The sequence below is a fragment of the Streptomyces sp. NBC_00273 genome, from assembly GCF_036178145.1.
Taxonomy (GTDB): domain Bacteria; phylum Actinomycetota; class Actinomycetes; order Streptomycetales; family Streptomycetaceae; genus Streptomyces.
In genome coordinates, this window is sequence record NZ_CP108067.1 from 6,762,685 (window position 1) to 7,217,781 (window position 455,097).

Genomic DNA, 455,097 nt, shown 5'->3' on the forward strand with positions numbered 1-455,097 from the left:
GGGACGGATCGGCGGTCGGGTACGTCGAGGCGCAGCTGCCGAGCCGCTTGATCACCGACGCCACCCACATCCAACTCCTCGAACTCCGTTATGGGATCATCCGTTCACAGGCCCTCAGCCCACGACAGTCGAGAGCCTTCATCGAGAAAGTGCTGGGAGAGACATGAGCATCAAGCCCTCGGTCGGCGACCCTTCCGCACTGGAGTGGGTGAAGAGCAGTTACAGCGCCAGCGACAGCAACGAGTGCGTCGAGGTCGCCTGGACGAAGAGCAGCTACAGCACCAACGACGGACCCGAGTGCGTCGAGGTCGCCCGCACCCCCGACACCGTCCTCGTCCGGGACTCCAAGCGTCCCGAGTACGCCCGGCTCGCCGTCACCCCGGCCGCCTGGAGCGGCTTCGTCGCCCACGCCGTCACCTCGTGAGACGGGTGGATTCTGCCGTCGAGGCCGTGCACCGGTACCGGCGGCCGGATCCTGCGTGCTGGGACGTCGTCGTCGAAGCGGTCCGTTCCGAAGCGTCGAGCTACGACGCCGACGACGCGCTGATCCAGGCGGGCCGGGCCGTCGCCCGGCACGCCGACCGGATCGCCGACGACCTCCGCCGACACCAGGGGGCGTTCGGGACCGCCGTCGGCCACGGCGTGGAAGTGCGCGCCCTGGCCCTCGCAGGGATGGGCGACCTGCGCGCGTTGCCGGCCCTGCACAGCCTCGGAAAGCACGGCGGCCTTCCCACCCAGCGACCGCAGGCCCGGATTCTGGCCGAGCTGCCCGCGGCAGGACTGGTTCCCACGATGCGGGCCACGTTGCAGAAGGGCCGCTACCGGGCGGAGGCCACCCTCGAAGTACTCGCGGCCTGGGGACCGGCCGCCGCACCCGCCGTGCCCGAGGTGACCCGGTTCCTGGACAGCGAGTACGCCTACGACGCCCTGCGCGTCCTCGGTCGGATCGGGCCCGCCGCGGCCGGGACGGCGAACCGGCTGGTCGACTTCGCCACCGGTCGCGCCCCGCGCGCCGGCCGGCACCACGCGCGCCTGGCCGCCTGGGCGCACTGGCGGGTCACCGGCGATCCGAGCCTCGCCCTCGACATGTGCGGAGCGGCGGTACGGTCCGGGACGGCGAGCCACGGCGTGCCCTTCCTCGCCGATCTCGGCCCGCTGGCCGCGGCCCACGCGGACACCGTGCGCGGCCTGATGGACTCGCCCGGCGCTTGGACCCGGGTGGCCGCCGCGCACGCGTACTGGCGGATCACCGGGGACCCGGAGCCCGTCGTACCCGTACTGCTGGCGGAGGTGGACCCGGCCTGGGCGGGGCATCCGGCCGTGCCGGTCCAGGAGGCCGTCCGCCGCCTCGGGGAGATCGGCGCCCCGGCCGCCGTCGCGGCGCCCCTGCTGGGCCGGATCCTGGCTCAGGAGGAACGGCTCGGATACCCCTTCGAGCGGATACGGATCCTGGCGGACGGTGCCTACGTCCGCGCCCTCACCGAGGCCCTGGAGCGGATCGCCCCGGGCGCCGCGGTGGGCCCCGTACGGGCGCCCTCGAAGGAGCCCGTACCCGTACCCGTACCCGTACCGGCTCCCGCACGAAGGCGGACCTTCGGGTTCAGGCGCCCGATCTGAGATTCCCAAGTGCCCGGGAACGCGGCGGGGTTACGGTGGGGGCATGTTCACCGTTCGGCGCGCCGCCCCGTACGACGGGGACGTCCTCGGGGAGATCCACGCCGCAGCCTGGGAAGCGGCGTACGCCCCCTTCTTCGATCCCGAGTTCGCCGCACACGGTGTCCGGAGCAGGCGAACGCGGTGGTACGACAGGGTCGGGCAGGCCGACACCACGATCCTGCTGGCCGAACACGACGGCCGTCCGCTGGCGCTGACCGCCTTCAGGGCCTCTTCGACCCGGCCGGGTCTCTCCGAGATCCTCTCCTTCTACAGCCACCCCGACGGCTGGGGCAGCGGCATCGCGGCAGCGCTGATGACCGGGACGCTGGACCAGTTGCGCAATGACGGGTTCGCCCGGACGCACCTGTGGACCCTGCGCGACACCCCTCGGTCCCGCCGCTTCTACGCCAAGTGCGGCTTCACCGAGAGCGGCGCCGCCCGCCCCTTCGACTTCGGCGACGGGAAGCCCCTCACCCAGGTCGAGTACGAGCGCGCGTGCTGACACCCGGACGAACACCGCCAGCCGAACACCGCCGGACGACCGCCACCGAACGGCCACCGCCGGACGACCACCGTCGAACTCCGGCAGAATCCGACTGCCGTTCGCCTGACGTACCCGCTGCCGTCACACCGGGCTCCCCCTCCGGTCCTCCAGGGGCGCTGTTCTTGGGAGCGCTCAACCACCCTCGACAAAGCAGAGGTCTCTCGCCATGGCAGAACTCAACCGCCGCCGTTTCCTCCAGCTCACCGGCGGTGCCGCCGCCCTGAGCCTGCTCAACGAGATCATCGCGCGCGCCGCCGCCATCCCCGCGCAGGGGACGACCGGGACCATCGCCGATGTCGAGCACATCGTGGTCCTGATGCAGGAGAATCGTTCCTTCGACCACTACTTCGGCGCGCTGCGCGGTGTCCGCGGCTTCGGCGACCCGCGCCCGGTGACCCTGCCCAGCCGCAAGTCCGTCTGGCACCAGACCGACAACGCGGGCAAGGAGACGCTGCCCTTCCGCCCGCCGTCCGACGACCTCGGCATGGAGTTCCTCCAGGGCCTCAACCACGACTGGGCCGGTGGCCAGAGCGCCTTCAACAAGGGCAAGTACGACAACTGGGTGCCCGCCAAGACGCCGGCCACCATGGCGTACCTGACGCGCGACGACATCCCGTTCCACTACGCCCTCGCCGACACGTTCACCCTCTGCGACGCCTACCACTGCTCCTTCATCGGTTCGACCGACCCCAACCGCTACTACCTCTGGTCGGGCCACACCGGAAACGACGGCACGGGCGGCGGCCCGGTCCTCAACAACGCCGAGGCCGGTTACGGCTGGACCACCTACCCCGAGCGCCTGGAGCAGGCCGGCATTTCCTGGAAGGTCTACCAGGACATCGGCAACGGCCTCGACGCCGCCGGATCCTGGGGCTGGATCGACGACGCCTACCGCGGCAACTACGGCGACAACTCGCTCCTCTACTTCAACAACTACCGGGGTGCCCAGCCCGGCGACCCGCTCTTCGACAAGGCCCGCACCGGTACCGACGCCCGCACCGGCGAGGGCTACTTCGACCGGCTGCGCGCCGACGTCGCCGCCGGCGCCCTGCCCCAGGTCTCTTGGATCGCGGCCCCCGAGGCCTTCAGCGAGCACTCCAACTGGCCCTCCAACTACGGCGCGTGGTACATCGCGCAGGTGCTGGACGCGCTGACCTCCAACCCCGACGTGTGGGCCCGTACCGCGCTGTTCATCACCTACGACGAGAACGACGGCTTCTTCGACCACGTCGTCCCGCCGTACGCCCCGGCCAACGCCGACCAGGGCCTGTCGACCACGCCGACCGCCCTCGACGTCTTCCCCGGCAAGGCCGGCTACGTCGCCGGACCGTACGGGCTGGGCCCGCGCGTCCCGATGCTCGTCGTCTCGCCGTGGAGCACCGGCGGCTACTCCTGCTCCGAGACCTTCGACCACACCTCGGTGATCCGCTTCATGGAGAAGCGCTTCGGGGTGCACGAGCCCAACATCTCGCCCTGGCGCCGCGCCGTCTGCGGTGACCTGACCTCGGCCTTCGACTTCGCCCGCCAGGACACGGCGACGGTGTCGCTGCCCGATACCGGTGCGTGGCAGCCGCAGGACCGCGAGCGCCACCCCGACTTCCGGGCCACCCCGCCGGCCGTGGGCAGCATGCCGCGCCAGGAGAAGGGCCAGTGCCGCACCCGTCCGCTGAAGTACGCCCCGTACGTGGACGGCGCCGCGCTCACCGGCGAGGGCAAGTTCAAGCTGACCTTCAGCGGCGGCCCGGACCTGGGCGCGCAGTTCTACGTCACCTCGGGCAACCGGACCGACGCCCCCTGGACGTACACCACCGAAGCCGGCAAATCGATCTCGGACACCTGGAACACCCGCTACTCCGCCGGCGTCACCGACCTGACCGTCCACGGCCCCAACGGCTTCCTGCGCGGCTTCCGCAACCCGGGCACCACCCCCGGCCCCGAGGTCACCGCCCGCCACAACGCCACCACGGGGAACCTGGACCTCACCCTCACCAACGCCGGGGCGTCGACCGCGACGCTCACCGTCACCAACGCCTACGGCGGCGGCCCCAAGCGCCTCACGGTCGCCAAGGGCGCCACCGTCACGTACAGCGTCTCCCTGAAGAACACCCGACGCTGGTACGACGTGACGGTCACCGCGTCCGGGTCCGCGGACTTCGGCCGCCGCTTCGCCGGCAAGGTCGAGACGGGCGCGGCCGGCCTGTCCGACCCGGCGATCCTGACGAACCAGTCTTCGTGACCGTGGGGGATATGCGCTGGCACGGAACGAACGGTCGCTGGTTGGATGCCGGGATGAGCGATGACCTTCCCGACGGATACGAGATCTCCACCGACGCCGCCCGACTCGACGTCGGACTCGTCCACCGGTGGCTGTCCGAAGACGCGTACTGGGCGCTCGGGCGCAGTCGGCAGAAGCAGGAGGACGCCATCGCGGGCTCCGTGAACTTCGGCCTCTACGACCAGGCCTCCGGGGTCCAGCTCGCGTACGCCCGCGTCGTCACCGACCGCGCCACCTTCGCCTGGCTCTGCGACGTCTACGTCGATCCGGGCGCCCGCGGCAAGGGGCTCGGCGGGGCCCTCGTCGCCGCGGTGTGCGCGCACCTGGAGCCGTACGGGCTGCGCCGGGTGCTGCTCGCCACCGCCGACGCGCACGCCGTCTACGCCCGGGCCGGCTTCGAGACCCTCACCACGCCCGGAAAGTGGATGGCCCTCGGGCAGCAGTAGCCTCAGGCGCGGGTGCGGACCCGGACCCGGTTCAGCAGTTCCGTGGCCGGGTGCGGGCCCGCGTGCTCGGGGTGGCGGGGCAGGCGGTGGGCGAAGGAGCCGTACCAGGACCGCGAGACCGTGTAGCCGAAGGCCAGGCAGATCATGCCGCCCACCGCGTCGAGCCAGAAGTGGTTGGCGGTGGCGACGATGACGACGAGGGTCGCCGTCGGGTAGAGCAGGCCCAGGATCCGGGCCCATGGGGCCGAGGCGACCGCGAAGATCGTCAGGCCGCACCAGAGCGACCACCCTATGTGCATGGAGGGCATCGCGGCGTACTGGTTCGACATCTGCTTGAGGTTGCCGGAGGCCATGGAGCCCCAGGTGTGGTGGACCAGCACGGTGTCGATGAAGTTCTGCCCGTTCATCAGCCGGGGCGGCGCGAGCGGGTAACAGTAGTAGCCGACCAGGGCGACGCCCGTGGTGGCGAAGAGGACCATGCGCGTGGCGGCGTACCGCCCCGGATGAAAACGGTAGATCCAGACCAGCACGCCGATCGTCACGACGAAGTGGAGCGTGGCGTAGTAGTAGTTCATGCCCACGATCAGCCACGTCACGGAGTTGACCGCGTGGTTGACCGACTGCTCGACGGCGATGCCGAGGGTCCGCTCGGCGCTCCAGATCCAGTCGGCGTTGGCGAGGGCCGCCGCCTTCTGTTCGGGCACCGCGTTGCGGATCAGCGAGTAGGTCCAGTAGCTGATCGCGATGAGCAGCACCTCGAACCAGATCCGGGGCCGGCGCGGGGCGCGCAACCGGGAGAGCAGGGTGCGCTCGGACCCCGGGCGGGTCTCGGTCTCCACCACGGTGGGTGATGAGACGTCCGTCCGGGTTTCCAGTGTCTTCACGCTCGATTCACCCATGGGGAGAGAGTCTGCCAGATGCGTTCCCGCCTCCGATCATCCCTCGGTACGGTCTTCGACGCAGCCGCTCAGACCTGGGTACTACGTCGTCGCTTCAGCCCCCCACCTTCCCGGCGACGATCTGCTGTCCGCGGGTGGCGTCGACCACGATCGGGAGGCCGTCGGGGACCTGTCCTTCGAGGTCGCCGAGGAGGTCCTCGATCGGCGGGAGGGCCCCGGGGCTGCGCACGTGGACGTAGAAGGTCCTGGACTGGGCGTCGACTCCGGTGACCGCCGCGCCGGGGCTGGCGGCGAGCCAGCGCTCCGCGGCGGTCCAGGTCCGCGAGGTCCACGCGTTCAGCAGGACGGTGGTCACCGTGTTGGCGCCCAGCGGCAGCAGGACCGCCGTGAACAGCAGACCGAGCATCACGTAGGCGCGGCGCGGGGCCCCTCCCCGGGCGGGGTGGCCGGCGGGCCGGGTGTACCCGAGGGCGGCGAAGACCACCATGCCCGCGAAGACCATGGCGAGGAGGTTGGACACGAAGAGCACCAGCGCGCCCAGCGCCAGCCACCACGACGTCTGGCCGGCGCACACGCCCGTCACCACGAGCGGCGGTACCAGGGAGATCGCGATCGCCACCCCCGGCAGGACCGCGGCGACGTCCTTGCGGGACAGCGCCACGGCGCCGGCGAAGCCCGTCGCCAGGGCCGCGATCAGGTCGAGGAGCCCGGGGGAGGTCCGGCTGGAGATCTGACTGTCCGACAGCAAGTCGTACGAGGGGGGCACCACCAGGGAGGCCACCGCGCCGATCAGGAGCACCAGCAGGCCGCCGAGCGCCACGAAGGCGAGGGCGGTGGAGCGGCGGCGCTGCACGGCACCGAGGGCGATCCCCATGATCGGCGTGGACAGCGGGGCGATGATCATCGCGCCGATGACGGTGGCGGTGGAGTCCGTCAGGATCCCGCACGCGGCGATCACGGAGGACAGCGTGAGCATGGTCCAGAAGGCCGACTGCTTCGCCCGACGGTCCCCGGACGACAGGTCGAGATCCTCCTGGAGGTCCTCCAGGGAACGTCGCTTGTGGTCGGGCAGGATCCTGTCGCGAAGCCGGCCGGGCATGGGCATCTGCCCAGTATCAGGACCGGGATCCCTGCGCCGTCGCAGCAACACGACCGCCCCGCCCCGCCCCGCACGTCGACACCGCCGCGAGGGCCCGCTCCGCCCCCGGTCGCGGTCAGCCGTCCCGACCGGGGTGGACCTCCTGCCGCGCCAGGGCGGTGGTGGCCCAGCCGTGCTCCAGTAGGGCGAACACGTCGCGCATGGTCCGGGCCGGGTCTTCGCTCGCGCGGGCGAGGCCGGGGGCTTCCAGGGCGAAGCGCGCCAAGCCGGTGACGGCGGGGTCTTCCGGGGCGAGCCCGGTGGCCTCGGCGAGGGTCGCGGCCAGGGTCTTCTCGTGGCGCGACCACATGCGCCGGGCGTAGTCCCGCAGCGCGGGGGTGGATTCGACGAGGACGAAGGTGGGGTCGTCGGTCCGCACGGCGGTACGGGTGCGCACCATGTGGTCGCGCAGGGCGTGCAGCACGGGTTGGCCGGGGGCTCGGTCGCGAACGGCGGCGACCAGGGCGCTCTCGACGTCCTCGTCCAGGTCGAAGACGAGGGCTTCCTTGTTGGGGAAGTGCTTGAAGAGCGTGCTCAGCGAGACGTCGGCCGCCTCCGCCACCTCGCGTACGCCGACGTCGTCGAAGCCGCGCTCGGTGAACAGCCGCACTGCGGCATCCGCCAGGGCCTGCCTGGTCCGGGCCTTCTTGCGTTCCCGGCGTCCTGTCGTCATCTCGGCCATTCCCCCATCCTAGCCCCCTTGGAGCGATTCGATCAGAAAGGCGATCAGATGGAAAGTCGGAGCAGTTGTACTTTTGGAGCGGCTGTGTTTCTGTGAAGAGGGGCGCCCGACCGGCACCCAGCCGCCGAACTCCCGGGACGCGTACCCGCATCGGAACGGCTGATCTGCCATGCCCAGGACAAGGCGTCGCCACGGGACCAGTGCCACGGGACCAGCGCCACAAGACCAGCACTCTCTCCACCATCGAACGGAGCGTGACCCTCATGTCCACCACCCCCCGCATCGCGATCGCCGGCGCCGGCCTCGGCGGCCTCGTCTGCGCCCGCGTCCTGCAGCAGCACGGCGTGCCGGTCACGGTCTTCGAGAGCGAGCCCGACCCCTACTCCCGCTCGCAGGGCGGCACCCTCGACATCGACGGAGCCCACGGCCAGGCAGCCCTGCGCGCAGCCGGACTGTTAGACCAGTTCCTCGCCCTGTCCCGGCCCGAAGGCCAGGAGTGGCGCCTGTACGACCGTCACGCGACCCTGATGCGCCACGACCGGGCCGGCGAGGACGATCTGAGCCGGCCCGAGATCGACCGCGGCCAGCTGCGCGCGCTCCTCTTGGACTCCCTCGCCCCCGGCACGGTCCGCTGGGGCCACCCCGTAAGGGCTGTCACCCCGCTCCCGCACGGTGCTGCCCGCCTGCACCACCACGACCGCACCGGCGAGGACTTCGACCTGGTCATCGGCGCCGACGGCGCCTGGTCGCGGGTACGCCCCGCGCTCAGCGACGCCCGACCCGCCTACGCCGGTGTCACGATGGTGGAAGCCCACTTCGACGACGTCGACCACCGTCACCCCGGCATCGCCCACCTGGTCGGTCGCGGCACCATGACGGCCAAGGCGGGCCGCCGCAGCCTGGTGCTCCAGCGCAACAGCAACGGACACGTCCGCGCCTACGTCACCTTCCGCGGCCCGCAGGACTGGCACGCCGGCCTGGACCTCGCCGACACCGCATCCGTACGCGCCCGCCTGCTCGCCCAGTACCAGGGCTGGCACGAGCGTCTGCTGGACATCCTGCGCGACAACGAGGGCGACTTCATCAACCGGCCGATGTTCGTCCTTCCCGTTCCCCACTCCTGGCAGCGCGTCCCCGGCATCACCCTGCTCGGCGACGCCGCCCACCTGATGCCGCCCGTCGGCGTCGGAGCCAACCTCGCCCTGCTCGACGGCGCCGAACTCGCCCGAGCCGTCGTCGACCACCCCACCATCGACGAGGCCCTCGACGCCTACGAAAGCGTCATGTTCCCCCGCGCCACCGACCACGCGAAGACCGCTCAGCAGATGCTCACGACGCTGATGCCCGACACCGACTCCGACGCCGCAGCCTTCCCCGACACCCTTTGGCCGGCCGGCCCGCTCCCTGACCCGCCCCCCGCCCGCACCATCGGCGAGGGCAGCCGGTCACAAGATCCGAAAGAGACGGCCTAGTCCCGGCGGCGCTGGCCCGGGCCCGAGGCCGTGGAGCCGCGCACCACCAGTTCGGGCAGGAAGACGAACTCGCTGTGCGGGGCCGGCGTACCGCCGATCTCCTCCAGCAGGGTCCGGACCGCCGCCTGCCCCATCGCCTGCACGGGCTGGCGGATGGTCGTCAGCGGCGGATCGGTGAACGCTATGAGCGGCGAGTCGTCGAAGCCGACCACCGACACGTCCTGCGGGACCTTCAGCCCCTGCTGCCGGGCCGCCCTGATCGCGCCGAGCGCCATCATGTCGCTCGCGCACACCACCGCCGTGCAGCCGCGCGAGATCAGCGCGGCCGCGGCGGCCTGGCCGCCCTCGAGCGAGTAGAGGGAGTGCTGGATCAGCGCCTCGATCTCGGCCTCGCCGAGTCCGAGCCGCTCCTTCATCCCGAGCCGGAAGCCCTCGATCTTGCGGAGGACCGGTACGAAGCGCTTCGGTCCGACCGCGAGCCCGATGCGGGTGTGCCCGAGCGCGGTCAGGTGGGTGACGGCGAGGACCATCGCGGCCCGGTCGTCGGGCGAGACGAAGGGGGCCTGCACCTTCTCGGAGAACCCGTTGATGAGGACGTACGGGACGCCCTGCCCGCGGAGTTGGTCGTAGCGGCCCATGTCGGCCGTGGTGTCGGCGTGCAGGCCGGAGACGAAGATGATCCCGGAGACGCCGCGGTCGACCAGCATCTCGGTCAGCTCGTCCTCGGTGGACCCGCCGGGCGTCTGCGTGGCCAGCACCGGCGTGTACCCCTGCCGGGTCAGGGCCTGGCCGATGACCTGGGCGAGCGCCGGGAAGATCGGGTTGTCCAGTTCGGGAGTTATCAGACCGACGAGCCCCGCACTGCGCTGGCGCAGCTTCACGGGCCGCTCGTAGCCGAGTACGTCGAGGGCGGCCAGCACGGATTCGCGGGTGCCTGCGGCCACACCGGGCTTGCCGTTGAGCACGCGGCTGACTGTGGCTTCGCTGACCCCCGCCTGGGCTGCGATGTCGGCTAGCCGTGCGGTCACGGGATTGGACTGTACCGGTCGGACGTTCACCATGACCACCACGTGCACGAATCCGGGGGAAGCCGGACGGTTCGGCCGTCCGTCTCCACCGGGGCGCTGGAGAGCACGGGGCGTCCGGGCGCGGGAAGCTCGACCGGGTCGGGGCGGGTGTTGAGGGTGCAGGCGAAACCGGGGCGGGTGAACAGGAGCACGCCCTCGGGTGCGCACTGCCAGCGCATTCCGCATGCGTCCGGGCCGTACGAGCCGTCCGGGTCGTCCGGGCAGTCCGGGTCGTACGAGCCGTACGGGGCCTCCGCCGGGGCATCGGCACCCGCCACGGCCGCCGCGTCGACCCCCGTGCCCGGGCCCGGGCCCGTCCCCGCCTCCGGCGCCCCCAGCCCCGGCATCGCCCGGCGCAGTTCCAGGGCGGCACGGTAGAGCTCCAGCGTCGAGTGCGGGTCGCCGGTCTGCGCGGCGACGCTGAGGCCGCCCCAGCCGGCGGGCTGCGGGAGCCAGCTGCCGGCCGGCCCGAAGCCGTACGGGGGCTCCGCGCCGGACCAGGGGAGCGGCACCCGGCACCCGTCGCGCAGCCCGTCCTGCCCCTCCGGTTCCGACGGGTCCTCGGGCCTGGGCCCCGACCCCGCCGGGCCGTCCGCGTCCCCCGGCTGACGGCGTCCGCGGCGGAAGGCCGGGTCCTGGCGGACCCGGTCCGGGAGGTCCGCCACCTCAGGGAGGCCGAGCTCCTCGCCCTGGTAGAGGTACGCCGACCCGGGCAGGGCCAGCATCAGCAGGGCGGCCGCCCGGGCCCGGGCCAGGCCGCGGGTCCCGCCGCCGTAGCGCGTCACGTGGCGTACGACGTCGTGGTTGGACAGCACCCAGGTGGTCGGGGCGCCGACGGCGGTGGTGGCGGCCAGGGACTCGTCGATGACGGTGCGCATCGCGGCGGGGTCCCACGGGCAGTTCAGGAAGCGGAAGTTGAAGGCCTGGTGCAGTTCGTCGGGGCGCACGTACAGGGCGAGCCGCTCCGAGGTGGGCGCCCAGGCCTCGGCGACCCCGATGCGCCCGCCCCCGTAGGAGTCGAGGAGGCGGCGCCAGGAACGGTGGATCTCGTGGACCCCGTCCTGGTCGAAGAAGGGGAGCGGCTCGGTGCCGATCAAGGTGGCCTGGGCGCCGCGGCCGATGTCCGGCAGGCCCGGGGCCTTGACCATGCCGTGGGCGACGTCGATGCGGAAGCCGTCGATGCCGAGGTCGAGCCAGAAGCGCAGGACGGAGGCGAACTCGGCGGCGACCTCGGGATGGTCCCAGTCGAGGTCGGGCTGCTCGGGGGCGAAGAGGTGCAGGTACCAGTCGCCGTCCGGGACCCGGGTCCAGGCGGGGCCGCCGAAGATCGACTCCCAGTCGTTCGGGGGCTCGGCGCCGTCCGGCCCCCGCCCGGGGCGGAAGTGGTAGCGCTCGCGGGCCCCCGGATCCCCGGCGAGGGCGGCGCGGAACCAGGGGTGCTGTTCGGAGGTGTGGTTCGGCACCACGTCCACGATGACCCGCAGCCCCAGCGCGTGCGCGGCCCGGACCAGCTCGTCGGCGTCCGAGAGGTCCCCGAAGAGGGGGTCGACGGCCCGGTAGTCGGCGACGTCGTAGCCGCCGTCCGCCTGCGGGGAGACGTAGAAGGGGGTGAGCCACACGGCGTCGACCCCGAGGCGGGCGAGGTGGGGGAGGCGGGAGCGGACCCCGCGGAGGTCCCCGATGCCGTCCCCGTCGCTGTCGGCGAAGGAGCGCACGTACACCTGATAGATGACGGCATCGCGCCACCAGCCACCGGTCGCGGTCGCTTTGCTGGAAGAGCTTGCAAGCTGGACGGCCGTCGAATCGTGGGTCATATCGGGGTCAACGCGGGTACATGCCCCCTGGTTGCGGGCCCCGACAGTCGAAGGTGGCTCGAACTAACAGCAAGCTGCGGCAACCGTACGGACACACGGATGTAACGATCGCCTCCGCTTGCAGAAAGTTTGCGCAAGCCCTTTCGGTCCTCTTTCAGTCTTGTTACGTTCCTGGCAACTCAGGACCGCGAGGGCGCGGCCGGGATCATCGAAGGAGTTCATATGCGGCGTGGCATAGCGGCCACCGCGCTGGTCGCGACCCTGGCGCTCGCGGCAACGGCTTGCGGTGGGGACGACAAGAACGCGGCCGACGGCACCAAGGCGGGCGGCGAGCTTTCCGGCACGGTCACGTGGTGGGACACCTCGAACGATGCCGAGAAGGCCAGCTTCCAGAAGATCGCCGAGGCGTTCACGGCGAAGCACCCGAAGGTGACCGTCAAGTACGTCAACGTCCCCTACGGCGACGCGCAGAACAAGGTCAAGAACGCCTTCAGCAGCGGCTCCGACGCGCCTGACGTCATCCGTGCCGACGTCGGCTGGGTCGCGGACTTCGCTTCCCTGGGCTACCTCGACGAGGTCCCGGCCGACGCGGCGAAGAAGATCGACGCCGAGTTCCTCCCGCAGGCCGCGGCCAGCGGCAAGTTCGAGGGCAAGACCTACGCCGTTCCGCAGGTCATCGACAGCCTCGGCCTCTTCTACAACAAGAAGATGCTCGCCGACGCCGGCGTCCAGCCCCCCAAGACGCTGGAAGAGGTGAAGACCGCCGCCGCCGCCATCAAGGGCAAGACCGGCAAGGCCGGCCTCTACCTCCGCGGCGACGACTCCTACTGGTTCCTCCCCCTCATCTACGGCGAGGGCGGCGACCTGGTCGACGCGAAGAACAAGACGGTCACCGTCGACAACGAGGCGGGCGTCAAGGCCTTCAAGACCGCCCGCGACCTGGTCGCCTCGGGTGCGGCGATCACCAACGCCACCGACGGCTACGCCAACATGCAGACGGCCTTCAAGACCGGCGAGGCCGCCATGATGATCAACGGTCCGTGGGCCGTCGCCGACACCTACGCCGGCGACCAGTTCAAGGACAAGGCCAACCTCGGCATCGCCGCGGTCCCGGCCGGCTCGGCCAAGGCCGGTGCCCCGCAGGGCGGCCACGACCTCGCCGTCTACGCTGGTTCCAAGAACACCGCCGCCGCGCACGCCTTCGTCGAGTACATGACCTCTCAGGAGGTCCAGGTGCAGTCGACCAAGGACCTCAGCCTGCTCCCGACCCGTACCGCCGCCTACGAGCTGCCGGACGTCAAGGGCAACGAGATGGTCCAGTTCTTCAAGCCGGCCGTGGACAAGGCCGTCGAGCGCGCCTGGATCCCGGAGAACGGCTCCCTCTTCGAGCCGCTGAAGGTCGAATACACCAAGGCGATCACCGGGGCGTCGAGCCCGGAGGACGCGGCCAAGTCGGCCGGCGTCGAGTTCCGCAAGATCCTCAAGGGCTGGAAGTAACGAAACCATGGCTGCTCACACCAGCCAGTCGGTGGCGAAGGCCGCGGGCGACGACGTCGAGAACGACGTCGCCGCCCGCGGCCGGAGCCGCAGGACTGACAGCGACAGCGGTAACCGTGGCGGTGCCCGCGGTGGGAAAGGCGCGTCCGGCCTCCGGCGCGCCGTCGGCACGCACTGGTACGCCTGGGCCATGGTCGCCCCGGTGGTGCTCGTCCTCGGAGTGATCATCGGCTGGCCGCTGGTCCGGGGCGTCTACCTGTCGCTGACCGACGCCACCGAGCGCAACGTCTCGCGCACCATCGGAGCCCGGCACATCGAGGCCACGTACCAGTTCGTCGGACTCGACAACTACGTGGACGTGCTCAGCGACCCGGTGTTCCTGCAACGGCTGGTGTGGACGGTGATGTGGACCGTCGCGTGCGTGTCCATCACCTTCACGCTCGGGCTGGTCCTGGCCAACATGCTCAACCGGGACTTCCGGGGCCGCGCCGCCTACCGGATGGCGCTCATCCTGCCCTGGGCCGTCCCCGGCTTCGTCTCGGTCTTCGCCTGGCGGTTCCTCTTCAACCGCGACAACGGCATCCTCAACAAGATCCTCGACGGTGGCGGCATCGCCGCGATCCCCTGGCTCGACGACCCGACCTGGGCCAAGTTCTCGGTCGTCGCCGTCAACGTCTGGCTCGGCGTCCCCTTCATGATGGTCGCCCTGCTCGGCGGCCTGCAGTCCATCCCCGGCGAGCTCTACGAGGCCGCCGAGATGGACGGCGCCAGCGCCTGGCAGCGCTTCCGGCACATCACCCTGCCCGGACTGCGCACGGTGAGCATGACGGTGATCCTGCTCTCCACCATCTGGACCTTCAACATGTTCCCGGTGATCTTCCTGCTCACCCGGGGCGGACCCGGCGACTCCACCGAGATCCTGGTGACCCAGGCCTTCCGCGAGGCGTTCGTGTCGAGCCCGCGCGACTTCGCCGGCTCGGCCACGTGGGGCGTCCTGATCCTCGCCCTGCTCATGATCTTCGCGCTGGTCTACCGGCGCTCGCTGCGCAAGCAGGGAGAGGTGTGGTGACCATGTCCACTGCGAACACCGCCCGCACGACCACCGCGGTCCGTCCCCGCGGGAGCCGTTCCCCGCTCGCCTCCGTCAGCCTGCACGGCACCCTCGTCGTGGCCGCCGTCATCGCCGTCTTCCCGGTGCTGTGGATCGTGCTGACCTCGCTCAAGCCGGCCAAGCACGCGGTCACCACCGACTTCGTCAAGGAACCGACGCTCAGCAACTACACGTACCTGCTGGAGCAGAGCCACTTCCTCAGCTGGTTCGCCAACTCCGTCCTGGTCGCCGGCATCACCACCGTCCTCGGTGTCTTCATCGCCGCCACCACCGGATACGCGGTCAGCCGCTTCAAGTTCCCCGGCATGAAGCCGCTCATGTGGACCCTGCTCATCACGCAGATGTTCCCGATGGCGATCCTCATCGTCCCGCTCTACAACCTCATGGGCGACCTGGGCCTGCTCAACCAGCCGCTCGGCCTGATCATCACCTACCTCACCATCGCCGTGCCGTTCTGCGCCTGGATGATGAAGGGCTTCTTCGACACCATCCCGGTGGAGATCGACGAATCGGGCCGCGTCGACGGACTCAACCCCTTCGGCACCTTCTGGCGCCTCATCCTGCCGCTCGCCAAGCCCGGCCTCGCCGTCACCGGCTTCTACGCCTTCATCACCGCCTGGGGCGAGGTCGCGTACGCCTCCGCCTTCATGGTCGGCGAGGAGAACCTCACCCTGGCCGGCGGACTGCAGACCTTCGTCACGCAGTACACCTCCAACTGGGGAGCCATGAGCGCCGCCTCGGTCCTCATCGCCATCCCCGCGGCGATCTTCTTCGTCTTCGCCCAGCGTCACCTCGTCGCCGGGATGACGGCAGGCGCAACCAAGGGCTGACCACCCGAGCCTGCCCCTTCTCACCCCCGGCCCGATCTCTCCAAGGACACCATGACCCAGCACCTCGCCGACGCGCTCCCCACCTCCACCGGCACGCAGCCCGGCTGGTGGAGAGAAGCGGTGATCTACCAGGTCTATCCGCGCAGCTTCGCCGACTCCAACGGAGACGGCATGGGGGACCTCGAAGGCATCCGCAGCCGCCTGCCCTACCTGAAGGAGCTGGGCGTCGACGCCGTCTGGCTCAGCCCCTTCTACGCCTCCCCGCAGGCCGACGCCGGCTACGACGTCGCCGACTACCGGGCCATCGACCCCATGTTCGGCACCCTGCACGACGCCGACGCCGTGATCCGCGAAGCCCACGACCTGGGCCTGCGCATCATCGTGGACCTCGTCCCCAACCACTGCTCCGACCAGCACGAATGGTTCAAGCAGGCGCTGCGCGAAGGCCCCGGTACCCCGCTGCGCGAGCGCTTCCACTTCCGCCCGGGCCGCGGCGCGGACGGCGCGGAGCCCCCGAACGACTGGGAGTCGATCTTCGGCGGCCCGGCCTGGACCCGGGTCGCGGACGGCGAGTGGTACCTGCACCTCTTCGCCCCCGAGCAGCCCGACTTCAACTGGGAGCACCCGGCCGTCCAGGACGAGTTCCGCTCCATCCTGCGCTTCTGGCTCGACCTCGGTGCCGACGGCTTCCGCGTCGACGTCGCCCACGGCCTGGTCAAGGCGCCCGGCCTGCCCGACCTCGGTGCCAAGGACCAGCTCAAGCTGCTCGGCAACGACGTCATGCCCTTCTTCGACCAGGACGGCGTCCACGAGATCTACCGCTCCTGGCGCCGGATCCTCGACGAGTACGAGGGCGACCGCGTCCTGGTCGCCGAGGCATGGACCCCGACCGTCGAGCGCACGGCCCTCTACGTCCGCCCCGACGAGATGCACCAGGCGTTCAACTTCCAGTACTTGACCAGCGACTGGGAGGCGACGGCGCTCCGCGAGGTCATCGACGGCTCGCTGGCCGCCATGCGCACCGTCGGCGCCCCCACCACCTGGGTGCTGTCCAACCACGACGTCACCCGGCACGCCACCCGCTTCGCCAACCCCGCCGGCCTCGGCACCCAGCTGCGCGAGCCCGGCGACCGCGAGCTGGGTCTGCGGCGGGCCCGCGCGGCGATCCTGCTGATGCTGGCACTGCCCGGTTCGGCCTACGTCTACCAGGGCGAGGAGCTCGGCCTGCCCGACGTCACCGACCTGCCGGACGAGGTCCGCCAGGACCCGTCGTTCTCCCGCGCGGCGGGCCAGGACGGCTTCCGCGACGGTTGCCGGGTCCCCATCCCGTGGTCGGGGACCGAGGCCCCGTACGGCTTCGGCACCGGCGGCAGCTGGCTCCCGCAGCCGGACTCCTGGGCGGATCTGAGCGTGGAGGCGCAGACCGGCGACCCGTCCTCCACCCTGGAGCTGTACCGGTCCGCCCTGCGGCTGCGCCGCGAGCGCCCGGACCTGGGCGATGGCGAGTCGGTGGACTGGCAGGAGGCCCCCGAGGGCGTCCTGGTCTTCCGCCGGGGGGACTTCCTCTGCGCCGCCAACACCACCGGCACGGCGGTACGGTTCCCCGTCACCGGCGAGGCCCTGCTGTCCAGCGGTGCGACGGTCGAGGACGGCGTGCTGCCGGCCGACACCACGGTGTGGTGGCAGGTGACGGCGGGGTGACCTCCCCCCTCCGGCTGACGGACATCGCCGCGCAGGCCCAGGTCAGCGAGGCGACCGTCAGCCGCGTGCTCAACGGGAAACCGGGCGTGGCGGCCGGCACCCGGCACAAGGTGCTGGCCGCGCTCGACCTGCTGGGCTACGAGCGGCCCGTCCGGCTCAAACGGCGCAGCAACGGGCTGGTCGGGCTGCTGATCCCGGAGCTCACCAACCCGATCTTCCCGGCGTTCGCGCAGGTCATAGAGCAGGCGCTGGCCGGGCACGGGTACACGCCGGTGCTGTGCACGCAGACCCCCGGCGGGGCCACCGAGGACGAACTGGTGGAACAGCTGGAGGAACGCGGGGTCACCGGGATCGTCTTCCTGTCGGGCCTGCACGCGGACGCCCACGCGGACCCCGCGCGCTACCAGCGACTGGCAGCGCGCGGGGTGCCGTTCGTCCTGATCAACGGCTTCAACGAGCAGGTGAACGCCCCGTTCATCTCCCCGGACGACCGGGCGGCGGCGGACATGGCCGTACGGCACCTGCAGGACCTGGGGCACCGCAGGATCGGGCTCGCGATCGGGCCGACGCGGTACGTGCCCTCGGCCCGCAAGGAGCAGGGCTTCCTCGCGGCGCTGCCGGATGCGGAAGCGGACGGGCTGATCCAGCGCACGCTCTTCACGGTGGAGGGCGGACACGCGGCGGGCATCGCCCTGCTGGACCGCGGCTGCACGGGCATCGTGTGCGGCAGCGATCCGATGGCGCTCGGCGTCATCCGGGCGGCGCGCGAGCGCGGGCTGCGGGTGCCGCAGGACGTGTCGGTGGTCGGCTTCGACGATTCCCCGCTGATCCCGTTCACGGACCCGCCGCTGACGACGGTCCGCCAGCCGGTGCGCGCGATGGCGACGGCGGCGGTGGGTGCCCTCCTGGAGGCGGTGTCGGGCACCCCGGTCCAGCGCACGGAGTACATCTTCCAACCCGAACTGGTGGTCCGGGGCTCGACGGCCCAGGTGCCGTAATCCTCCCGGGCGGGGCGGCGCGGGCCTGTTCCGCCCCGCCCGGGGTCCAATCGCCGAGCGATGCCGTCAGCGGCCGTGGCCGTGGCCTCCGCCGTGGCCACCACCATGGCCGCCGTCCTGGTCGACGGGGAGGGGGCCCCGGGATCGACGATCGTGAACGGGCGCATCAGGTCATCGTCCTCGTGCTCGAGGAGGTGGCAGTGGTGGACGTACGTCGCCGGGAGCTCGGTCCCGCTGTTCGCGATCCCCGCGATCGGTTCCATCGGCGGGCTCCAGGGATCGGTGATGATCCTGGTCACCGTCTCCGGGTAGGACTTGAAGGTGTCCTTGTAGGACAGTGCTTCGTCCGGGTCCGGCGGGATCGGCGGGCCGGTGAAGTATGTCGCCAGCACCGGCTTGTCCGACGCCTTGCGGCCGCCGTCGATCCACTTCTCGTAATCCGCCTGGTAAGCGGCCGCGTCGATGGGCTGCCTGTTCAGCACCTGGAAATTGACGAGGTGGACGTGCATCGGGTGCGCGTCGTGGTTGGGATTGACGTACTCCCAGATCTCCTTCGCTCCCGCCTTGACGAAGTCCTGGGACGGCTCCATGAAGGGCACCGCGTTGAACGTCATGGTGCTGAAGAGCTTGTGCTGGTACAGGACCCATTCCCGCCGGTGGATCTGCGGTTCCGGTACGAGGGGCGCGACCGCGGGTAGCTTCAGTTGCTTGGGCGGTGTGGTCCGGTCCGCACCGGACAGCGGTTTGGTGACCTGGAACTGCATGACTTCCGAGACTTCCGGCCCCAGGCCGGGCACGCCGGGGTAGTGCACCGGTGCGTGGTAGTTCGTCAACGTGAACTTCGAGCCCATGGGCATCCCGCTGAAGTCGACGATCAGGTCGTAGCGTTCGGCGGGCCCGATCAGGAAGTTCAGCATCTGCAGCGGGGCGCGGAAGCCGCCGTCGGTGCCGATCAGCCAGAACGGAAGGTTGGGCTGGAGCACCACGTCCCTGGGAGGGTCGATCCGCAGCCGCCAGAAGCGCTCGTTCGAGGCGTTGAGGATCCGCAGCCGGTAGCGCCGCGGCTCGACGGCCAGGAAGGGGTACGCCTTGCCGTTGACGACCGGGGTGTCCTCGCCCTCCTGCTGGGTCATGGTGTAGGCGAGTCTTCCGTCCTGGTGGAAGGTCCGGTCCTGCAGGATGAGAGGGACCTCGAACTCGCCCTGCGGCAGCCCGAGCCGCTCGTCGGCGGGGTCGCGGATGAGGTACAGGCCGGCCAGACCCGCGTAGACGTTGACGCTGGTCATCCCCATGCCGTGATCGTGGTACCAGAGCAGGGACGAGCGCTCGTGGTTGGTGTACGCGCAGATCGCCTCGTTGCGTCTGACCCGGTCGGGCTCCAGGGTCGTGTACGACTCGGCATGGACGCCGTCCGGGCTGAACGAATGCAGCGGCATTCCGTCGGACTGCGGTGGTGTGAAACCGCCGTGCTGGTGCACGACGTTCCACACGTTGACGTTCTCGGGAAAGGGCGGCTCGCTCGTGTAGGGAGGCGGAGCGATCGGGGCGAGCTGGGGGTCCCCGCTGCGGATCGCGTCGATCACGAACTGGAAGAGGTGCGTGGTCGGCAGCTCGTTCCGGTACTTGATGACCGTCGGCTGGTCCTTGATCACGCTGATGGTCGGCCCGAGATAGCCCATGCCGATCGGCTGGTGGCCATCGTGCGGGTTCTTGGCCCAGTAGCCCCACACGTCCGCCGGCCCGAGGTCCCGGTGGAATTGCCAGGTGCCGGGCCGCATCGTGAATTCGTAGTAGTCGGCGCCCGGATAGGCGGAGGTGTCCGGGACGGCCGTCTCCGGCGTGGGCAGCGGGTCGACGAATTTCTCCAGCGGTGGTGTCTTGGGGATCGGGGCGTCCGAAGGTGCCGGTTCGTGACCGTGACGATGGCGGGGTCCGGGATCCGCGTGCGCCGGTGCTGCCGGACCGCTCACCGCGAGCACGGCCGCACCGCCGGCGGCGCCGGCCATGAGGAAATCCCTTCGCGCAACCATCGTTTTCAGCCTTCCGCAGACGTGTGTTCCTCGGAGGCATACAGCGGTGTTCCCGGGGCATTTGCCGCAGCGCGCCGGTCCGGCGCCAGAAGCGCTCGATGGGCCCAATTAAGCGGTAATGGGGCCGGAATTGAGATCGAGCTATTGTCGGCGGTTTGAGCATATCCGCCCGTGTGACCGGATGCTTTCATCCCGTACGAAGGGTGGCCCCGGGCTGACCCCGGGTGGGCCGACCCGTCCGGCGGACCGCCCGGACCCGGTGCGGGGAGGGCGTCGCGGTCGCGTCCCGGGGGGTGAACTCGCCTCGTCGGGGCCGGAGTCCAGGGGCCCCGCCCAGGAGGACACGCCTCGGAAACAATTCTGCAATCTCTTGCGCAAACTCTTGCAGGGCTCCTACCTGGCCCCTACGGTCGCTCCAATCCCCACGTCTTCCGCCAGGAGGCCTCCCGCATGCCTGCCAGAGCCGTCAGAGCTGCAACCTTTTGCGCCACCACCGCACTTGCCGCGGCCACCCTCACGGGCCTCGGGCCGCAGGCCGTCGCCGCGCCCCCCGGTGAGAAGGACGTCACCGCCGTCCTGTTCGAGTGGCGCTTCGACTCCGTCGCCAAGGCCTGCACCGACTCCCTCGGGCCCGCCGGGTACGGGTACGTGCAGGTTTCGCCGCCGCAGGAGCACGTGCAGGGCAGCCAGTGGTGGACCTCGTACCAGCCCGTCAGTTACAAGATCGCCGGGCGGCTCGGGGACCGGGCCTCCTTCAAGGCCATGGTCGACACCTGTCACGCCGCCGGGGTGAAGGTCGTCGCCGACTCCGTCATCAACCACATGGCCGGACCGGCGGACGCCGGCGCCGCCTTCACCGGGACCGGCGGGTCTTCGTACACGAAGTACGGCTATCCGGGGCTCTATTCGGGCGCCGACATGGACGACTGCCGAGCCTCGATCTCGAACTACCAGGACCGGGGCAACGTCCAGAACTGCGAGCTCGTGCAGCTCGCCGACCTGGACACCGGCGAGGACTACGTGCGCGGGCGCATCGCCGGGTACCTGAACGACCTGCTGTCGCTGGGCGTGGACGGCCTGCGGATCGACGCCGCCAAGCACATGCCCGCCGCCGACCTCGCCAACATCAAGTCCCGGCTCACCAAGCCCGGTGCGTACTGGAAGCAGGAGGCGATATACGGGGCCGGCGAGGCCGTCTCGCCGAGCGAGTACCTCGGGAACGGGGACGTACAGGAGTTCCGGTACGCCCGGGGCCTCAAGCGGGTCTTCCAGAACGAGAACCTGGCGTACCTGAAGAACTTCGGCGAGGCCTGGGGGTACATGCCCAGCGGGCAGGCCGGGGTCTTCGTCGACAACCACGACACCGAGCGGGGCGGCGACACCCTCAACTACAAGGACGGGTCCGCCTACACGCTGGCCAACGTCTTCGCGCTGGCTTGGCCGTACGGCTCGCCCGACGTGCACTCCGGCTACGAGTGGAGCGACAAGGACGCCGGTCCGCCGGGCGGGGGCGCGGTGAACGCCTGTTACTCCGACGGCTGGAAGTGCCAGCACGCCTGGCGGGAGATCTCCTCCATGGTCGGATTCCGCAACGCCGCCCGCGGCCAGTCCGTCGGCAACTGGTGGGACAACGGCGGTGACCAGATCGCCTTCGGGCGCGGCACCAAGGCGTACGTGGTGATCAACCACGAGGGTTCCGCCCTGACCCGGACCTTCCAGACCTCGCTGCCGGGCGGCGACTACTGCGACGTGCAGAGCGGGCGGACGGTCACCGTCGGCTCGGGCGGACAGTTCACCGCCACGGTCGCCCCCGGGACGGCCCTCGCCCTGCACGCCGGGGCCCGCACCTGCTCCGGTACCCCGGCCGGCTCCGCCGGAGCCTCCTTCGGGGTGGCCGCCACCACCGTTCCCGGGCAGAACGTCTACGTCACCGGTGACCGCGCCGAGCTCGGCAACTGGAACACCGGTGGCGCGCTGAAGCTCGACCCGGCCGCGTACCCGGTCTGGAAGCTCGACGTGACGCTCCCGGCCGGGACCGCGTTCTCGTACAAGTACCTCCGCAAGGACGCTGCCGGGAACGTCACCTGGGAGAGCGGAGCCAACCGCACCGCCACCGTCCCCGCGAGCGGCAAGGTCACGCTGGCCGACACCTGGCGCAACTGAGCCGCCGCTCCACAGACCAGGGCCGTCCGGCACCACCTCCCTGCCACCACGCCGGGCGGCCCTCATCCATGCGACACGTACACAAGGAGACCTGCCTTGATACGCCCTGCCGCAGGAGTGCTCGCCGCCGCCCTGGCCGTGACGTTCCTGCCCGCCCTCCCCGCCGCGGCCGCGACCAGCGGGCCGCCCGCCCCGCCCCCGGACGCGAAACTGGCCGCCGAACCGGCCCGGCACGACTTGACCCGGGAGCAGTTCTACTTCGTGCTCCCGGACCGGTTCGCGAACGGCGACCCCGGCAACGACCGGGGCGGCCTGACCGGCTCGCGTCTGGAGACCGGCCTGGACCCCACGGACAAGGGCTTCTACCAGGGCGGTGACCTCAAGGGGCTCACCGACCGGCTCGACTACATCAAGGGGCTCGGCACCACGGCCATCTGGCTGGCGCCGATCTTCAAGAACCAGCCGGTGCAGGGCAAGGGGGCCGACGTCTCCGCCGGCTACCACGGCTACTGGATCACCGACTTCACGCAGGTCGACCCGCACTTCGGGACCAACGCCGACCTGGAGCGGCTGATCGACAAGGCGCACGGGAAGGGGATGAAGGTCTTCTTCGACGTCATCACCAACCACACCGCCGACGTCGTCGACTACCGGGAGGCGTCGTACTCGTACCTGTCGAAGGGGGCGTTCCCGTACTTGACCAAGGACGGGGTGCCGTTCGAGGACAAGGACTATGCGGACGGGAAGACGAAGTTCCCGAAGGTGGACGGCGGGTCCTTCCCGAGGACGCCCTTCGTGCCGGACGCGAAGAAGAACCTCAAGGTGCCGGGCTGGCTCAACGACCCGACGATGTACCACAACCGCGGGGACTCCACCTTCGCGGGCGAGTCCTCCGACCAGGGCGACTTCTTCGGTCTCGACGACCTGTGGACCGAGCGTCCCGAGGTCGTCAGCGGGATGGAGAAGATCTACGAGAAGTGGGTGCGGGACTTCCGGATCGACGGCTTCCGGATCGACACGGTCAAGCACGTCAACACCGAGTTCTGGACGCAGTGGGCGACCGCCCTCGACGCCTACGCGGCCAAGCGCGGCCGTGACGACTTCTTCATGTTCGGCGAGGTCTACTCCGCCGACACGGCCGTCACCTCCCCGTACGTGACCCGCGGCAAGCTCGACGCCACCCTCGACTTCCCGCTCCAGGACGCGATCCGCGCGTACGCCTCCCAGGGCGCGGCGGCCGGCCGGCTGGCCTCCGTCCTCGGCGACGACTACCGGTACACCTCAGGCAAGGCCAACGCCTACGAGCAGGTGACCTTCCTCGGCAACCACGACATGGGCCGCTTCGCCACCTTCCTCAAGCAGGACCGGCCGGGGGCCGGTGAGCAGGAGCTGCTGGAGCGCTACCGGCTGGCCAACGAGCTGATGTTCTTCGCCCGGGGCAATCCGGTGATCTACTCCGGTGACGAGCAGGGCTTCACGGGCGCGGGCGGCGACAAGGACGCCCGGCAGCCGCTGTTCGCCACGCAGGTCGCCGACTACCTGGACGACGACCAGCTCGGAACGGCGCGCACGCACGCGAGCGATGCCTACGATCCGGGACACCCGCTCTACCAGCAGATCAGTGCTCTCTCCAAGCTGACGAAGGCGCACCCGGCCCTGCGCGACGGCGTTCAGAGTGAACGTTTCTCCGACGGTTCCGTCTACGCCTTCGCCCGCACCGACACCAAGACCCGCACCGAGTACCTGGTCGCCGCCAACAACGGCGCCGCATCCCGCACCGTCGAGATCGACGCCCCCGCCGGCACCCAGTACCGCACCCTCTACGGCGGCACCGCGCTGATCCGCGCCTCGGCGGCCGGCAAGCTCACCGTGCCCGTCCCCGCCCTCGGCTCCGTGGTCCTCCAGGCCGTGACCCCCGCCGCCAAGCCCACCGTCAAGCCCACCCTGACCCTGAAGGCCCCGGCCGCCGGCGCCACCGGCACCGTCGAGCTCTCCGCCGACGTCAGCGGCGGCGGCCTGAACCGCGTCGTCTTCGCCGCCCAGACCGGCAACGAGAAGTGGCAGGTCCTCGGCACCGCCGACCACGCCCCCTACAAGGTCACCCAGCACCTCGACGCCAAGACCCCGGCCGGCACCGCCCTGCGCTACAAGGCCGTCGTCGTCGACTCCGCCGGCCGCACCGCGAGCGCCCTCGCCGCCTCCGCCACCGGCCAGGCCCCGCCCACCGAGATCCCCACCGCCACCCAGCGGGACTACGCCGTCGTCCACTACAACCGCCCCGACGGCGACTACACCAACTGGCGGCTCTACGCCTGGGGCGACCTCGCCGACGGCGAAGCCACCCCCTGGCCGGCCGGCCACGACTTCACCGGCCGCGACGCCTACGGCGCCTTCGCCCACGTCAAGCTCAAGCCCGGCGCCTCCTCCGTCGGCTACCTCGTCATCGACAAGGACGGCAACAAGGACGTCGCCGCCGACCGCACCATCGACGTGACGAAGACCGGCGAGATCTGGCTGGAGCAGGGCAAGGAACCCGCCCGCACCGACCGCCCCGCCTACCCGCCGCAGGACCAGTCCAAGGCCGTCCTGCACTACCAGCGCCCCGACCGCGCCTACGACGGCTGGGGCCTGCACGTCTGGACCGGAGCCGCGAACCCCACCGACTGGTCCAAGCCGCTGTTGCCCACCCGCACCGACTCCTACGGCGCGGTCTACGAGGTCCCGCTCGCGCCCGGCGCCACCAGCCTCAGCTACATCCTCCACAAGGGCGACGAGAAGGACCTGCCCACCGACCGGTCCCTGGACCTGAAGGCCACCGGCCACGAGGTGTGGATGCTGGGCGGTCAGGAGCAGTACCTCCTCCCGCAGCCCGCCGGTTCCGCAGCCGCCCTGGACCTCACCAAGTCCCAGGCCGTCTGGATTGACCGCGACACCCTCGCCTGGAACGCCCCCGCCACGGCCGCCTCCGTGCAGCTCCTCGCCTCCCGCGAAGGCGCCGTCAAGGCCGAGAACGGCACCCTGACCGGCCGCGCCCAGTGGCTGCGGCTGGGCAAGACCGAGCTCACCGCCGCCCAGAAGCAGAAGTTCCCGCACCTGGCCGCGTACGGCGCCTACACCGTCGACCCGCGCGACCGCGCCCGGGTCCGCGAGGCCCTGCGCGGACAGCTCGTCGCGAGCGCCCGCGCCGCGAACGGCGCGGTCCTCGCCGCCACCGGCGTCCAGCTCGCAGGCGTCCTCGACGACCTGTACGCGACGACCGCCTCCCTCGGCCCCGTCTTCAAGGACGGCCGCCCCACCCTCTCCGTCTGGGCCCCCACCGCCCAGCAGGTCTCCCTCGAACTCGACGGCCGCACGGTCGCCATGCGCCGCGACGACGCCACCGGCGTCTGGTCGGTGCGCGGCGAACGCTCCTGGACCGGCAAGCCCTACCGCTACGACGTGAGCGTCTGGGCCCCGAGCACCCGCCAGGTGGTCCGCAACCTCGTCACCGACCCCTACTCCACCGCCCTCACCGCGGACTCCGTCCGCAGCCTGGTCGTGGACCTGGCCGACCCGAAGCTCGCCCCGCCCGGCTGGAAGACCCTGCGCAAGCCCGCGCCCGTCCCCTTCGCGTCCGCTCAGATCCAGGAGCTGCACGTCCGTGACTTCTCCGTCGCGGACCGCACCACCACCCACCCCGGCCAGTACCTGGCCTTCACCGACACCGCCTCGGCGGGCATGCGGCACCTGCGCGACCTGGCCGCCGCCGGCACCTCCTACGTCCACCTCCTGCCGGCCTTCGACATCGGCACCATCCCGGAGAAGGCCGCCGACCGCACCGAGCCCGCATGCGAGCTCACGGTGTACGCCCCCGACTCGCAGGAACAGCAGGCGTGCGTGGCCGCCGCGGCCGCGAAGGACGCGTACAACTGGGGCTACGACCCGCTGCACTACACCGTCCCCGAGGGCAGCTACGCCAGCGACCCGAACGGCACGGCCCGCACCGTCGAGTTCCGCAAGATGGTCCAGTCCCTCAACGGGTCCGGACTGCGCACGGTGATGGACGTCGTCTACAACCACACCGTCGCCGCGGGCCAGTCGGACAAGTCGGTCCTCGACCGCATCGTCCCCGGCTACTACCAGCGCCTGCTGCCCGACGGCAGCGTCGCCACCTCCACCTGCTGCGCCAACACCGCCCCCGAGAACGCCATGATGGGGCGCCTGGTCGTCGACTCGATCGTCACCTGGGCCAAGGAGTACAAGGTCGACGGCTTCCGCTTCGACCTGATGGGCCACCACCCGAAGGCCAACATCCTGGCCGTCCGCTCGGCCCTCGACGCCCTGACGGTCGCCAAGGACGGGGTCGACGGAAAGCGGATCGTCCTCTACGGGGAGGGCTGGAACTTCGGCGAGATCGCCGACGACGCCCGCTTCGTGCAGGCCACGCAGAAGAACATGGCCGGAACCGGCATCGCCACCTTCTCCGACCGGGCCCGTGACGCCGTCCGCGGCGGCGGCCCCTTCGACGAGGACCCGCGGGTCCAGGGCTTCGCGTCCGGCCTGTTCACCGCCCCCAACGCCTCGCCCGCGAACGGCACCGCCGAGCAGCAGAAGGCACGCCTCCTGCACGCCCAGGACCTGATCAAGGTCGGGCTCTCCGGCAACCTCGCCTCGTACGCCTTCACCGACACCACCGGCCGCCGCAGCAAGGGCTCCGAGCTGGACTACAACGGCGCCCCGGCCGGCTACGCGGCCGCCCCCGGCGACGCCCTGGCCTACGCCGACGCCCACGACAACGAATCGCTGGCCGACGCCCTGACCTACAAGCTCCCGCCGGCCACGAGCAACGCGGACAAGGCCCGCATGCAGGTCCTGGCCATGGCCACGGCCACCCTCTCGCAGGGCCCGGCCCTCTCCCAGGCGGGTACGGACCTGCTCCGCTCCAAGTCCCTGGACCGCAACTCCTACGACAGCGGCGACTGGTTCAACGCCATCCACTGGGACTGCCGGGACGGCAACGGCTTCGGCCGCGGGCTGCCCCCGGCCGCCGACAACGCCTCGAAGTGGCCCTACGCGAAGCCGCTGCTCACGGCAGCGGCGCCCACCTGCACCGACATCGGCGCCACCTCGGCGGCCTACCGCGACCTGCTGCGGATCCGCACCACCGAGCCCGACTTCGCCCTCACCACGACCGAGGCGGTCCAGTCCCGGCTGGCCTTCCCCCTCTCGGGCAAGGACGAGACCCCGGGCGTCATCACCATGACCCTGGGCGACCTGGTGGTCGTCTTCAACGCGGCCCCCACCACCCAGGCCCAGCGCGTCCCCGCCCTCGCCGGCACCGGCTACCGGCTGCACCCGGTCCAGGCCGCGGGCTCCGACGCCACCGTCAAGCAGTCCGCGTACGACGCGAAGACAGGAGAGTTCACCGTCCCCGCCCGCACCGTCTCGGTCTTCACACGGCGCTGAGCCGGTCCAGCCGCTTCTCCAGCAGGATCACCCCGTAGGTCTTGCCGTCCTTCCCCTCCTTGTTGGGGAGCTCCCCGACCACCCGGTAGCCCGCACCCCGGTAGTACGCGAGCAGCCGGGGGTTGGTGGAGACGCAGTCCAGCCGCGCCCGTTCCCGACCGGTCCGGGCGGTCCGCCGCTCGGCGTGTTCGAGCAGGCGCCGCCCGGCCCCCGCGGGGGCCACCTCGCGCGCCACCATCAGCCGGTGCACGTAGCCGGCCACGGGCGGCTGGACCCCCCAGGCCTCCTCGTCGGACCACCACAACTCGTAGGCCCCGCACACGCGCCCGTCGGCATCGGCGGCGAGCCACACCTCGCCCTCGCGCATCTTCGACCGGAAGTGCGCGGCGTCCTTGTCGCCGGGCTTCCACTGATCGATCCCGTGCTTGCGCATCCACCGGGCAGCCTGGTCGTACAGCTGCACCAGCGTGCCGGCGTCCTTCTCCTCGGCCGGCCGGAACAGGATCTCGTCGTCAATGATCACGCGGGCATTATCGATGATCATGGGCGGCCGCCACACCCCGGATTCGGTGCGGATTCAGCGCGACTTCCGCACCCCGCCCGGCACTTAGAACTCCTAACAAAATGATCTTTGAGGTGGTTGGATTGTTCCGGACCGGTGATCTGGGGGTGCGGGGTGGCTCGACCAAAGCCGTGGGAAGTCGATGACGCATTGTGGGTGGTGGTTGAGCCGCTGTTGCCCAAGGTCGAGCGTCGGACCCGGCATGCGGGACGCAAGCGGCATCCGGACCGGCTGGTGTTCCAGGGCATTCTGTTCGTGCTGCATACCGGGATCGCCTGGGAACACCTGCCGCAGGAACTGGGCTTCGGCTCGGGCATGACCTGCTGGCGACGCCTGGCGGAGTGGACCGAGGCTGGCGTGTGGTCCCGGCTGCACGAGGTACTCCTCGCCAGACTCCGCGGCGCGAACGCTCTGGACTTCTCCCGTGCGGCGGTCGATGGGTCCCACATCCGTGCGTTAAAGGGGGACCCAAGACCGGACGAAGCCCAGTGGACCGGGGCAGGATGGGCAGCAAGCACCACCTGATCACCGACGCCACCGGCATCCCGCTTGCAGCCACCCTGACCGGCGGCAACCGCAACGACGTCACCCAGCTGATCCCGCTCCTCCAGGCCGTGCCGCCCGTGCGCGGCCAGCGTGGCCGACCTCGACGCCGGCCTGACGTGGTGCTGGGCGACCGCGGCTACGACCACGACAAGTACCGCCGTCTGGTCTGGGGCCTGGGTGTCAAGCCGCTGATCGCTCGCCGTGGCATCGAGCACGGCTCCGGCCTGGGTACCCAACGTTGGGTCGTGGAGCGCGCGTTCGCTCACCTGCACTGGTTCCGCCGCCTACGGATCCGCTGGGAGATACGCGACGACATCCACGAAGCCTTCCTCACCCTCGGATGCGCGCTGATCTGTTGGCGGCGGCTGCGCTCTGTATTGAGCGGCGCCGCGGGCTAATCACCCCGCTGCGAGCCGGTTGAGGACTTCCACCGGGGTGAAGCTCCAGCCGACGAGGCGCGGTCCGCTCCAGTTGATCCCGATCATGTATCCCTCTTGGGCGGCATCGGGCAGATCGCTATCCCGCCAGGCGTCGAGGGGCATGGACTCAACACGTAGCCCGTGCCCCCAGATCTTCGCCGCCCTCTGGGCGCGGGCCATGGTCGACCAGTAGGGAAGATTCCGCGTGCCGTCCGCGGAGAGGGGAGCCGGGCTTCCCTCGTCATCCCGGACAAACCAGACCACTCCGCTCTGGCGGGCCTCTCGGAAGAACGCTGCCGCTTGCGAACCACTCTGACTCATGCCACGGGAGCCTAGCGTCCCCCGCTACTCATTTCGTTAGTGGTTGTTAGGCCGACGCCCCGCCCGGTACGGTCTCCGACGCCCCGCCCGGCACCAGCGCACCGAGCCGCCCGACCAGCTCCCCGAAGGGCCCGTCGGCGGGCTCGCCGGCCAGGATCCCCACGAGGATCCCCGCCATCTCCGCGTCGTACGCGGCGCTCACGGCGGCCAGCGCGGCGAAGTCGTGCACCAGCTGCAGTTCCAGTTCGCCCCGCGGGATCCGGCGCCCGTCCAGCCAGATCAGCGCGGTGGACTCGGCGAGCGACACCCAGGACCGCACCACGAGCTCCAGGCGCGCGGGCGTGCGCTCCAGCCCGACGCCCAGGTGCGTGAGGATCTGCTCGTACGCCGCCTGCCGGACCTCGTCGATCATCGCGTTCGTCCGGCTGCTGCCGACGGCCGGACCGCCGCGCATCAGCGCCGAGAAACCCGGCCCGTGGTCGTCGACGAAATCGAAGAACCGCCCCATCACCCGCAGCAGGCGCGCCCCGAGCGGCCCCTCCCGGGGCTCCACGAACCGCAGCGCCAGCTCGTCGGCCGCCCGTCGCAGCGCGGCCTCGTACAGGCTCAGCTTGCCCGGAAAGTAGTGGTAGACGAGCGGCCGGGATATCCCGGCGGCCGCCGCGATCTCGTCGATCGACACATCGTCGGGCGAGCGGTGGCTGAACAGCTCCAGGGCCACCCCGATCAGCTGCTGCCGCCGCTCCTCGACACCCATCCTGCGTCGCACCCCGGTTGTCATGCGGAACACCCTACTGGGGAGGGTTCACAGGTCCAGGACCAGTCGGTCCCCCTGCGCGCGGGAGACGCACAGCAGCATCGAGTCCCCGCGCTCCTGGTCCGTGAGGAGCTCGTCGCGGTGGTCCACCCCGCCCGCCAGCACCCGGTGTTGGCAGGTCCCGCAGAAACCCTGCTCGCAGGAGTACGGGGTGTCCGGCAGCTCCCGGCGCACCGCGGCCAGCGCGCTCTCGTCCGCGGCCACCTCGACGACCCGCCCCGAGCGGCGCAGTTCGACCGTGAAGGCCCGCCCCGGACCGGGCTCGCCCGCCGGGGCGAACCGCTCCAGGTGCACCGCCGCCGGATCCGCGGCCGCCGCCGTGACGGCGGCCATCAGCGGCTCCGGACCGCAGCAGTAGACCAGCGTGCCCGGCCCCGCCGCGGCCACCGGAGCCAGGTCGGGCAGGCCCGTCTCGTCCTCGGGGAAGACCGACACCCGGTCGCCGTAGGGCGCGAGGTCGTCCAGGAAGGGCATCGAGTCGAGGGTGCGGCCCCCGTACAGGAGGGTCCAGTCGGCGCCCGCCGCCGTGGCGGCCCGCAGCATCGGCAGGATCGGCGTGATGCCGATGCCGCCCGCGACGAAGACGTACGAGGCCGCCGGGACCAGCTCGAAGCGGTTGCGCGGCGGGCGCAGCTCCAGCTCGGCGCCCTCGACCAGCTGGGCGTGCGCCTCGCGCGAGCCGCCCCGGCCGTCCTCGACCAGCCGGATCGCGATCGTGTACAGGCCGCCGTCCGCCGGGTCGCCGCACAGCGAGTACTGACGGACCAGGCCCGAGGGCAGGGTGACGTCCACGTGCGCGCCCGGGGTCCACGCCGGGAGCTCCGGCGACTCCAGGGTCAGCCGCAGCACGCCCTGGGCGGGCTGTGCACGGGAGACGATCAGCGCCCGCAGCGCGCGGCGCGGGGAGTGGCCCGAGACCGGTGTCTCCAGGGCCGGCAGCGGCCAGAGCGGGGAGTCGCCGATGCGGCGCCTCAGGGCCCGCCGGGTCACCCAGGCCGCGCCCAGGGCGGCCGTGACCGCGAGGGCGCGCCTCATGCCCGTACCCCGCCGTTCGCACCGGGGGAGGCGGCGAGATAGGCCACCGCCTGGGCCGTAGAGCCCTCCTGCGAGGGGTGGTAGGTGCGGGAGAGGTACTTCGGGACGGACTTCAGCATCGCTCCCGTCGACGGGAGCACCCCCTGCTGCCCGGCCACGAAGAACTTCCCGAAGGAGGCCTTGCCGTCCACCAGGTGCGGGTCGTTCTCCATGAAGAAGCGCACCCCGCGCTGCCACAGGAACACCAGGGCCGAGAAGGCGGTCGCCCAGGTCCGGGCGCGGCGGCGGTAGCTGCCGTCGACGTGCATGAAGAGGTCGAAGGCCACCGAGCGGTGCTCGACCTCCTCCGCCCCGTGCCAGCGCAACAGGTCCAGCATGGTGGGGTCGGCGCCCCGCCGGTCGAGCGCGTCGGCGTTCAGCACCCAGTCGCCCAGGAACGCCGTGTAGTGCTCGATCGCCGCGATCATCGCGACCCGTTCCATCAGCCACCAGTGGCGGGCCCGCCCCGGCGGCAGGGTCCGGTCGCCGAGGAGCTTCTCGAACAGCCAGTCCACCTGCGCGGTGTAGGGGGTCGGGTCCAGCCCGAGCCGCTTGAGGTGGGGGAGCACGTCGTCGTGCGCGGTGGCGTGCATGGCCTCCTGGCCGATGAAGCCGACGACGTCCGCCCGTAGTTGCTCGTCCTCGATGTACGGGAGCACCTGCTTGTAGACGTGCACGAACCAGCGCTCCCCGGCGGGGAGCAGCAGGTGCAGCACGTTGATCATGTGCCCGGAGAAGGGGTCGCCGGGCAACCAGTGGAGCGGGGTGTCCTCCCAGCCGAAGGACACGTTCCGGGGCCTCAGGTCCACGTGTTCCGACGCCACGGGGGCGGGCGCGAGCGGCGTATTAGACATAGCGTCAATGTACTGACGGGTAGCGGGGAGGAGAAGCCCCCTGGGCGGACTTCTACGACATGCCACTGCCCGGACGCGTCCGCGCCCGGGCAGTGGCATGTCGATGGGTGGAAGTGCCTGCGGCCGCGCGGGCTACCGCCCGACGTGGCCGGTCGTGAGCGCCCACTCGCGGTTCAGGGTGCCCAGCGGGATCCGCCGCTCGAAGACGGGCGTGCCGAACAGCGACAGCTGGAGCTGGAGGTTCCCGCTCAGGTCGAAGCCGCCGTACAGCGCCCAGGCGCCGTCGAGGGAGGTCTTGCCGTCGCTGGACGCGGTCGCCTTGATGTCTCCCTCGCCGCGCAGGTACGGGGCGAAGTCCGCGGTGACGCCGACGGCGCCGTAGAGGCCGACGGAGGCCTCGGCGCCGAGCGCGCCCTTGACCTTTCCGGCGGCGGTGACGCTCGCCTTGACCGGCGTGCTCTTCACGTTCGAGGCGCTCACCGGGGTCCAGCCCTTGCCCGCGGCGTAGCTGCCGCCGACCTTGAAGTCGCCCTTGACGTCCTGCTGGACGTCGAGGGTCACGCGGCCGTCGGCCTCCACCTGGATGTAGCAGGTCAGGTCGAGGTTGACGACGACCGGAACCGGGCCGACCTGGATGACGGGCGAGCTGTGCAGCTTGGCGAACGGGATCCGCTTGGGCGCTCCGGTGCTCGCTGCGGCGCGGCCCTGGAGCTTCCACTGCGAGGACCAGTCACCGCTCATGCCGAGGAAGGCGCCGCGCGGACCGGGGGCGCCGCCGGTGCTGCCGTCGTACGCGAACTCGACCTGCGGGGCAAGCTGGACGAACCCGGACACCGAGGCGCCGGCCGAGGCGGGGGCGTCCTTCGCGGTGTCGATGGAGGCGTTGACGTCGAGCCGCAGGTTGCCGAGCGGCAGCTTCGCGCCCTCGGGGCCGAAGGTCAGGCCCGGGCCCTTGGCCCAGGAGAAGGTGACGCCCTTCGTCAGGGGTTCGACGGTGACCGCCGCCGGGTCGACGGGGACCTTGCCGTCGGCCTTGTCGTCGCCCAGGACGGCGGCCAGCGTGGTGGAGGCGGTCTTGACCTCGGTGCCCTTGTCGGTTTTGCCGACGACCTCGGTGACCTTGGCGAGCAGTCCGGCCGGGGCGCCGGGGGCGGGTGCGCTGGCGATGACGTCGCCCACCGCGACGGGCTTGCCGGCCTCGGGGGACTTGCCGGTCTCAGGGGACTTGCCGGTCCCGGACGACTTGCCGGGCGAGGGCGAACGGCTCGGCTCCGGGGCGGACTTGGCGATGACGGCCCGACCGCTGGCCTTGTCGTAGGAGGCGACCTTAAGCGTGGACTGCTCGGTCTTGCCCTTCCCGTCGGCCCGGGCCACGGCCGCCGGTGTGGGCGTTCCCTGCGGAGCCGCGGCCACGTCGAGCTGCTGCGACGTGCCGTCGGACGACGAGGGGGTGACGGCGGCGGGGGCGGCCGGGTCGGCGGCGCCGGTGTGAGGGGTCGAGCCGCAGCCGGTGGCGGTCAGGGCGAGGGCGGTCAAGCCGGGTATGAGGAGGCGTCGGGCGAGCGTGCGCACGTGGGGTGACCTTCAGGTGGGGGAGGGGTGTTGGGGGTTACCGCTTGGTAACCGGAACCCGATCATGCCATGTGTTGACGGCGACCGTCATGTCCGGATCCCGCCAACTACCCCACCGTTCATGACGGTTGAAGGTTCACCCACCGCGAACGCCTACCGGAGCACCCCCGCCTTCGTCCCGTCCGTCAACTTGCCCGACAGGTCCACCTGCGCGCCCGCCTGCGCTTTCACCGCCAGCCGGTTGCCGCTCGCCGACCCGCTCACCCCGCCGCCCGACACCGACAGCGAGGCGAACTGCGCACTGCCCGCCGCCAGCACGTACCACTGACCGGCCCGCGACTTCCACAGCACGCCCGCCAGCACTCGCGGCTCCCGCGGCCCGCAGGCCGCCGACCCCTCCGAGCGGGCCGCCTGCGCCGCCATCGGGGCGCCCGGCGCCAGGAACTGCGCCTGCACCCGATCGGCCGCCCCCTGCCAGGTCTCGGCCCGCGTGCAGAGCCAGGCCGCCGTCCCGTCGCCCTCCGGTAGCGGCTGCTTCGCGTACGTCCACGCGTTGACCGTGCGGACCCCGTGCGAGCGGACCGCCGGCAGCAGACAGGCGATCCTCGACCAGTCCCCGAGCTCCGCGGCCTCCGTCACGTCGCGCTCGGCACCCGGCGCACCCGACGTCAGCCGGGCCGGGGTCAGTTCACCGAGGTCGGTGATCAGCCGGGTGGCGCCGTCGCCCGTCAGGGCCAGCGCGTTCCAGCTCGTGCAGTTGCCCGCCGGGGCCGGGCCCGCCACCGGCGGGGTCACCCCGTCCGGGGTCGGCTTCAGCACCACCACGGGGGCGGCGGGCTTGAGCAGGTCCCGCAGGGCCGTACCGGTGACCCAGGGCGCGGTGAGATAGCGGACGTTGCCGTCGACCCGGCTGAGCACCAGCGCGGTGGCGGTCTCCGCCGAGGCGCCGTCGGTCCGGGCGAAGTCGAGGGCGGCGCCCGCCGTCCCGGTCCGCGGTTCGGCGTACCGGACCACGCGCAGGCCGTCGTACAGCAGGACCACGACGGCCTGGTCCACGGCGCCCGCGAACAGCAGCTGCGCCGGCCCCATCGGCGGCCCGGAGGGCGTGCCCGCCGTGGCCGAGGTGACCACCGAGGCCCCGGGCCGGGCCCACACGGCCAGCGCCCGGCGCAGCAGCTCCGTGTCCCCGATCCGGTCGCCGCGGGCGGGCCAGGTGGAGAAGTCCGTACGGGACGAGGTGTGCCAGAGGGCGGGCGCGGCCCGGACCAGCTTCGCGGGATCCAGGGCCTGCTCGGCCGCGGCGTTGCGCGCGTACGGCGGGGCGGCGGCCCCGTCCGAGCCCCAGCCCCCGCCGGGCAGCGCGAGCAGCGCCCCGCACACGGCGAGGGCGGCCCCGGCGGCCAGCGCGGCCCGCCCGAGACGGCGCCGCCGCAGCAGGTCGGTGGGCCGGGCCTGGAGCACGCACGGGTCGAACTCGGGCGAGGCGAACAGGGCGTCGTTCGCCGGATCCCCGGACTCCCGGGCCGCGGCGGCCGGATCAGGGACCCCGGCCTCGTCGAGCACCCGCAGCACCTCGGGCTCGGACAGCCGCTCCAGGGCCCGCAGCACGCAGGCGGCCCGCCCCGGCCCGTCGAGCGTGGCCAGCCACTGGTCGAGGGCGAGCTCCTCGGCCCCGCCCGAGCGGGGGAACAACCGCAGCCCCCACACCTGGGGGAGCACCGGCGGGAGTTGCGCGCGCCGCGGCAGCGCCCGGAAGGTCAGCGGGATCCCCGCCTCCAGGGCGGCGCGCAGCACGCGCAGCCGGACGTACGCGTACCCGGAGTCCTCCGCCCCGACCCGCTGCCCCGGAACCCCGCCCCGTACGGCGGCCGCGGCCGCCCCCGAGTCCCGCCGGCCGCGCGGCAGCGCCCGCTGGACCAGCGAGTGGGCGGTGAGCACCCGCCGGTTGCGGCCGAGGGCGGGCGGCAGCACCAGATAGGCGAGCCGCACCAGCCGGGGGTAGTGCTCGACGATGGCGGCCTCGGCCTGCTCGACGTCCGGCGGCACGGGAGAAGGGGGGCGGGTGGCGGTATCCGGCGCAGTCACGTTCAGCAGAACGAGCGAATCGTCGGATGGTCACCGGTCCCGGCCCCCGGCCCGTGCCCCCGGAGCAGGACTCGGGGCTCGGGCCTAGGGGTCAGGGTCCGGGGTCAGGCCACCAGACGGGCGCGCAGTGCCTCGACCGTCTCGTCGGCGACACCGAGCCCCTCGCGCACGTACTTCTCCATGGAGCCGTACCGCGTCTCGACCTCGTCCAGGGCCGCCCGCAGGTAGGAGGGGAAGACGCCGATCAGCGCGAGCGCGATGTCCGGGTCGCCGCCGGCCGCCGTGAAGCCCTCGATCAGCGGGGCGAAGGCCTGCTTGACCGCCGGATTGACGGACAGGTATTCGGCCATCAGGGTCTCGTCGTCCGCACCCAACAGCGCCAGGATGACCGTCGCGCCCCAGCCGGTCCGGTCCTTGCCCGCCGTGCAGTGGAACAGCAGCGGGCCCGAGTCGGCGTCGGCGACCTCGGTGAGCAGCATCCGGTACGCGGCCTGCGCGGATCCGGAGTTCACGAAGGACCGGTAGGTGTCGGCGAACAGCGCCTGTGCCCGCCCGCCGCCCAGGTGCTCCTCGGCCACGGCCGGGTCGGACAGCAGGTCCTTGAGCTGCACCGCGGCGGGCAACCTGGCGGAGTTCAGCTTGTCGGCGAGGACGTCACCGACCAGGATCCGGGCCCCGGCGGGTATCCGGTCGGGGTGGTCGGCGCGCTCGGCGTCGGTGCGGAAGTCGATGACGGTACGCAGGCCCAGCCCGGCCACCACCGGGTCGGCGTCGAGGTCGAGCCGGTCGAGCTGGCCGGAGCGCAGGACCAGGCCGGGGCGGACGGTGCGGCCGCCGGGGAGCGGGGTGCCGCCGAGGTCGCGGAGGTTGGCGACGGTGGTGGACGGGGTGGCGGTCATTGTGGCAGCTCCTGCGAGGTGTGGTTCATATAATTTTCTGATGTTTTGCCCCGGAAAGGTAATCGAGGGTCAGTGAGATCCCGATGCCCACCCCGAGCGCCGCCAGGTGCCCGGCGTCCGTGAAGGTCCGCCCGCGCCGGACCAGGGGGGCCGCCGCGAGCGCCAGCAGTCCCACCCGCGCGACCGTACGGACGGCCCCGCGCGGCAGGGCCGAGGTCAACGAGCCGAGCACGGTGTTGAACCCGTAGCTCGTTCCCACGTCCACCGCGCGCCGCGTCCCCTGATCGGCGCTCCCGCGCAGGGCGCCGTAGACGAGGAGGGTCGCCGCGGCGTGCCCGAACAGGAAGACCGAGGCCGCCCACCACGCTCCGTACGCGTACTCGGCGTACCCGAGGACCGCGACGAGCAGCAGCGCGTAGGGCAGGGGCATCGGCTCCTCGACGACGAAAGCGCTGCTCAGCAGCGTCTCCCAGCGTCCGGCGGCGAGATTGTCGACATTCGTGGAGCAGCCCCGGAGGAGCCGCTCGCGCTCGGCCGGCCCCGTGCGTTCCAGGGCGTAGGCCCCGAACTGCACCCCTCCGGCGTACACCGCTCCCCACGGAATTGGATTCATCTACTCATGATCGGATAAGCCTCTGGCGGGAACCAAGGCGCCCCGTGCGAACATGTCCCGGCCATGTTCGAATCATTCGCGCCGATGCGCGCCACGCGAGCCGCAATATTCGCGGCGATGTGCGTCGCCCTGGGCGCGATGGGGCATTCGTCCATGTCCGGAACGGACATTCCGCTCTTCGGCCTTCTGGGTGCTTTCGGGGTGACCTGCGGATTCGCATGGCTCGCCGCCGGGCGCCGGCGGGGCCCCGTGGGCATCACCGCCGCGGTGCTCTCCGTGCAGGGCGCACTGCACCTGGTCTTCTCGGGGAGCACGGCCGCGAAGCAGTTCGCCGCTCCCGCGACGATGCACGGCCACCACCCCGTGTCGGCCGCGGACGCGGGCGCCATGGCCACCGAAGGCCCCGGCATGGCCGACATGGCCCACATGGCGGGTGCCGCATGGATGGCGGACGCCACCGGCACGGCCGGCACGGCCGGTCACGGCGGCGCCGCGATGATCGCCGCCCACGTGCTCGCCGGAGTGCTCTGCGCCGCCTGGCTCGCGCGCGGCGAGGCCGCCGTCTTCCGGCTGGCCCGCGTCCTGGCCACCGCCGCGCTGCACGCGGCCCGACCGCTCGCCCGCGCGCTCGCCCTCGTCCGGGCACGGGTGGCCGCCGTACCGGCCCCGCCCGTCTTCCCCGCCCGGTACGAACGGCCGCGCCGCCTGCGCGGAGCCGTGCACGCCCATGCCGTGGTGCGCCGCGGGCCGCCCGGACGCGCTCCGCTCCCGCGTTCCACGGCCCCCGGCCGGCCTGCCCACGCCTGATCCGGCGCAGCGGCGACGCCTGGGGCTCCTGTCCCCATGTCTTCGCCAACACTGAGGATCCCCATGTCTCTTGACGAGGCTCAAGACGTCCGCACCCCGGACGTCGAACCGGCCGGAACGGCCAAGAACCGCGGCGGCTGGGCCGCCGTACGGCCGCTGCTCCTGCGCATGCACTTCTACGCGGGGCTGCTCATCGCCCCGGTGATCTTCCTCGCCGCCGCCACCGGGCTGCTCTACGCCGCCTCCTGGCAGGCCGAGAAGATCATCTACTCCGACGAGCTGACCGTCGCCCGCGTCGGCGAGAGCGTCCTGCCGCTCAGCGCCCAGGTCGACGCGGCCAAGGGCGCCGCCCCCGAGGGCGAGGTCGTGTCCGTGTGGCCCGCCCCCGACACCGAGGCGACCACCCGAGTGATCATGGAGAGCCCGGGCCTCCCCGAGGGCGAGACCCTCACCGTCTTCGTCGACCCGTATACGGCCGAGGTGCGCGGTCAGCTCGCCACCGCCGGCGACGCGCTGCCGCTGCGGGCCTGGCTGAGCGAGTTCCACTCCAGCCTCCAGCTCGGCGAGTTCGGCCGGAACTACAGCGAGCTCGCCGCGAGCTGGATGTGGGTGGTCGCGCTCGGCGGACTCGCCCTGTGGATCGGCCGCCGCCGCAAGCGCAGGTCGCAGCTGGTCCTCCCGGACCGGGGGGCCACCGGCCGACGCCGCACCCTGTCCTGGCACGGAGTCGTCGGCCTGTGGGCCGTCGCCGGCCTCGTCGTCCTCTCCGCAACCGGCCTGACCTGGTCGAAGTACGCCGGCGAGAACATCGGGCAGCTCCAGGACAGCCTCGGCGGGGCCACCCCCGCCGTCTCCGCGCAGCTCAACGCCGGGGCGGACGCCGGCTCCGACGAGCACGCCGGGCACACCATGCCCGACGGCACGCAGATGGCCCCGCCGCCCGCGCCCACCGCCGACGTCGGCCTCGACAAGGCCGTGGACGCCGCCCGGGCCGCGGGCGTCACCGAGGCGCTCCGCGTGACCCTGCCCGCCAAGGGCAAGGGATACGTCATCAAGGAGCAGGACAAGCTGGTGCCGGTGCACCTGGACTCGGTCGCCGTCGACCCCGCGGACGCCCGCGTCATGGACGAACTGCGCTTCGCGGACTACCCGCTGCTCGCCAAGATGACCCGCTTCGGCATCGACCTGCACATGGGCACGACCTTCGGGCTCGTCAACCAGATCGCGCTGGCCGCGCTCGCCGTCGCCGTGATGTTCCTCGTCTTCTGGGGCTACCGCATGTGGTGGCTGCGCCGGCCGACGAAGGACCGCAAGCTGTCCGTCGGCCGCGCGCAGCCGCGCGGCGCCTGGCGCAAGCTCCCGGTGACGGTGCTGCTGCCGCTGGCCGCGGTGACCGCCGTGACCGGCTGGTTCGTGCCGCTGCTCGGGATCAGCCTGGTCGCCTTCCTCGCGGTCGACGTCCTGCTGGGCTTCGTCGCGGGGCGCAAGGCCAAGGCCGCGTAGCCGCAAGGCCGCCCGGCCGCACGGCCGTCACGAACGAGGTGGGCCCGCACTCCCCAGGGGGAGCACGGGCCCACCGTCGTCAGGTCAACCGGCAGCTCAGGGGGCGTACTTGTAGCCGACCCGGCGCACCGTCTGGATCGCGGCACGGTGGGAGGCGCCCAGCTTGCGGCGCAGACGGGCGATGTGGACGTCCACGGTCCGGCCGTCGCCGACGTGCCCGTAGCCCCAGACCGTAGTGACCAGCTGGTCCCGGCTGTGCACCCGGTGCGGGTGCTGCACCAGGTGGGCCAGCAGCTCGAACTCCAGGTACGTCAGGTCGAGCACCCGGCCGTCGACCTCGGCGGTGCGCTGCGCCGAGTCGATCCGGACCCGGCCGTCACCCGGTCCGGCCGGAGCGGGAGCGGCGGGCGCGGGGGCGGCCGATGGGACGGCGGCGGCCACGGCCTGCGGGGCGAAGGCGATCGGAGGCTGCTGGTCGGCCGGTACGAGCACCAGGTAACCGATCATCGGCGGCTGGCCCGGCAGCGTCGGCAGGGTGTGCTGGGGTGCGGGCAGCCAGGTGGCCCCCGGCGGCAGGAGGTCCACGACCCGGGCCACTTCGTCTCGGTCTACGGAACGGAGCCGGTGGCGCGGACTGGGCGGATAGGACAGGGGAGAGGTCGCAGCGGTGGCGGCGGAGGAGAGGGAGCGGGTGTTCGCCATGAGTGGTCAGCTCTTTCACGCGGAGTGGTCGGCAGGAGACGTGCGTACGTCGTCGATGTCGATACCGCGCAGACCGAAGGCCTCGGGGAAGGTCAGGTGGGTGGTCCCGGAGGCTTTAGAGGGCCGGCGCGTTCTTCGCGCGGCAACACTCCCGGTCGTAATCGTGATCCTGACGGGACGGCCAGAAAGGCTCGAGGTCGCTGCGACCTGACGAGGTGTGCGAATGGCTGGCCATGGCCCCATTCAAGCAGATGTCATGTCTCCGGGGCAGGCCCCGTCTCATCCCGTGGATGGAAATCTCATATGCCGAGCTCTCTCCCCTGTCAATTGCGGACAAAAGGCAACTCCTCACGTGAGCCGCAACCGCTGCCACTCCGGCCCGACGTCCCAGGCCTCCTCCTGGCGGGCCCAGCGCGCCATGACCTCCACGACCTCGGCCGCCGCGGGCAGGTACGCCTGGAAGTGCCGCTCCGCGGACCCGTCCCGGTGCTCCAACTGGTAGTCGCCGCCCGCGTCGTGCCAGACCTGTATGTAGACGTCCGGGTCCTCCACGATCCGCTCGACGATGACGAAGTGGTCCCCGTCCGCGCCGATGCGCTCCACGAGTGCGGACAACACGCCGAGCGCGGGGCGTTCGTAGGACTCGCCGCGCTCCGTCTGGATCCTGATCGCCAACATGGCCACACCGTCGCACGCGCCACTGACATTGATACTCGTAGCGGGTTCCGGTGGTCGTGGCTCTGCCACTGACTGACGCCCTGCTGGGCTGTCTTCCCGCTGTACCGTCCGGCTGCCGGGCCCGTTCTTCATGGCTCCGGCCAGGTGGAACATGACCTGATAGGAGCTTGGTCAGAAGCCCCCTCAATGTCCTGTCTGTCCCACCTGGCCGGTGTCACCTCCGGCTAGGAAGGCGCCTCCAGCATGACAGCAGCGGACACAGCGGGCACGAGCGGCCAGTGGGTGTTCGGCGGTGTGGACTCGCACGCCGACACCATCCACGTCGCGGTCATCACCGACAACGGCGGCCACCTCGCCGACGCAGAGTTCCCCACCACCACCGCCGGATACACGGCAGCCCTGGCCTTCCTCTGCGCCCACGGGGACGTGATCGCGATCGGCGTGGAAGGCACCGCGTCCTACGGAACCGGGTTCACCCGCGCCGCCGTCGCCGATGGCCTGAGCGTGCTCGAAGTCAACCGCCCCGACCGCGCCGAACGCCGCCGCAGCGGCAAGTCCGACCCCATCGACGCCTACGCCGCCGCCCGCGCCGCACTCTCCGGACGCGCCTCCAGCGCGCCCAAGGACGAGACCGTCACTGGCATACGCGCCCTCCACAACGCCGCCCGGTCCACGGTCAAAGCCCGCACCGCCGCCATGAACCAGATCGGGCACATCCTCGTCAGCGCCCCCGAAACCATCCGCGCCCGCTATCGGGCCCTGCGGGGAAAGCCGCTCATGGATGCCCTGGCACGACTGCGGCTCACGGCAACGACAGACGCCGTCCACACCGCCGTGCTGAGCGCTTTGAAGAGCCTCGCCCGACGCGTCCAGGCCCTGACCGCTGAACACGACGAGCTCACAGCAACACTCGACAGTGTGGTCACCGAACACAATCCGGGCCTGCGGGGCGCCTACGGCGTCGGCCCCGACACCGCGGCCCAGCTCCTGATCACCGCAGGCGGCAACTCCGACCGTCTCCGCACCGAAGCTTCCTTCGCGGCCCTGTGCGGGGTCGCCCCCGTTCCTGCCTCCAGCGGGAAGACCAACCGTCACCGCCTCTCCCGAGGCGGCGATCGCGCCGCCAACGCGGCCCTCTACCGGATAGCCCTCGTCCGCATGGCCAGCGACCAGCGCACCCGCGACTACGTGGCCCGCCAGACCGCGGCCGGCCGGACCAAGAAGGAGATCATCCGCCTCCTCAAACGGGCCATCGCCCGGGAAGTGTTCCGCTACCTCACCACGACGGTCGCCGTCCCCGAGGTCGCGGACCTGCGGCCCACACGCCAGGCCAAGAACATCACCCTCACCGCCGTCGCCCACCACTTCGGCGTCTGGCCATCGGTCATCTCATGCATCGAACGCGGCACCCGCCGCGACGACAACCTCGCCAACGCCTACCGCGACTGGCTCACCACTGCTTGACAGCCAATAGGAGCTTCAGCGCCCGCCGACCCCGTGGGGGCGCGGCGGGCGCTGTCAGTGGTCATCGGCCGGGCGTGAGCCCGGTGGTGCTGGTGGTCTGGTGGTCTGGTGGTTCTGGTCGTCAGACCAGGCCGTCCTTCTCCAGGCCCGCGCAGCAGGTGTCCGTGATGAGACGGGTCACCACGTACGGGTCCACGTTCGCGTTCGGACGGCGGTCCTCGATGTACCCCTTGCCGTCCTTCTCCACCTGCCACGGGATGCGGACCGAAGCGCCGCGGTCCGAGACGCCGTAGCTGAACTCGTTCCAGGGGGCGGTCTCGTGCAGACCCGTCAGACGCTCGTCGATGCCGGCGCCGTAGTTCTTCACGTGGTCGAGCGGCTTGCTGCCCTCGCCCAGCGCCTCGCACGCGGAGATGATCGCGCGGTAGTCCTCGCGCATCGCCTTCGTGGAGAAGTTGGTGTGCGCGCCCGCGCCGTTCCAGTCGCCCTTGACCGGCTTCGGGTTCAGCGTCGCGGAGACGTTGAAGTCCTCGGCCGTGCGGTAGAGCAGCCAGCGCGCGATCCACAGCTGGTCCGAGACCTCCAGCGGACCGACGGGACCGACCTGGAACTCCCACTGGCCGGGCATGACCTCGGCGTTGATGCCGGAGATGCTCAGGCCCGCCGCGAGGCAGTGGTCCAGGTGCTTCTCGACGATCTCGCGGCCGAAGATCTCGTCCGAGCCGACACCGCAGTAGTAGCCGCCCTGCGCGGCCGGGAAGCCGCCCACCGGGAAGCCGAGCGGACGGATGCCGTCGAAGAAGGTGTACTCCTGCTCGATGCCGAAGATCGGCTCCTGGGCGGCGAACTTCTCGGCGACCGGACGCAGCAGCGCGCGGGTGTTCGACTCGTGCGGGGTCATGTCGATGTTCAGGACCTCGCACAGGACGAGGACGTTGTCGCCGCCGCGGATCGGGTCCGGGCAGGAGAAGACCGGGTTGAGCACGCGGTCGGAGGCGTGACCCTCGGCCTGGTTCGTGCTCGATCCGTCGAAGCCCCAGATCGGCAGCGCGCCGCCGTCCCCGATGATCTTCGTCTTGGAGCGAAGCTTCGCCGTCGGCTCGGTGCCGTCGATCCAGATGTACTCAGCCTTGTAGCTCACGGGCCCCATCCTCAGACTCTGCGGGTGCTGCTGGTCGCTGCTTCATCGCTGCGGTGATGACCGCAGCGTGCCCGCCCGCGATTTCTCTTCCGTTGCCCGTGTGTGAACCCCGTGTTACCGAGGTTTGCACCGCAGGCCGGGCGGGTTGTGCGGGTTGGTGGCGGCCCGCCCGTCCGGGTGGGGCAGACTGGCCGCGTGAGCATTTCGTCTGACTGGAACTCCGCCGAGGGCCCCGTCGAGAGCGCCGCCGACCGCGTCGCCGAAGGTGCCGCCGATACCGCCGGCACCGCCGATCGGGCCCCCGCAGGCCGCCGCCCCCGGGTGGGGCTGCTGGGCACCGGCCCCTGGGCGCACCGCACCCACGCCCCCGCCCTCGCCGCGCACGCCGGCTCCGACTTCGCCGGAGTGTGGGGCCGCCGGCCCGAGGCCGCGGCCGAGTTGGCGCACGAGTACGGCGTGAAGGTGTACGAAGACCCCGACGAGCTGTTCGCCGAGTGTGACGCCGTCGCCTTCGCCCTGCCGCCCGACGTACAGGCCGCCATGGCCGTCCGCGCCGCCGCCGCGGGATGCCACCTGCTCCTCGACAAGCCCGTCGCCACCACCGTGGAGGACGCCCGCGCCGTCGCCGAAGCGGTCGCGCGCCACCGGGTCGCCTCCGTCGTCTTCCTCACCCTGCGCTTCGCCGAGCCCACCGCGGGCTGGGTCGAGGAACAGGCCGCACGCACCGGCTGGTTCACGGCCGCGGCCCACTGGCTCGGCGCCGTCTTCCCCTCCGACGGAACGCCCAGCGCCTACGCCGACTCGCCCTGGCGCAAGGCCAAGGGCGGGCTGTGGGACGTCGGCCCGCACGCCCTGTCCGTCCTGATCCCGGTCCTCGGAGAGGTCACCGAGATCAGCGCCACCCGAGGCCCCTCCGACGTGGTCCAACTGGCACTCCGGCACACCTCCGGCGCAGCCAGCACCGCCGTGCTCAGCCTGGGCGCGCCGCGCGCGGCCGCCGGGGTCGGACTCGAACTGCGCGGCACCGAGGGCGTGCACGAACTGCCCGGCTGGAGCGACGTACCGGGCGCCTACGGGCGCGCCCTGGACGCGCTGCTCACCGCGGCCCGGACGGGGGTGCCGGATCCGCGCGGGGCGGAGTTCGGGGCCCGACTGACGGAGATCCTGGCCGAGGCGGAGGCGCAGCTCCCCACCTGACCGCCGCGCTACTTGATCACCGCGTTCGCCACGATGATGGCCAGGCCGATCGTGGCGTCCGCCATGCCGATCGCCAGGGCGGAGCCGGGCCGATAGCCCACGCGGAGTGCGACGAGCGCACCCCAGGTGAACAGCAGGGCGGTGTTCAGCCCCAGCCCGACGGCGCTCACCGCGTAGGCGTCCCAGTCGAAGAGCCCGGCGGCGAGCAGCAGCAGGACGGTGGGCAGTGCGGCCACGATCAGCGGCCACTCGTTCCACAGCGCCAGGCCCAGCATCCGCCACCGGTGCCCGGCGGAGTCCCCCCGGTGGGAGGCCATGTGGTGCGAGTAGCCGTGCGCGAGCCCGGCGGTCGCGGCCGTCACGAGCACCCAGCTGGCGTCGTAGTACGGGGTGAACTCCTCCCCCTTTTGGTGCAGCGCGGCCAGCAGCGCACTGGCCAGCACGGTCCCGTACACCCCGCCGAACATCCAGTCGGCCCCCCGCCGCCCGGGTCGTGAGCCCGCCCCGGAGGGGAGGGCCGGCTGGTCCGCCCGGCCGTGTGGCTGCTGCTCCTCGTTCACAACGGGTCCCTTTGGTCTGATGCGTCCCACTTTGCTGCCCTGGCCACCCTAGGGGGCGCGAGGTGGGGGCGAGGTGAAGAGGCACCGGAGCCGGGAGGCGCGGCGGTGGCTTCGGGGAGGGTCGGGCGGGCGGGTATAGCCGGGACCCGGGGCGGGGGCTTCGGTGGGTGGGAGTCGGGCGGGCGGCATCAGGGATGGGACTGACGGGAAACCCCCATACCCATCCCTGATGCCGCCCGCCCGGCTCCCGATCCTCCTTATTCCGGCCCGCCCGCCACCCCCGCCAGGGATTCGAGGGCCCGGGTGAACGCCGAGTCCGGGGGTGCCGCGTAGCCGACCACCAGGCCCTCGCGGGGCGGGGTCGGGTCGGCCGGGTGTTGGTAGGACGACAGGCCGTCCAGGGCCAGGCCCGCGGCGCGGGCCGCCGCGAGGGCGGCGGATTCCCGGCCCCGGGGGAGTTCCAGTACGGCGTGCAGGCCGGCCGAGATGCCCGTCACCCGGACCTCCGGGGCGCGTGCCGCCAGTACGGTGACCAGTTGGTCGCGGCGGCCCCGGTAGCGCAGCCGCATCCGGCGCACGTGGCGGTCGTACGCCCCGCACTCGATGAAGTCGGCCAGTGCCAGCTGGTCCAGCGTGCTCGCCCAGGACTCCCGCAGCCCCTTCGCGGCCAGCACCTGGTCGCGCAGCATGTCGGGGAGGACCAGCCAGCCCAGGCGCAGCGCGGGGGAGAGGCTCTTGCTCAGCGAGCCCGCGTACACCACGTGTTCGGGGGCCAGTCCCTGGAGCGCGCCGACCGGTTTGCGGTCGTAGCGGAACTCCCCGTCGTAGTCGTCCTCCACGATCACGCCATCGGTGCCGCGGGCCCATTCCACGGCGGCGGCCCGCCGCGCGGGCAGCAGGCGGCCGCCCGTCGGGAACTGGTGCGCCGGTGTGAGCAGCAACGTACGTGCTCGGGAGGGGAGTTCCGTCGTGCGGGCGCCGTCCTCGTCGACCGTGACGGGGTGCGGGTGGACCCCGGCGGCCTGGAGGATGCCGTGGTGGAAGGGGAGCCCGTACGCCTCGACGGCCCAGTCGCGGGGCCGGACGGACGTCAGGAGCCGCAGTCCGTTGGCGAAGCCGGAGCAGATCACGATGTTCTCGGGGCCGCAGCGCACGCCCCGCGCCCGGGACAGGTAGCCGGAAAGGGCCCGCCGCAGTTCGGGGCGGCCCTGCGGATTGCCGGGCCCGAAGGCCTCGGTGGGCGCCTCGGCCAGGGCCCGGCGGGCGCTGGCGGCCCAGGCGCCGCGCGGGAAGGAGGCGGGGTCGGGCTTGCCCTGGAGCAGGTCGTGGCGGGGGCGGTCGGGTGCGGGCCCGGCCGTCGTGGCCGGTGCGTCGGTGGTCGCGACCCCCTCGGCGACCAGGGTGCCGGAGCCCTGCCGGGCCGTGAACCAGCCCTCGGCGACCAGCTCGGCGTACGCATCGGCGACGGCGTTGCGGGCCAGCCCGAGGTCGGCGGCCAGGGTCCGGTACGGCGGCAGCCGGGTCCCGCCGGCCAGTCGGCCGCTGCGCACCGCGCTGCGCAGGGCCTGGGCGAGGGCGGTCCGCCGGGCGCCCCCGGCGGGAAGCTCCAGGTGCAGGTCGGCGCCGCCGGGTCCCTGGTCGGGGGCGGTCACGGGCGCGGCTCCGGGGCGAACACGGCGTGGGTGGCGGTCAGGAAGCGGCGCACGGTCTCCCGTTCGGCGGGGTCGAAGGAGTCGAGCACCTGGAGCACCCCGTCGATCAGGGGCCCGAAGAACTCCCGGCCCAGACGGATCGCCGCCGGCTCCACGCGCAGCAGGATCCGGCGCCGGTCGTGGTCGTCGCGGACGCGTGCCACGTGGCCGAGCCGTTCGAGGCGGTCGATCACGGCGGTGGTGCCGGCGGAGTTGAGGCCGAGCCGGGCGCCGAGCAGGCCCGCGGTGGCCGGTTCGGCCGCGCGCGCCGCGTCGAGCAGGCAGATCAGGGCGCGTACGTCGGTGGGGTGCATGCCGTTGCGGGCGGCGAAGTCGGCCTGGCGCAGGCCGAACTCGACGGTCACCGCGCGGAGGAGGTGCACCAGCCGAAGGTTGTCGGGTTCCTCGATTTCGGGTTCCCGGTGGTCCGGGTCCCTGCTGTCGTCCATGTCGCCCCCTGGCAAAATCTCTCGTTGAGCGAGATTATCGCCCAGCGAGGCATTGGGTGAGGCATTGGACGAGCCATTGGCTGAGGCATCGGACATGGCATCGGACATGGCATTGGAGCGGCACATGCACCGGACGTCTTCCTTCCGCGCCGCCTACGACGCGGTGCTCGGCCGGTGGCCCGGCCCCGTCGAGGCCGTCGACCTGGCCACCCCGTACGGGGTCACCCGCGTCAACCGCTGCGGTCCGGCCGACGCGCCGCCGCTGGTGCTGCTGCCCGGCGGCGGGGCCACTTCCACCGTGTGGGGCGCCTGCGTCGCGGCCGGGGCGGCCCGCGCCCACCGGGTGCACGCCGTTGACCTGGTGGGGGACCCGGGGCTCAGCGTTCCGGCGCCCGACCGGGCGATCCGGTCCCCCGGGGACCTGGTCGGCTGGCTCGACGCCGTCCTCGACGGGCTGGGCCCGCAGCACGGGCCGGTGACCCTCGCCGGGCACTCGTACGGGGCCTGGATCGCCGCCCACTACGCCGCCCGGCGCCCGGACCGGCTCGGCCGCCTGGTGCTGCTCGACCCGACCCAGGTCTTCGCGGGGCTGCGCCCGGGCTACGTACTGCGCGCGCTGCCCATGCTGGTGCGGCCCACCCCGGAGCGGGTCCGCTCCTTCCTCGCCTGGGAGTCCCGCGAGGCCGCGCTGGATCCGGCCTGGCTGCGGCTGCAGGAGGAGGGCGCCGGCTTCCCCGCCGTGCGGCCGGTCACCGGGCCGCGCCCGGACCTGGCCGGGCTCGCTCGGTCCGCGGGCGCGGGCCCCCGGGTCGACGTCCTCTTCGCCGGGCTCGCCCGCTGCCACGACTCCGGCCGCGCGGCCCGGGCGGCGCGCGCGGCGTTGCCGGGCGCGCGCGTCGACGTACTGCCCGGGGTCCCGCACCACGCGCTGCCGCTGACGGCCGCCGCGGAGGTCACCCGGCGCCTCCTCTAGCCCTTGCGGGACAGGGCCTCGCGGACGGCCTCCTCGGAGCGGCCGACCACGGCCGTGCCGTCCTCGGCGGTGATGATCGGGCGCTGGATGAGCTTCGGGTGAGCGGCCAGGTGGGCGATCCAGAGTCCGCGCGCCGCATCGGTCTCCTCGCGCGGCAGGTCCCGCACGCCGGTCTCCTTGGCCAGCGGGTCCGAGGTGCGCGTGATGTCCCACGGCTCCAGACCGAGACGACCGAGCACCTCGCGGATCTCGTCCTCGGAGGGCACGTCCTCCAGGTAGCGGCGCACCGTGTAATCGGCGCCCTCCGCGTCCAGCAGGGTCAGGGCGCTGCGGCACTTGGAACAGGCGGGATTGATCCAGATCTCCATGGCGTCAACCCTACCCAGGGTCGGTCTGGCCAGGGCCTTTTGTCAGTGGTCCCCGGTAAAATCGAGGAAGAACGACAGGAAGCCAACTACCGTTTGGGAGGCTGTAGATGGCCACTGCCACCACCGTCCAGCACGTCAAGAAGAAGCCGCTGCCGGCGGGGCTGCCCCGCGAGTGGTACGAGAGCCACAACCGCCGTCTGAAGGCGATGCGGTTGGCGATATCCCTGCTCGACTCGGGGACGTACGACGCCCGCCGTGCCACCAACCGGAAGATCCGGACGATGGCCGTTCGGACGGGGATCCACCGGCCGTCGAACGTCACCTGCAAGATGGTGCGCGCGTTCATCATGGAGTCGTAGGCGTCAGGGGCGTCAGGGGCGTCAGGGGCGTCAGGGGCGTCAGGGGCGTCAGGCGTGAGGCGTCAGGGGCGTCAGGCGTCAGGCGTCACGCACTGCATGACAGGGGGTCCCGGCCGGCCGAGCGCGGCCGGTCGGGACCGCCCGGCACACGGCCTACGCCGTCGGGTCCCGTCCGTCCAGGGACAGCAGCAGCAGGGCCACGTCGTCGTTCGGGCCGCCCTCCGTGAAGGCCGCGAGGTCCCGCCACACCGCCCCGACCAGGCCCGCCGGGTCGCGTGCCAGTACCGGTACCCGGGCGGCCAGCGGGTAGAAGTGCCCCGTCGAGTCGCGGGCCTCCGTCACGCCGTCGGTGTGCAGCAGCAGCTGGTCCCCGGGGAGCACCGCCAGCTCCGTCGCGACCGGCGGGGTCGGACCGGTGAGCCCCAGGCCCAGGGGCGGCCCCGGCTCGACGATCACCTCTTCCACCGTCGATCCGCGGACCCGCAGGGCCGACGGATGCCCGCACGACATGATCCGTACGACATCCAGCCCCGGCGGGAACTCCAGCAGCACGGCCGTGGCGAACAGCTCCGGATGTTCGACCGCCGCGGCCGCCGCGTCCGCCACCAGCCGCCGGTCCAGCCGGGCCGCGACCGCCCCGAGTCCGGCGTCGTCGATCACGGCCTCGCGGAAGGCCCCGAGCAGCGCCGCCACCGTGCCGACCGCCGCCAACCCGTGCCCCTGGACGTCCCCGACCAGCGCCCGCACCCCGTACGGCCCGGCCCGTACGTCGTACAGGTCGCCGCCGACCAGCGTGCCGTGCTGCGCCGCCCGGTAGAGGCCCGAGCAGCGCACCGGACCCACTCGCTCCGGCACCGGTGGGAGGACCGCGAGCTGGGCCGCCTCCGCCACCGTCCGTACGCTGACCAGCTGCGCGTCCCGGCGTTGACGGACCCAGGCGATCACCACGCTGAGCACGCCGACGACGGCCACCGTGGCCAGGTCCGTGCCCCGGGCGTTGGCGACGCCGAGCGAGTGGACGCCCAGCAACAGGAGGACGATGCCGGCGAAGGCCGCGGTCCCGGCCGCCCCGTACGCGAAGGCGGCCACCGGGGGCAGACCGGCCAGGAAGAACCCGAGCTCCGCGCCCGGGGTGACCGCCTGGGCCAGGACCAGTACGACCAGGGCCGCCGCGGGCGCGATCCGGGCCCAGCGCGGCGGCGGCTCGCCGCGCAGCCGGCCCGTCTCCTGACGTCCGCGTCTCACCCCTCCACCCTGGTACGGGGGCCGGGCCCGCGCACCCCGGACCGGCCCGCCGGGTGGCTTCGTACGCCCCGGGCCGCGACAGTGGGGGCGTGACGGCAAGCGAAGGCGCGGACAAACGGCCCGGCAAGGCCCACGTCGAGGCGCACGGCGAGGGCGACGGCTCGCAGAGCGCGGAGATCAGCACGCGGCTCAACTGGCTGCGCGCGGGTGTGCTCGGCGCCAACGACGGGATCATCTCCACCGCGGGTCTGGTGGTCGGTATGGCGGGGGCCACTACCTCGCGCTCGGCGATCCTGGCGGCGGGCGTCGCCGGGCTACTGGCGGGCTCGCTGTCGATGGCGGCGGGGGAGTACGTCTCCGTCAGTTCCCAGCGGGACTCCGAACGGGCGGCACTCGACCTGGAACGCCGGGAACTGGCCGAAGAGCCGGAGGCGGAGCTCGACGAACTCACCGACCTGCTCGCCGAGCGGGGGCTCAGCCGGGACGTGGCGCGGGAGGCCGCCGAGCAGCTGACGGAGCGGGACGCGCTGCGGGCCCATGCCCGGGTGGAGCTCGGGATCAACCCCGACGAGCTCGCCAACCCGTGGCACGCGGCCTTCGCCAGTCTCGTCGCCTTCACGGTCGGGGCGCTGCTGCCGCTGCTGGCGATCATCCTGCCGGGGCCGTCGCAGCGGGTGCCGGTGACGGTGGTGGCGGTGCTGGCCGCGCTGACGCTGTGCGGGGTGATCAGTGCGCGGCTGGGCGGGGCGCCGGTGCCGAGGGCGGTCGCCCGCAACGTGGCCGGCGGTGCCCTGGCCATGGCCGTGACCTACGCGGTCGGCACCTGGCTCGGCACGACCGCCTGACCGCGCCTCAATCGCCGGCGGGGCTGAAAAACCAGCCCCGCCGGCGATTGAGGCGCGGGCGCGGAGCGCCGTGTGGTGACGCCGGCCCGGGTACGCGCGTCCGGCGAAGGACAACGACGCGCCCCCGAATCCCGCCGGGCCAGCGCAGCGACCCGGCAGGATGGGGGGCATGCGCATTGCTGTCACCGGGGCGACCGGGCTCATCGGAAGTGCACTCGTGCGGTCCCTGCGGGCGGACGGGCACGAGGTGGTGCGGTTCGTGCGGCGGGAGCCCGTCGGTGCGGACGAGGCGCGGTGGGATCCGGTGCGCGGGTACGTGGACCCCGCCGCCCTGGCCGGCTGTGGGGCCGTCGTGCACCTCGCCGGGGCCGGGGTCGGGGACCACCGGTGGACGGCCGCGTACAAGAGGGAGATCCGCGACAGCCGGGTGCTCGGCACCGCCGCGCTCGCGCACGCCCTCGCCGCCCTCGACGAGCCGCCCGCCGTCCTGGTCAGCGGATCGGCCGTCGGCTACTACGGGGACACCGGTGACCGGGCCGTCGACGAGTCGGCCCCGGCCGGGCAGGGGTTCCTGTCCTCGGTCTGCGTGGAGTGGGAGGCGGCCGCCGTCACCGCCCAGGACGCCGGGATCCGGACCGCGTTCGCCCGTACCGGGCTGGTCGTGGCCCGTGAGGGCGGGGCCTGGGGGCGGATGTTCCCGATCTTCCGCGCCGGTATCGGCGGCCGGCTCGGCAACGGCCGCCAGTACTGGTCGTACATCTCCCTCCGGGACGAGATCGCGGCGCTGCGGCACATCATCGACACCCCGGGCCTGTCCGGTCCGGTCAACCTGACCGCCCCGGAGCCGCTGACCAACCGCCAGGTCACCGAGGCCATGGCCTGCGTGCTGCGCCGGCCCGCGCTGCTGCCGGTACCGGCCGTGGCCCTGCGCGTCGTGCTGGGGGAGTTCTCCGAGGACGTGCTGGGCAGTCAGCGGGCCCGGCCCGCACGGCTGCTGGAGTCCGGCTTCGTCTTCCACGACCCCGGCATCGAGCAGGCGATCCGCGCCGCGCTGTGAGATCCGCGTGCGACCACCGTGCGACCGTTCGTGACCCATATGCGACCGCTGTGCGACCGGAGTTGACCGCAATGTCACGCCGAACTGGGGTTCCCCTTTAACCGGTTGGGGGAAGGAGGATTCCCACACAGCCGCGCCGACCTCGGGGAGGGGCACGTGCTCAGCAGCGCACACCATGCCGCACACCATGCGGACGTCGTCATCGTAGGAGCCGGAGTCTCAGGACTCGCGGCAGCGCAGCACCTGATCGCCGCCGGAGTCACGGTCACCGTCCTGGAAGCCGCGGACGACCCCGGCGGGCGGATGGCCACCGAGTCCGCCGACGGGTTCCGGCTGGACCGGATCGGGCAACTGCTCAACACCTCGTACGCGGAGCTCGAACGCACACCCGGCCTGCGGGCCCTGAACCTGCGCCCCTTCACCCCGGGCGTCCTCGTCCACACCGACGGGAAACAGCTGCGGGTCGGGGTCCTCACCCCGGCCCGGGCCCTGGCCAGCGGCTCCCTCGACCAGGCCCGGATCAGCGCCGCCCTCGGCCGGCTCGCCACCCTGCCCGAGGAGAAGCTGCTCGCCCGTCCCGAGCGCACCGCCCACGCCGCCCTGCGCTCCCGCGGGCTGCCGACGCGCACCCTGAACGGAGCGCTCCGCCCCCTGCTCGCCACCCTGCTGCGCGACCCGGAGCTCACCACCTCCAGCCGGGTCGCCGACCTCGCCCTGCGCACCTTCGCCCGCGGCCGGCTCGCCGTGCCCGAGGGCGGCGCGGCGACCCTGCCCGACCTGCTCGCTGCCGCCCTGCCGCCCGGCACCGTACGGACCGGGGTCCGGGTCCGGTCGGTGGCGACCAACCTGGTCACCACCGAGGAGCACGGCGACTTCCGCTGCCGTTCCGTCCTCCTGGCCACCGGGGCCCGCGCCGCCGCCGAGCTCCTGCCCGGCCTGCGCGTGCCCGCCTTCCACGAGGTCACCGTCCTGCACCACGCCACCACCGCACCCCTGCCCCGGGACGGCTCGCTGCTCCTGGACGGGGACCCCAAGTGGCCCGTCTCCCACACGGCCGTGATGAGCGCGGTCGACCCGACCCGGGCCCCGGCCGGCCGGAGCCTGGTCACCACCACCGTGCTCGGCCCGCCGCCGCCCGTGCGCACGGTCGCCGCACGGCTGGCCCGGCTCTACGACACCCCCACCCGCGAGTGGGAACTGCTGGCCGTCCACCACACCCCGGAGGCGGTCCCCGCGATGCCCCCGCCGCACGACATGCGGCGTCCCGTACGGGTACTGGCCGGGCTGTACGTGTGCGGCGACCACCGCGACACCAACACCGTCCAGGGGGCCCTGCACTCGGCCCGCCGCGCCACCGGCGCCGTCCTGCGCGACTTCGGCATCCGGCTCCCGGTCGCCCCGGGGCCCGCACTCCCGGTGGCGGCCTGAGGACCACAGCCGACAACAGGGGCCCGGTCCCGTGACAGGACCGGGCCCCTGCCGCGTGTCCCGGGGCGCTTCAGGACAGGGCGGCCACCCGGTCCCGGTAGGTCCGCACGGCCGAGGCGTCCCGGTAGGGCTCCAGCCGCCGCTCGAAGTCCCGTACGTACTCCACCGCCCGCACCGACCGCATCTCCATCGCCTGCTGCGCCGCCTCCGCGCCCAGCGCGCACGCCTGGTCCAACTCGCCCAGGCCCAGTCGAGCCGTGGCCAGCACCACCCGGCAGAACAGTCGGGACCGCGCGTACGCCGGCCCCCGCAGCTGGAGGGACCGCTCCGCGTGCTGCGCCGAGGCCCGGTACTGCTGGAGGTCCCGGTGGCAGTGCCCGAACTCGTCCGCCAGCTGCGCCTCGTCGTAGAACCTGGCCCAGTGCGGGACGTCGTCCCCCGGCCGCGCCGCGCCCAGCGCGCGCTCGGCCCGCACCAGGGAGGCGGTCGACGCCCGGACCTCGCCGAGGACCGCGTGTCCGCGCGCCTCCGCCGAATGGAGCAGCGCCTGCACCACGGGCGGCGGGCCGGAGCCGACGCCCTGCTGCGCCACCCGGGCCAGCTGCACGGCCTCGCGGCCGTGACCGAGGTAGACCGCCTGCCGGCTCATGGTGACCAGCACGTACGAGCCGTACGGGCGGTCCGCGGCCGCCTGCGCGAGCCGTAGCGCCTGCACGAAGTACCGCTGGGCGAGCCCGTGCGCGGCGATGTCGTAGGACGTCCAGCCCGCGAGCCTGGTCAGATCGGCGGCGGCCGAGAACAGCCGCCGCCCGGTGGTCTCCCCGTAGGTCCCGCGGAGCATCGGCTCGGCCTCGTGCTCCAGGTAGCGCACCAGGGCCTGGCGGGCGTGCCCGCCGCCGTAGGCCTGGTCCAGGGTCCGGAACAGCTCGCTGACCGATCTCAGCGCCGCGATGTCCCCGCTGGTCACGCGCTGCCCGGGGCCGCGGTCGATCTGCCGCTGCCGGGGCACCGAGGTCCGACCTTGCAGCGGGACGCGGGCCGCGGACGGTTCCGCGCCCCGGCCGACCCGCTCGTCGGCCCGGCCGATCAGCCAGTCCCGGCTGGGCACGACCAGCCCGGCCGGGGTGAAGGCGATCTTCCGCAGCTCGGCGTGCGAACCGGAGTCCTTGCGCCACAGCCCGCTCGCGATGTCCACGGCCTCCTCCGGGGTGGCCGCGAACTCCAGCCCCGCGTACACGGGCGCGCAGGCGTCCAGACCGAGGTCCTGGGCGGAGAGCCGGCGTCCGAGGCGGCGGGTGAAGACCTCGGCGATCAGCGCCGGAGTGGTCCCGCGGGGCTGCTGCCCGCGCAGCCATCGGGTCACGGAGGTCTTGTCGTACCGCAGGTCGAGACCGTGCTCCAGGCCTAGCTGGTCGACGCGGCGGGCGAGGCCGGCATTGGAGAACCCGGCTTCCGCGATCAGCGCCGCGAGCTGCCGGTTGGGGACGCGCTGGGCAGGTCGTTCCGTCATCGGCTCCACGGTTTCCTGACGCGACGGACCGGGGTCCCGGCCCTGTGAACGGCGTGAATGTAGCGGCGAACTCCGCCGATGCCGCCCTCTCTGCCCCACATTCATCCGATCGTGTGCAGAATGCGTAGGGGCCTTTACGGACCGGCCCCCTCCGCCCGCGTACGCTGCGGGCCATGACCCCTCGGCCCCACGGGGCGCACCTCCCCGAGGAGCGAACCGAATCCACCGTCCCGCTGTCCCCGCCCGAACTGACCGAGGCGGAGTGCCGGCGCTGCGGCACCTACATCGCGGGGCTCGACGGCCGGTACGCGTGCGGGGTGTGCGGCTGGGTCAACGACCACTCGGAGGGCCACCGGCGGCTGCCGCGCGCGGACGAGGACCCGGACCGGCCGCTCAAGGGGCGGCGCCGGCCGAAGCGGCTGCCGGAGCCCGTTCCGGAGCCGGTGCCCGTGCCGGATCCCGCTCTGCAGCCCGTGTCCGAGCCCGTGTCCGAGCCCGCGCCCAAGTCCCTGTCCGAGCCCGCGTCGGGGCCCGTGCCGGGGCCCTGAAGGGGCCCGCGCGGGTCGCCGTACCCTTGCTCAGTGAGGTACGTGCACACAGCAGGTTCAACGAGGAGGCGCTGCGGTGGCTGAGCTTGGGTTTGTCCATCTGGGCTTCGGACCGGAATCCGTCGAGTACACCCGGGCCTGGGAAGAACAGCGCAGGGTGCACGCGGCCCGCTTCGCGGACGAGATCGAGGACACCTGCCTGCTGCTGGAGCACCTGCCGGTCTACACGGCGGGCCGGCGCACCGACCCCAGTGAGCGCCCGCTCGACGGCACCCCCGTCGTGGACGTGGACCGCGGCGGCAAGATCACCTGGCACGGCCCGGGCCAGCTGGTCGGCTACCCGATCATGAAGCTGCCCCGCCCGGTGGACGTCGTCGCGCACGTCCGCCGCCTCGAAGAGGCCCTGATCCGCACCGCCGCCGAGTTCGGCGTGGAGACCACCCGGGTCGAGGGCCGCTCCGGCGTCTGGGTCCTGGGCGACCCCGTCGAGGAGCGCCCCACGATCGGCGGCCTCTCCCTCGACCTCGACCCCCGGCTGCACGACGAGGAGTTCGACGCGCGGCTGAACGGCCCCGAGTACGCCCCGTCCAACGCCGGCCAGCGCCGCGAGGACCGCAAGCTCGCCGCCATCGGCATCCGGGTCGCCAAGGGCGTCACGATGCACGGCTTCGCGATCAACGTGAACCCGGACAGCACCTGGTTCGACCGGATCATCCCCTGTGGGATCCGGGACGCAGGTGTGACGTCGCTCTCGTACGAACTGGGCCGGGAGATCACCATCGCCGAGGTGCTTCCCGTGGCCGAAAGGCACCTGAAGGACGTACTGGAGCACGCGGAGCTGAGGCCCCGCGAGATAGAGCCGGCAGTGGGCTCCTAGCCCCCGGGAATGCGACCGGCCGCTCGCAGGTTGGCCGACGTAAGAGCGTACGAAATTACGGGCGTACCCTGGTGGGCGCCCGAACAATCGAAGTCACAGGGAGCCGGTCGTGTCCGCAGTCGCACCCGACGGACGCAAGATGCTGCGCCTGGAGGTCCGTAACGCCCAGACCCCCATCGAGCGCAAGCCCGAGTGGATCAAGACCCGGGCGAAGATGGGTCCCGAGTACACCAAGATGCAGGCCCTGGTGAAGGGCGAAGGACTGCACACGGTGTGCCAGGAAGCCGGCTGTCCGAACATCTACGAATGCTGGGAGGACCGCGAGGCCACCTTCCTCATCGGTGGTGACCAGTGCACCCGGCGCTGTGACTTCTGCCAGATCGACACGGGCAAGCCCGAGGCGCTGGACCGTGACGAGCCGCGGCGCGTCGGCGAGTCCGTGGTCACGATGGACCTGAACTACGCCACCATCACGGGCGTCGCGCGCGACGACCTGGCCGACGGCGGCGCCTGGCTGTACGCGGAGACCGTGCGCCAGATCCACCAGCAGACGGCGGGCCGCGAGACCGGCCACACCAAGGTCGAGCTGCTGGCCCCCGACTTCAACGCGGTCCCGGAGCTGCTGGAGGAGGTCTTCGCCTCCCGCCCCGAGGTCTTCGCGCACAACGTCGAGACGGTGCCGCGGATCTTCAAGCGGATCCGCCCCGGCTTCCGCTACGAGCGCTCGCTCGACGTGATCACCAAGGCCCGCGCCTACGGTCTGGTGACCAAGTCGAACCTGATCCTCGGCATGGGCGAGGAGCGCGAGGAGGTCTCGCAGGCCCTGAAGGACCTGCATGAGGCCGGTTGCGAGCTCATCACCATCACGCAGTACCTGCGGCCCTCGCCGCGGCACCACCCCGTCGAGCGCTGGGTGAAGCCGGCCGAGTTCGTGGAGCTGGCGAAGGAGGCCGAGGAGATCGGCTACTCCGGCGTGATGTCCGGCCCGCTGGTCCGGTCCTCGTACCGGGCGGGTCGCCTGTACCAGCAGGCGATGGAGAAGCGCAGCCGAGCCTGAGCGCAGGTTGAGGGTCCGCCCGAGGTACGAGGGCGGGCACTCGGCCGCAGCGGTGACGAGGCGGAGCTCGACCGAGGGCATGGAGAAGCGCAGCCGAGTCTGACGCGCGGCGCGACTCTACGTGTGAAGTCGCGCACAAAAAGCTACCAATGAGTAATACCGCATCGGCGCGGCCCCTAGGCTCTTCCTTGAGGAAGAGTCCGGCGGGCCGCGTCAGCGTTTGCAACGTGTCAATCACATTTGACCGACCGGTCACGCCCTGGTAACACCAGTCAGTGACGCTTGGTCCACGCACCGCACACACCGCTCGCATCACGCAGAGGCGAGCATCGTGAAAGGGATCGACATCATGCAGGCCGCGCCCGTACGCGCCATTGCCATCCCGACCCTCTCCGACGCCTTCCGGGGCATTGAGTCCCTGTTGATGAGCGGGGCCCGCCGCAACGCCTGGACGGCGGTCCTGGAGGACCGCAAGAGGGCCAAGGACCGGGTCGAAACCGAACACGTACTTGAGGCCGCGGCTACCCGAACCCCGCAGGCCACGTAAACTTCGCTGTATGGCGAGGAAGTCAAACGCAGAGACTGCTGCGAACCCCGGGCGACTGAAGCAGATCGCCCTGACGTACAAGATGACGCGCAAGGCAGACCCGAAGGTCGGTCTGATCGTCGCGGGCGTGGGCATCGTCACCTTCGGTGTCTTTCTCGCGATCGGCTTCCTGGTCGGGCACGAGATCTACCTGGGCGTCCTCGGATTCCTGGTGGCGTTCCTCGCGATGGCGATCGTCTTCGGACGACGGGCCGAGCGGGCCGCCTTCGGGCAGATGGAAGGACAGCCGGGAGCGGCCGCTGCCGTGCTGGACAACGTGGGACGGGGCTGGACGACCACCCCGGCCATCGCGATGACCCGGCAGCAGGACATCGTCCACCGTGCCGTGGGCAAGGCCGGCGTCGTGCTGATCGCCGAGGGCAACCCGAACCGCGTGAAGCCGCTGCTCGCGAACGAGAAGAAGAAGCTGGCCCGGATCATGCCGGACGTGCCGGTGCACGACTTCATCGTGGGCACGGGCGAGGGCGAGGTGCCGCTCAAGAAGGTGCGCACCACCCTGCTCAAGCTGCCGCGCGTGCTGGCCGGCCCGCAGATCACCGAGGTCAACGACAAGCTGCGCGCCATGGGTGACCTCATGAGCAACATGCCGCTGCCGAAGGGCCCCATGCCGAAGGGCATGAAGATGCCGCGCGGCGGAAAGATGCGCTGACCCGGTCACCTGATTTTCGTATACGACACAGGGGTGCCCCCCGAGCCCGCGGGCTCGGGGGGCACCCCTGTGTCGTACGCGTTCCCCGCGGTCGGTCCTAGATGCGGACCTGGACGGCGCGGGCCAGTCGGTCGTGCAGGCCGCGGCCGTCGCGGTCCCAGATCAGCGCCGGGATGACCAGGGCCAGCAGCAGCGTGCGCAGGACCACCCGGACGATGCCGAGGCGGCCGCCGGACTCCGAAATCACCCGGAGGCCAAGGATCCGCTTGCCGGGGGTGAAGCCCACGGTGCCGACCGTCAGGATGGCGAGGACCACGAAGAGCACGAGGGTCCAGTTGCCCGCAGCGGTCAGGTTGCCGCCGGTGATCAGCCCGTAGGCAATCAGCTGGCAGCCGATCCAGTCGATCGCGACGGCACCGAGCCGGCGCCCGAAGCGCGCCACCGAGCCGGGCCCCTGCTGGGGCAGGCCCAGCTGTTGACCCGGATAGCCGAAGTCGACGCCCATCTCCTCGGCGGCCGCGCGGGGGCCGGAGAGCCAGGATCCGATTGCCTGTCTGTTGTCCACCCGAACACGGTACCCGTGGCGCCGCACGGCCCTCCGGCCGGACCCTGGTTAACTTGTGCGAAACAAATGGGTCATGCTTGGGAAATCCCGTCTGCTTATGGTCGGGTCAGCGTGCGGCACCGCACTGACGCGCCACGAGCTATAAAGCCCGTCCCTGCCCCGGGGTCGGGAGTAGGAGGAGTTGGATGTTCAAGAACGCCGACGAAGTGAAGCAGTACATCGAGGAGAACGACGTCAAGTTCGTCGACGTCCGCTTCTGTGACCTGCCTGGTGTGATGCAGCACTTCACCATCCCGGCGCGAGCGTTCGACCCGGCGGAGGAGCTCGCCTTCGACGGATCCTCGATCCGCGGCTTCCAGGCGATCCACGAGTCCGACATGGCGCTGCGTGCCGACATCACCACCGCGCGTCTGGACCCGTTCCGCAAGGACAAGACGCTCAACATCAACTTCTTCATCCACGACCCGATCACGGGTGAGGCCTACAGCCGCGACCCGCGCAACATCGCGAAGAAGGCCGAGGCGTACCTCGCCTCCACCGGCATCGCCGACACCGCGTTCTTCGGCCCCGAGGCCGAGTTCTACGTGTTCGACAGCGTGCGCTTCGCGACCTCCGCGAACGAGGGCTTCTACCACATCGACTCCGAGGCCGGCGCCTGGAACACGGGCTCCGAGGAGAACAACCGTGGTTACAAGGTCCGCTACAAGGGTGGTTACTTCCCCGTAGCCCCGGTCGACCACTTCGCCGACCTGCGCGCCGAGATCTCCCTCGAGCTGGACGCCCAGGGCCTCCAGGTCGAGCGCCAGCACCACGAGGTCGGCACCGGTGGCCAGGCCGAGATCAACTACAAGTTCAACACGCTGCTGGCCGCGGCCGACGACCTGATGCTCTTCAAGTACATCGTGAAGAACGTCGCCTGGCGCAACGGCAAGACCGCGACCTTCATGCCGAAGCCGATCTTCGGTGACAACGGCTCGGGCATGCACGTGCACCAGTCGCTGTGGGCGAACGGCGACCCGCTGTTCTACGACGAGGCCGGCTACGCGGGCCTGTCGGACACCGCCCGCTACTACATCGGCGGCATCCTCAAGCACGCCCCGTCGCTGCTGGCGTTCACCAACCCGACGGTGAACTCCTACCACCGCCTGGTCCCGGGCTTCGAGGCGCCGGTCAACATGGTGTACTCGCAGCGCAACCGCTCCGCCGCCATGCGCATCCCGATCACGGGTTCGAACCCGAAGGCCAAGCGCGTCGAGTTCCGCGCGCCGGACCCGTCCTCGAACCCGTACCTCGCCTTCTCGGCGCTGCTGCTCGCGGGCCTCGACGGCATCAAGAACAAGATCGAGCCGATGGAGCCGATCGACAAGGACCTCTACGAGCTCTCGCCCGACGAGCACGCGAGCGTCCCGCAGGTTCCGACCAGCCTCGAGGACGTCCTCAAGGCCCTGGAGGAGGACCACGAGTACCTCCTGGCCGGCGGTGTCTTCACCCCCGACCTGATCGAGACCTGGATCGACTACAAGCGCACGCACGAGATCGCCCCGATCGCGCTGCGTCCGCACCCGCACGAGTTCGAGCTCTACTTCGACATCTAGAAATGCCTGATGGGAGGCCCCCCGCCACGCTCCACGGAGCGAGGCGGGGGGCCTTTCCGCTTTGACAGGTCCGCATGGGCGAGTGAGGGTGGAAATGACCTAAAACCCCCATAAGCGAGACATGTACGGAGGTGCATGAAAATGCGCCGTAAGATCGTTGCGGCAGCCATGGCGGGCGCCGCGGGAATCGCGATAGGTCTGCTGCCCGTGGCCAGCGCCTCGGCTTCGGTCGTCACGGGTAGCGGCGGTGGCGGGAACGGTGGCTACGACTGCTACCGGTACCCCTCGAACCGCTCCGACGCCCGGTGGAACGCCTGCTGCAACCACGACTGGCGCAACCGTCCCAGCTGGTGCTGGGACCAGGGCGGCGTCGGTGGATACAACGACAACTGGCGCGACAACCACAACTGGCGCGACTCGAACTGGTCGAACTGGAACGACTCCGGCCGCGGTGGCAACGGTGACTGGGGCCACCACGACGACTGGGGCAACGGTCGCGGCGGCAACGGTGACTGGGGCAACGGTCGTGGTGGCGACGGCGGTCGCGGTGGCGACGGCGGCGGCAACTGGGGCGGCGGCGGGGGTGACGGCGGCGGTCGCGGTGGCGACGGCGGCGGCAACTGGGGCGGCGGCGGGGGCGGTGACGGCGGACGCGGTGGCGACGGCGGCGGCGGCAACTGGGGTGGCGGCGGAGGAGGGGGCGGCGGTGGCGGTGGCGGCGGCTGGGGTGGCTGAACCCCGACCGGAAGCCTAGGGCCGCCGACCGGACCCGACCCGGCCCGACCCGATGCGGAGCCTGCGATGCCCCTGCTCCTCCCCTAGCGGAGGAGCAGGGGCATCGCCCCTGTGAGGTCGCGCAAGCAGCGGACCGCGAGTTCCGCCGGGGAGCCGGGGCCCGAGACCGGGGCCTGCGTCGTCGACCACAGCTCCAGCGAGACGCGGATCGCGTCCGTGGCAGCCGCCGCGAGCAGACGTACCTCCAGCGGGTCGGCCCCCGGGCCCGCCAACCGGGAGATCACCGGGACCAGGTGCTCCTCGGAGTCCTGGTTCACGCGGTACCAGACCGCGCGCAGGGCCTGGTCGTCCGCCGCCGCGCGCAGGAGGCCGCGGGTCACCTCCAGGCCCTCCTCGACCGCCTGCTGTCCGCTCAGGGACCGGGTGACCGCGCGTTCCAGCGCCTCGCCGAGCGGCGTTCCGGGGTCCTCCTCGGCGAGCAGGGCGCGCCAGGCGTCACCGCCGCCCGCCAGCAGCGGGGCCACCGCCTCCTGCTTGTTGCGGAAGTAGCGGTAGAAGGTGCGCAGGGCCACCCCCGCCCGGTGGGCGATGTCCTCGGCGGTGGTGCCGTCGGGGCCGTGTTCGGCGAACAGTTCGCAGGCCGCGCGGGCGATGTCGAGCTGGGTGGCGGCCTTGCGGCGCTCGGTCAGCGACTGGGCTCCGGGGCCGGCCTGGGGAGAGTACGGACGAGGGGATTTCACGGGTGAAGCGTACCCCTCGCCAACCTCGACGATTACATTCTTTGTCATCATGGCAAAACGTGCCATTGCTTCGGTACGCTCGCGCCATGAACCGCTACGAAGGACGTCGCGTCCTCATCACCGGCGGTGGCTCCGGCATCGGCCAGGCCACCGTCCACCGCATCCTCGCCGAGGGCGGCCGGGTCCACACCGTGGACGTCAACGAGGCCGGCCTCAAGGCCACCGCCGACCAGGCCGCCGCAGGGGGGCACTCCCCAGCGGTAGCCGGGGGAGGCCACGCGGCCCGGCTCACCACCGCGCTCCTCGACATATCCGACGAGAACGCCGTCAAGGAGGGCGTGGCCGCCGCGGCCGGCATCCTCGGCGGGATCGACGTGCTCGTCAACGCCGCGGGCATCCTGCGCTCCGCGCACACCCACCAGACCACCCTCGACCTGTGGAACCAGGTCATCGGGGTCAACCTGACCGGCACCTTCCTGATGATCCGCGAGTCCCTCCCGGCGCTGCTCGAGGGAGACCGGCCGGTCGTCGTGAACTTCAGCTCCACCTCGGCGTCCTTCGCCCACCCCTACATGTCCGCCTACGCGGCCAGCAAGGGCGGCATCCAGTCCATGACCCACGCACTGGCCGCCGAGTACAGCAAGCAGGGCCTGCGCTTCGTCAGCGTCGCACCCGGCTCCATCGAGAGCGGCATGACCACCGGCACCGGCCCCGGCCTGCCGGAGGACACCGACTGGTCCCTCTTCACCAAGCTGGCCCCGGCCCTCGGCCAGGGCTTCGCCGGCCCGCAGACCGTCGCCGGCGTCGTCGCCATGCTGGGCTCCGAGGACGGTGCGTTCATCACCGGTACGGAGATCCGCATCGACGGCGGCACGCACTACTGATCAGGCGCGGAACCGGTCCCACAGCCGGGGGAAGCGCTCCGCGAGCACGGCTTCGTTCTCGAAGTCCAGCGGGGCGCCCTCCGGCTCGGCCGCCTGCAGCGGGATGCCCAGATCCGGCGCCACCGCCCCGGTCAGCTGCTCGTACGCCTCGTCGGCCGCGTACCCCAGCTCCTCGCCGTCCCCGTCGATCTCCTCGTCGAAGTCGCCCAGCAGCTCCGCCAGCTGGTCGGGGTCGTGCACCCCGCCCTCGAACACCTCCCGCCCCTGGCCGATCAGCCAGCAGCGGAAGTAGTCGAAGGCGTCGTCGCTCGCCCCGTCGAGCAGCACCCAGGCCGCACCCCACAGGTCCCAGGTGTACGCCCGGTTGTACCGGGACTCGAAGTGGCGGGCGAAGTCCAGGACGGAGTCCGGGTCGAGCAGTGCGAGCCGCTCCACGAGCAGCTCGGCGTGTTCCTCGGGGTCGCCGTCGGCGGCCTCGCGGGTACGGTCGACGATCTCCCAGAACTCCGTCTCGTCCATCACAGCGTCCAGCATCTCCGCTGCACTGGTGCCCCGCCACCGCGAGAACGCGTCGTATGGCGAATCCGACGGGCACATCGGCGCGATGTCGCCACCCATGTGCCCCGGTTCGGCGCTGATGCGTCGGTGGTACGTCCTCCGTGGTCCGGGACCGGAGCCGGGGTCCGGGAGCCGAATCGGTAGCCGAGTCCGGACTCAGTCCAGCGCGAACTCGCACCAGACGGTCTTGCCGTCCCCGGGGCGGCGGCGGCTGCCCCAGTCCGAGGAGAGGGAGGCGACCACGTGGACCCCTCGTCCCCAGGGCGCGTCCAGAGCCGGGACGTGGTGGACCGGCGGTGCCTCGGTGCCGTCCCGCACCGCGATGACCAAGCGGTGCGGGGTGCGGCGCAGGTGCAGGCGCACCGACCGGGCCGGCGACCCGAAGTGGTGGAAGGCCGCGTTCGTAACGAGTTCGCAGACGGCGAGGACCGCGTCGTAGCAGAGCCCTTCCGGCAGGCCCCAGGCCGCCAGCACCTCGCGGGCGAACGCCCGTACCCGCGGGATCTCCTGCGGCCGTTCCCCCGGGAAGTCGATCCCGGCGCTGCGGAAGAGCTCCGCCTCCGGGCCGGAACGCAGCGGATGCCCGGCCAGCAGCACGACCAGGTCCTCCTCGGCGTCCGTCCGCGCGCCCATCCGGTCCAGCAGCCCCGCGGTGATTTCCGACGGCGGCCCGGACGCCTCCGCGAAGACGTCCCCCAAGGCGGCCACGCCGTTGCCGAGCTCCCTGCCGCGGCGGGCCACCAGCCCGCGCGAATACAGCAGGGCCAGCGATCCGGGCGCGAACTCCAACGAGACCGAGGCACAGGCCTGCCCTCCCCCGCTGCCCAGCAGCGGGCCGGCGGCCCCTTCGGCGCGGACGACGGTACCGCGGCGGTCGCGGACCAGTAGGGGGAGGTGCCCGGCGCGCGCGTGGACGAGCGACTCGGACTCCGGGTCGTGCACGGCGTACAGGCAGCTCGCCGTCCGGCCACGGTCGATCTCGGCGATCAGCCCGTCGAGCAGGCGGAGCACCTCGTGCGGGGGCAGGTCCAGTCGCGCGAACCCGCGGATGGCCGTGCTCAGCTGCCCCATCAGGCTCGCGGCTCGCGCCCCGCTGCCCAGTTGTGTCCGAAGCCGCTTGAGCGCGGGCACCTTCCCGCACGGGAAGTGGTCCGGCCGCAGCCCCTCGTGCAGCTGCCGTACGGACATCCCCGCCTCGTCGGCCCACCCGCGGAGGGTCCACACCAGCTCGTCCATGTCCGGGCCACCGCCCTGCGGCTCCGACCACGGGCGCCCCGGCCGCTTCGCCCGCCCCGCCACGGCACCCCCGTATTTGTTCCGGGAACAACCCCGCGTTGTGCCCCGGACAACATCCAACCGTTCGGGCGGACGCCTGCGCAGCGAGATGCTCGATCCGTACCGCAGCCGGTGAATCCGGTTCGCGTCCCGCCGCGCCCCGATTCACCCCTGCCCCGACCCACTCCGCCCCTGTCCCGGCCGGCCCCCGGTTCGGGGCCGTCGACCCGAAACGGATGCCCTTGCCGTGACCGCCATCCAGACCGCTCTGCTCCTGACCGCCCTGGCGGTCTCGCTGCTGCTCTCGCTCGCGGCCGCCGCGGGCGCCGCCGTCCTCGAACTCTGGGACGGCGGCAGTGTGCCCGGCGCCGTCGGCCGCGGCCTGACCACCTTCGCGGGCACCCTGACGCTGTGCGGCGCCCTGCTCGCCGTGCTGCTCACCGCGCTGAAGTAACCGCCAGCGCGAAGACCCCCCGTCGCGGAGCGCGGCGGGGGGTCTTCACGCGTACACGGGGCGGGCCTACAGGCCGTAGCGCTCCCGGGCCTCCTTGACGGCGGACGCCGGCACCTCGCCGCGGCGGGCGAGCTGGGCCAGCGCGGCCACCACGATCGACTGGGCGTCGACACCGAAGTGGCGGCGGGCGCCCTCACGGGTGTCGGACAGGCCGAAGCCGTCCGTACCGAGCGAGGTGTAGTCCTGCTCCACCCACTGGCTGATCTGGTCCGGGACCTGACGCATCCAGTCGGAGACGGCGAGGACGGGGCCGGCGGCACCCTCCAGCGCGCGGGTGACGTACGGGGTGCGCACCTCGCCGCGCAGCAGCGCCTCGTCGCACTCCAGCGCGTCGCGCCGCAGCTCGCCCCAGGAGGTGGCGGACCAGACGTCGGCGGCCACGTTCCACTCGGCGGCCAGCAGCTTCTGCGCCTCCAGGATCCAGTGGATCGCCGTACCCGAGGCCATCAGCTGGACCTTGGGGGCGTCGGCGGCCGGGGCCGCCTCCGCCAGGTCCGCCGCCGTGTTGAAGCGGTAGAGGCCCTTGAGGATGCCCTCCTCCACGCCCTCCGGCATGGCGGGCTGCACCTTCGGCTCGTTGTAGACCGTCAGGTAGTAGAAGACGTCTTCCGGCGTCTCGCCGTACATCCGGCGCAGACCGTCCTTGACGATCACTGCGATCTCGTACGCGAAGGCCGGGTCGTAGTTGAGCGACGCCGGGTTCGTGGACGCGATCAGGTGCGAGTGGCCGTCCGCGTGCTGGAGGCCCTCACCGGTCAGCGTGGTGCGGCCGGCGGTGGCGCCGACGATGAAGCCCTTGCCGAGCTGGTCGGCGAGCTGCCACATCTGGTCGGCGGTGCGCTGCCAGCCGAACATCGAGTAGAAGATGTAGAAGGGGATCATCGGCTCGCCGTGCGTCGCGTACGACGTGCAGGCGGCGATGAAGTCGGCCATGGCGCCGGCCTCGGTGATCCCCTCGTTGAGGATCTGGCCGTCCTTGGCTTCCTTGTAGTACATGAGCTGGTCGCGGTCGACCGGCTCGTACGTCTGGCCCAGCGGCGAGTAGATGCCGGCCGACGGGAAGAGGGACTCCATGCCGAAGGTACGGGCCTCGTCGGGGACGATCGGCACCCAGCGCTTGCCGGTCTCCTTGTCCCGCATCAGGTCCTTCACGAGCCGGACGAAGGCCATGGTGGTGGCCATCTCCTGCTTGCCGGAGCCCTTGAGCAGCGGGGCGAAGGAACGGTCCGCGGGGGCGGGCAGGGCCACGTGCTTGACCTTGCGGGCCGGGGCCGGGCCGCCGAGCGCCGCGCGGCGCTCGTTCAGGTACTGGACCTCGGGGCTGTTCGCGCCCGGGTGGCCGTACGGGACCTGGCCGTCGGCGAAGGCGCTGTCCGGGATCGGGAGGCCAAGGAGGTCACGCATGTCCTTGAACTCGTCGATCGTCAGCTTCTTCATCTGGTGGTTCGCGTTCTTCGACTCGAACCCGGCGCCCAGCGTGTAGCCCTTGACGGTCTGCGCGAGGATGACCGTCGGCGCGCCCTTGTGCTCCAGGGCGGCCTTGTACGCGGCGTAGACCTTGCGGGGCTCGTGGCCGCCGCGGGAGGAGTGGAAGCACTCGGCGATCTTCGCGTCGGAGAGCACCCCGGCCAGCTGCACGAGCTCGGCGTTGGCGCCGAAGAAGTGCTGGCGGATGTAGGCCACGTCGCGGGTCGCGTACGTCTGGAACTGCGCGTCCGGTACCTCGCGCAGGCGGCGTACGAGGGCGCCCGTGGTGTCGAGCTGGAACAGCTCGTCCCAGGCGGAGCCCCACAGCGACTTGATGACGTTCCAGCCGGCGCCGCGGAACTGGGCCTCCAGCTCCTGGACCACGCGGAAGTTGGCGCGGACCGGACCGTCGAGGCGCTGCAGGTTGCAGTTGATGACGAAGGTCAGGTTGTCGAGCTGCTCGCGGGAGGCGAGGGCCAGGGCGGCGGTCGACTCGGGCTCGTCCATCTCGCCGTCGCCCAGGAAGGCCCAGACGTGCGAGTTGGCGGTGTCCTTGATGCTCCGGTTCTGCAGGTAGCGGTTGAAGCGCGCCTGGTAGATCGCGGAGAGCGGGCCGAGGCCCATGGACACCGTCGGGAACTCCCACAGCCACGGCAGGCGCCGCGGGTGCGGGTAGGACGGCAGGCCGTTGCCGCCGGACTCCTGGCGGAAGTTGTCGAGCTGCTGCTCGGAGACGCGTCCGTCGAGGAACGCGCGGGCGTAGATGCCGGGGGAGGCGTGGCCCTGGATGTAGAGCTGGTCGCCCGATCCGTCGGCCTCCTTCCCGCGGAAGAAGTGCTGGAAGCCGGTCTCGTAGAGCCACGCGGCCGAGGCGAAGGTGGCGATGTGGCCGCCGACGCCGTACTTGGAGCCGCGGGTCACCATGGCGGCCGCGTTCCAGCGGTTCCATGCGGTGATCTTGGCTTCCATCTCCTCGTCACCCGGGAACTCGGGCTCGGCGGAGGTGGGGATGGTGTTGACGTAGTCCGTCTCCAGCAGCTTCGGCAGGGCGAGGCCGGCGGCCTCGGCGTGCTGGAGGGTGCGGCGGAGCAGGTATTCGGCGCGGCGCGTACCGGCGGCCTTGGCGACGGCGTCCAGGGAGGCCGCCCATTCGGCGGTCTCCTCGGTGTCGCGGTCCGGGAGCTGGTCGAGCTCGCTCGGAAGCTTTCCTACGGGGTCGGACATCGGTGTGCGCCGCCTTCCGGACAAAGGAGAGGTGGTGAAAAAATCCCTGACGGGCAGGACAGGGTCGGCGGACCTGGTTGAGGTCCGCGACGACTGTAAATCGCTGATCGATGATCGATCAAATGAAAGTGACGAAGAAACGTCCATCCGGCGAAAGTCGGCACCGCGTGCCAGGGAAATAGGCACGCGGTGCCGGTCAAACGCGGACAAACAGGCCAGCCCGCAGTCGATCAAGCGCGCGGGGCGCACCCCAGGACATGCCGCTTCACCAGCAGCCCGATGTCCGGATCCTGACTGCGGAACGCCTCGACGAGCGCCTCGTGCTCCTCGGCGTACGACTTCTGGACGGTCCCCAGCCAGCGGATGGACAGCGCCGTGAAGACCTCGATGCCCAGGCTCTCCCAGGTGTGCAGCAGCACGCTGTTCCCGGCGGCCCGCACCATCTCCCGGTGGAACCCGACGGTGTGCCGCACCTGCGCGGTCCCGTCCTCGGTCCGGTCGGCCTCCCACAGCGCCGCCACGTGCGGCTCCAGCGCCGAGCAGTCGCTCGCCAGCCGCGGCGCGGCCAGCTCGGCCGCGATCTGCTCCAGGCCGGCCCGGACCGGGTAGATCTCCTCCAGGTCGGCCGCGGAGAGGTTCCGTACGCGCACGCCCTTGTTCGGCGCCGACTCGATCAGCCGCAGCGTCTCCAGCTCGCGCAGGGCCTCCCGTACGGGGGTCTGGCTGACCTCCAACTCCACGGCGATCCGGCGCTCGACGATCCGCTCGCCGGGCTTCCAGCGCCCGCTGACGATCCCCTCCACGATGTGCTCGCGGATCTGCTCGCGCAGCGAGTGCACGACGGGTGGGGTGATCATCGGGGCTTCATCTCCTGTAGGGGCATGCATCGCTTCGATGCGTAGACAATACGGCCGAGTAGCCCCCACCGGATGCGTTCCCGGTCGCGGACGCTGGGTGAGGCTGGTTACAACAGGCTCCGGACCAGGGCTCCCAGAGGGGTAAGACGACGGCGCCCCCGCCCGGAGGATGTTCCGGGCGGGGGCGCCGTGTGCGACGGCCGGGGCCGTGCGGTGAGCCTTACAGGCCGAGCTCGACCTCGAACTCGCCGGCCTCGAGGATCGCCTTGACGGCCGAGAGGTACCGGGCCGCGTCCGCACCGTCCACCAGGCGGTGGTCGTAGGACAGGGTCAGGTACGTCATGTCGCGGACGCCGATCACGGTGCCCTCGGGGGTCTCGATGACCATCGGGCGCTTGACCGTGGCACCGATGCCCAGGATGGCGACCTGGTTCGGGGGCACGATGACCGTGTCGAACAGCGCACCGCGCGAACCGGTGTTGCTGATGGTGAAGGTCGCGCCCGACAGCTCGTCCGGCGTGATCTTGTTGCCGCGGACCTTGGCGGCCAGGTCGGCGGTGGCCTTGGAGATGCCCGCCAGGTTGAGGTCACCGGCACCCTTGATGACCGGGGTCATCAGGCCCTTCTCGGAGTCCACGGCGATGCCGATGTTCTCCGAGTCGAAGTAGGTGATGGTGCCCTCGTCGTCGTTGATCCGGGCGTTGACGACCGCGTGGGCCTTCAGCGCCTGGGCCGCGGCCTTGACGAAGAACGGCATCGGCGAGAGCTTGACGCCCTCGCGGGCCAGGAAGGAGCCCTTGGCCTGCTCGCGCAGCTTCATGATCTTGGTGATGTCCACCTCGACCACGGAGCTGAGCTGAGCCTGCGAGTGCAGGGCCTTCATCATGTTGTCGCCGATGACCTTGCGCATTCGGGTCATCTTGACCGTCTGACCGCGCAGCTCGGACACCGCGGCGGCCGGGGCCTTCGCGGCCGGAGCGGCGGCCGGAGCCGGGGCGGCAGCAGCGGCCTTGGCGGCCTCGGCGGCGGCCAGGACGTCCTGCTTGCGGATGCGGCCACCGACACCGGTGCCCGAGACCGTGGACAGGTTGACGCCGGACTCCGAGGCGAGCTTGCGCACCAGCGGGGTCACGTACGCGCCCTCGTCACCAGCGGCGGCCGGAGCGGCCGGGGCCGGGACGACCGGAGCGACGGGGGTGACCGGAGCCGGAGCGGCTACCGGGGCGGCGGCCTGGACCGGAGCCGGAGCGGCGACCGGAGCGGCCGGGGCGACCGGAGCCGGGGCAGCGACCGGAGCGGCGGCCTCGACCGGAGCCGGGGCAGCGACCGGAGCGGCGGCCTCGACCGGAGCCGGGGCGGCGGCCGGAGCGGCAGCGGCCGGGGCGGCACCGGCGACGCCGATGACGGCCAGACGGGCGCCGACCTCGGCGGTCTCGTCCTCGCCGACCAGGATCTCCAGCAGCGTGCCGGAGACCGGCGCGGGGATCTCGGTGTCGACCTTGTCCGTGGAGACCTCGAGCAGCGGCTCGTCGGCCTCGACCGACTCGCCGACGGCCTTCAGCCAGCGGGTGACGGTGCCCTCGGTGACGGACTCGCCCAGGGCGGGGAGCACGACATCAGTACCGGAGGCGGCCGGAGCGGCAGCGGGCGCCTCGGCGACGGGGGCCGGGGCCGCGGGGGCCTCGGCGACCGGGGCCGGAGCGGCCGCGGGGGCCTCGGCAGCGGCGGCCGGCTCGGCGGCCGGAGCCGCGGCGGCAGCCGGAGCGCCGGAGCCGTCGTCGATGACGGCCAGCTCGGCGCCGACCTCGACGGTCTCGTCCTCGGCGACCTTGATGGAGGCCAGGATGCCCGACACGGGGGAGGGGATCTCGGTGTCGACCTTGTCGGTCGAGACCTCGAGCAGCGGCTCGTCGGCCTCGACGCGCTCGCCCTCGGCCTTCAGCCAGCGGGTGACAGTGCCCTCGGTGACGCTCTCACCGAGCGCCGGAAGGGTTACGGAAACCGACATGGTTTCAGTTGCTCCTAACGAAAGTGCGGAAGTGGTCGTCGCGCCCGTGACGAATTAGTCGTGGGAGTGAAGCGGCTTGCCGGCCAGGGCCAGGTGGGCCTCGCCCATCGCTTCGTTCTGGGTCGGGTGCGCGTGGATGAGCTGCGCGACCTCGGCCGGCAGGGCTTCCCAGTTGTAGATCAGCTGGGCCTCGCCGACCTGCTCGCCCATCCGGTCACCGACCATGTGGACGCCGACCACGGCACCGTCCTTGACCTGGACGAGCTTGATCTCGCCCGCGGTCTTGAGGATCTTGCTCTTGCCGTTGCCCGCCAGGTTGTACTTCAGGGCCACGACCTTGTCCGCGCCGTAGATCTCCTTGGCCTTGGCCTCGGTGATGCCGACGGAAGCGACCTCGGGGTGGCAGTAGGTGACGCGCGGGACACCGTCGTAGTCGATCGGGACGGCCTTGAGACCGGCCAGACGCTCTGCGACCAGGATGCCCTCGGCGAAGCCGACGTGCGCGAGCTGGAGGGTGGGGACGAGGTCACCGACGGCCGAGATGGTCGGCACGTTGGTCTGCATGTACTCGTCGACCAGGACGTAGCCGCGGTCCATCGCGACGCCCTGCTCCTCGTAGCCCAGACCCTGCGAGACGGGGCCGCGACCCACCGCGACCAGCAGCACCTCGGCCTCGAAGGTCTTGCCGTCGACCAGCGTCACGCGGACGCCGTTCTCCGTGTACTCGGCCTTGTCGAAGAAGGTGCCCAGGTTGAACTTGATGCCGCGCTTGCGGAACGCGCGCTCCAGCAGCTTCGAGCTGTTCTCGTCCTCGACAGGCACGAGGTGCTTGAGGCCCTCGATGACGGTGATGTCGGAACCGAAGGACTTCCACGCCGAGGCGAACTCGACGCCGATGACGCCGCCGCCCAGGACGATCGCCGACTCGGGGACGCGGTCCAGGACCAGCGCGTGGTCCGAGGAGATGATGCGGTTGCCGTCGATGTTCAGGCCCGGCAGCGACTTCGGCACGGAGCCGGTCGCCAGCAGGATGTGGCGGCCCTGGATGCGCTGGCCGTTCACGTCGACGGAAGTCGGGGAGGAGAGGCGGCCCTCTCCCTCGATGTAGGTCACCTTGCGGGAGGCGACCAGGCCCTGCAGACCCTTGTACAGGCCCGAGATGACCTCGTCCTTGTACTTGTGGACACCCGCGATGTCGATTCCCTCGAAGGAGGTCTTGACACCGAACTGGGCGGCTTCACGAGCCTGGTCCGCGATCTCGCCCGCGTGCAGCAGAGCCTTCGTGGGGATGCAGCCGTTGTGCAGGCAGGTGCCGCCGAGCTTGTTCTTCTCGATCAGGGCAACGTCCAGACCCAGCTGGGATGCGCGCAGCGCCGCGGCGTAACCGCCACTGCCACCGCCGAGGATCACTAGGTCGAAAACGGTGCTGGCGTCGTTCGCCACGTCACGTCCTCCATGCATGTGCGCCGGGCACCGGTCCTCTGTGACCGGGCGGCGGCTGGTATACGGCCGCTTGTTTCTTCGGCCCTGTGGTGGGGGCCCTGTCCTGCCGAGAACCCATCTTCGCATTTGTCGGGGGCACGCGGGACGCCGGGCCCACGATGTGATCGGGCGATCTGCCCGGACCGGGGGTTACCGCTGCGTAGATACCTACCGAGATACCTACCGATTCCTTCAGGTTTCGTCGTGAGACGGACGCACCCCGGGCCCTGACCCGGCCCGGGGTGCGTCACGTCACATCGAACGGGGTGCTCAGCCGAGGTCGCCCGTGGCCGTGCGCTCGGCCAGACGCACCAGGGTGCGGACGGCGGAGCCGGTGCCGCCCTTGGGGGTGTAACCGTGCGGCGCGCCCTCGTGGAAGGCCGGGCCGGCGATGTCGAGGTGGGCCCAGGTGATGCCCTCGCCGACGAACTCCTGCAGGAAGAGGCCGGCCACCAGGCCGCCGCCCATGCGGACACCCATGTTCGCGATGTCGGCGGTGGGGGAGTCCATGGTCTTGCGCAGCTCGGCGGGGAGCGGCATCGGCCAGGAGGACTCGCCGACCTCCTCGGCGATCTCGTGGATCGACGTGCGGAAGGCGTCGTCGTTGGCCATGATCCCGAAGGTGCGGTCGCCGAGGGCGAGCACCATCGCACCGGTCAGGGTGGCGACGTCGACGATCGCGTCCGGGTCGTCCTCGGAGGCCTTGGTCAGCGCGTCACCGAGGACCAGGCGGCCCTCGGCGTCCGTGTTGAGGACCTCGACGGTCTTGCCGCTGTACATGCGCAGCACGTCGCCGGGCTTGGTCGCGGAGCCGGACGGCATGTTCTCGGCGAGCGCGAGCCAGCCGGTGACGTTGACCTTCAGGCCCAGCTTCGCGGCCGCGACGACGGAGGCGAAGACGGCGGCGGCGCCGGCCATGTCGCACTTCATCGTCTCGTTGTGACCGGCCGGCTTCAGGGAGATGCCGCCCGAGTCGTAGGTGATGCCCTTGCCGACGAAGGCCAGGGTCTTCTCCGCCTTCGGGTGCGTGTAGGTGAGCTTCACCAGGCGCGGCAGGTTCTCGGAACCCTTGCCGACGCCCATGATGCCGCCGAAGCCGCCCTTGATCAGGGCCTTCTCGTCCAGGACCTGGACCTTGATGCCGTTCTCCTTCGCGGCCGCGGAGGCGATCGCGGCGAAGGACTCGGGAGTCAGGTCGTTCGGCGGGGTGTTCACCAGGTCACGGGCGACGTTGACCTCGGTCGCGACGACCGCGGCGCGCTCGACGGCGGCCTTGTGCTCCTTGTCGCGGGGCTTGGCGCCCAGCAGGGCCACCTCGGCGAGCGGCTGCTTCGGGCCGGTGCCCTTGGCCTCCTTGCGGACCTTGTTCTCGCCGCCCTGGTAGGCGGTGAAGGCGTACGCGCCCAGCAGGGCGCCTTCGGCGACGGCGGTGACGGCCGAGGCGTCCTCCAGGGGGAGGGCGAAGGCGGCCTTCTTGTTGCCGTGCAGCGCGCGGGCGGCGGCGCCGGCGGCGCGGCGCAGCACCTCCTCGTCGAACGACTCGCCCTTCTCCGGGACGGAGCCGAGCCCCACTGCCAGCACGACCGGGACCTTGAGGCCCGCCGGGGCCGGCAGCTTGGTGATCTCGCCTTCGGCGCCCGAGGCGCCCAGCGCGTCGAGGACGCCGGCGAGCTTACCGTCGTACGCCTTGTCCACGGCCTCGGCGCCCGCGGCGACGATCGGTCCCTTGGGGCCCTTCGCCACGCCGACCACGAGGGCGTCGGCGCGGAGCGTCGCCGCGCCGGCAGTGCTGAGAGTCAGAGCAGTCACGGTGGTGAAGTCTCGCTTCCGTTGTGTGTGTGGGCCGAGTGGGTGGACGGCCATCCGTAGCGATCGTATTCGGGCCCGACGGCCGCCAGAAATGAGCCTACGCGTACGCGCTCGTCCGTACGTCACTCGAAGGTTTGGCAAGTTGTTCGATCAAGCGGCCATCAGGTTCACCCATCTGTGGACTCTGCTCCAGGTTTGCCCCGTAGACCTGACGAGGTCCGAAAGACTCGGTCCACTCTCGCAAGGGGACGCGGGGTTCCTTTGCATGATTTCCACAGAGCCTCCCAGGCCCGGCTGTCCGCCAAGGGCCGGTCGAGGGATGCCTGCGGGGGGAAAGGCCGAATATGGTCAACAAGAATCGGATGAACAGGGTCGCCGCCATGATGGCGGCAGCCGCCCTGGTGTCCGTAGCAGTACCCGCCTCGACCGCCCAGGCGGCCGTGACGCCGCGCATCGACCTGAAGGTGCTGGTCGTCGACGACGGCGGCAGCTCGGTCGAGGCGATCACCGCGGAACTCCGCGACACGGGGGTGCCCTACACCCGCGTCCAGCTGGGCAGCAGCGGCCGCCCGGTCATCAACGCGGGCTTCCTCAGCGACACGGTGGACGGCCGCCCGCGCGCCAAGTACCAGGGTGTCGTGCTGCCGAACGAGAACCCGTTCGGCGAGGGCTCGGCCGAGATGGCCGCCCTCACCGCCTACGAGACGACGTACGGCATCCGCCAGGTTGACGCCTACACCTGGGCCCACCCGGGCGTCGGGCTGGAATACACCGACAACGGCGGCTACAGCGGCCAGCTCGACGGCACCCAGGCCGCCGTCACCACGGCCGGGAAGGCCGGCCCCTTCGCCTACCTCGGCGGCCAGGTCACCTTCGAGGACAACTCGGCCCTGGTCCCCGAGAGCTTCGGCTTCATGGGCAAGCCGCGCCCCGGCTACACCAGCTACGTCGACGCGCCCGTCGGCTCCGGTCGGGCCTCGCTCGTCGGCGAGTACGCGCACGACGGCCGCAGCGAACTGGTCGTCACCTTCGGCTACAACCAGTACCAGCAGCAGTTCCGGCTGCTCGCCCGCGGCATCGTCGACTGGCTGACCCAGGGGGTGCACCTCGGCCAGAGCCGCAGCTACTTCGCGGTCCACGTCGACGACGTCTTCGCCCCCGACGCCCGCTGGAACAAGGAGCTGAACTGCACGCCGGGCGACTACGCCTGTGCGGGCGGCGAGGGCAAGGAGAGCACGATCCGGATGAGCGCCGCCGACGCCGTGTACGCGGCGCAGTGGCAGACGTCCAAGAACTTCAAGCTGGACATGCTCTTCAACGGCGGCGCCGGCGAGGAGTGGAAGGCCGCGAACGGCGGCGTCGACGCGATGACCGCCCAGCTCGTCGCCGACCGCGCCAAGTACCGCTGGATGAACCACACCTACACCCACCCGTTCCTCGGCTGCGTCCAGAACACCGCAGTCACCCCGTGGACCTGTACGAAGAACGCCGCCGGCGCGATCCAGTACATGAGCCGCGCCGAGATCTCCGCCCAGATCCGCGACAACAACAACTGGGCCGCCGCCAAGGGCATCACCACCGACCGGACCGAACTGGTCACCGGTGAGCACTCCGGCCTCAAGACCGCACCGCAGCAGCCCGTGGACAACCCCAACCTGGCCGGCGCCCTCGCCGACAACGGGGTCAAGTGGGCCGGCAGCGACAACTCCCGCGAACCGGCGCAGCGAGCGGTCGGCGCGGCCCTCACCGTCCCCCGGCACCCGATGAACGTGTACTACAACACGGGCACCAACGCCGAGATGGCCGACGAGTACAACTGGATCTACACCAGCCGCGCCCACGGCGGAAGCGGCGTCTGCGAGGACAACCCGGCGACCTCCACCTGCCTGCCGGCCCCGCTGAACGTCAACACCGGCTACCTCGACACCATCGTCCCGGCCGAGGCCCGCACCGCCCTGCGGCACGTCCTGGCCAACGACCCGCGGCCGCACTACGTCCACCAGTCCAACCTCGCCGAGGACCGGACCCTCTACCCCGTGCTCAACCAGGTCCTCGACACCTACCGGACCCTGTACGCCCCCAGCGCGCCGATCGTCAACCAGAGCATGAAGGACACCGGCGTCGAGTTCCAGCGCCGCACCGCCTGGGACAAGGCCCTCGCGGACGGCAAGGTCACCGCCTACCGCATCGGCAAGGACGTCACCATCAAGGCGCCCTCCGGGGTCGTCGCCCCGGTGACCGCACCCACCGGCACCAAGAAGCAGCTGGTGCTCGGCACCGCCGACTTCGGTACCGCCTACGCCGGTACCCGCTCCGCCTGGACCGGTCCGGAGACGCTCCAGAGCGCCGTCACGCTCAAGCTGCCCAGCTGACCGTCGCGCAAGCCGTCACGAGCACCACGAGTACCACCTAGCGCCGGCGCTCCGCGAACCCACGGGCGCCGGCCCCTTTTCCGTCCTGGGGGGACACACCGCATGAGTCATGGGCGTCACGTCACCATGCTCACCGAAGGCACCTATCCGCACGTCCACGGGGGCGTCAGCACCTGGTGCGACCAACTGGTGCGAGGCATGCCGGAGGTCGACTTCAACGTCATAGCCCTGACCGGCTCCGGACGAGAGCCGGTCACCTGGGAACTGCCCCGCAACGTCTACCGGCACACCGCCTTCCCGCTCTGGGGGCCGCTCCCGTCGCGCGTCCGCCGGTCGGCCCTGCGCGGCAGGGCCCACCGCCGCTTCACCGAGGTCTACGAGAGCTTCCTGCTCTCCCTGCTCGACCCCGAGCCCGATCCCACCCGGCACAGCTTCTCCGAGGCCCTGCGCGAACTGGCCGTCCTCGCCCGGGCCGGAAAGCTCGCACCGGCCCTGCGCTCCGAATCGGTCCTGCGGCTGCTGATGACCGTATGGACCCGGTCCGGGCTCGTCACCGCCGAGGCCCAGCCCACCATCCACGACGCGCTCACTGCCACCGACCTGCTGGAACACGCGCTGCGCCCGCTCGGCGTCCGGATCCCGCCCGACAGCGTCGCGCACGCCGTCAGCAGCGGCCTCGCCACCCTCCCGGCCCTCGCCGCCAAGTACCTCGACGGGGTCCCCTTCCTGCTCACCGAGCACGGCATCTACCTGCGCGAGCGCTACCTCGGCTACCGCAGCGCCGCCCAGCGCTGGCCCGTCAAGGCCCTCATGCTCGGCTTTTACCGCGAGCTCAACACCGAGGGCTACCGGCAGGCCGACCTGATCACCCCGTGCAACCAGTACAACCGCCGCTGGGAGGAGCGCGGGGGCGCGGAGTCCGACCGCATCCGCACCGTCTACAACGGCGTCGACCCGCACGCCTTCCCCGATGCCGGCCCCGAACCCGACGTGCCCACCCTCAGTTGGTGCGGCCGCATCGACCCGATCAAGGACCTCGAAACCCTCATCCGGGCCTACGCCTTCATGCGCGAGGAGCTCCCCGCCCTGCGGCTGCGCCTCTTCGGGCCCGTCCCGGCCGGCTGCGAGGAGTACAAGCTCCGCCTGGAGAAGCTCGCCGCCGAACTCGGCGTGACCGACGGGATCACCTACGAGGGCCGCATCGAGCAGGTGGCCCGGGCCTACGCGGCCGGCAGCGTCGTCATGCTCTCCTCCATCAGCGAGGGCTTCCCCTTCAGCATCATCGAGGCCATGTCCTGCGGCCGCACCACCGTCTCCACCGACGTCGGCGGGGTCCGCGAGGCCGTCGGCGACACCGGCCTCGTCGTACCGCCGCGCGAGCCCGAGACCATGGCCCGCGCCACCCTCGCCCTGCTCCGCGACGACGAACGCCGGGCCGAACTCGGCCGGCTGTCCCGCGAGCGGGTCGTCGAGAAGTTCACCCTCCACCAGTCCGTGGACGGCTTCCGGCACATCTACCGCGAACTCGCCGGCCAGCCCGTCCTGCCCGTGCACGCGGGCGACGCGTGGACCCAGCGGCTCGCCGATCCCTGGTACCGCGAACTCGCCGCCATGGGGCATCCCCAGAAGGACTCCGGGGAAGGGGGCCCGTGGTGAGCGGATCCCTCTGGCTCAAGCCGCCCGGTTCCGGCCCCGGTTCCGGTGCCGACACGCTCCCGGCCATCCCCCGGCCGCGCCGCGACGGCCCCGGCGCCGACGTCACCGCCGCCGACGCCGCCACCGACCCGATGGACGAACTCGCCGAGCGCCTCGACGTGTTCATCGCCTCCGCCGTCCACCCCGACGAGATCGCCGCCATCCTCGAATCCGACGGCATGACGGACGAGTACATCCGGCTCACCTACGGCCGGCACGACTCCTTCGCGCTCGCCGAGGAGCTCTACGCCCGGGTGCCCCGCTCCTTCCCGGAGCCGGGCGCCGCCCCCGACCCCTGGAAGGTCTCCCTCACCGCCTGCCTGCTGCGCGGGGTGATCTTCGCCCTGCCCGGCCTCGCCTACCTGCTCGGCGCGCCCCTGCTCGAAGGCCCCCAGGACCGCCTCGGCCTGCCCGCCGGGACCCTGACCCTGCTCGCCGGCGCGCTCATCGGCTGGGTCTGGGACCAGACCCTGTCCCACCGGGCCTACTCCTGGCTCGGCCTCGGCGACCGGCGCGCCGCCGGGCGGACCCTGCTCGTCGGAGCCCCCGTCGGCGCCCTGTTGGGCACCGCCGCCGCACTGGCGGTGCCCGGCGGGCCCCCGTTCTCCTACGCCTTCGCAGCCGGACAGGCCTTCTACGTCGGGGCCGCCACCGTCCTGCTGGTCCTCGGCCGGGAACGGGTCCTGCTCGTCGCGCTCGCCCCGATGGCCGCCGGAGCACTGCTCGCGCTCTTCGTCGACCTGCCCGTGCCGGTCCGGGTGGCCCTGCTCTCGGTGTCCCTGCTGGCCGCCTGCACCCTGGCCCTCAGGGAACTCCCGCTGCGCGCCGGGCTGCGGTCCGTCGTGCGCCGGATCCGTGCCTCCGCAGCCCGCCGGCCCTGCCACGGCCCCGTTCGCTGGCAGATGCTGCGCGGCGCCGAGGAGGACTTCGCACCCCGCGGACCCAGGATCGGGGACTCGGTCCCCTTCGGGGTCTTCGGCCTCGGCACCGGCCTGCTCGTGCTGTACGCCGCCCTCGGGGAGGTCCTCGCCGGAGGTCCCGCCGAGTCGGTCGCGGCCCCCTCGGCGGTGGCCCTCACCCTCAGCATGGGCCCGGCCGAATGGCTGCTCCACCGGTTCCGCAGCGGGACCCTCTCCGGACTCCAGGGGGCCCGCTCGCCCCGGGCCTTCCGCCGGAGGATGCTCGCCACCCTGACCCGGTGCCTCGCCGTCTACCTGACCGTCCTGTTGGTCCTGGGCCTGGTCGGCAGCCTGCTCTGGCCCGACGCCCCCGTCCTCACCGGAGTCCGGATCGCGACCCTGCTGCTGCTCGGGGCCGTCATGTGGACCGGGCTGCTCCTGCAGTCCTTCGGGGCGGTCCGGCCGGCGGCCGTGGTCTGCTCCTCGGCCGCCGTCGCCCAGAGCCTGGCCCTGCTGACCGGGTTCGGCCAGCCCCGGGCGGTCCAACTGGTGGTGGCGGGCGCCGCCGCCGCCGTACTGGCCACCCTGGTCTGCCTGCTCCTCGGCCGCGCGACCGCCCACCGATGACGCACCCTCCGTCCGAGAAGAAGGACCCCATGCTGCTGGTGCCCCTCTACGAGCATCCCGCCGACCGGCCGGAAGACTGGGAGCGGCTCATCCGCTCCGCCGGCCGGCTGCACTCGGTGGTCCTCAACCCCGACAGCGGACCGGGCGCCGCCCGCGACGAACGGTTCGCCGTCGTCGCCGAACGCCTGCGCGAGGCCGGCGTACCCGTCCTCGGGTACGCCGACACCGACTACGGGCGGCGCCCGCACGCCGAGGTGGTGCAGGACCTGCTGCGCCACCGCGACTGGTACGCCACCGACGGGGCCTTCCTCGACCAGGCCTCCGCCGACCCGGAACTGCTCCCGCACTACGGGCGGCTCGCGGTCGCCGCCCGGGCCGCGGGCGCCGGCACCCTCGTCCTCAACCACGGGGTCCACCCGCACCCCGGGTACACCGAACTCGCCGACCTGCTCGTCACCTTCGAGGGCCCCTGGGACGCCTACCGGGACGCGGAGCCCGCACCGCCGTGGACCGCCGACCACCCGGCCGCGCGGTTCTGTCACCTCGTCTACGCCGTCCCGCCGGGCCCGTTCGCCGCCCGGCGCGCCGAGGAACTCGCCACCGAACGCGGGGCCGGGGTGCACTGCGCCGTCCCGGGCAGCGGCGCGCACCCCTGGGGGACCCTGCCGTACGCGCTGGAGGCGGCGGGATGAGGAAGGCCGCACTGCTGCTGGCCGTGCCCCTGCTGCTGCTCGCGGCGTGCACGGCCGAGCCGGAACCGGAACGTGACGGGCTGTCGCCCGACCCGCCGCCGGGGCAGCGCTGGCAGCCGAAGCCGGGGGTCGGCTGGCAGTGGCAGCTCACCGGGAAGCTCGACACCTCGGTGAAGGCGGCCGTGTACGACGTCGACGGATTCAACACCACCAAGGAGCAGGTGGCCACCTTGAAGAAGGCCGGCCGCAAGACCATCTGCTACATCTCCACCGGTGCCTGGGAGGACTTCCGGCCGGACGCCGGAGCCTTCCCGAAGGCGCTGCTGGGCCAGGGCAACGGCTGGGACGGCGAACGCTGGCTGGACGTCCGGCGCCTGGCGGAACTGGAACCGCTGATGGCCAAGCGGTTCGACATGTGCAAGGCGAAGGGCTTCGACGCCGTGGAGCCCGACAACATGGACGGCTACGCCAACCGGTCCGGCTTCCCGCTGACCGCGGACGACCAGCTGAAGTACAACCGCCTGATCGCCCGGCTGGTCCACGACCGGGGCATGTCGGTGGGGCTGAAGAACGACCTGGACCAGATCCCGGAGCTGGTGGGCGACTTCGACTTCGCGGTCAACGAGCAGTGCATGGAGTACGAGGAGTGCGACCGGTACGTGCCGTTCATCGACGCGGGCAAGGCGGTGTTCCACGTGGAGTACGAGGGCAAGCTGAACCGCTGGTGCCCGCGCGCCCGTGCGGCGAAGCTGAGCTCGCTCCAGAAGCGGTACGACTTGGACGCGTGGCGCCAGGTCTGCCAATAGCCTCGCCGGCACCAAACCCAGCCACGCCGGCGTTTGAGGCGCGGGGTCTGGGGCGGAGCCCCAGGAAACCCGGCTCCGCCGGGCACCGGGCTCCGCCCGGACCCTCCCCCAGCTACCGCTGGGAGGTGCCCCCTGCTCAAACGCCGGCGAGGCTGGAAGTGGCCGTGCCGAGGCTGGAAGCGGCCGGGGCCGGAAGGGGTGGCTACCCCAGGGGGAGGATGGCGTGGACGCGGTAGCCGCCGCCGTAGCGGGGGCCCGCGAAGCAGGAGCCGCCCAGGGCACCGGTGCGCTCGCGCATGCCGAGGAGGCCGTGGCCACCGCCCGGATCGGCCGGCTCCGGGGCCGGATCGGCACCCTCGCCGCCGTCGTCGAGGACGGTCACCTCCACCGACGGCCCGACCCGCACCACGCTGACCTCCGCCTTCGCCCCCGGGCCCGCGTGCTTGCGGACGTTCGTCAGCGCCTCCTGGATCACCCGGTACGCCGCCAGGTCCACCGCCGCCGGCAGCACCCCCGGCTCGCCGTCCACCTGGACGATGACCTCCACCGGCAGCCCGGCGTGCCGGAAGGTGTCCACCAGCTCGTCCAGGACGCCGAGCCCCGGCGCGGGCTCCGTCGGTGCCTCCGGGTCGCCGGACTGCCGCAGCAGCCCGACCGTGGCCCGCAGTTCGTTCAGCGCCGACCGGCTGGCGTCCCGTACGTGCGCCAGCGCCTCCTTGGCCTGGTCCGGGCGCTTGTCCATGACGTGCGCGGCCACTCCCGCCTGCACGTTGACCAGGGCGATGTGATGGGCCACCACGTCGTGCAGGTCCCGGGCGATCCGCAGCCGCTCCTCGGCGACCCGCCGCCTGGCCTCCTCGTCACGGGTCCGCTCGGCGCGCTCGGCCCGTTCCCGGATGGCGTCGACGAAGGCCCGCCGGCTGCGCACGGCGTCCCCGGCCGCCGCGGCCATCCCGGTCCAGGCGAAGATCCCGATGTTCTCCTGCGCGTACCAGGGCAGCGGCCCGGCGAGCATGGCCACGCCCGTCAGCCCCGCCATGGTGAGCAGCCCGATCCGCCAGGTCGTCGGCCGGTCGGTGTGGGCGGCCACCGTGTAGAGGGCGATCACCGCGCACATGGCGACGGGCGCCCGCGGCTCCCCGGTGGTCAGCTCCAGCAGGGACAGCCCGCAGGTCACGGCGAGCACGGCGCGCGGCTGCCGGCGCCGGAACACCAGGGCGGCCGCGCCGAGCAGCATCAGCAGCAGCGAGAACGGTTCCGGGGTGCGCGTCCCGAAGGTGGGTCCGTGCGGCCCGTGCGGATCGGCGAAGGAGCCGACGACCATGGCGACGAACGCCCCGAACGCCAGCACGGCGTCGGTGGCGAGCGGATGGGCCCGCATCCACTGCCGGGTGGGGGCGAACCGCCCGAGGTCTGTCGTCACCCGGATACGGTACGGCCTCATCCGCCGGTGCCCCCTACGGCGGAGGTTGGGGCCCCAGCGCGACGCGGGACCGCACCGGACCCCAGCGCGCCCGCACCACGCACACCGCCATGACGGCGGTGATGGCCGCCAGGTGCTCCTTGCCCGCCAGGTTGTCCTTGACCAGCACCTCGCCGATCATCGCCAGGATCACCAGGGCGCCGGTCAGGTACGCCCGGTAGCGCCAACAGACGTAGATGGCCAGCCCCACCACCGCCGCCGAGGGCCCGGTGTCGTTGACGATCCGGTCGGACACCGGCAGACCGAGGGGATGCTCCGGCCCGAGCGCGAGCCCGATCCGCGCGTACGTGGTCCCGGCGAGGGTGGCTACGTAGCCGATCAGCAGGGTGCGCCACCAGCCGATGCAGATCTCGGCGATGCCGAAGACGAGCAGGATCTGCGCGAGCGCCCCCCACACCGGCAGGTCCAGGGCGGGGACGAACAGGGACAGCGGGGTCCGTACGAGGGCCAGCCCGAGCGGGTCGGCGGCTTTGACCGACCCGAGGTCCTGGACCGGCTGGAACCCCCAGGAGGTGTTCTGCACGATCTGGAAGACCGAGGTCAGACAGACCGCGCCGATGGTCATCGGGATCGCCCGCCACTTGTCGCGCACGAGCGCGTCCCGGACGGTCCAGAACAGGGGTCCCCACTCACGGCGGGCGAACCGCCGGAATGAGGAGGTGCTCCACGCTGTCAACGGCGGGTCTCCAGGTGTCTGCGGTGCAGCCACTTCGGAAGGCCGGGGGCCTCCAGGAAGCCCTCGGCCCGGCCGGCCGCGACACCGATCCGCAGCAGGTCCGAACTCTTCTCGAAGAGCATGAACCGCGGTTCCCAGATCGGCCGGTATTTGGCGTTGGCCCGGTAGAGGGACTCGATCTGCCACCAGCGGGAGAAGAAGCTGAGCAGCGAGCGCCACATCCGCAGCACCGGACCGGCGCCGAGGCGGGAGCCGCGCTCGAAGACGGACCGGAACATCGCGAAGTTGAGGGAGACCTGGGTGACCCCGATCTCCTTGGAGCGTTCGAGGAGTTCGATGACCATGAACTCCATCAGGCCGTTCTCGGAGTCCCGGTCGCGACGCATCAGGTCCAGCGACAGACCCTTGGGCCCCCACGGTACGAAGGACAGCACGGCCCGCAGCTGACCGTTGCCGTCGGTGCACTCCAGCATCACGCACTGGCCGTCGGCGGGGTCGCCCAGCCGGCCCAGCGCCATGGAGAAGCCGCGCTCGGTGGCGCCGTCCCGCCAGTCGTCGGCGCGGCGCACCAACTCGGCCATCTCGTCGGCCGGGATGTCGTCGTGGCGGCGGATGCGGACGGTGTACCCGGCCCGCTTGACGCGGTTGAAGGCCTGCCGGACGGTCCGCATGGCGCGGCCCTCCAGGGTGAAGTCGGCGGTCTCGACGATCGCCTCGTCACCGAGTTCGAGGGCGTCCAGGCCGTGCCGGGCGTAGATCTGCCCGGCCTCCTCGCTCGCCCCCATCACGGCCGGCACCCAGCCGTGCTCGCGGGCCTCGGCCAGCCACGGATCGATGGCGCCCGGCCAGGCCTCGGGGTCGCCGATCGGGTCGCCGGAGGCCAGGGAGACCCCGCCGACGACGCGGTAGGTGACGGCGGCCTTGCCGGTGGGGGACCAGATGACGGACTTCTCGCGGCGCAGCGCGAAGTAGCCGAGCGAGTCGCGGTCGCCCTGGCGGGCCAGCAGGGCCCGCAGCCGCTCCTCGTCCTCCTCGCTGATCGGGTCGACGGCGCGGCGCGAGCGGAAGGCGGCGAACAGCACGGCGAGCAGCAGCAGCATCGACATGACGTTGATGAAGACGTCCACCCAGCCGGGCGTGACGATCGCCTCGGAGGCCCGCTCGCCGGGGGTCAGGGTGATCAGCCGCATCACGCCGTACCACCAGCGCTCCGGGAAGGAGGCCTCGGCGCTGAGCGGGGAGGTGTTGGTGGCGCCGACCAGCAGGGCCGCGACCAGCGAGGTGAGCAGCAGGCCGACGGCGGCGACGGCGCTGGCGAGCGCGGGGTTGGAGCGGTCGCCCTTGGCGTAGAACTCGTGGCGGCCCAGCAGCAGGGCCCCCGTGAAGGCGGCGGTCAGGACCAGGGAGACCCAGTTCTGCGGGTGCTCGCGGATCTCCTCGTGCGTGGAGAGCGCATAGGCGAGCAGGAGCGCCAGGAGGCCGCTGAGGACGAGGTTGAGGATCCAGGAGGCCCGCTTGCGGCGGCCGAGGGTGACGGCGAGCAGCAGCGTGAACAGCCCGGAGGCGAACCCCGCGGTGAGCATGTACGGGGTGTAGAAGTCCTCGATGTTGTGGCGCCTGAGGTCCTGCCCGAGCGAAACCCACACCGCGCTGAGGAAGTTGATGAAGGTGACGGCGCGCAGGTACCACACCGCGAACGCGGCGCCGTGCCGCGAACGGGCGCTCCCCCGGCCGGTCTCCCGGCCGCTCCCCGCCGCCCTGCCGGCGGGGTCGCCGCCGGTCTCTTTCCTACCGGCTGACGGACCGGTCACCGGTGCGGCGGTGCGGTCGGTCTCTGCGCTGGTCAAACGGACCTCTCCCATAAAAAGCGATCATATGGGGCGTAGCTGTCCGTGATTGCGCGGTCGGGGGCCCCGGCCTGGTCAGGACCGGGGCCCCCGGCGGCTCATTCCGTCGGCTCCTCCACCACCCGCTCCGGGAGTTCCGCCGCGAGTGCGGCGGCCGCCTGGACGAGGGGAAGGGCCAGCAACGCCCCGGTACCTTCACCTACTGTGACGCCGTGATCGAGCACGGGGTTGAGCGCCATTCGGTCAAGTGCCTTGGCCTGACCCGGCTCGCCGCTGGCCTGTCCGGCCAGCCACCAGTCCGGAGCCCGGAACGCGGCCCGCTGGGCCACCAGCCCGCACGCCGCCGAAACGACACCGTCAAGGATGACCGGAGTACGGCGCACCGCACACTGGAGGAGGAATCCGGTGATGGCGGCCACGTCCGCACCGCCGACCGCGGCCAGCAGCGCCACCTGGTCGCCCAGGACCGGGCGGGCCCGGCGCAGCGCGTCGCGGATCGCCGCGCACTTGCGCATCCAGGCCAGGTCGTCGATGGGCAGGCCGCCGCGGCCGGTGACCACCGAGGCGTCGGTGCCGCACAGGGCGGCGACGAGGGTCGCGGCGACGGTGGTCCCGCCCACGCTCAGGTCACCGAGGACGACCAGGTCCGTGCCGGAGTCGGCCTCCTCGTCGGCGATCCGCATCCCGAGCCGCACCGCGGCCTCGGCCTCCTCGGCCGTCAGCGCGTCCTCCACGTCGATCCGGCCGCTGCCGCGCCGGATCCGGTGCCCGACCACGTCCGCGGGGAGCAGCTCGGGGTCGCAGTCGAGCCCTGCGTCGACGATCCGTATGGTGGCGCCGAGCCGGCCGGCCAGGACGGCCACGGGACTGGCCCCGTCGAGGACGGCCCGCACCAGTTCGTGGCCGGTGGACGCGGCCCGGGCGGAGACGCCCTCGGCGGCGATCCCGTGGTCGGCGGCGAACAGCACCACGCGGGGGCGCTCGATCGGTTTGACCGGAACCCGACCCTGCGCGGCGGCGAGCCACTCGGCGAGTTCGTCGAGCCGGCCCAGCGCGCCGGGCGGGACGGCGAGGCGCTCACGGCGTTCCTCGGCGTCACGCCGGACGCCCCCGTCGGGGCGCTCGATCAGATCGGAGAAGTCGTCGAGATTCAGCGTGCTCATCTGCCAGAGAGTACAGCCGGTAAGGCCCTCCCTCAGGCCTACGGCGAGCGGCCGTCGGACTCCTCGTCGCCCTGCCACTCCGATGCCTTCCCGGGCTGTTCCTCGGGCTATTTCCCGGGCTGTTCCTCGAGCTATTCCTTGAGTACGGTCACCAGGCCCGCGACGACGAGGAGCACGTGCTCGCACTCGCCCGCGACGGCCGCGTTCAGCCGGCCCAGCTCGTCGCGGAAGCGGCGGCCCGCGGCGGTCGCCGGGACGACGCCCGAGCCGACCTCGTTGCTGACCAACACCACCGGACGGCGGGTCGCACGCACGGCCGCCACCAGCTCGGCGGTCCGCCCGGCGAGCTGCTGCTGTCCGCCCTCGGCCCACACCGCGTCGTCCCACGCCCCGGCCCGGTCCATCGCGTCCGTCAACCACAGCGCCAGGCAGTCGATCAGCAGCGGAGGCCCGTCGGCGGCCAGCAGCGGAACCAGCTCGCACGTCTCCACCGTCCGCCAGCTCCCCGGCCGGCGCTCCCGGTGCAGGCCGATCCGCTGGGCCCATTCCGCGTCGCCGTCCCGGGTGCCGCCGGTGGCCACGTAGACCACCTCCGGGAAGGACTCCAGCCGTCGCTCCGCCTCCACGGACTTGCCGGAGCGGGCCCCGCCCAGCACCAGCGTCCGGCGCGGCAGGTCAGGCACCGCGCGGTACTCCCCGACGATCACGGTCGTCCCGTCCGGCACCGCCCGGGCCCCGGCCGCCGCGCACCGGCGCTCCAGCTCCCGGCCCGGCGGGGCGTCGTGGTCCAGGTGGACGGCGATCACGTCCGTCGCAGGGCCGACGGCGCCGCTCGCCCGCAGCCGCGCCAGTGCCTCGGGCCGGCCCAGCACGTCCATGAGGACCATGTCGTACGGGCGCTGCCCGGCCCGGTCGGCTAGCCCGGCCGGGGCCCCGCCCGGCGGCAGGTACAGCAGCCGGGCGCCGTCCGGGCCGGTCACCTCGTACCCGGTGCCCGGCGCGTCCATCGGCACCGCCCGCACCCGGTGCCCGGAGATCACCGCGAGCTCCCGCCCGTCCGGCACCCGCCCGGCGGCCGGCAGCCCGGGCGGCAGCTCGACCGCGGGCCCGTCGTGCGGGTGGGTCAGCAGCACCTGCCGCACACCGGCCAGTGAATGCCCGGCCCGGGCACCCGCCAGCACCGCCCCGGGGGTCAGGTCCAGCAGCAGCGCCCCGTCGACGAGGACGGCCGTGGCGGCGCGCGAGCGCGCGCCGACGGAGACGGCGCAGGCCGCACAGGGGCAGCCGGGGCGGGGCAGGCCTTCGGGGGTTCCGGTGCCGAGCAGAGTGAGTTCCACAGGATGATCCTCCCGCGTCGCCGAGACTGCTGCGCGCCCGGTTACTCTGCGGGCAGACTCAGGGTAGGAAGCGTGCGAGCAACGGAGGCGGACATGGCGTGGACGTGGCGGTTCGAGACGGCCGACGGCACCGAGACGAGCCCGTCGGTGGTACCCGAGGAGTTCACCACGCAGGGGGACGCGGAGTCCTGGATCGGCGAGTACTGGAAGGACCTGCTGGAAGGCGGCGTCGAGCAGGTGAAGCTGTCCGACGACGGCGGGACCGAGCTCTACACGATGAGCCTGCGCGCCGCCCTGGAGGCGTAGCCCTGCCGGGGGCCCGGCGGATCTAGGACGGGCCGGAGTACGAGGAAGGGGCGGGCCGGGGGAGAAACCCCGGCCCGCCCCTTCCTCGTACTCCGGCTCGCGGCCCGGTCGGCGGAGCTAGCCCCGTACCCCGCACAGGTGCAGCAGCGCCGCCACACCCCGGTAGGGGTCGATCCGACCGGCGCGGTCCTCGGCGGCCAGCAGCTGCTCCAGCTCCTCGTCGGGCGGCAGGACCTCGCCCGCCTCGGTGCCGTCGGTGAAGACGCGGACGCCGTACCAGGACTGCAGCGGCGCACCGATCCCCGACAGGGTCGCCGTCAGCCCGGCCAGCCGGTCCGCGCGGACCTCCAGACCCAGCCGGTTCGTGTAGTCGGTGGAGTCGAACGCGGCCAGCGCGCCCTTCCAGTCGCCGCCCAGCCCCGGCCGCATGGCGAGCGCGTCGCCGTTGCGCACCAGCAGGGACAGCAGTCCGCCCGGAGCCAGCATCCGGGCCAGCCCGGCCAGCATGGCGTCCGGTTCGGGCACGTACATCAGCACTCCGTGGCACAGCACCACGTCGAAGCTGCCCGGCAGGAAGTGGGCCCCGGTCTCGCGGCCGTCGCCCTCCAGGAGGGTGACCCGGTCGCGGATCCCTTCCGGCTCCGCGGCCAGCGCCTCACGGGCGACGGCCAGCATGCCGGGGTCCTGCTCCAGGCCCGTCACCTTGTGCCCGGCGCGGGCCAGCCGCAGGGCCTGCGTGCCCTGGCCCATGCCGACGTCGAGCACGCGCAGCCGCTGCCCGACCGGGAAGCGCTGCGCGATCTGTTCGTCGACCTGCCGGCCCACGAGCTCCTGCCGGACGGCGTTGCGCAGTCCGCCCAGGCCTTCGAGCCAGAGCCGGGCACCTTCTGCGAAGCCTTCCCCCGACATCCCGGGCGTCGCTCGGCTCAGGGCCGCTCTCCTCGCTTGACCTGCGGCTTCGGGAGGCGGAGCCGGCGCATCTGGAGGGTGCGCATGAGGCCGTAGGCGATGGCGCCGCGGCGGGGCTCGTCCGGGAAGCGCGTGGCCAGGGCCTTGCGGAGGCGGAAGACCAGGCCGATGGAGTCGAGGATGATCAGGACGATCACAGCGAGCCACAGCAGCAGCGCGATCTGCTGGATCGCGTTCTGCCGCACCATGCTCAGGACGAGGATGACCACCGCGAGGGGCAGGAACATCTCGGCGACCGAGTAGCGGGAGTCCACGTAGTCGCGGACGAACCGGCGGACGGGGCCCTTGTCACGGGTGGGCAGGTAACGCTCGTCGCCATTGGCCAGCGCTTCGCGCTGCTTGGCCATCTCCGTGCGGCGACGCTCACGGGCTCGCTTGGCATCCTCCTTGCGGTTGCCGGTCGAGGCCACCACGGCCTTGCGCTGCGACTGGGCCACAGCACGCTTCGGCGTAGGGCGGCCCTTCGGGGCCTGCGGGTCACGGGGCTGCGAGAGGTCGGCGCTCACCTTGTCGGTGGCGGCGGCCTTCTCTTCCTTGGAGGAGCGGCTACCAAACACAAAACCCAAGCCTACGTGGTTGCGGGCACGGGCCCCACCCCGCTGGGGAACGATCCGGCAACGGCGGGCGTCCTTCCCTGTGCATGGTCCGTGCGGTGGGCCCGTTCTCCTGGGATCACCTACTCCTTACGCCTGATGGGGCGGGGGCGTAGTCGTCCTGGAGGAGGAGCGCATCCGTCCTCGAACAGTGCGGTAATGGAGACAGGGCCCGTACTGTGGGTTCTGTCGGTGACCTGGAGCACAGTCCGTCTAGAAGGGGGCGCGCGAAGCCCATGAGCGGTGTCATGAAGCGTATGGGGATGATCTTCCGCGCGAAGGCGAACAAGGCCCTTGACCGGGCCGAGGACCCGCGCGAAACCCTCGACTACTCGTACCAGAAGCAGCTGGAGCTGCTGCAGAAGGTGCGCCGCGGGGTCGCCGACGTGGCGACCTCCCGCAAGCGCCTGGAGCTGCAGCTGAACCAACTCCAGGGGCAGTCCGCCAAGCTGGAGGACCAGGGCCGCAAGGCCCTCGCCCTGGGCCGCGAGGACCTGGCCCGCGAGGCCCTGTCCCGACGCGCCTCGCTCCAGCAGCAGGTCAGCGACCTGGAGGTGCAGCACCAGACCCTCCAGGGCGAGGAGGAGAAGCTGACGCTGGCCGCCCAGCGGCTGCAGGCCAAGGTGGACGCCTTCCGCACGAAGAAGGAGACCATCAAGGCCACCTACACGGCGGCCCAGGCGCAGACCCGGATCGCGGAGTCCTTCTCCGGCATCTCCGAGGAGATGAGCGACGTCGGCCTGGCCATCCAGCGGGCCGAGGACAAGACCGCCCAGCTGCAGGCCCGCGCCGGTGCGATCGACGAGCTGCTGGCCTCCGGGGCGCTCGACGACCAGAGCGGCCTCGGCTCCAAGGACGACATCCAGGCCGAGCTGGACCGCCTCTCGGGCGGTACGGACGTGGAGCTGGAGCTGCAGCGCATGAAGGCCGAGCTGGCGGGCGGCCCGTCCGCCCAGCAGCAGGCCATCGAGGGCGGTGCGCAGGGCAACGGCCAGCAGTCGCAGGCGCCGCACCGGTTCGACAAGCAGTAGGACGGGGCCCGTCATGATTGTCCGCATCATGGGGGAAGGTCAGGTGGAAGTGGCGGACAGCCACTTCGCCGAGCTCAACAAGCTGGACGACGAACTGCTCGTGGAGCTGGAGAGCGGTGACGATGAGGGCTTCCGGCGGACCCTGGGCGCGCTGCTGGACGCCGTACGGCGACTCGGCACACCGCTCCCGGACGACGCGCTGGAGCCGTCCGAGCTGATCCTCCCCGGTGACGACGCCGACCTGGACGAGGTCAGGGAGATGCTCAGCGACGACGGGCTGATCCCGGGCTGAGCCCGGGCCGGGTGCACCGACGGCACGACGGCGGGCCCTCCCCCCTTGCACAGGGGGGAGGGCCCGCCGCCGTCGTCAGTGCGGGGGCGGCTTCTCCAGGGAGACCGCCTGGTCCGGATCGGGGTCCGGGCCGTGTCCCGGGGCACGGCCCGGACCGAGTTCCGGGTCCGGGGTCCCGCCGATGAAGTTCTCGAACCTGCGGCGCGGCCCCGCCCAGCGCCGGTCGTGGTGGAAGGCGCGCAGCCCGGCCTTGGCCCGGGCGCGCGGCCGGTTCGCGTAGAACCTCTTCGCGTACGGGGATCCGGGCCGGGCCAACCGGATCGCGCCGACCAGCGCCACGAGGGGCACGACCAGCCCGAAGAGCGCGGTGCGCGCCTTGCCCTTCCACAGGGCGAGCAGGGAGAGGCAGAAGTTGGTGGCCCCGTTCATGACGACCAGACCGCGGCTCTGGCGCTCCTCGGTCGACAGGTCGTTCACCCCGAAGGGCACGAAACCGCCGATGACCAGGGCCACGACGGCGGCCGTGATGACCACGAGCTCCACGCTCTTGCGGCCCTGCTCGCTCCAGTAGACGTCGTCGAGGTGCAGGATGAGCGCGAACTCGTCCAGGACCAGGCCCGCGCCCAGGCCGAAGATCACGGCGGAGACGTACGCGCCGAAGCCGTACCGGCCGCTGCCGACCGCGCCGAAGCCGCCGATGATCACGAGGATCACGCCCGGCACCACGTGGTGGATGTGCAGACCGCCCGGGGTGACGTTCTTGAAGGGCCCCCGGCCGGCCCGGATCATCCGGGTGATCATACGGGTGACCAGGAACGACATCACGAAGGAGAGCAGGGCGAGCAGGAGCGGCAGCTTCCCCGGTTCGACGATGTTCCGATACCACCAGTGACCCATCCCACTGACTCCCTATTTGGCATGTAATGGGTAATTTACCGCTCGCGTCGAGCGGGTACCGTTCCCGCCGATGACAGATTCGTACGACGGCCCGCCCACGATGCCGCCCCCGGAACGCGCCTCGCTCCTCGACGGCCTCCGTTTCGCGTTCGGCACCCTCACCGTGCTGCCCGCCCGCATCACCCGCTGGGACCGCCCCGCCGCCCGCACCGGAATGGCCTGCGCCCCGCTCGCCGGGCTGGTCGTGGGCGTGCTCGCGGCCCTGCCCGGAGTCCTCCTGCTCCTGCTCGGCGGGGGGCCGCTGCTCGCCGCGGCCGTCACCGTCGCCGTACCGGCCGCGCTGACCCGGGGACTGCACCTCGACGGCCTCGCCGACACGGCCGACGGCCTCGGCAGCGCCAAACCCGCCGGCGAGGCCCTGCGGATCATGAAGCAGTCCGACATCGGCCCCTTCGGCGTCGTGGCCCTGGTGATCGTGCTGCTCCTTCAAGTGGCCGCCCTGTCCGACATCTACGCCGACAGCTGGATCCGCGGCGCCCTGGCCGCCGTGGTCGCCGCCGTCGCGGCCCGCGTCGCCATGACCCTGGCCTGCCGGGAAGGCGTCCCGGCGGCCCGCCCCGGGGGACTCGGCGCCGCCGTCGCCGGGGTGGTCCCGCGGCGCGCCGCCGCCCTGATCGCCGTACTCGCCGTCGCACTGGCCGCGGCCGCCGCACTCCCGCTGGGCCTGACCGCCGCCGGCCGGAGCGCGGCGGCGGTCCTGGCCGCGCTGCTCGCCGCGGAACTGCTGCTCCGCCGCTGCGTACGCCGCTTCGACGGGGTCACCGGCGACGTCTTCGGCGCCCTCGAGGAGGTCGCGGCGACCACCGCCCTGATCGTCCTCGCCCTGGGCTGAGCGCGGCCGGCGGGCCCGCGTACCCTCACCCCGTGGACCAACATGCGACGGACCTGCCCTCCGCCGCGCCCGTCAGGGTGCTGCTCGCCGACGACCAGGCGCTGCTGCGCAGCGCGTTCAAGGTGCTCGTCGACTCCGAGCCCGACATGGAGGTCGTCGGGGAGGCCTCCGACGGGGCGCAGGCCTTCGAACTCGCCCGCCGGATGCGCCCCGACGTCGTCCTCATGGACATCCGGATGCCCGGCACCGACGGGCTCGCCGCCACCCGCATGATCAGCGCGGACCCGGAACTCGCCGCCGTCCGCGTGGTGATGCTCACGACCTTCGAGGTCGACGAGTACGTGGTCTCGGCCCTGCGGGCCGGCGCCTCCGGCTTCCTCGGCAAGGGGGCCGAACCCGAGGAGCTGCTCAACGCGATCCGCGTCGCCGCGGCCGGCGAGGCGCTGCTCTCCCCGGCCGCCACCAAAGGTCTCATCGCCACCTTCCTCGCCCAGGGCGGCGGCGCCGATCCGGCCGCCGCCGGAGCCTCGGCCGGGGCGCACGCGCAGCGGCTCGCCGCGCTGACCGTCCGCGAGCGCGAGGTCCTCGTACACGTCGCGGCCGGGCTGTCGAACGACGGGATCGCCGGGCGGTTGGAGGTCAGCCCGCTGACCGTCAAGACCCACGTGAACCGGGCCATGGCGAAGCTCGGCGCCCGCGACCGGGCCCAATTGGTGGTTATTGCCTACGAATCGGGACTGGTCCGCCCGCGCGCGGAGTAGGCCCGCCCCGTACGGCGTACTCCAGACGCGGTATGCCGCACATAAGGACGGCACCTGCGAGCGACGAAACGCGCCACCCCGGTGCGACAGGGTAGGAGTGCCCTCGCGTTCGTCACTGCAGAGAGATCTCATACCCATGTCCTGGCTGTCCCGCTTCAGCCTGGCCCAAAGGGCCCTGGTCGGCCTCGTGTCGATCGTCGCGCTCCTCTTCGGCGCCATAGCCATCCCGCAGCTCAAGCAGCAGCTGCTGCCCTCCATCGAATTGCCGATGGTGTCCGTGCTCGCGCCGTACCAGGGCGCCTCGCCCGACGTGGTCGAGAAGCAGGTCGTCGAACCGATCGAGGCCATGCTCAAGGGTGTCGACGGCATCACCGGCATCACCTCCACCGCCAGCGAGGGCAACGCCCTCATCATGGCCACCTTCGACTACGGCGACAGCGGCACCAAGCAGCTCGTCGCCGACGTCCAGCAGGCCGTGAACCGGGCCCGCGTCCGGCTGCCCGCCGAGGTGGACCCGCAGGTCGTGGCCGGTTCCACCGACGACATCCCGACCGTCATCCTGGCCGTCACCGCCGACAAGGACCAGCAGGCGCTCGCCGACCAGCTGGAACGATCCGTCGTCCCCGTCCTCTCGGACATCGAGGGCGTCGGCCAGGTCACCGTCGACGGCGTCCAGGACCTCCAGGTCACCGTCATCCCCGACAACGCCAAGCTCGCGGCCGCCGGCCTCGACGGCGCCTCCCTCGCCCAGGGCCTCCAGGCGGGCGGCGCCGCCGTCCCCGCCGGCTCCTTCGACGAGGCCGGCAAGAACCGCACCGTCCGCGTGGGCAACGGCTTCACTTCCCTCGCCCAGGTCGAGGACCTGCGGCTGACCCCCGGCACGGGCAAGCCGGCCGTGCGCCTCGGCGACGTCGCCACCGTCAAGCAGGAGCCGGCCAAGGCCGTCTCGATCACCCGCACCAACGGCAAGCCCAGCCTCGCCCTCGTCCTCACCATGGACAAGGACGGCAGTGCCGTCGCCATCTCCGACGCGGTCAAGGACAAGCTGCCCGAGCTGCGCACCGCGCTCGGCGCCGGCGCCGACCTGACCGTCGTCAGCGACCAGGGCCCGGCCGTCGCCAAGTCCATCTCCAGCCTCACCACCGAAGGCATGCTCGGCCTGCTCTTCGCGGTGATCGTGATCCTGGTCTTCCTGGCCTCGCTGCGCTCGACGCTGGTCACGGCGGTCTCCATCCCGCTGTCCGTCGTCCTCGCGCTCATCGTGCTGTGGACCCGCGACCTGTCGCTGAACATGCTGACCCTGGGCGCCCTCACCATCGCCATCGGCCGTGTGGTCGACGACTCGATCGTGGTCCTGGAGAACATCAAGCGCCACCTCGGCTACGGCGAGGAGCGCGAGGCCGCGATCATCACCGCGGTCAAGGAGGTCGCCGGCGCGGTCACCTCCTCCACCCTCACCACCGTCGCCGTCTTCCTGCCGATCGGCCTCACCAGCGGCATGATCGGCGAGCTCTTCGGCTCCTTCTCGCTCACCGTCACCGCGGCCCTGCTGGCCTCGCTGCTCGTCTCGCTGACGGTCGTACCGGTGCTCTCGTACTGGTTCCTGAGCGCGCCCAAGGGCGTCGAGCCCGGGAACGCCGAGAGCGCGGCCAAGGCCCGCCGCGAGGCCCAGGAGAAGGAGGCGCGCAGCCGCCTCCAGCGCTTCTACGTCCGCGTCCTGGGCTTCGCCACCCGGCGCCGGGTGACCAGTGTGGCCATCGCGGTGGTCGTCCTGATCGGCACCTTCGGGATGACCCCGCTGCTGAAGACCAACTTCTTCGACCAGGGCGAGCAGGAAGTCCTGACGGTCAAGCAGGAGCTCGCCCCCGGCACCTCGCTGGCCGCCTCCGACGAGGCGAGCCGCAAGATCGAGCAGGTGCTGTCCTCGGTCGACGGTGTCAAGAGCTACCAGGTCACCGTCGGCTCCTCCGGCTTCCTGGCAGCCTTCGGCGGCGGTACGGGCTCCAACCAGGCCTCGTACCAGGTCAGCCTGAAGGACTCCGGCAAGGCGGACGCCGTCAAGAAGGGCATCGAGGGCAAGCTGGCCGCCCTCGACGGCATCGGCGAGACCCGCATCGTGGCGGGCGACGGCTTCGGCAACCAGAACCTCAGCGTGGTCGTCAAGGCCGGTGACGGCAAGGTCCTCGCCGAGGCCGCCGAGCAGGTCCGCGCCGAGGTCGCGAAGCTCAAGAACGTCGCCGACGTGCAGAGCGACCTGTCCCAGTCCGTGCCCCGCATCTCCGTGACGGCCACCCCCAAGGCGGCCGAGGCCGGCCTGGACCAGACCGCGCTCGGCGCGATCGTCGCGCAGGCCGTCCGGGGCAACCCGGCCGGCAAGGCCGTGCTCGACGACACCGAGCGGGACATCGTCATCAGGTCCGCGCAGCCGGCCACCACCCTGGCCGAACTGCAGGCGCTCCCCGTCGGCCCGGTCAAGCTCGGTGACATCGCCGAAGTCAAGGAAGTCCCCGGCCCGGTCGCGATGACCCGGATCGACGGCGCCCGCGCCGCCACCGTCACCGCCCGGCCGCTCGGCGACAACACCGGCGCGGTCAGCGCCGAGCTGCAGACCAAGCTCAAGGCCCTGGACCTGCCGGAAGGCGCCACCGCATCCATCGGCGGCGTCTCCGAGGACCAGGACGAGGCCTTCGGCTCGCTGGGCCTGGCCATGCTCGCGGCCATCGCGATCGTGTTCATGCTGCTGGTCGCGACCTTCCGGTCGCTGGTCCAGCCGCTGATCCTGCTGGTCTCCATCCCGTTCGCGGCGACCGGCGCACTCGGCCTGCTCATCGCCACCGGCACCCCGATGGGCGTCCCGGCGATGATCGGCATGCTGATGCTCATCGGCATCGTCGTGACCAACGCGATCGTCCTGATCGACCTGGTCAACCAGTACCGCGCCCAGGGCCTGGGCGTCGTGGAAGCGGTCATCGAGGGCGGCCGGCACCGGCTGCGCCCGATCCTGATGACGGCCCTGGCGACGATCTTCGCGCTGCTCCCGATGGCGCTGGGCGTCACCGGCGAGGGCGGCTTCATCTCGCAGCCGCTCGCGGTCGTGGTGATCGGCGGCCTGGTCAGCTCCACCCTGCTGACGCTGCTGCTCGTACCGACCCTCTACACGATGGTCGAGCTCCGCAAGGAGCGCCGCCGCGCCAAGCGGGCGGCGAAGCGCGAGGCCCGCCTGACGGCGGTCCCGGCCCCCGCCGCCGCGGAGGACGAGGTCCCGGCCAAGGCCTGACACCCCTCGCACAACGGCCGAAGGGCCGCTCCTCGGATCGAGGGGCGGCCCTTCGGGCGTGTTACGGGGAGCAGGAGGCGGCTACGGGAGCGCCAGCATCCGCTCCAGCGCGAGCTTCGCGAAGCTCTCCGTCTCCTTGTCGACCTGGATCTGGTTGACGAGGTTGCCCTCGGCCAGGGACTCCAGGGTCCACACCAGGTGCGGGAGGTCGATGCGGTTCATCGTCGAGCAGAAGCAGACCGTCTTGTCGAGGAAGACGACTTCCTTGTCCTCGGCAGCGAATCGGTTCGCCAGGCGCCGGACCAGGTTCAGCTCGGTGCCGATGGCCCACTTGGAGCCGGCCGGGGCCGCCTCCAGCGCCTTGATGATGTACTCCGTCGAACCGACGTAGTCCGCGGCCGCCACGACCTCGTGCTTGCACTCGGGGTGGACCAGGACGTTCACGCCGGGGATCCGGGCGCGGACGTCGTTGACCGAGTCGACCGAGAACCGGCCGTGCACGGAGCAGTGCCCGCGCCACAGGATCATCTTGGCGTTCCGCAGCTGCTCGACGGTGAGGCCGCCGTTGGGCTTGTGCGGGTTGTAGAGCACGCAGTCGTCCAGGGACATGCCCATGTCGCGGACGGCGGTGTTGCGGCCCAGGTGCTGGTCCGGGAGGAAGAGGATCTTCTCACCCTGCTCGAAGGCCCACTCCAGGGCCTTCTTCGCGTTGGACGAGGTACAGATCGTGCCGCCGTGCTTGCCGGTGAAGGCCTTGATGTCGGCGGAGGAGTTCATGTACGAGACGGGCACCGTGCTGCCGGCTATGCCGGCCTCGGTCAGCACGTCCCAGCACTCCGCGACCTGCTCGGCGGTGGCCATGTCGGCCATCGAGCAGCCGGCGGCCAGGTCCGGCAGGACCACCTTCTGGTCGTCCGAGGTCAGGATGTCCGCGGACTCGGCCATGAAGTGCACGCCGCAGAAGACGATGTACTCGGCCTCCGGCTTGGCGGCCGCGTCCTTGGCCAGCTTGAAGGAGTCGCCGGTGACGTCCGCGAACTCGATGACCTCGTCACGCTGGTAGTGGTGGCCGAGGATGAAGACCTTGTCCCCGAGCTTCTCCTTGGCCGCGCGGGCACGCTCCACGAGGTTCGGGTCCGACGGCGAAGGCAGGTCGCCGGGGCACTCCACCCCGCGCTCGCTCTTGGGGTCGGCCTCACGGCCGAGCAGCAGCAGGGCAAGGGGCGTCGGCTGGACGTCCAACGGCTGGGCGGTGGTCACGACACGCACCCTTTCTGTTCTGCGACAAGGGACTTCTGGATCATCACGTCGACTTCTCGTCTATTTGACGTTATCTATGATAGCCGCTTCACGTCAGTTTGACGATGCCGATAGTGTCAATGTGACGCATCAGCCCACGATTCGCCGGGCCCACCCCCGCGTGCGGTGTGCGAGCATGGAATATCTGAAACAAGCGTCGGGTCCCGGAATGAATCCGCGGTCCCGCTCGTTGCCACCGACGGCAAGAGTCCGACGTTTCCCCGCCCCCGGCGGGGAGCCGCCCACTTCGGGAGTGAATGCAGATGTCCGTACAGGACGACAAGACCACTGTGAGCGACGGCATCCTCCTGTCCGACGCCGCCGCCGAGAAGGTCAGGACCCTGCTGGAGCAGGAGGGCCGCGATGACCTGGCGCTCCGCGTCGCCGTCCAGCCCGGTGGCTGCTCCGGCCTGCGCTACCAGCTCTTCTTCGACGAGCGCTCCCTCGACGGCGACGTCGTGAAGGACTTCGACGGTGTGAAGGTCGTCACGGACCGGATGAGCTCCCCGTACCTCCACGGTGCCTCCATCGACTTCGTCGACACCATCGAGAAGCAGGGCTTCACGATCGACAACCCCAACGCCACGGGCTCCTGCGCCTGCGGCGACTCGTTCAGCTAAGCCTGGACACCCGCGTGACAGAGGGCCCGCCCCCGGTCGAATCCGACCGGGGGCGGGCCCTCGTGTCATACCCGGCCCCGAGCCCTGCCCGGGACCGCCACTACTGCCGGGGGAGCGGCTTGCCCGTGGCCGCGTCGATCACCTTCCGGTCACCCAGCGGCTGCTGCAACTGCACCGTCAAGGACATGTCCTGCGCCAGCATGATGCAGGCCTGACCCGGCTTGTTCGGGGTGTCCGTGATCTTCACCAGGACCGATTCCGCCTGCTCCCGCGCCTCCACGGCATAGGTGCTGCACACACTGCCCCAGAAGTTCACGGTCAGCTTCCGGTCGGCCTCCGCGTAGGAGAATCCGGTCACCGTGCGCATGTCCTTCGGGCCGGGAGTGCTCTCCTGGGCGGCCGCCGCCGGCTGGGCCACCGTGTGGCCGGGCGCGCCGCCCTGACCCGCCACCTCGAAGAGCCAGGCCGGAACCAGCCCCTGCGCCCCGTTCACCGTGCCGGGGACGAGCCCGAGCACGGCGCCCTTCACCGTCTCCGTCCGCGGCGGCTTCATCGGCCGCGGCTCCGGGTTGCACGGCACCGCGTCCGTGGACGACACCGCGGTGTCCGCCGCCAGCGGGACCGCGCTCGCGCAACCGCTGGGCTCGGGGTTGCCCTCCCCGCCGCCCGCCTTCGCGTTCAGTCGGGCCAGCGCCTCCACGGCCCCGACCACCTGCTGATCGGCCGCCCGCACGGGCGCCTTCAGCTCCCCGTTGCCCCCCACCACCGAGCCGTCGGAGCCCACGCTGACCTTCGTGGACCAGCCCTGCGTGGGCAGCCCGCCGATCACCGGGTCGGCGGCCACCACCCGTACCGACCCCTGGTGGGACCGGGCGTCCGGCTTGCCCCCCTCCACCCCCGCAGCGGCCAGCACCGGGGCCGCGGCGGCCTTGGCGGCCTCCTCCGACACCGGAGTCCCCGTCTCGGCCCCGCCGCCCGCACTCGCCCCCGGGTCCTTGGGGAGGGTGGCCGGGCCGCAGGTGTCCTTGCCGCGCACACAGTCGTCCCCGGCGCCGTTGCCCGGCGCCTGGAAGCGGGCGAAGTTCCACGTCCCCGGCGCCGTACGGGCCACCGTGAGCCGGGGCCCGGAGCCGTCGGCGGCCTCCCCGGCCAGCCAGACGTCCCCGCTCAGCCGCGGCTCGCCGGGCAGGCCCAGCGCCGCCGCGAGGCGGGCCACCTCCGCCGAGGTGACCTCGCCGGACAGCGCGTAGGTGGGCGCGCCGGCCGGGGCCTCCGGAAGCTTCACGTCGGCCCGGTAGACCACCCCGCCGCCGGACGGGTCGGGCTCCCCGGGCGCGATGCCCGGCCCCGAGGGGTTCCCCGCGTCACGGGGCGCGGAGGCCGCGCTGTCGGCCGTACGGCTGCCCGCCCCACCGTCGCCGTAGGCGGTCGACGCCCAGTACGCGGTGCCGCCGCCCGCCAGCAGGACGGCGGCCGCGATCGAGCCGACGGCCCAGGCGGGCCGCCGCCGTGTGCCGCGTGATGTGTCGTCGGGTCGTTCGCTGGTCACCGCATCGCTCCTTCACCGGTCCCGTCCTACCTGATGCGGGTGGGACGGAGCGGGAGCGCAACCGGTTCCCTCCTACTGGTCCCCGTACACGGACGTGGCGGCGATCAGCCGCGCCGAGGCCGGCGGGACGCTGATCCCGTGGATCTGCGAAGGGGCCACGCGGACCGGCCGGGGACCCGCCGGGACCGCCCAGTGCGGGGCCATCCGGGCGCAGTCACCCAGCAGACGGGCGAAACCGGGCTGTCGTGGGGCTTCCGCGCCGCGCTTGTCGGCGGTGTACTCGCAGTAGCCGAAACCGTCGGTATAGGTCATGGAGGCACCGTAGGCATCGGAGCTCTGGCGAAGAAAGACCTACTAAAGGGTAGTTTCTGGGGTACAGCCAGGGGCCGCTTACCGGGTAGTTTTGACTGTCCCTCGCCGTCCTCAGCAGGAGCGTCCACGCCGTGCGCATCGCAGTCACCGGCTCCATCGCCACCGACCACCTCATGACCTTCCCCGGCCGTTTCGCCGACCAGCTGGTCGCGGACCAGCTGCACACGGTCTCCCTCTCCTTCCTCGTCGACAACCTCGACGTCCGGCGGGGCGGGGTCGGCCCGAACATCTGCTTCGGTATGGGGCAGCTCGGCATCCGCCCGATCCTCGTCGGAGCCGCCGGCTCCGACTTCGACGAGTACCGCGCCTGGCTGGACCGGCACGGCGTCGACACCGAGTCCGTACGGATCTCCGAGGTGCTGCACACCGCGCGCTTCGTGTGCACCACGGACTCCGACCACAACCAGATCGGCTCCTTCTACACGGGCGCGATGAGCGAGGCCCGGCTGATCGAGCTGAAGTCCGTCGCCGACCGGGTGGGCGGGCTCGACCTCGTCCTGATCGGTGCGGACGACCCCGAGGCGATGCTGCGCCACACAGAGGAGTGCCGTACGCGCGGGATCCCCTTCGCCGCCGACTTCTCGCAGCAGATCGCGCGGATGGACGGCGACAACATCCGCACCCTGATGGAGGGCGCGACCTTCCTCTTCTCGAACGAGTACGAGAAGGGCCTCATCGAGTCGAAGTCCGGCTGGACCGACGAGGAGATCCTGTCGAAGGTCGGCACCCGCGTGACCACGCTGGGCTCCAACGGCGTCCGGATCGAGCGCGTCGGCGAGGCCCCGATCGTGGTCGGCTGCCCGGAGGAGACCGCGAAGGTCGACCCGACGGGTGTCGGCGACGCGTTCCGCGCCGGGTTCCTGACCGGTCTGGGCTGGGGCGTCGACCTGGAGCGTGCGGCGCAGCTGGGCTGCATGCTCGCGACGCTGGTGATCGAGACCCTGGGCACCCAGGAGTACACCCTGGCCCGTGCCCACTTCATGGAGCGCTTCACCAAGGCCTACGGCGACGAAGCCGCGACGGAGGTCCGCGCCCACCTCGCCTGACCCCGCCGCCGTCTGGGCCCGGGCCAGGCTTCCATCCCTTCCGGGGGAGGCCCGGGCTGCATCCAGCCCCTCCGGCGTTTGAGGAGCGGGGTCTGGGGCGGAGCCCCAGGGAACCCGGCTCCGCCGGGCACCGGGCTCCGCCCGGACCCTCCCCCGGCTACCGCTGGGAGGTGCCCCCTGCTCAAACGCCGGAGGGGCTGGAATTGCCCGGCGGGGCCGGATCGGCTGGGGACGGCTCGGTCAGGTGGCGCGGCGGACCGTGTAGGCGGAGCCGACCTCGCGCGGGGTCTCGCCCACGTAGGTGTGCCCCCGCATCGCGCACCACGCCGGGATGTCCAGCCGGGCCACCTCGTCGTCGGAGACGACCGTGACGGTCCCGCCCACCGGGACCGTCACGATGGCCCGGGCCAGTTCGATCACCGGCTGGGGGCACCGCAGCCCGAGCGCGTCGAGCTCCAGGGAGTCCGCCACCGGCGCCACCGCAGGGGGCTCCGACACACCGAGGCGTTCCCGTACGTCCGCCACCGCGCGCGGCAGCACCTCCAGGAACGCGTTGACCTCCTCCGCCGGGGTCCCCGGCGGCAGGGACACCCGTACGTTCCCCTCCGACAGCACGCCCATCGCCCGCAGCACGTGACTGGGGGTCAGCGTGGAGCTCGTGCACGAGGAGCCGGAGGAGACCGAGAAGCCGGCCCGGTCCAGCTCGTGCAGCAGCGTCTCCCCGTCGACGTACAGGCAGGAGAAGGTGACCAGGTGCGGCAGCCGCCGCTCCGGATCGCCCACCACCTCCACGTCCGGGACCAGCCGCACCACCCGCCGCCGGATGCGGTCCACGAGGACCCGCAGCCGGGCGGCCTCCGCGTCCGCCTCGGCCCGTACGGCCCGCAGGGAAGCCGCCGCGGCCACGATCGCGGGCAGGTTCGCGAAACCGGGGGAGCGGCCCGACTCCCGCTCGTCCGCGGGGTTTTGGGGGGAGAAGCGCACCCCCTTGCGGACCGCCAGCAGGCCGACCCCGGGCGGGCCGCCCCACTTGTGCGCACTCGCGGCCAGTACGGACCAGGCGCCCTCCACCGGCCCCCAGCCCAGCGACTGGGCCGCGTCCACCAGCAGCGGCACCCCGGCCGCCCCGCAGACCTCGGCCACCTCCGCCACCGGCTGGACCGTGCCCACCTCGTGGTTGGCCGACTGGAGGCAGGCGAGGGCGCTCTCCGGGACGAGCGCCTGCGCGTAGGCGGCGGGCGTCACCGCGCCCCACCGGTCCACCGGGACCTCGGTCACCGTCCCGCCGCGCGCCCCGTGCGCCTCGGCCGCGTGCAATACAGAACTGTGTTCGACCGCCGATACGACCAGATGACTTCCGATGCGCCGGCGCCCCGCGAGGACCCCCGCCACCCCCGTGTGAACCGCGTGCGTCCCCGAAGGAGTGAACACGAGCTCGTCGGCCCGGCATCCCACCGCCTCCGCGGCGGCCTCCCGCGCCGCGTCCAGCAACAGCCGGGCGCGCCTTCCCTCCCGGTAGAGCCGGGCCGGATCGGCCCAGCCCTCGTCCAGGGAGGCCTGCAGCGCCTGGCGGGCCACGGGGTGCAGGGGAGCGGCGGACGCGACGTCGAAGTACGGCATCCGGCCACGCTAGCTCCAGCCCCCGAGCGTTCGAGGTCAGGGGGCGTCAGATGTGCTCCGGAGCCCGCCATTCAGGGCCATTCGCGCCGTCCCCCGGACGGCGGATCCATCCCTTCGGGGGCAGTAGCGGCGCGTTGGGCACCCTCCCCGCGCGACCCCAAATAGCGTCCAGTAGGGTTTGGTCCGCATAAACATCCAAACCCCTGCCTGCGTCAGGGCCGGCGACCGACCCGAACACGGCCGCGGCCGGCCGCGCGGGCCGAGACTCTCGGGAAGGCGCTACGTGAGTCCCTACGGCTCCGACCGCTCGCCGCGGCGCCCGATGCGGCGGAAGCTGCTGCAGGCGCTGACTGCGGGCGTGGTCCTGGCGACCGCCACTGGTTGCTCGTATACATGGAAAGACTTCCCCCGCCTCGGAATGCCGACTCCGGTAACCGAGGAGGCGCCGCGCATCCTCTCCCTGTGGCAGGGATCCTGGGCGGCCGCGCTGGTCACGGGCATCCTCGTGTGGGGCCTGATCATCTGGAGCGTCATCTTCCACCGGCGCAGCCGGACGAAGATCGAGGTCCCTGCGCAGACCCGGTACAACATGCCCATCGAGGCGCTGTACACCGTGGTCCCGCTCATCATCGTCTCGGTGCTCTTCTACTTCACCGCTCGTGACGAGTCGAAGCTGCTGGCCCTCACCCCGAAGCCGCCGCACACGATCAACGTGATCGGCTTCCAGTGGAGCTGGGGCTTCAACTACGTCGAGAACGTCGACGGCGACGCGGCGACCCCGAAGGCGGGCGCGGTCCCCAAGGAGCTGGCCTCCATCCCGGACCGCTTCACCAAGGACTTCCCGGCGGGCGCCGAGGGCGTCTACCAGAAGGGCGTCCCGGGCGACCGGAACCCCCAGACGGGCAACCCGGGTCCGACCCTGGTCCTCCCCAAGGGCGAGAAGGTCCGTTTCATCCTGTCGTCGAACGACGTGATCCACTCCTTCTGGGTGGTCCCGTTCCTGTTCAAGCAGGACGTCATTCCGGGCCACACCAACGTCTTCGAGGTCACCCCGTCCGAATACGGCACCTTCATGGGCAAGTGCGCCGAGCTCTGCGGCGTTGACCACTCCCGGATGCTCTTCAACGTCAAGGTGGTCTCCCCCGAGGAGTACCGGGCGTACCTGAAGGATCTGGCGGAGAAGGGTCAGACCGGCTACCTCCCGGCCGGCATCCAGCAGACCGACCCGGCCCGGAATGCGGAAGTGAACAAACTGTGAGCATCCTCAACGAATCCCAGGGTGCCGCCGCCGACTCGTATGAGAACGAGCTGCCGGTACGGCGCAAGCAGCCGGGCAACGTGGTCGTGAAGTGGCTGACCACGACCGACCACAAGACCATCGGCACGATGTACCTGGTCACGTCGTTCGTGTTCTTCATCATCGGCGGCCTGCTGGCGCTCTTCATGCGTGCCGAGCTGGCCCGTCCGGGCACGCAGATCATGTCGAACGAGCAGTTCAACCAGGCGTTCACCATGCATGGCACGATCATGCTGCTGATGTTCGCCACCCCGCTCTTCGCGGGCTTCGCCAACTGGATCATGCCGCTGCAGATCGGTGCGCCCGACGTGGCGTTCCCGCGGCTGAACATGTTCGCGTACTGGCTGTACCTCTTCGGCTCGACCATCGCGGTGGCCGGCTTCGTCACGCCGAACGGCGCCGCCGACTTCGGTTGGTTCGCCTACTCCCCGCTGTCGGACGCGGTCCGGTCGCCGGGCATCGGCGCCGACATGTGGATCATGGGTCTGGCCTTCTCCGGCTTCGGAACCATCCTCGGCTCGGTCAACTTCATCACCACGATCATCTGCATGCGCGCTCCCGGCATGACGATGTTCCGCATGCCGATCTTCACCTGGAACGTGCTGCTGACCGGTGTTCTGGTCCTGCTCGCCTTCCCGGTGCTGGCCGCCGCGCTCTTCGCGCTGGAGGCCGACCGCAAGTTCGGTGCGCACGTATTCGATTCCGCCAACGGCGGCGCATTGCTATGGCAGCACCTCTTCTGGTTCTTCGGGCACCCAGAGGTGTACATCATCGCGCTGCCATTCTTCGGAATCGTCTCCGAGATCATTCCGGTCTTCAGCCGCAAGCCGATGTTCGGCTACATCGGCCTGATCGCCGCGACGATCGCGATCGCCGGTCTCTCCGTGACCGTGTGGGCCCACCACATGTACGTCACCGGTGGTGTGCTGCTGCCGTTCTTCTCCTTCATGACCTTCCTGATCGCGGTACCGACCGGTGTGAAGTTCTTCAACTGGATCGGCACCATGTGGAAGGGCTCGCTGTCCTTCGAGACCCCGATGCTCTGGACGATCGGCTTCCTGGTCACCTTCACCTTCGGTGGTCTGACCGGCGTCATCCTGGCCTCGCCCCCGATGGACTTCCACGTCTCCGACTCGTACTTCGTCGTCGCGCACTTCCACTACGTCGTCTTCGGCACCGTGGTGTTCGCGATGTTCGCCGGATTCCACTTCTGGTGGCCGAAGTTCACGGGCAAGATGCTGGACGAGCGTCTCGGCAAGATGACGTTCTGGACGCTGTTCGTCGGCTTCCACGGCACCTTCCTGGTGCAGCACTGGCTCGGTGCCGAGGGCATGCCGCGTCGTTACGCGGACTACCTCGCCGCCGACGGTTTCACCGCGCTGAACACGATCTCGACGATCAGCTCGTTCGTGCTCGGCCTGTCGATGCTGCCGTTCATGTACAACGTCTGGAAGACCGCCAAGTACGGCAAGAAGATCGAGGTCGACGACCCGTGGGGTTACGGCCGTTCGCTCGAGTGGGCGACGTCCTGCCCGCCGCCGCGGCACAACTTCCTCACCCTGCCGCGGATCCGTTCCGAGTCCCCGGCGTTCGACCTGCACCACCCTGAGATCGCGGCCCTCGACCACCTCGAGGACCACAGCGTCGCCGCCCAGGCCGTCACCGGCGGCAAGGAGGCCGACAAGTGAAGATCCAGGGCAAGATGTTCCTCTGGCTCTCCTTCTTCATCCTGATCATGGCCGTCGTGTACGGCGTGTGGTCGAAGGAGCCCGTCGGTACCACCGCGCTCTTCCTGGCCTTCGGCCTGAGCGTCATGATCGGCTACTACCTGGCCTTCACGGCCAAGCGCGTCGACGAGATGGCCCAGGACAACCTGGAGGCCGACGTCGCCGACGAGGCGGGCGAGCTGGGGTTCTTCTCCCCGCACAGCTGGCAGCCGCTCTCGCTCGGCATCGGCGGTGCGCTCGCGTTCATGGGCGTCATCTTCGGCTGGTGGCTCATGTACTTCTCGGCCCCGATCATCATGATCGGCCTGTGGGGCTGGGTGTACGAGTACTACCGCGGTGAGAACCAGAACCAGTAGCAACACCTTCGCGGCCGCGCCGCGACGCACTTGGGGCCCGGGCACCTCCTTCAGGAGGAGCCCGGGCCCCTCGTTTGCAGTCACCCCGCGCGCCGTAATTGTCATATCTTCATAGCGTTGGCTCCATGAAGCACTCACCGCGTCTTTGGACGGTACTCAGCTGCTCCCTGCTGGTCGCGTCCCTCGGGGCCGGCGCCACCGCATGCGGGTCCGGCGACAAGAACCCGCTGTCAGCCCGCCCGTACGACGCGGGCGATCAGGTCGCCTTCAACCAGCGCGCCGACAGCCGCCCCGTGGACCCCGACCGGCCCCTCGAAATCACCGCCAAGAGCGGCGGCGGCCGGATCACCGACGTGCTGGCCGTGGACACCCACGGCCGCCGCCTGGCGGGCGAACTGAGCGCCAAGGGGGACCGCTGGCACAGCACGACCCCGATGGCCTCAGGCGTCCGCTACACGGTCACCGTGAGCACCGAGGACGAGCGGGGCGCCCCCGGGCAGCGCACGCTCACCTTCGACACCACCCCGTCCAAGGGGATCCTGAAGGTCGAGTTCGGCCCGGACGCGGGCAAGTACGGCGTCGGGCAGCCCATCACCGCCGAACTCAGCGAGCCGGTCAAGGACAAGGCCGCCCGCGCCATCGTGGAACGGGGCCTCGTCGTCGACGCCCCGCCCGGCGTCGAGGGCGCCTGGCACTGGGTGGACGACAAGAACCTCCACTACCGGCCCAAGGACTACTGGCCAGCCAACTCCGCCGTCTCCGTACGGAGCAACCTGGAGGGCGTCCGGATCACCGACGAGCTCCACGGGGCCGTCGCCAAGCCGCTGAAGCTGGAGATCGGGGACCGGGTCGAGGTCACCACCGACGCCTCCTCGCACTACCTCACGTTCAAGCGCAACGGAGAAGTGATCAACACCATTCCGGTGACCACCGGAAAGCCCGGCTTCTCCACCCGCAACGGCATCAAGGTGGTGCTGGGCAAGCAGTACTTCGTACAGATGCGCGGCGACACCGTCGGCATCGGCGGCAGCGAGTACTACAACCTGCCCGTCTACTACGCCACCCGCGTCACCTGGAGTGGTGAATACGTCCACGCCGCACCGTGGTCCGTCGGCTCCCAGGGCTACGAGAACGTCAGCCACGGCTGCACGGGCATGAGCACCGGCAACGCCGCCTGGTTCTACGAGAACATCACCGAGGGCGACGTCGTCCAGGTGATCAACAGCATCGGCGACGACATGGACGTCTTCGGCAACGGCTTCGGCGACTGGAACATGGACTGGAAGGACTGGCGCCAGGGCAGCGCCCTGCTCAAGGGCACCCAGGAGGGCCGCAGTCCGGTCGACCAGGCCCGCCTGCGCCCCAGCGTCTAGGCGGTCCCGGGCCGGCCCCTCCCCCCGGACGGCGTCCGGGGGGAGAATTCCCGGCCCGTTCACCCGTACGGCCCCCAAGGGGCGCACACGGGCGCTCAGGGGGTCGTATCAGGCGTCCAGGGACAGACGGGTCCTCAGGAGGCCCGCCAGGGTGTCCGCGAACTGCACCGGGTCCACCGGAAGGGTCACGGCGGCGTCCGCGCGGCTCCACGTGGCCAGCCAGGCGTCCTGGGGGCGCCCCATCAGCAACAGCACCGGCGGACACCGGAAGATCTCGTCCTTGATCTGTCGGCACACGCCCATGCCCCCGGCCGGAACCGCCTCGCCGTCCAGCACGCACACGTCGATGCCGCCCGCGTCCAGCTCCGTCAGGACCGCCGGCAGCGTCGCGCACTCCAGGAACTCCACCGGCGGCAGGTCCGCGGCGGGCCTGCGTCCTGCCGCCAGCCGCACCTGCTCCCGGGTGCCCGCGTCATCGCTGTAGACCAGAACCCGCGCAGTCGCCCGCATTTCGTTCCTCCACGTGGCCGTGAATCACGTTGATGTTGCGCGGGATGCTACTCCTCCCGGTGCGCGGTCAACATCGGTTCGAACATGTCGCAGGTGACCGCGCTGAGGGCTCATCTGATGGGCCGTTCGGGCCTTGCACACGCCCCTGACACTCCGAACGGCACCCCCCGGGGTGAGGGCGGGATAAGCGACCGACATAATGTCGGTCGTGGCGACAGCAACGACAGTAGATACCGGGCACGCGCACCCGACGGTCAACCGGCCGAACCTCGTCAGCGTCGGAACCATCATCTGGTTGAGTTCCGAGCTGATGTTCTTCGCGGCCCTCTTCGCGATGTACTTCACCCTGCGATCCGTGATGGGTCCCGAGTTCTGGACAGAGCAGGCCTCGGCCCTGAATCTGCCCTTCTCGGCGACGAACACGACGATCCTGGTGCTTTCCTCGCTCACCTGCCAGCTCGGCGTATTCGCCGCCGAGCGCGGTGACGTGAAGAAGCTCCGGACGTGGTTCATCATCACGTTCGTCATGGGTGCGATCTTCATTGGCGGCCAGGTGTTCGAGTACACCGAGCTGGTCAAGCATGAGGGCCTGTCCCTCTCGTCAGACCCCTACGGCTCGGTGTTCTACCTGACCACCGGCTTCCACGGTCTGCACGTGACGGGCGGTCTCATCGCCTTCCTGCTGGTCCTCGGCCGGACGTACGCGGCCAAGAGGTTCACCCACGAACAGGCCACGTCGGCCATCGTCGTGTCCTACTACTGGCACTTCGTCGACGTCGTCTGGATCGGCCTCTTCGCGACGATCTACCTGATCAAGTAGCGAACACGTCACCGGGCGAGACCCGGCATTCCATCCAGACACACCGACGCAGAAGATCCTGACACCGGGGTAATCCGTGAAAAAGCTCTCCGCACGACGACGCCATCCGCTGGCGGCGGTCGTCGTTCTACTCCTCGCGCTGGCGGCCACTGGGGGGCTGTACGCCGCCTTCGCCCCCGCGGGCAAGGCGCAGGCCGATGAAACCGCCCAGTCCCTCGCCATCGAGGAGGGCAAGAAGCTCTACGCCGTGGGTTGCGCAAGCTGCCACGGAACCGGCGGTCAGGGTTCCTCTGACGGCCCGAGCCTGGTCGGCGTCGGCTCCGCGGCCGTCGACTTCCAGGTGAGCACGGGCCGCATGCCCGCCCAGCAGCCCGGCGCCCAGGTGCCGAAGAAGCCCGTCATCTACGACCAGGCGCAGATCGACCAGCTGGCCGCGTACATCGCGTCCCTCGGCGCCGGTCCGATCACGCCGACCGCGAAGCAGTACGACCCGGCGGGCGCCGACATCGCCAACGGTGGTGAGCTCTTCCGCAACAACTGCGCGCAGTGCCACAACTTCACCGGCGAAGGCGGCGCGCTGACGAACGGCAAGTACGCCCCCAACCTTGAGGACGTCTCGCCGAAGCACATCTACGAGGCCATGCAGACCGGCCCGCAGAACATGCCCTCCTTCCCCGACAGCACCATGCCGGAGAAGCAGAAGAAGGACATCATCGCGTACCTCCAGAACGTGAACGGCGAGAAGTCGACCAGCCCCGGCGGCCTGAAGCTCGGTGGCCTCGGCCCCGTCTCCGAGGGTCTGTTCGGCTGGATCTTCGCCCTGGGTGCGCTGATCGCTGTCGCCGTCTGGGTCGCGGCCCACACCGCTAAGGCCAAGAAGTCATGAGTAGCCAAGAGATTCCCGAAGACAAGCACCTGCCGAGTGAGCAGGGCGACGCCCACCACGGCGTAGCGGTCGCGGACGACCCGTTCGCCGACCCGGGCCTGCCGGTCCACAAGCCGCGCATCCAGGACATCGACGAGCGGGCGGCGAAGCGCTCCGAGCGCACCGTCGCGATGCTCTTCACGCTGTCGATGCTGGCGACGATCGCCTTCATCGCGTCCTACGTGATCTTCCCGGTCGACAAGATCGTCTACATCTTCCCCATCGGGAAGGTCAGCGCGCTCAACTTCTCCCTGGGCATGACCCTGGGCGTGGCCCTCTTCTGCATCGGCGCGGGCGCGGTCCACTGGGCCCGCACCCTGATGTCCGACGTCGAGGTCGCCGCCGAGCGCCACGAGATCGCCGCTCCGCCGGAGGTCAAGGCGCAGGTCCTGCAGGACTTCGCCGACGGCGCGAACGAGTCCGGCATCGGTCGCCGGCCCCTGATCCGCAACACGCTGCTGGGCGCGATGGCCATGGTGCCGCTCGCCGGCGTCATGCTGCTGCGCGACCTGGGCCCGCTGCCCGAGGACAAGCTGCGCAAGACCGTGTGGGCCAAGGGCAAGCTGCTCATCAACGACAACACGAACGAGCCGCTGCGTCCCGAGGACGTGTACGTCGGGTCGCTGACCTTCGCCAGGCCGGAAGGCCTGGAGGAGGAGCAGCACGACTTCCAGGTCCAGATCGCCAAGGCCGCCCTGATGATCGTCCGTATCCAGCCGGACGACATCAAGGACAAGAAGGAACTGGAGTGGTCCCACGACGGGATCGTGGCCTACTCCAAGATCTGCACCCACGTCGGCTGCCCGATCAGCCTGTACGAGCAGCAGACGCACCACGTGCTCTGCCCGTGCCACCAGTCCACCTTCGACCTCTCCGACGGCGCCCGTGTCATCTTCGGCCCGGCCGGTCACGCGCTTCCGCAGCTGCGGATCGGCGTGAATGACGAAGGCTTCCTCGAAGCGCTCGGCGACTTCGAAGAGCCCGTCGGTCCTGCATTCTGGGAGCGCGGATGAGCACCAGCGTCAACAACGAGCGCAAAGCGCCGGCCGGCGAGCGCGTAGCGGACTGGGCGGACGGCCGCCTGGGCATCTACGGCCTGGCCAAGGCCAACATGCGCAAGATCTTCCCGGACCACTGGTCCTTCATGCTGGGTGAGATCTGCCTCTACAGCTTCATCATCATCATCCTCACGGGTGTGTACCTGACGCTGTTCTTCCACCCGAGCATGAACGAGGTCGTGTACCACGGCTCGTACGTGCCGATGCAGGGCGTCATGATGTCCGAGGCATTCGCCTCGACGCTCGACATCAGCTTCGACGTCCGCGGTGGCCTGCTGATCCGTCAGATCCACCACTGGGCAGCGCTGATCTTCGTCGCGGCCATGGTCGTGCACATGATGCGCGTCTTCTTCACCGGCGCGTTCCGCAAGCCGCGTGAGGTCAACTGGATCTTCGGCTTCCTGCTGCTGGTCCTCGGCATGTTCACCGGCTTCACCGGTTACTCGCTGCCGGACGACCTGCTCTCGGGTACCGGTGTCCGCTTCATGCAGGGCGCCATCCTGTCCGTCCCGGTCGTCGGCACGTACCTGTCGATGTTCCTGTTCGGCGGGGAGTTCCCGGGCGGCGACTTCGTCGCGCGGTTCTACTCGGTGCACATCCTGCTACTGCCCGGCATCATGATGGGCCTGCTCGTGGCCCACCTGATCCTGGTCTTCTACCACAAGCACACCCAGTTCGCGGGTCCCGGCAAGACGAACGACAACGTCGTCGGCATGCCGCTGCTGCCGGTCTACATGGCCAAGGCCGGAGGCTTCTTCTTCCTGGTCTTCGGTGTCATCGCGGCCGTCGCGGCCGTCGCCACGATCAACCCGATCTGGGCGCTCGGCCCGTACCGCCCGGACCACGTGTCCACCGGCGCGCAGCCCGACTGGTACATGGGTATGCCGGAAGGCCTGATCCGAGCCATGCCCGGCTGGGAGATCAACATGTGGGGCCACACGCTCGTCCTGGGCGTGTTCATCCCGCTGCTGCTCTTCCCGCTGGTGCTCGGCGCGATCGCCGTCTGGCCGTTCATCGAGTCCTGGGTCACCGGGGACAAGCGCGAGCACCACATCCTGGACCGCCCGCGCAACGTCCCGACCCGTACGGCCTTCGGTGTCGCCTGGATCGCGGAGTACATCGTGCTCCTCATCGGCGGTGGCAACGACATGTTCGCCCAGTACTTCCACCTGTCGATCAACTCGATCACCTGGTTCGTCCGGATCGGCTTCTTCGTCGTCCCGGTCCTCGCCTTCATCGTCACCAAGCGGATCTGCCTCGGCCTCCAGCGCCGGGACCACGACAAGGTGCTGCACGGTCGCGAGACCGGCATCATCAAGCGTCTGCCGCACGGTGAGTTCGTCGAGGTCCACGAGCCGCTCCCGGCGGGCCAGCTGCACAAGCTCACCGCGCACGAGCAGTACAAGCCGTACGAGATCGGCCCGACGGTCGACGAGAACGGTGTCGAGCGCAAGGTGAAGGCCACCGAGAAGCTGCGCGCGAAGCTCAGCAAGGGCCTCTACGGCGAGAACAACCAGATTCCGAAGCCCACGGTGGAGGAATACAAGGAGATCCAGTCCGGCCACGGCCACCACTGATCCCCGCATGAACGCATGAGGGACTGATTTCGGTCAGTCCTGGTGTCGCCACGGCGAGAGCCCCGTCCAGTGTCTGGACGGGGCTCTTTGCCGTAACCGGGGCTGGATAGGCTGAACCCTGACCGATCAGACGTGGGCGCCGGAAAATGGGGGCGGCCCACCGACAGCAGGAGCGGACCATGAACGTTGCGACCCCGGCAGGCGGCGACAGCGTGGCGGCCCGTGGCTGGCCGGGCGTTCTCGACGCTCTGCTGACGGGCCAGGACCTGCGCGCGGAGGACACCGCCTGGGCCATGGACCGGATCATGCGGGGGGAGGCCACCGACGCCCAGATCGCCGGCTTCACGGTCGCGCTGCGGGCCAAGGGGGAGACGGTCGAGGAGATCAACGGCCTCGTACGGGCGATGTACGCGCACGCCAACCTGATCGAGGTGCCGGGCCGTACGGTGGACATCGTCGGCACCGGCGGCGACGGGGCCAAAACGGTGAACATCTCCACGATGTCGGCGATCGTGGTGGCCGGTACCGGCGCCAAGGTCGTCAAGCACGGCAACCGGGCCGCGTCCTCCGCGAGCGGGTCCTCGGACGTCCTGGAGAAGCTCGGGGTGAACCTCCAGCTGAGCCGGGAGCGGGTCGTGGAGGTCGCCGAGGAGGCCGGCATCACCTTCTGCTTCGCCGTGAAGTTCCACCCGGCACTGCGCCATGTGGCCGCGGCCCGCAAGGAACTGGGCATCCGGACCTTCTTCAACGCGCTGGGCCCGCTGACCAACCCGGCCCGGGTGCGCGCCCAGGCGACCGGCGTGGCCGATCCCCGGATGGCCCCGATCATCGCCGGCGTGCTCGCCGCGCGGGGCTCCTCCGCCCTGGTCTTCCGGGGCGACGACGGCCTGGACGAACTGACCACGACGTCGACCTCGCGCATCTGGTGGGTCCGCGACGGCAAGGTCTCCGAGCGGGCCTTCGACCCCCGTGACGTGGGCATCTCCCTGGTCGACGTCTCCGCCCTGGCCGGCGGGGACCCCTCGTACAACGCGGACGTGGCCCGCCGCCTGCTGGCCGGCGAGACCGGCCCGGTCCGCGACGCCGTCCTGCTGAACTCGGCGGCCGCCCTGGTGGCCCTCGACCCCGGCCCGGGCACCCTGGAGGAGCAGATCACCTCCGGCATCGCCCGTGCGGCGGAGTCCATCGACTCGGGTGCGGCCCGGGCCGCCCTCGAGCGCTGGGTGACGGCCAGCAACGCGTAGCGGGACGAGAACGGCGCGGAAGCGAAGACCCCGGTCCACGATGCGGACCGGGGTCTTGCGTACGCGCGATCATGTGGCAGGATGCTGAACAGGTCACGAGTGACAGCGTTTAGGCCCCGGCTTGCTGTCCGGCAACCCTCCTTCCGTGGCGGGGTGCCCCGGGTGATGACCAGGTCGTAGGCAACAAGGCCTACGGCAAGCGCGGATCCCTCGACACCAGGGGTCCTGGTCTTCTCGAGGAGCTTTTTCCGTGAGCAAGCGAATGCGATAGGGCGACTCCGCCCCTACTTCACCCCTCGGACCAGGGTCACTTCCGTGTACCCCCGCCCCGTGCGCTCCGAGGACCCTCCCCGTACCCCGGACGGCCGCAGCGCCGTACCCGCGTACGGGCACACCGAAGCCATTCAGCCCTGCCTGCCGGGAGATACCGCCATGTCCGCATCCCTGAACGCCGCCGCCCCCGCCACCGCCGCCGCAGCCACCGTCGACCCCGCCTGTGCCGAGCCGCTCGCGGTCCTCGGCCGGGACGTCACCGTCCCCCTCGTCACCGGCGGCGAGGTCACCTACGCGGCCCTCGACTACGCGGCCAGCGCCCCCGCCCTGCAGCGGGTCTGGGACGACGTGGCCGCGTACGCCCCGTACTACGGCAGCGTGCACCGCGGCGCCGGTTACCTCTCGCAGCTCTCCACCGACCTCTTCGAGCAGAGCCGGGTCACCGTCGCCGAGTTCCTCGACTGCCGCCCCACCGACCAGGTCGTCTTCACCCGGTCCACCACCGACTCGCTGAACCTGCTCGCCGCCGTACTCCCCGCCGACTGCCAGGTGTTCGTCTTCGAGACCGAGCACCACGCCTCGCTGCTGCCGTGGACGAACGCCCGGGTCACCTATCTCAACGCGCCGCGCACCCCGGCCGAGGCCGTCGCCACCCTGGAGCGCGCGCTGGCCGACCGCGACCCCTACGGCCCCGCGCTGGTCTGCGTCACCGGAGCCTCCAACGTCACCGGCGAGCTGTGGCCGGTCAAGGAACTCGCCGCCGCCGCGCACGCCCACGGCGCGCGCATCGTGCTGGACGCCGCCCAACTGGCCCCGCACCACCCCGTCTCCGTACAGGAGCTGGACGTCGACTGGGTCGCCTTCTCCGGGCACAAGCTCTACGCGCCCTTCGGCTCGGGCGTGCTCGCCGGGCGCGCCGACTGGCTCCAGCAGGCCGACCCGTACCTCGCGGGCGGCGGCGCCTCCCGCAAGGTGGCCCGGCGCGAGGACGGCGGCGTGGACGTCGAGTGGCACACCACCGCGGCCCGCCACGAGGCCGGCTCCCCGAACGTCATCGGCGTCTACTCCATCGCCTCGGCCTGCAAGGCCCTGACGGAGGCCGGCTTCGAGAACCTCGTCGCCCGCGAGCAGCACCTCATCGCGAAGGTCCGGGAAGGCCTGGCGCAGGTCCCGGAGGTCCGGATCCTCTCCCTCTTCGGGGACGACGCCCCGCGGGTCGGCGTCATCTCCTTCGTGGTGGACGGCTGGAACAGCTCCCACTTCGCCGCCGCGCTGTCCGCCGAGTACGGGATCGGCGTACGCGACGGGCTGTTCTGCGCCCACCCGCTGGTCCGCACCCTGCTGGGCAGCGAGCCGCAGGCCCAGGGCGAATGCGGAGCACCGGAGGCCGCCCCGGGCGAGCGCTCCCTCAACGCCATCCGCGTCAGCTTCGGCGCCGGCACCCCCGACGAGCACGTCGACCGCTTCGTCGGCGCCGTGAAGGAACTGGTCACCTCCGGAGCCAAGTGGCAGTACCGCACGGAGGAGGGCCGCTGCGTGCCGGCGGTGTGACACCGTAAGGATCATGAGCTACTGGGATCCGCTACCGACCGTCCGGGCCTGCGCGGAGGGCGAGCCGCTGCCGGGCCTCGCCGAGTGGGTGCCCGCGTACAACGACTCGTGGGACACCCGGCCCGAGGCGTGGCGGGAGCGCAACTGGCGCAACGTACCTGGGCCGTTCTACGGGGCGGCGACCGACACCTGCTGGGTGGGCCGGGGGGTCGCACCGGACCACATCCTGTACGACGACGAGTTCGGCCTGGAGTTCGTCTACCGCCAGCCGCGCACGCCCGAGGAGACGCACCGGGTCATGGCCGCGGCCTGGCAGGACCCGATGGCCGGTTTCGCGTGCGACGGGGACGAGCGGTGGACGCCGGAGCTGGTACGGGAGTGGTGGCGGGACCGGGGCCGGGTCCGCGAGTGGGCCGTGGGCCTGGACCGGAGCTGGTCGGCCTCGGCCCGGGCGGAGGAGCGCGAGGCGGCCGGTGGTGCCAGGGCGTACGTGGCGTACATCGACGACGGCCTCGCGGACCATCTCCGCGGCTACGTGTTCTGGCTGGCGGAACACCGCCAACCGCGTGCGGACGAACTGCTGCCGCCGCTTTGACCTGCGGCCGGCTCGGCGGTGTGGGGCTCGGTGGCGCGGATCCTTCTGCCGAGGTGGTTTCGCCTCAATCGCCAGCGGGGCTTCAAAGGGTGGGGCGGTGCCCCGCACTCTCAGCCCCGCCGGCGTTTGAGGCGCGGGTCCGGGCGGAGCCCGGTGGGGGCCGGGTACCCGCCGAGGGGCGCGGCCCGGACCGTACCGCAGACCGCGCCGGAGGCGTTACGCGTCGAGACCGATCGCGAACGCCGCTTCCAGGTCGTGCTGGGAGTACGTGCGGAAGGCCACGTGGGTGTCCGTCGCCTCGACGCCGGGGATCTTGCTGATGCGGCCGGGGATGATGTCGGCCAGGTTCTCGTGGCGGGCCACGCGGACCAGCGCGATCAGGTCGTACGTCCCCGTGACGGAGTAGACCTCGCTGACGTTCTCGAGGGCGGCGATGGACTCGGCGATCTCGGGGATCCGGTCCACGCTGGTCTTGATGAGCACGATCGCGGTGATCACGGCTGGCTGTCTCCCTCGGTGGCCGTCGCTGGTCGCCTCACTCTAGTCGTACCCCGATAGCGCGCCCACGCGTAGAGGAAGCCGAGCGAGAAGCCCACCAGATGGGCCAGATAGGCGACCCCCGGCCCGCTGCCGGCCCGCTGCGCCGCCACCCATTGGAGGGCGAACCAGAAGAGCAGCACCATCCACGCCGGGAACCGCAGCGGCAGGAAGAAGAGGAACGGGAACAGGCTCGTCACCCGCGCCCGCGGGAGCAGGAAGAGGAAGGCGCCCAGCACGGCCGAGATGGCACCGGAGGCCCCGACCAGCGTCTGCGGGGAGCCCGCGTTGGCCGCCGCGTACGCCGCCATCGCCAGGTACCCCGCACAGAGGTAGAAGACGAGGAACGCCGGGCGGCCCATCCGTTCCTCCGCCATCGCGCCGAAAACGTACAGGAAGAGCATGTTCCCGAGCAGATGCAGCCAGCTGCCGTGGACGAACAGCGCGGTCAGCGGGGTCAGCCAGGCGCGCGGGCTGCCCGTGAAGAGCTCGTCGGGGACCACGCCCCAGCGCCGGAAGTAGGCGGTCCCGGCGGACAGCAGCTCTTCCCCGGTCCCGTAGGCCGGGTTGAGCCCCGAGGCCGGGCCGAGTACGAACACCACGGCGCAGCCCGCGATCAGCGCATGGGTGACCACCGGTCCCCGGGCGGCCTCGCGAACGGCCCGCCACTTTACGATCATGTGACAGAGCATGACGTAAGGGGACCCACCTGAAGCGGTGGCAGGCCGTAGGGTTACGAGCTGCGGTCCGCAGGACGACGCATACGGCGGCGCGGGCGGCTTTAATTGAATCAGCTACGAAGGAGAGAGCGGCCTGATGACGGTTCCCCTGCCGACCGACACCACCCGGTGGCGCTGCACCCTGTGCGGCAACCTCACGCGCTTCGACGTGACCCGTTCGTCGAAGGTCGTCGAGTACGTCCACCTGGACCTCGCCGGGGAGCCCAAGGTCGAGGAACGCGAGGTGGTCAATGAGACCATCGAGTCGGTCCGCTGCCGCTGGTGCAACGCGGTGGACCAGATCGAACTCGTGGACAGGCCGGGCGCGGACTCCTGACGGAGACGCACCCACAGGAAGATCACGGTAGGGGTGACGGATTGTGGAGCCAGCAAGCGGCGCTGAGCCGGCCGACGCGGCCGGCGACGCCGCCGAGGCGCTCGACCACCCGCTGCCGGAAGGCGTGCGGCGCCGGGTCGTCGCGCTCGTCTCGGACGCCTTCGGCGCGCTGACGGTCGCGGACCTCCCGGCGCAGCTGCGCCAGTATGCCCGGTTCACCCCGACCCGGCGCGCCAAGTTCGCGGGCAACGCCATGGCCGCGGCGGTCGAGACCGACGCCGTGTTCCGGAGCAGGGTCGCCGAGAAGCTGCGCGAGGCGCAGGCCGATCTGGCCGCCGCGCTGGAGGCCGGCGCACCCCCGGCCGCCGCGGATCCGCTGGACGTGGCGGCCGCCGCCTTCGTCCTGCGGCCGGCCGGCTGGGTCAAGCTGGTGGCCGCCGCGGGCGAGGAGGCGCAGCGCGCCGACGCCGAGCGGGTCGGCGAGGAGACCCGGCGCGAGCTGGAACGGTTGCGCGACGAGCTGGCCCACGCACGGGAGCTGCAGCGCACGGGCGGGGAGCAGGTCCGGGTCGAACTGGACGCGGCCCGCAAGGAAGCGGAATCGCTTCAGCGCAAGCTGCGCAGCGCCCTGAGCGACGTCAAGCGGGGTGACGCCGCCCTGCGCAAGGTGAATGCGGAGATCGACGGGATCCGCGGCGACGCGGCTGCTCGGGTGGCCGCTGCCGAGAGCGAGACCCGGCGGCTCAAGGCCCGTCTCGCGGAGGTGGAGGCGGCGCTGGAGACCTCGCGCCGGGCCACCCGCGAGGGGCGCAGCATCGAGGACATGCGGCTGCGGCTGCTGCTGGACACCGTGCTGGACGCGGCCCAGGGGCTGCGCCGGGAGCTGGCCCTGCCGCCGGTCTCGACGCGGCCGGCCGACACGGTGGAGGCGGTGGAGCCGGGCCGGATGACGCCGAAGGACATCGCGGCGCGGGCCCTCTCGGAGACCGATCCGGCTCTGCTGGACCAGTTGTTGGCGCTGCCCCAGGCGCATCTGGTGGTCGACGGCTACAACGTGACCAAGACGGGGTACCCGACGATGCCGCTGGAGAAGCAGCGGCTGCGGTTGCTGGGCGGGTTGTCGATGCTGGCCGCGCAGACGGGTGCGGAGATGACCTGCGTCTTCGACGGGGCGGAACTGGCGGCCCCGGTGCTGCTCGCGCCGCCGCGCGGGGTGCGGGTGCTGTTCTCCAAGGCCGGGGTGACGGCGGACGAGCTGATCCGCCAGTTGGTGCGTGCGGAGCCGCCCGGCCGGCCGGTGGTCGTGGTCTCCACGGACCGGGAGGTCGCCGACGGGGTGGCCAAGGCGGGTGCGCGGCCCGTGACGTCCGCATTGTTGCTGAAGCGGCTTTCGCGCGTTTCGTAACTCCTCGCCGCAATGCCCGAATTGATGGGACTCGCGGGGGACGGACCGTCAAGTGACCTGCACGGAGCGTGCGCTGTAGGTAAAGAACCTGGTCGAGGGATGAGTTTTTGCCCGGCAGGATTTGAACTGATCACAGATGGGTCACTAGGGTCTGCTCAAACCTTCGTGCGGTAGATCACTCATTCGGGGTGGCAGCGAAGGTGCTGCCGAGTTGCGTTCTTCGGCGGCTCCCAGGAAGAAGGAGCTCGCCTTCGTGGCGTCCCACCGTCGACCCAAGCAGCCGAACCGCGCTCGTGTGACCGTGCTCACCTCGGTCGCGGCCGCGGCCGTCGCCCTCACCGCGCAGAGCGCCTCCGCCGCGCCGGCGAAGCCGAGCAAGGACGAGGTCAAGAGCCAGGTCGACGCGCTCTACGAAGAGGCGGAGCAGGCCACCGAGAAGTTCAACGGGGCCAAGGAGCGCCAGGACAAGCTGGAGAAGGAGATAGGCCAGCTGCAGGACCAGGTCGCGCGCGGCCAGGGCGAGCTCAACGACCTCCGCAGCACGCTCGGTTCGATGGCCAGCGCCCAGTACCGCAGCGGCGGCATCGATCCCTCCCTCGCGCTCCTCCTCTCCGAAGACCCCGACAGCTACCTCGACAAGGCCTCCTCCCTCGAGCACCTGAGCGCCAAGCAGGTCGAGGGGGTCCAGCGGATCCAGGACAAGCAGCGCACCCTCGCGCAGCAGCGCCAGGAGGCCGCCGGCAAGCTCGCCGACCTCGACGCCACCCGCAAGGAGCTCGGCGAGAAGAAGAAGGTCTCCACCGAGAAGCTCGCCGCGGCCCAGGCCCTCCTCAACACCCTGACCGCCCAGGAGCGCGCGGCGATCAAGGACGAGGACACGCGCGCCAGCCGCGCCGACGGCCAGCGCGTCGACCTCGGCAACGTCAAGGCCTCCGGCCGCGCCGGAGCCGCCCTCGAAGCCGCCAAGACGAAGCTGGGCTTCACCTACCAGTCCGGCGGCACCGGCCCCACGGTCTACGACTGCTCCGGGCTGACGCAGTGGGCCTACAAGCAGGCCGGCGTCAACATCAGCCGCGTCACCTTCACCCAGGTGAACGACGGCACCCGCATCGGCCGCAGCCAGCTCCAGCCCGGTGACCTGGTCTTCTTCTACGACGACCTGCACCACGTCGGCCTCTACGCCGGCAACAACATGACGCTGCACGCCTCGAACCCGCGCAGCGGCATCAAGTACGAGTCCATGGACAACATGCCGTTCCAGTTCGGCGTCCGCGTCGGCTGATCCGCTCCGCCCCGCGGTCCGGGACGCCCCGTACGCCGCCCATCCGGGCGAATTCCAAGGCTTCCCTCTGACCACACGCCCCGCCGGTGACCTGCGTCTCCTGCGGGGCGTCGGCATGTGTGCCCGCCGACGGTCGTTGGCCGGTGCGTGGTCGCGCCGCTACTGTCTGCCACCGCGGAACCCGGTACACGGCCGCCCACGGGGGGCGGACCCGGGCCCCGCACAGCGGAAGGGAGCGGTTCCACGTGGCGTCCCATCGCCGGGCCGGGCTCGGCAGCCTCGACCGGAACACGAAGATCACCGTCCTCACCGCCGCCGCCGCGGCCACCGCCGCGGTCGCCATGACGGGCGTACCCGCGAACGCGGCCCCCGGCTTCCCGTACGAACCCGGCGGCGGGGCGAGAACGGGCATCAGCGCCCAGGTCGACCGCCTCTTCGAGGAGGCCGAGCAGGCCACCGAGCGCTTCAACGAGGCGGGTGAGAAGGCCGACCGGCTCCGCGTCGAGGTCAACCGGGCCCAGGACGCGGTGGCCCGCGGCCAGGAGCGCATCAACAGCCTGCGGGGCGTCCTCGGCACCTTCGCCGGGGCCCAGTACCGCAGCGGCGGGATCGATCCCGCCGTCGGGCTGATGCTGGCCGAGGACCCCGACGCGTACCTGGAGCGGGCCGCCGCCCTCGACCGGCTGACCGGCCGCCAGGCCCGCCAGCTCGACGAACTCCGCGAAGAGCAGCGCGAACTCGGTCAGGAGCGCCAGGAGGCCTCCCGCAAACTCGCCGAACTCGACGCCCTGCGTTCCGACGTGGCCCGGTACAAGAGCTCCGTCACCGCGAAGCTCGCGGCCGCCCGGCGCCTGCTCAACGCCATGCCCTCCGGCGAGCGGGCCGACTACGAACGCTCCTCGCGCTCGGGGGGCCGCCCCGAAGGGCTGCCCGAGCCGGGCTCCCTCGGCCCCTCCTCGGGACGCGCCGAGGCCGCCGTGAGGGCGGCCCGGGCCGCGGTCGGCCGGCCGTACGTGTGGGGCTCCACCGGCCCCAGCGGCTTCGACTGCTCCGGGCTGATGGTCTGGTCGTACCGGCAGGCCGGGGTCTCGCTGCCGCGCACCTCGCAGGCCCAGCGGCACGCCGGCCGGCGGGTGCCGCTGTCGCAGGCCCGCCCGGGCGACCTGGTGACGTACCGCTCGGACGCCAGCCACGTCGGCATGTACGTCGGCAACGGCCAGGTGGTGCACGCCCCGTACCCCGGGGCCCGGGTGCGCTACGACCCCGTCGGGATGATGCCCGTCTCCTCGGTGACCCGGCCCTAGGGGGTGTCTTGTCGGGCGAGCCCGGCCTGATCGGCAAGACGCCCCTGACCGCACCCGTGCGTACGATCGTCGGATGCCCCCCGTCCGCCGGTCCCTCGCACGCGTGCTGCCGCTCCTGCTGAGCGCGCTGCTCGCCGGGTGCGGCGCGCCCGCTCCGCGCGACGGCGCCGAGCGGGACATCCGGGAGGCCGTCGCCGCCTGGTCGCGGACGCCGCCCGAGCGGCTCGCCGGGATCCCGCTGGAGGGCTGGGCGTACGAGGTCTCCGCGGTCCGGCGGGAGGGCGCCGGGGCCACCGTCCGGGCGGAGCTGCACTACCGGCTGACCGGCTACGACGCGGCCGCGGCCGGCTCGGCGCGCGAAGTGCGCCTGACCCGGGACGGCGGGCGGTGGCTGGTCACCGGGGACCGGGCCGCGCCGGGCGCGTTGCCGCAGCTGTGGGACCAGGGCCCGGTGTCGGTGGTCCGCGGGACGCACTCGCTGGTGCTGGGCGTGGGTCAGGAGGCGGGGACGCTGTCCGCGATCGCGGCCGAGGCCGACCGGGCGGTGCCCGCGGCGGGCGCCGCCTGGCCGCAGCCCTGGGCGGGCCGGGCCGTGGTACTGGTCCCCGGGTCCCTGGAGCGGATGGCGGAGCTGCTGGGCCGTCCTGCGGCCGAGTACCGGGGCATGGGGGCCGTCACGACGGGCCGGGTGGGCGCGGCCCCCGCCCCCGCCGACCGGGTCGTCGTGAACCCGCAGGGGTGGGCGGAGCTCAGCCCTGCGGGCCGCGGGGTCATCCTGACCCACGAGGTCACCCATGTGGCCACCCGGGCGGCGACCACCGCCACCACCCCGCTGTGGCTCTCCGAGGGCTTCGCGGACTGGGCCGCCTACCGCGGCACCCCGGCCACTGCGGAGCAGGCCGCCCCGGCGCTGGCCCGGGCCGTACGGCGGGGCGAGGTGCCCGGCGAGCTGCCCCGGGCGGAGGACTTCGCCTTCGGCGGCGACCCGGAGGCGCTGGCCCGGGCGTACGAGGGCGCCTGGCTGGCCTGCAGGCTGATCGCGGGGAGATGGGGCGAGGCGGCGCTCGTGGACCTGTACGGGAGGGCGGGGCGCGAACCGTGGCCGGTGGCGGTGCGGGGCGCCCTCGGAACGGACCCGGACGCATGGGCGAAGGACTGGCAGGAGGCCCTGCGGGCGGAGTTCCGCTGAGGGCGTCCGGTACGTTGGCAGCGATGCACAAGACGCTGATCGTGACCAACGACTTCCCGCCGCGACCGGGCGGCATCCAGGCCTTCCTGCACAACATGGCACTACGGCTGGATCCCGACCGGATCGTCGTCTACGCCTCCACCTGGAAGCACAGCGCGGAGGGCCGCGAGGCCACCGCGGCCTTCGACGCGGAGCAGCCGTTCCAGGTGGTCCGCGACCGTACGACGATGCTGCTGCCGACCCCGCGCGTCACGCGGCGGGCGGTGGGCCTGCTGCGCGAACACGGCTGCGAGTCCGTGTGGTTCGGGGCGGCGGCCCCGCTCGGGCTGATGGGCCCCGCGCTGCGGCGGGCGGGCGCGCGGCGGATCGTGGCGACCACCCACGGACACGAGGCGGGCTGGGCCCAGCTGCCGGCCGCGCGGCAGTTGCTGCGCCGGATCGGCGAGGGCACGGACACGCTGACCTACCTGGGGGAGTACACGCGCTCGCGGATCGCCTCGGCGGTGACGGACCGGGCGGCGGCCCGGATGGTGCAACTCCCGCCGGGGGTGGACGAGAAGACCTTCCACCCCGGATCGGGCGGGGCCGAGGTCCGGGCCCGGCTCGGGCTGACGGACCGGCCGGTGGTCGTCTGCGTCTCCCGGCTGGTGCCGCGCAAGGGGCAGGACACGCTGATCGAGGCGATGCCGCGGATCCTGGCGGCGGTGCCGGACGCGGTACTGCTGATCGTGGGCGGCGGGCCCTACGAGGCGGACCTGCGGGAGCTGGCCGTCTCCACCGGGGTCTCGGACTCCGTCGTCTTCACCGGAGCCGTCCCGTGGTCGGAACTCGCGGCCCACTACGGCGCGGGTGACGTCTTCGCCATGCCCTGCCGGACCCGCCGGGGCGGGCTGGACGTGGAGGGGCTCGGCATCGTCTACCTGGAGGCCTCGGCCACGGGCCTGCCGGTGATCGCGGGCGACTCGGGCGGGGCGCCGGACGCGGTGCTGGACGGCGAGACGGGCTGGGTCGTGCGGGGCGGATCCCCCGAGGACGCGGCGGACCGGATCGTCACCCTGCTGAAGGATCCGGACCTGCGCCGCCGGATGGGCGAGCGGGGCCGCGAATGGGTCGAGGAGAAATGGCGCTGGGACCTCCTGGCGGAACGCCTGCGCGAGCTGCTGTAGCCGGTGCGGTGCGGCGCGGCGCCGCTGCCGGGGGCCCTGCCCCCGGACCCCCGCGCCCCAAACGCCGGCGGGGCTGAATTCGGCTGCTGCCGTTCGCCTGGCGGGGCTGGAACTGTCGGCCCGCGCCGGCAAAGTCCAGCCCCGCCAGGGGGCACCTCCCAGCGGTAGCTGGGGGAGTTTGAGGAGCGGGGTTCGGGGGCGGAGCCCCGGCGGCGGAGCCGCTGGCGACGGGCCGCGTAGCCATGCCTGACTGTTCCTCAGATGTCTGTCAATGCCGCGTCTGGGCGGACGGCTGGATTCCGCCCATGATGCGGCCATGACATCCAACCTGACGCGCCGTCAACTACTGGGACTCGGCGCCCTCTCGACCGCCGCCGCGCTCGGCTTCACCCGGATCGGGGCGGCCTCCGCCGCGGCCGTGGAGCCCGCCGCAGCCCAGTACGCCCCCGCCATCGTCGTCGGCTCCGGCTACGGCTCCGCCGTCGCCGCCCTGCGGCTCGGGCAGGCGGGCGTACGCACCGTCGTACTGGAGATGGGCCGGCTCTGGGACACCCCCGGGGCCGACGGCAAGGTCTTCCCCTCCACCTCCGCGCCCGACCAGCGCTCCATGTGGTTCCGCAACCGCACCGAGGCCCCGCTCGCCCAGTTCCTCTGGCTCGACGTGGTCAACCGCGACATCAGCCCCTACCCCGGCGTCCTCGACCGCGTGAACTACGGCGACATGTCCGTCTACGTCGGCCGGGGGGTCGGCGGCGGATCGCTCGTCAACGGCGGCATGGCCCCGACGCCCCGCCGCTCGTACTTCTCCGAGGTGCTGCCCCAGGTCGACGCCGACGAGATGTACGGCACCTACTACCCCCGTGCCCGCGCCATGCTCGGGGTGAACGACATCGACCCGGCCTGGTTCGAATCCACCGAGTGGTACCGCTTCGCCCGGATCTCCCGCAAGCACGCCCAGAACACCGGCCTGAAGACCGTCTTCGTCCCCAACGTCTACGACTTCGAGCACATGAAGCGCGAGGCGGCCGGCACCGCCCCCCGCTCGGCCCTCGCCGGCGAGGTCATCTACGGCAACAACCACGGCAAGAAGAGCGTCGACAAGACCTACCTCGCCGCCGCCATCGGCACCGGCAACGTCACCATCGAGACCATGCAGCGCGTGGTCGGCGTACGGCCCGACCCGGCCGGGGGATACGTCCTGACGGTACGGACCAGCGATGTCACCGGACGGGTCACCCAGGTACGCGAACTCGGCTGCAAACAGCTCTTCCTCGGGGCCGGGAGCCTGGGGACCACCGAGATCCTGCTACGGGCCCGCGAGAAGGGGACGCTGCCCGCGCTCAGCGACGAGGTCGGGCTCGGCTGGGGCCCCAACGGCAACGTCATGACCGCCCGCGCCAACCACCTGTGGGACACGGTCGGCTGCAACCAGGCCACCATGCCCGCGATGGGCATCGACGACTGGGACAACGCCTCGAACCCGGTCTTCGCCGAGATCGCCCCGCTCCCCATGGGCATCGAGCACTGGATCTCGATGTACCTGGCCATCACCAAGAACCGGGAGCGCGGGCACTTCACCTACGACGCCGCCACCGACTCGGCCCGGCTCAACTGGCGGCGGGACCAGAACACGCCCTCGGTCAATGCGGCGAAGAACCTCTTCGACCGCATCAACTGGCGGAACTTCACGATGTACCGGTACGACCTCTTCGGCGACAACAAGGCCTTCGCCGACAACTTCACCTACCACCCGCTCGGCGGCTGCGTCCTCGGGGACGCCACCGACGGGTACGGGCGGGCGAAGGGCTACCAGGGGCTGTACGTGGTCGACGGCTCCCTGGTCCCCGGATCGCTCGGCGTGAACCCGTTCCTGACCATCACCGCCCTCGCGGAGCGGAACATGGCCCGGATCCTCGCCGAGGACCCCCGGTAGACAAGCGGCGGACTAGCCGCGGTAGAGCGCCTCGATCTCGTCCGCGAAGTCCTTGGCCACCACGTTGCGCTTCAGCTTCAGCGACGGCGTGATGTGACCCGACTCCTCCGTGAACTGGGAGGGAAGAATGCGGAATTTCCGCACCGATTCCGCCTTGGAAACCGCAGCGTTGCCGTCATCCACGGCCTTCTGGACGGCGGCGATCAGCTCCGCGTCCTCGCGCAGTTCCGCCGCCGTCACACCGGCCGGCTTGCCGTTCTCCGCGGCCCACCGGCCGAGGAACTCCTCGTCGATGGTGACCAGCGCCGCCACGAAGGGCCGTGCGTCGCCCACCACCATGCACTCCGCGATCAGCGCGTGCGCACGGATCCGGTCCTCGATGACGGCCGGCGCGACGTTCTTGCCGCCCGCCGTGACGATGAGTTCCTTCTTGCGGCCGGTGATCGCGAGGTAGCCGTCCTCGTCGAGGGTGCCGACGTCGCCGGTGTGGAACCAGCCGTCGGTCAGCGCCTCGGCGGTCGCCGTCTCGTTCTTCCAGTACTCCTTGAAGATGTGCTCGCCGTGCAGCAGCACCTCGCCGTCGTCCGCGATGCGCACCACCGAGCCGGGCAGCGGCTGGCCGACCGTACCGATCTTCGTCTTGTCCCACGGGTTGAAGGCCGTGGCCGCACAGGACTCGGTGAGGCCGTAGCCCTCCAGCACCGTGAAGCCGATGCCGCGGAAGAAGTGGCCGAGCCGCTCGCCCAGCGGGGCGCCGCCGGAGATCGCGTACTCGCCGCGCCCGCCGAGGACCGTGTGCAGCTTGCTGTAGACCAGCTTGGAGAACAGCTTGTGCTTCAGGCGCAGCCCGAAGGACGGGCCGCCCGGGGCGTCCAGCGCGCGGCTGTAGGCGATCGCGGTGTCGGCCGCGGCGTCGAAGATCTTGCCCTTGCCGTCGGCCTGGGCCTTGGCGCGCGCCGAGTTGTAGACCTTCTCGAAGACGCGCGGGACACCGAGGATCAAGGTGGGCCGGAAGGACTGGAGCTCGTCCGTCAGGTTCTTGATGTCCGGTACGCAGCCCAGGCGGATCGGCGCCAGCACGGCCGCCACCTCCACCAGGCGCCCGAAGACGTGCGCGGCCGGGAGGAAGAGCAGGACCGAACAGTCGCCGGTGCGGAAGAGCGGGCTGAGGCGCTCCACCACGTTGCCGCACTCGGCGAAGAAGTTGCGGTGGGTCAGCACACAGCCCTTGGGGCGGCCGGTGGTGCCCGAGGTGTAGACGATGGTGGCCGGGTCGTCGGCGTTGGCGAGGCTGCTGCGCTCCTCGACCTCGGCGTCGGAGATCTCCGCGCCGGCGGCCTTCAGCGCCTCCAGCGCGCCCTGCTCGATCTCCCAGACCTCGCGCAGCTCCGGCAGCCGGTCGCGCAGCGAGGCCACGGCCGCGCTGTGCGCCGGGCTCTCCACGATGACGGCGACGGCGCCGGAGTCACCGAGGATCCACTGGACCTGCTCGGGGGAGCTGGTCTCGTACACGGGGACGGTGACGCCGCCCGCGCTCCAGATCGCGAAGTCGAACAGCACCCACTCGTAGCGGGTGCGGGAGATGAGGGCGACCCGGTCGCCGGGCCGGATGCCGGCCGCGATGAGGCCCTTGGCCGCGGCCCGGACCTCGGCGAGGAACTCCGTCGCGGTCACGTCCTGCCACCGGCCGTCGACCTTGCGGCTCATGACGGCGGTGTCTGGATGCTGAGCGGCGTTGCGGCGGATGAGATCCGTCAGGTTCCCGTCCGACGGGACCTCGTACAGGGCCGGAAGGCTGAACTCGCGCAAGACTGCTGCTCCTCTGGGCGCCATCGCCACCATGTGGACCGACCGGACGTTACCCACCGGTAGTGGGTTCCCGATAGGGGGAACCGGCCAGATGTTCCGTGCGTCACATTCTGTACTTACCCCGCCTCGCCCCAACGTGCCGACAGTAGTCGACCCCGCCTGCGACTCGGAAGTAACCGCAGGTCCGGCCGCCTCTCCCACCCCCTCTACCCGCCGCCACCAGGCAGCTCTAGGGTTGGCCGCATGGCTGGAGGCATGCGGGGACAGCAGTTCGGCACGAGCGGATCAGGCCGTGGGGCAGACCGCGGGGCGGGGCGCGGGGCAGGCCGCACCCGGGTCCACGTCGTGAGCGACGTGCACGGCAACACCGAGGCCCTCACCCGGGCGGGCGACGGCGCCGACGCCCTCGTCTGCCTCGGTGACCTCGTGCTCTTCCTCGACTACGCCGACCACTCGCGCGGGATCTTCCCCGACCTGTTCGGCGTCGAGAACGCCGACCGGATCGTCGAGCTGCGCACCGCGCGCCGCTTCGACGAGGCCCGCGCCTTCGGCCGGGAGCTGTGGGCCGGCCTGGACCGGGACACCCTCATCGAGGGCGCCGTGCGCCGCCAGTACGCGCAGATGTTCGCCGCCTTCCCCACCCCCACGTACGCCACCTACGGCAACGTCGACATCCCGGGTCTGTGGCCCGAGTACGCCGACCGCCACGGCCTCACGGTGCTCGACGGCCAGCGGGTGGAGATCGGCGGCCGCGTCTTCGGCTTCGTCGGCGGCGGACTGCCCTCCCCGATGCGCACCCCGTACGAGGTGGACCCGGAGGAGTACGCCGCCAAGGTGGAGGCCCTCGGCGAGGTGGACGTGCTCTGCTCGCACATCCCGCCGGAAGTGCCCGAGCTCTGCTACGACACCGTCGCCCGCCGCTTCGAACGCGGCAGCGAGGCCCTGCTCGCCGCGATCCGCCGCACCCGCCCCCGGTACGCCCTCTTCGGACACGTCCACCAGCCGCTCGCCCGCCGCATGCGCATCGGGAGCACCGAGTGCGTGAACGTGGGCCACTTCGCGGCCACCGGCCGGCCCTGGGTCCTCGAATGGTAGGGATCCGGCCGCTTCGCGGCGGGCTCCCGCAGGGTGCGGGAGGCGCTGGAGTGGCGACGTCCACACGCGCGGTAGCCTTCACGCGGCGGCCACAGGCCGCACACGTCCTCGAACTTGCCCAGCGGCCGCTGGGAGGTACCACCCCCAGCCCGGAGGAGCGACCGCGATGGCGGAACACACCAGCTCAAGCATCACGATCGAGGCTGCGCCCACCGACGTGATGGCCGTGATCGCCGACTTCGCCCGGTACCCCGAGTGGACCGGCGAGGTGAAGGAGGCCGAGGTGCTGGCCACCGATGCCGAGGGGCGCGCCGAGAAGGTCCGCCTGCTGCTCGACGCGGGCGCGATCAAGGACGACCACACCCTCGCCTACAGCTGGAAGGGCACCGACGAGGTCAGCTGGACCCTGGACAAGTCCCAGATGCTGCGCCAGCTGGACGGCTCCTACCGGCTGACCCCCGTCGACGGCGGCAAGCGCACCGAGGTCACCTACCAGCTGACCGTCGACGTCAAGATCCCCATGCTCGGCATGATTAAGCGCAAGGCCGAGAAGGTCATCATCGACCGCGCGCTCGCGGGCCTGAAGAAGCGCGTCGAAACCGTCTGATCCCGCTTCCCGCTTCCCGCTTTCGGCACACCGGAGCACCCGCACCATGCACACCTTGCTGATCACCGGCCCCGGCGGGGCCGGGCGGACCACCGTGGCGGCGGCCACCGCCCTCGCCGCGGCCCGCGACGGGCGGCGGGTACTGCTGCTCTCCGGCGACGTCGGAGACCCCCTCACCGCCCTGGTCGGCGACCCGGCCGCCCCCGGGCTGCGGGTGGCCCGGGTGGACTCCGGCGAGGAGTTCCGCGACGAGCTCGTCGCCCTCCAGCAGCGCGGATCCGCCCTGCTCGGCATGGTCGGGGCCCGGCCGCTGGGCGCCGAGGAGATCACCGAACTGCCCGGCGCCGAGGAGTTCGCCCTGCTCCGCGCCCTGCGACGGGCCGCCGCCGCGCCCGACACCGACCTCGTCGTCGTCGACATGCCGCCGCTCCAGCAGGCCGTGGCCACCCTGGCCCTCCCCGCCCAGCTGCGCCGCTACCTCGCCCGGCTGCTGCCCGCCGAGCGGCAGGCCGCCCGCGCCCTGCGCCCGGTACTGGCCCAGCTGGCCGGCGTACCCATGCCCGCGCAGTGGCTCTACGAGACCGCCGCCCGCTGGGACGAGGAGCTGGCCGCCGTCCAGGCCGTCGTCGAGGCCGACACCACCGAGCTGCGGCTGGTCGCCGAGCCCGGCCCGGCCGCCGCCGACGCGCTGCGCCTCGGCCGGCTCGGACTCGCCCTGCAGCCGCTGCCCGTCTCCGCCCTCGTCGCCAACCGCACCGTGCCGGCGGAATCCGCCGACCCCTGGCTCGCCGGGCTCGCCGCCCAGCAGCAGAAGTACGCCGCCGAGTGGGCCGCCGAGCTCCCGGTGGTGGCGCTCGCCCACCTCGGCCGCGACCCGCGCGGCCCGCAGGACCTGGAGCTGCTCGCCGCCGCCGACGCCCTCGTGCCCGAGGCGCCCGCACCCCGCCGCGCCTGGGCCGTCGAGGACCACCTCGCCGAGGACGGGGTGCTCGTCTGGGTGGTACCGCTGCCCGGCGCGCACAAGAGCGACCTCGACCTCGTCCGCCGCGGCGACGAGCTGCTGCTCACCGCCGGCCCCCACCGCAGGATCGTTCCGCTCCCCGCGGCGCTGCGCCGTTGCACCGTCTCCGGCGCCGCCCTCGTCGAGGGGGAGCTCCGCGTCCGGTTCACCCCCGACCCGGGACTGTGGCCCCGCACGCGATGAACCCCTTACCCCCGTTCGGGTACCGTCGAAGGTAGTCCGTACCGCACGTCCAGCAGCCGCCGCAGGAGAGAGTCCGCCATGAGCGAGGCCACCGACCGTCCCACCGACGACGACGCGTGGGCCAAGGCCTGCGCCGAGGACCTCGCCGCCGAGAAGGAGCGCCTGCGCGGACAGGAGCAGGCCGCGGCCGGCGGCACCGGCACCGCCGCCGAGGAGCTCTTCAAGCTCTTCGAAGCCGTCGCCGACAAGGTGTCCGGGCTGAACAACCCGCTGCTCGGCGTGGCCGCGCAGGGTGCGGTGCGCCAGTTCGTCGACCAGGCCAAGACCGCCGCCAAGCCCGTCATCGAGCGCAACCCGGAGGTCTTCGACCACCTCGCGGCCGCCGGATCCGAACTCCTCGCCGCCTACCGCTCGGCCGTCGAGGGCCACGAGCGCCGCTGGACGCGGGGCGAACCCCCGGCCCCCCGGCAGGCGTCCCACGACCGCGACCCCCGGGACGACGGCCCCGACGACGGCCCCTCCGAGCGGATCGATCTCGACTGATCCCCCGGAAGCCTCGGGTACCGTTGGCGGTGGCGGGGTTTGACCGGAAACCGAGGGACTAATGGGACTCACCATCGGCGTCGACATCGGCGGCACGAAGATCGCGGCCGGCGTGGTCGACGAAGAGGGCACGATCCTTGAGACGTACAAGGTGCCCACCCCGCCGACCGCGGACGGAGTGACGGAGGCCATCTGCGCCGCCGTCTCCGAGGTCAGCAGCAACCACAGCATCGAGGCCGTCGGCATCGGCGCCGCCGGCTACGTGGACGACAAGCGCGCGACCGTGCTCTTCGCGCCCAACATCAACTGGCGGCACGAGCCGCTGAAGGACAAGGTCGAGCAGCGCATCGGCCTGCCCGTCGTCGTCGAGAACGACGCGAACTGCGCGGCCTGGGGCGAGTACCGCTTCGGCGCCGGTCAGGGCCACGACGACGTCATCTGCATCACGCTCGGCACCGGCCTGGGCGGCGGCATCATCATCGGCAACAAGCTGCGGCGCGGCCGCTTCGGCGTCGCGGCCGAGTTCGGGCACATCCGGGTCGTCCCGGACGGCCTGCTGTGCGGCTGCGGCAGCCAGGGCTGCTGGGAGCAGTACGCCTCCGGGCGCGCCCTCGTCCGGTACGCGAAGCAGCGCGCCAACGCCACCCCCGAGAACGCGGCGATCCTGCTCTCGCTCGGCGACGGCACCGCCGAGGGCATCGAGGGCAAGCACATCAGCGAGGCCGCCCGGCAGGGCGACCTGGTGGCCATCGACGCCTTCCGCGAACTGGCCCGCTGGGCCGGCGCCGGGCTGGCCGACCTGGCCTCGCTGTTCGACCCGTCCGCCTTCATCGTCGGCGGCGGGGTCTCGGACGAGGGCGACCTCGTCCTCGACCCGATCCGCAAGTCCTTCAAGCGCTGGCTGGTCGGCGGCGCCTGGCGTCCGCACGCGCAGGTCCTCGCCGCGCAACTGGGCGGCAAGGCCGGGCTCGTCGGCGCGGCCGACCTGGCCCGCCAGGGCTGAGCCCGCTCCACCCTCATTTCCATGCGTACCGCCCGCCGCGCCCCTTGGGGGAGCGGCGGGCGGCTGCGTATCTTGCGGGGCATGGACCAGCTGCCGAAGTCTCGTACGGAGCCCGACGGTTCTGCCGTGATCCGGGTACTCAGCTACAACATCCGCTCCCTGCGCGACGACGAGGAGGCGCTGGCCCGGGTCATCCGGGCGTGCGAGCCCGACCTCGTCCTCGTGCAGGAGGCCCCCCGGTTCTTCCGATGGCGCAAACACGCGGCGCGGCTGGCCGCCAAGTGCGACCTGGTGGTGCTGGGCGGGGGCGCGACGGCGGCCGGGCCGCTGCTGCTGTGCTCGCTACGGGTCTTCGTGGAGCGCACGGAGGACGTCCTGCTGCCGCGCACCCCCGGCCTGCACCGCAGGGGCTTCGCCACGGCGGTGGTCCGGGTCGGGGGCGTGCGGGTGGGCCTGGCCTCCCTGCACCTCTCGCTCCAGGCCGCGGAGCGCCGGGCCCACGCGGAGCTGCTGCTGGACCGGCTGGCGGCCATGGACGTGCCCCACGCGATCGCCGCGGGCGACCTGAACGAGGGCCCGGACGGGCCGGCGTACGGGCGGCTGGCCGCCGAGCTCCAGGACTGCCGGGCGGTGGCCCCGTGGGGCGGCGAACCGACCTTCCCGGCGGCGGCGCCGGACCGCCGGATCGACGCCGTGTTCGCCACGAAGGGGGTGGAGGTGCTGGCCTGCGGCGTCCCTTCGGGGCTGCCGGGACTCTCGACCACCGATCTGCGCACGGCGACGGACCACCTGCCGGTGCTGGCGGCCCTCCGTTTGGCAGCCGCGCCCTAGCCGGGGGTGCCGCCCCCGGCCCCCCCGCCTCAATCGCCGGCGAGGCTACATTTCAGCCCCGCCAGGGGCACCTCCCAGCGGTAGCCGGGGGAGATCGAGGCGCGGGGTCCGGGGCGGAGCCCCAGGAAGCTTCGGGGTCAGACGACCGCGCCGCGGCCCGGGTCGTCGTCGTCATCGTCGTCGCCGGTCGCCATGCGTGCGACCAGCGTGGCGAAGCCGCCCAGGAAGCCGCCGATGCCCAGCGTCGTCAGCCACCAGGTCATCTCCCACTGCAGGAGCACCGCGAGCAGCAGCAGTACCGGGCCGCCGACGACCGCGAGCCACGCGAACTTCGACGTCGTGTCCGCCTGCGGGAGCTCCGGCTCCGGGGGGACGAAGTGGCCCTCCTCCGCCGCGGTCAGGTCATCGTCCTGCGGCTCCGCCGGCGAATGGTCCCGGGGACCCGCCATGCCCACGCCCGGGGCGAAGAGCACGGAGCTGCCCAGCGCCGCCGGAGGACCCGGTTCCGGGTCTGGCTTCGCCTCCGGCTTCGCGTCCGGCTTCGCTTCCGGTTTCGGATCGGCCTTCGCGTCCGGTCCGGACTCCGCGGGCAGCGGCTTGACGTCCTCCTCCGGCAGGAGGAGGTTCTCGATCGGTCTGAACGGCCGGGCCCCCGGCGGGTCCGGCGGCTCCTGCCCGTACCCGGCGACGATCGCCGCCCACGCCGCTTCCTCGTCCAGCGGCGGAACCCCGCCCGACTGCTCCTCGTGCTCAGCCACCGGCCTCCGCCCCCTCCCTACCCACGCTCTCCGCCAGGCGGCCGATGAACGCATAGCTGTCCGCGAAGATCCGCTCCGCGTCATGGTCCAACGTCGCGACGTGGTAACTCTGTTCCAGCAGGGTCTCGGTGACGTCCGTCGAGGAGACCCGGGCCAGCACCCGGGCGGAGTCGACCGGCGGTACGACATGGTCCTGCGGGCTGTGCAGCAGCAGCATCGGCTGCGTCACCTGCGGCAGCTCGGCGTCCACGAGCTGGAGGAACTTCTTCAGCGAGTGCGCGGCCCGGGTCGGGACCCGGTCGTAGCCGACCTCCTCCGAGCCCGGCTTCGCGATGTCGCTGGCGATGCCCGGCGTCGACCGGATGAGGTGCTTGGTCACCGGCAGGGTCACGGCCAGCGGGTCGTGCACCTTGTTGGCCGGGTTGACGAGGACGATGCCGCTGATGGCGTCCCCGTGCTTGGCCGCCAGCCGCAGGGTCAGCGCTCCGCCCATCGACAGCCCGAAGACGAACACCTGCTCGCACCGGTCCAGCAGTTCCCGCAGGGCGCGGTCTACCTCGGCGTACCAGTCCTGCCAGCCCGTGAGCTGCATGTCCTGCCAGCGCGTCCCGTGTCCGGGCAGCAGCGGAAGCGACACGGTGAGCCCCCGCCCGGCGAGATACTCGGCCCAGGGGCGCAGGGACTGCGGGGAACCGGTGAAGCCGTGGCAGAGGAGGACGCCGACCTCTCCGCCCTCGTGGCGGAACGGCTCGGCTCCAGGGAGGACGGGCACCAGGGTCTCCTTGATCATGATGTACGTCGGGTGGGTGCGTTGCTCTGTGTGACTTCACCGTACGCGACCGGGGTGGCACCGGCCAGGGTCGTCGGGCCCCTGCCGGTGTAGGCACGGGATATGGTCTGTTCGACAGACACAGGAAGGCTTTCGAGTTGATCTACGGCGCAATGAAGTTCTCCATCGGCGGTTCACTGAAACTCGCTTTCAGGCCGTGGGTGGAGGGCCTCGAGAACATTCCCGCGGAGGGGCCGGCGATCCTCGCGAGCAACCACCTGTCCTTCTCCGACTCCTTCTTCCTGCCGGCGGTGCTGGACCGGAAGGTCACCTTCATCGCCAAGGCGGAGTACTTCACCTCTCCCGGGGTCAAGGGCAAGCTGACGGCCGCCTTCTTCAAGGGCGTCGGCCAGCTCCCGGTGGACCGCTCCGGCGCCCGCGGGGCCGGCGAGGCCGCGATCCAGAGCGGCATCCAGGTCATCGAGCGCGGAGAGCTGTTCGGTATTTACCCCGAGGGCACGCGTTCACCCGACGGACGCCTCTACCGCGGCAAGCCCGGCGGACTGGCCCGCGTCGCCCTGGCCACCGGTGCGCCCGTGATCCCCGTAGCGATGATCGACACGGAGAAGATCCAGCCGCCCGGCAAGGTGGTCCCCAAGCTGATGCGCCCGGGGATCCGGATCGGCAAGCCGCTGGACTTCAGCCGCTACCACGGCATGGACAACGACCGCTTCATCCTGCGCTCGGTGACCGACGAGGTCATGTACGAGATCATGAAGCTCTCCGGCCAGGAGTACGTCGACATCTACGCGACGGCGGCCAAGCGCCAGATCGCCGACGCCGAGAAGGCCGAAAAGGCCGCCAAGGCGGAGAAGGGCGACAAGGGCGAGAAGGCCGACGGCACGTCGGAGTAGCTGCGCGTGGGCGGTACCGCCCGCGAGGGGTGGGGGAGATGGCGAAACGCGAACGTGTCGTACGGATGTCGGTCGAGCAGCCGCTCTGGCGCGCCCTGACCGCGTACCGGCTGCTGACCACGGTCTATGCGGCGCTGCTGTTCGCCGCCGCGTACAAGGAGTTCCCCCGCCCCGGGGTCGCGGTCGGCTACCTCGCCTTCCTCGCCGTCTGGACCCTCGCCACCTCCCGCAAGGTGGCGAACGCGGCCAGCTGTACCAAGCGTTTCCTCGTCGCCGACCTCACCGTCGCGGTCGTCGGGATCGTGCTCACCCCGGTCGCCGACACCCAGGCGCGGATCGCCGAGGGCGGCAGCACCCTCCCCACCATCTGGACGGCGGGCGCGGTCCTCGCCTACGCCATCAAGGGCGGCTGGCGCTGGGCCTGCTTCGCCTCCACCTTCGTGGCCGCCGCCAACCTCGCCATCCACACCGGCCAGCCCACCCAGGACACCCTGCACAACGTCCTGCTCGTCTGGGTCGCCTCCGTGGCCATCGGCTACGTGGTCGAGGTCGCCCGGGCCAGTGAGAACACCCTCGCCCGCGCCCTGGAGATCGAGGCCGCCACCCGCGAGCGCGAGCGCCTCGCCCGCGACATCCACGACGGGGTCCTCCAGGTCCTCGCCATGGTCCAGCGGCGCGGCAGCGAGCTGGGCGGCGAGGCGGAGGAGCTCGGCCGGATGGCGGGGGAGCAGGAGGTGGCGCTGCGCACGTTGGTCTCCAGCGGGCTGGTACGGCCCTCCCGGGTCTCCCGCGACGAGTCGCAGGGTGCACTGGTGGACACGTACGAGGTGGACGATCCGGGCGCCGAGGACGGCGAACTGGACCTGCGCACGCTCCTCGCCCCGCACGCCGGGTCCCGCGTGAGCTTCGCCGAGCCGGGCACCCCGGTGCCGCTGCCGGTGCCCGCCGCGAAGGAACTGGCCGCGGCGGTCGGCGCCGCCCTGGACAACGTGCGCAAGCACGCCGGGGAAGGGGCGCGGGCCTGGATCCTCGTCGAGGACTGGGGCGACGAGGTGATCGTGACCGTTCGCGACGACGGCCCCGGCATTCCGGCGGGCCGGCTGGACCAGGCGGCGGGCGAGGGCCGGATGGGGGTGGCCCTGTCCATCCGCGGCAGGCTGCGCGATCTCGGCGGCAGCGCCGATCTGGTGTCCGTTCCCGGGCAGGGCACCGAAGTGGAACTGAAGGTACCCAGGGCGAGGACGGACAAGAGATGAGCGAGCGCACCGACGTGAACGACCCGAACAGGCCGAACGAGCTGCACGAGATAAGGGTGATGGTCGTCGACGACCACCCCATGTGGCGGGACGCGGTCGCCCGCGACCTGGCCGCCGCGGGCTTCGACGTCGTCGCCACCGCCGGCGACGGCCCCGAGGCGGTCCGCCGGGCCCACGCCGTCACCCCCGACGTGTTGGTCCTCGACCTCAACCTGCCCGGCATGCCGGGCGTGCAGGTCTGCAAGGAACTGGTCGGTACCAACCCGGCCCTGCGGGTCCTGGTCCTGTCGGCCAGCGGTGAGCACGCGGACGTCCTGGAGGCGGTGAAGTCCGGCGCGACCGGCTACCTGTTGAAGTCCGCCGGCGCCCAGGAGCTCATCGACGCCGTCCGCCGTACCGCGGCCGGCGACCCGGTCTTCACCCCGGGCCTGGCCGGGCTGGTGCTCGGCGAGTACCGGCGCCTGGCCACCGACCCGCTGCCGGCCACCTCCGACGAGCCGAAGGCCCCGCAACTGACCGACCGCGAGACCGAGGTGCTGCGGCTCGTGGCCAAGGGGCTGTCGTACAAGCAGATCGCCGAGCGTCTGGTCATCTCCCACCGCACCGTGCAGAACCACGTCCAGAACACCCTGGGCAAGCTGCAGTTGCACAACCGGGTGGAGCTCGTCCGGTACGCCATAGAGCGCGGCCTCGACGACGCGTAGACCGGGCCGCCGAGCGTCTGCACCGCCCGTCGATCGTACTTACGTCCTCGTACGAGTGAACGGGCGTACGCAACGCCTCACGATTCCACCGGAATCGCCCTCTCCAAGCCCCTTGCTGTGACGTGGGTCACCACTAGCGTGACCGTCATGGCGATTGGAGATTCCATGAAGGTCGGAGTGCTGACCGGCGGCGGCGACTGCCCCGGGCTCAACGCGGTGATCAGGGCCGTCGTCCGCAAGGGCGAGCAGGAGTACGGCTGCGGGTTCATCGGGTTCAAGGACGGCTGGCGGGGCGCGGTCGAGGGGCGGACCGTCCCCCTCGACATCCCCGCCGTCCGCGGCATCCTGCCCCGCGGCGGCACCATCCTCGGCTCCTCGCGCACCAATCCGTTCAAGACGGAGAACGGCGTGCGCGACATCAAGGAGAACCTCGCGAAGTACGAGGTGGACGCGCTCATCGCGATCGGCGGCGAGGACACCCTCGGGGTCGCGGCCCGGTTGTACGAGGAGTACGGCATCCCCTGCGTCGGCGTGCCCAAGACCATCGACAACGACCTGTCGGCCACCGACTACACCTTCGGCTTCGACACCGCCGTCGGCATCGCGACCGAGGCCATCGACCGGCTGCACACCACGGCCGAGTCCCACATGCGGGTCCTGGTCGTCGAGGTCATGGGCCGGCACGCCGGCTGGATCGCCCTGCACTCGGGCCTCGCGGGCGGCGCCAACGTCATCCTCATCCCGGAGCAGCGCTTCGACATGGACGAGGTCTGCGCCTGGGTGACCTCCCGGTTCAAGGCGAGCTACGCGCCGATCGTGGTGGTCGCCGAGGGCGCCATGCCCAAGGACGGGGAGATGGTGCTGAAGGACGGCTCCCTGGACTCCTTCGGCCACGTCCGGCTGTCGGGCGTGGGCGAGTGGCTGGCCAAGGAGATCGAGGCGCGGACCGGCAAGGAGGCCCGTACGACGGTGCTCGGGCACATCCAGCGGGGCGGCACGCCGAGCGCCTTCGACCGGTGGCTCGCGACCCGGTTCGGGCTGCACGCGATCGACGCGGTGCTCGACAGGGACTTCGGGAAGATGGTCGCGCTCAAGGGGACGGACATCGTCCGGGTGCCGATCGCGGAGGCGACGTCGAAGCTGAAGACGGTGGATCCCGCGCTGTACCAGGAGGCCGGGGTCTTCTTCGGCTGAGCGGCGACCCGACACCATGGGCCGTATCGTGACGAACGGCCCATGGCGTCGAGGTGCGGGAGCGGGCGTGGAGATCCTGGCATTCGGTGTGACCGCCGACGAGAAGCCGCTCCTGGAGCAGGCCTTCGCGGGAACGCACGAGGTCCGCTGCCTCGAAGTCTTCCTGGAGGAGGACACCGCGCCGATCGCCGCCGGGTACGAGATCGTCTCCTCCAGCGTCAACGCCGACCTGAGCGGCCGGGTGCTGAGGATGCTGGCCGCGGGCGGGACGAAGATGATCACCCAGCGGTCCACCGGCTTCAACAACATCGACCTGGACGAGGCCCGGCGCCTCGGCATGACGGTCAGCCGGGTCTCGTACTACTCGCCCTACTCGGTCGCCGAGTTCGCCTGGGCCCTGGCGATGGCCGTGAACCGGCGGCTCGTCCGGGCGACGACCCGGACCCGGGACTTCGACTTCCGGCTGAACGGGCTGATGGGCCGGGACTTCCACGGCCGCACGGTCGGCGTGCTCGGCACCGGCAAGATCGGAGCGGCGTTCACCCGGATCGCGCACGGCTTCGGCATGCGCCTGCTGGGCTGGGACGTGGTGCAGAACCCGGCGTGCCTGGAGCTCGGCATGACCTACGTGGACAAGGACGAGCTGCTCGCCTCCTCGGACCTGATCAGCCTGCACGTGCCGCTGCTGGACTCCACCCGGCACCTCATCGACGCGGCCGCGCTGCGGCGGATGCGGGACGACGCGATCCTGGTGAACTCCAGCCGCGGCGGGCTGATCGACACCGAGGCACTGGTCGACGAGCTCAGGGCGGGCCGCTTCGAGGGCGTCGGCCTGGACGTGTACGAGGCGGAGGCCGGCGTCTTCTTCATGGACAAGTCGCTGGAGACCGTCGAGGACGACACCCTGGCCCGCCTCGTCACCTTCCCGCACGTCGTCGTGACCTCCCACCAGGCGTACTACACGACGGACGCGGTGGGCCAGATCATCGACACCACCGTCGCCAACGTGGCGGACTACCTGGCGGGCCGCCGCTCCGAGAACACCCTGGTCCCGCCCGAGTAGGGGGCGTTTCGGACGCGCCCCGGGATTTCCGCCCGCGTTCATCCACCGTCCATGACGGAGGGCGGCGGCGGGCCTACCTTCACACCGTGGACATACCTGACTGGATCCGCTGGACCTCCTTCGTCTTCGCCGCCGTACAACTGCTGTTCGTCTACCGCGCCGCGCACCTGGCGCGCCGGGCCGAGCCCGGTCGGCGGACCGGTCCGTGGCTGGAGGTCGCCGACCACGCCGTGGGCGTGGTGCTGTCCGTCGGACTGGCGCTCGGCGCGCTCCCCGTCCTGGTGGTCGGGGCCCCGGTGCTGCTGGTGGTCCTGTCCTGGCAGGGGATCCGGTCCGTCCTGGCCCGCCGGACGGCGGCGACGACCCCCGCGCCCGGCACGGGAGCCGCCACGGGCGGGGGAGCCTAGGCCGCCACCCCGGCCGTGATCCCCGTGAGGAGCTCGCGCAGCAGGTCCGCGCCGCGCAGGGTGAGGACCGACTCCGGGTGGAACTGCACCCCCGCGAAGCCCCCGGCCGGGGACCGCAGGGCGTGCACCTCGCCCGTCCCGGCGTCGCGGGCGACCTCGACCCCCTCGGCGGCCAGCCGGCCGGCCAGGACGTCGTCGCAGCGCGCGGTGTACGTGTTGTAGAAGCCGACCACCTCCTCGGCCCCGAACAGATCGATCCGGGTCTGCGCCCCCTGTGCCGGCTCCGTCTTGCGGACCAGCGGCAGGCCCAGCTCGGCCGCCAGCAGCTCGTGGCCCAGGCAGACCCCGACCAGGCCGTGGCGGTGCCCGGCCAGCAGGTCGGCCGTCAGCGCGCGCAGCATCCGCATCTTGGGGTCAGCGGCGTCGGCCGGATCGCCCGGGCCGGGGCCCAGGACGATCGGGCCCGCCCAGGCCAGGGCCGCCGCCCGCAGCCCCGGATCGTCGTAGCGGCGTACGGTCACCTCCAGCCCGGCCACCCGCAAGACGTGCGCCAGCATCGCCGTGAAGGTGTCCTCGCCGTCCACCACCAGCGCATGGCCCGCCGGGGCGGCCGGCCGCTCCTGCATCCGGAGCCAGAACGGTGCCAGGTCCTCGCGGCGCGCCGCGAGGGCCGCCCGCACCCGCGGGTCGTCGGCCAGCCGGGCCCCTTCGAAGGCCCGGCGCGGTGCGGCCGGCCGCACCCCGAGCGCCGCCAGCACCCCCGCCGCCTTCGCATGGGTCTCCGCCACCTCGCCCGCCGGATCCGAGTGCCGGACCAGCGTGGCGCCCACCGGCACCCGCAGCGTGCCGTCCGCCGCGATGTCGGCGGTGCGGATCAGGATGGGGGAGTCGAGGGTCTGCGCCCCCGCGGGGTCCCGGCCCAGCAGGGCCAGCGCGCCCGCGTAGTAGCCGCGCCCGCCCGCTTCGTACCGCTCGATGACGCGGCAGGCGTTCTGCACGGGGGATCCGGTGACCGTCGCCGCGAACATGGTTTCGCGCAGTACCTCCCGCACGTCCAGCGAGGACCGGCCGCGCAGCTCGTACTCGGTGTGCGCGAGGTGGGACATCTCCTTCAGCCGCGGTCCGACGACGACCCCGCCCATGTCGCCGACCGTGCACATCATCTTCAGTTCCTCGTCGACCACCATCGACAGTTCCTCGGTCTCCTTGCGGTCGCCGAGGAAGGCGAGGAGGGAGTCGGCCGTCGGCCCCCCGGCCGGATAGCGGTAGGTGCCGCTGATCGGGTTCATCACGACCGTCCTGCCGGACATCCGCACGTGCACCTCGGGGCTGGCCCCGACGAGGGTCCGCTCCCCGGTGTGGACGACGTACGTCCAGTACGCGCCCCGCTCGCCCTCCAGCAGCCGCCGGAACAGCGCGAGCGCGTCGGCGCGGTCGAAGCCGTCGATGCGGCCCTCGTAGGTGCGCCGGATCACGAAGTTCGCGCCCTCGCCGCGGCCGATCTCGTCCTCGATGACCCGCCGGACGGTGGCCGCGTACTCCTCGTCGGGGACGTCGAAGCCGCCGTCGTCGACCCGCACCGGGTGGCTCGGCAGCGCGGCCAGCGCCTCGGCGAGCGGGATCTCGTACGCCTCCTCGGCGACCAGCACGCTCAGCGGAGTGCCGTCGTCGCGCACGTCGAAGCCGCGCTCCCGGATCTGCCGGAAGGGGACGAGGGCGAGGGCGGGCAGCTCGCCGACGGGCAGGTCGGCGAGGCGTTCGACCTCGCCCACCTGCCCGATCAGCACCTCGACGGTGTCGTGGTCGCGGCCGGGGGTCCGGCGGCGCAGCAGGGCGAACGGCGGGCAGGCGGGGTCGAGCAGTCGGCTCAGTCGGTCGGGTCGGCTGGGATTCATGGGGCGGAGCGTCCTTCCGGTGGGAGGAGCGGCTCCTGGGATCCGACGACGTGGTCGAAAACGCGGAAGGCCGCCCCTCGGGGCGGCCTTCGCGTCGTGCGTGTCTTCAGGTACGCGCGAGAAGTGGGCCGCCGGGAGCGGTCCACCACCAGTTCTGGTTCGAGTGCGCGTACATGGTGGGCACCTTAGCCCACACCGCCCCCGCGGGGCAGGATCTGTCTCACGACGCGAGCTGAACCATGGATTCCGTTCCATCGGGTGCCCGCGACCTTTGAGCTGGTTCGTCTCACGTTGTGGGCGGGGGGCCGGACGCGGCCTGTGACGCCGTAATGTGTACGAGGTGACCGTGAACGCTGAAACCCAAGCCCCCGCCGCCAAGGCGACCTGGCGAGACCTTCCCGCGGCGCAGCAGCCTTCGTACCCCGATGCCGAGGCTCTGCGCGCTGTCGTCGCGGACCTCGAGTCGTATCCTCCCCTCGTTTTCGCGGGTGAATGCGACCAGCTGCGTGCCCGTCTGGGAGCCGTCGCCAAGGGCGAGGCGTTCCTGCTCCAGGGCGGCGACTGCGCCGAGGCCTTCGACGGCGTCTCCGCCGACCACATCCGCGCCAAGCTGAAGACGCTGCTCCAGATGAGCGCCGTCCTGACCTACGCGGCCTCCGTGCCCGTCGTCAAGGTCGGCCGCATCGCGGGCCAGTACTCCAAGCCGCGCTCCAAGGACACCGAGACCCGCGACGGCGTCACCCTGCCGACCTACCGCGGCGACTCCGTCAACGGCTTCGCCTTCACCGAAGAGGCCCGGATCCCGGACCCCGAGCGGCTGAAGCGCATGTACAACGCGTCCGCCTCGACGCTCAACCTGGTGCGCGCCTTCACCACCGGTGGTTACGCCGACCTGCGCCAGGTGCACGCCTGGAACCAGGACTTCGTGAAGTCCAGCCCGTCCGGTCAGCGCTACGAGCAGCTCGCGCGGGAGATCGACAACGCGCTGAACTTCATGAAGGCGTGCGGCACCGACCCGGCCGAGTTCAAGGCCGTCGAGTTCTACGCCTCCCACGAGGCGCTGCTGCTCGACTACGAGGGTGCGCTGACCCGCACCGACTCGCGCACCGGCAAGCTGTACGACACCTCCGGCCACATGGTCTGGATCGGTGAGCGCACCCGCCAGCTGGACCACGCGCACATCGAGTTCTGCTCGCAGATCGCCAACCCGATCGGCATCAAGCTCGGCCCGACCACCACGGTGGACGAGGCGCTGACGTACATCGACCGCCTGGACCCCGAGCGCGAGCCGGGCCGGCTGACCTTCGTCGTCCGCATGGGCGCCGACAAGGTCCGCGACAAGCTCCCCGAGCTGGTCGAGAAGGTCACCGCCTCCGGTGCGATCGTCGCCTGGGTCACCGACCCGATGCACGGCAACACCTTCGAGGCGGCCTCCGGCCACAAGACGCGCCGTTTCGACGACGTGCTCGACGAGGTCAAGGGCTTCTTCGAGGTCCACAAGGCCCTCGGCACCCACCCGGGCGGCATCCACGTCGAGCTCACCGGTGACGACGTCACCGAGTGCGTGGGCGGCGGCGACGAGATCTTCGTCGACGACCTGCACCAGCGCTACGAGACGGCCTGCGACCCGCGGCTCAACCGCAGCCAGTCCCTGGACCTGGCGTTCCTCGTCGCCGAGATGTACCGCGACCAGTAGGGATCAGTCAGTACCTTCGTACGACAGTGGGGCGCGGATCGATGTGATCCGCGCCCCACTGTCGTATCCAGGGCTTTTAGGCGACCCTAACTTTGGGTACGGTTAGGTAAGCCTCACCGAAATGGGGATGGCTCGCCGCATCGCTGAACCGTTGAACCATTCCGCCCTGGGAGGTGAACCGCGTGTACGTCTGCTCTTGCTTCGGTGTCACCGACAAGCAGGTCAAGGAGCACGCGGCTGCCGGGGCCTGCACCCCGCGCCAGATCGCCTCGGTCACCAAGGCCGGCACCGACTGCGGGTCGTGCGTGCGCACCATCCAGGGCATCCTCGGCCGTGGAGCCTGCCCCCGCCGGGAGCTGCTGGAGAAGGGCCAGGGTGCGGCCGTGCTCGCCGCGGAGCCGGGTTCGGCCCGTTCGGCGGAGCTGGCGGAAGCGGCCTAGGGCTCGATCGGCCCGTTAGCTCGGCTGCTCGATCAGCTGCGCGATGTAGAGCGGCTCGCCCAAGGACTCGATGAGCTCCAGCTGGGTGTCGAGGTAGTCGATGTGGTGCTCCTCGTCCTCCAGGATCTCCTCGAAGAGCCGGGCCGAGGTGATGTCACCCTTGCCGCGCATGACCTCGATGCCCCGCTTGAGCCGGTCGATGGCCTCGACCTCGACCTGGCGGTCCGCCTGGAACATCTCCGTGAGCGTCTGCCCGACGCGCACGTGGAAGAGGCGCTGGTAGTTCGGCAGGCCATCGAGCATCAGGATGCGCTCGGTGATCTTGTCCGCGTGCTTCATCTCGTCGATGGACTCTTCACGCGTGTACTTGGCGAGCTTCGTCCAGCCCTTGTTGTCCTGGATGCGGTAGTGCAGCCAGTACTGGTTGATGGCCGTCAGCTCGCCGGTCAGCTGCTCGTTCAGAAACTCAAGGACCTCGGGGTCGCCCTGCATCGCAGAGGCTCCTTCCAGGCAATGTCAGCTATGTGACGGGGCAGTTGCGCGCATCCTTGCACCGCCGCAGGGGACCGTCCAGTAAGTGCCTCCTTAGTGGGAGTTACCGTGACTTGCCCGAATCGGCCAAGACCTGGTCATGACCACCCTGCCCAGTCTGTCACCATGGAGTCATGGGTCAGCCGGAAAGCCGGGAATCTCCGGGAGCAGAGCAGTTGGAGCTTCCACCGGGGCAGCGGCTGCAGAGGGGCTGGCCGGTCACCCACTACGGGCCCGTACCCAAGTTCAAGCCGGACCGCTGGGAGTTCCGCGTCTTCGGCGCGACGGCCGACGGGGACAAGCACTGCTGGAACCACGAGGAGTTCACGGCCCTGCCGTTCGACTCCGTCGTGGCCGATCTGCACTGCGTCACGAAGTTCAGCATGCAGGGCGCCGAATGGGGCGGTGTGCTCGCCCGTGAGGTCCTCGCCCTGGCTCCCCCCGCCCCCCAGGTCACGCATGTGATGGTGTGGGCCGAGTACGGCTTCAGTTCCAACCTGCGACTGGCCGACTTCGCCTCCGACCGGACCGTCTTCGCCACCCACGAGGGCGGTGAACTGCTCACCGCCGAGCACGGTTTCCCGGTACGGCTGGTGGTCCCGCACCTGTACGCCTGGAAGGGCCCCAAGTGGGTCCGCGGCATCGAGTACATGACCGCCGACCGCCGCGGCTTCTGGGAGGAGCGCGGCTACCACAACATCGGCGACCCGTGGCGCGAGCAGCGCTACTCGTACCAGGAGGAGCCCGGGGAGGGCCCCGAACTGTAGGGGCGCCGCCCCGCGCTCGGTGGTGCCCGCTCAGTGGTGGTACTGGTGCACGACCGCGTGACCCTTGCCGCGGCCGATCATCCACTTGTTGACGGGGGTCGTGATCACGAAGGCGGCCGCCAGCGAGATCGCCAGGACGATCCAGAACAGCGGTTCCGACAGGTGCGCGTCCATCGCGCCCGGCCACAGCGCGATCACTCCGTTGTCGATCAGCTCCATGACGGCGATCGAAAGGGTGTCCGCGGCCAGCGCCACCCGGACGGCCGTACGGAGGTCGACGCCGGCGGCGAGGACCCCGCGCAGGGTGAGGGCGTAGCCGAAGAAGAACGCGAGGGCGATCGCCAGGATCATCGTCGGGACGTTCCCCCAGCCCAGCGCGGTACCGATGACCATGCCGAGCACCTCGCCGATGGCGCACCCGGTGAGGCAGTGCAGGGTGGCCCGGGCTGCCGTGCCCCAGGTGACCGGGCCGCCGGCGCCGTGCGCGGGTGCGTGGTGCTCGTGCGACTGCGCGGTCCCGTCGTCGTGGTGCCCCTCGTGGCCCGTGTGCGCCTCGTGCCCTTCGTGCATGTGCTCCATGACAATCCCCTCGTGGGAAGGCCGGGTAGCGGTCCCGTCGACATGGCGGAACCGTATACCCCCCAAGGGTATTCCTCAAGGAATCGGCGGATCACTGCGGGCCGCGCAGCTCCTTCAGCAGCGCGACGTCCGCCGCGTGCCCTTCCTTGCCCCCGGGCGTCTCGATGATCAGCGGCACGCCGTCCATCGCGGGGTGCGTGATCAGCTCGGCGAAGGCGTCCCGGCCGATGTGCCCCTGGCCGATGTTCGCGTGCCGGTCCTTGTGGGCGCCGACGCCCTCCTTGGAGTCGTTCGCGTGGACCAGCTTCAGCCGGCCCTCGCCCACGGTGTCGACCAGCAGGTCCAGCATCACCTTCGTCCCGCCCGGTTCCGCCAGGTCGTGACCCGCCGCGAAGACGTGGCAGGTGTCCAGGCAGATCCCCAGCTTCGGATGGTGGTCCAGCGCGTCGAAGTACGGCCCGAAGTCCTCGGCGAGCGAGCACAGCGAGGAGCCCTGCCCGGCCGTGGACTCCAACAGCAAGAACGGGTCGTCGTCCTGCGTCAGCTCGTCCAGCAGCGGCAGCATGTGCTCCCTGACCTGCGCGTACGCCGCCTCCCGCGGGCGCCCTCCGGTCGCCGATCCGGTGTGCACGACCACCCCGAGCGCACCGATCTCCCGGCCGCGGCGCAGTGAATGGCGCAGCGACTCCACCGACCTCTCCACGGTCGCCGCGGTGTGCGAGCCGAAGTTGATCAGGTACGGGGCGTGCACGTACGCCGGGATGGACCCGGCCTCGCGCTCCGCCCGGAACCGTTCGTCCTGGGCCGGATTGCCGACCGGGGTGGCCCAGCCGCGCGGATTGGCGACGAAGACCTGGACGGCCTCCGCCCCCATCTCCCGGGCGTAGGTCAGGCCGACCGAGGCGAGCCCCCCGGCCACGGGGACGTGCCCGCCCACTGGATTGCGCATCACCACGGCTTACAGCCCCTTGGTCTTGATGGTGATCGTGCTGCCCTCGGGGGCGGTCTGCCCGGCCGCCACCGACTGGGTGTCGACGGTGTTGCTGAAGGAGATCAGCGGCCGGTCCACCTTCACCTTGAAGCCGGCGGCCTCCAGCGCCTTGCGGGCCGCGTCCACGTCCTGGCCGGTCACGTTCGGGACCGGGACCTGCCGGGGACCCTGGGACACGGTCAGCGTGACCGTGTCTCCGGCCGCGGCCTGGGTGCCGGCGCCGATCGACTGGTTGGCGACCGTACCGGCCGCGAAGGGGGCGTTGACCTGCTCGGGAGCCGTCGCGACCTTGAGGCCCAGGGCCTCCAGGGCCGCCGTCGCCTGGTCGACGGGGACCCCGGTCACGCTCGGGACCGACACCGGGCGGCCCTTGCTGACGACGAGCGAGACCGCCGTGTCGGGGGCCCGCTTCTCGCCGCCCGCCGGATTGGTGCTGATCACCGAACCCTGGGCGACGTCCTGGCTGAAGGCCTGCGTCACCATGCCGGGCGCCAGCCCGGACTGCGCCAGCTCGGCCTTGGCCTCCTCCAGGGGCCGGCCCTTCAGGTTGGGCACGACCACGAGCTCGGGGCCGCGGGAGATGGTGAGGGTCACCGCGTCGTTGCCGCGGATCCGCCCGCCGCCCGGGGGATCGGTCTTCATCACGGTCCCGCGGTCGAAGGCGTCGCTGAACTTCCGGTCCACCCCCTTCACCCCGAGCCCGGCCCCGGACAGCCGGGAGCGGGCCTCCGCCTCGGTCTTGCCGAGCAGGTTGGGGACCTTGGTGAACTGCCCGGAGTTGATGTACCAGACGCCGACCCCGAGCCCGAGCGCGAGCAGCACGCCCGCGATGACGAGCAGCACCCCGCGACGGGGCCGCCGCGCGGGCGCCGCCGGCCGGTGTGCGGGCGGAGCGGGCGGCGAGGCGGGCATCTCCAGGCGGGAGGTGTGCTGCACGGGCTGCTGCGCGGCCACCGGGCGCGGGATCACACCCGTACGGTCCTCGGCGGACGAGCGCTCCTCGGCGCGCGCCTGCGGGGGTACGGCGTCCAGCTCGGCGTCGCTGAGCAGCGCCCGGGCCTCACGGGTCAGGCCGAGCAGGGCGGCCGCGTCGTAGGGACGCAGCTCGGGATTGCGGGCGGCGGCCTGCGCGACCAGCTCGTCGAGCCCGACGGCGAGCCCCGGGACCACGGCAGACGGGGGCGGGACGTCCTCGTGCAGGTGCTGGTAGAGCACCTGTGCGGGGGTGCCGCCGGTGTGGGGCTTGGAGCCGGTGAGCATCTCGTAGAGGACGACGCCGCAGGCGTAGACGTCGACGCGGGTGTCGGCGACGCCGTTCTCGATCTGCTCGGGGGCCAGGTAGGAGACGGTGCCGAGGACGGCGCCGGTGGTGTTGGTCACCGAGTCGACCGACCGGACCAGTCCGAAGTCCGCGACCTTCACCCGGCCGTCGTCCCCGATGAGCACGTTCTCGGGCTTCATGTCGCGGTGGACGAAGCCGGCCCGGTGGGCGGCGCCGAGGGCGGCGAGGACCGGCTCGAGGACGTCGAGGGCGGCCCGGGGCTGGAGCGCGCCGCGCTCGCGGAGCACGTCGCGCAGGGTGCAGCCGGAGACGTACTCCATGGCCAGGTACACGTACGGTCCGTCCGTGCCCTGGTCGAAGACGGCGACCACGTTCGGGTGCGCGAGCCGGGCGACGGACTTCGCCTCGCGGATGAACCGGTCGACGAAGGCGGCGTCGGCGGCGAGGGCCGGGTGCATCACCTTCAGGGCGAGCACGCGGTCGAGGCGGGTGTCGACGGCCCGGTAGACCGTGGCCATGCCGCCGGCCGCGATGCGGGCGTCGATGCGGTAGCGGCCGTCGAGCACGCGCCCGACGAGGGGGTCATCCAGGGTCGTATCCACCCGCCGATTCTACGAGCCGCCGCGCGTCGACCGTCCTGGGTGGGTCGCCTTGCAGCCCAGCTGTGACGCTGGGCGGGGGCGGGACCGCCCCCGCACGCGCGTGAACCCGTACGCGCCCTCAGAACGCCGGGCGCTCCGGGTCCAGGGCGGCGCGGCCCTCCGCGGGGGAGGAGGCTTCGGCGAAGCGGCGTTGGGGGATGCGGCCCGCGCGGAAGGCGAGGCGGCCCGCCGAGACGGCGTCGCGCATGGCCGACGCCATGAGGACCGGTTCCTGTGCCCGGGTCACCGCCGAGGCGAGCATCACCGCCGCGCAGCCCAGTTCCATTGCCAGGGCCGCGTCGGAGGCCGTGCCCGCGCCCGCGTCCAGGATGACCGGGACCGACGCGCGCTCCGCGATCAGCTCGAAGTTGTGCGGGTTGCGGATGCCCATGCCGGACCCGATGGGGGACCCGAGCGGCATGATCGCCGCGCAGCCCACGTCCTCCAGCTTCCGCGCGAGCACCGGGTCGTCATTGGTGTACGGGAGGACCGTGAAGCCCTCGTCCACCAGGATCTCGGCGGCGTCCAGCAGCTCGACGCCGTCGGGCAGGAGGGTCCGTTCGTCCGCGACCACCTCCAGCTTGATCCAGTCCGTGCCGAGCGCTTCCCGGGCCAGGCGGGCCGTGAGGACGGCCTCGCCCGCCGTGAAGCAGCCCGCCGTGTTGGGGAGGACCGAGATGCCGAGCTTGGTCAGTACGGACAGGACGGAGCCCTGGACCGTGGGGTCCAGCCGCCGCATCGCGACCGTGGTGAGTTCGGTGCCGGACGCGACGAGGGCGCGTTCCAGCACGTCCAGGCTCGGGGCCCCGCCCGTGCCCATGATCAGGCGGGAGGCGAAGGTCCGGCCGCCGAGGGTGAAGAGGTCGTCCGCCACGTCGGTCAGCCCCCCTGTACCGCGGTCAGGATCTCGACCCGGTCGCCGTCGCCCACGACGGTGGCCGGCCACTGCCCGCGCGGGACCACGGTCTCGTTGAGAGCGGCGGCGACGCCCGAGGGGGCGTTGGTCAGGGTGGCGACCACCGTGTCGAGGGTGGCGCCGACCGCGACCTCGCGCGGTTCGCCGTTGACGGAGATGGTCATGCGTACGTCTCCTGACGTGCGGCGGAGAACCGGCGGGGGGTGAAGGGGCGCGCGATCTCCGGCAGTTCGCCGGTGGCCAGCAGCTCGGCGAGGACCTCGCCGGTGAGCGGGGTCAGCAGCACCCCGTTGCGGTAGTGCCCGGTGGCCAGGTGCAGGCCCGGCAGCTCGGTCGGGCCGAGCAGCGGGGCGTTGTCGGGGGATCCGGGGCGCAGCCCCGCCCGGGTCTCGGTGAGCGGGAGTTCGGTGATGCCGGGGACCAGCTCGTGGGCGTCGCGCAGGAGTTCGTAGACCCCGCCCGCGGTGACGGTGGTGTCCCAGCCGAGTTCCTCGCTGGTGGCGCCGATGACGAGCTCGCCGTTCTCGCGCGGCACCAGGTAGACGTGGCTGCCGCGGACGACGGCCCGTACGGTCCGCGACAGGAACGGCGCGTACGTCGCCGGCACCGTGAGCCGCAGGACCTGCCCCTTGACCGGCCGTACGGGGGCCACGACCTCCGGCGGTACGCCCGCCAGCCGGCCGGTGAGCGAGCCCGCGGCGAGGACCACCTGGCCGGCGAGCAGCTCCGTGCCGTCGTCGAGGAGGGCGCCGGTCGCCCGGTCGGTGGTGGTGAGGAGCCGCTCGGCGCCGGCCCGGTGGATGGTCACGCCGGCGCGTTCGCAGGCGGCCAGCAGGGCGGCCGCGAGCCGGCGGGGGTCGACCTGGTGGTCGCCGTCGACGCGCAGGCCGCCGCGTACGCCCGGGGCGAGCATGGGCTCCAGGCGGCGGCACTCGCGTCCGGTGAGCCACTCGGACTCCAGGCCGCAGCGGCGCTGGAGGGCGTGCAGTTCGCGCAGGTGGAGGCGGTCGTCGGCGTCGAGGGCGACGGCGAGGGTGCCGCAGGCGCGGTAGCCGATGTCCATGCCGCCGCTGGCTTCGGCGAGCTCGGCGGCGAACTGCGGGTAGCGCGCGGCGGAGGCGAGGCCGAGCCCCAGCAGGGCTTCCTCGCCGTAGTGCAGTTCGGTGACGGGGGCGAGCATGCCGGCCGCGACCTGGGCGGCGCCGCCACCGGGTGAGGGGTCGGCGAGTACGGTGCGCAGTCCGCGCGCGGCGGTCCGCCAGGCGGTGACCAGGCCGATGATTCCGCCCCCGATGACGAGGACGTCGGATCCCTTCCGAGGTGTTCGGGATGCGTGCATGGGCGTCCAGCCCCTCCCTTCGCCGGCATGACCCGGATCAGGTTCGTACGGTCGGAGGCCGGCCAGCCTCCCTCTCAGCCCGGTGCGCCGGACTCCCGCGATAGGTACGGTGGCCAGACTAACCCGGCGGTGGATGGCGGGTAAGGCTGCACCTATTCCTGACGGAGCGTCAGGTGATTAGGGTGGCGACGTGAGCGAGCAGACGGAACAGAATCAGCGCGGCGTCGTGATCGTCGGCGCCGGAATGGCCGGGGTGCAGACCGCCGTGGCCCTGCGCGAACAGGGCTTCACCGGCCCCGTGACCCTGCTGGGAGCCGAACCCCACCAGCCCTACGACCGGCCCCCGCTGTCCAAGGCGGTCCTCCTCGGCAAGGCCGAGGACTCCGCCTTCGACGTGGACTTCGAAGGCCTCGACATCGACCTCAGGCTCGGCGTCGAGGTCACCGGACTGCGTGCCGCCGTCCACGAGCTGGACACCGAGGCGGGACCGGTCCCGTACGGGGTCCTCGTGCTGGCGACCGGCGCGCAGCCGCTGACCCTCCCCGGGACCGAAGGCGTCCCGGGCGTCCACCTGCTGCGCACGCTGGACGACGCGGCCCGGCTGCGCCCGGTGCTGGCCGCGTCGCCCCGGGCCGTGGTCGTCGGGGCGGGCTGGATCGGCGCCGAGTTCGCCACTGCCGCCCGGGAGGCGGGCTGCGAGGTCACCGTGGTCGAGGCGGCGGACCGGGTGCTGGCGGGGGCGCTGCCCGCCGAGGTCACGGAGCCGATGGCGCGCTGGTACCAGGAGGCGGGCGCGGAGCTGATCACCGGGGCGAAGGTCGCGGGGATCGAGGAGGGGCGGGTCCTGCTGGGGGACGGGCGGACCCTGCCCGCCGGCGCGGTGGTGGTGGGCATCGGCGCCCGCCCCGCCACCGGATGGCTGGACGGGACCGGCGTGGAGCGCGGCCCCGACGGCTCGGTCACCGCAGACGCGTACCTGCGGACCTCGCTGCCCGGGGTGTACGCGGTCGGCGACTGCGCCTCCTTCCCGTCCGGGCGGTACGGGACGCGGCTGCTCGTGCACCACTGGGACAACGCGCTCCAGGGGCCGAAGACGGTCGCGGCGAACATCCTGGCCGGGGAGCCGGCCCAGGTCTACGACCCGGTGCCGTACTTCTGGTCGGAGCAGTTCGGGCGCTTCGTGCAGTACGCCGGCCACCACGGCGGGGCCGACACCCTGCTCCTGCGGGGGGACCCGGCCGACCCCGCCTGGTCGGTGTGCTGGCTGCGCGACGGGGCGCTGGTCGCCGTCCTGGCCGTGGGCCGTCCGCGCGACCTGGCGCAGGGCCGCAAGCTCATCGAGACGGGCGTCCCCGTCGACCCCGCCAAGGTCTCCGACCCAGGCACCCCGCTGAAATCGGCCACGGCCTGACGGCCGCCGGGCTCGAGGGTCCAGCCTCGCCGGCGTTTGAGGCGCGGGGTTCGGGGCGGAGCCCCGGCGTGGACCGCGACCCGGACGGGGTCGCCCAGGTACCGGCGGCCGAGCCGAGATGGCAGGCTTGTTCCTGTGACCGAGATTGACGCAAAGATCGATGCCCTTGTCCCCTCCTGGCTCTACCTCCCCGACATCGCGGAGATGCTGAACATCGAGGTGACCCGGGTCCGCCAGATGGTCAAGGAAGGACAGCTCATCGCCGTCCGCCGCGGCGAGAACCGCTCCCTCCAGGTTCCGGCCCCCTTCATCGACGGCGACAAGGTCGTCAAGGGCCTGGTCGGCCTGCTGACCGTGCTGCGCGACGACCGTTTCACCGAGGAGGAGATCCTGGAATGGCTCTTCACCGAGGATCCGACCCTGCCCGGCACCCCCGTGCAGGCGCTGAGCGAGAATCGCGGCACGGAGGTGAAGCGCCGCGCTCAGGCGCTCGCCCTCTGACCTGATCGCCTTTCGCTCCACAGCGGTGTACGGGCCGCGGCCCGTACACCGCTTCCATCACGGGGGGTACACCCATGCAGCTGTCCGACGCCCGGCTCTACCTCTGCACGGACGCCCGCAAGCGCCAGGGTGACCTCCCCGAGTTCCTCGACGCCGTCCTGTCCTCGGGCGTGGACATCGTCCAGCTCCGGGACAAGGGCATGGAGGCGGGGGAGGAACTCGAACACCTCCAGGTCTTCGCCGACGCCGCCCGCCGCCACGGCAAGCTCCTCGCCGTGAACGACCGGGCCGACGTCGCCCACGCCATCGGCTCCGACGTCCTGCACCTCGGCCAGGGCGACATCCCCGTCCCCGCGGCGCGCGCCGTCCTCGGCCAGCGGGTGCTGATCGGCCGCTCCTGCCACGCCGAGGGCGAGGTCGACGCGGCCGTCGCCGAAGCCGGCGTGGACTACTTCTGCACCGGCCCCTGCTGGCCCACGCCCACCAAGCCCGGCCGCCACGCCCCGGGCCTGGACCTGGTCCGTTACGCCGCCTCCCTGGAGCAGGACCGCCCCTGGTTCGCCATCGGCGGCATCGACGGCTCGAACCTGGACGAGGTGCTGGACGCCGGCGCCACCCGCATCGTGGTCGTCCGCGCCCTCACCGAGGCCACCGACCCCGGTGCGGCCGCCGCGGAGCTCGCCAAGCGGGTCCGGGCCCGCCTCGGCTGAATCCGGTCCGCCCGGACCGCGGGCGGTCGCGTTACCCCGTACGGACGCTTTCCGGCCAGAGCCGGACCCTCAAGTGTCCAAAAACGTGTCCAAAAGGTGGACAAGGCTTCGGTGTCCGCCGGGCCGCGTCTAACCTGCCCACATGGCCTCTGGTACCGCTTCCACCTGGTCGGATCGTGCGCACACGGTCCGCGACCTCCTCGCGTCCGGGCGCTCGTACTCCTTCGAGTTCTGGGCCCCGAAGACGGAGAAGGGCGAACGCAACCTCTGGAACGCCCTGCGCCGGGTCGAGGCGGTATCCCCCAGTTTCGTTTCCGTGACCTACGGAGCCGGTGGTTCCACCCGCGGCGGCACCGTCAAGGCCACCCAGGAGATCGCCGCGGACACCACCCTCACCCCCGTCGCGCACCTCACCGCCGTGGACCACTCGGTCGCCGAGCTGCGCAACGTCATCGGGCAGTTCGCGGACGCCGGGATCCGGAACATGCTCGTCGTGCGCGGAGATCCGCCGGGCGACCCGATGGGCGCGTGGGTGGCGCACCCCGAGGGCGTGCACTACGCGGCCGACCTGGTCCAGCTGGTCAAGGAGTCCGGCGACTTCTGCGTCGGCGTCGCGGCCTTCCCCGAGATGCACCCGCGTTCGACGGACTGGGACACGGACATCCGGCACTTCGTGGACAAGTGCCACGCCGGTGCCGACTACGCGATCACCCAGATGTTCTTCGATCCGGAGAATTATCTGCGGCTGCGCGACAGCGTCGAGAAAGCGGGCTGCGAGACCCCGATCATCCCCGAGGTCATGCCTGTTGTGGGCATCAAGCAGCTCGACCGACTGCCCCAACTCAGCAACGCGGTCTTCCCCGCGGACGTGAAAGAGCGCATGCTCGCCGTCAAGGACGACCCGGCCGCTGTACGCTCCATTGGCATCGAGTTCGCCACGGAGTTCTGCGCGCGACTGCTGTCCGAGGGTGTCCCGGGGCTGCACTTCATCACGCTCAACAATTCCACGGCGACTCTCGAAATCTACGAGAACCTGGGCCTGCACCAGCGGGCCTGAGCGGCCGCCTCCCGTTCCCGCGCCGGCGGCCGTACCGAGAGGGGCCACGCATGGGAATGACGGTCCTCTACATCGCGTTCGGATTCGTCGCGCTGTGGCTGCTTGCCGAGGTCCTGATGCAGTACAAGGCCCGGCTGCGCTGGCGCCTGCTCGCCTTCGCCGGCTTCCTCGGCGTGGTCGCCGGGGTCATACTGCCGTCGGTGCCGGTGATCGGCGCCGGCGCGTTGGCGTTCGCCGTGGGGCAGACCCTGGTGACGCTCTCCTTCCGCAAGGGCTTCGTCGCCGGCTGGGCGCTGCGCCGCGGCGGGGAGCCCGTACGACAGACCCGGCGCCGCCGGGCTTCGGGCGCCAAGCAGGAGCCGGCCCTCCGGGTCACCGCGCTCCAGTACGACGACGCCGACGTTGCCGGTGCCGGGGACGAGGCCGCCGAGGAGCGGTCGTTCCGGGACGCGCCCCCGGCGGTCTACAGCCCGGAGCCGGTCCCCGAGGAATCCGGGTCCTACGGGATACAGAGTCTCGCGCCCGAGGTCGACCGGACGGCGGCCTTCGCCTCGCCGTTCACCACGGCCGAGCAGGACTCCCACCAGTACGCGGCGTACTACGACCAGCAGAACCAGGGCGGCTACGACTACTCGGGCGGCTACCCGACGGGCGACCAGCAGCAGGTCTACGCCGCCTACTCGGACCCGTACATCGGCACCGGCGGCGGCATGGCCCCGCCCCAGCCGTACGACTACACCGCGTACGCCGACTACGGGCAGCAGCAGTACTCCACGGACACCCCGCCCGGCGGGGTCTGGGTCCCGCAGCAGCGGTCCACCGACGGGGCCGGCCAGTCCTACCCGACGGAGGGCCAGGAAGAGCAGCCGCAGCAGTACCCGTACCCGCAGCAGGGCGGGTACGAGCAGTACCGCTACTGACGGCTCACTGGGAGCCGCGGAACTCCGCGCCCTCCACGATCAGTCCGGCCACCAGGGCCCCGGTCATCCCGGCGTGCGCCAGCCCGCCGCCGGGGTGGGCCCAGCCGCCCGCCAGGTACAGCCCGGGCACGGCCGTGGTGTTGGCCGGCTGGAGCAGCCGGCCCCCGGCCCCCGCGAGGGCGGGCGGGGGCACCGCGCCGCCCAGCGCCCCCGTCGCCGCCTCGATGTCGGCCGGGGTGCGCACCTCGTGCCACAACAGCCGCTCCCGCAACCCCTGTACGGCCGTCTCCGCGAGGTTCAGCAGCTCTGCGGGGTCCGAGGTCCCGGGCCCGGGCACGGCGCTCACGGTGACCGCCTCGTGCTCCTCGTCGGGCCGGGTGGCCGGGTCGTCCGGGCGCATGACGGTGACCTGCGCCCCGGAGGCGTGGACCAGGGTGCGGTGCACGGCGGTGGCGGGGCGGGAGCCGCGCAGCGCGAGCAGGAGCGTGATCCGCCCCGGTACGCCGTCCCCGCGGGCGGGAACCGCTTCCGGCGGCCACGGCAACGAACCGGCCGGCAGCTGCCGGGGGTCGATCCCGCACACGACGGTGTCGGCGGCCGCCTCACTGCCGTCGGTCAGCCGCAGACCGGCCGCCCGGCCGTCCGTGACCAGGACCTCCCGGACCTCCGCCCCGAAGACGAAGGCGACCTTGCGTTCCAGGCAGCGCTCGTAGAGGGCGGCGGCCAGGGCCCGCATCCCGCCGCGCACGTACCAGCTGCCGAAGGTCTGCTCCATGTACGGGAGCACGGCCGCCGAAGCGGGGGCGGTGGCGGGGTCGATCCCGTACGAGCGCACCAGGCCGGTCAGCAGCTCCGCGAGGGCGCCGCCCAGCTCCCGGTCGGCCACCTCGGCGAGGGTCGGCGTACGGCGGCGCAGCAAACCGCTGCGGCGCACGGCCGGATACGGGTCGCTGCCCAGGCCCTGCCGGGCGCCGGGCCGCAGCGGCTCCTCCAGCAGCGGGCGCCGGGTGGCGTCCCAGGCGTCGCGGGCACGGCCCAGGACGGCGTTCCAGCGCTCGCCCGCGCCCGGGCCGAAGGCGGATTCCAGGGCGGCGGCGACACCGCCGTGGGAGGCGCCGGGGAGGGTGACGTCGATGCCGTGGCGGGGGAGGACGTGCCGGACGGCCGGGTCCACCTGGACCATGTCGACGCAGGCCTCCAGCGGCCGCTTGCCGGTCTTCACGAAGAGGTCGCGGTAGACGGCCGGCAGGTGCAGCAGCCCGGGCCCGGTGTCGAAGGCGAAGCCCTCGCGCTCGTACCGGCCCACGGCTCCGCCGTAGGTCGTCCCGCGTTCGTACACCGTCACCTGGTGCCCCGCCACGGCCAGCCGGGCCGCCGTGGCCATCGCGCCCATGCCGGCGCCGATCACTGCAATTCGTGCCATGCGGCCGAGCCTATCGACCCCCCTGGCGACCCCGTGATCAGCGGGGTGGGGCCCCGGTGGTCTCGCGGGCCCCGGCGGCCAACCGCTTCTCCTCGCGGCGCTGGGCACGACGGCGCAGGAAGCGGCGGATCCGACTCCACAGGAAGACCAGTATCGCCAGTCCGACGGCCAGCAGCACGGCAGCGATGATCGCGGCGGCCTCGGGATTGAACATCGCGAACGTGACGAGCCCGGCCACGCCGAGGTCCTCGGCGATGCTCATCCCCACGTTGGTGAAGGGCTCGGGCGAGGTGTTGATCGCCATCCGGGTGCCGGCCTTGACGAAATGGCTGGCCAGAGCCGTGGAGCCGCCGACCGCGGCGGCGGTGATCTCGGGGAGCGAACCGGTCTGCCCGGCCAGCAGCGCACCGATCACCGCGCCGGACACCGGGCGGATCACGGTATGGACGGTGTCCCATATCGAGTCCATGTACGGGACCTTGTCGGCGATCGCCTCGCACAGGAACAGCACCGCCGCGACGATCAGCACGTCCGTGCGCTGCAGGGCGGCGGGAACGTCGTCGGTCAGGCCGGTGCGGCCGAAGATGCCGAGCAGGAGGACCACGGCGTAAGCGTTGATCCCACTGGCCCAGCCGCTGGTGAAGACCAGGGGGAGCACACTCATCGGATCATCATGCCGTACGGGAACGCAGAAAAGTGAGGGGACGGCCGCACGGCGGCCATCCCCTCACCCACGTTGTCGGGGGCTACTGCCCCTGCTCGTCACGGCGGCGCTGCCACCGTTCCTCGATGCGGGTCATCATCGACCGACGCTGCCGGTTCCGGCCGTGGGCCGAACCACCAGCACTTCCGGAGACGGGCTGCTCGCCAGGCTTGGGTGCCTTGCGCCAACCGGTGACCACCAGGACCGTACATCCCAGCATGACGAGGAAACCCACCACGCTGATCCAGAGCACGTTCGGAATGATCACACCGGTCATGAGGAGCGCGATACCCACCACAATGCCTGCGACTGCCTGGTAGACCCGTCGCCGGGTGTACGTACGCAGTCCGCTTCCCTCAAGCGCTGTCGCGAACTTGGGATCTTCGGCGTACAGCGCTCGCTCCATCTGCTCGAGCATTCGCTGCTCGTGCTCCGAGAGCGGCACGGGAGTCCTCCTCATCCGTCGGTCGCGGGGGTAGCGACCAGGGGTCCCCTTCAGGATAGGCGGGGAATCGCCCCCGTGACACCCGCCCTCTACGCCACGTTCCAATTGGACACGGCCCAGAAATGATGCAGCCGGTAAAAGCACTGCGTGAAAACCGTACCGCCGCGGGGGCGGTCACTGAGGCCCTTATTCCCCAATGGTCCGTCCACCATGCCGGTCTTGCACCTGATCATACGGGGCCGACCGGCCGATCGGAGGGTGTGTGGCCGACTCTGCGCGGAAGATCGCAGTTCAGGCCGGCTTCTCACCCAGGACGTGCAGCTGTGTGGCGACCGCGTGGAAGGCGGGCAGCTCGGCCGCGGCCTCCTCGAGACGCAGCAGCGCCTCCACGGCGCCGGGCTCGGTGTCCACCAGGACCCCGGGCACGAGGTCGGCGAAGATCCGCACGCCGTGCACCGCGCCGACCGCGAGGCCGGCGCCCCCGACCAGCTCGGAGAGCTGCTCGGCGGTGAAGCGGCGCGGCACCGGGTCGCCGGAGCCCCAGCGGCCGGCCGGGTCCGTGAGGGCGGTACGGGCCTCCGTGAAGTGCCCGGCCAGGGCGCGGGCCAGCACGGCCCCGCCGAGACCGGCGGCCAGCAGGCTGAGCGTGCCGCCGGCCCGCAGTGCGGCCACCGTGTTGGCCACGCCCTCCGCGGGGTCGTCCACGTACTCCAGCACGCCGTGGCAGAGCACCACGTCGTAGGCGTCCTGCTCGACGACGTCCAACAGACCCTGGGCGTCGCCCTGGACGCCGCGCACGAGGTCGGCGACACCGGCCTCGGCCACCCGGCGCTCCAGCCCGAACAGTGCGTTCGGGCTGGGGTCCACCACGGTGACCCGGTGGCCCAGACGGGCCACCGGCACGGCGAACTTGCCGGTGCCGCCACCGGTGTCGAGCACATCCAGGACATCCCGACCGGTCGCCTTCACCCGGCGGTCGAGCGCCTCCTTGAGGACCTCCCACACCACGGCGGTGCGGAGGGAGGCACGGGGGCGGGAAGTGTCCGACACGGCTGATGGCTCCTCGGCGCGGTAAAGGGTGAGCGGTCCTGGCCCACCCTATTGCCTTCCGTCGCCGGGCAGCTCATCCCGCGTCCGGATGCTCCGGACGTGGTTGCGGCAGGGTCTTCTCCAGGGGCTGGGGCGCTGCCCGGACGGAGAGCATCCGCTCCACCAGGCGAAGGAACATCGAGGCCGCCCGCACCAGATCGTCCGCGTCCCGGCAGCTCGCCGCGTCCGCTATTCCCGCCTCGGCCCTGGCCCGGCGCGCGGCGCCCGAGGCGAAGAGCGCGCTCCACTCGGCCAGCTCCGGCGCTATCTCGGGCAGCACCTCCCACGCGCTGCGGATCCGGGGCCGCCGCCGCGGGTTCGCCGGTTCGGGCCGGGCGCGCGCGGCGAGCACGGCCGCGGCGGTGCGCAGCGCGGCGAGGTGGGCGGTGGCGTAGCGCTCGTTGGGGCGGGTCAGCCGGGCGGCCTCGGCCAGCCCGCTGTGGGCCTTGGCGAGCAGGTCGAGGGCGGCCGGTGGGGCCGTCGACTTCCGAAGGACGGGGTGGACAGGGGACGGGGACGGTGTGGCCATGACGAACCTCCTGTCGATCTGTCGATGCGTTACCACCATCGTGACGGACCCCACTGACAATTGCGCTGACCTGGGCTTTTACGGTCACGAACCGGGCAACTCACCCCTCCTGCGCACCTGGTGCGAAGAAGGATGCTAGTTTTTGAACTGACCGGTCAGTTCAAAAGAAGGGGGACGGCGTGGACAGCCCGCACGGCGCGGCCGTCAAGGCCGAGGACTTCGGACTCAAGGGCCCGCGCGGCTGGGCCTTCCAGGGAGTCGGCATCGACGCGGCGCCAGGCTCGCTCATCGCGGTCGAAGGCCCCTCCGGCAGCGGTCGCACCTGCCTGCTCCTCGCCCTCACCGGGCGGATGAAGCCCACCCGGGGCCACGCCGAGGTCGGCGGCCACCGGCTGCCGAAGCGGATGACGGCGGTCCGCCGGATCGCCGCACTCGGCCCGGTCTCCGGGGTCAACGAGCTCGACCAGGCCCTCACCGTCGCGGAACAGCTGCGCGAGGGCGCCCTGCTCCAGCGCCACTACGGTGCTCCGGTCCGCGCCATGCTGCGGCCCCGGGCCGAGCGCCGCGCCGTCGCCGAGGCACGGATCGCCGCCGCCCTGGAGGCCGCCGGACTGGACCTCGCCACGCTGCCCAAGGGCGGGCGGACCTCCGTACGGGACCTGGAACGCCTGGAGTCCGTACGACTGTCCGTCGCCATCGCGCTGCTGGGCTCCCCGGGGCTGTTGGCCCTCGACGACCTCGACCTCAAGCTGTCGGACACGGAGCGCGCCGAGGCCTGGGACCTGCTCCGCTCGGTCGCCGCCCGCGGGATCACCGTCCTCGCGGTGTGCAGCGAAGCGCCCGCCGACGCGGTCGTCCTGCGGACCTCCCCGAAGGAGCCGGCCGCGCCGGCCGCGCCGGCCGTCGCGGAGAGCGCCGCCGACGCCGGCGGCCCCACCGAGGACGACGGCGAGAACGACACGACGAACGACACGACGAACGACTCCGAGAACGACGACACGAAGGGGGCGGACGATGCGCTCGCCGAAGCTGGCCGCGCTTGAGCTGAAGCGGTTCGGGCGGGGGAAGCTGCCCCGGGCCGCTCTCGTCGCGCTGCTCCTGCTGCCGCTGCTCTACGGAGCCCTGTACCTGTGGTCCTTCTGGGACCCGTACAAGCGGCTCGACCAGGTGCCCGTCGCCATCGTCAACGACGACAAGGGCACGACCGTCGACGGCAAGCGCGTCGACGTCGGCACCGAGATCGCCGAGAAGCTGCACGCCAGCAAGAAGTCCTTCGACTGGCGCTATGCGAGCGCCGACGAGGCGGCCAAGGGCCTGGAGGACGGTACGTACTACCTGACCCTGACCCTGCCCGAGGACTTCAGCGCGAAGATCGCCTCCAGCTCCGGCGACGACCCCACCACCGGGGCGCTCCAGGTCCGCACGAACGACGCCAACAACTACATCGTCGGCTCGATCTCGCGCTCCGTCTTCGCCGAGGTCCGCTCCGCGGCGTCCGCCAACGCTTCCCGCGGCTTCCTCGACAAGATCTTCGTCAACTTCTCCGACCTGCACGACAAGACCGCCGAGGCGGCCGACGGGGCCGACAAGCTCAAGGACGGCGCGGGCAAGGCCCAGGAGGGCGCCAAGGAGCTCGCCGACGGCCTCGACACGGCGCAGGAGAAGTCCGGCGAGCTCAACAGCGGTCTGCAGAAGCTGAACACGGCGGCCGGCAAGCTGGAGTCCGGCTCCAAGGACATCGCGGACGGCACCCAGGCGCTGGCCAACAAGGTCAACGGGGCCGCGGACAAGGCCCGCCCCTTCGTCAAGGACCCCAAGAACCTCGCCGACACCGCCGAGCTGGTCGCCGACAGCGCGAAGGTCGTCCGCAACCACCTCGACAAGTTCGTCGAGAAGGCCCCGGCCGCCGCCGCTGCCGCCAAGAAGGCGGCCACCGTCGCCGACACCGTCTACACCAAGCACTGCGTGACCCCCGGCGGCGAACCGCACCTGGTCTCCTGCCCCGACCTGAAGACGGTCAGGGACAGCACGGCCGAGGCCGCGGAGCTCAGCGGGGACGTCAGCGTCCTGGCCAAGAACGCGAACGGTGACGTCACCAAGCTCCGCACCCAGCTCACCGACCTGGAGAACAAGGCCCGCGTGCTCGTCGACAAGGCCCCGCAGCTCCAGGGCGACCTCGAAGCGGCCGTCGCCAAGGTCAACGCCCTCAACGACGGTGCCCACAAGGTGTCCGCCGGCATGGCCCAGCTGCACACCGGCATCGGCACCGCCACCACCGGCTCCGGCGCCCTCACCGACGGCGTCGGCAAGCTCGGCGACGGCGCCCACCAGCTCGACGGCGGCATGTACAAGCTCGTCGACGGCACCGGCGAGCTCGCCGGCGGCCTGCACGACGGGGCCGGGAAGATCCCCGACTACGACCAGCAGCAGCGCGACCAGCGCACCCAGGTCATGGCCGACCCGATCCAGCTCGCCAACCAGTCCCTGCACAAGGCGCCCAACTACGGCACCGGCTTCGCCCCCTACTTCATCCCGCTCTCCCTCTGGGTCGGCGCGATGGTCGCCTACATGCTGATCGCCCCGCTGAACCGGCGGGCCCTGGCCGCCGGCGCCTCGCCCTGGCGGGTCGCCCTCGCCGGCTGGCTGCCCGTGGCGGGCCTCGGCACCGCGCAGGTCGCCCTGCTGATGTCCGTACTGCACTGGGCGCCCGGCCTCGGCCTGAAGATGGCCCACCCGGCCCTCACCATCGGCTTCCTGATGCTGGTCACCGGCTGCTTCGCGGCGATCGTCCAGTGGCTCAACGCCAAGTTCGGCGCCGCCGGCCGCATCCTGGTGCTGGCCGTCCTGATGCTCCAGCTGACCTCGGCGGGCGGCACCTATCCCGTCCAGACCAGCCCGGACTTCTTCAACTGGATCCACCCGTACCTGCCGATGTCGTACATCGTCGAGAGCCTGCGCCGCCTCATCACCGGTGGCGACCTCGCCCCGGTCTGGCAGGGCGGCGCGGTGCTGCTGGCCTTCACCGCCGGCGCCCTGGCCCTCACCGCGCTCGCCGCCCGCGGCAAGCAGGTGTGGACCATGGACCGACTGCACCCGGAACTGAGCCTGTAGGGACGTGTTGACCTGTGACAATCAGCGCCATGGAAAGCAGCAGCACCGGTACGGGCACCGGCGGGGGCCGTCGTGCGATCACGCGGCAGAAGCTCTACGAAGCGGCCGTCACCCTGATCGCCGAACAGGGCTTCTCCGCGACCACGGTCGATGAGATCGCCGAGCGGGCGGGCGTCGCGAAGGGCACCGTCTACTACAACTTCGCCAGCAAGAACGAGCTGTTCGAGGAGCTGCTGCGGCACGGCGTCGGCCTGCTGACGGCCTCCCTGCGGACCGCGGCGGAGGAGACGGAGGCCCGCGGCGGCAGCCGCGTCGAGGCGCTCGACGCCATGATCCGGGCCGGGCTCGTCTTCATCGACCGGTACCCGGCCTTCACCCAGCTGTACGTCGCCGAGTTGTGGCGCACCAACCGCGCGTGGCAGTCCACGCTGATGGTGGTCCGCCAAGAGGCGGTGGCCGTCGTGGAGAAGGTGCTGCGCGAGGGCGTCGAACGCGGTGAGCTGAGCGCCGAGATCGACGTGCCGCTCACGGCGGCCGCGATGGTCGGGATGGTGCTGGTGGCCGCCCTGGACTGGCAGTCCTTCCAGAGCGAGCGGTCCCTGGACGACGTGCACTCGGCGCTGTCGCTGCTGCTGCGGGGCCGGGTCAGCGGAAACCGCTGATCCGCGCGGCACCCCCCAGTCGGCGGTGCCGCGCGGGCGCGCCGCCCCGTAGAACTGGTGGGGCCGGCCGCGACGGCTGAGTATCCGTACCTAGGCGCGGAAATGAGTACGGGCGCGGATGGCTCCCACCTGCGCGGACGCCAGACTGGGAGCAACGGACAGGAGACCCGGTCCGCACCGCCGACACGGGGCTGCGGAGCGGACCGGGTGCCTCCTTCCGTGACCGGGACGGGGGACGACGGGGGATCGGCGACCCGGTGAATCGATACGTGAAACGGCGGGGCTCGGGGGGATCGAGCCTCGCCGTTTCGCGTCCGCCGTTTCGCGTCCGCGGGTTCGGCGGTTCGAGCGTTGGCCCGCGCCGCCGTTCCCGGGGCTCCGCCCCGGACCCCGCGCCTCAATCGCCGGCGGGGCTGGAATATCCAGCCCCGCCGGCGATTGAGGCGCCGGGTCTCTGGGGCGGAGCCCCGGGAAGTGGCCCTCAGCCGCGGCCCCTCAGCGGGAGCCGGAGGCGGGCGGCGGTCAGGCGGGCCGATACCGCCGAGGTGACCGCGGACCAACGGGCCGCCAGGGCCCAGGAGATGCGGGCCGCCGAGCGCGGCAGCAGCAGGGCGCGCAGCCGGGGAAGCCGGTCCGCGGACGCCAGCAGGCCCGTACGGGCCAACAGCACGTCCTCCGCCAGCTCCGGGTACGACACCTCCGCGCCGGGGGGCGCGTACAGGGTCCGTTCCACCGCACCGGCGACCCGGTGCACGGCCGCCGCGGGTTCCGGCTCCAGACGGCCCAGGTCCACGATCCGGCTCGCCGTCCGGCGCGGGGACAGCGCCCCGTCCGGGACCACACCCGCGTCCCAGGCGGTGTCGCCCAGTTCCCGCCAGGCCGTCAGGACCTTCCCGGTCGCCAGGCGCCGGGCCCGCAGCCGGGTCCGCCACAGCAGCGGGAGCAGGGGCGCGCCCAGCACCGCCACCGCGAGCGCCGCCCAGCCGAGGACCGTCGTCACCGACGGCCCGCCGCCGTCACCCGCGTTCTGCGCGGGCGCCGCCGCGCCGCACTCGCCGAGCTTCTTCAGGGCCGGCGGGCACTCGGGGGTCGTCGAGGGCGCCGCCGACGGCTGTGCCGCGCTCTGCGAGGGCAGCGGCGCCGGCGCCGACGGCTGGGTGGCCGGCGTCTGTGCCCGCGAGTAGTCCGGAATGTTGATGCCGGAGCGGGGCGTCGGCTCGAAACGGGTCCAGCCCACGCCCTCGAAGTACAGCTCGGGCCAGGCGTGCGCGTCCCGCATCGACACGTTCACGTTGCCGTCCGACTGCTTCTCGCCGGGCGTGAAGCCCACCGCGACGCGGGCCGGGATGCCCAGCGAGCGGGACATCGCCGCCATCGAGAAGGCGAAGTGGACGCAGAAGCCCTCCTTGTCTTCGAGGAACCGGGCGACCGCCTGCGGACCCGTGCCCGAGGCCGTCTTCGTGTTGTAGCGGAAGCCGCCGTTCACAGCGAAGTAGTCCTGCAGCTTCACGGCCCGCGTGTAATCGTCCTTCGCCCCCTGCGTCACCTGACGGGCCCTCTCTGCGACCACCGGCGGCAGGTTGTCCGGGAGCTTCGTGTACTCCTCCCGGATCGCCGGGTCGGGCTCCGGGGCCTTCTGGAGCTGCTGGGCCGTCGGCTTCAGCAGCAGGCTGCGCACCGTGTACTGGGCGCCCTGGACGTTCTGGAACCGGTCCCGGCCCAGTTGGTCGCCGACCAGGGTCCGGCCGACCGGCTCGAACCGCCACTTGCCGCCGATGTTCACCGACGTCGCCGGATACGGCATGGGGAGGTAGCGCTGGGTGAAGTAGTCCGCCGCCGTGATGCTGGTGGTGACCTCGACCGCGGTGCCGCTGACCGGGGCGCGGAGCCCCGGCGGCGCCGGCAGCTCCTCGGGCACGTCGATCAGGGCCCGCCCGGAAGCCTCCCACTTGACGCCGTTGAACTCGTCCAGAGCCACGATCCGCAGGTACTGGTCGCCCTGCTGCGGGCTGTTCGTCCGGTACTTGAGGATCACGCGGTTGTCCTGCGCGTTCAGGTTGCTCTGCAGGGAGACCAGCGGGTTGACCGCCGAGATCGTCCCGCCCGAGCCGCCGCTCTCCTCGGCCTCCTGCGTGCCGCCCAGCAGCCCGCCGCCGAGCGAGGGCAGTACGGCCGGCACCGCCAGCGCCAGGCCCAGGGTCACCGCGCCGATCCGCCGCCCGAACTTCACGGGCGCCGTCGCCTGCCCGCCCGCCCCGTTGCCGAGGCCGGAGTCGGCGGCGCCCCGGCGCGGGACCGCGCCGAAGACGCGGCCCCACTGGGCGAGCCGGTCACGGCCCTCGGACAGCAGCAACATCAGGTAGCCGCAGCCCGCGAGCAGGAAGGAGAACCAGGAGGCGTCCCCGCCGCCCGCCAGGCCCGAGGCCACCGAGTACAGCGCCAGCAGCGGCAGCCCGGCCGCGGCGGCCGTGCGCAGGGTCACCGCCAGGGTGTCCACCAGCAGCCCGATCAGCAGCACGCCGGACACCAGCAGCAGCTTGATGCCGTCCGTCAGCGGAGCCGGGATCGCGAACTCGCCCACGTCCCGGACGCCCTGACCGAACAGCGCGCCGAAGTCCGTCACCAGGTAGGCCAGCGGCCCGTCCCCGTGGGACTCGCCCTTGCCGGCGTAGAGGAACGCGAGCACCAGCAGCGACACCAGCGCCTGCGCGGCGACGGTCAGCGTCCGGGCCAGCGGCACCCGCCGGGCTCCGGCGCCCACCGCGCTCTGCAGGGCGAGCAGCAGCGCCGCCTGCAGCAGCCAGGCCTGGGAGTCCACCAGCGGGTTCAGCGACCACGAGGTGAGCAGCGTCGCCAGTGCTGCGAACAGCGTCAGTTTCGCGCGCCCGCTCATTCCCGACCTCCGGAGGTTCCCGTACCGAAGCGCTCGGCCCCGGCCTGGCGCCACAGTTCGCCGAAGGCGACCCCGGGCGGGGCGGCCAGTGCCGTCCAGCCCGCGTCGCGCAGCCTGCGCAGCCGCTCCTCCAGCGGGGGCACGGCGTGCCCCGGAGCGGGCTGTCCGCCCCAGCTCGCGGAGTCCAGTACGAAGGCCACCGCACCCGAGGTGCGCTGGCGCATCTGGGCGGCCAGTTCCGTCTGTACGTCGTCCAGGTCGCCGAAGAAGGCGACGAGGAGCCCGTCACCGCCGGTTCCGCCGAAGCCGCCGCTGCCACCGGCGCGCACCGCGTCGTAGGCGCGGGAGAGCCCGGCGCCGTCGGAGTGCCCGACGACCGCGAGGGTGTCCATCATCAGCCCGGCGGCCTCCGCGGACTCCTGCCCGCCGGAGGAGAATCCGCCGCCGCCCGCACCGGGCACCGCGTCGCCGGTGTCGGTGAGCAGCCGTGTGGAGAAGCCCTGCTCCAGGACGTGCACCAGGCTGGAGGCGGCCGCCGAGACGGCCCACTCGAAGGCGGAGTCGGGGCCGGCGCCGTCGAAGGCCAGGCGCCGGGTGTCCAACAGGACGGTGGCCCGGCTGCGCTGCGGCTGCTCCTCGCGGCGCACCATCAGCTCGCCGTAGCGGGCGGTCGAGCGCCAGTGCACCCGGCGCAGGTCGTCGCCGCGCCGGTAGCCGCGGGGGATCACGTCGTCGTCGCCGGCCAGTGCGAGGGAGCGGCGGCTGCCGTCGCCGTAGCCGTTGGACTCGCCGGCCAGGCGGATGGGCGGCAGGGGCTCGGTGCGCGGGATGACGGTGAGGGTGTCGTAGGTGCTGAAGGAACGGGTCAGCTCGACCAGCCCGAAGGGGTCGGACAGGCGCAGCTGGAGCGGGCCGAGCGGATAGCGGCCGCGCAGGTCGGAGCGGACCCGGTAGGACACCTCGCGGCGGCCGCCGGGCTCGACCCGGTCCAGGACGAACCGCGGGCGCGGGCCCAGTACGTAGGGCACCCGGTCCTGGAGCATCAGCAGGCCGGTGGGCAGCCGGGAGACGTTGTCCATGCGCAGCTGCACGCGGGCCTCGCCGCCCGCGGGGACCCGCCCCGGGCTGAGCCGGCGGCTGCCGGAGACCCGGAAGCGGGTGCGGTGGAGGGCGTAGACGCAGATCAGCGGCAGGAGGGCGAGCAGCATGCCGACCCGCAGCAGTTCGCCCTGGCCCAGGACATACGCACAGGCGGCGGCGGCTATCCCGGCGGCCAGGAACGAGCGGCCGCGGGTGGTCAGCCCGGACAGCGACGCGCGCAGTCCGCCGCCGTCCCCCGGGCCACCGGCGCCGCGCGGGGCACCGGCGCTCATCAGAAGCCCCGGATGCCCGCGCCGGGCGGCATCTCGCCGCGGGCGTGCGCGGCCGGGACGGGGGTGCGCTGCAGGATCTCGCCGACGACCTGCTCGGCGGTGCGGCGGTTGAGCTGGGCCTGCGCGGTGGGCAGCAGCCGGTGCGCGAGGATCGGGGCGGCCAGGGCCTGGACGTCGTCGGGCAGGACGTACTCCCGGCCGGCGAGCGCGGCGGAGGCCTTCACGGCGCGCAGCAGGTGCAGGGTGGCCCGGGGCGAGGCACCGAGCCGCAGGTCGGGGTGGGTGCGGGTGGCGGAGACCAGGTCGACGACGTAGCGCCGGACGGGCTCGGCCACGTACACCTCGCGGACCGCTTCGATCAGCTTGACGATCTCGTGGGCGTGCGCGACGGACGTCAGGTCGTCGAGCGGGGAGACCCCGCCGTGCACGTCGAGCATCTGGAGCTCGGCCTCGGGGCTGGGGTAGCCGACGGAGACGCGGGCCATGAAGCGGTCGCGCTGGGCCTCGGGCAGCGGGTACGTGCCCTCCATCTCCACCGGGTTCTGGGTGGCGACGACCATGAAGGGGCTGGGCAGCGTGTAGGTCGTGCCGTCGATGGTGACCTGGCGCTCCTCCATCGACTCCAGCAGCGCGGACTGGGTCTTCGGCGAGGCGCGGTTGATCTCGTCGCCGATGACGATCTGTGCGAAGATCGCGCCCGGCTTGAACTCGAACTCGCGGCGCTGCTGGTCGTAGATGCTGACGCCGGTGATGTCGGAGGGCAGCAGGTCCGGCGTGAACTGGATGCGCTGGACCGAGCAGTCGATGGACTTGGCGAGCGTCTTGGCGAGCATCGTCTTGCCGACGCCGGGCACGTCCTCGATCAGCAGGTGGCCCTCGGCGAGGAGCACGGTCAGCGCGAGGCGGACGACCTCGGGCTTGCCTTCGATCACGCTCTCGACCGACTGGCGCACCCGCTCCACCGTGCTGGTCAGATCCGCGAGGCTCGCTCGGTCGTCGTACGTCGTCACCTTGGTTCTCCTCGGCCCTTTTTCCAGGGCCGACGCCCTTGGCGTTTGAACCGGCCCACCCCGAAACACGGACACCGGTCCCGGGGGATCCCGGGTGGTGCCCTCCCGCATTCTTGACGGCGTTACGGCCTCGTGTCACTCAAGAGCTGGGATCGATCTCCCGCAGGAGCCCGGTGTGCACATCGAAGACGAAGCCTCGCACATCGTCCTTGTGGGGCAGGAAGGGGTTCGTGCGGACCCGCTGCATGGACTGGCGAACGTCCTGGTCGACGTCCCGGAAGGCCTCGACGGCCCAGGCGGGACGCTGGCCGACCTCGTCCTCCAGCTCGTGCCGGAAGTCCTCGGTCAGGTTCTCGAGGCCGCAGCCGGTGTGGTGGATGAGTATCACCGCGCGGGTGCCCAGGGCCCGCTGGCTGATGGTGAGGGAGCGGATCGTGTCGTCGGTGACCACACCGCCCGCGTTGCGGATCGTGTGACAGTCGCCGAGTTCCAGCCCGAGGGCCTTGTGCAGGTCGAGGCGGGCGTCCATGCAGGCCACGACGGCGACCTTGAGGACGGGGCGGGCGTCCATGCCGGGGTCGGAGAACTGCGCGGCGTACCGCTGATTCGCCTCGACCAGTCGGTCGGTGACGGATCCGCCGACGGATGCCTCGGACGGGGACTCGGCAGGCAGGGATGCGGAAGTCGTCATGGGTACGACGGTAGTGGTCACGGCGGGTCATGGCCCCGCGTGAGAGCGGACAAAGAACGCCAACGAGGCTTGTTGTGAGCTAACCCACAGGGGTGGGCGTGAGGCGGCTGTTCAGGTGATTCGCGGCATTTGTCGGTTCGCGTCGAGAGCCGTGCACGCCGCGCGGGGCGGTTCGTTGACCGCGGCGACCGTTGCACTAAAGTGACGCGAACCGGCCGGAGCCCGGCCCTGACCGGCCGCCCGGCCCCCGATGAACACTCCGCGTGCGCGGCGCGTACGTACGGCCCGGCCCTCTCCCGCTCACCGGCCGGCCGGCGCCACCTTTCCGGCGCCGGTCGCGGATGCGGGGACCCGGTGGTGCGTACGCCTGCCGCGCCGTTATCTGAGAGGGCGCTTTGACTAGCGAGTCCCGACACGTCCCGGTGATGCTCCAGCGGTGCCTGGACCTGTTGGCCCCGGCACTGGAGAGGCCCGGGGCCGTCGTCGTCGACTGCACCCTCGGCCTCGGCGGCCACAGCGAGGCCCTGCTGACCCGGTTCCCCGAGGCCCACCTCATCGGCCTCGACCGCGACAAGGAGGCCCTGCGGCTCTCCGGCGAGCGGCTCGCGCCCTTCGGCGACCGGGCCACCCTCGTCCACGCGATCTACGCCGACCTCGCCGAGGTCCTGGACGGGCTGGGCATCCCGGCCGTCCAGGGCATCCTCTTCGACCTGGGCGTCTCCTCCATGCAACTGGACGAGGCCGACCGCGGGTTCGCGTACGCCCAGGACGCGCCACTGGACATGCGCATGGACCAGACGACCGGCATCAGCGCCGCCGAGGTGCTCAACACCTACGCGCCGGGCGAGCTGGTGCGGATCCTGCGCCAGTACGGCGAGGAGAAGCAGGCCAAGCGGATCGTCTCGGCGATCGTCCGGGAGCGGGAGAAGGAGCCCTTCGCCAACAGCGCCCGGCTGGTCGAACTGATCCGCGACTCCCTTCCGCAGGCCGCCAAGCGGACCGGCGGCAACCCGGCGAAGCGGACCTTCCAGGCACTGCGGATCGAGGTCAACGGGGAGCTCTCCGGGCTGGAGCGGGCCATTCCGGCGGCGGTGGACCGGATCGCGGTCGGCGGCCGGATCGCGGTGCTCTCCTACCACTCGCTGGAGGACCGCCTGGTCAAGCAGGTCTTCGCGGCCGGCGCGACCTCGACGGCCCCGCCCGGCCTGCCGGTGGTGCCGGAGAAGTACCAACCGAAGCTGAAACTGCTCACGCGCGGCGCCGAGCTGCCCACCGAGGAGGAGATCGCCGAGAACCGGCGGGCAGCCCCGGCCAGGTTCCGCGGCGTCGAACGCATCCGGGAGGCGCGACTGTGACCAAGGCCGGGAAGGTCGCCACGCTGACCCGCGGGCAGGCGGCCCGCCTCGGCCGGGCGCTCGGCGGCCGCCCGGCCCGCCCGCGTCCCGGCGGACAGGCGGCCCGGATGCCGTTCGTCCTGCTGGTCGTGGCCCTGCTCGGCGGCGGTCTGATCAGCCTGCTGCTGCTGAACTCGGCACTGAACGAAGGCTCCTTCCAGCTCAGCAAGCTGAGGAAGGAGACAACCGCCCTCACCGACGAGGAGCAGGCGCTGCAGCGCGACGTCGACGCCCACTCCGCGCCCGACGCGCTCCAGCGCCGGGCGCACGAGCTGGGCCTGGTCCCCGGCGGCAGCCCGGTCTTCATCGGCCCGGACGGCAAGGTCGCGGGCAGCGCCGCGCCTGCCGAGGCCCCGCCGTCGCCGACCCCGTCCCCGAGCGCTCCGGCCGCGCCGCAGAACGGCCCCTCGGGCGCAGCGGCGCCGTCGGCGCCGGCCGCGGGCCAGCCGGCGCCCTCCGCGGCCGGTGGATCCCCGCAGCCCAACCAGACCCCCGGAAGGTGACGTCGTGATCCACCGTTCCCATCCAGCCCCTCCGGCGTTTGAGGAGCGGGGTCCGGGGCGGAGCCCCGGCATCGCCGCGGCGGTGACCGCGTGAGCCCGCAGGAGCCGCCCCGGCGGCGGGTGCCCGGACCGGCCAGGCCGCCCCGGCCCGGCGACCGGCCCCGGGCGAACGGCCGCCCGGCCTCGCGCCCGGCGACCCGGCGGCCGATGGGCCCCCGCACCCCGCACACGATCCGACTCGGCAGCCCGCGGCCCCGGCTGCGCCTGGTCGGCGTCGGCCTGACCCTCGTCATGCTGGCCTTCGTGGTCCGCCTGCTCCAGGTCCAGGCCGTCGACGCCGCGACGTTCTCCGCCGAGGCCTCCAAGAACCGCTACACCAGCGTCAAGCTCGCCGCCGAGCGCGGCGAGATCACCGACCGGCGGGGCGTGGCCCTCGCCACCAGCGTCGACGCGTACGACATCACCGCCGACCCGAAGATGTTCACCCCGCAGGACAGCAAGGCCCCGGACGCCCCGCAGCAGGCCGCCGCCCTCCTCGCGCCCATCCTCGGCAAGGACGCCAAGGAGCTCACCGAGCGGCTGAGCACCAAGAACTCCCGGTACGTCGTCCTCGCCCAGCGCCAGACCCCCCAGGTCTGGAACCAGATCAAGGACCTCAAGCGGGTCTTCGCGGACAAGGCGGCGGCCGACAAGCGGGCCAACGGCCCCGGCGCCAACGTCCTCGCCGGCGTGTTCAAGGAGACCAGCAGCAAGCGCGTGTACCCGAACGGCGACCTCGCCGCCGGGATACTGGGTTACGTCAACGCCGAGGGCAAGGGCGCCGGCGGCCTGGAGTCCTCCCTCGACAAGAAGCTGTCCGGCAAGGACGGCGAGATCACCTACGCCCAGTCCGGCGGCCGCCAGGTCCCCACCGCCGACTCCAACGAGAAGCCCGCCGTCCCCGGCGAGGACATCCAGCTGACCATCGACCGGGACATCCAGTGGGCGGCGCAGAGCGCCATCGCCGAGCAGGTCCAGAAGTCAGAGGCCGACCGCGGCTACGTCATCGTCCAGGACACCCGCACCGGCGAGGTACTGGCCATGGCCAACGCCCCGGGCTTCGACCCCAACGACCTGACCCGGGCCCGCTCCGCCGCCATGGGTAACGCCGCGCTCCAGGACGTGTACGAGCCCGGCTCCACGGCCAAGGTCATGTCGATGGCCGCCGTGCTGGAGGAGAAGAAGGCCACCCCGGAGACCCGTGTCGAGGTCCCCAACCGGCTGCACCGCGGCGACCGGCTCTTCAAGGACGACATCGACCACCCGACCTGGTACCTGACCCTCAACGGGGTCCTCGCCAAGTCCTCCAACATCGGCACCATCCTGGCCACCGGCCAGCTCGGACCCACCCAGCCCGAGGCCAACGAGGTCCTGCACTCGTACCTGACCAAGTTCGGCATCGGCCGGCCCACCGGCCTGAACTACCCCGGCGAGTCCCGCGGCATCCTCGCCGCCCCCAAGGACTGGTCCACCTCCCAGCAGTACACGATCCCCTTCGGCCAGGGCCTCTCGCTCAACGCCATGCAGGCGGCCTCCGTCTACTCGACCATCGCCAACGGCGGCGTCCGCATCGAGCCGACCCTGGTGCGCGGCACCAAGGGCCCCGACGGCCGCTTCACCCCGGCCCCGGCCCCCGAGCAGGACCGCGTGATCAGCCAGGAGACCGCCAAGACCCTCGCCGAGATGCTCGAATCCGTGGTCGACGACCAGGAGGGCACGGGAACCAAGGCGAAGATCCCCGGCTACCGGGTCGGCGGCAAGACCGGCACCTCCAACCGGGTGGATCCGGCCACCGGCCGCTACAAGGGCTACACCGCGTCCTTCGCGGGATTCGCCCCCGCGGACAACCCGCGCATCACCGTCTACTGCGCCATCCAGAACCCCACGAAGGGCAGCTACTTCGGCGGCCAGATCTGCGGCCCCATCTATAAGAAGGTCATGGAGTTCGCGCTCAAGACCCTCCAGGTGGCCCCCACGGGAACCGCGCCCGCCGGGCTCCCCGTCACCTACGACGCCGCTCCTCAGCCCGCCGCGCAGCCCGCCCCGCAGCCCAGTCCGCAGCCCGGTCAATGACCCACAGCCAGGCCAGGCCCGCCAGAAAAGCGTGAGGCACCATCAGTGACAACCATCACCCCGAAACCCGGGAACCCGACGACCGCCGAAGCCGAGGCCGGGGCCTCACTTCGCGGGCGGCCCGCTGCGCCCGGTACGCTCACCGCCGTGTCCCACGCTGATCAGCCCAGAAAGACCGAGAAGGCCCCGGCAACGCCGCCGGGAGCGCCCCGGCCCGCGTCCGCCAGCCCGAGCCCGCTGGGCGAGCTGGCCGCCCTGCTGGGCATCCCGGCGCCCGGCGCGGCGCAGATCACCGGCATCACGCACGACTCCCGTGCGGTCCGCCCCGGTGACCTGTACGCCGCCCTGCCGGGAGCCAGGACGCACGGCGCCGACTTCGCCGCCCAGGCGGCCGGCCTCGGCGCCGCCGCCGTGCTGACCGACCCCGCGGGGGCGGAGCGCGCCGCGGCAACCGGCCTGCCGGTCCTGACCGTCGACGACCCGCGCGGCCGGATGGGAGAGCTCGCCGCCGCGATCTACGGGCGCCCCGGTGAGGGCCTGCTCCAGATCGGGATCACCGGCACCTCCGGCAAGACCACCACGGCGTACCTCGTCGAGGGCGGCCTGCGCGCGGCGGGCCGTAGCACCGGACTGGTCGGCACCGTCGAGATGCGCATCGGCGACGAGCGCATCAAGTCCGAGCGGACCACCCCCGAGGCCACCGACCTCCAGGCCCTCTTCGCGGTCATGCGCGAACGCGGGGTCGAGGCCGTGGCCATGGAGGTCTCCAGCCACGCCCTGGTGCTCGGTCGGGTCGACGGCTGCGTCTTCGACGTCGCCGTCTTCAACAACCTGAGCCCGGAGCACATGGAGTTCCACTCCGACATGGAGGACTACTTCCAGGCCAAGGCGGGGCTCTTCACGGCCCGCCGGGCCCGCCTGGGCGTGGTCAACCTCGACGACGAGTACGGCCGCCGCCTGGCCAAGGAGGCCACCGTCCCCGTCGTCACCTTCTCCGCCGCGGGCGACCCGGCCGCCGACTGGCGCGCCGAGGACGTCGTCACCGGCCACATGGACTCCACGCTGACGCTGGTCGGCCCCGAGGGACAGCGCGTGCGCGCCAAGGCCCCGCTGCCCGGCCCGTTCAACGTCGCCAACACCGTCGCCGCGATCGTCACGCTCGCCGCCGCCGGCCTCGACCCGCAGACCGCCGCCGACGGCGTCGCCGCGGTCCCCGGGGTCCCCGGCCGGCTGGAGCGGGTGGACGCGGGACAGCCGTACCTCGCCGTCGTCGACTACGCGCACAAGACGGACGCCGTGGAATCGGTGCTGCGCGCGCTGCGCGAGGTCACCACCGGCGAGCTGCACATCGTGCTCGGCTGCGGAGGGGACCGCGACACCACCAAGCGCGGCCCGATGGGGGCCGCGGCCGCCCGGTTCGCCGACGTCGCCGTTCTGACCTCCGACAACCCGCGTTCCGAGGACCCGCTTGCGATCCTCGCCGCGATGTTCGAGGGCGCCGTGTCCGTGCCGCCCGCCGAGCGGGGCACCGTCCTCGTCGACGCCGACCGGGCCGCGGCCATCGCGGCCGCCGTCGCCCGTGCCCGACCCGGCGACACCGTGCTGGTGGCCGGCAAGGGCCACGAGCAGGGCCAGGACACCGCCGGTGTCGTACGCCCCTTCGACGACCGCACGGTGCTCCGCGCCGCGATCGAGCACCAAGCCGTGCTCGACCGGACGGCCGTGCTCGATGAAACGACTCAGGTCCGACAGGCCGAGGTGAACCAGTGATCGCCCTTTCCCTCGCCGAGATCGCCGACATCACCGGCGGGCGCCCCCACGACATACCGGATCCGTCCCTCCAGGTCACCGGTCCCGTGGTCTACGACTCCCGCGAGGTCGGGCCGGGCAGCCTGTTCGCCGCCTTCGTCGGCGAGCGGGTCGACGGTCACGACTACGCGCAGCGCGCGGTGTCCGAGGGCGCCGTGGCCGTCCTCGCGACCCGGCCCGTCGGCGTACCGGCCATCGTGGTCCCCGACGTGGTGGCCGCCCTCGGAGCACTCGCCCGGGCCGTGGTCACCCGCCTGGGCACCGATGTCGTGGCCCTCACCGGATCCGCCGGCAAGACCTCCACCAAGGACCTGATCGCGCAGGTGCTCCAGCACCACGCGCCGACGGTGTGGACCCCCGGAAACCTGAACAACGAGATCGGCCTGCCGATCACGACGCTGCGCGTCACCGAGGACACCCAGCACCTGGTCCTGGAGATGGGCGCCCGCGGCATCGGCCACATCCGCTACCTCACCGGACTGACGCCCCCGCGGATCGGTCTGGTCCTCAACGTCGGCACCGCCCACATCGGCGAGTTCGGCGGCCGTGAGCAGATCGCGCAGGCCAAGGGGGAGCTGGTCGAGGCCCTGCCGACCGAGGCGGAGGGCGGCGTCGCCGTGCTCAACGCCGATGACCTGCTGGTTCGTGAAATGGCCGGGCGCACGAAGGCCCGTACGGTGCTGTTCGGTGAGGCCGAGGACGCCGAAATCCGGGCCACCGAAGTCCGCATGACGGACAGGGGGCAGGCTTCCTTCACACTGCACACACCGACCGGGTGCAGCGACGTGACCTTGCGGCTGTACGGTGAGCACCACGTGTCGAACGCGCTCGCCGCGGCCGCCGTCGCCCATGTACTGGGCATGTCCGTGCAGGAGATCGCCACCGCGCTCTCCGGTGCGGGCACGCTGTCCCGGTGGCGGATGGAGGTCACCGAGCGGGCGGACGGTGTGACGATCGTCAACGACGCCTACAACGCGAATCCCGAGTCCATGCGGGCCGCACTCCGCGCGCTCGCCGCGATGGGCGGGGCCGGCAAGGCGAACGGGGGACGCACGTGGGCGGTGCTCGGCCCGATGGCCGAGCTCGGAGACGACGCTCTCGCCGAGCACGACGCGGTCGGACGACTTGTCGTCCGGCTCAACGTGAGCAAGCTCGTCGCAGTCGGGGGCAGGGAAGCCTCCTGGCTGCAACTGGGCGCATATAACGAGGGTTCGTGGGGTGAGGAGTCGGTGCTCGTGTCCGACGCGCAGGCGGCGGTCGACCTGTTGCGCAGTGAACTGCGCCCGGGTGACGTCGTGCTGGTGAAGGCTTCCAGGTCGGCCGGTCTGGAGCGGGTGGCCCAGGGCCTTCTCGACAGCACTGTCGAGGGCGAGGTCGCCGACCGATGAGGCAGATCCTGTTCGCCGGTGTCATCGGCATGTTCCTCACCGTCATCGGCACCCCGCTGCTGATCAAGCTGCTCGCCCGCAAGGGCTACGGCCAGTTCATCCGCGACGACGGCCCCCGCGGCCACGCCGGGAAGAAGGGCACGCCCACCATGGGCGGCATCTCCTTCATCCTGGCGACGCTCATCGCGTACGCCCTGACGAAGGTCCTCACCGGTGAGGAGCCGAGCTTCTCGGGCCTGCTCGTCCTGTTCCTGATGGCCGGCATGGGCCTCGTCGGGTACCTGGACGACTACATCAAGATCGTCAAGCGGCGTTCGCTGGGCCTGCGGGCCAAGGCGAAGATGTCCGGCCAGCTGATCGTCGGCATCGCCTTCGCGGTGCTGGCCCTCCAGTTCAAGGACTCCCGCGGGCTGACCCCGGCCTCCACCAAGCTGTCGTTCGTCACGGACTTCGGCTGGTCGATAGGTCCGGTGCTGTTCGTGGTGTGGGCGCTGTTCATGATCCTGGCGATGTCCAACGGCGTGAACCTCACCGACGGTCTGGACGGTCTCGCGACCGGCGCCGCCGTGATGGTCTTCGGCGCCTACACCTTCATCGGTGTCTGGCAGTTCCAGGAGTCCTGCGCCAGGGCCGGGGACCTCACCAACCCGAACGCCTGCTTCGAGGTGCGCGACCCGCTCGACCTCGCGGTCGTCGCCTCCGCCCTCATGGGCGCCTGCTTCGGCTTCCTGTGGTGGAACACCTCGCCCGCCAAGATCTTCATGGGTGACACCGGCTCGCTCGCCCTCGGCGGCGCGCTCGCGGGCCTCGCCATCTGCTCCCGCACGGAGTTCCTGATGGCGCTCCTCGGCGGCCTCTTCGTGCTCATCACGATGTCGGTCGTCATCCAGGTCGGTTCCTTCAAGATGACCGGCAAGCGGGTCTTCCGGATGGCACCACTGCAGCACCACTTCGAGCTCAAGGGCTGGTCCGAGGTACTGGTCGTGGTCCGCTTCTGGATCATCCAGGGCATGTGCGTGATCGTTGGTCTCGGTCTCTTCTACGCGGGATGGGCAGCCGACAAGTGACGTCCTGGCAGGACAAGAACATCACCGTCGCCGGTCTCGGCGTGAGCGGCATCAGTGCCGCCCGCGCCCTGGCCGGCCTCGGCGCAGTGGTGACCGTCGTCGACAACGGTGACGGTGACGCGCACCGCGTCCGGGCCGCCGAGCTCGAGTCGGAGGGCATCACCGTCCGCCTCGGCCGCCTCGCGGACGGCGGGCACGCGGGCGAGGTCCTGCCCGAGGGCACCGAACTGGTCGTCACCTCGCCCGGCTGGAAACCCGACAGCCCGCTGTTCGAGGCCGCGGCCGAAGCCGGCGTGGACGTGGTCGGGGACGTGGAGATCGCCTGGCTGCTGCGCGAGGTCGGCCAGGAGCGCCGCGCCGCACGGTCCGGCGAGGACGGGGCCGCGGCGCCCCGCAGGGCCCCGGCCCCCTGGCTCGCCATCACCGGCACCAACGGCAAGACCACCACCACCCAGATGCTGGCGTCGATCCTGAAGGCCGCGGGCCTGCGCACCGCCGCCGTCGGCAACATCGGCACCCCGATCATCGACGTGGTGCTCGGCGAGCAGGAGTACGACGTGCTCGCCGTCGAACTCTCCAGCTACCAGCTGCACTGGGCGCCCTCGCTGCGCGTCCACTCGGCGGCCGTGCTGAACCTGGCCCCCGACCACCTCGACTGGCACGGCTCGATGCAGGCGTACGCCGCCGACAAGGGCCGGATCTACGAGGGCAACACGGTCGCCTGCGTCTACAACGTCGCCGACCCGGCCACCGAGAACCTGGTCGTGGAGGCCGACGTCGAAGAGGGCTGCCGCGCGATCGGCTTCACCCTCGGCGCCCCCGGCCCCTCCATGCTCGGCGTCGTCGACGGCATCCTCGTCGACCGGGCCTTCGTGGAGAACCGGCAGAAGAACGCCCAGGAGCTCGCCGAGGTCACGGACGTCAACCCGCCGGCCCCGCACAACATCGCCAACGCGCTCGCCGCCGCGGCCCTGGCCCGCGCCTTCGGCGTGGAGCCGCGCGCCGTCCGCGACGGGCTGCGCGACTTCCGCCCCGACGCCCACCGCGTCGCGTACGTGGACGAGGTCGACTCGGTCACCTACATCGACGACTCCAAGGCCACCAACACGCACGCGGCCGAGGCCTCGCTCGCGGCCTTCGAGCCGGTCGTCTGGATCGCCGGCGGCCTCGCCAAGGGCGCGACCTTCGACGAGCTCGTGCAGAACGCCGCGAAGCGGCTGCGCGGCGCCGTGCTGATCGGCGCCGACCGGGCGCTCATCGCCGAGGCGCTGGCGCGACACGCCCCCGAGGTCCCGGTCGTCGACCTCGAACGGACCGACACTGGGGCGATGCTCGCAGCGGTCCGGGAAGCCGCCGCGCTCGCCGAGCCCGGCGACACGGTCCTGCTGGCACCTGCCTGCGCCTCGATGGACATGTTCGCGAACTACAACAAGCGTGGGGACGCATTCGCCGACGCGGTGCGCGAACTGGCCGCCGAGAACGCTGCGGACACGGCCTAGGCCGGGGGCTCCGGGACAGGTTCCCTCCGGCCGGCAGCTCGCCTCGTACGAGTGGAGGGGAAGATCACAGATGCCGGCCAAGCAGATGCTGCCGGGGCGGCGGCCGTCCGCCGTGAAGGCGCAGGGCCGCAAACGCCCTGCGGTGCGTTCGAAGCGGCCCGCCGGGCGCGGGCCGCTGGCCCGGCTGCGGCGTACGCAGCGGCAGTTGCAGAAGGCCTGGGACCGCCCGCTCACCGCCTATTACCTGATCTTCGGCAGTTCCCTGCTCATCACCGTGCTCGGCCTGGTGATGGTGTACTCGGCCTCGATGATCAAGGCCCTCCAGCTCGGCCTCGGCGACGCGTACTTCTTCAAGAAGCAGTTCCTGGCCGCCCTCATCGGTGGCGCACTCTTGATGGCCGCCTCCCGGATGCCGGTCAAACTGCACCGGGCGCTCTCGTACCCGGTGCTCGCCGGCACGCTCTTCCTGATGGTCCTGGTCCAGGTCCCGGGGATAGGCGTCTCGATCAACGGCAACCAGAATTGGATCTCCCTTGGCGGTCCGTTCATGCTCCAGCCCAGTGAGTTCGGCAAACTGGCCCTGATCCTGTGGGGCGCCGACCTGCTGGCGCGCAAGGGCGACAAGGGGCTGCTGAGCCAGTGGAAGCACCTGTTGGTGCCGCTGGTCCCGGTGGCCTTCCTGCTGCTCGGGCTGATCATGCTGGGCGGGGACATGGGCACCGCGATGATCCTCGGCGCCATCCTGTTCGGTCTGCTCTGGCTGGCCGGGGCCCCGACCCGGATGTTCGTCGGGGTGCTCGGCTTCGCGGGTGCGATCGTCGCACTGCTCATCAAGACGAGCCCGCACCGGATGGACCGGCTGGAATGCCTGGGGGCGACAGAACCGGGCAAGAACGACCTTTGCTGGCAGGCCGTTCACGGGATCTACGCCCTCGCCTCAGGTGGATGGTTCGGTTCCGGCCTGGGTGCAAGTGTGGAAAAATGGGGGCAACTACCCGAAGCCCACACCGACTTCATCTTCGCCATCACCGGGGAGGAACTGGGTCTGGCGGGGACGCTGTCGGTGCTCGCCCTGTTCGCGGCTCTAGGCTATGCGGGTATCCGCGTGGCCGGACGCACGGAGGATTCCTTCGTACGGTTTGCCGCGGGAGGCGTGACCACCTGGATCACGGCCCAGGCCGTGATCAACATCGGTGCGGTGCTCGGCCTGCTGCCGATCGCCGGAGTCCCGCTCCCGCTGTTCTCCTACGGAGGGTCAGCCCTGCTGCCGACCATGTTCGCGGTCGGACTGCTCATCGCCTTCGCGCGTGAGGAGCCGGCGGCGCGCGCGGCCCTCGCGATGCGACAGCCGAAGACCGGCTGGTGGCGGACCGGGGTGAGATGGAAGTCGATGAGACGGCGCGTCAAGAAGCGTCCGTCCGGAGAGCGGTGAAATTCGGTGCATGTCGTACTCGCCGGTGGGGGGACCGCCGGCCACATCGAGCCGGCGCTCGCCCTCGCGGACGCCCTGCGCAGGCAGGACCCTTCAGTGGGCATCACCGCCCTCGGCACGGAGCGCGGACTGGAAACCCGCCTGGTGCCGGAACGCGGCTACGAGCTGGGCCTGATCCCGGCCGTTCCGCTGCCCCGCAAGCCGACCCCGGAACTGATCACCGTCCCGGGACGGCTGCGCGGCACCATCAAGGCCGCGGAGGAGATCCTGATCCGCACCAAGGCCGACTGCGTCGTCGGCTTCGGCGGCTACGTGGCCCTGCCCGGCTACCTCGCGGCCAAGCGCCTCGGGGTGCCGATCATCGTCCACGAGGCCAACGCCAGGCCCGGACTGGCCAATAAGATCGGCTCCCGGTACGCGCACGCCGTCGCGGTCTCCACCCCCGACAGCAAGCTGCGCGGCGCCCGCTACGTGGGCATCCCGCTGCGCCGCTCCATCTCCACCCTGGACCGGGCCGCGGTCCGCCCGGAGGCGCGCGCCGCCTTCGGCCTGGACCCCAACCTGCCCACGCTGCTGGTCTCCGGCGGCTCGCAGGGCGCCCGTCGCCTCAACGAGACGATCCAGCAGGTCGCGTCGACCCTCCAGCGCTCCGGGATCCAGATCCTGCACGCCGTCGGGCCGAAGAACGAACTGCCGCGTGTCGACAACATGCCCGGGATGCCGCCGTATGTGCCGGTACCGTACGTGGACCGGATGGATCTCGCGTACGCCGCCGCCGACATGATGCTGTGCCGCGCGGGAGCGATGACCGTCGCCGAACTCTCCGCCGTCGGGCTCCCCGCCGCCTACGTCCCGTTGCCGATCGGCAACGGTGAACAGCGGCTCAACGCCCAGCCGGTGGTCAAGGCCGGCGGCGGCCTGCTCGTGGACGACGCGGAGCTGACGCCCGACTGGGTGCTCAGCCAGGTCCTCCCGGTGCTGTCCGACCCGCACCGCCTGTACGAGATGTCCCGGGCCGCCGGTGAGTTCGGCCGCCGGGACGCCGACGAGCTCCTGGTCGGCATGGTCTACGAGGCGATCGCGGCCCACAGATCCCGCTGAGGCGGGTAGCGAGACGCAGGAGGCAGGGAGTGGCCGGAGGGACGACCGCGCGGCGCGGAACACCGTTTTCTGATCGGTCCGGCCCGACTGCCCGCAAGGGCACCGGCGCTCCCAAGCCGCCGAAGCCTCCCAAGGCCCCGAAGGCCCCGAAGTCGGCTCGGGGGGCCGGCCCCCGGGGCCCCGGCGCACGCCTGCGCCGGGGCCCCGTGTTGGCCTCCCTGGCCGCCGCGGTGGTCCTCGTCGCGGGCGGCACCTGGGTGCTCTACGGCTCGTCCTGGCTCCGCGTGGAGAAGGTCACCGCCACCGGCATGGACGTGCTCACCTCCGAGCAGGTCCTCGGCGCCGCGGCCGTCCCGGTCGGCGCGCCCCTGGTGGGCGTCGACACCGAGGAGATCGAGGGCCGGGTCCGCGGCCGGCTGCCCCGCATCGATTCGGTCGACGTGGTGCGGGCCTGGCCGCACGGCATCGGTCTGAAAGTAACGGAACGCAAACCCGTCCTGCTCATCAAAAAGGACGCCAACTTCGTGGAAGTGGACGCATCGGGTGTGCGATTCGACACGGTTCCGAAAGCACCCGCGGGTGTTCCGGTCCTCGAATTGAACGCCGGTCGATCGCCGAGCGCCCGCCGCTTCGACGAGGAACGGCTGCTGCACGAGGCCGTACTCGTCGCGGGCGCCCTCCCGGAGCCGATCGCCAAGGAAACCGTGCAGGTCAAGGTGGGTTCCTACGATTCGGTCGTTCTGGAGCTCACCGGGGGCCGGTCTGTGACGTGGGGGAGCGGTGAACAGAGCGATGCGAAGGGACGTGCATTGAACGCTTTGTTGAAAGCCGCTCCCAAGGCCGCCCGCTTCGACGTGAGCGTCCCCACCGCCCCTGCTGCGTCCGGGAGTTGACGTCCGGTCCAACAGCGGCGCACCCTGGTTGGCCAGCGATACGGGTGATCACATAGGGTGAAAAGAAAAACGGGAGGTTCGGCGTGTTCGTTGAACACGCGCTACTTGTCGACTTAGTGTCCTGTTCGGAAGAGTCCGAGGAACAGGCACACCCCTAACCCTAAACTTCAGGGTGAGGGTTCGGGTCGGCGCGTTCGGACCGTCCCTATTTCGGCATCAGTCGTCGCAACGCAGGCCCGCGAGGCGGCGACACGTAACTCGAGGCGAGAGGCCTTCGACGTGGCAGCACCGCAGAACTACCTCGCAGTCATCAAGGTCATCGGTGTCGGCGGCGGTGGTGTCAATGCCATCAACCGAATGATCGAGGTCGGTCTCAAGGGCGTCGAGTTCATCGCCATCAACACGGACGCCCAGGCGCTGTTGATGAGCGACGCCGACGTCAAGCTCGACGTCGGCCGGGAACTCACCCGTGGCCTCGGCGCCGGCGCCAACCCGGCCGTCGGTCGCAAGGCGGCAGAGGACCACCGCGAGGAGATCGAGGAGGTCCTCAAGGGGGCCGACATGGTCTTCGTCACCGCCGGTGAGGGCGGCGGCACCGGCACCGGCGGCGCACCTGTCGTCGCCAACATCGCGCGCTCGCTGGGCGCCCTGACGATCGGTGTGGTCACCCGACCGTTCACCTTCGAGGGCCGGCGCCGCGCGAACCAGGCGGAGGACGGCATCGCCGAGCTCCGCGAAGAGGTCGACACCCTCATCGTCATCCCCAACGACCGACTGCTGTCCATCTCGGACCGCCAGGTCAGCGTGCTCGACGCCTTCAAGTCGGCCGACCAGGTCCTGCTCTCGGGCGTCCAGGGCATCACCGACCTCATCACCACCCCGGGTCTGATCAACCTCGACTTCGCCGACGTCAAGTCCGTGATGTCCGAGGCCGGCTCGGCCCTGATGGGCATCGGCTCGGCCCGCGGCGACGACCGCGCCGTGGCCGCCGCCGAGATGGCGATCTCCTCGCCGCTCCTGGAGGCGTCCATCGACGGCGCCCGTGGCGTGCTGCTCTCCATCTCCGGTGGCTCGGACCTCGGTCTCTTCGAGATCAACGAGGCCGCGCAGCTGGTCAGCGAGGCCGCGCACCCCGAGGCCAACATCATCTTCGGCGCCGTCATCGACGACGCGCTCGGCGACGAGGTACGGGTCACCGTCATCGCGGCCGGGTTCGACGGCGGACAGCCCCCGGCCCGCCGGGACAACGTCATCGGCGCCGCGTCCACCAAGCGCGAGGAGCCGGCCCCGGCTCCGGTCCGCGCCGCCGAGCCGGTCCGCCCGGCCTTCGGCGGCCTCGGATCGGTCACCCCGCGCGAGGAGCCCCCGGCTCCGGTCGAGCCGGCTCCGGTCGAGGTCCAGGCCCCCGCGCCGCAGGTCCCCACGGCCCGGCCGTACCAGGACAGCCCGGCCGAAGAGCTGGATGTTCCGGACTTCTTGAAGTGACACCAGAGCAGCATCACGTGGGCGGCGCCCACTTCGCCTTCACCGACCGGTGGGGCGGAGTGAGCGCCGTTCCGTACGAGGAGCTCAATCTCGGCGGCGCGGTCGGAGACGACCCGGCCGCCGTTCTCGCGAACCGGGCACGGGCGGCGAAGTCCCTGGGCCTGGCGCCGGACCGGGTGGTCTGGATGAACCAGGTGCACGGCCGGGACGTGGCCGTGGTGGACGGGCCCTGGGGTGCGGACGCCGAGGTCCCGGCGGTGGACGCGGTGGTGACCGCCCGTCGGGGGCTCGCCCTCGCGGTGCTCACCGCCGACTGCACGCCGGTCCTGCTGGCGGACCCGGTCGCCGGGGTCGTGGCGGCCGCCCACGCCGGGCGGCCGGGACTGGTCGCCGGGGTGGTGCCCGCCGCCGTCGAGGCGATGGTCGCCCTCGGGGCCGATCCCGGGCGGATCGTCGCCCGGACCGGACCGGCCGTCTGCGGACACTGCTACGAGGTGCCGGCCGAGATGCGGGAGGCGGTGGCGGACGTCGTCCCCGCCGCCCGGGCCGAGACGAGCTGGGGGACACCGGCCGTCGACGTGGTCGCCGGGGTGCACGCCCAGCTCGCCGAGGCGGGGGTGGTGAACAGTGGCCGTTCCCCGGTCTGCACACTGGAGTCGCGGGACCACTTCTCGTACCGCCGCGACCGGGTGACCGGACGCCTGGCCGGATATGTCTGGTTGACGGAGCTTTCCGGGGGGACGACCCCCGGACCGCCGGGGGAAAAGAAGAATGACGGATCGTAAGTCGGAGCTCGCCGAGAACCTGGCGCGGGTGGAGGAACGCATCTCGTCCGCGTGCGCGGCGGCGGGGCGGGGACGGGAAGAGGTGACGCTCATCGTGGTCACCAAGACCTACCCCGCGAGCGACGTACGACTGCTGGCGGACCTGGGCGTCCGTCATGTTGCGGAAAATCGTGACCAGGATGCCGCCCCCAAGGCCGCGGCCTGCGCGGATCTGCCGCTCAGCTGGCACTTCGTCGGTCAGTTGCAGACGAACAAAGTCCGTTCCGTGGCGGGATACGCGCACGTCGTGCAGTCGGTCGACCGGCCGAAGCTCGTGACCGCCCTCTCGGCGGCCGCGGTGAACGCGGGTCGGGAGCTCGGTTGCCTCGTGCAGATCGCCCTCGACGCGGAGTCGGGGGAGCGCGGGGCCCGCGGCGGCGCGGCGCCGGAACAGCTCGCGGAGTTGGCGGACCTCGTCGCCGGGGCCCCGGGACTGCGCATCGACGGCCTGATGACGGTCGCTCCGCTTTCCGGCCAGTACGCGGGCCGCGAACGGGCCGCCTTCGAGGGGCTGATGGAATTGTCATCCCGCATGCGCGTGGACCATCCGGCTGCCACGATGGTGTCGGCCGGGATGAGCGCAGACCTGGAACAGGCCGTGGCGGCCGGTGCGACACATGTACGCGTCGGCACTGCGGTACTCGGCGCGAGACCCCGGCTCGGGTAACGTCGCGAAGAAAGTCGGACCACAGCAGAAAATATGGTCATTCCCGCTGATGAGCGGGCAGACCTAGTGGATCGCGGGCAGTTGGTGACATTCGTGACACGGCGGCACCTGCGACAGGGCGATCCACCACAGAGCGGAGGACTCGGAGAATGGCCGGCGCGATGCGCAAGATGGCGGTCTACCTCGGCCTCGTGGAGGACGACCGGTACGACAACCCGGGGTACGACCCCGACGACGAGTTCGAGCCCGAGCCGGAGATGGAGCGGGCTCGGGAGCGGGATCGCCGACAGCAGCCCGTGCACCAAGCGCCCGTATCGGACGAACCGGTACGAGCACCACAGCCTCCGGCGCAGCGCGAACCTATCCCAATTCCGGTGGAAAGCGGACGTCCTGCGCGAATCGCCCCCGTGGCATCCATCACACCTGATCGTACGAACCTGGAGAAGAACGCCCCCGTGATCATGCCCAAGGTCGTCTCCGAGCGGGAGCCGTACCGCATCACGACGCTGCACCCCCGGACCTACAACGAGGCCCGTACCATCGGGGAACACTTCCGTGAGGGCACTCCGGTGATCATGAATCTCACGGAGATGGACGACACGGATGCGAAGCGTCTCGTGGACTTCGCCGCCGGACTCGTCTTCGGTCTGCACGGCAGCATTGAACGCGTGACACAGAAGGTGTTCCTGCTGTCGCCTGCTAACGTCGATGTCACGGCGGAGGACAAGGCCCGCATCGCGGAGGGCGGGTTCTTCAACCAAAGCTAGACCGATCCGTCAGACACGGGGCCGGGAACACAGCGGGAGCAGGGGAGAGGGAAGCACGGAATGGGTGTCGCACTGCAAGTGATCTACTTCGCCTTGGGGTGCTTCCTCGTCGTGCTGATCTTCCGCCTGGTCATGGACTACGTGTTCCAGTTCGCACGTTCCTGGACACCCGGCAAGGCGATGGTGGTCGTACTGGAGGCCACCTACAGCGTCACCGATCCACCGCTCAAGCTTCTTCGGCGGGTCATTCCGCCGTTGCGTCTCGGGGGCGTGGCACTCGACCTGTCCTTCTTCGTTCTGATGATCATCGTTTACATCCTCATCAGTTTCGTGCGCACCGCTGCGAGCGGCTTGTGAACGATGTGCTTCCCCGCGGGCGCGGGGACAGTCCCGATACGGTCTTGCCGACTGCCGACGACTACGTAGAGGTGAAGAAGACATGCCGCTGACTCCCGAGGACGTGCGGAACAAGCAGTTCACGACCGTCCGCCTCCGAGAAGGCTATGACGAGGACGAGGTCGATGCCTTCCTCGACGAGGTCGAGTCCGAACTGACGCGCCTGCTGCGCGAGAACGAGGACCTGCGCGCCAAGCTGGCCGCCGCCACGCGTGCCGCCGCGCAGAACCAGCAGCAGCAGGGCATGCGCAAGGCCGAACCCCAGGACCAGCGAGGCCCCGGCGCCCCCGTGCCCGCGGCCATATCCGGCCCGCCGCAGCAGCAGCAGCCGCAGATGGGCCCGCCGCAGCTCCAGGGCGGCCCGCCGCAGCTCCCGGGTGGCCAGCCGCAGCTTCCGCCGGGCCCCGGCGGCCAGGGCCAGCAGGGCCCCGGCCCGATGGGCGGCCCCATGGGCGGTCCCATGCAGCAGCACCCCATGGGTGGACCCCAGGGCATGCAGCAGCAGCCCATGGGCGGCCCCCAGGGCATGCAGCAGCAGTCGATGGGCGGCCAGAACCCGCTCGGCCAGCAGATGCAGCCCATGGGCCAGCAGATGCAGCCGATGGGCCAGCAGATGCAGCCGATGGGGCAGCAGATGCAGCAGATGCAGCAGCCGCAGCTCCCGCAGCAGGGCCCCGGTGGCGACAGCGCCGCCCGTGTCCTGTCGCTGGCGCAGCAGACCGCCGACCAGGCGATCGCGGAGGCCCGCTCCGAGGCCAACAAGATCGTCGGCGAGGCCCGGTCGCGCGCCGAGGGCCTGGAGCGGGACGCCCGCGCCAAGGCCGATGCGCTGGAGCGGGACGCGCAGGAGAAGCACCGCGTCGCGATGGGCTCCCTGGAGTCCGCCCGCGCCACGCTGGAGCGCAAGGTCGAGGACCTGCGGGGCTTCGAGCGCGAGTACCGTACGCGTCTGAAGTCCTACCTGGAGTCGCAGCTGCGCCAGCTGGAGACCCAGGCGGACGACTCGCTGGCCCCGCCGCGGAACCCGGCCGGTCCCGCGCTGCCGCCGTCGCCGTCGCCCTCGATGGCTCCGGCCGGTGCGATGGGCCACTCCATGGGCGGTCCCTCGATGGGTGGCCCGTCCCCCATGGGCGGTCCCTCCCCGATGGGTGCCCCGTCCTACGGCGGCAACCAGCAGCAGATGTCCCCGGCGATGACCCAGCCGATGGCTCCGGTCCGGCCGGCTGCGCCGCAGCCGATGCAGGCGCCGTCGCCGATGCGGGGCTTCCTGATCGACGAGGACGACAACTAGGCGCCGCCGGCGTTCTGCGGTCGGCAGCCGCGCTCTACGGGCCGGGCCCGGTTCCCCTTCGGGGGCACCGGGCCCGGCCCGTTTCGCTGCCCTGCGCCTCAATCGCCGGCGAGGCTGAAAGATCCGGGGCTCCGCCCCGAACCCCGCGCCTCAAACGCCGGCGAGGCTGGGAATTCAGCCCCTCCGGCGTTTGAGGCGCGGGGTCTGGGGCGGAGCCCCAGGACACGGCGGGGCAGACGAAAGCGGCCCGTCCCCCCGGGAGGGAACGGGCCGCTCGGGGCGGGGCTACGCCTTGCGGAGGCGGAACGTCAGGCCGAGGGGCTCGTCCGTGAACGGGTCACCGTACGTGCCGTCGGCCTCGCCGGACGCGAAGTCCGTGGCGAGCACTTCGTCCGCGATGAGGCCGGCGTGGTCCGTCAGGGCCGTCACGACCTCCGGGTCCGCGGAGGACCAGCGGAGCGCGATGCGGTCCGCCACGTCGAGGCCGGAGTTCTTCCGGGCCTCCTGGATCAGGCGGATCGCGTCACGGGCCAGGCCCGCCAGCCGCAGCTCCGGGGTGATCTCCAGGTCCAGGGCGACCGTCGCGCCCGAGTCGGACGCCACCGACCAGCCCTCGCGCGGGGTCTCCGTGATGATGACCTCCTCCGGCGAGAGGGAGATCTCCTCACCGTTCAGCGAGATCACCGCCGAGCCGGCCCGCAGGGCCAGGGACAGCGCCGCCGCATCGGCCGCGGCCACGGCCTTGGCGACGTCCTGGACGTCCTTGCCGAAGCGCTTGCCCAGCGCCCGGAAGTTCGCCTTCGCCGTCGTGTCGACCAGGGACCCGCCGACCTCCGACAGGGAGGCCAGGGAGGAGACGTTCAGCTCCTCCGTGATCTGGGACTGCAGCTCGGGGGAGAGCGCGTCGAAGCCCACCGCTCCGACCAGGGCCCGGGACAGGGGCTGGCGGGTCTTGACGCCCGACTCGGCACGCGTCGCCCGGCCCAGCTCCACCAGGCGGCGGACCAGCTGCATCTGCTGGGACAGCGCCGGGTCGATCGCCGTGGTGTCCGCGACCGGCCAGGTGGAGAGGTGGACCGACTCCGGGGCGTCCGGGGTCACCGGGACGACCATGTCCTGCCAGACCCGCTCCGTGATGAACGGGGTCAGCGGGGCGAGCAGGCGCGTCACGGTCTCGACCACGTCGTGGAGGGTCCGCAGCGCGGCCGCGTCGCCCTGCCAGAAGCGGCGGCGCGAGCGGCGGACGTACCAGTTGGACAGGTCGTCCACGAACGCGGAGAGGAGCTTGCCCGCGCGCTGGGTGTCGTACGACTCCATCGCCTCGGTGACCTCGGCGACGAGCGCGTGGAGCTCCGAGAGCAGCCACCGGTCGAGGACCGTGCGGTCGGCCGGGGCCGGGTCGGCGGCGGACGGAGCCCAGTTCGACGTGCGGGCGTACAGGGCCTGGAAGGCGACCGTGTTCCAGTACGTGAGGAGCGTCTTGCGGACGACCTCCTGGATCGTGCCGTGGCCCACGCGCCGCGCCGCCCACGGGGAGCCGCCGGCCGCCATGAACCAGCGCACCGCGTCCGCGCCGTGCTGGTCCATGAGCGCGATCGGCTCCAGGGTGTTGCCCAGGTGCTTGGACATCTTGCGGCCGTCCTCGGCGAGGATGTGACCGAGGCAGACCACGTTCTCGTAGGAGGACTTGTCGAAGACGAGGGTGCCGACCGCCATCAGCGTGTAGAACCAGCCGCGCGTCTGGTCGATGGCCTCCGAGATGAACTGCGCCGGATAGCGCTTCTCGAAGATCTCCTTGTTCTTGTGCGGGTAGCCCCACTGCGCGAACGGCATCGAGCCCGAGTCGTACCAGGCGTCGATGACCTCCGGCACGCGGACCGCTTCGAGCGAGCAGCCCTCGTGCGTGCAGGTGAAGGTCACCTCGTCGATGTACGGGCGGTGCGGGTCCAGGCCGGAGACGTCCGTGCCCGTCAGCTCGCTCAGCTCCGTGCGCGAGCCCACGCAGGTGAGGTGGTTCTCCTCACAGCGCCAGATCGGCAGCGGGGTGCCCCAGTACCGGTTGCGGGACAGCGCCCAGTCGATGTTGTTGTTCAGCCAGTCGCCGAAGCGGCCCTGCTTGACCGAGTCGGGGAACCAGTTCGTCTTCTCGTTCTCCCGCAGCATCGCGTCCTTGACGGCGGTGGTGCGGATGTACCAGGACGGCTGCGCGTAGTAGAGCAGGGCCGTGTGGCAGCGCCAGCAGTGCGGGTAGCTGTGCTCGTAGGCGATGTGCTTGAAGAGCAGGCCGCGCGCGTCGAGGTCGGCGGTCAGCTTCTCGTCGGCCTTCTTGAAGAAGACGCCGCCGACCAGCGGCACATCCTCCTCGAAGGTGCCGTCGGGGCGGACCGGGTTCACGACGGGCAGGCCGTACGCGCGGCAGACCGCGAGGTCGTCGGCGCCGAAGGCGGGGGACTGGTGGACCAGACCGGTGCCGTCCTCGGTCGTGACGTACTCGGCGTTCACGACGTAGTGGGCGGGCTCGGGGAACTCGACGAGGGAGAACGGACGCTCGTACGTCCAGCGCTCCATCTCCTTGCCCGTGAAGGTCTGGCCGGTGGCCTCCCAGCCCTCGCCCAGGGACTTCTCCAGCAGCGGCTGGGCGACGACCAGCTTCTCTGAGTCCTCGCCGCCGGTACGGCGGACGACGACGTACGTGACCTCGGGGTGCGCGGCCACGGCGGTGTTCGACACCAGGGTCCACGGGGTGGTCGTCCAGACCAGCAGCGCCGCCTCGCCCGCGAGCGGGCCGGAGGTCAGCGGGAAGCGTACGTAGACCGAGGGGTCCACGACCGTCTCGTAGCCCTGGGCCAGCTCGTGGTCCGAGAGGCCGGTGCCGCAGCGGGGGCACCAGGGGGCGACGCGGTGGTCCTGGGTGAGCAGGCCCTTGTTGAAGATCTCCTTGAGCGACCACCACACGGACTCGACGTACTCGGGGTCCATGGTCCGGTAGGCGTCGTCCAGGTCGACCCAGTAGCCCATCCGGGTCGTGAGCTCGGTGAACGCGTCGGTGTGGCGGGTCACGGACTCGCGGCACTTGGCGTTGAACTCGGCGATGCCGTACGCCTCGATGTCCTGCTTGCCGTTGAAGCCCAGCTCCTTCTCGACGGCGAGCTCGACGGGCAGGCCGTGGCAGTCCCAGCCGGCCTTGCGGGCCACGTGGTAGCCGCGCATGGTGCGGAACCGGGGGAAGACGTCCTTGAAGACGCGGGCCTCGATGTGGTGCGCGCCGGGCATGCCGTTCGCGGTGGGCGGGCCCTCGTAGAAGACCCATTCGGGGCGGCCCTCGGACTGCTCCAGGGTCTTGGCGAAGGTCTTGCTCTCGCGCCAGAAGTCGAGGACGGCGTGCTCAAGGGCAGGCAGGTCGACCTGGGCGGGTACCGGGCGGTACTGCGGCGGTGTGGTCATGAGGCTGAACTCTTCCTCCGGCGGGGTGTCAATTCCGTCCGGAGGGACGAGAGCACTGCTGCTCCCGCGGTACCACCCTCCTTGGCCGCCGGACGGATCCGGTGGCCCCCTCATTGGGGTGCGAAGCCGGTTCTACTCGCCGTACGGGGATCCCGTGCGGGCTTTCTTCCGGCGGCTCAGGGGTGATCCTTCACATCGCGCTCGCCCCCGGGCTCTCACCGTCCCCGGGTCGCTCCTGGCTGCGTACGACGCTACTCGTCCCCGTCCATGCCTTTCGCTGGGCCCAGTGTACGGGCCCGGGGGCCGCACGGCAGACCGGTTTACGGGGCCCCGTGCGCGGGCCGCCGGCCCGGCGTGGCGGGGTCCCGGGAAGGGTCCGCGGGCGACCCAGGCGCGCCCCCGGAGTGACCCGAATGGGCCTGCGCCGCCGCTTCCGACTCGGGTGGGGCGGGAGTGGCGGATTACCGGGGCTCCTGATGGGCACAACGGATGCAGGTTGACCTCGATGGATGCGTGCCCCGTTGCCGCGGGGCCGGTGTCGATTTATCGTTCCGGCACGATTCGCGAGCAAAGATCACAGTATGTGAAGGGGCCGCGGCCATGGTGGCGAAGAAGACCGCCGGGAGTACTGCCAAGAAGGCCGTCGGGAAGGCCGCCGGGAAGGCGGCGGTGTCCGAGGACGCGGCTCCCGCCAAGAAGGCGACCGCTGCCCGAAGGACCGCTGCCGGCGCGCTCGCTCCGGACGGGAAGGCGACCGCCGTCGAGAAGACGACCGCTGTCAAGAAGACGACCGCCGTCGAGAAGCGGACGGCCACGGCCAAGAAGGCCGCGGCCGAGGGGGCGGCACATGCCGCGAAGAAGACGGGAGTCCGAAAAGTGGTTGCCAAGAAGAGCGCAGGTACGGCGAGGAAGACGGCCGCGGCCGCCACCAGCGGGCTCCCCAAGGCACGGGCCACGGCGGCCCTGGCCCCCGGCGAGCTCGCCGTACGGCCCGGGGAGGACCCCTGGACCCCCAAGGAGGTCGAGGACGCCCGTGCGGAGCTCCTGACGGAGGTGCTGCGGCTGCGGGCCGAGCTGGACGCCTCGGAGGCGGCGATCTCCGGTCTGATGCGGGACTCCGGGGACGGCGCGGGCGACGACCAGGCCGACACGGGCACCAAGAACATCACCCGCGAGTCCGAGCTGGCCCTCGCGGCGAACGCCACCTCGATGCTGGAGCAGACCGAGCGGGCCCTGGAACGGCTGGAGGCGGGCACGTACGGCCTCTGCGAGAACTGCGGGCAGCCCATCGGGAAGGCCAGGATGCAGGCCTTCCCGCGGGCCACCCTGTGCGTGGACTGCAAGCAGAAGCAGGAACGGCGGCACTAGGTCGCCTCTTTCGGATCTTGTCGGGCGTCGCGGCCCCGGCAAGATCTGAAAGAGACGGCCTAGGGGGAGAGGTGGGGCGGGCGGCGTGCGGGGGCCCTGACGTACCCTCGTGTTTCGTCAGGGTCCAGGAGGAGCCTGGTTCGAGCTAGTTCGAGGGACTCACGTGGCAGAGGCGGAGCGCATCATCGGTACGCCGGAGGTCGGGGACGACACCCAGCCGGAGTCCGCCGGGCCCAAGGGGCGCCGTCGGATCACGGCTCTGCTCGTCGTGGCGGTGCTCGCCTACCTGCTCGACCTCGGCAGCAAGATGCTGGTCGTGGCGAAGCTGGAGCACCAGCCGCCGATCGAGATCATCGGTGACCTGCTGAAGTTCGAGGCGGTCCGCAACCCGGGCGCCGCCTTCGGTTTCGGTGAGGCCTTCACCATCATCTTCACCTGCATCGCGGCCTCGGTGATCGTGGTGATCGTGCGGCTGGCCCGCAAGCTCTACAGCCTGCCGTGGGCGATCGCCCTGGGCCTGCTGCTGGGCGGTGCACTGGGCAACCTGACCGACCGGATCTTCCGTTCGCCGGGCGTGTTCCGGGGCGCGGTCGTCGACTTCATCGCGCCCGCCCACTTCGCCGTCTTCAACCTCGCGGACTCGGCGATCGTGTGCGGCGGCATCCTGATCGTCCTGCTGTCCTTCAAGGGTCTGGACCCGGACGGGACCGTCCACAAGGACTGATCGCGGGCCGGCTCGTCCGCCCCGTCCTGCATACTCGACGGGTGAGTACGATTCCCGAGATCCGCACCCTGCCCGTTCCCGATGGCCTCGAGGGCGAGCGCGTCGACGCCGCCATCGCCCGTATGTTCGGTTTCTCCCGGACGAAGGCGGCCGAAATCGCGGCTGCGGGAAAGGTGACGGTCGACGGCAACGTCGTCGGGAAGTCCGAGCGCGTGCACGGTGGCGCCTGGCTCGAAGTCGAGATGCCCGCGCCGCCGCGGCCCGTCGAGGTCGTGGCCGAGCCCGTCCCCGGCATGGAGATCATCCATGACGACGACGACATCGTCGTCATCATGAAGCCGGTGGGCGTCGCCGCCCACCCGAGCCCCGGCTGGACCGGCACCACCGTCATCGGTGGCCTCGCCGCGGCCGGCTACCGCATCTCCACCTCCGGTGCGTCCGAGCGCCAGGGCATCGTGCACCGCCTCGACGTCGGCACGTCCGGCCTGATGGCCGTCGCGAAGTCGGAGCGCGCCTACACCTCGCTCAAGAACCAGTTCCGCGAGCGGATCGTGGACAAGCGCTACCACGCGCTGGTGCAGGGCCACCCGGACCCGATGAGCGGCACGATCGACGCGCCGATCGGCCGCCACCCCAGCGCGGACTACAAGTGGGCGGTGATCCAGGAAGGCAAGGCGTCCGTCACCCACTACGACCTGATCGAGGCCTTCCGCGCCGCCTCGCTGCTCGACATCAAGCTGGAGACCGGGCGCACGCACCAGATCCGCGTGCACATGTCCGCGCACCGGCACCCCTGCGTCGGCGACCTGACCTACGGCGCCGACCCGACCGTCGCCAAGCGGCTCGGCCTCACCCGGCAGTGGCTGCACGCGGTGCGCCTCGGCTTCGAGCACCCGTCGGACGGGCAGTGGGTCGAGTTCGAGAGCACCTACCCGGCGGACCTGCAGCACGCGCTGGACGTGATCCGGGCGGAGAGCGAGTGACCTCGCCGGTCGAGGGCGCGGTCGAGGTGCGGGTCGCCGCCTCGGAGGAGGACCTGAAGTCCTGCTTCGCGGTGCGGTCCGAGGTCTTCGTGGTCGAGCAGTCGGTACCGGAGTCGATCGAGTACGACGCGTACGACGCGGACGCGGTGCACGTCCTGGCCGTGGGCGCGGACGGGGTGCCGCTGGGCACCGGGCGGCTGCTGCACGGGGACGCGGCGCTGGCGAAGACCGGCGGCGCGCAGGGCGTGGGCTCGCTGGGACGGCTGGCCGTCCGGAAGACCGCGCGCGGGTTGGGCGTCGGTGTGGCGCTGGTCCGCGCGATCGAGGCGGAAGCGGCCCGTCGGGGCCTGGCGGCGGTCGACCTGGGCGCGCAGACGCATGCGCTGGGCTTCTACGAGCGGCTCGGTTACGTGGCCTACGGCCCGGAGTTCCAGGACGCAGGCATCCCGCACCGCGCGATGCGCCGCCCCCTGCCGTAGCCGTAGCCGCAGGCCCTGCCCGGCGCCTCAATCGCCGGCGAGGCTGAAGCACCGGGGCTCCGCCCCCGAACCCCCGCGCCTCAAACGCCGGCGGGGCTGGATCTTTCAGCCCCGCCGGCGATTGAGGCGCGGGCGCGGAGCGCCGTCGGGGTTCGGGCGGAGCCCGACACGGAGCCGCGGCCCCGTCACCGCACGAGCCAAGCGCAGCGGACTGGCAGGGTGGGGGAGTGGATCAGCTTGCTCTGCTGTTCGTGCTCCTGCTCGGAGCCGTGGTCACGGTCCCGCTCGGGGACCGGCTCGGACTGCCCGCGCCCATCCTGATGACCATCGGCGGGGTGGTCCTCGCGCTGGTGCCGGCCGTACCGAACGTCGAGATCCCGCCCGAGTTCATCCTGCCCCTGGTGCTGCCGCCGCTGCTCTACGCCTCCGTGCAGCGCACGTCCTGGCGGCAGTTCGCCGCCAACGTCCGGCCCATCCTCCTGCTGGCCGTGGCCCTCGTGTTCGTCACCACCGGAGCCGTGGCCGCCGTCGCCAACGCCGTCGTGCCCGGGCTGCCGATCGCCGCCGCCCTGGCCCTCGGCGCGCTCGTCGCCCCGCCCGACCCGGTGGCCGCCACCGCCGTCGCCGGATCGCTCGGGCTGCCCCGCCGGATGGTGTCGATCCTGGAGGGCGAGGGGCTCTTCAACGACGTGACCGCGATCGTGCTGTACCACGTGGCCGTCGCCGCCGTCGTGAGCGGCAGTTTCTCCTGGCCGCAGGCGCTGGGGGAGTTCGTGCTCTCCGCCGTGGTGGCCGTGGCCGTCGGGCTCGCGCTCGGCTGGATCGCCAACCGGCTCATGGGGGGCCTCGGCGACGCCACCCTGCAGATCGGGCTGACGCTGCTGGTGCCGTTCGTCGCGTACGTGGTGGCCGAGGAGCTCCAGGGCTCGGGGGTGCTGGCCGTGCTGACGACGGCCCTGTTCCTCGCCGAGTACGCGAGCGACGCCGACGACGTGCTGGGGCGCCTCGCCGGGCACACCTTTTGGGAGGTCGTCGACATGCTGGTCACCGGCGTGGCCTTCGGTCTGATCGGGCTGGAGCTGCACAACGTCTTCGGCACGGCCGAGGACCGGGTGTGGGAGATGGCCGGGTGGGCGGCGATCGTGGTCGCGGTGGTGGTCGGCGTGCGGCTGGTGTGGCTGCTGCCGGCCGGCTGGCTCGCCCAGCGGCTGCACCAGCGGCGCGACTACGACGAGGAGATCCCGCTGAGCTGGCGGGAGAGCGTGGTGATGTGGTGGGCCGGGATGCGCGGGGTGGCCTCGGTGGCCCTGGCGCTGGCCATTCCGCTGCGGACGGACGCCGGTGAGCCCTTTCCCGGGCGGGACCAGATCATCTTCATCGCCTTCGCGGTGATCATGACGACCCTGGTGTGCCAGGGGCTGACCCTCCCGTGGCTCGTACGGCGGCTCGGTGTGGAGGCCGACACGGACGCCGAGCGGGACGCGGAGCGGCAGCTGGCGATCCGCGCGGCCAAGGCGGCGAAGCGGCGGCTGAAGGAGATCGAGGAGGTGGAGGACCTTCCGGAGGACCTGGTCGAGCAGCTGTACCGGCGCGCCTACGACGTGGGGGCCCGGATCAGCCCCGACATGGTGGACGAGGAGCGGCGCGAGGCGTACGCGAAGCGCGTGGAGCGGCTCCACCACGTCCAGCGGATCCAGCGGGAGATGATGTCGGCCGCCCGCCACGAGGTCCTGGCCGCCCGCAGTGAGCCCGGCTCCGACCCGGAGATCGTGGACCGGGTGCTGCGGCATCTCGACGTGCGCAGCCTGCGGGCCCCTTGAGCGGGGGCCCCGCCGTGAACACCGGGCCCCGGACACCGGCGTGGCTCCGGGACCGGGGCTCGGCCACGGACTCCGCGCCTCAATCGCCGGCGGGGCTGGGGTGATGCTCCTCACGCGCCCCGGCCGGCCCGGTCACGAGGCGTTCCAGTCCGCGGAGGAAGCGGACGTACGGGGACCAGCGGGCCGGGCGGGCGAGGGTGCCCGTGCAGGCCAGTTCGGCGCGGTCCAGGCTGTCCTCCAGGACCGCGTCGTGCATCGCGCGGATGGCCAGCGGCCAGGTGATGCGGCTGAGGCCGCTGAGGTTCATCGCGATGGTGTGCCGCAGCACGGTGTGCTCGGCGTCGACGGGCAGCGCGGCGTACTCGTGGAAGCCGCGGAATCCCCCGGGGCCGGTGAAGGCGAACCGCACCCAGGTCCCCGGCACATAGGCGGCGACCGTGTAGCGCACCGGCCCGTGTCCGCCCGCCGCTCCGACCCCGAGGGGGCGGTCGAGCTCCATCTCCTCCCACAGGTGGTGGGGCCACAGCCGGTCGTCCTCGCCGCTGGACAGCGTGTCGATGAGCGCGCCGACCTCGCTCTCCTTCGCCGCGATCACGCGTTCGTGCAAGTTGTAGACGCCCATGGACGGTCCTCCCCTTCGCATTATTAGAGAGGCTCCTCTAATAATCTGGAGGGTACTCTCTGATTCATGGCGAGACCACCCCGCTTCGACACCGACCAGATCCTCGACGCCGCCGTCCGGCTGGCCGCCTCCGCCGGGCCGGGCGGCGTGACCGTGTCCGCCGTCGCCCAGGCGATCGGCGCGCCCAGCGGCTCCATGTACCACCGTTTCGCCGGGCGCAGCGCCCTGCTCGCCGAGGTGTGGCTGCGCAGCGTCGAGCGGTTCCAGGAGGGCTACTTCGCCCGACTGCACGGCGACGCCGACCCCCGCCGGGCCGCCCGCGCGGCCGCCCGGCACGTGGTGGGGTGGAGCCGCGCCCATCCCGAGGAGGCCGCCCTCCTGCTGTACGGCCCGTGGGAGTTCGGTCGCGCCGGCTGGTCGCAGGAGCACATCGGCCGGGCCGACTCGGGCAACGAGCGGGTGTTCGCGGCCATCGCCGCCGTCGCCGCCGCCCTCGGCGCGACCGAGCCCCAGGACCGGGACCGTGTCGCCCTGGCCCTGATGGACCTCCCGCTCTCGGTCGTCCGCCGGCACCTGCGCGGCGGCGGCACGCTGCCGCCGCACGCCGAGGACCTCGCCGAGGAGTGTGCGGCCGCGCTCCTCCCCGCCGCCCCCTAGGGCCGCTCCGCGGCCGGGGTCGTGGCGATGCGGGGGAGGGCGTACGGGTGCTCGGCCACCAGCCAGGTGATCAGGCGCTCGCGGACCGCGCAGCGCAGCGTCCAGAGGTCGTCGGCGTCCTTCGCCGTGACCACGGCGCGGACCTGGACCGTGTGCGGTGTGGTGTCCGTCACGGCCAGCCCGCCGCCGCGGCCGTCCCACTCCGGGATTTCCGTCAGGACGTGCTGGAGCCGCTCCCGCATCAGGTCGATCGGCGCGCCGTGGTCCAGGTGCCAGAAGACCGTGCCGGTCATCTGCGCGCCGCCGCGCGACCAGTTCTCGTAGGGCTTGCTCGTGAAGTAGGACACGGGCATCGTGATGCGCCGCTCGTCCCAGGTGCGGACCGTCAGGAAGGTCAGGGTGATCTCCTCGACCCGGCCCCACTCCTCGTCGACCACCACCGTGTCGCCGATGCGGACGGTGTCGCCGAAGGCGATCTGGAGGCCGGCGAAGAGGTTGCTCAACGAGGCTTGGGCGGCGATGCCCGCCACGATGCCGAGGACGCCCGCGGAAGCCAGCAGCGAGGCGCCGAGCGCACGCATCGGGGGGAAGGTCAGCAGCATCGCCGCCGCGGCGACCACGACCAGCACCGCCGTGACCACCCGGTGGATCAGCGTGACCTGGGTGCGGACCCGGCGCACCCGGGCCTCGTCCTCGGTCGCCGCCGCGTAGCGCGCGTACGTCGAGTCGACCACGGCCGTCGCGATGCGCACCGCGAGCCAGGCCGCGGAGGCGATCAGGACCAGGGTGAGGAACCGGCCGACGCCGAAGGCGTGGTCGGGCAGGATTCCGGCCCACCGGTAGGAGGCCCTGAGCAGCGAGGTGCACAGGACGACCTGGAAGGGCAGCCGGCAGCGGCGCAGAAGGCCCCACAGGGGGGTCTCGGTGTGCCGGGCGTCGGCCCGGCGCAGCAGCAGGTCGAGCAGCCAGCCCGCGATCAGGGTGGCGACCAGTGCGCCGCCGATGACCGTGACGGGGCGCAGGACGTTCTCCATCTCCATGGGTACGAACGTAGCGGGAAGCGGTCCGCGGGCCCCGTGTCCCCGGCGGCTGGCACGATGGAGGCATGAACATCATGCTTTTCCATTCGACGTACGGGCTGCGGCCCGCGGTGCACGCGGCGGCCGACCGGCTGCGCGCGGCCGGGCACCAGGTCCAGGTGCCGGATCTCTTCGAGGGACGCACCTTCGGGACCGTCGAGGAGGGCATGGCCCACCAGGACGAGATCGGCCGTGACGAACTGCTGAAGCGCGCGGTGCTGGCCTCCGCCCCCTACTCGGACCAGGGACTGGTCTACGCGGGCTTCTCCTTCGGCGGTTCGCTCGCCCAGCACTTGGCGATGGCCGACGAGAAGGCGCGCGGGCTGCTGCTCCTGCACGGGACCGCGGACCTGGAGGACGACGCCTCGGTGGACGAGCTGCCCGTGCAGCTGCACATCGCGGACCCGGATCCCTTCGAGCCGCACGACTGGCTGACGGCCTGGTACCTGCGGATGCAGCGCGCGGGAGCCGACGTGGAGGTCCACAGCTACCCGGGTGCCGGGCACCTGTTCACCGACCCGGAGCTGGACGACTACGACGCCGAGGCCGCCGAGCAGCTCTGGAAGGTCGCCATCGGCTTCTTGGGCAGCCTGTAGGCGCGCGGCGCGAAGGCGGAAGGGCCCGGCCCGGCGGATGCCGGACCGGGCCCTCGTCGTCGGGAGGTCAGCCCGCGCGGTACGCGGTCCAGCTGCTCGACATGCGAGCGACCTGGCCGGCGGTGAACTGGTACATGCAGGAGTCGTACGTGTAGTCCATGAAGTTGCGGATCGGGTCCGCGCCCGGCTTGCTCGTGCAGCTGTCGCGCCCGGTCGGGCACTCGTACGCGGCGCTCTTCTCGGCCGGGGTGTCGGAGACGTAGTCGCCGTTGCCGTTACAGCCGCCCTGGAAGGTGTGGTACAGCCCCAGCCAGTGGCCGACCTCGTGGGTGGCGGTGTCACCCTCGTTGTAGTTGGCCGAGGAGCCGCCCGGCAGCGAGCTGTCGAGCACGACCACGCCGTCCATCTTCGGGCTGGAGGCGTAGGACGTCGGGAAGGTCGCCCAACCGAGCAGGCCGCCGGAGAGCTTGGCGGTGTAGAGGTTGAGCGCGCCCGGGCCGCCCTTGCGCAGGGTGTTCTTCATGTCCTTCTCGGCCTGGGAGCCGGAAGCCAGGTTGTACCAGGTGGCGTTGTCCGTGTAGTCGGTGGCCGCCAGGGTGAACTGGAAGTTCGTGTTGACGTTGCCGGTGCCCTGGCCGCCGTAGGCCGCGTTGAGGACCGCGAGCTGCTTGCTGACGTCCGTGGCCGTCAGCTTTCCGGTGGTGCCGGAGTGCACGACGTGGAAGTACACGGGAATGTTCACGACGGCCTCGGCGGCCGCCAGGCTGCGCTGCGGCTGGTTCTTGAGGGCTTTGTCCAGCTTGGCCTGGAGGTCGGTGTCCATGGCCTTCGCCTGCGCGTCGCTGATCGCGTTGGGCTCGTCCGCGTGCTCGTCGTGGGCGCGGGCGACGCGGGCGTTCGCGGCGCCGGAGGCGGCGGGCCGGTCGGCGCAGACCTCGGCGGGGGACTTGGATGCCGCGAGCGTGGTGGGGGCCGCGAGCGGGGTGAAGGCCAGGGTTCCGGCCAGAACTGCCGTGCCCATCAGGCGGCGGCGGAGAAGGGGGGATATGCGGGCAACTGCGCGCACGTGTGCTCCTCGCGTGGGGGGTGTGGTGGGGGGTGGGTGGGGGGTGGTGGCCTGAAGATCTTCTTCAGCTGGCGCGAAGCTTATGTGTGCATGACATATTCAGGTCAAGTGGCTTACGTAAAAGATTTGTTGCTTCTGACGCACATGGGGCGCCTGGTATGTACCAGACGCCCCATGTGGCAAGAGAATTGACGGTCGATCAGCGGACGGGCTGGTGCACCCGTTCCACCTTCTGGGTCCCGTTCAGCGTCCGGTACGACCGGCTCCACGCGGATGTGGCACCCGGCTGCCGCTTGTCGGACACCACGTAGTAGTCCATCTGCGAGCGCTCCGCCGTCACGTCCAGCACGCCGTAGCCGTGCGCGTCCATGTCGAGCCACTTCACGTGCCAGTTGGCGGCCTTGATGGCCGACTCGGCGACCAGCGAGAGGGTGTCCGGCAGGACGTGCAGAATGTCGTCGAGGTTGTCGGAGGTCACCGAGGTGACCACGAACTCGGTCGCCGCCGTGCCCGAGCCCGGGTACGTGGCCATGTTCATCGGGACCTCGTTCGCCCAGGCCATGTGGATGTCACCGGTCAGGAACACGGTGTTCTTGATGCCCCGGTCCTTCAGGTGTCCCAGCAGCTCCTTGCGGTCGTCCGTGTAGCCGTCCCACTGGTCCGCGCTGATCGCGATGCCGCCCTCGGGCAGGCCGAGCAGCTTGGTGAGCGGCTTCAGCAGGTGCGCGGGGAGCGAGCCGAAGGCCACCGGCGAGATCATCACCGAGGTGCCGACCAGCTTCCAGGTCGCCTCCGAGCCCGCGAGGCCCGACTTGAGCCAGTCCAGCTGGGCGCGCCCGGTGATGGTGCGCTCCGGGTCGTCCACCGAGCCGCTGCCGACCTTGGTCTGCTGCGAGCGGAAGGAGCGCAGGTCCAGCAGGTGCAGGTCGGCGAGGGTGCCGAAGCGCAGCCGGCGGTAGACGGTGCCCGCGATGGAGGCGCGCACGGGCATCCACTCGAAGTACGCCTGCTTGGCGGCGGCGGCGCGGGCCGCCCACTCGCCCTCGGCCCCCGGGGTGTGGTTCTCGGCGCCGCCGGCCCAGGCGTCGTTGGCGAACTCGTGGTCGTCCCAGATGGCGATGATCGGGTGTGCGTGGTGCAGGGCCTGGAGGTCGGCGTCCGTCTTGTACTTGCCGTGGCGCGTGCGGTAGTCGGCGAGCGAGACGATCTCGTGCTTCGGCTCGTGCGGGCGTACGACGTACTTCGCCTCCGGATATCCCCCGGACTGGTACTCGTAGATGTAGTCACCCAGGTGCAGGATCGCGTGCAGGTCCGTGCGGGCCGCCAGGTGGCGGTAGGCGGAGAAGTAGCCGGACTCCCAGTTGGCGCAGGAGACCACGCCGAAGCGGACCCCCTCGGTCGTCGCCTCGTGGGCCGGGGTGGTCAGGGTGCGCCCGACGGGGGAGGAGGTGCCGCCGGCGGTGAACCGGTACCAGTACGGCGTCTGCGGCTGCAGCCCGCGCACGTCCACCTTGACCGTGTGGTCGGTGGCGGCGCTCGCGGTGACGGTGCCGGAGCCGACGATGCGGGAGAAGCCCTTGTCGGCCGCCACTTCCCAGTTCACCTGGGTGGCCGGGCCGAGCCCGGAGCCGGGGACGGCCTCGGGGGTCGGGGTGACGCGGGTCCAGAGCAGGACCCCGTCGGGCAGCGGGTCGCCCGAGGCGACGCCGTGGAGGAAGGCGGGCGCGGTGCCCGCCGCATGGGCGACCGAGGCGCCCAGTGAGGTGAGGGGGGCCAGTGCGGCAGTGGCCGCGGCGGCCAGAACGACCGTGCGGCGGCGGGGAGTTGCCGCAGACTGGGAGGAGGTGAGATGACTGGTCACGGATGATCATATTACCGACGGGTACACCCGCTCGAACAGGTGCGTGCATGCAAAGGGCGGGCGAACTCTGGGAGTTCACCCGCCCTTCGAGGCGGCCATCCGGACGGTGATTTCCGGATTGCCCCGGGATCAGCCCTGCAGGGCCTTGTCGATCGCCGCCGTGAACAGTTCCGCCGTCTGCGGGGTCTCGATCTTCTTGCCGTCCATCTTCAGGGTCGGCGTGCCCTTCACCCCGGACTTGTCGAAGGACTTCGACATCTCCAGCGCCCAGCGGTCGTACGTACCGTCCTCGACGGCCTTCTTGAACTCGGCGTTGCCCTTGAGCGCCGGGACCGTGTCCGCGACCTTCAGCAGGTAGTCGTCCTTGGCGAAGCTGTCGACGCTCTCCTCGGGGTGCAGGTCCTTGGAGTACAGCGCGGCCTTGTAGTCGAGGAAGGCCTGCGGGCTGACGTTCAGCGCCGCGCCCAGGGCGCTCAGCGCGTTCTTCGAGCCCTCGCCCTTGACGGCGTTGTCGATGAAGGTGGCGCCGATGTACTGGAGCTTGTACTTGCCCGCGTCCACGTCCTTCTTGACCTGCTCGCCGGCCGCCTGCTCGAAGGCGGCGCAGGCCGGGCAGCGCGAGTCCTCGTACAGCTCCAGGGTCTTCTTGGCCTCGGGCTTGCCGATGACGACCGTGGTGCCGTCCTCGCCCTCGGTGTTCTTCGGCTTGACCAGCTCGGCCTTGGCGGCCTGCTCCCAGTGGCCGGGCTGGTTCGACTGCACGATCGCGTAGCCGATGGCGCCGACCAGGCCGAGGGCTGCGACCACCGCGCCCGCCACGATCACCTGGCGGCGCACCTTGTCCCTCTTGGCCTGGGCCTCGCGCTCGGCGCGCAGACGCTCGCGGGCCGCCGCCTTGTTCGCCTGGCTGTTGCGTGAACTCATCGTGATCTCCGTGGGGTGTGACGTGTGGAAGGGACTGCCGTACGTGCGTCAGGCGCGGGCGAGCGCGCCGAGCACGGGGGGTCCCCGCCGTCCCACGGAGTGTGCCGGGAAGCGGGTGCGGGCCCCGGCGGCCGGACGGACCGACCGCAGCAGCGCCCGCGCCGGCCGGCGGGCCGCCGCGACCGAAGCCGCCGCCAGCAGCAGCGGCCGGAACGCGAAGGCGGCCACCGCCCGCAGCAGCCGGCCCAGTGCCCGCTCGCCGTGGCGCAACCAGGCGGCGGCCAGCAGTCCGACCGAGACATGGGCGCCGAGCAGCAGCCAGGGCGTGTACGGCCCCGGTGAGGACAGCAGCGCGGCCGCATCGGCCGGCCCGGTCACCTCGGTCAGCGGCCCGCCCACCGGCGTGCCGCCGCACAGGGCGTCCAGGCCCATGGCGCGCAGCGGGCCCGCGACGGGTCCGCCGGCCGGGCCGTAACAGAGGTGCTGTCCGGTGGTGAAGACGGTGTCGGCGGCCAACTCCAGCGGTACGAGCAGCCCGGCGATGGGGCCGAAGCCCCGTTCGCGGCCCGCGAGCGCGTAGGCGATCGCGAACACACCCGCGAAGGCCCCGGCCACCAGCGTGCGCGGCAGCGGGACCTGGGACATCAGGACGTGCGAGCCCGAGGAGAGCAGTACGACGAGCGCGCTGAACAGCGCGGCCCGCAGCCCCCTGAGTCCCGTCCCGGAAATGTCCATCCTCGCGAGTGTGCCATGCGTTCCTGTGGAACGAGCGGCTCAGGGAGTGAGACGCCCGTTACGGAAGAGGTCCACGAAGATCTGGTGGTCGGCGCGCGCCCGGGCCCCGTACGCGTGGGCGAAGTCCACGAGCAGCTCCGCGAACCCCCCCTCGTCCGCCGCGATCGCCGCGTCGATGGCCCGCTCGGTGGAGAAGGGCACCAGGGACTGCCCGCTCTCGGCCTCGTCGGCGGACGCGTGCATGGTCGCGGTCGCCCGGCCGAGATCGGCGACGACGGCCGCGATCTCCTCCGGGTCGTCCAGGTCCGACCAGTCCAGGTCCACCGCGTACGGGGAGACCTCCGCCACCAGCTGCCCGGCCCCGTCCAGTTCCGTCCAGCCCAGCCACGGGTCGGCGTGCGCCTGCAGGGCGCGCTGCGAGATGACCGTGCGGTGCCCCTCGTGCTGGAAGTACTCCCGCACCGCCCGGTCCGTGATGTGCCGGGAGGCCGCCGGCGTCTGCGCCTGCTTGAGGTAGATCACGACGTCGTTCTCCAGGGCGTCGCTGTGCCCCTCCAGCAGGATGTTGTAGGAGGGCAGGCCCGCCGAGCCGATGCCGACGCCCCGGCGCCCCACCACGTCCTTGACCCGGTAGGAGTCCGGGCGCACGAGGGACTCGTCGGGGAGGGTCTCCAGGTACCCGTCGAAGGCGGCCAGCACCTTGTACCGGGTGGCGGCGTCCAGCTCGATGGAGCCCCCGCCGGAGGTGAAGCGGCGCTCGTAGTCCCGTATCTCCGTCATGGAGTCCAGCAGCGAGAAGCGGGTCCGGGAGCGGGCCGAGCGCAGCGCGTCCAGCAGCGGGCCCTCGGCGGTGTCCAGGGTGAAGGAGGGCACCTCCTCGTTCTTCGCCCCCGCGGCCAGCCGGTGGATCCGCTCCCGGTAGGCGCCCGCGTAGATCCGCACCAGCTCGCTTATCTGGTCGTCGCTGAGCGCCTTGGTGTAGCCGATCAGGGCGACGGAGGCGGCGAACCGCTTCAGGTCCCAGGTGAAGGGGCCGACGTAGGCCTCGTCGAAGTCGTTGACGTTGAAGACCAGCCGACCGTTGGAGTCCATGTACGTGCCGAAGTTCTCGGCGTGCAGGTCTCCGTGGATCCACACCCGGCCCGTCCGCTCGTCCAGGTAGGGGCCGCCGTGCCGGTCCCGCTCCAGGTCGGAGTAGAAGAGGCAGGCGGTACCCCGGTAGAAGGCGAAGGCCGAAGCCGCCATCTTGCGGAATTTGACCTGGAAGGCAGCGGGGTCGGCGGCGAGCAGCTCACCGAACGCGGTGTCGAACACGTCGAGGATCTGCTCGGCGCGCTGCTCGTCGGTCGTCTCGGGGACCGCCATGGCGGGTTCCTCCTGGTGCACGGGCTGTTTCAGGTTCCGACCGACTGGACGCCGGATCGGCCCTCCTGGTTCTGCAACGCCCGACCGTACCGGTCAGTGCCCGCGATCTGTCACCCGGCCGACGTAGGATTCGAAGCTGCCCCCTCGCCCCCCGCCCCCGGAGGACCCGCGCCGTGACAAAGCCGCCGTTCACGCACCTGCACGTCCACACCCAGTACTCGCTGCTGGACGGTGCCGCGCGGCTGAAGGACATGTTCAACGCCTGCAACGAGATGGGCATGACGCACATCGCCATGTCCGACCACGGCAATCTGCACGGCGCCTATGACTTCTTCCACACCGCGCAGAAGGCCGGCATCACGCCGATCATCGGCATCGAGGCGTACGTCGCCCCCGAGTCCCGGCGCAACAAGCGGCGCATCCAGTGGGGCCAGCCGCACCAGAAGCGCGACGACGTCTCCGGTTCCGGCGGTTACACCCACAAGACGATCTGGGCGTCGAACGCCACCGGTCTGCACAACATCTTCCGGCTGTCCTCCGACGCGTACGCCGAGGGCTGGCTCACGAAGTGGCCGCGGATGGACAAGGAGACCATCTCCAAGTGGTCCGAGGGCCTGATCGCCTCCACCGGCTGCCCGTCCGGCGAGGTGCAGACCAGGCTGCGGCTCGGCCAGTTCGACGAGGCCGTGCAGGCCGCCTCCGACTACAAGGACATCTTCGGCGAGGGGCGCTACTTCCTGGAGCTGATGGACCACGGCATCGAGATCGAGCGCCGGGTCCGCGACGGGCTCCTGGAGATCGGCAAGAAGCTCGGCATCCCGCCGCTGGTGACGAACGACTCCCACTACACGTACGCGAGCGAGGCCGGCGCCCACGACGCGCTGCTCTGCATCCAGACCGGCAAGAACCTCTCGGACCCGGACCGCTTCCGCTTCGACGGCACCGGCTACTACCTGAAGTCGACCGACGAGATGTACGCGATCGACTCCTCGGACGCCTGGCAGGAGGGCTGCGCCAACACGCGGCTGGTCGCCGACCAGATCGACACCGAGGGCATGTTCAAGTTCCGGAACCTGATGCCGAAGTTCGACATCCCGGACGGCCACACCGAGGTCAGCTGGTTCCGCGAGGAGACCATGCGCGGCATGCACCGCCGCTACCCCGGAGGCATCCCGGAGGACCGGATGCAGCAGGCCGAGTACGAGATGGACACGATCATCTCGATGGGCTTCCCCGGCTACTTCCTCGTGGTCGCCGACTTCATCATGTGGGCCAAGAACCAGGGCATCGCGGTGGGTCCGGGCCGAGGCTCCGCGGCCGGTTCGATCGTCGCGTACGCCATGGGCATCACCGACCTCGACCCGCTCACGCACGGCCTGATCTTCGAGCGCTTCCTGAACCCCGAGCGCGTCTCCATGCCCGACGTCGACATCGACTTCGACGAGCGTCGGCGCGTCGAAGTGATCCGGTACGTGACCGACAAGTACGGCGCCGACAAGGTCGCCATGATCGGCACCTACGGCACCATCAAGGCCAAGAACGCGATCAAGGACTCGGCGCGCGTCCTGGGCTACCCGTACGCCATGGGCGACCGGCTGACCAAGGCCATGCCCGCCGACGTCCTCGGCAAGGGCATTCCGCTCTCCGGCATCCTCGACCCGCAGCACCCCCGCTACGGCGAGGCCGGCGAGATCCGCGGGATGTACGAGAACGAGCCGGACGTGAAGAAGGTCATCGACACCGCCCGTGGTGTGGAGGGCCTGGTCCGCCAGATGGGCGTGCACGCCGCCGGCGTGATCATGTCCAGCGAGACCATCACCGACCACGTACCCGTCTGGGTGCGGCACACCGACGGCGTCACCATCACCCAGTGGGACTACCCGAGCTGCGAGTCGCTCGGCCTGCTGAAGATGGACTTCCTCGGCCTGCGCAACCTCACGATCATGGACGACGCCGTCAAGATGGTGAAGGCCAACAAGGGGATCGACATCGATCTCCTGGCCCTCCCGCTCGACGACCCCAAGACCTTCGAGCTGCTCGGCCGCGGTGACACCCTCGGCGTGTTCCAGTTCGACGGCGGGCCCATGCGCTCCCTGCTGCGCCTGATGAAGCCCGACAACTTCGAAGACATCTCCGCCGTGTCGGCCCTGTACCGGCCGGGCCCGATGGGCATGAACTCGCACACGAACTACGCCCTGCGCAAGAACAAGCAGCAGGAGATCACCCCGATCCACCCGGAGCTGGAGGGCCCCCTCGAAGAGGTGCTCGCGGTCACCTACGGCCTGATCGTCTACCAGGAGCAGGTGCAGAAGGCCGCTCAGATCATCGCCGGGTACTCGCTCGGCGAGGCCGACATCCTGCGCCGCGTGATGGGCAAGAAGAAGCCCGAGGAGCTGGCGAAGAACTTCGTCATCTTCGAGGAGGGGGCCAAGAAGAAGGGCTTCAGCGACCAGGCGATCAAGGCCCTGTGGGACGTCCTGGTCCCCTTCGCCGGCTACGCCTTCAACAAGGCGCACTCGGCCGCGTACGGCCTGGTCTCCTACTGGACCGCCTACCTCAAGGCGAACTTCCCGGCCGAGTACATGGCCGGCCTGCTCACCTCGGTCAAGGACGACAAGGACAAGTCCGCGATCTACCTGAACGAGTGCCGCCGGATGGGCATCAAGGTCCTGCCGCCGAACGTCAACGAGTCCGAGCCGAACTTCGCGGCCCAGGGCGACGACGTGATCCTCTTCGGCCTCACCGCGGTGCGCAACGTCGGCACCAACGTGGTCGAGTCGATCATCAGGACGCGGAAGGCCAAGGGGAAGTTCTCCTCCTTCCCCGACTTCCTGGACAAGGTCGAGGCCGTCGTCTGCAACAAGCGCACCGTCGAGTCGCTGATCAAGGCCGGCGCGTACGACGAGATGGGCCACACCCGCAAGGGCCTGGTCGCGCACCACGAGTCGATGATCGACAACGTGGTCGCGGTCAAGCGCAAGGAGGCCGAGGGACAGTTCGACCTGTTCGGCGGGATGGGTGACGAGAACGCGAGCGACGAGCCCGGCTTCGGCCTCGACGTGGAGTTCTCCGACGTCGAGTGGGAGAAGTCCTACCTGCTCGCCCAGGAGCGCGAGATGCTCGGCCTCTACGTCTCCGACCACCCGCTCTTCGGCCTGGAACACGTGCTCTCCGACAAGACGGACGCCGGCATCTCCCAGCTGACCGGCGGCGAGCACTCCGACGGCGCCGTCGTCACCATCGGCGGCATCATCTCGGGCCTCCAGCGCAAGATGACCAAGCAGGGCAACGCCTGGGCCATCGCCACCGTCGAGGACCTGGCCGGCTCCATCGAATGCATGTTCTTCCCGGCGACCTACCAGCTCGTCTCCACCCAGCTGGTCGAGGACACCGTGGTCTTCGTCAAGGGCCGCCTCGACAAGCGCGAGGACGTCCCCCGCCTGGTCGCCATGGAGATGATGGTCCCCGACCTCTCCTCGGCCGGCACCAACGCCCCGGTGGTCCTCACCATCCCCACCGTCAAGGTCACGCCGCCGATGGTGACCCGTCTGGGCGAGATCCTGCGCCACCACAAGGGCAACACCGAGGTGCGGATCAAGCTCCAGGGGCCGCGGACCACCACCGTGCTCCGCCTCGACAGGCACCGCGTCCAGCCCGACCCGGCGCTCTTCGGTGACCTCAAGGTGCTCCTCGGACCGTCCTGCCTGGCCGGATAGCGCCCCCGGCGGTACGCGCGGAAGGGCCCGCCCGGTGACACCGGGCGGGCCCTTCCGCGTGCGAGTACGGCCGTCAGTTGTGGCCGAACTTCTTCTCCTTGCGCTTGTGCGCCATGTCCATCGGGCTCGGCGCCGAGGAGGAGGGCATCGACTCGGTCTCCGAGGCGCCCTTGGTCGGATCCTGCCCCGACCGGGGCTGCTGCTTGGCGGGCTGCTTCTGGTTCTTGTTCTTGGCCATGGTGGAGCCTCCGTGAGGGTCTAGGGGCCAGGACCGCCTTCACACTCACACAACGCCAGAAACGGCGCATTTTGGATCATTACTGCGCGTAGCCGATGCCTCTCGCACCGTCGACCGTGAGATCCGCCACGCCGATGATCGAGTTCCGGCCTTCAACACCCTTGGGGTCGGGCAGACTCGGGGAACCGCCGCAAAGCACAGAGGACCCCCAGGGAAGAGGGTGGAACGCGTGGACCGCTGCGTCGTCCTGGTGGATGCCGGCTACCTGCTGGGTGCCGCCGCCAGCCTTCTCGCCGGGGAGCCCTCCCGCTCCCGGATCACCATCGACCATGCCGCCCTCATCCAGGGCCTGCGCGAGCGGGCCGAGGCCGACACCGAACAGCCCCTGCTGCGCATCTACTGGTTCGACGGAGCGCCCGACCGGGTGCCCCAGCCCGAACACCGGCGGCTGCGCGTCATGCCCCGCGTCACCGTCCGGCTCGGCGCCCTGACCCGCAGCGACGGCCGCTGGGCGCAGAAGGGCGTCGACGCCGCCATGCACGCCGAACTCACCGAGCTCGCCCGCAACCGGGCCTGCTCCGACGTGGTCCTGGTCACCGGCGACGGAGACCTGCTGCCCGGCCTGATGTCCGCCAAGGAACACGGGGTCGCCGTCCACCTGTGGGCCGTCCAGGCCGCCGACGGGGACTACAACCAGTCCGAGGACCTCGTCGCCGAGGCCGACGAACGCCGGGTCCTGGACCGGGCCTGGATCACCCGGGCCGTCCGCGCCAAGGACCTCACCGGACTGTGCTCCCCGCCGCCCGCACCGCGCCCCGACATCGCCGCCATCCTCTCGGCCCCGCTGCCCGAAGCGGCGCTCGCCGAGGCCGCCCGCAACGGCGCCGCCGCCACCGGGTCGGAGGGCCGCGACGGGGCCCCCGTACCGGCGCCCACCACCCCCGGGGGCAAGCCGGTGCCCACCCCCAAGGACCTGGCCGGTGCGCTGCGCGCCACCGGCCAGCAGGGCCACCCGCAGACCGGGCCGAGCGGCGCCCACGCCCCCGCCAGCGCCCTGCGCTGGTCCTCCGACAAGGGCTGGATCGACCGGGCCGGGCCGCTGGGCGAGCCCGCCGAGACCGCCTCGCTGCCCACCCTCGCCCAGCTCACCAGCGCCGAACAGCGCTGGGCGGACCGCGAGGAGGACATCACCACCGTCGGCGGGGACCCGTTCGAGGTGGGACAGGTGTTCGCCCGGCGCTGGATGGAGCGGCTCCCGGAGACCGTGCACCTGCAGAAGCTGGCCACGATGTACCCGCGGATCCCGCACCGGATCGACGGCGAACTGCTGCGCTACGCAGCCCGGTTCGGGCTGCTCGCCCACAAGGACGACCAGATCGACGAGCACGATCGGTACGCCATCCGCGCGGGGTTCTGGCGGGAGATCGACGTCCGCGCCGCCGCCGAACACGTGGCCGCCGGACCGGCCTCCGAGCCCGGATCCGGCCCCGGCGAGCTCGCGGCCCCGCTGACCCCGACGGCCGAGTAGGGCCGGGAACCCCGTAGGCTGCTCCCTCGTGAGTACGGGCACAGCACAGGCGCGAGAAGGCACGGCGGCGGCCGCGGGAGCGGCGCCTGACGTCATCTTCGCGGTGCGTGACCTGGTCAAGACGTATCCCGCGGTACGCGGCCGGCGCGGGGCTCCCGCCCTGCCCGAGACCCGAGCCAACGACGGGATCTGCCTGGACGTCCGGCGCGGCGAGATCTTCGGCCTGCTCGGCCCCAACGGCGCCGGCAAGTCCACGCTGGTCCGCCAGCTCACCGGCCTGATGCGACCGGACTCCGGCTCGGTGACCCTGCTCGGCCACGACCTCGTGGGCCACCCCGAGCGGGCCTCCCGGCTGCTCGCCTACCTGGGGCAGGAGTCCACCGCCCTGGACGAGCTCACCGTGGGGCTGGCCGCCGAGACCACCGCGCGGCTGCGCGGGCAGGGCGTCCGCGCCGCCCGAGCCGCGCGCGACGCCGTACTGGAGGAGCTCGGGCTGACCCCGATCGCCGGACGGCCCCTGAAGAAACTCTCCGGCGGCCAGCGCCGCCTCGCCTGCTTCGCCACCGCGCTGGTGGGGGAGCGGCCCGTACTGGTCCTCGACGAGCCCACCACCGGCATGGACCCGGTCGCCCGGCGGGCCGTGTGGTCCGCCGTCGACCGGCGGCGCGCGCAGCACGGCGCGACGGTCCTGCTCGTCACCCACAACGTCATCGAGGCCGAGACCGTCCTCGACCGGGTCGCCGTCATCGACCAGGGCAAGGTCATCGCCTGCGACACCCCGGCCGGACTGAAGGCCACGGTCTCGGGCGAGGTCCGGCTGGAGCTGGTCTGGCGCGAGGGCGCTCCGCTGGACGTCCCGGAGGTCGCCCGGCTGCGCACCCGGGCCGCCCGGTCCGGGCGCCGCTGGGTGCTCCGGCTGGCGCCGGACGAGGCGAGGGCGGCGGTGGCCTCGGTCACCGGGGGCCCGGCCTTCGCGGCGCTCGACGACTTCACCCTGGCGACCCCCAGCCTGGAAGACGTGTACCTGGCCCTCGGCGGCAAGACGAAGGGGCTGGTGAAGTCGTGAGCGACCGTTCCACGGGGGCCGGCCGGGCCGTGCTCGCGCCCGAAGCCGTGCCCGCACCCGCTGTGGGCACCGCGCCCGCGGGCGCCTCTGACGGGCCTGCACGGGCGCCGCAGCCCGCGCCGCTGGCGCCCGGCGCGCGGTTCTTCCCCGCCCTGGCCGCCGTCTACCGGGCCCAGCTGTCCCGGGCCCGGGTGGCCCGGATCCCGCTGCTGTTCGTCGCCACCTTCCAGTCCGTCGGGATCATGATCCTGATGCGGGGCGTGGTCGACGGGGGCTCGGAGGCCCGCGCCGTCGTCGCCGGCTCCTCGGTGCTCGTCGTCGCCTTCGTCGCCCTGAACCTGCTCGCCCAGTACTTCGGACAGCTGCGGGCCGGCGGCGGGCTCGACCACTACGCCACCCTGCCCGTGCCGCCCGCATCGGTGGTGCTGGGCGCGGCCGCCGCGTACGCCTCCTTCACGCTGCCGGGCACCCTGGTCACCGCCGTCTTCGGCTGCCTGCTGTTCGGGCTGCCGATGAGCGGGCTGTGGATCCTGGCCGCGGTGGTACCGCTGGCCGGGGCCGCGCTGGCCGGGCTCGGCGCGGCGCTGGGACTGCTGGCACCGCGGCAGGAGCTGGCCACCCTCGCGGGGCAGCTCGGCATGTCGGCGGCGCTGCTGCTCGGGGTGCTGCCGCCGGAGCGGATGCCGGAGCTGATCGTGTGGGCCCGGGACCTGCTGCCGTCCACGTACGGCGTCGAGGCGTTCGCCCGTACCTTCGCCCCGGAACCGGACTGGGCCGCCGTCGCCTTCGACCTGGGCGTGTGCGGGGCCGTCGGGGTCCTCTCGCTCACCGTCGCGACCTGGGCGTACCGCCGGGCGGCCGTCCGCTGACACGGTCCGCCGACGCCGCGGCCGAGCGCACCTGGCACGATGTGGGGGTGACCGAAGCCGTGACCCCGCAGTCCCCCCTCGACCCGCCGTCGCTCCCGACCGAGAAGCCGGGAGCCGCCTCCGGGGCGATCACCCCGGAGGACGTCCGGGACGGGGCCGTCGTCGCCCTGCTCGTCGGGGCGGCCGGACTGCTCCTCGGCCTGCTGTGGCTGTGGCTCGCCCCCCGGGTGCAGTACGTCTCCAACGGGGAGGCCGTGTTCCTGCGCAACAGCGAGAGCGAGGCGCGGATCGCCTCCGACGGCACCTTCTTCCTGCTGTCGCTGGGGCTGGGCGCGCTCACCGCCGTCGGCACCTTCCTGTGGCGCCGGGCCGGCGGTGTGCCGCTGGTGATCGGGCTGGCGGTCGGGGCCTGCTTCGGAGCGGTGGTGGGGTGGCGGTTCGGGCTGTGGCTGGGACCGTCGTCGGACCTGGTCGCGGCCGCGAAGCAGGCGGGCAAGGGGGTTCCGTTCGACGCGCCGCTGGAGTTGCTCGCGCACGGGGCGCTGTTGGTGTGGCCGATGACCGCCGTGGTGGTGCACCTGGGGCTGACCGCGTTGTGGACGCCGCGGGATCCGGATCCCGAGCCCGTGTTCGGCCGGTCGGGGTTCTACCAGGCACCGACGTCGGCGACGCCGCCCGCCGATGCCGCTCCGTCGGCGCCGGAGGCCCCCCGCGCCTGACCCCGCCGGGGTGGTGCGGGCGGGCCGCTGCGCGGAGCTGGTCCCCGCCCCGCCCTTTCACCGTTTTCCCGGGGCTCCGCCCCGGACCCCGCGCCTCAGGCGCCGGCGGGGCTGGGAGAGGCGGGCTCCGTTCCGGACCCCGCGCCTCAGGCGCTGGTGGGGCTAGTTCTGACGGGCGATCGGGGCCAGGGTGGCCGAGGTGAGGGTGGTCAGGTCCGACGGGGAGAGTTCGATCTCCAGGCCGCGGCGGCCCGCCGAGCAGCAGATCGTGGGGTGCGCCGAGGCAGAGGCGTCGATCACCGTGCGCAGGCGCTTGCGCTGCCCCAGCGGGGAGATGCCGCCGAGGACGTAGCCCGTGGTGCGCTCCGCCAGGGACGGGTCGGCCATCGCCGCACGCTTGCCGCCGACCGCCGTCGCCAGGGCCTTCAGGTCCAGTGACCCGGAGACCGGGACCACCGCCACCGTCAGGACCCCGTCCACGTCCGCGACCAGGGTCTTGAAGACCTGGGCGGGCGAGACGCCGAGCGCCTGCGCCGCCTCCTCCCCGTACGAGGGATGGGCCGGGTCGTGCTCGTACGCGTGCGTGGTGAACGGCACGCCCGCTGCCGTCAGGGCGACGATCGCCGGGGTGCCCGCCGCCTGCTTGGACTTCTTCGCCATCGGTGTGTACTCAGTTCGGGCTCGTCGGGGCACGGGTCAGGTCCACCGCCGGCAGGGACGGCAGGTGACGGATCACCGCCGTCTCCGTACGCAGCAGCTTCAGCTCCTCCGCCAGCCGGGTCGCGGTGTCCGGGGCCTGGAGCAGCCGCTGCTTCGCCGGGATGTCCAGCACCGCCGCCGCTGCCACCAGGTAGGAGACCACCGAGGGCTCGTCGGGGAGCTCCGCGCCCGTCAGGGACCGCTCGCGGGCCCCGGCCAGCCGCTTCTGGTAGTTGCGGAAGGCCCGCAGCACGCCCTCGGCCAGGACGCCCGCGCCGTCGCCCGCGTCCTCCGGGAGCTCTTCCAGCTCCGCCGTCAGGAAGGGGCCCGAGGCGTCGACCGAGATCAGCCGGACCCGCGTCGTACCGGTCGCCAGGACCTCGAAGCTGCCGTCCTCCCGCTCCCGGACGGTCGCCGCGTCGGCGATGCAACCCACTCGGTGGAAGGCCTGGATCGGGTCGGGGCCGAAGCCCGCCGCCGGGCCCCGCTCGGGCAGGGACGTCTGGTCCGGCAGGCCGGGCGCGGTCGGCGCGACCTCCCGGCCGTCGCGGATCGCGACGACCGCGAAACGGCGCGGCTCGTCCTCGCCCGTCTTCAGCAGCTCGCGCATCATGGCGCGATAACGCTCCTCGAAGATGTTCAGCGGCAGGACGAGTCCCGGGAACAGCACCGAATTCAGCGGGAAGAGGGGCAGGCGAACGGTGGTCACGACGCACAGGGTAATCGCCCGGGCCACCGAGGGTGTCCGGCGTTTGAGGGGCGGACGGCGTCACGTGCCCCATCCGCCGGACGACCCCCGCCGCCGTCACCCCCGCCGCAGGAGCCGGGAAGCCCCCGCCGCCACCGTCGTGGCCAGGATCCAGCCCATGACGACCAGGCCCGCCGCCCCCCACTGCCAGCCGCCCTCCAGCTTCCACTGACCCTGCTGACCGAGGTCGATCACCGGGAGCAGCAGATCCAGCGCGTACAGGGCGGCGCTCCACTGCGGATGCTCGTCCTCCTTGATCGCCGGCGGGTGGAGCTGGGAGAACAGCAGCGCCCCCGCCGCCCACAGCACCGCCATCCACAGGGCGGCCCGGCCCGGCCGGTAGCCGTAGACCACCGTCCAGTCCTGGAGGTACCCCCACGCCTTCGGCCCGAGCGGCAGCGTGGCCCGGCGCCGCCGCTGCTTGGCCAGCAGCACCTCGCGGGCGTCCTGGTCCTCGCCGCTCGCCCGCAGTACGGCGGCCAGCCGCTCGTACGGCTCCGGCGAGTACTCGGGAGTGGCCGCCGCCACCCACTCCAGGCGGCGGGAGAGCGGGAAGTGCCCGCGGGGCGCGAGGTTCTCGTAGACGAACCCCTCGATGGACAGCCCGCCCGGGCCCGGCCAGCTCGTGGAGGTGTCGACCAGCTTCACCACCTTGGCCCCGGACACCACCACCCGGCCCTGCTCCGGCCGCTCGCCGACGAACCGGAACTCGGGGGTCTGGATCCGGCGCAGGGATATCTCCTGCTCGGGGGTGAGCGTGAACCGCGCCCCGTAGAAGTCGATGGCGTCGCCGAAGCGGCCGTCGTCCAGCCGCAGCCCGCCCCGGCACTCGAAGTGCTGGGCCCGCCGGCCCCGGGTGGGCGTCGGCCCCAGCCCGTACGGGGGAGTGGAGGAGCCCCCGTACGCCGCGTAGTCCAGCGCGATGGAGGTCAGGTACAGGGTCCGCTCGACGGTCAGCTGCGGGGCGTTCAGTGCGAACCGCCCCTGCGGGTTGCGCAGGCGGGCCCCGCGCAGGTTCATCGACACGCCGACCTTGGCGCCGCGCAGGCTCACCTCCCCGTACGTCTCCAGCAGCTCCCCCTGTAAGTCCTGCGCCACCGACATCCCGTCCGCGGCGATCGCCCGGCCCTTGTTGTCCCGCTGCACCACGGCCTGGCTGACCAGCAGGTCGGTGCCGATCTGCGCGTCGGTCAGCCGGATCCCGCGCGCCACCCGGCAGCGCGGCAGGTGCAGATCGCCCTCGGTGTGCAGCCGGGCCGCCTCCAGCCGGGGTATCGCGCAGTTGATCAGGCGCAGCGTGCCGAAGCGGGCCTCGGACAGCTGGATCTCGCTGTCGAAGCGGCAGGACTGGAGCTCCACGTACGGGGCGACCGCGCCACCGGACAGTTCCAGCCGCCCGCTGATCCGCACCCCGCGCAGCTTGAGCGAGGCCACCCGGCCCGGCACGGGCGGCGGACCGTGCAGCAGCAGCCGGGCGACCACCCGGGCGCGGACACTGCGCTCGGGCCCCCAGACGTGCTCGGCGTGCGGATCGTCGCGGTCGGCGGCGCGGGCGCTGAGATCGCAGATGCTGCCCGTGCGGTACGCGTCCCACATGCGGCGTTCGGAAGCGGTGAGATCCGCCGGTTCCTCGTCCGTGCGCGCCTCGGTCACGGCGGCCCCCCTCCGCTGTCAGTTACGTGTAGGGGAACGCTATCGGGCGCCTGTGACATCCGTGGCCCGTATCAGCCAGTGATACGGGCGAACGGTGGCGCGAAGCGGTCTGAGAGAATTGTGAGGTGATCTCTCGTATCGACCTGCGCGGTGACGCCCTCCCCGAGGGCGGCGCCCTGCGCTCCCTGCTGCCCCGTGCCGAGTTCGACGTAGCGGCCGCCCTGGAGAAGGTGCGGCCCATCTGCGAGGACGTCCATCATCGTGGCACGGCGGCGCTGATCGAGTACGCGCAGAAGTTCGACGGGGTCGAGCTCTCGCAGGTCCGGGTACCCGCGGAGGCCATCAAGGCCGCCCTGGAAGAGCTGGACCCGGCCGTCCGCGCCGCCCTGGAGGAGTCGATCCGGCGCGCCCGGATCGTGCACCGGGGCCAGCGCCGCACCGAGCACACCACCCAGGTGGTCCCCGGCGGCACCGTGACCGAGAAGTGGGTTCCGGTCGAGCGCGTGGGGCTGTACGCCCCGGGCGGCCGCTCGGTGTACCCGTCCTCCGTCGTCATGAACGTCGTGCCGGCCCAGGAGGCGGGCGTCGAGTCGATCGCGCTCGCGTCCCCGCCGCAGAAGGAGTTCGGCGGCCTGCCGCACCCGACGATCCTCGCCGCGTGCGCGCTGCTCGGCGTGGACGAGGTGTACGCGGTGGGCGGTGCGCAGGCCGTGGCGATGTTCGCGTACGGGACCGAGGACTGCCTCCCCTCCAACATGGTGACCGGCCCCGGCAACATCTGGGTCGCCGCCGCCAAGCGCTACTTCACCGGGAAGATCGGCATCGACACCGAGGCCGGCCCGACCGAGATCGCCGTCCTCGCCGACTCCACGGCCGACCCGGTGCACGTCGCCGCCGACCTGATCAGCCAGGCCGAGCACGACCCGCTGGCCGCCGCCGTGCTCGTCACGGACTCCGCGGAGCTCGCGGACGCCGTCGAGAAGGAGCTGGAGCCGCAGGTCGCCGCGACCAAGCACGTCGAGGACCGGATCAAGCCCGCCCTCGCCGGCAAGCAGTCCGCGATCGTGCTGGTCGACAGCCTGGAGGACGGCCTCAAGGTCGTCGACGCGTACGGCGCCGAACACCTGGAGATCCAGACCGCCGACGCCGCCGCCTGGGCCGCCCGCGTCCGCAACGCCGGCGCGATCTTCGTCGGCCCGTGGGCCCCGGTCTCCCTCGGCGACTACTGCGCCGGCTCGAACCACGTGCTGCCCACCGGCGGCTGCGCCTGCCACTCCTCCGGCCTGTCCGTGCAGTCCTTCCTGCGCGGCATCCACATCGTCGACTACACGCGCGACGCCCTCGCCGAGGTCACCCACCACGTGGTGACGCTGGCCGAGGCCGAGGACCTGCCCGCGCACGGCGCCGCCCTGAAGGCGCGCTTCGGATGGAAGGTCCCCACCCCGTGAGCTTCGGCATCGACGACCTGCCCATCCGGGACGAGCTGCGCGGCAAGAGCCCGTACGGCGCCCCGCAGCTCGACGTGCCCGTCCAGCTGAACACCAACGAGAACCCGTACGAGCTGCCCGAGGAGCTCGTGCGGCGCATCGCCGAGCGCGTCTCCGAGGCGGCCCGCACCCTCAACCGCTACCCCGACCGGGACGCGGTCGAGCTGCGCACCGAGCTGGCCGCCTACCTCACCCGTACCGGCAAGCACCCGGTCGCGCGGGAGAACGTCTGGGCCGCCAACGGCTCCAACGAGGTCATCCAGCAGCTGCTGCAGACCTTCGGCGGACCCGGCCGCACCGCGCTCGGCTTCGAGCCCTCCTACTCGATGCACGCGCTGATCTCCCGCGGCACCGGCACCGGGTGGATCTCCGGCCCGCGCCGCGAGGACTTCACGATCGACGTGGAGGCGGCCGAGCAGGCGATCACCGAGAACGCACCCGACGTCGTCTTCATCACCTCGCCCAACAACCCCACGGGCACCGCGGTCGAGGCCGAGACGGTCCTCGCCCTCTACGAGGCCGCGCAGGCGGCGCGTGCCGATCGAGGTTCGGCCTCCCTGGTGATCGTCGACGAGGCGTACGTGGAGTTCAGCCACCGCGACTCGCTGCTGCCCCTCATCGAGGGTCGCCCATGCTTGGTGGTCTCCCGGACCATGTCCAAGGCCTTCGGCGCCGCCGGTCTGCGCCTGGGCTACCTGGCGGCGCACCCCGCCGTCGTCGACGCCGTCCAGCTGGTGCGCCTGCCGTACCACCTGTCGGCCGTCACCCAGGCCACCGCACTGGCCGCCCTGGAACACACCGACACCCTGCTCGGCTACGTCGAGCAGCTCAAGGCCGAGCGCGACCGCCTGGTCGCCGAACTGCGGGCCATCGGCTTCGAGGTCACCGATTCCGACGCGAACTTCATCCAGTTCGGGAAGTTCGAGGACTCGCACACCGCCTGGCAGAAGATCCTCGACCAGGGCGTCCTGGTCCGGGACAACGGCGTACCGGGATGGCTGCGGGTCACCGCGGGCACCCCGGCGGAGAACGACGCGTTCCTGGAAGCGGTTCGCGCACTGAACAAGGAGCAGCACGCATGAGCCGCATCGGACGGGTCGAACGGACCACCAAGGAGACCTCGGTCGTCGTCGAGATAAACCTCGACGGTACCGGCCAGGTCGACGTCTCGACGGGCGTGGGCTTCTACGACCACATGCTCGACCAGCTCGGCCGCCACGGCCTCTTCGACCTCACCGTCAAGACCGAGGGCGACCTGCACATCGACAGCCACCACACCATCGAGGACAGCGCGCTCGCGCTGGGCGCCGCCTTCAAGCAGGCCCTCGGCGACAAGGTCGGCATCTACCGCTTCGGCAACTGCACCGTGCCGCTCGACGAGTCCCTCGCCCAGGTGACCGTCGACCTGTCCGGCCGCCCCTACCTCGTGCACACCGAGCCCGAGAACATGGCGCCGATGATCGGCACGTACGACACGACGATGACCCGGCACATCTTCGAGTCCTTCGTCGCGCAGGCCCAGATCGCCCTGCACATCCACGTCCCGTACGGCCGCAACGCCCACCACATCGTGGAGTGCCAGTTCAAGGCCCTCGCCCGGGCGCTGCGCTACGCCGCCGAGTTCGACCCGCGCGCGGCCGGCATCCTGCCCTCCACGAAGGGCGCCCTCTAGCCGTGAACGGCCTGAACACCATCCTGATCGTCCTCGGCCTGTTCCTGGCCGGGGGCGTCTACTCCTTCCAGAAGCAGAAGATGCCCAAGTCGGTCGTCATTCTGCTCGCTCTGGCCTCCGCGATGTGTCTGGCCGCCGGAGTCCTGCGAATCCAGGGAATTTGGGAATGAGCGCTGTCCGCCCCACCAAGAACGTCGTCGTCTTCGACTACGGCTTCGGAAACGTCCGCTCCGCCGAGCGGGCCCTCGCCCGCGTCGGCGCGAACGTCGAGATCACCCGCGACTACGACAAGGCCATGGACGCCGACGGACTCCTCGTCCCCGGCGTAGGCGCCTTCTCCGCCTGCATGCAGGGCCTCAAGGACGCCCGCGGTGACTGGATCATCGGGCGCCGGCTCTCCGGCGGCCGCCCGGTCATGGGCATCTGCGTCGGCATGCAGATCCTCTTCGAGCGCGGCATCGAGCACGGCGTCGAGACCGAGGGCCTCGACGAGTGGCCCGGCACGGTCGGCCCGCTCAAGGCCCCGATCGTCCCCCACATGGGCTGGAACACCGTCGAGGCACCCGCCGACAGCCAGGCCTTCAAGGGCCTGGACGCCGACGCCCGGTTCTACTTCGTGCACTCCTACGCGGCGCGCGACTGGACCCTCGAAATCACCAACCCGCTGATCCGCGCCCCCAAGGTCACCTGGGCCACCCACGGCGAGCGCTTCGTGGCGGCGGTGGAGAACCGGGCCCTGTGGGCCACGCAGTTCCACCCCGAGAAGTCCGGCGACGCCGGCGCCCAGCTCCTCACCAACTGGATCGAGACCCTGTGATGACCGCACCCACGCTCGAACTCCTGCCCGCGGTCGACGTCCGCGACGGACAGGCCGTCCGCCTCGTGCACGGGGTCTCCGGCAGCGAGACCTCCTACGGCTCCCCGCTGGACGCGGCCCTCGCCTGGCAGCGCTCCGGCGCCGAATGGCTGCACCTGGTCGACCTGGACGCCGCCTTCGGCACCGGCGACAACCGCGCCCTGGTCGCCGAGATCACCCGCGCCATGGACATCAAGGTCGAGCTCTCCGGCGGCATCCGCGACGACGCCTCGCTCGCCGCGGCCCTCGCCACCGGCTGCACCCGCGTCAACCTGGGCACCGCCGCCCTGGAGACCCCCGAGTGGGCCGCCAAGGCCATCGCCGAGCACGGCGACAAGATCGCGATCGGCCTCGACGTACGCGGCACCACCCTCAAGGGCCGCGGCTGGACCAGCGAGGGCGGCGACCTCTACGAGACCCTCGCCCGCCTGGACTCCGAGGGCTGCGCCCGGTACGTCGTCACCGACATCGGCAAGGACGGCACGCTGACCGGCCCCAACCTGGAGCTGCTGAAGAACGTCTGCGCCGCCACCGACCGGCCCGTCGTCGCCTCCGGCGGCATCTCCTCGCTCGACGACCTGCGGGCGCTGTCCGAACTGGTCCCGCTGGGCGTCGAGGGCGCGATCGTCGGCAAGGCCCTGTACGCCAAGGCCTTCACCCTGGAAGAAGCCCTGAAGGTGGTCTCCGCATGAGTTCCGACGCCGTACGCCGCATCTCCTCCGGCGGCCCCTACGAGGACGTCATCGCCTACTCCCGCGCCGTGCAGCTGCCGAACGGGCTCGTGCTCGTCTCCGGCTGCACCGCGGCCGACGCGGGCGGCCCGTACGACCAGACCGTCGCCGCCTTCGGCGTCGCCTTCAAGGCCCTCGCCCAGGCCGGCCTCGGCCCCGAGGACGTCGTGCGCACCCGCATGTACCTGACGCACGCCCGGGACGTGGACGAGGTGGGCCGCGCCCACAAGGAACTCTTCGACGCGGTCCGCCCGGCCGCGACGATGCTCATCGTCTCCGGCTTCGTCGACCCCAGCATGGTCGTCGAGGTGGAGGTCGAGGCGTTCAAGGCGGTGGCGGAATGACCCTCGCCGTACGCGTGATCCCCTGCCTGGACGTGGACAACGGCCGGGTCGTCAAGGGCGTCAACTTCCAGAACCTGCGCGACGCGGGTGACCCGGTGGAGATGGCCAAGCTGTACGACGCCGAGGGCGCCGACGAGCTGACCTTCCTCGACATCACCGCGTCCTCCGGGAACCGCGAGACCACGTACGACGTGGTGCGCCGCACCGCGGAGCAGGTCTTCATCCCGCTCACGGTGGGCGGCGGCGTCCGCACGGCCGACGACGTCGACAAGCTGTTGCGGGCGGGAGCGGACAAGGTCGGCGTGAACACCGCCGCCATCGTCCGCCCCGAGCTGATCCAGGAGATCGCGGAGCGCTTCGGCCGGCAGGTCCTCGTCCTGTCCGTGGACGCGCGCCGCACCGCCGCCGGGACCTTCGAGGTCACCACGCACGGCGGTCGGCAGGGCACCGGCATCGACGCGGTCGAGTGGGCGCACCGGGCGGCCGAACTGGGCGCGGGCGAGATCCTGCTCAACTCGATGGACGCGGACGGCACCAAGGACGGCTACGACATCGAGATGATCGCGGCGGTGCGGCGGCACGTCACGGTCCCGGTGATCGCCTCGGGCGGCGCGGGCCGCCTCGCCGATTTCGCCCCGGCGATCGAGGCGGGTGCCGATGCGGTCCTGGCGGCGTCGGTCTTCCACTTCGGCGACCTGCGCATCTCGGAGGTCAAGTCCGCCCTCCGCGAAGCGGGCCACCCGGTCCGCTGACCTTGCCCTGGCCGGGTGGTGCGGGTCGTCCTCCGGGTGCGGGCCGTCCTCCTGGGGCTCCGCCCCAGGAGGACGGCCCGCCGGGTCAGATGCCCAGTTCGGCCACCGTCAGCTTGGCCACGGCCTCCTTCTCGCCGTCCAGCGCCACCGACGCAGACGCCTGCCGGCCGAAGCAGAACAGCGTCAGCTCCCCCGGTTCGCCGGTCACCGTCACCACCGGCGCACCCTTGTGCGCCACCACCGTCCGCCCGTCCGGACGCCTCAGCACCAGGCCCACCGGCGAGCGGCGGCCCGTCAGGCGTGCCAGCTTCTCCAGCCGGGACCACAGCGCGTCCGAGAAGACCGGGTCCAGCTCCCGCGGGGACCAGTCCGGCTGCGCCCGGCGGACGTCCTCCGCGTGGACGTAGAACTCGACCGCGTTCGCCGCCTCGTCGATCTGCTTCAGCGCGTACACCGACATCCTCGGCGGGCCGGTCCTGATCAGCTGGATCAGTTCCTCGTACGGCTTGGCCGTGTACTCCTCCATCGCCTTGTCCAGGCGGGCCTTCAGCACGTTCAGCAGCAGGCCGCCCGCCGCGTCGGGCCGCCGCTCGCGGACCACCACGTGCGCGGCCAGGTCCCGACAGGTCCAGCCGGCGCACAGCGTGGGGCCCTCCGGACCGGCCGCCTCCAACAGGTCCGCCAGGAGCAGGCGTTCACGCTTCGCATGGGTAGACATGCGGGCCAGCCTACGGCGGGAACCCGCCCAGCACCCGTTCATCAGGCGGACGCGGATCATTACCCCCGCCCCGGCCCGGCACAATGTCCACATGAGTACGTCCCCCCGCTCCGGCAACCTCGACCCCGCCATCGCCGCACGCCTCAAGCGTTCCGCGGACGGGCTGGTCCCGGCCATCGCCCAGCAGTACGACACCGGTGAGGTGCTCATGCTCGGCTGGATGGACGACGAGGCCCTGCACCGCACCCTGACCACCGGACGCTGCACCTACTGGTCCCGCAGCCGCCAGGAGTACTGGGTGAAGGGGGACACTTCCGGCCACTTCCAGCACGTGAAGTCCGTCGCGCTCGACTGCGACGCCGACACCGTGCTCGTCCAGGTCGACCAGGTCGGAGCGGCCTGCCACACCGGGGCGCGCACCTGTTTCGACGAAGATGTCCTCCTCCGCGCAGCCGACTAGGTAGGGTCCCCGAAATGGATCTTGAGACGTTCCGCAAGCTCGCGGCCGACCGCCGCGTCATCCCCGTGAGCCGCAAGCTGCTGGCTGACGGGGACACCCCCGTCGGGCTCTACCGCAAGCTGGCAGCCGAACGCCCCGGCACCTTCCTCCTGGAGTCCGCCGAGAACGGCCGCTCTTGGTCCCGGTACTCCTTCATCGGGGTCCGTAGCGACGCCACCCTGACCGCCCGGGACGGCCGCGCGCACTGGATCGGCACCCCGCCCGTCGGGGTACCCACCGACGGCGACCCCCTCGACGCCCTGCGCGCCACCGTCGAGGCCCTGCACACCCCCCGCGACCTCGCGGGCGGCATGCCGCCCTTCACCGGCGGCATGGTCGGCTACCTCGGCTACGACATCGTCCGCCGCCTGGAGCGCATCGGCGAGCACACCGCCGACGACCTGGAGCTGCCCGAGCTGACCATGCTGCTCACCTCCGACCTGGCGGTCATGGACCACTGGGACGGCACCGTCCAGCTCATCGCCAACGCCATCAACCACAACGACCTCGATTCCGGGGTCGACGAGGCGTACGCGGACGCCGTGGCCCGCCTCGACGCGATGGAGGCCGACCTCGCGCGGCCCGCCCCCTACGTGCCGGCCGTGCTGCCCGCCTCCGAGCTGCCCGAGTTCTCGGCCCTGTGGGGCGGCGAGAAGTACCAGGCGGCCGTCGAGGACATCAAGGAACGCATCCGGGCCGGCGAAGCCTTCCAGGTGGTGCCCTCGCAGCGGTTCGAGACCGAGTGCCGGGCCTCCGCCCTGGACGTCTACCGGGTGCTGCGGGCCACCAACCCGTCCCCGTACATGTACCTCTTCCGCTTCGAGAACGGCTTCGACGTGGTCGGCTCCAGCCCCGAGGCGCTGGTCAAGGTCGAGGACGGGCGGGCCATGGTCCACCCCATCGCCGGCACCCGCCACCGGGGCGCGACCCCGCAGGAGGACAACGACCTCGCCGACGAACTGATGGCCGACCCCAAGGAGCGGGCCGAGCACCTGATGCTCGTCGACCTGGGCCGCAACGACCTCGGCCGGGTCTGCGAGCCGGGATCGGTGGAGGTCGTCGACTTCATGTCGATCGAGCGCTACTCCCACGTCATGCACATCGTCTCCACCGTGACGGGGCGCGTGGCCGAGGGGAAGACCGCCTTCGACGTGCTCACCGCCTGCTTCCCGGCCGGCACCCTCTCCGGGGCGCCCAAGCCGCGCGCCATGCAGATCATCGAGGAGCTGGAGCCCTCCCGCCGCGGTCTCTACGGCGGCTGCGTGGGCTACCTGGACTTCGCCGGGGACTCCGACACGGCGATTGCCATCCGCACCGCGCTGCTGCGCGACGGCACGGCGTACGTGCAGGCCGGAGCCGGTGTCGTCGCGGACTCGGTGCCCGAGCTGGAGGACAACGAGTGCCGCAACAAGGCGGCCGCCGTGCTGCGCGCGGTGGGAGCGGCGAACCGCCTCCACGGCTCCTGAGGGCGTAGGGGATAGTGGGGTACGTGAGTGCCGTACCCCCGCCCCGAAACGACGCCGACGCCCAGTCCGAGCCCGAGGCTCCCGACGGCCGCGGCGGCCGCCGCAGCGTGGCCGTCGCCCTGCTGCTCGGCGCCCTCGGCGCCACCGTCGTCCTGCTCGCCTCCGGCCGGACCTGGGCCCGGGGCACCGCCGCCATCGGCAGCGACTCGCTCCAGCTGGCCGCCGACGGGCGGGCCGTCACCGGCCTCCCCGCGGCGCTGGCCATCGTGGGCCTCGCCGCACTGGTCGCCGTCTTCGCCGTACGCGGCCGGAGCCGGCTGCTGGTGTCGGGGCTGCTCGCGCTCAGCGGCCTGGGCGCGACCCTGTCGGCCGTTTTCGGCGCCGACGGCCGCAGCGCCCTGGACGCGCAGGCCGCCCGCACGACCGCCGACAGCGCCGCGCACGTGGCCGGGCTCACCCAGACGACCTGGCCCTACGTCACGGCCGCCGGCGCGGTCCTGATCCTGGCGGCCGGTGTGTTGGCCCTGCGCTTCGGCCGGAGCTGGCCCTCCATGGGAGGCCGCTACGAGCGTGACGGCAGCCCGCGCGCCCGGACTGTCGCGGCGGTTGATCCGGACCGGCCGGAAGATCTGTGGAAGGCTCTGGACCGCGGCGAGGACCCGACCACCGACCCGGGCGCCGACCGGGCCCACTGACCGGGCCCACAGACCGGGCCCACAGACCCGACCCCCCCTGGACGGCGAAGCCGCCCGGTGCGGGACAATGGTCGCCGAACGTCCGACACAGACCGCACGTTCGACACAGCAGCGCGACAGAGCAACGAGGAGCAACTCATGGCGGGCACTAGCCACGGACACACCCCGGCCGCCTGGACCGGTGTCATCATCGCCTTCATCGGTTTCTGCATCTCCGGCGCCTTCATGGTGCTCGCGAACCCGCTCGGCTTCTGGGCCGGACTCGTCGTCGTCGCGCTCGGCGGTGTCGTCGGCCTGGGGATGAAGGCCGCGGGCATGGGCGCGCCGAAGGCCGCGCACAAGGACCTCGCCGAGGTCATCGCCGCGTCCAAGGTTCCCGCCAAGGTCTGAGCGAGCGAGCGACGCGGTCCGCAGCGACGCGGTCCCACGCAACGCAGCCGAAAGGCGCGGCCCCGCCGGGCTGCGCCTTTTGTCATGAGCGGAGAGAATCAGCAGGTGGACGCCTCTCGTACCCCCGATGCCCCGCCGTCACCGGCGCCCGTGCCCGCGGAGCCGGGGCGGCCCGCCGGGCGGCCGTCCCCGTCCCGGGTACGGCGGCTCGCCGTCCCGCTGTCCTACCTGGCCGGGGTCACCGCCGCCTTCGCGTACGTGGGCGCGGTGGACCCCAACGAGCCCGGCCACTACCCGGTGTGCCCGCTGTTCCGGCTGACGGGCGCCCTGTGCCCGGGCTGCGGCGGGCTGCGCAGCGCGCACGCCTTCGCGAACGGCGATCTGGTCACCGCGCTCGGGGCGAACGCGCTCGCGGTCGCGGGCTACTTCGTCTTCGCCGCCTTCATGGCCCTGTGGCTGGTCCGCGCGTTCCGCGGCGGGCCGACCCCGAGGATCGTGCTGCGTCCGAAGCACTGGTGGGCGCTGGGTGCACTGGCGCTGGTCTTCGCCCTTGTTCGAAATTTCTCTTTCGGCTCCGCGCTGGCGCCCTGAGCCCCCTGGCCAGGCCCTATGAAGCACGGATTCCGAATGTCCAGTTACTGGGACGACGTCAACCGAGTGCGGAGGGCAACGCCTCCTACGGATACCATTTGAATGCCGACCTTGCTGTTGTACTCGTCTGCAAGGCGGCCGACCGTCATCGACCCGGAAGGGGGCCGCTCGCGTGAGTGTGCTCGACGAGATCATCGAAGGGGTCCGCGAAGACCTTGCCGAACGGCAGGCCCGCGTGAGCCTCGACGAGCTCAAGGAGCGTGCCGCCAAGGCGCCCCAGGCCAAGGACGGCGTCGCTGCCCTGCGCGGCGACAGCGTCAAGGTGATCTGCGAGGTCAAGCGCTCCAGCCCTTCCAAGGGCGCGCTGGCCGCCATCGCCGATCCGGCCGGGCTCGCCGCTGACTACGAGGCTGGCGGTGCGGCGGTCATCTCCGTCCTCACCGAGCAGCGCCGATTCGGCGGCTCGCTGGCCGACCTGGAGGCCGTCCGCGCCCGCGTGGACATCCCGATCCTGCGCAAGGACTTCATCGTCACGGCGTACCAGCTCTGGGAGGCCCGCGCCTACGGCGCCGACCTCGCCCTGCTGATCGTCGCGGCCCTGGAACAGGAGGCCCTCGTCTCCCTCATCGAGCGGGCCGAGTCCATCGGTCTCACCCCGCTCGTCGAGGTCCACGACGAGGAGGAAGTGGAGCGTGCGGTCGCCGCCGGTGCCAAGATCATCGGCGTCAACGCCCGCAACCTCAAGGACCTCAAGGTCGACCGCTCCACCTTCGAGCGCGTCGTCGGCGAGATCCCGGACCACATCGTCAAGATCGCCGAGTCCGGCATCCGTGGCCCGCACGACCTGATCGCCTACGCCAACGAGGGCGCCGACGCCGTCCTCGTCGGGGAGTCCTTGGTGACCGGCCGCGACCCGAAGGCGGCCGTGGCCGACCTCGTCGCCGCCGGCGCCCACCCCGCCCTGCGCCACGGGCGGAGCTGACCCGCACCCATGACCCACGACCGCTCCTGCGTCCGCACCCGGCCGGGCTCCCGCCCGGACGGCGTGCCGACGGCGCACGCGCCCCTGGCGCGCGGCTGCCGCCCCCGCGGCTGCCGCGCCCCGGCCCGGCGCGTGCACGGGCGGCGGGTCCGGTACGTGATCGGCTCCGAGCCCGGTCAGGTCAACGGCATGCGATGGCGCCGCGGAGGCGCGCTGTAACGAGGGCCGCCGCGGCCCGGTACGCGAGACGTACCGCGCCGCGCGCAGCTTCCGTACGGCCTGCCGTCCCGGGCCGCCGGCTCCGGACGCGGGCCGCCCCGCACCGTACGCACGACATCCCCCAGCGGGGTGTCCGCGGCACGGGCGGGCGGCGCAATACGGTGAATCCACCCCGCCGCATCTCGCACCCGTAGGAGCACTGGACATGTCCAGCGAGTTCTTCATTCCGGACCCGGAGGGTCACGTTCCCAACGCCGAGGGCTACTTCGGTGACTTCGGCGGCAAGTTCATCCCGGAGGCGCTCGTCGCCGCCGTGGACGAGGTCGCCGTCGAGTACGAGAAGGCCAAGGGCGACCCGTCCTTCGCGGCCGAGCTCAACGACCTCATGGTCAACTACACCGGCCGCCCGAGCGCCCTCACCGAGGTGCCCCGCTTCGCCGAGCACGCCGGCGGCGCCCGGATCTTCCTCAAGCGCGAGGACCTGAACCACACTGGCTCGCACAAGATCAACAACGTGCTGGGCCAGGCGCTCCTCACCAAGCGCATGGGCAAGACCCGCGTCATCGCCGAGACCGGCGCCGGGCAGCACGGCGTGGCCACCGCCACCGCCTGCGCGCTCTTCGGCCTCGACTGCACCATCTACATGGGCGAGATCGACACCCAGCGCCAGGCCCTCAACGTCGCCCGCATGCGCATGCTGGGCGCCGAGGTCATCGCCGTGAAGTCCGGTTCCCGGACGCTCAAGGACGCGATCAACGAGGCGTTCCGCGACTGGGTCGCCAACGTGGACCGGACCCACTACCTCTTCGGCACGGTCGCCGGCCCCCACCCCTTCCCGGCCATGGTCCGCGACTTCCACCGGGTCATCGGCGTCGAGGCCCGCCGCCAGATCCTGGAGCGCGCCGGCCGCCTGCCGGACGCCGTCGCGGCCTGCGTCGGCGGCGGCTCCAACGCCATCGGCCTCTTCCACGCCTTCATCCCGGACGCCGACGTCCGCCTGGTCGGCTTCGAGCCCGCCGGGCACGGCGTCGAGACCGGCGAGCACGCGGCGACGCTGACCGCCGGCGAGCCCGGGATCCTGCACGGCTCCCGCTCCTACGTCCTCCAGGACGAGGAGGGCCAGATCACCGAGCCGTACTCCATCTCGGCCGGCCTGGACTACCCGGGCATCGGCCCCGAGCACTCCTACCTCAAGGACTCCGGCCGCGGCGAGTACCGCGCGGTCACCGACGACGCGGCGATGCAGGCCCTGCGCCTGCTCTCGCGCACCGAGGGGATCATCCCGGCGATCGAGTCGGCGCACGCCCTCGCGGGCGCCCTCGACCTGGGCAAGGAGCTGGGCAAGGACGGCCTGCTGGTCGTCAACCTGTCCGGTCGCGGCGACAAGGACATGGACACGGCGGCCCGCTACTTCGGGCTGTACGACGGCGAGGGGGAGAACAAGTGAGCACCGGAAACCTCCAGCTGCTGAGCGACACCCTCGCCAAGGCGAAGTCCGAGGACCGCGCGGCCCTCGTCGCCTACCTGCCGGCGGGCTTCCCGACGGTCGACGGCGCCATCGAGGCGGTCAAGGCCGTCATCGAGGGCGGGGCGGACGTGGTCGAGATCGGCCTCCCGCACAGCGACCCGGTGCTGGACGGCGCGATCATCCAGACCGCCGACGACATCGCCCTGCGCGGGGGCGTCAAGATCGCCGACGTGATCCGCACGGTCCGCGAGGCGCACGAGGCGACCGGGGCCCCGGTCCTGGTGATGACCTACTGGAACCCCATCGACCGCTACGGCGTCGAGCGGTTCACTGCCGAGCTGGCAGCGGCGGGCGGTGCCGGCTGCATCCTGCCCGACCTGCCGGTGCAGGAGTCCGCACTGTGGCGCGAGCACGCGGACAAGCACGGTCTGGCGACCGTCTTCGTCGTGGCTCCCAGCAGCAAGGACGCCCGCCTGGCCACCATCACGGCGGCCGGCTCCGGCTTCGTCTACGCAGCCTCCCTCATGGGAGTCACCGGCACCCGCGAGTCCGTCGGCAACCAGGCCCAGGACCTGGTCCGGCGCACCCGCGCCACCACCGAGCTCCCGGTCTGCGTGGGGCTCGGCGTCTCCAACGCCGTACAGGCCAAGGAGGTCGCGGGCTTCGCCGACGGCGTGATCGTCGGCTCGGCCTTCGTGAAGCTGCTCCTGGACGCGCCGGACCTGCCGGCCGGACTGGACGCCGTACGGGCGCTCGCCGGCGAGCTCGCGGAAGGCGTGCGCCGGAGCTGACGCGCGTTCGATGACGGCCACGGACGTCTGATCGGGCCCCAGCCAACGCTGGGAGGTGCCCCCAGTAGTCCGATCGGGTGGAAGTGCGGGCAGGGAGGCACGCGAGTGCCTCCCTGCCTCGTTTGGCGGAACGTGAGCGAGAAGAACGACGGTGCGAACCGCGATGCGACGAAACGATCGGCCAGGGAACGACTCCTCGTGGAGCGCGAGCGGCAGAAGACCCGGGACAAGCGCCGGCGGACCCTCGTCGTGGCGGCGGCGGTGGTCGGCGTCCTCGGCCTGGCGACCGTCGTCGGCGTGATCGCCGCCAACACCGGCAAGGACGGCTCCGCCAAGGCGGGCCCGGTGGTCGCCCCCTCCGGCGCCACCGGGAAGGACGCCCTCGCCATCCAGGCGGGCAAGCCCGAGGCGAAGTCCTCCCTCACCGTGTGGGAGGACTTCCGCTGCCCCTCCTGCAAGTTCTTCGAGGACAACTACCGCGACGTCATCCACGACCTGGAGGCCAAGGGGCTGCTCAAGGTCGACTACCACCTGGTGACGCTCATCGACCGGAGGATGGGCGGCAGCGGCTCGCTGAAGGCGGCCAACGCGGCCGCCTGCGCGCAGGACGCCGGCAAGTTCACCGAGTACCACGACCTCCTCTTCCAGAACCAGCCGCAGGAGATCGACGACGCCTTCGGCAAGAACGCCAAGCTGCTGGAACTGGCGGGCAAGGTCGACGGGCTGGACACCCCCGAGTTCCGCTCGTGCGTCGAGGACGGCACGCACAACAGCTGGGTGGCCAAGTCGGACGCCGCCTTCACCACCGGACAGTTCCGGGGCACCCCGACCGTGCTGCTCAACGGCAAGGACATCCTGTCCGACCAGGCCAACCAGGTGACCCCGCAGAAGCTGAAGGAACAGGTGGAAGCCGCAGCCAAGGGCTCGGGGGGCGCGGCCGCCGGAGCCGGCGCCGGGGCGGGGGCCGGGAAGGCCTCACCGTCGAGCAGCGCGACCCCCGGATCCGGGGCGAAGACCGGGGCCAAGGCATCGCCGTCGGCCTCGCGTACGGGATCGGGTACGGGATCGGGCGGGTCGTCCGACGGGTCTTCGAACCGGTCCACCGGCGGGACCTCCAACGGCTCCTCCAGCGGGTCCCCGCAGGACTGACCGCGGCCCGTTCCAGGTCTGGATTTGGTTTCGTCTTGCCGGGCGGGTTGCGGTGCGCACCGCCCGGCAAGGTAGCGTCATGTCTGCCATGGACCTTGCTTACATCCCCAGTCCGTCGACCGGCGTGATCCATCTCGGACCGATCCCGCTCCGCGGCTACGCGTTCTGCATCATCATCGGCGTCTTCGTCGCCGTCTGGCTCGGCAACAAGCGATGGATCGCGCGCGGCGGAAAGCCGGGCACGGTCGCGGACATCGCCGTGTGGGCCGTGCCCTTCGGCCTGGTCGGTGGGCGCCTCTACCACGTGATCACCGACTACCAGCTCTACTTCGGCGCGGGCCGCAACTGGGTCGACGCCTTCAAGATCTGGGAAGGCGGACTCGGCATCTGGGGCGCCATCGCGCTCGGCGCGGTGGGCGCCTGGATCGGCTGTCGCCTGCGCGGGATCCCGCTGCCGGCCTGGGCCGACGCCCTGGCCCCCGGCATCGCGCTGGCCCAGGCCTGCGGACGCTGGGGCAACTGGTTCAACCAGGAGCTGTACGGCCGGGCCACCGACCTCCCGTGGGCCGTGGAGATCAGCGCGGGCCCGAACCGGGACGCCGGGACCTACCACCCGACCTTCCTGTACGAGTCGCTGTGGTGCATCGGCGTCGCGCTGCTGGTCCTGTGGGCCGACCGCCGCTTCACGCTCGGCCACGGACGGGCCTTCGCCCTGTACGTCGCCGCGTACTGCGTCGGCCGCGGCTGGATCGAGTACATGCGCGTCGACGAGGCGCACCACATCCTGGGCGTCCGGCTGAACGTCTGGACCTCGATCGTCGTCTTCGTCCTCGCGGTCGTCTACCTGGTGCTGTCGGCGAAGCTGCGGCCGGGCCGCGAGTCGGTCGTCGAGCCGGACACCTCCGGCGGCAAGGACGGCGACGCCGCGGCTCCGGCCGACGCGGACGCCGCCGAGCCCACCAAGGCCGTGGCACCCGTCCTCACGAAGGACGCTCCCGCCGAGGCCGGGGCCGAGGCCAAGGCCGAGGCCAAGGCCCCGGAGGCGGGCAAGCGCTGACCTGACCGGTCCACGAAGGGGGTGCCGCCCACACCGCGGCACCCCCTTCGCGTTCCCCGAGCCGGGCCGAATGCAGCCCTGTCGGCATCCCGTCCAGCCCCGCCGGCGTTTGAGGCGCGGGGGTTGGGGCGGAGCCCCGGGACACGGCGCCGCGCGCGGTATCGGCGGGTGCCGCGCGGGGCACGGGCGCAGCCCGGGAGGCGGCGGGCGGGGTCAGCGGGCGGCCTCGCGCGCGGCGAGCGCAAGGGTGCGGTGCGCCGCCGCCACGACCGCCGGATCCACGAACCGGCCGTCCGGCAGGGCCAGCGCCCCCGGGGCGGCGCGGGCCGCGCTCAGCACTTCCACGGCGGCGTCGACCTCCCCGGGCTCCGGGAGGTAGGCCCGCTCGATCACCGGGAGCTGGCGCGGATGGATCGCCGCCCGGCCGAGGAAGCCCAGGGAGCGCCCGCGGGCGCACGAGACCGCCAGCGACTCCAGGTCCCGGATGTCCGGGAACACCGACTGCGCCGGGGGCGCGAGCCCCGCGGCCCGGGCCGCGACCACCACCCGGGAGCGGCACCAGTCCAGGCCCGGCTCCGCGCTGACGGCCAGATCGGCCCGCAGGTCCGCCTCGCCGAGGGAGAGCCCGCGCAGGGCGGGGTGCGCGCGGGCGATCTCGTACGCGCGCTCCACCCCCACGGCCGATTCGAGCAGGGCGTACAGGCTCACCCCGCCGGTGCGGTCGGCGACGGCCGTGATCTGCCCGGGGGCGCTGATCTTGGGCAGCCGCAGCCCCGCGAGGCCGTGCAGCCCGCCCAGCGCACTCAGGTCGGCACCGCCCCAGGGGGAGTCCAGGGCGTTGACGCGGACGTGGACGGGGAGCGGGGGCCGCTCGGCGAGCAGCTCGGCGGTCGCGGCGCGGGCGTACTCCTTGCGCGAGGCCGGTACCGCGTCCTCCAGGTCGACGATGACGGCGTCCGCCCCGCAGGCGAGGGCCTTGGCGACCACCTCCGGGCGGTCGCCGGGCGCGTACAGCCAGGTCAGGATCACAGGGCTCCCTCGGTCCGCAGTGCGGTGATCTCGGCCTCGGTCAGTCCGAGCTCGGTCAGGACCTCGTCGGTGTCCGCGCCGTGCGGGCGGCCCGCCCAGCGGATCCCGCCGGGGGTCTCGGAGAGCCGGAAGAGGACGTTCTGCATGCGGAGCGGGCCCAGCTCCGGGTCCTCGACCTCGGTGACCGTGTCCAGGGCCGCGAACTGCGGGTCGGCCATCACGTCCCGCACGTCGTAGACCTGGGCGACGGCCGCCTCGGCGTCCTCGAACGCGGCGACCACCTCCTCGGCCTTGTGCCGGGCGATCCAGCCGCCGACGGCGTCGTCGAGCACGTCCGCGTGCCGGGCCCGCCCGGCGCCGGTCGCGAACCAGGGCTCGGCGATCAGCTCGGGCCGGCCCACCAGCCGCACGACCCGCTCGGCGATGGACTGCGCGGAGGCGGAGACCGCCAGCCACCGCCCGTCGGCACTGCGGTAGGTGTTGCGGGGGGCGTTGTTCGCGGAACGGTTGCCGGTGCGCGGCTGGACGTAGCCGAGCTGGTCGTACCAGAGGGGGTGCGGGCCGAGCACCGTGAGGATCGGCTCGACGATCGCCAGGTCCACGACCTGACCGTACCCGGTGCGCTCCCGCCCGGCGAGGGCGGTCATCACGGCGTACGCGCAGGTCAGCGCGGCGATCGAGTCGGCGAGTCCGAAGGGCGGCAGGGTCGGCGGCCCGTCCGGATCCCCGGTGATCGCGGCGAAGCCGCTCATCGCCTCGGCGAGCGTTCCGAAGCCAGGACGGTGGGCGTACGGGCCGTGCTGGCCGAAGGCCGTGACGCGCGCCAGGACCAGGCGCGGGTTGGCTGCGGACAGCTCGGGCCAGCCCAGCCCCCACTTCTCCAAGGTGCCGGGGCGGAAGTTCTCGATGACCACGTCGGCGGTGGCGGCGAGGCGCAGCAGGGTGTCCCGGCCGCCCGGGGTGGACAGGTCGAGGGTCATCGTCCGCTTGTTCCGGCCGAGGAGCTTCCACCACAGGCCGATCCCGTTCTTGGCGGGGCCGTGGCCGCGCGAGGGGTCGGGGCGTCCGGGGTGCTCGACCTTGACGACCTCGGCGCCGAAGTCGCCGAGCAGGGTGGCGGTCAGCGGCCCGGCGAAGAGGGTGGCCAGGTCGAGCACGCGGAGCCCCGCCAGCGGCCCGGTGGTGGTCACGAGGCGGCTCCGCGCTGCGCCGCGGCGAAGGCGTCGGTCTCGGCGCGGGTCGGCATCGAGTCCTGGGCTCCCGGGCGCTGGACGGAGAGCGCGGCCGCCGCCGAAGCCCAGCGCAGGGCCTCGGGCATCGGCCGGCGCTCGCCCAGGGCCACGGCGAGGGCGCCGACGAAGGTGTCCCCGGCGGCGGTCGTGTCCATGGCCCGCACCCGGGGCGCGGGCACGGTCAGCGGCTCCCTGCCGCGGGCGGCGTACAGCGCCCCGGCCGCCCCGAGGGTGATCACCACCTCGGGCACCTCGGCCAGTAGGGCCTCGGCGGCCCGGAGCGGGTCGGTGAGGCCGGTGAGGGCGGCCGCCTCGTGCTCGTTCGGGACGAGGAGGTCGGTGGCGGCGAGCAGATCGGCGGGCAGCGACTGGGCGGGGGCCGGGGTGAGCACCGTACGGACGCCGTGCGCGCGGGCGGCGCGGGCCCCGGCGAGGACGGCGGAGAGGGGCAGTTCGAGCTGGAGGAGCAGGGATCCGGCGGCGGCGATCCGGGCCTCGTCCCCCGTCTCCAGGCCGGTGACGGCGGCGTTCGCACCGGGGACGACGACGATGCTGTTGCCGCCCTCGTCGTCCACCGTGATGTGGGCGGTGCCGCTGGCGCCCTCGACGGTGCGCAGGGCCGCGGTATCGACCCGGGCCGCGGTGAGCGCGGAGCGCAGCCGTACGCCGAACTCGTCGGCCCCGACCGCACCGATCATCACCACCTCCCCGCCGGAGCGGGCGGCGGCGACGGCCTGGTTGGCGCCCTTGCCGCCGGGGACCGTGCGGAAGGCCCGGCCGGTGACGGTCTCCCCGAGGCGGGGGGCCTTGGCGACGTAGGCGACGAGGTCCATGTTCGTACTGCCGAGCACGGCGATGGCCGTCATGAGCGTGCTGCCTCCTGTGCGGTGAGGTGGGCGAGGGTGTCGAAGCCGATGCCGTCGAAGCCGGGGACGGTGGTGGCGAGACGGTTCTTGAGGGGTGCGGTCCAGCGGTGCGGGAGCGCGTCCGGGGAGCCGGCGAGCAGCCCGGCGAGGGCGCCGGCGGTGGCGCCGTTGGAGTCGGTGTCCCAGCCGCCGGACACGGCGCGGCAGACGGAGCGGGAGAAGTCCCCGTCGGCGTGGGTGAGGGCGGCGGCGATCAGCGCGGTGTTGGGGACGGCATGGACCCAGTGGTAGTGCCCGTAGCGGGCGTGCAGTCGGTCGACGACGCGGTCGAAGTCCGCCTCCTGCCCGGCCGCCCGGATCCCGAAGCGGACGGCCTCGGCGAGGCGCGAGCGGGGCGGTACGAAGGCCAGCCCGGTCCGGAGCGCGATGTGGACGTCCGACCGGCCGGTGGCGGCGGTGGCGGTGGCGGCCGCGACGAAGAGGGCGGCGTAGACGCCGTTGCCGGTGTGGGTCAGGGCGGCGTCCCGGTAGGCCTGGGCCGCGGCGGCGGCCGGATCGCCCGGATTGGTCCAGCCGTGGACGTCGGCGCGGATGAGGGCGCCGATCCACTCGCGGAAGGGGTTGTGGTGGGTGGCGGTGACGGGCGGCTCCAGGCCGAGGAGGAGATTGCGGTAGGCGATGCGCTCGGCGGTGAAGGTCCGCCCGGCCGGCAGCTCGTCGAGCCACAGGCGGGCCACGTCGGCGGTGGTGAAGCCCTTGCCGTGGCGCTGGAGGAGGAGCAGGCCGAGGAGGGGGTAGTTGAGGTCGTCGTCCTCGGGCATGCCGTCGATGTTCTCGGCGAGGGAGGTGGGGGCGGAGCGGCGGTTCCAGGGGTACGCGGCCAGGACCTCCGGCGGGACGCCGCGTTCGCTGAACCAGTCGTCCAGCGGCCAGTTGCCGGCGGCGCGGGCGAGCGCCCGGATCCCCTCCAGGGGCAGCTTCTCGACGGGCTTCCCGAGCAGGCACCCGACGGCCCGCCCGAGCCAGGCGGCTTCCAGCCGGGTGGCCTCCGGCCCGGTCCGCAGCAAGGGTTCCGGCGCCGTGCCGGGCGGTTGCGCCGTGCGGGGTGGCGCGGCTGCGGGCGCGGCGGTCCGCACGTGTTCCCGCCCTGCGGGCGGTGTCCCTGCTGCGCGGGGTGGGATGCGGCCGGGGACCGGTCCCGTGCTCGTGGGCGCCTGCTCCGGGTGGGACCGGACGCGGGCGCGGTCCGCGGGCCGTGGCCGCCCCGCTGCGGGCATCGGCGCGGGGCCGGGAGCGGCGGGAGGCGGTCCGGGGTCCGGGGCGGGGCTCCGGTCCCCGCCGCCCGCAGCCGGGTACGCGGGCGGAGCCGCGTTCCTGCTGCCCGGCTGCGGTTCGTGGGTTCGGCCGTCGGGGCAGGTGTGTGGCTGTGCCGTCGGGCGTTCGGGATCCCGATCGGGCCGACTGCTCGCTGTGCGGGTCGGGGCAGCTCCGGGGGTGGTGGGCCGCGTGTGTTCCTCCCCTGCGGGCGGCGCTCCTGCTGCGTGGGTCCGGGCCTGGGCGCCGACTGCCAGCGGTGGTGGTGGTTCCGCTGCGCGGGGCGGCGCGGGGGCGGGTGTGGCGGGCCCGAGAGGTCGGGCCGCGTGCATGTCGTCGGGTTTCGGGGCCGGGTCGGGCACGGTGATGCGGGCTGTGGCACCGGGGTCGGGCCGTGGAGTCGGGGTCGGGAGTTCGGCGGGTGGTCGGGGGGCTTCCGCGGCCGCGGCAGGTGGCCAGGTGGCTCGGATGGCCGGCCAGGACCGGGGCTCGTCGGCTGCGGAGCTGGGCGGGAGCTGCGCCAGGTCGTCGAGGAGGCGGGTGGCGAGGGCGCGCAGTTCCGGTGGGGCCGGGGCGGGGGAGGCGCCGGCGCGGTCGGGGGCCGGGTTGCCGCCCGCCGCGAGCCAGGCGCGGAGGGCGGCGGCCGGGTTCCGGCCGTCCTCCGCGGCCTGGCGCAGCTCGTGCCCGACCAGGTCCTCGGGCTGGGCCCAGGTCAGCCGGACGGGCCGGTCGGCGGGGCTGCGGTCGCAGGTGGTCATCGGGGGTCTGCGATCGCGGCGAAGGCCGCCTCGTGGGAGCGGCGGCGGGAGCGGTCGAGGGCGAAGATCTCCCGGGCCACCGCGGCCAGCGCGTCGGCCGGGGCGTGCAGGTCGAGTCGGCTGGCCTCGGCGACCTGCTTGGCCCAGGCGGCCGGGACCGCGGCTTCGCCGCCCAGGGCCCCGGCGATCGCCCCCGCCATGGTGGCGATGGAGTCGCAGTCCCGGCCGTAGTTGACCGCACCCAGGACCGCGGTCTCGTACCGTCCGTCCGCGACGAGCAGCATCCCGAGCGCGACCGGGAGTTCCTCGATGGCATGGAGGCGGGAGGGACGGCGGGCGTCGAGCGACGGGCTGCGGTAGTCCGGTCCGACCGAGTCGTACGGGGTCACCGCCGCCCGCAGCGGGGCCAGCGCCGACTCGAAGTCCCGGTGGCCGGAGGCCACTTCGCGGACGGCCGCGATCGCTTCGCGCGTGCCGTCCTTGGCCAGGGACAGGGCCGCGTCCACCACCGACGCGGCCGTCGCCCCCGGCACGCACGCGGCCGCCACCGCCGCCGCGAACACGCCCGCCGCCTCCCGCCCGTACGAGGACTGGTGCGCACCGGCGACGTCCAGCGCCTCCGCGTACGCGCCCGCCGGATTGCCCGCGTTGGCGATGCCCACCGGGGCCATGTACATCGCCGCGCCGCAGTTGACGATGTTCCCGCTGCCGGCCTCGCGGGGGTCGACGTGCGCGTAGTGCAGCCGGGTCACGATCCACTTCTCGGCGAGGAAGATCCGCTGCAACGGCAGGGCCTCGGCCTCCAGTTCCGGGATCCAGCGGGGCGTGGACATCAGGTCGGGGACCAGGTGATCGGCGATCGCGTAGGCGTCGAGGTGGTCCCGTACGGCCTCGTACACCCGTACCAGCGCGTGCGTCATCAGGGTGTCGTCCGTGACGTGCCCGTCGCCCTTGTGGTACGGGGCGATGGGGCGGGCCGTGCGCCAGTCCTCGTGCCAGGGGCCGACGATGCCGTGCACGCGGCCGCCGTGCCGTTCCACGATCTGGTCCGGAGTCCAGCCCTCCACCGGGCCGCCGAGCGCGTCGCCGACGGCGGCTCCGACGAGAGCGCCGCGGGCCCGGTCCTCCAACGTGAGCGTCATGTCCGAATCATCCCTTGGGTGAGGTGAGTTCCGTGGCCGCGAGGAGCGCGGCGAGTTCCACGAGGTCGGTGCCGGCGAGGCGGGGGAGGGCGCAGCCGGAGAGGGTGCGGCAGGCCTCGCGCCAGGCGGCGGGGATCGAGTCGCCGCCGCCGAGGACGCCGGTCAGCGCGCCGGCCAGGGCGGGGGCGGAGTCCGCTACGCGGGACAGGCAGGCGGCGGCCGGGACGGCCTCGGTCATCCTGCCGCGGGCGGCGGTGGCGAGGGCGAGGGCCACGGGGACGGTCTCGGCGGCGGCGATCCCGTAGCTGTAGACGTGGTCGACGATCTCGTGTTCGAGGGTGGGGACGATCGCGAAGGCGCCGCCGTCCTTGTGGGTACGGGCGAGGCGGACGGCGTGCCGGGCGTTGCGGCCGATCTCGGTGGCCTCGGGGAGCTGGGCGAGGGCGGCGTCCACGGCGGCGTCGACGGCGTCGTCGGCGCCGGTGGCGCTCAAGGCGGTGGCGATGGCGGCGGCCATGGCACGGGCGCCGTGCACCCCGTCGCCGTCCTGGGTGTAGCGGGCGTCGAACTCGGCGAGGTCGGCCGCGGCGCGGGCGTCGCCGGGATGCACGACGGCGAGGACGCAGGCGCGGACGCAGGCCGCGTCGTCGAAGTAGTGCGGGTTGTCGTGGCCGGTGGCGGGCGGGCGCAGGCCGGTGGCGAGGTTGCCGAGGCCGGCGCGGACGGAGATCCGGGCGCGGAGGGGCAGGACGGCGGACTCGACCTCGGGCGCGCGTTCCGCTGCCGCGGCGACTTCGGAGGCCAGGGCGTTCCACGCGAGGTCGATGGCGGCGCGCATCCTCCTCGATCTGCTGAGGTCGCTGAGGAGGACGCCGGCGGCGGTGAGCACGGACTCGGCGACGAAGGCGGCCCATTCGGCGTCGTCGGAGGGGCCGAGGCGGAGGGGTTCGGGGGGCTGGTTGAGGGCGATGGGGACGGGGAGGGTGGTGGTCGCGTTCTGCTCGGCGAAGGTGTCGAGCTCGCGGGTCAGGCGGCGGGTCCACTCGGGCATCCGGCTGGCGCGGTGGCGGGCGGCGGGCCACCCGGCCGCGTCGCCTGCGGCGAGCCCGAGGAGGAGGCCCTCGATCGGCCGGGCCCTTGCGGGGGGCTCGGCGGGACGTTGCGGGGCCGTCTGCCCGGCCCGCACCACGACCCGCGCCCCCGCCGCTCCCACGAGCTCCCCCCTGCCCGCGGCCAGACCTACGGGCCCCCGCCCACCCGGTGGCACGCCCCCGGGCCGAGGCGTTGCTGGGGGCGGGCCCGCTCCCGGGCCCGCCCCCGGAGCCGGGCCCGCGAGCTCCCGTTCGGCCGGGCCCGTACCCAGGGGCAGGGGCAGGGGCTGCGGCAGCGTGCCGGCTCGAGACTCGCCGCGCGGGGGCGGGCTCCCGGGGCCGCGCTCGGTCGAGGGCAGGCACTCGGACCCCGGTTCCGCCGGGGTCGGGGCCGGACCCGGCAGCCGAAGTGGCGGTGCCTCGGCCCGGGCCTGACCGGCCGGGGTCGGGGTCGCCGGGGGCAGCGCCAGCGTCTGGTCGTCCGGGGTGGAGGTCATCGGACGGCCTCGCATTCCGGGGTGAGGAGGTCCGCGATGTCCAGGACGTGGTAGCCCCGCATCGAGGGGAGACAGCTGCCGCGGACCGGGCCGATGGCCGAGGCCCAGGCGGCGGGGATCGCGCCGGCGCCCGACAGTGCGCCGGCCAGGGCGCCCGCCACCGCCGCGGTGGTGTCGGCGTCGCGGCCCATGTTCACGGCGGTGAGGACGGAGGACGGGAAGTCCCCCCGGCAGGCGGCGAAGGCTCCGAAGGCCAGGCCCACCGCCTCCGGGGCCAGGTCGGTCCACGGGTAGCCGCCGATGACCACCGCCGAGCGCACCGCCCGTTCGCCGCGCGGGGCGGCGGTGACCGCCCGGCGCAGGGAGCGGGCCGTCCAGGAGTCGGACGGGATGACGGACAGCGCCGCGGAGATCGCCGAGGCGGGGGAGCCGCCGGCCATGGCCGCGGCCACGCCCGCCGCGACCGCCTGGCCGCCGTAGATGCCCTCCCCGTCGTGGCTGACCGAGCCGTCGATGGCGACGAGCCGGGCCGCTTCCGCGGGCCGGCCCGCGGCGAAGACGCCGAACGGCGCGGCCCGCATGGCCAGGCCGTCCGACCACGCGTGCCGGTGCTGCGCGGAGATGGGCGCGGCCAGGCCCCGGCGGAGGTTCTCCAGGGTGCCGCGCTCGGAGAACCCGGCGCCCCGGAAGGGGCCCTCGTCGAGGTCGGCGATCCAGTGGTGCCAGGCCCGTTCCACGTGGGAGACGGTGAGCGCCGAGCCGTGGCGGGCCAGCAACAGCCCCGAGAAGATCGCGTACTCGGTGTCGTCCGTGCCCGCCGGGTCCTCCGACACGAATCCCTCGATGCGGCCCCACTTCGCCCGGATCTGCGACGGCTTCATGTTCTCCGCGGGGGCGCCCAGCGCATCGCCCACGGCGAGTCCGAGAAGAGCGCCCCTGGCCCGTTCGAGGAGGACCTGCGGATTGCATGCAATCAGCTTCATCGGCTCCATGGCGCGCCTCTCCCACATCGGATGGGGCTCATCATGAGCCCTTGGGGGATTTGTGCCATGGCATGTGGTTTGTCGCTCGTCGCGAAACACCCCGCGAACACCCCCGTCACCCGGTCGCCGACCCGCAAAAGCCCAGGTAAGTACGGCCTTCCTTGCTGGCGGGCAGCAGAAATCGTGCGTAGTTTCGAGGTGTTCAGGGGGAGCGGGGCGCGTCATGGCGCCCGTTCGCACATTTGGGGAGATTCCACGCATGTCCATCATCGACATCGAAGCACCGCTGCACACCGCGCACCGCGACAACCACACCCACCGCGACGTCAACGGTGGATGGCTGAGGCCGGCCGTCTTCGGTGCCATGGACGGGCTCGTCTCGAACCTCGCCCTGATGACCGGCGTGGCCGGCGGCGCCGTCGCCCCGCAGACCGTCGTCATCACCGGGCTGGCGGGCCTCGCGGCCGGCGCCTTCTCGATGGCGGCCGGCGAGTACACCTCCGTCGCCTCGCAGCGCGAACTGGTCCTCGCCGAACTGGACGTGGAGCGGCAGCAGTTGCGCAAGCACCCGGTCGACGAGATGGAGGAGCTCGCCGAGCTCTACGTCTCCCGCGGCGTCGAGCCGCCGCTCGCCCGCGAGGTGGCCATGCAGCTGTCGCGCGATCCCGAGCAGGCGCTGGAGATCCACGCCCGCGAGGAGCTCGGGATCGACCCCGACGACCTGCCCTCGCCGCTGGTCGCCGCGGTCTCGTCGTTCGGTTCGTTCGCGCTGGGCGCGCTGCTCCCGGTCCTGCCGTACCTGCTCGGCGCCACGGCCCTGTGGCCCGCGGTGCTGCTCGCGCTGGCCGGGCTCTTCGCCTGCGGTGCGGTCGTCTCCCGGGTCACCGCCCGGTCCTGGTGGTACAGCGGCGTGCGCCAGCTGGCCCTGGGTGGCGCGGCCGCCGGTGTGACGTACATCCTGGGAACCTGGATCGGTGGAGCCATAGGCTGACCGCGGCTGGAGTGAGACACTATGCAGTACGCAACATAAGTAGTCCGTTACTCGGCGGTTTCGAATCCGTGTCCGCCGGGAATCAGACCAGGGCTCCGGGCAACGATGCCCGCCCTGCACCGGGACCTCCGCCTCGCGCGACACCTCCGTAGAGCGCCGCGAAAGTCCCCTCTTTCTGCCTCGTGCAGTCCGCATGCTGGAATGACGTATCCGCTTCTCGGGATTGTCGTCATCATGTAATCTGCACGAAATTTCGCAGAGGGCCAACGTCGTCCCTCGGCTATGCACATATGCCACGACGACGACGGGAGAGCCGATGCGTTCCGCATCCACGCACTCCGCGACCGGCTCCAGCACCACCGCCTGGTCGCCCATGGACGGTCGCCCCGCCCAGCAGGGCATGTACGACCCGCGCAACGAGAAGGACGCCTGTGGCGTCGGATTCGTGGCGAACCTCACCGGCGAGGCCACCCACACACTCGTTGAGCAGGCCCTGACCGTATTGCGGAACCTCGAGCACCGCGGCGCGACCGGCTCCGAGCCGGACTCGGGCGACGGCGCCGGAATCCTCAGCCAGGTCCCCGACGCGTTCCTGCGCGAGGTGGCCGGCTTCGAGCTCCCCGAGGCCGGCGGCTACGCCGTCGGCATCGCCTTCCTCCCCGCCGACGGCACCGCACAGGCCGTCGCCGTGGAGCAGATCGAGGCCATCGCCGCCGAGGAGAACCTCACGGTCCTCGGCTGGCGCGAGGTCCCGGTCACCCCGGACCTCCTCGGCAACGGCGCCCGCGCCACCATGCCGGCCTTCTCGCAGCTCTTCGTTTCCAACGGGACGACGGGCATCGAGCTGGACCGCAAGGCCTTCGTGCTGCGCAAGCGCGCCGAGCGCGAGGCCGGCGTCTACTTCCCGTCGCTCTCCGCCCGCACCATCGTCTACAAGGGCATGCTGACCACCGGACAGCTGGAGCCCTTCTTCCCGGACCTCTCCGACCGCCGCTTCGCCTCGGCCGTCGCCCTGGTCCACTCGCGCTTCTCCACGAACACCTTCCCGTCGTGGCCGCTCGCCCACCCGTACCGCTTCGTCGCGCACAACGGCGAGATCAACACGGTCAAGGGCAACCGCAACTGGATGAAGGCCCGCGAGTCCCAGCTGGCCTCCGAAGCCTTCGGCGACGGCGTGCTGGACCGGATCTTCCCGATCTGCACCCCGGACGCCTCCGACTCGGCCTCCTTCGACGAGGTCCTGGAGCTGCTCCACCTCGGCGGCCGCTCCCTCCCGCACAGCGTGCTGATGATGATCCCGGAGGCGTGGGAGAACCACACCTCCATGGACCCGGCCCGCCGCGCGTTCTACCAGTACCACTCCACGATGATGGAGCCCTGGGACGGCCCGGCCTGCGTCACCTTCACCGACGGCACCCAGGTCGGCGCGGTCCTGGACCGCAACGGCCTGCGCCCCGGCCGCTACTGGGTCACCGACGACGGCCTCGTCGTCCTCGGCTCCGAGGTCGGCGTGCTCGACATCGACCCGGCCAAGGTCGTCCGCAAGGGCCGCCTGCAGCCCGGCAAGATGTTCCTCGTCGACACCGCCCAGAAGCGGATCATCGAGGACGACGAGATCAAGAACGAGCTGGCCGCCGCCGCCCCCTACGCGGAGTGGCTGGAGACCGGCGAGATCGAGCTGTCGGACCTGCCCGAGCGCGAGCACATCGTGCACACCCACGCCTCGGTCACCCGCCGCCAGCAGACCTTCGGCTACACCGAGGAAGAGCTGCGCGTCATCCTCGCGCCCATGGCCCGTACCGGCGGCGAGCCGCTCGGCTCCATGGGTACGGACTCTCCGATCGCGGCCCTGTCCGAGCGCCCCCGGCTGCTCTTCGACTACTTCACCCAGCTGTTCGCGCAGGTCACCAACCCGCCGCTGGACGCCATCCGCGAGGAGCTCGTCACCTCGCTGCTCTCCTCGATCGGCCCGCAGTCCAACCTGCTGGAGCCGACCGCCGCGTCCTGTCGCAGCGTCACCCTGACGTTCCCGGTGATCGACAACGACGAGCTGGCCAAGCTCATCCACATCAACGCCGACGGCGACATGCCCGGCATGAAGGCCGCCACGCTCTCCGGCCTCTACCGGGTCTCCGGCGGCGGCGAGGCCCTGGCCGCCCGCATCGAGGAGATCCGCGCCGAGGCCGACGCGGCCATCGCCAACGGCGCCCGCCTCATCGTCCTCTCGGACCGCCACTCGGACGCCGAGCACGCGCCGATCCCGTCGCTGCTGCTCACCTCCGCCGTGCACCACCACCTCATCGCCACCAAGCAGCGCACCCAGGTGGGTCTGCTGGTCGAGGCCGGTGACGTCCGCGAGGTCCACCACGTCGCCCTGCTCATCGGCTACGGCGCCGCCGCAGTCAACCCGTACCTGGCCATGGAGTCCGTCGAGGACCTGCTGCGCGCCGGTACCTTCCTGTCCGGCCTGGAGCCGGAGCAGGCCATCAAGAACCTGATCTACGCGCTCGGCAAGGGCGTCCTGAAGGTCATGTCCAAGATGGGCATCTCCACCGTCGCCTCCTACCGCGGCGCCCAGGTCTTCGAGGCCGTCGGCCTGAACGACGGGTTCGTCGAGACCTACTTCAACGGCACCGCCACCAAGATCGGCGGCGCCGGCCTGGACGTCATCGCCAAGGAGGTGGCCGCGCGCCACGCCAAGGCGTACCCCGTCTCCGGCATCGCGGCCACGCACCGCGCGCTGGAGATCGGCGGCGAGTACCAGTGGCGCCGCGAGGGCGAGCCGCACCTGTTCGACCCGGAGACGGTCTTCCGCCTCCAGCACGCCACCCGCAACCGCCGGTACGACATCTTCAAGCAGTACACGGCCCGGGTGAACGAGCAGTCCGAGCGCCTGATGACGCTCCGCGGCCTGTTCGGCTTCAGCTCCGACCGCGAAGCCATCTCCATCGACGAGGTCGAGTCGGTCGAGGACATCGTCAAGCGCTTCTCCACCGGCGCCATGTCGTACGGCTCCATCTCCAAGGAGGCGCACGAGACCCTCGCCATCGCCATGAACCAGTTGGGCGCCAAGTCCAACACCGGTGAGGGCGGCGAGGACCCGGACCGCCTGTACGACCCGGCGCGCCGCTCGTCCATCAAGCAGGTCGCCTCCGGCCGCTTCGGCGTGACGAGCGAGTACCTGGTCAACGCGGACGACATCCAGATCAAGATGGCGCAGGGCGCCAAGCCCGGCGAGGGCGGCCAGCTGCCCGGCCACAAGGTGTACCCGTGGGTCGCCAAGACCCGCCACTCCACCCCGGGCGTCGGCCTGATCTCCCCGCCGCCGCACCACGACATCTACTCCATCGAGGACCTGGCTCAGCTGATCCACGACCTCAAGAACGCCAACCCGGTCGCCCGCATCCACGTGAAGCTGGTCTCCGAGGTCGGCGTGGGTACGGTCGCCGCCGGTGTCTCCAAGGCCCACGCGGACGTCGTCCTCATCTCCGGCCACGACGGCGGAACGGGCGCCTCCCCGCTCACCTCGCTCAAGCACGCGGGCGGCCCCTGGGAGCTCGGCCTCGCCGAGACCCAGCAGACCCTGCTGCTCAACGGGCTGCGCGACCGGATCGTCGTCCAGACCGACGGCCAGCTCAAGACCGGCCGCGACGTGGTCATCGCCGCGCTGCTCGGCGCCGAGGAGTTCGGTTTCGCGACCGCGCCGCTCGTCGTCTCCGGCTGCATCATGATGCGCGTCTGCCACCTGGACACCTGCCCGGTCGGCATCGCCACCCAGAACCCGGTCCTGCGCGACCGCTTCTCCGGCAAGCCCGAGTTCGTCGTCAACTTCTTCGAGTACATCGCGGAGGAGGTGCGCGAGATCCTCGCCGAGCTGGGCTTCCGCACGATCGAGGAGGCCGTCGGCCACGCCGAGGTCCTCGACACCACCCAGGCCGTCACGCACTGGAAGGCGCAGGGTCTCGACCTGGAGCCGCTCTTCTACGTGCCGGAGCTGCCCGAGGGCGCGGTCCGCCACGCCCTGATCGAGCAGGACCACGGTCTGGAGAAGGCCCTCGACAACGAGCTGATCGAGCTCGCCGCCGACGCGCTGAACGCCGAGACCGCCGAGGCGGCCCAGCCGGTCCGCGCCCAGGTCGCGATCCGCAACATCAACCGGACCGTCGGCACGATGCTCGGCCACCACGTCACCAAGAAGTTCGGTGGCGCGGGCCTGCCCGACAACACCATCGACCTGACGTTCACCGGCAGCGCCGGCCAGTCCTTCGGCGCCTTCGTGCCGAAGGGCGTCACCCTCCGCCTGGAGGGCGACGCCAACGACTACGTCGGCAAGGGCCTCTCCGGCGGCCGCATCGTGGTCCGCCCGGACCGCGCCGCCGACCACCTCGCCGAGTACTCCACGATCGCGGGCAACACGATCGGCTACGGAGCCACCGGTGGCGAGATGTTCCTGCGCGGCCGCACCGGCGAGCGCTTCTGCGTCCGCAACTCGGGCGCGCTGGTCGTCTCGGAGGGCGTGGGCGACCACGGCTGCGAGTACATGACCGGTGGCCGGGCGGTCGTCCTGGGCGAGACGGGCCGCAACTTCGCGGCCGGCATGTCGGGCGGCGTCGCGTACGTCATCGACCTCGACCCGCACAACGTCAACGTCGGCAACGCGGGCGCCGTCGAGGCCCTGTCCGACACCGACAAGCAGTGGCTGCACGATGTGGTGCGCCGCCACGAGGAGGAGACCGGCTCGACCGTGGCCGCGAAGCTCCTGGCTGACTGGTCCGTCGCGGTGGACCGCTTCAGCAAGATCATCCCCACCACGTACAAGGCAGTGCTCGCCGCCAAGGACGCCGCTGAGCTCGCCGGACTCTCGGAATCCGAGACCACGGAGAAGATGATGGAGGCGGCGACCCATGGCTGACCCGAAGGGCTTCCTCACCACCCCGCGCGAGACCGCCTGTACCCGTCCCGTCGCCGACCGGCTGAAGGACTGGAACGAGGTCTACGTCCCGGGCTCGCTGCTGCCGATCATCAGCAAGCAGGCCGGCCGCTGCATGGACTGCGGCATCCCGTTCTGCCACAACGGGTGCCCGCTCGGGAACCTGATCCCGGAGTGGAACGACTTCTCGTACCGCGAGGACTGGACCGCAGCGTCGGAGCGCCTGCACGCGACGAACAACTTCCCGGAGTTCACCGGGCGGCTGTGCCCGGCCCCCTGCGAGTCGGCGTGCGTGCTCGGCATCAACCAGCCGGCCGTGACCATCAAGAACGTCGAAGTCTCGATCATCGACAAGGCGTGGGACAACGGCGACGTCACCCCGCAGGCCCCGGAACGGCTGTCCGGCAAGACGGCCGCCGTCATCGGCTCGGGCCCGGCGGGTCTCGCCGCCGCCCAGCAGCTGACCCGGGCCGGCCACACCGTGGTCGTGTACGAGCGCGCGGACCGCATCGGCGGCCTGCTGCGCTACGGCATCCCCGAGTTCAAGATGGAGAAGGTGCACATCAACCGCCGCATCGAGCAGATGCGCGCGGAGGGCACCAAGTTCCGCACCGGCATCGAGGTCGGCCGCGACATCACCGCCACCGACCTGCGCAAGCGGTTCGACGCGGTGGTCATCGCCGCGGGCGCGACCGTCTCCCGCGACCTGCCGGTCCCGGGCCGCGAGCTGAACGGCATCCACTTCGCGATGGAGTACCTGCCGCTCGCCAACAAGGTCCAGGAGGGCGACTTCATGGCGCCCCCCATCACAGCCGAGGGCAAGCACGTGATCGTCATCGGCGGCGGCGACACCGGCGCGGACTGCGTGGGCACCGCCCACCGCCAGGGCGCGGCCTCGGTCACGCAGCTGGAGATCATGCCCAAGCCGGGCGAGGACCGAAACGCCAACCAGCCCTGGCCGACCTTCCCGATGCTCTACAAGGTCACCTCGGCCCACGAGGAGGGCGGCGAGCGGGTCTACTCCGTCTCCACCACCCACTTCGAGGGCGACGAGGACGGCAACGTCCAGGCCCTCCACCTGGTCGAGGTCGCCTTCGAGGACGGCAAGCTCGTCCAGAAGCCCGGCACCGAGCGCGTCCTCCCCGCGCAGCTGGTCACCCTGGCGATGGGCTTCACGGGCACCGACCAGGCGAACGGCCTGACCCAGCAGTTCGGCCTGGAGATGGACGCCCGCGGCAACATCGACCGCGACGCCTCCTACGCGACCAACGTGGACGGCGTCTTCGTCGCCGGCGACGCGGGCCGCGGCCAGTCGCTCATCGTCTGGGCCATCGCGGAGGGCCGCTCGGCCGCCCGCGGCGTGGACCGCTTCCTGACCGGCAGCAGCGCCCTCCCGTACCCGGTCAAGCCGACGGACCGCTCGCTGACGGTGTAGTACCGGAAGCACCCCGCCCCGCGAAGGGGCGGGACCCCTCATACGGTCCGCACAATGACGTGTGGAGCTCCCGACACAGCGCCCGCCACGTCCCCGACCAGGGGTGGCGGGCGCTGTGGCGTGTTCGGGGCTACTCGGGCTGGACGACCGTGGCGCCCCAGCGGGTGGACGGGGTCGAGGCGGTCACCCAGGCCCCGAAGCCGCCCTGGAGGCCGGCGCCGAGGGGGACGGTGACGCGCGCCGGGTCGGTCTCGGGGCAGTCGACCGTGAAGGGGGCCGGGTCGCGGTCCGGGTGCTCGTCGAGGTGGAAGGCCACCTCTATGCTGCCGCCGCCCGCGCAGCCGAAGGTGATGAACGTGTCCAGCCGGGACGAGAGGCCGCCCGTGACGAAGCCGCTGGAGCCGGCCTGCTCGGGTATCCAGATCAGCCCGTCGGGCCCCGGATAGCCGACGATCTCGCCCCCCGCCGAGGCCTGGGCCGTGCCGGCCGCAACCGTCAGCGTGAGTGCCGCGGCCAGTGCGGCGATCGCGGCGGCCTTGCCGCGCCCGTGTGCCTGCTTCATGTGGTCCCCCGTGGTGTCTTCGGTTCCGACTGACACCGATCACGTTAACCAGCGGCACTGACAGTGGCCTGTGGCGTTGGGTAGTCATATCAATCCGTTCCGAGGTTTCGCCGACTTGGTGGGGTCTACGCTTTTTCGCGGAACAAGGGCAGTGCGGAAGCGGGGAGTTGGCTCGTGGCCAAGCAGAAGGATCTGAACGGGGCGCAGACGCCGGAGGAGTTCGCCCGCGAGGAGCTGCGACGCCACCGAGAAGCGGCCGGGCTGAGCCAGGAAGGTCTGGGCGAACGGATCTTCACGAGCGGCACGTATGTCGGGCAGATGGAGTGCGGCACGCGGCGGCTCCGGCCGGAGATCGCGGAGCTGATCGACAAGGTGTTCGGCACCGGGGACTACTTCACTCGCCTGGCCAAGGCGTTCAAGTCCAAGCATGTCGAGTACTTCGCCGAGGCGGCCGAGCTGGAACGTTTGGCGACGGCCATCTTCGACTACGGTCCCACGTTGGTTCCCGGGCTGCTCCAGACAGCGGACTATGCGCGCGCCGTGATTCGGGCCGCTAGTCCCACCGGTCCGGCGGACCGTGTCGATTCCCTGATCGCGGCTCGCATGGAGCGTGCCCGAATTCTTGACGACCCAGATACCCCCGAATTGTGGGTTGTTCTGCATGAAGCCGTACTGCGTACGGCAGTCGGCGGGCACGCTGTGATGGCTGCCCAGCTGCGGCACGTCTCCTCCTGCGTTCGCGCGCATCGGATCACCGTCCAGGTGGTGCCATTTGCGGCGGGTGCCCACGGCGCTCTGGGGGCGTATGTGCGCATCATGCAGTTCGCCGATGCACCCGACGCGGCTTACACAGAGGGCCCGCACGCAGGACAGTTGCTCGACTGTCCGGCACTGGTTCGGCGTCACTGGAGGTCTTACGATCTTGCTAGGGCCGCCGCGCTGTCGCCGGAGGCATCCCTGGCCTTGATCGAGTCAGTGGCGGAGGAGCACGCAAGATGCGCGTAGACGTGAACGGCCTGTCCTGGCGGACGTCCTCCTACACCAATGGGGAGGGCGGCGAGTGTGTCGAGGTCTCCGACGACCTCCCCGGCGTCGTCCCCGTCCGCGACACCAAGCTTGCGGGCACCGGCCCGGTGCTGGTATTCCCGGCCGCCGCGTGGGCGCCGTTCATCCGGGCCGTGAAGGGTCGAGCTTGATCTCGTAGCGCAGCTGCTGGCGACCGGCCGGCATGAGCATCACGTCCGCCTGGACGGGGCGGTCCGCCGCGTCGTAGGTGGTGCGGGCCAGGCGGAGCACCGGTTCGCCCGCGCCGAGGCGCAGTTGCTCGCGCTCCTCGTCCAGCGGCATCGACGCCGTCACGTCCTCGACGACCCGGACCCCGATGTGCCCGAGGGCGGCCAGCAGCGTCACGGCGCCGCCGCGGATCTTCGCCGTGCCGGCCAGCGGGGTTCCCGCGGCGATGTCCGGCGGATAGTAGGTGTCCGTCAACTCCGTCGGCTCGCCATCGAGTTCGATGACCCTGCGGCGCACCACGACCGTACTTCCGGCCGCCAGGCCGAGCATGGCGGCGACGGCGGCGGGGGCTGCAGCTTCTCCCGCGTGCAGGATGCGCTGACTGCCCCGCCGCCCGGCCTCCGCGGCCTCCTCCGTCCAGGCGTCCGCCGCGCCGGGCGGGCGCGCGGTCAGATACGGCAGCGACTTACTGGTCCACTCCATGCCCGCCACGGTATGTGCGTTCCGGGCCGTACGGGGCGCCGTCGGCGAGGGCGGCGACCTCGCGGACGGCTGTGGCGACGGCCGGGGCGTCCCTCCTCAGGATCGCGCCGTGGTTGCTGGGCACCTTCGCGCTGAGCTGGATGTTCGGCTTGCGCGCGAACACCGGGTCGAGGCCCGCGCGGATGCGTTCCTGCTCGTCGCCCTTGCTCCCGAAGGACGTTCCCGAAGCCAGTACGTACCGCACCGGGACGGTGATGGCGTCCAGTACGGGGCCCAGTTCGCGCTCGCGGGCGAGCCGGCCGACCTCGATGTTGCTGGTCGCCATCTCGTCGGCGGTCATCCGCGGGGTCAGGCCCGTCGGACGCAGCAGTGGCATCAGCCAGCCCATCCGCTTGAAGAACGTGCGGATCCCCTGTTCCATCTCCTCGGTGAGCCAGTCGTACGGCTGCGCGCCGTCCACCAGGACCGCGCCCAGGGCGCGGTCCGGATTGCGGCTCGCCCAGTGGGCCCCGACGAACGCCCCGTAGGACCAGCCCACCACCAGCGCCCGGTCCACGCCCCTGGCCGCGAGTACGGCGTCGACGTCCCGGACGGCCGCCTCGAAGGAGTAGTCGGTCGAGCGCTTCGACTTCCTGCCGCGGGCCCGCTCGTCGTAGGTGATGTGCCGCCACCGGGGCCCCAGGTCGGCGATGACCCGCCGCCAGTACCCCTGGGTGGCGAAGTGGCCGTTGAGGTAGACCACGGGTGTGCCGGGGCCGCCGGTGTCGGTGGCGGCCAGGGCCGTGTCGTCGACCGGCACCATGCCGGTCCATAACGCCGTCATGCCGTGCCCCCGGCCGTGCCCCCGGCCGTGCCCCCGGCCGTGCCCCCGGCCGTGCCCCCGGCCGTGTCCCCGGCCGTGTCCCCGGCCGTGACTTCGGCCTCCTCGGCGCGGGCGAGGGCTTCCGTGAGTTGCTTCTTCGCGCGGGCGGGGACGTAGCCGCCCTCCGCGTAGTTCTGGGCGAACGCGTCGGCGAACTCCACCGGGTCCTCCCCGACGATCTCGCGCATCGGCGTGCCGTCCGCCGCGGCCTGCTCGAAGAGGTCGGCGAGGTCTTCGAACATCGACGCGTTGCTGTCGCCGTCGGTCGGCACGAAGTGCATCAGGTACCGCTCGATCGCCTCGACCGCCGCGCGCCGGCTCTCGGGGAGCTCCTTGACTCGCGCCTTGTACGCCCTCCAGCGCTTCTTCGGTCCGATCACCTTCGCGAGGAAACCGCTCTGCTCGTCCTCGGACATGGTTACTTACCCCCTTCGCGGAGCTGGTCCAGTCGTTCCGTGAGGAAGCTCCAGGTCCTCCAGAACTCTTCGAGGTACTCCCGCCCCTCGGCGTTGAGGGAGTACACCTTGCGCGGCGGCCCCTTCTCGGAAGGGACCTTCTCCACGTCGACGAGACCGCGCTTCTCGACCCTGATGAGCAGCGCGTAGACGGTCCCTTCGGCGATGTCGGAGAACCCCTGCTCCCGCAGCCATGCCGTGATCTCGTAGCCGTACGCGGGCCGGCCGGACAGGGTCGCGAGGACGATGCCCTCCAGCGTGCCCTTGAGCATTTCCGTCAGCAGCTTGGGCATGGAACACCTCCTCCCTGAGCTATTCGGTGTTGCTGAGTACCGGTACAACGTAACGCTGACTACTGGTACTTAGCAAGAACGAATAGCTCGAGGGTCGGGCAACTTCGCTCACTCGAAGGGCGGTTGACAGTCACCGCATATGCATAGTCCTATAGTGCTAGGAAGCTAGATGAATAGAGGAGGACAGTGATCGAGTTTCACCTCGATGCCCGGTCCGGCGTCGCTCCGTACATGCAGCTCGTCCACCAGGTGCGTCAGGCCCTGCGGCTCGGGCTGCTGTCCGAGGGGGACCGGCTGCCGACCGTCAAGGACGTCGCGGCCGGTGTGGCGATCAACCCGAACACCGTGCTCAAGGCCTACCGGGAGCTCGAGTACGAGGGCCTGGTCTCCAAGAAGCCCGGGGTCGGCACCTTCATCTCCGGCACGCTCAGCGACGACTCGCTCTCCGAGCACGAGCCGCTGCGCCGGGAGTTGCAGCAGTGGCTCGACAAGGCGCGGGCCGCCGGGCTGGGCGAGGAGAGCATCGAGGCCCTGTTCCTGAGCACCTTCCGAGCCCGCACCGGTACGGACCCGCACACCGAAGAGGAGAAATGACCGCAATACCCGCAGTATTGGAAGCCCGTGCGCTGGGCAAGCGGTACGGCCGCAAAGAGGCGCTGAGCGACTGCACCCTGAGCGTGCCGTCCGGGCGGGTCGTCGGCCTGGTCGGGCCCAACGGGGCCGGCAAGTCCACCCTGTTGCAGCTGGCCTGCGGGCTGATCGGCCCGACCTCCGGCACCATCGAGGTGCTCGGCGGCCGGCCCGCGTCCGGGCCCGAGCAGCTCGCCAAGGTCGGGTTCGTCGCCCAGGACACGCCCACCTACGCCGGACTGTCCATCGCCGACCACCTGAAGCTGGGCGCCCGGCTCAACCCGGGCTGGGACGCCCAGCTGGCGGGAGACCGGATCCGGCAGCTCGGCCTGGACCCCGCCCAGAAGGCGGGCAAGCTCTCCGGCGGCCAGCGCGCCCAGGTGGCCCTGACCCTCGCCGTCGCCAAACGGCCCGAGCTGCTGATCCTCGACGAGCCCGTCGCCGCCCTGGACCCGCTGGCCCGCCGGGAGTTCCTGCAGAGCCTGATGGAGGTCGTCGCCGAACACGGCACCACCGTCGTGCTCTCCTCGCACCTGGTGTCCGACCTGGAACGGGTCTGCGACCACCTGATCTCGCTGGTCGCCTCCCGGGTCCAGGTCGCGGGCGACGTCGACGACCTGCTCGCCACCCACTTCCGGCTCACCACCGCCCGCCGCGAGGCGGCCACCCTGCCCCCGGGCATGCAGGTCATCCAGGAGACCCGCACCGAGCGGCAGAGCACCTTCATCGTGCGCTCCGACAAGGCGGTCCAGGATCCCTCCTGGGTCCTGGAGCCGCTCAACCTGGAGGACCTCGTCCTCACCTACATGAGCCGGGCCACGGCCGGGCCCGGCCCCCGACCCACCCGGGAGAACCAGCGATGATCTGGCTGACCTGGCGCCAGTACCGCGTCCAGACCCTCGCCGCGCTCGCCGTCCTCGCCGCGATCGCGATATTCCTCGTCGTCACCGGCCTCCAGATGCGCGAGGTCTACGACAGCACCGTCGCCGGCTGCGGCAGCGACTGCGAACCGGCGAAGAACGCCCTCGTCGTCGAGTACCAGACCCTGACCTACTACGTCACGAGCCTGCTGCTCGCCACACCCGGCATCATCGGGATCTTCTGGGGCGCCCCGCTGATCGCCCGTGAACTGGAGACCGGCACCCACCGGCTCATCTGGAACCAGAGCATCTCCCGCGGCCGCTGGCTCCTGGTCAAGCTCGGGGCCGTCGGCCTGATCGCCGTCGCCGTCACCGGGGTGCTCAGCCTCCTGGTGACCTGGTGGGCCGGCCCCATCGACCGGGTCAACCTGGACCGGTTCACCGCCCTGATGTTCAGCGGCCGCGGGGTCGTCCCCCTCGGCTACGCGGCGTTCGCCTTCACCCTCGGCGCCTCGGCCGGACTCCTGATCCGGCGCACCGTACCCGCGATGGCCGCGACCCTCGCCGCCTTCCTCGCGGTGCAGATCTTCGTACCCTTCGCGATCCGCCCGCACTTCGTGGCGCCGGAACACACCGATGTCGCGCTCAGCTCCCTCGTCATGGCGCCGGTCGGCGGCGGCGAGGAGTCCGGTGCGATGAAGGACGGCTGGAACGCGAACCACATCCAGCTGAAGGGTTCCGGAAACGACGCCCACCTGCGGATCGGGGTGCTCAGGCCGGGCGTCTGGGTCGTGTCCGACCTCGGTGCGGTGCTCGACGCCTCCGGCAAGGAGGTCCGCGGTGCCGAGGGCTGCGCGGAGCCCAAGGCGGACCCCTTCGAATGCTTCGCCACCTCGAAGGGCCACATAGAGGTCGACTACCAGCCCGCCGACCGCTACTGGACCTTCCAGTGGATCGAGACCGGGATCTTCCTCGCGCTCTCCGGACTGCTGGCCGGGTTCTGCGCCTGGTGGCTGCGCCGCCGGGCGGCCTGACCGGCACGAGGAGGAACGGCACGAGGAGAACGGGGCGGCCGAAGCCAACGCAACTGGCTTCGGCCGCCCCCCTCGACTCTACGGCCGTCGAGCCCGCGCCGTGGCACGGTACGTGCTCGGGGTCAGGCCCGTGTGGCGGGTCAGGTGGGTGCGGAGGGAGTCCGCCGTGCCGAGTCCGCTGCGGGCGGCCACCTGGTCCATCGGGAGGGTGGTGGTCTCCAGGATCTCGCAGGCGCGGTCCAGACGCTGGTGCAGCAGCCACTGGAGGGGGCTGAGGCCCGTTTCGGCGCGGAAGCGGCGGGTCAGGGTGCGGGTGCTCGTGCCCGCGTGCCGGGCCAGCTCGGCCAGGGTCGTCGGCTCGTGCAGGCGGGCCAGCGCCCAGGCGCGGGTGGCCACCAGGGAGGTGCCGCGCTCCGGCGGCAGCGGGGTCTCGATGAACTGGGCCTGGCCGCCCGGCCGTACGGGGGCCGCCACGACCAGACGGGCCGTGGCGTTCGCGACGGCGGCGCCGTAGTCGCGGCGCACCAGGTGCAGGCACAGGTCGATCCCGGCCGACATGCCCGCCGACGTCAGCACCCTGCCGTCCTCGACGAACAGCACGGCGGGCACGAGCTCGACCTCGGGGAAGAGCCGCCCGAACTCCGCGGACGCCGACCAGAAGGTCGTGGCCCGGCGGCCCTCCAGGAGACCCGCCTGCGCGAGGACGAAGGCACCCGTGCAGATGGAGGCGATGCGAGCGCCCCGTGCGGCGGCGGCCCGCAGGGCGTCAAGCACCCGGGGGTCGGGGCCCTCCCGGTCGGCCGTCCCCGTGATCATCACCGTGTCGGCCCGCTCCACCGCCTCCAGGCCGTCCGGCACCACGACGTCCGTGCCGTACCGCGCCTGCACCACGCCGGGGACGAGCGTGCAGACCGTCACCTCGTACGCAGGCTGCCCGCCGAGGGCCGTCGCGCCGAACACCACCCCCGGGATCGACAGGTCGAAGGTGGTGACCGGCGGGCACGCGATGACCGCGACGCGGTGCGGGCGAGTGATCGGCATGGCTCGAATCTCCGGATTGCTGGCATTCCAGCCACTACTGTACGGCCGGGCCCGGGGCGAGGGTTGACCTGTCAACAACAGCAACTCGCAGTCCCAGTTCAGGAGTACAGCCATGGCCCTGCACGTCATCACGGGCGCCGGTGCGATCGGCACCGCCACCGCCCGTCTGCTCGCCGCATCAGGCGAGCAGGTCCGCGTCGTCACCCGCAGCGGCGGCGGGCCCGATCTTCCGCTCGTCGAGCGGGTCGCCGCGGACATCACCGACACCGACCGGCTCGTCGAGCTGCTGCACGGCGCCCGGACCCTCTACAACGCGGCCGCGCCCGCCTACCAGGACTGGCGGACCGCCTTCCCGCCCCTCGCCGCCTCGCTGCTCGCCGCCGCCGGGCGGACCGGCACCGACTACGTGATGCTGGGCAACGTGTACGGGTACGGAGCCGTCGACGGCCCCCTCACGCCCGACCTGCCCATGAGGCCCAACTCCGACAAGGGTCGGGTGCGCGCCGCCATGTGGGAGGAGGCGCTGGCCGCGCACCGGGCCGGGCGGGTCCGGGTCGCCGAGGTGCGCGCCGGCGACTTCCTCGGGGCGAACGTCCTCGGACTCTTCCCCCTCCTGGCCGTGCCCGCCGTACTGGCCGGCGAGGAGGCCGTACTGCCGGTCGGCCTCGACGCGCCGCACGCCTGGTCCTACACGGAGGACGTCGCGCGGACCCTGATCGCGGTCGGCGGGCGGGACGACTGCTGGGGCCGCGCCTGGCACGTGCCCTCCACCTCCGAACTGTCCCCGAGGGAGCTGATGGGGCGGCTGGCCGAGGTCGCCGGCGCGCCGAGCCCGAGGCTCAGGACCACGACGCAGGAGGAACTCGACGCGGCGGCCGCGGCGGACCCGGTGATGGCCGAGATGCCGGAGATGGCCTACCAGTACGACGGCGAGCTGCGCCTCGACGCCTCCGACACCGAGCGCCTGCTCGGCGTACGGGCCACCGAACTGGACCACGTGCTGAAGGAGTTGATCTCCACCGGGCCGTCGGTGCGGACGGGCAGCTGAGAGCGGCGGGCGCGGCCCCCCGGCCGGTGGCGTACCGACCGACGGGGCCGGGCCCGATTCGCTCGTGCGGGTGACCCGACGGGGGAGGGCGGGGGAAGCTCCTGACGGGCGCGCCGGGCGTACGGAGGGAAGGAACGAATCCTCCCGACCGACCCGGCCGGGCCCGTGAGGACCGGCGACGCCCCCTAGGCCGGACGGAGCATCTGCGCGGCCTCGCCGCACAGTTGAGGAGCCCCGCCGTCTGGTACCCATCTGGATCATGGCCCCCATCCGAATGCTACTGAGCGGCCTGCTCGGCGCCGCGCTGCTGCTCCCCGTCCAGCCTTCCGCCGGCGCCGACGACGGCCGGACCCGGACCGTCGACTACCGCGGTCTGCGCGTCGCCCTCCCGGCCGACTGGCGGGTCGTCGACCTCGACCGGAACCCCGACGCGTGCCTGCGCCTCGACCTGCCCACCCTGTACCTCGGCCACGCCGGCACCCAGGCCGAGTGCACCGGCCGGGCCGTCGCCGACCGCGCCGACACCCTGCACCTCGAACCCCTCGACGGGGCCCCGGAGCGCGCCGACATCCCGACCGTCGCCGTCGACTCATGGAACGTGCTGCGCGAGGTCCCGCCCCGCTCCGACAGCAACGAGCTGCGGTACGCCCTGCGCCGCTCCGCCGTCATGGCCACCGTCTCCTACGGGGCCGCGCCCGACGCCGTGCGCACGGTCCTGGCACAGGCCCGCGCCGTGGCGCCGCCGCCCGCCCCGGCTCCCGCCCCGGCCCCCGTGCCGTCCCCCGCCCCGGGGCCCCGTAGCACCCAGGAGCCCTTCAAGGGCGAGGGCTTCGACGCCTGTACCGCCCCCACCCAGAAGGCCATGGACACCTGGCGGGCCGATTCCCCCTTCGGCGCGATCGGCGTCTACGTCGGCGGCCGGGCCCGGGCCTGCGCCCAGCCGCGGCTCACGGCCCGCTGGGTGGAGCGGCAGGCCGCCGCGGGCTGGCACCTGATGCCGATCTGGGTGGGCCCGCAGCCCTGGCACAACGCCGCCACCGGGCTGTCCACCGACCCCTCCGAGGCCAACGGGCAGGGCCGGGAGGCCGCCGAGGGCGCGGCGGAGGCGGCCCGGTCACTGGGCCTGGCCGCGGGCACGGTGCTCTACAACGACCTGGAGAACTACACGGACCGCGCCACCTGGGACGCCCCGGTCGTGGCCTACCTGACCGCCTGGACGGACCGGCTGCACGAGCTGGGCTTCCGCTCCGCCGCCTACGTCTCGGTGAGCTCCGGGGTCAAGGCGCTGAGCGCCCACTACCACCAGGCGCCCCGGGCCATGCCGGACGTGCTCTGGGCCGCCCGCTGGAACCTCTCGGCCTCCGTCTCCGACGCCGACATGGGCCTGAAGAAAGGCACCGCGAAGTGGGCCGGCCCGCGCCGGGCCCACCAGTTCCGCGGCGACCACGACGCGACCTACGGCGGGATCACCCTCAACATCGACCGCAGCTGGCTGGACGTGAACCCCGCCGCCCTCGGCCCGATCGGCGGCCTGCCCCGGCTCGGCTAGTCCTCGCGCGGTGGTTCGTCGTCGTCGCCCCGGCGCAGGGTGCGCAGGCCGTGCTCCGGGGTCCACGACCGCACCACCAGCTCGTCGCCCTGCACGCGGACGTGGACGACCTCCGTCAGATCGGCGTGGAAGAGGTGGAAGGGGTGCGGGGTCTCGGTCTCCTCCGCGTACCGGTGCAGTTCGGGCGGGTCCACGAGCTCCAGCGCGCGCCCCGAGATCCGTACGTCCCCGTGGGGCATCTCCTCGCCCGCGCCCGGGTTGCTGTGCAGGGCGAATCGGGGGTCGTGCTGGAGGTCCCTGGCCTTCATCGAGCCGAACATCATGCCGAGCCACAGCTCCCCGCCCCGGATGTCGACGTTCAGCCCGGTCGCCCGGGGCGAGCCGTCCTTGCGGAGGGTGGCCAGGACGTGGTGGGGGTACTGCGCGAAGCGGGCCTGGACGGCCGCAGCGAACTCCGGTTCCGCCTTCTCGAAGACTGCCCAGCTGGTATGCGTCATACGTCCATCAAAGCGCGGGCACCGGCGGGCGCAGGTCAGGCGCGCACGATGCCCGCACTGCGCGCTGCCGCCAACCATTCAGGGAACTCACCGAGCAGGCGGTCGTAGAGTTCGCCGTCCGGCACGCTGCGGGGGTCCTGCCCCGCGTGGAAGTAGCCCGCGTTGTCCACGACCCGCATCGCCGGGACAGGCAGCTCGTCCAGCCGGCGCAGGAAGTCGAACTGCGTGCTGCGGGTGTTGCCGAAGCCGACGAACTGCCAGAAGAGCGGCAGCCGGGCCGCCTTGCACAGGTACCGCTCGGCCGCGAGCTTGTTGATCGGGCCGCCGTCGGTCTGGAAGACGACCAGGGCGGGCGCCGTCGCCCCCGAGTCCAGGTAATGGTCGATGACCGCGTCCATCGCCGCGTGGTAAGCCGTCTTGCCCATGTGGCCCAGCCGCGAGGCGATCTCGGTGACCCGGCCCTCGTGCCCGGCCAGGGAGATCTCCTCCACCGCGTCGACCTCGGTGGAGAAGAAGACCACCGGCACGCGGCCGTCGTCGTCCAAGTGGGCGGACAACCCCAACACCTGATCCGCGAGGGCCTGCATGCTGCCGTTCGCGTAATAGGGGCGCATCGACCCGGAGTAGTCCAGCACCAGGTAGACGGCGGCCCGGCCGCCCTCCAGGCCGTACTTGCGCAAGGAGACCCCGGCGCTCTTGTAGAGGCTCACGAGCGCCGGAGCCGTCTCCTCGACCTTGCGGAGGTTGATCGCACTGCCCGTCATGGGGCGAGCGTACGGCAGTGCGCCGGCCCGTCAGTCCGCCGTGGTGAAACCCAGATCGGCCGCCAGCCGCGCCCGGTGCGCGGCCGGCGCGCCGAGCAGGAGGGCGGAGCCCTGGCGGCAGCCGCCGCGCGGGCGAGCGCCCGGGCCGTCTCCACTTCCGCGCCGACGGCGCCGAGTGCGCAGGCGATCCACCCGCGGCTGTCGGGGGCCCAGAGCGCCACCCGGTCCCCGGGCCGGATCCCGTGGGCGATGGCGGCGCGGGCGGCCGCCGCGATCTCGGCGGCCAGTCGTACGAAGGCCCAGCGGGCCTCGCCGTCGGCGAGTGCCTCGCGCTCCCCGTACGCAGCGGCCGCGTACCGCGACGGGCCGCCGCTGCTGTACTTCCGGCGCTCCTACGGCAGCTTGCCGCGGCCTTCGCGCTCGGCGAGCTCGTTGATGTCTTCGAGCATGCGCGCCGCGAGGTCGCGCTCGGAGGCGTAGTACCGCTCGGCCCACTTGAGCGTGAGGGTCGGGTACGCCCAGGCGCTCTCGTCCTTCGAGCCCTCCACGTCGGCCATCGCGCGACGGTGCATCTTCTCCGCGAACTCCTGGTGCTGGACGAGGACTTCGCGCATCTGCTCCGGTTCCAGCAGGTGGCCCAGCCACAGGCGCAGCATCGGCCCGTGCTTGAGGACGGGCGGGTCGACGGGGGCCTCGCGGGCCCACTCCCGTACGGCCGCCATGCCCTCGTCCGTGATCCGGTAGACCCGCTTGTCGCGCGTTCCGGTGTCCTGGGCGACCATCCGCGAGGACGCGTAGCCCGCCTTCTCCAGGCGCTTGAGCTCGCTGTAGATCTGGCTGAACGACGGGCTCCAGTAGAAGAACCGCAGCGACCCGTCCGACCACTTCTTCAGGTCGTAACCGGAGAGCTCCTCTCCGAAGGAGAGCAGCCCGAGCACCGCCCAGCTGGTCGCGGGGAGCGCGCGCTTGTTCGTCTCGTCTGCCACGCAGCGCAGTCTACGACCGGCCTCACGGCGCCCTTCCCCCTGCAAGATATGCCTGCTAGAAATATTCCTATTAGAAATAATTGTTCGAAACGCTGGACGGAGGGACCTCACCGTGAAGTTCTCGATGATCTTCGAGGCGCAGCTCGTCGACCCCACCCCCGAACGCGAACGCCAGGTCATCCACGACTGCGTCGAGCAGGCCGTCTACGCCGAGGAGATGGGCTTCGACCGGATCTGGGCCGTCGAGCACCACTCCCTGACCCAGTACGCGCACATGAGCGCCTCCGAGATCTTCCTGACCTGGGTGGCCGCCCGCACGCGCCGGATCAGGATCGGCCACGGCGTCGTCACCATGCCCTTCGGCTACCAGCACCCGGTGCGCGTCGCCGAGCGCGCCGCCATGCTCGACGTGCTCTGCGGAGGCCGCGTCGACATCGGCGCCGGGCGCGGCGCCACCCGCCAGGAGATGTCCATGTACGGGGTCAGGCCCGAGGACACCTACCCGCAGATGGAGGAGGCCCTGCGGATCTTCTCCTCGGCCTGGAAGGAGGGGACCTTCGAATGGCACGGCTCCCTCGACATCGGCCCCGGCGCGATCCTGCCCCGCCCCGTCCAGGACCCGCACCCGCCGCTGTTCATGGCCTGCTCCAAGCACGACACCCTCAAGCTGGCCGCCGAGCTCGGCATCGGGGCCCTGGTGATGGGCTTCGCCGGCGCCGACGACGTCCGCGCCATGCGCAAGGTCTACGACGAGGCCATCGCGACGCGCAGCGGCGAGCGCCTGGTCTCCACCGTGGTCAACGACCACCTCTCCGCCCTCTGCCCGACCATCGTCCTCGACGACGCCGAGCGGGCCCTGCGGCTGGGCACGCGCGGGCAGCGCTTCTTCGCCGAGTCCATCGCGCACTGGTACGGGAACGGCCCCGAGCCGACCGAGTGCGCGGAGGAAGAGGACCACGTGGCGGCCCTGGCCAAGGGCCGGGAGGAGCTCGTCGCCAAGCTGAACGGGGCGAACATCCCCGCCCGCCCCGTCGACACCGGCACCTACAACGCCGAGCACGCGTACGGCAGCGCCGAGAGCGCCATCGCCTACGTCGAGCAGCTCCGCGAGATCGGCGTCGACGAGGTGATGTGCCTGATCCAGATGGGCACCGTCCCCCAGGAGGCGTGCATGGAGACCATCCGCCAGTGGGGCGAGAAGGTCATCCCGCACTTCCGCGCGCTGGAGGGCTGAGCCGTGGGGGAGCAGCTCGACGGGAAGGTCGTCGTGATCACCGGCGCCGGGCGCGGCCAGGGCGCCGCCGAGGCCCGGCTGTGCGCGGCGGCGGGGGCCCGGGTGGTCGTCACCGACATACGGGAGGACGAGGGGCGGGCGGTGGCCGCCGAACTCGGGGACCAAGGACTGTACGTCCGCCACGACGTGGCCGACGCGGCGAGCTGGGCGAAGGTGGTGGAGCGGTCGGTCGGCGCCTTCGGCGCGGTCTCGGCGCTGGTCAACAACGCGGCCCTGTGGCGCACCGCCCACGTGGAACGGCAACGGCTGGAGGACTTCGAAGCGCTCCTGCGGGTCAACCTGCTCGGCCCGTTCCTCGGCATCCAGGCGGTCGCGCCGGTGCTGCGGGCGGGCGGGGGCGGCTCGATCGTCAACATCTCCTCCACCGCCGGACTGGTCGGGATACCGGGCCACGCCGCCTACGGATCCACCAAGTTCGGACTGCGCGGACTGACCCGGTCGGCGGCGCTCGACCTCGCCGGGGACCGGATCCGGGTCAACTCGGTGCACCCGGGGGCCATCGACACCCCGATGGTGGCCGGGGCGGTGGCGGGCCGGGACTGGTCGCACGTGCCACTGGGGCGCATCGGCCGCCCGGAGGAGGTCGGGGAGCTGGTCCTCTTCCTCTGCTCGGACGCGTCCTCGTACGTGACGGGCAGCGAGTTCACCGTGGACGGGGGGATGACGACGGCATGAGCGACCTCCGTGCACCCGATCCCCTCTCACCGCAGGCCCGGCGGCTGTGCGACGCGATGACCGCCGGCTTCCCGGGGCCGGGCGACGTCGACGCCCTCCGGGCGGCCGCGGCGTCCGGGTCCGGCCGCGAGGGTCCGGCCGTGGCCTCGGTGTCCGACGCCGTCGCGGGCGGGGTCCCGGTCCGCGTCTACGACCCCGCGCCCGGCCGGTCCGACCGCCCCCTGGTCGTCTTCCTGCACGGCGGCGGCTGGGTGATGTGCGGCCCGGACACCCACGACGCGACCTGCCGCTCCCTGGCTGTGGCCGCTGGCGCGGTGGTCGTCTCGGCGGACTACCGGCTGGCCCCGGAACACCCCTGGCCGGCGGCGCCGGACGATGCGCTGACGGTCCTGCTCTGGGCGCGGGAGCGGTCCCGCGCGCTCGGCTGCGACCCCGGCCGGGTGGTGCTGGCGGGGGATTCCAGCGGCGGCAACCTCGCGGCCGTGACGGCCCTGCGCGCGCCCGAACTCGTAGCGGGACAGGTGCTGTTCTATCCGCCGCTGGACGCCCGGATGGACTCCGCCTCCGTGGAGAGGTACGCGGAGGGCTACTTCCACACCGCCGCCCACATGGCCTGGTACTGGGACAGCTACGGCGGCGACCCGGAGCACCCGCACGTCTCGCCGCTGCGCGCCCCCGACCTGTCGGGCCTGCCGCCCGCCCTGATCGTCCTCGCCGACTGCGACGTGCTGCGCGACGAGGGCCTCGCGTACGCCCGCCGGCTGGCGGCGGCCGGCGTCGACTGCACGATCCAGCTCCACCCGGGGGTCTTCCACGGCTTCCTGGGCCTGCCCCTGCCGGCGGGCGCCGCCGCGCTCCGGGCGGCCGCGGCCTGGGTGGCGGGGGCGGGAAGGGCGGGGCCGCCGACCTCCCGGGCATGACCCAGGCATGATGTGTCCATGGCTGAACTGATACGGAGACTGTCGGGCGCGGCCTTGCGCATCGGCCTCCTCCTGGCGGTGGAGTCCGGTGCGATCTGGCTGCTCCGGGGACCCGGGGGAGCCTGGATCCCGGTCCTGTTGGCCGTCTTCGTCGTCGGCGCGGCCGTACCGCACGGCACCGGCGCGGAGTTCGTCGCCCGTACCTGCGTCGCACTCCTCGCCGTCGGCGTCGCGGTGGCCGGCGGGACCACCTGGGACCGGCACACCCTGCACGACCGCGGCCGGGAGGAGCGGGCGGTCGTCGCCGAGCGGACCGCGGCGCAGGACGGCTCGACCTCGGCCCCGTCGCTACGGCTGCGCACGGAAGCCGGCCGGGACCTGCCCGGCCCGGTGGAGAAGGACCTCCCGGTCGGCGCCCGGCTCACCGTGACGGTGGACCCCGACGGCCCGGCCTGGACCGTGGGCGGCCGCCCGGCCCGCCCGCTCTGGCCGGCGGCCGCCACCGGAACCCTGCTCCTCCTCCAGACCGCCCTCGTCGGCCGGCTCTCCCTGCGTCCCCGCCGCTAAGGAACTTCCCGGCGATCAGGACCTCCGGCCATCCGGCTCGACGGCCACTTCGCCCGACGAATTCGTGACCGCCGCCATGTGTCAAGTCCCGAAATCTCGGGACGTGAAGCATTTGTTCACCCTGGGCCTAATTGAGGCATGGGATCACGCAGAGCAGGTGACCCACCCGCGCCGTCCGGAACGGATCTGGCGACGTGGCCCTTTCTCACCGGAGGTGAATCCTCATGACTCACGCATTCGTCACTCGGCGTCTCGCCGTCCTTACGGCCGCGTCCGCCCTGGCCGCAGCGGGTGCACTGCTGCCTTCCAGCGCATTCGCCGCGACGCCGAACGTCAGCACCGCAACCACGACGATGGCGGTCGAACACGGCGGCCACGGGCATGGGCACGGCCACGGTTACCACCACCGCCACCACGGCCACCATCACCACAGCCACTGTCACGGCTACTGGGACTGGGGCTGGGGCTGGTAGGTCGGCGAGACGGAAAAGGTCATCGTTGACGTGAACAATTGAGTTCCGGTCCAGGCTGTACGGCAAAGCCGTACAGCCTGGACCGCCGAACGCGTGCCGCCTACTTGATCGTGTAGGAGCAGCCCTTCACGGTCGTGACGCCGTCGCTCTCCGCGACCTTCTTCCCGTCGACCTTGATGACGCACGGGGCCTGCTGCAGCGTGCCGTCGGCGCCGTTGATCGTGCCCGGGACCACGCTCACGAGGTAGCCCACCTTCTGTTCCGCGGCGGTGAGTTCCGCGGTGCCGCTCTTCGACCACGGCAGGGTCTGCTGCTCGAATCCGCTGCCGATGCCGTTGTACATGACCGCCGTCTTTCCGGTGCCGCCGACCTCCAGGGTCACCTCGTGAGTGGCGCCACCGGCCTTGGCGGGGGCGGACGGGGCGCTCGTCGAAGCCGCCGGCGCGCCCTCCCCGGCCGGCTTCGGCTTCGGTTCCGCGCTCCCGCAGCCGGTGAGCAGTGCGGCCGCCGCTGCGCACGCGGTCAGCGCGGTCACGCCGGTCATCGTCCTTCGCATGGTGCAAGTACCCCGATCTTGTTACCGATTGTGTGATCGAAAACAATGGACGCATGACCACACGTGCCCGTTCCTTCGACGCAGCGGCCGCTTCGTACGCGGCCCACCGCCCCAGCTACCCCCCAGCCCTCTTCGACGCCGTCGAGTCCCTCACCGGGCGGCCGCTCGCCGGGGCCCGGGTGGCCGACGTAGGAGCCGGGACCGGGATCGCCACCGCGCTCCTGCACGAGCGCGGGGCCGAGGTCCTCGCCGTGGAGCCCGGGGACGGAATGGCCGCCGAGTTCCGCCGCACGTACCCCGGGATCCCGATCGTGCGCGGCGACGGGGACCGGCTGCCGCTGGCCACCGGCGCGTTCGACCTGCTCACCTACGCCCAGGCCTGGCACTGGACCGACCCGGTCCGCTCCGTGCCCGAGGCCCGCCGGGTGCTGCGGCCCGGCGGTGCGCTCGCGCTCTGGTGGAACGACACGGACGCCACCGTGCCGTGGATCGCCGAACAGGAGGAGCGGCTCCGGGTCTTCTTCGAGGTCAAGGGGGAGACCCGCCGCATCCTGCCCGAAGGGCTCGGCGAGTTCACCAGCCGTTCGGTGACGTGGACCCGGCGCATCACGTTGGACGACCACCTCGCCAACCTCGCCAGCCACTCCGCCTTCCTGGTCCTGGGCGAGGCCCGCACCCGCGAGTACTTCGCGGGGGAGCGGGAGCTGCTGAGCGCGCTCTTCCCGGACGGCACCGTCGAGGAGCAGTACGTCGTGAACCTCAGCGTCGCGGTGGTGTGAGGGACCGCAGGACCTCGGCCCGGCAGGCCGACGGCGTTCCCCAGGCGTCCCGCAGCGGTCGGGCCTTGCGCAGCCACAGGGACAGGTCCAGCTCCTCGGTGTAGCCCACCGCACCGTGGAGCTGGAGCGCCGTCATCGCCGCCCGGTACGACGCCTCGCCCGCCGCCAGCTTCGCCGCCGCCACCTCGCCCGGGCCCGGCGACAGCGCCGCCGCCCACACCAGCGGGCGGGCGAACTCCAGGTCGAGCAGGGTGTCCGCCAGCCGGTGCTTCACCGCCTGGAAGCCGCCGATCGGCGTGCCGAACTGCGTGCGCTGCTTCGCGTACTCCACCGTCCTGGCCAGCAGCGCCTCGCCGACGCCCAGGCACTGGGCGGCCGTCAGCAGCCGGGCCCAGCGGCCGGCCGCCTCGGCCGCCCGGGTCACCGCCGGGCCCGCCGCCAGCAGTTCACCCCCGTCGTCCCCGCCGGCCGGCGGGAGGGACAGCCGGCGCGCGGGGTCCGTCGACCGGACCGGTTCGCGCGGACCGCCCCGCCATCGCAGTTCGCCCGCCCCCGACACCGTGAAGCAGTACGTCGCCGCGTCCGCGTCCAGCGCGTACGGGCTCCCGTCCGGCAGGGTCAGCGTGGCGGAGGTCTCGCCCTGCGCCAGCCCCGGCAGGAACCGTTTGGCGAGCGCCTCGTCCGCCAGCTCCGCCAGCAGCACCGACGCCGCGGCGCTCTCCACCACGGGCCCCGGCACCCCGGCCCGGCCCAGCTCCACGAAGCCGAGCGACAGCTCCAGCGGGAGCAGGCCGGCCCCCTCGTACGCCTCCGGGACGGCCAGCGCGAACAGGCCCGTCCCCGCGAGCCGGGACCACAGGGCCCGCCCGGGCGCGGCGTCGCCGTCCGCCCAGGCCCGTACCGCCGCCGGGACCTGCGCCGAGCCCAGCAGGGAGCGCAGCGTACGGGCGAAGTCCGACTGCTCGTCGGTCAGCAGGAAGCGCATCAGCGGCGGCCCTTCGGGAGGCCGAGCAGCCGCTCGGCGATGATGTCGCGCTGGATCTCGTTCGTCCCCGCGTAGATCGGCCCGGCCAGGGAGAAGACCCACGGCTCGGCCCACTCGCCCTCCGCGAGCTCCGCGTCCGCGCCCAGCAGGTCCAGCGCCGTCTCGTGCAGGGCGATGTCGTACTGCGACCAGAACACCTTGTTCAGGCTGGACTCGGCGCCGATCGTGCCGCCCGCCGCGAAGCGGGAGGCGTTCGCCCAGGTGAACAGCTCGTACGCGCGCGCCCCCACCACCGCGTCCGCCACCCGGTCGCGCAGCGCGGTGTCGGACGGGTCCCCGTGCGTGCGCCACAGCCCGACCAGCCGGTCCGCCGCGGCCAGGAACCGGCCGGGGGAGCGCAGGGTCAGCCCGCGCTCGTTGCCCGTCGTCGACATGGCGATCCGCCAACCCTGCCCCGGCTCCCCGATCACGTCCTCGTCCGGTGCGAAGACCTGGTCCAGGAAGAGCTCCGCGAAGGCGGGCTTGCCGTCGAGCCGGCCGATGGGCCGCACCGTCACCCCCGGCGCCCGCAGGTCGAACATCAGGTACGTCAGCCCCTGGTGGGGTTTGGGGGCGTCCGGGTCGGTGCGGAAGATCCCGAAGGCACGGTCCGCGAAGGCCGCCCGCGAGGACCAGGTCTTCTGCCCCGTCAGCAGCCAGCCGCCCTCCGTGCGGACCGCCCGCGACGTCAGCGACGCCAGGTCGGACCCCGACTCGGGCTCCGACCAGGCCTGCGCCCAGATCACCTCGCCGCTCGCCATCGACGGCAGCACCCGCGCCCGCTGCTGCGGGCTCGCGTGGTCGAAGAGGGTGGGGGCGAGGAGGTTGATGCCGTTCTGCGAGACCCGGCCGGGCGCGCCCGCGGCCCAGTACTCCTCCTCGAAGACCAACCACTTGACGATGTCCACGCCCCGGCCCCCGTACTCCTCGGGCCACGAGACCACCGACCAGCGGTCCGCGTGCAGCACCGCCTCCCACTCCCGGTGCGCCGCGAAGCCCTCGGCCGTCTCCAGGGAGGGCAGGGGCCGGGCCGGGACGTGGGCGCGGAGCCAGGTGCGGGCCTCGGCCCGGAAGGCCTCCACGTCCGCCGTGTGCGCGAGTTCCATCAGGTGTTCGCCTCCTTCAGGGCGGCCGTGCTCACGCCGCCGAGCGAGTCCGCGGCGGTCTCCGCGTTGTGCGCGCGCGCCAGGTGGTGCAGGCCGAACACCGAGTCCATGCCGGTGTGCAGGCCCTGGAGGTCCTCGGCGGCCCGGTAGAAGGCGTCGTCCAGCGCGTACGTCATCGCGCTGTTCTGCGCGTTGCGGTAGCGGGGGCGGTTCATGGTCACGTACGCGACCGGGCCGCGGCGCTCGTAGAGCACGGGTGCGTCGTCGGGCATGCGGCGTCCATCCTTCACGAGCGAGCTTCCCTAACAAGTGTTTGGTAGGTTAACGTACGGCCATGAGCAGCGTCGAGGAGTTCCGCACCGAGGTCCGGGGGTGGCTACGGGTCCACCTCACGGGCGAGTTCGCCGCCCTCAAGGGCCGCGGCGGCCCCGGCCGGGAACACGAGGCCTTCGCCGAACGCCTCGCCGGGGAGCGTCACATGGCGGCCCACGGTTGGACCTGCATCGGCTGGCCCGTCGAGCACGGCGGCCGCGGCGCGACCCCCGCCGAGCAGATCGCCTTCCACGAGGAGTACGCCCGCACCGACGCCGCCCCCTCGCTCCTCGCCGACGGCGCGCACGACGAGATCCAGCGCACCCTCATCGCCGAGCGGATCCTCGGCCTTCCCAAGGAGGTACGGGCGTGACCGCCACCCCCGACTACGTCGCCGGGCACGGACTGCTGAAGGACCGCACCGCCGTCGTCACCGCCGCCGCCGGGGCCGGGATCGGCGGAGCCACCGCCCGCCGCCTCCTGGAGGAGGGCGCCCGCATCGTCATCGGCGACGCCCACGCCCGCCGCCTGAAGGAGACCGAGGAGGCGCTCGCCGCCGAGTTCGGTGCGGACCGCGTCACCTCCCTGCCCTGCGACGTCACCGACGAGGACCAGGTCCAGGCCCTCTTCGACCTCGCCGAGCACACCCACGGCCGCCTCGACGTCGTCGTCAACAACGCCGGCCTCGGCGGCACCGCCGCCCTCGTCGACATGACCGACACCCAGTGGTCCCGCGTCCTCGACGTCACCCTGAACGGAACCTTCCGCTGCACCCGCGCCGCCCTGCGCGCCCTCAAGGCCTCCGGCGGCGGCGGAGTGATCGTCAACAACGCCTCCGTCATCGGCTGGCGCGCCCAGACCGGCCAGGCCCACTACGCCGCCGCCAAGGCCGGAGTGATGGCCCTGACCCGCTGCGCGGCCCTGGAAGCCGCGGAGTTCGGCGTACGCGTCAACGCGGTCGCCCCGAGCCTGGCCATGCACCCGCACCTGGTGAAGGTCACCAGCGAGGAGCTCCTGGCCGAACTCACCGCCCGCGAGGCCTTCGGCCGGTACGCCGAACCCTGGGAGGTCGCCAACGTCATCGTCTTCCTGGCCAGCGCCTACTCGTCGTACATGACCGGCGAGACGGTGTCCGTCAGCAGCCAGCACGCCTAGGGGGTGCGTTGGCTGAGAATGGACGCGTGCCAACGAACAAGCCGACAGCGCCGACGACCAAGAAGAAGCCGCAGGTGACGGCCTCCCCCGAACGGCGTCGTGAACTCCTCGACACCGCCGCCGAGGTCTTCGCCGCGCAGGGCTACAACGCCACCACCGTCCGCAAGATCGCCGACGCCGCCGGCATGCTCGCCGGCAGCCTCTACTACCACTTCGATTCCAAGGAATCGATGCTCGACGAGATCCTCTCGGCCTTCCTGACCGAACTGTGGGACGGCTACGACACCGTCCTCGCCGCAGGTCTCGACCCCAGGCAGACCATCGAGGCCCTCGTCACCGAGTCCTTCCGGGAGATCGACCGGCACCGCGCCGCCGTCGCCATCTACCAGAAGGAATCCCGCACCCTCTCCGCGCAGCCCCGCTTCCACTACCTGTCCGACTCGCAGCAGAAGTTCGAGAAGGCCTGGCTCGGGACCCTGGAGCGGGGGGTCGCGGCCAAGGTCTTCCGCGCCGACCTCGACATCCGCCTCACCTACCGCTTCGTGCGCGACACGGTGTGGGTGGCGGCCTCCTGGTACCGGCCGGGCGGACAGCACAGCCCCGAGGAGATCGCCCGCCAGTACCTGTCGATGGTGCTGGACGGGATCGCACTGCGCCCCACCTGACCGACCCGACCGACCCGACCGTCTGAGGAGTCCCGATGCCCGAGGCCTACGTAGTCGATGCGGTACGCACCCCCGTGGGGCGGCGCAACGGCGGCCTGTCCGCCGTCCACCCGGCCGACCTGGGCGCACACGTCCTGAAGGCACTGGTCGAGCGGTCCGGGGTGGACCCGGCAGCCGTGGAGGACGTGGTGTTCGGCTGCCTCGACACGGTGGGGCCGCAGGCCGGGGACATCGCCCGGACGGCTTGGCTGGCGGCCGGCCTGCCCGAGGAGGTGCCCGGGGTCACCGTCGACCGCCAGTGCGGGTCCTCGCAGCAAGCCGTGCACTTCGCGGCGCAGGGCGTCCTGTCCGGCACCCAGGACCTCGTGGTCGCGGGCGGCACCCAGAACATGTCGATGATCCCGATCGCCTTCGCGTCGCGGCAGGCGGCGGAGCCGCTGGGCCTTGACGAGGGGCCGTACGCGGGCTCGGCGGGCTGGCGGGCCCGGTACGGGGACGCCCCGGTGAACCAGTTCCACGGCGCCCAGCTGATCGCGCAGAAGTGGGGGATCACCCGGCAGGACATGGAGGAGTTCGCCCTGCGCTCCCACCGGCGGGCGGTCCGGGCCATCGACGAGGGCCGCTTCGCGCGCGAGACGGTGGCGTACGGGGAGGTGAGCGTGGACGAGGGCCCGCGCCGGGACACGACCCTGGAGAAGATGGCCACCCTGAAGCCGGTGGTCGAGGGCGGCACCATCACGGCAGCCGTCTCCTCCCAGGTCTCGGACGGGGCGGCGGCCATGCTGATCGCTTCCGAACGGGCGGTGCGGGAACACGGCCTGCGGCCGCGCGCCCGCATCCACCACCTCTCGGTACGGGGCGAGGACCCCATCCGCATGCTGTCCGCGCCGATCCCCGCCACGGCGTACGCGCTGAAGAAGACCGGCATGTCGCTGGCCGACATCGACCTGGTGGAGATCAACGAGGCGTTCGCCCCGGTGGTGCTGGCCTGGCTGAAGGAGACCGGGGCCGACCCGGAGCGGGTCAACGTCAACGGCGGCGCGATCGCGCTCGGCCACCCGCTGGGGGCGACCGGGGTCAAGCTGATGACCACGCTCCTGCACGAACTGGAACGCACCGGCGGCCGCTTCGGCCTCCAGACCATGTGCGAGGGCGGCGGCCAGGCCAACGTGACGATCATCGAGCGGCTGTAGGCCTCCCGGTCACTCCGGGAGCAGGGCGAAGCCGAGGAGGACGGCCGCTTCGACGCGTACCGAGCCCGGGGTGAGGGCGCCGTCGTCCTCCGGGTCCCCGCCCCTGCGGCGGCCGTGGCTGTAGCCGCCCATCGACTCCGGGTCGACGTCCTCGATGTGGATGACCGGCCCCAGCCGCACCCCGCACGCCTGCGCGTACACCTCGGCCTTGCGCCGGGCGGCCGCCACCGCCCGGCGCCGGGCCTCGTCCCGCATGGCGGGCTTGTCCTCCACCTCGAACCGCACGGAGTCGACGCGGTTCGCGCCGGCCGTGACCGCGTCCTCGATCAGGAGCTCCAGCTGGGCCAGCGCCTCCGTCCGCACGGTGTACGTGGCCACGCAGCCGTAGCCGTGGAAGGTCTTGTCCGCGCCGTAGCCGTTGTACTGCGAGGTGAGCTGGAGCCGTGACCCGGACACGTCCGAGTCCGGTATGCCGTGCTCGCGCAGGACCTCCCGCAGCCGGGTGACCGCCGCGCCCGCCTCGGCGAAGGCCGCCTTCGGCGTCGGGGCGATGAGGTCGACCGCCAGGTCCACGTGGGCGAGTCGGGGTTCGGCGGACACGCTGCCCGCGCCGAGCACACTGAGCCCCCAGGGCTCTTTGATCGCTGCCATCTCATGATCAAACCAGCCGGGGCGGGCAGCCGCCAGGTACTTCCGCCCCCGTACCGGCCCGCGCGTACCCCCCGCCCGGTACGACCCGTGCGGATGAATCTTTTCGCCGAGGGCGGAGGCGGGCCGCAGGGTCGGGGTGGGCGTCCGGAAGGCCCGGGACCGGCCACGACCCAAGGGGGACGGGGGCTCCGGCCCGCTGGCCGCCCCACCGGGCCGGTCGGTACACCGCAGGTCGGCGGGCTGGAGGGCGCAGGTCACACCCCTCGCCCCGGGACTCCCCGCAGCGAGGTGTGCTAGCTTAGAGCTCGTTGCAGTTGTGGTACCCATGAACTTTATGTGCGCCTGACGGGAATGCTCCGCAGGCGCTTTTATTGTTTTGCCGGAATCTCCGGATGGGGCCCTTTGCCGCCTATTCAGGAGATTTAAAATGGCACTTGGCACCGTGAAGTGGTTCAACTCGGAAAAGGGCTTCGGCTTCATCGAGCAGGACGGTGGCGGCCCGGACGTCTTCGCGCACTACTCGAACATCGCCACCCAGGGCTTCCGTGAGCTCCAGGAGGGCCAGCGCGTGTCCTTCGACGTCACCCAGGGCCAGAAGGGCCCCCAGGCGGAGAACATCATCCCCGCCTAAGTTCTTCAGCATGCCGGGGTCCGCACCGCGAGGTGCGGGCCCCGGCTTGTCTGCTGTCTCGACCTTTGTTTTACCTGCCGGTTTCAGGAGGGCTTTCTCGCATGACCAGCTCCAGCTCCGCACGACCCAGCCGCCGCCCCACCCGGGGTCGAGGTGCGGCCCAGGGGCGTCCGAAGTCTGGCGCGGGACGGCAGAAGTCCGCGCCCGTCGCCCGGCCCCAGGAATTCACCATGCCCGAGCCGATCGCCCCGGCGCTGCCGCCGGTCGAGTCGTTCGGCGACATGGACATGCCCGAGGCGCTGCTGAAGACCCTCGCCGCCCAGGGCGTCACCGAGCCGTTCCCGATCCAGGCCGCGACGCTGCCGAACTCCCTCGCCGGCCGTGACCTGCTCGGCCGCGGCCGCACCGGTTCCGGCAAGACGCTGGCCTTCGGCCTGGCGCTGCTGGCCCGTACCGCCGGCCGCCGCGCGCAGCCGAAGGCGCCGCTCGCGCTGGTCCTCGTACCGACCCGTGAGCTCGCTCAGCAGGTCACCGACGCCCTGGCCCCGTACGCCACGGCCGTCAACCTGCGCATCGCGACCGTCGTCGGCGGCATGTCGATCAACCGGCAGTCGGGCGCCCTGCGCCGCGGCGCCGAGGTGCTCGTCGCCACCCCCGGCCGCCTGAAGGACCTCATCGACCGCGGTGACGCCGACCTCTCGCAGGTCTCGATCACGGTCCTCGACGAGGCCGACCAGATGACCGACATGGGCTTCATGCCGCAGGTCACGGCACTGCTCAAGCAGGTCGAGGCCGGCGGCCAGCGGATGCTGTTCTCGGCGACGCTGGACAAGAACATCGACAAGCTCGTCAAGATGTTCCTGACCGACCCGGTCGGCCACTCCGTCGACCCGTCGGCCGGTGCGGTCACCACCATGGAGCACCACGTCCTGTACGTCATGGACGAGACCGACAAGAAGGCCGTGGCGACGCGCATAGCCGCTCGTGACGGCCGGGTGATCATGTTCGTCGACACCAAGCGCGGGGTCGACCGCATGGTCAAGAAGCTCCTCGCCGACGGCGTGCGCGCCTCCGGCCTGCACGGCGGCCGCTCCCAGCCGCAGCGCAACCGCACCCTCGACTGGTTCAAGACGGGCGAGGTCACCGCGCTGGTCGCCACCAACGTCGCGGCCCGCGGCATCCACATCGACGACCTCGACCTCGTCGTCAACGTGGACCCGCCCACCGACCACAAGGACTACCTGCACCGCGGCGGCCGTACCGCCCGTGCCGGTGAGTCCGGCAGCGTCGTCACCCTGGTCCTCCCCGACCAGAAGCGGGACATGACCCGGCTGATGTCGGACGCCGGGATCTCCCCGCGCACCGCGCAGATCAAGTCCTCCGACGAGGAACTGGCCCGGCTGACCGGCGCCAAGGAGCCCTCGGGCATCCCGGTCGTGCTGGAGGTTCCGCAGCCGACCGCGCCCAAGCCGCGCTCCGGCTCCGGTTCGGGCTCCGGCTCGCGCCGCCGCTCGGGCGGCGGGCCGCGCACCGGTGCCGCCACGGGCGGTGCTCCGGCGGCCGGCGGTCGTAGCCGTCGTTCCGGCGGGGGCGCCTCCGGGCAGGCCCCGGCGGCCTCCGGTTCGGGCCAGGCCCGGCGCGGCGGCCAGGGCGGCGGCGCGGCGGCCGGTGGCTCCGGCGAGCGCAGCCGGCGCGGGACGGGCGGCGCCGGTGGTGGCGCGGCCGCGGCTTCCGCACGCAGCCGGGTCGGCTCCGGGGGCCAGGGCCGCCGCCGAGCGGTCTGACGCCTAGGCCCTGTCGTCAAAGTCCCGTCGGGCCCGCGACGCCCGGCACCGCACCTGGCCGCGTTGTCGGGGCACCCGAGTACGTCCAGTACACGGGCGCCCCTCCGCCTTGCCATGCACGGCACCGGACGCCGCGGACTCGGCCGACGCCACTTTGACGACAGGACCTAGCCCCTGTTCAAACACACACGTACGCACGGCTACGCCGGGCAGCGCACCGCGCGCTGCCCGGCGTAGCCGTATCCGCTACCGGACCATCTTGGCCTGCAGCTTCGCCAGCGTCCGCAGGTCCAGGCCGAGGCCCTGCGTCAGGTAGCCGTAGAAGCTCCCGTAGTCCGCCTCCAGTTGCGCCGTCGCCGAGTCCAGGTAGTCCTGGCGGACCTCCTGGAGCGGGATCAGCAGGTCCGGGTTCTGCATCCGGCCCGACTGCTTGAGGCCCGCCCGCACCCGGGCGTCGTAGGCGGCGCGGAAGGTGTTCGACGCCAGGTAGTCGCCCTCGGCGGTGTCCTCGGGGACGGCGAGGGCGCGCAGCAGGACGTAACTCATCCAGCCGGTCCGGTCCTTGCCGGACGTGCAGTGGTACAGGACCGGGCCCTGCCGGCCGTCGGCGATCTCCCGCAGGGTCGCCGCGAACTGCGCCCGGTTCTCGGGGCTGCTCACGAAGGTGCGGTAGATGTCCCGCATGTAGGCCTCGGCGCGGCCGCCGCCGAGCATCTGCTCCTGGACGACGGGATCGCCGCTGCCGATCGCGCCGACGAGGGTTCCGTAGAGGCCGAGGTCACTGACGGGGCGCGAGGTGGGGGAGAGCCCAGGGGGCAGCCGGTCGGCGCCGTCGTACTGGAGCTCCATGGGAATGCGGAAATCGACGACCTTCGTGAGGCCGAGACCGGAGACGGTGGTGACGTCGGCATCGGTCAGCTTGCTCAGTGCGTCGGAGCGGTAGACCAGCCCCTGGCGGACCTGGCCGCCGGTCCAGGTGCGGTAGCCGCCGATGTCCCGGAGGTTGACGGCGCCCTGGAGGGGGATCTGACGAATCGTTTCGGCCTGCTGCTGGTGGTGCCGGGCGCTGACCCCGGCTCCGGGCGCCGCCGCCGCGTACGCGGCGGCGGGCAGGGTCCCGATGGCGAGAGCGGCGGCGGTCGCCGCGGTCACCAGGCGGATGCGGGCACGGCTCATGGGGGCGACTCCTGTGACGGAGAAGGGGGATCACCCTGGTGGTGGCAGGGTGCGGAGCGAGTGCAGTGCTTCGAGTGATTCCAGTGCCTGTTGTGCTTCGGCCATGACGCGGGAGACGAGCTCCGCACAGGACGGAAGGTCGTCGATCACCCCCGCGACCTGGCCCGATGCCATGACGCCGAGGTCCGTACGGCCCTCGACCATGGACGCCTTGAGGAGCATCGGGGTGTTCGCGGCGAGCAGGACCTGGCTCCAGGACAGGTCCTTGCCGTGTTTCATCGCGAGGCCGTCGCGGACCATCTGCGGCCAGCTCAGCCCGGACAGCTTCCGGAAGGCGGCCGCGTGCCGGACCGCCCGGACCAGCGCCCGGGTGCGGCCCGCCCGCTCCAGGGAGTCGACCAGCTCCGTACGGAGCATGCGGTGCGGCAGCCCGTCGACGGCCGTGGTGACGGTGACGTCCTTGACCGTGGCCTTCAGGTACTCGGCCTTCACGGCGTCCGGAACGGTGGAGTCCGAGGTCAGCAGGAACCGCGTGCCCATGGCGATGCCCGACGCCCCGTACGACAGCGCCGCGACCAGGCCGCGCCCGTCGCTGAAGCCGCCCGCCGCGATCACCGGGATGTCCACGGCGTCCACGACCTGCGGCAACAACACCGTCGTGGCCACGTCCCCCGTGTGACCGCCGCCCTCGCCGCCCTGCACGATCACCGCGTCGGCGCCCCACGCGGCCACCTTCTCGGCGTGCCGCCGGGCCCCGATCGACGGGATGACGACCACGCCCGCGTCCTTGAGCCGCGCGATCAGCTCCTTGGAGGGCGCCAGTGCGAACGAGGCGACCCGCACCCCCTCGTCGACGATCAGTCGGGCGCGCTCGGCCGCGTCCCCGGCGTCCGCCCGCAGGTTGACCCCGAAGGGGGTCCCCTCCGGGATGCGGGACTTGACCTCGCGGACCGCCGAACGCAGCTGGTCCAGCGTCATCGTGGCCGAGGCCAGGATGCCCAGCGCCCCCGCGTTCGCCGCGCCCGACACCAGACGGGGGCCGGCCACCCAGCCCATGCCCGTCTGCACGACGGGGTGCTCCACGCCGACCAGCTCGGTGAATGCCGTCTCCATCGGATCAGCCCCGCACTTCGCGCTCGCGCAACCCCTCGGGGTCGATCACCTCGCGGATCAGCCGCAGCTCGTCGGGCGTCGGCTCCCGCGTGTACGGGACCTCCTCGGCGACGGTCAGCTCGAACCCGGTGGCCGCCCGGACCTCCCCGACGGTGACCCCGGGGTGCACGGAGACCAGCCGCATCGCGTGGCCGGGGCCGCCGAAGTCGAAGACCCCGAGATCGCTGACCACCCGGGGGAGGCGGTGGAAGCGGGTCACCCCGGCCGCCTCCGCGCGGTCGTAGCCGACGCCGCTGACCAGGTCCACGCGCTCCACGAAGACCCGGGTGGAGTGCTTGGGGATCCAGTAGCTCACCGGATTGTTCAGGGTGTTGACGGGAGCGCCGCGCACCCCGAGGAGCTGGCGTGCCGGCCGTTCCCAGTCGCCGATGCAGGAGATGTTCTGGTTGCCGAAGCGGTCGATCTGGCTGGCGCCCATCATCACGTGCCGCCGGCCGCCGGTGACCATGGTCAGGTGGCGCCGGTACGGGAGCCAGCCCTCGGCCGTGCCGTCGAGCCCGACGAGCATCGCCTCGCCGTCGGTCAGCAACAGGTCGGGGGAGAAGGTCCGCTTCGCGAGCCGGGCCCCGAAGGAGGGGATCAGACCCATCGGGCTGGCGAGCACCTCGCCGTTGTCGCGCCAGGCCTCGGCGCAGGCGATCACGCAGTACTCGGCACGGGTGACGGTCGCGGTGGTCGGCGTGGTGGTCACGGCTGCTGCTCCTCGTGCCAGGTCCGTACGGCGGACTGGTAGTCGTGCTCGCCCGCCCCGGAGAGGAAACGGGCCGAGAACTCGGGCCAGGGGGTGGTCGCGTAGAGCTTCTGGAAGGGCTCGTCACGGCCGTAGTCGGGGACGCAGGAGGTGAAGTGCGCGCCGTTCGGGGTCTCCACGACCCCGGTCACGGAGTGCCGGCTGACGAGGAGGGACTGCGGAGGGCCGGCCTTGGCGAGCTCGGCGGTCTCCACGAGCTGCTCGCAGGAGACGTAGGCGGCGTCGGCGGCCTCGCAGAAGAGGTCGTCGAAGTACGGGTCCGGGCCCAGGTACTGGGCGTTGCCGAGGCGGTCGGCGCGGTTGAGGTGGACCAGGGCGGCGTCCATGCGCAGGGCGGGGACGGCGACGAGCTCCTCGCCGTCCTCGTAGGGGGAGGTGACCGTGCGCAGCTCCGGGTTGACCCGCATCACGTCCGAGCCGAGGCCCGCGCGGACGGGGAGGAAGGGGAGCCGGTTGGCGGCGGCGTGCAGGCCCCACATGAACATGGCTTCGTCGAGCTCGGTGAGGGTGAAGGCGGCGCGCTCGCGGGCGGCCCGGAAGTGCGGCTCCAGCGGGATGGAGTCGAGGGTGGCGAAGGGGGCGACCAGTCTGCGGATCCGGCCGGCGGCGGCCAGCAGGCCGACGTCGGGGCCGCCGTAGGAGATCACGGTGAGATCGGTGATCTCGGACCGGAGCAGTGCGCGCACCAGGGCCATGGGCTTGCGCCGGGACCCCCAGCCGCCGATGCCGATGGTCATCCCGCTGTGCAGCTGCCCGACCACCTCCTCGGGGGTCAGTACCTTGTCCGCCCCGCCCGTCCTGTCGGTCATGCGCGTTCTCCCTTCCCGAAGGTGTCGCGGACCCGGTCGGCCACCCCGCTGAGGTTGGCCTCGAAGGTGAAGCCCTGCTCGAAGCGGTAGCTGCGGCGCACGTCCACGGGGTCGATCCCGTTGATGGCCGCCTTGGCGAGCCGGATCAGATGGCCGTCCTTCTTCGCGATCTCGGCGGCCAGTTCCAGGGCGGCGGCGCGCAGCTCCGGGCGCGGGACCACCTTCCAGACCGAGCCGTGGGCGTGCAGCTCGGCGGCGGTCGCGGTGCGCGAGGTGTAGTACAGCGCGCGCATCAGGTGCTGCGGGACCAGCCGCGCCAGGTGGGTGGCGGCTCCGAGCGCGCCCCGGTCCAGCTCGGGCAGTCCGAAGGCGGCGTCCTCGGAGGCGACGATCGCGTCGGCGTTGCCGACGAGCCCGATGCCGCCGCCCAGACAGAACCCGTGCACGGCCGCGACGACCGGCACCTCGCACTCGTACACGGCGGCGAAGGCCTCGTAGCAGCCCCGGTTGGCGCCGACGAGCGCGGTGTGCCCGGTGTCGCGCTGCATCTCCTTGATGTCGACGCCGGCGTTGAAGCCGCGGCCCTCGGCGGCGAGGACGACGCACCGGACCTCGGGGTCGCGACCGGCCGCCCGCAGCGCGTCGGCGAGGTCGTACCAGCCCCGCACCGGGAGCGCGTTGACGGGTGGGAAGTCGACTGTGACGAGTGCGATGCCCTTGTCGGGGCTGGAGGTGGAGACACCCATGAGCGGATCAGCTACCTTTCCACCAAACATTTGTTAGGTGAGGAAGGTAGCAGCCCATGGAGCTCGACGGGAGGGTCGTCGTCGTCACCGGAGGAACCCGGGGCGTCGGCGCCGGGATCGCCCGGTCGTTCCTCGCGGCCGGCGCGGACGTGGTCGTCTGCGCCCGGCGGCCCCCGCAGGAGGCGGTGGAGGCGGACGGCCGGACGGCCGCCTTCACCCCGGTCGACCTGCGCGATCCCGCCGCCGTGCACGAGTTCTTCGGCGCGGTCGCGGGCCGGTACGGGCGACTGGACTGCCTGGTCAACAACGCGGGCGGCACCCCGTACCGGCTGCTGGGCGAGGGCGAGGCACAACGCCACGCGCGCGTCGTCGAGCTCAACCTGCTCGCGCCGATGACCGCCTCGCTCGCGGCGCACCCCTGGCTGCGGGAGGCACGGGGCTCGGTGGTCATGATCGGCAGCGTCAGCGGGACCCGCCCCTCGCCCGGGACGGCCGCGTACGGCGCCGCCAAGGCGGGGCTGGAGAACCTGGCCCGGTCCATGGCCGTCGAATGGGCCCCCGAAGTGCGGGTCAACTCCCTGGTCCTCGGCATGGTGCGGACCGAACTGGCCCACCTGCACTACGGCGACGAGACCGGCATCGCCGCGGTCGGCGCCACCGTCCCGCTGGGACGCCTCGCGGACCCCTCGGACGTGGGGGCGGCCGCGGTGTTCCTGGCCTCGGACCGGGCGGCGTACGTGAGCGGGGCGAGCCTGCTCGTGCACGGGGGCGGCGAGCGCCCGGCGTTCTTGGATGCGGCAACTGTCAACAAGGAGGACTGAGATGGCGGGACTGTGTGAAGGCCGGGTCGTGATCGTGACGGGCGCGGGGCGGGGGCTGGGGCGCGCCCATGCGCTGGCCTTCGCGGCGGAAGGGGCGAAGGTCGTCGTCAACGACCTCGGGGTCGGACTCGACGGGCTGCCGGGGCCGGACGGCCCGGCGGCCCGGGTGGTCGCCGAGATCGAGGCGCTGGGCGGCGAGGCGGTCGCGCACGGCGGGGACGTCGCTACGTCGAAGGGCGCGGCCTCGCTGGTGGCGACGGCCGTGGACACCTTCGGGCGCCTGGACACCCTCGTCAACAACGCGGGCTTCCTGCGGGACCGGATGCTGGTCAACCTGGACGAGGACGACTGGGACGCGGTCATGCGGGTCCACCTCAAGGGCCACTTCCTACCGCTGCGGTCGGCGGCCGCGTGGTGGCGGGCGGAGGCGAAGGCGGGCCGGCCCGTGGTCGCCCGGGTGGTCAACACCTCCTCCGGGGCCGGACTGCTGGGCTCGGTCGGCCAGGGCAACTACAGCGCGGCCAAGGCGGGGATCCTCGCCCTCACGACCGTCGCGGCGCAGGAGATGGGCCCCTACGGGGTCCAGGTCAACGCGATCGCCCCGGCGGCGCGGACCCGGATGACGGAGCGGGCCTTCGCCGAGACCATGGCCGCCCCCGGGGCGGGCGGCTTCGACGCGATGGCCCCGGAGAACGTCTCCCCGCTGGTGGTGTGGCTGGGGGCGGACGCTTCGGCGGGGGTCACGGGCCGGGTCTTCGAGACCGAGGGCGGCCGGATCACGGTGATGGAGGGCTGGCGGCCGGGACCCACGGCGGACCGGGGCGCGCGCTGGACCCCGGCGGAGGCGGGCGGGGCCGCCTTGGAACTCCTCGCGGCGGCGCAGGCCCCGCTGCCGGTGTACGGCGCGCGGTAGCGGCTCCGGTCCGGTCCCGGCGGCGGGGTCGGAGGCTAAGGTTCCTGGTCCGGGACAAGAGCCGAAGGGACACGAACCGATGATGGCCGTCACGCCGACCCCGCAGAAGATCACCACGTTCCTGATGTTCGAGGGGCGGGCGGAGGAGGCGATGACCTTCTACCTCTCGCTGTTCGACGACGCGGAGGTGGTCGCCATCAGCCGCTACGGCCCCGACGAGACCGGACCCGGAGCCGGGCCCGAGGGAACCGTGCGCCACGCGACCTTCTCCTTGGCCGGACAGCAGTTCATGTGCATCGACAGCCCGGCCCAGCACGCGTTCGGCTTCACGCCCGCGGTGTCGCTGTACGTCCAGTGCGAGGACGAGGCCGAGATCGAACGCCTCTACGGAGCCCTCGCCGAGCAGGGCACCGAGCTGATGCCCCTGGGCTCGTACGGGTTCAGCCACCGGTTCGGCTGGGTGAACGACCGCTTCGGCGTCTCCTGGCAGCTGAACGTCGCGGCCCCGCCCAGCGCGGGCGCCTGACGGGCTGGGGCCGCGCCACGCGCGATCCACCGCGAGCGGTACTTCTCGCTGGGCGTCGACGTCTTCACGGACACCGCCCCGGCACCCCGCTGCTCGACGCGCTGCTCGCCGCGGGCCTGCTGGCCCCGTACTCCTGCCGGGAGGGCGCCCGCAGTGCCTGCTGCTGCCGGGTCGTCGAGGGCGAGGCGGAGATGACCCGTAACGAGGTCCTCGACGAGACGGACCTGGCCGAGGGCCACGTCCCGGCCTGCCAGGCCCTCCCGCTCGGCGCCACCGTGCGGATCACGTACGGGTGAAGGGGGGGTGTCCGGCAGGACGCGCGGCGGCTAGCTTCTCCGGGGGAAGCGCTTGCTGCGCACGGCAATCGGTTCGGGAAGCGGGGCTGGGCCCATGTCCGACACCATCACGCTCGCCGTCGTCGGGGCGGGCGACCGGGGGAGCGGCCACGCCGGATGGGCCCTGGCCCATCCGGACCGGGCCCGGGTGGTCGCGGTCGCCGAACCGCGCGCGCCCCGCCGGGAGCGGCTCGCCGCCGCCCACCGCATCGACCCCCGCCACGTGCTCGGCGACTGGCGGGAGCTGGCCGCCCTCGGCCGGATCGCGGACGCGGTGCTCGTCTGCACCCTGGACCGCGACCACCTGGAGCCGGTCCTCGCATTCGCCGCGCTCGGCTACCACATCATGCTGGAGAAGCCGATGGCCCTCACGGAAGACGAGTGCCGGCGCATCGTCGACGCCGTCGAGCGGGCCGGCGTCATCCTCTCCGTCGGGCACGTCCTGCGCTACACGCCCTACACGCGGACCCTCAAGGACGTCGTCGACTCCGGCCGCATCGGCGACATCGTGAGCGTCCAGCACCTGGAGCCGGTCGGCTTCTGGCACCAGGCCCACTCGTTCGTACGGGGCAACTGGCGGCGCGCCGACGAGGCGACGACCATGCTGATGGCCAAGTCCTGCCACGACCTGGACTGGCTCCAGTACGTGCTGGGGCGCCCTCCCGTACGGGTCTCCAGCTTCGGCCGCCTCTCGCACTTCCGGCCCGAGAACAGGCCGCCGGGTGCGGCGGACCGCTGCCTGGACTGCGCGGTCGAGCCGGACTGCCCGTACTCCGCGGCACGCGAGTACGGCGACAGGCTGGCCGACGGCCGCCACCGCTGGCCGCTGAGCGTGCTGATCGACGAGTTCACCCCGCGGGCCCTGGAGACCGCGCTGCGGGAGGGGCCCTACGGGCGGTGCGTGTACGCCTGCGACAACGACGTCGTCGACCACCAGGTGGTGGCCATGGAATTCGACTCGGGGGCGACGGCCACCTTCACCATGACCGCCTTCACCGAGCAGGCGGACCGCCACACCCGGATCTTCGGAACCCGCGGCGAACTGCGGGGCGACGGCCGCACCATCACGGTCTACGACTTCCTGACCCGCACCGCGGAGCAGGTGGCCATCGGCGCGGGCGGGCCGATGGACGCCGCGGGCGGCCACGGCGGCGGCGACGCCGGCCTCATGGACGCCTTCGTCGCCGCCATCGCCACCGGTGACCCCGGCCTGGTCAGGTCCGGCCCGAGGGAGTCGCTCACCAGCCACCTGACGGTCCTGGCCGCCGAACGGGCCCGCTGCTCCGGCACGGTGGAGCCGGTGGGGCCACTCGTCCTGGACCCGTAAACGAAGCGGGCCCGGCCCCCTGGCGAGGGGTCGGGACCGGGTCTTCGTTTCTTGCGGTGGGATATGACTACCCGCTACATCCACCCGCTGAACCGCAATCAGCCCATCATGTTGTCCATTTCCTGTTCGGGGACCGCCGGCCGCGGTTCCCGGGGCCGGACGGCCGACGCCCGGACGGCCGACGCCCGGACGGCCGACGCCCGGACGGCCCGGCCCGCGCCTCGCAGGGACGCCGCCACGCAGCAGATGCCGCGGAAGCTCTCCTCCCGGTCGTGGCCCCGGCGGGCCCTGGTCCTTTTCGGCCAGGGTGCGCTCGGCCTCGACATCCAGGACACGATGTCGTGATGATCACTTACGAGAGCACCTCGCGCACGGCCAAGGCCGGAAGCCTCAACCTCCACTTCCACGAGGCGGGCCCGGACCACCCCGACGCCCCCGTCCTCATCCTGCTCCACGGCGGCGGACCCGGCGCCTCCGCCTGGTCCAACTTCGGCCCCAACCTGCCCTTCTTCGCCGAGCGGTTCCGTACCCTGCTCATCGACCAGCCCTGCTACGGCCGCTCCGACAAGCCCGAACCCGACCGCGACTACTTCAGCTTCAGCGCCGCCGCGACCGCCGCCCTCATGGACGAACTCGGCATCGGGAAAGCCCACTTCATCGGCAACTCCCTCGGCGGAGGCGCCGCCGTCCGGATGTCGCTGAACCACCCGGACAAGGTGGACAAGCTGCTGCTCATGAGCCCCGGTGGCATTTCGGTCAATCTCTTCTCGGCCGACCCCACCGAAGGCATCCGGCGCCTCTTCGCGTTCGCCGCGGCCGCCGAACCCACCCGCGAGCAGATGCGCGCCTTCCTCACCACGCTCGTCCACGACCCCTCGCTCGTCACCGACGCACTCGTCGAGGAGCGCTACACGCAGGCCATGGATCCGGACGCCCGGGTCGGAGGCGCCCGCATGGGCGCCTCCTTCGCCAACCCCGCCTGGCAGCAGGACACCCTGCTGTGGCGCGAGGCCCACCGCATCGGCCACCCCACCCTGCTCACCTGGGGCCGTGAGGACCGGGTCAACCCCCTCGACGGCGCGCTGCTCGCCCTCAAGGCCATCCCCGACGCCCGCCTGCACGTCTTCCCGCGCTGCGGCCACTGGGCGCAGACCGAGGCCTTCGACGACTTCAACCGTCTCGCCGCGGACTTCTTCGCACACTGAACCCCGCCTCCGGAGAGCTCTTTCCGGAGCTCTCCGGAGCTCCTTCAGAACTGCGGACACCCATGGCGCCGCCACCACGGCCTCGGCCTCTGCCCCCGGGGCGCTGCCGCCCGGCATCGTCCCCGGGGGACATCGGCACCGAGGGCGGCCCGGTCACGGACGGGGACGGCCGGGTGCTCCGCGAGGACGGCGGGCCGATCCAAGGGCTCGCACGGCCCGCCGCCGGGTCGGCCCGGGCGGGTCGGGTCAGGTCAGGTCAGGTCAGGTCAGGAGAGCTTGCCGTTGTAGTCCGGCAGCTTGACGGTGCGCTCCGCGTGACCGCCGACGAGGTCGGTCGGACTGTTGCCGATGTTGGCGATGATCGTGTAGCCGCGTGCCTCGATCTCCGCCCGCTTGCCCGTCTTGTAGGCGCTGACCTGCTCGAACAGGTCGGGCAGGTCACGGACGTAGAGCCCCGAGACCGGGTAGCCCACGGCCTTGAGGTTGCGCTCGGTGAGGGAGTGGATGATCCCGGGGCGGGCGGTGACGAAGAAGATCGCGACGCCGCGGTCGTGCGCGTACTGGGTCAGCGCGCGGACCTTGGCGATCGCGGGGGTCGGGAAGGTCCAGAACCAGTGGAAGTCCGTCTCCAGCGAGGTGTTGTCGATGTCGAGGACGAGGGCGGGCTTCTCACCGGCGGGCGAGGCGGCGATGCGCGCCTCGATGGCGGGCCGGGCCGCGTCGATCACTGCGGCGACGTCCCGCTGCCAGGTGGCGTAGTCGATGCCGAGGATCGCGGCGTTGCCGCCGGGCGCGGAGGCGGCCGGAGCCGCGGGCGCGGACGCGGGCGCGGACACGGGAGCCGGTGCCGGGACGGGTGCGGCCTGTGCGGCGGTGGCCGGAACCAGCGTCAGGACGGCGGCGGCCGCGGCCACGCCGACGGCGGCGGTACGGGGCGTACGGGTGCGGCGGGTGCTGCGCATGGGGGGCGCTCCTCGGTCACGAGTTGGCATGTACGTGACCAGAGTTGGCGAGAACTGACCCCATGTCTACTGGCCGGTAGGAAACTTTTTGTGGCTGCGCGGTGAATGATCTACGTGGTGCAGTCGAGGACGGTGCGGCACAGCCCGCACCGGGCCCGCAGTCGCCCGCGCACCGGCACCCGCAGCCGCTGCGCGCACACCGGACACGGGAAGCTCACCCGCAACCCGGAGTTGGCCCCCTCCGGTTCGAAGCGGTACGTGGAGCCGTCGGCCGGGCCGTCCGAGGGGCCGTCTGCGGGGCCGGCCCCGGCCCGCCGCGCCTTCGCGTACCGCCGCCGCGCCAGCGGCCCGGCGGCCGTCAGCGGGGCCCGGCGGTGGTCGCGCTCGGCCAGCGCGCGGCCGCGCACGTAGGCCTCGTACGCCTGGGGGCTGGTGAACCAGGGGGCGGGGTCCTCGCCGAACAGTGCGGCGCGCTTGGCGAGGACGTAGCCGAACTCCTCCGGCGTGAGATAGCCGAACCGCTGGTGGGTCAGCGCGTCCTCGCGGTACGCGTCCAGGAGCAGCCAGCCCGCCCCCAGGTACGCGGCGGCGGTGTCGGTGAGGATCTCGTTCTCCGCAGTGCCGGGGAAGTGCAGGTCCAAGCGGTGCAGGAGGACGTGGGCCACCTCGTGCGCGAGGGCGGCCGCCAGGTCGCGGCGGTGGGTGCGGAAGCGGTCGTTGACCTCGACGAAGTACTCGGGACCCGAGGTCAGTTCCACGGCGGCGGCCTGCTCCATCGCCCGGAAGGAGACCACCATGCGCGCGTCGGGCAGCCGCAGCGCGCGCACCGTCGCGGCGGCCACCCGCTGTGCGCCCAGGTGGAGGTCGTCGGTGGTGTCGAAGGCGGCGTCGGCGGGGGCGAAGCTCGTGTCGTAGGCCCGGATCCCGTCGGCCGTTAGCCGGCGGAAGAGCGCGGTGATCGAGGCGCGCACGGTTGCCAGGTGCGGAAATCCGTGCTCGACGGGGCTGCCCGGCCCCCTGTTGTCCGTCATCGAGCCTCCTTTACCGCAATCTCTTCCGCTGGGGCGGGTGTTGGCCGAAATTGCCTTCTTGATGTCCGCCACACGCCTGATGTGTCATGGACCCGTCATTCACCCGATGACGCGCACGCACAGCCCAACCCCCCACGAAAGGCAGTGTGTTGACTGTGACCACCCTTGTGCAGTTGATGAAGCGCACCCTCGCCGTCGGCGCGGTCGCCCTCGCCGCCGTCAGCCTCCAGCCCGGCACCGCCAACGCCGGCCCGGCACCCGTCGTCGGCGGCACCCGCGCCGCCCAGGGCGAGTTCCCCTTCATGGTGCGCCTCTCCATGGGCTGCGGTGGAGCCCTCTACACCCAGCAGATCGTCCTCACCGCCGCCCACTGTGTGAGCGGCTCCGGCAACAACACCTCCATCACCGCCACCGCCGGAGTCGTCGACCTCAACAGCTCCAGCGCCATCAAGGTCAAGTCCACCAAGGTCCTCCAGGCCCCCGGCTACAACGGCAAGGGCAAGGACTGGGCCCTCATCAAGCTCGCCAAGCCCATCAACCTGCCCACCCTCAAGATCGCCGACACCAAGGCCTACGACAGCGGCACCTTCACCGTCGCCGGCTGGGGAGCAGCCCGCGAGGGCGGCGGCCAGCAGCGCTACCTCCTGAAGGCCAACGTCCCCTTCGTCTCCGACGCCAGCTGCCAGAACTCGTACGGCAGCGACCTCGTTCCCGGCGAGGAGATCTGCGCCGGCCTGCCCCAGGGCGGCGTCGACACCTGCCAGGGCGACTCCGGCGGCCCCATGTTCCGCCGCGACAACAACAACGCCTGGATCCAGGTCGGCATCGTCAGCTGGGGCGAAGGCTGTGCCCGGCCGAACTACCCCGGCGTCTACACCGAGGTCTCCACCTTCGCCGCCGCGATCAAGAGCGCCGCGGCAAGCATGTAGCTCCTCCAGCTCCTCTCGCTCGTCCCGCCAGCCCTTCCGGCCGGTCACGCACCGGCCGGAAGGGCTGGGCCGTAGCGCCCCACCGCGCGGCTGCGGGCCGAACCGCACCCCGGCCCCATGGGAAGCGACCGGTGGCGGCAGCGGGTGGCGGATGACGATCAGAACGGTCATCGCGGACGACCAGGACATGGTCGGGGCCGGCTTCCGGATGATCCCCGAAAGCCAGCCGGACATCGAGGTCGTCGCCGACGTCGCCGACGTCGCCGACGTCGTCGAACACCGGCCGGACGTCTTCCTCCTCGACGTCCGCGGGCCGGGGCTCGACGGCCTCGAAGCCACCCGCCGCCTCTCCGGCGACCCCGCCACCGCCGACACACCGCACATCGTCATCGTCACCGCCTTCGACCTCGACGAGCACGTCCACGCGGCGCTCCACGGCGGAGCGTCCGGCTTCCTCCTGGAGGACGCCAGCCCGGCCGTGCTGGTTGAAGCGGTCCCGGCGGCAGCCGTCGGAAACCCCCTTCGTCCCGCCCGCCACCACGGTCCGCCTCCTGCGCGAGAGGGCCCCGCGCACCCCGGCCTCCCGGGCCCGCCGCCCCACGGAGCCGCTGACCGCGCGGGAACGCGACCTCCCACCCCACCCGAGGGCGGCCTGGCTCGTCACCGCCGTCCCGCTGCTCGCCTAGCCAGGGGCCGGCCGGCGGGTCTTCGGCTCAGTCACGGCAGATGCGAGTCGTGCTCTACGGGGCGGCCGCCACCGGAGCCGTAGCGTTCGGCGAGCAGCCTCCTGCGATGGCCCCTGCGGCGCAAGGCGGTGACGAGGACGACGACGGCGCAGATGCCGATTCCGAGCATCGGCAGAAGGGCGGCCAGCAGCAGCCAGCCTGCAAACGCGAAGACGCCTCCGGAGTCCCCGATGGCGTACTTGGAGGGTGCGGAGGACGAGCAGGTGACCTCGTAGTCGCCCGCCCGTGACACGTCGATGGTGTGGAGCGGATTCCAGGTCTCGGCACGGGTGAGGAACACGTCGGTTCCCGGATCGGAAAGACCGGGGTCGCCCGGCCCGGTGATGCTGCACTCCGGGGCGGCCGACGGGCCGAATTCCTGGTCCCTGATCCAGATCGTCTTTCCGCTCCCCGGCTCGAGCCGGAGGGTGACGGTGTCGCCGTCGGCGAACGGATGGCCGGTGTCCACCGAGTCGATCGCGCTGTTGAACCGGTACGCGCCGATGGCCGCACCCAGCAGGATGAGTACGGCGGCGATCGAGGCTGCCGTGGCGTACCAATGACGGCCGGGCCGGAGGTCGTTCGCCGGTATCTGCGGCGGCGTGAAGGGCTGCATCGGCACACCCTAGATCGTCCTGTCCGGCCGGTGAGCCGCCGGGTCCTGCCCGGTGGATCATGGGGTGGGCGAGCGTGGACTCCGCGTCCTGCCGCGCCCGTCAGCACGCCGCCGGTGCGCGGAAGGGCCTGCCGCGGGTGCCGGGGGAAGGCGTACGCCCCGACGGCCCACGGCGCCGCCACCCTCGCCTCGATCCGGCTGCGTTTACGTTCCGCCGGACACGGTCTAGCTAGCCCAGCGCGATGGCCCGCAGCGCGGCCAGGTGCCGCTGGTAGACCGCCCGACCCTCGGCGGTCAGCGAGACCCAGGTGCGCGGGCGCCGCCCGACCCGGCCCTTCTGGACCTTCACCCAGCCCGCCTCCTCCAGCGCCGCCACCTGTTTCGACAGCACCGAGTCCGAGACCTCGACCAGGTCCCGTACGAAAGCGAACTCGGCCTTGTCCAGCGGAGCCAGCGCCGCCACCACCGAAAGCCGTACGGGGGCGTTGAGCAGCGGCGCGAGGTCGTGCCGCGGATGCCCGCCCCGCTTCACGTCCGCCCCGGTGTCCACGACCGGCTCGTCCGTCATACCGCACCCCGCATCTCGGTCCAGGCCCCGACGGCCGGCGGCACCGCACACGCCAGCGCGGCCGCCGCCGCGAACGGCACGCCGTGGCCGAACACCGCCGTGCCGACCGTGATCGTCAGGCAGAACACCACCGTCCAGGCCACCATCATCATCCCGTGCTTCACGCCGAACCCCCGCCGCATCACGCGCTGCCGCACCGCGTACACGCTCAGCCCGGTCACCAGCAGCCCATTGGTCACCGCGAACACCACCGCCGAGACCGGCCCGTGCCACAGCACGGCGATCGGTACGAGGACCAGCTGCCCGGCCGCGAACACCCACAGGTAGCGCGCGTACCAGCCGCTGCGCTGCCGCGCCGCCCGCTCCAGACCGGCCGCCCGTCCCAACGCCCCGACCGCCTTCTCCGTCTCCTGCATGGTTCCCCCTCGCTCGCACACGGATGATCGTTCCTAGTCGATTTCCACTATGGCGAGTACTTTCCACTCTGGCAAGAGTATGGCCGTCGTCTCACAGGCCGATTGCCCGAGGAACCGACGGCCGTCGCCACGTATTCTCGGGAACCATGAACATCAGCGACCTCGACAACGGCGCCGGCACCGGCACCAGCACGGGCGCGGCCGACGACGCCGCAGGCATCGACGAGAGCGTCACCGCCGAACTCGCCCGCCTGCGCGACAGCATCGACAACATCGACGCCGCCGTCGTCCACATGCTCGCCGAACGCTTCAAGTGCACCCAGCAGGTCGGCCACCTCAAGGCCAGGCACCAACTGCCCCCCGCCGACCCGAGCCGCGAAGCCAGCCAGATCGCCCGCCTGCGCCAGCTCGCCGAGAACGCCAAACTCGACCCCGCCTTCGCCGAGAAGCTCCTCAACTTCATCATCGCCGAGGTCATCCGCCACCACGAGACGATCGCTGCGGGCGAAGAGTAGAAGCAGGGGGTCCGGCCGCCCACTGGGGCAGCATGGGCCCCATGTCCGCACTGACGCGCAACGAAGCGCAGCTCCGAGCCCAGCTCCTCGACGTCCAGCACTACGCCGTCACCCTCGACCTCACCGGCGACGACGAGACCTTCGACTCCACCACCGTCGTCCGGTTCACCGCACGCACCGCCGGGGACACCTTCATCGAGCTGAAGCCCGTCGAGCTGCGCTCGGCCACCCTCGACGGCAACCCCCTCGACCCGGCCACCCTCGCCGACGACCGCCTCCCCCTCACCGGCCTCAGCGAAGGCCCCCACGAGCTGCGCCTCGACACCCGCATGCGCTACTCGCGCACCGGCGAGGGCCTGCACCGCTTCACCGACCCCGCCGACGACCAGACGTACGTCTACAGCCAGATGTTCCTGGACGACGTCCAGCGGGTCTTCCCGGCCTTCGACCAGCCCGACCTCAAGGCCGTCTTCGAATTCACCGTCACCGCCCCCGCCCACTGGACCGTCCTCGCCAACGGCATCACCACCCGCACCGCCGCCGCCCCCGACAACAGCGGCGCAGCCATCTGGCAGTCCGCCCCCACCCCCCTCATCTCCACCTACCTCGCCGCCGTCGCCGCCGGCCCCTGGCACAGCATCCGCACCGAACACGCCGGACTGCCCTTCGGCATCCACTGCCGCCAGTCCCTCGCACCCCACATGGACGTCGACGCCGAAGAGATCCTCTCCATCACCAAGGCCTGCTACGACCGGTACCAGGAGAAGTTCACCGAGCCCTACCCCTTCGACTCCTACGACCAGGCCTTCGTACCCGAGTTCAACGCCGGCGCCATGGAGAACCCCGGACTCGTCACCTTCCGCGACGAGTTCATCTTCCGCTCCGCCGTCACCGACACCGAACGCCAGTCCCGCGCCATGGTCATCGCCCACGAGATGGCCCACATGTGGTTCGGCGACCTCGTCACCCTCGCCTGGTTCGACGACATCTGGCTCAACGAATCCTTCGCCGAATACATGGGCTACCAGACCCTCACCGAAGCCACCCGCTTCACCGACACCTGGACCGACTTCGGCGTCACCCGCAAGCCCTGGGGCTACGACGCAGACCAGCGACCCTCCACCCACCCCGTCGCCCCCGCCCCCGAAGACGTCCCCGACACCGCCTCCGCCCTCCTCAACTTCGACGGCATCTCCTACGCCAAGGGCGCCTCCGCCCTGCGCCAACTCGTCGCCTGGCTCGGCGAGAAGGACTTCCTGGCCGGCATCAACACCCACTTCGCCCGCCACAAGTTCGCCAACGCCTCCCTCGCCGACTTCATCGACTCCCTCGCCGCCCACACCGAACGCGACGTCCGGGCCTGGGCCGACATCTGGCTGCGCACCACCGGCATCGACACCCTCACCCCCCGCATCGAAGAGTCCGAGGGCCGCCCCGACACCGCCGCCGGCTGGACCCTCGCCGTCGACCGCCGCGGCAGCCGCCCCCACCACATCGCCGTCGGCGTCTACGACCGCGACCCCGTCGACGGCCGCTTCCTCGAACTGCGCGAACTCCTCGACCTCGACGTCCCCTCCGACGAGGTCATCTCCGCGGCCGGACCCCGCCCCGCCCTGCTCCTCCTCAACGACGTCGACCTCACCTACGCCAAGGTCCGCCTCGACGAAACCTCCGTCGAAACGGTCCTGCGCGGCCTCTCCGGCATCCCCGAGGCCCTCACCCGCGCCGTCGTCTGGAACTCCCTGCGGGACATGGTCCGCGACGGCGAACTCGACCCCCACGACTACCTCACGACCGCCTCCGCGCACCTGCCCGAGGAGGACGACCTGGCCATCGTCCAGGGCGTCCTCGCCTTCGCCCACACCCAGGTCGCCGTACGCTACGTCGCCCCCGAGGAGCGGACCGCCGCCCTCGCCACCCTCACCACCATCGCCCGCGACCTGCTGCGACGCACCGAGGACGGCTCCGAGCCCGGCATGCGGCTGACCGCCGTACGCACCCTCGTCGACAGCGCCACCCAGCCCGACACCATCGCCGCCTGGCTCGCCGACGACACCGTCCCCGGCGGCCCCGCACTCGACCCCGAACTGCGCTGGCGCATCCTCGGCCGCCTCGCCGTCCTCGGCGCCGTCGGGGAAGCCGAGATCGACGCCGCCCTCGCCGCCGACACCAGCGCCACCGGCCAGGAAGGCGCCGCCCGCTGCCGCGCCGCCCTCCCCACGGCCGAGGCCAAGGCCGCCGCCTGGGACCGCCTCTTCCACGACGACAGCCTGTCCAACTACCTCTTCAGCGCCACCGCCCAGGGCTTCTGGCAGCCCGAACAGGCCGAACTGCTCACGCCGTACGTCACCCGCTACTACCCGGAGGCCGTCGCCCTCGGCGCCCGCCGCGGTCCGGCCATCGGCGAGGCCGCCGGCCGCTGGGCGTTCCCCGTGTACGCCATCGACGAATCCAACCTCCGGGCCGGCCACACCTGCCTCACGAACCCGGACATCATCCCCCTCCTGCGCCGCAAGCTGGTCGACCAACTCGACGACCTAGCCCGCGCCCTCAAGGTCCGCCGCCCCTCTGCCGAGAGCTAGCCGGGACGCGGGACGCGGGGCCGGGAGCCAGGAGCCGGAGGCCCGGGGGCGGGGCCGACGATCCGGCCCCGGCCCCGGGCCGTGCCTGGTCCCGGCTCCCGACGGGGATCCGCCCCTGGCCCTTGGCCGTGCCTGGCTGCAGCTCCCGACCGAGCCCGGCCCTGGCCCTCGGCGGCCCCCGTTCCCGGCTCCAGGCAGTGCCTGGCTCCGGCCCCTGGCCGTGCCCGGCTCTGGCCCCCGGCCCCGGCCTCCGACGCGGTTCCGGCCCCGGCCGTGCCTGGCCCTCGGCCGTGCCCGATCCCGGCTCCGGGCCGAGCTCGGCACCGGCCTCCGGCCTCCGGCCGGCTCCGCCACCGCTGGGGGCTCCGGCTCCGGTACCGGTACCGGCCCTCGACCGTGCCGGGCTGCGGCCCCTGGCCGTGCCCGGTCCTGCCCTCGGCTGCCCTGGCCCAGGCCCTCGGCTGCGCCGGGCCCCGGCCTCCGACCCGGCCCCGGCCCTGGCCCTCGGCCGCGCCCGATCCTGGCCCTCGGCCGTGCCTGGCTGCTGCTCCTGGCCGCGCCCGGTCCTGGCCCCCCGGCGGCCCTGGTTCCTGGCCGAGCATGGTCCTGGCCCTCGGCTGTGCCCGGTCCCGGCCCCTGGCCGTGCCTGGCACCGGCCCCCGACACGGATCCGGCACCGGCCTCCGGCCGGCTCCGCCACCGCCGGGGGCAGCGACTCCGGTACCGGTACCGGCCCTCGGCCGTGCCGGGCTGCGGCCCCTGGCCGTGCCCGGTCCTGCCCTCGGCTGCGCCTGGCCCCGGCCTCCGACCCGGCCCCCGCCTCCGACCCGGAATCCGGCCCTGGCCCTCGGCTGCGCCTGGTCCCAGCCTCGGTAGTGCCCGGCCCTGGCCTTCGGTTGTGCCCGGCCCCGGCCCTCGGCCGCGCCCGGCACCGGCCACCGACGCGGATCCGGCCCGCTGAGCCCCCGGCAGGGGACCGGCAGGGATGCCGGCTCTCGACTCCGGACAAACCCTGGCGGTTACCCCATTCGGGTCTGATCGTTGTACCGGCCGGGTGCGGTGCCCGCCCCGCCCGCCCCGCACCCGGCCAGCCCCGGAGGACCCCGATGACCGCGCCGCCCGGCCAACGCGCAACACCCCCGCTCGCCGGAGGCCCCGACGGGCCCACCGCCCTGCGCCCCCTCCTCGACACCGTCCTCGACGCCCTCACCACCGGCGCCCACGACCGCGGCGGCCCCCTCCCCGCCGGCGGCCCCGACACCGTCACCGCCCGCGTCCACGCCGCCCTCGGCGACACCGGCGTACTCCCCGCCCACGGCACCGGCGCCCACGAAGCCCTCCGCACCCTCGTACACGCCCTCGCCGCCGGCGCCGCCGACCCCGCCGACCCCCTCTGCGCAGCCCACCTGCACTGCCCCCCGCTCGCCGTCGCCGTCGCCGCCGACCTCGCCGCCTCCGCCCTGAACCCCTCCCTCGACTCCTGGGACCAGGCCCCCGCCGCCTCCACCGTCGAAGCCCTCCTCACCCGCACGCTCGCCGCCGAGTTCTACGACACCCCCCACGCCGACGCCCTCGTCACCACCGGCGGCACCGAAGCCAACCAACTCGCCGTCCTCCTCGCCCGCGAACGCCACGGCCCCGCCCTCACCGTCCTCCACGGAGCCAACGCCCACCACTCCGTCCCCCGCGCCGCCTGGCTCCTCGGCCTGCCCACGGCCACCGAACTCCCCACCCCCACCGGCACCATCGACCCCGCCCGCCTCGCCGAAGCCCTCGCCACCACCCCCGGCCCCACCCTCGTCACCGCCACCGCCGGCACCACCGACGCAGGCCTCATCGACCCGATCCACCCCATCGCCGACCTCTGCGACCGCTACGGCGCCGACCTCCACATCGACGCCGCATACGGCGGCCTCCTCGCCCTCAGCCCCCGTCACCGCGACCGACTCGCCGGACTCGGCCGCGCCCACTCCCTCACCATCGACCTGCACAAACTCGGCTGGCAGCCCGTCGCCGCAGGCCTCCTCGCCGTCCCCGACACCGCCCTCCTGGCCCCCCTCGCCCACCAGGCCGACTACCTCAACGCCACCGACGACACCGAAGCGGGCCTACCCGACCTCCTCGGCCGCTCCCTGCGCACCACCCGCCGCCCCGACGCCCTCAAGATCGCCACCACCCTCCGCGCCCTCGGCCGCGACGGCCTCGCCGCACTCATCGACCGCACCGTCGACACCGCGCACCACCTCGCCCGACTCCTCGACGCCCACCCCGGCTTCGAACTCCACGCACCCCCCACCCTCACCACCGTCCTCTTCCGGCCCACCCACGCCGACGACGACCACCTCGCCACCCTGCGCCGCACCCTCCTGCACCAAGGCCGCGCCGTCCTCGGCCGCACCCACGCCGACGGCCGCCTCTGGCTCAAAGCCACCCTGCTCAACCCGCACACCACAGCGGGGGACCTGGACACCCTCATCTCCCTCCTGGAAGGCAGCACCCACCGATGACCGCCCAGCTCGACGCCCCCCACGACCTCGTCGGAATCGGGATCGGCCCCTTCAACCTGTCCCTCGCAGCCCTCGCCCACGGCCTGCCCCAACAAGGGATCGGCGAACTCGCCACCGCCTTCTACGACCAGCGCCACGACTTCCGCTGGCACCCCGGACTCCTCATCGAAGGAGCCACCCTCCAGGTCCCCTTCCTCGCCGACCTGGTCACCCTCGCCGACCCGGCCAGCCCCTGGAGCTTCCTCAGCTACCTCAAGCACAAGGAACGGCTCTTCCCCTTCTACTTCGCCGAGCAGTTCCACATCCACCGCGCCGAATACGACGCCTACTGCCGCTGGGTCGCCGGCCGCCTCCCCGGACTCCACTTCGGCCACCAGGTCGACGCCGTCCGCTGGAACCCCGAACGCGACCTCTTCGAAGTCGACTTCACCCAACTCGACGCCACCGGCGAAGCCGAAGCCCTCGGCCGCACCCACACCCGCAACCTCGCCCTCGGCATCGGCACCGCCCCCTACGTCCCCGAACCCCTGCGCCCCCTCGCCGACGCCCCCACCGTCCCCGTCATCCACTCCGCCGACTACCTCGACAACCGCCAGCGCATCCTCGGCGCCGAACACGTCACCGTCATCGGATCGGGCCAGTCCGGCGCCGAAGTCTTCCTCGACCTCCTCCGCGCCCGCCCCGCCGGCCGCGAACGCCTCACCTGGCTCGCCCGCACCCCCTCGTTCGCCCCCATGGAGTACTCCAAGCTCGGCCTCGAACACTTCACCCCCGACTACACCCGCTACTTCCACTCCCTCCCCGAACCCGTACGCGACCAGCTCGTCCCCACCCAATGGCAACTCCACAAGGGCATCGACGCCGACACCATCGCCGCCATCCACGCGGAGCTCTACCGCCGCACCCTCCACGGAGGCTGGCCCGACGCCGTCCTCACCCCCGGAGTCAGCGTCCGCACCGCCGGACGCGTCGCCACCACCAAGGTCGAACTCCACCTCGAGCACATCGAGCAGGGCACCCGCTCCCGCCTCACCACCGACGCCGTCATCCTCGCCACCGGATACCAGGAGCGACCGCTCAGCAGCCTCCTCGCAGGCCTCGACCCGTACCTGCGCAAGGACTCCTCCGGCCGCCCCCGCATCGACGACCGCTACCGGATGATCCTCGACCCCACCGTCACCGGCAGCATCTTCGTCCAGAACGGCGAACGCCACTCCCACGGCGTCGGCGCCCCCGACCTCGGCCTCGCCGCCTGGCGCAGCGCCGCCATCCTCAACACCCTCACCGGCAAGGAGCCCTACCCCCAGCCGGCCCGCACCGCCTTCACGACCTTCGGCCTCGAGCAGCGCGAACCCGCCCGCCCCCGCCCGGCGGGCGAACTCCGCCCCCTCGTCGACCACCCCTGAGAGGTCCTGCCGTCAGGTGATCGAGACCCCGCCCCCACGCCCCGGGGCCGCCCCCGAGGGGCGGGAACATTACCGGTACAACTATCCCCACCGGTCGAACGTCTCTTCTGTCGAAGAAACGTTTCCAGGGGGTTTTGTCTGTGAAGTTTTCCCGGATCGCCGCAGCCGTGACCACTGCTGCCCTTGCTCCGGCCGTCCTCATCGCGTCACCGGCGTTCGCCGCCGGCACCGACGCCCCGGCCGTCGGCAACCAGCCGGCACCGACCACGCCCGACCAGGCCGTGCCCGACCAAGCCGTGCCCGACCGGACCGTGCCCAACCAAGCCGTGCCCAACCAGGCCGAAGAGGACCGCAAGACCATCCTCGCGATCATCGCCCACCCGATGGCCAGCGAGTTCATGAAGGAAGCCGGCCGCAAGGCCATCGCCGACGGCCCGAAGGCCATGCGCAAGTTCATCGAAGTCGACCAGCACGACATCCGCATGGACGACTACCGCATCGCGATCCTCCGCCTCCTCCCGGACGCAGGACCCGGCCTGAAGGCAGGCATCAACAAGGTCCTCAGCAGCGGCGACGACATCGAAAAGCTGCGCCACTTCTACGACGTCACCCAGCACGAACTGCGCGGCGACGACAACAACAAGGTCGAAATCTCCCGGCTGATCGACACCGGCGGCACCGCCGTCAAGGAAGCCGGCAACAAGGCCCTGCAGGGCACCCCCGCCGACCGCGCGGAGTTCCTGAAGACCGGCCGCCACCTCGCCCAGGCCCAGGACGACCTGGTCGAACTGGCCCGCATCGACGAAGGCTGGGACGGCCCGGTCCTCAGCGAGGCCATCACCAAGCTGATGAACGGCTCGCCCACCCCGGCCGAGCTGCGCCACTTCCTGGAAGTGACCCAGCACGAGCTGCGCGACCAGGACAACCGCGTCGCCATCGCCCGGACCATCGACGGCGGCGGCCCCGAACTCATCAAGGCGGGCCGCGCCGCACTCGCCGGCACCCCCGCCGACCGGACCCAGTTCCTCAAGACGGGCCAGCACGAGGCCCGCGCCAAGGACCAGGCCGCCAAGGACCAGGCAGCCAAGGACAAGGACAAGCCCGCCACCGGCAAGGACGGCGACGGCAAGGTCAACGACGACAAGGGCAACGGCACCGGCACGGGCACCGGAGGCACGACCACCAGCTCCGGCAACACCACCGTCACCGCCCAGGGCCACACCAGCGCCCCCCTCGCCACCACCGGCGCGGGCGACCACACCACCCTGATCGCCGGGGGCGCGGGCACCGCGCTCGTCGCCGGCGCAGGACTGCTCCTCGCCGCCCGGATGCGCCGCGCCGGCGCAGAAGGCTGACCGGAGCCGCACCAGAAGCGGGATGGCCGGCCGCAGCACACCACGGCCGGCCACCCCGCCCCGCCCCGACTAGAACACCGCGACCCCGGCCCGCGTCAGACGCCAGTCCACCGAAGCGAACTGCGCCGGATCGACGGTCCCCTTCGCCTTCACCCACTGGATGATCGTGTTGCGGATCTCGTCCGAGTTCGCCCACACCTGCTTCGCCTGCGGAACGTGCGGGAAGTTACCGCCACCCGAAGCCCGGTAGTTGTTCACCGCCAGCACGAACTGCGCCGCCGGATCCACCGGCTTCCCCTGGAACGACAACCCCGTGATCCGCGAACCCACCGGCTGCGCGATGTCGATGTCGTACACCAGCCCGTACACCGCGTCGTAGTTGTAGTCCGGGACGCCCTCGGCGTTCGTCAGCTTCGCCGGATCCACCGGAGCACCCGGCGCCGTCTGCACGTAGTACCGCGCCGAGTACTCCAGATAGTCCTTCACCTGCGCACCCGTCAGCAGCCGCGCCTCCATCGTGTTCTCGAACGGATACAGACCCGCCGCATCCTTGATCGTCACCTGACCCGACGGGATCGCCGCCGTCCGCGAGAAGCACGACGCCTGCGACAACACCGGCAGCGCCGCCCACTGCGAACCGGCCAGCGCCCCCTTCACCGTCTCCGCCTGCACGTGGTTGATCAGATCGATGATCGCGACGTCCTTGACCGGCCCCTCCGCCGACGACATCGCCTGCGTCGACGTACCGATCACCTGGTTCACGTACGCCACGACCTTGCGGTGCTCGTCCGACAGCAACCCCGTGATCTTCGGGTCCTCCGCCACCGTGTTCGAGTTCAGCACCTTCGCCGCGACCTTCGCCACCGACCAACGGCCCTTCACCCACGTCAGCTCGAAGTCGAACAACGTCAGCCGCTGCCCCCACTTCAGCGGCTCCGACAGCACCACGTCCTTGCCGGTCGCCTTGTTCTTCACCCGGTACTCCGGGATCTCCGTGTGCGCGTGCCCCACCAGGATCGCGTCGATCCCCGGCACCTGCTCGGCCACCAGCGCCGCCGCGTTCTCGACGTACGGCAACTGGTCACCGTACGACGACGTACCGCTCGACCCCGAGTGCGCCGACACGATCACCACGTCCGCACCCATCGACCGCAGCTTCGGCACGTACTTCGCCGCCTGCTCCTCCAGCCCCGGGAACGTCATCTTCCCCTGCACGTTCGCCTTGTCCCACAACGCGATCCCCGGGTTCGTCAGCCCCAGCACCGCCACCTTCACGTCCCGCCCGCACGGCGTGCGCAACTTGTGCATGCTGTACGGCGCGAACGCCGGCCGCAGCGTCTTCGCATCCAGCGCGTTCGCCCCCAGCAGCGGGAAACGACACTGCTCCTCGAACTTCCGCAGCACCGGTATGCCGTAATTGAACTCGTGGTTCCCGAGCGCCGCCGCGTCATAACCGATCGCGTTCATCGCCTGCGCCATCGGGTGCACCGGACCCCGCCGTGCGGTGATCGGATCCACCTTCGCGTAGTAGTACGAAAGCTGCGTACCCTGGATCGTGTCACCCGCGTCGATCAGCAGCGTGTTGCGCCGCCCCTTCTCCGCCCGCACCTGCTCCACCAACGTCGAAATCTTCGCCAGACCGACGTCGTTGTGCGCCTTGTCGTCGAACTCCTTGTCCGTGAAGTAGTCCCAGTTGAAGACGTTCCCGTGCAAGTCGGTCGTACCCATCACCGTGAACGCGTACGTCCGCGCACCGGACCCGGACCCGGACCCCTGCACCTCCTGAACGGCCGCCGCGGCCGGGGAGCTCGTGGCCCCCGCCAACGCCACGGCCGCACCCGTCGCCGCCGTGCTACCCAGGAAAGTCCTACGGTCGAACGCCATGCCATCTCCCTTTTGAGGCCTGAACAACGCGCGTAGATTCTGACCCACCAGTAACAAGCCGCAACACCCCCACCAGGTTTCGATCCGATGACCGCACCCGAACGAGCGACAGTGCGACAGTGAAACCATGACCCAGGACGCATCGCACCAGCCCTACGGAACCCCCGAAGTACCCCGCGTAGCAGTCCGCGGCGAAGCCCGCATCGAAGTCGACCCCGAGATCGCCCGCATCGGAATCACCGTCAGCGCCCGCGGCACCGACCGCCGCACCGCACTCGACGACCTCACCCGCCGCAACAACGCCGCCCTCGACCTCATCAAGAGCTACGGCGACCCCGTCGAAAAGCTCGAAACCGGCACCTTCTCCATCACGCCCGAACTCACCCGCCACGGCCGCGCCGAACGCATCCGCGCCTACCACGGCCGCGTCCACATCACCGCCGAACTCAGCGACTTCACCACCCTCGGCGAACTCACCACCCGCCTCGCCGACCTCGAACTCACCCAGATCGACGGCCCCTGGTGGGCCCTGCGCCCCACCTCACCCGCCCACGGCCAAGCCCGCCGCCAAGCCGTGCTCGAAGCCGTTCAACGCGCCCGCGAATACGCCGAAGCCCTCGGTGCGAACCTCGCCGCCCTCGTCGAACTCGCCGACCTCGGCGCCGAGAACGCCGCCCCCTTCGCCGCCGCCCCCGGCGGCGGCATGCGCACCATGGCCTTCAGCGCCGCCGAAGACGCCGGCCCCCCGCCCCTCGACCTCGAACCCCAGCGCCAGACCGTCTACGCACAGGTGAACGCCCGCTTCACCATGACCCCTCCGCAACTCTGAAGAACCCACAAATGTCACCCGTGGGGGTGCTCATCAGAGCACCTCCATGCACATTCAACACTTGTCAACAACCTTTTGCCCAACGGTTGTTGATTGGACACCCGGAAGCGATTACCTACCCGCAGGTAGGGGAATACGCTCGCCTCATGCGCCGAGCGAAAATCGTATGTACCCTGGGCCCCGCAACCGACTCATACGACCAGATCAAAGCACTGGTCGAAGCCGGAATGGACATCGCCCGACTCAACCTCAGCCACGGCACCACCGCCGAACACGAGGAGCGCTACCAGCGCGTACGCAAGGCCTCCGACGAGACCGGCCGCAGCGTCGGCATCCTCGCCGACCTTCAAGGCCCGAAGATCCGACTCGGCCGCTTCCACGAAGGCCCCGTACTCCTTGAACGCGGCGACGAATTCACCATCACCGTCGAAGACCACCAAGGCGACCGCCACACCTGCGGCACCACCTACAAAGGCCTCGCCACCGACGTCACCACCGGCGAACTCATCCTCGTCGACGACGGCCGCGTCACCCTCGAAGTCACCGCAGTCGACGGCCCGCGCGTCCACACCCGCGTCATCGAAGGCGGCATGGTCTCCGACCACAAAGGCCTCAACCTCCCCGGCGTAGCCGTCTCCGTCCCGGCCCTCTCCGAAAAGGACATCGAAGACCTCCGCTGGGCCCTGCGCACCGGCGCCGACGTCATCGCCCTCTCCTTCGTCCGCAGCGGCCGCGACATCGAAGACGTCCACCGCATCATGGACGAAGAAGGCCGACGCCTCCCCGTCATCGCCAAGATCGAAAAGCCTCAAGCCGTCGAAAACATCGACGACATCGTCGCCGCCTTCGACGGCATCATGGTCGCCCGCGGCGACCTCGGCGTCGAAATGCCCCTCGAACAAGTCCCCATCGTCCAAAAGCGCGCCATCAAACTCGCCAAGCGCAACGCCAAACCCGTCATCGTCGCCACCCAAATGCTCGACTCGATGATCGACAACTCCCGCCCCACCCGCGCCGAAGCCAGCGACGTCGCCAACGCCATCATCGACGGCACCGACGCCGTCATGCTCTCCGGCGAAACCAGCGTCGGCAAATACCCCATCGAAACCGTCCGCACCATGTCCCGCATCGTCGAAGCCGCCGAAGAAGACATCCTCGCCAAGGGCCTCCCCCCGCTCACCGACCGCAACAAACCCCGCACCCAAGGCGGAGCCGTCGCCCGCGCAGCCGCCGAAATGGGCGACTTCCTCGACGCCAAATTCCTCGTCGCCTTCACCCAGAGCGGCGACACCGTCCGCCGACTTTCCCGCTACCGCTCACCCATCCCCCTCCTCGCCTTCACCCCCGACCCCGCCACCCGCTCCCAACTCAACCTCACCTGGGGCGTCGAAACCTTCCTCGGCCCCCACGTCGGCTCCACCGACGCCATGGTCGCCCAGGTCGAAGAAGAACTCCTGCGCATCGGCCGCTGCGTACCCGGCGACACCGTCGTCATCACCGCCGGCTCACCCCCCGGCGTCACCGGCTCCACCAACCTCGTCCGCATCCACCACATCGGCGACGCGGTCCACTGACGCACGCACCACACCGCGTCGGGCGCCGCGCCCGACGCGGTCACCCGCACTACCAGCCGAACCGCCGATCCACCACGGCCGCGAACTCCTCGAACGACAACACCGCGTCCCCGTCCGCATCAGCCTCATCGAACAACGCAGACGACGCCTCCGCATCCCCCACACCCCAGAACGGCAGATCCCCCCGCGCCGCCAGAGCCGGCCCCTTCGACCGCAGAGCCGAGATCACCTCCGCCCGCGCCAGCTCCCCGTCCTCATCCAGGTCGAGCGCACCGAACAACCGCCGGGCCTTCTCACTCATCGCGCACTCCCTCGTCGGACCAGCACGACCATCGCTTGACCTCAACCAAACCTGAGGTCATACGGTCGCCACATGACCACCAAGGAATACACACAGCAGCAGCTTGCCGCCCAGCCCATCGGCTACTGGACCCGCGAAGCCGCACACCTCGTCATCGGCGGCCTCCGCACCGCCCTCGCCGAGGAACACCTCACCCAACCCCACTGGTGGACCCTGAACCACATAGCCGGCGCCCCCGGCACATGGACCCGCAAGGCCCTCACCGCGAAGCTCGCCCCCTTCGACGACCAGCACACCGACTTCGAGGCCCTCTACGCCGACCTCACCACCCGCGGCTGGCTCACCGAAGCCGACGACCACCTCACCCTCACCGAAGCCGGAGAAGCCGGCCGCCGCCGCGCCCACGACCGCAACGCGAAGGTCCACGCAGCGATGCGGGTCGGCATCGACGACGCCGCATACGCGGCCACGATCGACACCCTCCGCCGCCTGGTCGCCAACCTCGGCGGAAACGGCGACCTCCCCGCCTAGGACACGCACCTCACCCGTCGAAGCGGGACCAGCGAAACCCGTGCGCCAGCAGCGGCGTGAGGGCCGCACGGTGCAGAGCGCCGAAACACGCGACCGCCTCGTCCTCATCAGCACTGATCACGGCCAGCAAGCCCGGAGCCACGAAGAACCTTTCGGCCGAGTAGGTCGGGAGGAACGGACCCAAGGGCACCGGACGCAACACGCTCCACAACCCGTCGACGCTCACGACCGGCATGCAGAAGGTCGCCGAGCGGCCCGGCAGCACGATCGGGCCGCCTCAGCACGGGATCGTGGAACCGGTGGATCGCCGGACGCAGGCGGGCCAGTCGGTGGAAGGAAGCCAACGCCTCCGGCAGGTCACCCGGTTCCACCGTCGACCCCGCCTCGTCGGCCTCACCCTCGCCCTCGGCAGGGAACCAGCCGACGACGAACGACTCCAGGGCCCGGACCGGACCCCCTCCACGTCGTCCACCCGGTCCACCACCGGCACCGGCCCGGGCGCCGGAACCGGCCGGACGGCGTCCAACATCCCGCGGCTCATCGGAGCGGCAGGTGGCCCTGCTCCAAGCGGGCGAAGACATGGACGGGCGGGGAGTCATGGAAGTCGAACCGCGAGTGGAGCTCCGGAACCCTGTCCCCGCGGAGCAGCACCTGGGTGGAATCCTGCACCCCGCTGGCCCCGGGATCGTCCCCGGGCGCGACCACGACCACGGTCGCCTCCGGCCCCACCCCGATCAACGCCGGACCCATCTCGAACCGCCGAACCGGAACCCCCGCCACGGACAGCGCCGCCGCCTCGGTGACCAGGGGCGGAAGCACGTACGACATGCGGCCACCCTCTCCAGCCGACACCCAGGGCCAATCCGGCCCGCCCCGGACCTACTAGTCGCCGGTCGTACCGTCGAGCATCTCGCGCAGGATGTCCAAGTGACCGTTGTGGCGGGCCGTCTCCTCCGTGAGGTGAAGGAGGATCCAGCGCAGGTCAACGTGGAGGCCGTCACGGACCGCCCGCTGCGCCCGGTCCTCCAGGCCGCTCCGGGCGACCAGCTCGCGGTATCCGGCGCTCTGTTCTGCGTACTCGTCGAGCAACTGCGCGAGCGGGAAGTCGACGGCGATGCGCATCTCGCGGTCGGGGTCCTCGTCCCTCCAGGGGCCCTGGTCCTCCTCGCCGAGGAAGACCACCTGGAACCAGTAGTGCTCGACCCAGCGGAGGTGGTTGATCAAACCGCTCATCGTCATCAGCGGTGAGCCCGGCAGGAGCGCCTTGCGGGCGTTCTCCGCGGAGACGCCGTCGCACTTGGCGCGGGCGGTGTCACGGGCGTAGTCGAGGAACGTGGTGAGCTGGGTGCGCTCGTCCCACGCGGGCGGCGTGTCGTCGATTCTGGTCATCGCGCGAAGCGTCCCCGATGACCACGACCGGTGTCGAGGCGTTTTCCCGACCGGCCTGGTCCGCCGGGCGGGCCCTCGCTAGTGCTTCGGCCCGATGTGGGCGTCCATGAGGGCGACGGAGTCCTTCCGCGCGACGGACACGTTGAACGGATCGCTGCCCCGGGCCAGCACGGTCCACTGGACCCCGACCTTGGTGAGCGTGTCGGTACAGAGCTTCCGGATGTCGTCCGACTTGTTGGTGAAGAAGTACCGCGGGTACTCGTAGCGCTTGTCGTTGCGGACGGTCCAGTTGGTGATCCGACACCCGTCGGAGTGGATCAGCCCCCGCAGGAAGTCCCACGGATGGGCGTCCACGATCTCCTGCTGCCAGCCCTCAAGGATGATCCGCCGCTCGTGCTTCTTCCCGGGCCCGTGCTGCGGGAACAGGCATGTCCAGTGGGTTGAGTGGGACTGCACCTCGACGCATCCCTGTCGCTGCCGACGGCTTACGCGAGGCATCCGCATCACGAGGTGCATGGCTTCCTCGGCGGCGTCGATGAGGCCGGCCCAAGTGGCGTCGCAGAAGATGGAGAGGTGGTGCTGCTTGTACTTCGAGATGATGTGGCCGTCGCCGAGATAGAGGCCGAGGAGATAGGCGTAGACGGGTCGTTCGAAGTCAAGGCCGGTGCACCTCGGGCAGTCGGTGGGCGGCTCATAGGTCTCGCCGCGGTGCTTCCGGTCCTGGTACCGCCACCAGCCGACAGTGCCGCGGGGCACGCCGAGGTTTTCGGCCACGTCTCGATTGGTCACGCCTCGGCGTAACAGTAGAACTGCTTCTTCGCGTATCGCGGGATTGTGCTCCACGAAGCAGGAGCATCGCTGCTAATCGTCCGGTTGGTCGTGATTCGAAGCTTCGTTCACCGTGACGAGTGAAGATCGCAAAATTGGCTCGGCGACCTTGAAATAGAAGGAGAAGTGCCCCGAGTCGGATTCGAACCGACGCTGAATGGGTTTTGAATCCATCGCCTCTACCGCTGGGCTACCGGGGCTCCTTCGAAACGAAGGATACCTAAGACCCTCCGTGTCACAAACATACAGGAGCTAGGTAGGCTCGTGGGAGCTTAATCGCCTTGCACCGAGGAGCCTTCGTGACCGCCGAGCACGAGTCGACGCCCACGCCCGACGCCGACCAGTCGCACGTTCCGCCGCTGACGACCCGGGTCGTCATCGCCGAGGACGAGGCGCTCATCCGTCTCGATCTCAAAGAGATGCTCGAAGAAGAGGGCTACTCCGTCGTCGGCGAGGCCGGCGACGGCCAGACGGCCGTCGAGCTCGCGCGCGAGCACCGTCCCGACCTGGTCATCCTCGACGTGAAGATGCCCGTCCTGGACGGGATCTCCGCGGCCGAGAAGATCGCGGAGGAGTCCATCGCGCCCGTCCTGATGCTCACCGCGTTCTCGCAGCGCGACCTCGTCGAGCGGGCCCGGGACGCCGGGGCCATGGCGTACCTCGTGAAGCCGTTCAGCAAGAGCGACGTGGTGCCCGCCATCGAGATGGCCGTCTCCCGCTTCGCGGAGCTGCGCGCGCTGGAGCAGGAGGTCGCCGACCTCTCGCAGCGGCTGGAGACCCGCAAGCTGGTGGACCGGGCGAAGAGCATCCTGCAGACCCAGTACGGGCTGACGGAGCCCGCCGCCTTCCGCTGGATCCAGAAGTCGTCGATGGACCGCCGGATGTCCATGCAGCAGGTCGCCGAGGTGGTCATCGAGGACGCCGAGGCGAAGAAGAAGGAGAGCGGCAAGTAGCCGCCCCCGGACATGCGTGAGGCCCGCCTCCCCCCGAGGGGAGGCGGGCCTCACACGTCGTGTCAGTCCTCGCCGAGGTAGGCCTTGCGGACGTCCTCGTTGTGGAGGAGGTCGCGGCCGGTGCCGGAGAGAACGATCTTGCCGATCTCCATCACGTGCGCGCTGTCGGAGAGCGAGAGCGCCGCCTGGGCGTTCTGCTCGACGAGCAGGATGGTCATGCCGGTGGCCTTGAGGTCCTTGATGGTCGCCATGATCTTCTGCATCATCAGCGGCGACAGGCCCATGGAGGGCTCGTCCAGCATCAGGAGCTTGGGACGGGACATGAGCGCGCGGCCCATGGCGAGCATCTGCTGCTCACCGCCCGAGAGGGTGCCGGCGGCCTGCTTGCGACGCTCGCCCAGGATGGGGAACATCTCGTAGGCGCGCTGGACGTCCTGCTCGATGCCCTCCTTGTCGGTGCGCAGGAAGGCGCCGAGCTGGAGGTTTTCGGCGATCGTCAGCCGGGGGAAGATGTGGCGTCCCTCGGGGGAGTGGGCGAGGCCCAGGGAGACGATCTTGTGGGCGGGGACGGCGGCCAGGGGCTGGCCGTCGAAGGTGATGGTGCCGCTCTTGGGCTTGATGAGCCCGGAGAGGGTGCGCAGGGTGGTCGTCTTGCCGGCGCCGTTGGTGCCGACGAGGCAGACGATTTCGCCTTCGTTGACTTCGAAGGAGATTCCCTTGACGGCTTCGATCTTGCCGTAGGCGACCTTGAGGTCTTCGACCTTGAGCAGTGCGGTCACTTGGCCTCTCCTTCCGTGCTGGTGGTGCTGGTGGTGCTGTCCGAGTCGGTGTCGGCCGGGGCGTCGGTGTCGCCGTCGGCGTCCGCCTCCGCCTCCGCTTCGGGCGCGGCGTCGGCCTCGGTGGCCTCCGTCTCGGCCTCGACCTCAGCCTCAGCCTCAACCTCGGCCTCGGCCTCAGCCTCGACCTCAACCGCGGCCGGTGCTGCGGCTTCGGCGGCGGCTTCGGCTGCCTCGACCGCGGCGTCGCCGGCGGCGCCCGGGTCGCCCTCGAAGGGCTCGCCGAGGTAGGCGGCGATGACGCGCTCGTCGCCCTGGACCTCGGACGCGGTGCCTTCGATGAGCTTTTCGCCCTGGACGAGGCAGGCGACGCGGTCGCAGAGGTTGAAGATGAAGCGCATGTCGTGCTCGATGACGAGGACGGCGATGCCCATGTCGCGGATGGCGAAGATGAGTTCTTCGGCAGCGCGGGTTTCCTGCGGGTTCATGCCGGCGGTGGGCTCGTCCAGGAGGATGAGGCCGGGGTCGCTGGCGAGGGCGCGGGCGATTTCCAGCTTGCGCTGCTCGCCGTAGGGGAGGTTCTTGGCCAGGTGCTGGGCCTTGTTCTCCAGGCCGATGAACTCGAGGAGTTCCATGGCGCGCGCTTCGCTGGCGGCTTCGGCCTTCTTGAAGCCGGGGCCGCGCAGCAGTGCGGACCAGAGGCCTTCCTTTGTGCGGGTGTGGCGTCCGACGAGGACGTTCTCCAGCACGGTCATGTTGTGGAAGAGCCGGATGTTCTGGAAGGTGCGGGCGATGCCGGCCTCGGTGACCTTGTGGGGCTTGGGAGGCAGGACGGTGCCCTTGTAGCTGACGGATCCCTCGGTGGGGACGTACAGCCCGGTGAGGCAGTTGAAGAAGGTGGTCTTGCCGGCGCCGTTGGGGCCGATGAGTCCGACGATCTCGCCCGAGTTGACCTGGAGGTCGACGCCCTTGACGGCGGTGAGGCCGCCGAAGCGCATGGTGACGCCCTTGGCTTCGAGAACCGTGGTCTTGGTGGTGGTGTCCGTGGTGGTCGTCATGTTGTTCACGCCCCCGCCTTGGCGGTGGCCAGGTCCGTGGGGGCCTGGTCAGCGGTGTCGTCGTGGAACTCGAGCTGCGCGCGCTTGTTGGCGATGAGGCCTTCGGGGCGGAAGCGCATGAGCAGGATGAGGGCGATGCCGAACGCGAGGAGCTGGTAGTCCTGGAGGAAGGCCAGCTTCGCGGGGATCAGGAAGAGCAGTGCGGCGCCGAGGATGGGGCCGCGGATGGTGCCCATGCCGCCGAGGATGACGGCGGCGAGGAGGAACGCGGAGTTCGGCGGGACGGGCCCGGCGAAGACGTAGTTCTCGGGGACGACCGTGCTGTTGACGTGTGCCTGGACGGTGCCGGCGAGGCCGGCGAGGGTGGCGCCGAGGGCGAAGGCGATGAGCTTGACCTTGAAGCCGTTGATGCCCATGGCTTCGGCGGCGGTCTCGTCCTCGCGGATGGCGACCCAGGCGCGGCCGATGCGGCTGCTTCCGGCGCGGGCGAAGACCACGACGACCAGGGCCATGACGAGCAGCATCAGGAAGTAGTAGTTGGCGTAGGCGCCGAGGGTGATGCCGCCGACCACGTGGGATTCCCCGAAGTTCCACCCGAAGAGTTCGAGGTGGGGGATGTTGGGGATGCCGTTGGGGCCGTTGGTGATGTCGGGGCCGGAGGTGCCGTCGAGGTTGCCCATGGCGATGCGGAAGATTTCTCCGAAGCCGAGGGTGACGATGGCGAGGTAGTCGCCGCGCAGGCGCAGGGTCGGGGCTCCGATGACCACGCCGAAGATGAGCGAGGCGAGGGCGCCGACGATGACCGCTGCCCAGAAGGGCAGGTGGATGCCGAAGGCGGATGCGGTGCTTCCGGAGACCAGGGCGGCGGCGTAGGCGCCGACGCCGAGGAAGGCGACGTAGCCGAGGTCGAGGAGGCCGGCGAGGCCGACGACGACGTTGAGGCCGAGGGCGACGGTCGCGAAGATCAGGATGTTGACCGCGATGAGCGTGTAGGTGTCGCCGCTCTGCTGGATGAACGGGAAGGCGATCGCGGCGGCCGCGGTGCCGATCAGGGTGACCTGGCGGTACTTGGCGGTGAGGAGCCCGAGGCGGTCGAAGAGACCGGCCTTGAGGAGGGCGAGGGCTGCGAAGCCGACGGTGAGCAGGTAGGCGACGAAGAGCTGCGGTTCCTTGTCATCGGTGTCGATGCCGAAGGTGATGACGAAGAGGCCGATGGCGAAGACGCCGGTGATGATGAGGATTTCGGCCCAGGAGGGCAGCTGCTTGGCGGGGGCCGCCTTGCGGGTGTCGTCGGGGAGCTTGTACGCGGCGAGGGCCGCGATGAGGGAGCCGACGAGGGCGACGTAGGCGCCGGGTTCCAGGTTGACGACTCCGCCGAGGACGACGGTGATGGAGACGACCGTGAATCCGGTGGCGAGGAAGTTGCCGATGGCGAGGAACTCGAGTGCCTTGCGGGTGCCGTTGGGGGCGAGCCAGCGGAAGCCCTTGACGCCGAGCGCGGAGAGCGCGTAGGCGAGGGTGAGGGCGGATCCGGCGAGGGTGACGTACTGGAGGTCGGCGGGGCTGCCGTAGTAGGTCAGGTCGCCGGGGAATTCGGCGGTCCAGGTCCACGCGAGGAAGGCGCTGACGGCGGCGAGGAGGCTGCCGGCGATGACCGCGTAGAGGAGGGTGGCGGGCGCGGGGCCCTGCTTCACCGTGTCGGCGGTCTGCGGGGTGGTGTTGGTGGTCATGGTTCTCACGCCCGATCCGCGACGCGCTCGCCGAGCAGGCCTTGTGGCCGCACGAGGAGGACGACGATGAGGAGTACGAAGGCCCAGACGTTGGACCAGGCGCCACCGCCGAGCTGCGACATGCCGGGGATGTCTTCGATGTAGGCGATCGACAGGGCTTCGGCGAGGCCGAGGACGACGCCGCCGACCATGGCTCCGTAGATGTTGCCGATGCCGCCGAGGACGGCTGCGGTGAAGGCCTTGAGGCCGAGGATGAAGCCCATCTCGAAGTTGATCTGGCCCTTGTCGAGGCCGTAGGCGACGGCGGCGACGGCGGCGAACGCGGCACCGATGGCGAAGGCCATGACGATGATGCGGTCGGTGTTGATGCCCATCAGCTTCGCGGTGTCGGGGTCCTGCGCGGTGGCCTGCATGGCGCGGCCGCTGCGGCTCTTCTGGACGAAGACGCCGAGGGCGAGCATGCAGAGCGGGGCGAGGATGAGGACGAAGAGGTCCGCGCGCTGGATGGCGAGGCTGTCGGTGATCTTGAAGGCGGCGCCCTTGAACTCAGGGAAGCTGACGGCCTTCTTGGCGTCCGGGTAGAACTGCCAGACGAGCTGCTGGAGCGCGATCGAGAGGCCGATTGCGGTGATGAGGGGTGCGAGCCGGGGGGCGCTGCGCAGTGGGCGGTAGGCGAAGCGTTCGGCTGCGCAGGCCACGGCGACGGAGGTGGCGGCACCTCCGACGATCATGACGGGTATCGCGATCAGCAGGGAGGTGCCGGTCGGGAGGATGGCGTAGGCGCTGAGCGCGCCGAAGCCGCCGATCATGAAGATCTCGCCGTGGGCGAAGTTGATGAGCTGGACGATGCCGTAGACCATGGTGTACCCGATGGCGATGAGACCATAGAGAGCACCGAGGGCCAGGCCGTTGGCCAGCTGTTGCGGCAGTTCGTGCACCGCAGGGCCTCCGATGAGCGTGTCGGATAAGACTCCGCGCGAGGGCGCTGTTTGCGCCCTCGCGCGGCGTTGGTTCAGGTGGTGCGGGTGTTGCTGGGGATTACTGGCTTACTGGTTGAAGGTGTCGCTCTTGACGTCGACCCACTTGCCGCCCTCGACCTTGTAGACGGTGAGCTGCTTGTTGGTGGTGTCGCCGTACTCGTCGAAGGCGACCTTGCCGGTCACGCCCTCGAAGGAGACCTTGCCGAGCGCCTCGACGACCTTGGCGCGGGCGTCGGTGGGCAGCTTGCCGCTGTTGGCGGCGGCGACGGCCTTGACGGCCTGGATGACGGCCCAGCCGGCGTCGTAGGAGTAGCCACCGTAGGCGGCGTACGGGTCCTTGTAACCCTCGGCCTTGTAGTCCTCGATGAACTTCTTGGCGGTGTCCAGCTTCTCGACCGGGTAGCCGATGGAGGTGGCGAGGTCGCCCTCGTTGGCCTCACCGGAGGCGCTGATGAAGGCCGGGTCCTGGATGCCGTCGCCGCCCATGAGGGGGACGACCGCGCCGGTCTTCTTGATCTGGTCGGCGAGCAGGCCGCCCTCGGGGTACTGGCCGCCGAAGTAGACGGAGTCGGCGCCGGAGGACTTGACCTTGTCGGCGGTGGAGGAGAAGTCGGTCTCCTTCACGGTGACGTGGTCGGTGCCGACGACCTCGCCGCCGAGCTTCTTGAACTCGTCGGCGAAGATCGCGGCGAGGCCGGCGCCGTAGGTCTGCTTGTCGTCGACGATGAAGACCTTCTTCTTGCCGGCGTCCTTGAAGAGGTACTGGGCGGCGAACTTGCCCTGGACCACGTCGGTGGCGGCGGTGCGGAAGTAGGTCTTGAAGCCGCGCTTGAACTCGCCCTTGCCCCAGTTGTCGCCCTGGCTGAGCGCGGGGTTGGTGTTGGCGGGGGAGACCTGCGCCAGGTTGGCGGAGCCGAAGACGCCCTGCATCTGCTGGGCGACGCCGGAGTTCAGCGGGCCGACGACGCCGAGGACGTCCTTGTTGCCGACGAGCTTGGTGGCGTTGGCCTGGCCGGAGGCGGGGACCGCCTGGTCGTCGAGGGCCTCGACCTTGAACTCGATGCCCGGGACCTCGTTGTTCTTGTTGGCCGTCTTGGCCGCGAGGTCGACGGAGTTCTTGATGCCCTGACCGAGCGCGGAGAGCGAGCCCGTGAGCGGGGCGTCCACACCGATGACGACGGTGGTCTTCTTGCCGCCGCCGTTGTCCTTGGAGTCTCCGTCGCGCGATCCGCAAGCGGTGAGGGTCAGTGCTCCCGTGGTGATCACGGTGGTGAGGACGAGCAAAGAACGGTGTCGCACGATTCTTCCTTTCCCTGGCGCGGCTCTCTCGAGGAGAGGTGCCGTTAGGTCGCCGGGCCGCACTGGGAGGTCCACGGCCGTGCTGATTGCGCCCTGCGGCGCGGTGACTGGCCGTGACTCTAGGCCCGAGGTGGCGAGCACGGGGAGCAGGGAAAGGAGGATGTGACGCTCTTGTTATGCCAAGGCCAAGAATGTGTAGCGGGAGTGTGGACAAATCGGACGTTTTCTTACCTTGGGGGGTGTCCGCATCCTGAGAAATGCCTGTTCCCCTAAGGGGCTTGAGGCCTTCATGCACCTGTCTTAGATCATTTTCAGCCGAATGTGGCTGCGCGTGTCCAAAGGAATCCTCCGAGTGGTCTTTCTTAAGGGAAAAGGCGGATTCCGACCCTCGTGTGCATTACACAGGGTGACGGTCAAGAGGGCACTTTCGAATCCGAATGGATCTTGTTCGGGTGGCGGTACGGCCCTTCACCTGCGGTTCGTTCCCGCGGGGGCATGTGCCCGGAAGCCGGACAGTGCGCTCGGGAATGCGGTGACCTCGGTCACGTCGGCGGGCGCCAGTTCTCCGAACTGCGCGTCGCGCCGCCCTCGTCGGCGCAGCGTTGCGCAACGAACCGGTCGATCAGCTCAAGTGCCTTGGCCCGCCCGGCAGTTCGCTCCTCGGCGCGCCCTGCGGCCACGGCGGCCTCGTGGATCTCGTACTGGGCGTTGGACAGGCCCTTCTGCTCCCAGTCGAGACCGGACCATTTCGTGCCCAGAAGGGTCTCCTTCGCCCAGTAGGACACGAGACTCGTGCACACCTGTACGGGCGAGGGAGGAGCGGGGTTGGAGGGGCTCGCGGAACCTGCCGCGGAAGGTGGCGCGGAGGATGAGCATCCGGTCAGGGCGAGCGCCGCGAGGAGGGTGTGGGCGGCGTACCGGGCCGTGCGTGGCATGGTCCCCATGGGGGGACGGTAGGGGGTGACCATCGGTGACACAACAGATGTCACCGCCAAGCGTGCGGACTGGCGGATTCCGGGCGGTTGGCGGGTGCGGTGCCGTCCGGGAACGGGCCAGGGGCGGGCCGGTGGGGCCGGGCGGGCCGGAGGAACGGGGACGGGCGGGGGCCGGGTCCGCCCCGGCCGGGCGGCCGGCCGACGTCTCCTATGCTCTGGCCATGACCGGACCCAAGAGCCCGATGGCATGGATCGAGTGGGCCTGGCAGGAGCTGGACGCCCCCGATGCGGGGCGTCGGGACAGCTGCCTCGAAGTCGTCGGTGACGTCCTGGAGACGGGCCTGCTGGCGCAGGGCGACGCGGTACGGGTCGTCGAACGCCTCGTCGCGGTCGCGCTCTCCGGCGAGAGCTACGGGCTGCGGGAATCCGCGCTGCACGCCGTCTGCACGGCCACCACGCCCTACGAGCTCCCCTACCTGGTGGTCGCGCCGCTCGCAGCGGCGGACGGCATGGAACCCCTCCTGCTGGAGTACGTCCTGGGCGTCCTCGGTGCCACGGGCGACCGGGCGGCGCTCCCGGCCGTCGAGCGATTCCTGCGCCACCCCGATCCGGGGGTGCGCCGGGAGGCGGCGGACGCGGTGAAGGAACTGCGCTGGCGCCTGCATCCCGCCCGGGAAGGAACCGCCTGAGCCCCGGGGCCCGGGCGGTCCTGCGTCACGGCAACCCGGGCCGGCCGGGTCAGGCCCCCGCGGCCACCTGGTCGGCGTCGCGCAGCAGGCAGGTCAGGCGGGCGGTGCAGATCCGCTTGTCCTGCTCGTCGGTGATGACGATCTCGAAGGTGGTGGTCGAGCGGCCGCGGTGCACCGGGGTGGCGACGCCGGTGACGATGCCGGAGCGGGCGCCCCGGTGGTGGGTGCAGTTCAGGTCCACGCCGACGGCGATCTTGGTGATGCCGCCGTGCATCATGGCGCCGATCGAGCCGAGGGTCTCGGCCAGTACGGCGGAGGCCCCGCCGTGCAGCAGTCCGTAGGGCTGGGTGTTGCCCTTGACGGGCATGGTGCCGACGACGCGGTCGGCCGAGGCCTCCAGGATGCGGATGTCCATGCGCTCGCCGAGGTCTCCGGCCGAGAACAGCGCGGGCAGGTCGATGCCCAGGGCCGCGTACTCGTCGAGGACCTCCTGCGGGAACTTCACTGCGTGCTGCTCACCCATGGTCAGGCTCCGTTCGTCAACGCTCGTTAACCATCTTGTCCTGAGGTCGTTCTATCAGGCCGGTTCGAAGCGCACGACGACGGACTTGCTGGCCGGGGTGTTGCTGGTGTCCGCGGTCGAGTCCAGCGGGACCAACACGTTGGTCTCCGGGTAGTAGGCGGCCGCGCAGCCGCGGGCGGTGGGGTAGTGCACGATGCGGAAGCCGGGCGCGCGCCGCTCCACGCCGTCCTTCCACTCGCCCACCAGGTCCGTGTACGAACCGTCGGCCAGGCCCAGCTCGGCCGCGTCGGCCGGGTTCACCATGACCACGCGGCGGCCGCCGGTGATGCCGCGGTAGCGGTCGTCGAGGCCGTAGATCGTGGTGTTGTACTGGTCGTGGCTGCGCAGGGTCTGGAGGAGCAGCCGTCCTGCCGGGACCCGCGGGTATTCCACGGGCGCGGCGGTGAAATTGGCCTTGCCGGTCTTCGTCGGGAAGCGGCGCTCGTCGCGCGGGGCGTGCGGGAGCTGGAAGCCGCCGGGCTGGGCGACGCGGGCGTTGAAGTCCTCGAAGCCGGGGATCACGCGGGAGATCCGCTCGCGGATCGAGGCGTAGTCGCGCTCGAACTCCTCCCACGGGGTGGCGGAGGCCGTGCCGAGGACCGCGCGCGCCATGCGGGCCACGATCGCGGGCTCGGACAGCAGGTGCGGGGAGGCGGGGGCGAGGTTGCCGCGGGAGGCGTGGACCATGCCCATGGAGTCCTCGACGGTCACGAACTGCTTGCCGCTCGCCTGTACGTCCTTGTCGGTACGGCCGAGGGTGGGCAGGATCAGGGCCCGCCGGCCGGTGACCGCGTGGGAGCGGTTGAGCTTGGTGGAGACGTGCACGGTGAGGGAGGCCCTCCGGATGGCGGCCTCGGTGACCTCGGTGTCGGGGGTGGCGCCGACGAAGTTGCCGCCCATCGCGAAGAGGACCTTGGCCTTGCCGTCGCGCAGGGCCTGGATGGAGCGGACCACGTCGTAGCCGTGCCCGCGCGGCGAGGTGATCTGGAACTCGCGGTCGAGGGCGTCGAGGAAGGCGGGCGCGGGGCGTTCGAAGATGCCCATGGTGCGGTCGCCCTGCACGTTGGAGTGGCCGCGGACGGGGCAGACGCCGGCGCCGGGGCGGCCGATGTTGCCGCGCAGCAGGAGGAGGTTGACGACCTCGCGGATGGTGGCGACGGCGTGCTTGTGCTGGGTGAGGCCCATGGCCCAGCAGACGATGGTGCGCTTCGAGGCCAGGACCATGGCCAGGGCCTGCTCGATCTCGGGGCGGGTCAGGCCCGTCGCGGTGAGGGTCTCCTCCCAGTCGGCTTCCTTCGCGGCGGCCGCGAGTTCCTCGTAGCCGTGGGTGTGCTCGCTTATGAAGGCCTCGTCGGTGGCGCCCTCCGTCTCGATGACGAGCTTGTTGAGGAGGCGGAAGAGGGCCTGGTCGCCGCCGATGCGGATCTGCAGGAAGAGGTCGGTGAGGGCGGTGCCCTTGAACATGCCGATGGGGGTCTGCGGGTTCTTGAACCGTTCCGTGCCGGCCTCGGGCAGCGGGTTCACCGAGATGATCTTCGCGCCGGACGTCTTGGCCTTCTCCAGGGCGGAGAGCATGCGCGGGTGGTTGGTGCCCGGGTTCTGTCCGGCGACGATGATCAGGTCGGCCTGGTGGAGGTCTTCGAGGGAGACGCTGCCCTTGCCGATGCCGATGGTCTCGGTCAGTGCGGAGCCCGAGGACTCGTGGCACATGTTGGAGCAGTCGGGCAGGTTGTTGGTGCCGAACTCGCGGGCGAAGAGCTGGAAGAGGAACGCGGCCTCGTTGCTGGTGCGGCCCGAGGTGTAGAAGAGGGCCTCGTCGGGGGAGTCGAGGGCGGTCAGCTCCTCGGCGATGATCGCGAAGGCCCGCTCCCAGCTGACCGGCTCGTAGCGGTCGTCGCCGGGCGCGGCCCCGGTCTCCAGGAGCACGGGCTGCGTGATGCGGCCCTGCTGGCCCAGCCAGTAGCCGGAACGCGTGGCGAGGTCGGCCAGCGGGTGCGCGGCGAAGAACTCGGGGGTGACCCGGCGCAGCGTGGCCTCCTCCGCGACGGCCTTGGCGCCGTTCTCGCAGAACTCGGCCGTGTGCCGCCTGTCGCCCTCGGGCCAGGCGCAGCCCGGGCAGTCGAAGCCGTCCTTCTGGTTGACCTTGAGGAGGGTGCGGGCGGTGCGGGCCACGCCCATCTGCTGCTGGGCGATCCGCAGGGTGTGGCCGATCGCCGGCAGCCCTGCGGCCGCGTGCTTGGGCGGTGTGACCTGAGGTGCGTCCTGTACTGGATCGCCTGTGGGCGGCTTGGTCGCCATCGCGCTCCCCTTCGAGCGTACGTACGTATGCAGCACGTGTGGCCGCGTCCGCAGATCCTTGCACGGACCACGGAATCAGGGGAGGGCGGTCCGGTGTGCAACGCGCCTCGGTCGGGTGCGCCGGGGGCGTCCGCTGGTGAGGATGCGCCGGGGGAGGTGACGGGGCCGGAATTGTCGGTGGGGGCGCCTAGGATCGGTGCGTGGCAGATTCAGCATCGAAGAAGACGGACCAGACGACCGCGGGGGACCGCCCCCGCCTGATGCTCATGGACGGGCACTCCCTGGCCTACCGGGCGTTCTTCGCGCTGCCCGCGGAGAACTTCACGACCGCGACGGGGCAGCCGACCAACGCCATCTACGGTTTCGCGTCGATGCTGGCGAACACGCTGCGCGACGAGGCCCCTACGCACTTCGCGGTGGCGTTCGACGTCTCCCGCAAGACGTGGCGTTCGACGGAGTTCCCCGAGTACAAGGCGAACCGCTCCAAGACCCCCGACGAGTTCAAGGGGCAGGTCGAGCTGATCGGCGAGCTGCTCGACACGATGCACGTGCCGCGGTTCGCGGTCGACGGCTTCGAGGCCGACGACGTGATCGCGACGCTGGCGACGCAGGCGGAGGCGGCCGGCTTCGACGTGCTGATCGTCACCGGCGACCGGGACTCCTTCCAGCTCGTCTCCGAGCGCACCACCGTGCTCTACCCGACCAAGGGCGTCTCCGAGCTCACCCGGTTCACCCCCGAGAAGGTCGAGGAGAAGTACGGCCTCACCCCGCAGCAGTACCCGGACTTCGCGGCGCTGCGCGGCGACCCGTCCGACAACCTGCCGGGCATCCCGGGCGTCGGTGAGAAGACCGCAGCCAAGTGGATCACCCAGTTCGGGTCGTTCGCGGAGCTCGTGGAGCGTGCCGAGGAGGTCAAGGGCAAGGCCGGGCAGAACTTCCGGGACCACCTGGAGGCCGTCAAGCTCAACCGGGTCCTGACCGAGATGGTCAAGGACGTCGAGCTGCCCAAGACCCCGGCCGACCTGGTCCGCGCCCCCTACGACCGGACCGCGATGCTCGGCGTGCTGGACGTGCTGGAGATCCGCAACGCCTCGCTGCGCGAGCGGCTGCTCGCCGTGGACCCGGGCGCTGTCGTGGAGGAGGCCCCGGCTCCGGCGGCCGGCGTGGAACTGGACGCGTCCGTGCTGGGAACCGGCGAGCTCGCGCCGTGGCTGGAGAGCCACGCGGGCGGCCCGCTGGGCCTCGCGACGGTCGACAGCTGGGCGCTGGGCCAGGGCAACGTCACCGAGATCGCGCTGGCCGCGGCCGGTGGCGCCGCCGCCTGGTTCACGCCCGCCGAGCTGGACGAGGCGGACGAGCGGGCCTTCGCGGCCTGGGCCGCCGACGCGACGAAGCCCAAGGTCGTGCACAACGCCAAGGGTCTGATGCGGGTCTTCCCCGAGCACGGCTGGACGCTCGCCGGCGTCTCCATGGACACCGCGCTCGCCGCCTACCTGGTCAAGCCGGGCCGCCGGTCCTTCGCCCTGGACGCCCTGTCCATGGAGTACCTGCACCGTGAGCTGGCGCCCGCCGCCGCCGACGGGCAGCTGGCCTTCGGCGCCGACGAGACCGCCGAGGCCGAGGCCCTGATGGCGCAGGCCCGCGCGGTCCTGGACCTGGGCGACGCCTTCACCGACAAGCTCGCCGAGGTCGGCGCCGCGGAGCTGCTCCACGACATGGAGCTGCCCACCTCCGAACTCCTCGCCCGGATGGAGCGCTCCGGCATCGCCGCCGACCGCGACCACCTGGAGGCCATGGAGCAGCAGTTCGCCGGAGCCGTGCAGCAGGCCGTCAAGGAAGCGCACGCCACCGTCGGCCACGAGTTCAACCTCGGGTCGCCCAAGCAGCTCCAGGAGGTCTTCTTCGGCGAGTTGGACCTGCCGAAGACGAAGAAGACCAAGACCGGCTACACCACGGACGCGGACGCACTGGCCTGGCTGGCCACGCAGACCGACCACGAACTCCCGGTGATCATGCTGCGGCACCGGGAGCAGGCCAAGCTGCGCGTCACCGTCGAGGGCCTGGTCAAGACCATCGCCGCCGACGGCCGGGTGCACACCAGCTTCAGCCAGACCGTCGCCGCGACCGGCCGGCTGTCCTCCACCGACCCCAACCTGCAGAACGTGCCGGTGCGCACCGACGAAGGCCGTGCCATCCGCCGCGGCTTCGTCGTCGGCGAGGGCTTCGAGTCCCTGATGACGGCCGACTACAGCCAGATCGAGCTGCGCGTCATGGCCCACCTCTCCGAGGACGAGGGCCTGATCGAGGCGTTCGCGACCGGCGAGGACCTGCACACCACCGTCGCTTCCCAGGTGTTCGGGGTGGAGCGGTCCGAGGTCGACGCCGAGATGCGCCGCAAGATCAAGGCCATGTCGTACGGACTCGCCTACGGTCTCTCCGCGTTCGGCCTCGCCCAGCAGCTGAACATCGAGCCCGCCGAGGCGCGCGGCCTGATGGAGACCTTCTTCGAGCGGTTCGGCGGGGTCCGCGACTACCTCGGCCGGGTCGTCGACGAGGCCCGTGCCACCGGATACACGGCGACGATCTTCGGCCGCCGCCGGTACCTGCCCGACCTCAACAGCGACAACCGCCAGCGCCGCGAGGCCGCCGAGCGGATGGCGCTCAACGCCCCCATCCAGGGCACCGCCGCCGACATCGTCAAGGTCGCGATGCTGCGCGTGGACAAGGCGATCGTCGGGGCCGGTCTGCACTCGCGGATGCTGCTCCAGGTCCACGACGAAATCGTGCTGGAGATCGCCCCGGGCGAGCGCGAGCAGGTCGAGGAGTTGGTGCGGCGCGAGATGGGCGCCGCCGTCGAGCTCCGGGCCCCGCTGGACGTGTCGGTGGGCGTCGGCCCGGACTGGGAGTCCGCCGCGCACTGATCGCCGTACGGCCCACCCCGGCGCCCGTCCCCGCTGCTCAGGCGGTGGGGACGGGCGTCCGCGTTTCCTCGTCGGCGGGGCGCCCGGTCCGGTCGCGGCGGTGCCGCAGCCGCACGAGGACCCCGTAGACCAGCAGCGCCACGGTCAGTCCGCCGCCCGCGCCGAAGCAGACGGTCGGGATGATGTCGAGCGGCGTACGGATCCGGTCGAAGAAGTCGAAGAAGCGCAGCACGCGCCGGGTGACCCCGGCCGCCACGCACACCACGAGCAGGGCGAGCGCACCCCAGAGCTCCGCGCGGGAGAGCACCGGCACGGACGCGGGGGCCGGGAGGGCGGGAAGCCGGCGCAGGGCGGTCACCGTGAACCAGAGCAGGGCGCATGCGGCGACGGCCGAAGTGCCGTACTGGAGGAAGGAGTAGCCCGGCAGACCGTAGGCGAGCGGCTCGGCGAGATCGGGCAGTGCGTTCGTGCCCCAGCGGTCGTTGTGCGTGAAGCTGTCCCACGCCACGTGGGTGAGGGACCCGAGGGCCGCCGAGACGTAGAACCAGCCGACGAGCGCGGCCGGCCGGGGACGCTCACGCCACGCCTCGCCCCGCACGAAGGCGTGCGCCCTGCCCCGCCAGCCGCGCGGCAGGAGTGCGATCAGCGGCTCGCGCAACAGGAGCCAGAAGCCCACCAGGACGGCCGTCAGCAGGGCGTCCAGCGTGAGCACGCCCGGCAGCGAGTGCGTGAAGGCCCCGTAGGTCAGGACGCCCTCGACGACCGCGTCCGTGAAGTAGAAGGTGTCCGGCGCGAACGACCCGAGGACGAGCGCCGAGGCGACGAGGGGGCCCCGCGCACGCCCGGTCCGACGGATGGCCGGAAGTACGGCGGCCGCGTGGCTGAGAGTGAACGGCATGGCACCTCTCCTGAGACTTCCCGTGGGCGTTCCTTACTTCGGGCCAATGCTCCCGAAGGGTCCAGACAGTATGCGTGACCTGCTTCGGGACGTGGGGATGTGGTGAATTCCCGCCCTCCTTGCGTGCTGTGTGCAGGGAGTTGACGTAGGGTCACGCGGACGTCGAGGGGGAGGGGTCCGGCTCATGTCGGCTCGAATAATCGGACGCAGGCTGCGCAGGGGAACGACGGCCGCCTTGGTCTCCGCTCTGGTGGTCGCCGCGGTGACGGCGTCCCAGGGCCCGGTGGGCGGGAGCACCGACCGGCTCTCCGCCGCCGGGGAGTCCGCCGCGCAGTCGCAACCGCAGCCGCAACCGGCCGCGGACACGGCCGGCGGCGACTCCGCGTACTTCACCGAACTCCCGCCGCTGGTGAGCCCGCAGCCACCGGACGTGCTGCTGCCGGAGGAGGGGGCGGCGCCGCAGCAGCCGCCGGCGCAGGCGCCGACGGGCCCGCAGGCCGCACCGGCGTCGGTCGTGACCGGGCCGGCGGAAGGGGCGCAGGGGATTCCGGCGAGCGTGCTCGCGGCGTACCTGGGCGCGGAGCAGAAGGTCGGGCGGAGCGACCCGGGTTGCGGACTGCGCTGGCAACTCCTCGCGGCGATCGGCAAGGTGGAGTCCGGGCAGGCGCGCGGCGGGCAGGTCGACGCGGCCGGGACCATGCTGCGGCCGATCCTGGGGCCGGTGCTCGACGGCAACGGCTTCGCGAACATCTCGGACACGGACGGCGGAGCCTACGACGGGGACTCCCGCTACGACCGGGCGGTCGGGCCGATGCAGTTCATCCCCTCCACGTGGGCGGCGTGGGGCCAGGACGCGGACGGCGACGGCCGGCGCAACCCGAACAACGTGCACGACGCGGCCCTGGCGGCCGCCCGTTACCTGTGCGCGGGCAGTCGTGACCTGCGGGTGGACGCGGACCTGGACCGGGCCGTGCTCTCCTACAACCGCTCCACGGAGTACCTGCGCACGGTGCGGTCCTGGTTCACGTACTACCTGAAGGGGACGCACGAGGTCCCGGACCGGCCCGGTACGGGATCGGGCGCACCCGCGACGCAGCCCTCGAGCCCCACCCCGAAGCCGACACCCACGCCGACCCCGGCCCCGACACCCACGCCGAAGCCGACCCCGACGCCTACGCCGGACCCGAAGCCGACGCCTACGCCGACCCCCACGCCGGACCCGAAGCCCACGCCGACGCCCACGCCGACCCCGACCCCAACGCCGGATCCGAAGCCGACGCCTACGCCGACCCCGACGCCTACGCCCAAGCCGGACCCGAAGCCCTCACCGACCCCGACGCCCACTCCCACGCCGACCCCGACGTCCAGCCCGACGCCGAGCTCGTCACGCACGCCGAAGCCCACCGTGTCCCCGTCCTCCACTCCGGCGGTGCCCCGGCCGACCCCGGGGCAGCACACCTAAGGGGTGTCCGGCCGATCAGGCCGGCTCGCGGATCGAGCCCGGGTCAGTCCGTGCAGCCGGGAACCGCCCCGACGGGCCGGCAGTTGTTGGGCGTGTTCTCGAAGATCCGGCTCCTGACGAGGGTCAGGGCGCTGGCATTGGGCCCTTGCCAGACGCCGCCGCCGTTGAGCGCGATGTTGTGCCGCACCTTTGTGTCCGTCAGCGTGGTGGTGCCGTCATTGGTGATGCCGCCACCCGTTTGGCCCGCGCGGTTGTCCGCGATGGTCGTCGAGGAGATGTCCAGCGGAGAGCGGTCGTTGTAGATTCCGCCGCCCTGCTGGTAGGCGCGGTTGCCGTCGATGTGCGAGTTCTTGATGGTCATGGAGACCCCGGCGGTGAAGAGGCCGCCCCCCAGCTCCGTGGCCTGGTTCCGCACCACTTTGGTCTTCTGCAGCAGGGTGGTGCTTCCCGGCCCGTTGTAGATGGCACCACCCCGCTGGGCCGCGCTGTCCCGCACGACGCTGTCGTACATCTCAAGGGTGCTGCTCTGGTTCACGTAGATGGCGCCCCCCTGGTTCGCCGTGCTGTTGGTCACGGTGCTGTGCTTGAGGATGAGCGTCCCGCCGTCCGTGGGCAGGTAGGTGCCGGCGTAGTCGAGATAGCCGCCGCCGGTCGCGGTGACGCCCTCGACGGTCAGGCGCCCGCCGGGGCCGTCGATCTGCGCGATGCGGAAGCCCTCGGTCGCGTCGGGATCCCGTCGGATGGTGGTCTTGTCTCCCAGCAGCGTGACGGTGCCCGTGATCCTGGGCAGGGCGTTGGGGCCGAGACCGCCGGTCGACGCGGGAGTGAGGACGTTGTAGACGCATTTGGGTGCGAGCCGGATGGTGTGCGGTCCGGTGTTGTTGTTCGCGGCGTCGATCGCGTTGTTGAGTGCGGTGACGTCGCACGGAATGGCTGCCAGGGAGGTCGCGTCCGCGGGGTTGCCGAGACTGAGCGCGGCCACGACCGGCACAACCAGGGCCGCGGCCTTGAGTCGACGTCTCTGCATCACTTCTCCGATCATCGCGTGTAATCGTTTGATTACGTTCCGTTGATGATCAGTGTTCCACGGGGTGGGCGTCCCGCCGTGTGCAACGCGGGGGCGGGCGTGCCGGCGGGCGCCGAGATCCCCCCGGGCGGCCCAGTGGTGATCTGCGGCCCGAACGGTTCTCATCTCGCCCCCGCGTTGCTACGGTGCCCCATCTCTGACGCCTCATCAGATTTCGGAGCCCCGGCATGCGCGCATTCGTCGCCGCCGCCATCGGCCTCGCGGCCGCACTGGCCCTCGTGTTCGCCGTCACGGCGTTCGGGGTGCCCGAAGGCGAGACCTCACCCAAGCCCCTGCTCACCACCGCGCCCCCCGCGCCCGGAAAGTAGAGGAGGGCCCGGCCGTGCGACGCAGAGCGAGCCTTGTCCTGCTGGCCCTCGCCGTGTTCTGCGCAGCCCTCGCGCCGCTGCTGCGCTGGTACGCGTACCCCCGCCTCGCCAAGATCCCGCCGAACCAGTACCAGGAGATGGTCCTGGAGGCGAAGGACGCCACGCTCCTCGACTACACCGGCGGCATGCAGCCGAAGCAGGTCGACAAGGTCACCATCGTCCAGACCCTCAAGGGCAACGTCGAGGCGTCGAAGGAGATAGAGGCGAGCGCGGGCAAGGACGTCGTCGTCTGGGACACGCTGTCCTACATCATCGGCCCGGACGGGAAGATGGTCTCCCAGATCCCCGAGCGCTACGTCTTCGACGCGCACACCCAGGATCCGGTCCACGCCACCGGGGAGATGGTCGACGGGGACCCCGTCAAGCGCGAGGGCATCGAGTTCAAGTGGCCCTTCTTCACCGAGCCGCGCGACTACCTCTACTTCGACGCGCAGACCCGCACCTCCTCGCCGATCCACTACGTCGGGCCGCGCACGTTCAAGGGCATGGACGTCTACTACTTCGAGCAGACCGTCCCGTGGACCAAGGTCGCCATGCCCAAGAAGATGCCGATCGAGGGCATCGACCCGTCGACGATCGAGGCGGCCACCGGGACCACCCTCTGGTACACGGTCAAGGCGAGGTTCTGGGTCGACCCGGTGACCGGCGCGCCCGTCAACGCCGAGCAGGACATCCAGCAGGAGATGCGCGGCGGCATCGCGGCCGGCGGCCCCGACGGCAAGCTCACCGCGTTCGCCGGACACGTCACCATGCGCGAGGACTACTCCGACTACACGGTCGACCTCGTCAGGTCGAACCGTACGAAGGTCCTCGCGCTGCACACCTACGCGCCGATCGGGCTGGCCGCCGGCGGGCTCGTACTGCTCGGCGTGGCGCTGTGGCTGGAGGCCCGCGGCCGCCGCGTCAGCGCCTGAGCCGGGCGTTGGTGTGCCGGGTGGGCTCGGCGGTGGCCGGGTCCTCGGGCCAGGGGTGCTTGGGGTAGCGGCCGCGCAGCTCCGCGCGCACGGCCCGGTAGCCGCCCTGCCAGAAGGAGGCGAGGTCGGCGGTGACGGCGGCGGGCCGGCCGGCCGGCGACAGCAGGTGCACCAGCACCGGTACGCCGGCCACCCGCGGGGTCTCGGCCAGCCCGAACAGCTCCTGCAGCTTCACCGCGAGCACCGGCTGGCCGTGCTCGGCGGAGTAGTCCACCCGGATCCGGGATCCGCTGGGCACCTCCAGGCGTTCCGGAGCCAGCTCGTCCAGCCGGACGGCCTCTCCGGTGGCCCACGGCAGCAGCCGGTTCAGGGCCTGCCCGGCGTCGATCCGCCCGAGGTCGGCGCGGCGCCGGGCCCGGGACAGCTCGGGCTCCAGCCAGTCGTCGGCCCGCTCCAGCAGGGCCCGGTCCTCGGCCACGTCGGGCCAGGCACCGCCGAGCGTGCGGTGCAGGAAGCCGAGGCGGGCCCGGAGGGTCAGTGCGTCCGGGGACCAGCGCAGCAGGCCGAGCCCCTCGGCGCGCAGCCCGTCGAGGAGCGCGGCCCGGACGAGCGCCGGATCGGGGGTGCGCAGCGGACGTACGGACAGTTCGATCGCCCCGAGGCGTTCGGCGGCGCGGGCGACGAGGTCGCCGTCCTCCCAGCGGACCTCTTCCCCCGCGGTGAGCAGGTGCGCGGCGGCGGCGCGGGCGGTGTCCTCGTCGATGACGGCGCCGAGGCGGACCCGGGCGGACGCGGAATGCGGCGGCCTGTCGGCGACGGCGACGGCCAGCCAGGATGCTTGGCGCAGGCCCGATCCGTCGCCGAGCTCGGCCGCGGTGCCGTTGGCCATGAGGAAGGCCCCCTCACCCCTGGCTTTCGCCACCCGTTCGGGGAAGGCCAGGGCCGCGATCAGGCCTGCGGCGGCATCGTCGGGTGCAGCGCCGCTGCCGGGGCTCCGCCCCGAACCCCGCGCCTCGAACGCCGGCGAGGCTGATTCTTCAGCCCCGGCGGCGTTCGAGGCGCGGGGGTACGGAGGTTCGGCGGTGCGCCCCGCGGGGGAAGCGGCACGCTCCAGGCGGCGGGCCTCCGCGCGCCAGCGGGCCGCGTAGCCGTCGCCGCCGGCGCGGGCCCGCCGCCAGGCGCCGGCCAGGTCGTCCCCGTACTCCCGCGGCGGCTCCTCGCTCAGCAGGGCCACCACCTCCGCCGCCCGGCGGGCACCGAGCGCGGCGGAGCCGTCCAGCAGGGCCCGGGCCAGCCGCGGGTGCAGCCCGAGCCGGGCCATCCGCTGCCCGCGCGCGGTGACCGCACCGGCCGGGGACACCGCGCCGACGGCCACCAGCACCTCCCGCGCCGCGGCCATGGCCCCCGCCGGCGGCGGGTCCAGCAGGGCCAGCCCGGTCGCGTCCGGGTCCCCCCAGCAGGCGGCCTGCAGGGCGAACTGCGCCAGGTCGGCGATGCGGATCTCCGGCGACGGGAACGCGGCCAGCCGGCCGTCCTCCGCCTCGGCCCAGCAGCGGTACACCGTGCCCGGCGCCTCGCGCCCGGCCCGGCCCGCCCGCTGGCGCCCGGCCGCTCGGGACGCCCGTACGGTCGCCAGTGCGCCCAGCCCCCGCGCGTGGTCCACGCGGGGCTCGCGGGCCAGCCCGGAGTCCACCACCACGCGCACCCCGGGGACGGTCAAGCTCGACTCCGCCACGGCGGTGGACAGGATCACCCTGCGGTGATCGGCGACGGAGAGCGCCGCGTCCTGGACCGCCGCCGGGGCCCGGCCGTGGATCTGGAGCACCTCCGCGTCCACTCCGCCCAGCTGGCCGGCGACCCGGGCGATCTCGCCGACGCCGGGCAGGAAGCACAGGACGTCGCCGTCGCGCTCGGCCAGCGCCCGCCGCACCACCGAGGCCACGTGCGTCAGCTGCGCCGGATCCACCCGCATCCCGTGCGGGGGCCGCACCGGCCGGGCCGGCGGGGCCCAGACCGTCTCCACGGGGTACGAGACGCCCGCCGCCTCCACCACCGGCGCACCGCCCAGTACGCGCGCCCAGCCGGCGGAGTCCGTCGTCGCCGAGGCCGCCACCAGCCGCAGTTCCGGGCGCAGGGTCTCCCGTACGTCGAGGAGGAAGGCGGCGACCGTGTCGGCGTCCAGGTGCCGCTCGTGGCACTCGTCCAGGACCACCACGTCCACCCCGGTCAGCTCCTGGTCGCGCTGGAGGCGCTGGAGCAGCACTCCGGTGGTCACCACCTCCACCACGGTGTCCGGGCCCGCCACCCGTTCCCCGCGCACGGTGAAGCCGACCGCACCGCCGACCTGCTCGCCCAGCAGCCAGGCCATCCGGCGCGCCGCGGCCCGGGCGGCGATCCGCCGGGGCTCGGCGACGACCACCCGGCGCCGCGGGCCGCCGCCCACCAGCCCGGCCAGCACCAGCGGCACCAGCGTGGTCTTGCCGGTGCCGGGCGGGGCGCAGAGCACCGCCGTGCCGTGGCCGTCCAGTGCCGAGACGAGGGCGGGCACGGCCTCCCGCACGGGCAGGGCGTCGAGGGCGGCGGTACGGATCACGTCAGTCGCGCTCGCAGACGAAGATCGCGGTGCCCGGGATCAGGTTGCCGCGCAGCGGGGACCAGCCGCCCCATTCCTGGCTGTTCCACTCCGGCCACTCGGGCTCGACCAGGTCGAGCAGGCGGAAGCCGCCCGCCACCACGTCGCGCACCCGGTCGCCGATCGTGCGGTGGTGCTCCACGTACACGGCGCGGCCCTGCTCGTCCTGTTCCACGTACGCGGTGCGGTCGAAGTAGGAGGCGGCGACGGACAGCCCCTCGGGTCCGGGCTCGTCGGGGAAGGCCCAGCGGACGGGGTGGGTCACGGAGAAGACCCAGCGGCCGCCGGGGCGCAGCACGCGGTGCACCTCGCGCATGACGTTGACGGGGTCGGCGACGAAGGGGACGGCGCCGTAGGCGGAGCAGGCCAGGTCGAAGGAACCGGCGCGGAACGGCAGCCGTCCGGCGTCGGCCTCGACCAGCGGGAGGTCGTCGCCGATGCGCAGGGCGTGCTGGAGCTGGCGGTGGGAGAGGTCGAGGGCGACCGGGCGGGCGCCCTGGGCGGCCAGCCAGCGCGAGCACTGGGCTGCGCCGGCGCCGATCTCCAGGACGTCCTTGTCCCTGAGGGAGGCGGCGGGGCCGAGGAGGGCCGCCTCCGCCTCGTCGAGCCCCTCGGGTCCCCACACGAAGCGGTCGTCGCCGAGGAAGGCGCCGTGGTCGCTCTGGTACTCGTCGGCGTTGCGGTCCCACCAGCTGCGGCTCGCCCGGCTGCTCTCCGCTTCCCCCGCGTCACGCCGTGTGGCCTCGGGGTCTTCCACGGAGACCGGATCGGCTTCGGACGCTACTTCGGAGGCGTAGTCCTCTTGGTTCATGGGGCCCGTCGTCGTAGTCTGCGAATGTCTTCTGAATGTGGCAGGAAGCGCCAGGAGGGGCTTCCCGCCCATGAATTGTGCCGGTTGTGCGGCGATCCGCCCGGGGTGTGCGCCTTCGCGCATTGACCCTGTCCGGCTGCCCCCGTATGCTACAAGTTGCGCTGCGAGCCTGTGCTCCTCAGACCTAGCAGGCTGCGCTTGCATCTGTTGATGTCCCCTCGGTTTTCGAGGCCCCACCGCTCTTCGCGGAAGGGGGTCTCCTTGGCTGTCCGGCTTCTTCGGCAGATGCCGATAAGGGCTCCCGGCGTAGCAGTACCTACGACTTTCTGTCCGTAACCGGAGCCCTTTCCCACATGACGAGCAGCACCGAGACCACCTCTACCACTCCGCAGGTAGCGGTCAACGACATCGGTAACGAGGAAGCCTTCCTCGCCGCGATCGACGAGACGATCAAGTACTTCAACGACGGCGACATCGTCGACGGCGTCATCGTGAAGGTCGACCGGGACGAGGTCCTGCTCGACATCGGTTACAAGACCGAAGGCGTGATCCCGAGCCGTGAGCTCTCGATCAAGCACGACGTCGACCCGAACGAGGTCGTCAAGGTCGGCGACGAGATCGAGGCCCTGGTTCTCCAGAAGGAGGACAAGGAAGGCCGTCTGATCCTGTCCAAGAAGCGCGCTCAGTACGAGCGTGCCTGGGGCACGATCGAGAAGATCAAGGAAGAAGACGGCATCGTCACCGGTACCGTCATCGAGGTCGTCAAGGGTGGTCTCATCCTCGACATCGGCCTCCGCGGCTTCCTGCCGGCCTCTCTCGTCGAGATGCGTCGTGTCCGCGACCTCCAGCCCTACGTGGGCAAGGAGCTCGAGGCGAAGATCATCGAGCTGGACAAGAACCGCAACAACGTGGTCCTGTCCCGCCGCGCCTGGCTGGAGCAGACCCAGTCCGAGGTTCGCCAGACGTTCCTCACCACCCTGCAGAAGGGTCAGGTCCGCTCCGGCGTCGTTTCCTCGATCGTCAACTTCGGTGCCTTCGTGGACCTGGGTGGCGTCGACGGTCTCGTCCACGTCTCCGAGCTGTCTTGGAAGCACATCGACCACCCGTCCGAGGTTGTCGAGGTCGGCCAGGAAGTCACCGTCGAGGTCCTCGACGTCGACATGGACCGCGAGCGTGTCTCCCTGTCGCTGAAGGCGACGCAGGAGGACCCGTGGCAGCAGTTCGCCCGGACCCACCAGATCGGTCAGGTCGTCCCGGGTAAGGTCACCAAGCTGGTTCCGTTCGGTGCGTTCGTCCGCGTGGACGAGGGCATCGAGGGCCTGGTCCACATCTCCGAGCTGGCCGAGCGCCACGTGGAGATCCCGGAGCAGGTCGTCCAGGTCAACGACGAGATCTTCGTCAAGGTCATCGACATCGACCTCGAGCGTCGCCGGATCTCGCTGTCGCTGAAGCAGGCCAACGAGTCCTTCGGTGCCGACCCGGCGTCGGTCGAGTTCGACCCGACCCTGTACGGCATGGCCGCGTCTTACGACGACCAGGGCAACTACATCTACCCCGAGGGCTTCGACCCCGAGACCAACGACTGGCTCGAGGGCTTCGACAAGCAGCGCGAGGCCTGGGAGACCCAGTACGCCGAGGCGCAGCAGCGCTTCGAGCAGCACCAGGCTCAGGTCATCAAGAGCCGCGAGGCCGACGAGGCCGCTGCTGCCGAGGGCGCTGCCGCCCCGGCCGCCGGTGGCAACGCCGGTGCGGGCATCTCGGGTGGTTCGTACTCCTCGGAGTCGGACGAGACCTCCGGCGCCCTGGCGTCGGACGAGGCCCTGGCCGCGCTCCGCGAGAAGCTGGCCGGCGGCCAGAGCTGATCGCAGCGCGCATCACACTCCGGTGTGAGCCGAGCTGAACTGCGTTGAACGGCAAGGCCCGTCCCCTTCGGGGGGCGGGCCTTACCGCGTTTCCCACCGCGTTTCCCCGTCCGGTCTCCCGCGTGATCCGTTGCGTTCCTGTGAATGAGGCCAACTGGGGAATGGCCGGGCCGCCTTGGACGTTCTTGGCTGAGAACGAGGCGAGGAGGAGTGGTGACGGTGCTTGATCCACAGGGTTTGTACGAATGGGACGCCAAGGGCCTGGCGGTGGCCGACCTGGCGGTCGCCCAGGACTCGGCCGGGCTGGTCATGCTGTACCACTTCGAGGGGTACATCGACGCGGGTGAGGCCGGCGAGCAGATCGTCGAGCGGCTCCTGGACACGCTGCCCCACCAGGTGGTCGCCCGGTTCGACGCGGACCGGCTGGTGGACTACCGGGCCCGGCGGCCGCTGCTGACCTTCCAGCGCGACCACTGGACGGAGTTCGAGGAGCCCCGGCTGGAGGTCCGGCTCGTCCAGGACGCCACCGGAGCGCCCTTCCTGCTGCTGTCCGGCCCGGAGCCGGACGTGGAGTGGGAGCGCTTCGCCGTTGCCGTCCGGCAGATCGTCGAGCGCCTCGGCGTGCGGCTCTCGGTCAACTTCCACGGCATCCCGATGGGCGTCCCGCACACCCGTCCCGTGGGCATCACCCCGCACGGCAACCGCACCGACCTCATGCCGGGCCACCGCAGCCCCTTCGACGAGGCCCAGGTACCGGGCAGCGCGGAGTCCCTGGTGGAGTTCCGCCTGGCCCAGGCCGGGCACGACGTGCTGGGCGTCGCCGCGCACGTGCCGCACTACGTGGCGCGCTCGGCGTACCCGGACGCCGCGCTGACGGTGCTGGAGTCGATCACGGCGGCGACCGGTCTGGTGCTCCCGGCCGTGGCGCACGCCCTGCGCACCGAGGCGCACCGCACACAGACGGAGATCGACCGGCAGATCCGGGAGGGCGACGAGGAGCTGGTCAGCCTGGTGCAGGGGCTGGAGCACCAGTACGACGCGGCCGCCGGGGCCGAGACCCGGGGCAACATGATCGCCGAGCCGGCGGAGCTGCCGTCCGCGGACGAGATCGGCCGCGAGTTCGAGCGGTTCCTGGCGGAGCGCGAGGGCGAGAACTGACGTACGAGCGGGGCCCCCTATGCTGCGGGGCATGCTGAAAGTAGGCCTGACGGGCGGAATCGGTGCCGGCAAGAGCGAGGTCTCGCGACTGCTGGCGGGGTACGGGGCGATCGTGGTCGACGCCGATCGGATCGCGCGCGAGGTCGTGGAGCCCGGTACGCCGGGGCTCGCGGCCGTCGTGGCGGCCTTCGGGGAGTCGGTGCTGACGGCGGAGGGGACGCTGGACCGGCCGAAGCTGGGGTCCATCGTGTTCGCGGACCCGGCGAAGCTCCAGACCCTCAACGCGATCGTGCATCCCCTGGTGGGGGCCCGGTCGGCGGAGCTGGAAGCCGCCGCGGGGGCCGACGCGATCGTGGTGCACGACGTACCGCTGCTCGCCGAGAACGGCCTGGCGCCCCTCTACGACCTGGTCGTGGTCGTGGACGCGGCCCCGGCGACCCAGCTGGCGCGGCTGACCGCGCTGCGCGGGATGGCCGAGGAGGAGGCGCGGGCCCGGATGGCCGCACAGGCGACCCGGGAGCAGCGGCTCGCGGTGGCGACCCTCGTGATCGACAACGACGGGCCGCTGGAGGCGCTGGAGCCGCAGGTGCGCAAGGTGTGGGACGAGCTCACGGTGCGGGCGGCGGGCGGGGCCGCCTGACGCGTCCGGCCGATGTGTCCGCCCGATGTGTCCGCCCGGTGCGCCGGGCTTCCGCGTGCGGCTGACGTGTGCATGGAATAGCGGGTGGGGCGGGGGCGTTGAACGCGCCCGGAGAGGGAAGGATTTCGAACGTGTCCGAAACCACGCGCCCCACCCCGTCCAGCCCGGAAACCCACGTCATCGACTACCGGGCCGCCGAGCAGCTGCTCGCCGCCCGGGACCCGCGCGGCGCGGTCAAGCTGCTCGACTCGGTCATAGCCGCCCACCCGGAGAACACGGCGGCGCGGCTGCTGCGCGCCCGGGCCTTCTTCGCGGCGGCGCAACTGCGACCGGCCGAGCTGGAGTTCGAGCTGGTGCTGGAGCGGGAGCCGGACAACGCCTTCGCCCACTTCGCGCTGGCCCGTACGTTCGAGCGCTCGGGCCGGCCCGAGCAGGCGCGCAGGCACTTCCGCCTCGCCGCGGCCCTCGACCCCCGGCCCGATTACCTGGCGGCCGCCCGCTTCGAGGGCCCGGCCGCGGAGGGCGGGCCCGAAGCCGACCCGGCCTGACTCACCGGCTGCGGGGCGGCACGTACGGAGGGATGTCCGGGCCGGGCTGGTAGTGGGGCCCCTGGTGGATGTGGCGCACGATCATGCACAGGTCCACGACCACGACCACCGCCAGCGCCCCGCAGGCGGCCGCCCAACCGGGACGGCCCACCAGCGAGAACAAGGCCGTGCCGGCGGCAGCCCAGACCAGACCCCAGACACCCAGCCAGAACCGCAGCCGCAGCGGACTGCGCGCGGTCACCGGCTCATTCCCGGAACGCATGGCCATCGCCTCTCCTGTCCATGGTCCCACCCCTGCCGGGTCAGGGGTTGAGCTTGTTCACGGCCTTGGTGGTCGTCTTCTTGAAGGCGGCGACCGGGGCGTGGGACAGGTCGCCCATCTCGCCCCACTGCACGACGGTCACGGTGGAGCCGTCGCGCCCGATCCCGTACAGGTGCACGCCCGGCTCGGATTCGGGGACCGAGGTGTGGACGCCGTAGACGTGCGCGCCCTCCTCGACGGGGAGGGTGCCGTAGTCCTGCCAGGAGGCGGTGCCGCCCGGGGTCGCCCGCAGCCAGTCGGCGGCGCAGGCGGCGACCTTGCGCTCCAGGACGCCGGCGAGCCTGGCCGCCGCGGAGGGCGAGGAGGACCGTACGGAGACCTGCACGGCGCCGGTGTCGTACTCGGTGCCGAAGACGCGGTGCCAGCTGCCCGCGGCCGGGAGCACGCCCTCCAGGCAGAACGGCGCGGACTCGGGCAGCCCCGCGGTGACCGCGCCGGCGTACCAGGGCGAGGTGGGGTGCGGCGGAAGGTCGGTGCCGGCCAGGAAGCCGGGCGCGGCGGCGGCCGCGGCGGAGGTGGAGGCGGAGGCGGTCAGGACGAGGGCGGCCGCCGCCGCGACGAGTGCGGTGGTGAGCGCGCTGGCGGTGGCGGTGCCGGAACGTCGGAACATGGTCGGTTCTCCCCGTGAGCGTCGTGGTGGTGCGTGCCTGACGAGCCTGTTCCCCGGACGGCGCGGCGGGCGACGGATCGCGGCGAATCCGGGACGCTGGAACGGCCGTACGCGCCGTCACCTGGGGGAACACCTCATGCATGGAACGCGGTCGCGGGACGCGGAACGGGGGAGAGCGTGAGCGAGGCCGAGAACTTCGCACGGCTGATGCGGGAGCTGAAGGAGCGTGCCGGGCTCAGTTACGGCGCCTTGGCGCGCCGGTTGCACACGAGTACGTCGACGCTGCACCGGTACTGCAAGGGGGAGGCGCTGCCGGCGGAGTTCGCGGTGGTGGACCGCTTCGCCCGGGCCTGCGGGGCAACGCGGGAGGAGGCGCTGGACCTGCACCGGGCGTGGCTGCTGGCGGACGCGCGGCGGCGCGCGGCGGCCGCGGAGGGGCTGGTGCCGGTGCCGGTGCCAGTGCCGGCGTCGGAGTCGGAGTCGGAGCCGGAGCCGACCGTGGTGGTGACGCCGGACCCCGAGCCCGAGCCCGAGCCGGAGCCGGTGGCCCGAGGGGCCTGGTACCGGCGGCGGGCGGCCGTGGTCGCCGCCGCGGGGGTGACGGCCGGTGCGGTTGCGGTGGCGCTGCTGGCGGCGGCCGGCCCCGGGCCGGGCGCACCGCACGCGGGCGGGAGCACGGGGCCGGGTTCGGGTTCGGGTACGAGTGCGCCGCCGTTCGTGGGATCGGGGTCCGCCTCGGCACCGGCATCGACGGGCGCACCGGAACCGACGCCACCGGCCGGCGCGACCGGGTCGGCCGGGGCGACGGCCGCGGTGCCCGCCCCGTCCTCCGCTTCACCGCCGGCGTCGGCCCCGGGCCGGGACCCGGTCGCACCCCTCAAGGCGGCGGTGCGGTCGCACGTGTGGACCGCGGGTTGCGATCACGCCTACCTCTCCGAGCGCGGTCCGGGATCGGTGCCCCCGCCGCCCGTGGAGGCGGACGCGCCCGCCTGGGCGTCGGCGCAGCGCGCCGTGCACGCCGGGACGCAGATCGTGGAGGTCACCCTGCACGGCACGGGCGAGGGCGCCGTGGTCCTGGAGGATCTGGAGGTACGGGTGGCCGCCCGCCGCAAGCCGCCGGCGTGGAACGTCTACCAGATGTCGCAGGGCTGCGGCGGCGGGCTCACCCCTGCCGCGTTCGCCGTCAATCTGGACGCGCCGCGCCCGCTGGCCCGGCCCGTCGCCGGGAACGACGGCGGCAACGCGCTGCCCGCCCCGTCCTTCCCCCTGCGCGTCTCGGCGGCCGAACCGGCCGTCCTGCGCGTGGAGGCGGCCACCACGGGATGCGACTGCGACTGGTCCCTCGACCTGCGGTGGACCGGTCCGTCCGGATCGGGCACCCTCCGCATCGACGAGGGCGGGCGGCCGCTGCGCACGAGCGCCGCCCCCGGCCGGCCCGTGTACGGGTACGCGCTGGAGCAGGGCCGCTGGGCCCGCTGAACCGCAGGTCAGAGGGCGTTGTCGGTGGTCGCGCCTAGACTCGTCGGCAGAGGGGACCGGCAGATGTGCAGGGACACCGACGGGGAGGGGGACGCACCATGACACCGCAGCCGCAGCGACCGTTGCCGCCGCAGGCGACCGCGCTGCTGCGCCACGCCGCGGTCTTCCTGCCCGCCGCCGTTCCCCGCGAGGGGCGGGTCGCCTTCTGGGCGCCCGACGGGGACGCCCTGCCCGAGGCGGGAACGGCGGCGCCGCTCACCGTCGTACGCCCGCACGGCGACGGGGTCCGTAGCCGGACCGTGCCCGCCGTGACCTTCTCCGTCACCGCAGCCCTGCCCGTGCTCGCGCAGGCGCCCCACAGCCCCGCCGCGCATCCCGCCACCCGCGCCTGGGGCACCGCCGCCCGGCAGGCGCTCGCCCTCGCCGCCCGTGGTCGGCTCCTCCCCGGACTCACCCCCGAGGGCATCGACGCCTGGCGTGCCGGGCCGCTCGACGCCGCCGACGTCGATCACCTCCGCGCGGTCGCCGCCGCGCTGCCGCACGAGGGGTACGCGACGCCGCTGGCCGGCCGCCGTCCGCTCCAGCTGCCCGAACCGGAGGCACTGGTCCGGGCGTTCCTCGACGCCGTCGCCGACGGTCTGCCCCGCACCCCGGCCGCGGCCGTGGCCGCCGGGCGGCCGTTCGCCGCGCGGGACCCGCAGCCGGTGCCGGGGATACAGGACTGGGCCGCGCAGGTCGCGGCCGGCTCCGACACCGGCGTCGGGATCTCGCTCCGGCTCGACCTGTCCTCCTTCCGGCTCTTCGACGAGGCCGAGGAAGCCGACACCCGGCGCGCCGGAGCCGCCGTCGTCCAGGTGCACAGCCTCGCCGACCCGACCCTGGTCACCGACGCCGGGCAGCTGTGGGCGGGCACGGCGGCGGCCGGGTTCGGCCCGCGCGCCCGGATCGACGCCGTGCTCGCCATGCGCCGGGCCGCCCGGGTCTGGCCGCCGCTGCTGCGCCTGCTGGACCAGCCCGTGCCCGATGCGCTGGCCCTGTCCGACCCGGAGCTGGAGGACCTGCTGGGGGTGGCCGGGAGCCGGCTGGCCGCCGCCGGGGTCCTGGTCCACTGGCCGCGCGAGCTGGCCCGCACGCTGTCGGCGACCGCCGTCGTACGCTCCACCGCCCCCGGTTCGGCGACCGACGGGACCGCCTTCTTCGACGCCGAGCACCTCTTCGCCTTCTCCTGGGAACTGGCGCTGGGCGGCGACCGGCTCACCCCGGGCGAGATGGACGCGCTGGCCCAGGCGCACCGGCCCGTCGTCCGGCTGCGCGACCAGTGGGTGCGGGTCGATCCGGAGCTGGTGCGCAAGGCGCGCAAGCGGGAGCTGGGCGTCCTGGACCCGGTCGACGCGCTGGCCACCGTACTGTCGGGGACGGCCGAGATCGACGGGACGACGGTCGAGGCGGTGCCGGTGGGAGCGCTGGCCGCCCTGCGGGACCGGCTGACGGGGGAACTGGCCCCGCTGCCGCAGCCCGCCGCCCTCAAGGCCACCCTGCGCGACTACCAGGCGCGCGGCCTTGCCTGGTTGGACCTGATGACCTCGCTCGGTCTCGGCGGCTGCCTCGCCGACGACATGGGCCTCGGCAAGACCGTCACGCTGATCGCGCTGCACCTGCACCGGGACCGGCCGGAGCCCACCCTCGTGGTGTGTCCCGCGTCCCTCCTCGGCAACTGGCAGCGGGAGATCGAGAAGTTCGCCCCCGGCACGCCCGTGCACCGCTTCCACGGCAACGGCCGCAGCATCGAGGACCTGACGTCCTGCGCGGGCGGGTTCGTCCTCACCACGTACGGGACGATGCGCGCCAGCGCCGCCCTGCTCGCCGAACAGAGCTGGGGCCTGGTCGTCGCCGATGAGGCGCAGCACGTCAAGAACCCGCATTCGGCGACCGCGAAGGCACTGCGCACGGTGCCCGCGCCGGCCCGGGTGGCGCTGACCGGAACCCCGGTGGAGAACAACCTCTCCGAGCTGTGGGCGCTGCTCGACTGGACCACGCCGGGGTTGCTGGGCCCGCTCACCGCCTTCCGGGCCCGCCACGCCCGTCCGGTGGAGCACCAGAAGGAGGAGGACGGCGGCAACGAGGCGGCGGTCGCCCGGCTGTCCGCGCTGGTGCGGCCGTTCCTGCTGCGCCGCAAGAAGTCCGACCCCGGCATCGCGCCCGAGCTGCCGCCGAAGACGGAGACCGACCATCCGGTCTCCCTCACCCGGGAGCAGGCTTCGCTCTACCAGGCGGCGGTGGACGAGGCGATGGCCGTGATCGAGTCGAGCGAGGGCATGGAACGGCGCGGCATGATCATGAAGTTGCTGGCCTCGCTCAAGCAGATCTGCAACCACCCCGCGCAGTACCTGAAGGAGGAGCAGCCCCGGATCCCGCACCGCTCGGGCAAGCTCGCCCTGCTGGACGAGCTGCTGGACACGATCCTGGCCGAGGGCGGCTCGGTGCTGGTCTTCACCCAGTACGTGACGATGGCCCGCATCGTCGAACGGCACTTGCAAGCCCGGGGGATCGCCTCGCAGCTGCTGCACGGCGGGACGCCGGTGCCGCGCCGCGAGGAGCTCGTCGACCGTTTCCAGGCGGGCGAGGTCCCCGTCTTCCTGCTGTCCTTGAAGGCGGCGGGCACCGGGCTGAACCTCACCCGGGCCGGGCACGTCATCCACTTCGACCGTTGGTGGAACCCGGCCGTCGAGGAACAGGCCACCGACCGCGCCTACCGCATCGGCCAGACCCAGCCCGTACAGGTCCACCGGATCATCGCCGAAGGCACCGTAGAGGACCGGATCGCCGAGATGCTGGAGGCGAAGCGGGCGCTGGCCGACGCCGTCCTGGGCTCCGGCGAGTCGGCGCTGAGCGAGCTGACCGACCGCGAGCTGGCCGACCTCGTTTCCCTGCGGAGGCCCGGATGATCACCGCGCGGGACGACCGCCGCCGCACCTTCGAGACCGTGCCCGCCGGGGTCGAGGCGGTGAGCTGGTGGGGCCGGGCCTGGGTGTCGGCGCTGGAGGAGGTCTCCCACGACCCGGCGCGCCTGGCCCGGGGGCGTACCTATGCCGACGGAGGACGCGTCAGCGCGGTCACCGTCACCCCCGGTCGGATCGTGGCGTACGTCCGGGGCAGCCGGCCCCGGCCGTACCGCACCGAGCTGACCCTGCCCGCCTTCGCGGACCCGGAGTGGGAGGAACTGCTGGAGTCGGTCGCGGCCGACCCCACGGCGCTCGCCGCCCTGCTGGAACGGGAGGTCCCGCAGTCGCTCGCGGGAGCCGTCCTGCCCGGCGCGGGCGAGCTGGTCCCGCACTGCTCCTGCCCGGACTTCGGGCGTCCGCCGTGCAAGCACGCGGCGGCCCTGTGCTACCGGGCGGCCCGGCTCCTGGACGAGGACCCCTTCGTCCTGCTGCTCCTGCGCGGCCGGGGGGAGCGGGAGCTGCTCGACGAGCTCTCCCGCCGCAACGCCGCCCACGCCGCGCGCGAGCAGCCGGACACGGCACCCGGCTTCCCCGGGGTTGCGGCCCGGGCGGCGCTCGCCCGCACCGGCCTGCCGCCGCTGCCCGCGCCACTGCCCGTGCCCGCCGCCGTGGGCCTTCCGCCCGCCTACCCGGCCGACCCGGCGGCGCCGGACCCGCTGGCCCTCGACCAGCTCGCCTCCGACGCGGCCGCCCGCGCCCTGGCCCTGCTGGCCACCGGCGAGGATCCGATCGCCGGGCTCACCGTGTGGCAGGACGCCGTCCGGCTGGCATCCGCGCACCCCACGGCGGGGCTGACGGGCGCGGCCCGCACCCTGTACCGGGACCTGGCCCGCGCCACCGGCCGCAGCACCACCGATCTCGCCCGGGCCGCGGCGGCCTGGCGCCAGGGCGGGCGTCCGGCCCTCGACGCCCTCGAAGAGCCCTGGGATCCGCCGGCGGGCCCCTTCGACCGGGCCCGCCCGGCCCTGCTCGCCGCCGGCGAGGGTTCCTTCCGCCCCGACCGCAACCGCCTGACGATCCACACGCGCCAGCTGCGCCTCGGCCGTGACGGCCTCTGGTACTCCTACGAGGACCGCCACGGCGACCAGGACTGGTGGCCGGTGGGCCGCCCCTCCACGGATCCCGTCGCCGCTCTCACCCGGCCCACGGATGGATGAGCGGCTCCAGGACGGTCCGGGCGGGTCGGGCCGAACGTCCTGATCCGTGAGATCCGGACGTTCTGCGTGCCGGGGTGTGATTGGGTGATCCAGAACGTGATAAGGGCCGGGCTCTTCTGCCCGGTCCTGTCGATTTCTGCCCCGGAGGTACCCCCAGATGCACGGCCGGACGGCGCACGCCGAGCCTTTCGACGCAGGTGCCGACCCGGGGTCGGAGCCGTTGAGGGCCGTACTGGGCGGCTGGCGCGAGTCGCTCATCGACCTGGGCGGCCGCAACCGGCTGCTGAACTTCCGCCACACCAGGTCCTCCACGTTGGACATCGCCTCGCCCGGCGCCGGCCCCCTGCTGGAACAGCTGCACCGCGGGTGGGACTTCGCTCCCGTGGACGAGGCCGAGGAGGAGCCGTCCGGCGTCACCCTGGACAAGGGGCCGCGGGGGGCGGCCCGATCCCGGTCGGCCAACGGGATCCTCACGCAGAAACAGACCCAGCAGGCCCTCGACAGTGCCCTGCGGCAGCTGCGCCAGAAGTCGAACCAGACCTTCAACGACTTCGGGTTGTGGGTGCTCTGGGTCGGCGTAGGAATGCTCGACTGGTGTGAAGAGGGAGCCCACGAGAGCAGTTCGGCGCCCCTCGTGCTGGTTCCGGTACAGCTCGTGCGGGACCGGACGGGAAGGATCCGGCTGCACGAGGCCGAGGAGCAGGACGCGGTGCACAATCCGGCGCTCGCCGTGAAGCTCGCCCAGCTCGGCGTCGACTGGACGCCCGTGGCGGACACCGACTGCCTCGACGCGGCGGCCGTGCTGGCCGGGGCCCGGGCGGCCGTCGCGGGCCAGACCGGCTGGGTGGTCCGTGACAGCGTGGTCCTGGCCATGTTCGCCGCCCACAAGGAGGCCATGTACCAGGACCTCAAGGAGAACGAGGCGGCGATCCTCGCCAGCCCGCTCATCCGGGCGATCGGGCTGGGACCGGACTCGGGCCTCCCGGACGACGTCATCGGTTTCGATCCGCCCGCGATCGAGCGGATCGACGAGGTCCAACTGCCCGAGCGGACCCCGCTGGTCCTGGACGCCGACGCCTCGCAGCGCCAGTGCATCGCGGCTGCCATGGCGAACCGGTCGTTCGTGATGAGCGGCCCGCCCGGCACCGGCAAGAGCCAGACGATCACCAACATGATCGCGGCCCTGATGCACTCCGGCCGCTCCGTCCTGTTCGTCAGTGAGAAGGCCGCGGCGCTGGACGTCGTGCGCAATCGACTGACCGACGTCGGCCTCGGGGACTTCGTCCTGGCCCTGCACAGCAGCGACACCAGCAAGAAGGCCGTGGCCCAGGAACTGGACCGGGCGCTGACGACCGAAGTGCGGGCCTCCGGGGCCGCCGAGCACGAGCTCGACGAGGCCAGGCGGCTGCGCGAGGAACTGTCCGCCTACGCCGCCGCGATGAACGAGGAGCGGCAGCCGCTCGGCCGCACGCTGCACGACGTGTTGGGCCGGCTCGCACTGCTCGGTCGGCAGGAGGTTCCACAGCTGACGCTCACCTCCGGGGCCGCCGCCGTCACCGACACGCTCAGCGCCGCCGCACTGCACGAGGTGCTCACGGCCGCCCGCTCGGTCGCCCGGTCCTGGCGGCCCGTCGCGGAAGGCGACTCCTTCGCCTGGTGGGGGCTGCGTGACCCCGAGGCGACGGGAGGAGGCTCGGCGACCACGGCGCTCGCCGATGCCGCCGATGCCCTCCAGTCGCTCCGGGCGGCTGCGGAACGTAGGCCCCTGGCGGCCGACACACCCCTTCCGAAGACGGTCCGTGACGTCCGGCGGATCGCGGACGACCTCCGCGCGGGGCTGCCCGTACGCACCTCGGGTTCGACGAACGCGCCGTTCGAGGACCACTCGCCCGTCATCGCACAGCTCGCCGAGGGCTTCGGCCTGGGCAAACCGCGGGACATCGGGTCCGTACTCGCGCTGTTCGAGCTCGTCGACCTGGAAGCTGCCGAGCACCGGCCCCCGCTGCACTGGTTCGACGTGGCGAACCTGCGCCGGGCGCAGGCCGCGGCGGAGCAGCTCAAGGAGGCCGTCGGCGAGGAGGACGCGGCGCGCGGCGCGGCGCAGGACGTGTTCGGACCGCAGGTCCTGACCTACGGGGCCCTCGCCGATCTGGTGCGTCGGTTCGCCGAGGACCACCACGGGCTCACCGCCCGCTTCAAGGGTCAGTACCGCGCCGACCGGGAGGCGGCGAGCGCCCTCACGGTGACCGGGGCCTGGGACAAGCACCTGCCCGGCAGACTGGCGCAGGCGCTCGCCTGGCAGCAGGCCCGCGCCCGGGTGCTGGGGCTGACCGAGGAGCACCGGGCGCTGCTGGGCCCCTACCTGCCCGGCGGCGCCGACGGATTCGCGGCGCTCGACAAGGCTCTGGCCAACGCAGCCCGGATCGCGGAGCTCACCGCGGAGAGCAACGAGCGGCGCGCCGTGTCCGACCGCCTCGCGCACGGAGCGGACACGGACCACGGATACGCCGGGCTGCAGGTCCAGGCCGTCCGCGGTTCCCTCGCCGACTGGTGCGATGCCGTGGACCTGCGCGCAGCACGGTGGACCGAGACCTCGGCGCGGCTCGCGGCGATGTTCGAGGACGGGCGCCGGCTGAAGCTGTTGCCGGCCCTGGGCGGCACGCTGGAGGAGGCCGCCCGCGCCCTCGACGTCCTGGCGGCGGATCCGTCGGGCCCGGGGGAGTGGCAGACCTACCGCAGCGCACTCTCGGTGCTGAGGGGCCGCGGGCTCGACGACCTCGTCTCCCGGGCCGCGGAGCGGGGCATCGACGCGGAGGTCTTCCCCGAGGTCGTGGAGCGCGCCCTGCTCCAGCTCTGGGCCGACACGCTGCTCGCCGCCGACGGCAGGCTGCGCACGGCCCGCGCCGCGGAGCTCGACGCCCGGGTACGGAGCTTCCGCGAGGCCGACCGGATGCTGGTGGCCGCGGCGAGCGGCGCCGTCATCGAGTCGTGCAACAGCCGCAAGCCCAAGGCCTTCGGCGCGGGAGGCGCCTCGCTGATCCGCCGCGAGGCGGAGAAGAAGACCCGCCACATGGCCGTGCGGGAACTCCTCGGCAAGGCGCGGGAGGTGGTCCAGGCCGTCAAGCCCTGCTTCATGATGAACCCGCTCTCGGTGAGCCAGTACCTTCCGGCCGACTACCGCTTCGACGTGGTGATCTTCGACGAGGCTTCGCAGGTCAGGCCCGGTGATGCGGTCAACTGTGTGTACCGGGGCCGTTCCTTGGTCGTCGCCGGCGACGAGAAGCAGCTGCCGCCCACCTCGTTCTTCGACTCGGCCGTCGGGGACGAGGGCGATGAGTACGACGAGGAACTGCCCGACGCCTTCGAATCGCTGCTCCATGCGTGCAAAGCGGGAGCGATGCGCGAGCTTCCGCTGCGCTGGCACTACCGGAGCCGCCACGAGGACCTCATCACCTTCAGCAACCGGTCCTTCTACGGCAACGCCATGGTGACCTTCCCGGGGGCGCTGGAACGCGGCCCCGACATCGGGGTGGAGTTCTTCAAGGTGGACGGCTGCTACGACAGGGGCGGGCGCCGCGACAACCGGCGGGAGGCGGAGGCCGTGGCGCAGCGCGTGCTGCACCACTTCGACACCCGGCCGGGCCGCAGCCTCGGCGTGGTGGCGCTCTCGCAGGCCCAGGCGACGGCGATCGACGAATGCGTGCAGCAGGCCCGGCTGGCCCGCCCGGACCTCGACCACTGCTTCACCGAGGACCGTCTCGACGGGTTCTTCGTGAAGAACCTGGAGTCGGTCCAGGGCGACGAGCGGGACATCATGATCATGTCGCTCGGTTACGGGCCGGACGAGCGGGGGGTGCTGGGGCTCAACTTCGGTCCCATCAACAGGGAAGGCGGCTGGCGACGCCTCAACGTCGCCGTCACCCGGGCCCGGTTCCGCGTGGAGGTGGTCGCCTCGTTCCACGGATCCCAGCTCAAGGACGGCCCCAACGAGAGCGTGCAGCACCTCAAGCGCTACCTCGAGTACGCGGAGAACGGGCCCGCGGTCCTCGCCAGGGACACCGTGCTGGCGGACGCCGAGCCGGACAGCCCCTTCGAAGAGTCGGTGCTGGCGGTCCTGCGCGACTGGGGATACGAGGTGCAGCCGCAGGTGGGCGTCGCGGGCTACCGGGTCGACCTCGGCCTGCGGCACCCGGCGGCGCAGGGCTCGTTCGCGCTCGGCATCGAATGCGACGGGGCGATGTACCACTCGTCACGTGCGGCCCGCGACCGGGACCGGCTGCGCCAGCAGGTACTGGAAGGCCTCGGCTGGACGCTGCACCGGATCTGGGGCACCGACTGGTACCGCAACCGTCCGGAGGCGGAGCGCCGGCTGAAGGAGGCGGTCGAGGCGGCGGTGGCGACCGACCCCTTCGCACGACCGGAGACGGTACGGCCGCCCGACCGCAGCGCGCTCGGCGCGCAGACGGAGACCGCCGAGACGCGGATCCCGACACCCCGCCCGGAGCCGGAGCGGGTCTTCCTGGTGGACCGGGCGCCGGTGCGCGACTGGAGCACGCGGTACGTGCTCGCGGAGATCCGCGTGGACGCCTGGGCCGTACCGGAGTTCCACACCCCCGAAGCGCGGCCCGTACTGCGGAAGGTGCTGGCGCGGATCATCGAGGTGGAGGGGCCGATCCATCAGGACCTCCTGGTCCAGCGTGCGCGGGAAGCCTGGGGGCTCGGCAAGTCGGGCAGGCGGATGGTGGAGAACGCCCAGCAGGTGCTGCACGCCCTGGCGCGTGCCGGGATCGCGCAGTACGAGAGCGGCTTCGCGGACGTTGCCGGTCGGCCGCTGCGGGGTGCCCGCACGCCGCTGGAGGACCAGCCGCGCAAGATCGCCCACGTTTCACCGGCCGAGCGACGGCTGGCGATGAGGGAGCTGGCGCTGGAATGCCCGGGGATGACCACGGAGGAACTGCTCCAGCAGACCCGGGAGCTCTTCGGCTGGAAGCGCATGGGGTCCGACATCCGCAGCGCGCTCGAAGCGGACGTCAAGGACCTCCTCACCCGGGGCGCGCTCACCGGGACGCCGGAGCGGCTGGTCGCTACGCGCTGAGCCCGGCGGCCCAGCGGGTCAGGGTTATGAAGTCCCGGTCGCGCAGGCCGTGGCGCGGGTGGATGCGCAGCAGGAGGGCCGGAGCCGGATGGTGTTCGGCGACCCAGGCGCGGTCGCGCGGGGTGATCATGTCGTCGACCCAGGCGAAGGGGCGGCCGGCCGCCCAGTCGCGGAGGTGGCGGGTCTTCCACGAGAGGCCGTCGGGGTCGTCGGCGAAGAGTTCGGGCCACTCGACGACGGTGAGGTCACCCGGCAGTCCGATGTGCGGGGAGATCATCGTGTTGGCCTGGTGCGTCCAGGCGGTGGCCCAGGTGAGCTCGAACGGCAGGGCCAGCAGCCGGGCGCCGTGGGACGGGTGGAGGCGCACCCGGGCGCCGCGCCGCGCCCTGCGGGACTCCGGGTCGCGGTAGGAGAGCCAGACGTCGGGCCACATCCGGTGGCTCCGGTATCCGCGCAAACCGGCGAGGGGCGAGCGGAACGGGTTGAGGGGGCCGTCCACGTCGAGGAGGAGCAGCGGGCGATCGGTCATGAAGTGACCACTACCCAGTACACGAATGAGTGAAATGTCTACTGCCTCTATAACCCGAATGGGGTCAGAGCGTTGTTTCCGGTGCGGGGACATTACCCGCGAACTCATCCGGAAGGCAGGGAAACTGATGCGTCACAGTCGTCGGAATGGCTTCATCGCGGCAATGGTTGCGGGAGGCGGACTGGCGGTCGCGGGTGTGGGCGGACTCGCCCACGCCGACGCGGACGCGGGTGGCCGGGCCGAGCGCTCGCCGGGACTGCTGTCCGGAAACCTCGTACAACTGCCGGTGAACCTCCCGGTGAACGTGTGCGGGAACACCGTGAACGTGGTCGGCCTACTCAACCCGGCCGCCGGGAACCGCTGTAGCAACGCATCGTCGGGGAGCGGTGGTGGCCGGCAGTCCGGCGCCAGCTCGACGCATTCTTCGAAACCGGCAGGCGCCAACGGCGGCGGGGCGCACGCCCAGGGAAGCGGAAAGGATTCTCCCGGAGTGCTCTCCGGCAACGGGCTCCAGCTTCCGGTCGACCTCCCGCTGAACGTCAGCGGCAACTCCGTGAACGTGGTCAGCATCGGCAACCCCTCGCTGGGCAACACGTCCGTCAACGGCGAGCAGCCCACGGGCGGCAAGCCCGTCCAGCCGCCCGTCGTCGAGAAGCCGGTGACCCCGGTCGTCCCGGCCGTGCCCACCAAGCCGGTCACGCGGGTCACCCCGCCCGAGGCCCCGCGGCCCGCGGCCCCGCGGCACGAGGCCCTCGCCCACACCGGGGCCGATGGCGCCGGATACCTGGTCCCCGGCGCGGGCGGGCTCCTCCTCGGCGGAGTACTCCTCTACCGCCGCTTCCGCCTCAACTGATCTCCCCCGAGGGCGGCGTACGCCATCCGTCCAGGATGGCGTCGATCCGCGGGGCCAGCCGGGCACGGGCCGCGAACCGGGGGACACCCGCCATCAGCAGGGCGTCGTACTCGGTGTCGGTGTGCCGCACCGCCGCCCGAACCGCGACGGACACCGCCAGTTCGTCGAGGGCACGGCCGGCCGCGGTACGGCCCACCCGGCCGCTGCCGCGCAGCGAGGCGTGGGTGGCGATCGCCACGGCCCGGTCGGCGGGACAACCGGGGAACAGTCGCACGATCTCGGCGGCGAAGGCCGCCGTGAAGCGGGTGTCCTCGGCCGAACGGCGCCGCCGGTCGCGCTCCCGGCGGCGTGCCCGCGCCTCGGAGTCCGCGAGGCAGGCGCGCTCCGCGCGCGCCAGCGCGGCCTCCTCGACGAGGAGGCCCAGGCGCTCGTAGCGGTGCCGGCGCTTGTTGAAGCGCACGACGACGGCGCAGAGCGAACTGGCCTCGCGGGAGCGGCGGGTGAGCGCCGTGTCCCCCCGCGGGAGATAGACGAGATGGCCGAGATCCGTGCAGTCCAGGCAACGGGGTACGCCGGACTCGCGGACGAGGTGCCGGAGCGGGCCCTGCCGGCAGTCGGCGCAGTGGATCTGCTTCAGCGACTCAAAAACCACCAGGCTCATAGAGGGGTGATACCGCTGTATGACCCTCATATCACCTGGTGAAGAAGGCATGTTGATGTTCCGTCGAGTGTTCCTGGATGCCCCTCGGCCCTTTTACCGTGGGGCGGTGGACCGCAGGAGGTCCGTTGAGGAGGAGCACATGGGTGGGCAGCTGACGATGACGGCGCGTCCGGGCGGAGCGAGCGTCGCCACGGCCGCGACTGGCCGGGAGATAGTCATACCGCCGGGCGGATGCACCGGCTGGCACTTCCACCGGGTCAGACTGGAGGCGGTGGTCATAGCCGGGACCCTGACCCGGGTCCTGCACGACCGCACCGTCGTGGTGCACACGACCGGGACCACCTTCGTGGAGCCCGCGGGCATAGGCCACATCCACCTGGGCCACAACCTGGGCACCGAGCCGGTCGTGCTCCATGTGACCCCAGCGCTCCCGGTGGGGACGCCCTTCTCGATACCCACCCCGGCACCGGCCGGTGCCACGCAGGCGGCCTGTCGCTCACACAAGCCGACGTATCTCTCCGCGAACCCGATAGAAGCCCCCTGAGGCGGCGTGCAGCCCCTCGACCACGTACCGGGCGCCGGGCTCCCGTATCCCGCGCGGGAACTGGACGTTCCACGAGGGCTCGAAGCCCTCCGACACCACCTGCACCCGCATGCGGCCGCCCTGCTGGACGCACTCCACCACCACGCCGCCGGCCGGCGCCGCGGCCACCGATACCGTGGCCACCGCCGAGGCCGACGCGGCCGGGGTGAACACCGGCAGCGCCGCCGCCGACTTCACGTCCACGGGCGCGGGCACCGAGCCCTGCTGGGCCGCCGCGATCGCCTGCTCGGTCGCGTCCACGCAGACCAGCGACCCGTCCGTGGTGACGAGGTACAGCCGCTCGTCCAAGTACTGCATGGAGAGTGCCGACCCGCCGCCCGTCCCCAGCTTCCACAGCCGTCGGCCGTCGGCGTCGAAGCAGTAGACCGAGGAGGAGGAGTCGCCGGCGAAGACGTGCCGTCCGTCGGGCGAGGTCGCGCACGAGTACACCGCGGCATCGCACGCGTAGGAGGCCTCCACCGCCCCCGTCGCCTTCGAGAGCCGCTGCACGGTGTTGCGGACCGTGCCCGCGTACACCGCCTGGTCCTCCTGCCAACCGAACAGCACCCCGCCGGGGGTCTTGGTGTGCCACAACTGCCCGCTGCCGTCCGCCGCGTACGCCGTCACACCGCCGCTGTGCCCGTGGAAGACCGCCCGCTCGTCCGCCCGGACCATCCAGGCGCCCGTCCCGCCGGACTTCCGCGACCACTGGTGCTCGTCCTCGTGGTCGATGACGGTCAGGCCGCCGTTCGCGTCGGAGACGTTCAGCACGCCCTCGTGGATGTCGAGCCAGTAGATGTCCACGTCCGCCGCGATCGCGTAGGCCCCGAAGGGCACCTTCGACGACAGGTCGTACACCGTGCCGTCGTCACAGCCCGCGTATATCCAGAACTCGTCCGCCACCAGGCACTTCACCCCGTCCGGCAGCGAATACCGGGCGAGCACCTCGCCGCCGTGGCTCAGCGTGTACACGTCGCCCGCCTGGTTGCCGACCCAGCAGCGGTCCTCGTCCACATGGATGCCGAAGGCCGACGAACCGGTCCGGAAGCGCCACAGCACCGGAGCCACCGCGCGCGCCGTCGAGGGCGCGGAGGTCACCTGGCGGCGGGTCACCGACCGGGCGGCGCGCTGCCCCTGCACGGCTGGGGCGTACCCCTTGCGCACCTTCTCCCCGATCTTCTTCGCGGCGGCCGCGCGGGCCTTCTCGGCGCTCGGGAACGCGGAGGTCTGCAGCTGGCCGTCCGCGCCGATGCGCCCGTACCGCACGGACACCGACGCGCCGTCGACGGTCACCTCGTAGAACTTGTGCGCCGCGCCGTCGTCCTGCGACAGCTCCAGATACGTCGTCTCCCGAGCCATGACAAACCTCTTCCCAAAGGCAGCGCCGCCGGCTCCCTTTCGGCCGGTGATCCCTCGTGAAAAACGCTAAGGCCCACCACTGACATTGATACTCGTAGCGGGTTCCGGTGGTCGTGGCTCTGCCACTGACTGACGCCCTGCTGGGCTGTCTTCCCGCTGTACCGTCCGGCTGCCGGGCCCGTTCTTCATGGCTCCGGCCAGGTGGAACATGACCTGATAGGAGCTTGGTCAGAAGCCCCCTCAATGTCCTGTCTGTCCCACCTGGCCGGTGTCACCTCCGGCTAGGAAGGCACCTCCAGCATGACAGCAGCGGACACAGCGGGCACGAGCGGCCAGTGGGTGTTCGGCGGTGTGGACTCGCACGCCGACACCATCCACGTCGCGGTCATCACCGACAACGGCGGCCACCTCGCCGACGCAGAGTTCCCCACCACCACCGCCGGATACACGGCAGCCCTGGCCTTCCTCTGCGCCCACGGGGACGTGATCGCGATCGGCGTGGAAGGCACCGCGTCCTACGGAACCGGGTTCACCCGCGCCGCCGTCGCCGATGGCCTGAGCGTGCTCGAAGTCAACCGCCCCGACCGCGCCGAACGCCGCCGCAGCGGCAAGTCCGACCCCATCGACGCCTACGCCGCCGCCCGCGCCGCACTCTCCGGACGCGCCTCCAGCGCGCCCAAGGACGAGACCGTCACTGGCATACGCGCCCTCCACAACGCCGCCCGGTCCACGGTCAAAGCCCGCACCGCCGCCATGAACCAGATCGGGCACATCCTCGTCAGCGCCCCCGAAACCATCCGCGCCCGCTATCGGGCCCTGCGGGGAAAGCCGCTCATGGATGCCCTGGCACGACTGCGGCTCACGGCAACGACAGACGCCGTCCACACCGCCGTGCTGAGCGCTTTGAAGAGCCTCGCCCGACGCGTCCAGGCCCTGACCGCTGAACACGACGAGCTCACAGCAACACTCGACAGTGTGGTCACCGAACACAATCCGGGCCTGCGGGGCGCCTACGGCGTCGGCCCCGACACCGCGGCCCAGCTCCTGATCACCGCAGGCGGCAACTCCGACCGTCTCCGCACCGAAGCTTCCTTCGCGGCCCTGTGCGGGGTCGCCCCCGTTCCTGCCTCCAGCGGGAAGACCAACCGTCACCGCCTCTCCCGAGGCGGCGATCGCGCCGCCAACGCGGCCCTCTACCGGATAGCCCTCGTCCGCATGGCCAGCGACCAGCGCACCCGCGACTACGTGGCCCGCCAGACCGCGGCCGGCCGGACCAAGAAGGAGATCATCCGCCTCCTCAAACGGGCCATCGCCCGGGAAGTGTTCCGCTACCTCACCACGACGGTCGCCGTCCCCGAGGTCGCGGACCTGCGGCCCACACGCCAGGCCAAGAACATCACCCTCACCGCCATCGCCCACCACTTCGGCGTCTGGCCATCGGTCATCTCATGCATCGAACGCGGCACCCGCCGCGACGACAACCTCGCCAACGCCTACCGCGACTGGCTCACCACTGCTTGACAGCCAATAGGAGCTTCAATGGGCCCGTGCAGTGGGAAGCGATCACATGGCAGCGGATGGCCGAGCGGCTCGCCGGTCACCTCGACGACCCCGGCCGTGCCCCCGGGCCGGGCAGTTGGCAGCGGGTGGGCATCGACGGCGCCCCCGCCGCCGAGACCGGCGTGCTCGCCGGTCGGCTCGCCGAAGCGCTGCGACTGCGCGGCCGCCCGTCCCTGGTGGTGCCGGCCGACGGCTTCCTACGGCCGGCCTCCCTCCGCTTCGAGTTCGGCCGGCAGGACGTGGACTCCTACCTCGGCGGCTGGTACGACACGGCCGCGCTCTGGCGGGAGGTCTTCGGCCCGACCGACCCCGGCGGCAGCGGGCGGGTGCTGCCGGACCTCTGGGACCCGGTGACCGACCGGGCGACCCGCAGTCCGTACGTCGCGCTCCCGCCCGGCGGCGTGCTGCTCGTGCACGGCCCGCTGCTGCTGGGCCACTGGTTCCCCTTCGACCTCAGCGTCCACATCCGGCTCTCCGCCGGCGCGCTCGCCCGCCGCACCGAGGAGTCCGCGCGCTGGACGCTGCCCGCCTTCGCGCGCTACGAGGCCGACACCGAACCGGGGTCGGCCGCCGATGCGGTGGTCCGGGCCGACGACCCCCGCCACCCCGCCTGGACCGGCATCCGCAGCAGCTGACGGGCCGGTCCGGTCCGACCGCCAGGGCACCCGCTACGGCCGCCCGCCCGGCCGGGTCACCGCCAGGGCCGCGGCCCGGCACCCGGCGCGGGCGGCCTCGGCCGGGTCCGCGCCCTCCAGCCGGGCCGCGAGGAAGCCCCCGGTGAAGGCGTCCCCGGCGCCCGTGGAGTCCACCGCCTCGACCGGCTCCGCCCTGACCTCGGCGGTGACCCGGCCGCGTTCGGCGATCAGCGCCCCGGCCGCGCCGCGGGTCACCACCACCAATGGCACCCGCAGGCTGAGCTCCGCCGCCGCGCGGGCCACCCCCGTCGGCTCCGGCAGCCCGGCCAGCAGCCGGGCCTCGTCCTCGTTCGGCAGCAGTACGTCCACCCCCGCCACGGCGTCCAGGAAGCGCTGCGGCCCCAGGCCCGCCAGGAATCCGGCCGAGGCGGGGTCCACGCTCACCTGCACCCCCCGGGTCCGGGCCGCCCGCAGTGCGATCACGGCCAGCTCCCGGCTGCTGTCGGCGAAGAACAGGTAACCGGACAGGTGGAGATGGGACGCCCCGTCCAGCAGGGAGGGGTTCCAGTCGGCCGGGCACAGCCGCAGCGAGGCCCCGCTGTCGGTCAGGAACGTCCGCTCCGCGTCCTTGCCGACCAGCGCGACCACCGTCCCGGTCGGCTCCTGCGCGTCGACCACCAGCCGCGGCCGCACCCCCGCGTCCACCAGTGCCCGCTCGTGCCAGCGCGCCGACTCGGCGCCCACCCGCGCCAGGAGCCGTACCTCGGCGGTCCCCGTACGGGCCGCCCAGCAGGCCGCGTTGGCCCCGGCGCCGCCCGGCAGGGTCCGGATGCGGGCCGCCGTGTCCGTGGCCGGAGCAAGTGGCTCCGGATGTATGGCCACCACGTCGGTCACCACGTCCCCGACGACGAGCAGCGCCCCCGGCCCGGTCACGCCCGTGCCGCCCAGGCCCCCGCGATCCGGGCACCGAGCCGCACGTTGCCGCGCACCGCCGCCAGGTTCGCCTCCAGCGAGGCCCCGGCCGTCGCCCGTGCCAAGAACCCCAGCAGGAACGGCGTCACCGCCTGCCCCGTGATCCCGCGCTCGTGGCACTCGGCGAGCGCCTCCGCCAGTACCCGGTCGTGCAGCTCCGGATCCAGCTGCTCCTCCCGCGCCACCGGATTGGCCACCAGCAGCGCCGAGTCCGCACCGCCCAGCGCGTCCTGGGCGGCCATCACCGCGGCGACCTCCTCGGGCCCGTGCACCGTCCAGTCCACCGGCTCGCCCGAGTCGGCCAGATAGAACCCGGGGAAGCGGTCCGTCCCGTAGCCGAGCACCCCCACCCCCAGCGTCTCCAGCCGCTGCAACGTGCCGGGCACGTCCAGGATCGACTTCACCCCCGCGCACACCACGGTGATCCGCGTCCGGGCCAGCAGCGACAGGTCCGCCGACTCGTCCTGCGTCTGCGCCCACTCCCGGTGCACGCCGCCCAGCCCGCCCGTGGCGAAGACCCGCAGGCCCGCCCGGGCGGCGAGGAAGGCCGTCGCGGACACCGTCGTGGCACCGGTCGCCCCCGTCGCCAGCGCGGGAGCCAGATCCCGGTGGCCGAGCTTGCGCACGCCCTCGCCGCCCGCGATCCGCTCCAACTGCGCCTTGTCCAGGCCCGCGTACGCCACCCCGTCCAGGACCGCGATCGTCGCCGGAATCGCACCCTCCGCACGCACCAGGGCCTCCAGTTCGAGGCCCACTGCCAGGTTGCGGGGGCGGGGCAGACCGTGCGCGATGATCGTCGACTCCAGGGCCACCACGGGCTCCCCCCGGGCGAGCGCCTCGCGTACCTCTGCGGACAGGACCGGGATCTCAGATGCTCTGTGCTGTGACATGTCCCCATCCATGGCACGGGATCGGCGCCCCCAAACGCTCTCCCGCCACACCCGTCCCAACCTGTCCGAGTAGCGTTCCCCCATGGACACGCGCGGCTTCTACGACGAGCTGGCCGACCGCTACGACCTCATCTACGCCGACTGGGACGCGAGCACCGCCCGCCAGGGCCGGGCCCTCGACGCCCTGCTCACCGCCGCGCTGGGCCCCGGACCGCACACCGTGCTCGACAACGCCTGCGGCATCGGAACCCAGTCGCTGGGCCTTGCCGCACTGGGGCATCGGGTCACCGGGACCGACCTGAGCCCCGCCTCCGTGGCCCGCGCCGCCCGCGAGGCCGCACAGCGCTCGTTCGCCCTCCCCGTCGCCGTCGCCGACATGCGGGCCCTGCCCTTCGCGGACGCCTCCTTCGACGCCGTGGTCTGCGCCGACAACGCGCTGCCGCACCTGCTCACCGCCGAGGACGTGTGCGCCGCGCTGGCCGAAACCCGGCGGGTGCTGCGGCCCGGCGGACTGCTGCTGCTCTCCACCCGTCCGTACGGCGAACTGCTCGGGGCCCGCCCGCAGAGCGAGGCCCCGCGCGTCCGCACCGGCCCCGACGGGCGGACCATCACCTTCCAGCTGTGGCAGTGGCACGCCGACGGGGAGCGGTACGACGTGGAGCTCTTCCAGCTGCTGCCGACCGGTGACACCTGGACCACGCGGACGTCGAGCGCCACGTACTGGGCGCTGCCGGAGGGGGAGACGGCCGGGTACGTCCGACGGGTCGGGTTCGCCGACCCGCTCTGGCACGCACCGGCGGACACCGGCTTCCACCAGCCGGTACTCGCCGCCAGGCGCCCGGCAGGGCCGTGACGGGGGCGGGCGCTGGACAGGATGACTCGTCCGGCGGGCCGTTCCTGGACGCTGTGGTCACCGCTTCGCGCGGCGGGCCGCACTAGGCTGGCGCGGCATGAGCACCAGTGATCACTCCCCCGCCCCCGCCTCCTTCTCCGTTTCCGTCGCGGACGTCGAACTGGAGGCGGACGACCTCGACCCCGAGCAGATCGTCTCCGGCGAGCCCGTCGTGACGGGCAAGGTCCTGTGGGAGTCGGCGGACGGCAAGCAGGTGCGCGGGATCTGGCAGATCACCCCCGGTGTCGTTACCGACGTCGAGGCGAACGAGCTCTTCGTGGTGGTCAGCGGCCGCGCCACCGTCGAGGTCGAGGGCGGCGAGACCCTGGAGGTCGGCCCCGGCTCCGCCTGCGTGCTCCGGGAGGGCGACCGGACCACCTGGACCGTGCACGAGACGCTGCGCAAGGCCTACCACATCAGCTACTGACGCCCTTCGCGGACGTGGGAGCGGACGCGGGTGCGGCCCCGGGCACGGGGTGGCGGCGCGCGGTGAACAGCGCGAGCGCCGCCATCGGCAACAGCAGCGCGGCGCCGACGGCGTTCAGCCAGCCGTAGCCCGCCCCGGACATGATGAGTCCGGCGGCCGCTCCGCCCACGCCGGCGGCCGCGTTCATCGTGAGGTCGCCCAGCCCCTGTACGGCGGCCCGCGCGGGCTGCGGCACCGAGTCCGTCAGCAGGGCCGAGCCGGACACCATCCCGGCGGACCAGCCGAGGCCGAGCAGGAAGAGGCCGAGCGCGCTGCGGCCGTGGCTGGGCCCGGCCGTTCCGGCGAGCAGCGCGGCGACGGACAGGAGCCCCGCGGCCAGTCCGATCACGGAGAGCCGACCGAGCCGGTCCGCGAGCCAGCCCATCACGGGGGAGAAGGCGAACATGCCCGCGATGTGACCGCTGATCACCAGCCCGATGAGTTCCAGGCCGGCTCCGTGGTGACCCAGGTCCATCGGGGTCATCACCATGATCGAGACCATGGTGGTGTGCGACACGGCGACGGTGAGCAGGGCGAGCCGGGCCCGCGGCGAGGCCTTCACTGCGGCGAAGCCGGCCCGCAGCGAGCGCCCTTCGCGGGTCTGCTCCTCGGGCGCGGCGAGCGCCCGGGCCGTCAGCAGCGGGTCGGGGCGCAGGAGCACGCCGATCAACGTGCCGGTGAGCAGGAAGACGACGGCGGCCCATACGAACGGGCCGGCCGTCTCGGGTATCGCGGTACCGGCGAAGCTGTGGCTGGCCGGTGCGGACAGGTTGGGCCCGAGCACCGCGCCGACGGTCGACGCCCAGACCACGACGGAGATGGCCCGGGCGCGGCGGTCCGGGGCCGCGAGGTCCGCGGCGGCGAACCGGGCCTGCAAGTTGGCGGAGGAGGCGGCGCCGAAGGCGGCCATGCCGAGCAGCAGCAGCGGGAAGCTCCCGATCGTGGCGGCGAGGACGACGAGGCCGGCTCCGGCGGCGCCGATCCCGTAGGCCAGGACCAGCCCGGGGCGACGGCCGCGCGCGTTCATCAGCGCGGCGAGCGGCAGTGAGACGAGGGCGGTGCCGATCACCGCGGCGGTGGAGGCGACGCCGGACAGCGCCTCGGTACCGCTGACCTCGGTGGCGAGTACGGGGGCCAGGGCGATGCTGATCGGCACGCCGAGGCCGCCGAGGACCTGGCTGGCCATGAGGACCCGGGAGGTGCGGCGCTGCAGCCGGGCCAGCTCGGGCGGGTCGAGGGGCAGCACGGGCCGGGCGGTGCCGGGCGAGGCGGTCACGGCGTACACCGGCTGAGCGGGTGCGTGACACGGGGCGCGGGGGACGCGGGGAGGCCGGGTGCGGCGGCAGGAGTAGTCACCGCCGCAGTGTGCCAGTCCTTACCGCCCGGCGGAACCGTGCTGGAGCCCGGCCGCTCCGCGGTCCGGTCCGCAGTCCTGTCTGCGGGGCAGGCCCGCAGGTCAGGACCCTGTTTCAGAACAGCGGCTGTGGGAGCACGCCCTCCAGTGCGAGCAGCTGCCGCTTGGTCTCCACCCCACCGCCGAATCCGCCGATGCCCCCGTCGTTCTCCACGACCCGGTGGCAGGCCACCACCAGCGGAAGCGGGTTCGAGCCCATGGCGTTGCCCACGGCCTGGGCGGCGCCGGGCTGTCCGACGCGGGCGGCCAGCTCCCCGTAGCCGACGACCGATCCGTAGGGCACGGAGCGGTCCAGCTCCTGGAGCACCTGCCGGTTGAAGCCGGAGCTCAGGCGCCAGTCCAGCGGCAGCTCGAAGCGGCGCAGCGACCCCCCGAAGTACGCGGTGAGCTGGCGTATCGGCTCGGCCAGCAGCGCTTCCTCGCCCGGCGCGGGACGCCGGGCGTCGGCGCCGAGCCGGGAGACGAGCGGGCGGATCATCCTGTCGACCCGGTCCGGCTCGGCATGGAACTCGACCCGGACCAGACCTTCCGGGGTCGCGGCCAGGAGCAGGGGCCCGATGTCGCTGGCGACGACGGTCCATTCGAGGTGCGGCCCGCGGGGCCGCTCGGTGCTGTCCACGCGTCCACGGTACGACCCCCCACCGACACGGCGGTGACGGTTGTGGATGTTGGCCACATCGCCCGCCCGACTGCCCGACTGCCCGACTGCCGGTCCGCCAGTCCGCCCGGACCGGGGCCGGGGGTCAGAACCCGCCGACCGCGTCCCGGACCACGTCCGGGGCGTTGGTGATGATCCCGTCCACCCCCATGGCCTCCACCTTCCGGGCGGTGGCCGCGTCGTCCACGATCCAGGTGTCCACCTCCATGGCCTTGCCGTGGGCGCCGCGCAGGTCGTGCACGGCCGAGACCCAGTCGGCCGAGATCGTCGTGTGCCACGGGTTGATGCGGTCGGTGAACTCCGCGTAGCGCGGCAGGTCCGCCACGGTGGGGGTGCCCAGGAAGGCCGTCACCAGGTCCGGGCGCAGCCCGTGCACGATGCGCACGGAGTCCGCGCTGAAGCTCTGCACCACCAGGCGCTGCGCGACGTGGCGCGCGTCGAGCCAGCCGGCCTCGTCCAGCACCTTCAGGGTCTGCTCCTCGATCCCCGGGTACAGCTCCGGCTTCTTGATCTCCAGCAGCAGCCGCTGACGGTTGCGCTGTACCCGGTCGAGGTACTGCCGCAGGCTCGGCACGGAGGCGCCCGCGTACTCGTCGCCGAACCAGCTGCCCGCGTCCAGCCCGGAGATCTCGGCCCAGGTGAAGTCCTGGACCTTCCAGGGCGCCCGGCCCGGGAACCGCTGCTCGACGTCGGTGGTCCGGGCCAGGGTGTCGTCGTGGATGACCACCAGCACGCCGTCCTTGGTGCGCTGCACGTCGTTCTCGACCCAGTCGAAGCCCATCTGCATCGCCAGGTCGATCGCGTCGAGGGTGTTCTCCGGGGCGTACGCGGAGGCCCCCCGGTGGGCGTACACGACAGGGCCCCCCAGCGCGGCCCGGCCGGCGCCGGTGCCGATCCCGGTGTCGGTGCCGGTGCCGGTGCCGGTGGTGGATCCGGGACCGGTGGCGGCGTACGAGGCCGTCCCGCCCAGCAGAGTGAGAGTGAAGCCCAGGAATGCGGCGGCGGCCGCGGCGGCGGGTCGGACGTACATGTGCGTTCTCCTCGGGTCGTGAGCCCTGTTCCTGCGTCAGACGGGTGCGGAGCGGCAGACGTTGTGGCGATGCACTTCACCGCGATCATGGGGTTGAAGATCACTGAGCCGCCACCGAACTACGACAAACGGACCAGAACGAATGACAGCGGTCCGGGCGGCCGGGAGCGGTCGGAGCGCGCCGCCGACCCGCGGGGGCGCGTGAGTGTCAGTGGGGGGTCGTACGGTTGACCCATGCGGCCCGTATCGAAGATCGAACGCACGGTGGCGCCTTTCGAGGTCGTCAGCCCCTACCAGCCCAGCGGCGACCAGCCGGCGGCCATCGCCGAGCTGGAGAAGCGCATCCGTGCAGGTGAGAAGGATGTCGTCCTGCTGGGTGCGACCGGCACCGGCAAGTCGGCGACGACCGCCTGGATGATCGAGAAGCTCCAGCGCCCCACCTTGGTCATGGCGCCGAACAAGACGCTCGCCGCCCAGCTGGCGAACGAGTTCCGCGAGCTCCTGCCGAACAACGCCGTCGAGTACTTCGTCTCGTACTACGACTACTACCAGCCCGAGGCCTACGTACCGCAGTCGGACACGTACATCGAGAAGGACTCCTCGATCAACGAGGAGGTGGAGCGGCTGCGCCACTCCGCGACCAACTCGCTGCTGACCCGGCGCGACGTGATCGTCGTCGCCTCCGTGTCCTGCATCTACGGTCTCGGTACCCCGCAGGAGTACGTCGACCGGATGGTCTCCCTCAAAGTGGGCGAGGAGATCGACCGGGACCAGCTGCTGCGCCGCTTCGTGGACATCCAGTACGCGCGCAACGACGTCGCCTTCACCCGCGGCACCTTCCGGGTGCGCGGGGACACGATCGAGATCTTCCCGGTCTACGAGGAACTGGCCGTCCGCATCGAAATGTTCGGCGACGAGATCGAGGCCCTCTCCACCCTGCACCCGCTGACCGGAGAGGTCATCAGCGAGGACCGCGAGCTGTACGTCTTCCCGGCCAGCCACTACGTCGCCGGTCCCGAGCGCATGGAGAAGGCGGTCCGCGGCATCGAGGCGGAGCTGGCCGAGCGCCTCGCCGAGCTGGAGAAGCAGGGCAAGATGCTGGAGGCGCAGCGCCTGCGCATGCGCACCACGTACGACCTGGAGATGATGCGCCAGATCGGGTCCTGCTCCGGCATCGAGAACTACTCGCTGCACATGGACGACCGCGAGCGCGGCTCCGCGCCCAACACCCTCATCGACTACTTCCCGGAGGACTTCCTCCTGGTCATCGACGAGTCGCACGTCACCGTCCCGCAGATCGGCGCGATGTACGAGGGCGACGCCTCCCGCAAGCGCACCCTGGTCGACCACGGGTTCCGGCTGCCGTCCGCCCTGGACAACCGGCCGCTGAAGTGGGAGGAGTTCCAGGAACGCATCGGCCAGACCGTCTACCTGTCGGCGACCCCCGGAAAGTACGAGCTCTCGCGCGGCGACGGCTTCGTCGAACAGATCATCCGCCCCACCGGCCTCATCGACCCCGAGGTCGTGGTCAAGCCCACCGAGGGGCAGATCGACGACCTGGTCCACGAGATCCGGCAGCGGGTCGAGAAGGACGAGCGGATCCTCGTCACCACCCTCACCAAGAAGATGGCCGAGGACCTCACGGACTACTTCCTGGAGCTCGGCATCCAGGTGCGGTACCTGCACAGCGACGTGGACACCCTGCGCCGCATCGAGCTGCTGCGCGAGCTGCGGGCCGGTGAGTACGACGTCCTGGTCGGCATCAACCTGCTGCGCGAGGGCCTCGACCTGCCCGAGGTGTCCCTGGTGGCGATCCTCGACGCCGACAAGGAGGGCTTCCTGCGCTCCGGGACCTCCCTGATCCAGACCATCGGCCGCGCCGCGCGCAACGTGTCCGGCCAGGTCCACATGTACGCGGACAAGATGACGCCGGCGATGGAGAAGGCCATCGACGAGACGAACCGGCGCCGCGAGAAGCAGATCGCCTACAACACGGCGAACGGGATCGACCCGCAGCCGCTGCGCAAGAAGATCAACGACATCGTCGCCACCATCGCCCGCGAGGAACTGGACACCGAGGAGCTCCTCGGCACCGGATACCGGCAGGCGAAGGACGGCAAGGGCGCCAAGGCCCCGGTGCCGGCGCTCGGCGGCCGGGCGGTCGCGGGCAAGGCGGGCGGAAAGGGTGCGAAGGGTGCGAAGGGGGCGGCGGGTGCCGAGGTGCTCACCGACCGGCCCGCAGCCGAACTGGCCGCACTCATCGAGCAGATGACCGAACGCATGCGCGGGGCGGCCGCCGAGCTCCAGTTCGAGGTCGCGGCCCGGATCCGGGACGAGGTCGGCGAGCTGAAGAAGGAGTTGCGGCAGATGAAGGAAGCGGGCCTCGCCTGACCGGGGGCCGGTCAGTAGGGTTGGGTCACAGCCGCAGGTACATGCTGCACGCCCGTCATCGGGCGGGCCAGGGAGAGGGGACAGTACGTGACGGTCAACATGACCAAGGGTCAGGCCATCAGTCTGCAGAAGGCGGACGGAGGCACGCTGACCGCGGTCCGGATGGGCCTCGGCTGGCAGGCGGCGAAGCGCCGCGGACTGTTCGGCTCGCGGACGCGGGAGATCGACCTCGACGCCTCGGCGGTGCTCTTCGCCGACAAGCAGCCCGTCGACGTGGTCTTCTTCCGGCACCTGCAGAGCGACGACGGCTCGGTGCGCCACACCGGTGACAACCTCGTCGGCGGCGTCGGCCAGGGCGGGGACGACGAGGCGATCCTCGTCGACCTCCAGCGCGTGCCGGTGCACATCGACCAGATCGTCTTCACGGTGAACTCCTTCACCGGCCAGACGTTCCAGGAAGTGCAGAACGCGTTCTGCCGCATCGTCGACGAGACCAACGGCCAGGAGCTGGCCCGCTACACCCTCGACGGCGGCGGTCAGTACACCGCGCAGATCATGGCCAAGGTGTCCCGGGCGGGCGCCGGCTGGCAGATGACGGCCCTCGGGAACCCGGCCAACGGCCGCACCTTCCAGGACCTCATGCCGGCGATCCTGCCGCACCTGTAGCAGTACCGGACGAGAGAAGAAGGCACGGGGGAGGGGCTGCACGATGACGGCCGAACTGGTCCGGGGGCAGAACCACCCCGTGTCCCAGAGCCGGGTGGAGATCAGGGTTTCGGCGGGCACGCCCGTGCTCGCCCTGGCCTCGCTCGCTGACGAACAGGGCCGGTTCGCCGGCAACGGGATGCTCGCCCACCCGGGCGCCAGGTCCCTTCCCGGCGTCGAGTCTTCGGGCGAACTCGCCGAGCGGCACACCTTCGCCGTCGACCTCGACGAGGTCGCGGCGGACGTCCACCGGCTCGGCGTACTGCTCGTCCTCCCGCCCGGCGGCCCGGTCCGCTTCGGCGCGGTACCGGCCTCCTACGTGGCCGTGGCCGACCCGGACGGCGCCGAGCTCGCCGGTTACACCCTGACGGGGCTCGACGCCGAGACGGCCGTCGTCGCCCTGGAGCTGTACCGGCGCCAGGGCGCCTGGAAGGTCCGCGCCGTGGGCCAGGGCTACGCCGAGGGCCTCGGCGCCCTGCTCGCCGACGGCGGGCTGCCCGCCCCGGCCGCCGCGGAGCTGGCCGCCGCCGTGCTCGGCACGACCCCGCGCACCGCGGGAGCCGACGCCACCCTCGCGACCATGCCGACCCTCGTCGGCGACCTGCGCGCCCCGCAGACCCCGGCGCAGGCCCCCGCGCCCGCCCCCGAACCGCCGGACCCGGTCCCCGTCTCCGGACACCCGTACGCCGGTACGCCCGGACCCGCGTCCGGTGGCGACACCGCAACGTCCCCGCCCACCATCAGCTACGCCCACCCGCGCCGCCGCCGCACCAGCACCGAGCCGCCCGAGCCCGCACCGCGGGCCACCGCACCGGACGAACCCGGACAGCACCCGCGGCCCGTCGCCGGCGACGCCAGCGGCTGGTCCATGGAGGAGCGGCTCTACAACCAGGTCTGGGGGATGTTCGAGGACCTGGCCCGCACGGTCGCCGCCTACCGCAGCGCCGTCGAGTTCGCCGACTCCCGCATGGACCGCGAGCTCGACGAGGCCCTGTCCGACCCGCGCCACCGCCTCGGCGGCTCCGGGAACGCCGCCCGCGACACCGCGCGGGCCCGCCGCGACGAGCTCGTCGCCCAGGCCCAGGCCGTCCTCGACCGGGACCTGGCCCAGCTGATCGCCGAGTCGGAGGTGGTCGAGCCCGCGCTGCCGGCGGCGTACGCCCGCTGGGACAACCCCGTCTGGCACGGTCACCGCACGCCCGAGGAGAGCCCGCTGGCCCTGCGCCTGGGGGACCTGCACCTGCCCGAGCGGCCCGATCTGCGCATCCCCATGCTGACCCGGGTCCCGCTGGAGCGCGGGCTCTGGATCGACAACGGCCGCACCGGCTCCGAGGCCGCGATGACCATGGACACCGACCGGCTGCGCCGGGCCGCCATGGACATGGCCGTCGCCCTGGCGGTCCGGTTGCTCGCCGTCCACCCCGCCGACCGGTTCTCCGTGCACGTCATCGACGCGGCCGGGGCCGGATCCGCCTCCTTGGCGCCCCTCGTACGCGCCGGGGTACTGGCCGGCCCGCCCGCCGCCGGGGCCACCGGGGTCACCCAGACCCTGGCGCGGCTGACCCGACGGGTGGACCTCGTACAGATGGCACTGCGGGCCGGTGCCCCCGAGGACCTGCCGCCGGACGTGGACACGGCCGACCAGCTGCTGATCGTGCACGACTTCCCGCACGGCTTCGACGACCGCGCCGTCACCCAGCTGCGCTACCTCGCCGACGAGGGCGCGTCGGTCGGCGTGCACCTGCTGATGGTCGCGGACCGTGACGAGGCCTCGGCCTACGGGCCGCTGCTCGATCCGCTGTGGCGCTCCCTGATGCGGCTCTCGCCGGTGCCCGACAACCACCTCGCCGACCCCTGGGTCCATCACGCCTGGACCTTCGAACCGGACCTGCCCCCGCAGGGCAGCAGGGTCCTCGACCAGGCACTGGACCGGGTGGCGGAGGCCCGGCGCACTACCCGTCCGTGACCATCCTTTGGTGTTCCCTTTACCTTTGCCGCCCTCGGCGGGTAAGCTCGTACGTGCGGAGGGGAGTATTCCTGCTTTCCTGCTACGGCGTACCCGTCAATACGGACCACTGCGGTCACACGAACGCAGTCTGTCCCGGGGCGTCGGCCCACGGCCTCCAGGCCGTCCGGGTGGAAGAGACCTCCGGCAGCGATGACGCTGACGAAGTGCTGAGCCATCCGCCGGAGGCGTGTTCACCATGGAAGTTTCCTGGGCCCTTTGGGTCGCGACCATTCTCGGTCTGTCCCTCCTCATCGGTGCCGATTTCTTCATCGGCCGCAAGCCGCACGACGTGTCGATCAAGGAGGCCGGCACCTGGACGGTCGTCTGGATCGTCCTCGCCGCACTCTTCGGCCTCGGCCTGTGGTTCTTCGGCACCCCCCAGGCGTCCCAGGAGTTCTTCGCGGGCTTCATCACCGAGAAGTCGCTGAGCGTCGACAACCTCTTCGTCTTCGTCCTGATCATGGCGAAGTTCGCGGTGCCGTCCCACCTCCAGCAGCGCGTGCTGCTCATCGGCGTACTGATCGCCCTGGTCCTGCGCGCGGTCTTCATCGCCGCCGGCGCCGCGATCATCGCCAGCTTCTCCTGGGTCTTCTACATCTTCGGTGCGTTCCTGATCTACACCGCGTGGAAGCTGATCCAGGAGGCCCGCAAGGACGAGGACGACGAGGAGTTCGAGGAGAACCGTCTCCTCAAGTCCGTCGAGAAGAAGTTCGGCGTCGCCGACCAGTACCACGGCACCAAGCTCTTCATCGTCAACAACGGCAAGCGCGTGCTGACCCCCCTGATGGTCGTCATGCTCGCCATCGGCACCACCGACGTGCTGTTCGCCCTGGACTCCATCCCGGCGATCTTCGGCCTCACCCAGGACCCGTACATCGTCTTCACGGCCAACGCCTTCGCCCTCATGGGCCTGCGCCAGCTGTACTTCCTCATCGGCGGCCTGCTGAAGAAGCTGGTCCACCTCAGCTACGGCCTGTCGATCATCCTGGGCTTCATCGGCATCAAGCTGGTGCTGCACGCCCTGCACGAGAACGGCGTCCACGTTCCGGTGATCTCGATCCCGGTCTCCCTCGGCGTCATCTGCGGTGTCCTGGTCATCACCACGATCACCAGCCTGATGGCCTCCAAGAAGCAGGCGGCGGCCGAGACCGCCGCCCGCCCGGAGAACGTCGACGCGTAACCGGATCGAAGGACCTACGCGGGGGCGGCCGTTTCGGCCGCCCCCGTTTCCGTCGCCCCCGTTCCCGTCGTCCGGCCCGCGGCCGCCCGCTTCGACACGGCCGCCGGACCGGTCTCCGGCAGCACCGCGAAACAGACCAGGCTGACGAGGGCGATCCCGGTCAGGTACAGCGCGACGCCCCACGGCGGACCGGAACCGTCCGCCAGCGCCGTCGCCACGATCGGGGTCAGCGCCCCGCCCAGCACCCCGCCCAGGTTGTAGCCGACGGCCGCGCCCGTGCAGCGGATCCGTGGCGCGTACAGCTCGGGCAGGTACGCGGCCACCACCGAGAACATCGTCACCATGCCCACCAGCGCCCCGACGAAGCCCACCGTCATCAGCAGCGGATCGGCCGTCCGCAACAGCGCCACCAGCGGGAACATCCACACCACGCAGATCGTGCACCCGATCAGGCACAGCGGCCGCCGCCCGTATCGGTCGCCGAGCACCGCGGCCAGCGGGGTCACCAGGCCCATGACCGCGACCGCGACCATGATGCAGGCCAGCATCGCCGTGCGGCCCACCGCGAGGTGGTCGGTGGCGTAGGCGAGGGACCAGGTGGTGACCGCGTAGAAGGCGGCGTACCCGATCGCGAGCGCCCCGCCGGTCAGCAGGAGCAGCCGCCAGTGGCCCCGGAAGACCTCGGCCAGCGGGGCCTCGGCGCGCCGGTCCGTCGCGGCGAGCGCCCGGAACTGCGGGGTCTCCTCCACCGAGCGGCGCAGCCACAGCCCGGCCAGCGCCAGCACCCCGGCCGCCCAGAACGGCACCCGCCACCCCCAGGCGGTGAACTGGGCGTCGGTCAGTGACGCGGACAGCCCCAGCATCAGGCCGTTGGCGAGCAGGAAGCCCACCGGCGGGCCCATCTGCGGGAAGCTCGACCACAGCCCGCGCCGCTCCTCGGGGGCGTGTTCGGCGGTCAGCAGGACGGCGCCGCCCCACTCCCCGCCCAGCCCGAGGCCCTGGAGGAAGCGCAGCAGGAGCAGGAGGACGGGCGCGGCCATGCCGATCGAGCCGTACGAGGGCACGCAGCCGACGGCCACCGTGGCGAGGCCGGTGAGCAGGAGGGAGGCGAGCAGCACCGGGCGCCTGCCGTAGCGGTCGCCGATGTGGCCGAAGGCCGCCGAGCCGAGCGGGCGGGCCAGGAAGCCGACGCCGAAGGTGCCGAAGGCGGCGAGGGTGCCGGCGAGCGGGGAGAAGGAGGGGAAGAAGAGCGGGCCGAGCACGAGGGCGGCGGCCGTTCCGTACACGAAGAAGTCGTAGAACTCGATCGCGGTCCCGGCGAGCGAGGCCGTGGCCAGCCGCAGCATGCCGGGCCCGGCGCAGGCGTCGGCCCCGGCTGACGGGGTCTCGGGCGGCACGTCGGGGGAAGGTGCGGAGGAAGGGGCGGGGGCGGCGGAGGCCAGGGGCGGGGACGGGTCGTGTGGCATGCCGCACCAACTACCCGTTCCCCGCCGCTCAGGGCGTGGGTTCGGTCGCAAGCGACCGGAAGGAGTGTGTCGCGCCCGGAAGTTGACGCGTTGCGGTGCCTACCAGCCGCGCTCGCGCCATTCGGCCAGGTGGGGACGCTCGGCGCCGAGGGTGGTGTCGTTGCCGTGGCCCGGGTAGACCCAGGTCTCGTCCGGCAGCTGCTCGAAGATCTTGTGCTGCACGTCGTCGATCAGGCTGGCGAAGGCCTTCGGGTCGTCGTGGGTGTTCCCGACGCCGCCCGGGAAGAGGCAGTCGCCGGTGAACACGTGCGGGTGGCCGTGCGGGTCGTCGTAGACCAGCGCGATCGAGCCGGGGGTGTGTCCGACCAGGTGGCGGGCGGTCAGGGAGACCCGCCCGACGGTGATGGTGTCCCCGTCGGCGACGAGCACGTCGGTCGCCACGGGGATGCCCTCGGCGTCGTAGGCGCCCGCGTAGGTGCGCGCGCCGGTCGCCTCGACGACCTCCGCGAGGGCGCCCCAGTGGTCGCCGTGCTGGTGGGTGGTGACCACGGACGTGATGCCGTCGTCGCCGATCAGGCTGAGCAGGGCTTCCGGCTCGGCGGCGGCGTCGATGAGCAGCTGCTCGTCGGTGGCGCGGCAGCGCAGCAGGTAGGCGTTGTTGTGCATCGGGCCCACCGCGACCTTGGAAATCATCAGGTCCGCGAGTTCGTGCACGTCGGCGGGACCGCCGACCTTGACCTCTCCGGTGTACGTCATGTCTTGATCCTAGAGCGGGGGGAGCGTGGGGAGGGGGCCGCCGGAGGTGGTCAGGGAGGCGCCCTTGTCGCCGCGGCCGGCCAGCCAGGCCAGCAGTCCCGCGGCGGTGCCGGAGACGGTCACGGCGGGGTCCCCGGCGGACCCGGTGCGCCGGCGCCGGCCGTCGGTCGCGACGAGGGCCACCGGCGGCACCTCGGGGCGGCCGGACCAGCGGTCGGCGAGGAAGTCGATCTCGCGCTCGGTGAACTCGTCCGGGAGGTCGGAGAGCTCGTAGCCGATGTTCAGGTCGACGTGGTGCAGATCGACCTCGACCCAGCGCCGGAAGGGCACGTTGGCGGCGAGGTCCGTGACGCCGTTGCGCAGCTCGACCGTGCGCGACCAGTCCTGGTCGGGCTCGGTGGTGGCCATGAAGCGGGCCGCGGAATCACGGAGGTCCGTCAGGTGTTCTTCGAGGGTGCGGCCGGCGTCGCGCTCGATGTCGGCGTCGCGGGCGGTGGCGCTCTCGTACATCGGGCGTCCCTCGAAGACGTTGACGAGCGCGTCCGCGTTGCGTGCGAGGTGGGCCAGGATGTGGCCGCGGGTCCAGCCCGGGAGGTGTGACTCCTCGGCGAGGGCTGCGTTGTCCAGTTTCGCGACAGCGGTCAGCAGCCGGTCCGTGGCTTCACGTACAGATCGCAGGTCGTGCACATGATCAGTCATGACGGCGAGCCTAGTGGCTCACCGGGCGCGGCCACACGATTGGGTGAAGCGGTCTGCGGAGTGCCGTAAATCGAATGTGCGTGCTATACGCTCGGAAGTCCAAGGACCCAGTCCATCGCAGAGGCGCCCCCCATACCCTGGGACGGGGGCCCGTGCCCCCGCTCTCTCAAGAAAGGTGCGGACCGGCGTGACCGACCGTCTCATCGTTCGTGGCGCTCGCGAGCACAACCTGAAGAACGTCTCGCTCGACCTGCCCCGCGACTCACTCATCGTCTTCACCGGACTCTCCGGGTCGGGCAAGTCGTCCCTGGCCTTCGACACGATCTTCGCCGAGGGCCAGCGCCGCTACGTCGAGTCGCTCTCGTCGTACGCCCGCCAGTTCCTCGGGCAGATGGACAAGCCCGACGTCGACTTCATCGAGGGCCTCTCCCCGGCCGTCTCGATCGACCAGAAGTCGACCTCGCGCAACCCGCGCTCGACCGTGGGCACCATCACCGAGGTCTACGACTACCTCCGCCTCCTCTTCGCCCGCATCGGCAAGCCGCACTGCCCCGAGTGCCGCCGTCCCATCTCGCGCCAGTCGCCGCAGGCGATCGTCGACAAGGTCCTCGCGCTCCCCGAGGGCAGCCGCTTCCAGGTGCTCTCGCCGCTGGTGCGCGAGCGCAAGGGCGAGTTCGTCGACCTCTTCTCCGACCTACAGACCAAGGGCTACAGCCGGGCGCGCGTGGACGGGGAGACCATCCAGCTCTCCGAGCCGCCCACGCTGAAGAAGCAGGAGAAGCACACCATCGAGGTGGTCATCGACCGCCTCACCGTCAAGGAGAGCGCCAAGCGCCGGCTCACCGACTCCGTGGAGACCGCCCTCGGCCTCTCCGGCGGCATGGTGATCCTGGACTTCGTCGACCTCGCCGAGGACGACCCCGAGCGTGAGCGGATGTACTCCGAGCACCTCTACTGCCCCTACGACGACCTGTCCTTCGAGGAGCTGGAGCCGCGCTCCTTCTCCTTCAACTCGCCCTTCGGCGCCTGTCCCGAGTGCACGGGTATCGGTACGCGCATGGAGGTGGACCCGGAGCTCATCGTTCCGGACGAGGACAAGTCCCTGGACGAGGGCGCGGTCTCGCCGTGGTCGCTCGGCCACACCAAGGACTACTTCCAGCGGCTGATCGGCGCGCTCGCCGGGGAACTGGGCTTCCGCACCGACATCGCGTGGGCCGGGCTGCCCGCCCGCGCGAAGAAGGCCCTGCTGTACGGGCACAAGACGCAGATCGAGGTCCGCTACCGCAACCGGTACGGACGCGAGCGGGCGTACACGACGGCCTTCGAGGGCGCCGTGCCGTTCGTCAAGCGGCGGCACGCGGAGTCGGAGAGCGACGCCAGTCGCGAGCGCTTCGAGGGCTACATGCGCGAGGTGCCCTGCCCGACCTGTGAGGGCACCCGCCTCAAGCCGATCGTGCTCGCCGTGACGGTGATGGAGAAGTCCATCGCCGAGGTCGCCGCGATGTCGATCAGCGAGTGCGCGGACTTCCTGGGGCGGATGCGCCTCGACGCCCGCGACAAGAAGATCGCCGAGCGGGTCCTCAAGGAGGTCAACGAGCGGCTCCGCTTCCTCGTGGACGTCGGTCTCGACTACCTCTCGCTCAACCGGGCCGCCGGCACGCTGTCGGGCGGCGAGGCGCAGCGCATCCGGCTCGCCACCCAGATCGGCTCCGGTCTGGTCGGCGTGCTCTACGTGCTGGACGAGCCCTCCATCGGTCTGCACCAGCGGGACAACCACCGGCTGATCGAGACCCTGGTGCGGCTGCGGGACATGGGCAACACGCTCATCGTGGTCGAGCACGACGAGGACACCATCAAGGTGGCCGACTGGGTCGTGGACATCGGTCCGGGCGCGGGCGAGCACGGCGGCAAGGTGGTGCACAGCGGTTCGCTCAAGGAGCTGCTGAAGAACACCGAGTCGATGACCGGGCAGTACCTGTCGGGCAAGAAGTCCATCGAGATCCCGGACGTGCGCCGGCCCGTGAACGGGGAGCGCAAGCTGACCGTCCACGGCGCCAAGGAGAACAACCTGCGGGACATCGACGTGTCCTTCCCGCTGGGTGTGCTGACGGCCGTGACCGGTGTCTCGGGTTCGGGCAAGTCGACGCTGGTCAACGACATCCTCTACACGCACCTGGCGCGCGAGCTGAACGGCGCCCGCTCGGTGCCGGGACGGCACACGCGGGTCGACGGTGACGACCTCGTCGACAAGGTCGTGCACGTCGACCAGTCGCCGATCGGCCGCACCCCGCGGTCCAACCCGGCCACCTACACGGGTGTCTTCGACCACGTCCGCAAGCTGTTCGCGGAGACCATGGAGGCGAAGGTGCGCGGCTATCTGCCGGGCCGCTTCTCCTTCAACGTGAAGGGCGGCCGGTGCGAGAACTGCTCCGGCGACGGCACGATCAAGATCGAGATGAACTTCCTGCCGGACGTCTACGTCCCGTGCGAGGTCTGCCACGGCGACCGGTACAACCGGGAGACGCTGGAGGTCCACTACAAGGGCAAGTCCATCGCGGAAGTCCTGAACATGCCGATCGAGGAAGCGCTGGGCTTCTTCGAGGCGGTGCCGACGATCGCGCGTCACCTCAAGACGCTCAACGAGGTCGGCCTGGGCTACGTCCGCCTCGGCCAGTCGGCGCCGACCCTGTCGGGCGGCGAGGCGCAGCGCGTGAAGCTGGCCTCCGAGCTCCAGAAGCGGTCGACGGGCCGGACGGTCTACGTGCTGGACGAGCCGACCACGGGTCTGCACTTCGAGGACATCTCGAAGCTGATCAAGGTGCTGTCGGGGCTGGTGGACAAGGGGAACTCGGTGATCGTCATCGAGCACAACCTGGACGTCATCAAGACCGCGGACTGGGTCATCGACATGGGCCCGGAGGGCGGCTACGGCGGCGGTCTGGTGGTGGCCGAAGGTACGCCGGAGGCGGTGGCCTCGGTGGGCGCCAGCCACACGGGCAAGTTCCTGCGGGACATCCTGGGCGCGGACCGGGTGTCGGACGGGGCGCCCGTGGCGCGGCCGGTGGCCAAGAAGGCTCCGGCGAAGAAGGCCCCGGCGAAGAAGGCGGCGGCCACCAAGGCCGTCGCCGCGAAGAAGGCGGCCCCGGCCAAGAAGACGACGGCCCGGGCGCGCAAGGCGTAACCGCCGAGCCGCGTTCACGCCCCACGGGAGGGTCCGGCCCATGGCCGGGCCCTCTTGCGTCGGCTCCGCTCAGGCTCCGCTCAGGAGGCGACGCCCACCGCGCGGCCGGTCCAGGCCGGATCCGTCAGGGCGGCCAGGAGGGCGTCCGCGACGTCCGCGCGCGGGATGACACGGCCGCCGCGCACGTTGGCGCCGATCGCGCGGCGGTAGGTGCCGGTGTGTGGCTTGTCCTGCAGCATCGGCGGCCGGACGACCGTCCACCGGGTACCGCTCGCGGCCATCGCCGCCTCCATGTCCGCGAGGTCCGCATAGAGGTCGCGCAGCAGTCGGCGCAACAGCGGGTAGACCACGACGCGGGTGAAGATCCCCTCGCCCTCCGGCAGCGGGCCGACGGGCGCGGCGCTCACCGCCGACAGCGGCCGTACCCCCGCCCGGTCCATGGCCGAGGCGATCGCGCCCAGGGCCGGGCCCGCGAGGGGATTCGCCCTGGCCTGCTTGTTGTTGGTCGCGCCCAGCGCGGAGACCACCGCGTCCTGCCCGCCGACCACGGCCAGCACTGCATCCGGGTCGGTCACGTCGGCCACCGTGACCACCCGCAGCCGCTCGTGCGCGGGAACCGGCAGCCGCGCCGGGTCCCGGACCACCGCGGTCACCTCGTGCCCTGCGTCGAGCGCCTGCCGGACGACCTCGCGGCCGACGCCGCCCGTGGCTCCGAACACCGTGATCTTCATCGTCGTACCCCCGCACCGAGAGGTGGGTGAGTGTTTACTCACCCCTGCTTCCGCTAGGGTGAGTGAATGCTCACCTCGAAGTCAAGCCGTCCCACCCCCGAGCGGCTGCTCGATGCCGCCGAGAAGCTGATGCGCACCAGCGGCCTGGCCAACGCCACCACCAAGGCCATCGCCCGCGAGGCCGGCTGCTCGGAGGCCGCCCTCTACAAGTACTTCGCGAACAAGGAGGAGCTGTTCGTCCGCGTGCTGCTGGAGCGCACCCCCAACGCGGGCCCGCTCATGGCCGCCCTACAGGCCGGTCCGGGGGAGCGGGGAGTCGAGGGCGGGGCCGGGGACGAGGGCGAGGAGGGGGTCGAAGAGGGGCTCGTCGCCATCGCTCGGCACGCCTCGCTCTTCTACGCCGACGCCATGCCCATGGCCGCCTCGCTCTTCGCCGAGCCCGCCCTGCTCACCCGCCACCGCGAGGGCGTCCAGGAGATCGGGGCCGGACCGCACCTGGTCCTCGACGCGCTGGCCGGCCGGCTGCGGCGCGAGCTCGACGCCGGCCGGCTGCGGCCCGACGCCGATCCGCGGGCCGCAGCGGCCCTGCTGCTCGGCGCCTGCTTCCAGCGGGCCTTCTTCCTGCACTTCTCCGGGGCCCACGTGGTCCAGCCGGTCGAGGAGTTCGCTCCGGCCGTGGCCCGCACCGTCTGGGCGGCTATTCGCTGAGCTCCGCCGCGTACGGGGGCTCCGCGCCCGCCCGCGTGCAGGTCAGGGCCGCCGCATGGGCGGCGTGGGCCAGGACCTCCGGCCAGTCCACCGGGCCGCCCGGCCGGGCGGCGAGCCGGTTCAGCAGGGCGGCGTTGACGGTGTCGCCCGCACCGATCGTGTCCACCACCGCCACCGGGTGGGCCACCGCCGAGTACTCCCCGCCCTCCCGCGTCCACGCCGTCATGCCCGCCGCGCCCCGGGTCAGCACCACCGCCGACGGCCCGGCCGCCAGCCAGTCCCCGACCCGACCGCCCAGCCAGGCCGCGTCCTCCTCCGACAGCTTGAGGACGCCCGTGTGCGGTAGCAGCCGCTCCAGGAAGCGCGCGCGGTACGCCGCCGGGTCCGCGATCAGCGCCGGCCGGATGTTCGGGTCCAGCAGGGTCAGCACCCCGCGCCGCGACTCCCGGCGCAGCAAGGCCTCGTACGCGCTCGCGCCCGGTTCCAGGACCAGCGAGCAGGTGCCGAGCGCGAGGGCCCGTACCCGGTCCGGGAGGGCGGGCGGCAGCGCGAAGAGCCGGTCCGCCGTGCCCTCGACGTAGAAGCCGTACGAGGCCGAGCCGTCCGGGGCCAGCGAGGGCACGGCGAGCGTGGTCGGCTCCGGTCCGCGCTGGACCAGCGACAGGTCCACCCCGGCGGCCCGCAGCCCGGCCAGCAGGCCCTCCCCGAAGCCGTCCGAGGAGACCCGGGAACAGAAGGCCACCTCGGCGCCGAGCCGCCCGAGCGCGAGCGCGGTGTTGTACGGTCCGCCGCCCGGCCGGGGCAGCAGCGCCCCGGGCGGCTGCGCCACGGGCACCAGGTCGATGAGGGCTTCTCCGCCGACGACGATCACGCGGGGGAAGCTACCTCATCGGACGGAGGTATCGTCGGGTGGGCCGGTGCCCCGGCCGGGTTCCGGCCCGCGCCCCGCCCCGCACCCCTTCCCCCGCGCCCGCACCTCAGGAGAACCGCATGCCCGCGCCGCAGTCGCCCGCCCGCCGTACCGTCCTCAAGGGCGCCGCCGCGCTCGCCGGGGCCGCGGGCGCCGGAGCGACCCTCGCGGCCTGCTCCACCGAAACCAACAGCGGCGGTCACACCCCCGCCACGCCCACCGCGCCGGTGGACCTGGGCGCCGCGGCCGATGTCCCCGTGGGCGGCGCGAAGCTGTACCGGGAGGACAAGCTGATCGTCAGCTGCCCGGCGGAGGGCCAGTACAAGGCCTTCAGTGCCCAGTGCACGCACGCCGGCTGCGTCCTGGACAAGATCGTCGAGGGCGAGGGGAACTGCCCCTGCCACGGCAGCCGTTTCGACGTGAACACGGGCAAGGTCCTGCGCGGCCCGGCCGGCGCCCCGTTGCCCGCCGTCCCGGTCCGGGCCGAGAACGGCAAGCTCGTCGCGGGCTGACCCGCGCCCGCGACCGGACCCGCGACTGGACCGCGACCGAACCCGCGACCGCACCCGGACGTCAGTCCCAGTCCCAGGCGATCCCGAGGATCCCGCGCCGCACGGACTGCTCCACCAGGTGGACCGCCCGGTGCCGGCCGCTGGGCGTCAGGTCCGCGAGGCCGGTCCGCGGGGCCTGGGGCCCGCCCCGGGCGAAGCGTCGGCAGCGCACCGGCAGGGCCGCCTCGTCGAAGCTGACCTGGAGCATGTACTGGCCGCCGGCGTAGCTGAACCCGCGCACGTACTCGCCGCTGCGGGCTCCGGTGCCGTCCTCGATCCCGTAGCCGAAGACGTGGGTGTCCCCGCGCCGCAGCCGCGCGTCGAAGAGCAGCTCGGCGACCACCACCCCGGACTCGGGGTGGCAGCGCACCCGGCCCGTGCGGCAGTTCTCGTACGCCGTCACGCGCATCCGGGACACGTCGCAGCCGGGGTCGCCGTGGTGGACGGCCAGGTAGCGGTCGACGCCGTCGCGGTGCGCCCGGACGATCTGCTGCGACTCGCGGACCCGTAGCTCGCCCGCCGGTCCGATGCGGACCCGCTCGTGGTGGCCGACCGAGTGCAGCCCGCCGTCCGGCGGGAGGTCCATCCCGTCCAGCAGCTGTTCCACCGTCCCGCCCAAGCTGAACAGGGCCCGGTACGAGCGGGTGGGCGGGCGCGCGGGCCCGGGCCCGGGATCCTGGGCGGCCAGCAGGCGCAGGAGGGCGCCGTCGGGCAGTTCCAGGATCCGCTCCAGGGCGCTGACCGCCCGCAGCGACTCCGGGTGACGCGGCCGCCGGGCGCCCTGCTGCCAGTAACTGAGGCTGGTGACACCGACCTTGATGCCCTGGGTCGCGAGCCGGTGCTGCACCCGGTGCAGGGGCAGACCGCGCGCGGCGAGGGCGGTGCGCAGGGCGAGGTGGAAGGGGCCGCCGCGCAGCAACTGGCCGAGTTCCGTCGTGTCCTCGGTCGGTCGCACGGCGACTCCTTCGTGAACGTTCACACGGGCCGGCGCGGGGGATCGCGGCGGCGGCTCCGGGGGACCAGGTGACACGGCAGTAACCGTTCACACCGCAGCCCCACCGTTCACACAGCAATGTCACCGCGTATTGAAGCGTGTTGACCTGATCGCGACAACTCCCTGATGCTCCTGAACAGCGTCCGGACGCGCTCCTCCACCCCCCACACCCCACACCGGGAGGAACGCGATGCGCAACCGAAACCGGCGGCATTCCCCAGCCGCCTGCTTCACCGCCGTGCTCACCGCTCTGCTGTTCGCCCTGCCCCTCGGCGCCGGCACCGCCGCCGCTGCCGAGGTCGGCACCGATTCCGCCCTCGCCGCCAAGCGCCTGAACATCACCATGCAGGCCCAGACGAAGACCAACTGGTGCTGGGCCGCCGGCGGCAACACCATCGCCACCTGGTTCGGCCGGAACTACAGCCAGAACCAGTTCTGCAACGCCGCCTTGGGCCGCCAGCAAGGCAGCGAATGCCCCAACAACCAGGCCACCCTGGGCAACGTCCAGACCGGACTGCGCTGGGCCGGCATCAACCCCGGCTCGTACGTCAACGGCTGGCTCCAGTACTCCACCGTCCAGACCGAGATCAACGCCGACCGGCCGATCGAGACCCGCATCCAGTGGTCGAACGGGGGCGGCCACATGCACGTCGTCTACGGCTACGACGCCGCGAGCAACTGGGTCTACTGGGGCGACCCCTGGCCCTCCAGCGACCGCTACAACTGGGCCTCGCACGCCTGGTACGTGAACAACAGCACCTTCTCCTGGACCCACTCCCTCTACCGGATCGGGGCGTGACCGCCATGACCCTGCGCGCCGCCACCGCCGCTGCAGCCGCGGTCCTCGCCACCACCGCCCTCCTCGGCCTCGCCCCGCAGGCCACCGCGGCTCCCGGGGGCCCGGTGCCGCAGCCACATGCCGCCACCGCCGAGAACAAGGCCGCCGCCGCGCAGGCGGCCACCGCCCCCGACACCCTGGCCACCCTCTCCCGCTTCTTCGCCCGGGACGGCAAGGTCTCCCGCACGGCCGCGCAGCCCCGGATCGAGGGCGAGGCGATACCGGTCAACCACCTCTCCCCGGAGTTCGTCGCGGGCAGAGCGGGCGCACCCGTCGCCCGCCTGGAGTTCCTCGCCAGCAAGGCCGTCTCCTCCGACGGGCAGCAGGCCGCGCTGTGGACCGCGCGGACGGAGGTCGGCTGGCAGGTCGTGAACATCGCCACCGGCGACGACGAGTTCCGCTACGCGCAGCTGGGCGCGGCGAAACTCCCCGGGGGGACGGTGTTCCGGGAGCCGCAGATCGACGCCTGGTACGTGGCCGGGGGCAGCCGGGTGCTGCCGCTGGACGAGGACGCCGTGCGCGCCGTGGGTGCGGGGGGCACGACGCTCGGCGCCTACCGGGCGCGGGTCGCCAAGGCGTACGGGGACAAGCTCCCCGGCTCCCCGTACGCGGAGGGCGGCATGGCGGGTGGCTACGCCGAAGCGTCGGCCTCGGCCTCGGCCGGGGACGGCGTGGCGTCGGTCGCCGGCAGCACGGGGGCGCTCGCGCTGGGCGGGGCCGGTGTGCTGCTCGCCCTGCGGCGGCGCCGGGGCGTAGCCGCGGGGTAGCCCCCGCACCCGCAGGGTCCGGCTACGGCCGGAGGCCGGGCCCTGCGGGCGGCTCTCCCCGCCCCGCCCTTTCGCCGTTTCCCGGGGCTCCGCCCCGGACCCCGCGCCTCAAACGCCGGCGGGGCTGGATTGCCCGGGCCCGCGCCTCAAACGCCGGCGGGGCTGAGAGAGCGGAGCCCGGATGGCCCGCGGGGGCGCCGTCCGGATCCGCAGGCCGCGTCGGAGGCGTACGGTCGGTTGTCGGTGCGCGCCAGTAGGGTGGTTGGCATGGCCGACCCTTCCAGTTACCGCCCCGAGCCGGGACAGATTCCGGACTCCCCCGGGGTCTACAAGTTCCGCGACGAGCACCGCCGGGTGATCTACGTCGGGAAGGCCAAGAGCCTGCGCCAACGCCTGGCCAGCTACTTCCAGGACATCGCCGGCCTGCACCCCCGTACCGCCACCATGGTCACCACGGCCGCCTCCGTCGAGTGGACCGTGGTGTCCACCGAGGTCGAGGCGCTCCAGCTGGAGTACTCGTGGATCAAGGAGTTCGACCCCCGGTTCAACGTCAAGTACCGGGACGACAAGAGCTACCCCTCCCTCGCCGTCACCCTCAATGAGGCGTACCCGCGGGTCCAGGTCATGCGCGGACCCAAGAAGAAGGGCGTGCGCTACTTCGGCCCGTACGGGCACGCCTGGGCGATCCGCGAGACCGTCGACCTGATGCTCCGGGTGTTCCCGGTGCGGACCTGCTCGGCGGGCGTGTTCAAGCGTTCCGCCCAGATCGGCCGCCCCTGCCTGCTCGGCTACATCGGCAAGTGCTCCGCCCCCTGCGTCGGCAAGGTCACCCCCGAGGAGCACCGCGAACTGGCCGAGGACTTCTGCGACTTCATGGCCGGCCGCACCGGCACCTACCTCTCCCGGCTGGAGAAGGAGATGCACGCGGCGGCCGAGGAGATGGAGTACGAGAAGGCCGCCCGGCTGCGCGACGACATCGGGGCGCTGCGCCGGGCGATGGAGAAGAACGCCGTGGTGCTCGCCGACGCCACCGACGCCGACCTGATCGCCGTGGCCGAGGACGAGCTCGAAGCCGCGGTGCAGATCTTCCACGTCCGCGGCGGTCGGGTCCGCGGCCAGCGCGGCTGGGTCACCGACAAGGTCGAGGCCGTCGACACGGCCGGGCTCGTCGAGCACGCCCTCCAGCAGCTGTACGGCGAGGAGAAGGGCGAGGCCGTGCCCAAGGAGGTGCTGGTGCCGGCCCTCCCCGAGGACACGCCGACAGTGAACCAGTGGCTGGCCGAGCGCCGGGGGTCCCAGGTCAGCCTGCGGATACCGCAGCGCGGCGACAAGAAGGCCCTGATGGAGACCGTCCACCGCAACGCGCTGCAGTCCCTCGCCCTGCACAAGACCAAGCGCGCCAGCGACCTCACCACCCGCTCCCGGGCCCTGGAGGAGATCGCCGAGGCGCTGGACCTCGACAGCGCCCCGCTGCGCATCGAGTGCTTCGACATCTCCCACCTGCAAGGTGACGACGTCGTCGCGTCGATGGTCGTCTTCGAGGACGGGCTGGCCCGCAAGAGCGAGTACCGGCGCTTCCAGATCAAGTCCTTCGAGGGGCAGGACGACGTCCGCTCCATGCACGAGGTGGTCTCCCGGCGCTTCCGCCGCTACCTCCAGGAGAAGCTCAAGACGGGCGAGTGGGCCCCCGAGGACGACGGCGATGCCGGACCGGTGCCCGAGGACGACGGGCGGCCCAAGCGGTTCGCGTACCCGCCCCAGCTCGTCGTGGTCGACGGCGGGCAGCCGCAGGTCGCCGCCGCCAAGCGGGCCCTGGAGGAGCTCGGCATCGACGACGTCGCCGTGTGCGGTCTCGCCAAGCGGCTGGAGGAGGTCTGGCTGCCCGGCGAGGACGACCCGATCGTGCTGCCGCGCACCAGCGAGGGCCTCTACCTGCTCCAGCGGGTACGTGACGAAGCCCACCGGTTCGCCATCCAGTACCAGCGCAGCAAGCGCGGCAAGCGCCTGAAATCCGGCCCGCTGGACGAGGTGCCCGGCCTCGGCGAGAGCCGCAAGCAGGCCCTGGTCAAGCACTTCGGTTCGGTGAAGAAGCTGAAACAGGCGACAATCGACCAGATCTGCGAGGTCCCGGGCATAGGTCGGAAGACGGCCGAGACCGTGGCCGCGGCCCTCGCCCAGGCGGTTCCCGCTGGTCCTGCCGTCAATACGGCCACAGGAGAGATCATTGAGGATGAGACCCCCGCGCCCGCGGGAGCATCGTCCGAACGGGGGACCGAGCAATGACCGAGCACGAGACCGCGCACGACCGAGACGGAGCACAGGTGAGTACGGGCACGACAGTGGAGCCCGGCGAGACCGCCGAGGCGGCCATCCCCGAGCTGGTGATCATCTCCGGCATGTCCGGGGCCGGCCGCAGTACGGCGGCGAAGTGTCTGGAGGACCTCGGCTGGTTCGTCGTCGACAACCTCCCGCCGGCCCTGATCCCGACCATGGTCGAGCTCGGCGCCCGCTCCCAGGGCAACGTGGCGCGCATCGCCGTCGTCGTCGACGTCCGAGGTCGCCAGTTCTTCGACGCCCTGCGCGAGTCCCTCGCCGACCTCGACAGCAAGGGCGTCACCCGCCGCATCGTCTTCCTGGAGTCCTCTGACGACGCGCTGGTCCGCCGCTTCGAGTCGGTCCGCCGCCCGCACCCGCTCCAGGGCGACGGGCGCATCACCGACGGCATCGCCGCCGAGCGCGACCTGCTGCGCGAGCTGCGCGGCGACGCCGACCTGGTGATCGACACCTCCAGCCTGAACGTGCACGAGCTGCGCGCGAAGATGGACGCCCAGTTCGCCGGGGACGAGGAGCCCGAGCTGCGGGCCACCGTCATGTCCTTCGGCTACAAGTACGGCCTCCCCGTCGACGCCGACCTGGTCGTCGACTGCCGCTTCATCCCCAACCCGCACTGGGTTCCGGAGCTGCGCCCCTTCACCGGGCTCAACGAGGAGGTGTCGGGGTACGTCTTCAGCCAGCCCGGCGCCAAGGAGTTCCTCGACCGCTACACCGAGCTGCTCCAGCTCATCGCCACCGGCTACCGCCGCGAGGGCAAGCGCTACGTGACCATCGCGGTCGGCTGCACGGGCGGCAAGCACCGCAGCGTGGCCATGTCCGAGAAGCTCGCCGCCCGCCTCGCCTCCGAGGGAGTCGAGACCGTCGTAGTCCACCGGGACATGGGGCGCGAGTGACTGCTCGGACCCCGCGGCTGAGCCGCCTGCGCCGCCTCACCCCGGGCCGGGGCGAGGACGGCGCGGGCCGCTCCGGCCGCTCCGGCCGCCGGCGCGGCGCCACGCCCAAGGTGGTGGCGCTCGGCGGCGGCCAGGGCCTGTCGGCCTCCCTCGCCGCACTGCGCCGGATCACCGGTGACCTCACCGCCGTGGTCACCGTGGCCGACGACGGCGGTTCCAGCGGCCGGCTCAGGGAGGAGCTCGGCGTGCTCCCGCCCGGCGACCTGCGCAAGGCGCTGGCCGCGCTCTGCGGTGACGACGACTGGGGCCAGACCTGGGCCCGGGTCATCCAGCACCGCTTCCAGTCCGAGGGCGATCTCCACGGGCACGCCGTCGGCAACCTGCTGATCGTCGCCCTGTGGGAACAGCTCGGCGACCCCGTCCAGGCCCTCGACCTGGTCGGCAAGCTGCTCGGGGCCCACGGCCGCGTCCTGCCGATGTCGGCGGTGCCGCTGGAGCTGCAGGCCCTGGTCCGAGGGCACGACCCGGCCCGCCCCGAGGACGTGGACACCGTCCGCGGGCAGGCCACGGTGGCGCTGACCCCGGGCGAGGTGCTCTCCGTACAGGTGGTGCCGAGCGATCCGCCGGCCGTGCCGGAGGCCGTGGCCGCGGTCCTGGACGCCGACTGGGTGGTGCTCGGTCCGGGGTCCTGGTTCTCGTCGGTCATTCCGCACCTGCTGGTGCCGGAACTGCTGGACGCGCTGATGGAGACGAAGGCCCGGCGGGTCCTCTCGCTGAACCTCGCGCCGCAGCCCGGCGAAACAGAGGGCTTCTCTCCGCAGCGTCATTTGGAGGTTTTGGCCCGACACGCCCCTAAACTCGCCCTGGACGTGGTGCTGGCCGACGAGGCCGCCGTGCCCGACCGCGAGTCCCTCGCCGATGCCGCGAAACGGTTCGGTGCCGCGGTCGAGCTGGCGCCCGTGGCCAGGCAGGACGGTTCTCCGAAGCACGACCCGGAGCTGCTGGCCGCCGCGTACGACCGTATTTTTCGGATGCATGGAAGGATCGGCCCATGGCGATGACGCCTGCGGTGAAGGATGAGATCTCCCGCCTGCCCGTCACCCGGACCTGCTGCAGGAAGGCGGAGGTCTCGGCGATCCTTCGGTTCGCGGGCGGGCTGCACCTGGTGAGCGGCCGCATCGTCATCGAGGCGGAGCTGGACACGGGGATCGCCGCCAGACGCCTGCGCAAGGACATCCTGGAGATCTTCGGCCATTCCTCGGACCTCGTGGTGATGGCCCCCGGCGGGCTGCGCCGCGGCAGCCGCTACGTGGTCCGCGTCGTGGCCGGCGGTGACCAGCTGGCGCGCCAGACGGGCCTCGTGGACGGCCGCGGACGCCCCATCCGGGGGCTTCCCCCGCAGGTGGTCTCCGGGGCGACCTGCGACGCGGAGGCGGCCTGGCGCGGCGCCTTCCTGGCCCACGGCTCGCTCACCGAGCCGGGTCGGTCCTCCTCCCTGGAGGTCACCTGCCCCGGCCCGGAGGCCGCCCTGGCCCTGGTGGGTGCCGCCCGCAGGCTGTCCATCGCGGCCAAGGCGCGCGAGGTGCGCGGAGTGGACCGGGTCGTGGTCCGCGACGGCGACGCGATCGGGGCGCTGCTGACCCGGCTCGGCGCGCACGAGTCGGTCCTGGCCTGGGAGGAGCGGCGGATGCGGCGCGAGGTGCGCGCCACCGCCAACCGCCTGGCCAACTTCGACGACGCCAACCTGCGCCGCTCGGCGCGGGCCGCGGTGGCCGCCGGAGCCCGCGTGCAGCGCGCGCTGGAGATCCTCGGCGAGGAGGTCCCCGAGCACCTGGCCGCGGCCGGCCGGCTGCGCATGGAGCACAAGCAGGCCTCCCTGGAGGAGCTGGGCGCGCTCGCCGACCCGCCGCTGACCAAGGACGCGGTCGCCGGCCGGATCCGACGCCTGCTGGCGATGGCCGACAAGCGGGCCCAGGACCTCGGTATCCCGGGCACCGAGTCGAACCTCGACCTCAGCGAAGAGATGGCCGACAACATGGCCGGTTAGTCCGTCCCGTACGGCTGAAGGGGCTCGCACGATCACTCGTGCGGGCCCCTTTGCCGCACGCCCCATTGACATGAGCATGGGCCGGTCTTGAGTCTGGCGTCCGAACGCTTTCGTGGCAGACGACGCCCAGGGGGGCACATGAGTCACCGCGCGAGATCGATCCTCGCCGCAAGCGCACTCGTCTTCGGAACCACACTCGCCGTGCTACCCGCCGCGGCCCAGGCCCAGCCGGGACCCGGCGCCGCATCCGGCGCCGACGAGGTACGCGTCTACGACGCCGACATCACCCGGGAGCAGGTCCCGCTGGTCCTCGCCGCGGGGCAGGACGCGCACGAGCTCACCGAACGGGCCCCGGAGACCGGCACCGCCCGCGTCGAGCTCTTCCTCAGCGGCGGCCAGGCCGAGGAACTCGCGGCCCAGGGCGTCAAGCTGGCCGAGCGCAAGGTCCCCGCCCAGGGCCTGGCCCGTGCCAAGGCCGCCGGGGACGGGGTGTTCCGTCCGTACAGCGGCAAGGGCGGTCTCCAGGAGGAGATCCTGCGGACCGCGCAGGAGAACCCGGGGCTCACCAAGGTCGTCTCCATCGGCAAGACCGTCCAGGGCAAGGACATCCTCGCCCTGAAGGTCAGCAAGAACGCCAAGAAGACCAAGGACGGTGACAAGCCGTCGGTCCTCTACATGTCCAACCAGCACGCCCGTGAGTGGATCACCCCCGAGATGACCCGGCGGCTGATGCACCACACGCTCGACAACTACGGCAAGGACCCGCGGATCACCAAGCTGGTGGACTCCAGCGAGCTGTGGTTCCTGCTCTCCGCCAACCCGGACGGGTACGACTACACGCACGCGGCCGACGGCCAGCGGCTGTGGCGCAAGAACCTGCGCGACAACAACGGTGACGGGAAGACCGGCCCCGGCGACGGGGTCGACCTCAACCGGAACTTCGCCTTCAAGTGGGGCTACGACAACGAGGGCTCCTCGCCGACCCAGGCGAACGAGACCTACCGGGGCCCGAGCGCCTCCTCCGAGCCCGAGACCGTCGCCCTCGACCGCTTCGAGAAGCGCATCGGCTTCGAGTACGCCGTCAACTACCACTCCGCCGCCGAACTGATCCTCTACGGCGTGGGCTGGCAGGTCGCCACCCCCACCCCCGACGACGTCGCCTACAAGGCGCTCGCCGGCACCCCGGAGAACCCCGCCGTCCCGGGCTACTACCCGCAGGTCTCCTCCGAGCTCTACACCACCAACGGCGAGGCCGACGGCCACGCCTCCAACGTCAACGGCACCATGATGTTCACGCCGGAGATGACCACCTGCCAGACCGCCTCGGCGAGCGACCCGAACGACCAGTGGCAGCCCGAGGACTGCGCCTCCGGCTTCAACTTCCCGGACGACGAGAAGCTCATCCAGGCGGAGTTCGCCAAGAACGTCCCCTTCGCCCTCTCCGTCGGCGAGAGCGCCGCGCACCCGGACCGCCCGTCCTCCTCGGTCGGCCTGAGCGCCGCGGACTTCACCGTGGACGCCTTCGCCACGTCCTACGCCGCCCGCGGCGAGGACCAGACGGTCTCCGTCACGGCCCGCAAGGCGCTGAAGGACAAGGAACTCAACTTCCGGATCAACGGCGGCCGCACGCACGACGAGGACCTGCGGCCCTGGAAGGGCGGCGAGGTCTACGGCGGCGACGACAACAACTGGTTCGACGAGTACCGCGCCGAGGTCGACGGCGCGAAGCCCGGTGACAAGGTCGAGGTCTGGTTCACCGGCCGCGACCGCTCCGGCAAGCAGGTCTCCAGCGAGCACTTCACGTACACGGTGGCCGAGCGGCCGCGCGCGGACGTCCTGGTGATCGCGGAAGAGGGGGCCAAGGCCCAGCACGCCCAGACCTACGTCGACGCCCTGCGCGCCAACGGCAAATCCGCGGCGGTCTGGGACGTCGCCGTCCAGGGCGCCCCGCACCACCTCGGCGTCCTCTCCCACTTCGGTACGGCCGTCCACTACACGGGGGCCAAGACCCCCGGCGGCGACACCCAATTGGCGGTGCGCGACTTCCTGAACGAGGGCGGCAAGCTGATCGAGGCCGGCGAGCTGGCGGGTGGCAACGCCCAGGTCGGCCGCGCCGTGACCAACGACTTCAGCCAGTACTGGCTCGGTGCGTACAGCCGGACGAGCACCGCCGGAGCCACCGGCTTCGCCGGCGCCGGCGCCCTGAACGGCGCCCGGGGCAACGTCGGGGACGCCGCGGGCAACCCGCTGAACGCCCCCGGCGGGTACACCGTGACCTCCGAGACGCTGGCGCCCGCACAGTTCCCGCAGTTCAAGAGCGCCCAGGCGGGAGCCTTCACCGGGGTCGTGAACCCGTACGCCCCCTACGCCGGCACCGGCATGGCCGCGGCCCTGCACGCCGACGACGACTGGAAGCGCCTCGTCCGCACGATCGACCTCACCGGGGTCACCGCGGCCGACCAGCCGCAGCTGAAGCTGGCGCTCAACTGGAACGTCGAGGAGGGCTACGACCACGCCGCGCTGGAGGCCCGGACCGCCGGCGGCGACGACTGGACCACCCTGCCGGACGCGGGCGGCCTGAGCAGCTCCGCCGTCCCCGAGGAATGCGCGGCCGGGTTCTTCGTCAACGGACACCCGTTCCTGCGCCACTACCTCACGCTCGGCGCCGCCGGCTGCACCCCGCAGGGCACCAGCGGCACGTGGAACAGCTTCACCGGCTCCTCCGGCGGCTGGAAGCAGGTCTCCTTCGATCTGAGCGCCTACGCCGGCAAGAGCGTTGAGCTCTCGCTCTCCTACATCACCGACCCGGGCTCGGGCGGCCGCGGCGTCTTCGCGGACGAGGCCCGCCTCTCCGTCAAGGGCGCGGACCAGCCCGTAGAGGGATTCGAGACGTCCCTCGGAGCCTGGACGGCACAGACCGCACCGGCCGGAAGTCCCGAGGTTCCCGGCGAATGGGCCCGGTCCGGGGAACTGTTCAAGTCCTACGCTGCGGTCACCACGCGTGACACGGTGTTGCTGGGCTTCGGCCTGGAGCACATGCCCACCGCGGCGGACCGTGCCCTACTCATCGGTAAGGCGCTGCGCACACTGCACCGCTGATCGGAGCCCCGGTCGTCACTCACCCTGAGTGACGGGGGTCGAAGTTCGAAGGTCCCGTTCCGGAGTGTCCGGAACGGGACCCTCGCGGGAATACCCCCGGGAAGTAGGGGGAGTGTCAGGCCCCGACCGATGTCACCCAAAAGCTCACGGAGGGGTAGGGTCGTAATCGGTCGGGGACATCCCATACAGCTCGCCGGCGCTCTTACCGGCGCACCAACGAGGAGATCGGTTCGTGACGATCCGCGTAGGCATCAACGGTTTTGGCCGAATTGGCCGTAACTATTTCCGGGCGCTCCTGGAGCAGGGAGCGGACATCGAGATCGTCGGTGTCAACGACCTGACTGACAACGCGACCCTGGTGCATCTGCTCAAGTACGACACCATCCTGGGCCGTCTCAAGGCCGAGGTCTCCCACACCGACGACAGCATCACCGTCGGTGGCCAGACCTTCAAGACCTTCGCAGAGCGTGACCCCGCCAACCTCCCCTGGGGCGAGCTGGGCGCCGACATCGTCATCGAGTCGACCGGCATCTTCACGAAGAAGGCCGACGCCGCCAAGCACATCGCCGCGGGCGCGAAGAAGGTCCTCATCTCGGCTCCGGCCAAGGACGAGGACATCACCATCGTGATGGGCGTCAACCACGACAAGTACGACGCGGCCAACCACCACGTCATCTCCAACGCCTCCTGCACCACCAACTGTGTGGCGCCGATGGCCAAGGTCCTCGACGAGAACTTCGGCATCGTCAAGGGCATGATGACGACGGTCCACGCGTACACGAACGACCAGCGCATCCTGGACTTCCCGCACTCGGACCTGCGTCGCGCCCGCGCCGCCGCCGAGAACATCATCCCGACCTCCACCGGTGCCGCGAAGGCGACCGCGCTGGTCCTCCCGCAGCTCAAGGGCAAGCTGGACGGCATCGCCATGCGCGTCCCGGTCCCGACCGGCTCGGTGACCGACCTGGTGCTGGAGCTCTCCCGCGAGACCACGGTGGAAGAGATCAACGCGGCCTTCCAGAAGGCTTCGGAGGGGCAGCTCAAGGGCATCCTCGACTACACCGAGGACGCGATCGTCTCTTCCGACATCGTGAACTGGCCCGCGTCCTGCACCTTCGACTCCTCCCTGACCATGGTTCAGGACGGTACGCAGGTCAAGGTCGTCGGCTGGTACGACAACGAGTGGGGCTACTCCAACCGTCTCGTCGACCTCACCGTCTTCGTCGGCGGTCAGCTCTAAAAACGTAGGGCAAGGCACCACGATGTGAAGCACAGGGTCCGAGCAGCGCGACGATGCGCCGCACGGGCCCTGTTGCTTGCCTCGTTATCCTTCCTCGCCCTTCGAGTGAAGGCTCAAAGGAGTAGAAATACATGAAGACGATCGATGAACTGCTCGCCGAAGGCGTCAAGGGCAAGCGGGTCTTCGTCCGCGCGGACCTGAACGTTCCGCTGGCCGAGGGCACCATCACCGACGACGGCCGCATCCGCGCCGTCCAGCCCACCATCGCGAAGCTCGCCGAAGCCGGCGCCCGCGTCATCGTGGCCTCGCACCTGGGTCGCCCCAAGGGCACCGGCGTCGAGCCGGCGTTCTCGCTGGCCCCGGCCGCCACGCGCCTCGGCGAACTGCTCGGTGTGGACGTGGCGTTCGCGACCGACACCGTCGGCGCCTCCGCCAAGGAGACCGTCGCGGCCCTGGCCGACGGCCAGGTCGCCGTGATCGAGAACCTGCGCTTCAACGCCGGTGAGACCTCGAAGGACGACGCCGAGCGCGGCGCCTTCGCGGACCAGCTCGCGGAGCTCGCCGACCTCTACGTGGGCGACGGCTTCGGCGCCGTGCACCGGGGGCACGCCTCGGTCTTCGACCTCCCGGCCCGCCTCCCGCACGGGGCCGGCTACCTCATCGCCACCGAGGTCGGCGTCCTGAAGAAGCTGACCGCCGAGGTCGAGCGCCCGTACGTGGTGGTCCTCGGCGGTGCCAAGGTCTCCGACAAGCTCGCCGTCATCGACGAGCTGCTCGGCAAGGCCGACCGCATCCTCATCGGCGGCGGCATGGCCTACACCTTCCTCTACGCCAAGGGCTACGAGGTCGGCATCTCCCTGCTCCAGAAGGACCAGGTGGACAAGGTCAAGGAGTACATGGAGCGCGCCGAGAAGACCGGCGTCGAGCTGGTCCTCCCGGTCGACGTGCTGGTCTCCTCGGAGTTCCCGGACCTCAAGGGCAAGACCCCGGCCACCTTCGAGACCGTCGACGCGGACAAGATCCCCGCCGACAAGGAGGGCCTGGACATCGGCCCCGAGACGCGCGAGCTGTACGCGTCGAAGATCGCCGATGCCAAGACCGTCTTCTGGAACGGTCCGGTGGGCGTCTTCGAGCACCCCGACTACGCCGGGGGCACCACGGCGATCGCCCAGGCCCTGCTCGACAGCAGCGCCTTCACCGTCGTCGGCGGTGGCGACAGTGCCGCCGCGGTCCGCATCCTGGGCTTCGACGAGAATGCATTCGGCCACATCTCGACCGGTGGCGGCGCCTCCCTCGAATACCTCGAGGGCAAGACGCTCCCCGGCCTCGCCGCCCTGGAGGGCTGAACCCGTATGACCACGCGCACCCCGCTCATGGCGGGCAACTGGAAGATGAACCTCAACCACCTCGAGGCCATCGCCCACGTCCAGAAGCTCGCCTTCGCCCTCGCCGACAAGGACTACGACGCCGTCGAGGTCGCGGTCCTGCCGCCCTTCGTCGACCTGCGCTCGGTCCAGACCCTGGTCGACGGCGACAAGCTGAAGATCAAGTACGGCGCCCAGGACATCTCCGCGCACGACTCCGGCGCCTACACCGGTGAGATCTCCGGCCCGATGCTGTCGAAGCTGAAGTGCACGTTCGTGGCCGTCGGCCACAGCGAGCGCCGCCAGTACCACGGCGAGAGCGACGAGATCTGCAACGCCAAGGTGAAGGCCGCCTTCCGGCACGGGATCACCCCGATCCTGTGCGTCGGAGAGGGCCTGGACATCCGCAAGGCCGGCCAGCAGGTCCCCTACACGCTGAGCCAGCTCGACGGCGGCCTGGAAGGCGTCCCGGCCGACCAGGTCGAGTCCATCGTGATCGCCTACGAGCCCGTCTGGGCCATCGGGACCGGCGAGGTCGCCACCCCCGACGACGCCCAGGAGGTCTGCGGGGCGATCCGCGGCCGCCTCGCCGAGCTGTACTCGCAGGAGCTGGCCGACAAGGTCCGCATCCAGTACGGCGGCTCCGTGAAGTCCGGGAACATCGCGGCGATCATGGCCCAGCCCGACGTCGACGGCGCCCTGATCGGCGGCGCGGCGCTGGACGCGGAGGAGTTCGTCAAGATCGTCCGCTTCCGCGACCAGTGAGTATGCGGTAGGGCGGATCCGTCGTACCCTTGCGGGGGCCAGAGGCTGATGCATCAGCCCCTGGCCCCCGTGCACATCTCGCAATGCCGGAAAGCCCGAAAAAGCCAGAAAGTAGGAATCAGCCGTGATTATGGGGTTCTCGATCGCCCTGATCGTCTTCAGCGCCCTGCTGATGCTGCTCGTGCTGATGCACAAGGGCAAGGGCGGCGGCCTCTCCGACATGTTCGGCGGCGGTATGCAGTCGTCGGTCGGCGGTTCCTCCGTCGCGGAGCGCAACCTGGACCGCATCACCGTGGTCGTCGGTCTGCTGTGGTTCGCGTGCATCGTCGCGCTCGGTCTGCTGACGAAGTCGAGCACCTGACCGTTCTGGCCATTCCGGCAGTCCGGTCGGCACCGCCCGGCCTATCATGAGGGCCGGCGTCCATCGCGTGGAATCAGTAACTCCGCTCACTGGACGTGCGTTGGGCCTTACGTAGACTTGGGCGCTCCGCGGCGGAATTCCACTCACCTTCCGCGGCACCATCACGCAGGGAGTTACGACCGTGGCAAGTGGCAACGCGATCCGTGGTAGCCGGGTCGGAGCGGGGCCGATGGGTGAGGCGGAGCGCGGCGAGTCCGCGCCCCGCCTGCGCATCTCCTTCTGGTGCTCGAACGGGCACGAGACGCAGCCGAGCTTCGCCAGCGATGCGCAGGTGCCGGACACCTGGGACTGCCCGCGCTGCGGGTTCCCGGCCGGCCAGGACCGGGACAACCCGCCCGCGCCGCCGCGCACCGAGCCGTACAAGACGCACCTGGCGTACGTACGGGAACGGCGCTCGGACGCCGACGGCGAGGCGATCCTCGCCGAGGCGCTCGCCAAGCTCCGCGGCGAGATCTGAGACGGCTCGAAGCATGTGGCACGAGGCCCGGTGACACAGGAACTTCTCCTGTGTCACCGGGCCTCTTCGTGTGCGTTCTGCCGCTTGTGATCCCTTAAGTTGGTGAACGGCGGGGCACGACAGGACGGAAGAAGTGGGTTGATGTCCGAGATGAACGCAGGCACGCGCACGAAGTTGAACCGGACGCCGGAGTGGCTTGCCCTCGGCAAGCACCGGGAGGAGTTCGGGCAGACGCATCTGCGGGAACTGTTCGAGCAGAATCCCGGCCGCGGCGCCGGCTACACCCTGCAGGTCGGGGACCTGCACATCGACTACTCGAAGCACCTCGTCACCGACGAGACGCTCGCGCTGCTGCGCGAGCTGGCCGAGGCAACGGGCGTGGCCGAGCTGCGCGAGGCGATGTTCCGCGGCGAGAAGATCAATACGACCGAGGACCGGGCGGTGCTGCACACCGCCCTGCGCGCACCGGCGGACACCGTCGTCGAGGTCGACGGCGAGGACGTCGTCCCGGGCGTGCACGCCGTCCTCGACAAGATGGCGGACTTCGCCGACCGGATCAGGTCGGGAGCGTGGACCGGCTTCACCGGCCAGCGCATCAAGAACGTCGTCAACATCGGCATCGGCGGCTCCGACCTCGGTCCGGCCATGGCGTACGAGGCCCTGCGCGCCTTCACCGACCGCGATCTGACGGTGCGTTTCGTCTCCAACGTCGACGGCGCGGACCTGCACGAGGCCGTGCGGGACCTGGACCCGGCCGAGACGCTGTTCATCATCGCCTCCAAGACCTTCACCACCATCGAGACCATCACCAACGCCACCTCGGCGCGCGGTTGGCTGCTCGCCGGGCTGGGCGGCGACCAGACGGCCGTGGCCCGGCACTTCGTGGCGCTGTCCACCAACGCCGAGAAGGTCACCGACTTCGGCATCGATCCGGCCAACATGTTCGGGTTCTGGGACTGGGTCGGCGGACGCTACTCCTTCGACTCCGCCATCGGCCTCTCGCTGATGATCGCGATCGGCCCGGCCGCCTTCCGTGAGATGCTCGGCGGCTTCCACGCCATGGACGAGCACTTCCGCACGGCGCCCGCGCACGAGAACGCGCCGCTGCTGATGGGCCTGTTGGGGATCTGGTACGGCGCCTTCTTCGACGCCCAGTCGCACGCGGTGCTCCCGTACAGCCACTACCTCTCGCGGTTCACGGCGTACTTGCAGCAGCTCGACATGGAGTCCAACGGCAAGTCCGTGGACCGCGACGGCAATCCCGTGGAGTGGCAGACGGGCCCGGTGGTCTGGGGCACGCCCGGCACCAACGGGCAGCACGCCTACTACCAGCTGATCCACCAGGGGACGAAGGTGATCCCCGCGGACTTCATCGGCTTCGCCCGGCCGGTGGCGGAGCTGGAGGCGGCCCCGGCGGCCCAGCACGACCTGCTGATGGCGAACTTCTTCGCGCAGACCCAGGCGCTGGCCTTCGGCAAGACGGCGGACGAGGTGCGGGCGGAAGGCGCCCCGGAGTCGCTGGTCCCGCACAAGACCTTCCACGGGAACCACCCGACGACCACCATCCTGGCGGGGGAGCTCTCCCCGGCGGTGCTGGGCCAGCTGATCGCGCTCTACGAGCACAAGGTGTTCGTCCAGGGCGCGGTGTGGAACATCGACTCCTTCGACCAGTGGGGCGTCGAACTCGGCAAGGTGCTCGCCAAGCGGGTCGAGCCCGCGCTGACCGAGGGCGCCGACGTGCCGGGGCTGGACGCCTCGACGAAGGCACTCGTGGCCACGTACCGGAAGCTGCGCGGCCGTAGCTGACGCCGGAGAACGGCGATGGGCCCGCTCCCCCTCGGGGGAGCGGGCCCATCGCCGTTCAGGCCGACCCCGGTCAGGAAGAGGCCGGGGGGTACATGCCGGTCGGGAGCTTGGCCGCCGCCGCGCGGTCCAAGAGCCACAGGGTGCGGGAGCGGCCGTACGCCGCCGCGGCCGGGGCCTGGACCTCGCCCGCGCCGCCGAGGGCCAGGGAGACCGCCCCGGCCTTGTCCTCGCCCGCGGCCAGCAGCCAGACCTCACGGGCCGCCCGGATCGCCGGGAGCGTGAGCGAGATCCGGGTGGGCGGGGGCTTCGGGGCGCCGTGCACGCCGACCACCGTGCGCTCGGTCTCGCGGGCCGCCGGGTGCTCCGGGAACAGCGAGGCCACGTGCGTGTCCGGGCCGACGCCCAGCATCAGCACGTCGAACCGGGGGACCGGACCGTGGTCCTCCGGTCCGGCCGCCTTCGCCAGCTCGGCGGCGTAGGAGGCCGCCGCGGCGTCCACGTCGCCGCCGTACGGGCCGTCCGAGGCGGGCATCACGTGCACCCGGGCGGGGTCCACCGGGACCGAGTCCAGGAGGGCCTCGCGGGCCTGGGTGTGGTTGCGCTCGGGGTCGTCGGCGGGGACGTACCGCTCGTCACCCCACCACAGGTCCAGCCGGGACCAGTCGATCGCGTCCCGCGCCGGGGCGGCGGCCAGTGCCGCGAGCAGGCCGTTGCCGTTGCGTCCGCCGGTGAGGACGACGGACGCGGTGCCGCGGGCCGTCTGCGCGTCCACGATCTTCGTGATGAGCCGGGCCGCGGTGGCCTGCGCCATCAGCTCCTTGTCCCGGTGGACGACGACCTGGGGAGTCGTCATACCCATGTGCTGCCGCCTTCTTGGTAGTGCGGGTGGTACGGGCACCGCTGCCCGGACCCGGTCCTCAAACGCCGGACGGGCTGAAATACAGCCTCGCCGGCGTTTGAGGCGCGGGGTCTGGGGCGGAGCCCCAGCAAGGTCCCGCAGGGGCCTCTACTTGGCCTTGGCCCTCTTGGGCTTCGGAGCCGGCTCCGAAGCCTGCTCCGCCGGACCGGCCTCGGCCGGAGCCTCGGCCGCCGGGGGCGACGCCTCCAGCCTCGCCACGCCGAACTTCAGCGAGGCCTCGTACGTGTTGTCCGGATCCAGCCTGCGCAGCTCCTCCGCCAGGAGCTCGGCCGTGTCGCGGCGCTTGAGCGCCACCGCACGGTCGGGCTGCCCCGGCATGCACAGGGTGGCCAGCGCGCCGTCCGCCCGGTCCAGGACGATGTCGCCGTCCTTGGTGGACAGACGTACGGCCGTCAGGCCCGGGCCCGACGACAGCGTGCGCTTGACGGGGACCTGGAGCCGGTCCGCCAACCACATGGCCAGCAGTTCGCAGCTCGGGTTCTCGTCCTCGCCCTCGACGGTCGCCGAAACGACCGACAGGGCCTGCTGGTCCAGTGCGGCCGCCAGCATGGAGCGCCACGGGGTGATCCGGGTCCACGACAGGTCCGTGTCCCCGGGGGCGTACGCCCCCGCACGGCCGCTCAGCGCCTTGATCGGGCCCTCGCAGGAGTACGTGTCCGTGATCCGGCGCTGTCCCAGCGCACCCAGCGGATCGCCCGCCAGGTCCGTGGGGGCACCGTCCGGCCACCAGACGACCACCGGAGCGTCCGGCAGGAGCAGCGGGAGAACCACCGACTGGGCGTGGTCGACCAGTTCGCCGTGAAGGCGGAGCACAACCGTTTCACCGCTGCCGGAGTCCGCCCCGACGCGGACTTCCGCGTCGAGCCGCGCGTCGCGGCGGCTGCGTGGCGAGCGGCTGGCCCGCTTGATGACGACGACGATCCGCGAGGGGTGTTCGTGGGACGCGTCGTTCGCCGACTTGAGCGCGTCGTACGCGTTCTCCTCGTCGGTCACGATCACCAGCGTGAGGACCATGCCGATGGCCGGCGTGCCGATGTCCCGGCGTGCCTGCACCATCGCGGCATTGATCTTGCTGGAGTTGGTCTCCGTGAGGTCGATCTTCATGGCCGGCGCCAGCTCCGTCCGTCTCGTGCGAGCATCTCGTCCGCCTCGACCGGCCCCCAGGTGCCCGACGGGTACTGCGCGGGCTTGCCGTGCTTGTCCCAGTACTCCTCGATCGGGTCGAGGATGTTCCAGGACAGTTCGACTTCCTGGTGGCGCGGGAAGAGGTTCGCGTCGCCGAGGAGCACGTCGAGGATGAGTCGCTCGTACGCCTCGGGGCTCGACTCCGTGAAGGACTCGCCGTAGGCGAAGTCCATCGTGACGTCCCGGACCTCCATGGAGGTGCCCGGAACCTTGGAGCCGAAGCGGACCGTCACGCCCTCGTCCGGCTGGACCCGGATGACCAGGGCGTTCTGCCCCAGCTCCTCGGTCGCGCCCGACTCGAACGGCAGGTACGGCGCCCGCTTGAAGACGACCGCGATCTCGGTCACCCGGCGGCCCAGGCGCTTGCCCGTCCGCAGGTAGAACGGGACGCCCGCCCAGCGGCGGTTGTTGATCTCCAGGCGGATGGCCGCGTAGGTGTCGGTCTTCGACTTGGGGTCGATGCCGTCCTCTTCGAGGTACCCGACGACCTTCTCGCCGCCCTGCCAGGCAGCCGCGTACTGGCCGCGCACCGTGTGCTTGCCCAGGTCCTCCGGCAGCTGCACCGCGGTGAGCACCTTGAGCTTCTCGGCCACCAGCGCCTTGGGGTGGAAGGAGCCGGGCTCTTCCATCGCGGTCAGCGCGAGCAGCTGGAGCAGGTGGTTCTGGATGACGTCACGGGCGGCGCCGATTCCGTCGTAGTACCCGGCCCGGCCACCGATGCCGATGTCCTCGGCCATGGTGATCTGCACGTGGTCGACGTACGACCGGTTCCAGATCGGCTCGAACATCGTGTTGGCGAAGCGGAGCGCCAGGATGTTCTGGACGGTCTCCTTGCCGAGGTAGTGGTCGATCCGGAAGACCTCGTCGCGAGGGAAGACCTCGTGGACGACCTTGTTGAGTTCCTCGGCGCTCTTCAGGTCGTGTCCGAAGGGCTTCTCGATGACGGCACGCCGCCAAGAGCCCTCCTTCTGCGCCAGCCCGTGGTCCTTGAGCTGCTGGACCACCTTGGGGAAGAACTTCGGCGGGACGGACAGGTAGAAGGCGAAGTTGCCGCCCGTGCCCTGCGCCTTGTCCAGCTCTTCTATGGTCGCCTTCAGCGTTTCGAAGGCGGCGTCGTCGTCGAAGTCGCCCGGGACGAAACGGCAGCCCTGCACGAGCTGCTGCCACACTTCCTCGCGGAAGGGCGTCCGGGAGTGCTCCTTGACCGCGTCGTGGACCACCTGGGCGAAGTCCTCGTCCTGCCACTCGCGGCGGGCGAACCCGATCAGCGAGAAGCCCGGCGGAAGCAGGCCTCTGTTGGCCAGGTCGTAGACGGCAGGCATCAGCTTCTTGCGCGACAGGTCACCCGTAACGCCGAAAATGACCAGGCCGGACGGCCCCGCGATGCGCGGGAGCCGCCGGTCCTGTGCGTCACGAAGCGGGTTCGCTCCGTTTACAGACAAGGGTTCAGGCCTCCGTGGGGGCGAGGCGCTCAAGCTCCGCCTCGGTCGACTTCAGCAGGTCGTTCCAGGACGCCTCGAACTTCTCGACGCCCTCGTCCTCGAGCAGCTGCACCACATCGTCGTACGAGATGCCCAGCTTCGCGACCGCGTCGAGCTCGGCGCGCGCCTGCTCGTAGGTGCCGCGCACGGTGTCGCCCGTGATCTGCCCGTGGTCGGCGGTGGCCTCCAGGGTGGCCTCCGGCATGGTGTTCACCGTGTTCGGGGCGACCAGGTCGTCCACGTACAGGGTGTCCTTGTACGACGGGTCCTTGACGCCCGTCGAGGCCCACAGCGCGCGCTGCTTGTTGGCGCCGAGACGCTCCAGGGCGGCCCAGCGGTCACTGGCGAAGACCTGCTCGTAGGCCTCGTAGGCCAGACGGGCGTTGGCGAGCGCCGCCTTGCCCTTGAGGGCCTTCGCCTCGTCGGTGCCGACCGCGTCCAGGCGCTTGTCGATCTCCGAGTCCACGCGGGACACGAAGAAGGAAGCGACCGAGTGGATCAGGGAGAGGTCCAGGCCGGCGGCCTTGGCCTTCTCCAGGCCCGACAGGTACGCGTCCATGACCTCGCGGTAGCGCTCCAGCGAGAAGATCAGCGTGACGTTGACGCTGATGCCCTTGCCGATGACCTCGGTGATCGCCGGCAGACCGGCCTTGGTCGCCGGGATCTTGATGAGCGTGTTCGGGCGGTCCACCAGCCAGGCGAGCTGCTTGGCCTCGGCGATGGTCGCCGGGGTGTTGTGCGCCAGGCGCGGGTCGACCTCGATCGACACCCGGCCGTCCTGGCCGTCGGTGCGGTCGTAGACCGGGCGCAGGATGTCGGCGGCGTCCCTGACGTCCGCCGTCGTGATCATGCGCAGGGCCTCTTCCACGGTGACCTTGCGGGTCGCGAGGTCGGTGAGCTGCTGCTCGTAGCCCTCGCCGCCGCTGATGGCCTTCTGGAAGATCGCCGGGTTGGTGGTGACACCGACCACGTGCGACTGGTCGATGAGCTCGGCCAGGTTGCCGGACGTGATGCGCTTGCGGGACAGGTCGTCCAGCCAGATCGCGACGCCTTCGTCGGAGAGGCGCTTGAGTGCGTCTGTCATGGGATTACATCTCCTACTTGGTTCCGGACCGGCGTCAGCGCGCAGCGGCTTCGAGGGATTCGTTGGCGGCGGCCGCCACGTTCTCGGCCGTGAAGCCGAACTCGCGGAAGAGCACCTTCGCGTCGGCCGAGGCACCGAAGTGCTCCAGCGAGACGATCCGGCCGGCGTCACCGACGTAGCGGTGCCAGGTCAGGCCGATGCCCGCCTCGACCGCGACGCGGGCCTTCACCGACGGCGGCAGGACGCTGTCCTTGTACTCCTGGTCCTGCTCCTCGAACCACTCGACGGACGGCATCGAGACGACCCGGGTGGGGACGCCCTGCGCCTGGAGCTGCTCACGGGCCTCGACGGCCAGGTGCACCTCGGAGCCGGTACCGATGAGGAGGACCTGCGCCGGGCCGCCCTCGGCCTCGAACAGGACGTACCCGCCCTTGGCGGCGTCCTCGTTGCGCTCGTAGGTCGGCACGCCCTGGCGGGTCAGCGCGAGGCCGTGCGGGGCACCCTTGCCGAAGACCTTGGTGTGGCGGCGCAGGATCTCGCGCCAGGCGATGGCGGTCTCGTTGGCGTCGGCCGGGCGGACGATGTTCAGGCCCGGGATGGCGCGCAGCGAGGCGAGGTGCTCGACCGGCTGGTGGGTCGGGCCGTCCTCGCCCAGACCGATGGAGTCGTGCGTCCACACGTACGTCACCGGCAGGTGCATCAGCGCGGACAGACGGACGGCGTTGCGCATGTAGTCGGAGAACACCAGGAAGGTGCCGCCGTAGATGCGGGTGTGGCCGTGCAGCGCGATGCCGTTCATGGACGCGGCCATGGCGTGCTCGCGGATGCCGAAGTGGATGGTGCGACCGTACGGGTCGGCCTCCGGCAGCGGGTTCCCCACCGGCAGGAACGAGGAGTCCTTGTCGATGGTGGTGTTGTTGGAGCCGGCCAGGTCGGCCGAGCCGCCCCACAGCTCCGGGATGACCGCGCCGAGCGCGCCGAGGACCTTGCCGGAGGCGGCGCGGGTGGCGACGCCCTTGCCGGCCTCGAAGACGGGGAGCTCGTCCTCCCAGCCCGCGGGCAGCTCGTTGGCGTTGATGCGGTCGAACTCGGCGGCGCGCTCCGGGTTGGCGGTGCGCCAGGCGGAGAACTCCTTCTCCCACTCGGCCTTGGCCTCGCGGCCGCGGTCGAGGGCCTTGCGGGTGTGGGCGATGACCTCGTCGGAGACCTCGAAGGTCTGCTCCGGGTCGAAGCCGAGGACGCGCTTGGTGGCCGCGACCTCGTCGTCGCCGAGCGCCGAGCCGTGGGCGGCCTCGGTGTTCTGGGCGTGCGGGGCCGGCCAGGCGATGATCGAGCGGGCCGCGATGAAGGACGGGCGACCGGTCTCGGCCTTGGCGGCCTGGAGGGCGGCGAACAGGGCCTTCGGGTCGAGGTCGCCGTTCTCCTGCTGCTCGACGCGCTGGACGTGCCAGCCGTACGCCTCGTAGCGCTTCAGGGTGTCTTCGGAGACGGCCGTCTCCGTGTCACCCTCGATGGAGATGTGGTTGTCGTCCCACAGCAGGACGAGGTTGCCGAGCTTCTGGTGGCCGGCCAGCGCGGACGCCTCGTGGGAGATGCCCTCCTGGAGGCAGCCGTCGCCCGCGATCGCGTAGACCATGTGGTCGAACGGGGAGGCGCCCTGGGCGGCCTCCGGGTCGAACAGGCCGCGCTCGTAGCGGGCGGCCATGGCCATGCCCACCGCGTTGGCGATGCCCTGTCCGAGGGGGCCGGTGGTGGTCTCCACGCCGGCCGTGTGGCCGTACTCCGGGTGGCCGGGGGTCTTCGAGCCCCAGGTGCGGAACGCCTTCAGGTCGTCCAGCTCCAGCCCGAACCCGCCCAGGTACAGCTGGGTGTAGAGGGTCAGGGACGAGTGCCCCGCGGAGAGCACGAAACGGTCGCGGCCCACCCACTCGGGGTCCGCCGGGTCGTGCCGCATCACCTTCTGGAAGAGGGTGTAGGCGGCGGGGGCCAGGCTCATCGCCGTACCGGGGTGGCCGTTTCCGACCTTCTGGACCGCGTCAGCGGCCAGGATGCGGGCGGTGTCGACGGCCCGCTGGTCCAGTTCGGTCCACTCGAGCTCTGTGGTGGTCGGCTTGGTGCTCACCGTGGGTCAGGGCTCCTCTCCACATGTTTGTATCCCGGTGACGAACGGTGCACCGGCGATTCCGAGCCTACCCCCGCAACGGCGTGCAGCTATTCGAGTGCAGGCGGTCCGTCACCGCGCCGCCGCCCCGCGTTCACCCTCGCACCGGCGTCCGGCGGGGCCCGTCCCCCGTATGTATGCACGGTCCGATCGGCTCAACACGAGGCGACCCCGGCGCGGGGCGACGTAAGTGCAACGTCTACAGTGGCGTGGTACGCGCAAGCCTTAACCGGGCCTTCATGTCGTGAATGGTCCGAGTCGGAGCTTGCTGGATTCTCTCTCAGGGGTGTGCGTGACGGCCGTCGAATCCCGTCCAGCGGGGGTGCTCGGGACGAGCCCCGGTCACCGGCCGCTCGGGACCCGCGTCATGGCTTTCGTGGCATTGACCAAGCCGCGGATCATCGAACTTCTGCTGATCACCACAGTGCCGGTGATGTTCCTGGCCGAGCAGGGTGTTCCGTCGTTGCAGCTGGTTCTGGTGACCTGCTTCGGCGGCTACTTGTCCGCGGGCGGCGCCAACGCGCTGAACATGTACATCGACCGCGACATCGACGCGCTGATGGACCGGACCTCGCAGCGCCCGCTGGTGACCGGCATGGTCAGCCCTCGGGAGTGCCTGGCCTTCGGCCTCACCCTCGCCGTCGTCTCCACCCTCTTCTTCGGCCTGCTCGTCAACTGGCTGTCGGCGGCGCTGTCGCTCGGTGCGCTCCTCTTCTACGTCGTGGTCTACACGATGCTGCTGAAGCGGCGCACCGCCCAGAACATCGTCTGGGGCGGCATCGCGGGCTGCATGCCGGTGCTCATCGGCTGGTCCGCCGTCAAGAACGAGGTCTCCTGGGCCGCGGTCATCCTCTTCCTCGTCATCTTCTTCTGGACGCCGCCGCACTACTGGCCGCTGTCGATGAAGGTCAAGGACGACTACGCGCGGGCCGGTGTGCCGATGCTCCCGGTGGTCGCGGGCAACCGGGCCGTGGCGCGCCAGATCGTCCTCTACAGCTGGGTGATGGTGGCGGTCTCGCTGCTGCTGACCCCGCTGGGCTACACCGGCTGGTTCTACACCTCGGTCGCGCTGGTCTCGGGCGGCTGGTGGCTGTGGGAGGCGCACGCGCTCCACGCGCGGGCCAAGGCGGGCATCACGGGCGCGAAGCTCAAGGAGATGCGCCTGTTCCACTGGTCCATCACCTACGTGTCGCTGCTGTTCGTGGCGGTGGCCGTGGATCCCTTCCTCCGTTGATTACTCGCCGGTAGCATGGCTTCCATGGGAGACACCGCAGACACGGCGGCCGCCGCAGGCGCCGCGGACAAGAAGCAGGACCGTAAGGCCGCGAAGCTGGCCAAGCAGATCGGCGCGTTCGCCAAGCAGCACGGCGGCGCCGAGGGCCAGCTCGCCCACATCGGCCAGGCCGGCACCCGGATCGTGCTCGTGGGCACGGACGGCGGCTGGGGCGACCTGGTCGCCCCCACCTTCGAGGTGGCCCGGCTGGCCGCGGAGCAGGCCGGGCTGACCCTCCACGACGAGTTCGACGGGGAGTTCGCCGCGCGCGTGCGCACGGGCCCGTACGAGTGGACGCGGATGGCCGGCATCCAGATCGGCGGACCCGAGAACCCGGCGGCCTGAGCCCGGGAGAACGGCCGGGGGACCGGGGAGTGCCGTCTCGGTCAACAGCCCGAGCAACACCTCACACCCTGCTCACCCGTTAGGACGTGTGGAAGCCCCTTCCTCACGTCCGCAACGGGATGACCGGATGATCGAAACGCCGCCCCTGGTGGACCAGTACTGCCACGGAGTACTCCGTACGGAGCTGGGCCTGGGCACCTTCGAGGCCCAGCTGATGCGCTCGGCCGGCCCGCCCGCCGCGGGCACCACCTTCTTCGACACGCAGACCGGCTTCGCGGTGCGCCGCTGGTGCCCGCCGCTGCTGGGACTGGAGCCGCACGCCACCCCCGCCCGCTACCTGGCGCGGCGGCGCGAGCTGGGCGTGGCCGAGACCACCCGGCGGCTGCTGAGCGGATCCGGCGTCGCCGCCTACCTGGTCGACACCGGGGTGCCCGGAGACCTCACCGGGCCCAAGGAACTGGCGCTCGCCGGGGACGCCGAAGCCTTCGAGTCGGTCCGGCTGGAATTGCTGGCCGAGCAGGTCGCCGACACCTCCGGGACCGTGGGCGCCTTCCTCGCCAATCTCGCCGAGGCCGTCCACCACGCCGCCACCGGGGCCGTGGCCTTCACCTGCGCCACGGCGTTCACCCGCGGGGACATCCCGGCCGTCGAACCCGACCCGCCCGGTCCCGGCGCGGTGCGCGGGGCGGCCGGGCGGTGGCTGGCCCGGCGGCCGCGGGGCGGAGCCGTACGGGACCCCGTGCTCCTGGCCCACCTGTTGTGGAGCGCGGTGGCGTCGGGGCGACCGCTCCAGCTGCACACGGACGAGGCCGACCCCGCCGCGCTGACCGGGTTCGTACGGGCCACCGCGGGCCTCGGCACGCGCCTGGTGCTGCTCGGCGGATACCCGCACCACCGCCGCACCGCGCAGCTCGCGGCGGCCTTCCCGCACGTCTACGCCGATACGGGCGCGGCCCTCGGGCGGACCGGGGCGCGGGCCGCGGCGGTCCTGGCGGAGCTGCTGGAGGCAGCACCGTTCGGCAAGGTGCTGTTCTCCAGCGGTGGCCGGCAGCTGCCCGAACTGCACGCGGTGGGCGCCCTGGTGTTCCGCGAGGCGCTGGGCCGGGTGCTGGGCGGCTGGGCCGCCGAGGGCTCCTGGTCCTGGCGGGACGCGGAACGGGTGGCCGCCCTGGTCGCGGCGGGCAACGCCCGCCGCGTCTACCGCCTGGACAGGACCTAGGCGGCGGAGAGCTGCGGGTCGCCCTGGACGGGGATCTCCACCTGCTCGACGGGCCGCTCGCGCAGGCTCAACGCGAGCCGGACCACGGCGATCCACACCAGGCAGGAGCCGAGCATGTGGGCGGCGACCAGGACCTCGGGGACCTGGGTGGCGTACTGCACGTAGCCGATCGCGCCCTGGGCGAGCAGCACGATCAGCAGGTCGCGGGCGCGGGCCCGGGTGTCGGCGGGAGCGTCCACGACGCGCAGGACCAGCCACATCGCGATGCCGAGCACGCACACCAGCCAGGCGGCGGCGGCGTGCACGTGGACGGTGGTGTCCCAGTCGAAGGGCATGCGCTCGATCTCGCTGCTGTCACCGGCGTGCGGACCGGCGCCGGTCACGACGGTGCCCGCCGCGATCAGGACGAGGGTGGTCGCGAGCAACGCCCACGACAGCTTGCGCACGGGGCCGGGCACGCGCGGCCGGGGGGCGCCGTCGCCCTCGCGGGTGCGCTGCCAGGTGGCCGTCGTCACGGCGATCAGCGCGGTGGCGAGGAGGAAGTGCCCGGCCACGCTGTACGGGTTGAGTCCGGTGCGGACGGTGATTCCGCCGAGCACGGCGTTCGCCATCACGATCGCGAACTGGACCCAGCCGAGCTGCGTCAGGGAGTGCCGCCAGGGCTTGGCCGAGCGGAAGGCGACGATTCCCCAGCCGACGGCCGCGCTGAGCACGTAGGTCAGCATCCGGTTGCCGAATTCGATGGCGCCGTGGAAGCCCTGCGCCTGCGTCACGATCAGGCTGTCGTCGGTGCACTTGGGCCAGGTGTCGCAGCCGAGGCCTGATCCGGTCAGCCGTACCGCGCCGCCGGTGACGACGATGGCCACGCTCATCACGAGCGCGGTGAGTGCGGCCCGCTGGACGATCCGGGGTGACGGGGTCCAGCGGCTGGCGATGTGGGCGAGGGGGTTCAACACGCCCCATATCGTAGGCGACCACTTGTGCAAAGTTTCACGAGGGGGTGGGCAGGGGTGCGTCCGGCCCGACGGTCAGCCGGTACTTCGCCCCCGCGGGGTCGCCCTCCTCCTGCCACCACAGGAGGAGACGCCAATGGGCACCGGGGCCCGGGTGGTCCGCCGAGGCGACGAACCCCCGCACTAATTCTTCCGCTAAGTCCTTGGCCGTCCTGTTCCTTACTTCTGTGGTGCTGTGCCAGGGATGTTCGAGTACGTTCCACAAGCCGTCGGGCCCGCGCACCTCGAAGCGCCACACGGCGAGCCAGGGGGTGACCTCCAGCATCGTGCGCACCTGCTCGGCGTCGAGCCCCAACCCGGTCGCGATCCCCGGCTCCACCACCCCCTGGATGCGGGCGGCCACCACGGCCCGGGGCAGCAGCCGCTCGGGCAACAGTCCCTGCGTGCGCAGGCTGACCAGCGAGCCGAAGGTCAGGAAGCGCAGTCGCAGTTCCAGCTGGCGGCCGATGTGGTCGAGGGCCTCCTCGGCCTCCCCGGACTCCTCCGCGGCCGGGTCCGCGAGCAGCAGCTGCCGGAAGTCGGACTCGGCGGCCACGGCCCAGGCCGCGGCCTCCTCGGCGAACCCCAGCTCGGCGAGGCGGTCCCCGAGGAACACCTTGGCCTGGGCCAGGCCCAGCCGGTTGACCGGATCCCGCTGGTCCAGGCCCGCCCACACCTCCACCGCGGTCCGGGTCAGATCGCGGGCGCGCTCACCGGCCGCCCGCTCCATGGCGCTCGGCCCCTCGCCGGCGGCCGGGCCCAGCGGGTGCTTGGGCAGCCGGGCCCCGTCGCTGAGCGGCCAGGAAAGCCAGACTCCGTGGTTGATCAGCCCGCGGGCGTACCAGCGGGCGAATTCGGGGGAGTGCCCGGCCGCGCGCTCGGAGCTGCGCAGCCCCTCCTCGATCGTGGCGAGGGCGCCGGCGCGGTCTCCCGCTGCGAACCGCGCGGCGGCCCGGTCGGCGAGGCGCAGCCCGAGCAGTGCCGTGCACCTCGGGTCGTCCGTGAACGGGCGCAGTGCGCCGATGAGCTCGTCGAGGAGCCGTTCGCGCTCCCCGGGCTCCGTGTGCTCCGCCCCCGACCGCACCCGTGCCCATTGATCGTCCAGCCGTAGAACGGCGTCCCGCTGCACCATGTTCGCCCCCCGGCTTCATGTGTGAGGGGCCCATCCTCGCGGCATCGCCGCCGCGAGGGGAAGGATTTCATTCCCAGCGGAAGAGCCGCGCGGCGGCGCCCAGACCGAGTACGGCCCAGCCCGCCAGCACGGCCGCGTCGCCCCACGGGAGCGAAGCCCCGTGCTGGAGCACCTCGCGCAGCCCGTCGGACAGGGCCGAGATGGGCAGCAGCGCCAGTACCGACTGCACGGCGTCGGGGAACTTCTCCAGCGGCACGATCACCCCGCCGCCGACCAGCAGCAGCAGGAAGACCAGGTTGGCGGCGGCCAGGGTCATCTCGGCCTTGAGGGTGCCCGCCATCAGCAGCCCGAGACCGGAGAAGGCGGCGGTGCCCAGCAGGATCAGCGCGGCCACCGACAGCGGGTCGCCCTGCGGGGACCAGCCCAGCGCGAGGGCGATCACGGTCAGCAGGACGATCTGCAGTACCTCGGTGACCAGCACCGACAGGGTCTTGGCGGCCATCAGGGCCCAGCGCGGCAGCGGGGAGGCCCCGAGCCGCTTGAGGACCCCGTAGCGGCGGTCGAAGCCGGTGGCGATGGCCTGGCCGGTGAAGGCGGTGGACATCACGGCGAGCGCCAGGATCCCGGGCGCGAGGAAGTCCACGGACTTCTCGCTGCCCGTGTCGATGATGTCCACGGCGGAGAAGAGGGTCAGCAGCAACGCCGGGATGATCACGGTCAGCAGCAGCTGTTCCCCGTTGCGCAGCAGCATCCGGGTCTCCAGTGCCGTCTGCGCGAGGACCATGCGGGACACGGGCGCGGCCCCCGGGCGGGGGGTGAACGTACCGGCGCTCATGCGCGCAGCTCCTTGCCTGTCAGTTCGAGGAAGACGTCCTCGAGGGTGTGCCGCTCGACCGTGAGGCTGCTCGGCATCACGCCGTGCTGCGCGCACCAGGAGGCGACGGTGGCCAGCAGCTGCGGGTGGACGTCGCCGGTGACCCGGTAGACGCCCGGGGTGAGCTCGGCGGCCTCGGTGCCGTCGGGCAGCGCCTTGAGGAGCGAGGCGAGGTCGAGGGAGGGGCGGCCGGTGAAGCGCAGGGTGTTCTCGGCGCCGCCACGGCACAGCTGCTCGGGGCTGCCGTGGACGATGACCTTGCCCGCGTCCACGATGGCCACCTCGTCGGCGAGCTGCTCGGCCTCGTCCATGTGGTGGGTGGTGAGGACGACGGTGACCCCGTCGGTGCGCAGCTCCCGTACGAGGTCCCAGGTCGCGCGGCGGGCCTGCGGGTCGAGGCCGGCGGTGGGCTCGTCGAGGAAGACCAGCTCGGGGCGGCCCACCACGGCCATGGCCAGGGCCAGTCGCTGCTGCTGGCCGCCGGAGAGCCGGCGGTAGGGGGTGCGGCCGCAACCGCCGAGTCCGAGGCGTTCCACCAGGGTGTCGACGTCGAGCGGGTCGGAGTAGAGCTTGGCCATGTGGCGGAGCATCTCGACGGCGCGGGCTCCGGAGTAGACGCCTCCGGACTGCAGCATCACGCCGATCCGCGGACGCAGGGCCTCGGCCCGGGCGACCGGGTCGAGGCCGAGGACGCGGACGGTGCCGGCGTCGGGGCGGAGGTAGCCCTCGCAGGTCTCCACCGTGGTCGTCTTGCCCGCGCCGTTGGGACCGAGGACCGCGGTGACGGAGCCGCTCCGGACGGTGAGGTCCAGGCCGTCCACCGCGGTCTTCGTGCCGTACCGCTTCACCAGTCCGCGGATCTCCACGGCGGGGTCGTTGCTCATGAGGGGTGAGTCTACGGAGCCCGGGAAGGGGCCGTGGGTCCCGGGGTCAGGGCCCCTTTGCCTCCGGTTCGTCTCCGGAGATTCGAACGCCGCGTCGCGAATACGGTTCTTTTCAGTCGGTCGGTCCTGTAAGCGTCGACATGTTTCAGTGATCTTTTCCGGAAGTCTGTTTTCCTGGTGCCGAGGGGCCGTCGCGGGCGCAGACGTGCTGGTGGGAGCGGTGTGCGGGCTCATGGGAGGCGTCCGGCAAGATAGCGGAATGTCCCCATCCGAATAACTCTCCGTCGATAAATAAGGTAACCCTTAGTGATGGAGGCCACCAGGGGTGGCGTCCATCACGGCTTGTCGCCGCTCGGTTATTTACGCAACAATGGCGTTGTGAAATACGGCGAACGGCAGATCGACACCCCCCAGGGGGAGCTCGGCACCGGGGAGCGGTCAACCCGCAACCGCGTGGCGCGCTCGATCCTGGACCACGGTCCGTCCACCGTCGCCGACCTCGCCCAGCGTCTCGGCCTCACCCAGGCCGCCGTCCGCCGCCACCTCGACACGCTCGTCTCCGACGACGTGGTCGAACCCCGTGAGCAGCGTGTGTACGGTGCGCGCACCCGGGGTCGGCCCGCCAAGGTCTTCGCGCTCACCGACTGCGGCCGCGACGCCTTCGACCAGTCCTACGACACGCTCGCCGCGGACGCCCTGCGCTGGATCGCGCAGTCGGTCGGCGGCGGCGAGCAGGGCGAGGTGGCCGTCGCCGCCTTCGCCAGGGCGCGGATGGAAGCGCAGGCGCGGGCCTACAAGGAGGCCGTCGAGGCCGCCGCCCCGCAGGAGCGCACGGAGGCCCTTGCCAAGGCGTTGACCGTGGACGGGTACGCTGCTACGGCGAAGAGCGCTCCCGGTCCGCACAGCGGTGAACAGCTCTGCCAGCACCACTGCCCGGTCGCACACGTCGCCGAGCAGTTCCCGCAGCTTTGCGAGGCGGAGACCGAGGTCTTCTCCCGTCTGCTGGGGACCCATGTGCAGCGCCTCGCCACGATCGCCCATGGCGACGGGGTGTGCACGACGTTCATTCCGCGTGGCGCGAGCACCAAACAGACCGACACATCAGTATCTGCAAGTACGGCCGGGAGGAACCCCGCATGACCACGGAGATCGCTCACCCTGAGCTCGATGGCCTGGGCACTTACGAATACGGCTGGGCCGACTCCGACGCGGCCGGTGCCGCTGCCAAGCGGGGTCTGTCCGAAGAGGTCGTCCGCGACATCTCGGCGAAGAAGTCCGAGCCGGAGTGGATGCTCAAGCTCCGCCTCAAGGGCCTGAAGCTGTTCGACAAGAAGCCCATGCCGAACTGGGGTTCCGACCTCTCGGGCATCGACTTCGACAACATCAAGTACTTCGTGCGTTCCACCGAGAAGCAGGCCGCTTCGTGGGAGGACCTGCCCGAGGACATCAAGAACACGTACGACAAGCTCGGCATCCCGGAGGCGGAGAAGCAGCGCCTCGTCGCCGGTGTCGCGGCCCAGTACGAGTCCGAGGTCGTCTACCACCAGATCCGTGAGGACCTGGAGGAGCAGGGCGTCATCTTCCTCGACACGGACACCGCGCTCAAGGAGCACCCGGAGCTCTTCCAGGAGTACTTCGGCACGGTCATCCCGGTCGGCGACAACAAGTTCGCGTCGCTGAACACCGCGGTGTGGTCCGGCGGCTCCTTCATCTACGTCCCCAAGGGCGTGAAGGTCGACATCCCGCTCCAGGCCTACTTCCGCATCAACACGGAGAACATGGGCCAGTTCGAGCGGACGCTGATCATCGTCGACGAGGACGCCTACGTCCACTACGTCGAGGGCTGCACCGCCCCGATCTACTCCTCGGACTCGCTGCACAGCGCCGTGGTCGAGATCATCGTCAAGAAGGGCGGCCGCTGCCGCTACACGACGATCCAGAACTGGTCGAACAACGTCTACAACCTGGTCACCAAGCGCGCCGTGGCGTACGAGGGCGCGACCATGGAGTGGATCGACGGCAACATCGGTTCCAAGGTCACCATGAAGTACCCGGCCGTCTACCTGATGGGCGAGCACGCCAAGGGCGAGACCCTGTCCATCGCCTTCGCGGGCGAGGGCCAGCACCAGGACGCCGGCTCCAAGATGGTCCACATGGCGCCGAACACCTCCTCGAACATCGTCTCCAAGTCGGTGGCCCGGGGCGGCGGCCGCACCTCCTACCGAGGCCTGGTCGAGATCGGCGAGGGCGCCCACGGCTCGAAGTCCAACGTGCTGTGCGACGCGCTCCTGGTCGACACCATCTCCCGCTCGGACACGTACCCGTACGTGGACGTCCGCGAGGACGACGTCTCCATGGGCCACGAGGCCACCGTCTCCAAGGTCTCCGACGACCAGCTCTTCTACCTGATGAGCCGCGGCATGACGGAGTTCGAGGCGATGGCCATGATCGTGCGCGGCTTCGTCGAGCCCATCGCGCGCGAGCTGCCCATGGAGTACGCCCTGGAGCTGAACCGGCTGATCGAGCTGCAGATGGAGGGATCGGTCGGCTGACCGCCGGCCGCGCGGCATCCCCCGCCGCACATCCTTTGACGTAGGCAGTGTTCTTTAAAGAGAGTGAGCAAGACGACAGCCATGGCTGAGGCTCAGAACATTCCGGCGGGTTCGACCACCGCCGGCGCGATCGCGGTGGCCGCCGAGTCCACCGTCGCCACCCGGATGAGTGCGCCCCCGTCCTTCGACGTGGCGGACTTCCCGGTTCCGAACGGCCGCGAGGAGGAGTGGCGCTTCACGCCGCTCGCCCGACTCAAGGGCCTGCACGACGGCACCGCGGTCGCCAACGGCACCATGAAGGCCCAGATCGACGCGCCCGAGGGCGTCACGGTCGAGTCGGTGGAGCGCGACGACGCGCGCATCGGCAAGGCCGGCACCCCGGTGGACCGGATCGCCGCCCAGGCGTTCTCGTCCTTCGCCAAGGCCACGGTCGTCACCGTGCCCAAGGAGACGGTCCTGACCGAGCCGGTGCGCGTGACGCTGCACGGCGAGGGCGGCACCACCTTCGGCCACACCGTCTTCGACGTGCAGGCCTTCGCCGAGGCCGTCATCGTCATCGACCACACCGGTGACGGCGTGCGCGCCGCCAACGTCGACTTCCTGGTCGGCGACGGCGCCAAGCTCACCGTCGTGTCCGTGCAGGACTGGGACGACACCGCCGTCCACTGCTCCCAGCACAACACGCTGGTCGGCCGCGACGCGACCTTCAAGTCGGTCGTGGTCACCTTCGGCGGCGACGTCGTGCGCCTCCACCCGCGCATCAGCTACGCCGGCCCCGGCGGCGAGGCCGAGCTCTTCGGCCTGTACTTCACGGACGCCGGCCAGCACCAGGAGCACCGCCTCCTGGTCACGCACGACGCCCCGCACTGCAAGTCGAACGTGGTCTACAAGGGCGCGCTCCAGGGCCAGGACGCCCACGCGGTCTGGATCGGCGACGTGCTCATCCAGAAGAGCGCCGAGGGCACCGACACCTACGAGATGAACCGCAACCTCGTCCTCACGGACGGCGCGCGGGTCGACTCGGTGCCGAACCTGGAGATCGAGACCGGCGAGATCGTCGGCGCCGGCCACGCCTCCGCGACCGGCCGCTTCGACGACGAGCAGCTCTTCTACCTGCAGGCCCGTGGCATCCCGGCCGACGAGGCCCGCCGCCTGGTCGTCCGCGGCTTCTTCGCGGAGCTCGTCCAGCAGATCGGTGTCGACGACATCGAGGAGCGTCTGCTCGCCAAGATCGAGACCGAGCTCCAGGGTTCCGTCTGATGAATTACGTCAAGGCCTGCGCGCTCAGCGAGCTGGAGGAGAACACCCCGAAGCGGGTGGAGCTCGACGGCACGCCGGTGTCCATCGTCTCCACCGAGGGGGAGGTGTTCGCGATCAACGACATCTGCTCGCACGCGAACGTCTCGCTCTCGGAGGGCGAGGTCGAAGACTGCATGATCGAGTGCTGGCTGCACGGGTCGGCCTTCGACCTGCGCACCGGCAAGCCCTCGGGTCTGCCCGCGACGCGCCCCGTACCCGTATACCCCGTAAAGATCGAAGGGGACGACGTGCTCGTCTCCCTCACCCAGGAGTCCTGAGGTATCCATGGCAACGCTTGAAATCCACGACCTGCACGTCTCCGTAGAGGCCGAGAACGGCGCCCGCGAGATCCTCAAGGGCGTCGACCTCACCGTCAAGCAGGGTGAGACGCACGCCATCATGGGTCCGAACGGCTCCGGCAAGTCCACCCTGGCGTACTCGCTCGCCGGTCACCCGAAGTACACCATCACCGGTGGCACCGTGACCCTCGACGGCGAGGACGTCCTGGAGATGTCCGTCGACGAGCGCGCCCGCGCCGGCGTCTTCCTCGCGATGCAGTACCCGGTCGAGGTCCCCGGTGTCTCGGTCTCCAACTTCCTGCGCACCTCGGCCACCGCGATCCGCGGCGAGGCGCCGAAGCTGCGTACCTGGGTGAAGGAGGTCAAGTCCGCGATGGAGCAGCTCCAGATGGACCCGGCCTTCGCCGAGCGCAACGTCAACGAGGGCTTCTCCGGCGGTGAGAAGAAGCGCCACGAGATCCTGCAGCTGGAGCTCCTGAAGCCGAAGATCGCGATCCTCGACGAGACCGACTCCGGCCTCGACGTCGACGCACTGCGTCAGGTCTCCGAAGGCGTCAACCGCGTCCGCGCGACCGGCGAGGTCGGCACGCTGCTGATCACGCACTACACGCGGATCCTCCGCTACATCAAGCCCGACTTCGTCCACGTCTTCTCCGAGGGCCGCATCGCCGAGTCCGGTGGCGCCGAGCTCGCCGACAAGCTGGAGGCCGAAGGCTACGAGTCGTACAGCACGAAGGGTGGCGCGACCGCGTGACACAGCTGCCTGGCCTCCTCGACATCGAGGCGATCCGAAAGGACTTCCCCCTTCTGGATCGTGTGGTCCACGACGGGAAGAAGATCGTTTACCTGGACAATGCGGCGACCTCGCAGAAGCCGCGCCAGGTGCTCGACGCGCTGAACGAGTACTACGAGCAGCACAACGCCAACGTCCACCGTGGCGTGCACGTGCTCGCCGAGGAGGCCACGGCGCTGTACGAGGGCGCCCGCGACAAGGTCGCCGCCTTCATCAACGCGCCGAGCCGCGACGAGGTGATCTTCACCAAGAACGCCTCCGAGTCGCTCAACCTGGTCGCGAACATGCTCGGCTGGGCGGACGAGCCCTACCGGGTCGACCGCGAGACCGAGATCGCCATCACGGAGATGGAGCACCACTCCAACATCGTGCCGTGGCAGCTGCTCTCGCAGCGCACCGGCGCGAAGCTGAAGTGGTTCGGCCTCACCGACGACGGCCGGCTCGACCTGTCCAACATCGAAGAGGTCATCACGGAGAAGACGAAGATCGTCTCCTTCACGCTGGTCTCCAACATCATGGGCACGGTCAACCCGGTCGAGGCGATCGTCCGGCGCGCCCAGGACGTCGGCGCCCTCGTGCTGATCGACGCCTCCCAGGCCGCCCCCCACATGCCGCTGGACGTGCAGGCGCTCGGCGCCGACTTCGTGGCCTTCACCGGCCACAAGATGTGCGGCCCGACCGGCATCGGCGTCCTCTGGGGCCGCCAGGAGCTCCTGGAGGACCTGCCTCCGTTCCTCGGCGGCGGCGAGATGATCGAGACCGTGTCGATGCACGCCTCGACCTACGCCCCTGCGCCCCACAAGTTCGAGGCGGGTACGCCCCCGATCGCCCAGGCCGTCGGCCTCGGCGCGGCCGTGGACTACCTGACCGCGATCGGCATGGACAAGATCGCCGCGCACGAGCACGCGATCACCGAGTACGCGATCAAGCGCCTCGCGGAGGTGCCCGACCTGCGGATCATCGGCCCCACCACGGCCGAGGACCGCGGCGCCGCCATCTCCTTCGTCCTGGGTGACATCCACCCGCACGACGTCGGCCAGGTACTGGACGAGCAGGGCATCGCGGTCCGCGTGGGACACCACTGCGCACGCCCCGTCTGCCTGCGCTACGGAATTCCTGCGACGACGCGAGCGTCTTTCTACCTGTACTCCTCTCCGGCCGAGGTCGACGCGCTGATCGACGGGCTGGAGCACGTACGGAACTTCTTCGGCTGACGGACGAGGCGACGAGGACGCAGTGAAGCTGGATTCGATGTACCAGGAACTGATCCTGGACCACTACAAGCACCCGCACGGGCGTGGCCTGCGCGACGGCGACGCCGAGGTGCACCACGTCAACCCGACGTGCGGTGACGAGATCACGCTGCGCGTGAAGTACGACGGCGAGACGCTGACCGACGTCTCCTACGAGGGCCAGGGCTGCTCCATCAGCCAGGCCAGCGCGTCCGTACTGAACGAGCTGCTCGTGGGCAAGGAACTGGCCGAGGCGCAGAAGATCCAGGCAGTCTTCCTGGAGATGATGCAGTCCAAGGGCAAGATCGAGCCCGACGAGGCCATGGAAGAGGTGCTGGAGGATGCGGTCGCGTTCGTCGGCGTCTCGAAGTACCCGGCTCGTGTGAAGTGTGCGCTGCTGAGTTGGATGGCGTGGAAGGACGCGACGGCCCAGGCTCTGGGCGGCGCGGAGAGGAAGACGGCATGACCGAGAACGCGACGCCCGAGGCGTCGATCAAGCCGGCCACCGAGGAGGAGGTCCGCGAGGCCCTCTACGACGTGGTCGACCCCGAGCTGGGCATCGACGTCGTCAACCTGGGCCTGATCTACGGCATCCACATCGACGACGCGAACATCGCCACCCTCGACATGACCCTGACCTCGGCGGCCTGCCCGCTGACGGACGTCATCGAGGACCAGGCGAAGTCGGCGACGGACGGCATCGTCAGCGAACTGCGCATCAACTGGGTCTGGATGCCGCCGTGGGGCCCGGACAAGATCACGGACGACGGTCGCGAGCAGCTCCGCGCGCTCGGCTTCAACGTCTGAGCCGTTGTGAACGAGGAAGGGCCCCCGGCATCGTGCCGGGGGCCCTTCGCGTGTTGGCCGGCCGGACCGGCGGGTCCGGCCGGCCGACCGCTCAGTCGTCCGCCTGCCCGTTCGGCCGGGGATCCGGCTGGGGGCCGGTCTCAGGTTCCGGCCGGGGGGTCGGACGTGCGTCTGCGGGTGCGTCTGCTGTGGGCGCGGGCGCAGGCGTGGCTGCGGGTGCAGGCGTGGGTCCGGTGCCGGGGGTCGCCGCGGCGGCCTCGGCGAGGATGGCGGAGGCGAGGTTCTCACGCCGGATCCGCTGGTCCACGTAGAGCAGATTGTTGAACAGCTGGGTGTACCCGATCTGGAACATCTGGCTCACGCCGCCGCCGACCAGCATGCAAACGAAGCCGAACACGAGGCCGATGACCATGCCTGCCGACGGGGCGGCTCCCTCGCCCCCCTCGGCCATGAGCGGGAGCATCCCGAACATGCCGATGAACTGGAAGGGCATCTGGATCATGTAGGCGATGCTCATCCCGATCATGCTGCCGACCAGGGAGATGCCGAAGATCCGCCACCACTGGCCCTTGACCAGCGCGGTCGAGCGGCGCAGCGCGGTGACAGGACCGGCCTCCTCCATGACCGCCGCGGCGGGGGCCAGGCTGAGCCGGGTGCCGAGCCACACGGTCACCGGGAGGGCGAGCAGCATGAACACGGGCAGGAGGAGCAGAGCTCCGGGCGACGGGTCGTCGCCGGAGGTGGAGGCGATCACCAGCGGAATGCACACCGCGAGGGCCACGAGCACCGGGGCGCCCGCGATCAGTCCCGTGAGCGCCAGCGCGCCCAGGACGGCGGGCGTCCGCCGCAGGGCCTCGCGCCACATCGCGCGGAAGGTCGTGGGCCGGCCCCTGACCGCCTCGCGGAGGATCGCCGGGCACAGGGCGGTGAGCATCGCCATGCCCAGCAGCCCCACGGCGAACAGCAGCACGAACAGCGTGACGGCCGCGACGAGGAACGGTGTGAGGTGCTCGGCCGACGGGGTCTGTCCGTAGGGCGGGTCGAAGACCGGCTCGATGTGGTCGTACACCGCGGCGACGGCGATGCCCGCCAGCAGGGCCATGACCAGCAGGCAGATGCCCTGCACGGCCAGCATCACGCCGACCAGCTGCTTCCAGTGGCGGCCCAGCGTGGCGAACGAAGCGCTCACCATGTCCCCGAGGCGCAGGGGCCGCAGGGGTATCACCCCGGGCTGCGGCGGTGGCGGCGGAGCCCATCCTCCCCACTGCGGCGCGCCGCCCGGGCCTCCCCATCCCGGTGCCCCCGTGGATCCCCACCCTGCGTTCTGCGCCATGCATCCGCTCCGTCTGCTCGTTCCCCCGTCGAACGCACACCGTATCCCAGCATGTCAGGGGCATGGCGACGCTTTTCCGGCCCGCTTGTGTACGTTCGTACGCATCGCTGTGTACAGTCGTACGCATGCCTTACGTCATGCTTGCCGCGGCCATCGCCGCAGAGGTCGCCGGAACCACCGCCATGAAGTACAGCGACGGCTTCACGAAGCTGTGGCCGTCGCTGGGCACCCTGCTGGGCTACGTCATCGCCTTCACCCTGCTCGCGCAGACGCTGAAGTCGATGTCGGTCGGCACGGCGTACGCGATATGGGCGGGCGTCGGCACCGCCGCGATCGCCGCCATAGGCATGGTGTTCCTGGGGGAGGCGGCCACCGCCGCCAAGATCGCCGGGATCGCCCTGGTGATCGGCGGCGTGGTCCTGCTGAATCTCGGCGGGGCCCACTGATGACCCCTGGTGTGCGGCGCTACGACCCGGACCGGCGGCAGCGGATCATCGACGCGGCGCTGCGGGTGGTCGGCGAGCGGGGCATCGCGGGGCTGACCCACCGCAGCGTCGCCGCGGAGGCCGACGTGCCGCTCGGGTCGACGACGTACCACTTCAAGACGCTGGACGACCTGCTGGTCGCCGCCCTGCGCCAGGCCAACGAGGGCTTCGCGCAGGCGGTGGCGCGATCGGCCGCTCTGGCCGACCCGGACGCGGACCTCGCCGCGGTCCTGGCCCGCCTGCTCGGGGAGCTCCTGGCGGCGGACCGGGGCCGGGTCGAGCTGGAGTACGAGCTCTACCTCGCGGCCCTGCGCCGCCCGGCGCTGCGGCCGGTGGCGGCGCAGTGGTGCGAGGCGGTGTCGGCGGCGCTGACCCCGCGGACCGACCCGATGACCGCGCGGGCACTGGTGGCGGCCATGGACGGGATCGGCCTGCAGGTCCTGCTGACGGACGCCGCGTACGACGAGGAGTACGCCCGCGAGGTCCTGAGGCGGGTGCTGCGGCCGTCGTAGGCGCGCCGCTACCGTTTCGGACCGCCGCGCGCCGCGGGCCCCCGGTCCTCGGGCGCCGGCGGGCCCGGTCGCGCGAGGGGCGGGGGAGCGGCTCCTCCGGCTGCCCGACCGGCCCGCCTGCCGGGCCCGTTCAGCCCGCGGAGCGTACCGCCGCGAGGGCCGCCCGCACGCTCGCCTCGATGTCTTGGATCGGGTAGATCACCTCGCGGACCGTGCGGTCGCGGTCGATGACGAGCGTCAGCCGCTTGATCCGGCTCGTGCCCGCCGCGCGGAACGTCGGCAGGCGCAGTGCGGCGGTGAGCGCCAGATCCGCGTCCGACAGGAGCGGGAACCGCAGCCGCTCCTGCTCCGCGAACTCCCGCTGCTCGTCCGGGCGCTGGGTCGACACCCCGTGCACGGTGGCGCCGGCCGCGGTGAACTCCGTGAGCTGGTCGCGGTAGGTGCACGACTCGAACGTGCAGCCCCTGGCGCCGGGGATCCCGGCCCAGTCGGGCGGGTAGGACTCGGCGCGCGCGTACGCGCCCGGGAAGCAGTACAGGACCGTGAACGGGGTGTCCGCCACCGGGTCGCTCAGCTCGCCGAAACGGTCCGGCAGTAGCAGTGGCGGCACGTGCGTGCCGCGCAGTGCGTGCACCCGTTCCGCCTCGCGCGAGGCCTCGTCGGTCGTCGCCGTCATCTCTCCCTCTCCCAGGACCCAGGTGTCTCCCCAGTCCTGGAGGGCCACCAGGACGGGCAGCAGTCCCCGCCCGCGCGGGGTCAGCCGGTATTCGTGCCGCACCGGGCGTTCCTGGTACGGCTCGCGCGACAGCACCCCGGCCTCGACGAGCAGCTTCAGCCGTTCCGCCAGCACCTTGCGGGACATCCCCAACTCGCGCTGGAGCTCGTCGAAGCGGTGCAGACCGCGCGCGGCGTCGCGCACGATCAGCAGCGTCCACCAGTCGCCCACCACGTCGAGGGCCTGGGCGATGGCGCAGTCCGCGTCGCCGAGGTGTGTGCGCTGGGCCATGGGAACTCCTTCGTCCGTTGACCCAAGGCTGCCATGCTGACATAGTCAGTTCCTAAAGGGAACTCACTCGTTGGATCAGGGGGACACAGGTGTGCTGCAGGGGTTCAAGGACATACCGAGGGTCGTGTGGCTGCTGGCTGCGGGGGTCTTCGTCAACGCCGTCGTCAGCTTCACCTTCGTCTTCGTCTTCCTCTACCTGACCGGCCCGCGCGGCCTCGACGCCAGCCAGGCGGGCCTGATCGTCGGCATCGGCGGCATCGGCCTGGTCGCCGGCAATTTCACGGGCGGCTGGTACGGGGACCGCTTCGGCCACCGCCGGGTGCTCCTCGGCGCATCCACCCTCGGGGGCCTGACCCTCGCGGCGCTCCCGCTGCTCCCCCTACCGCTCCTCTACGCGGCCCTGCCCGTGGCCCAGTACGCCTCCGGCGTGATCCGGGCCGCCAACTCCGCACTGGTCGCGGTCACCGTCCCGGAGGGCGCCCGCCGCCAGGCCTTCGCCCTCGTACGCTGCGCCTCCAACGGCGGATTCACCCTCGGACCGCCGCTCGGCGCCCTGATCGCCACCGGCCTCTCCTACGACTGGCTCTTCGTCGGCGACGGCGTCGGCACGCTCGTCTTCGCCCTCTGGACCGCGCGGGTCGTCCCGGCCCGCGGTGCTCCCCGTGTACCGGCCGCGGCCCGGGACGGGGGTCCGGGCCGCGGCGAACGGACCCTGTGGCGCGAACTGCGCGCCCGCCCCGCCGTGCTGGTGCTGCTCGGCGCGATCCTGGTGACCGACGTCGTCTACCGCCAGCAGTACTTCACCTTCCCCGTCTTCCTCGCCGACCACGGCCTGGACGCGCGCGCCTTCGGGCTCGTCATCGCCCTGAACGGAGGGGTGATCCTGCTGCTGGAACTGCCCGCCGCCGTCGCGCTGCGCGAGCGGCCGGCCCTGCCGGTCATCGGCACCGGGATGGTGCTCGTCGGGGCCGGGTACGCGGCGCTGGTGGTGTACGGGGCCGGGGTCGCCAGCGCCGTGACCATGATGATCCTGCTGAGCCTCGGGGAGATCCTCTACAAGACCACCGCCACCGCCCACATGGCCGACCAGGCGCCCGAGCACGCCATCGGGCGGTTCCAGAGCCTGTACGCGGGCGTCTCGGTCAGCGGGGTCGTCGTCGGTCCACCGCTCGGCGGAGCCCTGTACTCCGTCGCGCCCGGGCTGCTGTGGCCGCTCTGCGCGGTGTTGGCGGCGGGGGCGGGCGCGGCGCTGCTGGGGGCGCACGCCCGCCAGGTCCGACACGCGGCGCGACCCGCGCGACCGGCACATGAGACCGGTTCGCAACCGAAGGCCGTCGCCGGTTAGGTTTCGGATATGACTGCTACGCGTACCACCGGCGCCGTCGCCGCCGGACTTGCCACCCTCACCGCCGACGGCACCGTCCTCGACACCTGGTTCCCCGCCCCCGAGCTGGTCGCCGAGCCCGGCCCGGCCGGCACCGAGCGCCTCACCGCCGACCAGGCCGTGGAGCTGCTGGGCGCTGCCGCGGCCAAGGCGATCCGCACGGACGCGGTCCGCGGCGTCGAGGTCGTAGCCGTCCGCACGGTCATCTCCTCCCTGGAGGACAAGCCGCTGGACGCGCACGACGCGTACCTGCGCCTGCACCTGCTCAGCCACCGCCTGGTCAAGCCGCACGGCCAGAACCTCGACGGCGTCTTCGGCCTGCTCACGAACGTCGCCTGGACCTCGCTGGGCCCGGTCGCCGTCGACCAGGTCGAGACCGTCCGCCTCAACGCGCGCGCCGAGGGCCTGCACCTCCAGGTCACCTCGATCGACAAGTTCCCGCGGATGACGGACTACGTCGCCCCCAAGGGCGTGCGCATCGCCGACGCGGACCGCGTCCGCCTCGGTGCGCACCTCGCCGAGGGCACCACCGTCATGCACGAGGGCTTCGTCAACTTCAACGCCGGCACCCTCGGCACCTCCATGGTCGAGGGCCGCATCTCCGCGGGCGTCGTGGTCGGCGACGGCTCCGACATCGGCGGCGGCGCCTCCACCATGGGTACCCTCTCGGGCGGCGGCAAGCAGATCATCTCGATCGGCGAGCGCACCCTGATCGGCGCCGAGGCGGGCGTGGGCATCGCGCTCGGCGACGAGTGCGTCGTCGAGGCCGGCCTCTACGTGACCGCGGGCACCCGCGTGACCCTGCCGGACGGCCAGATCGTCAAGGCCCTGGAGCTCTCCGGCGCCAACAACATCCTCTTCCGCCGCAACTCGGTGACCGGCGCCGTCGAGGCCCGCCCGTACAAGGCGGCCTGGGGCGGCCTGAACGAGGTCCTGCACAGCCACAACTGACGCCCTGCCACGTCGAAGAGCGCCCTCCCACGGCCGGGGAGGGCGCTCTTCGCGTTCCTCCGGTCCGCCGCCGGCCGCCGGCCCGTCAGGTGCCGAGGCCCTCGACGACCTCGCGCACGTGCCGCACTGCTGTGGAGGCCCACCGCACGCGGAACGGCGCCAGCTTGGCCACCGCCGCGCCCAGCCATTGCGGATCACCCAAGCGGTGCAGCGCCTTCGCATCGGACACTTGCCCGACGAGGTGGCCCAGGAGGAAGACGTGGGAGCCCGTGTAGGCGCGCTCGTGGTGGGTGTAGTTGACCGACCAGTTCTCGTACGGGTGACGCAGGGTCGCCGACGCGGAGCACGCGCTGCGGCCGCCGATCTGCGCGGAGGTCGAGGCCAGCTCCAGCGCGCCCCCGCCACGGGTGGCCATCCACGCCCGCGTGGTCGCGTTCACGCCCAGCCCCATGAACCTGCCCCAGGGGATGACGGCGCGCGGCTCGGCCGCACCGTCCTTGTGGTGCTCCACGCCTTCGGCGGTGAGGACCAGATGTGAGCGGCGCTTCCGGTTCGGGTCACCGATGGTCCATCGGTCCCCGATCAACTCCAGCGGCCCCAGGAACTCGGACATGATCCCCCCGTATCCGTTTGCCGCGGGCGGTCAGGCCAGGCCAGGTCAGGTCAGGTCAGTGAGATCGTGCGGACCAGGCCCGCGAAGGCCTGCTTCTCCGCCTCGGTCAGCTCCACCGACTCCATCGGGTGCGCGGCGGAGCCGCGCTGGGCCGGGATCATCGGCAGGCCCTCGGCGGCGGGACCCGAGTGGGGGAAGCGGCTGTCCTCCCGCATGTGGCGGAGGCCGGTGAGCCAGACGATCGCGGCCACGAGCAGGACGGCGAGGCCGATTTGCTGGGCGAGGGAGATGGAGGGCAACACGAGGATCCTCCGGGTGTGCGGTCGGTACGGGCCGGTAACAAGATCGAGCGTGGAAATACTCAACCACCACAACCGGTCGATTCGATACGGATGTGTCGAGCGTCACGCCAGGGCCGAAAGTCCCTAGCTTGTCCGAGAAGGCGCCGTTACGGCTCCAGGTGCAGCTTGAAGCCCTCGTGGCTGCGTGCGAAGCCCAGTCGCTCGTAGAACCGGTGCGCGGCGGTCCGACGCTTGTTGCTGGTCAGCTGGACCAGGCCGCAGCCGCGCCCGCGGGCCCTCTCGACGGCGAGCCGCATCAGTTCGGCGCCGAATCCCGCGCCCCGCCGGTCCGCGCGGATCCGTACCGCTTCCACCAGCGCCCGCTCCTGCCCGTTCTGGCCCAGGCCCGGGACGTAGGTGAGCTGGAGGCAGCCGAGGACGACCTCGCCCGCCCCGCCCGCCCCGCCCGCCCCGTCCGCTCCGTCCGTGAGGACCAGCATCTCGTTGCGCGGGTCCGCCTCGATCGCGGCGAAGGCCCGCTCGTGCGCCTCGCCGATCACGACCTGGGCCGGGTCGACGACCGAGTCCTCGTCGGCGAGCAGGGCGAGTACGGCGGGCAGGTCCCGGCGGGTGGCCTCACGGAAGATCATGGCGGGATTGTGGCAGGGGGCCCGGCCGGGACGGCGGCCGGACCCCCTACAGCTGCGGGCCCCGAGGGGTTACGGGCGGAAGCGCAGCACCTGCGGGTCGTGGTCGCTGTTCTGCGCCGCGAACTCCGCGTTGATGTGCACGCTGTCGTACGTGAACTTCTTGATCGCCGGGCTGGTCAGGATCTGGTCCAGCACCTGAGCGTTGCCCTGGTAGACGTACGAGTAGCGCTCCGCCTTCGGCAGCGACTTGATCGCCGGGTACAGCGCCCCGCCGTCCGCCAGCGCGTCCGTCGTCGCCGAGAACTCGAAGTCGTTGATGTCACCGAGGACCAGGACGTTGGCGTTCTTGTCCTCCGCCAGGAGCTGCTTCACGAAGCCGTTCACGGCCTGCGCCTGGAGCAGTCGCTTGGTCTCCGAGGAACGGACCGGCGGCTGGTGGTGCGAGGTCAGGCCCTCGTCGCCGCCCTTGGAGCCGAAGTGGTTGGCGATCACGAAGACCGTCTTGCCGCGGAAGACGAACTCGCCGGCGAGCGGCTTGCGGCTGTCCGCCCACGCCGGGTTGGCGGGGTCGACGCGGCCGGGGGAGTGGGTCAGGGCGGCCTTGCCGTTCACCTTGGTCACGCCGGTCGCGGTCACCGCGTCACCCGGGGCGCGCTCGGTGAAGGAGACCCGCGCCGGGTTGAAGAGGAACACCTGGCGGATGTTGCCGCCGGGCTCGCCGCCGTCCTTCTTGTCCTCCGGGTTGACGGTCCGCCACTGGTAGGCCGGGCCGCCGGCGGCCGAGATCGCCGCGGTGAACTTGGCGAGGGTCTGCTCGGCCGAGACGGTGCCGTCGTTCTTGGCGCCGTTGTCGTCCTGGATCTCCTCCAGGGCGAGGACGTCGGGGGAGGCCAGGTTCTCGACGACCGCCTTCGCCAGCGCGTCGAACTTCTCCTGCGGGTCGGTCGGGTCGAGGTTCTCGACGTTGTACGTGGCCACCGCGAGCTCCTGCTCGGCCTGCGGCTTGGTCTTCTCGGGGGCGAGGGTGCCCGCCTTGACGGTGCCGAGGGTGCGGGCCACCAGCGTGTAGCCGCCGAACTGGTTGAAGTCCAGCGGGCCTTCGGTGGTGCCAGTCAGCCGGTCGCCGACGTTGGCCACCGGGAAGGGCTGCTGCGCGACGGGCGCGAGCTGCTGGATCTGGAGGCGGCCGGTGTTCTGGGACTCGTAGGAGCCGTAGATGGTGCCACCGCGCTTGGCGGTGTTCTCCCAGCCCTTCACCGTGACCCACAGCTCCGAGTACGGGTCGGTGGCGCCGACCACGCGGGAGGTGCCGATCTTGACGTTCATGCCCTCCAGCGACTCGTAGTGGTCGAGGGCGTAGCGCGAGGGCTCCAGGGTCAGGCCGTTGATGCTGCCGGCGGCGGCCGGGTCACCGGCCGGGGCGTACTCGGCGGGCACCGAGTACTCGTTGATCGCGGTGGCCTCGGGCAGCGCGTTGCCGGAGGAGACCACGGTCACCGTCGGCTTGGAGATCTGGGTCACCGACTGGTTGCCGGAGTTCACGCCGCCGGGGATGTACTCGCCGACGGTGCCGGAGACCTTGACCGCGTCGCCCGCGGCGACGGTCGGGACGGCGTTGGTGAAGACGAAGACGCCCTCGCTGGTGGCGTCGTTGTCATCGGCGTTCGGGTCCTGGATCCAGAAGCCGCGCGAGCCGTACGTGCGCACGCCCGTCACGATGCCCTCGACGTCCGTGACCTGCTTGCCGTTGAGCGGGGATATCCGGGTGGTGCCCTGAATGTCGTGGATGCGTATCGGATCGGCGGACACGGCGCCTTCGGCCGCGTCGGCGGAGCCCGCGAGCAGGCCGGTGGCCAGTGCGGTGGCGACGAGGGCCGCGACGGCGGCGGAACGGGGATGCGAGGAGCGCATGGGCGGGAACTCCGGTGTGGGAGAGGGAAAAGGTGGGGGGTGCGGCAGTGAGATCTGCGGGAGGCATGCCGCTCCCTGTACATCTACGCGCGTCAATTTCCTGTGTGGCCAGCAAAGTTGTCAAGCCCTCCAGGGAATACGACAGCTGACTGTGGGATGAACCAAAGGGGATGGCTCGCCGGACGCGCCCGAAATGCGTCTAGGCTGGAGCGCCGTACGAAGGCCACGCCTGTCATCTGCGCCACATCCGCGTGCCCGCACTGCCCGTCATGTCGGCCATGTCATCGAAATCCGGGCGCACATGACGGTCCGGCTGACATGCGGCCCGTGTCACCAACGCCACACCCCGCCGCACCCCGTTCCACGCCGAGTCCCACCCCGTTTCAACCCGAGTCACACCCCGCCCCACCCCGCCCCACCGCGTCCGCGAGGAGAACCGTCCCATGTCCGCAGACTCGCACCCCACGCTGCCGCCCGTACGGCTGCACTCCGACGCGGAGCTGGCCCGCGACGCCCTCGGCGCCCCGCTGTTCGCGCGCGCCGTACGGCTCGCCCGCTGGGCCGGACCCGACACCCGCGTCGGCGTCGGCGGCGAGCTCGCCACCGACCAGCTGCCCGAGGCCGCCGCGGTGCTCGGCCTCGACGCCGCCGACGCGGACTCCGGCGGGTACGCGAGCCAGGCGTGGCGCGTGGCCGTGGACACCGGCCTGGTCGACGTGACCGAGCCGGAGGACGACGGCGGGGAGGGGGAGGGCGACGAGGCGCGCTTCGGCACGGCCGCGCCCGGTGAGGACCTCGCACTGGTGACGAGCGGTGCGCCCGGCGACGTACTCGACCTCTGGCTGGCGGCGCTGGACACGGTGCTCGCCGATGCGGCGGTGCCCGACCTGGACGACCTCGTCGACGCGCTCGACGCGGGCGGCGAGATCGACTTCGACCGGCTGGACTGGAACCCGGGGCGCGAGGCGGACTTCCTCGACGGGGTCCTCGCCAACCTCTACCTGCTCACCGTCACCGAGGGCGGGGCCGCGGACGATCCGGTTCCGCTGCCGGTGCTCGCCGCGTCGATGGTCGTGCCCGACGGCATGGGCGAGCCGACCGATGCCGTGCTGGAACAGGTCTCGGACGCGATGATGCGCCTCGACGACCAGTTCCGGCAGCTGGAGCCGATCGGGCTCGTGGAGTTCCGGCCCGTCGACGAGGAGCTCATGGCGGAGGCCGGCACCCCTCCGGAGCCGGAGACCGCGAGCGCCGCGGACGACGAGGACGTCTCCCGCTACGGGATGGTCCGCCTGACCCCCCTCGGCCTGTACGGGATCCGGGCGCGGATGCTGGAGGCCGGGGTCGATGCCCCCGCCGTCGGCGAACTGGCCGAGAAGGGCGCCGACGCACTCCTCGACGCGGTCTCCTTCTACTCCGAGAACGCCGCCCAGGCCGAGATCGAGCAGTGGCTGGCCGGCCGGGAACTGCCCGCCGCGGCCGCCGAGCTGCTGGCCGCCGCCCGCGGGGACGACGAGGGCGGCCCGCTGCGCCGGCTCCGGTGCCAGCAGGCCCTGGCCCCTGCCGGGCCGGAGGCCGAGCCCGCGGTCCGCTCGGTGCTGGACGACCCGGAGCTCGGCGGGCTCGCCCGGGTCTGGCTGGCGGAGCGCGGGGTGAGCGACGTACCGGCGCCGGACCCGGAGATGGTGTTCTGGCTGACGGTGGACACGATCGCGGCGCAGCTCGCCGCCGATGGGGAGACGGAGGAGCTGCCGCTCCTGATGGGGAGCCTGACCGCTCATCACGCGGGCTTCTTCGAGGAGGTGTGGCGGGTGGAGCACCCGGCGACGGCGTACGTCCTGGAGGCGATGGGCCGGCTGCACCCGGACAAGAAGGCGGCCAAGGAAGCCCGCAAGGCCGCGTTCAAGGCCCGCTCCCGCCGCTCGGCCTGATCGCCGTGCCCCCAGGTCGCCGCTGTCGGATCCTGCCCGGCCCGCACCGCCCGGCAAGGTCCGGCAGGGTCCGGCAGGGACGACTCAGACCGTTGTGTGCCAGCCGCCGCCCGCAACGCCCCAGCCGGTGAGTTCGGGCTTGACCGGGGGGAGCGCCCAGGGATCCAGGGTTCCGTCGCAGAGCTCCGCCAGGAACTGGACCATTCCGGCCTCGTAGTGCCACCAGGCGCTGTTGTGCGAGCTGATGGTGACGGGCCAAAGGTCCGGATCGCCCCCGAGCACACTCCAGAAGAAATCGTCACCCTCCTTCGAGTCCCCCCAGAACATCAGGACGGTCGAGGCGAGCTCGGCGGGACGCAGCTCGGGGCCCTCTCCTTCGAGCTCCCTGACCCACGCCTTGGCACGGTCGCTTTCCTCCCCGGGCAAAGGGGTGGAGAGGCCCAGGAAGTCGTCCAGTTCGAAGGCCGGATACCACTCGGCGAGCGCCTTGAAGTCGGACGGCAGAGCCGTTCCGAGCACTTCCTCGACCGCGTGCCAGTCGAAAACGGCCCGTTCCCTCCGACGGAGCTCCACCAGCCCGGGAACAGCGCGCTCCAGTGCGGCGATCGCCTCGTCGGGGTCAAGGATCCTGCGTACCGGCTTCTGGGTTCCTATGAGTTCGTCCACGAGCGCAGCCTGTCAGAACCCGGGGCCCCGACCGCAGACCGGGTCGGGCGCCCGGGCGGGTGCCCGGAGGGCGGCGACAATGCGCCTTTCCTGCGGCCGGAGTTGGCCATTCCGGGGCAGGGCAAGGGGTCGTTTCCTCTTGGTGGGTAGTTCAGCCGCCGTTCACGTGCGGGCGAGAGCGTGTGCGCCGACGACCGCACGACAGGCGCACCACCTCCCCACCCCAGGAGCCCCGATGTCGCTCAGCCGTAGAGACTTCACCGCTCGTACCGTCATCGCCGGAGCGGGAGTCGCGCTCACCGGGACGGTCGGTGCCCTCGCCACCGCCCCGGGGGCGCTCGCCGCCGAGGACGGCACCGAACGCGACGAGCACGGGCGGCCCTGCGAGCCCGGCTACGGCCCGCTCGTCCCGGACCCGGCCGGACTGCTGGCCCTGCCCGCCGGGTTCACGTACCGCGTCATCACGCACAGCGGGGTCACCAAGCTGGACTCCGGCGAGACCACCCCGTCCAACCACGACGGGACCGCCGCCTTCGAGGGGCACCGCGGGGTCACCCTCCTCGTCAACAACCACGAGCTCAAGGGCAAGCGGGAGAACTGGGCCCACCCCGTCCCGCTCACCGAGGGCCTCGTCTACGACCCGGCCGCGGCCGGCGGTTGCACGGTCGTCGAGGTCCGGCGCGGCGGCGAGGTCGCCGAATGGGTGGGCATCGCCGGTACGTCGACCAACTGCGCGGGCGGCGCCACCCCCTGGGGAACCTGGCTGACCTGCGAGGAGAACTCGGACCTGGCCGGCAAGAACGGCATGACGAAGGACCACGGCTACGTCTTCGAGGTCGACCCGCACGACCGGCGCGCCAACCGTGACCCGCGGCCGGTCAAGGCCTTCGGGCGCTACGACCACGAGGCCGTGGTCATCGACCCGCGCCAGGGCCACGCCTACCTGACCGAGGACGCTTCCGGCCCCAACGGGCTGCTCTACCGCTGGACCCCGCCCCGCGGCTTCCACCACGGGCGCGGCAGGCTCCGTACGCTCGCGGCCGACGCCGGCGTGCTCCAGGCCGCCAAGTGCATCGACAGCTCCGGACGGTTCGTCGACGACTTCTCGCGCGCAACGAAGATCGGCACCGTGTACGGGGTCGACTGGGTGGACGTCCCCGACCGCGATGCCCGGACCGTACCGGTGCGCAAGCAGTTCGCCGACGGTGTGGTGACGCGCGGACGCAAGCTGGAGGGCATGTGGTGGGCGGACGGCGGCGCGTACTTCGTCTCGTCCTACGCCCGTGAGGAGAGCCCGGGCGCGGCCCACGACGGTCAGGTCTGGTTCTACGACCCCAAGCGGCGCACGGTCCGGCTCACCGTCCTCATCGGGATCAACGCGGACCCGTCGGTCGACGGCGGCTACGACGGCCCCGACAACATCACCGTGTCCCCGTACGGCGGCCTGATCATTGCGGAGGACGGCTCGGGGCTGCAGCACCTGTTCGGCGCGACGGCGTCGGGACGCACCTACCCGCTGGCGCGCAACGAGCTGAACAACGGGTCGGCCGAGGCGCCGGAGTACTCCGAATTCACCGGTGTCTGCTTCTCCCCGGACGGGCGCACGCTGTACGCCAACATCCAGGACCCGGGCATCATGCTGGCCATCACCGGGCCGTGGCGGCGCGCGCACTGACGTTGACGTCGGCGGCGCGGCGGCGCACGTGACGCCTATGGGACACCTACGGGGCCGGGGAAACCTCCGCGCGCGAGGCCTCGGCCCACTCGGTGAGCAGGGACTCGTATGCCTCTGAGGGCCACTCCCCGTCTACCTGGGTCTCGACGAGGCGCCGGATCGCCTCGTTCGCCTCGGCGGCGGACGGGCGGGCGGGCCCCGCGGGGTTGAGTCTCTCGTGCATGGTTTCAAGGCTACGGGCGGGCACTGACAGCCACCCACGGATTACGCGTGGCATCCATCACCCGGAACGCGTACCGGTGGCCGCATGTGCCCGCCCACCTGCTCAGAGTGCCTGTGCGGCGGGCTTGACCATGCCGCGCACTGTGCGCGACTTCACAAAGTCGCCCATGGCGGTCATCTCCCACTCGCCGGTGAACTGCTTGATCAGCTTGGCCATCATCACGCCGGTCTGGGGCTCGGCGCTCGTGAGGTCGAAGCGCACCAGCTCCTCGCCGCTCGCCGCGTCGATGAGACGGCAGTAGGCCTTGGCCACCTCGGTGAACTTCTGGCCGGAGAAGGAATTGACCGTGAACACCAGGCCGGTGGCCTCGGCGGGGATCCGGCCGAGGTCGACGACGATGACCTCGTCGTCGCCCGCGCCCTCACCGGTGAGGTTGTCGCCGGAGTGCTTGATGGCACCGCCGAGGATGGACAGCTTGCCGAAGTAGCAGCTGTCGATGTGGTTGCGCTGGGGGCCGTACGCGATGACGGAGGCGTCGAGGTCGATGTCCTTGCCGCGGAAGGCGGGCTCCCAGCCCAGCCCCATCTTGACCTGGGAGAGCAGCGGGCGGCCGCCCTTGACGAGGGAGACGGTCTGGTTCTTCTGGAGGCTGACCCGGCCCTTGTCGAGGTTGATCTTTCCGGAGCCGGGCGCGGGGGCCGCGGGTGCGGGAGGCGCCGCGGGGGCGGCCGGGGCGGGAGCCGCGGGCGTGGTGGCGCCGCCGAGCCAGGGGGAGGCCGGGTAGGAGACGGGCGGTGCCGGGGGCGCGGGGGGCGCCGGCGGCGCGGGCGGGGTCACGGCCTGGGGCGCCGCGGGCTCCTCGTCCACGGAGACCCCGAAGTCGGTGGCGATGCCCGCGAGGCCGTTGGCGTACCCCTGGCCGACCGCGCGCACCTTCCACACGCCGCCGCGCTGGTAGACCTCGACGACGACGAGCGCGGTCTCGGTGCCCAGCCGCGGCGGGGTGAAGGAGGCGATCACCGCGCCGCCGTCGGCGTTGCGCACGGTGCCGGTGGGCTCGATGCCCTGGAAGGACTGCCCGGCGGCGTCGGGGCTGGCGGTGACCACGATCCGCTCGATGCCCGGGGGCAGCGCGGCCGTGTCCACGGTGATCGAGTCCGGTGCCGCACCCCCGCCGGACCGGTAGCTGACACCGGGACCGGAGGGCTGGTTGAAGAAGATGAAGTCGGCGTCGGAGCGCACCTTGCCGTCCGCCGTCAGGAGCAGGGCCGATACGTCGAGCCGTACCGGCGCAGCCACGTCGACCGTCACGCGGACGGCGTTGAGCGGCAGGTTGGATCCAGGGGTCATAGCGGTCATGCCCGGAGAACGACCGGAGGTGCTTTGCCGTTCCCTTACCCTCGCGGGATATTTCGGGATGATTCAGTGCTGATTGCGAGGGCGGCCGCGCGCGACGCGCTCGTTGCCGAACGTGTACGAGTCGGTCCAGCGGGCCAGCACGAGCTGCGCGTCGCCGAACCCCACCTCGGCCAGGAACTTCTCGGCGCGGCCCCCGCGCGGGGTGGCCGCGGTGCGGGTCAGGTGGCCGGGCGGTCCGGCGTTCCGGTGAACGGGTGGTCCGGTGGACCGGTCTCCCGGCAGCGGGCGGGACGCCCCCCCGCCGCCGGGACACCGGCGCGGCCGGTTCCCGCTCAGCCCCCGGTGACCTGGCGCGGCAGCCCCAGCGGGTTGGCCTCGCGCAGCTCCGCCGGAAGGAGCGCGTCCGGCACGGACTGGTAGGCCACCGGCCGCAGCCAGCGCTCGATCGCGGTCCCGCCCACCGAGGTGGAGTGCGAGGTGGCCGCCGGGTAGGGGCCGCCGTGGTGCTGGGCCGGGGCCACCGCGACCCCGGTCGGCCAGCCGTTGACCACGATCCGCCCCGCCAGCCCGGTGACCTGCCCGATCAGCTCGGCGGCCGGGCCGGGCGCGCCCTCGGTCTCGGCGGCCGACAGCTGGAGGGTGGCGCTCAGGTTCCCGCCGAGGAGCCCGAGGACCGCCGCCGCCTCGCCCTGGTCGGCGTACCGCACGACGACGGTCACCGGACCGAAGCACTCCTCCAGGAGGACGTCGTACGCGCCGCCCTCCAGGAGGTGTCCGGCCCGTACGGTCAGGTAGCCCGCCCCGACGGTGTGCTCGCCGCCGGACCCCGGGGTCACGGGTGCGTCGACGCCGGGCAGTGCGGCCCGCTCGCGCACCCCGGAGACGAAGTTCTCCCGCATCCGGTGGTCGAGCAGCACCCCGGGCTCGGTCTCCCCGAGCGCCTTGGTGAGTTCGCCGGTGACCCGGTCGCCGTCCGCGCCCTCGGGAACCAGTACCAGGCCGGGCTTCACGCAGAACTGGCCGACGCCGAGGGTGACCGAGCCCGCGAGCCCGGCGCCGATCTCCTCGGCGCGTTCGGCGGCCGCGGCCGGGGTGACCACGACCGGGTTGAGGGAGCCCAGTTCGCCGTGGAAGGGGATGGGCACGGGCCGGGCGGCCGCCGCGTCGAACAGGGCCCGCCCGCCCCGGATGGAACCGGTGAATCCGGCGGCCGACACCAGCGGGTGGCGGATCAGTTCCAGACCGGCGTCGAACCCGTGGACCACGCTCACGACTTCGGCCGGGAGCCCGGTGGCGACCGCGGCCCGGCGCAGCAGCGAGGCGCACAGTTCGGAGGTGGCGGGGTGGTCGGGGTGCGCCTTGACGACCACCGGGCAGCCGGCGGCGAGCGCGCTCGCGGTGTCCCCGCCGGGGACGGAGAAGGCGAGCGGGAAGTTGGAGGCGGCGTAGACGGCGACCACGCCCAGCGGGACCTTGTAGCGGCGCAGTTCGGGGCGCGGCGGGCTGAGGGAGGGGTCGGCGCGGTCGATCCGGATGTCGAGGTAGGCCCCGGCGTCCACGGCGTCGGCGAAGGCGCGCAGCTGGCCGGTGGTACGGGCCAGTTCGCCGGTGAGCCGGCCCGGGCCGAGCGCGGTCTCGGCGTCTGCGGCCTCGATCACGTGGGCGGCGGCTTCGTCCAGCAGCGCGGCGGCGGCGCGCAGGAAGGCGGCGCGCACGGTGGCGTCGGCGAGCGGGCCGCGGGCGGCGTGGGCGGCCCGTACGGCTTCGTCCACCTCGCCGGGTGTGGCTTCCACCGCAACCTGTTCGCGCTGCTTCCCGGTGCGGGGGTCCACACTCCAGACTGGTGTCGTTGTCATGGCCCACTGCCTCCTGGATCGTTCAGTATTCTGAACGCGGTTCCGGTGGATGAATGATCACATCTGCTGTGGACTCTATTTCCGCGTCCTCGGCGTGACAAGAGGCGACCAGAGGGGAAGCAGGCGTATGACGACGACCGAGTCGGGGATCCCCGCCCAGGCCGCGCCGGTCAAATCGGCGGTGCGGACCGTCCTGCTGCTGGAGCACTTCGCGGCGCGGCCGGGGCTGCACAGCCTGGCCGACATCCAGAACGACCTCTCCCTGCCGAAGTCCAGCCTGTACATGCTGCTGCGGACGCTGGTGAACCTGGGGTGGGTGGAGACGGACGCGACGGGCACCCGGTACGGCATCGGCGTACGGGCCCTGCTGGTCGGCAGTTCGTACATCGACGGCGACGAGGTGGTCGCCGCGGCCCGGCCCACCCTGGACCGGCTCTCCGACGACACGACGGAGACCATCCACCTGGCCCGGCTCGACGGCACGAGCGTGGTCTACCTCGCCACCCGGCAGTCCCAGCACTACCTGCGGCCCTTCACCCGGGTCGGGCGGCGACTGCCCGTGCACTCGACGGCGCTCGGCAAGGCGCTGCTCGCCACGCACTCGGACGCGGAGGTACGGGCGCTGCTGCCGCGGCGGCTGGAGGCGGTCACCGAGCACACCATCACCGACCGGGAGCACCTCATCGAGGAGCTGGCGCTGGTGCGGGAGCAGGGGTACGCGCTGGACCGGGAGGAGAACACGCTCGGGCTGCGCTGCTTCGGGGTGGCCGTGCCGTACCGGACGCCGGCGCGGGACGCGGTGAGCTGCTCGGTGCCGGTGGCCCGGCTGACGGGGGAGCACGAGCAGGTCATCAAGGCAGCGCTGTTCGAGGCGCGGGACCGGTTGTCGGTGGTCACGCGCCGCATGTGATGCGCCGCGGGCGGGGCGGGCGTTGTTCCTCCCCCGCGTGGGGGAGGTGGTTCCCCTTCAAGGGGGAGGTGGCGGGGCGGCGGGGCGGCGACCGTTGAATCATGAACACGCGAGAGATGCGTCCGAGTGACCTGACGGAAGCGAAGCGGCCGTCACCCGTCCGCCCGGGGACCGGGCAGCGGATGCTGCGGGCGGTGGCCCTGACCGCCACCGTGCCGTATCTGGGGCTCAAGACGGTCTGGTTGTGCGGGAGTCACCTCGGCATACCCGAGGGCAGCGTGCTGCGGGATCCGGGCCCGTTCTTCATGGCGGCCAATTCCGTCACGCTGGCCATGGACGCCTGCGTGATCCTGCTGGTGCTCGTGTTCACCAGGCCCTGGGGCATACGGGTGCCGGGCCTGCTGCTGACCGTTCCGGTGTTCGTGGCCACCGGGCTGTTGACCCCGATCCTCTTCGCCTTCCCGGGCCAACTGCTCGTACGGGCCCTCGGCTTCGGGACGGACCCGGTGGTGCAGGCGGCACGGGTGCCCTTCCTGGACCCGTGGGTGTTCCACGTCGTCTACACCGGGTTCACGGTCCAAGGAATCGCCCTGGCCGCTCTGTTCGTGCCCTATGCACGGGAGCGCTGGGGGTGGGCCTGGCGGGGCGTGACGGGGGAGCGGCTGCCGTCCTCCGCAGGGGTGGTTGCGGCAGCCGCGGCCGTCTTCGGCGCGGTGGTGGCAGGAGTGCTGGTGTACTGGGCCTCAGGAGGTGGCGCCGGTCTGGGCTCCGAGCGGGCGGCCGCATACTCCGCGGACACCGCCGTGGTGTCCGTGGTCCACGCGACGTGCGTGCTCGCCGCCGGAGCGGGGGCCGTGCTGCTGGCCCGTGGCGGGACGCTGGGGGCACGGTGGCCACTGGGTCTCGCCTGGATCGGCGGGGCGGCGACGCTGAACTGGGGGGCATGGGTGATGATCGCCGCGCTGGGGCCGCAGCTGGACGGTGGCGAAGGGCCTCCCGCCGCAACGCTGTTGATCTACGCTGGTCAGATGATCACCGGATTGCTCGCCGGCACCGTCCTCATACGGTTCCTCAGCACCCGCCGCCCGGGGTGAACCGGCTGTCGGTGGCGCGGGCCCGGTGGCGCTGGGTGCACCTGATCCTCGGCGGCGCCCTGCTCATGCCGTACTTCCTGCTCGCGCAGGTGGTGGTCGGTGTTGTCGCGGGTGGGGTCAATGCGCTCAACTCCGCCCCGCTTTCCTTCCTCGCCTACGCCGCTTGCCTGCCCCTCGTCGCCGTCACGGCGCTGTTCGGGCCGGTCCGGCCGATGTCGGTGGCCGCCGTGCGGGCCATGTGCGAAGTGCCGGGGGAGCGGTTGGCCGACGGGCCGGCCAGCTCCTGGGCCGCCCGGGCGCGGGCCTCGGCCTGGTGGACCCTGCACCTGGGGACCGGCGCGCTGATCAGCGGAATGACCCTCGCGGTGCCGCCCATGGCGGTCATGCTGATCGCGGTGCCGGTCGTGGGGCAGCTGCAGGACGTCCGGTTGGGGTACGGCTGGTTCGCCATGGACACCGGCCCGTACGTCGCCCCCCTGCTCGGGATCTGCCTGCTGGCCGGACTCACCCTGTGCGCGGTCGGGGCCGGGGAGCTGCTGGCCAGGATGGCGCCCGTCCTGCTCGGGCCCACGGCGGCGGACCGGCTGGCCGCGGCCGAGGAGCGGGCCGCCGACCTGGCCCTGCGCAACCGGCTGGCCCGGGAGCTGCACGACGCGGTCGGTCACGCCCTGAGCGCGGTCACCCTCCAGGCCGCCGCCGCCCGGCGGATGCTGGAGCGCGACCCCGACTTCGTACGGGAGGCGCTGGCCGCGATCGAGGACACCACGCGGCGGACGGTGGGCGAGCTCGACGCCGTACTGGGCCTGCTGCGGGACGGGGACCCAGCCCGGCCGGACGCCGCGCTCGCGCCCACCCTCGCCGCCGACCTGGACGGACTGTTGGCCCGCACCCGGGTCGCCGGCACCACCGTCACCGCGCACCAGGACCCCGGAGCCGCCGGGGACTGGACCGCCCTCCCGGCGATCGCCTCCCGCGAGGCGTACCGGATCGTCCAGGAGGGCCTCACCAACGTCCTGCGGCACGGCGCGGGCCCGGTGGACCTGAGGATCCGCATACAGGCCGGCCCCGACCCCGCACACCGTGAACTGGAGATCACCATGACCAATCCACCGGCGGTACCCGCCGAGGACCGGGAGACCCGTACCACCGGGGGCCGCGGACTGCGCGGTGCCGCGGAACGGGCCGCGCTGCTCGGCGGCAGCGTCGAGGCCGGCCCGCACGGGGACCGGTGGCGGCTCCGGGCCGTCCTCCCGCTCGCCGGGGAGGCCCGATGACCGCGCCCGCGCCGCGGCCGCCGCTGCGCATCGTGCTCTGCGACGACGAGCGGATGGTCCGCACCGCGCTGCGGGTGATCCTGGAGGGCGAAGCCGACCTGGAGGTCGTCGGTGAGGCCGCCACCGGGGCCGAGGCGGTTCCGCTGGTCCGCTCACTGGCCCCCGACGTGGTGCTCATGGACGTGCGGATGCCCGAGATCGACGGCATCCGGGCCACCGAACAGATCGTCGCCACCATGGCCGAGCCGCCCCGGATCGTGGTCGTCACCACCTTCGAGAACGACGCCTACGTCTACGACGCGCTGCGCGCGGGAGCCGCCGGCTTCCTCCTCAAACGGGCCGACCCCGACGAGCTGATCGGCGCGGTCCGGCTCGTGGCCCGCGGCGACTCGCTGCTCTTCCCGGCCGCCGTCCGCTCCCTCGTCGCCGCCCACACGGCCGGCTCCCCGACCGCCGACGCGCCCTGGGTGGCCCGGCTCACCGAGCGCGAGGCCGACGTCCTGCGTCTGATGGCCACCGGGCTGTCCAACCAGGAGATGAGCGAGCGCCTCGGCGTCGGACCGCAGACCGTCAAGACCCATGTCGGGGCGGTCCTGACCAAGACCGGCTCCCGCGACCGCACCCAGGCGGTCATCGCGGCCTACGAGGGGGGCTTCATCATGAAGAAAGGCTGAGAACCCCGCCACAATCGGGGCAGAGCGGAACGGCTGTGACCGCCGGGACGTCCTTCTGGGGGATGAACAAGACGATCAGGCGTGCGTCGGTCTTCTGTCTGCTCCTGGTGCTGGCCCTGCTGGTCCGCGTCACCTGGGTGCAGGCATACCAAGGCCAGGCCCTCGCAGAAGACAAGCACAACCGCCGGAACCTCATCGGGCAGTACGAGAACCCGCTGGGCAACATCATCGTGGGCGGGGAGGCGATCACCGGCTCGGTGAAGACGGGCGGCAAGGACTTCGGCTACAAGCGGACCTACGTCGACGGGCCCCTCTACGCCCCCATCACGGGCTACAGCTCCCAGGCCTACGGCAGCACGTTGCTGGAGGGCATTTACCGGAACGTCCTCAACGGCTCCGACAGCCGGCTGAAGACGGTCATGGACACGCTCACCAACAAGCGGGCCTCCCCCGGCAACGTCCTGACCACCATCGACAAGGACGTCCAGAAGGCCACCTACGACGCACTCCAGGGCAAGCAGGGCGCGGCCGTGGCCCTGGACCCCGCGACCGGCGAGATCCTCGCCGTGGTGAACAACCCGTCCTTCGACCCGGGCAGCATCGCCGGGGCCAACGACAAGGAGGCTTGGGAGCAGCTCTCCGCGGACAAGGGCAAGGCCATGGAGAACGTGGCGCTGCGCAAGCCCCAGGCGCCCGGCTCCACCTTCAAGCTGGTCACCCTCGCCGCGGCGATCGAGAACGGCCTCGTCACCGACATCGACCGGCAGACCGGGATCGCCGACCCGTACACGATCCCCGGCACCCGCACCCCGCTGCCCAGCGAGGCGGGCTCCGCGGCCTGCAACAACGTCTCGGTGCGCACCGCCCTGAGGCTGTCCTGCAACAACGTCTTCGCCGAGCTCGCCTCCAAGCTGGGCCAGGACAAGATGCGGGCGACCGCCGAGAAGCTCGGTTTCAACGTGCAGATCGACACCCCGGTGCGCACCAACCCGCCCAGCAAGTACCCGTCGAAGAAGATGTCGATCGACCAGGTCGCGCAGACCGGTATCGGCCAGTTCGACGTGCAGGCCACCCCGCTCCAGATGGCGATGGTGACGGCCGCGATCGAGAACGGCGGCAAGCTCGTCGCCCCGCACCTGGTCTCCGAGGTCACCGACGCGGGCGGCAACGTGCTGGAGAGCTTCAAGGACGCGAAGTCCCAGCGGGTCATGGGAGAGAAGACCGCCACGATGATCCGCGACGCCATGCGCACGGTCGCCACCGAGGGCGGCGGCAAGCCGGCCCAGGTGTCCGGCGCCGAGGTGGGCGGCAAGACCGGCACCGCCCAGCGCGGTGTCAACAACAGCCTCGCGCCGCTGGCCTGGTTCACCTCGTACGGCACGTCGAAGGGCAAGCAGATCGCGGTGGCCGTGGTGATCGAGAACTCCGACACCGACCGCTCCGAGATCGGCGGCGGGAAGCTGGCCGCTCCGATCGCCCAGAAGATGATGGAGGCGTGGCTGAAGAAGTAGCCGCGAAGGCCGCGCGGCCGACGCGCCGGGAACCGTCGAGGCTCCCGGCGCGTTCCCACTCCCATGATCAGAGCAGCGCACCCCGCCGACCTCCCCGCGATCGCCGCCCTGCACACCCGGGCCCGCGCCACCTACTACCAGGGCCACATACCCGAGCAGGCCCACCTGGGCGACGCCGAGCTCCAGCGGACCCGCGAGGGCTGGTCGCGGGCCATCGCCCGGGACGCGGCCGAGGGTGAGGTGCTCTGCGCCGAGCAGGACGGCGAGCTCACCGGGGTCGCCGCGTTCCGCACGCAGGACGGCGAGACCACCCTCACCCAGCTCCACGTCGACCCCGGCCACTGGCGCCGCGGCACCGGGGCCGCCCTGCACGCCGCCTGCCTGGACGCCTGGCGGCGGGCCGGAATCCGCCGGGTCCGCCTGGAGGTCTACGAGCACAACCTCCGCGCCCAGGCCTTCTACGCCACCCAGGGCTGGCTCGCGGACCCGTCGGCCCCGCGCTCGGGCACCCACCGCACCCTCTGGCTACAGGTGGGCCAGGCATCTGCCCCGTCCGGGGAATGAGACGGGGCGGTGAATGGTTGAACCGCAAACCGTTCCCCCTGAACCCGGAGAGAAGAAGGATCATGCGCGTCGAAATCTGGAGCGACATCGCTTGTCCCTGGTGCTACATCGGAAAGGCCCGTTTCACCAAGGGCCTCGCCGAGTTCGCGCACCGCGACGAGGTGGAGGTCGTCTTCCGGTCCTTCGAGCTCGACCCGGGCGGGGCGAAGGGCGTCACCGCTTCCGTCGTGGAGATGCTCGCCAAGAAGTACGGCCGCACCCTCGACGAGGCGCGCGGCATGGAGGAGCACGTCGCCGCCAGCGCCCGCGCGGAAGGGCTCACCTACCGGACCGAGGGCCGCGACCACGGCAACACCTTCGACATCCACCGGCTGCTCCACCTGGCCGCCGCCCGCGGCCGGCAGGAGGAGCTGCTCGACCTCGCCTACCGGGCCAACTTCGGCGAGGAGCGCTCCGTCTTCGACCCCGAGGTGCTGATCGCGCTCGCCGTCGAGGCCGGACTGGACGGGACCGAGGCCCGCGCCGTCCTCGCCGACGACTCCGCCTACGCCGACGAGGTCCGGGCCGACGAGCGCGAGGCTGCCGAGCTGGGCGCGAACGCCGTGCCGTTCTTCGTCCTCGACCGCCGCTACGGGATCTCCGGCGGACAGCCGGCCGAGGTGTTCACCCGGGCCCTGGAGCAGGCGTGGGCCGGGCGCGAGGTCGAGGAACCGGCCGCCGCCGCCGAGGCCTGCGAGCCCGACGGCGCGTGCGCGGTCCCCCAGGCATAAGGACCGCCCGGGAAGGGCCGGGGACGTCCGGGGACGGCCGGGGCGGGCCGGGGGCTCGGGAGACTCGGGGCACTCGGCGATGGACTGTGGGCCGAGTCTGGCGCAGAGTTGACGGCATGGATCTTCCGCTCGCCGAAGCGACCCGTGCCGAGTTCGCCCACTCCACCACCTACCTCAACACCGCCAAGTGCGGGGTCGTCCCGCGTTCCGCCGTCGCAGCCGTACGGGAGCTGGCCGAGGCGGCGGGGGCCGGGCTGCCCACCGGCTTCGGCGACTTCGACCGCGTGAACGGGGCCCGGGCGGCCTTCGCCCGCCTGGTCGGGGTGGACACCGACCGGGTGTCCATCGGCTCGGCCGTCTCCACCCACGTCGGCCTCGTCGCCGCCTCGCTCCCGCCGGGCGCCGAAGTGCTGTGTCCCGAGGGCGAGTTCTCCTCCGTGATCAACCCCTTCGTGGCGCGCGGCGACCTCAAGGTGCGCTTCGCCCCGCTCGAAGCCGTCGCCGAGGCCGTGGGCCCCGGTACCGCCCTGGTCTCGCTGAGCGTCGTGCAGTCCGCGGACGGCCGCAAGGCCGACCTGGCGGCGGTGCGCGCGGCGGCGACCGCGCACGGGACCCGGATGCTCGTGGACGCGACCCAGGCGGTCGGCTGGCTCCCCTTCGACGCCTCGCCGTACGAGTACACGGTCGCCGCCGGCTTCAAATGGCTGCTCGGCGTGCGCGGAGCCTCGTACCTGACGGTGTCGCCGCAGGCCCAGCACACGCTGACCCCGCTGCACGCCGGATGGGTTCCGGCGGTGGCCGAAGGGGACGCCACCTACGGGCCGATGGCGGAACTCGCCCACGGAGCGCGGCGGTTCGACGAGTCCCCGGCCTTCCTCGCCTACCACGCTTCCGAGCCGGCGCTGGCCCTGCTGGAGCGGATCGGCATCGAGGCCGTCCACGCCCACGACACCGCCCTGGCCGCCCGCTACCGGGCCGGGCTCGCGAGCCTGGGCCACGAACCCGTCCCCGGCGACTCCGCCATCGTTTCCGTGCCGGGCCTCGCCGACCGGCAGCCCGCCCTGGAGGCGGCCGGCATCGTCACGTCCGCCCGCGCGGGCCTGCTGCGGGCCTCGTTCCACCTCTACAACACGGAGGCGGACGTGGACCGGCTCCTGGACGCCCTCTCCGCCTCCTGAAGGGGCAGGGCCCGTGCGTACAGTGCCGCCATGAGCGATGTGAGCGGTGTGAGCGGTGTGAGCGGTGTGGGCCATGCAGGCGATGTGCACGGCGGGCGCGACGGGCGCGACGTGCTGCACGTCAAGGGGCGGGTGCTGATCGGGCCCGACGAGGTGCGCGACGAGCTGTGGGTGGTCGGCGGGCGGATCTCCTACGAGCGCCCGCCCGGCGCGCGCGAGATCACCACGGTGACCGGCTGGGCCCTGCCCGGACTGGTCGACGCGCACTGCCACGTGGGCCTGGACGCCCACGGCCCGGTCGACGCCGAGACCGCCGAGCGCCAGGCCCTCACCGACCGCGACGCCGGCACCCTCCTCATCCGGGACGCCGGTTCGCCCTCCGACACCCGCTGGATCGACGACCGCGAGGACCTGCCGAAGATCATCCGGGCCGGCCGGCACATCGCGCGCACCCGCCGCTACATCCGCAACTACGCCCACGAGATCGAACCCGCCGACCTCGTCGAGTACGTCGCCCGCGAGGCGCTGCGCGGCGACGGCTGGGTCAAGCTCGTCGGCGACTGGATCGACCGCGAGGTCGGGGACCTCGCGGCCTGCTGGCCGCGCACCGAAGTCGAGGCGGCCATCGCCGAGGCGCACCGGCTGGGCGCCCGCGTCACGGCGCACTGCTTCGCCGAGGACTCGCTGCGCGACCTGGTCGAGGCGGGCATCGACTGCATCGAGCACGCCACCGGCCTCACCGAGGACACCATCCCGCTGTTCGCGGAGCGCGGGGTCGCGATCGTCCCGACGCTCGTGAACATCGCGAACTTCCCGAAGATGGCGGCGGGCGGCGAGGCGAAGTTCCCGAACTGGTCGGCGCACATGCGGCGGCTCCACGAAAGGCGTTACGACACCGTCCGAGCCGCCTACGACGCCGGCATCGAGGTCTTCGTCGGCACCGACGCGGGGGGCTCCCTGCCGCACGGTCTGGTCGCGGCGGAGGTCGCGGAGCTGGTCAAGGCCGGTATCCCGGCGATCGACGCCCTCTCCGCGACGACCTGGACGGCCCGCGAGTGGCTCGGCAGGCCGGGGCTGACCGAGGGGGCGCCCGCCGACCTCGTCGTGTACGCCGCCGACCCGCGGGCCGACGTGCGCGTGCTGGCGCAGCCGCTGCGGGTCGTCGTGAACGGCAGGGTCCGGGCCTGAGCCGCGCGGTGGCGCCCGGTTGACGCCGCGTGACATCGGGGGCCCGTCGGTCGTTGAAGGAGGCTGCCCGGGCCGGGTGTTCGCGAAAGGAGAGAACTCGCGTTCTTCGTGGGGCGCAGTGATTCGAATGTGCACCCGGAAACCACCCTTTGGGGTGAACTCGCCTCAGGTTGGCCCTCGTTCACCCACAGTGCGTAAAGATTCCGGAGTCGAGTCCGTCGGCGCCCGCGATGTCCCCCATCGGCGGCGCGACGGCACCCAACTCCCCGGGGGTTCCAGCACCGTGAACAGCCATACCTTCCGCAGGCCCGCGGCCGTCCTCCTCGCCACGGGAGCGGTGGCCCTGCTCGCCGCTCCGCCCGCCTTCGCCACGGGAGGCGGCGCGGCCGGGAGCAAGGGCAAGGCCGGCGCCGTCGTCCTGCGCGCCGGACTGGACGTGGGCCTGCTCAACAAGACCGTGCACGTTCCGCTGAAGACGACCCTCAACGAGGTCAGCGCCCCGGCGACGGCCGAGAAGACCGCGCTGACCGTCACCGTGGACGGGGCCGAGGGGAACAACCCGGTCAGCGTGCTGCGCGCCGACGTGGCCACCTCCAAGGCGACCGCCGACAAGACCCGGGCCGAGGCGGAGGCCAACCTCGCCAAGGCCTCCGTACACGTGCCCGGACTGCCGCTGCTCTCCCTCATCGAGGTGGAGAAGGTCACCTCCAAGGTCGTCTGCGAGGCGGGCAAGAAGCCGGTGGCCAGCGCGAACGCCCTCGGGAAGGTGACGGCGCTCGGCAAGAAGGTCACGCTGTCGGCGGGTGGTCCCACCAAGGTCGAGGTCCCTGGGATTGGCCAGATCGACCTGGAACTGTCCGCTACGGAGACCACCTCCACCACGGCCGCCGCGGCCGCGCTCCGCCTGAAGGTGGCGGTCAACCCGCTGAACCTGAACGTGGGGAACGTCGACGGCGAGATCGTGCTCGCCGAGGCGCACTGCGAGTCCCCCTCGACCTCGCCCGCGAACCCGGACGTCAAGCCCCAGGCGGCGACGGGGACCGGTTCCGGTTCCGTCGTGTCCGGCGGCACCGCCGGCAATCCGGGCACCACCGGTGCCAACCTCGCCGAGACCGGCGGCGGTTCACTGACTCCCTACGTCGCAGGTGGGGCCCTGACCCTGCTCGCCATCGGCGGGGGCGCGCTCCTGATCACCCGGCGGGGCAGGGCCTCGTAGGGCGGCCGGGAGCTCCGGGCCGCCGCCCGGCGCGCCCGCCCCGAGGAGCGCACGGAGGGGAGTGCTCAACGGGTGACGGGCGAGGACGGGCGGCGTGCCCGGCAACTCAGGGGCCTGCGGGCCCCGGTGGCCTGCGGGCTCCGGTGGCCGCGGGATCGACGGCCGGTTCGGCGCGCGACGTGCTCGGGGGGCCGTGCTCGGCCGGTGACGCGGTCGGCCGGAGACGTGCCCGGTCGGTGACGAGCTCAGCGGGTGGCGTGCTCCAGGCCCTGTCCGCCCGCGCCACGTGACATCACGGCCTCGGTGACCTGCTGGTCGATCCGTGCGTACTCGCTCCGCTTCGCGGCCGGGAGCGAGGTGTCCGAGGCGGCGCAGGAGGCGCAGACGACGCGGAACGGCGGCCCCATGTCCGAGTACTGCGTGAGGTATTCGGCCTTCACCACCTCCCAGCGGCCCGGATGGCCCGCCGCCGGGGAGAAGGTGAAGCGGGGGACCGAGGACTGGTTGCCGCGCAGCTTGTCGGTCGGTACGAAGCTGGCGACCTGGTCGCCCATGCCGAAGACCACCCAGGTGCCGTTGATCTTCTCGTAGGGCTGCGGCACGTGGTTGTGCGTGCCGATGATCAGATCGATGGCGGGGAGCCCGTCGGCCGAGCGGGCGGCGGTCAGCGCCTGCGCCAGTGCCTTCTGCTGTTCATCGGGCGCCGTCTGCCACTCGGTGCCCCAGTGGACGCTGAGCACCACCACGTTCGCGCCCCCCGCCCGGGCCGCCCGGGCGTCGGCGAGGATCCGGTCCTCGTCGATCAGATTGACGGCCCACGGCTTGCCCGGGGGAAGCGGGATGCCGTTCGTGCCGTACGTGTAGGAGAGCTGGGCGATCTTCGCCCCGCCCGCCCCGAGCAGCGCCGGGGCCTTGGCCTCCTCCGCGCTGCGGGCCGAGCCGACGTGCTGGATGCCGACCCGGTCGAGGTGCTCCAGGGTGCGGGCGAGGCCCTCGTAGCCGTCGTCCAGGGTGTGGTTCGAGGCGGTGGAACAGCTGTCGTACCCGGCGTCCCCGAGGGCGTCCGCCAACTGGTGCGGGGCCTTGAAGGTGGGATAGCCGGTGTAGGGGCCGCCGGGGCGCCCGTACGGTATCTCGTGGTGGCATATCGCCAGGTCAGCGGCGGATATCAGGGGTTTGACCCCGGCGAGTATCTTCCGGAAGTCGTACTCCCCGGCCTTTCCCGCGTCGTCCGCCGACCGCTGGACGATCGACGGGTACGGGATGATGTCGCCGGTCGCCACCAGCACGAACGGCTTACCGGCGACGCCCGCGGGCGCGTCCGCCTCGCCCCGGCCCGGCTCGCCCCGGAGCCGCTGCTCCGTGGCGGGCCCCGCGCCGTTGTCGAACAGCTGCGGTACGGCGTAGAACCCGGCGCCCACGACCGCCAGCGCGGCCAGAGCCATGCCTGTCTTGGCGGATGACTTCATTCCCGACCCCCGATGTCATGCACTGATGCGGGGATCCTCACCCGGCCCCGCCCCCGCGGCCATCGTAGGGAGCCATAGGGGTGACGACACCATCGGCGCACCGTAAGGACCGCGGGTCTGACGGGGGCCGTGGAGGTCGGTCCGGCCGGCGCGCGGCCGGCGCACGCTCAACCCGCGCTCAGCGCGCCGCCAGGGCGAGGGCGTGGTCCAGGGCCTGGAGCAGCCGGCCCGTCGTCGCCCGGTCGCGCACCGCCAGCCGGAGCCAGGAGTGGTCCAACCCGGGGAAGGTGTCCCCGCGGCGGACGGCGAAGCCGAGGGCGCGCAGCCGGGTGCGGACCTCGGCCCCGCCCGTCACCCGGATCAGGACGAACGGCCCCTCCGCCACCCCGAAGACCGTCACCTCGTCGAACTCCGCGAGCCCGGCCAGCAGGTGCGCGCGGTCCACTGCGATCCGCCGGGCCGCTTCCTCCGCCTCGGCGAGCGCCGCCGGAGCCACACAGGCCTCGGCCGCCACCAGCGCCGGGGTCGACACCGGCCACAACGGCTGGACGGCCGCCAGTTTCGCGATCACCTCGGGCTCGGCCAGCACGTAGCCGATCCGCAGCCCCGCCAGCCCCCACGTCTTGGTCAGGCTCCGCAGCACCACCAGACCCGGCAGGTCCATCCGTCCGGCCAGGGCCTCCCGCTCGCCCGGGACCGCGTCCATGAACGCCTCGTCCACGACCAGGATCCGGCCCGGCCGGGCCAGCGCCGCCAGTGTCCCTGCCGGGTGCAGCACGGACGTCGGGTTGGTCGGATTGCCGATCACCACCAGGTCCGCGTCCTCGGGCACGTCCGCCGGGTCCAGCCGGAAGCCGTCCTCCGCCCGCAGCACCACGCGCTCGACCTGGTGCCCCGCGTCCCGCAGGGCCGCCTCCGGCTCGGTGAACTGCGGGTGCACCACGACCGGCCGTACGGCTCCCAGGGCCCGGGCGATCAGCACGAAGGCCTCCGCGGCCCCGGCCGTCAACAGCACCCGCTCGACCGGCAGCTCGTGCCGGGCCGCCACCGCCGCGCGGGCGCGCCGCCCGTCGGGATATGCGGCGAGGTCCCCGAGCGAGGCGGCGATCCGCTGCTTGAGCCAGTCCGGCGGGGTGTCCGCACGTACGTTGACCGCCAGGTCCACCAGTGCGGAGCCCGCGTCGATCACCTCGGCGTCCCCGTGGTGGCGCAGGTCGTGCGCGGCGGCCGTGGCCACGGCGCAGGTCGCCGACACCGACCGCCGCTTGGGCACGAGGAGTTCCCCGCCGCCCGCGAGGGCCGCGGCCTCCGCCACCGAGGGGGTACCGGTGGCGGCGCGCGCCGCCTCCGAGGGGTGTGGCACGGTGATGGCGGCCAGCCGGGCGGCGGGGTAGCTCACCAGGGGCACGCCGAAACGTTCCGCCGCGCCCGTGATCCCGGCCTCGCCCGCCTTGGACTCCACCGTGGCCAACGCCGTCACCGCCCCCACGGCCAGCCCGGCCCCCCGCAGCGCCTCCTCGACCAGGGCGCAGACCTCCGCGACGGAAACCCCCGCGCGTCCGCCGACCCCGACCACCACCTGCGTCGCGTACTCGCCCACCGGGGGCCATCCCTCCGTAGTCACCATCACCGTCACCGGCACATGCCCGGCCGGTCGGCCGTCAACACTCCGCCGCCCGCCACCCGCGCGCGGACGTGCACTCGGGCCGAGGAGTCTGTATTCAGGGGCGCATGGCCGTGATCGTGGCGCTGGGCGCGTTCCTGATGACCCTGGCGGGCGGATGGGCGGCGCAGCGCGTCACCGACCGCCGCCACCTCGTGCTGGGCCTGGCCGGCGGGCTGATGCTCGGCGTCGTGGGCCTCGACCTGCTCCCGGAGGCCCTCCACGCGGCGGGCGAGGAGGTGTTCGGCGTCCCGCTCGCCCTGCTGCTCTTCGTGGCCGGGTTCCTGGTCGCGCACGTCGTGGAACGGCTGTTGGCGGTCCGCCAGGCCGCGCACGGCGCCGAGGACGGCGCCCGCGTCCCCCAGGTCGGACTCACCGCGGCCGCGGCCATGGTCGGCCACAGCCTCGCCGACGGGGTGGCCCTGGGCGCGGCCTTCCAGGTCGGCGGGGGGATGGGCGTGGCCGTGGCGCTGGCCGTCATCACCCACGACTTCGCCGACGGGTTCAACACCTACACGCTCACCAGCCTGTACGGGAACGACCGCCGCAAGGCCCTGATGATGCTCCTCGCGGACGCCGTCGCCCCGGTCGTGGGCGCGGCGTCCACCTTGCTGTTCACCCTTCCGGAGGAACCCCTCGGCGCGTACCTCGGCTTCTTCGGAGGCGTCCTGCTGTACCTCGCGTCCGCCGAGATCCTGCCCGAGGCGCACCACAAGCACCCCGCCCTGTCCACGCTGATGTGCACGGTGGGCGGGGTGGCCGGGATCTGGCTCGTGGTGGGCATCGCGGACTGAGCGCCGGCCGGGGGCGGAGGTCACCGTCGTGCTGCCGCGGCTTCCGCGAAACGGCGCGCGACGGACGGCTCCGCCGCCCAGTGCGTGTGCAGGTAGCTCGCGTGCACGCCCTGCTGCACGAAGCCCTCGACCCGGCGCTCCGGGTGCGTGAACCCCCACGCCGGGGCCGCCCCGGCGCCCGGCTCGATCACCGTCCGGTGGAACTCGTGCCCGCGCAGCCGGGTCCCGGCCGGCGCGAGCGCGCTGTCGGACACCGCCACCGCCTCGCGGTAGCCGAGGGTGAGGCGCTCCGACATCCGCGCGTCGGCGTCGAGCACCCCGCACATGGGCTTCCCGTCCAGCGACCGGCCGAGGTACAGCAGCCCGGCGCACTCGGCGGCGACCGGGCCGCCGGCCGCGGCGAAGGCGGCGACGGCCGCCCGCAACGGTTCGTTGGCGGACAGCTCGGGCGCGTACACCTCCGGGAAGCCGCCACCGATCACCAGGCCGGTGGTGCCGGGCGGGAGCGCCTCGTCCCGGAGCGGGTCGAAGGTGACGACCTCCGCTCCGGCGGCGGTGAGCAGCTCGGTGTGCTCGGCGTACGAGAACGTGAACGCCGGCCCGCCCGCGACGGCGACCACCGGCCGTCTGCCGGGGGCTCCGCCCCCGGACTCCCGCGCCTCGAACGCCGGAGCGGCTCGATCGGGCGACCACGCCTCGCAGTCCAGCGGCGGGGCCGTGCGGGCCAGCGCCATCAGGGCGTCCAGGTCGCAGCCCGCCCGGACCTGCGCGGCCAGCGCCGCCACCGAGGCCAGCGCGTCGGTGTGCCGCTCGGCCACCGGGATCAGACCCAGGTGGCGCGAGGGCGTGGCCACCTGCGGAGCCCGCCGCAGGACACCGAGGACCGGCATCCCCGCCTCCTCCAGGGCCTCCCGCAGCATCACCTCGTGCCGGTCGGAGCCGACCTTGTTCAAGATCACGCCCCCCAGCCGCACCTGCGGGTCGAAGGACGCGAAGCCGTGCACCAGCGCCGCCACCGAACGCGACTGCGAGGAGGCGTCGACCACCAGCACCACCGGCGCCCGCAGCAACTTCGCGACCTGTGCCGTAGACGCCAGTTCGCCCCGGCCCGCGGCGCCGTCGTAGAGCCCCATGACGCCCTCGACGACGGCCAGATCGCACCCGGCCGCCCCGTGCGCGAACAGCGGAGCGACCAGCTCCGGCCCGCACATGAAGGCGTCGAGGTTGCGTCCCGGCCGGCCGGTGGCCAGCGCGTGGTAGCCGGGGTCGATGTAGTCGGGCCCGGCCTTGTGCGGGGACACGGCGAGGCCGCGCTCCGAGAAGGCCGCCATCAGGCCCGTGGCCACGGTGGTCTTGCCGCTGCCGGACGACGGAGCGGCAATGACCAGCCGAGGCACGTTGAACGGGTACGAAGTCACCACTCGATGCCCTTCTGGCCCTTCTGTCCCGTGTCCATCGGGTGCTTGACCTTGGTCATCTCGGTGACGAGGTCCGCGAACTCCACCAGCTTCTCCGGCGCGTTGCGGCCCGTGATCACCACGTGCTGCGTGCCGGGACGGTTGCGCAGCACCTCGATGACCTCGTCGACGTCGATCCAGCCCCAGTGCATCGGGTAGGCGAACTCGTCGAGCACGTACAGCTTGTGCGTCTCGGCCGCCAGATCGCGCTTGACCTGCTCCCAGCCCTCCTTGGCCGCCTGCTCGTTGTCGAGCTGCGCGTCCCGCTGGACCCAGGACCAGCCCTCGCCCATCTTGTGCCAGACGACGGAGCCGCCCTCGCCGGAGGCGCCGAGCACCTTGAGCGCGTTCTCCTCGCCGACCTTCCACTTCGCCGACTTGACGAACTGGAACACCCCGATCGGCCAGCCCTGGTTCCAGGCGCGCAGCGCCAGCCCGAAGGCCGCCGTGGACTTGCCCTTGCCGGGGCCGGTGTGGACGAAGACCAGCGGACGGTTGCGGCGCTGGCGCGTCGTGAGCCCGTCGTCCGGAACGACGGACGGCTGTCCCTGAGGCATTACGCGGCCCTCCTGTTGTTGCTGCTGTGGGGTGAAGCGGTGGATGTCACTGCGGTACGTACGTTCTTCACGAGCCCGGCCAGCGAGTCGGCCCGCAGCCCGTCGAGCGTGACGGCGGGCCCGCCGAGGTCACGGGCCAGTACGCCGGCCAGCCCCAGCCGGACCGGCCCGGACTCGCAGTCCACGACCACCGAGGCGACGCCCCCGGCCTGCAGCAGCCGTGCGCTGTGCCCCGCGAGCTCCCGCGGGCTGCTGTCCGTACGGCCCCCGGCGTTCCCGGCCGAGGTGGCCCGCCCGTCGGTGACGACCACGAGCAGCGGCCGGCGCGAGGGATCCCGCAGCCGCTCGATCCGCAGCACCTCGTGGGCCTTCAACAGCCCGGCGGCCAGCGGGGTGCGGCCGCCCGTCGGCAGCTGCTCCAACCGGGCGGCGGCCGCGTCCACCGAGGAGGTCGGCGGCAGGGCCAGGTCGGCCGTGGCCCCCCGGAAGGTGATCAGACCGACCTTGTCCCGGCGCTGGTAGGCGTCCAGGAGCAGGGACAGCACGGCGCCCTTGACCGCGCTCATGCGCTGCCGGGCGGCCATGGAACCGGAGGCGTCGACGACGAAGAGGATGAGGTTGCCCTCGCGCCCCTCCCGCGTGGCCTGGCGCAGGTCGTCCTTGCGGATCACGAGGCCGCGCCCGTCGCGGCCGCGCGCCTTCTGGTGCGGGGCGGCGGCCTGGATGGTGGCGGTCAGGTGCAGTTTCGTCAGGTGTCCGCGCGGGCGCTGGGCGCCGGTGGTGCGGCCGTGGGCGGTACGGGCGCGGGAGCGGCGGCCGGACGCGCCCTCGCCGAGGCCGGGCACGCTGAGCATCTTGGTCCGGAACGGCTCGGCGGCGCGTACCGCGGCCTGCTCGGGCCCGGTGCTCTCCTGGGCGGCGGGCTGCGGGGCCTCGGGTGCTTCCGCGGGCGCCTCGCCGCCTTCGGGGGCCTCGGGGGCCTCGGGAGTCTCGGCCGAGGGGCCCGGGTCCTCCTGGGGTCCGTCGTCCTGCGGGGGCGTGCCGCCCGGGCCGCCGTCGGGACCACCGTCCCCGGGGCCGCCGTCGTCGGGGCCCTCGGGCTCCGGCTCGGGCTCCGGCTCCTCGTCGGGGAACTCGTCCAGGATCCGGTCGAGCATGTCCTCGTCCAGCCCCGGCGCGTCGAACGGGTTGCGGCGCCGCCGGTGGGGGAGCGCCAGCAGGGCGGCCTGCCGGACGTCCTCCTTGCGCACGTCGGTCCGCCCGGCCCAGGCGGCCAGCGCGGTCGCGGTCCGGGCCATCACGATGTCGGCGCGCATCCCGTCGACCTCGAACCCGGCGCAGGTCGCCGCGATCTGCAGGAGCGCGGTGTCGCCGAGCGAGACGGTCGGGAGCAGCGCCCGCGCGGCCACCACCCGGGCGCGGACCTCGTGCTCGTCCCCGGCCCAGCGGGTCGCGAAGCCCGCCGGGTCGTCCTCGTAGGCGAGCCGGCGGCGGACCACCTCGACGCGCTGGGCGGGCTCGCGGGAGGCGGCCACCTCGACGGTGAGTCCGAACCGGTCGAGGAGCTGCGGCCGCAGCTCACCCTCCTCGGGGTTCATCGTGCCGACGAGAAGGAAGCGGGCGGCGTGCCGGACGGACACGCCCTCGCGCTCGACGTAGGAGGCGCCCATTGCGGCGGCGTCCAACAGCAGGTCGATCAGGTGGTCGTGGAGGAGGTTGACCTCGTCGACGTAGAGGATCCCGCGGTGGGCGTCGGCGAGCAGCCCGGGCTCGAAGGCCTTCACGCCCTCGGCGAGGGCCCGTTCGATGTCGAGGGCGCCGACGAGGCGGTCCTCGGAGGCGCCGACGGGCAGCTCCACCATGCGGGCGGGCCGCAGACCGCCGGGACCGGGCTCGTGCGGGCCGTCCGGGCAGGCCGGATCCGGCGCGGTGGGCGCGCAGCTGAACCGGCAGCCCGACACGACGTCGACCTGCGGCAGCAGCGCGGACAGCGCGCGGACGGCGGTGGACTTGGCGGTCCCCTTCTCACCGCGCACGAGCACCCCGCCGACCGCTGGGCTCACGGCGTTGAGCAGGAGCGCCAGCCGCAGGTCGGCTTGGCCGACCACTGCGGTGAACGGGTAGGGCGTGCTCATGCGTTGCTCACTCCTTGGAAGGCGCGGACCGTTGCCGTGTGCGGCGCTGCTGCTGGGGCTCCGCCCCAGACCCCGCGCCTCAATCGCCGGCGGGGCTTGATGTGGCTGGTGCCGTGCGGCCGGACGGCCCGCAGGGCGATGTCAGCCCCGCACGGGGGCCCCTCCCAGCGGTAGCCGGGGGAGATTGGGGCGCGGGTCCGGGCGGAGCCCGGTTTCGGGAAGGGGCGGGGTGGGGGACAGCCCCGCAGGGCCCGGCCCGTCACGGTGCGCCCGGGGGGAGGAACGGGAGGCCGGCCGGAGCGCCGTCCTCGATCAGCCGCAGCAGTGCGTCCGTATCGGCGTGTTCTTCGATCAGGTCGCCGAGCAGGTCCAGCTGCTCCTCCCGCAGCGCGGCGAACGAGGTGTCCGGTGCCGGGACGAAGCGGCGGCCGGCGGCCGCGGCCACCTCCCGCAGGAACGCCCGGCGGAAGCCGTCCGACTCCAGCGAACCGTGCCAGTGGGTGCCCCACACCGACCCGACCCGGCAGCCGTCCAGGAAGGCCTCGCCGCCCAGCACCTCGGCCACGCCGTGGTGGATCTCGTAGCCCGCGACCTCCTCGCCGAGAGCCGTTCCGGAAGGCCGTGCCAGGGTCTTCTCCCGCTCGAAGCGGACCCGTACGGGGAGCAGGCCGAGGCCGTCGACCTCGCCCGCCTTCGATTCGACCTCGTCCGAGATCCGCTCGCCCAGCGCCTGGAACCCGCCGCAGATGCCCAGCACCGGCCGCCCCTCGGCGGCCCGCCGCAGCAGCGCGTCCGCGAGCCCGCGCTCGCGCAGCCATTGGAGGGCCTTCACCGTGCCCCGGGTGCCGGGTACGACGACCAGGTCCGCATCGGCCAGTTCCTCGGCCCGGTCCACGAACCGCACCACGACCCCCGGCTCCGCCGCGAGCGCGTCGACGTCCGTGAAGTTCGACATCAGCGGCACCGCGCACACGGCGACCCGCAGCACGTCCTCGCCCACCGGAGGCGCGACCACGGACTCGCGCACCGCCCCGCGCAGGGAGACCCGCAGGCCGTCCTCCTCGTCGATGCCCAGGCCGTGCTGGAACGGCAGCACCCCGTACGTGGCCCGGCCCGTCAGGCCGCGGAGCATCTCCATGCCCGGCTCCAGCAGCGACACGTCGCCGCGGAACTTGTTGACCAGGTATCCCGCGATCAGGGACTGGTCCTCGGGGGAGAGCAGCGCCGTCGTCCCGAAGAAGGACGCGAAGACCCCGCCGCGGTCGATGTCCCCGACCACGACCACCGGGAACCGTGCGGCCCGCGCGATCCCCATGTTCACGATGTCGGTCCGGCGCAGGTTGATCTCGGCCGGACTTCCCGCCCCCTCGCAGATCACGGCGTCATACGTGCCCCGCAGCTGCTCCAGGCAGTCCGTGACGATGCCGAGCAGCTGCTCCTGGCGCCCGCCGTGGTAGCCGCGGGCGCTCATCTCGCCCACCGGCTTGCCCAGCAGCACCACCTGGCTGCTGCGGTCACTGCCCGGCTTGAGCAGCACCGGGTTCATCAGAGCGGTCGGCTCCACGCGGGCCGCCTGGGCCTGCATCGCCTGGGCGCGCCCGATCTCGGCGCCCTCCAGCGTCACGAAGGAGTTCAGCGACATGTTCTGCGCCTTGAAGGGCGCGACCTTCACGCCCTGCCGGGCCAGCCAGCGGCAGATGCCCGCCGTGACCACGCTCTTGCCCGCGTCCGACGTGGTGCCCGCGACCAGCAGACCGCCGCCGCGCTTCGCGCCGCTCATCCGCGCCGCCCTCTCCGTGTCGTACGGGAGACCAGCAGCCGGGCGGCCACGCAGGCGCCCAGGGCCAGCCAGGTCACCTGCCGCGACAGCCGTACCGCCCGCTCGATGTCCGCGACCTCCACCGGTCGCCCCGCCCCGCCGTTCAGTACGGCCCGGTGCTCGACCCGGCCGCCGTACGCGAGGGTTCCGCCCAGTCTGACACCCAGCGCCCCGGCGAAGGAGGCCTCGACGGGTCCGGCGTTCGGGCTCGGGTGCGCGGCGGCGTCCGCGCGCCAGGCCCGTACGGCGCCCCGCCGGTCGGGGCCGGCCAGTACGGCGGCGACCGCCGTCAGCCGGGCTCCCGGCCAGCCGGCCAGGTCGTCGAGCCGGGCGGAGGCCCAGCCGTAGCGCAGGTAGCGGGAGGACTTGTGGCCGACCATCGCGTCCAGGGTGTTCACGGCACGGAAGGCCAGCAGTCCGGGGACTCCGGCGACGGCGCCCCACACGAGGGCCCCGACCACCGCGTCGGAGGTGTTCTCGGCGACGGACTCCACGACGGCGCGGGCCATCTGCTGCCCGTCCAGGGCCTGCGGGTCGCGTCCGCACAGGTGGGGCAGCCGCTCCCGGGCCACCTCGACGTCCCCGGCGGCGAGCGCGCCACCGATGGCGCGGGCCTCGCGGCCCAGGGAGGTGCCGCCCACGACGGCCCAGGTGGCGGCGGCGGTCAGGGCGATACGGGCGGCCGCGGGCCGGGATCGCACGGCTCGGGCGCCCAGCGCTCCGACGGCGGCCGCGCCCCCGGCGCACACCAGGGTGTGCAGGAGGCCCCGGCCGCGGTCGTCGCGCCACAGGGAGCGTTCGACGGCGGCGGCGGCCCGTCCGAAGGCGGCCACGGGGTGCCCTCGGCGCGGATCCCCGAGGATCCGGTCGCCGATCAGGCCCGCCGTGGCGCCGTACGCGAAGACGCGATCGGCACGCATGGTGACAGGTATGTCCTCACTCAGGGTCCGCGCCCTGGTTCGACGTGTCCGGCGGCGAGAGTTCCTGGCTCCCGGGACGCACGCGCGGCGTGCGGTTCCGGTGACAGTGGCGGGACCGCGCCGGATTCGCACCGGACTTCCTCTCCATGCCGCCGTATTGGCTCCGGCAGTCCACCACGCACGTCGAAGGCCCGTCAACTCGCCGTTGACCTGCGGCGCGGCAGGGGCGCGGGATGCGAAAAGCTCCCTCCGGGACAAACCCGGAGGGAGCCTTCACGCCCGGTCGGCCGCGGGGCGGCGGATCAGGCGACGATCAGGTAGATCCCGTAGCCCACGGCCGCCGCGATGACGGCGAAGCAGGCGTACGCGCCGCTGCGGGCGAGGGTGGCGGTGCCGCCCTGCTCGGTGGCGGTCTCGTGCTTGGACAGGCCCACCAGGCCCAGGGTGAAGAGGGTCACGAGGGCGACGGTGGCGAAGAGGCTGACCCCGAAGACGGAGCCGAGCGCTTCCCAGTCGATCTTCATACTGCCGCTTTCTGAATGTCCGGGTCTCTGTGTCTCTGTCTCGGTCAGACCGCGGTGGCCGTAGCCGCCGGGGTCTGCGTCGCGGCCGGGATGGTGGCCTTGAGGGCTTCGTCCGTGACCTCGGCGGTCGTCGCCGCGGCGGTGGTGCCGGCGGCGGCGACGGTCGGCGGGACGGTGACCGCGGCGATCGCCGTGGTGACGACACCCGGCTCCTCGGCGCGGGCCGACTCCACCTCGTTGACGTTGTTGTGGTCGACGACCTGGCGGCGCGAGATGAGCCAGATGGCCAGGCAGGAGCCGATCAGGAAGACCGTGACCGCGGCGATGCCGACGTCACCGATGCGCATGACCAGCTCGGCACCGGCCGAGACCAGCGCGGCGGCCGGCAGGGTCAGGCCCCAGGCGACGAACATGCGGGTCGCGGTGGACCAGCGGACCACACCGCCCTTGCGGCCCAGGCCCGCACCCATGACCGCACCGGAGCACGAGTGGGTGGTGGAGAGCGAGAAGCCCAGGTTCGACGAGGCGAGGATGACGGACGCGGCCGAGGTCTGGGCGGCGAAGCCCTGCTGCGGGTGCAGGTCGGTCAGGCCGCTGCCCATGGTGCGGATGATGCGCCAGCCGCCCAGGTAGGTGCCCATCGCGATGGCCATACCGGCGGAGACGATGACCCAGACCGGCGGGTTCGCGTCGGGCGCGATCGCGCCGCCGGCGATGAGGGCCAGGGTGATGATGCCCATCGTCTTCTGCGCGTCGTTGGTGCCGTGCGCGAGGGAGACGAGACCGGCCGAGGCGATCTGGCCGGCGCGGTAACCCTTGGCGGAGGTCTTCTCGCCGACCTTGTTCCCCAGCTTGTACGTGACCTTGGCGGCCAGGTAAGCGGCGATGCCGGCCACCAGCGGGGCGGCGATCGCGGGGATGAGGACCTTGGTGATGACGACGCTGCCGTTGACCGCGCCGATGCCGGCGGAGGCGACCGCGGCACCGATGAGGCCACCCATCAGGGCGTGCGAGGAGCTGGAGGGAAGACCGACCAGCCAGGTGACGAGGTTCCAGAGGATCGCTCCGACCAGGGCGGCGAAGATCACCTCTGGCTGGATGCCCTCCTCGTTGACGAGCCCCTTGGAGATCGTCTTGGCGACCTCCACGGACATGAACGCGCCGACGAGGTTGAGCACGGCGGACATGGCCACCGCCGTCTTGGGCTTGAGGGCGCCGGTCGAGATGGTGGTAGCCATCGCGTTGGCTGTGTCGTGGAAACCGTTCGTGAAGTCGAACACGAGAGCGGTAATGATCACGATCCCGAGGAGAAGCGTTATGTGCTCCATTTACCCAGGCTTCTGTTTGACGTCAGTGGCTCGGCGACCGTAGGCAACCTGGGTGAACGGAAGATGAACTGACTTGGGCGGAGCGGTGTACTAGCCCGGGGTGCGATCGGGCCATTCGTCCTGATTCTTACGGTGATAACACCATTAATGCACGTCAAAGCCGGGTGAATGAACCCCTCCGTAGGGGGTTCGCCGTGCGCGCGATCCCGCCCCCCGGGCCTCGAATGAGACCCAGATCACTCCCCCTGCGCCCATCCTGTGCCCGTCGCGGAGGGATCCGCTCCGGTGGCCCGCCCGAGACCCCGACCCGACACTGGAGCAGTGCGTACCGCGACAGCGACGGCTGCGGCCGTCACGACGACCCTCATCGGTGCCGGCGCGGCCGCCGTCGCCGTCGCCCGGCACGCCGCCGACGCGGCCCTGCGGCCCGAACCGGGACGCCCGCTCCCCGGCGGGCCGAAGCTCAGCGTCCACTCCACGACCGACGGCCGGATCACGCTGACCCGCTCGCTCGCCTCCCTGCGCCCCGGCACGTACGGCCTGGTCGCACCCGGCGTGCACGCCGTCGTCGGGCCCGTGGTCCCGGACGCCGACCCCGGCCCGGACGCCGTCGTGCGGCAGCTCGTCTCCGTCACCCACGGCACCCTCGACCCCGGCACCCGGGTCTCCCTCACGCCCCAGGTGTACGTCGGCAACCCGCGCACCGCCCTCGGGCTCGAACACGCCGACGTGGACGTCCCCGGGGAGCTCGGGGCCCTGCCCGCCTGGTTCGTGCCCGCGGCCCGGGACACCTGGGTGATCGCCGTGCACGGGCTCGGCAGCAGCCGGGAACACCCGATGGTGGTCATGCCCTTCCTGAACCGCCACCAGCTGCCCGTCCTGGACCTCGGCTACCGGGGCGACCTGGGCGCCCCCGCCTCCCCGGACGGCCTCGGCCACCTCGGTGAATCGGAATGGCGCGACCTGGACGCGGCCATCCGCTACGCCCTGCGCTACGGGGCCCGCCGCGTGGTCCTGTACGGCTGGTCCACCGGCGCCACCATGGCCCTGCACGCCTTCGAGCGCTCGCCGCTCGCCCACCGGATCTCCGGGCTGGTCCTGGACTCCCCGGTACTCGACTGGCACGCCACCCTGCGCGGGCTCGCCGCGGCGCGGGGCGTCCCCGGCGTGGTGCTGCCGCTGGCGGTCCGGGCCGCCGAAGGCCTCGCGGGCCTGCGCGCCGACCGCCGGCCGGCGGGAGCCGACCCCGGCGCGCTGCGCGTCCCCGTACTGATCTTCCACGGCCCGGACGACGCGCTCGCCCCCTGGGCACCCTCGCGCAGGCTCGCCGCCGCCCGCCCCGACCTCATCACGCTGCGCACCGTGAGCGGGGCCGGGCACGGCGCGATGTGGAACGCCGACCCGGCCGGCTACGAGGAGGCCCTGCGCCGCTTCCTCACCCCCCTCATGTGAAGGCCCGTGCGCCACGGGCCGCGCGAAGGGCTACGCGAGGGGCTGCGCGGAGGGCCGCGCGAGGGGCTACGCGAAGGGCCGAGCGAGGGGCTAGGCAAAGGGCCGTGTGCAGGGCAGTCGTGTGAAGGCCCTGTGACGGACAGGGCCCCACGGGCGGCTTGTCCCGGTCTGCGCTGCGGGTGAAGGGCGGCAACGAACGGTTCCGTTTGGGCTTTCGGCCAGTGACGGGCGAGACTGCTTCCGTGACGTCCCGAAAGCCTGATGAGCAGTTGGCTCGCGACTCCAGACTCCGACTCGTCTCGCCGCGTTCCGTCGCCGCGGCCCGCAAGGCGGTGACCGACCGACGCACCCGGCCCGCGCCCAGGCCCCCGGCGGGCACACCCGCCACGGCCGACCTCGCGAACCGGGCCCGGGCCTCGCTCGCCGACGCCGTACGCCTGACCCGCTGGGCCGAGCGCAACCTCGGCGCCGGAGACGGCGGCCGGCCCGCCCCCACGGGCGCCCTACCCGCGGCCGACGTCGAACGCGCCGCCGCGGAACTGGGCCTGACGCACGGCCAGATCCAGGTCGGCTGGGACCGCGCCCGGCTCGCCGGACTGGTCGAGGTGCACGGTGGCCACGCCCGGCCCGGCTGGCGGCTGCGCGCCTGGGACCGCGACGACACCGCCGTACTGCGCGGCTGGGTCGCCCTCTTCGACGCTTGGTCGCTGGTCCATCCCGCGCCCGCCGACATCGCCACTTCGGCCGTCGCCGAGGTCGTCGAGGCGATGCCCCAACTCCTCTCCCTGCTCCAGCTGTCCGCCGGCCCGGTGACCGTCCCGGACCTGCTCGACCTGCTCGGGCAGCGCGTCACCGAACTGCGCGACGAGCGGTGCGAGATCCCGTACGAGGCCGAGCCCGCGGTGGCGCTGACGTCCGCCGGCTCCACCGAGACCCGCCCCGTCCCGCTCGCCCGGCTGCTGCGCTGGGCGCTCGGCGGCCTCGCCGCCGTGGACGCCGTCACCCTCGGTCCCGCCCGGGCCACCCTCACCCCGCTCGGCAGCTGGGCCGTCTGGGTCAAGCTGGAGCAGATCTGCGTCGCGGCGCAGAGCCCCGCCGGGAACATCGAGCAGTCCGCCGCCGCCATGCTGCACGGCTGCGCGCGGCTCACCCCCGGCCCGGCCCGCGCCGAGTACCAGGCCTGGCTCGCCGCCCGGCCCGTCGGCCACGCCGTGGCCGAGCTGCTGCAGGCCGCCCGGGGCGAGGACGCCCTGCTGCGCGGCCTCGCCTTCGAGGCGCTGCGCGTGGTCGGGGCCCCCGCCGAGCCCGAGGTGCGCGCCACCGTGCGCGAGCCCGCCCTGCGTCCCTACGCCCTGCTCTGGCTCGCCGAGCACGACGGGATCGACCCCGACGAGGCGCAGGACGTCCTCACCGCCGAGGAGTCGACCTGGCTCTGGGTGGACACCGCCGCCGCCATCGCCGACCACGGCGAGGCAGAGCTGCTGGCCCGCCACCTCGACTCCGCCGTCCGGACCACCGTCCCCCGGCTGTTGGACGAGGTCCGAGCGGTCGGCCATCCGCGCACGGTGCAGGTGCTGGTCGCGCTCGCCGCGGCCCACCCCGACCCGACGCTGGCCAAAGCGGTCCGCCGGGCCGCCTTCCAGGTCCACACCGGCGGCGAGTGACTCCGCAGGCGAGTGGCTCCGTAGGAGAACGAGGGCGGGGACGGGCGTGCCGGCGGGGTCAGACCTGCGGCGCGTACGTCCCGAAGCTCCAGACGTTGCCCTCGGCGTCGCGGGCCATGTAGTCGCGGGAGCCGTAGTCCTGGTCGGTGGGCTCCATCACGATCTCCGCGCCGTGCTCCACCGCCCGCCGGTGGTGGGCGTCCACGTCGTCGACCACGACGTAGACCCCCGAGGGGCCGGCGCCCTCCATGACCTTGTCGAAGACCCCGCCCTTGCCCGAACTGCCCAGCATCACCATGCCGTTGCCGTACGCCAGCTCGGCGTGCGTCACCGAGCCGTCCTCACCCTCGTAGACGGCGACCTGGCTGAAGCCGAAGGCCTCGGTCAGCAGCCTGATGGCCGCCTTCGCGTCGCGGTAGACCAGCGTGGGACAGATGGACGGAACGCCTGCCATGACGATCACTCCCTCTCGTGACGGTGACCCGCGTCACACCAGCATGGCAGGCGTCACCGACAGTCAGCGGAAGGTGTTGCACTGGGCCATGTCGCCGGTCCGGTAGCCCTGGTAGAACCACTGCTGCCGCTGCTGGGCCGAGCCGTGGGTCCAGGACTCCGGGGACACCCGGCCCTGGAACTTCTCCTGGATCCGGTCGTCGCCGACCGCGGCCGCCGCGTCCAGCCCGTCCCTGATGTCCGCCTCGGTCAGGGTCTTGAGCAGCGGCCGCCCGGTGGAGGCGTCCGCGACGTTCGTCGCGTTGTGCGCCCACACCCCGGCGTAGCAGTCGGCCTGCAGTTCGACCTTGACCGCGTTGCTGTTCGGCCCCTGCCGTCCGTCCTGGGCCCGCTGGAGGGTTCCGGTCAGGTTCTGGACGTGGTGCCCGTACTCGTGGGCGACGACGTAGGCCTGGGCGAAGGGGCCGCCGGTCGCGCCGAACTTCGTCCGCAGTTCGTCGAAGA

Annotated in this window: 419 protein-coding genes, 1 tRNA gene, 3 pseudogenes and 3 riboswitches (2 of these 426 cut by a window edge); of the genes and pseudogenes, 243 read left to right on the forward strand and 180 right to left on the reverse strand. The window is 71.9% G+C overall.

The features are described from left to right. From OG386_RS30095 to OG386_RS30120, 6 genes are all read left to right on the forward strand, one after another. Positions 1–167, forward strand: partial view of a helix-turn-helix domain-containing protein gene (locus OG386_RS30095; protein WP_328793413.1) — the final stretch only. Its footprint begins 667 nt before the window's first position; only the last 167 of its 834 coding nucleotides appear in the window; its start codon lies off the left edge, out of view; the stop codon is at positions 165–167. Beyond that, positions 164–424 carry a DUF397 domain-containing protein gene (locus tag OG386_RS30100; protein ID WP_328790709.1) on the forward strand — a complete coding sequence of 87 codons (261 nt, stop codon included), beginning with the start codon at positions 164–166 and terminating at the stop codon, positions 422–424. Before OG386_RS30095 ends, OG386_RS30100 begins: the two co-directional genes overlap by 4 nt. Positions 425–429: 5 nt before the next feature. Further along, a complete protein-coding gene (locus tag OG386_RS30105; RefSeq protein WP_328790710.1) occupies positions 430–1,617 on the forward strand; it encodes a hypothetical protein in 1,188 nt (395 codons plus the stop codon). Between the two features lie 43 nt (positions 1,618–1,660). Beyond that, a complete protein-coding gene (locus tag OG386_RS30110; RefSeq protein ID WP_328790711.1) occupies positions 1,661–2,158 on the forward strand; it encodes a GNAT family N-acetyltransferase in 498 nt (165 codons plus the stop codon). Positions 2,159–2,366: 208 nt separating this feature from the next. Next, positions 2,367–4,436, forward strand: coding sequence for a phosphocholine-specific phospholipase C (locus OG386_RS30115; protein WP_328790712.1), 2,070 nt, complete (start codon positions 2,367–2,369; stop codon positions 4,434–4,436). Positions 4,437–4,489: 53 nt separating this feature from the next. Then, positions 4,490–4,921 (forward strand): GNAT family N-acetyltransferase, encoded by a 432-nt coding sequence (locus tag OG386_RS30120; RefSeq protein WP_328790713.1) that lies wholly within the window; start codon positions 4,490–4,492, stop codon positions 4,919–4,921. Between the two features lie 2 nt (positions 4,922–4,923). On the opposite strand, the gene OG386_RS30125 is transcribed toward OG386_RS30120, so the two are convergent. The 3 genes from OG386_RS30125 to OG386_RS30135 form a co-directional block, all read right to left on the reverse strand. Further along, positions 4,924–5,820: a phosphatase PAP2 family protein gene (locus tag OG386_RS30125; protein ID WP_328790714.1), complete on the reverse strand. Its 897-nt coding sequence runs from the start codon at positions 5,818–5,820 to the stop codon at positions 4,924–4,926. A gap of 94 nt (positions 5,821–5,914) precedes the next feature. Beyond that, on the reverse strand, positions 5,915–6,925 hold the full coding sequence (locus tag OG386_RS30130; protein WP_328790715.1) for a DUF389 domain-containing protein: 1,011 nt from the start codon (positions 6,923–6,925) through the stop codon (positions 5,915–5,917). Positions 6,926–7,034: 109 nt separating this feature from the next. Next, the gene (locus OG386_RS30135; protein ID WP_328790716.1) at positions 7,035–7,640 is read right to left on the reverse strand and encodes a TetR/AcrR family transcriptional regulator; all 606 of its coding nucleotides are present in this window, start codon (positions 7,638–7,640) and stop codon (positions 7,035–7,037) included. A gap of 263 nt (positions 7,641–7,903) precedes the next feature. On the opposite strand from OG386_RS30135, the gene OG386_RS30140 reads away from it, so the two are divergent. After that, the gene (locus tag OG386_RS30140; RefSeq protein ID WP_328790717.1) at positions 7,904–9,112 is read left to right on the forward strand and encodes an FAD-dependent oxidoreductase; all 1,209 of its coding nucleotides are present in this window, start codon (positions 7,904–7,906) and stop codon (positions 9,110–9,112) included. On the opposite strand, the gene OG386_RS30145 is transcribed toward OG386_RS30140, so the two are convergent. After that, positions 9,109–10,140, reverse strand: coding sequence for a LacI family DNA-binding transcriptional regulator (locus tag OG386_RS30145; RefSeq protein ID WP_327385822.1), 1,032 nt, complete (start codon positions 10,138–10,140; stop codon positions 9,109–9,111). The two genes, OG386_RS30140 and OG386_RS30145, sit on opposite strands and share 4 nt — an antisense overlap. A gap of 26 nt (positions 10,141–10,166) precedes the next feature. After that, positions 10,167–11,993, reverse strand: a complete 1,827-nt coding sequence (locus OG386_RS30150) for a glycoside hydrolase family 13 protein (RefSeq protein ID WP_328790718.1) — start codon at positions 11,991–11,993, stop codon at positions 10,167–10,169. A gap of 222 nt (positions 11,994–12,215) precedes the next feature. Here OG386_RS30150 and OG386_RS30155 point away from each other — a divergent pair, with 222 nt between their 5' ends. From OG386_RS30155 to OG386_RS30175, 5 genes are read left to right on the forward strand one after another with little or no spacing between them, the layout of a single operon-like run. After that, the gene (locus OG386_RS30155; protein WP_328790719.1) at positions 12,216–13,490 is read left to right on the forward strand and encodes an extracellular solute-binding protein; all 1,275 of its coding nucleotides are present in this window, start codon (positions 12,216–12,218) and stop codon (positions 13,488–13,490) included. Positions 13,491–13,497: 7 nt separating this feature from the next. Next, complete coding sequence (locus OG386_RS30160; protein WP_328790720.1) at positions 13,498–14,559, forward strand: carbohydrate ABC transporter permease; 1,062 nt, start codon at positions 13,498–13,500, stop codon at positions 14,557–14,559. Between the two features lie 2 nt (positions 14,560–14,561). Next, positions 14,562–15,431 (forward strand): sugar ABC transporter permease, encoded by an 870-nt coding sequence (locus OG386_RS30165; RefSeq protein WP_327385826.1) that lies wholly within the window; start codon positions 14,562–14,564, stop codon positions 15,429–15,431. 51 nt (positions 15,432–15,482) lie between these two features. Further along, complete coding sequence (locus OG386_RS30170; RefSeq protein WP_328790721.1) at positions 15,483–17,132, forward strand: glycoside hydrolase family 13 protein; 1,650 nt, start codon at positions 15,483–15,485, stop codon at positions 17,130–17,132. Beyond that, the gene (locus OG386_RS30175) at positions 17,111–18,130 is read left to right on the forward strand and encodes a LacI family DNA-binding transcriptional regulator (protein ID WP_405787006.1); all 1,020 of its coding nucleotides are present in this window, start codon (positions 17,111–17,113) and stop codon (positions 18,128–18,130) included. Before OG386_RS30170 ends, OG386_RS30175 begins: the two co-directional genes overlap by 22 nt. A 506-nt stretch (positions 18,131–18,636) precedes the next feature. Here the strand turns inward: OG386_RS30175 and OG386_RS30180 are convergent. Next, positions 18,637–20,160: pseudogene (locus tag OG386_RS30180) on the reverse strand (multicopper oxidase family protein); the annotation flags it as partial. Between the two features lie 450 nt (positions 20,161–20,610). Here OG386_RS30180 and OG386_RS30185 point away from each other — a divergent pair. Then, a complete protein-coding gene (locus tag OG386_RS30185) occupies positions 20,611–22,323 on the forward strand; it encodes a carbohydrate-binding module family 20 domain-containing protein (protein WP_328790723.1) in 1,713 nt (570 codons plus the stop codon). Between the two features lie 96 nt (positions 22,324–22,419). Next, positions 22,420–27,768: a pullulanase-type alpha-1,6-glucosidase gene (pulA, locus tag OG386_RS30190; RefSeq protein WP_443053223.1), complete on the forward strand. Its 5,349-nt coding sequence runs from the start codon at positions 22,420–22,422 to the stop codon at positions 27,766–27,768. On the opposite strand, the gene OG386_RS30195 is transcribed toward pulA, so the two are convergent. Then, entirely contained in the window at positions 27,755–28,291 is a 537-nt protein-coding gene (locus OG386_RS30195) for a GNAT family N-acetyltransferase (protein ID WP_328790724.1), read from the reverse strand. The genes pulA and OG386_RS30195 overlap by 14 nt on opposite strands. Positions 28,292–28,444: 153 nt before the next feature. Here OG386_RS30195 and OG386_RS30200 point away from each other — a divergent pair. Then, a protein-coding gene (locus OG386_RS30200; RefSeq protein ID WP_328793125.1) for an IS5 family transposase occupies positions 28,445–29,274 on the forward strand; the annotation gives its coding sequence in 2 pieces (ribosomal slippage) (positions 28,445–28,790 and positions 28,790–29,274; 831 coding nt in all). Here the strand turns inward: OG386_RS30200 and OG386_RS30205 are convergent. The 8 genes from OG386_RS30205 to OG386_RS30240 all read right to left on the reverse strand — a co-directional run bounded on the left by OG386_RS30205 (position 29,275) and on the right by OG386_RS30240 (position 37,530). Then, positions 29,275–29,616, reverse strand: coding sequence for a DUF2750 domain-containing protein (locus tag OG386_RS30205; RefSeq protein ID WP_328786341.1), 342 nt, complete (start codon positions 29,614–29,616; stop codon positions 29,275–29,277). Positions 29,617–29,662: 46 nt separating this feature from the next. Further along, positions 29,663–30,397: a TetR/AcrR family transcriptional regulator gene (locus tag OG386_RS30210; RefSeq protein ID WP_328790725.1), complete on the reverse strand. Its 735-nt coding sequence runs from the start codon at positions 30,395–30,397 to the stop codon at positions 29,663–29,665. Positions 30,398–30,421: 24 nt separating this feature from the next. Continuing rightward, positions 30,422–31,468 (reverse strand): PDR/VanB family oxidoreductase, encoded by a 1,047-nt coding sequence (locus tag OG386_RS30215; RefSeq protein ID WP_328790726.1) that lies wholly within the window; start codon positions 31,466–31,468, stop codon positions 30,422–30,424. Next, positions 31,465–32,361, reverse strand: coding sequence for a metal-dependent hydrolase (locus tag OG386_RS30220; RefSeq protein ID WP_328790727.1), 897 nt, complete (start codon positions 32,359–32,361; stop codon positions 31,465–31,467). The genes OG386_RS30215 and OG386_RS30220 overlap by 4 nt, the downstream gene beginning before the upstream one ends. Positions 32,362–32,493: 132 nt before the next feature. Beyond that, entirely contained in the window at positions 32,494–33,933 is a 1,440-nt protein-coding gene (locus tag OG386_RS30225) for a hypothetical protein (RefSeq protein ID WP_328790728.1), read from the reverse strand. Between the two features lie 153 nt (positions 33,934–34,086). Then, positions 34,087–36,027 (reverse strand): hypothetical protein, encoded by a 1,941-nt coding sequence (locus tag OG386_RS30230; RefSeq protein ID WP_405790697.1) that lies wholly within the window; start codon positions 36,025–36,027, stop codon positions 34,087–34,089. Between the two features lie 95 nt (positions 36,028–36,122). Beyond that, on the reverse strand, positions 36,123–36,917 hold the full coding sequence (locus OG386_RS30235) for a tyrosine-protein phosphatase (RefSeq protein WP_328790730.1): 795 nt from the start codon (positions 36,915–36,917) through the stop codon (positions 36,123–36,125). Between the two features lie 25 nt (positions 36,918–36,942). Then, entirely contained in the window at positions 36,943–37,530 is a 588-nt protein-coding gene (locus OG386_RS30240; protein ID WP_328790731.1) for a rhomboid-like protein, read from the reverse strand. Between the two features lie 84 nt (positions 37,531–37,614). Between OG386_RS30240 and OG386_RS30245 the strand changes: the two genes are divergently transcribed. Both OG386_RS30245 and OG386_RS30250 read left to right on the forward strand, forming a co-directional pair. Further along, positions 37,615–38,337: a hypothetical protein gene (locus OG386_RS30245; RefSeq protein WP_328790732.1), complete on the forward strand. Its 723-nt coding sequence runs from the start codon at positions 37,615–37,617 to the stop codon at positions 38,335–38,337. A 63-nt stretch (positions 38,338–38,400) separates the two neighbouring features. Beyond that, positions 38,401–39,840 (forward strand): PepSY-associated TM helix domain-containing protein, encoded by a 1,440-nt coding sequence (locus tag OG386_RS30250; RefSeq protein WP_405786993.1) that lies wholly within the window; start codon positions 38,401–38,403, stop codon positions 39,838–39,840. Positions 39,841–39,936: 96 nt separating this feature from the next. On the opposite strand, the gene OG386_RS30255 is transcribed toward OG386_RS30250, so the two are convergent. Further along, positions 39,937–40,542, reverse strand: coding sequence for a winged helix-turn-helix domain-containing protein (locus OG386_RS30255; protein ID WP_328790733.1), 606 nt, complete (start codon positions 40,540–40,542; stop codon positions 39,937–39,939). Positions 40,543–40,890: 348 nt separating this feature from the next. After that, positions 40,891–41,220, reverse strand: coding sequence for a hypothetical protein (locus OG386_RS30260; protein WP_328790734.1), 330 nt, complete (start codon positions 41,218–41,220; stop codon positions 40,891–40,893). Positions 41,221–41,463: 243 nt separating this feature from the next. Between OG386_RS30260 and OG386_RS30265 the strand changes: the two genes are divergently transcribed. Continuing rightward, entirely contained in the window at positions 41,464–42,684 is a 1,221-nt protein-coding gene (locus tag OG386_RS30265; RefSeq protein ID WP_328787263.1) for an IS110 family transposase, read from the forward strand. A 121-nt stretch (positions 42,685–42,805) separates the two neighbouring features. Here OG386_RS30265 and glnII read toward each other — a convergent pair whose 3' ends face one another. Continuing rightward, complete coding sequence (glnII, locus tag OG386_RS30270) at positions 42,806–43,825, reverse strand: glutamine synthetase (protein WP_328790735.1); 1,020 nt, start codon at positions 43,823–43,825, stop codon at positions 42,806–42,808. Between the two features lie 321 nt (positions 43,826–44,146). On the opposite strand from glnII, the gene OG386_RS30275 reads away from it, so the two are divergent. Beyond that, a complete protein-coding gene (locus OG386_RS30275) occupies positions 44,147–45,022 on the forward strand; it encodes a Gfo/Idh/MocA family protein (protein WP_327388648.1) in 876 nt (291 codons plus the stop codon). Between the two features lie 8 nt (positions 45,023–45,030). On the opposite strand, the gene OG386_RS30280 is transcribed toward OG386_RS30275, so the two are convergent. From OG386_RS30280 to OG386_RS30290, 3 genes are all read right to left on the reverse strand, one after another. Next, a complete protein-coding gene (locus tag OG386_RS30280; protein WP_328790736.1) occupies positions 45,031–45,582 on the reverse strand; it encodes a hypothetical protein in 552 nt (183 codons plus the stop codon). Between the two features lie 257 nt (positions 45,583–45,839). Then, entirely contained in the window at positions 45,840–47,234 is a 1,395-nt protein-coding gene (gene pdxR / locus OG386_RS30285) for a MocR-like pyridoxine biosynthesis transcription factor PdxR (protein ID WP_328790737.1), read from the reverse strand. Further along, complete coding sequence (locus tag OG386_RS30290) at positions 47,231–47,722, reverse strand: MarR family transcriptional regulator (RefSeq protein ID WP_328790738.1); 492 nt, start codon at positions 47,720–47,722, stop codon at positions 47,231–47,233. The genes pdxR and OG386_RS30290 overlap by 4 nt, the downstream gene beginning before the upstream one ends. Positions 47,723–47,846: 124 nt before the next feature. Between OG386_RS30290 and OG386_RS30295 the strand changes: the two genes are divergently transcribed. Then, positions 47,847–48,695 (forward strand): alpha/beta hydrolase, encoded by an 849-nt coding sequence (locus OG386_RS30295; RefSeq protein ID WP_328790739.1) that lies wholly within the window; start codon positions 47,847–47,849, stop codon positions 48,693–48,695. On the opposite strand, the gene OG386_RS30300 is transcribed toward OG386_RS30295, so the two are convergent. Continuing rightward, complete coding sequence (locus OG386_RS30300) at positions 48,692–49,063, reverse strand: ArsC/Spx/MgsR family protein (protein WP_030012990.1); 372 nt, start codon at positions 49,061–49,063, stop codon at positions 48,692–48,694. The two genes, OG386_RS30295 and OG386_RS30300, sit on opposite strands and share 4 nt — an antisense overlap. Positions 49,064–49,170: 107 nt before the next feature. On the opposite strand from OG386_RS30300, the gene OG386_RS30305 reads away from it, so the two are divergent. Continuing rightward, positions 49,171–49,422, forward strand: a complete 252-nt coding sequence (locus tag OG386_RS30305; protein ID WP_030012991.1) for a hypothetical protein — start codon at positions 49,171–49,173, stop codon at positions 49,420–49,422. Between the two features lie 153 nt (positions 49,423–49,575). Here the strand turns inward: OG386_RS30305 and OG386_RS30310 are convergent, their stop codons facing one another. Beyond that, a complete protein-coding gene (locus tag OG386_RS30310; RefSeq protein ID WP_328790740.1) occupies positions 49,576–50,667 on the reverse strand; it encodes a PP2C family protein-serine/threonine phosphatase in 1,092 nt (363 codons plus the stop codon). A gap of 176 nt (positions 50,668–50,843) precedes the next feature. On the opposite strand from OG386_RS30310, the gene OG386_RS30315 reads away from it, so the two are divergent. The 3 genes from OG386_RS30315 (at position 50,844) to OG386_RS30325 (ending at position 53,997) form a co-directional block, all read left to right on the forward strand. After that, positions 50,844–51,512 (forward strand): VIT1/CCC1 transporter family protein, encoded by a 669-nt coding sequence (locus tag OG386_RS30315; protein ID WP_327388649.1) that lies wholly within the window; start codon positions 50,844–50,846, stop codon positions 51,510–51,512. 160 nt (positions 51,513–51,672) lie between these two features. Next, entirely contained in the window at positions 51,673–52,569 is an 897-nt protein-coding gene (locus tag OG386_RS30320; protein ID WP_328790741.1) for a TIGR01777 family oxidoreductase, read from the forward strand. Positions 52,570–52,725: 156 nt separating this feature from the next. Next, positions 52,726–53,997 carry an NAD(P)/FAD-dependent oxidoreductase gene (locus tag OG386_RS30325; protein WP_328790742.1) on the forward strand — a complete coding sequence of 424 codons (1,272 nt, stop codon included), beginning with the start codon at positions 52,726–52,728 and terminating at the stop codon, positions 53,995–53,997. Between the two features lie 70 nt (positions 53,998–54,067). On the opposite strand, the gene OG386_RS30330 is transcribed toward OG386_RS30325, so the two are convergent. Next, positions 54,068–55,507: a regulator gene (locus OG386_RS30330; RefSeq protein ID WP_328790743.1), complete on the reverse strand. Its 1,440-nt coding sequence runs from the start codon at positions 55,505–55,507 to the stop codon at positions 54,068–54,070. A 173-nt stretch (positions 55,508–55,680) separates the two neighbouring features. Here OG386_RS30330 and OG386_RS30335 point away from each other — a divergent pair, with 173 nt between their 5' ends. The 5 genes from OG386_RS30335 (at position 55,681) to OG386_RS30355 (ending at position 59,245) form a co-directional block, all read left to right on the forward strand. Further along, the gene (locus OG386_RS30335) at positions 55,681–56,055 is read left to right on the forward strand and encodes a hypothetical protein (RefSeq protein ID WP_328790744.1); all 375 of its coding nucleotides are present in this window, start codon (positions 55,681–55,683) and stop codon (positions 56,053–56,055) included. A gap of 76 nt (positions 56,056–56,131) precedes the next feature. After that, on the forward strand, positions 56,132–56,932 hold the full coding sequence (gene lipB / locus OG386_RS30340) for a lipoyl(octanoyl) transferase LipB (protein ID WP_327385852.1): 801 nt from the start codon (positions 56,132–56,134) through the stop codon (positions 56,930–56,932). A 109-nt stretch (positions 56,933–57,041) separates the two neighbouring features. Further along, positions 57,042–57,989, forward strand: a complete 948-nt coding sequence (gene lipA, locus OG386_RS30345) for a lipoyl synthase (protein ID WP_328790745.1) — start codon at positions 57,042–57,044, stop codon at positions 57,987–57,989. A gap of 349 nt (positions 57,990–58,338) precedes the next feature. Then, positions 58,339–58,536 (forward strand): SCO2195 family GlnR-regulated protein, encoded by a 198-nt coding sequence (locus OG386_RS30350; protein ID WP_030010916.1) that lies wholly within the window; start codon positions 58,339–58,341, stop codon positions 58,534–58,536. 10 nt (positions 58,537–58,546) lie between these two features. Beyond that, entirely contained in the window at positions 58,547–59,245 is a 699-nt protein-coding gene (locus OG386_RS30355) for a DUF4191 domain-containing protein (protein ID WP_328790746.1), read from the forward strand. A gap of 97 nt (positions 59,246–59,342) precedes the next feature. Here OG386_RS30355 and OG386_RS30360 read toward each other — a convergent pair whose 3' ends face one another. Then, positions 59,343–59,810 carry an RDD family protein gene (locus OG386_RS30360; RefSeq protein WP_328790747.1) on the reverse strand — a complete coding sequence of 156 codons (468 nt, stop codon included), beginning with the start codon at positions 59,808–59,810 and terminating at the stop codon, positions 59,343–59,345. Positions 59,811–59,995: 185 nt separating this feature from the next. Between OG386_RS30360 and glnA the strand changes: the two genes are divergently transcribed. Continuing rightward, positions 59,996–61,405 carry a type I glutamate--ammonia ligase gene (gene glnA, locus OG386_RS30365; protein ID WP_189736380.1) on the forward strand — a complete coding sequence of 470 codons (1,410 nt, stop codon included), beginning with the start codon at positions 59,996–59,998 and terminating at the stop codon, positions 61,403–61,405. Positions 61,406–61,546: 141 nt separating this feature from the next. Next, positions 61,547–62,140: a hypothetical protein gene (locus OG386_RS30370; protein ID WP_328790748.1), complete on the forward strand. Its 594-nt coding sequence runs from the start codon at positions 61,547–61,549 to the stop codon at positions 62,138–62,140. Between the two features lie 83 nt (positions 62,141–62,223). Here OG386_RS30370 and OG386_RS30375 read toward each other — a convergent pair whose 3' ends face one another. Next, complete coding sequence (locus OG386_RS30375) at positions 62,224–62,880, reverse strand: TetR/AcrR family transcriptional regulator (protein WP_266597408.1); 657 nt, start codon at positions 62,878–62,880, stop codon at positions 62,224–62,226. Between the two features lie 86 nt (positions 62,881–62,966). Here OG386_RS30375 and OG386_RS30380 point away from each other — a divergent pair, with 86 nt between their 5' ends. Next, positions 62,967–63,764 carry an SDR family NAD(P)-dependent oxidoreductase gene (locus OG386_RS30380; RefSeq protein ID WP_328790749.1) on the forward strand — a complete coding sequence of 266 codons (798 nt, stop codon included), beginning with the start codon at positions 62,967–62,969 and terminating at the stop codon, positions 63,762–63,764. Here the strand turns inward: OG386_RS30380 and OG386_RS30385 are convergent, their stop codons facing one another. Both OG386_RS30385 and OG386_RS30390 read right to left on the reverse strand, forming a co-directional pair. Continuing rightward, the gene (locus OG386_RS30385) at positions 63,765–64,283 is read right to left on the reverse strand and encodes a DUF4240 domain-containing protein (protein WP_030010629.1); all 519 of its coding nucleotides are present in this window, start codon (positions 64,281–64,283) and stop codon (positions 63,765–63,767) included. Between the two features lie 195 nt (positions 64,284–64,478). Then, positions 64,479–65,558, reverse strand: a complete 1,080-nt coding sequence (locus tag OG386_RS30390) for an ATP-binding SpoIIE family protein phosphatase (RefSeq protein WP_328790750.1) — start codon at positions 65,556–65,558, stop codon at positions 64,479–64,481. A 286-nt stretch (positions 65,559–65,844) separates the two neighbouring features. Here OG386_RS30390 and OG386_RS30395 point away from each other — a divergent pair, with 286 nt between their 5' ends. After that, on the forward strand, positions 65,845–66,051 hold the full coding sequence (locus tag OG386_RS30395) for a hypothetical protein (protein ID WP_328790751.1): 207 nt from the start codon (positions 65,845–65,847) through the stop codon (positions 66,049–66,051). Between the two features lie 66 nt (positions 66,052–66,117). Here the strand turns inward: OG386_RS30395 and aceE are convergent, their stop codons facing one another. The 5 genes from aceE to OG386_RS30420 all read right to left on the reverse strand — a co-directional run bounded on the left by aceE (position 66,118) and on the right by OG386_RS30420 (position 74,958). Then, entirely contained in the window at positions 66,118–68,802 is a 2,685-nt protein-coding gene (gene aceE, locus OG386_RS30400; RefSeq protein ID WP_328790752.1) for a pyruvate dehydrogenase (acetyl-transferring), homodimeric type, read from the reverse strand. Between the two features lie 230 nt (positions 68,803–69,032). Then, the gene (locus OG386_RS30405; protein ID WP_030010631.1) at positions 69,033–69,656 is read right to left on the reverse strand and encodes a GntR family transcriptional regulator; all 624 of its coding nucleotides are present in this window, start codon (positions 69,654–69,656) and stop codon (positions 69,033–69,035) included. 223 nt (positions 69,657–69,879) lie between these two features. Beyond that, positions 69,880–71,667 carry a 2-oxoglutarate dehydrogenase, E2 component, dihydrolipoamide succinyltransferase gene (gene sucB, locus OG386_RS30410; protein ID WP_328790753.1) on the reverse strand — a complete coding sequence of 596 codons (1,788 nt, stop codon included), beginning with the start codon at positions 71,665–71,667 and terminating at the stop codon, positions 69,880–69,882. A gap of 54 nt (positions 71,668–71,721) precedes the next feature. Further along, positions 71,722–73,110: a dihydrolipoyl dehydrogenase gene (lpdA, locus tag OG386_RS30415; RefSeq protein WP_052872496.1), complete on the reverse strand. Its 1,389-nt coding sequence runs from the start codon at positions 73,108–73,110 to the stop codon at positions 71,722–71,724. A 309-nt stretch (positions 73,111–73,419) separates the two neighbouring features. Next, positions 73,420–74,958, reverse strand: a complete 1,539-nt coding sequence (locus tag OG386_RS30420) for a leucyl aminopeptidase (protein ID WP_328790754.1) — start codon at positions 74,956–74,958, stop codon at positions 73,420–73,422. 344 nt (positions 74,959–75,302) lie between these two features. Between OG386_RS30420 and OG386_RS30425 the strand changes: the two genes are divergently transcribed. From OG386_RS30425 to OG386_RS30445, 5 genes are all read left to right on the forward strand, one after another. After that, positions 75,303–77,330: a hypothetical protein gene (locus OG386_RS30425; protein ID WP_328790755.1), complete on the forward strand. Its 2,028-nt coding sequence runs from the start codon at positions 75,303–75,305 to the stop codon at positions 77,328–77,330. Positions 77,331–77,432: 102 nt separating this feature from the next. Beyond that, positions 77,433–78,986 (forward strand): GT4 family glycosyltransferase PelF, encoded by a 1,554-nt coding sequence (gene pelF / locus OG386_RS30430; protein ID WP_328790756.1) that lies wholly within the window; start codon positions 77,433–77,435, stop codon positions 78,984–78,986. Further along, positions 78,983–80,551: a hypothetical protein gene (locus OG386_RS30435; protein ID WP_328790757.1), complete on the forward strand. Its 1,569-nt coding sequence runs from the start codon at positions 78,983–78,985 to the stop codon at positions 80,549–80,551. The genes pelF and OG386_RS30435 overlap by 4 nt, the downstream gene beginning before the upstream one ends. Further along, positions 80,548–81,243, forward strand: a complete 696-nt coding sequence (locus OG386_RS30440; protein ID WP_328790758.1) for a spherulation-specific family 4 protein — start codon at positions 80,548–80,550, stop codon at positions 81,241–81,243. Before OG386_RS30435 ends, OG386_RS30440 begins: the two co-directional genes overlap by 4 nt. Continuing rightward, positions 81,240–82,049 (forward strand): endo alpha-1,4 polygalactosaminidase, encoded by an 810-nt coding sequence (locus OG386_RS30445; protein WP_328790759.1) that lies wholly within the window; start codon positions 81,240–81,242, stop codon positions 82,047–82,049. The genes OG386_RS30440 and OG386_RS30445 overlap by 4 nt, the downstream gene beginning before the upstream one ends. A 202-nt stretch (positions 82,050–82,251) precedes the next feature. Here OG386_RS30445 and OG386_RS30450 read toward each other — a convergent pair whose 3' ends face one another. The 5 genes from OG386_RS30450 to OG386_RS30470 all read right to left on the reverse strand — a co-directional run bounded on the left by OG386_RS30450 (position 82,252) and on the right by OG386_RS30470 (position 88,555). Next, positions 82,252–83,493 carry a sensor histidine kinase gene (locus OG386_RS30450; RefSeq protein ID WP_388622787.1) on the reverse strand — a complete coding sequence of 414 codons (1,242 nt, stop codon included), beginning with the start codon at positions 83,491–83,493 and terminating at the stop codon, positions 82,252–82,254. Positions 83,494–83,506: 13 nt separating this feature from the next. Then, positions 83,507–84,208 carry a hypothetical protein gene (locus OG386_RS30455; protein ID WP_328790760.1) on the reverse strand — a complete coding sequence of 234 codons (702 nt, stop codon included), beginning with the start codon at positions 84,206–84,208 and terminating at the stop codon, positions 83,507–83,509. Continuing rightward, positions 84,205–86,070 carry a phosphatidylglycerol lysyltransferase domain-containing protein gene (locus OG386_RS30460; protein ID WP_328790761.1) on the reverse strand — a complete coding sequence of 622 codons (1,866 nt, stop codon included), beginning with the start codon at positions 86,068–86,070 and terminating at the stop codon, positions 84,205–84,207. The genes OG386_RS30455 and OG386_RS30460 overlap by 4 nt, the downstream gene beginning before the upstream one ends. Before the next feature lie 83 nt (positions 86,071–86,153). Beyond that, complete coding sequence (gene cobT, locus OG386_RS30465) at positions 86,154–87,218, reverse strand: nicotinate-nucleotide--dimethylbenzimidazole phosphoribosyltransferase (protein WP_328790762.1); 1,065 nt, start codon at positions 87,216–87,218, stop codon at positions 86,154–86,156. 131 nt (positions 87,219–87,349) lie between these two features. Then, complete coding sequence (locus OG386_RS30470) at positions 87,350–88,555, reverse strand: bifunctional adenosylcobinamide kinase/adenosylcobinamide-phosphate guanylyltransferase (protein ID WP_328790763.1); 1,206 nt, start codon at positions 88,553–88,555, stop codon at positions 87,350–87,352. Positions 88,556–88,648: 93 nt separating this feature from the next. On the opposite strand from OG386_RS30470, the gene OG386_RS30475 reads away from it, so the two are divergent. After that, positions 88,649–88,861 (forward strand): hypothetical protein, encoded by a 213-nt coding sequence (locus OG386_RS30475; protein WP_327388651.1) that lies wholly within the window; start codon positions 88,649–88,651, stop codon positions 88,859–88,861. Between the two features lie 117 nt (positions 88,862–88,978). Here OG386_RS30475 and OG386_RS30480 read toward each other — a convergent pair whose 3' ends face one another. After that, positions 88,979–89,770, reverse strand: coding sequence for a class I SAM-dependent methyltransferase (locus tag OG386_RS30480; protein WP_266597441.1), 792 nt, complete (start codon positions 89,768–89,770; stop codon positions 88,979–88,981). A 17-nt stretch (positions 89,771–89,787) separates the two neighbouring features. Continuing rightward, a complete protein-coding gene (locus OG386_RS30485) occupies positions 89,788–90,396 on the reverse strand; it encodes a DUF3043 domain-containing protein (RefSeq protein ID WP_384844737.1) in 609 nt (202 codons plus the stop codon). Positions 90,397–90,659: 263 nt separating this feature from the next. Between OG386_RS30485 and OG386_RS30490 the strand changes: the two genes are divergently transcribed. Both OG386_RS30490 and pspAA read left to right on the forward strand, forming a co-directional pair. Then, entirely contained in the window at positions 90,660–91,454 is a 795-nt protein-coding gene (locus OG386_RS30490) for a PspA/IM30 family protein (RefSeq protein WP_078913643.1), read from the forward strand. 13 nt (positions 91,455–91,467) lie between these two features. After that, positions 91,468–91,746 carry a PspA-associated protein PspAA gene (pspAA, locus tag OG386_RS30495; RefSeq protein WP_328790765.1) on the forward strand — a complete coding sequence of 93 codons (279 nt, stop codon included), beginning with the start codon at positions 91,468–91,470 and terminating at the stop codon, positions 91,744–91,746. A 75-nt stretch (positions 91,747–91,821) separates the two neighbouring features. Here pspAA and OG386_RS30500 read toward each other — a convergent pair whose 3' ends face one another. Further along, positions 91,822–92,643, reverse strand: coding sequence for a hypothetical protein (locus OG386_RS30500; RefSeq protein WP_328790766.1), 822 nt, complete (start codon positions 92,641–92,643; stop codon positions 91,822–91,824). A gap of 70 nt (positions 92,644–92,713) precedes the next feature. Here OG386_RS30500 and cobS point away from each other — a divergent pair, with 70 nt between their 5' ends. From cobS to OG386_RS30515, 3 genes are all read left to right on the forward strand, one after another. After that, the gene (gene cobS, locus OG386_RS30505) at positions 92,714–93,535 is read left to right on the forward strand and encodes an adenosylcobinamide-GDP ribazoletransferase (protein WP_328790767.1); all 822 of its coding nucleotides are present in this window, start codon (positions 92,714–92,716) and stop codon (positions 93,533–93,535) included. A 32-nt stretch (positions 93,536–93,567) separates the two neighbouring features. Further along, positions 93,568–94,296, forward strand: coding sequence for a response regulator transcription factor (locus OG386_RS30510; RefSeq protein WP_327385876.1), 729 nt, complete (start codon positions 93,568–93,570; stop codon positions 94,294–94,296). Between the two features lie 136 nt (positions 94,297–94,432). After that, on the forward strand, positions 94,433–97,573 hold the full coding sequence (locus OG386_RS30515; RefSeq protein ID WP_328790768.1) for an efflux RND transporter permease subunit: 3,141 nt from the start codon (positions 94,433–94,435) through the stop codon (positions 97,571–97,573). Positions 97,574–97,654: 81 nt separating this feature from the next. On the opposite strand, the gene nadA is transcribed toward OG386_RS30515, so the two are convergent. Then, on the reverse strand, positions 97,655–98,842 hold the full coding sequence (nadA, locus tag OG386_RS30520; protein ID WP_266597456.1) for a quinolinate synthase NadA: 1,188 nt from the start codon (positions 98,840–98,842) through the stop codon (positions 97,655–97,657). Between the two features lie 293 nt (positions 98,843–99,135). Here nadA and erpA point away from each other — a divergent pair, with 293 nt between their 5' ends. After that, a complete protein-coding gene (erpA, locus tag OG386_RS30525; protein ID WP_030010511.1) occupies positions 99,136–99,492 on the forward strand; it encodes an iron-sulfur cluster insertion protein ErpA in 357 nt (118 codons plus the stop codon). 100 nt (positions 99,493–99,592) lie between these two features. Here the strand turns inward: erpA and OG386_RS30530 are convergent, their stop codons facing one another. After that, on the reverse strand, positions 99,593–101,041 hold the full coding sequence (locus OG386_RS30530) for a hypothetical protein (protein WP_328790769.1): 1,449 nt from the start codon (positions 101,039–101,041) through the stop codon (positions 99,593–99,595). A gap of 72 nt (positions 101,042–101,113) precedes the next feature. Next, positions 101,114–101,353, reverse strand: coding sequence for a hypothetical protein (locus OG386_RS30535; RefSeq protein ID WP_327385880.1), 240 nt, complete (start codon positions 101,351–101,353; stop codon positions 101,114–101,116). A gap of 131 nt (positions 101,354–101,484) precedes the next feature. Here OG386_RS30535 and OG386_RS30540 point away from each other — a divergent pair, with 131 nt between their 5' ends. Next, positions 101,485–102,459 (forward strand): carbohydrate kinase family protein, encoded by a 975-nt coding sequence (locus OG386_RS30540; protein WP_328790770.1) that lies wholly within the window; start codon positions 101,485–101,487, stop codon positions 102,457–102,459. Positions 102,460–102,699: 240 nt separating this feature from the next. Here OG386_RS30540 and OG386_RS30545 read toward each other — a convergent pair whose 3' ends face one another. Continuing rightward, entirely contained in the window at positions 102,700–104,079 is a 1,380-nt protein-coding gene (locus tag OG386_RS30545) for a cysteine desulfurase/sulfurtransferase TusA family protein (protein ID WP_327385882.1), read from the reverse strand. A gap of 283 nt (positions 104,080–104,362) precedes the next feature. Between OG386_RS30545 and ctaC the strand changes: the two genes are divergently transcribed. The 4 genes from ctaC (at position 104,363) to OG386_RS30565 (ending at position 108,832) form a co-directional block, all read left to right on the forward strand. Continuing rightward, the gene (gene ctaC, locus OG386_RS30550) at positions 104,363–105,337 is read left to right on the forward strand and encodes an aa3-type cytochrome oxidase subunit II (protein ID WP_266597468.1); all 975 of its coding nucleotides are present in this window, start codon (positions 104,363–104,365) and stop codon (positions 105,335–105,337) included. Next, complete coding sequence (gene ctaD, locus OG386_RS30555; RefSeq protein ID WP_328790771.1) at positions 105,334–107,064, forward strand: aa3-type cytochrome oxidase subunit I; 1,731 nt, start codon at positions 105,334–105,336, stop codon at positions 107,062–107,064. The genes ctaC and ctaD overlap by 4 nt, the downstream gene beginning before the upstream one ends. Continuing rightward, positions 107,061–107,459, forward strand: coding sequence for a cytochrome c oxidase subunit 4 (locus OG386_RS30560; RefSeq protein WP_053692942.1), 399 nt, complete (start codon positions 107,061–107,063; stop codon positions 107,457–107,459). The genes ctaD and OG386_RS30560 overlap by 4 nt, the downstream gene beginning before the upstream one ends. Positions 107,460–107,584: 125 nt before the next feature. Further along, positions 107,585–108,832, forward strand: coding sequence for a L,D-transpeptidase (locus tag OG386_RS30565; protein WP_328790772.1), 1,248 nt, complete (start codon positions 107,585–107,587; stop codon positions 108,830–108,832). Between the two features lie 108 nt (positions 108,833–108,940). On the opposite strand, the gene OG386_RS30570 is transcribed toward OG386_RS30565, so the two are convergent. Continuing rightward, positions 108,941–109,342, reverse strand: coding sequence for a hypothetical protein (locus tag OG386_RS30570; RefSeq protein WP_266597477.1), 402 nt, complete (start codon positions 109,340–109,342; stop codon positions 108,941–108,943). Between the two features lie 199 nt (positions 109,343–109,541). On the opposite strand from OG386_RS30570, the gene ctaE reads away from it, so the two are divergent. The 7 genes from ctaE (at position 109,542) to OG386_RS30605 (ending at position 117,385) form a co-directional block, all read left to right on the forward strand. Then, a complete protein-coding gene (ctaE, locus tag OG386_RS30575) occupies positions 109,542–110,162 on the forward strand; it encodes an aa3-type cytochrome oxidase subunit III (RefSeq protein ID WP_328790773.1) in 621 nt (206 codons plus the stop codon). 76 nt (positions 110,163–110,238) lie between these two features. Continuing rightward, entirely contained in the window at positions 110,239–111,048 is an 810-nt protein-coding gene (qcrC, locus tag OG386_RS30580) for a cytochrome bc1 complex diheme cytochrome c subunit (protein ID WP_266597481.1), read from the forward strand. After that, positions 111,045–112,100, forward strand: coding sequence for a cytochrome bc1 complex Rieske iron-sulfur subunit (qcrA, locus tag OG386_RS30585; protein WP_328790774.1), 1,056 nt, complete (start codon positions 111,045–111,047; stop codon positions 112,098–112,100). The genes qcrC and qcrA overlap by 4 nt, the downstream gene beginning before the upstream one ends. Next, a complete protein-coding gene (qcrB, locus tag OG386_RS30590) occupies positions 112,097–113,722 on the forward strand; it encodes a cytochrome bc1 complex cytochrome b subunit (RefSeq protein ID WP_327385890.1) in 1,626 nt (541 codons plus the stop codon). Before qcrA ends, qcrB begins: the two co-directional genes overlap by 4 nt. A 179-nt stretch (positions 113,723–113,901) precedes the next feature. Then, positions 113,902–114,966: an anthranilate phosphoribosyltransferase gene (gene trpD / locus OG386_RS30595; protein ID WP_327385891.1), complete on the forward strand. Its 1,065-nt coding sequence runs from the start codon at positions 113,902–113,904 to the stop codon at positions 114,964–114,966. A gap of 91 nt (positions 114,967–115,057) precedes the next feature. Further along, positions 115,058–115,174: riboswitch (SAM riboswitch) on the forward strand. Positions 115,175–115,398: 224 nt separating this feature from the next. Then, complete coding sequence (locus OG386_RS30600; RefSeq protein ID WP_328790775.1) at positions 115,399–116,790, forward strand: aminotransferase class V-fold PLP-dependent enzyme; 1,392 nt, start codon at positions 115,399–115,401, stop codon at positions 116,788–116,790. 13 nt (positions 116,791–116,803) lie between these two features. Beyond that, positions 116,804–117,385: a ferredoxin gene (locus OG386_RS30605; RefSeq protein ID WP_328790776.1), complete on the forward strand. Its 582-nt coding sequence runs from the start codon at positions 116,804–116,806 to the stop codon at positions 117,383–117,385. 216 nt (positions 117,386–117,601) lie between these two features. Here the strand turns inward: OG386_RS30605 and OG386_RS30610 are convergent, their stop codons facing one another. Both OG386_RS30610 and OG386_RS30615 read right to left on the reverse strand, forming a co-directional pair. Continuing rightward, positions 117,602–117,883 (reverse strand): Lrp/AsnC family transcriptional regulator, encoded by a 282-nt coding sequence (locus tag OG386_RS30610; protein ID WP_030013053.1) that lies wholly within the window; start codon positions 117,881–117,883, stop codon positions 117,602–117,604. After that, a complete protein-coding gene (locus OG386_RS30615) occupies positions 117,880–118,614 on the reverse strand; it encodes a rhomboid family intramembrane serine protease (RefSeq protein WP_328790777.1) in 735 nt (244 codons plus the stop codon). Before OG386_RS30615 ends, OG386_RS30610 begins: the two co-directional genes overlap by 4 nt. Positions 118,615–118,738: 124 nt before the next feature. Here OG386_RS30615 and OG386_RS30620 point away from each other — a divergent pair, with 124 nt between their 5' ends. The 7 genes from OG386_RS30620 (at position 118,739) to OG386_RS30650 (ending at position 127,257) form a co-directional block, all read left to right on the forward strand. Further along, the gene (locus OG386_RS30620) at positions 118,739–118,978 is read left to right on the forward strand and encodes a hypothetical protein (RefSeq protein WP_008738811.1); all 240 of its coding nucleotides are present in this window, start codon (positions 118,739–118,741) and stop codon (positions 118,976–118,978) included. 40 nt (positions 118,979–119,018) lie between these two features. Beyond that, entirely contained in the window at positions 119,019–120,383 is a 1,365-nt protein-coding gene (locus tag OG386_RS30625) for an NYN domain-containing protein (RefSeq protein WP_328793417.1), read from the forward strand. A 253-nt stretch (positions 120,384–120,636) separates the two neighbouring features. Further along, on the forward strand, positions 120,637–121,665 hold the full coding sequence (locus OG386_RS30630; RefSeq protein ID WP_328790778.1) for a C40 family peptidase: 1,029 nt from the start codon (positions 120,637–120,639) through the stop codon (positions 121,663–121,665). 245 nt (positions 121,666–121,910) lie between these two features. Then, the gene (locus tag OG386_RS30635; RefSeq protein WP_328790779.1) at positions 121,911–122,969 is read left to right on the forward strand and encodes a C40 family peptidase; all 1,059 of its coding nucleotides are present in this window, start codon (positions 121,911–121,913) and stop codon (positions 122,967–122,969) included. A 73-nt stretch (positions 122,970–123,042) separates the two neighbouring features. Then, positions 123,043–124,158, forward strand: a complete 1,116-nt coding sequence (locus tag OG386_RS30640; RefSeq protein ID WP_328790780.1) for a hypothetical protein — start codon at positions 123,043–123,045, stop codon at positions 124,156–124,158. Between the two features lie 23 nt (positions 124,159–124,181). Beyond that, positions 124,182–125,324 (forward strand): glycosyltransferase family 4 protein, encoded by a 1,143-nt coding sequence (locus OG386_RS30645; protein ID WP_328790781.1) that lies wholly within the window; start codon positions 124,182–124,184, stop codon positions 125,322–125,324. A 316-nt stretch (positions 125,325–125,640) separates the two neighbouring features. Continuing rightward, positions 125,641–127,257, forward strand: coding sequence for a GMC oxidoreductase (locus OG386_RS30650; RefSeq protein ID WP_328790782.1), 1,617 nt, complete (start codon positions 125,641–125,643; stop codon positions 127,255–127,257). 12 nt (positions 127,258–127,269) lie between these two features. On the opposite strand, the gene OG386_RS30655 is transcribed toward OG386_RS30650, so the two are convergent. Next, positions 127,270–129,066: an AMP-dependent synthetase/ligase gene (locus OG386_RS30655; RefSeq protein ID WP_328790783.1), complete on the reverse strand. Its 1,797-nt coding sequence runs from the start codon at positions 129,064–129,066 to the stop codon at positions 127,270–127,272. Between the two features lie 255 nt (positions 129,067–129,321). Here OG386_RS30655 and OG386_RS30660 point away from each other — a divergent pair, with 255 nt between their 5' ends. The 6 genes from OG386_RS30660 (at position 129,322) to OG386_RS30685 (ending at position 134,349) form a co-directional block, all read left to right on the forward strand. Then, on the forward strand, positions 129,322–130,161 hold the full coding sequence (locus tag OG386_RS30660) for a metallophosphoesterase family protein (protein ID WP_328793419.1): 840 nt from the start codon (positions 129,322–129,324) through the stop codon (positions 130,159–130,161). Positions 130,162–130,327: 166 nt separating this feature from the next. Further along, positions 130,328–130,768 carry an SRPBCC family protein gene (locus tag OG386_RS30665; protein WP_327385901.1) on the forward strand — a complete coding sequence of 147 codons (441 nt, stop codon included), beginning with the start codon at positions 130,328–130,330 and terminating at the stop codon, positions 130,766–130,768. A gap of 46 nt (positions 130,769–130,814) precedes the next feature. Next, positions 130,815–131,972, forward strand: coding sequence for an ArsA family ATPase (locus OG386_RS30670; protein WP_328790784.1), 1,158 nt, complete (start codon positions 130,815–130,817; stop codon positions 131,970–131,972). Positions 131,973–132,050: 78 nt separating this feature from the next. Further along, positions 132,051–132,515, forward strand: coding sequence for a DUF5304 domain-containing protein (locus tag OG386_RS30675; RefSeq protein ID WP_328790785.1), 465 nt, complete (start codon positions 132,051–132,053; stop codon positions 132,513–132,515). 61 nt (positions 132,516–132,576) lie between these two features. Next, positions 132,577–133,518 (forward strand): ROK family glucokinase, encoded by a 942-nt coding sequence (locus OG386_RS30680; RefSeq protein ID WP_328790786.1) that lies wholly within the window; start codon positions 132,577–132,579, stop codon positions 133,516–133,518. Positions 133,519–133,599: 81 nt separating this feature from the next. Then, positions 133,600–134,349, forward strand: a complete 750-nt coding sequence (locus OG386_RS30685) for an endonuclease/exonuclease/phosphatase family protein (protein ID WP_328790787.1) — start codon at positions 133,600–133,602, stop codon at positions 134,347–134,349. A 137-nt stretch (positions 134,350–134,486) separates the two neighbouring features. Here OG386_RS30685 and OG386_RS30690 read toward each other — a convergent pair whose 3' ends face one another. After that, positions 134,487–135,107: a hypothetical protein gene (locus OG386_RS30690; protein WP_328790788.1), complete on the reverse strand. Its 621-nt coding sequence runs from the start codon at positions 135,105–135,107 to the stop codon at positions 134,487–134,489. Then, the gene (locus OG386_RS30695) at positions 135,100–135,879 is read right to left on the reverse strand and encodes an alpha/beta hydrolase (protein ID WP_030010357.1); all 780 of its coding nucleotides are present in this window, start codon (positions 135,877–135,879) and stop codon (positions 135,100–135,102) included. Before OG386_RS30695 ends, OG386_RS30690 begins: the two co-directional genes overlap by 8 nt. Positions 135,880–136,049: 170 nt before the next feature. Between OG386_RS30695 and OG386_RS30700 the strand changes: the two genes are divergently transcribed. From OG386_RS30700 to OG386_RS30725, 6 genes are all read left to right on the forward strand, one after another. Then, positions 136,050–136,790 carry a lysophospholipid acyltransferase family protein gene (locus tag OG386_RS30700; protein WP_328793420.1) on the forward strand — a complete coding sequence of 247 codons (741 nt, stop codon included), beginning with the start codon at positions 136,050–136,052 and terminating at the stop codon, positions 136,788–136,790. 38 nt (positions 136,791–136,828) lie between these two features. After that, complete coding sequence (gene macS, locus OG386_RS30705) at positions 136,829–138,046, forward strand: MacS family sensor histidine kinase (protein ID WP_328790789.1); 1,218 nt, start codon at positions 136,829–136,831, stop codon at positions 138,044–138,046. Then, positions 138,043–138,750: a response regulator transcription factor gene (locus tag OG386_RS30710; protein ID WP_327385909.1), complete on the forward strand. Its 708-nt coding sequence runs from the start codon at positions 138,043–138,045 to the stop codon at positions 138,748–138,750. Before macS ends, OG386_RS30710 begins: the two co-directional genes overlap by 4 nt. 165 nt (positions 138,751–138,915) lie before the next feature. Further along, the gene (locus tag OG386_RS30715; protein WP_328793421.1) at positions 138,916–139,944 is read left to right on the forward strand and encodes a 6-phosphofructokinase; all 1,029 of its coding nucleotides are present in this window, start codon (positions 138,916–138,918) and stop codon (positions 139,942–139,944) included. 67 nt (positions 139,945–140,011) lie between these two features. After that, complete coding sequence (locus tag OG386_RS30720) at positions 140,012–141,007, forward strand: 2-hydroxyacid dehydrogenase (protein ID WP_328790790.1); 996 nt, start codon at positions 140,012–140,014, stop codon at positions 141,005–141,007. An 86-nt stretch (positions 141,008–141,093) separates the two neighbouring features. Further along, complete coding sequence (locus tag OG386_RS30725; protein WP_328790791.1) at positions 141,094–141,414, forward strand: hypothetical protein; 321 nt, start codon at positions 141,094–141,096, stop codon at positions 141,412–141,414. Here the strand turns inward: OG386_RS30725 and OG386_RS30730 are convergent. Together OG386_RS30730 and OG386_RS47010 are read right to left on the reverse strand one after the other, a co-directional pair. Further along, positions 141,411–143,309, reverse strand: coding sequence for an anthranilate synthase family protein (locus tag OG386_RS30730; RefSeq protein ID WP_328790792.1), 1,899 nt, complete (start codon positions 143,307–143,309; stop codon positions 141,411–141,413). The two genes, OG386_RS30725 and OG386_RS30730, sit on opposite strands and share 4 nt — an antisense overlap. A gap of 106 nt (positions 143,310–143,415) precedes the next feature. Beyond that, entirely contained in the window at positions 143,416–143,484 is a 69-nt protein-coding gene (locus OG386_RS47010) for a trp operon leader peptide (RefSeq protein ID WP_202203957.1), read from the reverse strand. Between the two features lie 165 nt (positions 143,485–143,649). On the opposite strand from OG386_RS47010, the gene OG386_RS30735 reads away from it, so the two are divergent. Continuing rightward, positions 143,650–145,005, forward strand: coding sequence for a class II 3-deoxy-7-phosphoheptulonate synthase (locus tag OG386_RS30735; protein ID WP_030010523.1), 1,356 nt, complete (start codon positions 143,650–143,652; stop codon positions 145,003–145,005). 182 nt (positions 145,006–145,187) lie between these two features. Continuing rightward, positions 145,188–145,445: a (2Fe-2S)-binding protein gene (locus OG386_RS30740; RefSeq protein WP_094744772.1), complete on the forward strand. Its 258-nt coding sequence runs from the start codon at positions 145,188–145,190 to the stop codon at positions 145,443–145,445. 15 nt (positions 145,446–145,460) lie between these two features. Here OG386_RS30740 and bfr read toward each other — a convergent pair whose 3' ends face one another. Next, on the reverse strand, positions 145,461–145,937 hold the full coding sequence (bfr, locus tag OG386_RS30745) for a bacterioferritin (RefSeq protein ID WP_030010525.1): 477 nt from the start codon (positions 145,935–145,937) through the stop codon (positions 145,461–145,463). Between the two features lie 173 nt (positions 145,938–146,110). Between bfr and OG386_RS30750 the strand changes: the two genes are divergently transcribed. After that, a complete protein-coding gene (locus OG386_RS30750) occupies positions 146,111–146,743 on the forward strand; it encodes a sulfite oxidase-like oxidoreductase (RefSeq protein WP_030010526.1) in 633 nt (210 codons plus the stop codon). A 30-nt stretch (positions 146,744–146,773) separates the two neighbouring features. Here OG386_RS30750 and OG386_RS30755 read toward each other — a convergent pair whose 3' ends face one another. The 6 genes from OG386_RS30755 to thiO all read right to left on the reverse strand — a co-directional run bounded on the left by OG386_RS30755 (position 146,774) and on the right by thiO (position 152,491). Further along, positions 146,774–147,322 (reverse strand): DUF4396 domain-containing protein, encoded by a 549-nt coding sequence (locus tag OG386_RS30755; protein WP_328790793.1) that lies wholly within the window; start codon positions 147,320–147,322, stop codon positions 146,774–146,776. 91 nt (positions 147,323–147,413) lie between these two features. Then, entirely contained in the window at positions 147,414–148,271 is an 858-nt protein-coding gene (locus tag OG386_RS30760) for a deoxyribonuclease IV (RefSeq protein WP_328790794.1), read from the reverse strand. A gap of 9 nt (positions 148,272–148,280) precedes the next feature. Then, complete coding sequence (gene pknB / locus OG386_RS30765; RefSeq protein WP_328790795.1) at positions 148,281–150,197, reverse strand: Stk1 family PASTA domain-containing Ser/Thr kinase; 1,917 nt, start codon at positions 150,195–150,197, stop codon at positions 148,281–148,283. Between the two features lie 118 nt (positions 150,198–150,315). After that, entirely contained in the window at positions 150,316–151,110 is a 795-nt protein-coding gene (locus OG386_RS30770; RefSeq protein WP_328790796.1) for a thiazole synthase, read from the reverse strand. A gap of 5 nt (positions 151,111–151,115) precedes the next feature. Further along, positions 151,116–151,316, reverse strand: a complete 201-nt coding sequence (thiS, locus tag OG386_RS30775; RefSeq protein ID WP_328790797.1) for a sulfur carrier protein ThiS — start codon at positions 151,314–151,316, stop codon at positions 151,116–151,118. Further along, positions 151,313–152,491, reverse strand: a complete 1,179-nt coding sequence (gene thiO / locus OG386_RS30780) for a glycine oxidase ThiO (protein ID WP_328790798.1) — start codon at positions 152,489–152,491, stop codon at positions 151,313–151,315. Before thiO ends, thiS begins: the two co-directional genes overlap by 4 nt. Next, positions 152,489–152,600: riboswitch (TPP riboswitch) on the reverse strand. Its footprint overlaps the gene before it by 3 nt. Before the next feature lie 81 nt (positions 152,601–152,681). On the opposite strand from thiO, the gene OG386_RS30785 reads away from it, so the two are divergent. The 5 genes from OG386_RS30785 (at position 152,682) to OG386_RS30805 (ending at position 157,090) form a co-directional block, all read left to right on the forward strand. Next, positions 152,682–153,902: an NAD(P)/FAD-dependent oxidoreductase gene (locus OG386_RS30785; RefSeq protein ID WP_328790799.1), complete on the forward strand. Its 1,221-nt coding sequence runs from the start codon at positions 152,682–152,684 to the stop codon at positions 153,900–153,902. A 135-nt stretch (positions 153,903–154,037) separates the two neighbouring features. Next, on the forward strand, positions 154,038–154,403 hold the full coding sequence (locus tag OG386_RS30790) for an Rv2175c family DNA-binding protein (protein ID WP_030724382.1): 366 nt from the start codon (positions 154,038–154,040) through the stop codon (positions 154,401–154,403). Between the two features lie 74 nt (positions 154,404–154,477). Then, positions 154,478–155,113 (forward strand): thiamine phosphate synthase, encoded by a 636-nt coding sequence (thiE, locus tag OG386_RS30795; RefSeq protein ID WP_328790800.1) that lies wholly within the window; start codon positions 154,478–154,480, stop codon positions 155,111–155,113. A 142-nt stretch (positions 155,114–155,255) separates the two neighbouring features. Next, on the forward strand, positions 155,256–156,170 hold the full coding sequence (gene metF, locus OG386_RS30800; RefSeq protein ID WP_328790801.1) for a methylenetetrahydrofolate reductase [NAD(P)H]: 915 nt from the start codon (positions 155,256–155,258) through the stop codon (positions 156,168–156,170). Between the two features lie 50 nt (positions 156,171–156,220). Continuing rightward, the gene (locus OG386_RS30805) at positions 156,221–157,090 is read left to right on the forward strand and encodes a hypothetical protein (protein ID WP_328790802.1); all 870 of its coding nucleotides are present in this window, start codon (positions 156,221–156,223) and stop codon (positions 157,088–157,090) included. A gap of 4 nt (positions 157,091–157,094) precedes the next feature. Here the strand turns inward: OG386_RS30805 and OG386_RS30810 are convergent, their stop codons facing one another. The 5 genes from OG386_RS30810 to OG386_RS30830 form a co-directional block, all read right to left on the reverse strand. Next, on the reverse strand, positions 157,095–158,513 hold the full coding sequence (locus tag OG386_RS30810; RefSeq protein ID WP_328790803.1) for a phytoene desaturase family protein: 1,419 nt from the start codon (positions 158,511–158,513) through the stop codon (positions 157,095–157,097). A gap of 37 nt (positions 158,514–158,550) precedes the next feature. Next, positions 158,551–159,177 carry a DUF4126 domain-containing protein gene (locus OG386_RS30815; protein ID WP_327385923.1) on the reverse strand — a complete coding sequence of 209 codons (627 nt, stop codon included), beginning with the start codon at positions 159,175–159,177 and terminating at the stop codon, positions 158,551–158,553. Positions 159,178–159,259: 82 nt separating this feature from the next. After that, positions 159,260–159,661 (reverse strand): DUF3040 domain-containing protein, encoded by a 402-nt coding sequence (locus OG386_RS30820; protein WP_328790804.1) that lies wholly within the window; start codon positions 159,659–159,661, stop codon positions 159,260–159,262. Between the two features lie 291 nt (positions 159,662–159,952). Further along, the gene (locus tag OG386_RS30825; protein ID WP_266597569.1) at positions 159,953–160,711 is read right to left on the reverse strand and encodes a methyltransferase; all 759 of its coding nucleotides are present in this window, start codon (positions 160,709–160,711) and stop codon (positions 159,953–159,955) included. Positions 160,712–160,784: 73 nt separating this feature from the next. Then, positions 160,785–161,279, reverse strand: a complete 495-nt coding sequence (locus OG386_RS30830; protein ID WP_328790805.1) for an SAV_6107 family HEPN domain-containing protein — start codon at positions 161,277–161,279, stop codon at positions 160,785–160,787. A 179-nt stretch (positions 161,280–161,458) separates the two neighbouring features. On the opposite strand from OG386_RS30830, the gene OG386_RS30835 reads away from it, so the two are divergent. From OG386_RS30835 to OG386_RS30845, 3 genes are read left to right on the forward strand one after another with little or no spacing between them, the layout of a single operon-like run. Beyond that, positions 161,459–162,322 carry an ATP-binding cassette domain-containing protein gene (locus OG386_RS30835; RefSeq protein WP_328790806.1) on the forward strand — a complete coding sequence of 288 codons (864 nt, stop codon included), beginning with the start codon at positions 161,459–161,461 and terminating at the stop codon, positions 162,320–162,322. Then, positions 162,294–164,390 (forward strand): YhgE/Pip domain-containing protein, encoded by a 2,097-nt coding sequence (locus OG386_RS30840; RefSeq protein WP_328790807.1) that lies wholly within the window; start codon positions 162,294–162,296, stop codon positions 164,388–164,390. The genes OG386_RS30835 and OG386_RS30840 overlap by 29 nt, the downstream gene beginning before the upstream one ends. Positions 164,391–164,419: 29 nt before the next feature. After that, on the forward strand, positions 164,420–165,052 hold the full coding sequence (locus tag OG386_RS30845; RefSeq protein WP_237404093.1) for a TetR/AcrR family transcriptional regulator: 633 nt from the start codon (positions 164,420–164,422) through the stop codon (positions 165,050–165,052). A gap of 481 nt (positions 165,053–165,533) precedes the next feature. Here the strand turns inward: OG386_RS30845 and OG386_RS30850 are convergent, their stop codons facing one another. From OG386_RS30850 to OG386_RS30865, 4 genes are all read right to left on the reverse strand, one after another. Continuing rightward, positions 165,534–167,945 carry a transglutaminase family protein gene (locus OG386_RS30850; RefSeq protein WP_328790808.1) on the reverse strand — a complete coding sequence of 804 codons (2,412 nt, stop codon included), beginning with the start codon at positions 167,943–167,945 and terminating at the stop codon, positions 165,534–165,536. Continuing rightward, complete coding sequence (locus OG386_RS30855; RefSeq protein ID WP_328790809.1) at positions 167,942–169,318, reverse strand: DUF58 domain-containing protein; 1,377 nt, start codon at positions 169,316–169,318, stop codon at positions 167,942–167,944. Before OG386_RS30855 ends, OG386_RS30850 begins: the two co-directional genes overlap by 4 nt. Then, entirely contained in the window at positions 169,318–170,328 is a 1,011-nt protein-coding gene (locus tag OG386_RS30860) for an AAA family ATPase (protein WP_328790810.1), read from the reverse strand. The genes OG386_RS30855 and OG386_RS30860 overlap by 1 nt, the downstream gene beginning before the upstream one ends. Before the next feature lie 139 nt (positions 170,329–170,467). Next, complete coding sequence (locus OG386_RS30865) at positions 170,468–171,019, reverse strand: beta-class carbonic anhydrase (RefSeq protein WP_327385930.1); 552 nt, start codon at positions 171,017–171,019, stop codon at positions 170,468–170,470. 425 nt (positions 171,020–171,444) lie between these two features. Between OG386_RS30865 and rsmH the strand changes: the two genes are divergently transcribed. The 16 genes from rsmH to OG386_RS30945 all read left to right on the forward strand — a co-directional run bounded on the left by rsmH (position 171,445) and on the right by OG386_RS30945 (position 189,647). Then, positions 171,445–172,374, forward strand: a complete 930-nt coding sequence (gene rsmH / locus OG386_RS30870; RefSeq protein WP_327388655.1) for a 16S rRNA (cytosine(1402)-N(4))-methyltransferase RsmH — start codon at positions 171,445–171,447, stop codon at positions 172,372–172,374. After that, a complete protein-coding gene (locus OG386_RS30875) occupies positions 172,371–172,916 on the forward strand; it encodes a hypothetical protein (protein WP_405786924.1) in 546 nt (181 codons plus the stop codon). The genes rsmH and OG386_RS30875 overlap by 4 nt, the downstream gene beginning before the upstream one ends. A gap of 90 nt (positions 172,917–173,006) precedes the next feature. After that, entirely contained in the window at positions 173,007–175,028 is a 2,022-nt protein-coding gene (locus tag OG386_RS30880) for a peptidoglycan D,D-transpeptidase FtsI family protein (RefSeq protein ID WP_328790811.1), read from the forward strand. 45 nt (positions 175,029–175,073) lie between these two features. Then, a complete protein-coding gene (locus OG386_RS30885; protein WP_328790812.1) occupies positions 175,074–176,798 on the forward strand; it encodes a UDP-N-acetylmuramoyl-L-alanyl-D-glutamate--2,6-diaminopimelate ligase in 1,725 nt (574 codons plus the stop codon). After that, positions 176,795–178,225, forward strand: coding sequence for a UDP-N-acetylmuramoyl-tripeptide--D-alanyl-D-alanine ligase (locus OG386_RS30890; protein WP_328790813.1), 1,431 nt, complete (start codon positions 176,795–176,797; stop codon positions 178,223–178,225). The genes OG386_RS30885 and OG386_RS30890 overlap by 4 nt, the downstream gene beginning before the upstream one ends. Further along, positions 178,222–179,292: a phospho-N-acetylmuramoyl-pentapeptide-transferase gene (mraY, locus tag OG386_RS30895; RefSeq protein ID WP_030724430.1), complete on the forward strand. Its 1,071-nt coding sequence runs from the start codon at positions 178,222–178,224 to the stop codon at positions 179,290–179,292. The genes OG386_RS30890 and mraY overlap by 4 nt, the downstream gene beginning before the upstream one ends. Further along, positions 179,274–180,791 (forward strand): UDP-N-acetylmuramoyl-L-alanine--D-glutamate ligase, encoded by a 1,518-nt coding sequence (murD, locus tag OG386_RS30900; protein WP_328790814.1) that lies wholly within the window; start codon positions 179,274–179,276, stop codon positions 180,789–180,791. Before mraY ends, murD begins: the two co-directional genes overlap by 19 nt. 70 nt (positions 180,792–180,861) lie before the next feature. Further along, complete coding sequence (gene ftsW, locus OG386_RS30905; protein WP_328790815.1) at positions 180,862–182,223, forward strand: putative lipid II flippase FtsW; 1,362 nt, start codon at positions 180,862–180,864, stop codon at positions 182,221–182,223. A gap of 6 nt (positions 182,224–182,229) precedes the next feature. After that, the gene (gene murG / locus OG386_RS30910; RefSeq protein WP_266597598.1) at positions 182,230–183,324 is read left to right on the forward strand and encodes an undecaprenyldiphospho-muramoylpentapeptide beta-N-acetylglucosaminyltransferase; all 1,095 of its coding nucleotides are present in this window, start codon (positions 182,230–182,232) and stop codon (positions 183,322–183,324) included. Positions 183,325–183,353: 29 nt separating this feature from the next. Continuing rightward, on the forward strand, positions 183,354–184,217 hold the full coding sequence (locus tag OG386_RS30915; RefSeq protein WP_405786920.1) for a cell division protein FtsQ/DivIB: 864 nt from the start codon (positions 183,354–183,356) through the stop codon (positions 184,215–184,217). Between the two features lie 279 nt (positions 184,218–184,496). After that, positions 184,497–185,702, forward strand: coding sequence for a cell division protein FtsZ (gene ftsZ / locus OG386_RS30920; RefSeq protein WP_327385938.1), 1,206 nt, complete (start codon positions 184,497–184,499; stop codon positions 185,700–185,702). After that, complete coding sequence (pgeF, locus tag OG386_RS30925; RefSeq protein WP_328790816.1) at positions 185,699–186,487, forward strand: peptidoglycan editing factor PgeF; 789 nt, start codon at positions 185,699–185,701, stop codon at positions 186,485–186,487. Before ftsZ ends, pgeF begins: the two co-directional genes overlap by 4 nt. Next, the gene (locus OG386_RS30930; RefSeq protein ID WP_328790817.1) at positions 186,474–187,193 is read left to right on the forward strand and encodes a YggS family pyridoxal phosphate-dependent enzyme; all 720 of its coding nucleotides are present in this window, start codon (positions 186,474–186,476) and stop codon (positions 187,191–187,193) included. Before pgeF ends, OG386_RS30930 begins: the two co-directional genes overlap by 14 nt. 149 nt (positions 187,194–187,342) lie before the next feature. Beyond that, positions 187,343–187,960 (forward strand): cell division protein SepF, encoded by a 618-nt coding sequence (locus tag OG386_RS30935; protein WP_327385941.1) that lies wholly within the window; start codon positions 187,343–187,345, stop codon positions 187,958–187,960. Between the two features lie 60 nt (positions 187,961–188,020). After that, the gene (locus OG386_RS30940) at positions 188,021–188,317 is read left to right on the forward strand and encodes a YggT family protein (protein ID WP_030012625.1); all 297 of its coding nucleotides are present in this window, start codon (positions 188,021–188,023) and stop codon (positions 188,315–188,317) included. Between the two features lie 82 nt (positions 188,318–188,399). Further along, positions 188,400–189,647 (forward strand): DivIVA domain-containing protein, encoded by a 1,248-nt coding sequence (locus OG386_RS30945; RefSeq protein WP_328790818.1) that lies wholly within the window; start codon positions 188,400–188,402, stop codon positions 189,645–189,647. A gap of 285 nt (positions 189,648–189,932) precedes the next feature. On the opposite strand, the gene ileS is transcribed toward OG386_RS30945, so the two are convergent. Further along, complete coding sequence (gene ileS / locus OG386_RS30950; protein ID WP_328790819.1) at positions 189,933–193,091, reverse strand: isoleucine--tRNA ligase; 3,159 nt, start codon at positions 193,089–193,091, stop codon at positions 189,933–189,935. Positions 193,092–193,691: 600 nt separating this feature from the next. Here ileS and OG386_RS30955 point away from each other — a divergent pair. From OG386_RS30955 to OG386_RS30975, 5 genes are all read left to right on the forward strand, one after another. Next, complete coding sequence (locus OG386_RS30955) at positions 193,692–194,459, forward strand: TraR/DksA family transcriptional regulator (protein WP_328790820.1); 768 nt, start codon at positions 193,692–193,694, stop codon at positions 194,457–194,459. Between the two features lie 181 nt (positions 194,460–194,640). Beyond that, the gene (lspA, locus tag OG386_RS30960; protein WP_258309950.1) at positions 194,641–195,183 is read left to right on the forward strand and encodes a signal peptidase II; all 543 of its coding nucleotides are present in this window, start codon (positions 194,641–194,643) and stop codon (positions 195,181–195,183) included. 41 nt (positions 195,184–195,224) lie between these two features. Further along, entirely contained in the window at positions 195,225–196,166 is a 942-nt protein-coding gene (locus OG386_RS30965; RefSeq protein WP_328790821.1) for an RluA family pseudouridine synthase, read from the forward strand. Beyond that, positions 196,163–196,645, forward strand: a complete 483-nt coding sequence (locus OG386_RS30970; RefSeq protein WP_328790822.1) for a GNAT family N-acetyltransferase — start codon at positions 196,163–196,165, stop codon at positions 196,643–196,645. The genes OG386_RS30965 and OG386_RS30970 overlap by 4 nt, the downstream gene beginning before the upstream one ends. Before the next feature lie 227 nt (positions 196,646–196,872). Further along, the gene (locus OG386_RS30975) at positions 196,873–198,465 is read left to right on the forward strand and encodes a Na+/H+ antiporter (protein ID WP_328790823.1); all 1,593 of its coding nucleotides are present in this window, start codon (positions 196,873–196,875) and stop codon (positions 198,463–198,465) included. 79 nt (positions 198,466–198,544) lie between these two features. On the opposite strand, the gene OG386_RS30980 is transcribed toward OG386_RS30975, so the two are convergent. Further along, positions 198,545–199,087, reverse strand: coding sequence for an SRPBCC family protein (locus OG386_RS30980; RefSeq protein WP_328790824.1), 543 nt, complete (start codon positions 199,085–199,087; stop codon positions 198,545–198,547). A gap of 66 nt (positions 199,088–199,153) precedes the next feature. On the opposite strand from OG386_RS30980, the gene OG386_RS30985 reads away from it, so the two are divergent. After that, positions 199,154–199,744, forward strand: coding sequence for a TetR/AcrR family transcriptional regulator (locus OG386_RS30985; RefSeq protein ID WP_328790825.1), 591 nt, complete (start codon positions 199,154–199,156; stop codon positions 199,742–199,744). On the opposite strand, the gene OG386_RS30990 is transcribed toward OG386_RS30985, so the two are convergent. Further along, positions 199,741–200,778, reverse strand: a complete 1,038-nt coding sequence (locus OG386_RS30990; RefSeq protein ID WP_328793424.1) for a mechanosensitive ion channel family protein — start codon at positions 200,776–200,778, stop codon at positions 199,741–199,743. The genes OG386_RS30985 and OG386_RS30990 overlap by 4 nt on opposite strands. Positions 200,779–200,849: 71 nt before the next feature. Between OG386_RS30990 and OG386_RS30995 the strand changes: the two genes are divergently transcribed. Next, positions 200,850–201,419 carry a dienelactone hydrolase family protein gene (locus tag OG386_RS30995; RefSeq protein ID WP_328790826.1) on the forward strand — a complete coding sequence of 190 codons (570 nt, stop codon included), beginning with the start codon at positions 200,850–200,852 and terminating at the stop codon, positions 201,417–201,419. Positions 201,420–201,486: 67 nt separating this feature from the next. On the opposite strand, the gene OG386_RS31000 is transcribed toward OG386_RS30995, so the two are convergent. The 5 genes from OG386_RS31000 to OG386_RS31020 form a co-directional block, all read right to left on the reverse strand. Continuing rightward, positions 201,487–202,440, reverse strand: coding sequence for a zinc metalloprotease (locus OG386_RS31000; RefSeq protein ID WP_328793425.1), 954 nt, complete (start codon positions 202,438–202,440; stop codon positions 201,487–201,489). 244 nt (positions 202,441–202,684) lie between these two features. Further along, positions 202,685–204,346, reverse strand: a complete 1,662-nt coding sequence (locus tag OG386_RS31005; RefSeq protein ID WP_328790827.1) for an alkaline phosphatase D family protein — start codon at positions 204,344–204,346, stop codon at positions 202,685–202,687. A 129-nt stretch (positions 204,347–204,475) separates the two neighbouring features. Further along, positions 204,476–205,270: a DsbA family protein gene (locus OG386_RS31010; protein ID WP_328790828.1), complete on the reverse strand. Its 795-nt coding sequence runs from the start codon at positions 205,268–205,270 to the stop codon at positions 204,476–204,478. Positions 205,271–205,318: 48 nt separating this feature from the next. Then, entirely contained in the window at positions 205,319–206,005 is a 687-nt protein-coding gene (locus OG386_RS31015; RefSeq protein ID WP_328790829.1) for a hypothetical protein, read from the reverse strand. Positions 206,006–206,044: 39 nt separating this feature from the next. Further along, positions 206,045–207,370 carry a DUF2252 domain-containing protein gene (locus tag OG386_RS31020; protein WP_328790830.1) on the reverse strand — a complete coding sequence of 442 codons (1,326 nt, stop codon included), beginning with the start codon at positions 207,368–207,370 and terminating at the stop codon, positions 206,045–206,047. Positions 207,371–207,543: 173 nt separating this feature from the next. Between OG386_RS31020 and dnaE the strand changes: the two genes are divergently transcribed. Next, positions 207,544–211,086 (forward strand): DNA polymerase III subunit alpha, encoded by a 3,543-nt coding sequence (gene dnaE / locus OG386_RS31025; protein ID WP_328790831.1) that lies wholly within the window; start codon positions 207,544–207,546, stop codon positions 211,084–211,086. A gap of 73 nt (positions 211,087–211,159) precedes the next feature. On the opposite strand, the gene OG386_RS31030 is transcribed toward dnaE, so the two are convergent. Then, positions 211,160–211,324, reverse strand: a complete 165-nt coding sequence (locus tag OG386_RS31030) for a hypothetical protein (RefSeq protein WP_328790832.1) — start codon at positions 211,322–211,324, stop codon at positions 211,160–211,162. 220 nt (positions 211,325–211,544) lie between these two features. Between OG386_RS31030 and OG386_RS31035 the strand changes: the two genes are divergently transcribed. The 4 genes from OG386_RS31035 (at position 211,545) to OG386_RS31050 (ending at position 215,506) form a co-directional block, all read left to right on the forward strand. Further along, entirely contained in the window at positions 211,545–212,852 is a 1,308-nt protein-coding gene (locus OG386_RS31035) for an NYN domain-containing protein (protein ID WP_327385957.1), read from the forward strand. A gap of 28 nt (positions 212,853–212,880) precedes the next feature. Then, on the forward strand, positions 212,881–213,918 hold the full coding sequence (locus OG386_RS31040; protein WP_405786913.1) for an ABC transporter ATP-binding protein: 1,038 nt from the start codon (positions 212,881–212,883) through the stop codon (positions 213,916–213,918). 62 nt (positions 213,919–213,980) lie between these two features. Next, positions 213,981–214,787 carry an ABC transporter permease gene (locus OG386_RS31045; RefSeq protein ID WP_328793427.1) on the forward strand — a complete coding sequence of 269 codons (807 nt, stop codon included), beginning with the start codon at positions 213,981–213,983 and terminating at the stop codon, positions 214,785–214,787. A gap of 47 nt (positions 214,788–214,834) precedes the next feature. Further along, positions 214,835–215,506 (forward strand): hypothetical protein, encoded by a 672-nt coding sequence (locus tag OG386_RS31050; RefSeq protein WP_328790833.1) that lies wholly within the window; start codon positions 214,835–214,837, stop codon positions 215,504–215,506. Positions 215,507–215,668: 162 nt separating this feature from the next. On the opposite strand, the gene ybaK is transcribed toward OG386_RS31050, so the two are convergent. The 3 genes from ybaK to OG386_RS31065 all read right to left on the reverse strand — a co-directional run bounded on the left by ybaK (position 215,669) and on the right by OG386_RS31065 (position 218,606). Continuing rightward, on the reverse strand, positions 215,669–216,166 hold the full coding sequence (gene ybaK, locus OG386_RS31055; RefSeq protein ID WP_328790834.1) for a Cys-tRNA(Pro) deacylase: 498 nt from the start codon (positions 216,164–216,166) through the stop codon (positions 215,669–215,671). A gap of 10 nt (positions 216,167–216,176) precedes the next feature. After that, positions 216,177–216,914, reverse strand: a complete 738-nt coding sequence (locus OG386_RS31060) for an LON peptidase substrate-binding domain-containing protein (protein ID WP_189736164.1) — start codon at positions 216,912–216,914, stop codon at positions 216,177–216,179. Between the two features lie 96 nt (positions 216,915–217,010). Further along, positions 217,011–218,606 (reverse strand): oxidoreductase, encoded by a 1,596-nt coding sequence (locus tag OG386_RS31065; RefSeq protein ID WP_406738723.1) that lies wholly within the window; start codon positions 218,604–218,606, stop codon positions 217,011–217,013. A 125-nt stretch (positions 218,607–218,731) separates the two neighbouring features. On the opposite strand from OG386_RS31065, the gene hisD reads away from it, so the two are divergent. Genes hisD through hisF form a run of 8 tightly spaced genes read left to right on the forward strand, consistent with a single transcriptional unit; the run spans position 218,732 to position 224,448 of the window. Continuing rightward, a complete protein-coding gene (gene hisD, locus OG386_RS31070) occupies positions 218,732–220,054 on the forward strand; it encodes a histidinol dehydrogenase (protein WP_328790835.1) in 1,323 nt (440 codons plus the stop codon). Beyond that, the gene (locus OG386_RS31075) at positions 220,033–221,175 is read left to right on the forward strand and encodes a histidinol-phosphate transaminase (protein WP_327385961.1); all 1,143 of its coding nucleotides are present in this window, start codon (positions 220,033–220,035) and stop codon (positions 221,173–221,175) included. Before hisD ends, OG386_RS31075 begins: the two co-directional genes overlap by 22 nt. Then, positions 221,172–221,765 (forward strand): imidazoleglycerol-phosphate dehydratase HisB, encoded by a 594-nt coding sequence (hisB, locus tag OG386_RS31080; RefSeq protein ID WP_030009963.1) that lies wholly within the window; start codon positions 221,172–221,174, stop codon positions 221,763–221,765. The genes OG386_RS31075 and hisB overlap by 4 nt, the downstream gene beginning before the upstream one ends. A 2-nt stretch (positions 221,766–221,767) precedes the next feature. Then, positions 221,768–221,935 carry a hypothetical protein gene (locus tag OG386_RS31085; protein ID WP_030724515.1) on the forward strand — a complete coding sequence of 56 codons (168 nt, stop codon included), beginning with the start codon at positions 221,768–221,770 and terminating at the stop codon, positions 221,933–221,935. After that, entirely contained in the window at positions 221,932–222,582 is a 651-nt protein-coding gene (gene hisH, locus OG386_RS31090) for an imidazole glycerol phosphate synthase subunit HisH (protein WP_030009965.1), read from the forward strand. The genes OG386_RS31085 and hisH overlap by 4 nt, the downstream gene beginning before the upstream one ends. Beyond that, positions 222,582–223,313, forward strand: a complete 732-nt coding sequence (gene priA, locus OG386_RS31095) for a bifunctional 1-(5-phosphoribosyl)-5-((5-phosphoribosylamino)methylideneamino)imidazole-4-carboxamide isomerase/phosphoribosylanthranilate isomerase PriA (protein WP_328790836.1) — start codon at positions 222,582–222,584, stop codon at positions 223,311–223,313. The genes hisH and priA overlap by 1 nt, the downstream gene beginning before the upstream one ends. Next, positions 223,310–223,696: a RidA family protein gene (locus OG386_RS31100; protein WP_328790837.1), complete on the forward strand. Its 387-nt coding sequence runs from the start codon at positions 223,310–223,312 to the stop codon at positions 223,694–223,696. The genes priA and OG386_RS31100 overlap by 4 nt, the downstream gene beginning before the upstream one ends. Continuing rightward, positions 223,693–224,448, forward strand: coding sequence for an imidazole glycerol phosphate synthase subunit HisF (gene hisF / locus OG386_RS31105; protein WP_328790838.1), 756 nt, complete (start codon positions 223,693–223,695; stop codon positions 224,446–224,448). Before OG386_RS31100 ends, hisF begins: the two co-directional genes overlap by 4 nt. Positions 224,449–224,533: 85 nt before the next feature. Here hisF and OG386_RS31110 read toward each other — a convergent pair whose 3' ends face one another. Next, the gene (locus OG386_RS31110) at positions 224,534–225,166 is read right to left on the reverse strand and encodes a TIGR03085 family metal-binding protein (protein ID WP_328790839.1); all 633 of its coding nucleotides are present in this window, start codon (positions 225,164–225,166) and stop codon (positions 224,534–224,536) included. 91 nt (positions 225,167–225,257) lie between these two features. Between OG386_RS31110 and hisI the strand changes: the two genes are divergently transcribed. From hisI to lgt, 11 genes are all read left to right on the forward strand, one after another. Further along, a complete protein-coding gene (gene hisI / locus OG386_RS31115; protein ID WP_327735003.1) occupies positions 225,258–225,626 on the forward strand; it encodes a phosphoribosyl-AMP cyclohydrolase in 369 nt (122 codons plus the stop codon). 14 nt (positions 225,627–225,640) lie between these two features. Beyond that, entirely contained in the window at positions 225,641–227,131 is a 1,491-nt protein-coding gene (locus OG386_RS31120; RefSeq protein ID WP_328790841.1) for an anthranilate synthase component I, read from the forward strand. A 14-nt stretch (positions 227,132–227,145) separates the two neighbouring features. Further along, complete coding sequence (locus OG386_RS31125) at positions 227,146–227,826, forward strand: TIGR02234 family membrane protein (RefSeq protein ID WP_328790842.1); 681 nt, start codon at positions 227,146–227,148, stop codon at positions 227,824–227,826. Positions 227,827–227,964: 138 nt separating this feature from the next. Continuing rightward, on the forward strand, positions 227,965–228,216 hold the full coding sequence (locus OG386_RS31130; RefSeq protein WP_030773215.1) for an HGxxPAAW family protein: 252 nt from the start codon (positions 227,965–227,967) through the stop codon (positions 228,214–228,216). Between the two features lie 84 nt (positions 228,217–228,300). Continuing rightward, positions 228,301–228,807 (forward strand): DUF2752 domain-containing protein, encoded by a 507-nt coding sequence (locus OG386_RS31135; RefSeq protein ID WP_328790843.1) that lies wholly within the window; start codon positions 228,301–228,303, stop codon positions 228,805–228,807. Between the two features lie 172 nt (positions 228,808–228,979). After that, a complete protein-coding gene (gene trpC / locus OG386_RS31140; RefSeq protein ID WP_109782100.1) occupies positions 228,980–229,789 on the forward strand; it encodes an indole-3-glycerol phosphate synthase TrpC in 810 nt (269 codons plus the stop codon). Positions 229,790–229,798: 9 nt separating this feature from the next. Continuing rightward, positions 229,799–230,008, forward strand: coding sequence for a tryptophan biosynthesis modulator TrpM (trpM, locus tag OG386_RS31145; protein ID WP_327385970.1), 210 nt, complete (start codon positions 229,799–229,801; stop codon positions 230,006–230,008). A gap of 205 nt (positions 230,009–230,213) precedes the next feature. Further along, complete coding sequence (gene trpB / locus OG386_RS31150) at positions 230,214–231,455, forward strand: tryptophan synthase subunit beta (RefSeq protein WP_327385971.1); 1,242 nt, start codon at positions 230,214–230,216, stop codon at positions 231,453–231,455. Continuing rightward, positions 231,452–232,267 (forward strand): tryptophan synthase subunit alpha, encoded by an 816-nt coding sequence (trpA, locus tag OG386_RS31155; protein WP_030011541.1) that lies wholly within the window; start codon positions 231,452–231,454, stop codon positions 232,265–232,267. Before trpB ends, trpA begins: the two co-directional genes overlap by 4 nt. Before the next feature lie 132 nt (positions 232,268–232,399). Continuing rightward, entirely contained in the window at positions 232,400–233,416 is a 1,017-nt protein-coding gene (locus OG386_RS31160; RefSeq protein ID WP_328790844.1) for a DsbA family protein, read from the forward strand. Positions 233,417–233,504: 88 nt separating this feature from the next. Further along, positions 233,505–234,473, forward strand: a complete 969-nt coding sequence (gene lgt, locus OG386_RS31165) for a prolipoprotein diacylglyceryl transferase (protein WP_328793428.1) — start codon at positions 233,505–233,507, stop codon at positions 234,471–234,473. Positions 234,474–234,686: 213 nt separating this feature from the next. On the opposite strand, the gene OG386_RS31170 is transcribed toward lgt, so the two are convergent. The 7 genes from OG386_RS31170 to OG386_RS31200 form a co-directional block, all read right to left on the reverse strand. Continuing rightward, entirely contained in the window at positions 234,687–235,502 is an 816-nt protein-coding gene (locus OG386_RS31170) for an HpcH/HpaI aldolase/citrate lyase family protein (RefSeq protein WP_328790846.1), read from the reverse strand. Continuing rightward, entirely contained in the window at positions 235,499–236,692 is a 1,194-nt protein-coding gene (locus tag OG386_RS31175; protein WP_328790847.1) for a CaiB/BaiF CoA transferase family protein, read from the reverse strand. Before OG386_RS31175 ends, OG386_RS31170 begins: the two co-directional genes overlap by 4 nt. Continuing rightward, positions 236,689–237,600 (reverse strand): ribokinase, encoded by a 912-nt coding sequence (gene rbsK / locus OG386_RS31180; protein WP_328790848.1) that lies wholly within the window; start codon positions 237,598–237,600, stop codon positions 236,689–236,691. The genes OG386_RS31175 and rbsK overlap by 4 nt, the downstream gene beginning before the upstream one ends. After that, positions 237,597–239,171 (reverse strand): ADP-ribosylglycohydrolase family protein, encoded by a 1,575-nt coding sequence (locus tag OG386_RS31185; protein WP_443053323.1) that lies wholly within the window; start codon positions 239,169–239,171, stop codon positions 237,597–237,599. The genes rbsK and OG386_RS31185 overlap by 4 nt, the downstream gene beginning before the upstream one ends. A gap of 497 nt (positions 239,172–239,668) precedes the next feature. Beyond that, complete coding sequence (locus OG386_RS31190) at positions 239,669–240,814, reverse strand: ADP-ribosylglycohydrolase family protein (protein WP_328790851.1); 1,146 nt, start codon at positions 240,812–240,814, stop codon at positions 239,669–239,671. Positions 240,815–240,821: 7 nt separating this feature from the next. Then, complete coding sequence (locus OG386_RS31195; protein ID WP_328790852.1) at positions 240,822–242,402, reverse strand: ADP-ribosylglycohydrolase family protein; 1,581 nt, start codon at positions 242,400–242,402, stop codon at positions 240,822–240,824. Continuing rightward, positions 242,399–243,385, reverse strand: a complete 987-nt coding sequence (locus tag OG386_RS31200; RefSeq protein ID WP_328790853.1) for an ADP-ribosylglycohydrolase family protein — start codon at positions 243,383–243,385, stop codon at positions 242,399–242,401. The genes OG386_RS31195 and OG386_RS31200 overlap by 4 nt, the downstream gene beginning before the upstream one ends. A gap of 259 nt (positions 243,386–243,644) precedes the next feature. Here OG386_RS31200 and OG386_RS31205 point away from each other — a divergent pair, with 259 nt between their 5' ends. From OG386_RS31205 to OG386_RS31215, 3 genes are all read left to right on the forward strand, one after another. Beyond that, on the forward strand, positions 243,645–244,376 hold the full coding sequence (locus tag OG386_RS31205; protein WP_030385523.1) for a VIT1/CCC1 transporter family protein: 732 nt from the start codon (positions 243,645–243,647) through the stop codon (positions 244,374–244,376). 373 nt (positions 244,377–244,749) lie between these two features. Continuing rightward, entirely contained in the window at positions 244,750–249,288 is a 4,539-nt protein-coding gene (gene gltB, locus OG386_RS31210) for a glutamate synthase large subunit (protein WP_328793429.1), read from the forward strand. Continuing rightward, entirely contained in the window at positions 249,281–250,741 is a 1,461-nt protein-coding gene (locus OG386_RS31215) for a glutamate synthase subunit beta (RefSeq protein ID WP_328790855.1), read from the forward strand. The genes gltB and OG386_RS31215 overlap by 8 nt, the downstream gene beginning before the upstream one ends. Before the next feature lie 130 nt (positions 250,742–250,871). On the opposite strand, the gene OG386_RS31220 is transcribed toward OG386_RS31215, so the two are convergent. After that, positions 250,872–251,303 carry a hypothetical protein gene (locus OG386_RS31220; protein ID WP_328790856.1) on the reverse strand — a complete coding sequence of 144 codons (432 nt, stop codon included), beginning with the start codon at positions 251,301–251,303 and terminating at the stop codon, positions 250,872–250,874. A gap of 174 nt (positions 251,304–251,477) precedes the next feature. Here OG386_RS31220 and OG386_RS31225 point away from each other — a divergent pair, with 174 nt between their 5' ends. Together OG386_RS31225 and OG386_RS31230 are read left to right on the forward strand one after the other, a co-directional pair. Next, complete coding sequence (locus tag OG386_RS31225; protein ID WP_328790857.1) at positions 251,478–252,308, forward strand: helix-turn-helix domain-containing protein; 831 nt, start codon at positions 251,478–251,480, stop codon at positions 252,306–252,308. Continuing rightward, entirely contained in the window at positions 252,299–252,499 is a 201-nt protein-coding gene (locus OG386_RS31230) for a DUF397 domain-containing protein (RefSeq protein WP_328790858.1), read from the forward strand. Before OG386_RS31225 ends, OG386_RS31230 begins: the two co-directional genes overlap by 10 nt. Here the strand turns inward: OG386_RS31230 and OG386_RS31235 are convergent. From OG386_RS31235 to OG386_RS31250, 4 genes are read right to left on the reverse strand one after another with little or no spacing between them, the layout of a single operon-like run. Beyond that, on the reverse strand, positions 252,471–253,019 hold the full coding sequence (locus OG386_RS31235) for a GntR family transcriptional regulator (RefSeq protein WP_384828826.1): 549 nt from the start codon (positions 253,017–253,019) through the stop codon (positions 252,471–252,473). The genes OG386_RS31230 and OG386_RS31235 overlap by 29 nt on opposite strands. Next, positions 253,003–253,842 carry an alpha/beta fold hydrolase gene (locus tag OG386_RS31240; protein WP_328790860.1) on the reverse strand — a complete coding sequence of 280 codons (840 nt, stop codon included), beginning with the start codon at positions 253,840–253,842 and terminating at the stop codon, positions 253,003–253,005. The genes OG386_RS31235 and OG386_RS31240 overlap by 17 nt, the downstream gene beginning before the upstream one ends. Next, positions 253,839–254,297 carry a DUF1048 domain-containing protein gene (locus tag OG386_RS31245; RefSeq protein ID WP_328790862.1) on the reverse strand — a complete coding sequence of 153 codons (459 nt, stop codon included), beginning with the start codon at positions 254,295–254,297 and terminating at the stop codon, positions 253,839–253,841. Before OG386_RS31245 ends, OG386_RS31240 begins: the two co-directional genes overlap by 4 nt. 2 nt (positions 254,298–254,299) lie before the next feature. Continuing rightward, the gene (locus OG386_RS31250; RefSeq protein WP_266597700.1) at positions 254,300–254,629 is read right to left on the reverse strand and encodes a PadR family transcriptional regulator; all 330 of its coding nucleotides are present in this window, start codon (positions 254,627–254,629) and stop codon (positions 254,300–254,302) included. Positions 254,630–254,815: 186 nt separating this feature from the next. Here OG386_RS31250 and OG386_RS31255 point away from each other — a divergent pair, with 186 nt between their 5' ends. From OG386_RS31255 to OG386_RS31265, 3 genes are read left to right on the forward strand one after another with little or no spacing between them, the layout of a single operon-like run. Next, positions 254,816–255,223 (forward strand): GntR family transcriptional regulator, encoded by a 408-nt coding sequence (locus OG386_RS31255; RefSeq protein WP_328790863.1) that lies wholly within the window; start codon positions 254,816–254,818, stop codon positions 255,221–255,223. A 5-nt stretch (positions 255,224–255,228) separates the two neighbouring features. Further along, positions 255,229–256,122 carry an ABC transporter ATP-binding protein gene (locus OG386_RS31260; protein ID WP_328793430.1) on the forward strand — a complete coding sequence of 298 codons (894 nt, stop codon included), beginning with the start codon at positions 255,229–255,231 and terminating at the stop codon, positions 256,120–256,122. Further along, a complete protein-coding gene (locus OG386_RS31265) occupies positions 256,119–257,153 on the forward strand; it encodes an ABC transporter permease (RefSeq protein WP_328790865.1) in 1,035 nt (344 codons plus the stop codon). The genes OG386_RS31260 and OG386_RS31265 overlap by 4 nt, the downstream gene beginning before the upstream one ends. Before the next feature lie 78 nt (positions 257,154–257,231). Here OG386_RS31265 and OG386_RS31270 read toward each other — a convergent pair whose 3' ends face one another. Next, on the reverse strand, positions 257,232–258,194 hold the full coding sequence (locus tag OG386_RS31270) for a GlxA family transcriptional regulator (RefSeq protein WP_328790866.1): 963 nt from the start codon (positions 258,192–258,194) through the stop codon (positions 257,232–257,234). A gap of 112 nt (positions 258,195–258,306) precedes the next feature. Here OG386_RS31270 and OG386_RS31275 point away from each other — a divergent pair, with 112 nt between their 5' ends. Together OG386_RS31275 and OG386_RS31280 are read left to right on the forward strand one after the other, a co-directional pair. Continuing rightward, on the forward strand, positions 258,307–259,242 hold the full coding sequence (locus tag OG386_RS31275; RefSeq protein WP_328790867.1) for an NAD-dependent epimerase/dehydratase family protein: 936 nt from the start codon (positions 258,307–258,309) through the stop codon (positions 259,240–259,242). Positions 259,243–259,501: 259 nt separating this feature from the next. Continuing rightward, entirely contained in the window at positions 259,502–260,791 is a 1,290-nt protein-coding gene (locus OG386_RS31280) for a DUF1906 domain-containing protein (protein WP_328790868.1), read from the forward strand. On the opposite strand, the gene OG386_RS31285 is transcribed toward OG386_RS31280, so the two are convergent. The 4 genes and pseudogenes from OG386_RS31285 to OG386_RS31295 all read right to left on the reverse strand — a co-directional run bounded on the left by OG386_RS31285 (position 260,788) and on the right by OG386_RS31295 (position 263,038). Continuing rightward, a complete protein-coding gene (locus tag OG386_RS31285) occupies positions 260,788–261,288 on the reverse strand; it encodes a pyridoxamine 5'-phosphate oxidase family protein (RefSeq protein ID WP_328790869.1) in 501 nt (166 codons plus the stop codon). The two genes, OG386_RS31280 and OG386_RS31285, sit on opposite strands and share 4 nt — an antisense overlap. Before the next feature lie 35 nt (positions 261,289–261,323). Continuing rightward, positions 261,324–262,052, reverse strand: a complete 729-nt coding sequence (locus tag OG386_RS31290; protein WP_328790870.1) for a vWA domain-containing protein — start codon at positions 262,050–262,052, stop codon at positions 261,324–261,326. Then, positions 262,049–262,393: pseudogene (locus tag OG386_RS47015) on the reverse strand (hypothetical protein); the annotation flags it as partial. The gene OG386_RS31290 and the pseudogene OG386_RS47015, both read right to left, overlap by 4 nt. 51 nt (positions 262,394–262,444) lie before the next feature. Then, positions 262,445–263,038 (reverse strand): PadR family transcriptional regulator, encoded by a 594-nt coding sequence (locus tag OG386_RS31295; RefSeq protein WP_328790871.1) that lies wholly within the window; start codon positions 263,036–263,038, stop codon positions 262,445–262,447. Between the two features lie 112 nt (positions 263,039–263,150). Between OG386_RS31295 and OG386_RS31300 the strand changes: the two genes are divergently transcribed. The 5 genes from OG386_RS31300 (at position 263,151) to OG386_RS31320 (ending at position 266,967) form a co-directional block, all read left to right on the forward strand. Then, positions 263,151–264,272, forward strand: coding sequence for an LLM class flavin-dependent oxidoreductase (locus OG386_RS31300; protein WP_328790872.1), 1,122 nt, complete (start codon positions 263,151–263,153; stop codon positions 264,270–264,272). Between the two features lie 3 nt (positions 264,273–264,275). Continuing rightward, positions 264,276–265,007, forward strand: coding sequence for an SDR family NAD(P)-dependent oxidoreductase (locus OG386_RS31305; RefSeq protein WP_328790873.1), 732 nt, complete (start codon positions 264,276–264,278; stop codon positions 265,005–265,007). Next, complete coding sequence (locus tag OG386_RS31310; protein WP_328790874.1) at positions 265,004–265,927, forward strand: alpha/beta hydrolase; 924 nt, start codon at positions 265,004–265,006, stop codon at positions 265,925–265,927. The genes OG386_RS31305 and OG386_RS31310 overlap by 4 nt, the downstream gene beginning before the upstream one ends. Positions 265,928–265,945: 18 nt before the next feature. Continuing rightward, entirely contained in the window at positions 265,946–266,494 is a 549-nt protein-coding gene (locus OG386_RS31315; RefSeq protein ID WP_328790875.1) for a hypothetical protein, read from the forward strand. 224 nt (positions 266,495–266,718) lie between these two features. Further along, positions 266,719–266,967: a hypothetical protein gene (locus tag OG386_RS31320; RefSeq protein ID WP_328790876.1), complete on the forward strand. Its 249-nt coding sequence runs from the start codon at positions 266,719–266,721 to the stop codon at positions 266,965–266,967. Between the two features lie 100 nt (positions 266,968–267,067). Here OG386_RS31320 and OG386_RS31325 read toward each other — a convergent pair whose 3' ends face one another. Continuing rightward, positions 267,068–267,511, reverse strand: a complete 444-nt coding sequence (locus OG386_RS31325) for a hypothetical protein (protein WP_328790877.1) — start codon at positions 267,509–267,511, stop codon at positions 267,068–267,070. Positions 267,512–267,576: 65 nt separating this feature from the next. On the opposite strand from OG386_RS31325, the gene OG386_RS31330 reads away from it, so the two are divergent. Further along, on the forward strand, positions 267,577–268,302 hold the full coding sequence (locus tag OG386_RS31330; protein WP_328790878.1) for a class I SAM-dependent methyltransferase: 726 nt from the start codon (positions 267,577–267,579) through the stop codon (positions 268,300–268,302). Here OG386_RS31330 and OG386_RS31335 read toward each other — a convergent pair. Genes OG386_RS31335 through OG386_RS31345 form a run of 3 tightly spaced genes read right to left on the reverse strand, consistent with a single transcriptional unit; the run spans position 268,283 to position 270,704 of the window. Next, on the reverse strand, positions 268,283–269,287 hold the full coding sequence (locus OG386_RS31335) for an acyl-CoA dehydrogenase family protein (RefSeq protein ID WP_328790879.1): 1,005 nt from the start codon (positions 269,285–269,287) through the stop codon (positions 268,283–268,285). The genes OG386_RS31330 and OG386_RS31335 overlap by 20 nt on opposite strands. Then, a complete protein-coding gene (locus OG386_RS31340; RefSeq protein WP_328790881.1) occupies positions 269,287–270,432 on the reverse strand; it encodes an acyl-CoA dehydrogenase family protein in 1,146 nt (381 codons plus the stop codon). Before OG386_RS31340 ends, OG386_RS31335 begins: the two co-directional genes overlap by 1 nt. Beyond that, positions 270,432–270,704, reverse strand: a complete 273-nt coding sequence (locus OG386_RS31345; RefSeq protein WP_328790882.1) for a hypothetical protein — start codon at positions 270,702–270,704, stop codon at positions 270,432–270,434. The genes OG386_RS31340 and OG386_RS31345 overlap by 1 nt, the downstream gene beginning before the upstream one ends. Positions 270,705–270,766: 62 nt before the next feature. Here OG386_RS31345 and OG386_RS31350 point away from each other — a divergent pair, with 62 nt between their 5' ends. From OG386_RS31350 to OG386_RS31365, 4 genes are read left to right on the forward strand one after another with little or no spacing between them, the layout of a single operon-like run. Next, positions 270,767–271,117 carry an acyl-CoA dehydrogenase family protein gene (locus tag OG386_RS31350; protein WP_328790884.1) on the forward strand — a complete coding sequence of 117 codons (351 nt, stop codon included), beginning with the start codon at positions 270,767–270,769 and terminating at the stop codon, positions 271,115–271,117. Further along, positions 271,114–271,899 carry an SDR family oxidoreductase gene (locus tag OG386_RS31355; RefSeq protein WP_328790885.1) on the forward strand — a complete coding sequence of 262 codons (786 nt, stop codon included), beginning with the start codon at positions 271,114–271,116 and terminating at the stop codon, positions 271,897–271,899. Before OG386_RS31350 ends, OG386_RS31355 begins: the two co-directional genes overlap by 4 nt. A 26-nt stretch (positions 271,900–271,925) precedes the next feature. Then, positions 271,926–272,564: a TetR/AcrR family transcriptional regulator gene (locus OG386_RS31360; RefSeq protein WP_328790886.1), complete on the forward strand. Its 639-nt coding sequence runs from the start codon at positions 271,926–271,928 to the stop codon at positions 272,562–272,564. Between the two features lie 35 nt (positions 272,565–272,599). After that, complete coding sequence (locus OG386_RS31365) at positions 272,600–273,757, forward strand: acetyl-CoA C-acetyltransferase (protein WP_328790887.1); 1,158 nt, start codon at positions 272,600–272,602, stop codon at positions 273,755–273,757. A gap of 9 nt (positions 273,758–273,766) precedes the next feature. On the opposite strand, the gene OG386_RS31370 is transcribed toward OG386_RS31365, so the two are convergent. Next, entirely contained in the window at positions 273,767–274,408 is a 642-nt protein-coding gene (locus OG386_RS31370; RefSeq protein WP_328790888.1) for an SIMPL domain-containing protein, read from the reverse strand. A 427-nt stretch (positions 274,409–274,835) separates the two neighbouring features. Here OG386_RS31370 and OG386_RS31375 point away from each other — a divergent pair, with 427 nt between their 5' ends. Both OG386_RS31375 and OG386_RS31380 read left to right on the forward strand, forming a co-directional pair. Further along, the gene (locus OG386_RS31375) at positions 274,836–275,039 is read left to right on the forward strand and encodes a cold-shock protein (RefSeq protein ID WP_030010141.1); all 204 of its coding nucleotides are present in this window, start codon (positions 274,836–274,838) and stop codon (positions 275,037–275,039) included. A 101-nt stretch (positions 275,040–275,140) separates the two neighbouring features. Then, positions 275,141–276,823 (forward strand): DEAD/DEAH box helicase, encoded by a 1,683-nt coding sequence (locus tag OG386_RS31380; RefSeq protein WP_328790889.1) that lies wholly within the window; start codon positions 275,141–275,143, stop codon positions 276,821–276,823. Positions 276,824–277,069: 246 nt separating this feature from the next. On the opposite strand, the gene OG386_RS31385 is transcribed toward OG386_RS31380, so the two are convergent. From OG386_RS31385 to OG386_RS31405, 5 genes are read right to left on the reverse strand one after another with little or no spacing between them, the layout of a single operon-like run. Next, positions 277,070–277,999, reverse strand: a complete 930-nt coding sequence (locus tag OG386_RS31385) for a tyrosine-protein phosphatase (RefSeq protein WP_328790891.1) — start codon at positions 277,997–277,999, stop codon at positions 277,070–277,072. Between the two features lie 30 nt (positions 278,000–278,029). Further along, complete coding sequence (locus OG386_RS31390) at positions 278,030–279,112, reverse strand: NAD(P)H-dependent flavin oxidoreductase (RefSeq protein ID WP_328790892.1); 1,083 nt, start codon at positions 279,110–279,112, stop codon at positions 278,030–278,032. Positions 279,113–279,116: 4 nt separating this feature from the next. After that, positions 279,117–279,863, reverse strand: a complete 747-nt coding sequence (locus OG386_RS31395) for a CoA-transferase subunit beta (protein ID WP_328790893.1) — start codon at positions 279,861–279,863, stop codon at positions 279,117–279,119. Then, positions 279,860–280,732, reverse strand: coding sequence for a CoA transferase subunit A (locus tag OG386_RS31400; RefSeq protein ID WP_328790894.1), 873 nt, complete (start codon positions 280,730–280,732; stop codon positions 279,860–279,862). The genes OG386_RS31395 and OG386_RS31400 overlap by 4 nt, the downstream gene beginning before the upstream one ends. After that, positions 280,729–281,478 carry an enoyl-CoA hydratase family protein gene (locus tag OG386_RS31405; RefSeq protein WP_328790895.1) on the reverse strand — a complete coding sequence of 250 codons (750 nt, stop codon included), beginning with the start codon at positions 281,476–281,478 and terminating at the stop codon, positions 280,729–280,731. Before OG386_RS31405 ends, OG386_RS31400 begins: the two co-directional genes overlap by 4 nt. A 56-nt stretch (positions 281,479–281,534) precedes the next feature. Between OG386_RS31405 and OG386_RS31410 the strand changes: the two genes are divergently transcribed. The 7 genes from OG386_RS31410 (at position 281,535) to hsaD (ending at position 286,605) form a co-directional block, all read left to right on the forward strand. Continuing rightward, positions 281,535–282,299, forward strand: a complete 765-nt coding sequence (locus OG386_RS31410) for an SDR family oxidoreductase (protein WP_328790896.1) — start codon at positions 281,535–281,537, stop codon at positions 282,297–282,299. Position 282,300: 1 nt separating this feature from the next. Beyond that, positions 282,301–283,212 carry an SDR family oxidoreductase gene (locus tag OG386_RS31415; RefSeq protein WP_328790897.1) on the forward strand — a complete coding sequence of 304 codons (912 nt, stop codon included), beginning with the start codon at positions 282,301–282,303 and terminating at the stop codon, positions 283,210–283,212. Between the two features lie 79 nt (positions 283,213–283,291). Further along, positions 283,292–283,738, forward strand: coding sequence for a VOC family protein (locus OG386_RS31420; RefSeq protein ID WP_328790898.1), 447 nt, complete (start codon positions 283,292–283,294; stop codon positions 283,736–283,738). Between the two features lie 119 nt (positions 283,739–283,857). Next, the gene (locus OG386_RS47020; protein WP_443053324.1) at positions 283,858–284,034 is read left to right on the forward strand and encodes a 2Fe-2S iron-sulfur cluster-binding protein; all 177 of its coding nucleotides are present in this window, start codon (positions 283,858–283,860) and stop codon (positions 284,032–284,034) included. A 94-nt stretch (positions 284,035–284,128) separates the two neighbouring features. After that, on the forward strand, positions 284,129–285,400 hold the full coding sequence (locus OG386_RS31430; RefSeq protein ID WP_328790899.1) for a Gfo/Idh/MocA family protein: 1,272 nt from the start codon (positions 284,129–284,131) through the stop codon (positions 285,398–285,400). 63 nt (positions 285,401–285,463) lie between these two features. Further along, positions 285,464–285,745 (forward strand): hypothetical protein, encoded by a 282-nt coding sequence (locus OG386_RS31435; RefSeq protein WP_328790900.1) that lies wholly within the window; start codon positions 285,464–285,466, stop codon positions 285,743–285,745. Next, the gene (hsaD, locus tag OG386_RS31440) at positions 285,745–286,605 is read left to right on the forward strand and encodes a 4,5:9,10-diseco-3-hydroxy-5,9,17-trioxoandrosta-1(10),2-diene-4-oate hydrolase (RefSeq protein ID WP_328790901.1); all 861 of its coding nucleotides are present in this window, start codon (positions 285,745–285,747) and stop codon (positions 286,603–286,605) included. The genes OG386_RS31435 and hsaD overlap by 1 nt, the downstream gene beginning before the upstream one ends. Before the next feature lie 266 nt (positions 286,606–286,871). On the opposite strand, the gene OG386_RS31445 is transcribed toward hsaD, so the two are convergent. Then, positions 286,872–287,567 carry an HAD family acid phosphatase gene (locus tag OG386_RS31445; protein WP_328790902.1) on the reverse strand — a complete coding sequence of 232 codons (696 nt, stop codon included), beginning with the start codon at positions 287,565–287,567 and terminating at the stop codon, positions 286,872–286,874. Positions 287,568–287,677: 110 nt separating this feature from the next. Beyond that, a complete protein-coding gene (locus OG386_RS31450; protein ID WP_328790903.1) occupies positions 287,678–288,598 on the reverse strand; it encodes a hypothetical protein in 921 nt (306 codons plus the stop codon). Between the two features lie 176 nt (positions 288,599–288,774). On the opposite strand from OG386_RS31450, the gene OG386_RS31455 reads away from it, so the two are divergent. Together OG386_RS31455 and OG386_RS31460 are read left to right on the forward strand one after the other, a co-directional pair. Then, entirely contained in the window at positions 288,775–289,527 is a 753-nt protein-coding gene (locus OG386_RS31455; RefSeq protein WP_405790685.1) for a S1 family peptidase, read from the forward strand. Between the two features lie 151 nt (positions 289,528–289,678). Beyond that, positions 289,679–290,296 (forward strand): response regulator, encoded by a 618-nt coding sequence (locus tag OG386_RS31460; RefSeq protein WP_443053228.1) that lies wholly within the window; start codon positions 289,679–289,681, stop codon positions 290,294–290,296. Here OG386_RS31460 and OG386_RS31465 read toward each other — a convergent pair. The 3 genes from OG386_RS31465 to OG386_RS31475 all read right to left on the reverse strand — a co-directional run bounded on the left by OG386_RS31465 (position 290,245) and on the right by OG386_RS31475 (position 291,852). Further along, positions 290,245–290,868: a hypothetical protein gene (locus OG386_RS31465; protein ID WP_328790905.1), complete on the reverse strand. Its 624-nt coding sequence runs from the start codon at positions 290,866–290,868 to the stop codon at positions 290,245–290,247. The genes OG386_RS31460 and OG386_RS31465 overlap by 52 nt on opposite strands. A gap of 229 nt (positions 290,869–291,097) precedes the next feature. After that, positions 291,098–291,436, reverse strand: coding sequence for a winged helix-turn-helix domain-containing protein (locus tag OG386_RS31470; protein WP_328790906.1), 339 nt, complete (start codon positions 291,434–291,436; stop codon positions 291,098–291,100). Continuing rightward, entirely contained in the window at positions 291,433–291,852 is a 420-nt protein-coding gene (locus OG386_RS31475; protein WP_328790907.1) for a hypothetical protein, read from the reverse strand. The genes OG386_RS31470 and OG386_RS31475 overlap by 4 nt, the downstream gene beginning before the upstream one ends. Before the next feature lie 146 nt (positions 291,853–291,998). Here OG386_RS31475 and OG386_RS31480 point away from each other — a divergent pair, with 146 nt between their 5' ends. From OG386_RS31480 to OG386_RS31500, 5 genes are all read left to right on the forward strand, one after another. Next, positions 291,999–292,367 carry a chorismate mutase gene (locus OG386_RS31480; RefSeq protein ID WP_327386028.1) on the forward strand — a complete coding sequence of 123 codons (369 nt, stop codon included), beginning with the start codon at positions 291,999–292,001 and terminating at the stop codon, positions 292,365–292,367. 41 nt (positions 292,368–292,408) lie between these two features. Further along, positions 292,409–294,949, forward strand: a complete 2,541-nt coding sequence (gene pepN, locus OG386_RS31485; RefSeq protein ID WP_328790909.1) for an aminopeptidase N — start codon at positions 292,409–292,411, stop codon at positions 294,947–294,949. 1,106 nt (positions 294,950–296,055) lie between these two features. Next, positions 296,056–297,456 (forward strand): pyridoxal phosphate-dependent decarboxylase family protein, encoded by a 1,401-nt coding sequence (locus tag OG386_RS31490; protein ID WP_328790910.1) that lies wholly within the window; start codon positions 296,056–296,058, stop codon positions 297,454–297,456. After that, positions 297,453–298,862, forward strand: coding sequence for a lysine N(6)-hydroxylase/L-ornithine N(5)-oxygenase family protein (locus OG386_RS31495; protein WP_328790911.1), 1,410 nt, complete (start codon positions 297,453–297,455; stop codon positions 298,860–298,862). Before OG386_RS31490 ends, OG386_RS31495 begins: the two co-directional genes overlap by 4 nt. 140 nt (positions 298,863–299,002) lie before the next feature. Further along, entirely contained in the window at positions 299,003–300,217 is a 1,215-nt protein-coding gene (locus OG386_RS31500) for an ALF repeat-containing protein (RefSeq protein WP_328790913.1), read from the forward strand. 69 nt (positions 300,218–300,286) lie between these two features. Here the strand turns inward: OG386_RS31500 and OG386_RS31505 are convergent, their stop codons facing one another. Beyond that, the gene (locus OG386_RS31505) at positions 300,287–302,101 is read right to left on the reverse strand and encodes a bifunctional metallophosphatase/5'-nucleotidase (protein WP_328793432.1); all 1,815 of its coding nucleotides are present in this window, start codon (positions 302,099–302,101) and stop codon (positions 300,287–300,289) included. Positions 302,102–302,228: 127 nt separating this feature from the next. On the opposite strand from OG386_RS31505, the gene OG386_RS31510 reads away from it, so the two are divergent. Both OG386_RS31510 and pyk read left to right on the forward strand, forming a co-directional pair. Continuing rightward, positions 302,229–302,930: an SIMPL domain-containing protein gene (locus tag OG386_RS31510; RefSeq protein ID WP_328790914.1), complete on the forward strand. Its 702-nt coding sequence runs from the start codon at positions 302,229–302,231 to the stop codon at positions 302,928–302,930. A 146-nt stretch (positions 302,931–303,076) separates the two neighbouring features. Then, entirely contained in the window at positions 303,077–304,504 is a 1,428-nt protein-coding gene (gene pyk / locus OG386_RS31515; protein ID WP_328790915.1) for a pyruvate kinase, read from the forward strand. A 49-nt stretch (positions 304,505–304,553) separates the two neighbouring features. Here pyk and OG386_RS31520 read toward each other — a convergent pair whose 3' ends face one another. Next, entirely contained in the window at positions 304,554–304,805 is a 252-nt protein-coding gene (locus OG386_RS31520; RefSeq protein WP_328790916.1) for an EF-hand domain-containing protein, read from the reverse strand. A 72-nt stretch (positions 304,806–304,877) separates the two neighbouring features. Here OG386_RS31520 and OG386_RS31525 point away from each other — a divergent pair, with 72 nt between their 5' ends. Continuing rightward, positions 304,878–305,336 carry a MarR family transcriptional regulator gene (locus tag OG386_RS31525; RefSeq protein ID WP_328790917.1) on the forward strand — a complete coding sequence of 153 codons (459 nt, stop codon included), beginning with the start codon at positions 304,878–304,880 and terminating at the stop codon, positions 305,334–305,336. Between the two features lie 10 nt (positions 305,337–305,346). Here the strand turns inward: OG386_RS31525 and OG386_RS31530 are convergent, their stop codons facing one another. The 5 genes from OG386_RS31530 to OG386_RS31550 all read right to left on the reverse strand — a co-directional run bounded on the left by OG386_RS31530 (position 305,347) and on the right by OG386_RS31550 (position 307,753). After that, on the reverse strand, positions 305,347–305,601 hold the full coding sequence (locus tag OG386_RS31530; protein ID WP_328790918.1) for a hypothetical protein: 255 nt from the start codon (positions 305,599–305,601) through the stop codon (positions 305,347–305,349). A gap of 272 nt (positions 305,602–305,873) precedes the next feature. Further along, on the reverse strand, positions 305,874–306,164 hold the full coding sequence (locus OG386_RS31535; protein WP_328790919.1) for a hypothetical protein: 291 nt from the start codon (positions 306,162–306,164) through the stop codon (positions 305,874–305,876). Between the two features lie 54 nt (positions 306,165–306,218). Then, complete coding sequence (locus OG386_RS31540) at positions 306,219–306,725, reverse strand: DinB family protein (protein ID WP_328790920.1); 507 nt, start codon at positions 306,723–306,725, stop codon at positions 306,219–306,221. Positions 306,726–306,803: 78 nt separating this feature from the next. Continuing rightward, positions 306,804–307,568, reverse strand: a complete 765-nt coding sequence (locus tag OG386_RS31545; RefSeq protein WP_443053229.1) for a helix-turn-helix domain-containing protein — start codon at positions 307,566–307,568, stop codon at positions 306,804–306,806. Between the two features lie 112 nt (positions 307,569–307,680). Then, positions 307,681–307,753 (reverse strand) — tRNA-Leu (locus OG386_RS31550). 99 nt (positions 307,754–307,852) lie between these two features. Here OG386_RS31550 and OG386_RS31555 point away from each other — a divergent pair. Continuing rightward, positions 307,853–308,506, forward strand: a complete 654-nt coding sequence (locus OG386_RS31555) for an ANTAR domain-containing response regulator (RefSeq protein WP_030008501.1) — start codon at positions 307,853–307,855, stop codon at positions 308,504–308,506. Between the two features lie 62 nt (positions 308,507–308,568). Here OG386_RS31555 and OG386_RS31560 read toward each other — a convergent pair whose 3' ends face one another. The 6 genes from OG386_RS31560 to OG386_RS31585 all read right to left on the reverse strand — a co-directional run bounded on the left by OG386_RS31560 (position 308,569) and on the right by OG386_RS31585 (position 315,293). Next, positions 308,569–309,285 (reverse strand): ABC transporter ATP-binding protein, encoded by a 717-nt coding sequence (locus OG386_RS31560; RefSeq protein WP_328790921.1) that lies wholly within the window; start codon positions 309,283–309,285, stop codon positions 308,569–308,571. Next, a complete protein-coding gene (locus OG386_RS31565) occupies positions 309,282–310,340 on the reverse strand; it encodes an ABC transporter ATP-binding protein (RefSeq protein ID WP_328793434.1) in 1,059 nt (352 codons plus the stop codon). Before OG386_RS31565 ends, OG386_RS31560 begins: the two co-directional genes overlap by 4 nt. 5 nt (positions 310,341–310,345) lie before the next feature. Beyond that, complete coding sequence (locus OG386_RS31570; protein WP_328790922.1) at positions 310,346–312,070, reverse strand: branched-chain amino acid ABC transporter permease; 1,725 nt, start codon at positions 312,068–312,070, stop codon at positions 310,346–310,348. A 5-nt stretch (positions 312,071–312,075) separates the two neighbouring features. Beyond that, the gene (locus OG386_RS31575; RefSeq protein ID WP_030008505.1) at positions 312,076–313,008 is read right to left on the reverse strand and encodes a branched-chain amino acid ABC transporter permease; all 933 of its coding nucleotides are present in this window, start codon (positions 313,006–313,008) and stop codon (positions 312,076–312,078) included. Positions 313,009–313,116: 108 nt separating this feature from the next. Then, positions 313,117–314,349: a branched-chain amino acid ABC transporter substrate-binding protein gene (locus OG386_RS31580; RefSeq protein WP_328790923.1), complete on the reverse strand. Its 1,233-nt coding sequence runs from the start codon at positions 314,347–314,349 to the stop codon at positions 313,117–313,119. A gap of 542 nt (positions 314,350–314,891) precedes the next feature. Continuing rightward, the gene (locus OG386_RS31585; protein WP_328790924.1) at positions 314,892–315,293 is read right to left on the reverse strand and encodes a hypothetical protein; all 402 of its coding nucleotides are present in this window, start codon (positions 315,291–315,293) and stop codon (positions 314,892–314,894) included. A 212-nt stretch (positions 315,294–315,505) separates the two neighbouring features. Between OG386_RS31585 and OG386_RS31590 the strand changes: the two genes are divergently transcribed. Then, a complete protein-coding gene (locus OG386_RS31590) occupies positions 315,506–315,973 on the forward strand; it encodes a HEAT repeat domain-containing protein (RefSeq protein ID WP_328790925.1) in 468 nt (155 codons plus the stop codon). A gap of 49 nt (positions 315,974–316,022) precedes the next feature. Here OG386_RS31590 and OG386_RS31595 read toward each other — a convergent pair whose 3' ends face one another. Beyond that, positions 316,023–316,496, reverse strand: coding sequence for a PaaI family thioesterase (locus tag OG386_RS31595; protein ID WP_266597823.1), 474 nt, complete (start codon positions 316,494–316,496; stop codon positions 316,023–316,025). Between the two features lie 54 nt (positions 316,497–316,550). Continuing rightward, a complete protein-coding gene (locus OG386_RS31600) occupies positions 316,551–318,833 on the reverse strand; it encodes an FdhF/YdeP family oxidoreductase (protein ID WP_328790926.1) in 2,283 nt (760 codons plus the stop codon). A gap of 200 nt (positions 318,834–319,033) precedes the next feature. Between OG386_RS31600 and polA the strand changes: the two genes are divergently transcribed. Then, complete coding sequence (gene polA / locus OG386_RS31605; protein ID WP_328790927.1) at positions 319,034–321,754, forward strand: DNA polymerase I; 2,721 nt, start codon at positions 319,034–319,036, stop codon at positions 321,752–321,754. Positions 321,755–321,791: 37 nt separating this feature from the next. Here polA and OG386_RS31610 read toward each other — a convergent pair whose 3' ends face one another. Continuing rightward, positions 321,792–322,652, reverse strand: a complete 861-nt coding sequence (locus OG386_RS31610; RefSeq protein ID WP_328790928.1) for a DUF4184 family protein — start codon at positions 322,650–322,652, stop codon at positions 321,792–321,794. A gap of 184 nt (positions 322,653–322,836) precedes the next feature. On the opposite strand from OG386_RS31610, the gene OG386_RS31615 reads away from it, so the two are divergent. Next, positions 322,837–324,114, forward strand: coding sequence for a lytic transglycosylase domain-containing protein (locus tag OG386_RS31615; protein WP_328790929.1), 1,278 nt, complete (start codon positions 322,837–322,839; stop codon positions 324,112–324,114). A gap of 43 nt (positions 324,115–324,157) precedes the next feature. Here OG386_RS31615 and OG386_RS31620 read toward each other — a convergent pair whose 3' ends face one another. Further along, positions 324,158–325,141 carry a hypothetical protein gene (locus OG386_RS31620; protein WP_328790930.1) on the reverse strand — a complete coding sequence of 328 codons (984 nt, stop codon included), beginning with the start codon at positions 325,139–325,141 and terminating at the stop codon, positions 324,158–324,160. A 227-nt stretch (positions 325,142–325,368) separates the two neighbouring features. Between OG386_RS31620 and OG386_RS31625 the strand changes: the two genes are divergently transcribed. After that, positions 325,369–325,509, forward strand: coding sequence for an SPW_0924 family protein (locus OG386_RS31625; RefSeq protein ID WP_328790931.1), 141 nt, complete (start codon positions 325,369–325,371; stop codon positions 325,507–325,509). A gap of 14 nt (positions 325,510–325,523) precedes the next feature. Next, positions 325,524–326,483, forward strand: coding sequence for a DUF3068 domain-containing protein (locus tag OG386_RS31630; protein ID WP_328790932.1), 960 nt, complete (start codon positions 325,524–325,526; stop codon positions 326,481–326,483). Here OG386_RS31630 and hrpB read toward each other — a convergent pair. Both hrpB and OG386_RS31640 read right to left on the reverse strand, forming a co-directional pair. Next, positions 326,473–329,076: an ATP-dependent helicase HrpB gene (hrpB, locus tag OG386_RS31635; protein ID WP_328790933.1), complete on the reverse strand. Its 2,604-nt coding sequence runs from the start codon at positions 329,074–329,076 to the stop codon at positions 326,473–326,475. The two genes, OG386_RS31630 and hrpB, sit on opposite strands and share 11 nt — an antisense overlap. A gap of 1 nt (position 329,077) precedes the next feature. After that, positions 329,078–329,926: a class I SAM-dependent methyltransferase gene (locus OG386_RS31640; protein WP_266597839.1), complete on the reverse strand. Its 849-nt coding sequence runs from the start codon at positions 329,924–329,926 to the stop codon at positions 329,078–329,080. A gap of 353 nt (positions 329,927–330,279) precedes the next feature. On the opposite strand from OG386_RS31640, the gene rpsA reads away from it, so the two are divergent. The 4 genes from rpsA to OG386_RS31660 all read left to right on the forward strand — a co-directional run bounded on the left by rpsA (position 330,280) and on the right by OG386_RS31660 (position 334,134). Next, positions 330,280–331,788 carry a 30S ribosomal protein S1 gene (gene rpsA, locus OG386_RS31645; RefSeq protein ID WP_030010959.1) on the forward strand — a complete coding sequence of 503 codons (1,509 nt, stop codon included), beginning with the start codon at positions 330,280–330,282 and terminating at the stop codon, positions 331,786–331,788. A 219-nt stretch (positions 331,789–332,007) separates the two neighbouring features. After that, positions 332,008–332,946: a PAC2 family protein gene (locus OG386_RS31650; protein ID WP_328790934.1), complete on the forward strand. Its 939-nt coding sequence runs from the start codon at positions 332,008–332,010 to the stop codon at positions 332,944–332,946. 31 nt (positions 332,947–332,977) lie between these two features. Then, positions 332,978–333,586 carry a dephospho-CoA kinase gene (coaE, locus tag OG386_RS31655; RefSeq protein ID WP_266597843.1) on the forward strand — a complete coding sequence of 203 codons (609 nt, stop codon included), beginning with the start codon at positions 332,978–332,980 and terminating at the stop codon, positions 333,584–333,586. A gap of 131 nt (positions 333,587–333,717) precedes the next feature. After that, a complete protein-coding gene (locus OG386_RS31660) occupies positions 333,718–334,134 on the forward strand; it encodes a tetratricopeptide repeat protein (protein WP_328790935.1) in 417 nt (138 codons plus the stop codon). Between the two features lies 1 nt (position 334,135). On the opposite strand, the gene OG386_RS31665 is transcribed toward OG386_RS31660, so the two are convergent. Together OG386_RS31665 and OG386_RS31670 are read right to left on the reverse strand one after the other, a co-directional pair. Next, on the reverse strand, positions 334,136–334,396 hold the full coding sequence (locus OG386_RS31665; RefSeq protein WP_327386053.1) for a DUF6343 family protein: 261 nt from the start codon (positions 334,394–334,396) through the stop codon (positions 334,136–334,138). Between the two features lie 40 nt (positions 334,397–334,436). Then, positions 334,437–335,066: a hypothetical protein gene (locus tag OG386_RS31670; protein ID WP_328790936.1), complete on the reverse strand. Its 630-nt coding sequence runs from the start codon at positions 335,064–335,066 to the stop codon at positions 334,437–334,439. Between the two features lie 177 nt (positions 335,067–335,243). On the opposite strand from OG386_RS31670, the gene OG386_RS31675 reads away from it, so the two are divergent. The 4 genes from OG386_RS31675 (at position 335,244) to OG386_RS31690 (ending at position 345,799) form a co-directional block, all read left to right on the forward strand. After that, positions 335,244–336,545, forward strand: a complete 1,302-nt coding sequence (locus OG386_RS31675; RefSeq protein ID WP_328790937.1) for a helix-turn-helix domain-containing protein — start codon at positions 335,244–335,246, stop codon at positions 336,543–336,545. Positions 336,546–336,643: 98 nt separating this feature from the next. Further along, complete coding sequence (locus OG386_RS31680; RefSeq protein WP_328790938.1) at positions 336,644–339,490, forward strand: DEAD/DEAH box helicase; 2,847 nt, start codon at positions 336,644–336,646, stop codon at positions 339,488–339,490. Next, positions 339,487–340,704 carry an SWIM zinc finger family protein gene (locus OG386_RS31685; protein WP_328790939.1) on the forward strand — a complete coding sequence of 406 codons (1,218 nt, stop codon included), beginning with the start codon at positions 339,487–339,489 and terminating at the stop codon, positions 340,702–340,704. Before OG386_RS31680 ends, OG386_RS31685 begins: the two co-directional genes overlap by 4 nt. A 157-nt stretch (positions 340,705–340,861) precedes the next feature. Next, positions 340,862–345,799, forward strand: a complete 4,938-nt coding sequence (locus OG386_RS31690) for a DUF3320 domain-containing protein (RefSeq protein WP_328790940.1) — start codon at positions 340,862–340,864, stop codon at positions 345,797–345,799. Here the strand turns inward: OG386_RS31690 and OG386_RS31695 are convergent. Beyond that, complete coding sequence (locus OG386_RS31695) at positions 345,789–346,328, reverse strand: hypothetical protein (protein WP_328790941.1); 540 nt, start codon at positions 346,326–346,328, stop codon at positions 345,789–345,791. The genes OG386_RS31690 and OG386_RS31695 overlap by 11 nt on opposite strands. A 163-nt stretch (positions 346,329–346,491) precedes the next feature. Between OG386_RS31695 and OG386_RS31700 the strand changes: the two genes are divergently transcribed. Next, positions 346,492–347,181: a chaplin gene (locus tag OG386_RS31700; RefSeq protein ID WP_328790942.1), complete on the forward strand. Its 690-nt coding sequence runs from the start codon at positions 346,492–346,494 to the stop codon at positions 347,179–347,181. On the opposite strand, the gene OG386_RS31705 is transcribed toward OG386_RS31700, so the two are convergent. Further along, positions 347,174–347,872 carry a DUF2293 domain-containing protein gene (locus tag OG386_RS31705; RefSeq protein ID WP_376111547.1) on the reverse strand — a complete coding sequence of 233 codons (699 nt, stop codon included), beginning with the start codon at positions 347,870–347,872 and terminating at the stop codon, positions 347,174–347,176. The two genes, OG386_RS31700 and OG386_RS31705, sit on opposite strands and share 8 nt — an antisense overlap. 109 nt (positions 347,873–347,981) lie before the next feature. On the opposite strand from OG386_RS31705, the gene OG386_RS31710 reads away from it, so the two are divergent. Continuing rightward, positions 347,982–348,386: a cupin domain-containing protein gene (locus OG386_RS31710; RefSeq protein ID WP_328790944.1), complete on the forward strand. Its 405-nt coding sequence runs from the start codon at positions 347,982–347,984 to the stop codon at positions 348,384–348,386. Here OG386_RS31710 and OG386_RS31715 read toward each other — a convergent pair. After that, positions 348,339–349,784 (reverse strand): WGR domain-containing protein, encoded by a 1,446-nt coding sequence (locus OG386_RS31715; protein ID WP_328790945.1) that lies wholly within the window; start codon positions 349,782–349,784, stop codon positions 348,339–348,341. The genes OG386_RS31710 and OG386_RS31715 overlap by 48 nt on opposite strands. Positions 349,785–350,084: 300 nt before the next feature. On the opposite strand from OG386_RS31715, the gene OG386_RS31720 reads away from it, so the two are divergent. Both OG386_RS31720 and OG386_RS31725 read left to right on the forward strand, forming a co-directional pair. After that, positions 350,085–351,305 carry an IS110 family transposase gene (locus tag OG386_RS31720; RefSeq protein WP_328790946.1) on the forward strand — a complete coding sequence of 407 codons (1,221 nt, stop codon included), beginning with the start codon at positions 350,085–350,087 and terminating at the stop codon, positions 351,303–351,305. Between the two features lie 26 nt (positions 351,306–351,331). Next, positions 351,332–351,979, forward strand: a complete 648-nt coding sequence (locus OG386_RS31725) for a uridine kinase (RefSeq protein ID WP_328790947.1) — start codon at positions 351,332–351,334, stop codon at positions 351,977–351,979. 33 nt (positions 351,980–352,012) lie between these two features. Here OG386_RS31725 and OG386_RS31730 read toward each other — a convergent pair whose 3' ends face one another. Further along, positions 352,013–352,912 (reverse strand): carbohydrate kinase family protein, encoded by a 900-nt coding sequence (locus OG386_RS31730; RefSeq protein ID WP_328790948.1) that lies wholly within the window; start codon positions 352,910–352,912, stop codon positions 352,013–352,015. Then, positions 352,909–353,841 carry a pseudouridine-5'-phosphate glycosidase gene (locus OG386_RS31735; RefSeq protein ID WP_328790949.1) on the reverse strand — a complete coding sequence of 311 codons (933 nt, stop codon included), beginning with the start codon at positions 353,839–353,841 and terminating at the stop codon, positions 352,909–352,911. The genes OG386_RS31730 and OG386_RS31735 overlap by 4 nt, the downstream gene beginning before the upstream one ends. 82 nt (positions 353,842–353,923) lie before the next feature. Between OG386_RS31735 and OG386_RS31740 the strand changes: the two genes are divergently transcribed. Together OG386_RS31740 and OG386_RS31745 are read left to right on the forward strand one after the other, a co-directional pair. Next, positions 353,924–354,694 (forward strand): class I SAM-dependent methyltransferase, encoded by a 771-nt coding sequence (locus OG386_RS31740; RefSeq protein WP_328790950.1) that lies wholly within the window; start codon positions 353,924–353,926, stop codon positions 354,692–354,694. A gap of 97 nt (positions 354,695–354,791) precedes the next feature. Continuing rightward, entirely contained in the window at positions 354,792–355,160 is a 369-nt protein-coding gene (locus tag OG386_RS31745; RefSeq protein WP_328790951.1) for a cupin domain-containing protein, read from the forward strand. Here OG386_RS31745 and OG386_RS31750 read toward each other — a convergent pair. The 3 genes from OG386_RS31750 to OG386_RS31760 all read right to left on the reverse strand — a co-directional run bounded on the left by OG386_RS31750 (position 355,150) and on the right by OG386_RS31760 (position 358,301). Continuing rightward, the gene (locus OG386_RS31750) at positions 355,150–356,385 is read right to left on the reverse strand and encodes an MFS transporter (RefSeq protein ID WP_405790681.1); all 1,236 of its coding nucleotides are present in this window, start codon (positions 356,383–356,385) and stop codon (positions 355,150–355,152) included. The genes OG386_RS31745 and OG386_RS31750 overlap by 11 nt on opposite strands. A 283-nt stretch (positions 356,386–356,668) precedes the next feature. Continuing rightward, complete coding sequence (locus OG386_RS31755) at positions 356,669–357,232, reverse strand: methylated-DNA--[protein]-cysteine S-methyltransferase (protein WP_328790953.1); 564 nt, start codon at positions 357,230–357,232, stop codon at positions 356,669–356,671. A 124-nt stretch (positions 357,233–357,356) separates the two neighbouring features. Further along, a complete protein-coding gene (locus tag OG386_RS31760; RefSeq protein ID WP_328790954.1) occupies positions 357,357–358,301 on the reverse strand; it encodes a glycerophosphodiester phosphodiesterase in 945 nt (314 codons plus the stop codon). Between the two features lie 234 nt (positions 358,302–358,535). Between OG386_RS31760 and uvrB the strand changes: the two genes are divergently transcribed. The 4 genes from uvrB (at position 358,536) to OG386_RS31780 (ending at position 364,585) form a co-directional block, all read left to right on the forward strand. Continuing rightward, the gene (gene uvrB, locus OG386_RS31765; RefSeq protein ID WP_327386071.1) at positions 358,536–360,692 is read left to right on the forward strand and encodes an excinuclease ABC subunit UvrB; all 2,157 of its coding nucleotides are present in this window, start codon (positions 358,536–358,538) and stop codon (positions 360,690–360,692) included. An 87-nt stretch (positions 360,693–360,779) separates the two neighbouring features. Beyond that, positions 360,780–361,358 carry a TerD family protein gene (locus tag OG386_RS31770; RefSeq protein ID WP_030762430.1) on the forward strand — a complete coding sequence of 193 codons (579 nt, stop codon included), beginning with the start codon at positions 360,780–360,782 and terminating at the stop codon, positions 361,356–361,358. A 43-nt stretch (positions 361,359–361,401) separates the two neighbouring features. Continuing rightward, positions 361,402–363,363 (forward strand): TerD family protein, encoded by a 1,962-nt coding sequence (locus tag OG386_RS31775; RefSeq protein ID WP_328790955.1) that lies wholly within the window; start codon positions 361,402–361,404, stop codon positions 363,361–363,363. Between the two features lie 238 nt (positions 363,364–363,601). Continuing rightward, positions 363,602–364,585 carry a TerC family protein gene (locus OG386_RS31780; RefSeq protein WP_328790956.1) on the forward strand — a complete coding sequence of 328 codons (984 nt, stop codon included), beginning with the start codon at positions 363,602–363,604 and terminating at the stop codon, positions 364,583–364,585. A gap of 14 nt (positions 364,586–364,599) precedes the next feature. Here OG386_RS31780 and OG386_RS31785 read toward each other — a convergent pair whose 3' ends face one another. From OG386_RS31785 to OG386_RS31795, 3 genes are all read right to left on the reverse strand, one after another. Continuing rightward, entirely contained in the window at positions 364,600–365,931 is a 1,332-nt protein-coding gene (locus OG386_RS31785) for an MFS transporter (protein ID WP_328793435.1), read from the reverse strand. Between the two features lie 219 nt (positions 365,932–366,150). Next, complete coding sequence (locus OG386_RS31790) at positions 366,151–366,807, reverse strand: MBL fold metallo-hydrolase (protein WP_328790957.1); 657 nt, start codon at positions 366,805–366,807, stop codon at positions 366,151–366,153. Positions 366,808–366,816: 9 nt separating this feature from the next. Next, positions 366,817–367,506, reverse strand: a complete 690-nt coding sequence (locus tag OG386_RS31795; protein WP_328790958.1) for a maleylpyruvate isomerase family mycothiol-dependent enzyme — start codon at positions 367,504–367,506, stop codon at positions 366,817–366,819. Between the two features lie 187 nt (positions 367,507–367,693). Between OG386_RS31795 and uvrA the strand changes: the two genes are divergently transcribed. Further along, on the forward strand, positions 367,694–370,687 hold the full coding sequence (uvrA, locus tag OG386_RS31800) for an excinuclease ABC subunit UvrA (protein ID WP_328790959.1): 2,994 nt from the start codon (positions 367,694–367,696) through the stop codon (positions 370,685–370,687). 80 nt (positions 370,688–370,767) lie between these two features. Here the strand turns inward: uvrA and OG386_RS31805 are convergent, their stop codons facing one another. Then, positions 370,768–371,418 carry an NAD(P)-dependent oxidoreductase gene (locus tag OG386_RS31805; RefSeq protein WP_328790960.1) on the reverse strand — a complete coding sequence of 217 codons (651 nt, stop codon included), beginning with the start codon at positions 371,416–371,418 and terminating at the stop codon, positions 370,768–370,770. 66 nt (positions 371,419–371,484) lie between these two features. Here OG386_RS31805 and OG386_RS31810 point away from each other — a divergent pair, with 66 nt between their 5' ends. After that, positions 371,485–372,126: a TetR/AcrR family transcriptional regulator gene (locus tag OG386_RS31810; RefSeq protein WP_328790961.1), complete on the forward strand. Its 642-nt coding sequence runs from the start codon at positions 371,485–371,487 to the stop codon at positions 372,124–372,126. On the opposite strand, the gene OG386_RS31815 is transcribed toward OG386_RS31810, so the two are convergent. Beyond that, a complete protein-coding gene (locus OG386_RS31815) occupies positions 372,116–372,997 on the reverse strand; it encodes a carbohydrate kinase family protein (RefSeq protein WP_328790962.1) in 882 nt (293 codons plus the stop codon). The two genes, OG386_RS31810 and OG386_RS31815, sit on opposite strands and share 11 nt — an antisense overlap. Positions 372,998–373,116: 119 nt before the next feature. On the opposite strand from OG386_RS31815, the gene OG386_RS31820 reads away from it, so the two are divergent. After that, entirely contained in the window at positions 373,117–373,548 is a 432-nt protein-coding gene (locus OG386_RS31820; protein ID WP_328790963.1) for a Rieske (2Fe-2S) protein, read from the forward strand. Between the two features lie 61 nt (positions 373,549–373,609). Here OG386_RS31820 and OG386_RS31825 read toward each other — a convergent pair whose 3' ends face one another. Further along, on the reverse strand, positions 373,610–374,542 hold the full coding sequence (locus OG386_RS31825; protein ID WP_328790964.1) for a hypothetical protein: 933 nt from the start codon (positions 374,540–374,542) through the stop codon (positions 373,610–373,612). Between the two features lie 229 nt (positions 374,543–374,771). Here OG386_RS31825 and OG386_RS31830 point away from each other — a divergent pair, with 229 nt between their 5' ends. From OG386_RS31830 to pgi, 13 genes are all read left to right on the forward strand, one after another. Beyond that, positions 374,772–375,380 (forward strand): papain-like cysteine protease family protein, encoded by a 609-nt coding sequence (locus tag OG386_RS31830; RefSeq protein ID WP_328790965.1) that lies wholly within the window; start codon positions 374,772–374,774, stop codon positions 375,378–375,380. 5 nt (positions 375,381–375,385) lie between these two features. After that, positions 375,386–376,186 carry a hypothetical protein gene (locus tag OG386_RS31835; protein ID WP_328793437.1) on the forward strand — a complete coding sequence of 267 codons (801 nt, stop codon included), beginning with the start codon at positions 375,386–375,388 and terminating at the stop codon, positions 376,184–376,186. A 267-nt stretch (positions 376,187–376,453) separates the two neighbouring features. After that, positions 376,454–378,469 carry an excinuclease ABC subunit UvrC gene (uvrC, locus tag OG386_RS31840; RefSeq protein WP_328790966.1) on the forward strand — a complete coding sequence of 672 codons (2,016 nt, stop codon included), beginning with the start codon at positions 376,454–376,456 and terminating at the stop codon, positions 378,467–378,469. Then, positions 378,466–379,413, forward strand: coding sequence for an RNase adapter RapZ (gene rapZ / locus OG386_RS31845; protein ID WP_030009073.1), 948 nt, complete (start codon positions 378,466–378,468; stop codon positions 379,411–379,413). The genes uvrC and rapZ overlap by 4 nt, the downstream gene beginning before the upstream one ends. Next, positions 379,410–380,474 (forward strand): gluconeogenesis factor YvcK family protein, encoded by a 1,065-nt coding sequence (locus OG386_RS31850; protein WP_327386084.1) that lies wholly within the window; start codon positions 379,410–379,412, stop codon positions 380,472–380,474. Before rapZ ends, OG386_RS31850 begins: the two co-directional genes overlap by 4 nt. Continuing rightward, a complete protein-coding gene (gene whiA, locus OG386_RS31855) occupies positions 380,465–381,460 on the forward strand; it encodes a DNA-binding protein WhiA (RefSeq protein ID WP_030009075.1) in 996 nt (331 codons plus the stop codon). The genes OG386_RS31850 and whiA overlap by 10 nt, the downstream gene beginning before the upstream one ends. A gap of 138 nt (positions 381,461–381,598) precedes the next feature. After that, entirely contained in the window at positions 381,599–384,559 is a 2,961-nt protein-coding gene (locus OG386_RS31860; protein WP_328790967.1) for a M14 family metallopeptidase, read from the forward strand. Positions 384,560–384,791: 232 nt separating this feature from the next. Next, positions 384,792–385,799 (forward strand): type I glyceraldehyde-3-phosphate dehydrogenase, encoded by a 1,008-nt coding sequence (gap, locus tag OG386_RS31865; RefSeq protein WP_030009077.1) that lies wholly within the window; start codon positions 384,792–384,794, stop codon positions 385,797–385,799. Positions 385,800–385,930: 131 nt separating this feature from the next. Continuing rightward, the gene (locus tag OG386_RS31870) at positions 385,931–387,145 is read left to right on the forward strand and encodes a phosphoglycerate kinase (RefSeq protein WP_328790968.1); all 1,215 of its coding nucleotides are present in this window, start codon (positions 385,931–385,933) and stop codon (positions 387,143–387,145) included. Between the two features lie 6 nt (positions 387,146–387,151). Beyond that, a complete protein-coding gene (gene tpiA / locus OG386_RS31875; protein WP_327386087.1) occupies positions 387,152–387,928 on the forward strand; it encodes a triose-phosphate isomerase in 777 nt (258 codons plus the stop codon). A gap of 130 nt (positions 387,929–388,058) precedes the next feature. Continuing rightward, complete coding sequence (gene secG / locus OG386_RS31880; RefSeq protein ID WP_030720398.1) at positions 388,059–388,289, forward strand: preprotein translocase subunit SecG; 231 nt, start codon at positions 388,059–388,061, stop codon at positions 388,287–388,289. A gap of 181 nt (positions 388,290–388,470) precedes the next feature. After that, a complete protein-coding gene (locus OG386_RS31885; protein ID WP_010352468.1) occupies positions 388,471–388,806 on the forward strand; it encodes an RNA polymerase-binding protein RbpA in 336 nt (111 codons plus the stop codon). A gap of 150 nt (positions 388,807–388,956) precedes the next feature. Further along, on the forward strand, positions 388,957–390,612 hold the full coding sequence (pgi, locus tag OG386_RS31890; protein WP_328793438.1) for a glucose-6-phosphate isomerase: 1,656 nt from the start codon (positions 388,957–388,959) through the stop codon (positions 390,610–390,612). Between the two features lie 70 nt (positions 390,613–390,682). On the opposite strand, the gene pgl is transcribed toward pgi, so the two are convergent. The 5 genes from pgl to tkt form a co-directional block, all read right to left on the reverse strand. After that, positions 390,683–391,465 carry a 6-phosphogluconolactonase gene (pgl, locus tag OG386_RS31895; RefSeq protein WP_327386088.1) on the reverse strand — a complete coding sequence of 261 codons (783 nt, stop codon included), beginning with the start codon at positions 391,463–391,465 and terminating at the stop codon, positions 390,683–390,685. Between the two features lie 153 nt (positions 391,466–391,618). Continuing rightward, on the reverse strand, positions 391,619–392,635 hold the full coding sequence (gene opcA, locus OG386_RS31900; RefSeq protein ID WP_328790969.1) for a glucose-6-phosphate dehydrogenase assembly protein OpcA: 1,017 nt from the start codon (positions 392,633–392,635) through the stop codon (positions 391,619–391,621). Then, positions 392,632–394,158, reverse strand: coding sequence for a glucose-6-phosphate dehydrogenase (zwf, locus tag OG386_RS31905; RefSeq protein ID WP_327386090.1), 1,527 nt, complete (start codon positions 394,156–394,158; stop codon positions 392,632–392,634). The genes opcA and zwf overlap by 4 nt, the downstream gene beginning before the upstream one ends. Positions 394,159–394,162: 4 nt before the next feature. Beyond that, positions 394,163–395,281 carry a transaldolase gene (gene tal, locus OG386_RS31910; RefSeq protein ID WP_328790970.1) on the reverse strand — a complete coding sequence of 373 codons (1,119 nt, stop codon included), beginning with the start codon at positions 395,279–395,281 and terminating at the stop codon, positions 394,163–394,165. A gap of 34 nt (positions 395,282–395,315) precedes the next feature. Next, positions 395,316–397,403 (reverse strand): transketolase, encoded by a 2,088-nt coding sequence (gene tkt, locus OG386_RS31915; RefSeq protein ID WP_328790971.1) that lies wholly within the window; start codon positions 397,401–397,403, stop codon positions 395,316–395,318. Positions 397,404–397,728: 325 nt separating this feature from the next. Here tkt and OG386_RS31920 point away from each other — a divergent pair, with 325 nt between their 5' ends. The 3 genes from OG386_RS31920 (at position 397,729) to OG386_RS31930 (ending at position 400,279) form a co-directional block, all read left to right on the forward strand. Continuing rightward, a complete protein-coding gene (locus tag OG386_RS31920; protein ID WP_328793440.1) occupies positions 397,729–398,676 on the forward strand; it encodes a heme o synthase in 948 nt (315 codons plus the stop codon). A 24-nt stretch (positions 398,677–398,700) separates the two neighbouring features. Next, positions 398,701–399,060 carry a hypothetical protein gene (locus OG386_RS31925; RefSeq protein WP_328790972.1) on the forward strand — a complete coding sequence of 120 codons (360 nt, stop codon included), beginning with the start codon at positions 398,701–398,703 and terminating at the stop codon, positions 399,058–399,060. Positions 399,061–399,187: 127 nt separating this feature from the next. Then, positions 399,188–400,279, forward strand: a complete 1,092-nt coding sequence (locus OG386_RS31930) for an amidohydrolase (RefSeq protein WP_328790973.1) — start codon at positions 399,188–399,190, stop codon at positions 400,277–400,279. On the opposite strand, the gene OG386_RS31935 is transcribed toward OG386_RS31930, so the two are convergent. The 4 genes from OG386_RS31935 to OG386_RS31950 form a co-directional block, all read right to left on the reverse strand. Further along, on the reverse strand, positions 400,276–401,265 hold the full coding sequence (locus OG386_RS31935; RefSeq protein ID WP_328790974.1) for a COX15/CtaA family protein: 990 nt from the start codon (positions 401,263–401,265) through the stop codon (positions 400,276–400,278). The genes OG386_RS31930 and OG386_RS31935 overlap by 4 nt on opposite strands. Positions 401,266–401,269: 4 nt before the next feature. Then, positions 401,270–402,403, reverse strand: coding sequence for a hypothetical protein (locus OG386_RS31940; protein ID WP_328790975.1), 1,134 nt, complete (start codon positions 402,401–402,403; stop codon positions 401,270–401,272). 67 nt (positions 402,404–402,470) lie between these two features. Further along, the gene (locus tag OG386_RS31945) at positions 402,471–403,238 is read right to left on the reverse strand and encodes an ABC transporter permease (protein ID WP_328790976.1); all 768 of its coding nucleotides are present in this window, start codon (positions 403,236–403,238) and stop codon (positions 402,471–402,473) included. Continuing rightward, complete coding sequence (locus tag OG386_RS31950) at positions 403,235–404,161, reverse strand: ABC transporter ATP-binding protein (RefSeq protein ID WP_328790977.1); 927 nt, start codon at positions 404,159–404,161, stop codon at positions 403,235–403,237. The genes OG386_RS31945 and OG386_RS31950 overlap by 4 nt, the downstream gene beginning before the upstream one ends. A gap of 378 nt (positions 404,162–404,539) precedes the next feature. Between OG386_RS31950 and OG386_RS31955 the strand changes: the two genes are divergently transcribed. From OG386_RS31955 to OG386_RS31990, 8 genes are all read left to right on the forward strand, one after another. Then, entirely contained in the window at positions 404,540–405,301 is a 762-nt protein-coding gene (locus OG386_RS31955; protein ID WP_328790978.1) for a helix-turn-helix transcriptional regulator, read from the forward strand. After that, positions 405,298–406,713, forward strand: coding sequence for a Fe-S cluster assembly protein SufB (gene sufB, locus OG386_RS31960; RefSeq protein ID WP_030009133.1), 1,416 nt, complete (start codon positions 405,298–405,300; stop codon positions 406,711–406,713). The genes OG386_RS31955 and sufB overlap by 4 nt, the downstream gene beginning before the upstream one ends. Before the next feature lie 81 nt (positions 406,714–406,794). Continuing rightward, positions 406,795–407,973: a Fe-S cluster assembly protein SufD gene (gene sufD, locus OG386_RS31965; protein WP_328790979.1), complete on the forward strand. Its 1,179-nt coding sequence runs from the start codon at positions 406,795–406,797 to the stop codon at positions 407,971–407,973. Next, positions 407,973–408,290 (forward strand): bifunctional 3-phenylpropionate/cinnamic acid dioxygenase ferredoxin subunit, encoded by a 318-nt coding sequence (locus tag OG386_RS31970; protein ID WP_030009135.1) that lies wholly within the window; start codon positions 407,973–407,975, stop codon positions 408,288–408,290. Before sufD ends, OG386_RS31970 begins: the two co-directional genes overlap by 1 nt. 7 nt (positions 408,291–408,297) lie before the next feature. Further along, positions 408,298–409,065 carry a Fe-S cluster assembly ATPase SufC gene (sufC, locus tag OG386_RS31975; protein WP_030720347.1) on the forward strand — a complete coding sequence of 256 codons (768 nt, stop codon included), beginning with the start codon at positions 408,298–408,300 and terminating at the stop codon, positions 409,063–409,065. Continuing rightward, a complete protein-coding gene (locus OG386_RS31980; protein ID WP_030009137.1) occupies positions 409,062–410,318 on the forward strand; it encodes a cysteine desulfurase in 1,257 nt (418 codons plus the stop codon). Before sufC ends, OG386_RS31980 begins: the two co-directional genes overlap by 4 nt. A gap of 22 nt (positions 410,319–410,340) precedes the next feature. Further along, positions 410,341–410,802, forward strand: a complete 462-nt coding sequence (gene sufU, locus OG386_RS31985; protein WP_030009138.1) for a Fe-S cluster assembly sulfur transfer protein SufU — start codon at positions 410,341–410,343, stop codon at positions 410,800–410,802. After that, on the forward strand, positions 410,799–411,143 hold the full coding sequence (locus tag OG386_RS31990) for a metal-sulfur cluster assembly factor (protein ID WP_030009139.1): 345 nt from the start codon (positions 410,799–410,801) through the stop codon (positions 411,141–411,143). Before sufU ends, OG386_RS31990 begins: the two co-directional genes overlap by 4 nt. A 91-nt stretch (positions 411,144–411,234) precedes the next feature. Here the strand turns inward: OG386_RS31990 and OG386_RS31995 are convergent, their stop codons facing one another. After that, on the reverse strand, positions 411,235–412,335 hold the full coding sequence (locus OG386_RS31995) for a hypothetical protein (protein WP_328790980.1): 1,101 nt from the start codon (positions 412,333–412,335) through the stop codon (positions 411,235–411,237). Between the two features lie 266 nt (positions 412,336–412,601). Between OG386_RS31995 and OG386_RS32000 the strand changes: the two genes are divergently transcribed. After that, positions 412,602–412,922, forward strand: a complete 321-nt coding sequence (locus OG386_RS32000; protein ID WP_189735897.1) for a DMT family transporter — start codon at positions 412,602–412,604, stop codon at positions 412,920–412,922. Continuing rightward, positions 412,922–413,473, forward strand: coding sequence for a TetR/AcrR family transcriptional regulator (locus OG386_RS32005; RefSeq protein ID WP_328790981.1), 552 nt, complete (start codon positions 412,922–412,924; stop codon positions 413,471–413,473). Before OG386_RS32000 ends, OG386_RS32005 begins: the two co-directional genes overlap by 1 nt. 130 nt (positions 413,474–413,603) lie before the next feature. Here OG386_RS32005 and OG386_RS32010 read toward each other — a convergent pair whose 3' ends face one another. After that, positions 413,604–414,479, reverse strand: a complete 876-nt coding sequence (locus OG386_RS32010; protein WP_328790982.1) for a winged helix-turn-helix transcriptional regulator — start codon at positions 414,477–414,479, stop codon at positions 413,604–413,606. 94 nt (positions 414,480–414,573) lie between these two features. On the opposite strand from OG386_RS32010, the gene OG386_RS32015 reads away from it, so the two are divergent. Both OG386_RS32015 and dapD read left to right on the forward strand, forming a co-directional pair. Continuing rightward, complete coding sequence (locus OG386_RS32015) at positions 414,574–415,824, forward strand: MFS transporter (RefSeq protein ID WP_328793442.1); 1,251 nt, start codon at positions 414,574–414,576, stop codon at positions 415,822–415,824. A gap of 9 nt (positions 415,825–415,833) precedes the next feature. Beyond that, the gene (gene dapD / locus OG386_RS32020) at positions 415,834–416,814 is read left to right on the forward strand and encodes a 2,3,4,5-tetrahydropyridine-2,6-dicarboxylate N-succinyltransferase (RefSeq protein ID WP_030012676.1); all 981 of its coding nucleotides are present in this window, start codon (positions 415,834–415,836) and stop codon (positions 416,812–416,814) included. Positions 416,815–416,899: 85 nt separating this feature from the next. Here dapD and OG386_RS32025 read toward each other — a convergent pair whose 3' ends face one another. The 4 genes from OG386_RS32025 to OG386_RS32040 all read right to left on the reverse strand — a co-directional run bounded on the left by OG386_RS32025 (position 416,900) and on the right by OG386_RS32040 (position 420,269). Continuing rightward, a complete protein-coding gene (locus tag OG386_RS32025) occupies positions 416,900–417,427 on the reverse strand; it encodes a hypothetical protein (protein WP_328790983.1) in 528 nt (175 codons plus the stop codon). 50 nt (positions 417,428–417,477) lie between these two features. Then, positions 417,478–417,729 carry a hypothetical protein gene (locus OG386_RS32030; protein WP_327386106.1) on the reverse strand — a complete coding sequence of 84 codons (252 nt, stop codon included), beginning with the start codon at positions 417,727–417,729 and terminating at the stop codon, positions 417,478–417,480. A gap of 146 nt (positions 417,730–417,875) precedes the next feature. Next, positions 417,876–418,358 carry a GNAT family N-acetyltransferase gene (locus OG386_RS32035; RefSeq protein ID WP_328790984.1) on the reverse strand — a complete coding sequence of 161 codons (483 nt, stop codon included), beginning with the start codon at positions 418,356–418,358 and terminating at the stop codon, positions 417,876–417,878. 69 nt (positions 418,359–418,427) lie between these two features. After that, a complete protein-coding gene (locus OG386_RS32040; protein WP_328790985.1) occupies positions 418,428–420,269 on the reverse strand; it encodes an endonuclease/exonuclease/phosphatase family protein in 1,842 nt (613 codons plus the stop codon). Positions 420,270–420,712: 443 nt separating this feature from the next. Between OG386_RS32040 and OG386_RS32045 the strand changes: the two genes are divergently transcribed. Beyond that, on the forward strand, positions 420,713–422,200 hold the full coding sequence (locus OG386_RS32045) for a hypothetical protein (protein ID WP_328790986.1): 1,488 nt from the start codon (positions 420,713–420,715) through the stop codon (positions 422,198–422,200). An 84-nt stretch (positions 422,201–422,284) separates the two neighbouring features. On the opposite strand, the gene OG386_RS32050 is transcribed toward OG386_RS32045, so the two are convergent. Next, a complete protein-coding gene (locus tag OG386_RS32050; protein ID WP_328790987.1) occupies positions 422,285–422,866 on the reverse strand; it encodes a hypothetical protein in 582 nt (193 codons plus the stop codon). Between the two features lie 235 nt (positions 422,867–423,101). On the opposite strand from OG386_RS32050, the gene OG386_RS32055 reads away from it, so the two are divergent. After that, entirely contained in the window at positions 423,102–424,541 is a 1,440-nt protein-coding gene (locus tag OG386_RS32055; protein WP_328790988.1) for an alkaline phosphatase PhoX, read from the forward strand. A 46-nt stretch (positions 424,542–424,587) separates the two neighbouring features. Here OG386_RS32055 and OG386_RS32060 read toward each other — a convergent pair whose 3' ends face one another. From OG386_RS32060 to OG386_RS32070, 4 genes are all read right to left on the reverse strand, one after another. After that, the gene (locus OG386_RS32060) at positions 424,588–424,764 is read right to left on the reverse strand and encodes a hypothetical protein (protein ID WP_328790989.1); all 177 of its coding nucleotides are present in this window, start codon (positions 424,762–424,764) and stop codon (positions 424,588–424,590) included. 102 nt (positions 424,765–424,866) lie between these two features. After that, positions 424,867–426,123, reverse strand: coding sequence for a TerD family protein (locus tag OG386_RS32065; protein WP_328790990.1), 1,257 nt, complete (start codon positions 426,121–426,123; stop codon positions 424,867–424,869). A gap of 63 nt (positions 426,124–426,186) precedes the next feature. Beyond that, a complete protein-coding gene (locus OG386_RS47025; protein WP_405790673.1) occupies positions 426,187–426,405 on the reverse strand; it encodes a hypothetical protein in 219 nt (72 codons plus the stop codon). Between the two features lie 50 nt (positions 426,406–426,455). Next, the gene (locus tag OG386_RS32070) at positions 426,456–427,979 is read right to left on the reverse strand and encodes an aldehyde dehydrogenase (NADP(+)) (RefSeq protein WP_328790991.1); all 1,524 of its coding nucleotides are present in this window, start codon (positions 427,977–427,979) and stop codon (positions 426,456–426,458) included. 127 nt (positions 427,980–428,106) lie between these two features. Here OG386_RS32070 and OG386_RS32075 point away from each other — a divergent pair, with 127 nt between their 5' ends. From OG386_RS32075 to OG386_RS32120, 10 genes are all read left to right on the forward strand, one after another. Then, complete coding sequence (locus OG386_RS32075) at positions 428,107–428,889, forward strand: IclR family transcriptional regulator (protein WP_328790992.1); 783 nt, start codon at positions 428,107–428,109, stop codon at positions 428,887–428,889. A gap of 101 nt (positions 428,890–428,990) precedes the next feature. Beyond that, positions 428,991–429,983, forward strand: a complete 993-nt coding sequence (locus OG386_RS32080; RefSeq protein ID WP_328790993.1) for a hypothetical protein — start codon at positions 428,991–428,993, stop codon at positions 429,981–429,983. A 5-nt stretch (positions 429,984–429,988) separates the two neighbouring features. Further along, complete coding sequence (locus OG386_RS32085; RefSeq protein ID WP_328793443.1) at positions 429,989–431,257, forward strand: sensor histidine kinase; 1,269 nt, start codon at positions 429,989–429,991, stop codon at positions 431,255–431,257. Next, the gene (locus OG386_RS32090; protein ID WP_328790994.1) at positions 431,254–431,931 is read left to right on the forward strand and encodes a response regulator transcription factor; all 678 of its coding nucleotides are present in this window, start codon (positions 431,254–431,256) and stop codon (positions 431,929–431,931) included. The genes OG386_RS32085 and OG386_RS32090 overlap by 4 nt, the downstream gene beginning before the upstream one ends. A 62-nt stretch (positions 431,932–431,993) precedes the next feature. Next, positions 431,994–433,442 (forward strand): peptidoglycan D,D-transpeptidase FtsI family protein, encoded by a 1,449-nt coding sequence (locus tag OG386_RS32095; protein WP_328793444.1) that lies wholly within the window; start codon positions 431,994–431,996, stop codon positions 433,440–433,442. Positions 433,443–433,505: 63 nt separating this feature from the next. Then, positions 433,506–434,006 (forward strand): GNAT family N-acetyltransferase, encoded by a 501-nt coding sequence (locus OG386_RS32100; RefSeq protein WP_328790995.1) that lies wholly within the window; start codon positions 433,506–433,508, stop codon positions 434,004–434,006. Positions 434,007–434,068: 62 nt separating this feature from the next. Further along, on the forward strand, positions 434,069–434,776 hold the full coding sequence (locus OG386_RS32105; protein ID WP_328790996.1) for a DsbA family oxidoreductase: 708 nt from the start codon (positions 434,069–434,071) through the stop codon (positions 434,774–434,776). Positions 434,777–434,892: 116 nt separating this feature from the next. Beyond that, positions 434,893–435,954, forward strand: a complete 1,062-nt coding sequence (locus tag OG386_RS32110; RefSeq protein ID WP_328790997.1) for an aminotransferase class V-fold PLP-dependent enzyme — start codon at positions 434,893–434,895, stop codon at positions 435,952–435,954. A gap of 111 nt (positions 435,955–436,065) precedes the next feature. Beyond that, positions 436,066–437,142: an amidohydrolase family protein gene (locus tag OG386_RS32115; protein WP_328793445.1), complete on the forward strand. Its 1,077-nt coding sequence runs from the start codon at positions 436,066–436,068 to the stop codon at positions 437,140–437,142. Between the two features lie 283 nt (positions 437,143–437,425). Further along, entirely contained in the window at positions 437,426–438,358 is a 933-nt protein-coding gene (locus OG386_RS32120; RefSeq protein WP_328790998.1) for an SCO1860 family LAETG-anchored protein, read from the forward strand. A gap of 245 nt (positions 438,359–438,603) precedes the next feature. On the opposite strand, the gene OG386_RS32125 is transcribed toward OG386_RS32120, so the two are convergent. Both OG386_RS32125 and cobC read right to left on the reverse strand, forming a co-directional pair. Then, a complete protein-coding gene (locus tag OG386_RS32125; RefSeq protein WP_328790999.1) occupies positions 438,604–439,827 on the reverse strand; it encodes a CapA family protein in 1,224 nt (407 codons plus the stop codon). Positions 439,828–440,005: 178 nt separating this feature from the next. Beyond that, a complete protein-coding gene (cobC, locus tag OG386_RS32130; protein WP_405786822.1) occupies positions 440,006–441,454 on the reverse strand; it encodes an Rv2231c family pyridoxal phosphate-dependent protein CobC in 1,449 nt (482 codons plus the stop codon). A gap of 104 nt (positions 441,455–441,558) precedes the next feature. On the opposite strand from cobC, the gene OG386_RS32135 reads away from it, so the two are divergent. Next, complete coding sequence (locus OG386_RS32135; protein WP_030012907.1) at positions 441,559–442,284, forward strand: ZIP family metal transporter; 726 nt, start codon at positions 441,559–441,561, stop codon at positions 442,282–442,284. A 20-nt stretch (positions 442,285–442,304) separates the two neighbouring features. On the opposite strand, the gene OG386_RS32140 is transcribed toward OG386_RS32135, so the two are convergent. The 7 genes and pseudogenes from OG386_RS32140 to OG386_RS32170 all read right to left on the reverse strand — a co-directional run bounded on the left by OG386_RS32140 (position 442,305) and on the right by OG386_RS32170 (position 451,024). After that, entirely contained in the window at positions 442,305–443,705 is a 1,401-nt protein-coding gene (locus OG386_RS32140) for a cobyrinate a,c-diamide synthase (protein ID WP_328791001.1), read from the reverse strand. After that, positions 443,699–444,298 carry a cob(I)yrinic acid a,c-diamide adenosyltransferase gene (gene cobO, locus OG386_RS32145; protein WP_030013115.1) on the reverse strand — a complete coding sequence of 200 codons (600 nt, stop codon included), beginning with the start codon at positions 444,296–444,298 and terminating at the stop codon, positions 443,699–443,701. The genes OG386_RS32140 and cobO overlap by 7 nt, the downstream gene beginning before the upstream one ends. Continuing rightward, on the reverse strand, positions 444,298–446,433 hold the full coding sequence (locus OG386_RS32150; RefSeq protein WP_328791002.1) for a putative cobaltochelatase: 2,136 nt from the start codon (positions 446,431–446,433) through the stop codon (positions 444,298–444,300). Before OG386_RS32150 ends, cobO begins: the two co-directional genes overlap by 1 nt. 262 nt (positions 446,434–446,695) lie before the next feature. After that, positions 446,696–448,213, reverse strand: a pseudogene (locus OG386_RS32155) (cobyric acid synthase); the annotation flags it as partial. Beyond that, complete coding sequence (locus OG386_RS32160) at positions 448,210–449,172, reverse strand: cobalamin biosynthesis protein (protein ID WP_327386128.1); 963 nt, start codon at positions 449,170–449,172, stop codon at positions 448,210–448,212. The pseudogene OG386_RS32155 and the gene OG386_RS32160, both read right to left, overlap by 4 nt. Before the next feature lie 36 nt (positions 449,173–449,208). Further along, positions 449,209–449,363: riboswitch (cobalamin riboswitch) on the reverse strand. A gap of 111 nt (positions 449,364–449,474) precedes the next feature. Then, positions 449,475–449,696 (reverse strand): hypothetical protein, encoded by a 222-nt coding sequence (locus tag OG386_RS32165; RefSeq protein ID WP_327386129.1) that lies wholly within the window; start codon positions 449,694–449,696, stop codon positions 449,475–449,477. A gap of 44 nt (positions 449,697–449,740) precedes the next feature. Further along, positions 449,741–451,024, reverse strand: coding sequence for an inorganic phosphate transporter (locus OG386_RS32170; RefSeq protein WP_328791004.1), 1,284 nt, complete (start codon positions 451,022–451,024; stop codon positions 449,741–449,743). Between the two features lie 321 nt (positions 451,025–451,345). Between OG386_RS32170 and OG386_RS32175 the strand changes: the two genes are divergently transcribed. Next, positions 451,346–452,476 carry an alpha/beta hydrolase family protein gene (locus OG386_RS32175; RefSeq protein WP_328791005.1) on the forward strand — a complete coding sequence of 377 codons (1,131 nt, stop codon included), beginning with the start codon at positions 451,346–451,348 and terminating at the stop codon, positions 452,474–452,476. A gap of 242 nt (positions 452,477–452,718) precedes the next feature. Next, the gene (locus OG386_RS32180; protein ID WP_384840457.1) at positions 452,719–454,140 is read left to right on the forward strand and encodes a hypothetical protein; all 1,422 of its coding nucleotides are present in this window, start codon (positions 452,719–452,721) and stop codon (positions 454,138–454,140) included. Positions 454,141–454,198: 58 nt separating this feature from the next. Here OG386_RS32180 and OG386_RS32185 read toward each other — a convergent pair whose 3' ends face one another. Together OG386_RS32185 and ypfJ are read right to left on the reverse strand one after the other, a co-directional pair. Then, the gene (locus OG386_RS32185; RefSeq protein ID WP_327386132.1) at positions 454,199–454,594 is read right to left on the reverse strand and encodes a VOC family protein; all 396 of its coding nucleotides are present in this window, start codon (positions 454,592–454,594) and stop codon (positions 454,199–454,201) included. A gap of 63 nt (positions 454,595–454,657) precedes the next feature. Beyond that, positions 454,658–455,097, reverse strand: partial view of a KPN_02809 family neutral zinc metallopeptidase gene (ypfJ, locus tag OG386_RS32190; RefSeq protein WP_328791006.1) — the end only. 457 nt of this gene lie beyond the right edge of the window; the window shows 440 of its 897 coding nt (coding positions 458–897); its start codon lies off the right edge, out of view; the stop codon is at positions 454,658–454,660.

Coding starts and splice junctions, on each gene's coding strand:
- OG386_RS30100 (WP_328790709.1), top strand. CDS start 164: ATGAGCATCAAGCCCTCGGTCGGCGACCCTTCCGCACTGGAGTGGGTG.
- OG386_RS30110 (WP_328790711.1), top strand. CDS start 1,661: ATGTTCACCGTTCGGCGCGCCGCCCCGTACGACGGGGACGTCCTCGGG.
- OG386_RS30115 (WP_328790712.1), top strand. CDS start 2,367: ATGGCAGAACTCAACCGCCGCCGTTTCCTCCAGCTCACCGGCGGTGCC.
- OG386_RS30120 (WP_328790713.1), top strand. CDS start 4,490: ATGAGCGATGACCTTCCCGACGGATACGAGATCTCCACCGACGCCGCC.
- OG386_RS30125 (WP_328790714.1), bottom strand. CDS start 5,820: ATGGGTGAATCGAGCGTGAAGACACTGGAAACCCGGACGGACGTCTCA.
- OG386_RS30130 (WP_328790715.1), bottom strand. CDS start 6,925: ATGCCCATGCCCGGCCGGCTTCGCGACAGGATCCTGCCCGACCACAAG.
- OG386_RS30135 (WP_328790716.1), bottom strand. CDS start 7,640: ATGGCCGAGATGACGACAGGACGCCGGGAACGCAAGAAGGCCCGGACC.
- OG386_RS30140 (WP_328790717.1), top strand. CDS start 7,904: ATGTCCACCACCCCCCGCATCGCGATCGCCGGCGCCGGCCTCGGCGGC.
- OG386_RS30150 (WP_328790718.1), bottom strand. CDS start 11,993: ATGACCCACGATTCGACGGCCGTCCAGCTTGCAAGCTCTTCCAGCAAA.
- OG386_RS30155 (WP_328790719.1), top strand. CDS start 12,216: ATGCGGCGTGGCATAGCGGCCACCGCGCTGGTCGCGACCCTGGCGCTC.
- OG386_RS30160 (WP_328790720.1), top strand. CDS start 13,498: ATGGCTGCTCACACCAGCCAGTCGGTGGCGAAGGCCGCGGGCGACGAC.
- OG386_RS30165 (WP_327385826.1), top strand. CDS start 14,562: ATGTCCACTGCGAACACCGCCCGCACGACCACCGCGGTCCGTCCCCGC.
- OG386_RS30170 (WP_328790721.1), top strand. CDS start 15,483: ATGACCCAGCACCTCGCCGACGCGCTCCCCACCTCCACCGGCACGCAG.
- OG386_RS30185 (WP_328790723.1), top strand. CDS start 20,611: ATGCCTGCCAGAGCCGTCAGAGCTGCAACCTTTTGCGCCACCACCGCA.
- OG386_RS30205 (WP_328786341.1), bottom strand. CDS start 29,616: ATGAGTCAGAGTGGTTCGCAAGCGGCAGCGTTCTTCCGAGAGGCCCGC.
- OG386_RS30210 (WP_328790725.1), bottom strand. CDS start 30,397: ATGACAACCGGGGTGCGACGCAGGATGGGTGTCGAGGAGCGGCGGCAG.
- OG386_RS30215 (WP_328790726.1), bottom strand. CDS start 31,468: ATGAGGCGCGCCCTCGCGGTCACGGCCGCCCTGGGCGCGGCCTGGGTG.
- OG386_RS30220 (WP_328790727.1), bottom strand. CDS start 32,361: ATGTCTAATACGCCGCTCGCGCCCGCCCCCGTGGCGTCGGAACACGTG.
- OG386_RS30235 (WP_328790730.1), bottom strand. CDS start 36,917: ATGACCGCCACCCCGTCCACCACCGTCGCCAACCTCCGCGACCTCGGC.
- OG386_RS30240 (WP_328790731.1), bottom strand. CDS start 37,530: ATGAATCCAATTCCGTGGGGAGCGGTGTACGCCGGAGGGGTGCAGTTC.
- OG386_RS30245 (WP_328790732.1), top strand. CDS start 37,615: ATGCGCGCCACGCGAGCCGCAATATTCGCGGCGATGTGCGTCGCCCTG.
- OG386_RS30250 (WP_405786993.1), top strand. CDS start 38,401: ATGTCTCTTGACGAGGCTCAAGACGTCCGCACCCCGGACGTCGAACCG.
- OG386_RS30255 (WP_328790733.1), bottom strand. CDS start 40,542: ATGGCGAACACCCGCTCCCTCTCCTCCGCCGCCACCGCTGCGACCTCT.
- OG386_RS30260 (WP_328790734.1), bottom strand. CDS start 41,220: ATGTTGGCGATCAGGATCCAGACGGAGCGCGGCGAGTCCTACGAACGC.
- OG386_RS30265 (WP_328787263.1), top strand. CDS start 41,464: ATGACAGCAGCGGACACAGCGGGCACGAGCGGCCAGTGGGTGTTCGGC.
- OG386_RS30290 (WP_328790738.1), bottom strand. CDS start 47,722: ATGGACGACAGCAGGGACCCGGACCACCGGGAACCCGAAATCGAGGAA.
- OG386_RS30295 (WP_328790739.1), top strand. CDS start 47,847: ATGCACCGGACGTCTTCCTTCCGCGCCGCCTACGACGCGGTGCTCGGC.
- OG386_RS30300 (WP_030012990.1), bottom strand. CDS start 49,063: ATGGAGATCTGGATCAATCCCGCCTGTTCCAAGTGCCGCAGCGCCCTG.
- OG386_RS30305 (WP_030012991.1), top strand. CDS start 49,171: ATGGCCACTGCCACCACCGTCCAGCACGTCAAGAAGAAGCCGCTGCCG.
- OG386_RS30320 (WP_328790741.1), top strand. CDS start 51,673: ATGGGGGGCATGCGCATTGCTGTCACCGGGGCGACCGGGCTCATCGGA.
- OG386_RS30330 (WP_328790743.1), bottom strand. CDS start 55,507: ATGACGGAACGACCTGCCCAGCGCGTCCCCAACCGGCAGCTCGCGGCG.
- OG386_RS30335 (WP_328790744.1), top strand. CDS start 55,681: ATGACCCCTCGGCCCCACGGGGCGCACCTCCCCGAGGAGCGAACCGAA.
- OG386_RS30350 (WP_030010916.1), top strand. CDS start 58,339: ATGCAGGCCGCGCCCGTACGCGCCATTGCCATCCCGACCCTCTCCGAC.
- OG386_RS30355 (WP_328790746.1), top strand. CDS start 58,547: ATGGCGAGGAAGTCAAACGCAGAGACTGCTGCGAACCCCGGGCGACTG.
- glnA (WP_189736380.1), top strand. CDS start 59,996: ATGTTCAAGAACGCCGACGAAGTGAAGCAGTACATCGAGGAGAACGAC.
- OG386_RS30370 (WP_328790748.1), top strand. CDS start 61,547: ATGCGCCGTAAGATCGTTGCGGCAGCCATGGCGGGCGCCGCGGGAATC.
- OG386_RS30380 (WP_328790749.1), top strand. CDS start 62,967: ATGAACCGCTACGAAGGACGTCGCGTCCTCATCACCGGCGGTGGCTCC.
- OG386_RS30385 (WP_030010629.1), bottom strand. CDS start 64,283: ATGGACGAGACGGAGTTCTGGGAGATCGTCGACCGTACCCGCGAGGCC.
- OG386_RS30390 (WP_328790750.1), bottom strand. CDS start 65,558: ATGGACGAGCTGGTGTGGACCCTCCGCGGGTGGGCCGACGAGGCGGGG.
- aceE (WP_328790752.1), bottom strand. CDS start 68,802: ATGTCCGACCCCGTAGGAAAGCTTCCGAGCGAGCTCGACCAGCTCCCG.
- sucB (WP_328790753.1), bottom strand. CDS start 71,667: ATGTCGGTTTCCGTAACCCTTCCGGCGCTCGGTGAGAGCGTCACCGAG.
- OG386_RS30425 (WP_328790755.1), top strand. CDS start 75,303: ATGGTCAACAAGAATCGGATGAACAGGGTCGCCGCCATGATGGCGGCA.
- pelF (WP_328790756.1), top strand. CDS start 77,433: ATGAGTCATGGGCGTCACGTCACCATGCTCACCGAAGGCACCTATCCG.
- OG386_RS30440 (WP_328790758.1), top strand. CDS start 80,548: ATGACGCACCCTCCGTCCGAGAAGAAGGACCCCATGCTGCTGGTGCCC.
- OG386_RS30445 (WP_328790759.1), top strand. CDS start 81,240: ATGAGGAAGGCCGCACTGCTGCTGGCCGTGCCCCTGCTGCTGCTCGCG.
- OG386_RS30450 (WP_388622787.1), bottom strand. CDS start 83,493: ATGAGGCCGTACCGTATCCGGGTGACGACAGACCTCGGGCGGTTCGCC.
- OG386_RS30460 (WP_328790761.1), bottom strand. CDS start 86,070: ATGGGAGAGGTCCGTTTGACCAGCGCAGAGACCGACCGCACCGCCGCA.
- cobT (WP_328790762.1), bottom strand. CDS start 87,218: ATGAGCACGCTGAATCTCGACGACTTCTCCGATCTGATCGAGCGCCCC.
- OG386_RS30475 (WP_327388651.1), top strand. CDS start 88,649: ATGGCGTGGACGTGGCGGTTCGAGACGGCCGACGGCACCGAGACGAGC.
- OG386_RS30480 (WP_266597441.1), bottom strand. CDS start 89,770: ATGTCGGGGGAAGGCTTCGCAGAAGGTGCCCGGCTCTGGCTCGAAGGC.
- OG386_RS30490 (WP_078913643.1), top strand. CDS start 90,660: ATGAGCGGTGTCATGAAGCGTATGGGGATGATCTTCCGCGCGAAGGCG.
- pspAA (WP_328790765.1), top strand. CDS start 91,468: ATGATTGTCCGCATCATGGGGGAAGGTCAGGTGGAAGTGGCGGACAGC.
- OG386_RS30500 (WP_328790766.1), bottom strand. CDS start 92,643: ATGGGTCACTGGTGGTATCGGAACATCGTCGAACCGGGGAAGCTGCCG.
- cobS (WP_328790767.1), top strand. CDS start 92,714: ATGACAGATTCGTACGACGGCCCGCCCACGATGCCGCCCCCGGAACGC.
- OG386_RS30515 (WP_328790768.1), top strand. CDS start 94,433: ATGTCCTGGCTGTCCCGCTTCAGCCTGGCCCAAAGGGCCCTGGTCGGC.
- erpA (WP_030010511.1), top strand. CDS start 99,136: ATGTCCGTACAGGACGACAAGACCACTGTGAGCGACGGCATCCTCCTG.
- OG386_RS30535 (WP_327385880.1), bottom strand. CDS start 101,353: ATGACCTATACCGACGGTTTCGGCTACTGCGAGTACACCGCCGACAAG.
- OG386_RS30545 (WP_327385882.1), bottom strand. CDS start 104,079: ATGCCGTACTTCGACGTCGCGTCCGCCGCTCCCCTGCACCCCGTGGCC.
- OG386_RS30565 (WP_328790772.1), top strand. CDS start 107,585: ATGAAGCACTCACCGCGTCTTTGGACGGTACTCAGCTGCTCCCTGCTG.
- OG386_RS30570 (WP_266597477.1), bottom strand. CDS start 109,342: ATGCGGGCGACTGCGCGGGTTCTGGTCTACAGCGATGACGCGGGCACC.
- ctaE (WP_328790773.1), top strand. CDS start 109,542: ATGTCGGTCGTGGCGACAGCAACGACAGTAGATACCGGGCACGCGCAC.
- qcrA (WP_328790774.1), top strand. CDS start 111,045: ATGAGTAGCCAAGAGATTCCCGAAGACAAGCACCTGCCGAGTGAGCAG.
- qcrB (WP_327385890.1), top strand. CDS start 112,097: ATGAGCACCAGCGTCAACAACGAGCGCAAAGCGCCGGCCGGCGAGCGC.
- trpD (WP_327385891.1), top strand. CDS start 113,902: ATGAACGTTGCGACCCCGGCAGGCGGCGACAGCGTGGCGGCCCGTGGC.
- OG386_RS30600 (WP_328790775.1), top strand. CDS start 115,399: ATGTCCGCATCCCTGAACGCCGCCGCCCCCGCCACCGCCGCCGCAGCC.
- OG386_RS30605 (WP_328790776.1), top strand. CDS start 116,804: ATGAGCTACTGGGATCCGCTACCGACCGTCCGGGCCTGCGCGGAGGGC.
- OG386_RS30615 (WP_328790777.1), bottom strand. CDS start 118,614: ATGCTCTGTCACATGATCGTAAAGTGGCGGGCCGTTCGCGAGGCCGCC.
- OG386_RS30620 (WP_008738811.1), top strand. CDS start 118,739: ATGACGGTTCCCCTGCCGACCGACACCACCCGGTGGCGCTGCACCCTG.
- OG386_RS30640 (WP_328790780.1), top strand. CDS start 123,043: ATGCCCCCCGTCCGCCGGTCCCTCGCACGCGTGCTGCCGCTCCTGCTG.
- OG386_RS30645 (WP_328790781.1), top strand. CDS start 124,182: ATGCACAAGACGCTGATCGTGACCAACGACTTCCCGCCGCGACCGGGC.
- OG386_RS30650 (WP_328790782.1), top strand. CDS start 125,641: ATGACATCCAACCTGACGCGCCGTCAACTACTGGGACTCGGCGCCCTC.
- OG386_RS30660 (WP_328793419.1), top strand. CDS start 129,322: ATGCGGGGACAGCAGTTCGGCACGAGCGGATCAGGCCGTGGGGCAGAC.
- OG386_RS30665 (WP_327385901.1), top strand. CDS start 130,328: ATGGCGGAACACACCAGCTCAAGCATCACGATCGAGGCTGCGCCCACC.
- OG386_RS30670 (WP_328790784.1), top strand. CDS start 130,815: ATGCACACCTTGCTGATCACCGGCCCCGGCGGGGCCGGGCGGACCACC.
- OG386_RS30675 (WP_328790785.1), top strand. CDS start 132,051: ATGAGCGAGGCCACCGACCGTCCCACCGACGACGACGCGTGGGCCAAG.
- OG386_RS30680 (WP_328790786.1), top strand. CDS start 132,577: ATGGGACTCACCATCGGCGTCGACATCGGCGGCACGAAGATCGCGGCC.
- OG386_RS30685 (WP_328790787.1), top strand. CDS start 133,600: ATGGACCAGCTGCCGAAGTCTCGTACGGAGCCCGACGGTTCTGCCGTG.
- OG386_RS30700 (WP_328793420.1), top strand. CDS start 136,050: ATGAAGTTCTCCATCGGCGGTTCACTGAAACTCGCTTTCAGGCCGTGG.
- macS (WP_328790789.1), top strand. CDS start 136,829: ATGGCGAAACGCGAACGTGTCGTACGGATGTCGGTCGAGCAGCCGCTC.
- OG386_RS30710 (WP_327385909.1), top strand. CDS start 138,043: ATGAGCGAGCGCACCGACGTGAACGACCCGAACAGGCCGAACGAGCTG.
- OG386_RS30715 (WP_328793421.1), top strand. CDS start 138,916: ATGAAGGTCGGAGTGCTGACCGGCGGCGGCGACTGCCCCGGGCTCAAC.
- OG386_RS30730 (WP_328790792.1), bottom strand. CDS start 143,309: ATGAATCCCAGCCGACCCGACCGACTGAGCCGACTGCTCGACCCCGCC.
- bfr (WP_030010525.1), bottom strand. CDS start 145,937: ATGCAGGGCGACCCCGAGGTCCTTGAGTTTCTGAACGAGCAGCTGACC.
- OG386_RS30750 (WP_030010526.1), top strand. CDS start 146,111: ATGGGTCAGCCGGAAAGCCGGGAATCTCCGGGAGCAGAGCAGTTGGAG.
- OG386_RS30755 (WP_328790793.1), bottom strand. CDS start 147,322: ATGGAGCACATGCACGAAGGGCACGAGGCGCACACGGGCCACGAGGGG.
- OG386_RS30760 (WP_328790794.1), bottom strand. CDS start 148,271: ATGCGCAATCCAGTGGGCGGGCACGTCCCCGTGGCCGGGGGGCTCGCC.
- thiS (WP_328790797.1), bottom strand. CDS start 151,316: ATGACCATCTCCGTCAACGGCGAACCGCGCGAGGTCGCGGTCGGCGCC.
- thiO (WP_328790798.1), bottom strand. CDS start 152,491: ATGCACGCATCCCGAACACCTCGGAAGGGATCCGACGTCCTCGTCATC.
- thiE (WP_328790800.1), top strand. CDS start 154,478: ATGCAGCTGTCCGACGCCCGGCTCTACCTCTGCACGGACGCCCGCAAG.
- metF (WP_328790801.1), top strand. CDS start 155,256: ATGGCCTCTGGTACCGCTTCCACCTGGTCGGATCGTGCGCACACGGTC.
- OG386_RS30805 (WP_328790802.1), top strand. CDS start 156,221: ATGGGAATGACGGTCCTCTACATCGCGTTCGGATTCGTCGCGCTGTGG.
- OG386_RS30810 (WP_328790803.1), bottom strand. CDS start 158,513: ATGGCACGAATTGCAGTGATCGGCGCCGGCATGGGCGCGATGGCCACG.
- OG386_RS30815 (WP_327385923.1), bottom strand. CDS start 159,177: ATGAGTGTGCTCCCCCTGGTCTTCACCAGCGGCTGGGCCAGTGGGATC.
- OG386_RS30830 (WP_328790805.1), bottom strand. CDS start 161,279: ATGGCCACACCGTCCCCGTCCCCTGTCCACCCCGTCCTTCGGAAGTCG.
- OG386_RS30840 (WP_328790807.1), top strand. CDS start 162,294: ATGCGCTCGCCGAAGCTGGCCGCGCTTGAGCTGAAGCGGTTCGGGCGG.
- OG386_RS30845 (WP_237404093.1), top strand. CDS start 164,420: ATGGAAAGCAGCAGCACCGGTACGGGCACCGGCGGGGGCCGTCGTGCG.
- OG386_RS30850 (WP_328790808.1), bottom strand. CDS start 167,945: ATGAGCGGGCGCGCGAAACTGACGCTGTTCGCAGCACTGGCGACGCTG.
- OG386_RS30855 (WP_328790809.1), bottom strand. CDS start 169,318: ATGAGCGCCGGTGCCCCGCGCGGCGCCGGTGGCCCGGGGGACGGCGGC.
- OG386_RS30865 (WP_327385930.1), bottom strand. CDS start 171,019: ATGACGACTTCCGCATCCCTGCCTGCCGAGTCCCCGTCCGAGGCATCC.
- rsmH (WP_327388655.1), top strand. CDS start 171,445: ATGCTCCAGCGGTGCCTGGACCTGTTGGCCCCGGCACTGGAGAGGCCC.
- mraY (WP_030724430.1), top strand. CDS start 178,222: ATGAGGCAGATCCTGTTCGCCGGTGTCATCGGCATGTTCCTCACCGTC.
- murD (WP_328790814.1), top strand. CDS start 179,274: ATGGGCAGCCGACAAGTGACGTCCTGGCAGGACAAGAACATCACCGTC.
- ftsW (WP_328790815.1), top strand. CDS start 180,862: ATGCCGGCCAAGCAGATGCTGCCGGGGCGGCGGCCGTCCGCCGTGAAG.
- OG386_RS30930 (WP_328790817.1), top strand. CDS start 186,474: ATGACGGATCGTAAGTCGGAGCTCGCCGAGAACCTGGCGCGGGTGGAG.
- OG386_RS30935 (WP_327385941.1), top strand. CDS start 187,343: ATGGCCGGCGCGATGCGCAAGATGGCGGTCTACCTCGGCCTCGTGGAG.
- OG386_RS30940 (WP_030012625.1), top strand. CDS start 188,021: ATGGGTGTCGCACTGCAAGTGATCTACTTCGCCTTGGGGTGCTTCCTC.
- OG386_RS30945 (WP_328790818.1), top strand. CDS start 188,400: ATGCCGCTGACTCCCGAGGACGTGCGGAACAAGCAGTTCACGACCGTC.
- ileS (WP_328790819.1), bottom strand. CDS start 193,091: ATGACCACACCGCCGCAGTACCGCCCGGTACCCGCCCAGGTCGACCTG.
- OG386_RS30955 (WP_328790820.1), top strand. CDS start 193,692: ATGGTGGCGAAGAAGACCGCCGGGAGTACTGCCAAGAAGGCCGTCGGG.
- OG386_RS30980 (WP_328790824.1), bottom strand. CDS start 199,087: ATGGGCGTCTACAACTTGCACGAACGCGTGATCGCGGCGAAGGAGAGC.
- OG386_RS30985 (WP_328790825.1), top strand. CDS start 199,154: ATGGCGAGACCACCCCGCTTCGACACCGACCAGATCCTCGACGCCGCC.
- OG386_RS30990 (WP_328793424.1), bottom strand. CDS start 200,778: ATGGAGAACGTCCTGCGCCCCGTCACGGTCATCGGCGGCGCACTGGTC.
- OG386_RS30995 (WP_328790826.1), top strand. CDS start 200,850: ATGAACATCATGCTTTTCCATTCGACGTACGGGCTGCGGCCCGCGGTG.
- OG386_RS31000 (WP_328793425.1), bottom strand. CDS start 202,440: ATGGGCACGGCAGTTCTGGCCGGAACCCTGGCCTTCACCCCGCTCGCG.
- OG386_RS31010 (WP_328790828.1), bottom strand. CDS start 205,270: ATGAGTTCACGCAACAGCCAGGCGAACAAGGCGGCGGCCCGCGAGCGT.
- OG386_RS31015 (WP_328790829.1), bottom strand. CDS start 206,005: ATGGACATTTCCGGGACGGGACTCAGGGGGCTGCGGGCCGCGCTGTTC.
- OG386_RS31020 (WP_328790830.1), bottom strand. CDS start 207,370: ATGGCGGTCCCCGAGACGACCGACGAGCAGCGCGCCGAGCAGATCCTC.
- OG386_RS31030 (WP_328790832.1), bottom strand. CDS start 211,324: ATGGCCAAGAACAAGAACCAGAAGCAGCCCGCCAAGCAGCAGCCCCGG.
- ybaK (WP_328790834.1), bottom strand. CDS start 216,166: ATGGCGAAGAAGTCCAAGCAGGCGGCGGGCACCCCGGCGATCGTCGCC.
- OG386_RS31075 (WP_327385961.1), top strand. CDS start 220,033: ATGGAAGGTCCCCACCCCGTGAGCTTCGGCATCGACGACCTGCCCATC.
- hisB (WP_030009963.1), top strand. CDS start 221,172: ATGAGCCGCATCGGACGGGTCGAACGGACCACCAAGGAGACCTCGGTC.
- hisH (WP_030009965.1), top strand. CDS start 221,932: ATGAGCGCTGTCCGCCCCACCAAGAACGTCGTCGTCTTCGACTACGGC.
- priA (WP_328790836.1), top strand. CDS start 222,582: ATGACCGCACCCACGCTCGAACTCCTGCCCGCGGTCGACGTCCGCGAC.
- OG386_RS31100 (WP_328790837.1), top strand. CDS start 223,310: ATGAGTTCCGACGCCGTACGCCGCATCTCCTCCGGCGGCCCCTACGAG.
- hisF (WP_328790838.1), top strand. CDS start 223,693: ATGACCCTCGCCGTACGCGTGATCCCCTGCCTGGACGTGGACAACGGC.
- OG386_RS31110 (WP_328790839.1), bottom strand. CDS start 225,166: ATGTCTACCCATGCGAAGCGTGAACGCCTGCTCCTGGCGGACCTGTTG.
- hisI (WP_327735003.1), top strand. CDS start 225,258: ATGAGTACGTCCCCCCGCTCCGGCAACCTCGACCCCGCCATCGCCGCA.
- OG386_RS31120 (WP_328790841.1), top strand. CDS start 225,641: ATGGATCTTGAGACGTTCCGCAAGCTCGCGGCCGACCGCCGCGTCATC.
- OG386_RS31130 (WP_030773215.1), top strand. CDS start 227,965: ATGGCGGGCACTAGCCACGGACACACCCCGGCCGCCTGGACCGGTGTC.
- OG386_RS31135 (WP_328790843.1), top strand. CDS start 228,301: ATGAGCGGAGAGAATCAGCAGGTGGACGCCTCTCGTACCCCCGATGCC.
- trpM (WP_327385970.1), top strand. CDS start 229,799: ATGACCCACGACCGCTCCTGCGTCCGCACCCGGCCGGGCTCCCGCCCG.
- trpB (WP_327385971.1), top strand. CDS start 230,214: ATGTCCAGCGAGTTCTTCATTCCGGACCCGGAGGGTCACGTTCCCAAC.
- lgt (WP_328793428.1), top strand. CDS start 233,505: ATGGACCTTGCTTACATCCCCAGTCCGTCGACCGGCGTGATCCATCTC.
- rbsK (WP_328790848.1), bottom strand. CDS start 237,600: ATGACGGCCATCGCCGTGCTCGGCAGTACGAACATGGACCTCGTCGCC.
- OG386_RS31190 (WP_328790851.1), bottom strand. CDS start 240,814: ATGACGCTCACGTTGGAGGACCGGGCCCGCGGCGCTCTCGTCGGAGCC.
- OG386_RS31195 (WP_328790852.1), bottom strand. CDS start 242,402: ATGACCTCCACCCCGGACGACCAGACGCTGGCGCTGCCCCCGGCGACC.
- OG386_RS31200 (WP_328790853.1), bottom strand. CDS start 243,385: ATGAAGCTGATTGCATGCAATCCGCAGGTCCTCCTCGAACGGGCCAGG.
- OG386_RS31205 (WP_030385523.1), top strand. CDS start 243,645: ATGTCCATCATCGACATCGAAGCACCGCTGCACACCGCGCACCGCGAC.
- gltB (WP_328793429.1), top strand. CDS start 244,750: ATGGACGGTCGCCCCGCCCAGCAGGGCATGTACGACCCGCGCAACGAG.
- OG386_RS31215 (WP_328790855.1), top strand. CDS start 249,281: ATGGCTGACCCGAAGGGCTTCCTCACCACCCCGCGCGAGACCGCCTGT.
- OG386_RS31220 (WP_328790856.1), bottom strand. CDS start 251,303: ATGAAGCAGGCACACGGGCGCGGCAAGGCCGCCGCGATCGCCGCACTG.
- OG386_RS31230 (WP_328790858.1), top strand. CDS start 252,299: ATGCGCGTAGACGTGAACGGCCTGTCCTGGCGGACGTCCTCCTACACC.
- OG386_RS31235 (WP_384828826.1), bottom strand. CDS start 253,019: ATGGAGTGGACCAGTAAGTCGCTGCCGTATCTGACCGCGCGCCCGCCC.
- OG386_RS31240 (WP_328790860.1), bottom strand. CDS start 253,842: ATGACGGCGTTATGGACCGGCATGGTGCCGGTCGACGACACGGCCCTG.
- OG386_RS31245 (WP_328790862.1), bottom strand. CDS start 254,297: ATGTCCGAGGACGAGCAGAGCGGTTTCCTCGCGAAGGTGATCGGACCG.
- OG386_RS31250 (WP_266597700.1), bottom strand. CDS start 254,629: ATGCCCAAGCTGCTGACGGAAATGCTCAAGGGCACGCTGGAGGGCATC.
- OG386_RS31265 (WP_328790865.1), top strand. CDS start 256,119: ATGATCTGGCTGACCTGGCGCCAGTACCGCGTCCAGACCCTCGCCGCG.
- OG386_RS31270 (WP_328790866.1), bottom strand. CDS start 258,194: ATGCCGATCACTCGCCCGCACCGCGTCGCGGTCATCGCGTGCCCGCCG.
- OG386_RS31275 (WP_328790867.1), top strand. CDS start 258,307: ATGGCCCTGCACGTCATCACGGGCGCCGGTGCGATCGGCACCGCCACC.
- OG386_RS31280 (WP_328790868.1), top strand. CDS start 259,502: ATGGCCCCCATCCGAATGCTACTGAGCGGCCTGCTCGGCGCCGCGCTG.
- OG386_RS31285 (WP_328790869.1), bottom strand. CDS start 261,288: ATGACGCATACCAGCTGGGCAGTCTTCGAGAAGGCGGAACCGGAGTTC.
- OG386_RS31290 (WP_328790870.1), bottom strand. CDS start 262,052: ATGACGGGCAGTGCGATCAACCTCCGCAAGGTCGAGGAGACGGCTCCG.
- OG386_RS31310 (WP_328790874.1), top strand. CDS start 265,004: ATGAGCGACCTCCGTGCACCCGATCCCCTCTCACCGCAGGCCCGGCGG.
- OG386_RS31315 (WP_328790875.1), top strand. CDS start 265,946: ATGGCTGAACTGATACGGAGACTGTCGGGCGCGGCCTTGCGCATCGGC.
- OG386_RS31320 (WP_328790876.1), top strand. CDS start 266,719: ATGACTCACGCATTCGTCACTCGGCGTCTCGCCGTCCTTACGGCCGCG.
- OG386_RS31325 (WP_328790877.1), bottom strand. CDS start 267,511: ATGACCGGCGTGACCGCGCTGACCGCGTGCGCAGCGGCGGCCGCACTG.
- OG386_RS31330 (WP_328790878.1), top strand. CDS start 267,577: ATGACCACACGTGCCCGTTCCTTCGACGCAGCGGCCGCTTCGTACGCG.
- OG386_RS31335 (WP_328790879.1), bottom strand. CDS start 269,287: ATGCGCTTCCTGCTGACCGACGAGCAGTCGGACTTCGCCCGTACGCTG.
- OG386_RS31340 (WP_328790881.1), bottom strand. CDS start 270,432: ATGGAACTCGCGCACACGGCGGACGTGGAGGCCTTCCGGGCCGAGGCC.
- OG386_RS31345 (WP_328790882.1), bottom strand. CDS start 270,704: ATGCCCGACGACGCACCCGTGCTCTACGAGCGCCGCGGCCCGGTCGCG.
- OG386_RS31350 (WP_328790884.1), top strand. CDS start 270,767: ATGAGCAGCGTCGAGGAGTTCCGCACCGAGGTCCGGGGGTGGCTACGG.
- OG386_RS31365 (WP_328790887.1), top strand. CDS start 272,600: ATGCCCGAGGCCTACGTAGTCGATGCGGTACGCACCCCCGTGGGGCGG.
- OG386_RS31370 (WP_328790888.1), bottom strand. CDS start 274,408: ATGGCAGCGATCAAAGAGCCCTGGGGGCTCAGTGTGCTCGGCGCGGGC.
- OG386_RS31375 (WP_030010141.1), top strand. CDS start 274,836: ATGGCACTTGGCACCGTGAAGTGGTTCAACTCGGAAAAGGGCTTCGGC.
- OG386_RS31380 (WP_328790889.1), top strand. CDS start 275,141: ATGACCAGCTCCAGCTCCGCACGACCCAGCCGCCGCCCCACCCGGGGT.
- OG386_RS31385 (WP_328790891.1), bottom strand. CDS start 277,999: ATGAGCCGTGCCCGCATCCGCCTGGTGACCGCGGCGACCGCCGCCGCT.
- OG386_RS31390 (WP_328790892.1), bottom strand. CDS start 279,112: ATGGAGACGGCATTCACCGAGCTGGTCGGCGTGGAGCACCCCGTCGTG.
- OG386_RS31400 (WP_328790894.1), bottom strand. CDS start 280,732: ATGACCGACAGGACGGGCGGGGCGGACAAGGTACTGACCCCCGAGGAG.
- OG386_RS31405 (WP_328790895.1), bottom strand. CDS start 281,478: ATGGGTGTCTCCACCTCCAGCCCCGACAAGGGCATCGCACTCGTCACA.
- OG386_RS31410 (WP_328790896.1), top strand. CDS start 281,535: ATGGAGCTCGACGGGAGGGTCGTCGTCGTCACCGGAGGAACCCGGGGC.
- OG386_RS31415 (WP_328790897.1), top strand. CDS start 282,301: ATGGCGGGACTGTGTGAAGGCCGGGTCGTGATCGTGACGGGCGCGGGG.
- OG386_RS31420 (WP_328790898.1), top strand. CDS start 283,292: ATGATGGCCGTCACGCCGACCCCGCAGAAGATCACCACGTTCCTGATG.
- OG386_RS31430 (WP_328790899.1), top strand. CDS start 284,129: ATGTCCGACACCATCACGCTCGCCGTCGTCGGGGCGGGCGACCGGGGG.
- OG386_RS31435 (WP_328790900.1), top strand. CDS start 285,464: ATGACTACCCGCTACATCCACCCGCTGAACCGCAATCAGCCCATCATG.
- hsaD (WP_328790901.1), top strand. CDS start 285,745: ATGATCACTTACGAGAGCACCTCGCGCACGGCCAAGGCCGGAAGCCTC.
- OG386_RS31445 (WP_328790902.1), bottom strand. CDS start 287,567: ATGCGCAGCACCCGCCGCACCCGTACGCCCCGTACCGCCGCCGTCGGC.
- OG386_RS31450 (WP_328790903.1), bottom strand. CDS start 288,598: ATGACGGACAACAGGGGGCCGGGCAGCCCCGTCGAGCACGGATTTCCG.
- OG386_RS31455 (WP_405790685.1), top strand. CDS start 288,775: ATGAAGCGCACCCTCGCCGTCGGCGCGGTCGCCCTCGCCGCCGTCAGC.
- OG386_RS31460 (WP_443053228.1), top strand. CDS start 289,679: ATGACGATCAGAACGGTCATCGCGGACGACCAGGACATGGTCGGGGCC.
- OG386_RS31465 (WP_328790905.1), bottom strand. CDS start 290,868: ATGCAGCCCTTCACGCCGCCGCAGATACCGGCGAACGACCTCCGGCCC.
- OG386_RS31470 (WP_328790906.1), bottom strand. CDS start 291,436: ATGACGGACGAGCCGGTCGTGGACACCGGGGCGGACGTGAAGCGGGGC.
- OG386_RS31475 (WP_328790907.1), bottom strand. CDS start 291,852: ATGCAGGAGACGGAGAAGGCGGTCGGGGCGTTGGGACGGGCGGCCGGT.
- OG386_RS31480 (WP_327386028.1), top strand. CDS start 291,999: ATGAACATCAGCGACCTCGACAACGGCGCCGGCACCGGCACCAGCACG.
- pepN (WP_328790909.1), top strand. CDS start 292,409: ATGTCCGCACTGACGCGCAACGAAGCGCAGCTCCGAGCCCAGCTCCTC.
- OG386_RS31490 (WP_328790910.1), top strand. CDS start 296,056: ATGACCGCGCCGCCCGGCCAACGCGCAACACCCCCGCTCGCCGGAGGC.
- OG386_RS31495 (WP_328790911.1), top strand. CDS start 297,453: ATGACCGCCCAGCTCGACGCCCCCCACGACCTCGTCGGAATCGGGATC.
- OG386_RS31505 (WP_328793432.1), bottom strand. CDS start 302,101: ATGGCGTTCGACCGTAGGACTTTCCTGGGTAGCACGGCGGCGACGGGT.
- OG386_RS31510 (WP_328790914.1), top strand. CDS start 302,229: ATGACCCAGGACGCATCGCACCAGCCCTACGGAACCCCCGAAGTACCC.
- pyk (WP_328790915.1), top strand. CDS start 303,077: ATGCGCCGAGCGAAAATCGTATGTACCCTGGGCCCCGCAACCGACTCA.
- OG386_RS31520 (WP_328790916.1), bottom strand. CDS start 304,805: ATGAGTGAGAAGGCCCGGCGGTTGTTCGGTGCGCTCGACCTGGATGAG.
- OG386_RS31525 (WP_328790917.1), top strand. CDS start 304,878: ATGACCACCAAGGAATACACACAGCAGCAGCTTGCCGCCCAGCCCATC.
- OG386_RS31535 (WP_328790919.1), bottom strand. CDS start 306,164: ATGTCGTACGTGCTTCCGCCCCTGGTCACCGAGGCGGCGGCGCTGTCC.
- OG386_RS31540 (WP_328790920.1), bottom strand. CDS start 306,725: ATGACCAGAATCGACGACACGCCGCCCGCGTGGGACGAGCGCACCCAG.
- OG386_RS31565 (WP_328793434.1), bottom strand. CDS start 310,340: ATGACGACCACCACGGACACCACCACCAAGACCACGGTTCTCGAAGCC.
- OG386_RS31570 (WP_328790922.1), bottom strand. CDS start 312,070: ATGACCACCAACACCACCCCGCAGACCGCCGACACGGTGAAGCAGGGC.
- OG386_RS31585 (WP_328790924.1), bottom strand. CDS start 315,293: ATGGGGACCATGCCACGCACGGCCCGGTACGCCGCCCACACCCTCCTC.
- OG386_RS31590 (WP_328790925.1), top strand. CDS start 315,506: ATGACCGGACCCAAGAGCCCGATGGCATGGATCGAGTGGGCCTGGCAG.
- OG386_RS31595 (WP_266597823.1), bottom strand. CDS start 316,496: ATGGGTGAGCAGCACGCAGTGAAGTTCCCGCAGGAGGTCCTCGACGAG.
- OG386_RS31600 (WP_328790926.1), bottom strand. CDS start 318,833: ATGGCGACCAAGCCGCCCACAGGCGATCCAGTACAGGACGCACCTCAG.
- OG386_RS31610 (WP_328790928.1), bottom strand. CDS start 322,652: ATGCCGTTCACTCTCAGCCACGCGGCCGCCGTACTTCCGGCCATCCGT.
- OG386_RS31615 (WP_328790929.1), top strand. CDS start 322,837: ATGTCGGCTCGAATAATCGGACGCAGGCTGCGCAGGGGAACGACGGCC.
- OG386_RS31620 (WP_328790930.1), bottom strand. CDS start 325,141: ATGCAGAGACGTCGACTCAAGGCCGCGGCCCTGGTTGTGCCGGTCGTG.
- OG386_RS31625 (WP_328790931.1), top strand. CDS start 325,369: ATGCGCGCATTCGTCGCCGCCGCCATCGGCCTCGCGGCCGCACTGGCC.
- OG386_RS31640 (WP_266597839.1), bottom strand. CDS start 329,926: ATGAACCAAGAGGACTACGCCTCCGAAGTAGCGTCCGAAGCCGATCCG.
- rpsA (WP_030010959.1), top strand. CDS start 330,280: ATGACGAGCAGCACCGAGACCACCTCTACCACTCCGCAGGTAGCGGTC.
- coaE (WP_266597843.1), top strand. CDS start 332,978: ATGCTGAAAGTAGGCCTGACGGGCGGAATCGGTGCCGGCAAGAGCGAG.
- OG386_RS31665 (WP_327386053.1), bottom strand. CDS start 334,396: ATGCGTTCCGGGAATGAGCCGGTGACCGCGCGCAGTCCGCTGCGGCTG.
- OG386_RS31670 (WP_328790936.1), bottom strand. CDS start 335,066: ATGTTCCGACGTTCCGGCACCGCCACCGCCAGCGCGCTCACCACCGCA.
- OG386_RS31680 (WP_328790938.1), top strand. CDS start 336,644: ATGACACCGCAGCCGCAGCGACCGTTGCCGCCGCAGGCGACCGCGCTG.
- OG386_RS31685 (WP_328790939.1), top strand. CDS start 339,487: ATGATCACCGCGCGGGACGACCGCCGCCGCACCTTCGAGACCGTGCCC.
- OG386_RS31690 (WP_328790940.1), top strand. CDS start 340,862: ATGCACGGCCGGACGGCGCACGCCGAGCCTTTCGACGCAGGTGCCGAC.
- OG386_RS31695 (WP_328790941.1), bottom strand. CDS start 346,328: ATGACCGATCGCCCGCTGCTCCTCCTCGACGTGGACGGCCCCCTCAAC.
- OG386_RS31700 (WP_328790942.1), top strand. CDS start 346,492: ATGGTTGCGGGAGGCGGACTGGCGGTCGCGGGTGTGGGCGGACTCGCC.
- OG386_RS31705 (WP_376111547.1), bottom strand. CDS start 347,872: ATGAGGGTCATACAGCGGTATCACCCCTCTATGAGCCTGGTGGTTTTT.
- OG386_RS31710 (WP_328790944.1), top strand. CDS start 347,982: ATGGGTGGGCAGCTGACGATGACGGCGCGTCCGGGCGGAGCGAGCGTC.
- OG386_RS31715 (WP_328790945.1), bottom strand. CDS start 349,784: ATGGCTCGGGAGACGACGTATCTGGAGCTGTCGCAGGACGACGGCGCG.
- OG386_RS31720 (WP_328790946.1), top strand. CDS start 350,085: ATGACAGCAGCGGACACAGCGGGCACGAGCGGCCAGTGGGTGTTCGGC.
- OG386_RS31735 (WP_328790949.1), bottom strand. CDS start 353,841: ATGTCACAGCACAGAGCATCTGAGATCCCGGTCCTGTCCGCAGAGGTA.
- OG386_RS31740 (WP_328790950.1), top strand. CDS start 353,924: ATGGACACGCGCGGCTTCTACGACGAGCTGGCCGACCGCTACGACCTC.
- OG386_RS31745 (WP_328790951.1), top strand. CDS start 354,792: ATGAGCACCAGTGATCACTCCCCCGCCCCCGCCTCCTTCTCCGTTTCC.
- OG386_RS31750 (WP_405790681.1), bottom strand. CDS start 356,385: ATGGCCAGCCAGGTCCTCGGCGGCCTCGGCGTGCCGATCAGCATCGCC.
- OG386_RS31760 (WP_328790954.1), bottom strand. CDS start 358,301: ATGTACGTCCGACCCGCCGCCGCGGCCGCCGCCGCATTCCTGGGCTTC.
- uvrB (WP_327386071.1), top strand. CDS start 358,536: ATGCGGCCCGTATCGAAGATCGAACGCACGGTGGCGCCTTTCGAGGTC.
- OG386_RS31775 (WP_328790955.1), top strand. CDS start 361,402: ATGACGGCCGAACTGGTCCGGGGGCAGAACCACCCCGTGTCCCAGAGC.
- OG386_RS31780 (WP_328790956.1), top strand. CDS start 363,602: ATGGAAGTTTCCTGGGCCCTTTGGGTCGCGACCATTCTCGGTCTGTCC.
- OG386_RS31785 (WP_328793435.1), bottom strand. CDS start 365,931: ATGCTGCGGCTGGCCACGGCCTCGCTCGCCGGGACCGCGATCGAGTTC.
- OG386_RS31790 (WP_328790957.1), bottom strand. CDS start 366,807: ATGACGTACACCGGAGAGGTCAAGGTCGGCGGTCCCGCCGACGTGCAC.
- OG386_RS31795 (WP_328790958.1), bottom strand. CDS start 367,506: ATGACTGATCATGTGCACGACCTGCGATCTGTACGTGAAGCCACGGAC.
- OG386_RS31805 (WP_328790960.1), bottom strand. CDS start 371,418: ATGAAGATCACGGTGTTCGGAGCCACGGGCGGCGTCGGCCGCGAGGTC.
- OG386_RS31810 (WP_328790961.1), top strand. CDS start 371,485: ATGCTCACCTCGAAGTCAAGCCGTCCCACCCCCGAGCGGCTGCTCGAT.
- OG386_RS31820 (WP_328790963.1), top strand. CDS start 373,117: ATGCCCGCGCCGCAGTCGCCCGCCCGCCGTACCGTCCTCAAGGGCGCC.
- OG386_RS31830 (WP_328790965.1), top strand. CDS start 374,772: ATGCGCAACCGAAACCGGCGGCATTCCCCAGCCGCCTGCTTCACCGCC.
- OG386_RS31835 (WP_328793437.1), top strand. CDS start 375,386: ATGACCCTGCGCGCCGCCACCGCCGCTGCAGCCGCGGTCCTCGCCACC.
- uvrC (WP_328790966.1), top strand. CDS start 376,454: ATGGCCGACCCTTCCAGTTACCGCCCCGAGCCGGGACAGATTCCGGAC.
- rapZ (WP_030009073.1), top strand. CDS start 378,466: ATGACCGAGCACGAGACCGCGCACGACCGAGACGGAGCACAGGTGAGT.
- whiA (WP_030009075.1), top strand. CDS start 380,465: ATGGCGATGACGCCTGCGGTGAAGGATGAGATCTCCCGCCTGCCCGTC.
- OG386_RS31860 (WP_328790967.1), top strand. CDS start 381,599: ATGAGTCACCGCGCGAGATCGATCCTCGCCGCAAGCGCACTCGTCTTC.
- OG386_RS31870 (WP_328790968.1), top strand. CDS start 385,931: ATGAAGACGATCGATGAACTGCTCGCCGAAGGCGTCAAGGGCAAGCGG.
- tpiA (WP_327386087.1), top strand. CDS start 387,152: ATGACCACGCGCACCCCGCTCATGGCGGGCAACTGGAAGATGAACCTC.
- secG (WP_030720398.1), top strand. CDS start 388,059: ATGGGGTTCTCGATCGCCCTGATCGTCTTCAGCGCCCTGCTGATGCTG.
- pgi (WP_328793438.1), top strand. CDS start 388,957: ATGAACGCAGGCACGCGCACGAAGTTGAACCGGACGCCGGAGTGGCTT.
- pgl (WP_327386088.1), bottom strand. CDS start 391,465: ATGACGACTCCCCAGGTCGTCGTCCACCGGGACAAGGAGCTGATGGCG.
- opcA (WP_328790969.1), bottom strand. CDS start 392,635: ATGAAGATCGACCTCACGGAGACCAACTCCAGCAAGATCAATGCCGCG.
- tal (WP_328790970.1), bottom strand. CDS start 395,281: ATGACAGACGCACTCAAGCGCCTCTCCGACGAAGGCGTCGCGATCTGG.
- OG386_RS31925 (WP_328790972.1), top strand. CDS start 398,701: ATGGGAGACACCGCAGACACGGCGGCCGCCGCAGGCGCCGCGGACAAG.
- OG386_RS31930 (WP_328790973.1), top strand. CDS start 399,188: ATGATCGAAACGCCGCCCCTGGTGGACCAGTACTGCCACGGAGTACTC.
- OG386_RS31940 (WP_328790975.1), bottom strand. CDS start 402,403: ATGGTGCAGCGGGACGCCGTTCTACGGCTGGACGATCAATGGGCACGG.
- OG386_RS31945 (WP_328790976.1), bottom strand. CDS start 403,238: ATGAGCGCCGGTACGTTCACCCCCCGCCCGGGGGCCGCGCCCGTGTCC.
- OG386_RS31950 (WP_328790977.1), bottom strand. CDS start 404,161: ATGAGCAACGACCCCGCCGTGGAGATCCGCGGACTGGTGAAGCGGTAC.
- sufB (WP_030009133.1), top strand. CDS start 405,298: ATGACCACGGAGATCGCTCACCCTGAGCTCGATGGCCTGGGCACTTAC.
- sufD (WP_328790979.1), top strand. CDS start 406,795: ATGGCTGAGGCTCAGAACATTCCGGCGGGTTCGACCACCGCCGGCGCG.
- OG386_RS31970 (WP_030009135.1), top strand. CDS start 407,973: ATGAATTACGTCAAGGCCTGCGCGCTCAGCGAGCTGGAGGAGAACACC.
- sufC (WP_030720347.1), top strand. CDS start 408,298: ATGGCAACGCTTGAAATCCACGACCTGCACGTCTCCGTAGAGGCCGAG.
- OG386_RS31990 (WP_030009139.1), top strand. CDS start 410,799: ATGACCGAGAACGCGACGCCCGAGGCGTCGATCAAGCCGGCCACCGAG.
- OG386_RS31995 (WP_328790980.1), bottom strand. CDS start 412,335: ATGGTGAGCGCTTCGTTCGCCACGCTGGGCCGCCACTGGAAGCAGCTG.
- OG386_RS32000 (WP_189735897.1), top strand. CDS start 412,602: ATGCCTTACGTCATGCTTGCCGCGGCCATCGCCGCAGAGGTCGCCGGA.
- OG386_RS32005 (WP_328790981.1), top strand. CDS start 412,922: ATGACCCCTGGTGTGCGGCGCTACGACCCGGACCGGCGGCAGCGGATC.
- OG386_RS32010 (WP_328790982.1), bottom strand. CDS start 414,479: ATGGCCCAGCGCACACACCTCGGCGACGCGGACTGCGCCATCGCCCAG.
- dapD (WP_030012676.1), top strand. CDS start 415,834: ATGACTGCTACGCGTACCACCGGCGCCGTCGCCGCCGGACTTGCCACC.
- OG386_RS32025 (WP_328790983.1), bottom strand. CDS start 417,427: ATGTCCGAGTTCCTGGGGCCGCTGGAGTTGATCGGGGACCGATGGACC.
- OG386_RS32035 (WP_328790984.1), bottom strand. CDS start 418,358: ATGATCTTCCGTGAGGCCACCCGCCGGGACCTGCCCGCCGTACTCGCC.
- OG386_RS32040 (WP_328790985.1), bottom strand. CDS start 420,269: ATGCGCTCCTCGCATCCCCGTTCCGCCGCCGTCGCGGCCCTCGTCGCC.
- OG386_RS32045 (WP_328790986.1), top strand. CDS start 420,713: ATGTCCGCAGACTCGCACCCCACGCTGCCGCCCGTACGGCTGCACTCC.
- OG386_RS32055 (WP_328790988.1), top strand. CDS start 423,102: ATGTCGCTCAGCCGTAGAGACTTCACCGCTCGTACCGTCATCGCCGGA.
- OG386_RS32060 (WP_328790989.1), bottom strand. CDS start 424,764: ATGCACGAGAGACTCAACCCCGCGGGGCCCGCCCGCCCGTCCGCCGCC.
- OG386_RS32065 (WP_328790990.1), bottom strand. CDS start 426,123: ATGACCGCTATGACCCCTGGATCCAACCTGCCGCTCAACGCCGTCCGC.
- OG386_RS32070 (WP_328790991.1), bottom strand. CDS start 427,979: ATGACAACGACACCAGTCTGGAGTGTGGACCCCCGCACCGGGAAGCAG.
- OG386_RS32075 (WP_328790992.1), top strand. CDS start 428,107: ATGACGACGACCGAGTCGGGGATCCCCGCCCAGGCCGCGCCGGTCAAA.
- OG386_RS32080 (WP_328790993.1), top strand. CDS start 428,991: ATGAACACGCGAGAGATGCGTCCGAGTGACCTGACGGAAGCGAAGCGG.
- OG386_RS32090 (WP_328790994.1), top strand. CDS start 431,254: ATGACCGCGCCCGCGCCGCGGCCGCCGCTGCGCATCGTGCTCTGCGAC.
- OG386_RS32095 (WP_328793444.1), top strand. CDS start 431,994: ATGAACAAGACGATCAGGCGTGCGTCGGTCTTCTGTCTGCTCCTGGTG.
- OG386_RS32100 (WP_328790995.1), top strand. CDS start 433,506: ATGATCAGAGCAGCGCACCCCGCCGACCTCCCCGCGATCGCCGCCCTG.
- OG386_RS32105 (WP_328790996.1), top strand. CDS start 434,069: ATGCGCGTCGAAATCTGGAGCGACATCGCTTGTCCCTGGTGCTACATC.
- OG386_RS32110 (WP_328790997.1), top strand. CDS start 434,893: ATGGATCTTCCGCTCGCCGAAGCGACCCGTGCCGAGTTCGCCCACTCC.
- OG386_RS32125 (WP_328790999.1), bottom strand. CDS start 439,827: ATGAAGTCATCCGCCAAGACAGGCATGGCTCTGGCCGCGCTGGCGGTC.
- cobC (WP_405786822.1), bottom strand. CDS start 441,454: ATGGTGACTACGGAGGGATGGCCCCCGGTGGGCGAGTACGCGACGCAG.
- OG386_RS32135 (WP_030012907.1), top strand. CDS start 441,559: ATGGCCGTGATCGTGGCGCTGGGCGCGTTCCTGATGACCCTGGCGGGC.
- cobO (WP_030013115.1), bottom strand. CDS start 444,298: ATGCCTCAGGGACAGCCGTCCGTCGTTCCGGACGACGGGCTCACGACG.
- OG386_RS32150 (WP_328791002.1), bottom strand. CDS start 446,433: ATGAGCACGCCCTACCCGTTCACCGCAGTGGTCGGCCAAGCCGACCTG.
- OG386_RS32160 (WP_327386128.1), bottom strand. CDS start 449,172: ATGCGTGCCGATCGCGTCTTCGCGTACGGCGCCACGGCGGGCCTGATC.
- OG386_RS32165 (WP_327386129.1), bottom strand. CDS start 449,696: ATGAAGATCGACTGGGAAGCGCTCGGCTCCGTCTTCGGGGTCAGCCTC.
- OG386_RS32170 (WP_328791004.1), bottom strand. CDS start 451,024: ATGGAGCACATAACGCTTCTCCTCGGGATCGTGATCATTACCGCTCTC.
- OG386_RS32185 (WP_327386132.1), bottom strand. CDS start 454,594: ATGGCAGGCGTTCCGTCCATCTGTCCCACGCTGGTCTACCGCGACGCG.